This window comes from Mesorhizobium sp. P3_A10, assembly GCF_056403175.1.
This window is the reverse complement of the sequence record NZ_JBFUFZ010000001.1, coordinates 1-448,321: the sequence shown is the minus strand read 5'-3', so window position 1 is coordinate 448,321 and position 448,321 is coordinate 1. Positions and strand designations below refer to the sequence as shown.

421 protein-coding genes, 2 tRNA genes, 2 other RNA genes, 4 pseudogenes and 2 riboswitches (1 of these 431 cut by a window edge) are annotated in these 448,321 nt (G+C 63.3%); of the genes and pseudogenes, 247 read left to right on the top strand and 182 right to left on the bottom strand.

Going from position 1 to position 448,321, the window contains the following annotated elements; all coding sequences use genetic code 11:
• The 4 genes in view from pcaH to pobA are tightly spaced (at most 9 nt apart) and all read left to right on the top strand, a layout consistent with a single transcriptional unit that may run on beyond the window.
• A protein-coding gene (gene pcaH / locus AC1DXU_RS02145; protein WP_477365928.1) for a protocatechuate 3,4-dioxygenase subunit beta crosses the window boundary here: on the top strand, nucleotides 1–571 show its 3' portion. The gene continues 185 nt to the left of window position 1, outside the view; 571 of the gene's 756 nt are visible here — the last part of the coding sequence; its start codon lies off the left edge, out of view; it ends in the stop codon at nucleotides 569–571.
• Nucleotides 571–1,185: a protocatechuate 3,4-dioxygenase subunit alpha gene (gene pcaG / locus AC1DXU_RS02140; protein WP_477363760.1), complete on the top strand. Its 615-nt coding sequence runs from the start codon at nucleotides 571–573 to the stop codon at nucleotides 1,183–1,185. The genes pcaH and pcaG overlap by 1 nt, the downstream gene beginning before the upstream one ends.
• A gap of 9 nt (nucleotides 1,186–1,194) precedes the next feature.
• Nucleotides 1,195–2,247 (top strand): 3-carboxy-cis,cis-muconate cycloisomerase, encoded by a 1,053-nt coding sequence (locus tag AC1DXU_RS02135; RefSeq protein WP_477363757.1) that lies wholly within the window; start codon nucleotides 1,195–1,197, stop codon nucleotides 2,245–2,247.
• Nucleotides 2,247–3,419: a 4-hydroxybenzoate 3-monooxygenase gene (gene pobA / locus AC1DXU_RS02130; RefSeq protein ID WP_477363754.1), complete on the top strand. Its 1,173-nt coding sequence runs from the start codon at nucleotides 2,247–2,249 to the stop codon at nucleotides 3,417–3,419. The genes AC1DXU_RS02135 and pobA overlap by 1 nt, the downstream gene beginning before the upstream one ends.
• A gap of 10 nt (nucleotides 3,420–3,429) precedes the next feature.
• Here pobA and pcaF read toward each other — a convergent pair whose 3' ends face one another.
• From pcaF to AC1DXU_RS02115, 3 genes are read right to left on the bottom strand one after another with little or no spacing between them, the layout of a single operon-like run.
• Nucleotides 3,430–4,635, bottom strand: a complete 1,206-nt coding sequence (gene pcaF / locus AC1DXU_RS02125) for a 3-oxoadipyl-CoA thiolase (RefSeq protein ID WP_477363752.1) — start codon at nucleotides 4,633–4,635, stop codon at nucleotides 3,430–3,432.
• Nucleotides 4,636–5,442: a CoA-transferase subunit beta gene (locus AC1DXU_RS02120; protein ID WP_477363749.1), complete on the bottom strand. Its 807-nt coding sequence runs from the start codon at nucleotides 5,440–5,442 to the stop codon at nucleotides 4,636–4,638.
• Nucleotides 5,439–6,296, bottom strand: a complete 858-nt coding sequence (locus AC1DXU_RS02115) for a CoA transferase subunit A (protein ID WP_477363746.1) — start codon at nucleotides 6,294–6,296, stop codon at nucleotides 5,439–5,441. Before AC1DXU_RS02115 ends, AC1DXU_RS02120 begins: the two co-directional genes overlap by 4 nt.
• A gap of 110 nt (nucleotides 6,297–6,406) precedes the next feature.
• Between AC1DXU_RS02115 and AC1DXU_RS02110 the strand changes: the two genes are divergently transcribed.
• Complete coding sequence (locus AC1DXU_RS02110; protein WP_477363743.1) at nucleotides 6,407–7,177, top strand: IclR family transcriptional regulator domain-containing protein; 771 nt, start codon at nucleotides 6,407–6,409, stop codon at nucleotides 7,175–7,177.
• A 10-nt stretch (nucleotides 7,178–7,187) separates the two neighbouring features.
• On the opposite strand, the gene AC1DXU_RS02105 is transcribed toward AC1DXU_RS02110, so the two are convergent.
• Complete coding sequence (locus AC1DXU_RS02105; RefSeq protein WP_477363740.1) at nucleotides 7,188–8,273, bottom strand: SIP domain-containing protein; 1,086 nt, start codon at nucleotides 8,271–8,273, stop codon at nucleotides 7,188–7,190.
• Nucleotides 8,274–8,584: 311 nt separating this feature from the next.
• Between AC1DXU_RS02105 and AC1DXU_RS02100 the strand changes: the two genes are divergently transcribed.
• From AC1DXU_RS02100 to AC1DXU_RS02070, 7 genes are all read left to right on the top strand, one after another.
• Nucleotides 8,585–9,310: a GntR family transcriptional regulator gene (locus tag AC1DXU_RS02100; RefSeq protein ID WP_477363737.1), complete on the top strand. Its 726-nt coding sequence runs from the start codon at nucleotides 8,585–8,587 to the stop codon at nucleotides 9,308–9,310.
• Between the two features lie 2 nt (nucleotides 9,311–9,312).
• The gene (locus AC1DXU_RS02095; RefSeq protein ID WP_477363734.1) at nucleotides 9,313–10,350 is read left to right on the top strand and encodes an ADP-ribosylglycohydrolase family protein; all 1,038 of its coding nucleotides are present in this window, start codon (nucleotides 9,313–9,315) and stop codon (nucleotides 10,348–10,350) included.
• The gene (locus tag AC1DXU_RS02090; RefSeq protein ID WP_477312281.1) at nucleotides 10,347–11,309 is read left to right on the top strand and encodes a PfkB family carbohydrate kinase; all 963 of its coding nucleotides are present in this window, start codon (nucleotides 10,347–10,349) and stop codon (nucleotides 11,307–11,309) included. The genes AC1DXU_RS02095 and AC1DXU_RS02090 overlap by 4 nt, the downstream gene beginning before the upstream one ends.
• Before the next feature lie 39 nt (nucleotides 11,310–11,348).
• The gene (locus AC1DXU_RS02085; protein WP_477312280.1) at nucleotides 11,349–12,410 is read left to right on the top strand and encodes an ABC transporter substrate-binding protein; all 1,062 of its coding nucleotides are present in this window, start codon (nucleotides 11,349–11,351) and stop codon (nucleotides 12,408–12,410) included.
• A gap of 66 nt (nucleotides 12,411–12,476) precedes the next feature.
• Entirely contained in the window at nucleotides 12,477–13,346 is an 870-nt protein-coding gene (locus tag AC1DXU_RS02080) for an ABC transporter permease (protein WP_477312279.1), read from the top strand.
• A complete protein-coding gene (locus AC1DXU_RS02075; protein ID WP_477313639.1) occupies nucleotides 13,346–14,134 on the top strand; it encodes an ABC transporter permease in 789 nt (262 codons plus the stop codon). Before AC1DXU_RS02080 ends, AC1DXU_RS02075 begins: the two co-directional genes overlap by 1 nt.
• On the top strand, nucleotides 14,134–15,198 hold the full coding sequence (locus AC1DXU_RS02070) for an ABC transporter ATP-binding protein (protein ID WP_477363731.1): 1,065 nt from the start codon (nucleotides 14,134–14,136) through the stop codon (nucleotides 15,196–15,198). The genes AC1DXU_RS02075 and AC1DXU_RS02070 overlap by 1 nt, the downstream gene beginning before the upstream one ends.
• A gap of 26 nt (nucleotides 15,199–15,224) precedes the next feature.
• On the opposite strand, the gene AC1DXU_RS02065 is transcribed toward AC1DXU_RS02070, so the two are convergent.
• A complete protein-coding gene (locus AC1DXU_RS02065) occupies nucleotides 15,225–16,256 on the bottom strand; it encodes a LacI family DNA-binding transcriptional regulator (RefSeq protein WP_477312277.1) in 1,032 nt (343 codons plus the stop codon).
• A 350-nt stretch (nucleotides 16,257–16,606) separates the two neighbouring features.
• Here AC1DXU_RS02065 and AC1DXU_RS02060 point away from each other — a divergent pair, with 350 nt between their 5' ends.
• The 11 genes from AC1DXU_RS02060 to AC1DXU_RS02010 all read left to right on the top strand — a co-directional run bounded on the left by AC1DXU_RS02060 (nucleotide 16,607) and on the right by AC1DXU_RS02010 (nucleotide 27,969).
• Complete coding sequence (locus tag AC1DXU_RS02060; RefSeq protein WP_477363728.1) at nucleotides 16,607–18,220, top strand: extracellular solute-binding protein; 1,614 nt, start codon at nucleotides 16,607–16,609, stop codon at nucleotides 18,218–18,220.
• Between the two features lie 82 nt (nucleotides 18,221–18,302).
• Entirely contained in the window at nucleotides 18,303–19,163 is an 861-nt protein-coding gene (locus AC1DXU_RS02055; RefSeq protein ID WP_477312275.1) for a carbohydrate ABC transporter permease, read from the top strand.
• Nucleotides 19,160–20,113 carry a carbohydrate ABC transporter permease gene (locus AC1DXU_RS02050; protein WP_477363725.1) on the top strand — a complete coding sequence of 318 codons (954 nt, stop codon included), beginning with the start codon at nucleotides 19,160–19,162 and terminating at the stop codon, nucleotides 20,111–20,113. Before AC1DXU_RS02055 ends, AC1DXU_RS02050 begins: the two co-directional genes overlap by 4 nt.
• Entirely contained in the window at nucleotides 20,110–21,201 is a 1,092-nt protein-coding gene (locus AC1DXU_RS02045; RefSeq protein ID WP_477363722.1) for an ABC transporter ATP-binding protein, read from the top strand. The genes AC1DXU_RS02050 and AC1DXU_RS02045 overlap by 4 nt, the downstream gene beginning before the upstream one ends.
• Nucleotides 21,202–21,205: 4 nt before the next feature.
• Nucleotides 21,206–22,267: an ABC transporter ATP-binding protein gene (locus AC1DXU_RS02040; RefSeq protein WP_477363719.1), complete on the top strand. Its 1,062-nt coding sequence runs from the start codon at nucleotides 21,206–21,208 to the stop codon at nucleotides 22,265–22,267.
• Between the two features lie 35 nt (nucleotides 22,268–22,302).
• Nucleotides 22,303–23,400 (top strand): Gfo/Idh/MocA family protein, encoded by a 1,098-nt coding sequence (locus AC1DXU_RS02035; RefSeq protein WP_477363717.1) that lies wholly within the window; start codon nucleotides 22,303–22,305, stop codon nucleotides 23,398–23,400.
• A 26-nt stretch (nucleotides 23,401–23,426) separates the two neighbouring features.
• On the top strand, nucleotides 23,427–24,341 hold the full coding sequence (locus tag AC1DXU_RS02030; RefSeq protein WP_477312270.1) for a sugar phosphate isomerase/epimerase family protein: 915 nt from the start codon (nucleotides 23,427–23,429) through the stop codon (nucleotides 24,339–24,341).
• Between the two features lie 71 nt (nucleotides 24,342–24,412).
• Nucleotides 24,413–25,594, top strand: coding sequence for an aldose 1-epimerase family protein (locus tag AC1DXU_RS02025; RefSeq protein ID WP_477363714.1), 1,182 nt, complete (start codon nucleotides 24,413–24,415; stop codon nucleotides 25,592–25,594).
• Nucleotides 25,595–25,640: 46 nt separating this feature from the next.
• On the top strand, nucleotides 25,641–26,726 hold the full coding sequence (locus AC1DXU_RS02020) for a fatty acid desaturase family protein (protein ID WP_477363711.1): 1,086 nt from the start codon (nucleotides 25,641–25,643) through the stop codon (nucleotides 26,724–26,726).
• Nucleotides 26,727–26,752: 26 nt separating this feature from the next.
• Complete coding sequence (locus tag AC1DXU_RS02015; protein WP_477363708.1) at nucleotides 26,753–27,064, top strand: MocE family 2Fe-2S type ferredoxin; 312 nt, start codon at nucleotides 26,753–26,755, stop codon at nucleotides 27,062–27,064.
• A 101-nt stretch (nucleotides 27,065–27,165) separates the two neighbouring features.
• The gene (locus tag AC1DXU_RS02010; protein WP_477363705.1) at nucleotides 27,166–27,969 is read left to right on the top strand and encodes a 3-methyl-2-oxobutanoate hydroxymethyltransferase; all 804 of its coding nucleotides are present in this window, start codon (nucleotides 27,166–27,168) and stop codon (nucleotides 27,967–27,969) included.
• A 19-nt stretch (nucleotides 27,970–27,988) separates the two neighbouring features.
• Here AC1DXU_RS02010 and AC1DXU_RS02005 read toward each other — a convergent pair whose 3' ends face one another.
• A complete protein-coding gene (locus tag AC1DXU_RS02005; protein WP_477363702.1) occupies nucleotides 27,989–29,470 on the bottom strand; it encodes an HAL/PAL/TAL family ammonia-lyase in 1,482 nt (493 codons plus the stop codon).
• The gene (locus AC1DXU_RS02000) at nucleotides 29,467–30,468 is read right to left on the bottom strand and encodes an ornithine cyclodeaminase family protein (RefSeq protein ID WP_477363699.1); all 1,002 of its coding nucleotides are present in this window, start codon (nucleotides 30,466–30,468) and stop codon (nucleotides 29,467–29,469) included. The genes AC1DXU_RS02005 and AC1DXU_RS02000 overlap by 4 nt, the downstream gene beginning before the upstream one ends.
• 116 nt (nucleotides 30,469–30,584) lie before the next feature.
• Between AC1DXU_RS02000 and AC1DXU_RS01995 the strand changes: the two genes are divergently transcribed.
• The 7 genes from AC1DXU_RS01995 to AC1DXU_RS01965 all read left to right on the top strand — a co-directional run bounded on the left by AC1DXU_RS01995 (nucleotide 30,585) and on the right by AC1DXU_RS01965 (nucleotide 39,953).
• Nucleotides 30,585–32,033, top strand: a complete 1,449-nt coding sequence (locus AC1DXU_RS01995) for a DHA2 family efflux MFS transporter permease subunit (protein WP_477363696.1) — start codon at nucleotides 30,585–30,587, stop codon at nucleotides 32,031–32,033.
• 271 nt (nucleotides 32,034–32,304) lie between these two features.
• A complete protein-coding gene (locus AC1DXU_RS01990; protein WP_477363693.1) occupies nucleotides 32,305–33,291 on the top strand; it encodes an ABC transporter permease in 987 nt (328 codons plus the stop codon).
• An 85-nt stretch (nucleotides 33,292–33,376) separates the two neighbouring features.
• On the top strand, nucleotides 33,377–34,402 hold the full coding sequence (locus AC1DXU_RS01985) for a sugar ABC transporter substrate-binding protein (RefSeq protein WP_477363690.1): 1,026 nt from the start codon (nucleotides 33,377–33,379) through the stop codon (nucleotides 34,400–34,402).
• Nucleotides 34,403–34,480: 78 nt separating this feature from the next.
• On the top strand, nucleotides 34,481–36,604 hold the full coding sequence (locus AC1DXU_RS01980; RefSeq protein WP_477363687.1) for an ABC transporter permease: 2,124 nt from the start codon (nucleotides 34,481–34,483) through the stop codon (nucleotides 36,602–36,604).
• Nucleotides 36,601–37,656 (top strand): SMP-30/gluconolactonase/LRE family protein, encoded by a 1,056-nt coding sequence (locus AC1DXU_RS01975; RefSeq protein WP_477363684.1) that lies wholly within the window; start codon nucleotides 36,601–36,603, stop codon nucleotides 37,654–37,656. The genes AC1DXU_RS01980 and AC1DXU_RS01975 overlap by 4 nt, the downstream gene beginning before the upstream one ends.
• Nucleotides 37,656–39,152: a sugar ABC transporter ATP-binding protein gene (locus AC1DXU_RS01970; RefSeq protein ID WP_477363681.1), complete on the top strand. Its 1,497-nt coding sequence runs from the start codon at nucleotides 37,656–37,658 to the stop codon at nucleotides 39,150–39,152. The genes AC1DXU_RS01975 and AC1DXU_RS01970 overlap by 1 nt, the downstream gene beginning before the upstream one ends.
• A 393-nt stretch (nucleotides 39,153–39,545) precedes the next feature.
• Entirely contained in the window at nucleotides 39,546–39,953 is a 408-nt protein-coding gene (locus AC1DXU_RS01965) for a carboxymuconolactone decarboxylase family protein (RefSeq protein WP_477363678.1), read from the top strand.
• A gap of 4 nt (nucleotides 39,954–39,957) precedes the next feature.
• Here the strand turns inward: AC1DXU_RS01965 and AC1DXU_RS01960 are convergent, their stop codons facing one another.
• The 11 genes from AC1DXU_RS01960 to AC1DXU_RS01910 all read right to left on the bottom strand — a co-directional run bounded on the left by AC1DXU_RS01960 (nucleotide 39,958) and on the right by AC1DXU_RS01910 (nucleotide 50,205).
• Complete coding sequence (locus AC1DXU_RS01960; protein WP_477363676.1) at nucleotides 39,958–40,845, bottom strand: amidohydrolase family protein; 888 nt, start codon at nucleotides 40,843–40,845, stop codon at nucleotides 39,958–39,960.
• On the bottom strand, nucleotides 40,845–41,981 hold the full coding sequence (locus AC1DXU_RS01955) for a vWA domain-containing protein (protein WP_477363673.1): 1,137 nt from the start codon (nucleotides 41,979–41,981) through the stop codon (nucleotides 40,845–40,847). Before AC1DXU_RS01955 ends, AC1DXU_RS01960 begins: the two co-directional genes overlap by 1 nt.
• 235 nt (nucleotides 41,982–42,216) lie before the next feature.
• A complete protein-coding gene (locus tag AC1DXU_RS01950; protein WP_477363670.1) occupies nucleotides 42,217–43,098 on the bottom strand; it encodes an AAA family ATPase in 882 nt (293 codons plus the stop codon).
• An 8-nt stretch (nucleotides 43,099–43,106) separates the two neighbouring features.
• Complete coding sequence (locus AC1DXU_RS01945; RefSeq protein WP_477363667.1) at nucleotides 43,107–44,111, bottom strand: xanthine dehydrogenase family protein molybdopterin-binding subunit; 1,005 nt, start codon at nucleotides 44,109–44,111, stop codon at nucleotides 43,107–43,109.
• A gap of 1 nt (nucleotide 44,112) precedes the next feature.
• Nucleotides 44,113–45,480 (bottom strand): xanthine dehydrogenase family protein molybdopterin-binding subunit, encoded by a 1,368-nt coding sequence (locus AC1DXU_RS01940; protein ID WP_477363664.1) that lies wholly within the window; start codon nucleotides 45,478–45,480, stop codon nucleotides 44,113–44,115.
• Between the two features lie 11 nt (nucleotides 45,481–45,491).
• Nucleotides 45,492–45,974, bottom strand: coding sequence for a (2Fe-2S)-binding protein (locus AC1DXU_RS01935; protein ID WP_477363661.1), 483 nt, complete (start codon nucleotides 45,972–45,974; stop codon nucleotides 45,492–45,494).
• A 60-nt stretch (nucleotides 45,975–46,034) separates the two neighbouring features.
• A complete protein-coding gene (locus AC1DXU_RS01930; protein ID WP_477363658.1) occupies nucleotides 46,035–46,829 on the bottom strand; it encodes an FAD binding domain-containing protein in 795 nt (264 codons plus the stop codon).
• Between the two features lie 21 nt (nucleotides 46,830–46,850).
• Nucleotides 46,851–47,294 carry an SRPBCC family protein gene (locus AC1DXU_RS01925; protein WP_477363655.1) on the bottom strand — a complete coding sequence of 148 codons (444 nt, stop codon included), beginning with the start codon at nucleotides 47,292–47,294 and terminating at the stop codon, nucleotides 46,851–46,853.
• A gap of 112 nt (nucleotides 47,295–47,406) precedes the next feature.
• Nucleotides 47,407–48,234, bottom strand: coding sequence for a helix-turn-helix domain-containing protein (locus AC1DXU_RS01920; RefSeq protein ID WP_477363652.1), 828 nt, complete (start codon nucleotides 48,232–48,234; stop codon nucleotides 47,407–47,409).
• A gap of 167 nt (nucleotides 48,235–48,401) precedes the next feature.
• Nucleotides 48,402–49,400, bottom strand: coding sequence for an ABC transporter permease (locus AC1DXU_RS01915; protein ID WP_477363649.1), 999 nt, complete (start codon nucleotides 49,398–49,400; stop codon nucleotides 48,402–48,404).
• Between the two features lie 61 nt (nucleotides 49,401–49,461).
• Nucleotides 49,462–50,205, bottom strand: a complete 744-nt coding sequence (locus tag AC1DXU_RS01910; protein WP_477363646.1) for an ATP-binding cassette domain-containing protein — start codon at nucleotides 50,203–50,205, stop codon at nucleotides 49,462–49,464.
• A gap of 445 nt (nucleotides 50,206–50,650) precedes the next feature.
• Between AC1DXU_RS01910 and AC1DXU_RS01905 the strand changes: the two genes are divergently transcribed.
• The gene (locus tag AC1DXU_RS01905; protein ID WP_477363643.1) at nucleotides 50,651–51,640 is read left to right on the top strand and encodes a sugar-binding protein; all 990 of its coding nucleotides are present in this window, start codon (nucleotides 50,651–50,653) and stop codon (nucleotides 51,638–51,640) included.
• Nucleotides 51,641–51,836: 196 nt separating this feature from the next.
• On the top strand, nucleotides 51,837–52,616 hold the full coding sequence (locus AC1DXU_RS01900; protein WP_477363640.1) for a FadR/GntR family transcriptional regulator: 780 nt from the start codon (nucleotides 51,837–51,839) through the stop codon (nucleotides 52,614–52,616).
• Between the two features lie 14 nt (nucleotides 52,617–52,630).
• Here the strand turns inward: AC1DXU_RS01900 and AC1DXU_RS01895 are convergent, their stop codons facing one another.
• Nucleotides 52,631–53,569: an NAD(P)-dependent oxidoreductase gene (locus AC1DXU_RS01895; RefSeq protein WP_477363637.1), complete on the bottom strand. Its 939-nt coding sequence runs from the start codon at nucleotides 53,567–53,569 to the stop codon at nucleotides 52,631–52,633.
• A 115-nt stretch (nucleotides 53,570–53,684) separates the two neighbouring features.
• On the opposite strand from AC1DXU_RS01895, the gene AC1DXU_RS01890 reads away from it, so the two are divergent.
• Nucleotides 53,685–54,581, top strand: coding sequence for an NAD-dependent epimerase/dehydratase family protein (locus tag AC1DXU_RS01890; RefSeq protein ID WP_477363634.1), 897 nt, complete (start codon nucleotides 53,685–53,687; stop codon nucleotides 54,579–54,581).
• Nucleotides 54,582–54,692: 111 nt separating this feature from the next.
• Nucleotides 54,693–55,469, top strand: coding sequence for a FadR/GntR family transcriptional regulator (locus tag AC1DXU_RS01885; RefSeq protein WP_477363631.1), 777 nt, complete (start codon nucleotides 54,693–54,695; stop codon nucleotides 55,467–55,469).
• Between the two features lie 13 nt (nucleotides 55,470–55,482).
• Here AC1DXU_RS01885 and AC1DXU_RS01880 read toward each other — a convergent pair whose 3' ends face one another.
• From AC1DXU_RS01880 to AC1DXU_RS01860, 5 genes are all read right to left on the bottom strand, one after another.
• Nucleotides 55,483–56,589, bottom strand: coding sequence for a Gfo/Idh/MocA family oxidoreductase (locus AC1DXU_RS01880; RefSeq protein WP_477363628.1), 1,107 nt, complete (start codon nucleotides 56,587–56,589; stop codon nucleotides 55,483–55,485).
• Between the two features lie 22 nt (nucleotides 56,590–56,611).
• Entirely contained in the window at nucleotides 56,612–57,442 is an 831-nt protein-coding gene (locus tag AC1DXU_RS01875) for an ATP-binding cassette domain-containing protein (RefSeq protein ID WP_477363625.1), read from the bottom strand.
• Entirely contained in the window at nucleotides 57,439–58,554 is a 1,116-nt protein-coding gene (locus AC1DXU_RS01870; protein WP_477313635.1) for an ABC transporter permease, read from the bottom strand. Before AC1DXU_RS01870 ends, AC1DXU_RS01875 begins: the two co-directional genes overlap by 4 nt.
• Nucleotides 58,555–58,700: 146 nt before the next feature.
• Nucleotides 58,701–59,669, bottom strand: coding sequence for a rhizopine catabolism ABC transporter substrate-binding protein (locus AC1DXU_RS01865; RefSeq protein WP_477363622.1), 969 nt, complete (start codon nucleotides 59,667–59,669; stop codon nucleotides 58,701–58,703).
• 62 nt (nucleotides 59,670–59,731) lie between these two features.
• Entirely contained in the window at nucleotides 59,732–60,706 is a 975-nt protein-coding gene (locus AC1DXU_RS01860; RefSeq protein WP_477363619.1) for a polysaccharide deacetylase family protein, read from the bottom strand.
• A gap of 308 nt (nucleotides 60,707–61,014) precedes the next feature.
• Here AC1DXU_RS01860 and AC1DXU_RS01855 point away from each other — a divergent pair, with 308 nt between their 5' ends.
• Nucleotides 61,015–62,259, top strand: a complete 1,245-nt coding sequence (locus AC1DXU_RS01855) for a DegT/DnrJ/EryC1/StrS family aminotransferase (protein ID WP_477363616.1) — start codon at nucleotides 61,015–61,017, stop codon at nucleotides 62,257–62,259.
• Between the two features lie 36 nt (nucleotides 62,260–62,295).
• Here the strand turns inward: AC1DXU_RS01855 and AC1DXU_RS01850 are convergent, their stop codons facing one another.
• Entirely contained in the window at nucleotides 62,296–62,511 is a 216-nt protein-coding gene (locus AC1DXU_RS01850) for a hypothetical protein (protein WP_477363613.1), read from the bottom strand.
• 140 nt (nucleotides 62,512–62,651) lie between these two features.
• Between AC1DXU_RS01850 and AC1DXU_RS01845 the strand changes: the two genes are divergently transcribed.
• Both AC1DXU_RS01845 and AC1DXU_RS01840 read left to right on the top strand, forming a co-directional pair.
• Nucleotides 62,652–63,491, top strand: a complete 840-nt coding sequence (locus AC1DXU_RS01845; protein WP_477363610.1) for a winged helix-turn-helix domain-containing protein — start codon at nucleotides 62,652–62,654, stop codon at nucleotides 63,489–63,491.
• The gene (locus tag AC1DXU_RS01840; protein WP_477363607.1) at nucleotides 63,419–64,150 is read left to right on the top strand and encodes a tetratricopeptide repeat protein; all 732 of its coding nucleotides are present in this window, start codon (nucleotides 63,419–63,421) and stop codon (nucleotides 64,148–64,150) included. Before AC1DXU_RS01845 ends, AC1DXU_RS01840 begins: the two co-directional genes overlap by 73 nt.
• Here AC1DXU_RS01840 and AC1DXU_RS01835 read toward each other — a convergent pair.
• From AC1DXU_RS01835 to iolE, 7 genes are all read right to left on the bottom strand, one after another.
• Nucleotides 64,147–64,365, bottom strand: coding sequence for a hypothetical protein (locus AC1DXU_RS01835; RefSeq protein WP_477363604.1), 219 nt, complete (start codon nucleotides 64,363–64,365; stop codon nucleotides 64,147–64,149). The two genes, AC1DXU_RS01840 and AC1DXU_RS01835, sit on opposite strands and share 4 nt — an antisense overlap.
• Before the next feature lie 139 nt (nucleotides 64,366–64,504).
• Nucleotides 64,505–64,765 (bottom strand): hypothetical protein, encoded by a 261-nt coding sequence (locus AC1DXU_RS01830; RefSeq protein WP_477363602.1) that lies wholly within the window; start codon nucleotides 64,763–64,765, stop codon nucleotides 64,505–64,507.
• Nucleotides 64,766–64,798: 33 nt separating this feature from the next.
• Nucleotides 64,799–65,335 (bottom strand): RNA polymerase sigma factor, encoded by a 537-nt coding sequence (locus tag AC1DXU_RS01825; protein ID WP_477363600.1) that lies wholly within the window; start codon nucleotides 65,333–65,335, stop codon nucleotides 64,799–64,801.
• Between the two features lie 9 nt (nucleotides 65,336–65,344).
• Complete coding sequence (locus AC1DXU_RS01820) at nucleotides 65,345–65,575, bottom strand: YgaP family membrane protein (RefSeq protein ID WP_024321926.1); 231 nt, start codon at nucleotides 65,573–65,575, stop codon at nucleotides 65,345–65,347.
• Between the two features lie 154 nt (nucleotides 65,576–65,729).
• The gene (gene mocR / locus AC1DXU_RS01815; protein ID WP_477363597.1) at nucleotides 65,730–67,196 is read right to left on the bottom strand and encodes a rhizopine catabolism transcriptional regulator MocR; all 1,467 of its coding nucleotides are present in this window, start codon (nucleotides 67,194–67,196) and stop codon (nucleotides 65,730–65,732) included.
• Between the two features lie 4 nt (nucleotides 67,197–67,200).
• Nucleotides 67,201–67,407 carry a LacI family DNA-binding transcriptional regulator gene (locus AC1DXU_RS01810; RefSeq protein WP_477363594.1) on the bottom strand — a complete coding sequence of 69 codons (207 nt, stop codon included), beginning with the start codon at nucleotides 67,405–67,407 and terminating at the stop codon, nucleotides 67,201–67,203.
• 289 nt (nucleotides 67,408–67,696) lie between these two features.
• Nucleotides 67,697–68,608 (bottom strand): myo-inosose-2 dehydratase, encoded by a 912-nt coding sequence (gene iolE, locus AC1DXU_RS01805; protein WP_477363591.1) that lies wholly within the window; start codon nucleotides 68,606–68,608, stop codon nucleotides 67,697–67,699.
• 269 nt (nucleotides 68,609–68,877) lie between these two features.
• On the opposite strand from iolE, the gene AC1DXU_RS01800 reads away from it, so the two are divergent.
• The 8 genes from AC1DXU_RS01800 to AC1DXU_RS01765 all read left to right on the top strand — a co-directional run bounded on the left by AC1DXU_RS01800 (nucleotide 68,878) and on the right by AC1DXU_RS01765 (nucleotide 77,175).
• Complete coding sequence (locus AC1DXU_RS01800; RefSeq protein ID WP_477363588.1) at nucleotides 68,878–70,107, top strand: MFS transporter; 1,230 nt, start codon at nucleotides 68,878–68,880, stop codon at nucleotides 70,105–70,107.
• Nucleotides 70,108–70,131: 24 nt separating this feature from the next.
• The gene (locus AC1DXU_RS01795) at nucleotides 70,132–70,461 is read left to right on the top strand and encodes a hypothetical protein (RefSeq protein ID WP_477363585.1); all 330 of its coding nucleotides are present in this window, start codon (nucleotides 70,132–70,134) and stop codon (nucleotides 70,459–70,461) included.
• Nucleotides 70,462–70,570: 109 nt separating this feature from the next.
• A complete protein-coding gene (gene gntR, locus AC1DXU_RS01790; RefSeq protein WP_477363582.1) occupies nucleotides 70,571–71,599 on the top strand; it encodes an HTH-type transcriptional regulator GntR in 1,029 nt (342 codons plus the stop codon).
• Nucleotides 71,600–71,903: 304 nt separating this feature from the next.
• Complete coding sequence (locus tag AC1DXU_RS01785; RefSeq protein ID WP_477312229.1) at nucleotides 71,904–73,031, top strand: sugar ABC transporter substrate-binding protein; 1,128 nt, start codon at nucleotides 71,904–71,906, stop codon at nucleotides 73,029–73,031.
• An 80-nt stretch (nucleotides 73,032–73,111) separates the two neighbouring features.
• Complete coding sequence (locus AC1DXU_RS01780) at nucleotides 73,112–74,659, top strand: sugar ABC transporter ATP-binding protein (protein WP_477363579.1); 1,548 nt, start codon at nucleotides 73,112–73,114, stop codon at nucleotides 74,657–74,659.
• Entirely contained in the window at nucleotides 74,656–75,636 is a 981-nt protein-coding gene (locus AC1DXU_RS01775; RefSeq protein WP_477363576.1) for an ABC transporter permease, read from the top strand. Before AC1DXU_RS01780 ends, AC1DXU_RS01775 begins: the two co-directional genes overlap by 4 nt.
• Nucleotides 75,633–76,619 carry an ABC transporter permease gene (locus AC1DXU_RS01770; protein ID WP_477312226.1) on the top strand — a complete coding sequence of 329 codons (987 nt, stop codon included), beginning with the start codon at nucleotides 75,633–75,635 and terminating at the stop codon, nucleotides 76,617–76,619. The genes AC1DXU_RS01775 and AC1DXU_RS01770 overlap by 4 nt, the downstream gene beginning before the upstream one ends.
• Nucleotides 76,620–76,686: 67 nt before the next feature.
• Nucleotides 76,687–77,175, top strand: coding sequence for a gluconokinase (locus AC1DXU_RS01765; RefSeq protein ID WP_477365925.1), 489 nt, complete (start codon nucleotides 76,687–76,689; stop codon nucleotides 77,173–77,175).
• Here AC1DXU_RS01765 and AC1DXU_RS01760 read toward each other — a convergent pair.
• Nucleotides 77,170–78,318 carry a lysophospholipid acyltransferase family protein gene (locus AC1DXU_RS01760; RefSeq protein WP_477363574.1) on the bottom strand — a complete coding sequence of 383 codons (1,149 nt, stop codon included), beginning with the start codon at nucleotides 78,316–78,318 and terminating at the stop codon, nucleotides 77,170–77,172. The two genes, AC1DXU_RS01765 and AC1DXU_RS01760, sit on opposite strands and share 6 nt — an antisense overlap.
• Nucleotides 78,319–78,430: 112 nt before the next feature.
• Here AC1DXU_RS01760 and AC1DXU_RS01755 point away from each other — a divergent pair, with 112 nt between their 5' ends.
• On the top strand, nucleotides 78,431–78,565 hold the full coding sequence (locus AC1DXU_RS01755) for a hypothetical protein (protein ID WP_477312223.1): 135 nt from the start codon (nucleotides 78,431–78,433) through the stop codon (nucleotides 78,563–78,565).
• Nucleotides 78,566–78,630: 65 nt separating this feature from the next.
• Here AC1DXU_RS01755 and AC1DXU_RS01750 read toward each other — a convergent pair whose 3' ends face one another.
• The 9 genes from AC1DXU_RS01750 to AC1DXU_RS01710 all read right to left on the bottom strand — a co-directional run bounded on the left by AC1DXU_RS01750 (nucleotide 78,631) and on the right by AC1DXU_RS01710 (nucleotide 93,273).
• Complete coding sequence (locus tag AC1DXU_RS01750) at nucleotides 78,631–79,080, bottom strand: RrF2 family transcriptional regulator (protein ID WP_006202816.1); 450 nt, start codon at nucleotides 79,078–79,080, stop codon at nucleotides 78,631–78,633.
• A gap of 247 nt (nucleotides 79,081–79,327) precedes the next feature.
• Entirely contained in the window at nucleotides 79,328–80,314 is a 987-nt protein-coding gene (locus AC1DXU_RS01745) for a sulfate ABC transporter substrate-binding protein (RefSeq protein ID WP_477363571.1), read from the bottom strand.
• Between the two features lie 180 nt (nucleotides 80,315–80,494).
• A complete protein-coding gene (locus tag AC1DXU_RS01740) occupies nucleotides 80,495–81,535 on the bottom strand; it encodes a sulfate/molybdate ABC transporter ATP-binding protein (RefSeq protein ID WP_477363568.1) in 1,041 nt (346 codons plus the stop codon).
• Nucleotides 81,536–81,547: 12 nt separating this feature from the next.
• Entirely contained in the window at nucleotides 81,548–82,432 is an 885-nt protein-coding gene (gene cysW, locus AC1DXU_RS01735) for a sulfate ABC transporter permease subunit CysW (protein WP_477363565.1), read from the bottom strand.
• Complete coding sequence (gene cysT, locus AC1DXU_RS01730) at nucleotides 82,425–83,276, bottom strand: sulfate ABC transporter permease subunit CysT (RefSeq protein WP_477312219.1); 852 nt, start codon at nucleotides 83,274–83,276, stop codon at nucleotides 82,425–82,427. Before cysT ends, cysW begins: the two co-directional genes overlap by 8 nt.
• 23 nt (nucleotides 83,277–83,299) lie before the next feature.
• The gene (locus AC1DXU_RS01725; protein WP_477363561.1) at nucleotides 83,300–84,328 is read right to left on the bottom strand and encodes a sulfate ABC transporter substrate-binding protein; all 1,029 of its coding nucleotides are present in this window, start codon (nucleotides 84,326–84,328) and stop codon (nucleotides 83,300–83,302) included.
• Nucleotides 84,329–84,571: 243 nt separating this feature from the next.
• Nucleotides 84,572–85,318, bottom strand: coding sequence for a M15 family metallopeptidase (locus AC1DXU_RS01720; protein WP_477363558.1), 747 nt, complete (start codon nucleotides 85,316–85,318; stop codon nucleotides 84,572–84,574).
• Between the two features lie 207 nt (nucleotides 85,319–85,525).
• On the bottom strand, nucleotides 85,526–87,616 hold the full coding sequence (pbpC, locus tag AC1DXU_RS01715; protein ID WP_477363555.1) for a penicillin-binding protein 1C: 2,091 nt from the start codon (nucleotides 87,614–87,616) through the stop codon (nucleotides 85,526–85,528).
• Between the two features lie 173 nt (nucleotides 87,617–87,789).
• Complete coding sequence (locus AC1DXU_RS01710; protein WP_477363552.1) at nucleotides 87,790–93,273, bottom strand: alpha-2-macroglobulin family protein; 5,484 nt, start codon at nucleotides 93,271–93,273, stop codon at nucleotides 87,790–87,792.
• A gap of 272 nt (nucleotides 93,274–93,545) precedes the next feature.
• On the opposite strand from AC1DXU_RS01710, the gene AC1DXU_RS01705 reads away from it, so the two are divergent.
• The 6 genes from AC1DXU_RS01705 (at nucleotide 93,546) to AC1DXU_RS01680 (ending at nucleotide 108,295) form a co-directional block, all read left to right on the top strand.
• The gene (locus AC1DXU_RS01705) at nucleotides 93,546–95,474 is read left to right on the top strand and encodes an autotransporter assembly complex protein TamA (RefSeq protein WP_477363549.1); all 1,929 of its coding nucleotides are present in this window, start codon (nucleotides 93,546–93,548) and stop codon (nucleotides 95,472–95,474) included.
• A 3-nt stretch (nucleotides 95,475–95,477) separates the two neighbouring features.
• Complete coding sequence (locus AC1DXU_RS01700; RefSeq protein ID WP_477363546.1) at nucleotides 95,478–101,528, top strand: translocation/assembly module TamB domain-containing protein; 6,051 nt, start codon at nucleotides 95,478–95,480, stop codon at nucleotides 101,526–101,528.
• A gap of 286 nt (nucleotides 101,529–101,814) precedes the next feature.
• Entirely contained in the window at nucleotides 101,815–103,470 is a 1,656-nt protein-coding gene (locus AC1DXU_RS01695) for an ABC transporter substrate-binding protein (protein WP_477312212.1), read from the top strand.
• Between the two features lie 224 nt (nucleotides 103,471–103,694).
• Entirely contained in the window at nucleotides 103,695–104,729 is a 1,035-nt protein-coding gene (locus AC1DXU_RS01690) for an ABC transporter permease (RefSeq protein ID WP_477312211.1), read from the top strand.
• A gap of 11 nt (nucleotides 104,730–104,740) precedes the next feature.
• Entirely contained in the window at nucleotides 104,741–105,898 is a 1,158-nt protein-coding gene (locus tag AC1DXU_RS01685) for an ABC transporter permease (protein WP_477312210.1), read from the top strand.
• 51 nt (nucleotides 105,899–105,949) lie between these two features.
• Nucleotides 105,950–108,295, top strand: a complete 2,346-nt coding sequence (locus AC1DXU_RS01680) for a dipeptide ABC transporter ATP-binding protein (RefSeq protein WP_477363544.1) — start codon at nucleotides 105,950–105,952, stop codon at nucleotides 108,293–108,295.
• 157 nt (nucleotides 108,296–108,452) lie between these two features.
• On the opposite strand, the gene AC1DXU_RS01675 is transcribed toward AC1DXU_RS01680, so the two are convergent.
• Entirely contained in the window at nucleotides 108,453–109,043 is a 591-nt protein-coding gene (locus tag AC1DXU_RS01675; protein WP_477363541.1) for a transglycosylase SLT domain-containing protein, read from the bottom strand.
• A gap of 217 nt (nucleotides 109,044–109,260) precedes the next feature.
• Between AC1DXU_RS01675 and AC1DXU_RS01670 the strand changes: the two genes are divergently transcribed.
• Together AC1DXU_RS01670 and AC1DXU_RS01665 are read left to right on the top strand one after the other, a co-directional pair.
• Nucleotides 109,261–110,799 (top strand): trimethylamine methyltransferase family protein, encoded by a 1,539-nt coding sequence (locus tag AC1DXU_RS01670; protein ID WP_477363538.1) that lies wholly within the window; start codon nucleotides 109,261–109,263, stop codon nucleotides 110,797–110,799.
• A gap of 57 nt (nucleotides 110,800–110,856) precedes the next feature.
• Nucleotides 110,857–113,283 (top strand): GcvT family protein, encoded by a 2,427-nt coding sequence (locus AC1DXU_RS01665; RefSeq protein WP_477363535.1) that lies wholly within the window; start codon nucleotides 110,857–110,859, stop codon nucleotides 113,281–113,283.
• Nucleotides 113,284–113,305: 22 nt separating this feature from the next.
• Here the strand turns inward: AC1DXU_RS01665 and AC1DXU_RS01660 are convergent, their stop codons facing one another.
• Entirely contained in the window at nucleotides 113,306–113,698 is a 393-nt protein-coding gene (locus AC1DXU_RS01660) for a DoxX family protein (RefSeq protein WP_477363531.1), read from the bottom strand.
• A gap of 202 nt (nucleotides 113,699–113,900) precedes the next feature.
• On the opposite strand from AC1DXU_RS01660, the gene AC1DXU_RS01655 reads away from it, so the two are divergent.
• A complete protein-coding gene (locus AC1DXU_RS01655; protein ID WP_477312204.1) occupies nucleotides 113,901–114,389 on the top strand; it encodes a hypothetical protein in 489 nt (162 codons plus the stop codon).
• A gap of 71 nt (nucleotides 114,390–114,460) precedes the next feature.
• Here the strand turns inward: AC1DXU_RS01655 and AC1DXU_RS01650 are convergent, their stop codons facing one another.
• Complete coding sequence (locus AC1DXU_RS01650; protein WP_477363528.1) at nucleotides 114,461–115,237, bottom strand: VOC family protein; 777 nt, start codon at nucleotides 115,235–115,237, stop codon at nucleotides 114,461–114,463.
• A gap of 187 nt (nucleotides 115,238–115,424) precedes the next feature.
• Here AC1DXU_RS01650 and AC1DXU_RS01645 point away from each other — a divergent pair, with 187 nt between their 5' ends.
• The 6 genes and pseudogenes from AC1DXU_RS01645 (at nucleotide 115,425) to AC1DXU_RS01620 (ending at nucleotide 120,515) form a co-directional block, all read left to right on the top strand.
• Nucleotides 115,425–116,108 (top strand): gamma-glutamylcyclotransferase, encoded by a 684-nt coding sequence (locus AC1DXU_RS01645; RefSeq protein ID WP_477363525.1) that lies wholly within the window; start codon nucleotides 115,425–115,427, stop codon nucleotides 116,106–116,108.
• Nucleotides 116,109–116,271: 163 nt separating this feature from the next.
• Nucleotides 116,272–117,636 (top strand): NAD(P)-dependent oxidoreductase, encoded by a 1,365-nt coding sequence (locus AC1DXU_RS01640; RefSeq protein ID WP_477363522.1) that lies wholly within the window; start codon nucleotides 116,272–116,274, stop codon nucleotides 117,634–117,636.
• 2 nt (nucleotides 117,637–117,638) lie between these two features.
• Nucleotides 117,639–118,952 (top strand): NAD-dependent dihydropyrimidine dehydrogenase subunit PreA, encoded by a 1,314-nt coding sequence (gene preA / locus AC1DXU_RS01635; RefSeq protein WP_477363519.1) that lies wholly within the window; start codon nucleotides 117,639–117,641, stop codon nucleotides 118,950–118,952.
• A 110-nt stretch (nucleotides 118,953–119,062) separates the two neighbouring features.
• Nucleotides 119,063–119,581 carry an RrF2 family transcriptional regulator gene (locus tag AC1DXU_RS01630; RefSeq protein ID WP_477363516.1) on the top strand — a complete coding sequence of 173 codons (519 nt, stop codon included), beginning with the start codon at nucleotides 119,063–119,065 and terminating at the stop codon, nucleotides 119,579–119,581.
• Between the two features lie 32 nt (nucleotides 119,582–119,613).
• Nucleotides 119,614–120,072, top strand: a complete 459-nt coding sequence (locus AC1DXU_RS01625) for a carboxymuconolactone decarboxylase family protein (RefSeq protein WP_477363513.1) — start codon at nucleotides 119,614–119,616, stop codon at nucleotides 120,070–120,072.
• Between the two features lie 66 nt (nucleotides 120,073–120,138).
• Nucleotides 120,139–120,515 (top strand): annotated as a pseudogene (locus tag AC1DXU_RS01620) (DoxX family protein).
• 44 nt (nucleotides 120,516–120,559) lie between these two features.
• On the opposite strand, the gene AC1DXU_RS01615 reads toward AC1DXU_RS01620, so the two are convergent.
• Both AC1DXU_RS01615 and AC1DXU_RS01610 read right to left on the bottom strand, forming a co-directional pair.
• Nucleotides 120,560–121,282, bottom strand: a complete 723-nt coding sequence (locus AC1DXU_RS01615) for an SDR family oxidoreductase (protein WP_477363511.1) — start codon at nucleotides 121,280–121,282, stop codon at nucleotides 120,560–120,562.
• On the bottom strand, nucleotides 121,279–122,118 hold the full coding sequence (locus AC1DXU_RS01610) for an SDR family NAD(P)-dependent oxidoreductase (RefSeq protein WP_477363508.1): 840 nt from the start codon (nucleotides 122,116–122,118) through the stop codon (nucleotides 121,279–121,281). The genes AC1DXU_RS01615 and AC1DXU_RS01610 overlap by 4 nt, the downstream gene beginning before the upstream one ends.
• Nucleotides 122,119–122,217: 99 nt before the next feature.
• On the opposite strand from AC1DXU_RS01610, the gene AC1DXU_RS01605 reads away from it, so the two are divergent.
• Nucleotides 122,218–123,090, top strand: coding sequence for a helix-turn-helix transcriptional regulator (locus AC1DXU_RS01605; protein WP_477363505.1), 873 nt, complete (start codon nucleotides 122,218–122,220; stop codon nucleotides 123,088–123,090).
• A gap of 4 nt (nucleotides 123,091–123,094) precedes the next feature.
• Here the strand turns inward: AC1DXU_RS01605 and AC1DXU_RS01600 are convergent, their stop codons facing one another.
• Nucleotides 123,095–123,724: a TetR family transcriptional regulator C-terminal domain-containing protein gene (locus AC1DXU_RS01600; RefSeq protein ID WP_477312193.1), complete on the bottom strand. Its 630-nt coding sequence runs from the start codon at nucleotides 123,722–123,724 to the stop codon at nucleotides 123,095–123,097.
• A gap of 239 nt (nucleotides 123,725–123,963) precedes the next feature.
• Between AC1DXU_RS01600 and aptA the strand changes: the two genes are divergently transcribed.
• From aptA to AC1DXU_RS01575, 5 genes are all read left to right on the top strand, one after another.
• Complete coding sequence (gene aptA / locus AC1DXU_RS01595) at nucleotides 123,964–125,292, top strand: omega-aminotransferase AptA (protein ID WP_477363502.1); 1,329 nt, start codon at nucleotides 123,964–123,966, stop codon at nucleotides 125,290–125,292.
• 69 nt (nucleotides 125,293–125,361) lie between these two features.
• On the top strand, nucleotides 125,362–126,612 hold the full coding sequence (locus tag AC1DXU_RS01590) for a Zn-dependent hydrolase (protein WP_477363499.1): 1,251 nt from the start codon (nucleotides 125,362–125,364) through the stop codon (nucleotides 126,610–126,612).
• A 63-nt stretch (nucleotides 126,613–126,675) separates the two neighbouring features.
• Nucleotides 126,676–128,127 carry a dihydropyrimidinase gene (hydA, locus tag AC1DXU_RS01585; protein ID WP_477363496.1) on the top strand — a complete coding sequence of 484 codons (1,452 nt, stop codon included), beginning with the start codon at nucleotides 126,676–126,678 and terminating at the stop codon, nucleotides 128,125–128,127.
• 2 nt (nucleotides 128,128–128,129) lie between these two features.
• Entirely contained in the window at nucleotides 128,130–128,501 is a 372-nt protein-coding gene (locus AC1DXU_RS01580) for a hypothetical protein (protein ID WP_477363493.1), read from the top strand.
• Nucleotides 128,492–128,902, top strand: a complete 411-nt coding sequence (locus AC1DXU_RS01575; protein ID WP_477363490.1) for a hypothetical protein — start codon at nucleotides 128,492–128,494, stop codon at nucleotides 128,900–128,902. Before AC1DXU_RS01580 ends, AC1DXU_RS01575 begins: the two co-directional genes overlap by 10 nt.
• 23 nt (nucleotides 128,903–128,925) lie before the next feature.
• Here the strand turns inward: AC1DXU_RS01575 and AC1DXU_RS01570 are convergent, their stop codons facing one another.
• Nucleotides 128,926–129,330, bottom strand: coding sequence for a cupin domain-containing protein (locus AC1DXU_RS01570; RefSeq protein ID WP_477363487.1), 405 nt, complete (start codon nucleotides 129,328–129,330; stop codon nucleotides 128,926–128,928).
• A gap of 116 nt (nucleotides 129,331–129,446) precedes the next feature.
• Here AC1DXU_RS01570 and AC1DXU_RS01565 point away from each other — a divergent pair, with 116 nt between their 5' ends.
• The 4 genes from AC1DXU_RS01565 to AC1DXU_RS01550 are packed head-to-tail and all read left to right on the top strand — an operon-like array spanning nucleotide 129,447 to nucleotide 133,337.
• Nucleotides 129,447–130,238, top strand: coding sequence for an ABC transporter ATP-binding protein (locus AC1DXU_RS01565; protein WP_477363484.1), 792 nt, complete (start codon nucleotides 129,447–129,449; stop codon nucleotides 130,236–130,238).
• A gap of 59 nt (nucleotides 130,239–130,297) precedes the next feature.
• The gene (locus AC1DXU_RS01560) at nucleotides 130,298–131,176 is read left to right on the top strand and encodes an ABC transporter permease (protein ID WP_477363481.1); all 879 of its coding nucleotides are present in this window, start codon (nucleotides 130,298–130,300) and stop codon (nucleotides 131,174–131,176) included.
• A complete protein-coding gene (locus tag AC1DXU_RS01555; RefSeq protein ID WP_477363478.1) occupies nucleotides 131,173–132,327 on the top strand; it encodes an ABC transporter permease in 1,155 nt (384 codons plus the stop codon). Before AC1DXU_RS01560 ends, AC1DXU_RS01555 begins: the two co-directional genes overlap by 4 nt.
• 38 nt (nucleotides 132,328–132,365) lie before the next feature.
• A complete protein-coding gene (locus AC1DXU_RS01550) occupies nucleotides 132,366–133,337 on the top strand; it encodes an ABC transporter substrate-binding protein (RefSeq protein ID WP_477363475.1) in 972 nt (323 codons plus the stop codon).
• A 45-nt stretch (nucleotides 133,338–133,382) separates the two neighbouring features.
• Here the strand turns inward: AC1DXU_RS01550 and AC1DXU_RS01545 are convergent, their stop codons facing one another.
• The gene (locus tag AC1DXU_RS01545) at nucleotides 133,383–133,841 is read right to left on the bottom strand and encodes an Lrp/AsnC family transcriptional regulator (RefSeq protein ID WP_477363472.1); all 459 of its coding nucleotides are present in this window, start codon (nucleotides 133,839–133,841) and stop codon (nucleotides 133,383–133,385) included.
• A 123-nt stretch (nucleotides 133,842–133,964) separates the two neighbouring features.
• Between AC1DXU_RS01545 and AC1DXU_RS01540 the strand changes: the two genes are divergently transcribed.
• Entirely contained in the window at nucleotides 133,965–135,248 is a 1,284-nt protein-coding gene (locus AC1DXU_RS01540) for a cystathionine gamma-synthase family protein (protein WP_477363469.1), read from the top strand.
• A gap of 166 nt (nucleotides 135,249–135,414) precedes the next feature.
• Nucleotides 135,415–135,855 (top strand): CHRD domain-containing protein, encoded by a 441-nt coding sequence (locus tag AC1DXU_RS01535; RefSeq protein WP_477363466.1) that lies wholly within the window; start codon nucleotides 135,415–135,417, stop codon nucleotides 135,853–135,855.
• Nucleotides 135,856–135,905: 50 nt separating this feature from the next.
• Here the strand turns inward: AC1DXU_RS01535 and AC1DXU_RS01530 are convergent, their stop codons facing one another.
• The 3 genes from AC1DXU_RS01530 to AC1DXU_RS01520 all read right to left on the bottom strand — a co-directional run bounded on the left by AC1DXU_RS01530 (nucleotide 135,906) and on the right by AC1DXU_RS01520 (nucleotide 139,803).
• Nucleotides 135,906–137,555 carry a thiamine pyrophosphate-binding protein gene (locus tag AC1DXU_RS01530; protein ID WP_477363463.1) on the bottom strand — a complete coding sequence of 550 codons (1,650 nt, stop codon included), beginning with the start codon at nucleotides 137,553–137,555 and terminating at the stop codon, nucleotides 135,906–135,908.
• Nucleotides 137,552–138,727 carry a CaiB/BaiF CoA transferase family protein gene (locus AC1DXU_RS01525; RefSeq protein ID WP_477363460.1) on the bottom strand — a complete coding sequence of 392 codons (1,176 nt, stop codon included), beginning with the start codon at nucleotides 138,725–138,727 and terminating at the stop codon, nucleotides 137,552–137,554. The genes AC1DXU_RS01530 and AC1DXU_RS01525 overlap by 4 nt, the downstream gene beginning before the upstream one ends.
• 143 nt (nucleotides 138,728–138,870) lie before the next feature.
• On the bottom strand, nucleotides 138,871–139,803 hold the full coding sequence (locus tag AC1DXU_RS01520; RefSeq protein ID WP_477363458.1) for an alpha/beta fold hydrolase: 933 nt from the start codon (nucleotides 139,801–139,803) through the stop codon (nucleotides 138,871–138,873).
• A gap of 211 nt (nucleotides 139,804–140,014) precedes the next feature.
• On the opposite strand from AC1DXU_RS01520, the gene AC1DXU_RS01515 reads away from it, so the two are divergent.
• Nucleotides 140,015–141,022, top strand: a complete 1,008-nt coding sequence (locus AC1DXU_RS01515; protein ID WP_477363455.1) for a ribonuclease T2 family protein — start codon at nucleotides 140,015–140,017, stop codon at nucleotides 141,020–141,022.
• An 84-nt stretch (nucleotides 141,023–141,106) separates the two neighbouring features.
• A complete protein-coding gene (locus AC1DXU_RS01510) occupies nucleotides 141,107–141,727 on the top strand; it encodes a hypothetical protein (RefSeq protein ID WP_477363452.1) in 621 nt (206 codons plus the stop codon).
• Between the two features lie 37 nt (nucleotides 141,728–141,764).
• On the opposite strand, the gene AC1DXU_RS01505 is transcribed toward AC1DXU_RS01510, so the two are convergent.
• Nucleotides 141,765–143,051 (bottom strand): GGDEF domain-containing protein, encoded by a 1,287-nt coding sequence (locus AC1DXU_RS01505; RefSeq protein WP_477363449.1) that lies wholly within the window; start codon nucleotides 143,049–143,051, stop codon nucleotides 141,765–141,767.
• A 242-nt stretch (nucleotides 143,052–143,293) separates the two neighbouring features.
• Between AC1DXU_RS01505 and ettA the strand changes: the two genes are divergently transcribed.
• From ettA to AC1DXU_RS01480, 5 genes are all read left to right on the top strand, one after another.
• The gene (gene ettA, locus AC1DXU_RS01500) at nucleotides 143,294–144,943 is read left to right on the top strand and encodes an energy-dependent translational throttle protein EttA (RefSeq protein WP_477244549.1); all 1,650 of its coding nucleotides are present in this window, start codon (nucleotides 143,294–143,296) and stop codon (nucleotides 144,941–144,943) included.
• Nucleotides 144,944–144,988: 45 nt separating this feature from the next.
• Nucleotides 144,989–145,759, top strand: coding sequence for a trans-aconitate 2-methyltransferase (tam, locus tag AC1DXU_RS01495; RefSeq protein ID WP_477363446.1), 771 nt, complete (start codon nucleotides 144,989–144,991; stop codon nucleotides 145,757–145,759).
• A 105-nt stretch (nucleotides 145,760–145,864) separates the two neighbouring features.
• A complete protein-coding gene (locus AC1DXU_RS01490; RefSeq protein ID WP_477363443.1) occupies nucleotides 145,865–146,200 on the top strand; it encodes a hypothetical protein in 336 nt (111 codons plus the stop codon).
• A gap of 117 nt (nucleotides 146,201–146,317) precedes the next feature.
• Nucleotides 146,318–147,439 (top strand): beta-ketoacyl-ACP synthase III, encoded by a 1,122-nt coding sequence (locus AC1DXU_RS01485; protein WP_477363440.1) that lies wholly within the window; start codon nucleotides 146,318–146,320, stop codon nucleotides 147,437–147,439.
• 195 nt (nucleotides 147,440–147,634) lie between these two features.
• A complete protein-coding gene (locus AC1DXU_RS01480; RefSeq protein WP_477363438.1) occupies nucleotides 147,635–148,051 on the top strand; it encodes a GFA family protein in 417 nt (138 codons plus the stop codon).
• A gap of 25 nt (nucleotides 148,052–148,076) precedes the next feature.
• Here the strand turns inward: AC1DXU_RS01480 and AC1DXU_RS01475 are convergent, their stop codons facing one another.
• From AC1DXU_RS01475 to AC1DXU_RS01465, 3 genes are all read right to left on the bottom strand, one after another.
• The gene (locus AC1DXU_RS01475) at nucleotides 148,077–148,643 is read right to left on the bottom strand and encodes a methyltransferase family protein (protein ID WP_477363435.1); all 567 of its coding nucleotides are present in this window, start codon (nucleotides 148,641–148,643) and stop codon (nucleotides 148,077–148,079) included.
• Nucleotides 148,644–148,750: 107 nt separating this feature from the next.
• Complete coding sequence (locus AC1DXU_RS01470) at nucleotides 148,751–149,143, bottom strand: VOC family protein (RefSeq protein WP_477365922.1); 393 nt, start codon at nucleotides 149,141–149,143, stop codon at nucleotides 148,751–148,753.
• Entirely contained in the window at nucleotides 149,143–149,565 is a 423-nt protein-coding gene (locus AC1DXU_RS01465; protein WP_477363432.1) for a hypothetical protein, read from the bottom strand. The genes AC1DXU_RS01470 and AC1DXU_RS01465 overlap by 1 nt, the downstream gene beginning before the upstream one ends.
• 114 nt (nucleotides 149,566–149,679) lie before the next feature.
• Between AC1DXU_RS01465 and AC1DXU_RS01460 the strand changes: the two genes are divergently transcribed.
• Nucleotides 149,680–150,321, top strand: coding sequence for a TetR/AcrR family transcriptional regulator (locus AC1DXU_RS01460; RefSeq protein WP_477363429.1), 642 nt, complete (start codon nucleotides 149,680–149,682; stop codon nucleotides 150,319–150,321).
• 4 nt (nucleotides 150,322–150,325) lie between these two features.
• On the top strand, nucleotides 150,326–150,943 hold the full coding sequence (locus AC1DXU_RS01455; RefSeq protein ID WP_477363426.1) for an MOSC domain-containing protein: 618 nt from the start codon (nucleotides 150,326–150,328) through the stop codon (nucleotides 150,941–150,943).
• 44 nt (nucleotides 150,944–150,987) lie between these two features.
• On the opposite strand, the gene AC1DXU_RS01450 is transcribed toward AC1DXU_RS01455, so the two are convergent.
• On the bottom strand, nucleotides 150,988–151,830 hold the full coding sequence (locus AC1DXU_RS01450) for an SDR family oxidoreductase (protein WP_477363423.1): 843 nt from the start codon (nucleotides 151,828–151,830) through the stop codon (nucleotides 150,988–150,990).
• Between the two features lie 194 nt (nucleotides 151,831–152,024).
• On the bottom strand, nucleotides 152,025–152,987 hold the full coding sequence (locus tag AC1DXU_RS01445; RefSeq protein ID WP_477363420.1) for a D-amino acid aminotransferase: 963 nt from the start codon (nucleotides 152,985–152,987) through the stop codon (nucleotides 152,025–152,027).
• Between the two features lie 182 nt (nucleotides 152,988–153,169).
• Here AC1DXU_RS01445 and AC1DXU_RS01440 point away from each other — a divergent pair, with 182 nt between their 5' ends.
• Nucleotides 153,170–153,676, top strand: coding sequence for a hypothetical protein (locus AC1DXU_RS01440; protein WP_477363417.1), 507 nt, complete (start codon nucleotides 153,170–153,172; stop codon nucleotides 153,674–153,676).
• A 152-nt stretch (nucleotides 153,677–153,828) separates the two neighbouring features.
• On the opposite strand, the gene AC1DXU_RS01435 is transcribed toward AC1DXU_RS01440, so the two are convergent.
• Together AC1DXU_RS01435 and tsaA are read right to left on the bottom strand one after the other, a co-directional pair.
• Entirely contained in the window at nucleotides 153,829–154,143 is a 315-nt protein-coding gene (locus tag AC1DXU_RS01435; RefSeq protein WP_477363414.1) for a DUF2293 domain-containing protein, read from the bottom strand.
• Complete coding sequence (tsaA, locus tag AC1DXU_RS01430) at nucleotides 154,140–154,661, bottom strand: tRNA (N6-threonylcarbamoyladenosine(37)-N6)-methyltransferase TrmO (protein ID WP_477363412.1); 522 nt, start codon at nucleotides 154,659–154,661, stop codon at nucleotides 154,140–154,142. The genes AC1DXU_RS01435 and tsaA overlap by 4 nt, the downstream gene beginning before the upstream one ends.
• Nucleotides 154,662–154,828: 167 nt before the next feature.
• Here tsaA and AC1DXU_RS01425 point away from each other — a divergent pair, with 167 nt between their 5' ends.
• The gene (locus AC1DXU_RS01425; protein WP_477363409.1) at nucleotides 154,829–155,851 is read left to right on the top strand and encodes an ArsR/SmtB family transcription factor; all 1,023 of its coding nucleotides are present in this window, start codon (nucleotides 154,829–154,831) and stop codon (nucleotides 155,849–155,851) included.
• Nucleotides 155,851–156,768: a methylenetetrahydrofolate reductase [NAD(P)H] gene (gene metF, locus AC1DXU_RS01420; protein WP_477363406.1), complete on the top strand. Its 918-nt coding sequence runs from the start codon at nucleotides 155,851–155,853 to the stop codon at nucleotides 156,766–156,768. The genes AC1DXU_RS01425 and metF overlap by 1 nt, the downstream gene beginning before the upstream one ends.
• Before the next feature lie 393 nt (nucleotides 156,769–157,161).
• Here metF and AC1DXU_RS01415 read toward each other — a convergent pair whose 3' ends face one another.
• Entirely contained in the window at nucleotides 157,162–158,082 is a 921-nt protein-coding gene (locus AC1DXU_RS01415) for a DMT family transporter (RefSeq protein WP_477363403.1), read from the bottom strand.
• Nucleotides 158,083–158,288: 206 nt separating this feature from the next.
• Between AC1DXU_RS01415 and AC1DXU_RS01410 the strand changes: the two genes are divergently transcribed.
• Nucleotides 158,289–159,509, top strand: coding sequence for an alanine racemase (locus AC1DXU_RS01410; protein WP_477363399.1), 1,221 nt, complete (start codon nucleotides 158,289–158,291; stop codon nucleotides 159,507–159,509).
• 41 nt (nucleotides 159,510–159,550) lie between these two features.
• On the opposite strand, the gene AC1DXU_RS01405 is transcribed toward AC1DXU_RS01410, so the two are convergent.
• Both AC1DXU_RS01405 and AC1DXU_RS01400 read right to left on the bottom strand, forming a co-directional pair.
• Nucleotides 159,551–160,729 (bottom strand): lytic murein transglycosylase, encoded by a 1,179-nt coding sequence (locus AC1DXU_RS01405; protein WP_477363396.1) that lies wholly within the window; start codon nucleotides 160,727–160,729, stop codon nucleotides 159,551–159,553.
• A 138-nt stretch (nucleotides 160,730–160,867) separates the two neighbouring features.
• Nucleotides 160,868–161,665 (bottom strand): glycoside hydrolase family 25 protein, encoded by a 798-nt coding sequence (locus AC1DXU_RS01400; RefSeq protein ID WP_477363392.1) that lies wholly within the window; start codon nucleotides 161,663–161,665, stop codon nucleotides 160,868–160,870.
• A 259-nt stretch (nucleotides 161,666–161,924) separates the two neighbouring features.
• Between AC1DXU_RS01400 and AC1DXU_RS01395 the strand changes: the two genes are divergently transcribed.
• Complete coding sequence (locus AC1DXU_RS01395; protein ID WP_477363389.1) at nucleotides 161,925–163,304, top strand: serine hydrolase domain-containing protein; 1,380 nt, start codon at nucleotides 161,925–161,927, stop codon at nucleotides 163,302–163,304.
• Nucleotides 163,305–163,708: 404 nt separating this feature from the next.
• Here AC1DXU_RS01395 and AC1DXU_RS01390 read toward each other — a convergent pair whose 3' ends face one another.
• The 4 genes from AC1DXU_RS01390 to AC1DXU_RS01375 form a co-directional block, all read right to left on the bottom strand.
• A complete protein-coding gene (locus AC1DXU_RS01390) occupies nucleotides 163,709–164,392 on the bottom strand; it encodes a class I SAM-dependent methyltransferase (protein WP_477363386.1) in 684 nt (227 codons plus the stop codon).
• Complete coding sequence (locus AC1DXU_RS01385) at nucleotides 164,389–165,636, bottom strand: BtaA family protein (protein WP_477363383.1); 1,248 nt, start codon at nucleotides 165,634–165,636, stop codon at nucleotides 164,389–164,391. The genes AC1DXU_RS01390 and AC1DXU_RS01385 overlap by 4 nt, the downstream gene beginning before the upstream one ends.
• Before the next feature lie 98 nt (nucleotides 165,637–165,734).
• A complete protein-coding gene (locus AC1DXU_RS01380; RefSeq protein ID WP_477363380.1) occupies nucleotides 165,735–166,853 on the bottom strand; it encodes a low temperature requirement protein A in 1,119 nt (372 codons plus the stop codon).
• Between the two features lie 60 nt (nucleotides 166,854–166,913).
• Nucleotides 166,914–170,525: a hydantoinase B/oxoprolinase family protein gene (locus AC1DXU_RS01375; protein ID WP_477363377.1), complete on the bottom strand. Its 3,612-nt coding sequence runs from the start codon at nucleotides 170,523–170,525 to the stop codon at nucleotides 166,914–166,916.
• A gap of 179 nt (nucleotides 170,526–170,704) precedes the next feature.
• On the opposite strand from AC1DXU_RS01375, the gene AC1DXU_RS01370 reads away from it, so the two are divergent.
• The 5 genes from AC1DXU_RS01370 to rnpB all read left to right on the top strand — a co-directional run bounded on the left by AC1DXU_RS01370 (nucleotide 170,705) and on the right by rnpB (nucleotide 173,947).
• Complete coding sequence (locus tag AC1DXU_RS01370) at nucleotides 170,705–170,908, top strand: hypothetical protein (RefSeq protein ID WP_477363374.1); 204 nt, start codon at nucleotides 170,705–170,707, stop codon at nucleotides 170,906–170,908.
• Nucleotides 170,909–171,094: 186 nt separating this feature from the next.
• On the top strand, nucleotides 171,095–171,814 hold the full coding sequence (locus AC1DXU_RS01365; protein WP_477312147.1) for a TerB family tellurite resistance protein: 720 nt from the start codon (nucleotides 171,095–171,097) through the stop codon (nucleotides 171,812–171,814).
• Nucleotides 171,811–172,578: an N-acetylmuramoyl-L-alanine amidase gene (locus AC1DXU_RS01360; RefSeq protein WP_477363371.1), complete on the top strand. Its 768-nt coding sequence runs from the start codon at nucleotides 171,811–171,813 to the stop codon at nucleotides 172,576–172,578. The genes AC1DXU_RS01365 and AC1DXU_RS01360 overlap by 4 nt, the downstream gene beginning before the upstream one ends.
• 186 nt (nucleotides 172,579–172,764) lie before the next feature.
• Nucleotides 172,765–173,469, top strand: coding sequence for a lytic transglycosylase domain-containing protein (locus AC1DXU_RS01355; protein WP_477363368.1), 705 nt, complete (start codon nucleotides 172,765–172,767; stop codon nucleotides 173,467–173,469).
• Between the two features lie 80 nt (nucleotides 173,470–173,549).
• Nucleotides 173,550–173,947, top strand: an RNA gene (gene rnpB, locus AC1DXU_RS01350) — RNase P RNA component class A.
• A gap of 133 nt (nucleotides 173,948–174,080) precedes the next feature.
• Here the strand turns inward: rnpB and AC1DXU_RS01345 are convergent.
• Nucleotides 174,081–175,196, bottom strand: a complete 1,116-nt coding sequence (locus AC1DXU_RS01345) for a cystathionine gamma-lyase (RefSeq protein WP_477363365.1) — start codon at nucleotides 175,194–175,196, stop codon at nucleotides 174,081–174,083.
• Nucleotides 175,197–175,600: 404 nt separating this feature from the next.
• Between AC1DXU_RS01345 and mraZ the strand changes: the two genes are divergently transcribed.
• The 21 genes from mraZ to AC1DXU_RS01240 all read left to right on the top strand — a co-directional run bounded on the left by mraZ (nucleotide 175,601) and on the right by AC1DXU_RS01240 (nucleotide 201,792).
• Nucleotides 175,601–176,059, top strand: coding sequence for a division/cell wall cluster transcriptional repressor MraZ (gene mraZ / locus AC1DXU_RS01340; RefSeq protein WP_477363362.1), 459 nt, complete (start codon nucleotides 175,601–175,603; stop codon nucleotides 176,057–176,059).
• Nucleotides 176,056–177,072, top strand: a complete 1,017-nt coding sequence (gene rsmH / locus AC1DXU_RS01335; protein WP_477363358.1) for a 16S rRNA (cytosine(1402)-N(4))-methyltransferase RsmH — start codon at nucleotides 176,056–176,058, stop codon at nucleotides 177,070–177,072. Before mraZ ends, rsmH begins: the two co-directional genes overlap by 4 nt.
• Nucleotides 177,073–177,076: 4 nt before the next feature.
• Nucleotides 177,077–177,472 carry a cell division protein FtsL gene (gene ftsL / locus AC1DXU_RS01330; protein WP_477363355.1) on the top strand — a complete coding sequence of 132 codons (396 nt, stop codon included), beginning with the start codon at nucleotides 177,077–177,079 and terminating at the stop codon, nucleotides 177,470–177,472.
• Nucleotides 177,469–179,196 (top strand): peptidoglycan D,D-transpeptidase FtsI family protein, encoded by a 1,728-nt coding sequence (locus tag AC1DXU_RS01325; protein ID WP_477363352.1) that lies wholly within the window; start codon nucleotides 177,469–177,471, stop codon nucleotides 179,194–179,196. Before ftsL ends, AC1DXU_RS01325 begins: the two co-directional genes overlap by 4 nt.
• A 54-nt stretch (nucleotides 179,197–179,250) precedes the next feature.
• On the top strand, nucleotides 179,251–180,705 hold the full coding sequence (locus AC1DXU_RS01320) for a UDP-N-acetylmuramoyl-L-alanyl-D-glutamate--2,6-diaminopimelate ligase (protein WP_477363349.1): 1,455 nt from the start codon (nucleotides 179,251–179,253) through the stop codon (nucleotides 180,703–180,705).
• Nucleotides 180,702–182,135 carry a UDP-N-acetylmuramoylalanyl-D-glutamyl-2,6-diaminopimelate--D-alanyl-D-alanine ligase gene (locus tag AC1DXU_RS01315; RefSeq protein WP_477363347.1) on the top strand — a complete coding sequence of 478 codons (1,434 nt, stop codon included), beginning with the start codon at nucleotides 180,702–180,704 and terminating at the stop codon, nucleotides 182,133–182,135. Before AC1DXU_RS01320 ends, AC1DXU_RS01315 begins: the two co-directional genes overlap by 4 nt.
• 26 nt (nucleotides 182,136–182,161) lie before the next feature.
• Nucleotides 182,162–183,244 (top strand): phospho-N-acetylmuramoyl-pentapeptide-transferase, encoded by a 1,083-nt coding sequence (gene mraY / locus AC1DXU_RS01310; RefSeq protein ID WP_477312136.1) that lies wholly within the window; start codon nucleotides 182,162–182,164, stop codon nucleotides 183,242–183,244.
• 8 nt (nucleotides 183,245–183,252) lie between these two features.
• Complete coding sequence (murD, locus tag AC1DXU_RS01305) at nucleotides 183,253–184,653, top strand: UDP-N-acetylmuramoyl-L-alanine--D-glutamate ligase (protein WP_477363344.1); 1,401 nt, start codon at nucleotides 183,253–183,255, stop codon at nucleotides 184,651–184,653.
• A complete protein-coding gene (gene ftsW / locus AC1DXU_RS01300; protein WP_477312134.1) occupies nucleotides 184,653–185,804 on the top strand; it encodes a putative lipid II flippase FtsW in 1,152 nt (383 codons plus the stop codon). Before murD ends, ftsW begins: the two co-directional genes overlap by 1 nt.
• Before the next feature lies 1 nt (nucleotide 185,805).
• On the top strand, nucleotides 185,806–186,933 hold the full coding sequence (gene murG / locus AC1DXU_RS01295; protein WP_477363341.1) for an undecaprenyldiphospho-muramoylpentapeptide beta-N-acetylglucosaminyltransferase: 1,128 nt from the start codon (nucleotides 185,806–185,808) through the stop codon (nucleotides 186,931–186,933).
• Complete coding sequence (gene murC, locus AC1DXU_RS01290; protein ID WP_477363338.1) at nucleotides 186,930–188,336, top strand: UDP-N-acetylmuramate--L-alanine ligase; 1,407 nt, start codon at nucleotides 186,930–186,932, stop codon at nucleotides 188,334–188,336. Before murG ends, murC begins: the two co-directional genes overlap by 4 nt.
• On the top strand, nucleotides 188,333–189,298 hold the full coding sequence (gene murB / locus AC1DXU_RS01285; protein WP_477363335.1) for a UDP-N-acetylmuramate dehydrogenase: 966 nt from the start codon (nucleotides 188,333–188,335) through the stop codon (nucleotides 189,296–189,298). Before murC ends, murB begins: the two co-directional genes overlap by 4 nt.
• A 301-nt stretch (nucleotides 189,299–189,599) precedes the next feature.
• Nucleotides 189,600–190,526: a D-alanine--D-alanine ligase gene (locus AC1DXU_RS01280; protein WP_477312130.1), complete on the top strand. Its 927-nt coding sequence runs from the start codon at nucleotides 189,600–189,602 to the stop codon at nucleotides 190,524–190,526.
• Entirely contained in the window at nucleotides 190,514–191,452 is a 939-nt protein-coding gene (locus AC1DXU_RS01275; protein WP_477363332.1) for a cell division protein FtsQ/DivIB, read from the top strand. The genes AC1DXU_RS01280 and AC1DXU_RS01275 overlap by 13 nt, the downstream gene beginning before the upstream one ends.
• Nucleotides 191,449–192,756, top strand: coding sequence for a cell division protein FtsA (gene ftsA / locus AC1DXU_RS01270; protein ID WP_477312128.1), 1,308 nt, complete (start codon nucleotides 191,449–191,451; stop codon nucleotides 192,754–192,756). The genes AC1DXU_RS01275 and ftsA overlap by 4 nt, the downstream gene beginning before the upstream one ends.
• Nucleotides 192,757–192,824: 68 nt before the next feature.
• Nucleotides 192,825–194,480 (top strand): cell division protein FtsZ, encoded by a 1,656-nt coding sequence (gene ftsZ / locus AC1DXU_RS01265; RefSeq protein ID WP_477363330.1) that lies wholly within the window; start codon nucleotides 192,825–192,827, stop codon nucleotides 194,478–194,480.
• Nucleotides 194,481–194,758: 278 nt separating this feature from the next.
• Complete coding sequence (lpxC, locus tag AC1DXU_RS01260; protein WP_477363327.1) at nucleotides 194,759–195,706, top strand: UDP-3-O-acyl-N-acetylglucosamine deacetylase; 948 nt, start codon at nucleotides 194,759–194,761, stop codon at nucleotides 195,704–195,706.
• Nucleotides 195,707–195,913: 207 nt separating this feature from the next.
• Complete coding sequence (locus AC1DXU_RS01255; RefSeq protein ID WP_477312125.1) at nucleotides 195,914–196,783, top strand: outer membrane protein assembly factor BamD; 870 nt, start codon at nucleotides 195,914–195,916, stop codon at nucleotides 196,781–196,783.
• Between the two features lie 178 nt (nucleotides 196,784–196,961).
• Nucleotides 196,962–198,635: a DNA repair protein RecN gene (recN, locus tag AC1DXU_RS01250; protein ID WP_477363324.1), complete on the top strand. Its 1,674-nt coding sequence runs from the start codon at nucleotides 196,962–196,964 to the stop codon at nucleotides 198,633–198,635.
• A 260-nt stretch (nucleotides 198,636–198,895) separates the two neighbouring features.
• Entirely contained in the window at nucleotides 198,896–201,100 is a 2,205-nt protein-coding gene (ligA, locus tag AC1DXU_RS01245; RefSeq protein WP_477363321.1) for an NAD-dependent DNA ligase LigA, read from the top strand.
• Nucleotides 201,100–201,792, top strand: a complete 693-nt coding sequence (locus tag AC1DXU_RS01240; protein ID WP_477363319.1) for a DUF2461 domain-containing protein — start codon at nucleotides 201,100–201,102, stop codon at nucleotides 201,790–201,792. Before ligA ends, AC1DXU_RS01240 begins: the two co-directional genes overlap by 1 nt.
• A gap of 25 nt (nucleotides 201,793–201,817) precedes the next feature.
• Here AC1DXU_RS01240 and AC1DXU_RS01235 read toward each other — a convergent pair whose 3' ends face one another.
• Nucleotides 201,818–202,576, bottom strand: coding sequence for an SDR family NAD(P)-dependent oxidoreductase (locus AC1DXU_RS01235; RefSeq protein WP_477363317.1), 759 nt, complete (start codon nucleotides 202,574–202,576; stop codon nucleotides 201,818–201,820).
• A 120-nt stretch (nucleotides 202,577–202,696) separates the two neighbouring features.
• Between AC1DXU_RS01235 and AC1DXU_RS01230 the strand changes: the two genes are divergently transcribed.
• Entirely contained in the window at nucleotides 202,697–203,425 is a 729-nt protein-coding gene (locus AC1DXU_RS01230; protein WP_477363314.1) for an AzlC family ABC transporter permease, read from the top strand.
• Nucleotides 203,422–203,718 carry an AzlD family protein gene (locus AC1DXU_RS01225; protein WP_477363311.1) on the top strand — a complete coding sequence of 99 codons (297 nt, stop codon included), beginning with the start codon at nucleotides 203,422–203,424 and terminating at the stop codon, nucleotides 203,716–203,718. The genes AC1DXU_RS01230 and AC1DXU_RS01225 overlap by 4 nt, the downstream gene beginning before the upstream one ends.
• Nucleotides 203,719–203,871: 153 nt before the next feature.
• On the opposite strand, the gene AC1DXU_RS01220 is transcribed toward AC1DXU_RS01225, so the two are convergent.
• From AC1DXU_RS01220 to AC1DXU_RS01210, 3 genes are all read right to left on the bottom strand, one after another.
• Nucleotides 203,872–205,716 carry an aminopeptidase P family protein gene (locus AC1DXU_RS01220; RefSeq protein ID WP_477363308.1) on the bottom strand — a complete coding sequence of 615 codons (1,845 nt, stop codon included), beginning with the start codon at nucleotides 205,714–205,716 and terminating at the stop codon, nucleotides 203,872–203,874.
• Between the two features lie 108 nt (nucleotides 205,717–205,824).
• Nucleotides 205,825–206,697, bottom strand: coding sequence for a 50S ribosomal protein L11 methyltransferase (locus AC1DXU_RS01215; protein WP_477363305.1), 873 nt, complete (start codon nucleotides 206,695–206,697; stop codon nucleotides 205,825–205,827).
• Between the two features lie 10 nt (nucleotides 206,698–206,707).
• A complete protein-coding gene (locus AC1DXU_RS01210) occupies nucleotides 206,708–207,286 on the bottom strand; it encodes an SCO family protein (RefSeq protein ID WP_477363302.1) in 579 nt (192 codons plus the stop codon).
• A gap of 197 nt (nucleotides 207,287–207,483) precedes the next feature.
• Between AC1DXU_RS01210 and AC1DXU_RS01205 the strand changes: the two genes are divergently transcribed.
• The 4 genes from AC1DXU_RS01205 to AC1DXU_RS01190 all read left to right on the top strand — a co-directional run bounded on the left by AC1DXU_RS01205 (nucleotide 207,484) and on the right by AC1DXU_RS01190 (nucleotide 209,833).
• Nucleotides 207,484–207,990 carry a cytochrome b gene (locus AC1DXU_RS01205; protein ID WP_477363299.1) on the top strand — a complete coding sequence of 169 codons (507 nt, stop codon included), beginning with the start codon at nucleotides 207,484–207,486 and terminating at the stop codon, nucleotides 207,988–207,990.
• Between the two features lie 63 nt (nucleotides 207,991–208,053).
• Complete coding sequence (locus AC1DXU_RS01200; protein ID WP_477363296.1) at nucleotides 208,054–208,557, top strand: CreA family protein; 504 nt, start codon at nucleotides 208,054–208,056, stop codon at nucleotides 208,555–208,557.
• Nucleotides 208,558–208,626: 69 nt separating this feature from the next.
• Nucleotides 208,627–209,268 carry a DapH/DapD/GlmU-related protein gene (locus AC1DXU_RS01195; protein WP_477363293.1) on the top strand — a complete coding sequence of 214 codons (642 nt, stop codon included), beginning with the start codon at nucleotides 208,627–208,629 and terminating at the stop codon, nucleotides 209,266–209,268.
• 136 nt (nucleotides 209,269–209,404) lie between these two features.
• Nucleotides 209,405–209,833 (top strand): low affinity iron permease family protein, encoded by a 429-nt coding sequence (locus tag AC1DXU_RS01190; RefSeq protein ID WP_477363290.1) that lies wholly within the window; start codon nucleotides 209,405–209,407, stop codon nucleotides 209,831–209,833.
• A 3-nt stretch (nucleotides 209,834–209,836) separates the two neighbouring features.
• Here AC1DXU_RS01190 and AC1DXU_RS01185 read toward each other — a convergent pair whose 3' ends face one another.
• Entirely contained in the window at nucleotides 209,837–210,703 is an 867-nt protein-coding gene (locus tag AC1DXU_RS01185) for an SDR family NAD(P)-dependent oxidoreductase (protein ID WP_477363287.1), read from the bottom strand.
• 130 nt (nucleotides 210,704–210,833) lie between these two features.
• On the opposite strand from AC1DXU_RS01185, the gene AC1DXU_RS01180 reads away from it, so the two are divergent.
• Nucleotides 210,834–211,115 carry a hypothetical protein gene (locus tag AC1DXU_RS01180; protein WP_477312110.1) on the top strand — a complete coding sequence of 94 codons (282 nt, stop codon included), beginning with the start codon at nucleotides 210,834–210,836 and terminating at the stop codon, nucleotides 211,113–211,115.
• Between the two features lie 6 nt (nucleotides 211,116–211,121).
• Here the strand turns inward: AC1DXU_RS01180 and AC1DXU_RS01175 are convergent, their stop codons facing one another.
• From AC1DXU_RS01175 to AC1DXU_RS01165, 3 genes and pseudogenes are all read right to left on the bottom strand, one after another.
• Entirely contained in the window at nucleotides 211,122–211,697 is a 576-nt protein-coding gene (locus AC1DXU_RS01175; protein WP_477363284.1) for a TMEM175 family protein, read from the bottom strand.
• A 96-nt stretch (nucleotides 211,698–211,793) separates the two neighbouring features.
• On the bottom strand, nucleotides 211,794–212,333 hold the full coding sequence (locus AC1DXU_RS01170) for an MATE family efflux transporter (RefSeq protein ID WP_477365919.1): 540 nt from the start codon (nucleotides 212,331–212,333) through the stop codon (nucleotides 211,794–211,796).
• Nucleotides 212,334–212,754: 421 nt separating this feature from the next.
• Nucleotides 212,755–213,252, bottom strand: a pseudogene (locus AC1DXU_RS01165) (MATE family efflux transporter); the annotation flags it as partial.
• 212 nt (nucleotides 213,253–213,464) lie between these two features.
• Here AC1DXU_RS01165 and AC1DXU_RS01160 point away from each other — a divergent pair.
• Complete coding sequence (locus AC1DXU_RS01160; protein WP_477363281.1) at nucleotides 213,465–214,253, top strand: L,D-transpeptidase; 789 nt, start codon at nucleotides 213,465–213,467, stop codon at nucleotides 214,251–214,253.
• 75 nt (nucleotides 214,254–214,328) lie between these two features.
• Here the strand turns inward: AC1DXU_RS01160 and AC1DXU_RS01155 are convergent, their stop codons facing one another.
• Nucleotides 214,329–215,804 (bottom strand): esterase-like activity of phytase family protein, encoded by a 1,476-nt coding sequence (locus AC1DXU_RS01155; RefSeq protein ID WP_477363278.1) that lies wholly within the window; start codon nucleotides 215,802–215,804, stop codon nucleotides 214,329–214,331.
• Nucleotides 215,805–216,039: 235 nt separating this feature from the next.
• Between AC1DXU_RS01155 and AC1DXU_RS01150 the strand changes: the two genes are divergently transcribed.
• Nucleotides 216,040–216,354, top strand: coding sequence for a ferritin family protein (locus AC1DXU_RS01150; protein WP_477363276.1), 315 nt, complete (start codon nucleotides 216,040–216,042; stop codon nucleotides 216,352–216,354).
• A 39-nt stretch (nucleotides 216,355–216,393) separates the two neighbouring features.
• Here AC1DXU_RS01150 and AC1DXU_RS01145 read toward each other — a convergent pair whose 3' ends face one another.
• The 5 genes from AC1DXU_RS01145 to AC1DXU_RS01125 all read right to left on the bottom strand — a co-directional run bounded on the left by AC1DXU_RS01145 (nucleotide 216,394) and on the right by AC1DXU_RS01125 (nucleotide 219,513).
• Nucleotides 216,394–217,314, bottom strand: a complete 921-nt coding sequence (locus AC1DXU_RS01145; protein ID WP_477363273.1) for a hypothetical protein — start codon at nucleotides 217,312–217,314, stop codon at nucleotides 216,394–216,396.
• A gap of 4 nt (nucleotides 217,315–217,318) precedes the next feature.
• Nucleotides 217,319–217,789, bottom strand: coding sequence for a hypothetical protein (locus AC1DXU_RS01140; protein WP_477363270.1), 471 nt, complete (start codon nucleotides 217,787–217,789; stop codon nucleotides 217,319–217,321).
• A gap of 5 nt (nucleotides 217,790–217,794) precedes the next feature.
• Entirely contained in the window at nucleotides 217,795–218,106 is a 312-nt protein-coding gene (locus AC1DXU_RS01135) for a hypothetical protein (protein ID WP_477363267.1), read from the bottom strand.
• A 34-nt stretch (nucleotides 218,107–218,140) separates the two neighbouring features.
• On the bottom strand, nucleotides 218,141–218,359 hold the full coding sequence (locus tag AC1DXU_RS01130) for a hypothetical protein (RefSeq protein WP_477363264.1): 219 nt from the start codon (nucleotides 218,357–218,359) through the stop codon (nucleotides 218,141–218,143).
• 134 nt (nucleotides 218,360–218,493) lie between these two features.
• Nucleotides 218,494–219,513 carry a LacI family DNA-binding transcriptional regulator gene (locus AC1DXU_RS01125; protein WP_477363261.1) on the bottom strand — a complete coding sequence of 340 codons (1,020 nt, stop codon included), beginning with the start codon at nucleotides 219,511–219,513 and terminating at the stop codon, nucleotides 218,494–218,496.
• 195 nt (nucleotides 219,514–219,708) lie between these two features.
• On the opposite strand from AC1DXU_RS01125, the gene AC1DXU_RS01120 reads away from it, so the two are divergent.
• The 5 genes from AC1DXU_RS01120 (at nucleotide 219,709) to AC1DXU_RS01100 (ending at nucleotide 224,687) form a co-directional block, all read left to right on the top strand.
• On the top strand, nucleotides 219,709–220,743 hold the full coding sequence (locus tag AC1DXU_RS01120; RefSeq protein ID WP_477363258.1) for a Gfo/Idh/MocA family protein: 1,035 nt from the start codon (nucleotides 219,709–219,711) through the stop codon (nucleotides 220,741–220,743).
• Complete coding sequence (locus tag AC1DXU_RS01115) at nucleotides 220,743–221,648, top strand: sugar phosphate isomerase/epimerase family protein (RefSeq protein WP_477363255.1); 906 nt, start codon at nucleotides 220,743–220,745, stop codon at nucleotides 221,646–221,648. The genes AC1DXU_RS01120 and AC1DXU_RS01115 overlap by 1 nt, the downstream gene beginning before the upstream one ends.
• Before the next feature lie 98 nt (nucleotides 221,649–221,746).
• Nucleotides 221,747–222,754 (top strand): substrate-binding domain-containing protein, encoded by a 1,008-nt coding sequence (locus AC1DXU_RS01110; RefSeq protein WP_477363252.1) that lies wholly within the window; start codon nucleotides 221,747–221,749, stop codon nucleotides 222,752–222,754.
• Nucleotides 222,755–222,840: 86 nt separating this feature from the next.
• The gene (locus AC1DXU_RS01105) at nucleotides 222,841–223,638 is read left to right on the top strand and encodes an ATP-binding cassette domain-containing protein (RefSeq protein WP_477363249.1); all 798 of its coding nucleotides are present in this window, start codon (nucleotides 222,841–222,843) and stop codon (nucleotides 223,636–223,638) included.
• Nucleotides 223,635–224,687 (top strand): ABC transporter permease, encoded by a 1,053-nt coding sequence (locus AC1DXU_RS01100; RefSeq protein ID WP_477363246.1) that lies wholly within the window; start codon nucleotides 223,635–223,637, stop codon nucleotides 224,685–224,687. The genes AC1DXU_RS01105 and AC1DXU_RS01100 overlap by 4 nt, the downstream gene beginning before the upstream one ends.
• A 47-nt stretch (nucleotides 224,688–224,734) precedes the next feature.
• On the opposite strand, the gene AC1DXU_RS01095 is transcribed toward AC1DXU_RS01100, so the two are convergent.
• The 3 genes from AC1DXU_RS01095 to AC1DXU_RS01085 form a co-directional block, all read right to left on the bottom strand.
• Nucleotides 224,735–227,344 (bottom strand): ATP-dependent helicase, encoded by a 2,610-nt coding sequence (locus tag AC1DXU_RS01095; RefSeq protein ID WP_477363243.1) that lies wholly within the window; start codon nucleotides 227,342–227,344, stop codon nucleotides 224,735–224,737.
• A gap of 137 nt (nucleotides 227,345–227,481) precedes the next feature.
• Nucleotides 227,482–228,765, bottom strand: coding sequence for a flavin-containing monooxygenase (locus AC1DXU_RS01090; protein WP_477363240.1), 1,284 nt, complete (start codon nucleotides 228,763–228,765; stop codon nucleotides 227,482–227,484).
• Between the two features lie 123 nt (nucleotides 228,766–228,888).
• Nucleotides 228,889–230,529 (bottom strand): LuxR C-terminal-related transcriptional regulator, encoded by a 1,641-nt coding sequence (locus AC1DXU_RS01085; protein ID WP_477363237.1) that lies wholly within the window; start codon nucleotides 230,527–230,529, stop codon nucleotides 228,889–228,891.
• 242 nt (nucleotides 230,530–230,771) lie between these two features.
• On the opposite strand from AC1DXU_RS01085, the gene AC1DXU_RS01080 reads away from it, so the two are divergent.
• On the top strand, nucleotides 230,772–233,084 hold the full coding sequence (locus AC1DXU_RS01080) for a glucose/quinate/shikimate family membrane-bound PQQ-dependent dehydrogenase (RefSeq protein ID WP_477363234.1): 2,313 nt from the start codon (nucleotides 230,772–230,774) through the stop codon (nucleotides 233,082–233,084).
• Nucleotides 233,085–233,203: 119 nt separating this feature from the next.
• Here AC1DXU_RS01080 and AC1DXU_RS01075 read toward each other — a convergent pair whose 3' ends face one another.
• The 6 genes from AC1DXU_RS01075 to AC1DXU_RS01050 all read right to left on the bottom strand — a co-directional run bounded on the left by AC1DXU_RS01075 (nucleotide 233,204) and on the right by AC1DXU_RS01050 (nucleotide 239,133).
• A complete protein-coding gene (locus AC1DXU_RS01075) occupies nucleotides 233,204–233,533 on the bottom strand; it encodes a hypothetical protein (RefSeq protein ID WP_477323448.1) in 330 nt (109 codons plus the stop codon).
• 167 nt (nucleotides 233,534–233,700) lie between these two features.
• Nucleotides 233,701–235,782 (bottom strand): putative bifunctional diguanylate cyclase/phosphodiesterase, encoded by a 2,082-nt coding sequence (locus AC1DXU_RS01070; RefSeq protein WP_477363231.1) that lies wholly within the window; start codon nucleotides 235,780–235,782, stop codon nucleotides 233,701–233,703.
• Between the two features lie 419 nt (nucleotides 235,783–236,201).
• The gene (locus AC1DXU_RS01065; RefSeq protein ID WP_477363228.1) at nucleotides 236,202–236,633 is read right to left on the bottom strand and encodes a hypothetical protein; all 432 of its coding nucleotides are present in this window, start codon (nucleotides 236,631–236,633) and stop codon (nucleotides 236,202–236,204) included.
• 23 nt (nucleotides 236,634–236,656) lie between these two features.
• The gene (locus AC1DXU_RS01060) at nucleotides 236,657–236,818 is read right to left on the bottom strand and encodes a hypothetical protein (protein ID WP_477363226.1); all 162 of its coding nucleotides are present in this window, start codon (nucleotides 236,816–236,818) and stop codon (nucleotides 236,657–236,659) included.
• Between the two features lie 137 nt (nucleotides 236,819–236,955).
• On the bottom strand, nucleotides 236,956–237,750 hold the full coding sequence (locus AC1DXU_RS01055; protein WP_477363223.1) for a class I SAM-dependent methyltransferase: 795 nt from the start codon (nucleotides 237,748–237,750) through the stop codon (nucleotides 236,956–236,958).
• A 9-nt stretch (nucleotides 237,751–237,759) separates the two neighbouring features.
• A complete protein-coding gene (locus AC1DXU_RS01050; RefSeq protein WP_477363220.1) occupies nucleotides 237,760–239,133 on the bottom strand; it encodes a cytochrome P450 in 1,374 nt (457 codons plus the stop codon).
• 206 nt (nucleotides 239,134–239,339) lie between these two features.
• Between AC1DXU_RS01050 and AC1DXU_RS01045 the strand changes: the two genes are divergently transcribed.
• A complete protein-coding gene (locus AC1DXU_RS01045) occupies nucleotides 239,340–240,230 on the top strand; it encodes a dienelactone hydrolase family protein (protein WP_477363217.1) in 891 nt (296 codons plus the stop codon).
• Between the two features lie 10 nt (nucleotides 240,231–240,240).
• Here the strand turns inward: AC1DXU_RS01045 and AC1DXU_RS01040 are convergent, their stop codons facing one another.
• The gene (locus AC1DXU_RS01040; protein ID WP_477363214.1) at nucleotides 240,241–241,140 is read right to left on the bottom strand and encodes an EamA family transporter; all 900 of its coding nucleotides are present in this window, start codon (nucleotides 241,138–241,140) and stop codon (nucleotides 240,241–240,243) included.
• A gap of 89 nt (nucleotides 241,141–241,229) precedes the next feature.
• Here AC1DXU_RS01040 and AC1DXU_RS01035 point away from each other — a divergent pair, with 89 nt between their 5' ends.
• Nucleotides 241,230–241,709 (top strand): Lrp/AsnC family transcriptional regulator, encoded by a 480-nt coding sequence (locus AC1DXU_RS01035; RefSeq protein ID WP_477363211.1) that lies wholly within the window; start codon nucleotides 241,230–241,232, stop codon nucleotides 241,707–241,709.
• 3 nt (nucleotides 241,710–241,712) lie between these two features.
• Here the strand turns inward: AC1DXU_RS01035 and AC1DXU_RS01030 are convergent, their stop codons facing one another.
• Together AC1DXU_RS01030 and AC1DXU_RS01025 are read right to left on the bottom strand one after the other, a co-directional pair.
• Entirely contained in the window at nucleotides 241,713–241,910 is a 198-nt protein-coding gene (locus AC1DXU_RS01030) for a hypothetical protein (protein WP_477312087.1), read from the bottom strand.
• Nucleotides 241,911–242,057: 147 nt separating this feature from the next.
• Nucleotides 242,058–242,543, bottom strand: coding sequence for a thioesterase family protein (locus AC1DXU_RS01025; RefSeq protein WP_477363208.1), 486 nt, complete (start codon nucleotides 242,541–242,543; stop codon nucleotides 242,058–242,060).
• A gap of 104 nt (nucleotides 242,544–242,647) precedes the next feature.
• Here AC1DXU_RS01025 and AC1DXU_RS01020 point away from each other — a divergent pair, with 104 nt between their 5' ends.
• The 4 genes from AC1DXU_RS01020 to AC1DXU_RS01005 all read left to right on the top strand — a co-directional run bounded on the left by AC1DXU_RS01020 (nucleotide 242,648) and on the right by AC1DXU_RS01005 (nucleotide 249,189).
• Nucleotides 242,648–244,057: an FAD-binding oxidoreductase gene (locus tag AC1DXU_RS01020; protein WP_477363205.1), complete on the top strand. Its 1,410-nt coding sequence runs from the start codon at nucleotides 242,648–242,650 to the stop codon at nucleotides 244,055–244,057.
• Nucleotides 244,058–244,110: 53 nt separating this feature from the next.
• Nucleotides 244,111–244,578, top strand: coding sequence for an STM3941 family protein (locus tag AC1DXU_RS01015; protein WP_477363203.1), 468 nt, complete (start codon nucleotides 244,111–244,113; stop codon nucleotides 244,576–244,578).
• Nucleotides 244,579–244,626: 48 nt separating this feature from the next.
• Nucleotides 244,627–245,127, top strand: coding sequence for a hypothetical protein (locus AC1DXU_RS01010; RefSeq protein WP_477363200.1), 501 nt, complete (start codon nucleotides 244,627–244,629; stop codon nucleotides 245,125–245,127).
• Nucleotides 245,128–245,241: 114 nt separating this feature from the next.
• Nucleotides 245,242–249,189, top strand: a complete 3,948-nt coding sequence (locus AC1DXU_RS01005) for an AsmA family protein (protein ID WP_477363197.1) — start codon at nucleotides 245,242–245,244, stop codon at nucleotides 249,187–249,189.
• On the opposite strand, the gene AC1DXU_RS01000 is transcribed toward AC1DXU_RS01005, so the two are convergent.
• From AC1DXU_RS01000 to AC1DXU_RS00985, 4 genes are all read right to left on the bottom strand, one after another.
• Complete coding sequence (locus tag AC1DXU_RS01000) at nucleotides 249,186–249,410, bottom strand: ribbon-helix-helix domain-containing protein (protein WP_477363195.1); 225 nt, start codon at nucleotides 249,408–249,410, stop codon at nucleotides 249,186–249,188. The genes AC1DXU_RS01005 and AC1DXU_RS01000 overlap by 4 nt on opposite strands.
• 70 nt (nucleotides 249,411–249,480) lie before the next feature.
• Nucleotides 249,481–249,672, bottom strand: coding sequence for a DUF4169 family protein (locus tag AC1DXU_RS00995; protein WP_477363192.1), 192 nt, complete (start codon nucleotides 249,670–249,672; stop codon nucleotides 249,481–249,483).
• Nucleotides 249,673–249,695: 23 nt separating this feature from the next.
• Nucleotides 249,696–250,238 carry an SspB family protein gene (locus AC1DXU_RS00990; RefSeq protein WP_477363188.1) on the bottom strand — a complete coding sequence of 181 codons (543 nt, stop codon included), beginning with the start codon at nucleotides 250,236–250,238 and terminating at the stop codon, nucleotides 249,696–249,698.
• Between the two features lie 120 nt (nucleotides 250,239–250,358).
• Entirely contained in the window at nucleotides 250,359–251,045 is a 687-nt protein-coding gene (locus AC1DXU_RS00985) for a TetR/AcrR family transcriptional regulator (RefSeq protein ID WP_477363185.1), read from the bottom strand.
• 211 nt (nucleotides 251,046–251,256) lie between these two features.
• On the opposite strand from AC1DXU_RS00985, the gene AC1DXU_RS00980 reads away from it, so the two are divergent.
• The gene (locus AC1DXU_RS00980; RefSeq protein WP_477363182.1) at nucleotides 251,257–252,462 is read left to right on the top strand and encodes a multidrug effflux MFS transporter; all 1,206 of its coding nucleotides are present in this window, start codon (nucleotides 251,257–251,259) and stop codon (nucleotides 252,460–252,462) included.
• 46 nt (nucleotides 252,463–252,508) lie between these two features.
• Here the strand turns inward: AC1DXU_RS00980 and AC1DXU_RS00975 are convergent, their stop codons facing one another.
• Nucleotides 252,509–253,924 (bottom strand): aminotransferase-like domain-containing protein, encoded by a 1,416-nt coding sequence (locus AC1DXU_RS00975; protein ID WP_477363179.1) that lies wholly within the window; start codon nucleotides 253,922–253,924, stop codon nucleotides 252,509–252,511.
• Nucleotides 253,925–254,028: 104 nt separating this feature from the next.
• On the opposite strand from AC1DXU_RS00975, the gene AC1DXU_RS00970 reads away from it, so the two are divergent.
• Nucleotides 254,029–254,892: a DMT family transporter gene (locus AC1DXU_RS00970; RefSeq protein WP_477363176.1), complete on the top strand. Its 864-nt coding sequence runs from the start codon at nucleotides 254,029–254,031 to the stop codon at nucleotides 254,890–254,892.
• Between the two features lie 60 nt (nucleotides 254,893–254,952).
• Here AC1DXU_RS00970 and ssrA read toward each other — a convergent pair.
• Nucleotides 254,953–255,312: a transfer-messenger RNA gene (gene ssrA, locus AC1DXU_RS00965) on the bottom strand.
• A 180-nt stretch (nucleotides 255,313–255,492) separates the two neighbouring features.
• Between ssrA and AC1DXU_RS00960 the strand changes: the two genes are divergently transcribed.
• The gene (locus AC1DXU_RS00960) at nucleotides 255,493–255,804 is read left to right on the top strand and encodes a DUF2853 family protein (RefSeq protein ID WP_477312074.1); all 312 of its coding nucleotides are present in this window, start codon (nucleotides 255,493–255,495) and stop codon (nucleotides 255,802–255,804) included.
• Between the two features lie 101 nt (nucleotides 255,805–255,905).
• A complete protein-coding gene (locus tag AC1DXU_RS00955) occupies nucleotides 255,906–256,700 on the top strand; it encodes a thymidylate synthase (protein WP_477363173.1) in 795 nt (264 codons plus the stop codon).
• Nucleotides 256,701–256,717: 17 nt separating this feature from the next.
• On the opposite strand, the gene AC1DXU_RS00950 is transcribed toward AC1DXU_RS00955, so the two are convergent.
• Complete coding sequence (locus AC1DXU_RS00950) at nucleotides 256,718–256,927, bottom strand: TOBE domain-containing protein (protein WP_477363170.1); 210 nt, start codon at nucleotides 256,925–256,927, stop codon at nucleotides 256,718–256,720.
• Nucleotides 256,928–257,101: 174 nt separating this feature from the next.
• On the opposite strand from AC1DXU_RS00950, the gene modA reads away from it, so the two are divergent.
• From modA to AC1DXU_RS00930, 4 genes are all read left to right on the top strand, one after another.
• A complete protein-coding gene (modA, locus tag AC1DXU_RS00945) occupies nucleotides 257,102–257,899 on the top strand; it encodes a molybdate ABC transporter substrate-binding protein (protein WP_477363167.1) in 798 nt (265 codons plus the stop codon).
• A gap of 15 nt (nucleotides 257,900–257,914) precedes the next feature.
• Nucleotides 257,915–258,619, top strand: a complete 705-nt coding sequence (gene modB / locus AC1DXU_RS00940) for a molybdate ABC transporter permease subunit (RefSeq protein ID WP_477363164.1) — start codon at nucleotides 257,915–257,917, stop codon at nucleotides 258,617–258,619.
• Nucleotides 258,616–259,728: a molybdenum ABC transporter ATP-binding protein gene (gene modC, locus AC1DXU_RS00935; RefSeq protein ID WP_477363162.1), complete on the top strand. Its 1,113-nt coding sequence runs from the start codon at nucleotides 258,616–258,618 to the stop codon at nucleotides 259,726–259,728. The genes modB and modC overlap by 4 nt, the downstream gene beginning before the upstream one ends.
• 79 nt (nucleotides 259,729–259,807) lie before the next feature.
• Nucleotides 259,808–260,149 (top strand): winged helix-turn-helix domain-containing protein, encoded by a 342-nt coding sequence (locus tag AC1DXU_RS00930; protein WP_477363159.1) that lies wholly within the window; start codon nucleotides 259,808–259,810, stop codon nucleotides 260,147–260,149.
• Between the two features lie 27 nt (nucleotides 260,150–260,176).
• Here AC1DXU_RS00930 and cobF read toward each other — a convergent pair whose 3' ends face one another.
• Nucleotides 260,177–260,947, bottom strand: coding sequence for a precorrin-6A synthase (deacetylating) (cobF, locus tag AC1DXU_RS00925; RefSeq protein WP_477363156.1), 771 nt, complete (start codon nucleotides 260,945–260,947; stop codon nucleotides 260,177–260,179).
• Between the two features lie 142 nt (nucleotides 260,948–261,089).
• Between cobF and AC1DXU_RS00920 the strand changes: the two genes are divergently transcribed.
• The 6 genes from AC1DXU_RS00920 (at nucleotide 261,090) to AC1DXU_RS00895 (ending at nucleotide 266,665) form a co-directional block, all read left to right on the top strand.
• Complete coding sequence (locus AC1DXU_RS00920) at nucleotides 261,090–262,106, top strand: DUF4424 domain-containing protein (RefSeq protein ID WP_477363153.1); 1,017 nt, start codon at nucleotides 261,090–261,092, stop codon at nucleotides 262,104–262,106.
• Nucleotides 262,106–262,624 carry a dihydrofolate reductase gene (locus tag AC1DXU_RS00915; protein ID WP_477363150.1) on the top strand — a complete coding sequence of 173 codons (519 nt, stop codon included), beginning with the start codon at nucleotides 262,106–262,108 and terminating at the stop codon, nucleotides 262,622–262,624. The genes AC1DXU_RS00920 and AC1DXU_RS00915 overlap by 1 nt, the downstream gene beginning before the upstream one ends.
• A 146-nt stretch (nucleotides 262,625–262,770) precedes the next feature.
• Nucleotides 262,771–263,886 (top strand): FtsH protease activity modulator HflK, encoded by a 1,116-nt coding sequence (gene hflK / locus AC1DXU_RS00910; RefSeq protein WP_477363147.1) that lies wholly within the window; start codon nucleotides 262,771–262,773, stop codon nucleotides 263,884–263,886.
• On the top strand, nucleotides 263,886–264,830 hold the full coding sequence (hflC, locus tag AC1DXU_RS00905) for a protease modulator HflC (RefSeq protein WP_477363144.1): 945 nt from the start codon (nucleotides 263,886–263,888) through the stop codon (nucleotides 264,828–264,830). Before hflK ends, hflC begins: the two co-directional genes overlap by 1 nt.
• Nucleotides 264,831–264,836: 6 nt before the next feature.
• A complete protein-coding gene (locus tag AC1DXU_RS00900) occupies nucleotides 264,837–265,028 on the top strand; it encodes a DUF2065 domain-containing protein (protein ID WP_477363141.1) in 192 nt (63 codons plus the stop codon).
• Nucleotides 265,029–265,147: 119 nt separating this feature from the next.
• Nucleotides 265,148–266,665, top strand: a complete 1,518-nt coding sequence (locus AC1DXU_RS00895; protein WP_477312061.1) for a DegQ family serine endoprotease — start codon at nucleotides 265,148–265,150, stop codon at nucleotides 266,663–266,665.
• A gap of 46 nt (nucleotides 266,666–266,711) precedes the next feature.
• On the opposite strand, the gene AC1DXU_RS00890 is transcribed toward AC1DXU_RS00895, so the two are convergent.
• Nucleotides 266,712–267,284 carry a GNAT family N-acetyltransferase gene (locus tag AC1DXU_RS00890; protein ID WP_477363138.1) on the bottom strand — a complete coding sequence of 191 codons (573 nt, stop codon included), beginning with the start codon at nucleotides 267,282–267,284 and terminating at the stop codon, nucleotides 266,712–266,714.
• Between the two features lie 142 nt (nucleotides 267,285–267,426).
• Entirely contained in the window at nucleotides 267,427–268,248 is an 822-nt protein-coding gene (gene serB / locus AC1DXU_RS00885) for a phosphoserine phosphatase SerB (RefSeq protein WP_477365916.1), read from the bottom strand.
• A 70-nt stretch (nucleotides 268,249–268,318) separates the two neighbouring features.
• On the opposite strand from serB, the gene miaA reads away from it, so the two are divergent.
• Together miaA and AC1DXU_RS00875 are read left to right on the top strand one after the other, a co-directional pair.
• Entirely contained in the window at nucleotides 268,319–269,287 is a 969-nt protein-coding gene (gene miaA / locus AC1DXU_RS00880; protein WP_477365913.1) for a tRNA (adenosine(37)-N6)-dimethylallyltransferase MiaA, read from the top strand.
• A 129-nt stretch (nucleotides 269,288–269,416) separates the two neighbouring features.
• Entirely contained in the window at nucleotides 269,417–270,208 is a 792-nt protein-coding gene (locus AC1DXU_RS00875; RefSeq protein ID WP_477312059.1) for a GGDEF domain-containing protein, read from the top strand.
• Nucleotides 270,209–270,434: 226 nt separating this feature from the next.
• On the opposite strand, the gene AC1DXU_RS00870 is transcribed toward AC1DXU_RS00875, so the two are convergent.
• Nucleotides 270,435–272,261 (bottom strand): ATP-binding protein, encoded by a 1,827-nt coding sequence (locus tag AC1DXU_RS00870; RefSeq protein ID WP_477363135.1) that lies wholly within the window; start codon nucleotides 272,259–272,261, stop codon nucleotides 270,435–270,437.
• Between the two features lie 152 nt (nucleotides 272,262–272,413).
• On the opposite strand from AC1DXU_RS00870, the gene AC1DXU_RS00865 reads away from it, so the two are divergent.
• From AC1DXU_RS00865 to AC1DXU_RS00855, 3 genes are read left to right on the top strand one after another with little or no spacing between them, the layout of a single operon-like run.
• A complete protein-coding gene (locus tag AC1DXU_RS00865; RefSeq protein WP_477363132.1) occupies nucleotides 272,414–272,980 on the top strand; it encodes a helix-turn-helix domain-containing protein in 567 nt (188 codons plus the stop codon).
• Nucleotides 272,981–272,984: 4 nt separating this feature from the next.
• Nucleotides 272,985–273,293: a hypothetical protein gene (locus AC1DXU_RS00860; RefSeq protein WP_477312056.1), complete on the top strand. Its 309-nt coding sequence runs from the start codon at nucleotides 272,985–272,987 to the stop codon at nucleotides 273,291–273,293.
• 23 nt (nucleotides 273,294–273,316) lie between these two features.
• Nucleotides 273,317–273,844, top strand: coding sequence for a GNAT family N-acetyltransferase (locus AC1DXU_RS00855; protein WP_477363129.1), 528 nt, complete (start codon nucleotides 273,317–273,319; stop codon nucleotides 273,842–273,844).
• A 62-nt stretch (nucleotides 273,845–273,906) separates the two neighbouring features.
• Here AC1DXU_RS00855 and AC1DXU_RS00850 read toward each other — a convergent pair whose 3' ends face one another.
• Together AC1DXU_RS00850 and AC1DXU_RS00845 are read right to left on the bottom strand one after the other, a co-directional pair.
• On the bottom strand, nucleotides 273,907–275,709 hold the full coding sequence (locus tag AC1DXU_RS00850; protein WP_477363126.1) for an NAD(P)-binding domain-containing protein: 1,803 nt from the start codon (nucleotides 275,707–275,709) through the stop codon (nucleotides 273,907–273,909).
• A gap of 173 nt (nucleotides 275,710–275,882) precedes the next feature.
• Complete coding sequence (locus AC1DXU_RS00845) at nucleotides 275,883–276,782, bottom strand: LysR family transcriptional regulator (protein ID WP_477363123.1); 900 nt, start codon at nucleotides 276,780–276,782, stop codon at nucleotides 275,883–275,885.
• 96 nt (nucleotides 276,783–276,878) lie between these two features.
• Here AC1DXU_RS00845 and tmpA point away from each other — a divergent pair, with 96 nt between their 5' ends.
• A complete protein-coding gene (gene tmpA / locus AC1DXU_RS00840) occupies nucleotides 276,879–278,030 on the top strand; it encodes a 2-trimethylaminoethylphosphonate dioxygenase (RefSeq protein WP_477363120.1) in 1,152 nt (383 codons plus the stop codon).
• Nucleotides 278,027–278,611 (top strand): (R)-1-hydroxy-2-trimethylaminoethylphosphonate oxygenase, encoded by a 585-nt coding sequence (tmpB, locus tag AC1DXU_RS00835; RefSeq protein WP_477363117.1) that lies wholly within the window; start codon nucleotides 278,027–278,029, stop codon nucleotides 278,609–278,611. Before tmpA ends, tmpB begins: the two co-directional genes overlap by 4 nt.
• A gap of 164 nt (nucleotides 278,612–278,775) precedes the next feature.
• Here tmpB and AC1DXU_RS00830 read toward each other — a convergent pair whose 3' ends face one another.
• Nucleotides 278,776–278,925 carry a hypothetical protein gene (locus AC1DXU_RS00830; protein ID WP_477363114.1) on the bottom strand — a complete coding sequence of 50 codons (150 nt, stop codon included), beginning with the start codon at nucleotides 278,923–278,925 and terminating at the stop codon, nucleotides 278,776–278,778.
• Nucleotides 278,926–279,339: 414 nt separating this feature from the next.
• On the opposite strand from AC1DXU_RS00830, the gene AC1DXU_RS00825 reads away from it, so the two are divergent.
• From AC1DXU_RS00825 to AC1DXU_RS00775, 11 genes are all read left to right on the top strand, one after another.
• Nucleotides 279,340–280,500, top strand: a complete 1,161-nt coding sequence (locus AC1DXU_RS00825) for a PcfJ domain-containing protein (protein ID WP_477363111.1) — start codon at nucleotides 279,340–279,342, stop codon at nucleotides 280,498–280,500.
• 247 nt (nucleotides 280,501–280,747) lie between these two features.
• Complete coding sequence (locus AC1DXU_RS00820; RefSeq protein WP_477363108.1) at nucleotides 280,748–282,529, top strand: acetolactate synthase 3 large subunit; 1,782 nt, start codon at nucleotides 280,748–280,750, stop codon at nucleotides 282,527–282,529.
• An 84-nt stretch (nucleotides 282,530–282,613) separates the two neighbouring features.
• The gene (gene ilvN / locus AC1DXU_RS00815; RefSeq protein WP_477244780.1) at nucleotides 282,614–283,186 is read left to right on the top strand and encodes an acetolactate synthase small subunit; all 573 of its coding nucleotides are present in this window, start codon (nucleotides 282,614–282,616) and stop codon (nucleotides 283,184–283,186) included.
• Between the two features lie 102 nt (nucleotides 283,187–283,288).
• On the top strand, nucleotides 283,289–283,885 hold the full coding sequence (locus AC1DXU_RS00810) for a LysE family translocator (RefSeq protein ID WP_477363105.1): 597 nt from the start codon (nucleotides 283,289–283,291) through the stop codon (nucleotides 283,883–283,885).
• 135 nt (nucleotides 283,886–284,020) lie between these two features.
• Nucleotides 284,021–284,491 (top strand): nucleoside deaminase, encoded by a 471-nt coding sequence (locus tag AC1DXU_RS00805; RefSeq protein ID WP_477312048.1) that lies wholly within the window; start codon nucleotides 284,021–284,023, stop codon nucleotides 284,489–284,491.
• Between the two features lie 220 nt (nucleotides 284,492–284,711).
• A complete protein-coding gene (locus AC1DXU_RS00800) occupies nucleotides 284,712–285,977 on the top strand; it encodes an efflux RND transporter periplasmic adaptor subunit (protein ID WP_477363102.1) in 1,266 nt (421 codons plus the stop codon).
• Nucleotides 285,974–289,141 carry an efflux RND transporter permease subunit gene (locus AC1DXU_RS00795; RefSeq protein ID WP_477363099.1) on the top strand — a complete coding sequence of 1,056 codons (3,168 nt, stop codon included), beginning with the start codon at nucleotides 285,974–285,976 and terminating at the stop codon, nucleotides 289,139–289,141. The genes AC1DXU_RS00800 and AC1DXU_RS00795 overlap by 4 nt, the downstream gene beginning before the upstream one ends.
• Nucleotides 289,142–289,203: 62 nt before the next feature.
• Nucleotides 289,204–289,806: a nitrile hydratase subunit alpha gene (nthA, locus tag AC1DXU_RS00790; protein ID WP_477363096.1), complete on the top strand. Its 603-nt coding sequence runs from the start codon at nucleotides 289,204–289,206 to the stop codon at nucleotides 289,804–289,806.
• Nucleotides 289,803–290,462 (top strand): nitrile hydratase subunit beta, encoded by a 660-nt coding sequence (nthB, locus tag AC1DXU_RS00785; RefSeq protein ID WP_477363093.1) that lies wholly within the window; start codon nucleotides 289,803–289,805, stop codon nucleotides 290,460–290,462. Before nthA ends, nthB begins: the two co-directional genes overlap by 4 nt.
• Nucleotides 290,449–290,808, top strand: a complete 360-nt coding sequence (locus AC1DXU_RS00780) for a nitrile hydratase accessory protein (RefSeq protein WP_477363090.1) — start codon at nucleotides 290,449–290,451, stop codon at nucleotides 290,806–290,808. Before nthB ends, AC1DXU_RS00780 begins: the two co-directional genes overlap by 14 nt.
• 339 nt (nucleotides 290,809–291,147) lie before the next feature.
• Complete coding sequence (locus AC1DXU_RS00775; protein WP_477277108.1) at nucleotides 291,148–292,275, top strand: ATP-dependent DNA helicase; 1,128 nt, start codon at nucleotides 291,148–291,150, stop codon at nucleotides 292,273–292,275.
• Here AC1DXU_RS00775 and AC1DXU_RS00770 read toward each other — a convergent pair.
• On the bottom strand, nucleotides 292,268–292,675 hold the full coding sequence (locus tag AC1DXU_RS00770) for a SpoIIAA family protein (RefSeq protein WP_477363087.1): 408 nt from the start codon (nucleotides 292,673–292,675) through the stop codon (nucleotides 292,268–292,270). The genes AC1DXU_RS00775 and AC1DXU_RS00770 overlap by 8 nt on opposite strands.
• A gap of 110 nt (nucleotides 292,676–292,785) precedes the next feature.
• Between AC1DXU_RS00770 and AC1DXU_RS00765 the strand changes: the two genes are divergently transcribed.
• The 3 genes from AC1DXU_RS00765 to AC1DXU_RS00755 all read left to right on the top strand — a co-directional run bounded on the left by AC1DXU_RS00765 (nucleotide 292,786) and on the right by AC1DXU_RS00755 (nucleotide 296,624).
• Nucleotides 292,786–293,526, top strand: coding sequence for a pyridoxine 5'-phosphate synthase (locus tag AC1DXU_RS00765; RefSeq protein ID WP_477363084.1), 741 nt, complete (start codon nucleotides 292,786–292,788; stop codon nucleotides 293,524–293,526).
• A 103-nt stretch (nucleotides 293,527–293,629) separates the two neighbouring features.
• On the top strand, nucleotides 293,630–295,549 hold the full coding sequence (locus tag AC1DXU_RS00760) for a potassium transporter Kup (RefSeq protein ID WP_477363081.1): 1,920 nt from the start codon (nucleotides 293,630–293,632) through the stop codon (nucleotides 295,547–295,549).
• Between the two features lie 34 nt (nucleotides 295,550–295,583).
• Nucleotides 295,584–296,624: an SDR family oxidoreductase gene (locus tag AC1DXU_RS00755; protein ID WP_477363078.1), complete on the top strand. Its 1,041-nt coding sequence runs from the start codon at nucleotides 295,584–295,586 to the stop codon at nucleotides 296,622–296,624.
• Nucleotides 296,625–296,669: 45 nt separating this feature from the next.
• Here the strand turns inward: AC1DXU_RS00755 and AC1DXU_RS00750 are convergent, their stop codons facing one another.
• Nucleotides 296,670–297,563, bottom strand: coding sequence for an SDR family oxidoreductase (locus tag AC1DXU_RS00750; protein WP_477363075.1), 894 nt, complete (start codon nucleotides 297,561–297,563; stop codon nucleotides 296,670–296,672).
• A gap of 139 nt (nucleotides 297,564–297,702) precedes the next feature.
• On the opposite strand from AC1DXU_RS00750, the gene AC1DXU_RS00745 reads away from it, so the two are divergent.
• From AC1DXU_RS00745 to AC1DXU_RS00735, 3 genes are all read left to right on the top strand, one after another.
• Nucleotides 297,703–298,113, top strand: coding sequence for a winged helix-turn-helix transcriptional regulator (locus AC1DXU_RS00745; protein ID WP_477363072.1), 411 nt, complete (start codon nucleotides 297,703–297,705; stop codon nucleotides 298,111–298,113).
• A 71-nt stretch (nucleotides 298,114–298,184) separates the two neighbouring features.
• Nucleotides 298,185–299,444 (top strand): FAD-dependent oxidoreductase, encoded by a 1,260-nt coding sequence (locus AC1DXU_RS00740; RefSeq protein ID WP_477363069.1) that lies wholly within the window; start codon nucleotides 298,185–298,187, stop codon nucleotides 299,442–299,444.
• 77 nt (nucleotides 299,445–299,521) lie between these two features.
• Complete coding sequence (locus tag AC1DXU_RS00735) at nucleotides 299,522–302,275, top strand: CHAT domain-containing protein (RefSeq protein WP_477365910.1); 2,754 nt, start codon at nucleotides 299,522–299,524, stop codon at nucleotides 302,273–302,275.
• A gap of 30 nt (nucleotides 302,276–302,305) precedes the next feature.
• On the opposite strand, the gene AC1DXU_RS00730 is transcribed toward AC1DXU_RS00735, so the two are convergent.
• Together AC1DXU_RS00730 and AC1DXU_RS00725 are read right to left on the bottom strand one after the other, a co-directional pair.
• Nucleotides 302,306–303,037, bottom strand: a complete 732-nt coding sequence (locus AC1DXU_RS00730; protein WP_477363066.1) for a glutathione S-transferase family protein — start codon at nucleotides 303,035–303,037, stop codon at nucleotides 302,306–302,308.
• A gap of 1 nt (nucleotide 303,038) precedes the next feature.
• Nucleotides 303,039–303,344 carry a Rieske (2Fe-2S) protein gene (locus tag AC1DXU_RS00725; protein WP_477363063.1) on the bottom strand — a complete coding sequence of 102 codons (306 nt, stop codon included), beginning with the start codon at nucleotides 303,342–303,344 and terminating at the stop codon, nucleotides 303,039–303,041.
• A 99-nt stretch (nucleotides 303,345–303,443) separates the two neighbouring features.
• Between AC1DXU_RS00725 and AC1DXU_RS00720 the strand changes: the two genes are divergently transcribed.
• The 5 genes from AC1DXU_RS00720 (at nucleotide 303,444) to AC1DXU_RS00700 (ending at nucleotide 307,377) form a co-directional block, all read left to right on the top strand.
• Complete coding sequence (locus AC1DXU_RS00720) at nucleotides 303,444–303,902, top strand: MarR family winged helix-turn-helix transcriptional regulator (protein ID WP_477363060.1); 459 nt, start codon at nucleotides 303,444–303,446, stop codon at nucleotides 303,900–303,902.
• A 154-nt stretch (nucleotides 303,903–304,056) separates the two neighbouring features.
• A complete protein-coding gene (locus tag AC1DXU_RS00715) occupies nucleotides 304,057–304,707 on the top strand; it encodes a TetR/AcrR family transcriptional regulator (RefSeq protein WP_477365907.1) in 651 nt (216 codons plus the stop codon).
• A 25-nt stretch (nucleotides 304,708–304,732) separates the two neighbouring features.
• Entirely contained in the window at nucleotides 304,733–305,752 is a 1,020-nt protein-coding gene (gene ilvC / locus AC1DXU_RS00710) for a ketol-acid reductoisomerase (RefSeq protein WP_013531065.1), read from the top strand.
• 139 nt (nucleotides 305,753–305,891) lie between these two features.
• Nucleotides 305,892–306,161 (top strand): hypothetical protein, encoded by a 270-nt coding sequence (locus AC1DXU_RS00705; protein ID WP_477363057.1) that lies wholly within the window; start codon nucleotides 305,892–305,894, stop codon nucleotides 306,159–306,161.
• Between the two features lie 247 nt (nucleotides 306,162–306,408).
• Nucleotides 306,409–307,377 carry a DUF3592 domain-containing protein gene (locus tag AC1DXU_RS00700; RefSeq protein ID WP_477363054.1) on the top strand — a complete coding sequence of 323 codons (969 nt, stop codon included), beginning with the start codon at nucleotides 306,409–306,411 and terminating at the stop codon, nucleotides 307,375–307,377.
• Nucleotides 307,378–307,389: 12 nt separating this feature from the next.
• Here AC1DXU_RS00700 and AC1DXU_RS00695 read toward each other — a convergent pair whose 3' ends face one another.
• Nucleotides 307,390–307,749: a hypothetical protein gene (locus tag AC1DXU_RS00695; RefSeq protein ID WP_477363051.1), complete on the bottom strand. Its 360-nt coding sequence runs from the start codon at nucleotides 307,747–307,749 to the stop codon at nucleotides 307,390–307,392.
• Between the two features lie 73 nt (nucleotides 307,750–307,822).
• On the opposite strand from AC1DXU_RS00695, the gene AC1DXU_RS00690 reads away from it, so the two are divergent.
• Both AC1DXU_RS00690 and AC1DXU_RS00685 read left to right on the top strand, forming a co-directional pair.
• On the top strand, nucleotides 307,823–308,344 hold the full coding sequence (locus tag AC1DXU_RS00690; RefSeq protein WP_477363049.1) for a hypothetical protein: 522 nt from the start codon (nucleotides 307,823–307,825) through the stop codon (nucleotides 308,342–308,344).
• 4 nt (nucleotides 308,345–308,348) lie between these two features.
• Nucleotides 308,349–308,963, top strand: a complete 615-nt coding sequence (locus AC1DXU_RS00685) for a hypothetical protein (RefSeq protein ID WP_477363046.1) — start codon at nucleotides 308,349–308,351, stop codon at nucleotides 308,961–308,963.
• Between the two features lie 35 nt (nucleotides 308,964–308,998).
• On the opposite strand, the gene AC1DXU_RS00680 is transcribed toward AC1DXU_RS00685, so the two are convergent.
• The gene (locus tag AC1DXU_RS00680) at nucleotides 308,999–309,283 is read right to left on the bottom strand and encodes a PilZ domain-containing protein (RefSeq protein ID WP_477363043.1); all 285 of its coding nucleotides are present in this window, start codon (nucleotides 309,281–309,283) and stop codon (nucleotides 308,999–309,001) included.
• Nucleotides 309,284–309,458: 175 nt separating this feature from the next.
• Entirely contained in the window at nucleotides 309,459–310,022 is a 564-nt protein-coding gene (locus AC1DXU_RS00675; RefSeq protein ID WP_477363040.1) for a BA14K family protein, read from the bottom strand.
• Nucleotides 310,023–310,208: 186 nt separating this feature from the next.
• Here AC1DXU_RS00675 and AC1DXU_RS00670 point away from each other — a divergent pair, with 186 nt between their 5' ends.
• Together AC1DXU_RS00670 and AC1DXU_RS00665 are read left to right on the top strand one after the other, a co-directional pair.
• Nucleotides 310,209–311,321, top strand: a complete 1,113-nt coding sequence (locus tag AC1DXU_RS00670) for an endonuclease/exonuclease/phosphatase family protein (RefSeq protein ID WP_477363037.1) — start codon at nucleotides 310,209–310,211, stop codon at nucleotides 311,319–311,321.
• Nucleotides 311,322–311,323: 2 nt separating this feature from the next.
• A complete protein-coding gene (locus AC1DXU_RS00665; RefSeq protein WP_477363034.1) occupies nucleotides 311,324–312,055 on the top strand; it encodes an NUDIX hydrolase in 732 nt (243 codons plus the stop codon).
• Between the two features lie 52 nt (nucleotides 312,056–312,107).
• Here AC1DXU_RS00665 and AC1DXU_RS00660 read toward each other — a convergent pair whose 3' ends face one another.
• A complete protein-coding gene (locus tag AC1DXU_RS00660) occupies nucleotides 312,108–313,229 on the bottom strand; it encodes a 1-aminocyclopropane-1-carboxylate deaminase (protein WP_477363031.1) in 1,122 nt (373 codons plus the stop codon).
• Nucleotides 313,230–313,376: 147 nt separating this feature from the next.
• Here AC1DXU_RS00660 and AC1DXU_RS00655 point away from each other — a divergent pair, with 147 nt between their 5' ends.
• Nucleotides 313,377–313,853 carry an Lrp/AsnC family transcriptional regulator gene (locus AC1DXU_RS00655; protein WP_477313621.1) on the top strand — a complete coding sequence of 159 codons (477 nt, stop codon included), beginning with the start codon at nucleotides 313,377–313,379 and terminating at the stop codon, nucleotides 313,851–313,853.
• 36 nt (nucleotides 313,854–313,889) lie between these two features.
• Here AC1DXU_RS00655 and AC1DXU_RS00650 read toward each other — a convergent pair whose 3' ends face one another.
• On the bottom strand, nucleotides 313,890–314,132 hold the full coding sequence (locus AC1DXU_RS00650) for a hypothetical protein (RefSeq protein ID WP_477312023.1): 243 nt from the start codon (nucleotides 314,130–314,132) through the stop codon (nucleotides 313,890–313,892).
• 170 nt (nucleotides 314,133–314,302) lie between these two features.
• On the opposite strand from AC1DXU_RS00650, the gene AC1DXU_RS00645 reads away from it, so the two are divergent.
• A complete protein-coding gene (locus tag AC1DXU_RS00645; protein ID WP_477312022.1) occupies nucleotides 314,303–314,668 on the top strand; it encodes an ArsR/SmtB family transcription factor in 366 nt (121 codons plus the stop codon).
• A pseudogene (locus AC1DXU_RS00640) lies at nucleotides 314,646–315,160 on the top strand (SRPBCC family protein). The gene AC1DXU_RS00645 and the pseudogene AC1DXU_RS00640 overlap by 23 nt, the downstream one beginning before the upstream one ends.
• 101 nt (nucleotides 315,161–315,261) lie before the next feature.
• On the opposite strand, the gene AC1DXU_RS00635 reads toward AC1DXU_RS00640, so the two are convergent.
• Genes AC1DXU_RS00635 through AC1DXU_RS00625 form a run of 3 tightly spaced genes read right to left on the bottom strand, consistent with a single transcriptional unit; the run spans nucleotide 315,262 to nucleotide 318,486 of the window.
• Entirely contained in the window at nucleotides 315,262–316,479 is a 1,218-nt protein-coding gene (locus AC1DXU_RS00635) for an ABC transporter permease (protein WP_477363028.1), read from the bottom strand.
• Between the two features lie 2 nt (nucleotides 316,480–316,481).
• Nucleotides 316,482–317,189 carry an ABC transporter ATP-binding protein gene (locus AC1DXU_RS00630; protein ID WP_477363025.1) on the bottom strand — a complete coding sequence of 236 codons (708 nt, stop codon included), beginning with the start codon at nucleotides 317,187–317,189 and terminating at the stop codon, nucleotides 316,482–316,484.
• A 4-nt stretch (nucleotides 317,190–317,193) separates the two neighbouring features.
• Nucleotides 317,194–318,486: an efflux RND transporter periplasmic adaptor subunit gene (locus tag AC1DXU_RS00625; RefSeq protein WP_477363022.1), complete on the bottom strand. Its 1,293-nt coding sequence runs from the start codon at nucleotides 318,484–318,486 to the stop codon at nucleotides 317,194–317,196.
• Between the two features lie 101 nt (nucleotides 318,487–318,587).
• Here AC1DXU_RS00625 and AC1DXU_RS00620 point away from each other — a divergent pair, with 101 nt between their 5' ends.
• Nucleotides 318,588–319,496 carry a PhzF family phenazine biosynthesis protein gene (locus tag AC1DXU_RS00620; RefSeq protein WP_477363019.1) on the top strand — a complete coding sequence of 303 codons (909 nt, stop codon included), beginning with the start codon at nucleotides 318,588–318,590 and terminating at the stop codon, nucleotides 319,494–319,496.
• Between the two features lie 106 nt (nucleotides 319,497–319,602).
• Nucleotides 319,603–319,678 (top strand) — tRNA-Lys (locus tag AC1DXU_RS00615).
• 123 nt (nucleotides 319,679–319,801) lie between these two features.
• On the opposite strand, the pseudogene AC1DXU_RS00610 reads toward AC1DXU_RS00615, so the two are convergent.
• The 9 genes and pseudogenes from AC1DXU_RS00610 to cbiE form a co-directional block, all read right to left on the bottom strand.
• A pseudogene (locus AC1DXU_RS00610) lies at nucleotides 319,802–320,027 on the bottom strand (nicotinate-nucleotide--dimethylbenzimidazole phosphoribosyltransferase); the annotation flags it as partial.
• A gap of 81 nt (nucleotides 320,028–320,108) precedes the next feature.
• On the bottom strand, nucleotides 320,109–320,810 hold the full coding sequence (locus tag AC1DXU_RS00605) for a hypothetical protein (RefSeq protein ID WP_477363016.1): 702 nt from the start codon (nucleotides 320,808–320,810) through the stop codon (nucleotides 320,109–320,111).
• Between the two features lie 212 nt (nucleotides 320,811–321,022).
• Nucleotides 321,023–322,033, bottom strand: coding sequence for a nicotinate-nucleotide--dimethylbenzimidazole phosphoribosyltransferase (gene cobT / locus AC1DXU_RS00600; RefSeq protein WP_477363014.1), 1,011 nt, complete (start codon nucleotides 322,031–322,033; stop codon nucleotides 321,023–321,025).
• 24 nt (nucleotides 322,034–322,057) lie between these two features.
• Entirely contained in the window at nucleotides 322,058–322,834 is a 777-nt protein-coding gene (gene cobS, locus AC1DXU_RS00595; protein WP_477363011.1) for an adenosylcobinamide-GDP ribazoletransferase, read from the bottom strand.
• Entirely contained in the window at nucleotides 322,831–324,144 is a 1,314-nt protein-coding gene (locus tag AC1DXU_RS00590; RefSeq protein ID WP_477363008.1) for a cobyrinate a,c-diamide synthase, read from the bottom strand. Before AC1DXU_RS00590 ends, cobS begins: the two co-directional genes overlap by 4 nt.
• The gene (gene cobA, locus AC1DXU_RS00585; RefSeq protein ID WP_477363005.1) at nucleotides 324,141–324,959 is read right to left on the bottom strand and encodes a uroporphyrinogen-III C-methyltransferase; all 819 of its coding nucleotides are present in this window, start codon (nucleotides 324,957–324,959) and stop codon (nucleotides 324,141–324,143) included. The genes AC1DXU_RS00590 and cobA overlap by 4 nt, the downstream gene beginning before the upstream one ends.
• Nucleotides 324,956–325,720 carry a precorrin-4 C(11)-methyltransferase gene (cobM, locus tag AC1DXU_RS00580; RefSeq protein ID WP_477363002.1) on the bottom strand — a complete coding sequence of 255 codons (765 nt, stop codon included), beginning with the start codon at nucleotides 325,718–325,720 and terminating at the stop codon, nucleotides 324,956–324,958. Before cobM ends, cobA begins: the two co-directional genes overlap by 4 nt.
• The gene (locus AC1DXU_RS00575; protein WP_477362999.1) at nucleotides 325,717–326,103 is read right to left on the bottom strand and encodes a cobalamin biosynthesis protein; all 387 of its coding nucleotides are present in this window, start codon (nucleotides 326,101–326,103) and stop codon (nucleotides 325,717–325,719) included. Before AC1DXU_RS00575 ends, cobM begins: the two co-directional genes overlap by 4 nt.
• On the bottom strand, nucleotides 326,100–327,329 hold the full coding sequence (gene cbiE / locus AC1DXU_RS00570) for a precorrin-6y C5,15-methyltransferase (decarboxylating) subunit CbiE (protein ID WP_477362996.1): 1,230 nt from the start codon (nucleotides 327,327–327,329) through the stop codon (nucleotides 326,100–326,102). Before cbiE ends, AC1DXU_RS00575 begins: the two co-directional genes overlap by 4 nt.
• Nucleotide 327,330: 1 nt before the next feature.
• Between cbiE and AC1DXU_RS00565 the strand changes: the two genes are divergently transcribed.
• Nucleotides 327,331–328,098, top strand: a complete 768-nt coding sequence (locus AC1DXU_RS00565; protein WP_477362993.1) for a cobalt-precorrin-6A reductase — start codon at nucleotides 327,331–327,333, stop codon at nucleotides 328,096–328,098.
• On the opposite strand, the gene AC1DXU_RS00560 is transcribed toward AC1DXU_RS00565, so the two are convergent.
• The 8 genes from AC1DXU_RS00560 to AC1DXU_RS00525 all read right to left on the bottom strand — a co-directional run bounded on the left by AC1DXU_RS00560 (nucleotide 328,062) and on the right by AC1DXU_RS00525 (nucleotide 338,168).
• Entirely contained in the window at nucleotides 328,062–328,826 is a 765-nt protein-coding gene (locus AC1DXU_RS00560; protein WP_477362990.1) for a precorrin-3B C(17)-methyltransferase, read from the bottom strand. The two genes, AC1DXU_RS00565 and AC1DXU_RS00560, sit on opposite strands and share 37 nt — an antisense overlap.
• Nucleotides 328,823–329,581, bottom strand: coding sequence for a precorrin-2 C(20)-methyltransferase (locus AC1DXU_RS00555; RefSeq protein ID WP_477362987.1), 759 nt, complete (start codon nucleotides 329,579–329,581; stop codon nucleotides 328,823–328,825). Before AC1DXU_RS00555 ends, AC1DXU_RS00560 begins: the two co-directional genes overlap by 4 nt.
• Nucleotides 329,578–330,210, bottom strand: coding sequence for a precorrin-8X methylmutase (locus tag AC1DXU_RS00550; protein WP_477362984.1), 633 nt, complete (start codon nucleotides 330,208–330,210; stop codon nucleotides 329,578–329,580). Before AC1DXU_RS00550 ends, AC1DXU_RS00555 begins: the two co-directional genes overlap by 4 nt.
• 2 nt (nucleotides 330,211–330,212) lie before the next feature.
• Nucleotides 330,213–331,676 carry a precorrin-3B synthase gene (gene cobG, locus AC1DXU_RS00545; protein ID WP_477362981.1) on the bottom strand — a complete coding sequence of 488 codons (1,464 nt, stop codon included), beginning with the start codon at nucleotides 331,674–331,676 and terminating at the stop codon, nucleotides 330,213–330,215.
• Nucleotides 331,673–335,209 carry a cobaltochelatase subunit CobN gene (locus AC1DXU_RS00540; protein WP_477362978.1) on the bottom strand — a complete coding sequence of 1,179 codons (3,537 nt, stop codon included), beginning with the start codon at nucleotides 335,207–335,209 and terminating at the stop codon, nucleotides 331,673–331,675. Before AC1DXU_RS00540 ends, cobG begins: the two co-directional genes overlap by 4 nt.
• An 18-nt stretch (nucleotides 335,210–335,227) precedes the next feature.
• Entirely contained in the window at nucleotides 335,228–336,265 is a 1,038-nt protein-coding gene (cobW, locus tag AC1DXU_RS00535; protein WP_477362975.1) for a cobalamin biosynthesis protein CobW, read from the bottom strand.
• Nucleotides 336,266–336,267: 2 nt separating this feature from the next.
• Complete coding sequence (locus AC1DXU_RS00530) at nucleotides 336,268–336,696, bottom strand: DUF1636 family protein (protein ID WP_477362972.1); 429 nt, start codon at nucleotides 336,694–336,696, stop codon at nucleotides 336,268–336,270.
• A 39-nt stretch (nucleotides 336,697–336,735) separates the two neighbouring features.
• Nucleotides 336,736–336,939, bottom strand: a riboswitch (cobalamin riboswitch).
• Nucleotides 336,940–336,968: 29 nt separating this feature from the next.
• Nucleotides 336,969–338,168 (bottom strand): winged helix-turn-helix domain-containing protein, encoded by a 1,200-nt coding sequence (locus AC1DXU_RS00525; protein ID WP_477362969.1) that lies wholly within the window; start codon nucleotides 338,166–338,168, stop codon nucleotides 336,969–336,971.
• Nucleotides 338,169–338,500: 332 nt separating this feature from the next.
• Between AC1DXU_RS00525 and AC1DXU_RS00520 the strand changes: the two genes are divergently transcribed.
• The 17 genes from AC1DXU_RS00520 (at nucleotide 338,501) to AC1DXU_RS00440 (ending at nucleotide 356,917) form a co-directional block, all read left to right on the top strand.
• Nucleotides 338,501–338,866 (top strand): NADH-quinone oxidoreductase subunit A, encoded by a 366-nt coding sequence (locus AC1DXU_RS00520; protein ID WP_477274832.1) that lies wholly within the window; start codon nucleotides 338,501–338,503, stop codon nucleotides 338,864–338,866.
• On the top strand, nucleotides 338,857–339,438 hold the full coding sequence (locus tag AC1DXU_RS00515; protein WP_477362966.1) for a NuoB/complex I 20 kDa subunit family protein: 582 nt from the start codon (nucleotides 338,857–338,859) through the stop codon (nucleotides 339,436–339,438). The genes AC1DXU_RS00520 and AC1DXU_RS00515 overlap by 10 nt, the downstream gene beginning before the upstream one ends.
• Before the next feature lie 5 nt (nucleotides 339,439–339,443).
• Nucleotides 339,444–340,049 (top strand): NADH-quinone oxidoreductase subunit C, encoded by a 606-nt coding sequence (locus tag AC1DXU_RS00510; protein ID WP_477362963.1) that lies wholly within the window; start codon nucleotides 339,444–339,446, stop codon nucleotides 340,047–340,049.
• A 9-nt stretch (nucleotides 340,050–340,058) separates the two neighbouring features.
• Complete coding sequence (locus AC1DXU_RS00505) at nucleotides 340,059–341,249, top strand: NADH-quinone oxidoreductase subunit D (protein ID WP_477362960.1); 1,191 nt, start codon at nucleotides 340,059–340,061, stop codon at nucleotides 341,247–341,249.
• Nucleotides 341,250–342,542 carry an NADH-quinone oxidoreductase subunit E gene (locus tag AC1DXU_RS00500; protein ID WP_477362957.1) on the top strand — a complete coding sequence of 431 codons (1,293 nt, stop codon included), beginning with the start codon at nucleotides 341,250–341,252 and terminating at the stop codon, nucleotides 342,540–342,542.
• A gap of 10 nt (nucleotides 342,543–342,552) precedes the next feature.
• A complete protein-coding gene (gene nuoF, locus AC1DXU_RS00495; RefSeq protein ID WP_477362954.1) occupies nucleotides 342,553–343,857 on the top strand; it encodes an NADH-quinone oxidoreductase subunit NuoF in 1,305 nt (434 codons plus the stop codon).
• 83 nt (nucleotides 343,858–343,940) lie between these two features.
• Nucleotides 343,941–344,651, top strand: a complete 711-nt coding sequence (locus AC1DXU_RS00490; protein ID WP_477362951.1) for an NADH-ubiquinone dehydrogenase — start codon at nucleotides 343,941–343,943, stop codon at nucleotides 344,649–344,651.
• Nucleotides 344,652–344,766: 115 nt separating this feature from the next.
• Nucleotides 344,767–346,848 (top strand): NADH-quinone oxidoreductase subunit NuoG, encoded by a 2,082-nt coding sequence (gene nuoG, locus AC1DXU_RS00485; RefSeq protein WP_477362948.1) that lies wholly within the window; start codon nucleotides 344,767–344,769, stop codon nucleotides 346,846–346,848.
• 2 nt (nucleotides 346,849–346,850) lie between these two features.
• Nucleotides 346,851–347,894, top strand: coding sequence for an NADH-quinone oxidoreductase subunit NuoH (gene nuoH, locus AC1DXU_RS00480; RefSeq protein ID WP_477311994.1), 1,044 nt, complete (start codon nucleotides 346,851–346,853; stop codon nucleotides 347,892–347,894).
• Nucleotides 347,894–348,385 (top strand): NADH-quinone oxidoreductase subunit NuoI, encoded by a 492-nt coding sequence (gene nuoI, locus AC1DXU_RS00475; protein ID WP_095204089.1) that lies wholly within the window; start codon nucleotides 347,894–347,896, stop codon nucleotides 348,383–348,385. The genes nuoH and nuoI overlap by 1 nt, the downstream gene beginning before the upstream one ends.
• A gap of 124 nt (nucleotides 348,386–348,509) precedes the next feature.
• Nucleotides 348,510–349,130 (top strand): NADH-quinone oxidoreductase subunit J, encoded by a 621-nt coding sequence (locus tag AC1DXU_RS00470; RefSeq protein ID WP_477362944.1) that lies wholly within the window; start codon nucleotides 348,510–348,512, stop codon nucleotides 349,128–349,130.
• Between the two features lies 1 nt (nucleotide 349,131).
• Complete coding sequence (gene nuoK / locus AC1DXU_RS00465; protein WP_477362941.1) at nucleotides 349,132–349,440, top strand: NADH-quinone oxidoreductase subunit NuoK; 309 nt, start codon at nucleotides 349,132–349,134, stop codon at nucleotides 349,438–349,440.
• 11 nt (nucleotides 349,441–349,451) lie between these two features.
• Nucleotides 349,452–351,425 (top strand): NADH-quinone oxidoreductase subunit L, encoded by a 1,974-nt coding sequence (nuoL, locus tag AC1DXU_RS00460; protein ID WP_477362938.1) that lies wholly within the window; start codon nucleotides 349,452–349,454, stop codon nucleotides 351,423–351,425.
• Nucleotides 351,425–352,930 carry an NADH-quinone oxidoreductase subunit M gene (locus AC1DXU_RS00455; protein ID WP_477362935.1) on the top strand — a complete coding sequence of 502 codons (1,506 nt, stop codon included), beginning with the start codon at nucleotides 351,425–351,427 and terminating at the stop codon, nucleotides 352,928–352,930. The genes nuoL and AC1DXU_RS00455 overlap by 1 nt, the downstream gene beginning before the upstream one ends.
• A 19-nt stretch (nucleotides 352,931–352,949) precedes the next feature.
• Nucleotides 352,950–354,386, top strand: a complete 1,437-nt coding sequence (gene nuoN / locus AC1DXU_RS00450; protein ID WP_477311991.1) for an NADH-quinone oxidoreductase subunit NuoN — start codon at nucleotides 352,950–352,952, stop codon at nucleotides 354,384–354,386.
• Between the two features lie 2 nt (nucleotides 354,387–354,388).
• On the top strand, nucleotides 354,389–355,210 hold the full coding sequence (locus AC1DXU_RS00445) for a biotin--[acetyl-CoA-carboxylase] ligase (RefSeq protein WP_477362932.1): 822 nt from the start codon (nucleotides 354,389–354,391) through the stop codon (nucleotides 355,208–355,210).
• Nucleotides 355,211–355,246: 36 nt separating this feature from the next.
• Nucleotides 355,247–356,917 (top strand): ribonuclease J, encoded by a 1,671-nt coding sequence (locus AC1DXU_RS00440; RefSeq protein WP_477362929.1) that lies wholly within the window; start codon nucleotides 355,247–355,249, stop codon nucleotides 356,915–356,917.
• A gap of 13 nt (nucleotides 356,918–356,930) precedes the next feature.
• Here the strand turns inward: AC1DXU_RS00440 and AC1DXU_RS00435 are convergent, their stop codons facing one another.
• Entirely contained in the window at nucleotides 356,931–357,788 is an 858-nt protein-coding gene (locus AC1DXU_RS00435) for an MBL fold metallo-hydrolase (protein WP_477362926.1), read from the bottom strand.
• Between the two features lie 133 nt (nucleotides 357,789–357,921).
• On the opposite strand from AC1DXU_RS00435, the gene mce reads away from it, so the two are divergent.
• The 6 genes from mce to AC1DXU_RS00405 all read left to right on the top strand — a co-directional run bounded on the left by mce (nucleotide 357,922) and on the right by AC1DXU_RS00405 (nucleotide 364,265).
• Entirely contained in the window at nucleotides 357,922–358,326 is a 405-nt protein-coding gene (gene mce / locus AC1DXU_RS00430; protein ID WP_477362923.1) for a methylmalonyl-CoA epimerase, read from the top strand.
• Entirely contained in the window at nucleotides 358,323–358,607 is a 285-nt protein-coding gene (locus tag AC1DXU_RS00425) for a DUF1467 family protein (protein WP_477362920.1), read from the top strand. Before mce ends, AC1DXU_RS00425 begins: the two co-directional genes overlap by 4 nt.
• A gap of 606 nt (nucleotides 358,608–359,213) precedes the next feature.
• A complete protein-coding gene (gene proS, locus AC1DXU_RS00420; RefSeq protein ID WP_477362917.1) occupies nucleotides 359,214–360,542 on the top strand; it encodes a proline--tRNA ligase in 1,329 nt (442 codons plus the stop codon).
• On the top strand, nucleotides 360,539–361,840 hold the full coding sequence (locus tag AC1DXU_RS00415; RefSeq protein WP_477362914.1) for a lipoprotein-releasing ABC transporter permease subunit: 1,302 nt from the start codon (nucleotides 360,539–360,541) through the stop codon (nucleotides 361,838–361,840). The genes proS and AC1DXU_RS00415 overlap by 4 nt, the downstream gene beginning before the upstream one ends.
• Nucleotides 361,837–362,520 carry an ABC transporter ATP-binding protein gene (locus AC1DXU_RS00410; protein WP_477311984.1) on the top strand — a complete coding sequence of 228 codons (684 nt, stop codon included), beginning with the start codon at nucleotides 361,837–361,839 and terminating at the stop codon, nucleotides 362,518–362,520. Before AC1DXU_RS00415 ends, AC1DXU_RS00410 begins: the two co-directional genes overlap by 4 nt.
• Before the next feature lie 494 nt (nucleotides 362,521–363,014).
• Entirely contained in the window at nucleotides 363,015–364,265 is a 1,251-nt protein-coding gene (locus tag AC1DXU_RS00405) for a site-2 protease family protein (protein WP_477362911.1), read from the top strand.
• A gap of 9 nt (nucleotides 364,266–364,274) precedes the next feature.
• Here AC1DXU_RS00405 and lipB read toward each other — a convergent pair whose 3' ends face one another.
• Nucleotides 364,275–365,018 (bottom strand): lipoyl(octanoyl) transferase LipB, encoded by a 744-nt coding sequence (gene lipB, locus AC1DXU_RS00400; RefSeq protein WP_477362908.1) that lies wholly within the window; start codon nucleotides 365,016–365,018, stop codon nucleotides 364,275–364,277.
• A 33-nt stretch (nucleotides 365,019–365,051) separates the two neighbouring features.
• Between lipB and AC1DXU_RS00395 the strand changes: the two genes are divergently transcribed.
• The 3 genes from AC1DXU_RS00395 (at nucleotide 365,052) to AC1DXU_RS00385 (ending at nucleotide 366,696) form a co-directional block, all read left to right on the top strand.
• Complete coding sequence (locus AC1DXU_RS00395) at nucleotides 365,052–365,315, top strand: hypothetical protein (RefSeq protein WP_477362905.1); 264 nt, start codon at nucleotides 365,052–365,054, stop codon at nucleotides 365,313–365,315.
• Nucleotides 365,280–365,364: transfer RNA gene (locus tag AC1DXU_RS00390), tRNA-Leu, on the top strand. The genes AC1DXU_RS00395 and AC1DXU_RS00390 overlap by 36 nt, the downstream gene beginning before the upstream one ends.
• Before the next feature lie 405 nt (nucleotides 365,365–365,769).
• Nucleotides 365,770–366,696: a TauD/TfdA dioxygenase family protein gene (locus AC1DXU_RS00385; protein WP_477362902.1), complete on the top strand. Its 927-nt coding sequence runs from the start codon at nucleotides 365,770–365,772 to the stop codon at nucleotides 366,694–366,696.
• A gap of 67 nt (nucleotides 366,697–366,763) precedes the next feature.
• Here the strand turns inward: AC1DXU_RS00385 and AC1DXU_RS00380 are convergent, their stop codons facing one another.
• From AC1DXU_RS00380 to AC1DXU_RS00350, 7 genes are all read right to left on the bottom strand, one after another.
• A complete protein-coding gene (locus AC1DXU_RS00380) occupies nucleotides 366,764–369,448 on the bottom strand; it encodes a phosphoenolpyruvate carboxylase (RefSeq protein WP_477362899.1) in 2,685 nt (894 codons plus the stop codon).
• 66 nt (nucleotides 369,449–369,514) lie between these two features.
• Nucleotides 369,515–370,483: a 2-hydroxyacid dehydrogenase gene (locus AC1DXU_RS00375; RefSeq protein WP_477362896.1), complete on the bottom strand. Its 969-nt coding sequence runs from the start codon at nucleotides 370,481–370,483 to the stop codon at nucleotides 369,515–369,517.
• Nucleotides 370,484–370,575: 92 nt separating this feature from the next.
• Nucleotides 370,576–371,475 (bottom strand): succinate--CoA ligase subunit alpha, encoded by a 900-nt coding sequence (gene sucD / locus AC1DXU_RS00370; RefSeq protein WP_477311978.1) that lies wholly within the window; start codon nucleotides 371,473–371,475, stop codon nucleotides 370,576–370,578.
• A gap of 14 nt (nucleotides 371,476–371,489) precedes the next feature.
• Complete coding sequence (locus AC1DXU_RS00365) at nucleotides 371,490–372,674, bottom strand: malate--CoA ligase subunit beta (RefSeq protein ID WP_477311977.1); 1,185 nt, start codon at nucleotides 372,672–372,674, stop codon at nucleotides 371,490–371,492.
• A gap of 18 nt (nucleotides 372,675–372,692) precedes the next feature.
• Nucleotides 372,693–373,655: an HpcH/HpaI aldolase/citrate lyase family protein gene (locus AC1DXU_RS00360; RefSeq protein ID WP_477276947.1), complete on the bottom strand. Its 963-nt coding sequence runs from the start codon at nucleotides 373,653–373,655 to the stop codon at nucleotides 372,693–372,695.
• A 14-nt stretch (nucleotides 373,656–373,669) separates the two neighbouring features.
• A complete protein-coding gene (locus tag AC1DXU_RS00355) occupies nucleotides 373,670–374,860 on the bottom strand; it encodes an aminotransferase class V-fold PLP-dependent enzyme (protein WP_477362893.1) in 1,191 nt (396 codons plus the stop codon).
• A 134-nt stretch (nucleotides 374,861–374,994) separates the two neighbouring features.
• Entirely contained in the window at nucleotides 374,995–375,669 is a 675-nt protein-coding gene (locus AC1DXU_RS00350) for a LuxR C-terminal-related transcriptional regulator (protein WP_477362890.1), read from the bottom strand.
• Nucleotides 375,670–375,943: 274 nt separating this feature from the next.
• On the opposite strand from AC1DXU_RS00350, the gene mgtE reads away from it, so the two are divergent.
• The 3 genes from mgtE (at nucleotide 375,944) to AC1DXU_RS00335 (ending at nucleotide 378,285) form a co-directional block, all read left to right on the top strand.
• Complete coding sequence (gene mgtE, locus AC1DXU_RS00345) at nucleotides 375,944–377,362, top strand: magnesium transporter (RefSeq protein WP_477362887.1); 1,419 nt, start codon at nucleotides 375,944–375,946, stop codon at nucleotides 377,360–377,362.
• A gap of 10 nt (nucleotides 377,363–377,372) precedes the next feature.
• The gene (locus AC1DXU_RS00340) at nucleotides 377,373–377,744 is read left to right on the top strand and encodes a hypothetical protein (RefSeq protein WP_477362885.1); all 372 of its coding nucleotides are present in this window, start codon (nucleotides 377,373–377,375) and stop codon (nucleotides 377,742–377,744) included.
• A 154-nt stretch (nucleotides 377,745–377,898) separates the two neighbouring features.
• Nucleotides 377,899–378,285, top strand: coding sequence for a MerR family transcriptional regulator (locus AC1DXU_RS00335; protein WP_006335629.1), 387 nt, complete (start codon nucleotides 377,899–377,901; stop codon nucleotides 378,283–378,285).
• Between the two features lie 27 nt (nucleotides 378,286–378,312).
• Here the strand turns inward: AC1DXU_RS00335 and AC1DXU_RS00330 are convergent, their stop codons facing one another.
• The 5 genes from AC1DXU_RS00330 to AC1DXU_RS00310 all read right to left on the bottom strand — a co-directional run bounded on the left by AC1DXU_RS00330 (nucleotide 378,313) and on the right by AC1DXU_RS00310 (nucleotide 384,875).
• On the bottom strand, nucleotides 378,313–380,457 hold the full coding sequence (locus AC1DXU_RS00330; protein WP_477362882.1) for a beta-galactosidase: 2,145 nt from the start codon (nucleotides 380,455–380,457) through the stop codon (nucleotides 378,313–378,315).
• A 26-nt stretch (nucleotides 380,458–380,483) separates the two neighbouring features.
• Nucleotides 380,484–381,629 carry an ABC transporter ATP-binding protein gene (locus AC1DXU_RS00325; protein ID WP_477362879.1) on the bottom strand — a complete coding sequence of 382 codons (1,146 nt, stop codon included), beginning with the start codon at nucleotides 381,627–381,629 and terminating at the stop codon, nucleotides 380,484–380,486.
• Between the two features lie 73 nt (nucleotides 381,630–381,702).
• Nucleotides 381,703–382,554: a carbohydrate ABC transporter permease gene (locus AC1DXU_RS00320; RefSeq protein ID WP_477362876.1), complete on the bottom strand. Its 852-nt coding sequence runs from the start codon at nucleotides 382,552–382,554 to the stop codon at nucleotides 381,703–381,705.
• Nucleotides 382,554–383,438: a carbohydrate ABC transporter permease gene (locus AC1DXU_RS00315; protein ID WP_477362873.1), complete on the bottom strand. Its 885-nt coding sequence runs from the start codon at nucleotides 383,436–383,438 to the stop codon at nucleotides 382,554–382,556. Before AC1DXU_RS00315 ends, AC1DXU_RS00320 begins: the two co-directional genes overlap by 1 nt.
• Nucleotides 383,439–383,603: 165 nt before the next feature.
• Entirely contained in the window at nucleotides 383,604–384,875 is a 1,272-nt protein-coding gene (locus AC1DXU_RS00310; RefSeq protein ID WP_477362870.1) for an ABC transporter substrate-binding protein, read from the bottom strand.
• A gap of 114 nt (nucleotides 384,876–384,989) precedes the next feature.
• On the opposite strand from AC1DXU_RS00310, the gene AC1DXU_RS00305 reads away from it, so the two are divergent.
• Entirely contained in the window at nucleotides 384,990–386,168 is a 1,179-nt protein-coding gene (locus tag AC1DXU_RS00305; protein ID WP_477362867.1) for an ROK family protein, read from the top strand.
• A 41-nt stretch (nucleotides 386,169–386,209) separates the two neighbouring features.
• On the opposite strand, the gene AC1DXU_RS00300 is transcribed toward AC1DXU_RS00305, so the two are convergent.
• Complete coding sequence (locus AC1DXU_RS00300; RefSeq protein ID WP_477362864.1) at nucleotides 386,210–386,686, bottom strand: methyltransferase family protein; 477 nt, start codon at nucleotides 386,684–386,686, stop codon at nucleotides 386,210–386,212.
• Nucleotides 386,683–387,675 (bottom strand): acetyltransferase domain-containing protein, encoded by a 993-nt coding sequence (locus AC1DXU_RS00295; protein ID WP_477362861.1) that lies wholly within the window; start codon nucleotides 387,673–387,675, stop codon nucleotides 386,683–386,685. The genes AC1DXU_RS00300 and AC1DXU_RS00295 overlap by 4 nt, the downstream gene beginning before the upstream one ends.
• A 214-nt stretch (nucleotides 387,676–387,889) precedes the next feature.
• Between AC1DXU_RS00295 and AC1DXU_RS00290 the strand changes: the two genes are divergently transcribed.
• Complete coding sequence (locus AC1DXU_RS00290) at nucleotides 387,890–389,089, top strand: MFS transporter (protein ID WP_477362858.1); 1,200 nt, start codon at nucleotides 387,890–387,892, stop codon at nucleotides 389,087–389,089.
• Nucleotides 389,090–389,228: 139 nt separating this feature from the next.
• Here AC1DXU_RS00290 and AC1DXU_RS00285 read toward each other — a convergent pair whose 3' ends face one another.
• On the bottom strand, nucleotides 389,229–390,410 hold the full coding sequence (locus tag AC1DXU_RS00285) for an aromatic ring-hydroxylating oxygenase subunit alpha (protein ID WP_477362855.1): 1,182 nt from the start codon (nucleotides 390,408–390,410) through the stop codon (nucleotides 389,229–389,231).
• 136 nt (nucleotides 390,411–390,546) lie between these two features.
• On the opposite strand from AC1DXU_RS00285, the gene AC1DXU_RS00280 reads away from it, so the two are divergent.
• The 5 genes from AC1DXU_RS00280 (at nucleotide 390,547) to cobO (ending at nucleotide 393,661) form a co-directional block, all read left to right on the top strand.
• Entirely contained in the window at nucleotides 390,547–391,239 is a 693-nt protein-coding gene (locus tag AC1DXU_RS00280; RefSeq protein ID WP_477362852.1) for a gamma-glutamylcyclotransferase, read from the top strand.
• A 68-nt stretch (nucleotides 391,240–391,307) separates the two neighbouring features.
• Nucleotides 391,308–391,504, top strand: a riboswitch (cobalamin riboswitch).
• A 37-nt stretch (nucleotides 391,505–391,541) separates the two neighbouring features.
• Nucleotides 391,542–391,721 (top strand): CbtB domain-containing protein, encoded by a 180-nt coding sequence (locus tag AC1DXU_RS00275; protein WP_477362849.1) that lies wholly within the window; start codon nucleotides 391,542–391,544, stop codon nucleotides 391,719–391,721.
• Between the two features lie 15 nt (nucleotides 391,722–391,736).
• Entirely contained in the window at nucleotides 391,737–392,537 is an 801-nt protein-coding gene (locus AC1DXU_RS00270; RefSeq protein ID WP_477362846.1) for a CbtA family protein, read from the top strand.
• Nucleotides 392,530–393,045 (top strand): bifunctional adenosylcobinamide kinase/adenosylcobinamide-phosphate guanylyltransferase, encoded by a 516-nt coding sequence (cobU, locus tag AC1DXU_RS00265; protein ID WP_477362843.1) that lies wholly within the window; start codon nucleotides 392,530–392,532, stop codon nucleotides 393,043–393,045. Before AC1DXU_RS00270 ends, cobU begins: the two co-directional genes overlap by 8 nt.
• Before the next feature lies 1 nt (nucleotide 393,046).
• Entirely contained in the window at nucleotides 393,047–393,661 is a 615-nt protein-coding gene (gene cobO / locus AC1DXU_RS00260; RefSeq protein ID WP_477362840.1) for a cob(I)yrinic acid a,c-diamide adenosyltransferase, read from the top strand.
• Between the two features lie 12 nt (nucleotides 393,662–393,673).
• Here the strand turns inward: cobO and cbiB are convergent, their stop codons facing one another.
• Nucleotides 393,674–394,651 (bottom strand): adenosylcobinamide-phosphate synthase CbiB, encoded by a 978-nt coding sequence (cbiB, locus tag AC1DXU_RS00255; RefSeq protein ID WP_477362837.1) that lies wholly within the window; start codon nucleotides 394,649–394,651, stop codon nucleotides 393,674–393,676.
• On the opposite strand from cbiB, the gene cobD reads away from it, so the two are divergent.
• Complete coding sequence (gene cobD / locus AC1DXU_RS00250; protein ID WP_477365904.1) at nucleotides 394,650–395,705, top strand: threonine-phosphate decarboxylase CobD; 1,056 nt, start codon at nucleotides 394,650–394,652, stop codon at nucleotides 395,703–395,705. The genes cbiB and cobD overlap by 2 nt on opposite strands.
• Nucleotides 395,705–396,214 carry a tyrosine phosphatase family protein gene (locus tag AC1DXU_RS00245; protein ID WP_477365901.1) on the top strand — a complete coding sequence of 170 codons (510 nt, stop codon included), beginning with the start codon at nucleotides 395,705–395,707 and terminating at the stop codon, nucleotides 396,212–396,214. The genes cobD and AC1DXU_RS00245 overlap by 1 nt, the downstream gene beginning before the upstream one ends.
• Nucleotide 396,215: 1 nt before the next feature.
• Here the strand turns inward: AC1DXU_RS00245 and AC1DXU_RS00240 are convergent, their stop codons facing one another.
• Both AC1DXU_RS00240 and AC1DXU_RS00235 read right to left on the bottom strand, forming a co-directional pair.
• Complete coding sequence (locus tag AC1DXU_RS00240) at nucleotides 396,216–397,019, bottom strand: creatininase family protein (RefSeq protein ID WP_477362834.1); 804 nt, start codon at nucleotides 397,017–397,019, stop codon at nucleotides 396,216–396,218.
• A 55-nt stretch (nucleotides 397,020–397,074) separates the two neighbouring features.
• The gene (locus tag AC1DXU_RS00235) at nucleotides 397,075–397,458 is read right to left on the bottom strand and encodes a RidA family protein (RefSeq protein WP_477362831.1); all 384 of its coding nucleotides are present in this window, start codon (nucleotides 397,456–397,458) and stop codon (nucleotides 397,075–397,077) included.
• A gap of 254 nt (nucleotides 397,459–397,712) precedes the next feature.
• On the opposite strand from AC1DXU_RS00235, the gene AC1DXU_RS00230 reads away from it, so the two are divergent.
• Genes AC1DXU_RS00230 through AC1DXU_RS00200 form a run of 7 tightly spaced genes read left to right on the top strand, consistent with a single transcriptional unit; the run spans nucleotide 397,713 to nucleotide 404,281 of the window.
• Nucleotides 397,713–398,717, top strand: a complete 1,005-nt coding sequence (locus AC1DXU_RS00230) for an ABC transporter substrate-binding protein (RefSeq protein ID WP_477362828.1) — start codon at nucleotides 397,713–397,715, stop codon at nucleotides 398,715–398,717.
• 15 nt (nucleotides 398,718–398,732) lie between these two features.
• Nucleotides 398,733–399,563: an ABC transporter ATP-binding protein gene (locus AC1DXU_RS00225; protein WP_477362825.1), complete on the top strand. Its 831-nt coding sequence runs from the start codon at nucleotides 398,733–398,735 to the stop codon at nucleotides 399,561–399,563.
• Nucleotides 399,550–400,401: an ABC transporter permease gene (locus AC1DXU_RS00220; RefSeq protein WP_477311952.1), complete on the top strand. Its 852-nt coding sequence runs from the start codon at nucleotides 399,550–399,552 to the stop codon at nucleotides 400,399–400,401. Before AC1DXU_RS00225 ends, AC1DXU_RS00220 begins: the two co-directional genes overlap by 14 nt.
• A gap of 1 nt (nucleotide 400,402) precedes the next feature.
• Nucleotides 400,403–401,716: a cytosine deaminase gene (locus tag AC1DXU_RS00215; RefSeq protein ID WP_477362823.1), complete on the top strand. Its 1,314-nt coding sequence runs from the start codon at nucleotides 400,403–400,405 to the stop codon at nucleotides 401,714–401,716.
• Nucleotides 401,716–403,113: an FAD-binding oxidoreductase gene (locus AC1DXU_RS00210; RefSeq protein WP_477365898.1), complete on the top strand. Its 1,398-nt coding sequence runs from the start codon at nucleotides 401,716–401,718 to the stop codon at nucleotides 403,111–403,113. The genes AC1DXU_RS00215 and AC1DXU_RS00210 overlap by 1 nt, the downstream gene beginning before the upstream one ends.
• Entirely contained in the window at nucleotides 403,113–403,694 is a 582-nt protein-coding gene (locus AC1DXU_RS00205; RefSeq protein ID WP_477362820.1) for an NAD(P)H-dependent oxidoreductase, read from the top strand. Before AC1DXU_RS00210 ends, AC1DXU_RS00205 begins: the two co-directional genes overlap by 1 nt.
• Entirely contained in the window at nucleotides 403,694–404,281 is a 588-nt protein-coding gene (locus tag AC1DXU_RS00200; protein ID WP_477362817.1) for an NAD(P)H-dependent oxidoreductase, read from the top strand. Before AC1DXU_RS00205 ends, AC1DXU_RS00200 begins: the two co-directional genes overlap by 1 nt.
• A gap of 148 nt (nucleotides 404,282–404,429) precedes the next feature.
• Here AC1DXU_RS00200 and AC1DXU_RS00195 read toward each other — a convergent pair whose 3' ends face one another.
• Genes AC1DXU_RS00195 through AC1DXU_RS00175 form a run of 5 tightly spaced genes read right to left on the bottom strand, consistent with a single transcriptional unit; the run spans nucleotide 404,430 to nucleotide 411,963 of the window.
• Entirely contained in the window at nucleotides 404,430–406,877 is a 2,448-nt protein-coding gene (locus AC1DXU_RS00195) for a GcvT family protein (RefSeq protein ID WP_477362814.1), read from the bottom strand.
• Nucleotides 406,874–408,055, bottom strand: coding sequence for a pyridoxal phosphate-dependent aminotransferase (locus AC1DXU_RS00190; protein ID WP_477362811.1), 1,182 nt, complete (start codon nucleotides 408,053–408,055; stop codon nucleotides 406,874–406,876). Before AC1DXU_RS00190 ends, AC1DXU_RS00195 begins: the two co-directional genes overlap by 4 nt.
• The gene (locus tag AC1DXU_RS00185; RefSeq protein WP_477362808.1) at nucleotides 408,055–408,954 is read right to left on the bottom strand and encodes a homocysteine S-methyltransferase family protein; all 900 of its coding nucleotides are present in this window, start codon (nucleotides 408,952–408,954) and stop codon (nucleotides 408,055–408,057) included. Before AC1DXU_RS00185 ends, AC1DXU_RS00190 begins: the two co-directional genes overlap by 1 nt.
• On the bottom strand, nucleotides 408,951–411,404 hold the full coding sequence (locus tag AC1DXU_RS00180) for a GcvT family protein (RefSeq protein WP_477362805.1): 2,454 nt from the start codon (nucleotides 411,402–411,404) through the stop codon (nucleotides 408,951–408,953). Before AC1DXU_RS00180 ends, AC1DXU_RS00185 begins: the two co-directional genes overlap by 4 nt.
• A 16-nt stretch (nucleotides 411,405–411,420) precedes the next feature.
• Nucleotides 411,421–411,963: a helix-turn-helix domain-containing protein gene (locus AC1DXU_RS00175; RefSeq protein ID WP_477365895.1), complete on the bottom strand. Its 543-nt coding sequence runs from the start codon at nucleotides 411,961–411,963 to the stop codon at nucleotides 411,421–411,423.
• 287 nt (nucleotides 411,964–412,250) lie between these two features.
• Between AC1DXU_RS00175 and AC1DXU_RS00170 the strand changes: the two genes are divergently transcribed.
• Nucleotides 412,251–412,955 carry a nitroreductase gene (locus AC1DXU_RS00170; RefSeq protein WP_477362802.1) on the top strand — a complete coding sequence of 235 codons (705 nt, stop codon included), beginning with the start codon at nucleotides 412,251–412,253 and terminating at the stop codon, nucleotides 412,953–412,955.
• A 20-nt stretch (nucleotides 412,956–412,975) separates the two neighbouring features.
• On the opposite strand, the gene AC1DXU_RS00165 is transcribed toward AC1DXU_RS00170, so the two are convergent.
• From AC1DXU_RS00165 to AC1DXU_RS00145, 5 genes are all read right to left on the bottom strand, one after another.
• Nucleotides 412,976–414,418: an MFS transporter gene (locus tag AC1DXU_RS00165; protein WP_477362799.1), complete on the bottom strand. Its 1,443-nt coding sequence runs from the start codon at nucleotides 414,416–414,418 to the stop codon at nucleotides 412,976–412,978.
• A gap of 210 nt (nucleotides 414,419–414,628) precedes the next feature.
• Entirely contained in the window at nucleotides 414,629–415,216 is a 588-nt protein-coding gene (locus AC1DXU_RS00160; RefSeq protein WP_477362796.1) for a sarcosine oxidase subunit gamma, read from the bottom strand.
• The gene (locus AC1DXU_RS00155) at nucleotides 415,209–418,202 is read right to left on the bottom strand and encodes a sarcosine oxidase subunit alpha (protein ID WP_477362793.1); all 2,994 of its coding nucleotides are present in this window, start codon (nucleotides 418,200–418,202) and stop codon (nucleotides 415,209–415,211) included. The genes AC1DXU_RS00160 and AC1DXU_RS00155 overlap by 8 nt, the downstream gene beginning before the upstream one ends.
• The gene (locus tag AC1DXU_RS00150) at nucleotides 418,199–418,495 is read right to left on the bottom strand and encodes a sarcosine oxidase subunit delta (RefSeq protein WP_477362790.1); all 297 of its coding nucleotides are present in this window, start codon (nucleotides 418,493–418,495) and stop codon (nucleotides 418,199–418,201) included. The genes AC1DXU_RS00155 and AC1DXU_RS00150 overlap by 4 nt, the downstream gene beginning before the upstream one ends.
• A gap of 11 nt (nucleotides 418,496–418,506) precedes the next feature.
• The gene (locus AC1DXU_RS00145) at nucleotides 418,507–419,766 is read right to left on the bottom strand and encodes a sarcosine oxidase subunit beta (protein WP_477362787.1); all 1,260 of its coding nucleotides are present in this window, start codon (nucleotides 419,764–419,766) and stop codon (nucleotides 418,507–418,509) included.
• A gap of 198 nt (nucleotides 419,767–419,964) precedes the next feature.
• On the opposite strand from AC1DXU_RS00145, the gene AC1DXU_RS00140 reads away from it, so the two are divergent.
• The 12 genes from AC1DXU_RS00140 (at nucleotide 419,965) to AC1DXU_RS00085 (ending at nucleotide 435,098) form a co-directional block, all read left to right on the top strand.
• Nucleotides 419,965–422,454: a mechanosensitive ion channel domain-containing protein gene (locus AC1DXU_RS00140; protein ID WP_477362784.1), complete on the top strand. Its 2,490-nt coding sequence runs from the start codon at nucleotides 419,965–419,967 to the stop codon at nucleotides 422,452–422,454.
• A gap of 155 nt (nucleotides 422,455–422,609) precedes the next feature.
• Entirely contained in the window at nucleotides 422,610–422,873 is a 264-nt protein-coding gene (locus AC1DXU_RS00135; protein WP_477231363.1) for a hypothetical protein, read from the top strand.
• 202 nt (nucleotides 422,874–423,075) lie between these two features.
• Entirely contained in the window at nucleotides 423,076–424,509 is a 1,434-nt protein-coding gene (locus AC1DXU_RS00130; RefSeq protein WP_477362781.1) for a UbiA family prenyltransferase, read from the top strand.
• Nucleotides 424,510–424,511: 2 nt separating this feature from the next.
• Nucleotides 424,512–425,861, top strand: a complete 1,350-nt coding sequence (locus AC1DXU_RS00125; protein ID WP_477362778.1) for an FAD-binding oxidoreductase — start codon at nucleotides 424,512–424,514, stop codon at nucleotides 425,859–425,861.
• 122 nt (nucleotides 425,862–425,983) lie between these two features.
• Entirely contained in the window at nucleotides 425,984–426,418 is a 435-nt protein-coding gene (locus AC1DXU_RS00120; protein ID WP_477311935.1) for an EamA family transporter, read from the top strand.
• Nucleotides 426,415–427,422: an NAD-dependent epimerase/dehydratase family protein gene (locus AC1DXU_RS00115; protein WP_477311934.1), complete on the top strand. Its 1,008-nt coding sequence runs from the start codon at nucleotides 426,415–426,417 to the stop codon at nucleotides 427,420–427,422. Before AC1DXU_RS00120 ends, AC1DXU_RS00115 begins: the two co-directional genes overlap by 4 nt.
• A 105-nt stretch (nucleotides 427,423–427,527) precedes the next feature.
• Nucleotides 427,528–428,958, top strand: coding sequence for an aspartate aminotransferase family protein (locus AC1DXU_RS00110; RefSeq protein WP_477313611.1), 1,431 nt, complete (start codon nucleotides 427,528–427,530; stop codon nucleotides 428,956–428,958).
• 8 nt (nucleotides 428,959–428,966) lie between these two features.
• Nucleotides 428,967–430,196 carry a hypothetical protein gene (locus AC1DXU_RS00105; RefSeq protein ID WP_477311933.1) on the top strand — a complete coding sequence of 410 codons (1,230 nt, stop codon included), beginning with the start codon at nucleotides 428,967–428,969 and terminating at the stop codon, nucleotides 430,194–430,196.
• A complete protein-coding gene (locus AC1DXU_RS00100) occupies nucleotides 430,193–430,951 on the top strand; it encodes an FkbM family methyltransferase (RefSeq protein WP_477311932.1) in 759 nt (252 codons plus the stop codon). The genes AC1DXU_RS00105 and AC1DXU_RS00100 overlap by 4 nt, the downstream gene beginning before the upstream one ends.
• Before the next feature lie 137 nt (nucleotides 430,952–431,088).
• A complete protein-coding gene (locus tag AC1DXU_RS00095; RefSeq protein ID WP_477362775.1) occupies nucleotides 431,089–433,650 on the top strand; it encodes a GcvT family protein in 2,562 nt (853 codons plus the stop codon).
• 112 nt (nucleotides 433,651–433,762) lie between these two features.
• Complete coding sequence (locus AC1DXU_RS00090) at nucleotides 433,763–434,611, top strand: DUF1194 domain-containing protein (protein WP_477362772.1); 849 nt, start codon at nucleotides 433,763–433,765, stop codon at nucleotides 434,609–434,611.
• A 145-nt stretch (nucleotides 434,612–434,756) separates the two neighbouring features.
• Complete coding sequence (locus tag AC1DXU_RS00085) at nucleotides 434,757–435,098, top strand: peptidase inhibitor family I36 protein (protein WP_477362769.1); 342 nt, start codon at nucleotides 434,757–434,759, stop codon at nucleotides 435,096–435,098.
• A gap of 74 nt (nucleotides 435,099–435,172) precedes the next feature.
• On the opposite strand, the gene AC1DXU_RS00080 is transcribed toward AC1DXU_RS00085, so the two are convergent.
• The 3 genes from AC1DXU_RS00080 to AC1DXU_RS00070 all read right to left on the bottom strand — a co-directional run bounded on the left by AC1DXU_RS00080 (nucleotide 435,173) and on the right by AC1DXU_RS00070 (nucleotide 437,128).
• Complete coding sequence (locus AC1DXU_RS00080; protein ID WP_477365892.1) at nucleotides 435,173–436,111, bottom strand: GlxA family transcriptional regulator; 939 nt, start codon at nucleotides 436,109–436,111, stop codon at nucleotides 435,173–435,175.
• Between the two features lie 355 nt (nucleotides 436,112–436,466).
• Nucleotides 436,467–436,601: a hypothetical protein gene (locus AC1DXU_RS00075; RefSeq protein WP_013531161.1), complete on the bottom strand. Its 135-nt coding sequence runs from the start codon at nucleotides 436,599–436,601 to the stop codon at nucleotides 436,467–436,469.
• Nucleotides 436,602–436,942: 341 nt separating this feature from the next.
• Entirely contained in the window at nucleotides 436,943–437,128 is a 186-nt protein-coding gene (locus AC1DXU_RS00070) for a hypothetical protein (protein WP_477248053.1), read from the bottom strand.
• 215 nt (nucleotides 437,129–437,343) lie between these two features.
• Here AC1DXU_RS00070 and AC1DXU_RS00065 point away from each other — a divergent pair, with 215 nt between their 5' ends.
• Nucleotides 437,344–438,243: a LysR substrate-binding domain-containing protein gene (locus tag AC1DXU_RS00065; RefSeq protein WP_097576400.1), complete on the top strand. Its 900-nt coding sequence runs from the start codon at nucleotides 437,344–437,346 to the stop codon at nucleotides 438,241–438,243.
• A gap of 76 nt (nucleotides 438,244–438,319) precedes the next feature.
• On the opposite strand, the gene AC1DXU_RS00060 is transcribed toward AC1DXU_RS00065, so the two are convergent.
• From AC1DXU_RS00060 to AC1DXU_RS00015, 10 genes are all read right to left on the bottom strand, one after another.
• Complete coding sequence (locus tag AC1DXU_RS00060; protein WP_477362766.1) at nucleotides 438,320–439,267, bottom strand: alpha/beta hydrolase; 948 nt, start codon at nucleotides 439,265–439,267, stop codon at nucleotides 438,320–438,322.
• A 276-nt stretch (nucleotides 439,268–439,543) separates the two neighbouring features.
• Nucleotides 439,544–439,729 carry a hypothetical protein gene (locus tag AC1DXU_RS00055; protein WP_477362763.1) on the bottom strand — a complete coding sequence of 62 codons (186 nt, stop codon included), beginning with the start codon at nucleotides 439,727–439,729 and terminating at the stop codon, nucleotides 439,544–439,546.
• A gap of 189 nt (nucleotides 439,730–439,918) precedes the next feature.
• Nucleotides 439,919–442,048: an ASKHA domain-containing protein gene (locus tag AC1DXU_RS00050; protein WP_477362760.1), complete on the bottom strand. Its 2,130-nt coding sequence runs from the start codon at nucleotides 442,046–442,048 to the stop codon at nucleotides 439,919–439,921.
• Complete coding sequence (locus tag AC1DXU_RS00045; RefSeq protein ID WP_477311925.1) at nucleotides 441,999–442,973, bottom strand: methyltetrahydrofolate cobalamin methyltransferase; 975 nt, start codon at nucleotides 442,971–442,973, stop codon at nucleotides 441,999–442,001. The genes AC1DXU_RS00050 and AC1DXU_RS00045 overlap by 50 nt, the downstream gene beginning before the upstream one ends.
• Before the next feature lie 80 nt (nucleotides 442,974–443,053).
• The gene (locus AC1DXU_RS00040; protein ID WP_477362757.1) at nucleotides 443,054–444,145 is read right to left on the bottom strand and encodes a methylenetetrahydrofolate reductase; all 1,092 of its coding nucleotides are present in this window, start codon (nucleotides 444,143–444,145) and stop codon (nucleotides 443,054–443,056) included.
• Entirely contained in the window at nucleotides 444,142–444,753 is a 612-nt protein-coding gene (locus tag AC1DXU_RS00035) for a methylenetetrahydrofolate reductase C-terminal domain-containing protein (protein WP_477362754.1), read from the bottom strand. The genes AC1DXU_RS00040 and AC1DXU_RS00035 overlap by 4 nt, the downstream gene beginning before the upstream one ends.
• Nucleotides 444,746–445,048, bottom strand: a complete 303-nt coding sequence (locus AC1DXU_RS00030) for a virulence factor (RefSeq protein ID WP_477362751.1) — start codon at nucleotides 445,046–445,048, stop codon at nucleotides 444,746–444,748. Before AC1DXU_RS00030 ends, AC1DXU_RS00035 begins: the two co-directional genes overlap by 8 nt.
• Nucleotides 445,049–445,185: 137 nt before the next feature.
• On the bottom strand, nucleotides 445,186–445,968 hold the full coding sequence (locus AC1DXU_RS00025) for a formyl transferase (protein WP_477362748.1): 783 nt from the start codon (nucleotides 445,966–445,968) through the stop codon (nucleotides 445,186–445,188).
• A 109-nt stretch (nucleotides 445,969–446,077) separates the two neighbouring features.
• Entirely contained in the window at nucleotides 446,078–446,653 is a 576-nt protein-coding gene (locus AC1DXU_RS00020) for a DUF4893 domain-containing protein (RefSeq protein WP_477362745.1), read from the bottom strand.
• Nucleotides 446,654–446,769: 116 nt separating this feature from the next.
• The gene (locus tag AC1DXU_RS00015; protein ID WP_477362742.1) at nucleotides 446,770–447,399 is read right to left on the bottom strand and encodes a DUF1638 domain-containing protein; all 630 of its coding nucleotides are present in this window, start codon (nucleotides 447,397–447,399) and stop codon (nucleotides 446,770–446,772) included.
• A 64-nt stretch (nucleotides 447,400–447,463) separates the two neighbouring features.
• On the opposite strand from AC1DXU_RS00015, the gene AC1DXU_RS00010 reads away from it, so the two are divergent.
• Nucleotides 447,464–447,604: an EncA/B family entericidin gene (locus AC1DXU_RS00010; protein WP_477276873.1), complete on the top strand. Its 141-nt coding sequence runs from the start codon at nucleotides 447,464–447,466 to the stop codon at nucleotides 447,602–447,604.
• Nucleotides 447,605–447,694: 90 nt separating this feature from the next.
• On the opposite strand, the gene AC1DXU_RS00005 is transcribed toward AC1DXU_RS00010, so the two are convergent.
• A partial coding sequence (locus tag AC1DXU_RS00005; RefSeq protein ID WP_477362739.1) for a corrinoid protein occupies nucleotides 447,695–448,321 on the bottom strand: 627 nt, incomplete at its 5' end.

Here is a 448,321-nt window from a genome sequence, read left to right as displayed (position 1 = left end):
AATGCTCGGCGAACTGGACGCCGACCTGATCCACAATTTCGCCAGGCCGGGCGAGAGCGCCATCGGCGAGCGCATCATCGTCTACGGACGCGTGCTTGACGAGCGCGGCATCGGCGTTCCCGGTGTGCTGCTCGAATTCTGGCAGGCCAATGCCGGCGGCCGCTACCGCCACAAGAAGGACGGCTATCTGGCGGCGCTCGATCCGAATTTCGGCGGCTGCGGCCGCACCATCACCGGCGAGGATGGCGGCTATGCCTTTCGCACGGTCAGGCCCGGACCCTATCCGTGGCCGAACGGGCCGAACGACTGGCGACCGGCCCATATCCATTTTTCGGTGTTCGGTCACGGCTTCGCGCAGCGGCTGATCACGCAGATGTATTTCGAAGGGGATCCGCTGATCTGGCGATGCCCGATCGTTGGCGGCATTTCCAACAAGGCTGCGGTGGAAGCGCTGATTGCCTTGCTCGACATGCAATCGACGATCCCGATGGACGCGCTCGCCTATAAGTTCGACATCGTGCTGCGCGGGCGGCGGTCGACGCTGTTCGAGAACAGGCCGGAGGGCAATTGATGGCGCAGTCGCTCGGTAGGTTCAAGGAAAGCCCTTCGCAGACCGCCGGTCCTTACGTGCATATCGGGCTGACGCCCAATTTCTGCGGCATCGACGGCGTCTATGCCAGCGATCTCGGCGCTGCGATGGTCAATGAGAACACCAGGGGCGAGCGGATCGGCCTGCGCATCCGGGTGCTCGACGGCATCGGCACGCCGCTCAGGGACGCACTGATCGAAATCTGGCAAGCCGATGCCGACGGTCTCTACAATTCGCCGGCCGAATTGCGCGGTGCCGCCGATCCGAACTTTTTCGGTTGGGGCCGCTGCCCGACCGACATGGAAACGGGCCTCTGCGAGTTCGAGACGATCAAGCCCGGCCGCGTACCGTACCAGGATGGGCGCCTGATGGCGCCGCATATCAGCCTGTGGATCGTCGCTCGTGGCATCAACATCGGCCTGCAGACGCGGTTGTATTTTTCCGACGAGGCGGAAGCCAATGCGCAAGATCCGATCCTGGCGCGCATCGAGCATCGCGCTCGCGTGCCGACGCTGATCGCCGGGCGTCAGGGCAACACCTACGTCTTCGACGTCCACCTCCAGGGCGACAAGGAGACGGTCTTCTTCGACAGTTGACCTGACCACATGACCGTATCGCCTTTCGACCATCCGCTGCTTTCCAGCCTTCTCGGCGACGAGGAAACCGCCAGGCTTTTTTCCGTCGAGGCGGAAATTGCGGCGATGCTGGCGTTCGAGCGGGCGCTGGCGGAAGCGGAGGCCGAAAACGGAATTATCGGCAAGGACGCGGCAGCAGCGATCGTTGCAACACTGTCCTCGTTCAGACCGGACACAGGCTTGCTTCGTGCCGGCGTGGCGAAGGATGGCGTCATGGTTCCGGAACTGGTGCGCCAGATCAGGGCGGCGGTCGGTGAGCCGCATGGCGCCTCGGTTCATTTCGGCGCCACCAGCCAGGATGTCATCGATACGGCGCTGGTGCTGCGGCTGAAGTCTGTGGTCGAGCATCTCAGTCTGCTGCTGACCGAAAACATCGTGCGCCTTGCAGCGCTCGATGAGCGTTTCGGGGGCAGGGCACTGACCGGAATGACAAGGATGCAGCCGGCGATCCCTATTCGAGTGTCGGATCGCGTCAGGGCATGGCTGGCGCCGCTGCAACGGCACCAGAAGAGATTGCCGGAACAGTCCGCGCGCTTGCTGGTGGTGCAGTTCGGCGGTGCCGCCGGCACGCTGGAAAAGCTTGGTGACAAGGGGCAGGCTGTGCGCGCGGCGCTCGCCGCCAGGCTCGGCCTTGGCGATGCCCCGCAATGGCATAGCCAGCGGGACACGCTGGCAGACTTCGCCGGCTGGCTGTCGCTGGTGAGCGGCAGCCTCGGCAAGTTCGGGCAGGACATTGCGCTGATGGCGCAAGGCGGCGCGGAGATCGAACTTTCCGGCGGCGGCGGTTCGTCGGCCATGCCGCACAAGCAGAACCCGGTGAAGGCCGAGGCGCTGGTGGCGCTGGCCCGTTTCAACGCCACCCAGCTGTCCGGCATGCATCAGGCTCTCGTGCATGAGCAGGAGCGGTCGGGCGCGGCCTGGACGCTCGAATGGCTGCTGCTGCCGCAGATGGTCGTGGCAACGGCCGCGTCGCTGCGGCTAGCCGCCGAACTGGCCGCGCAGATCGAAAACCTGGGACACTGATGCGTACACAAGTTGTCATCGTCGGTTCGGGACCGTCCGGCCTGCTGCTCGGGCAGTTGCTGGCCGGCATCGGTGTCGAGACCATCATCCTCGAGCGTTCAAGCCGCGAGCACGTGCTTTCCCGCGTGCGCGCCGGTGTACTCGAGCAAGGCACGGTCGAGCTGCTCGAGCAGGCAGGCGCGGTCGCCAGGCTGCATGCCGAAGGGCTTCCGCATGCCGGCATCTCGCTCGCCTTCGATGGCCGCCTGCACCGCATCGACCTGGCGGCATTGACCGGCGGCAAGCACGTCACCGTCTATGGCCAGACCGAAGTGACGCATGATCTGATGGACAAGCGCGACGCGGCTGGGCTGATCACCGTCTACGAGGCGGCAAACGTCGCGCTCCATGATTTCGATGGTGATGCGCCGTTCGCCACTTACGAAAAAGACGGCGTCAGCCACCGTATCGACTGCGACTTCATTGCTGGCTGCGACGGCTATCATGGCGTCAGCCGCAAGTCAGTGCCCGAAGGGGCGCTGAAGACGTTCGAGCGACAGTATCCATTCGGCTGGCTGGGTGTTCTGGCCGAAGTGCCGCCGGCCGATCATGAATTGGTCTATGCCAACCACGAGCGCGGCTTTGCGCTGTGCTCGATGCGGTCGACGCACCGCAGCCGCTACTACGTGCAATGTCCTCTGGACGACCAGGTCGAGGCGTGGTCGGACGATCGCTTCTGGGATGAGTTGCGCCGCCGCTTGCCGCCGCAGACGGCAGCTGCGGTCACCACCGGACCGTCCTTCGAGAAGTCGATCGCGCCGCTGCGCTCCTTCGTTGCCGAGCCGCTGCGCTTCGGCCGGCTGTTCCTGGTCGGGGACGCCGCCCACATCGTGCCGCCGACCGGAGCCAAGGGGCTCAACCTAGCCGCCAGCGACGTGCGCTATCTCTTTGTTGGGCTTCGCGAATTCTATCTGGAGAAATCACGCGCCGGCATCGACGCCTATTCCGGCAAGGCGCTGGCGCGGGTGTGGAAGGCGGTGCGCTTTTCCTGGTGGATGACGACGATGCTGCACCGCTTCCCCGATACCGGCGACTTCGGCCAGCGCATCCAGGAAGCCGAGCTCGACTATCTCGTGCACTCGCAGGCGGCGTCGACCGCGCTGGCGGAGAATTATGTCGGCCTTCCTTACTGACTAGCGGTTCTCACGCCCTTTCGAGCGCGATCGCGATACCCTGGCCGACGCCGATGCACATGGTGGCCAACGCGTATCTGGCGCCGCGTTCGCGCAGCTCCAGCGCCGCCGTGCCTGATATGCGCGCGCCCGACATGCCGAGTGGATGACCGAGCGCGATGGCGCCGCCATTCGGGTTGACGTGCCCGGCGTCCTCGGCGATGCCGAGCTGGCGCAGCACCGCGATGCCCTGGGAAGCAAAGGCTTCGTTGAGCTCGATGACATCGAACTGCTTTGGCGTCAGGCCGAGCCGCGCGCACAGCTTTTGCGTCGCCGGCGCCGGGCCGATGCCCATGATGCGCGGCGCAACGCCCGCGGCAGCGCCGCCTAGGATGCGGGCAATCGGCGTCAGGCCGTATTTCTTCACCGCCGCTTCCGAAGCGATGACTAACGCCGCAGCGCCGTCATTGACGCCGGAGGCATTGCCGGCGGTGACCGTGCCGCCCTGGCGGAACGGTGTCGGCAGCTTGGCCAGCGACTCGACTGTCGTACCCGCGCGGGGATGCTCGTCCTTGCCGACGATCACCGCATCGCCCTTGCGCTGCGGGATCGTCACCGGCGTGATCTCCTTCGCCAGCCGGCCATTGGCTTGCGCGGCGACCGCCTTGTCCTGGCTGCGCACGGCAAAGGCATCCTGGTCGGCGCGGGACACCGAAAAATCCTCGGCGACATTCTCGCCGGTCTCCGGCATTGAATCGACGCCGTACTGTTTCTTCATCAGCGGGTTGACGAAGCGCCAGCCGATGGTGGTGTCGTAGATCTCGGCATTGCGAGAGAAAGCGGTATCTGCTTTCGGCATGACGAAGGGCGCGCGGCTCATCGACTCGACGCCGCCTGCTATCATCAGCTCGGCTTCGCCGGATTTGATGGCGCGCGCGGCGATGATGACGGCATCCATGCCGGAGCCGCACAGGCGGTTGACGGTCGAGCCGGAGATGTCCTGGGGCAGGCCGGCGAGCAACAGGGACATGCGCGCCACGTTGCGGTTGTCCTCGCCGGCCTGGTTAGCGCAGCCGTAGACGACATCGTCGACCGCCTGCCAGTCGATGCCGGGATTGCGTTCGACCAAAGCTCTCAGGGGTATCGCGCCGAGGTCGTCGGCGCGAACCGATGACAACGAACCGCCGAAGCGGCCGATCGGCGTGCGGATGTAGTCGCAGATATAGGCCTCGGCCATTTATGCAGCTTTCTCTTTTCCGGTCCCCTCATGCGCCGCCTTGGTGCGGGCCTGCAGGTCGCGCAATGTCTTCAGTTCGAGTTCGCTTGGCGCCGGTGTTTCGTCAAGCGCCTCGGCGAACTTTACGACCCAGCCACAGGTCTCCTGCACCTCAAGGCGCGACACGCCGGGATGCAGCGACACCACCGTGAACTCCATGGTCACAGGGTCCGGTTTCCAGATGGCGAGGTCGGTGATCAGCAGCGTCGGCCCAGCCGTATCGATGCCGAGACGCTTTCGATGATCGCCGCCTTCGCCATGGCCAAAGGAGGTGAAGAAGTCGATCTTCTCGACCATGCCGCGCCTGGTCTGCGCCATGGTGATGTAGACCTCCTTAGACGACGTCGCGATCTCCGGCGCCCCGCCGCCGCCGGGAAGCCGGGTCTTCGGGTGAAGATAGTCGCCGATGACCGTGGTGTTGATGTTGCCGAACTTGTCGAGCTGGGCAGCGCCCAGAAAACCGATCGAGATGCGGCCGCCCTGCAGCCAGTAGCGGAACATTTCCGGCACCGCGACGGTGGTGACGGCGGTTTCGCAGAGCTCGCCATCGCCGATCGACAGCGGCAGCACGTCGGGCGCCGTGCCGATGGTGCCGCTTTCGTAGATTAGCGTAATGTCGGGCGCATGCGTCAGCCGCGCCACGTTGCAGGCGGCAGACGGCGCGCCGATGCCGACGAAACAGACATCGTCATTCCCTAGCGCCCGGCTGGCGGCGATGGTCATCATCTCGTTGGGGGTGAAACCCAAGGGGTTCTGATTGTCGCTCATGCCGCTTTCCTCAGATGCTCGACGCGGGCCGCGAAATCGTCGGCGCCCTTGTCGATGACGTTCGTCTGCATCCACGCCTGGAATTTTTCACGGTCGGCGGCGATGTCGTCCCATTCGAGGTAGGCGGCATTGTCGCGCGCATAATAGCCGTGCGCGTAGGACGGGTGCGAGCCGCCTGGCACAACCGAAATCGCCGCGATCGTCCAGCGCGGCAGCACAGTCAGATTGGGGTGCAGATCGTCGAAATTGTCGACCACTTCCTCCACCGTGACCACCGCACGCCTTGCCGCCAGGACCGCTTCCTTCTGGATACCGATGATGCCCTCAACCAGCACATTGCCTTTCCTGTCGGCCTTCTGGGCGTGGATGAAAGTGACATCGGGGCGGATCGAGGGCACGGCGGCCAGCATCTCGCCAGTAAACGGACATGTGACCGACCGGATGTTGGGATTGACCGCCGCCAGCCCGGCGCCGCGATAGCCGCGGAACACCGCACAAGGCAGGCCGGCAGCACCCGCCTCATAGGCATTGGCCATGCCGGCATGGCTGTGCTCCTCGATCTCGATCGATCTGGGAAAACCGTTCTCGATGGCGTCGCGGGCGCGCCGCAACAGGCCGACGCCGGGGTTGCCGACATAGGAGAAGATGATCTTCTTCGCCATGCCCATGCCGATCATCTGGTCGTAGATCAGGTCCGGGGTCATGCGGATCAAGGTCAGGTCGCGAAAGCCCTGTCGGATGGCTTCATGCGCCGCTGCCGTTGGGATCAGATGGGTAAAGCCCTCGAAGGCAACCGTATCGCCATCATGCAGATTCTCGGCCACGGCCTGGCCGAGCGGCAGGAATTTGACCATCGCAGGAACTCCAACATCCAAAAAAGTTCGTATTGCGAACAAATGTTTTGTATGAGATACTTTTACGACGAGCATTGATGTCGAGTCAATCCTGGGATTTCGGAGGCTGCATGGACGATGAGGGCGCTTCGCGTGACCATGTCGGTTCGCTCGAACGCGGGCTTGCGGTCATGGAGATACTGGCCAGGCACCCCGCCGGCATGACGCTGACCGAAATGGCGGAGGAAGCCGGGCTGACCCGTGCCGGGGCGCGCCGGTTCCTGCTGACGCTGGTGGCCGCCGGCTATGCGACACAGTCCGGCCGGCTGTTTTCGCTGTCGCCGCGCCTGCTGACTGTCGCGCGCACCTGGCTCGGCGGTGCTTCGCTGTGGACATTCGCGGCACCCATCCTGCGCGCGGTGGCTGGGCAATTCGACGAGGCCTGCAACGCCGCGGTGCTGTCGGGTGAAGACGTCGTCTATGTCGCGCGTGTTCCGGGCCGGCGCATCCTCAGCGTATCGCTTGATGTCGGCACCAGGCTGCCGGCGCATTGCACCTCGATGGGGCGCATCCTGCTTGCCGGTCTTGCGCCCGACGAACTGCAAACATTCGTCGCCCAGGCAAAGATTGACAGACGCACACCGAAGACGATCACCGACAGGCGATCGCTTGCCGAAGCCATCGACAAGGCGAAAGCGGATGGTTTTGCCATCGTCGATGAAGAGCTGGAACTCGGCCTGCGCTCGATCGCCGTGCCGATCAACGATCGTACCGGGCGAACCGTGGCGGCGATCAATGTTTCAACCCAGTCGGCGCGGTTTTCCGTGAAGGAGATGGAGAAAGAGATCCTGCCGGCACTGCTCGCTGCAAAACAGCGCATCGAGGAGTTTTTCTTCGTGTGACGGAGCGAGATCAGTTGGCCATCAATCCCGCTGCACCACGTCGCCAATAGGCGGCAGCCAGCGTCTCGTCGTGACCGAGCGCCAGCCTGCCGCGCCAATGTTCGCGAACGATTTTTGCGGCGGCCGCTTCGGCGGCGAACCAGCCGAAGGCCGAGCCGGTCTGCGGCCACACCACCGACTGGACGGCGCGCGCCAGTCTCTCATCGGTGCCGGCCGGCACGCCGTTTCTCGCCAGCCAGTGCAGTTCGATGCCGGTGGCGTTTTCGATCTCCTGTCGTTCGACTTCGTCAGCGATCTCGACAAAGGCAACGCCTTTGGTCTGGGCGGGCAGCGTCTCCAGCAGTCGCGCCAGCGCCGGCAGGCCGGTTTCGTCGGCGCCCATCAGATACCAGGAGGCCTGCCGCACCGGGCGGCCGACCGGCCCCATGATGCCGATTTTCATGCCGGGTGCCGCTTGTGTGGCCCAGGCCGAGCCGACGCTGTCGCCGGGATGGGTGAGGAAGTCGACATCGACAACGCCCTTGTCCACGTCCAGCCTGCGGATGGTGTAGACGCGCGCCACCGGGCGCCTGTCGTCCGATGGCCAGAACGGCAAGCCATTGCCGCCGAGCGCCGGCCAGAGCGGATCGGGCACCTGCCTGGTCGGGAACAGCATACGGATATGCATGCCGCCGAATTTGGCGAAACGGGAGAGATCCTCGCCGGCGAGGCGGATGCGGCGCATATGCGGGGTGAGGTTGGCGACATCGGTCACCACCATCTCGCGAAACTGGGCGAGGTGGGTCTCGTTGGCAAGGTCGCCGGTCCAGACGATCTCCGGGCTTTCGTCCTTGGCGTAGACCTCGACGGCGGTGGCGAGCAGGTCCTTGATGCGGGCGAGGCCATCGCGATCGGTCGCACTGGCTCGCATCACCAGCCGCTCCATGTCGAGCGAGGCGCCGCCGAAGGCGAAGCGGAAATCGAGCCGCTGGCCGTCCTGCGTCGCATCGGCCTCGAAACTTTGCAGCCTGTCGCTGATGCGGTCGATGTAATGCGGCAGGTGACGCAGGTTCAGGCGCGCCTCGCAGGTCAGTCCGCTTGCCGATGCTTCCGTCATACTCAGCCTCCGAGCCTGTCTGCCAGTGCCAAATCGAGCCTGATGCGCCAGCTGGCGAACCAGCTCGAAGCCGTCACATATTAAAACATGATGGTTCGAGTCAACTTTAATGTATGAACCACGCCCAGATCGAAGAAGCATCTCGCACGGATGCGATCCGCGACCTCGCCCATGCGCTCGATCCGGATGTGGAAAGCGGCCGACGCCACCCAAAAAGGACCACCCATCTTTTCGCGGCAACTCGCAATTGACGTCGTCGTTCACATCAGTTATTGAACAGGACTGAACAGGTATATTGAACAGGTATCAATATGAAGCGTCGCGCGGCTCTGTTGTCTCCCGGAACGGGCAAGCCTGAACAGATCGCGACCGTTCTCGAGCAGGAGATACGCTCCGGCGTGCTCGGCTTCGGCGACCGACTGCAGAGCGAGAACGAACTCGTCCAGCGCTTTTCCGTCAGCCGCAATACTGTCCGCAAGGGCCTCGAGGAACTGTCGAGCCGTGGGCTGATTACCACCAAGGTGGGCATCGGCTCCTTCGTCACTTTCGATGGCATGCCGGTCGACGACAGCATCGGCTGGTCGCGCGCACTGGCCAATGCCGGCGCCAATGCGCAGACCCGCACCTTGCGGCTCGAGGTCATTGAAGATGTCGATCTCGCGGCGCGGCTCGGCATTGAAAGCCCGTTCTTCATCGCCGTCGATCGTGTCCGCACCAACGCCGATGACGGCCATGCCATTTCCATAGAGCGCAGCCGTCTGCCGCTGTCATCAGAACTGGAAGACGTGCCGCTGCGCGGCCTGCGCGAAGGGTCTCTGCACCAGACGCTGCGCGACGCCGGCCTCGTGCCCGATCATGGCGAGGAATGGGTCGATATCGAAATGCTGAATGCGGAAGACGCCGCCATCCTGTCCTGTCCGCTGGGTACGCCTTTCCTGCGCGGCCGCCGGCTGACGCGCGCCGCCGACGGGCGGCCGATCGAATATGTCACCAGCCTGCTCAACCCGGCGCATTTCGCGCTGCATATGGAATTCTAGGGATGCCGGACACCGCTTCCGCCGCAATGATCGACCGGGCGATGGGCGCGCTGATCGGCGGCGCGATCGGCGATGCGCTCGGCATGCCGACGCAGCTTCTGTCGCCGGCCCAAATCGCCGAACTCTACGGCCATATCGAGGATTTCGTAGCACCCGTCGCCGACCATCCGGTGTCGAAGGGCATGGCATCAGGAACCATCACCGACGATACCGAACAGGCGCTGCTGCTCGGCCGCATACTCGTCGATTCCGGCGACCAATTCGACCACAGGCGCTGGGTCAACGCGCTGCTCGACTGGGAGCGCGACGTCAAGGCACGCGGCAGCTACGACCTTTTGGGACCATCGACCAAGCGCGCCATCGACGCCATCAATGACGGGGTGCTGCCTGAGGAGGCGGGGCGCAGCGGCGACACCAATGGTGCGGCCATGCGCATCGCGCCGGTCGGCATCATGATGCCGCCAGAGCCGCTCGACGCGCTGGTCGCCAAGGTGGCGGAAACCTGCCAGGCCACGCACAACACCTCGATCGCCATTGCTTCGGCGGCTGCGGTTGCGGCCGCCGTGAGCTGCGGCGTTGCCGGCGGCGACTGGCGCTCGGCTTCGGATCAGGCCGTTCTGGCGGCGACGCGCGGCGCGGCCCTTGGCCACTGGACCACCGGCGGCGATATCGCCGCGCGCATCGACTGGGCGAGAGGCCTTGTCCGCGGCAAATCTGTTAACGATGGCATCCGCCTGATCGTCGATCTCGTCGGCACCGGCGTCGCCAGCCAGGAATCGGTTCCCGCCGCCTTCGCGGTGCTCGAGATATCACGCGGCGATCCGTGGCAAGCGGCGGTCATCAGTGCCAATCTCGGTGGCGACACCGACACGATCGGCGCCATCGCGGCCGGCATGGCCGGCGCCTGCGCCGGCTTTTCCAAACTGCCGCAACAGCGCATCGCCAATCTCAGGGGCATCGACCTCTCAGAGGTTCGTGCGCTGGCCGCCGATCTCATCGCGGCGCGGGTCGCCAAGACCGGCGAGGACGCCGCGGCATGAGCGGGCGTCTTGTCCATATCGGCAGCGCGGTGGTCGACTATGTCTACCGCATCGACGCTCTGCCGGCGCCCGGCATGGAAAAAACGGCATCGAGCTTTGCCCAGGTCGCCGGCGGCGGCTTCAACATGATGGTTGCGGCCAGCCGCACCGGCATGACGGTCGTCTTCGGCGGCCAGTTGGGCAGCGGGCCGAACGGCGACTTTTTGCGCGCCGCCTTTGCTGCTGAAGGCATCGAGACACTGACGCCGCCATCGCCGCTGATGGACAGCGGCAATTGCGTGGCCATGATCTCGAGCGATGCCGAGCGCACCTTCGTGTCGTGGCCAGGTGCGGAGAGCGTGCTCAGCCTCGACATGATGGAACCGGTGTCGGCCGCGCCAGGGGACTGGGTGTTCACCTCCGGCTATACGCTGAGCTATTCCGGAAGCCGCGAGGCGCTGACCGACTGGATCGAGGCGCTGCCGGGAAACATTCCTTTCGTCTTCGATCCGACGCCGGTCATTTCAGATATTCCGCGTCCGATCCTGTCGCGGGTGCTTGGCCGCACGACATGGCTGAGCTGCAACACCGCGGAAGCGGCCGAGATCGCCGGTGCGGGCGATGTCGAGATGCTGGCGGCAAGGCTGCTGGCCGACCACTGCCCCAGGGCAGCGGGCGTCGTCATCCGCGCCGGCGCCAAGGGCTGCTTCGTGCGGCTGGCTGATGGCGGCACACAAATCATTCCCGGCTTCAAGGTCGCCGCCGTCGACACCAATGGTGCCGGCGACACCCATATCGGCGCTTTCGTCAGCGCGCTGTCGCGCGGCATGCCGCCCTTCGAGGCGGCGCGCTACGCCAATGCGGCGGCGGCCCTTTCGGTCACCCGCCATGGCGGCTCGTCAGCGCCGAGCGACCAAGAGATCCAGACATTCCTGAGCCAGGCCGCGGAGCATGGCCAGAACCAGAAGGCCAATGCCTAAAAAGCCCGGAACCGGGCAAACAAAGAGAGGAACAAAACCATGCGCATGCCTGAACTGACTGCTCTCTTGACGGCGACCGCCGTCTTCACCTCGGCACTGGCGTTTGCCGCCAGGGCCGACGAAGTGCACGTGCTCAACTGGAAGGGTTACGGCACCGACGAGCCGTGGGCCGTCGCGGCTTTCGAAAAGGCGACCGGCAACAAGGTCGTCAACGACTTCTTCAATTCCGAACAGGAAATGTTGACCAAGATACGGACCAATCCGGGCCTCTACGACGTCGTCATGATCAACGCCGCCTTCAACGACCAGGCGATGGCGGAAAAGCTGATCCAGCCGATCGACGTGTCGAAGCTGCCGAACTATGCCGATATCAGCTCGGACAAATCCGGTTCGCCGATGCTCGACCATGACGGCAAGGTCTATGGCGTGCCGTGGGTCTGGGGTCTGACTGCGCTTGCCATCAACGAAAAGTCCTTCGACAAGCCGCCGACCTCGATTGCCGAGATGTGGGATCCCGCCCACAAGGGCCGTGTCGTCATCCGTGACGACGCCGTCGAGGCGGTGCAGTTCGGGGCGATCGCCACCGGCCAGAACATCAACGACATCAAGGATATGGATGCGGTCAAGACCAAGCTGACCTCGCTGATGCCGCAGATCAAGACGTTCTGGAGCTCGGAGAACGACTGGAACCAGATGGTCGCCTCCAACCAGATCGACATCGGCACCTATTGGAGCGGCTCGGCCGACCGCGCCAAGACGCATTTCAAACTGCCGGTCTCGCTGGTCGTGCCGCAGGAAGGCGCCGTCGCCTGGCTCGATGCCTTTTCCATCCCGGCCGGCTCCAAGAACGTCGCAGGCGCCGAAGCCTTCATCAACTGGATGATCGACCCGAAATTCTATGTCGAATGGGTCACTAAGGTCGGCGCCCCGGTCTCGGCCAACACCAAGGCTGTCGCGGCGCTTCCGGAAGATGCCTTCAATCGCAAGGTGATGGGCGATCCAGAGGTCGCCAAGCGCATCCAGTTCCAGGCGCCGGTCACCGACGCCCAGCGCGAAGCCTATCTGGCGCTCTGGCAGCAGCTCAAGGTCGACGTGAAGTAAAGCGCGCGTCCGGATCAGCCGGCGGTTCGCGCCGGCTGGTCCTTCAATCCTTGGGAGGAGGGTATCATGGCAGTACAGGGCGCGGTCGCGTCGCGCAGCGGGCTGAGATCGGCTCTGCCGCTGCTTGCGCCGGCCTATCTCTGGCTGACGGTGGCGATCTTTCTGCCGCTCTCGGCCATGGTCTTCTTCTCGTTCATGACCGAGCTGCCGCTGTCGGGCAAGCCATGGGCTTTCACGCTTGGCAACTACGCCGCCTTTTTCTCGCAAAGCCTTTATCTGACGCTGCTGTTCGCTTCGCTGCGGCTTGGCCTCGAAGTGACGCTATGGTGCGTCATCATCGGCTACCCCGCCGCCTATGTCTTGGCCAAGGTGCTGAAAGGCCGCAGCCGCGAGGCGATCTTCCTGCTGGTCATCCTGCCGTTCTGGTCGAACGGGCTGGTGCGCATCTTCTCCTGGGCGATGGTTTTGCGCGAAGGCGGCATTCTCGACACCGCGCTCAATGCCGTGCTGCCATTCAAGATCAACATCGATCTGATGTATTCCTATCCGGCCGTCATCATCGGGCTGGTGCACTCCTACGTGCCCTACATGGTGCTGACCTGTTATCTCACGCTGCAGGCCATCGACGACTCGCTGATCGAGGCCGGCCGCTCGCTCGGCGCCTCGCGGTTGCAGGTGCTGAGGCGGGTGATCATCCCACTCTCGATGCCCGGCCTGGTGGCGGGCTCGGCACTGATCTTCGTACCCGTCGTCGGCTCGTTCATGGAGCCGCGCATCCTCGGCGGCCGCACCGGCACCTTCTACGGCACGGTGATCGAGGACCAGTTCGTCGCCGTGTTCAACTGGCCGCTGGGCGCTGCCCTGTCCTTCATCCTGCTGGCCGTCGTGCTGGTCATCCTGGCGGTGGCCTCGCCGGTGCTGAAGAGGGCCGCGTGATGAAGACGACCCGCATCCTCGAAGGGCTTGGCCGCTTCTACATCGGACTGCTGCTCTCCTTCCTCTATCTGCCGATCATCATCATGGCGCTGATGTCGTTCAACGTCTCGCCCTTCTACCAATTGCCGTTTGAATGGACGACGGAATGGTACGCCTCGCTGTGGCAGAACGACCAGATCATCGCCGCGACCTGGAACAGTGTCGAGATCGCCATCATCACCACAATCATCTGCACGGTGCTCGGCTCGGCGGCGTCGCTGGCGCTGTTTCGCTATGAATTTCGCGGCAAGAAAATCCTGCAGGCGCTGCTGTTTCCACCGATCGCCATTCCGTGGCTGATCACCGGCACGGCGATGCTGATCTTCTTCTTCGGCGTCGGCATCGGCCGCGGCCTGCATGCGATCCTGCTCGGCCATGTCGCGCTGGCGCTGCCCTACGTCATCGTCGTCGTTTCGGCCCGGCTGCAGACCTTTGCGCCGGAACTGGAAGAGGCGGCGCGCTCGCTTGGCGCCAACCAGTGGCAAGTGACGCGGCGTGTGACCTTGCCGTGGATCATGCCCGGCGTCATCGCCGGCGGGCTGTTCGCTTTCGCCGTGTCGTTCGACCAGTTCGTGGTGTCCTATTTCCTGTCGACACCGGGCGAGACGACGCTTCCGGTCGAAATCTATGCCGCGATCCGCAAAGGTTTCACGCCCGAGATCAACGCGGTCTCGACCATCATCATTGTCGTGTCGATGGCACTCATGCTGCTCACGGCACGGTTCTTCAAATTCGGCGGAGAGAAATAATGGCCGGCGTGCAGGTATCGAATGTCTCTCGCAGCTTTGGCGCCCACAAGGCGTTGGACGATGTGTCCATCGATTTCGCCGATGGCGGTTTTTATGCACTGCTTGGCCCTTCCGGCAGCGGCAAGACCACGCTGCTCAGGCAGATCGCCGGCTTCGACTTTCCCGATACCGGCCGCATCGCCATCGGCGGTGAGAGCGTCGAACGGGTGCCTGTGGAGAAACGGCGCATCGGCATGGTGTTTCAGAACTATGCGCTGTTCCCCAATATGAGCGTTGCCGACAACGTCGCCTTCGGCCTGTCGGTGCGCGGCGAGGCAAAAGCGACGATCGCGACGGAGGTGCAGCGCGCGCTCGATCTGGTCCAACTCGGCAAGCTCGGCGTCCGCCGCCCGCACCAGCTCTCCGGTGGCCAGCGCCAGCGCGTCGCACTGGCCCGCGCCATCGTCACCAAGCCGCGCGTGCTGCTGCTGGACGAGCCGCTCGGCGCGCTCGACAAGGCGCTGCGTGTCGACATGCAGATCGAACTGAAACGCATCCAGCGCGAAATCGGCATCACCACCATCTTCGTCACCCACGACCAGGAAGAAGCGCTGACGATGAGTGACCGCATCGGCATCTTGCGCGACGGCCGGCTGGTGCAGGAGGGGCCGCCGGAAGACATCTACGACAGCCCGAAGAGCGAGTTCGCCGCCACCTTCCTCGGCGACGCCAACATCTTTCGCGGCGACACCACGGGCAACGGCATCCGCTTGCCCGACGGAACGGCGATCGCGGCGGGGGCAGGCGCAAGGCTCGCCGCCGGCGCCAGGGCCAGCTGCGCGGTGCGGCCCGAACGCATCCGCATCGCTACCGATGCCGGCACACCGGATGCCGTCAACGCCAACATGCTCAAGGGGCAAGTGTCCAAGCGTATCTTCGCCGGCAACAACAGCACCTATTTCGTCGAACGGGCAGGACAGACGCTGAAGGTCATCGTCCAGAACACCGGCATCGAACGATTGGCCGAGGGGCAGGATGTGGTGTTGCGCTGGTCTCCGGAAAGCACGGTGCTGATCGCGGTATAGACTGCGTCAGGCCGAGCCTTCCAAACTCAAATCTCCGGGATGTTTTCCCGGAAGATCACCTGCAGCCGGGGCTGGTGCAGCTCGTAGGGCAGCCCTTTCACCGCATGGGTCAGCGTGTTGAGCGCCTCTCGCGCCTCGACGCGGGGGTTCTGGTCGATGACCGCGTCGAGGGTGCCGTCGAGCAGCAGGTCCTTGGTTCCGTCCGTCACCTCATGGCCGAGAAAGACGGTCGAGTGTTCGCGGCCGCGCTCCTTCAGCGCGCGGGCAATGCCGGTGTTGCCGGCGCCGACATTGTAGATCGCGGCGAGATCCGGATGCCGCTCCAAAAGGGCGGAGGCCTCCGAATAGGCTTTCTCGCGGTCGTCGAGCATTTCACGCATTTCGACGATCTGCAGGTTGGGCGATTCCTCCGTCAATATGTGGCGAAAGCCCATCTCGCGTTCCTCATGGCCGCGATAGGACAGCGAGCCGGCAAACAGCGCCACCTTGCCAGGTCGCCCTGAGCCCATGAAGCGGTTGAGCAGATAGCCGGCCAGCCGCCCGGCGGCGCGGTTGTCAATGCCGATATAGGCGACCCTGGGCACATGCTGGATGTCGGAAGCGATGGTGACGACCTTGATGTCGTTGGCCGACAGCGAGCGGATCGCCTCGCGCACCGTTGGATGGTCGAGCGCGATGACGCCGACACCTTGCGTCTGGCCGCGCAACTCCTGCAGCAGCCGGGCGAGCCGGTCGGGATTGAAGCCCTCGATGGTGGAGACATGGACGTCGAGATCGGGCCGCGCCTGCGCCTGCGCCTCGATGTGGCGATGCAGCATCTTGATGAAGGAATTGGTGCCGGCCGGCAGTGCGAAGTCGAGCCGGATGACGTCGCCGGAGAAGACGCTGCGCGGGGCCGGGCTGTTCGAATTTTCCGCGATGTAGCCAAGCCGCTGTGCCGTTTCGAGCACGACTTCGCGGGTGCGCGCCCGCACGCCGGCACGGTTGTTGAGCACACGATCGACCGTGGCCGGGGAAACACCGGCTTCCCGGGCTATGTCTGTCAGCGTGGACCGCACTGTCGATCACCTCACCAAAAGCATCAAAATTGCGCAACCGGACAAGGACAAGGGTTCATGCCTATCCGCGATTCTGATGGGAAATGATGTAACCGGCCTTGGCCGATGCGCAAGCCATTGCGCTAAACCAAATCACGCGGCCTCGCCGCAAATGTGAGTGGAGCCGCATTTTCCCATCAAATACAGGCATCGGGAGCGATGGATGGCGGTCGGTGTAAGGCATTTTCTCTCCCTATCTGCGATATTATGATGTTTTTTGACTATTTATGATGTTGACAGCCTTTGCATAGTGCCGTCAATATCAATCATCGAGGCCATGGAGGAACAAGGCCTTGAGGGAGGAGTTTTCAATGTCTGATTTGATCCGCATGTCGCGGCGCCGCTTGCTGGCGTCCGGTGGAAAGGCGGCCGTCTTCGTGGCCGCGGCAGGTATCGCACCGCAATTCATTCGTCCCGGCCGCGCCTTTGCGGCCGACGCGCTGGCGCCGGGCATGATCGGCGGCCCGACCGGCTTCGATGGCGCCGAGCGCTATCAGTATGGCGCCGACACGCCGGAAGGCCGCGCCATCGAGGCGGCCAAGGCGCTAAAGGGCGCCGGCAAGGCGCCGGCCAAGATCGTGCTTGGCTTGTCTGATGGCTCGATCGGCCAGCTGACGCAGCCGTTCCCGGCCGGCGCGCCGTCGATCAAGGACCTTTGGGAAAAGGAAACCGGCATTCCGATCGAAATCGTCGGCCTGCCGAACGGCCAGGAATTCACCAAGACGATGCAGGACATCTCCACCAAGGGTGGGGCCTACGACATCTACTCGACGGAGTGGAACCGCCTCGGCGACCTCGCCGAAACCGGCGGCATCGCCAAGCTCGACGACTTCGTCGCGCAGTACAAGCCGGAGTGGGACGACCCCAAGACCGGCTATGTCGACGGCGCCAAGGGCGTGTCGCTGCTCAACAAATATCGCGGCGCGACCTATGGCGTGTCGCTGGATGGCGATTTCCAGACCTGGGTCTACCGCACCGACCTGTTCGGCGACGAAGCCGAGAAGAAGGCGTTCAAGGACAAATACGGCTACGACCTGGCGCCGCCGAAAACCTGGAAACAGCACGGCGACATCGCCGCCTTCTTCCAGCGCCCGGACAAGGGACTGTTCGGCTCGACCGACCTGCGCAACCAGGGCTGGGGCTACACCAACTGGTATCAGCGCTATGTCTCGATGGCGTCACCCAACCAGTTCCTGTTCGGCGATGACGGCAAGCCGCTGATCAACTCGGAACAGGGCATCGCCGCCACCAATGAATATATCGCCTCGCTGGCGCATCATTCGCCGGACGCGATCTCGTGGGGTTGGCCCGAACAGTACGGCAACTTCGCCAAGGGCGGGGCGGCGATGACCTGCGCCTTCTCCAACCTGCCGAAATTCCTCGACAATGCCGGCAATAAAGACTCGCAGGTCACCGGCAAGATCGGCTCGATGCTGCCGCCCGGCCGCGAGATCGACGGCAAGCTGATCAGCCGTTCGGTGCTGTGGTTCTCGCTGACCGGCATGGTCTCATCGCAGTCGAAGAACCAGGAGGTCGCGTATCTCCTGCTGCAATGGTTGGGCTCCGCGCGCATCTACGCCTGGATGACCGCCAATCCGGGCGGCTATTTCGACCCGTTCCGGCTGTCGGACTTCTCCGATCCGCTGGTTCGCCAGACCTATCACGCCTACCACATGGACGTGGTGCGCGAGACGGTGGCGCGCACCGTGCCGACCATCAACTATCCCGGCGCCACCGCCTTCCACAATGCGCTGGACGAAAACCTGATGGCATCGCTGACCAAGGCCAAGACCGCAGAGCAGGCAATGGCCGACACCGAGAGCGAGTGGAAGAAGATCGCCCGCCGCATCGGCGAGGACAAGCTGCTCGAAGCCATCAAGACCAACAAGGAGGCCTGGCCGACCGTTCTCGATCCGATCAGCTGATCCTCCTCCCGGGATTGCGATGGAGGGGAGGGGCTTGTCGCTCCTCCCCTCCGCTAAACGACGCCACCAGCAAAGCAGCCAGATGAAGCGTTCCATTCCCTTCGAGATATTCCGCTATGCCGCGATCGTCGCGGCGATGGCGGTGACGTTGATCCCGATCCTGTGGATGGTGTCGATGGCGTTCAAGCCGATCGCCGAATGGTCGGCCACCGGCGCCGAGCTGACCTGGTGGCCGAAAAACCCTACGCTCAGCAATTTCCGTTTCGTCTTCGGCGAGTCCACCAACAATCTGATCGTCGCGCTCGATCGCAACGCGCTGAAACCGATTCTGTCGTCGCTGCTGTCGGCCACGTTTGGAACGGCGATCGCCATGTCGGCCGGTACTGCCGCCGCCTATGGGCTGTCGCGCTTCGGCTCGGGGCAGAACCTGCCGCTGGCGCTGATCCAGCTCAGGCTGTTTCCGCCGATGGCTGTCATGACACCCGTCATGATTATGTGGGCCTTCCTCAATTTCACCGACAGCTGGTGGGGGCTGTCGCTGATCTACGGCATCGTGACTCTGCCTTTCGCCTTCTGGCTGATGAAAACCTTCTTTGACGACATGCCGCGCGAGATCGAGGAAGCGGCTTTGGTCGAGGGTTGTTCGCGGTGGCGCGTCTTCACCCGCATCACGCTGCCGATGATGCGCGCACCGCTGGCGAGTGCTGCACTCTTCGTCTTCATCCTCAACTGGTCGGACTATCTGATCGCGCTGCTGTTGACGACGCGCGAATGGGTGACGATCCCTGTCTACATGGCCTCGCTGTCGTCCTCGATGACGGGACAGCTCTACGGTGCCAAGGCAGCGCTTGGCCTCATCGCCGCCGTGCCGCCGGTCATCATGGGCATCGCCATCCAGCGCCATCTGGTGCGCGGCCTGACTTTCGGGGCGCTCAAGCAATGAGCGCGGTGGCTGCAACGATTTCGGAGGACGACATGAACGCCGTCCAGGCAAAGCCGGCCCAGCGGGACGACGGTGCAAAGCTCGGCTTCCGGCTGACGCTGCCGGCGCAGATCCTGGTGCTGTTCATCTCCGTCTTCCCGCTGCTGATGCAGCTCTACATCAGCGTCACCGACTGGTCGCCGCTGTCGGGCCTTGGCTGGTGGAACGCCTGGTCGATGTGGAACAGCTTTGCCAACTACACCGATCTTGCCGCCGATGCGCGCTTCTGGAGCGCGCTGAAGCGCACCGCCATTGTCATGATCGTCTGCGTGCCGGTCGAATTCCTGCTCGGACTGGCGCTGGCGACGCTGTTTGCCGACGAATTTCCGGGCAAGCGCATCTTCTACTCGATCCTGCTGATGCCGATGATGGTGGTGCCGGCGGTGGCCGGCTACATGTTCTTCATGCTGTTCCAGTCGGGTGGTCCGGTGAATGACATCCTGTCGTCGCTCACCGGTTCTCCGGTGACGATCGCCTGGCTGTCGGACCCGACACTGGCGCTGTTTGCCATCATGGTCGCCGACATCTGGCAGTGGACGCCGCTGATGTTTTTGATCCTGCTCGCCGGCCTGGTCGGCGTGCCGGAGGACCAGATCAAGGCGGCGACGCTGCTCGGCGCCAATCCGTGGCAGCGCTTCGTCACCATCGTGCTGCCGAAGATGAAGACGATCATCATCATCGCGCTGGCGATCAGGGTGATCGAGAACTTCAAGATCTTCGACACGCTCTACATCATGACCGGCGGCGGCCCCGGCGTCGCCACCGAAACCATCTCCGTCTACATCTACAAGCTCACCACGCAGGACCTGATCTGGGGCTACGTCGCGGCAATCGCGCTGGCCATCCTGATCGTGCTGTCGATCGCCGCGGTGTTTGCCATGAAGCGCATGGCGCGAGAGGTGCCGGCATGAGCGCCATCCATTTGCAGAACCTGGTCAAGAAGTTCGGCGACTTCACCGCGCTGAAGACGATGGACTTGGCCATCGCCGATGGCGAGTTCATGGCGCTGCTCGGCCCTTCCGGCTGCGGCAAGTCGACGACGATGAACATGATCGCCGGCATGGAAGAGCCGACCGGCGGCAAGATCCTGTTTGGCGAACGCGACATGGCCGGCGTGCCGATGGGCCGGCGCGGCGTCGGCTTCGTCTTCCAGAACTACGCCATCTTCACCCATATGACGGTGCGCCAGAACCTTGGCTACGGACCGAAGATGCGTGGTGCTGCGCGGGCGGAGATCGACCGTCGCGTCGGCGCCATTGCCGAGATGCTGCAGCTGACGCCGCTGCTCGACCGCAAGGCCGACCGGCTGTCGGTCAACATCCTGCAGCGGGTGGCGATCGGCCGCTCGGCGATCATGGAGCCGGCGATCTTCCTGCTCGATGAGCCGCTGTCCAATGTCGACGCCGCTTTCCGGGCTGTCATGCGCACCGAACTGAAGCAGCTGCAGCGCCAGTTCAAGCAGACCATGGTCTATGTCACCCACGACCAGCTCGAAGCCATGACAATGGCCGACCGCATCGCCGTCATGGATCATGGCGTGCTGCAGCAGGTCGGCACGCCGCTCGAGGTCTACAACAGTCCGGCCAATCTCTTCGTTGCCCGCTTCATCGGCGCGCCGGGCATGAACCTGCTCAAGGGCTGGCTGGCGGAAAGCGATCGCGGCCTGGTCGTCGACCTCGGCCCGCTCGGCGCCACACCGCCGCTGCCGGACGATATCGCCGCCTCCGTGCGCCGTGCGCGCCGCGAAGTGTTCTACGGCTTTCGCCCGGAGCAGGTGACGCTGGTGCCGCACGGCCCGGGCCTGTCGATGCCGGTGACCTTCGTCGAGCGGATCGGCGCGCGCACCATCGTCCATCTCGGCGAGGGTGAGAACGCGGTGAAGGCGGTGTTCGACAATGATGTCGGTCTGGCGATCGGGCAAACCGCCATCCTCGCGCCGGCCGCGCGGTCGGTACGCATCTTCGACGCCGCCACCGGCCTTGCCATGAAAGCGGACTGAGATCATGGCCGATATCGTCTTCCGCCATGTGACCAAACGCTACGGCAAGACATTGGCCGTCGACGACGCCTCGTTCACGGTCAACGACAACGAGTTTTTTTGCTTTTTCGGTCCGCCTCTGTCGGGCAAGTCGACGATATTGCGGCTGGTGCTGGGTCTCGAAACGCCGGATGTGGGCGAGATCCTGATCGGCGGCAAGCCGGTCAATGCGGTGTCGCCGGCCGAGCGCAACGTCGCCATGGTGTTCCAGAACCTGGCGCTGTTCCCGCATATGAGCGCGCTCGACAATGTGCGCTTCCCGCTGGTCGAACGCGGGGTCGCCGAGCTCCAGATCAAAAAGCGGGTCGCCGACGTCGCGGCGAAACTGCATATCGGCCATATCCTGCATAAGCCGCCGGCGCAGCTCTCGGGCGGTGAGCGGCAGCGCGTGGCGATCGCCCGCGCCCTGGTGCGCGATCCCTCCGCCTACCTGATGGACGACCCGATATCGGCGCTTGATGCCCGGCTGCGCGAGGAGACGCGCGTCGAGCTGAAGCGCATCCAGCGCGAGCTCGGCAAGACGCTGATCTATGTCACGCACGACCAGGAGGAGGCGATGTCGGTCGCCGACCGCATCGCCATCTTGGAGAACGGCAAGATCCGGCAGATCGGCGCGCCGGCCGAAATTTACGACCGCCCGGCGAGCACCTATGTGGCGCGACTGCTCGGCTCGCCGATGATGAACATCCTGAAATCGGTGCGCGGCGCCGGTGGTGTCGAGGCGGCGGAAGGCGCAATCCGCATCGCTGACAGAACGGCCCCTGGCGATGCAGTCGAGATCGGCCTCAGGCCGGAAGACATCAAGGTCGGGCCATGGTCGGATGGGGCGCCAAGCCGCCCGGCGCGGGTGTTCGAGGTCGAGCCGCTCGGCGGCTACACGGTGGTAACGCTGGCCGCCGGGCAGGCACGCCTGAGGGCATTGCTGCGCGGCCAGCCCGACATCCGGCCGGACGCGATGGTGGCGATATCCTGCGAGCCGGCCCGCGTGCATTATTTCGGACAAAGCGGGGGAGCGCTGGCACGATGACGGCGACGCTCAGAGAAGAATTTCGGGAGGACCAGATGGCAAGCAATGGCTTCGAGCCAGACGTGAAGGTCCGCACGAAGGAATACAGGATCGGCTGCGTCGGCGCCGGCATGGTCATGGCCGAATGCCATCTGGCCGCCTACAAGGAGGCCGGCTTTCCCGTGGTGGCGATCGCCTCGCGCACCAAGGCCAGCGCCGAGAAGGTGGCAAAGCGCTGGAGCATTCCGACCGTCCACGACACGCCGGAACAACTGATCGAGGATCAAAATGTCGAGATCATCGACCTTGCCTTTCCGCCGGACCAGCAGCCGGCGCTGATCCGCCATGCGCTGAAGCAGAAGCACATCAAGGCGATCCTGGCGCAGAAGCCGCTGGCGCTGTCGCTCAAGGATGCGATCGAGCTGCGCGACGAAGCGGCCAAGGCCGGCAAGATCCTCTCGGTCAACCAGAACATGCGCTACGACCAGTCGATGCGCGTCTTGAAGCAGATCATGGACAGCGGCGCGCTGGGCGACATCGTCTTCGCGCAGATCGACATGCACGCCATCCCGCACTGGCAGACTTTTCTCGAGGACTACGACCGGCTGACGCTCGCCAATATGAGCGTGCACCATCTCGACGTGCTGCGCTTCCTGTTCGGCGATCCCGACGAGATCACCACGCTGACCCGCAAGGACCCGCGCACAAGATTCGACCATTCGGACGGCATCACCGTGTCGACGTTGCGCTTTCCCTCCGGCGTGCTCGCCGTGTCGCTGGAGGATGTCTGGTCGGGTCCGCGCCAGGATGGCTACAAGGACGACCAGCACATCAGCTGGCGCGTCGACGGCACCAAAGGCGTCGCCAAGGGCACGATCGGCTGGCCGACAGGCTCGGCCTCGACGCTGACCTACGCCTCGACCGAGACCACCGACGGCAAATGGGTGACGCCCAGCTGGGACACGATGTGGTTCCCGCATGCCTTCATCGGCGTCATGGAACAGCTCCAGTACGCGGTGAAGACCGGAACGCCGCCGTCGCTCTCCGTCGCCGACAACGTCAAGACCATGGCGCTGGTCGAAGCCGGCTACCGCTCGATCGACAAGGGCCGCACGGTCAAGCTTTCGGAAATCTCGACAACTTCAATCAACTGAATCGCTTACAGGGAGGACTTCACACCATGATGCAATCCGGGATTTTTACGGGGTATTTCCCCTACGGGCTCGAAGAGACGGCGAAGAAAATTCGCGGCCACGGCTTCAACACCGTGCAGCTCGACCTGCATTTCAAGGATATCGACCTGTCGGCCGGCCAGATCACCAAGGACAAGGCGAAGAAGGTCCGCGATACGTTTCGCGGCTACGACCTGCCGATCTGCTGCATCTCGGGCTACACCAATGTCATTCATCCCGACCTCGCGCACCGCAAGGCGAATGTCGAACGGCTGAAGGAAATCATCCGCAATGCCCGCCAGCTCGGCAGTGCTTACGTGATCTCGGAGACCGGCACCTACAACACCGAGAGCGAGTGGATGAGCGATCCCAAGAACAAGTCCGAAGAGGGCTTCGAGATGTGCCGCAAGGTGATCGCCGAGCTGGCGCAGGAAGCCTACGACCACGGCTCGATGTTCCTGCTCGAAACCTATGTCAACAACGTTGTCGGCTCGGTCGAGGAAACGGTGCGCATGTTCGCGCAGGTCGACCATCCCGGTCTCGGCCTGCTGATGGACCCGACCAACTACTTCGAGAGCCACAACATCGACCAGATGGACAAGGTGCTGAACCAGGTGTTCGACACGCTGGCGGACAAGGTCAAGATTGCGCATGCCAAGGATGTCGCGCGCGCCGGCGACGACAAGAGCGAGAAGCACGCCGATATCGGCGATGACGACGCGCTCGCCTCGCACACCTTCCGCGGCGTCGGCGAAATGGTGCTCAACGCACCGGGCACCGGTTCGCTCAACTATGATCTCTATCTGCAGCGCCTGGCGCAGAAGAACCCGAACATTCCTGTCATCATCGAGCATCTCTCGGAAGACGACGTGCCGCGCGCCAAGAAATTCCTCGACGACAAGTTCCGCGCCAACGGCCTTTGACACCAACACACCTTGCGTCGCCGCTTTGCGGCGGCGCAGCGCCACAGCCAAGTGAGAGAAGCGGCCGGCACATGGTAGAGCTTTACGGCAAGACGCTTTCGCGCCGGCAGGTCAGCGAACGTTCGGGCATGCTGTCGCAGTTTGCCGGCGTGCGGTTGATGACGCTCGGCGACGGCGTCGAGCGCGGCATCCGCATGCTCGAATTCCGCACCGGCTCCGGCTTGCGCTTCACGACGCTGGTCGACCGGGCGCTCGATATCGCCGATTGCGACTTCAGGGGCCAGGCGATCGGCTGGCATTCGCCGAGCGGCTTTCGTCATCCCGGTTTGCATGACTATGAAGGCGAGCAGGGTCTGGGCTGGGCGCGGTCGTTTTCCGGCCTGCTCTTGACCTGCGGGCTCGATCACATTCTGGGCCGCGATGAAGTGCCGGCCGACACCTACAACTACCCCGGCAAGAAGAGCGTGGTCCATTCGCTGCATGGCCGCGTCGGCACCATCCCGGCGCGGCTGACTGGCTATGGCGAGGCCTGGGATGGCGACCGCTGCGTGCTGTGGGCGGAGGCGATCGTCCAGCAGTCGACGGTGTTCGGCGAGGATTTGCATCTTTTGCGCCGCATCGAGGCCGATGTCGGCGGCAACGAAATCCGGCTTTCAGACCGCGTCGTCAATCACGGCTTCAACCGCACGCCGCATATGTATTTCTATCACATCAATGTCAGCCATCCCTTGCTCGACGAAGGCTCGCGCTATCTGGCGCCGGTCAAGGACGTGGTTTGGGCCGGACACGCCGGCGACCGCTATGAGGCGCAGAAGGTCGGCTACCGTACGATGCCGGCGCCGCAACTGGGGTTCAGCGAGCAGGTCTGGCAGCATGAAATGGCGGCCAATGCCGCCGGCGAGGTGCCGGTGGCGGTGGTCAACGACCGGCTCGGCCTCGGCTTCGAAGTGGTGACGCGCAAGGACCAGTTGCCGTGCGCCTATCAGTGGCAGAATTTCCAGGCCGGCCAGTATGCGCTGGGCATCGAGCCGTCGACGCATCATGTGCTCGGCAATCTCGCAGCCCGTGAACGCGGCGAGATGATCTGGCTGGAGCATGGCGAAAGCCGTTCCTACGATGCGGTGTTCCGCGTGCTCGACGGCACTGATGAGATCATCGCTGCCGAGCGCCGGATCGCTGCCATCGCGCAGCAACCGCGCGAGGATTACCCGAAGCCGTCGGGCAATTTCCCAAAATTGGCGGGCAGGGCATGACCGGGATGACAAACTTCGGCTGGCGGGCCGGAAATCGGAGGTCGATGTGACGCAGAATAAGCGCGACTACAGCCTGGTCGGCGAAAGCACGCGGCGGGCGATCGCAACCGGGCTGGCCTCGGCCGAATGGTATCACACCGATGTCTCGCGCAAGGCGATGAAGGCGTTGATGCAGCGCTCGGACGGCCCGGCGATCCGCGACACCATCATCTGGATATCAGCCATACTGGGTTCCGCCGCCGGCGGCATCTGGTTCTGGGGCACATGGTGGTGCGTGCCGTTCTTCTTCGTCTATGGCTTGCTCTACGGCTCGTCCAGCGACTCGCGCTGGCACGAATGCGGCCATGGCACAGCGTTCCGGACGCGCTGGATGAACGACGCGATCTATCAGATCGCCAGCTTCATGGTGGTGCGCAATCCGGTGACCTGGCGCTGGAGCCATGCCCGCCACCACACCGACACGATCATCGTCGGCCGCGACGCCGAAATCGCGGTCATGCGCCCGCCGGACCTGCTTCGCGCCGCGCTTGCCTTCACCGGCATACTCGATTTCCGCTATTCGCTGCCGACGCTTGTGCGCAACGCCTTCGGCAACATTTCGCCCGACGAGAAAAGCTACATCCCCGAGATGGAGCAGCCGAAGGTCATCACGGCCGCACGCTGGCATGTCGCCATCTATGTCGCGACGATCGCGCTGGCGCTCACCATGTGGTCGTTCCTGCCGCTGATGATCATCGGCCTGCCGCGCCTCTACGGCAGCTGGCACATGGTGCTGACCGGCCTGCTGCAGCACATCGGTCTCGCCGACAATGTCGTCGACCACCGGCTCAACACCCGCACCGTCTACATGAACCCGATCAGCCGGTTCATCTACTGGAACATGAACTACCATGTGGAGCATCACATGTTCCCGATGGTGCCCTATCATGCGCTGCCTCGGCTGCACGAGTTGATCAAGCACGATCTGCCCGAGCCGAACCCGTCGATGTGGCATGCCTACCGCGAGGTCTGGCCGGTGATGCTCAAGCAGCTCAAGTACGAGGACTATTTCCTCAAGCGCGAGCTGCCGGCGACGGCGCGGCCCTATCGGGGCGAATTCCACGAATTGAACATGTCGGCGGCGGCGGAATAGGCTACCGGCCTCAGCAGGAGACAAGAATGGCCGAGTGGGTTGAAGCGTGCGCCGTCGACGACGTCGACGAAGAGGATGTCATCCGCTTCGACCATGGCGGCCGCAGCTTCGCGATCTATCGCTCGCCCGACGACGAGTTCTTCGCCACCGACGGGTTCTGCACGCATGAGAAGACGCATCTGGCCGATGGGCTGGTGATGGACGACATCATCGAATGCCCCAAGCACAATGGCCGTTTCAATTACAAGACAGGTGCCGCCAAGGGCGCGCCCGTCTGCGTCAATCTCAGGACCTATGCAGTCAAGGTCGAGGCTGGCAAAGTGATGATAGAGATCTAGAGCTTGATCCCGAAAAGTGGAGACCGGTTTTCGGAAAAGATCATGCTCAAATAAGAACCCTGACGGGCCTGCCGTAGCCGCAACACGAGGAAGCAAGATCGATGAGCCGGAAAAGACCGACGGTGGCGGATTTGCGCGCCATGAAGGGCAAGCGCCAGTTGACCATGCTGCGCGTGCTGACGATGGACGAGGCCGAGGCCGCCGAGCGGGCAGGGGTCGACATCGTATCGGTGCCGCCGGAGCTGGTGCTCAACCCGCAGTATCGTGATGCGGCGCCCAGCCTGTTCACCATGCCGGGCGAGAATTTTTATGAGATCGGTACCGCCGACGATTTTATCCGTTGGGCGTTTCGGCTCTACAAGGCGAGTGCCGACGCGGTCTATTGCAGCGCCGGTTTTGCCACCGTCAAGCGGCTGGCCGACGACGCCATCCCGGTGATCGGCCATGTCGGTCTCATTCCTTCGCGCGCCACCTGGACCGGCGGCTTCAAGGCGGTCGGCAAGACCGCCGATACCGCGATGCAGATCTTCGAGGCGGTGAAGCAGTATGAGGCCGCCGGCGCCGTCGGCGCCGAAATCGAAGTGGTTCCGGTCGAGGTGGCCAAGGCAATCTCCGAGCGGACGTCGCTGATCATGCTGTCGATGGGCGCCGGCACAGGCTGCGATGCGCAGTACCTGTTCGCCGACGACATTCTTGGCCAGAACCGGGGCCACATGCCCCGCCACTCCAAGGTCTATCGCAATTTCGCCGCCGAATATGATCGTTTGCAAGCGGAGCGCATCGCCGCGTTCTCCGAATATGTCGCCGACGTCAACAGCCTGGCCTATCCCGAAGACCGGCATGTCGTGCACATGGACCCACAGCAGCTTCGCCTGTTTCTGAACAAGGTCGATGGGGTGGCTTGAAGGAAGTGCGGCCGACCGGCTACGCCTGCCAGCTGCCGTTGGCGAGGGTGGCGTAGAGCGTCTCGGCGTCGATGCCGAGCGGCCGGTCTTCCCTGAGCGGCTGGACGAGCACGCGTACCGCCGCATGGATCACGCCGGTGGCCAGCGCCAGCGTCAGTCCTTCGCGCAAATCGACCGCCTGCGCGGCGGCCATCAATTCCAGGGCAATCAGCCGCCGCCACAGGCCGATCATCTCGGCACATTTCGAAATGGCGAAAAGGGTTTGCGTCGCGTGGTCCTCGACGCCTTCGGAGACGGCCAAGAAATCGAGCATCACCGGATTGGCCTTGTGGCGAATGGCGGCCAGGATCGCCGTCACCGTCTTTTGCAGCGGCACGAAGCCGGCCGAGGCGCCACCGGCCGGGGACAGATATTTGGGCAGGCCGTTGCGGCCTGAGCCGGTGAGCTGGATGAAGCGGGCGGCACAGGCGGCAGCCGTTTGAGCGATGGCCAGGCCAAGCGTCTCGAAGGCCAGCGCCAGCGACGCGGTGTGGAAATTGCCGGTCGACAGCACCAGTTCGTCGTCGCCCAGCACCAGCGGGTTGTCGGCGGCGGCGTTGAGTTCGATCTCGACGGCTTGCCGTGCCTGATCGATCGCATGGATCAGCGCGCCATGGATCGAGGGCATGCAGCGGATCGATAGCGGGTCCTGCAAACTTGTCGGCGCCGGCAGCTCGTTTCGCGCCAGCAATTCGCGCAACTCCTTCGCCGCGACCTGCTGGCAGGCGGCCGGCCGTGCCGCGTGAAGCCGCGGATCGAGGATCGTCTGGTTGGCGCCGATGGCTTCCATGGTCAGCGCGCCGGCCTGCTGCTGTTGCATCAAGGCAGACAGCGCATCGGCGACCGCCAGCGCGCCGCTGCCGGTGGACACGGCGGAAGCGTTGATCAGCGACAGTCCGTCCTTGGACGCCAGACTGATCGGGGTCAGGCGGGCCAACATCAGCGCCTTGGCCGACGGCATGCGCCGGCCCTGAAAATCGGCTTCACCGTCGCCAGTCAGCATGCGGCCGAGCGTTGCCATCAACACCAGATCGCCGGCGCCGATCGAACCCAGCGATGGCATCACCGGATAGACGCCGGCATTGAGCGCTTCGACGAGGGCGGCGAAGACTCCTACCGAAATGCCCGAACCGCCGGCTGAGAGCATCGCCGCGCGGGCCAGCATCGTCGCGCGCACGGTTTCCTGCGGCAGCGAGTCGCCAACCGCGCCGCTGCGTCCTTCCAAAAGCTGGCGCTGGAAGGCGCTGGCGTCGCCGTTGACAGCGGTGCCAAGATTGGCGCCGAGCCCGGTGTTGAGCCCATAGATCGGCTCGCCGGCAGCAGCGGCCTGGTCGAGCACTTTGCGCGCCTTGTCGAGTCTCTCGATGACAGCGGGCGCCACCTCGACCTTGCGGCCGCCGCGAGCGACGCTGGCGACATCCTCGATGCTGATGCTGGCTCCGGTGAGGACGAGCGCGTTCATGCGAAACGCAGCCGCTGGCCGATGCCTTGCGCCTGCGCCTTGGCCAGCATCGCCTTGCCCAGCGCAATGTCGGAGAGCGACAGCCCGCGATGCCAGAACAGGATCGTCTCGTCGTCGCTCAGTCGTCCCGGTTTCAGCCCGGCGGCGATCTGGCCGAGTTCGGCATGCAGCGTCTTTTCGCTCAGCCGTCCGGTCTCGACATGCGCGCGCAGCGAGCCGAACTTGCCACCCTTGCACTGACCCCAATCGTCGACGACCATTTTCTGCATGATGTCGGTCAAGGATAGCTCGACCGCGCTCATCGTACCATAGGGCACCACCAGCGCACCCGGCTTGATCCAATCGGTCTTCAGCAATGGCTGCGGTTCCGGCAGCCGCGAGGCCTCGACGACGATGTCGGCGCCTTCGACGCAGCTTTTCCAATCGGCCACCGCCGTGACCTTCTTGCCGAGATCGGCGGACAGTTTGGCGGCAAAATCATCGCGGCTTTCCGGCCGGCGCGAATGCACGCGAATCTCGTCGAAGTCGAAGAGATGGTCGAGCAGGCGCACGTTCCAGTAGGCGGTGCCGCGCGCGCCGATATGGCCAAGAACCTTCGACGTCTTCTTCGCCAGGTGTTTAGCGCCGATGGCGGTGACGGCGCCGGTGCGCATGTCGGTGATGACGGTGGCGTCGAGAATGGCGCGCGGCGTGCCGGTGCGCGGATCGAACAGATTGAGGATGCCGAATTCGGAAGGGAGCCCGTGCAGGTAATTGTCGACATAGTCGCCAACGATCTTGACGCCCGCCGTATCGAGCGGCGCGACGTAGCCGCGCAAAACGTTGAAATGACCGTGAAAGGACGGGTCCGGCTCGAGATGGACACGCGGCTCGATCACCGTCTGGCCGTTGCCCTGGGCGACGAGGCCAGCCTCGACCGCGTCGATGATCTCGGCATCGGTCATATCGAGGGCATCGATATCGAGGGCGTTGAGATAGTCGATATAGACAGGCTTCATGCGTGCGGGGTTCCGAGGCAGCCCGTTCTTTCCATAACAGGCCGCGACGCGACACGAAAGTTTGTTGGCGCAGTGTCTGGACGACATTGCCCAAATACTGTTCAAACCGACGCGTCATGACGGCCATCCCCGAAAACCAAGCCTCGCCCCAATCATCGGTAGCAATGCCGGCGCGCCAGGCGCGGCGCGTGGCGCTGATCGTCGCCGTCGCCTTCTTCATGCAGCTGCTGGACTCGACGATCATCTCGACCTCATTGCCGCAGATGGGCCAGTCCTTCGGCGTGCCGGCGGTGGCGATGAGCATCGGCATCACCGTCTACATGCTGACCATGGCGGTGTTCGTGCCGCTGTCCGGCTGGCTCGCCGACCGTTTTGGCGCGCGCAACATTTTCCTCATCGCGATCGCCCTGTTCACGCTGGCCTCGGTTGTCTGCGGCGTCTCTGAGAATCTGACCCAGTTCGTCGCGGCGCGCGCCGTGCAGGGCCTGGGCAGCGCGCTCATGACGCCGGTTGGTCGCATTCTGGTGCTGCGCAACGCGTCGAAGTCCGAGCTGATCAACGCCACCGCGCTGATCACCTGGCCGGCTTTGTTCGCGCCAGTGGTCGGGCCGGTGCTTGGCGGCTTCATCACCACATATCTGTCCTGGCACTGGAATTTCTTCATCAACATCCCGCTTGGCCTGGCGGGACTGGCGCTGGTCGCCCGCTTCATTCCCGGCGACCGTGAAGCCGAGACCAGGCCGCTCGACTGGCCAGGGTTTGTGCTGACGTCGATCGGGCTCGCCGCACTGCTCTACGGCCTCGAGCGCATTGCGCATCCGGAAGACGGCATCTTGCCGACGGTGGCGCTGCTTGCCGCCGGCATCCTTGTCGGCTGGCTGGCGGTGCGGCATCTGCGTCGCGCGCCACATCCGCTGCTCGACCTCTCGGCCTTCAAGGTGCTGACCTTCGCCATCTCGACGCTTGCCGCCGGCACGATTTTCCGGGTCGCGATCAACGCCACGCCGTTCCTGCTGCCGCTGCTGTTCCAGCTCGGCTTCGGCTTGAGCCCGGTCGATGCCGGCATGATGATCCTCGCCTATTTCCTCGGCAACCTCGGTATGAAGGCGGTGACGACGCCGACGTTGCGGCGCTTCGGCTTCCGCTCGGTGCTGGTCATCAACGGTGTGATCGCCTCATTGGCGATCATGGCCTGCGCGGCGATCTCGCCTCAGACGCCGCAGGTGCTGGTGGTGGTGCTGATGCTGATCGCCGGCCTGTCGCGCTCGATGCAGTTCACCGCACTCAACACGCTGGCCTTCGCCGATATCGGCGCGCAGCAACGCAGTTCGGCGGCGACACTGTCCTCGATGCTGCAACAGATGGCGATGCTGTTCGGCGTCGCGGTGGCGGCAGCCATCCTCAACCTGTCGCAAATCGCCAGGAGCCGGTCAGTGCTCGACCTCGTCGATTTCCGAATCGCCTTCCTGATCATCGGCGTGATCGGGCTCGTCGCGTCGTTTCGTTTTCTGGCGCTGCCGCCGACCGCGGGCGGTGAGGTTTCAGGTCATTCGCCGGAGAATTGACCGCGTATTTCCTGCCTGTCGCAGACAGAAATTCCACCTCTTGCGTTGCCCTTGGAGCGGAGCTTTCGCAGGCGACTTCGTCGGCGCAATGAATTGCCAAAAACGCTTGAGTTTCCGCGCATTGCGCCAGTTTAGGCAATCAATGCGTCCACTCGACAATTATCGCCGCCGGCGACGGTTCTGAACGCGGATTCATTTGACGGATTGGTGTTGAGCCGATTAGCTTTCGGTTTTCGGGATGGCAGCACTGCCATCGGGGCGAATGCGGACAATGAGCACGATCGGCTGGCCGAATTTCAGGCGCCTGAACCAGGAAGGCATTGTCTTTGCCATCGCGGTGGTGCTGTTCGCCGCTGCCGCAATCGGCCTGCCGGGGTTCATCGACCCGAGTAATCTCGTCGCCATCGTGCGTTCTGTGTCGGTGCTGGGCATACTGGCGCTCGGCATGGCCGTCGTCATCATCGGCAGGGGCATCGATCTCTCGGCGGTGGCGATCATGGCGATGTCGGTCGCCTGGTATCTGCAACTGCTGAATTCGGGAACGCCCGACGGGCTGGCCTTCGCCTATGTGCTGGCAGGCGTTCTCGCCATCGGGCTGCTCAACGGCTTTCTCGTCGCCTATGCCGATGTGCCGGCGATCTTCGTGACGCTCGCCACCGGCTCCTTCGTCTTCGGCTATGTGCGCTCGCAACTGATTACGCAGGATGCCGTGCCTGTGCCGCAGGGACATTGGGTCGAACTGCTGGGCGGCATGCGCTTCCTCGATATCCCGGTCGAAGTCTTCGTCTTCGCCGGGCTGGCTTTTCTGTTCTTCCTGTTCCTGCGCTACACAAAATGGGGCCGCTACATCTATTTCGCCGGCGACAATCCGGTGGCGGCGCGCAACATCGGTATTCCGGTGCGGCCCATGCTGGTGCTGCGCTATGTCGTCTCGGCTCTCGTCGCCTTGGTTGCCGGTCTGCTGACCGCAGCCAGCCTGCATTCGATCAATACGCGCGTCGTCAATTCGACGCTGCTCTACGACATCGTGCTGGTGGCGGTGATCGGCGGCATCGGCCTTTCCGGCGGGCGCGGCGGCGTGCGCAACGTGCTGGTTGGTGCTGCGCTGATCGGCATCCTGTCGAACGCCATGACCATCATCGACATTCCGCTGCTCTACCAGAACCTGATTAAGGCGGCGATCCTGCTCGGCGCCATCATCGTCGACGGCATCATCAATCCACGCGACGAACAGACTGCGCAACAGGGCGATATTTAGAGCAGATGGGCTAGCCCATCTTGCTCGGGGTACCCGGCCGGGTCATGCCGACCGGCCGGCAATAGATGAAAACAGAGGATGTGACATGAAACTGATCAGAGCATTTTTGGCCGCTGCCACGGCACTGGCCGTTACCGCCTTCGTGGCGCCGACCTTTGCCGCGGACGATCCGGGCCCTGCCGCCTATGCGCAGGCGCTCAAGGGCAAGCGCGTCATGCTGGTGCCGCTGGCTATGGGCTTCGACCTGGCGCAGGGCTGGGCGCACTATCTGAAGACCGAAGTCGAAGCCTGGGGCGGCACCCTCGAAACGCGCGACCCGAACTGGGTTGTCGATGCCGGCGCGCAGGCGATCACCGACGCCATTTCGTCGGACACCAGGCCGGACGTGCTGATCATTCACGCGCCGGACCTCAACTCCTATTCCAAGCTGATGAAGAAGGCGCAAGCCGCCGGCACCTATGTCATACTGGTCGACAATCCGGCCAACTTCCCGGCCGACGCCTTTGTCGGCAGCGACTGGGATCGGCTTGGCCAGCTCGAGGCCGAAGCCGCGATCAAGGGCTGCGGCGAGAATTCCTCGAAGAAGATCGGGCTGGTTCAAGGCGACCAGGCGAACTCTTCCAGCCTCTACCAATATGCCGGCATCATGAAGGTGCTGGAGAAGCACCCCGACTTCAAGGTGGTGGCCAAGCCCGACTCCAACTGGGATCCGACGACCTCGCGCAACGTAACGACGACGATGCTGCAGCAGAACCCTGACGTCTGCTCGATCATCGACTTCTGGGACGGCGACGCGACCGGCGCATCGGCCGCGATCCGCGACGCCAAGCTCGACGGCAAGGTGTTCCTGGTCACCACCGGCGGTGGCGAAAAGGCGGCCGATTGCGACAAGCTGCAGGATGGCACCTATGGCGCTGTGGTCATGACCGACCTTGCCCGCCAGTCCGGCGACATGAACGCCATCATCAAGTTCCTGCTGCAGAGCGGCCAGCCGGCCGGCACGTCGCACACCTATATCTACACGCTGGAAAAGGCGACGACCAAGGCCGACCTCAAGCCCGACAGCTGCTGGGACCTGAAGGCGCTGCAGGCCGAAGCGGCGGCGAAATAAGCCGCTTTCTCTACCGAAATAAACGAGGTGGCAGGAATGCTCCGGCCACCTCGTTCCCTCATGGAATAGCAGCAGCCGATGTCCTTTCGTGAACGCCTCCAGTCCTGGCGCTACAATCTCGTGCCCGACCATGTCGTCGGCGAGATCCTGACCAAGCGCTGGACCGACAACGCCATTCCGTTCCTGGCGCTGGTGGCGACGCTGGCAACCTTCGGCTCGATCATTCCCGGCTTCTTCAAGCTGACGGCACTGCAGGAATCGACGCGCCAGCTGGGTGAGTTCTCGATGGTGGTCACCGGCATGACGGTGGTCATGCTGGGCGGCGGCATCGACCTGTCGGTCGGCTCGATCTTCGCGCTGTCCTGTTTTTCCGCCGTCTATGTCTTCTTCATCCTCGAACAGTCGATATGGCTGGCGCTGGCGGCCTCGCTTGCCACGGGCCTGATCTTCGGCGCCATCAACGGCTATCTCGTCGGCTATCTCAGGCTGCGCGCCTTTCTCACAACGCTCGTCACTTTCATTTTCGGGCGGGCGCTCTTTGATATCCTCGTCACCACCTACGCCGCCGATGTGCAGCTTTCCCCGGCGACATCGGATGTGCTGGATTTCATCGGCGACAGCACTTTCTGGGGGCTTTCCGTTTCGGTGTGGCTGGCAATCATCCTCGCCATCGTCACCCATATCGCGCTGACGCGCTCGCGACCGGGATGGCACGTGCTGGCGGTCGGCGGCTCCAGGCGCTCGGCCCACAATGCCGGCATCCGCGTGCGCCGCACCGTGTTCATGACCTATGTCTTCTCAGGCTTCTGCGCCTCGATCGGCGGCTTCCTCATTGCGTGCCGGTTGAGCGGGGCAGGGCCGGGCACCGGCCTCAACCTCGAGATCATGGCGCTGACGGCGGCGGTGGTCGGTGGCGTCAGCCTCGGCGGTGGCCGCGGCTCGGTGATCAAGGGGCTGATGGGCGCCATCATCGTCTTGACCATGACCAACGGACTGATCCGGCTGGGCTACGGCACCGGCACCAACCAGATGGTGCTGGGCATCATGCTGGCGGTGGCGGTGACCATCGACATTCGCTGGTTGAAGAACCGCCACAAGGTGCTCAACGAGGTCTATGTCGCGCCGGTCTATCTCAAGATGGGCGAAACACAGTCGGCCGCACCCGACTCTGGCACGCCCTATGAGCTCGACAACCGGCTGTCGGCTGCCGACCATATCGGGCTTGGCGAGCTGGAAGGGCCGGAAGACGTCATTCTCGACCGCGACGACCACCTCTATTGCGGCACCCGCCATGGCGAGATCGTCCGCTTCTTCGCGCCCGATTATGTCAGATCGGAAGTGTTTGCCCATATTGGTGGTTTCCCGCTGGGTCTCGCCTTCGACAAATCAGGCAATCTGATCAGTTGCGTCGGCGCCATGGGGCTCTATTCCGTCTCGCCGGAACGAGAGGTGAAGCGCCTGTCGGCCGAGACCTCGCGCTCCTGGACTTCGATCGTCGACGATGCGCGGCTGCGCGACCCCAATGATTGCGACATCGCACCGGACGGCCGCATCTACTTCACCGACTCCACCAAGCGCTATGACGCGCATGACTGGGCACTGGACTCGATCGAGAACCGCGCCACCGGCCGCCTATTGGTCTACGACCCGAAGGACGGTTCGACGAAGACGTTGCTCGACGGCTATCGCTACACCAATGGGGTGTGCATGGCGCATGACGGCAAGTCGCTGTTCTTCGCCGAAAGCTGGGCCTGCCGCGTGCATCGCTACTGGCTGGAAGGGCCGAAGGCCGGCACCGCCGAATGCGTCATCCGCGACATGCCGGGCTATCCCGACAACATTAACCGCGCCTCCGACGGCAATTACTGGATGGCCTGGCTCGGCATGCGCACGCCGAGTTTCGACCTGTCGCTGCGCCACCCCGATATGCGCAAGCGCATGACGCGGCGGCTGCCGCAGGACGAATGGCTGTTTCCCAACATCAACACCGGCGGCGTGGTGAAATTCAACGAGACCGGCGGCATCGTCGAAGCGATGGGCGACCTCTCTGGCGATGCGCACCCGATGGTCACCTCGATGCGCGAGCACAAGGGGTATCTGTTCGTCGGCGGCATCCTCAACAATCGCGTCGGCCGCTACAAGATTTCCGGCGCCGACCCGAAGTGGACCAGCCCTGCTTCCTATTGGGGAGCGAAACCATGATCCTCGATCCCGTGCTCGACCTGTTTCGCGGCAAGGCGGTGACCATCCCGCCGCTAGACGGCGCTTTCCGACCCAACACGCGCCTGGATGATGCCCCGGCGTTTGCTGGGCTGACCGAGCCGGACAATCTGTTGGTCTCCAGTGACCGGCTGCTCGCCTCCAGCGGCAACGCCATCTACTCGATAGCTGCCGGTGCCGAGCCCAAGGTGGTCGAAACCTTTCCGTCGCCGATCACCGCGCTGGCGCTGTCCCCGTCAGGCGAACTGACGGTGGGGCTGGAGAGCGGCAAGCTGTTGATATCAGGCAAGGAGGTCTCGCTGCCGGCTGATCTCAGCTGCATCACCGCACTTGCTTATGCCGATGATGGCACGCTGTGGCTGGCCAATGGTTCAGCTGAACATTCGCCGTCGCAATGGGCCGCCGACCTGATGAAGAAGGGCGCGTCCGGATCGCTTTGGAGGCGGGATGCTGCGGGCGGTGACTTCCGCAAAGTGGCTTCCAACATTGCTTTCCCCTACGGGCTTTATCCCATCGGTCGGGATGTGCTGGTCAGCGAAAGCTGGCGTCACCAACTGGTGCGGTTTGACGGCGCGACGGGCGACCGCTCGACGGTGCTGACGCATCTGCCCGGTTATCCCTCGCGGCTGTCGCCTTCGGCCGATGGCGGCGCCTGGCTCACCCTGTTTGCGCCGCGCAACCGGCTGATCGAATTCGCTCTGCAGGAGACGCACTACCGGCAGGACATGATCGAGCAGGTGCCGCCTGCCTACTGGATCGCACCGGCGCTGGCTTCCAACCGCAGTTTTCTCGAACCGCTGCAATGCGGCGGCATCCGCACCATGGGCATCCACAAGCCGTGGTCGCCGAGCCGCTCCTATGGGCTGGTGGTCAAACTCGACCACAAGCTCCAGCCGCAATTCAGCCTGCACAGCCGCGCCAACGGCACGCGTCATGGCATCTGCAGCGTCGTCGAAAAGAATGGCCAGTTGTTCATAGCCTCCAGAGGCGGCGACTGCGTGCTGTCCATCGACATCGCTTCGGGAGGGTTCTGATGGAACCGATCGTTCGTCTCGAGAACGTCACCAAGACGTATCGCGGTGTGCCCGCGGTGAAGAATGTCAGCTTCGAACTGCGCAAGGGCGAGATCCATGCCCTGCTCGGTGAGAACGGCGCCGGAAAATCGACGCTGACCAAGATCATCGCCGGGGTCGTCGACGCTACCTCGGGCAAGATGTTCCACAAAGGCCAGGAGATCGCCTACGCCTCGCCGCACGCGGCGCTTGAAGCCGGCATTGCCATGGTGTTCCAGGAGACCAGCCTGGTGCCGTCGATGACTGTGGCGCAGAACCTCTATCTCGGCACCGAAAAATTCCTCAACCGGCTGCGCGGCACGTACATCTCGGCGCAGCAGTTTTTGCAGTCGCTGAACTTTCCCGTCGACCCCAACGCTATGGTGGCTACGCTGGGAGCGGCCAAGCGGCAGATGGTCGAGATCGCGCGCGCCGTCCACCACAATGCCGAGATCATCATATTCGACGAGCCGACGGCGACGCTGACGCCGGAGGAGAAGCGGCATTTCTTTGCGCTGATCCGGCGGCTGAAGGCGAATGGCGTGTCGATCGTCTTCATCAGCCACGCGCTGGAAGAGGCGCTGCTGATTGCCGATCGCATCACCATTTTGCGCGACGGCGAGCTGGTTATCACCGACGACACGTCTGCCTTCGACCGCGACAGGATCGTCGCTGCCATGGTCGGGCGCACGCTGTCTGGGCAGATCTACCGCCAGCGCGACGAGGCCAAGCTGCGCAAGGCGGGCAAGAAGGTGCTGTCGGTGCAGGACATCTCGATGAGCAATGTCGTGCGCAACACGTCCTTCTCGATCTTCGAGGGGCAGATCACCGGTGTGTTCGGGCTGATCGGCTCCGGCCGCACCGAAACGTTCAAGATCGTCTCCGGCATCTACAAGCGCGATTTCCTGCGCGGCGGCGCCATCGAACTGGACGACCGGCCTGTGCGCTATCTCGTGCCGAGCGAAGCGGTGGCTGACGGCATCGTCTACGTCACCGAGGACCGCAAAAGCGAAGGCATTTTCGAGACGATGGGCATCGCCGAAAATCTGTTCGGCGGGCTGCTGGCGGCGGGGCGCGAAAAGGCCTGGGTGATCAACCAGCAGGAGATGCGGCAGCTCTCGGCCGAATGGACCAAGACGCTGAACATCAAGGCGATCAACGACAATGCGCGCGTCGTCGAACTCTCCGGCGGCAACCAGCAGAAGGTGGTGATCGGCAAAGGGCTGGTGCAGCAGCCGCGCATCGTCATCCTCGACGAGCCGACGCGCGGCGTCGATGTCGGCGCCATCGCCGAGATCCACCAGATCATCAACCGGCTGGCTGATGAGGGCCTGGCCGTCGTCGTCATCTCGTCTTACCTGCCGGAGATCATGAACTTGTCGGACCGGATTCTGGTGTGCCGGCAGGGGCGTATTGTGGAGGAGTTTTCGCCGGCGGAGGCTACGGAGGAGAAGATCATGTACGCGGCTGTGCATTAGGGTGCTGAAGCAGGAAGCGAATGGACCGCCGCTGGGTCGAACACTGTGGAGACTAGCCGAGGCGCCCGTCATTTCGTCATCCACGGGCGGAGCAAGGAGCGTAGCGACGCAGCGCAGACCCGAGGATCCATGCCGGGACTCAGATGCGCTGCCACGGTGCAGAATTCTGCGCCGCTGCGCACTCCGATAGACGTCACGGAATGGATCCTAGGGTCTCCGCAACGGCGCTTCGCGCCTGCTCCGCCCTAGGATGACGAAGCTGAGGTGCTTCGGCCAATCGTCGAGGGTGCGCTCCGGTACGCACGAAAACTGAATCAGAAAAGCCGGTTAGCCGCCTCTGCTCGAGACCTGATTCAACAACCTGATCCACCGATTCAACCAAGGGAAAATGCCATGGCCACGACAAGACTTCTCAGCGATGCCGAGGTGGAAAAGATCCCGGCTGTGAAGGCCGTGTTCGATGACATCCGCGCGACGCGCAAATCCGACTTCGTCAACAATTTCTGGCGCGGGCTGGCCAATGATCCCCCGGCGCTCAAGCGCATCTGGGAACAGCTGAAGGTGGTGATGGTTGCCGACAGCGCCATCGACCCGCTGACGAAGGAGATGATCTATATCGCGGTGTCGACCGCCAATGGCTGCTCCTACTGCGTCCATTCACACACAGCGGCAGCGCGGGCCAAGGGCATGACCGATGCGCAGCATGGCGAGCTGATTTCGATCATCGGGCTGGCCGGGCAGACCAACCATCTGGTGACGGCTATGCAGATCCCGGTCGATCCAGAGTTTGAGGTAAAGTGACGGTTCACACCGGCCGATAAACCTTCTCCGCCGTGTTCCAGAAGATATCCGCCTCGGCAGCCGCGCCGTGCTTCCCCACCGCATCCCGGTGCGCCTTGATCAGTTCGGCGTGGCTGGTCCACAGTTTTTCGATCGGGAAGTTCGAGCCGAACATCAGATGGTCGGCGCCCAGAATGTCGATCATATTGTCGACAATGTAGGCGATCAGCGCCGGGTCGTTGCGGTGGACGAAGGTGCCGAGGCCAGACAGCTTGGCGTAGAAATTCGGCGCCGCCGAAAGCGTGCGCAAACCTGCCTTCCAGGCCTCGGTGGTCTCTGGCTCCATGCCGGTCAGCATGCCGGCATGGGTGAGGATGAAGTCGGTTTCGAGGTTTTCGCCGACCAGCGCCAGCCCGTCCTTCATCTGGGCGGGGAAAAGCTGCAGGTCGAAGGACAGGCCATAGTCTTTCAGCCGGGCGACATTGGCGCGTACCTTGGAGTCGATGACCTGATCGGCCGAGGCGGCGAAGCGGAAGGCCGGCGTCTCGTGCCAGTGCAACTGCATGCGCACGCCGCGCAGCAGGGGATATTTTTTCAGCCGGTCGATCTGGGGCCTGATATCGTCCACGGTCATGTCGGTATAGCCGACGATGGCGTGCGGCCAGCCGGTCTCGTCGGTCGTCTTCTGCAGGAAAGCGACTTCCTTCTCGAAATCCTCCTTGGCCCAGTTGGTCTGGACATAGACGGCCTTCTCGACGCCGGCGCCGTTCTGATCCTGAAGAAATTCCTCGATCGGATAGTCGCGGCGGATCGGCTCGTAAGGACCAAAAATGCGCGGCACCATCGGCCCGACCAGCCAGGGCTGGTCTTTTTGCCGCCAGATGTGGAAATGCGCGTCGATCGCCTTCTGCATCACGAAACCCTCTTCCAGGTTGTCGCCGCCACAGGGGCGGGGCGGGCGAGCGACAGGATGAAATCGGTGAGGCCAGCGAGCGACGAGCCGTCGACGAGATCGTCGAGCAGCGGCAGGATGGCGCGAAGTGCTGCCGTCACCGGGCGGAAGCGCGGGTCGCCGGCGAGTGGCGTCGCCAGCGACAGCCGGAAGGCCCGAGCGCTCAGCCGACGCATCGCCGTTTCCAATTCGGCATGGTCGCCGCGCTCCAGCGCATCGGACAGGATGACCACCGCCGCACCGCGCGCGAAGGCGGAAAAGCGCGGCACTGACAGGAAGGCGAGCAGCGTCGGCCCCATGCGGGTGCCGCCGTCCCAGTCATCGACCTGTGCTGCCGCGCGGGCCAGCGCCTGGTTGCGATCGCGAATGCGCAGAGCGCCGGTGATGCGGGTCAGGCGCGTGCCGAAGGTGAAAATCTCGGCGCGGTCGGCGCCTTGCACCGCGGCATGCGCCAGCTTGAGATAGTCCGCGGTGTGCAGCTTCATCGAGCCGGACACGTCGATCAAAATGAGCAGCTTGCGCGGCACGGTCTGGCGGCGGCGCAGCAACGGCGACGGCACATCGCCGTCGGCGCTGACGATTTCCCTGAGCGAACGGCGCAGATCGAGTTTGCCGCGCGAATGCGTGCGCACGGTGCGGAAGGAGCGGCGGGCGGGCAGGGCGGAAGCGAGCTTGCGGCGGAAGGCAGCCAGCCCGTCGCCGTCGCGCTGGAAGTCGCGCGTGCTTAGCTGTTCGGCACCTGAAGACAGCTCGCCGCCCTCATGCCGGCTGATCACCTCGATCTCTTCCTGCCTCGCGCCGCCATCATCCTTGATGCGGGTTTCCTCGTCGGAATCGCCTTCGACCACGGCTGCGACGTCGCCATAGAAGTGGCTGCGGAAATGCACCTCGAATTCACTGCGGCGGTCGGGTGAGGGCGCGAGTGTGGCGAGGGCGGCCTCGCGGATATCGGCCATCGAGCGCGGCCCGAGCAGGGTCACTGCCTGCATGAAGCCGGATATTTGCTCCGGGGCAATGGCAAAGCCGTACCGACGCAACAGCCGGGCGAAGCCGAGGAAGGGCGCTGCGGTCCGAGGCAAGCTCTCCTCACGCATCATTCCGTGGCGCCCCCCTCTGTCCTGCCGGACATCTCCCCCACGAGGGGGGAGATTGGCAGCTTTGGTGTGCCGCTCAATTCTGCAACGCTGGAGATTAGCGAAAGCCAGGGTGACAGCCGATCTCCCCCCTTGTGGGGGAGATGTCCGGCAGGACAGAGGGGGGCGCTGTCCYGCCAACGTTGCGGAATGCGCCGGAGAGGCCGCATCACTGCGAACGAGCCGTGGGCCTCACACGTCACCCCAGAGCCTCCTCGACGATGCGGCCAAGCTCGGGTGCGATGTAGGACAGGTCCTCCTCGTCCTTGATCAGTACCCCGATGGCGCGGCGGAAGGCTTCAGGCCATGGGCTGCCGCCCTTTTCCAAAATGGTGGCGGCATTGGCCCATTCGACGGCCTCGGCGATGCCGGGCGGCTTGGCCAACGGCCGAGCCCGAATAGTTTGCACGGCTGCCGCCACGGCGCGCGCAGTGGCTTGCGCCACATCGCCGGCGCGCAGCATGATGATCTCGGCTTCGCGCTCGGCGTCGGGGTAGCCGATCCAGTGGTAGACGCAGCGCCGCCGTAACGCCTCCGCGAGTTCGCGGGTGCGGTTCGAGGTCAGGATGACCATCGGCTGCGCGGCGGCGCGGATGGTGCCGCGCTCGGGAATGCTGATCTGGAAATCGGAGAGGAATTCCAAGAGCAGCGCCTCAAACTCATGGTCGGAACGGTCGATCTCATCGACCAGCAGAACGCGCTCTTCCGGGGCGTTGAGCACCTGCAACAATGGCCGGGCGATCAGAAAACGGTCGTCATAAATGTCGATCTCATGCTCGCCGGCATGGCGGATGGCGAGCAGTTGGCGCTGGTAGTTCCATTCGTAGAGCGCGTGTGCTGCGTCGATGCCTTCGTAGCATTGCAGCCGCACCAGATCGCGGCCAAGCACTTCGGCGATCGCCTTGGCGGCCTCGGTCTTGCCGACACCCGGTGCACCTTCGAGCAGCAGCGGCTTGCCCAGCCTGATCGCCAGGAAGATGGCGGTCGCCAGGCTTTCATCGGCGAGATAGCGCGAAGCAGCCAAGCTCGACGCCATCGCCTCGGGCGAGGTCGCGACAGTCTCAGCGCTTGTTGCGGGCATTTCGGTCCTCAGTTCGCCGCTTGCGCCTTCAGCGCGCGCAAAATGCGCTCCGGCGTGATCGGCAGTGTGTCGATGCGCACGCCGACGGCGTCGAAGACGGCATTGGCGACGGCGGGGATTTGCGGGTTGGCACACATTTCGCCCGGTCCCTTGGCTCCATAAGGTCCGTCGGCCGAGGGACGCTCCAGCACGATGATCTCGGTCTCGGCAAGGTCACCAGGCCCCGGCATCAGATACTGGTTGAAGTCGGTGCCGCCATGGTCGCGGTTGGGGTAGTAGGGCTCGGTGGTCTCGTAGAGAGCATGGCTGATCCCCATCCAGGAGCCGCCGACGAGCTGCTGCTCGACCATTTTCGGGTTCAGCGCGCGGCCGATCTCAAAGATGTTCTTCACCGTCAGCACGGTGACTTCGCCGGTCTCGTCATCGACCTCGACCTCCGCCACCGTGCAGGCATGCGCATAGCAGGTCGACGGTTTCATCGCGCCGGTTTCCTTCTCCGGATATGAGCGCGGGATCAGGAACATGCCGCGGCCGGAAATCGAGCGGCCACGCTTGAAATGCGCGGACAGAGCGACGTCGAAGATCGAGATCGACTTCTGCGGCGCGCCTTTGACCAGGATGTTGCCCTGGCCGTCGGTCTCGAGGTCGGTGGCATTGACCTCCAGCTCTTCGGCCGCCACTTCCAGCATCACCTGGCGCGCTTCCTTCGCCGCCTGGATGACGGCGTTGCCGGCGCGGTGCGTACCGCGCGAGGCAAACGTGCCCATGCAGTGCGGGCCGGTGTCGGTGTCTGCCGTGTCGACGACGACGCGATCGGTCGGCACGCCGATGGTCTCGGCGCAGATCTGCGCCATGATCTGCTTCATGCCCTGGCCGAGATCGACTGATGACAGCGTCACCATGAAATTGCCGGTCGGGGTCGAGTGCACCAGCGCCTGGGTCGGGTCGCCGCCGAGGTTCATGCCTGTGGGATAATTGATCGCGGCGACGCCGCGTCCGCGCCTGATCGCCATCTCAAGCTCCCTTCGCGTAGGACGACATCGCCAGGTACTTTTCCGCCACCGGCCAGTCGGCGGCGCGCGAGGCCTCCTGCATGCACTCTATCAGGGCCGCACCTTCGGTCGGCTGGCGATGCGCCTTCATGTCGCCGTCGCGATAGGCGTTGATGAAGCGGAATTCGAGCGGGTCCATGCCGATCAGCCGCGCCAGCTTGTCCATCTGCACCTCCAGCGCGAAATCGCCGATGGTGACGCCGAAGCCGCGCATGGCCGACGACGGCGTGCGGTTGGTGTAGACGCAATAGGTGTCGATCCAGACATTGGGGATGGTGTAAGGCCCGGGATAATGTCCGGCGCCCTTCTGCGCGCCATAGGGCGAATGGCGCGAATAGGCGCCGGCATCGGTGTAGCCGGTGACTTTGCGCGCCACGATGCGGCCATCCTTCATGACGCCGTCCTTGATGACGACCTTTTCGGCCGCGCGCGGTGACGAAATTTGCATCTCTTCTTCGCGGCTGTAGACGAAACAGACCGGTCGTCCGGTTAGTTTGGCGCCGAGGATGGCGATCGGCTCGACGATGGCGTCGACCTTGCCGCCAAAACCGCCGCCGACGGTGCCGCCGACGAAATGCAATTTGCTGCCGGGCATCTGCAGAATGATCGAGGCATTGTCGAGGGTGAAGAACATTGCCTGCGTGTTGGTGTAGCAGGTGAAGCGGTCATTGCCCTCGGGCACGACGATGCAGCCGGTCGTCTCGGTCGGCGCGTGCTCGATCGGCGAGGACTGGTAGCTCTGCTCCAATATGTGATCGGCGCCGGCAAAGCCCGCCTCGACATCGCCGAAGCGCACTTTTCGGCACTCGCCGCTGTCATAGAGATAATAGTTCTGGCCGTGATACTCGTTGACGACAGGCGCGCCCGGCTTCAGCGCCTCCTCCATGTCGAAGACGGCCGGCAGCACCTCGTAGTCGATCTTGACCTTGGCGGCGGCCTCTTGTGCCGCGCGCTCGGTCTCGGCCAGCACCGCCACCACGGCCTCGCCCTTCCAGCGCACCTTGCCGTCGGCCAGCACCGTCTCGTCCTCCGGGCCGATCTGGATCAGGATCAGGATGGTGTAGACGTTGTGCGGCACATCCTTGGCGGTCAGCACCTTGACCACGCCCGGATGTTTATCCGCCTCTGACGTGTCGATCGAGCGGATGCGGGCGTGATGATGCGGGCTGCGCACCATCTTCAAATGCAGCATGCCGGGAAAGTTGCGGTCGGCGAAAAAGGCAGTCTTGCCGGTGACATGGCCGGGCGAATCCGAACGCGGCCGTGGCTGGCCGATCTCGTGCAGGTCGTCCTTGCGCTGGTCGGCGAAGTAGTTCTTGCGCAGTTCCATCTTTGCCCCCCTCAGGCCGCGTTCTGCGAATTGGCGCGCGCGGCGGTCAGCACCGCCTGGAAGATTGGCTCATAGCCGGTGCAGCGGCAGATGTTGCCCGACAATGCCTCGACCACCTCGTCGCGGCTGGGGTTGGGCGTGTGGTCGAGCAGCACCTTGGCCGCCATGATCATGCCCGGCGTGCAGAATCCGCATTGCGTGGCGAAGGCGTCGAGGAAAGCGCGCTGCAGCGGGTGCAGCGCGCCGCCTTGCGAAAGGCCTGATGTCGTGGTGATGGCGGCGCCGTTGCAGGTCTCTGCCAGCGTCAGGCAGGAGAGCCGGAGTTCGCCATCGATGATGACCGAACAGGCGCCGCAGGTGCCCTGGTGGCAGCCGCCTTTCGGCGAGGTGTCGCCGATCTTGTCGCGCAGCGCATTGAGCAGCGTGGTGCCGCTGTCGATGAATTCGGCCGTTTCGCTGCCGTTGAGCGTGAATTGAACCGGGACCTTTGCCATGTCGTTTCCTCCTTGCGCGCCTGCCCCGCAGGGCAAGCGCGCGCCCCCCAACGGATTTTTTCAGGCAAGCAAAAGCCGGCCGAGATGGACCGGCAGCACTTCGTTGCGATACCAGGCGCTGGCGATCGGATCGGTCGCCGGCGAAGTGCCGTCGCGGGCGACAGCCAAAGCGGGCGCGATGCCGTCCTGGGTCAATTTCCTGCCGAGCAGCGCTTTTTCCGCGGCGATGGCGCGCATCGGCCGGTCGGCCATGCAGCCAAGCGCGATCCGCGCCGAGGACACGACGCCATCCGCCGCCTGTTCCAGCACGGCGGCGATGCTGAGCACCGAGACGCCTTTCGGCTTGACCCTGGAGATCTTCAGGAAGCGAAAGCTGGCTTGCGCCGGAATCGCAAAACCGACTGCGGTGACGATGGCTCGGCTGTTGTCACGGCTGGCCAGGAAGGCCTCGATCGGCAGCTCGCCGTCATCCGTGCTGACCGTCGCATTCAGCGCCAGCAGTGCGACAGTGAAATCGCCATAGGGTGTCGGCGCGAACAGATTGCCGCCGACGGTCGCCATGTTGCGGATGGCCGGGCCGCCGACAGCGCGCGCGGCGCGGGCCAGCGGCGCCAGATCCGGGTGGCGGGCAATCGCGGCCATGGTCACCGAGGCGCCGATACGGGCCTTGCCGCCGGCAACGGCAATGGTCGAGAGCGAAGGGTCTGTCAGGTGCACAAGGCTAGAGACGGAAACATCGCCTTCATTGGCCGCGCGGACCACGAGCGTACCCCCGCCGAGATAGCGGGTGCCCTGGAATTTCAGTGCCGCATTCGCGTCCTTCACCGTCGAGAAAGTCTGCAGTGCAAGCGCCATGGCCGGCTCCCTTGTTTGCGCTCAGCCTTGGCCGGAAAAGTGGCTCTTTAAGGCGTTGAAGCCACCCTGGAACACATTGGTGCCCATGCCCTCGACCAGCTTGTCGGCGTCTTCCGGTGCGGCGTCGAAGCTTGCGATCCATTCGGCATAGGTGCGGTCGCCGTCGGTTACTCGCCGCAGTTGAAGCGTCGCCTTGTGGTTGGTGAGCGGCTGCGGCGTTTCCAGTATTGAATAGCTGACGAGGAAATTTGCGTCGGAGAAGTCGAGCAGCTTTTCGCGGATGCGGGCGCCGCTGGCGAGCTGGAAGTTGCGCACGCAGCCGATGGTTTCGGCGCCCTTGCCGTCTTCGATATGGCTCTCGACCATGCGCGGGTGCCAGCTCGGCAGGCCGTTGAAGTCGCGTATGCGCGCCCAGACCTTTTCGACCGGCGCGTCGATGACGCTGGAGATGGTGACTTTCGCCATATGATGGGTCCCTTGCGCGTTTTGCTGCTCGGCAAGGTAGGGCTGCGGCAGTGGCGCCGCTTATCAATCAGTCTTCAAAGCTTATCGATGCGTCTGAAAATGCGGGGCCGGCTCAGGTGATGGCCCGCGCCGCCTCGCGGTAGAGCGTCGGCGGGACACCAACGTGATCGCGGAAGAAGCGCGAGAAATTGCCTTGCGTGGTGAAGCCGAGGTTGCAGGCGACCGAAATCAGCGGCTCCTGCGACCACTGCAGCTGGCGCACCGCTTCCTCCATGCGCAGCGTGTTCCAATAGACGTTGGGCGTCAGATTGGTCTGTTCCTTGAACAAAGCGAAGAAATGCGGCCGCGACAGGCCGACGCTGCGCGCCACATCGTCGAAGCAGATGCGCTCGCAGACATTGGCTTTCATCAGCTGGATCGCCTTGCGAACGCGGAAGTCCTGCAAGGTGTGGACGCGGGCGCGCACGGTCTGCGGCGCCGAGGCATCGGCGGCATCGAGCACACTGTCGATGAAGCGCTCGATCTCGTAATTGGCGATGTCGTCGATGCTCTCATTGTCGCTCAGATGATCGAGCAGATTGCCTGCCGCCTGGTGCAGCCAAGGCTCCAGCGTGATCGCAGGTACCGAAAACAACGGCGCGGACGAAGGCATGTCGCGGCGGCGGCGGGCCCAATCCGGATCGATGTAGAAAGCGAGGAACAGGCCCGGCTTGCCGTCGGACGACAGAGCGTGGCTGTGCGGTTCGAAGGAATTGATGCCGGCGGCGGTGCCGGGGCCGAGCCGCACCGTCTGGCGGCCGATGGTCATTTCGCCGGCCGTGCCTTCCAGCCAGATGATGATATGCGCCTCGACATGGGCATGGGTGACGAAGTCGCTGGCGACATTCAGGACAGAAACATGTCCGAACCGGCCCCAATAGAGCCTGATCGCTTCCGTCATGGGTATATCCTCCCGCAGACGACTGGCCTCCCTTCGCCTGCCGGGGGATAGTGCGGCGCGCGTCATGCCCGCGTCAAGGCACATGCGCGGGACCGGTGACACCTGCGTGCCACGGCGGCGGATTTTCAGACTGGACGATAGGCCGGCTTGCGCCGGCGCTGTCGCCTTTATTCTTCGCGCCTGAAGTTGCGGAGCCGGTCGAACAGCACCGCCAGCAGGATGGCGCCGCCGATGAACACGCCTTGCCAGAAGGCATTGATGCCGAGCAGGCCGAGGCTGTTGCGGATCACTTCGATCAGCGCCGCGCCGACGATGGCGCCGAAGGCGGTGCCGACACCGCCGGCCAGGTTGGCGCCGCCGATGACGGTTGCGGCAATCACCTGAAGCTCCATGCCGGTGCCGAGATTGGTGGTGACGGCGCCCAGCCAGCCGGTCTGGATGATGCCGGCGATGCCTGCGGCCAGTGCCGAGATCATATAGACGGCCACCTTGATCTGGCGCACCGGAACGCCGGTCAGCGTCGCTGCATGCTCATTGCCACCGATGGCGAAGATGTGGCGGCCAAATTTCGTCCAGCGCAGCGTGAAGCCGGTAATCAGCGCCAGCAGGATCATGTAGAGCACCGGATTGGCGATGCCGAACACCCAGGCGCCGCCGCCCAGCGCCAGAAGCTTGTCGTGATCCGGTCCGAACTGGAAGACGACGGTGTTGTTGGACGCAACCATGGCCAGGCTGCGCGCGATCGACAGCATGCCGAGCGTCACCACGAAGGGTGGAAAGCCCAGATAGGCGATCATGATGCCGTTGAAGGCGCCGATGGCGAGCGCGGTGGCGATCGAGGCAAGAATGCCGACCTCGATCGAGTAGCCAGCATGCATGGTTACCGCCAGCACCATCGAAGACAGGCAAAGCACCGACCCGACCGACAAGTCGATGCCGCCGGTGATGATAACGAAGGTCATGCCGAGCGCGATGATGGCAACGAAGGTGATGTTGCGGGTGATGTTGTAGAGGTTCTTCGGCGTGGCGAAGGCGTCGGTGGCAAACGACAGGAAAATGCAGGCGAGGATGACGGCGATGACCACCCAGAAGGTCTGGCTGGCGAATATACGCGAGAAAATAGTGTGCTGTTTCTGCGCGATCGTCTGATCAAGGGTGACAGCCATTATCGACCTTTCCTGCCGGCGATGAGCCGCGCCAACGTGGCGAATTCCTGATTTGCCGCACTCATGCGACTTGCTCGATGGCACCGGTGATCAGCCCGGTGACTTCCTCGGGCGAACTCGACGCGATCGCCTTGTCGGCGACCTTGCGGCCGCGCCGCATGACGATGACGCGGTCGGCAACGTCGAAGACGTCGGGCATGCGGTGGCTGATTAGCACGACCGCGATGCCCTGGTCGCGCAGCCGGCGGATGAGGTTCAGCACTTCGGCCACCTGCCTGACCGAGATCGCCGCCGTCGGCTCGTCCATCAGCACGATCTTGGCCTGCGACAGCCTGGTGCGGGCGATCGCCACGGCTTGCCGCTGGCCGCCGGACATCTGCTTGACGAGGTCGCGTGGGCGGGTTTCCGACTTCAGTTCGGCAAAGATCTGGCCGGCGCGCTTGTACATCGCGGCATAGTCGAGAATGCGAAACGGCCCTACGCCGCGGCGCAGTTCACGGCCGAGATAGACGTTGGCGGCGGCGGTCAGATTGTTGCACAGCGCCAGGTCCTGGTGAACGATCTCGATGCCGTGCTGGCGTGCTTCCACCGGCTTGTGCAGGATCAACTGCTTGCCGTCCATCTGCATCGTGCCGTGGCTCGGGTGGAAATTGCCGGCGATCATCTTGACCAGCGTCGATTTGCCGGCGCCGTTGTCGCCCATCAGGCCAACCACCTGGCCGGGCTCGATCGACAGCGACACATCGTTGACCGCCTGGATGGCGCCGAAATGCTTTGAAATATTGGTGAGTTCGAGAACCGCCACCAGCCTTTTCCTTCCCCATTGTGCCGGGCAGTTATTCTGCCTCAGGCTCGCTCTTTCCAGCTCCTCCCGGAAACGGCGACAGCGTTCTTTTACGCAAAAGCCGGCGCGCGTCAATCAATTGCCGGGCGAATTGGGGCACTTCTTTTTCTAAAAATCCGTTTTGTAGGACAAATAGCATTGACGTTGGCGGCGAGCCGATATTAGCTAAGCATCGGAGGAGAATAGTCGATCCCCGATGCCGGTCGGATGAAGGGATCGTCGGAGGTTATGGGTCAAGGATTCGGCAACGGCTTATTTGCTGTCCGGTTCGAGGCCGCATCTGAAAATACTTATCGACCTGGCTTGAAGACATGAGCGCTCGCAAAACGACCCTCTGTCATCGCGCATCCGGGTTGATCTGTGTGGCGGGCACGCCGTGTCCGTCTATTTCAACGGGAGGACTGACATGAGGAAATCACTATTGCTCGCCACTGCCGCCGTCATGGCGCTGGGCGCCGGGCCGGCCATGGCCAAGAAACAGCTCGTCATCGTCGTGAAGGGTCTCGACAATCCGTTCTTCGAAGCCATCCATCAGGGCTGCGAGAAATGGAACAAGGAGAACGCCAGCTCGGAGTACGAATGCTTCTACACCGGTCCGGCTTCGACCTCTGACGAGGCCGGCGAAGCCCAGATCGTGCAGGACATGCTGAGCAAGGCCGATACCGTGGCGATGGCGATTTCGCCGTCCAACGCGCCGCTGATCGCGCAGACGATCAAGACCGCCAATCCGACGATCCCGATCATGACGCTCGACGCCGACCTCAGCAAGGACGATGCGGCACTGCGCAAGACCTATCTCGGCACCGACAACTATCTGATGGGTCACAAGATCGGCGAGTACATCAAGAAGGGCAAGCCGAACGGCGGCACGATCTGCACGATCGAGGGCAATCCTGCGGCCGACAACATCCTGCGCCGCGCGCAAGGCATGCGCGACGCACTGTCGGGCAAGGAAGGCCTCGCGGCGCTGGCCGGCGAAGGTGGCTGGACCGAAGTTGCCGGCTGCCCGGTGTTCACCAATGACGACGGCGCCAAGGGCGTGCAGGCGATGACCGACATCCTCGCCGCCAACCCGAAGCTCGATGCGTTCGGCATCATGGGCGGCTGGCCGTTGTTCGGCGCCCCGCAGCCCTATCGCGACCTGTTCGGCCCGCTCAAGGACCGCATCGCCAGCAACGACTTCGTCATTGGCGCCGCCGACACGATCGGCGACGAAGTGGCGATCGCCAAGGACGGCCTCGTCACCGCACTCGTCGGCCAGCGGCCGTTCGAGATGGGCTACAAGGCGCCGTCGGTGATGATCGACCTGATCACCGGCAAGCCTGTCGCCGATCCGGTGTTCACCGGTCTCGACGAATGCACCAAGGACACAGTCGACACCTGCATCCAGAAGTAGGCCGCGATTTCGGGGCGTCCGTTTGACGGGCGCCCCGTCACATCGGTTTCAATGACAATGGACGAAGCAGCATTGTCGGGGCAGCAGCTCCGGCTTTCGCATGCCCATGGTTTCGTATTTTCGGCGAAGATTTCGCAGGGTGCGGACAAACTCCGGACAATCTCCCGCGACGGATAGCCGACGCACTGGAACGTGGATGCCGGACGAAAAATCAAGAAAGCGACGCGCCCGGGTCGATGCGCTGGCCAGCCTTCCGGCTGCCGTTCGTCGTGCCGACGCCACGAGGGTTCCGGGTTCGAGCGTGCATGCCTCGCTGGCCCACGAGATTGGTCTGCGGATCGTGCGCGGCGACTATCCGCCGGGAACCATCCTGCCCAATGAAGCCAAGTGGTCCGAGACGTTCGACGTCAGCCGCTCGGCGGTGCGCGAGGCGATCAAGATGCTGATGGCGAAAAGCCTCTTGGCATCGCGCCCCAAAATCGGCAGCTGGGTCGAGCCGAAAGAGCGCTGGAACCTGCTCGATCGCGATGTGCTCGCCTGGTATGCGACGGCGCCGGACCGCGAAGCGTTCCTGCGCACCGTGCAGGAATTCCGCCACATCATAGAGCCGGAAGCGTCCGCCTTCGCCGCCGTGCGGCGCTCGGAAGAGCAGATGGTCGAGATCAGCCAGGCCTGCCGCGAAATGGGGGAGGCGACAAGCCTGCAGGCGCGCACGCGCGCCGACACGCGTTTTCACCTCGCCATCCTGCGAGCCTCGGGCAACGACCTTTTGGTGCCGCTCGGCGTGCTGATCGAATCGGCGCTCGACCACCTCTTTGTCTTCGTCACGCGCGAAACCAGCGACCAGCGGCGGGCGCAGGCGCTGCATGAGGCGATCGAGAAGGCCATCCGCCTGCAGCAACCCGCCGCCGCGCGCAATGCGGTGCATCGGCTGCTTGCGAATACCGACGACGTTGTCCGCCGGTCGCGGCGCTGACGCTTGCCGGCGCCTCAAATCGTTTGCTTCTTGCCGTCCTTGCTGGGCATCAGGTCGACACCGTTGACCTTGCCGATATGCGTCGCCAGCATCGGCACGAACTGTTCGGCCGGACCGGTGGCATGGGCGCCGGCGAACGAATTCTTGGTGGCATTGCCCAGAGGGTTGGCGATGCTTGCGGCGCCCGCCATCGATTCCAGATAGGTGAGATCCTTGAAGGCGTTGGAGATTGAGAATTTGTGGGCGTCGCGGTCGCCCTCCAGCGTCCAGCGCATGAAGGTCTGGTAGAAACCGCAGTCCATGCGGCCGTTGCGGATGACGCTGTCGAAACGCGCCGGCGAAATGCCGACCTTCTCGGCCAGCGCCAGCGCCTCGGAATAGATCGCGGCATAGCCCAGCGAAATGAAATTGTTGAGCAGCTTCATGCGGTGGCCATCGCCAGTGCCGCCAATATGGACGATGCGTCCGGCCCAGGTTTCGATGACAGGCTTCACGCGCGCAAAAAGCGCATCAGGCGCGCCGACCATGGCGTCGAGCGTGCCTTCCCAGGCTTCCTTGGGAGTGCGGCTGAGGGGGGCGTCGACAAAGTCGACACCGAGCCCCTTCAGTTCGGCCGCCAGCGCCACCGTCGACACCGGATCGGAGGTCGAGCAGTCGACGACCACCGAGCCCTTCTTCAGGCCCTCCTTGAGGCCGCCGGGGCCACGAATGATGGCCTCGACTTCGCGCGACCCGGTGACGCAGATGAAGACAATATCGGAGGCCGCGGCGACGTCGCGCGGGGTCGACGCTTCCGTGGCGCCCCGGCCAAGCAGGTCTTCCGCCGGCTTGCGGTTCTTGCGGCCGAGAAAGGTCAGGGAATAGCCTTTGTCGACGATGTTCTTGGCGATCCCATGCCCCATCAGGCCAAGCCCGATGAAGCCGATCTTCTCGCTCGCGGCAGTCGTGTTCATATCGTCCGTCCTGTCTGGATTATTGATAATTGCCCTGCTGTTTTTGCCGTATGCGGTTGCAGAATGCAATATTGTCTGACAATACACAAAAATCCTTCGAGATGTGGAGACCAAAATGACGAAGCGGATCATGTTCACCGGCGGCAGCGGAAAGGCTGGGCGTCACGTCGTGCAGTATCTGGTCGAGCAGGGCTGCCAGGTGCTCAACATCGACACCAAGCCGCTCGACAATCCCAAGGTGCGCACGCTGATCACCGACATCACCGACAGCGGGCAGGTATTCAACGCGCTGTCGAGCTATATGGGCCTGCACGAGTTCGATCCGTCGCTGCGCCCGCAGCCGGTCGACGCCGTGGTGCATTTTGCGGCCATCCCGCGGATCATGATCACCACCGACAACGAGGTGTTCCGCATCAACGCGATGGGCACCTACAATGTCATCGAAGCGGCGGTGAAACTCGGCATCCGCAAGGTGATCATCGCCTCCAGCGAGACGACCTATGGCGTGGTGTTCGCCAACGAGCCGCGCGACCCCAAATATTTCCCGCTCGACGAGGCGTACGACGTCGATCCGATGGACAGCTATGCGCTGTCCAAGGTCGTCAACGAGCACACGGCGCGCGCTTTTGCGCAGCGCAACGGCACCGACATCTACGCCTTGCGCATCGGCAACGTCATCGAGCCGCATGAATATTCGCTGTTTCCGAAGTGGTTCGCCGATCCGGGTTTCCGCAAGCGCATCGCGTGGAGCTATGTCGACGCGCGCGATCTCGGCCAGATCACGCTGCGCGCGGTCGAGAAGGACGGGCTCGGCTTTCAGGTCTTCAACGCGGCCAATGACGACACCTCGTCGGACCTGCCGACAGCCGAACTGTTGAAGCGGTTCTATCCCGATGTGCCGGTCAAGGCCGAGCTCGGCGAATATGAGACGCTGCTGTCAAACCGGAAGGCGCGCGATATGCTCGGCTTCCGGCCCGAACACAGCTGGCGCAAATACGTTAAGACGGCCTGAGAGGGAGCGTATCGCCCGCAATCCAATGCTGATCTGTGCATAGAAGCGGGCTTTGCGGCCCAGCCCGTTTCGCCGGCTTGACAGTTTTCGGAATCCAGACTTTGTGGATGCATGCCGGACGGGAAGCCGAATAAGACAAAAGCGCCTGCCAAGGCGGCGCCTGCCGAGCACCCCGCCGGTGTTCGTCGCGCCGACGCGACACGCGTGCCCGGCTCGAGCGTGCATGGGTCGCTGGCCAATGAAATTGGTCTCAGGATCGTGCGCGGCGACTATCCGCCGGGAACCATCCTGCCCAACGAAGCCAAATGGTCCGAAACCTTCAATGTCAGCCGCTCGGCGGTGCGCGAGGCTATCAAGATGCTGATGGCCAAAAGCCTTTTGGCATCACGCCCCAAAATCGGCAGCTGGGTCGAGCCGAAGGAGCGCTGGAACCTGCTCGATCGCGACGTGCTCGCCTGGTACGCGACATCGCCCGACCGCGAGGTTTTCCTGAAAACCGTGCAGGAGTTCCGCCACATCATCGAGCCGGAGGCGACCGCCTTCGCCGCGATGCGGCGCACAGACGCGCAGATGGCCGAGATCAGCCAGGCCTGCCGCGAGATGGGCGACGCGACCAACCTGCAAGAGCGCACCCGCGCCGATACGCGCTTTCATCTGGCCATCCTGCGGGCCTCTGGCAACGACCTGCTGGTGCCGCTCGGGGTGCTGATCGAATCGGCATTCGACCATCTCTTCGCCTATACGACGCGCGAGCTCGACGACCTGCAACACGCGCAGAAACTGCATGAGGCGATCGAGAAGGCCGTCCGCCTGCAGCGGCCGGATGCGGCGCGCAACGCGGTGCGCAAGCTGTTGGCCAACACCGACGGCGTCATCCGATCCCGGTAGGATGTGCTGAAACTCAGCCGGCCGGCGCGGTTGCCAGATGTTGCCGGGTCAGGCCGATCAGCAAAACCTGGTCGCGGGCAGCGTGTTCGGGCGGGTTGACCACCGGCTCGCCATTGACGATGGCGCCCCAGAAGCCGCGCATTTCCTCGACGAAGGCCTCGGCATAGCCGGCGCGCAGCTCCCTTTTCGAGAGCGTATAGCCGTCCGATGTTTTCACCGTCAGCCGGGTCGGTTGGTGGTTGAGCCAGGGCGAGGGGAATTCGAGCTCAAGGCTGGCATCGTCGAAGAACAGCGTGATGCGCTCCTTGTAGTCGGCAAGCTTTGGCACCGCCAGATGCGTCATGGTCCATAGCGCCTGGCCGCCGAGCAGCCTGACAGCGCCCTGGCCGCCATCGCCATTGGCGAAGATCTGCGCGCCGACGATGTCGCCATCCGGCACATGCAGCGCGTCGAGCAGGCCGTGCACGGCATTCACATCGTGAATCAAGGCGGAGCTGTAAGCGCCGGTAAATCCACGGAAAGCCAGATCGGTCAGCGGCATGCCGACGGCGCTCTCGACCTGATGCTTCTGCTTGGCCACGGCAGCGGCGATCAGCTCCTTTGGAATGTCGGTGCCTCTGACATAGCGGTGATGGGCGATGAACGGCCAGGCGTCGGGATCGTTGACTTCGACCGAGACCGAACGCAGCGTCCCCGCCGTGCCGGGCAGTGAGGCAAGCGCCAGCCGATAGCTCGGATCGAAGCGCTTCATATAGCCGACCTGCATGACCTTGCCGGCCTTGTCTCGCGCGGCGACAATCTCGGCGATTTCCGCCGGCGAATAGCAGAGCGGCTTTTCGCAAAAGACGTGCAGCCCGCGCGCCAATGCTGCTAGAACTTGCTCATAGTGCAGCGGATCGGGTGAGCCGATGACGACCGCGTCGAGACGTTGGTCGAAGAGCTGGTCGGGCGTTTCGAAGTTGGCGATGCCATGGGTGTCGGTGACGAACTGGCGCGAGATTTTTGACGGATCGGCGACCCCGACGAGTTCAAACAGGTCACTGAGGCGCATCAGATTGGGGATGTGCTCGACCTGCGAAATCATGCCGGCGCCGATCACCCCGACGCGTATCCTGCTCATGCGATTGTTCTCTGAAATGGACTCACGGCGCGGCTGACGGCCGGTTGCCGATCTGGGCCAGCAGGCCGGCGATCTCCGCTTCGACCGCCTTCAAATCTTCGCCGCCCGACATGATCGAGATCACCTCGTCGCGCGAGATGTCCGACTTGGCGTAAGTGCCGCGATTGCGGCCACGATTGAGCAGGGTGAAGGTGTCGCCGACCGGATAGGCGTGGTGGATGTTGTGGCTGATGAAGATGACGGCGAGACCACGCATGCGCGCCTCGATGATGAACTTCAGCACCATCGCCGCCTGATGCACGCCAAGCGCCGAGGTCGGCTCGTCCAAAATCAGCACGCGGGCGCCGAAATGCACGGCGCGCGCAATCGCCACCGACTGGCGCTCGCCGCCCGACAGCGTGCCGACGGCCTGTGTCGGGTCGCGCACGTCGATGCCGATATCGGCCATGGCTTGCCTGGCTATGGTGTTGGCGCGCTCCTTGTCTATGCGCGAGAAGGGCAGGCTGCTCTTCGTCGGTTCGCGCCCGAGGAAGAAATTGCGGGTGATCGACATCAGCGAGATCATGCCGAGGTCCTGGAAGACGGTGGCAACGCCAAGATCCTGCGCGTCGCGCGGGCTGCGGAAGGAGACCGGCTTGCCGTCGACGAGGATTTGGCCCTTGGTCGGCCTGTAGACGCCGGACAGCACCTTGATCAGCGTCGACTTACCGGCGCCATTGTCGCCGAGCAGGCAGTGCACCTCGCCCGGATAGACCTTGATGTCGATGTCCTGCAGGGCTCGCACCGAGCCGAAATTCATCGACACGCCGCGCAGTTCCATCGCCGGTTGGATGTTCTGGGCCGGTTCAGTCATTTGCCGCCTCCGCGCCCGAGCGCCTTCAGGCGGATGTAGTTGTTGACCAGCACCGCCATCAGAATGACGATGCCGAGGAAGACCTTGAACCAGTCGGTGTCGATGCCGGTGTAGAAGATGCCCATCTGCACCAGGCCGAATATCAATGCGCCGAACAGCACACCATAGACGGTGCCGTAGCCGCCGGTGAGCAGCACGCCGCCGATGACGGCGGCGATGATCGCCTCGAACTCCTTGAGCAGGCCGCGCGTGGTGTCGGCGGAGCCGGCTTCCATGACCTGGATGGTGGCGAGCAAGGTGGCGGCGCAAGCGGTGTAGACGAACAGGGCAATCTTGACCCGGTCGACCGGCACGCCGACGTTGCGGGCGGCGATCAGGTCGCCGCCGGTGGCGAACATCCAGTTGCCGTATTTGGTCTGCGTCAGCACATAGCCGGCCAGCGCCGTCAGGCCGAGCCACCAGACGATCGACATCGGGATGCCGACGACGAAAGGGATGCCGTCGCTGCGGGTGGCGATCCAGCCTTGCGTGCCCATCCAGTGGAACAGGCCCGTGAACAAATGGCCGTTGAACAGGCCGGCGGTCGCCGGATCCGGCGCGCCTTCCAGGATGTAAGGGATCTGGGTGCGGCCGGTGACGGCGCGGGTGATGCCGATCGACAGCCCGCGCAAAATGTAGAGCGAGGCCAGCGTGACGATGAAGGAGGGCAGGCGGGTCTTCACCACGATCAGGCCGTTGAGATAGCCGGTGAGGATGGCCACCGCGAAGGCGCAAGCGATGCCGCCCCACAGCGGCAGGCCCCAATATTTGACGGTCAGGCCGATGACGACGCCGGCGAAGCCGACCATCGAACCGACCGAGAGGTCGAACTCGCCGGCGATGATGAGAAGGGCGGCGGCGGTGGCGACGATACCGAGTTCCGCCGACAGGGTCAGGAAGGTCATCGAGCCTTGCAGCGAGTAAAGGTTCGCCGCGCCCGGCAGCAGCGCAAAGATGATGATGGTGGCAAGCAAGCCGCCGGCCGCACCCGCTTCCGGCCGGCGCAGCCATTGGGTCAGCCTGCCGGTGCTGGCCAGCCGCTCGTCGGCGCCGGCGGCCCGCTTCGACGTCATGCCGAAACGGTCCGTCGCCTGCAACTCAGCTGGAGGTATCGCCTTGTCTTCCACGACCGCCATTAGGCTCCCCAATCGCTCACTTCGCAATGTCGACCAGACACCGGGGAGGCGGCACTACGCGCTTCCCCGGTTGGTTTGCCTGACTAGCGGATGCCGTCCTTGGCCAAAGCCAGGATTGCTTTGGCCTTGTCGGGCGAGTCGATGAACAGCGGGCCGGTGTAGGAATTGTTCTGCGGCCAGAAGCCATGCGTGGCGTGCTCGACCAGATAGATGACTGGGAGGTAGCCCATCAGATATTGCTGGGCGTCCATGCCGAAGCCCATCTCACCGGCAACGACGGAGTCCAGAACTTCGGGGCTGATGTCGAACGTGTAGAGCTTGATCTTGCCGAACAGTTCCTTCTGCCGGAAAAGCGGGATCAAGGGATTGGCGGCCGTGGCGCCGAGGGCGAAGACGGCCTGGGTGTCGGGATGCGCCGACAGATAGGCTTCGGTGCGGCGCTGGACGTCGGCCGGATCGGGCGACACGGCCAGAACCTCGGTACCGCCGCCGGATGGCTTCAGGCCATCGTTGAGGCCCTGGCAGCGCTGGTCGAGGCTGACATTGCCGACCTCGTGGTTGATGCAGACGACTTTCAGCGTGCCTTCCTTGGCCAGCCGCTCGCCGGCTTTCTTGCCGGAATCATATTCGGAAACGGTGCCGACATAGAGCGTCGTGCCGAGCTCGGCGCCTTCCTTTTCACCGGAATCGAGCACCACCATTGGGATGTTGGCGGCCAGTCCGGCCTTGACGGATTTGCCGAGCGCATTGGCGTCGGCGATCGAGACGGCGATGCCGTCCGGGTTGGTGGCGATCGCAGCGTCGAGAAGCCTGGCCTGCTCGACCACGTCGAAGACCTGCGGCGCGTAATATTCGACCTTGGCGCCGGTCAGCGCCGCCGCGTCATCGACGCCGCGCTTGACCACGGACCAGTAGGGATCGGAGGCCGAGCCATGCACGACGAAGGTGATGCGAACATCCTTCGGGTCCTTCAGGCCGGCGGCATGCGCCACGCCTGCCAGCACGCCCGCCGAGACAAGGGCGCCCAGTGCCATTTTCAGAACAGTCTTCATGTCATTCTCCCATTCACCGTTACAGTTCCCGTTCTCTCACGTTTGCCGGTCGCGTGCCCGGCTCACGTCGAGGATCGGCTGGCCACTTTGCGGGCCTTTGCCGATGCCGATTGCTGTTCGCCCGCAGCGCTGCCGCGGGCTGTTCTTGTCGATCGCCCGGCCGACAGCGCGGTGCGCAGTTCTTCGCGCAACGGCTTCATGCCGATGATGTCGAGCGGCTGTGCGGCCAGCCAATCGCGAAAGCCCTGGTCGCGGAACAGCTCATATTCCTCGGTGCGGATATAGGCCGCCCGCGGCTCGATCAGCTCGAGTTCGCCCGGCGCATTGAAATGCAGGCAAAAGAAGGTCAGGCCTTCGCGCACGCCCTCGACCAGCGCCCTGTAGGCTGGCTCGATCGGCCTGGAACGAGGGCGGCCCCAGGTCGTCTGGATGGCGGCATCGAAGATGGCAAAGCCGCTGGCGCGCGCCTGCGCCACGCCGCGCTGGAAGGCCTCCTCGGTAACGCCGACCAGATTGTCGTTGGGCGAATAGGCCGACAGCGTTTTGGTCAACAGGACGGGCAACCGGTATTCCAGTCCGAGCCTGATATAGATGTCGCAGAACTCCGGCGACAGCGCCGCGCCCATATGCGCGTCGAGATGGGTGACATCGATGCCGGCGCGATAGGCGGTGTCGATCTGGGCGCGAAGCTCGGTCTCGACGGCCTGCGGCACCGCCTTGCGGCGGGTCGTCGCCACATCCGGCCAGAAGAAACCGAGTTCGTCGGTCAGGCCGGCCGCGCGCGACGGCGCGGTCAGCGGCCGCCATTTATAGTGCTGCTTTTCGCTGTTCAGCGTCAGGTGAACGCCGAGGTCGAGCCTGGGCTCGGCGGCTGCACTTTCGGCCATTTCGAGGAACCACGGACAAGGCACCATCACTGCGCCCGAACTGCACACGCCCAACCGGCTCAGTTCGAGGAAGGCGCTGTTGGCGCCGTGGCACATGCCGACATCGTCTTCGTGCAGCACGATCCTGCGGCCGGAGGCGGGTCCGCTCATGGATGGCCCCTTGATCGCCGGCCACGCGGCGCCTCGGGTCTTCCAAAGTGTGTCCCGTCTTGCATGGAACCCGACCGTTTGCCCAACTGGCCGGAATGGAACGCCCAAACCGGCCTTTCCGACAGGGCCACTTTGCCGAATTCGGATGGGTACGATTTTCCTGCCGGGCGCGATACTTGGCCCCGTTGGTCGCCGACAATCAGAACTTTCGGCGTCGGGATGGCTTGGTCAGATCGCGGCGGAGTGGTTCTTTCAAACAGTGCCGGTGAGCGTACAGCTGTCCACACCATCAAGGAACGGAGGCCGCCATGTACAGTGCCGGTGAGGAAGAAATCGAAGCCATTGCCAGGGTGATCCGCTCAGGCGCGCTGTTTCGCTACGGCAAGGACAGCGAATGCGACCGCTTCGAGGCCCGCTATGCCCGGCATCTCGGCGTCGAGCACTTTGCGCTGGCGGCCAGCGGCACCTACGGGCTCGCCGCAGGCCTGATCGGCCTCGGCATCGGCCCCGGCGACGAGGTGCTGGTGCCCGCGCACACCTACATGGCGACGGCCACCGCCGTGCTGTCGGTCGGCGCCATTCCTGTCATTGTCGACATCGACGAGAGCCTGACCATCGATCCCATAGCCTTGCGCGATGCCATCGGGCCGCGCACCACGGCGGTCATCCCGGTCCATATGTGGGGCGCCGCCTGCAACATGAACGCGATCATGGACATCGCGGCCAAACGCGGCCTGCTGGTGTTGGAAGATGTCTGCCAGGGCATTGGCGGCGGCTATGAGGGCCGCAAGCTTGGCTCGATCGGCCACGCCGGCGCCTACTCCTTCAACTACTTCAAGAACATGACATCGGGCGAGGGCGGCGGCATCGCCACCAGCGATCCAAAAGTGGCGGAGCGGGCGCGCTGCGCCATCGATCCTTGTCATTTCTACTGGCAGGGCCGCAGCGACAGCATCAAGCCGTTCGCCGGCATCGGCGCGCGGGCGTCGGAACTGATGGGGGCGATGCTCAACGTCCAGCTCGACCGTCTGGACGGCATCATCGAGGCGATGCGGGCGGAGAAGAAGATGGTGCTGGCCGGCACAAGCCATCTCGGCAATCTCGGCCTGACGCCGTCGCCGATGAACAGCCCGGACGACGATTGCTCGGCGCAGGTGATGTACCTGCTGCCGAACGAGCAGGCGGCACAGACTTTTTCGAAGACCATTCCGAGCGTCATTGCCGGCAAGACCGGCCGCCACAATTTCACCCAGTGGGACCAGGTGCTGATGCATGAGGGTGCGCACCATCCGGCGCTCAATCCCTACACGCTGCAGGAGAACAAGGGGCTGCGGCTCACCTATGCCGACGACCTCGGCAAGGGCTCGCTCGATATCCTCAACCGCACGGTGATGATCGCCATGAACCCGGCACATGGCGACGCCGATATCCAGGACATGATCCACAATATCGACGCGGCGGCGCGGGTGGCGCTGGAAAACGCCTCGCTGGACGATGTCGAATTGCGCAAGGCAGCGCCGGTCGACCTGCAGAAATTCGACAGTGTGAACTAGGGCGCGGGCTCAACCTAGCCAATGAGGACTTGCAGGTCACCAGTTGGGATCTCGGCCTTCGAGATCCTCATCCGGGACGATCTGCGGTTGGCGACGACTGGTGTAGGGGGCCATATAGGCCATTTTGAGTGCATCGCCCATCAAACTGAATAGGGCGTCGAGCGATGCGCCGATTGCAAGCCTGGGAAAGCTTAGCCGTGATAGGCCAAGGCGTCGGACGGTGGTCGGGGCGGTGGTGGAGATGTCAGTCATGGCGTCCTCCTGTGAAGGTGAGGATGACACTGCTTCCCCCTCAGGTCCTTGGCCTGGACCTGAAGAGACCTGAACAGCCCTGAAGTTCGCCTTAAGGGCCATCTTCGACTATCTTGCCCGCGAGGATGGATTCTTGGCCGATGGACCTGGAGTTTGGGAACTATCGTCTGAAACGCGCCGAACGGCTGCTGCTGGGGCCGAAAGGGCCGGTGGAGCTTTCGGCGCGTTCCTTCGACATCCTCGCCATGTTGCTCGAGAAGCCGGATGAGGTGATCGGCAAGACCGAACTGTTCGATGCGGTCTGGCCCGGCCTGGTGGTGGAGGAGAACACGCTGCAGGTTCACATTTCGGCGCTGCGAAAGCAGCTGTCTGCCGAGATGATCGCAACCGTGCATGGTCGCGGCTATAAATATGCTGGCCCCAGGCCCTTCGCGGCTACGGCAGAGGCTACGGCGCCGTCCAGAGCGTCCATCGCCGTTCTTCCCTTCGACAACATGAGCGGCGACCAGGAACAGGACTATTTCAGCGACGGGATAACCGAAGACATCATCACCCAGCTTGGCAAGTTCAGGGAGTTTCTGGTCATTGCGCGGAACTCTTCCTTCCAGTTCCGTGGCAAGGCCAATGACGTGGCCGAGGTGGCGAAGAAACTTGGCGTCCAGTACGTCGTCGAAGGCAGCGTGCGGAAGATCGGCAACCGGGTGCGGGTCACCGTTCAGCTGATCGACGCATCTTCAACAGTTCACATCTGGGGCGAGCACTACGACCGGGAGCTCGACGACATTTTCGCCATCCAGGACGAAATCACCCAGATGATTGCGGCGCGTCTGGCCGGCACGCCAGAACCGCGATTGCATCGCGCGCCAGGGCCCGGCCGACGGACAACATGTCGGCCTATGAGTTCTACTTGCGAGCCCTGCAACTGGCGGCCGTCTATGACGCCGCGCATGAAGCGGAACCGTTTCTGCGCCAGGCGGTAAAGCTCGATCCGCGGTTTGCTGCCGCCCACGCCATGCTCGGCGTTGTCGAGACCCTCAAATTCTTCTGGGTCTACTACGATTCAGATTATCTGCATCCCGCACTGGAGATGGCAAAAACCGCGCTGCAGCTCGACCCCGACGAGGCGTACGGCCATCTCGCGACTGGCTTTGCTCTCTTGTACTTGCGCCAATTCAGGCAGGCTGAAATCAGTCTTGACCGGGCGGTTGACCTCAATCCGAACGATCCGTTCATTCTGAGTATCCGTGCGCTTTTTCTCAATTACACGGACAGGCCGGATGAGGCGCTTGTTGAAATAACGGAGGCACAGCGCCGCGATCCATACGCTGTGGGATGGTATGACGACTTTCGCGGCATCATACTGACCACGGCTGGACGATATAGCGAGGCAATTGCCTGCTACGCGAAAATGGCTGCTGTGCCGCGGTGGTCGCTCGTTCGTCTTGTCGTCTGCCATTTTGAACTCGGCGAAACCAGGCAAGCGCAAGACGTCCTGGCAAAGGTCAAGGCACATTATCCGGGACTGCGCCTTGACGAGATCATTGATGCGGAAGTGGACTTCTACAGGGATGCCGCCGTGTGCAGCCACTATCGCGCGATCCTTGAGCGTGTTGACAGGCAAGATGCGCTTAAGGGCTAGCTTCGATCCAGCCGCACGAACGCAGCCCGCAGCGCCAGCACCGCTCGCAAAATCTGACGTTCGTCCATCGCGGCGTAGCCGAGCAGCAGGCCGTGTTCGGGCTCGCTTGAATGGTAGTTGATGGAAATGCCTTGCACGTCGAGCCCTTCCTTGACGGCGGCGGCGACGACGTCGCTGTCCTTGTAGGGCCGGACGAAACTTGCCAGCAGCTGCATACCGGAATCATTTTCGGTGACCGTCAACCATTCGGCCAGATGCTCCTGGCGAATTGCGCAAGGCAGAAATTCGACAGTGTGAACTATTAGCTCTGCACAGTGATTATGACTCTTTGGCCGTATCGTTACTCATGGTCATTCACGGTGCCGCATGGTGGCGTTTGAACTTACGGTAGGCTGTCTCGACGAGACCGATCGTCCAGCAGATGGGGCAACCGCGAAAAGCCACCATCGATACGCCAGCCAGGGCCAGCGAATAAAATGGATGTGGCACAGAGATCGATATCGCGTAACTCAAAGCGCTGATGCCGACAATGCCGCGGACCAGATGTTCGACAAGACCATTGCTAGCGAACATTGTCTTGGGCGAGGCGGTAGATGACAGGTTCATGGGGTTCATAGAAATTTACCTCGTCAATTCATAGTGGTTCAATCAATCCAAGAGGTATTCACGTAGCAGGGCCCGGCTCCGGTGCAGTCGACCCTTGATGCTCTCGCGGGTGACGTTCAGTGAAGCGGCGACCTCGTCGATCGTCATCTCTTCGATATCGCGCAGTATGATCACCTCGCGGTAGTGTTCGGGCAGGGATTGGATCGCGCGTGAAAGGTCAAGCCGGAGTTCGTCCGGCGACAAATGCGCCAGGCGGTCCACGTTGGCCGGATTCAGCAACGCGTCGTCCAGATTGTCCGGCTTTCCCATCGCGCGCATTGCCATGCGCAAACATTCGCGGCGTACCACGGCCAGCAGCCAGCCCGATATCGAGCCCAGTGCGCGCAGCGTTCCGACGCGGCGGTACAGTAACCACAATGTTTCCTGCACCACGTCGTCAACGTCGTCGGACGCGCTGCAGCTGCGCCGCGCATAGCGCCGAATGTCCCGCTGTGCGAGGTTCAGCAAAGCCATGATGGCTTGCTGGTCGCCATTGCGCGCGTCGTCAACCAGAGCCAGGTCATACTTCGGCGTGTACATGCGGGTGTCCTACTTCGCAGTGTCGAGGCGGCGGTTCGCGGCGTCCAAGCGGCGGCCCGCCATGGCGCACATGGGACAAAAACCGATGAAGCCGGTGAGCAGTGTGCTGACGCCGACGCCAGCAATCGCATAGCCGATCATAAGCCCACTTAAGCCCAGCAAGCCGCAGGCGATCATGGCCAAACCGGCAACGACACGAACCGCGCGTTCCCATCCAGGTACATTCTTGACATAAAGCACGGTAAATCCCTCAAAGTTGCAAGCGCAATGGCACGCTCGAAAGGTGAGAGGGCTGGGAATGCAGTTTCGGTTCGCGTCATTCTAAAAGTATTTCAACAGCGCCATTTCCAGGTCACCCCGCCCTCGGTTCATCAGAGGGTTCTGTGCAGAGGTACTAGCTCCGGTCCAGCCGCACGAACGCAGCCCGCAGCGCCAGCACCGCGCGTAAAATCTGGCGCTCGTCCATCGCCGCATAGCCGAGCAGCAGGCCGTGTTCGGGTTCGCTTGAATGGTAGTTGATGGAAATGCCTTGCACGTCGAGCCCTTCCTTGACGGCGGCGGCGACGACGTCGCTGTCCTTGTAGGGCCTGACGAAACTTGCCAGCAATTGCATGCCGGAATCATTTTCCGTGACGGTCAGCCACTCGGCCAGATGTTCCTGGCAGAGCTTGACGAAATTCGCCTGCCGGCGCGCATAGAGGCGGCGCATGCGTTTCAGATGCGTGGCGAAATAGCCCTGCGTGATGAAGTCGTTGACCGTCGCCTGCAGGATCAGCGGTGCGAACTGGCCGGTGATCGAGACCGCCCTGTCGAAAGGCACCGACAATTCGCGCGGCACGATGAGATAGCCGATGCGCAGCGCCGGGATCAGCGTCTTGCCGAAGCTGCCGATATAGACGACCCGGTCGGCGTGATCGAGCCCGCGCAGGGCCGGCACCGGCCGGCCGCGAAACCGGTATTCGCCGTCATAATCGTCCTCGACGATCCAGGCGCCGTTGCGCTCGGCGATGTCGAGCAACTGCAGCCGCTCCTCGATGCGCATGATGGTGCCGAACGGCCATTGGCAGGACGGCGTCACATAGATCAGCCGCGGCGGCGGCAGGTCGGGGTCGGACAGATGCCAGCCATGCCGGTCGACCTTCAACGGCGCGAGTTGGGCACCGCTGGCGAGGAAGGCGCTCTTGGCGCCGAGATAGCCGGGCTCCTCCATCCAGACGGTGTCACCCTCATCCATCAACACGCGCGAGGCGAGATCGAGTGCGGCCTGCGCGCCGGTGACGACGATGACCTGGTCGGCAGTGCAATTGATGCCGCGCGACAGGCTGATGGTCGAGGCGATGGCCTGGCGCAGACCGGGATGGCCGGCAAAGGAGAGATAGCCGAGCAGGTTCTCGTCACGGCTGCGGGCGTTGCGCACCAGAAGGCTCGACCAGATGGTGAAGGGAAAGGACGCCGTTTCCGGCACGCCGGGATGGAAATTGATGACGCCGGCATTGCGTGGCGGTTGCGGGCCGTTGACGATGGTCTGGCCGCGCCGTGACAGTTTTTGCGGGGTGGCGAGTCCGGCGCGCAGTGACGCCAGCGGACGCTTCTGCTGGATTGGCGCCACCCAGGTGCCCGATCCGGCGCGCGCCTCGATGAAACCTTCGGCGAGCAGCTGGTCGTAGGCGGCGATGACCGTGTTGCGCCCGACCTTCAGATCTTCGGCCAGCGAGCGCGTCGACGGCAGCAACGTGTTCTGCGGGATCTGGCCGTCGAGGATGAAGCGCCGCAAGGCGCCGTATATCTGCCGGTGCATCGGTTCTTCCGAGGCGCGGTCGACCGACATGATGTCGAGGGAAAGGCGCATGTGGTCGGCCAAGGCGCTAACTTCCGACAAAGCGTGCGGCGCGGGCGATCTTTTCCTCGTTGAGAAGGCAGACCGTATCGAGCACCAGCCGCCGTGTTTCGGGCCGGACCTCGCGGCTGTTCTTCAGCGCGCGGTGCACGGTGGCGGCGCCGAGTTCCGCTTTCTTGGCGATCTCGCGGATGGTGCAAAGCCGTTCCATGCCAAGTGCAGCCTCGAAAGCCATGTCGCTCCTCCGAAAAGCGCGTCGCGTCTGCAACGCGCTTTTAGTTATTGCTTTGATGCATGTCGTAGTCCCAAAACCGCTGCGCACTTTTGCATTAGGCACGCGCATCAAGGCACGGCTTTGTGCCAGCCTCAAGCTCGAAAGTCCGGGCTCGAAAAACCGGCGCCCAGGAATTCTGCGATCCGCGCCGCAACGGGAGCAAGGCGGCGCGGATCGCCGGGCGCTTTCGCGTCGCTACCCCATCGAGGCGCGCGCCCAATTGGCCGACCGTCCGCCCCCCCGGCGCTGGTCAGGCCATCTCTCGTGTCACCACCTCGAAGCCGGCCTTGCGGGCGGTGTCGAGCAGCGAGGCATAACCCTTGCTGGCGTAGGTCAGCGGATGCGCCTTGGCCGGGTCCTGTTCGGCCTCGACGACGATCCAGCCTTCGTAGCCGCGCTGGGCAAGCGGCTTCAGCAACGCCAGGAAATCGACCGCGCCATCGCCGGGCACGGTGAAAATCCCCTTCATCACCGCGACCATGAAGCTCATGTCCTCGCGCCGCGCCTGTTGCAGCACCGGCAGGCGAACGTCCTTGCAATGAAAATGCACGATGCGGTCGAGATGCCGTTTGAGCAGCGAGGCCGGGTCGCCACCCGAAAACAGGCAGTGGCCGGTGTCGAACAACAGGCCGACGCTTTCACCTGTCGCCGCCATCAGCCCGCCAATCTCGTCGTCGGTCTCGACAATGGTGCCCATGTGGTGGTGGAAGGCCATGCCGACGCCGAACGCGGCCATGCGATCGGCAAGCCTGGTGAGCTTTTCGCCATAGGCCTGCCATTCGCCATCGGCGAGGCGCGGGCGCTCGGAGATCGGTGCGAAGATGCCGTCATGGCGGCCGCGCGAGGTGTCGGCATAGACGACGAGCTTGGCGCCAAGGTCGCGCAGCAGCGTCAGATGCGGGGTGATGGCGGCGAATTCCTCGTCGACGGTGCGGTCGAGGATGCGACCGTCATACCAGCCCGAGACGAGCTCCAGCCCATAGGAAGACAGGATCGGCCCGAGCGTGGCGCTCTGCCGCGGAAATTTGCCGCCAAGTTCGGTGCCGCGATAGCCGGCCTGCGCGGTTTCCGACAGGCAGGTCTCCAGCGGCGTGTCGCCGCCGAGCGCCGGAACGTCGTCGTTGCTCCAGGTTATGGGATTGATGCCGATCTTGACCGTCATGCCGCCAGACTTTTGCAGGCTTGGGAAAACACAAAGCCGAGCCCGCAAACTGGCGGCAAAGAGGACCTGTCACTAGGTCCAGTTCAGGCGAATTTAGCAGAACCAATCGACGAGGTTCGACGCCAGTCGTCCGATGGACGCTGCGGTCATGGTTTTGGAGAAATCCCTGGAGCCACGGATTTGCCCGTCGTGGTGCTGCTCGGCGTCTCGAATGTGCCGATAGTGGCGCCGAAACCGGTCGATTTGCAGAACCGCGGACAGGAAACGCCTTGACCCCAACCGTCTCCAGCCGGGCGAGCAGCCCCGGCATCGACAGCACCTACGCGTGGACGCGGCTCGGCATTTCGATGCTGCTGTCGACGATCGGCGGCGTCGGCATGTGGGCGGTGGTCGTGGTGCTGCCCGCCGTGCAGGCCGAATTCGGCGTCGACCGCGCCGCCGCGTCGATACCCTACACCGCGACCATGGTCGGCTTTGCCGCCGGCAATGTGCTGGTCGGCCGCGCCATCGACCGCATGGGCTACTGGATCCCGGCGCTGATTGCTGCGATCGCGCTCGGCAGCGGCTTCCTGCTGGCGTCGCTGGCCACATCGATCCTGCAGTTCACCCTTGTCCAGCTGCTGATCGGCGTCGGCACATCGGCCATCTTCGGCCCGCTGATTGCCGATATCTCGCACTGGTTCAACCGCCGCCGCGGCGTCGCGGTTGCGTCGGCGGCCTCCGGCAACTACCTCGCCGGCGCCATCTGGCCGGCTGTCATGCCGATGCTGATGAAGGTGGAAGGCTGGCGCTTCACCTACGCAACCATCGGCCTCATCTGTCTGGCGACCATGGTGCCATTGGTGTTGATGTTGCGGCGTGGCGCCCCTCGCGAGGCTGCTCCCGGATCGCCCGGCAGCCGCGTCGTGCAGCCGATCTCGCTGTCGCCGGCGGCGTTGCAGGTGCTGCTGGTCATTGCCGGCCTCGGCTGTTGCGTGGCGATGTCGATGCCGCAGGTTCACATCATCGCCTATTGCATGGATCTCGGCTACGGCGTGGTGCACGGCGCCGACATACTGTCGATCATGCTGGCGGCGGGCGTCGTCAGCCGGTTGGCGTCGGGCTTCATCGCTGACCGCATCGGCGGCGTTAAAACCCTGCTGATCGGCTCGGTGCTGCAATGCCTGTCGCTGCTGTTCTACATCCCCTTCGACGGGCTTGCCTCGCTCTATGTCGTCTCGCTGGTCTTCGGCCTGTCGCAAGGCGGCATCGTGCCTTGCTATGCCATTATCGTGCGCGACTACATGCCGGCCAGGGAAGCCGGCCAGCGCGTCGGCATCGTCATGATGGCGACCATCTTCGGCATGGCGATCGGCGGCTGGATGTCGGGCTGGATCTACGACCTGACCGGCTCCTACGCCGCGGCCTTTCTCAACGGCATTGCCTGGAACCTTTTGAACATCGCGGCGATGGTTCTGGTACTGTGGCGAGCACGGCGATCATTGACGCTTGCAGTTTGAGCCTGATTTTCCAGGGTACACAGAATGCATCTCGACCTTCACGGTAAGCCCATTCTTTTAAGCATAGCGGTGTGGGCGTGCACCGTTGCATGCCTCGTAAGCGTCGCGGCTTTTTTCTATGCAATCATCCTGGTGCTCGACCGAACTGGGGCGCTTGTCGACAGCGTTGAGGAAAGGGGACTTGGTTGGAGTGAGCGAGCCGGCCGCAGGAATAGCCGTTTCAACAGGTTTCTTGTTGCCGACGAGTTCCGATCGCTTCGCAAACTCCTGTTTGGTGCATGGGCTGGTTTTCTAATCTCGTTTGGCCTTATTTCCCTGCTGATTTTGCTCTTTGGAGAGCGGACATCGACCTAGCGTCGAGAAGCAAGCGCCTGACAATATGCTGCCTTGACAACACATGGCGGCTGCGCGACGCGATGGTTTACGGCAACTGTTTCGATCTGCATACCGAGAGGACTCGTCGTTGATCAAGCCACGCTCGCGCCGCGGCGGCGGCCGTCCGACCATCGCCGATGTGGCGCGCAAGGCCGGCGTCGGCGCCATCACCGTGTCGCGTGCCTTGCGCGAGCCGGAGCGGGTCTCCGAGGATTTGCGCAAGCTGATCCAGGCCGCCGTCGACGAACTCGGCTATGTCCCCGACCCGAATGCGCGGGCGCTGGCCTCGGCGCGGGCCGACGTATTTGGCGTGCTGGTGCCGTCGCTCACCAACAACGTCTTTGCCGAAGTGGTGCGCGGCATCTACGACAGCCTGTCGGATGGCCCGTTCCGCATCCAGCTCGGCAACACCCATTATTCCGGCCTCGAGGAAGAACGGCTGCTGCAGTTGTTCGGCTCGCAGCGCCCGGCAGCACTGATCGTGGCTGGCATCGACCAGACGCCAACCTCGCGGAAACTGCTGGAGAGCGCCGGCTGCCCGGTGGTGCAGGTGATGGAGACCGGGCCCGACCCTGTCGACATGCTGGTCGGCTTCTCGCATCACGACGGTGGGCGGGCGGCGACAGAGCACCTGATCGAGAAGGGTTACCGCCGCATCGGCTTTATCGGCGCGCGCATGGACCCGCGTTCGCAGCGACGCCTCGCCGGCTATCGCGCGGCGATGGAAGCCGCCGGCCTATTCGATCCGCGGCTGGTCACCACCACGCCGTTGCTGTCCAGCGTGACGCTCGGGCGCGAATTGTTTCGCGATGCACTGGCCAAGATGCCGACGCTCGACGGGGTGTTTTGCAACAATGACGATATCGCGCTCGGTGTGCTGTTCGAATGCCACCGCGCCTCGATCGCCGTGCCGAAGACGATCGGCATCGTCGGCTTCAACGATCTCGACATGATGCAGGCGGCCTTTCCGTCGATCACCAGCATCCGCACCCACCGCTACGAAATCGGCCGGCGGTCGGTTGCCATGGCGCTTGCGGCAATCGCCGGCAACAGGCCGGAGCAGCGGGTCGTCGATCTCGGTTTCGAGCTCAAGCGCCGCGAGAGCACCGACCGTTGAACACGCATTCACCACTGTGCGAATGACGCTTTACACTGCGTAATGGTAGCGCTACCATTTTCGATGAGAGGTGCTTATAACAAATAGTAAAATCTGTTTATTATATATAAGCGACACCTCACACTTGTTTATTATGGATAATATGATAGTTTTTCCGGCGCTGACGGGAGAGCAAGGGGAGGGGATCGGGGCGGCGTTAGGCCACCGAAAGGCGCGGTAAAGCTGGGCAGGAGGTGCCAGGCCTGACGCGCGCGAGACGTCACAGCACTAACAACAATCAGAACTGCAACTGGGAGGAATATCGATGATCAAGTCACTCGTTGGTGGCATCGTTGCCGCCACTGCATTCGTCATGCTCAATTCGGCCGCAATGGCCGCCGGACCCGAAGTCGTCCCGGGGCCAGCCGCCGAGCCGGACTGTTTCGCGCCCTGGGCCGCAGATACGCAGTTCTTCAAGTTTCCCAAAAAGGATGGCCCGTACCGGATCGCGCTCGCCAATGGCTACATCGCCAACACCTGGCGCATCCAGATGATCCAGACCGCCAAGGCTTACGCAGCGCAAAAGGACGTCGCCGCCAAGCTGAAGGAATTCAAGGTCGTGTCGACCGGCGAGGATGTGCCGGCGCAGATTTCGGCGATCAACAACTTCATCGATTCCGGCTATGACGCCATTGTCGTCAACGCGCAGAACCCAACCGCTTTCGCGCCTGTCATCAAGCGCGCCAAGGAAGCCGGCGTCGTGCTGGTCGCCTTCGACAACATTCTCGACACCAAGGACGCCATCAACGTCAACGTCGACCAGAAGGGCCTTGGCGAACTTTGGGGCAAATGGCTGATCAGCCATATACCCGATGGCGGCAAGATCCTTGAAGTGCGCGGCGTTGCCGGCACGTCGGTCGACACCGACCGCCACAATGGTATCCATGAAGCCTTCGACGCTTCCGGCAAGAAGTGGGATGTCACCGAAGTCGCCGGCAAGTGGGACGACCCGACGGCGCAGAAGGTCACGGCTGACGCCATCGCCACCAACGGTCCGTTTGTCGGCATCACCGGCCAGGGTGGCGATACCGGCATCGTGCAGGCGATGATCGACGCCAAGCATGCCTTCGTGCCGTTTGGCGGCGAAACCGAAAACGGCTTCCGCAAATTCTGCGCGGCCCACGCGGCGGACGGGCTGAAATGCTCATCGGCCGGCACTGGCCCGGCCCAGGTGGCGGTTGCCATCAAGACGGCGATCGCGGCACTCGAGGGGCAGGTCGTACCGCAGTCGGTCAAGCTGCCGCTGGCCATCGTCGAGGATCCGAACTTCAAGGAAGGCCAGGATTATTTCCCCGACCAGTCCGACAATTTCTTCGTCGGCAATTCCTTCCCAACCTGCGGCATCAATTTCACGGCGCAGGAAATCATGGGTCAGACCAAGGCGGACCAGTAGGCAACGTATCCGGCGCCGCGGGATCTCCGCGGCGCCGGCCACTCCATGTTCCTGGTCGTCAAACTGCCTTGGGAGGGCCGATGGACGGTGCGGTTCCGCTCTTCCGGATGGAAGGCATATCCAAGCGCTATGGTGGTGTGCGGGCGCTGGAAAAGGCCGAGCTTTCGGTTTCATCCGGCAGCATTCACGGCATCCTCGGCGAAAACGGCGCCGGTAAATCGACGCTGATCAAGGTCATGGCGGGCGTCGTTGCGCCCGACGAAGGCCGCATGATGCTGGATGGCAGCGAGGTGACATTCGCGTCGCCCGGCGCTGCAAACAAGGCCGGCATCGTCTGCATTTTCCAGGAACTGTCGCTGGTGCCCGAACTCAGCGTGGCCGACAACATCGTCATTTCCGATCCGCCGACGCGGTTCGGCATGATCGACCGCAAGGCGCAGCGTCGCATCGCGGAGGAAGCGTTGGCGCGTGCGGGCGCCGCCGACATCCATCCGCTGGCGCTGGTCAAGGATCTTCCCCTTTCAAGAAGGCAGATGGTCGAGATCGCCAAGGCGCTGGCACGCAAGCCGCGCATCCTGATCCTCGACGAGGCGACCTCGGCGCTGACCGCGACCGACGTCGCCAAGATCTTCAGCGTGCTCAAGCGGCTGCGCTCGGAAGGGCTGGCGCTGCTCTACATCTCGCATCGCATGAACGAGATCGCGGAACTCGCCGACCAGTGCACGGTGTTCCGCAACGGTCGCAATGTCGCCAGCTACGCAGCGGGCACAAAGAGCGACAATGAAGTCGTCGAGCTGATGATCGGGCGCGAATACAGCCATATTTTCCCGCCGAAACCCGCGCGCACTGCAGCTGCTGCCGTTCCCGTGCTGGAGGCGCGCAAGCTGTCCTGGACCGACCGGCTGGACAATGTCTCGCTGACGGTCGGGGCAGGCGAGGTGGTTGGTCTTGGCGGCCTCGACGGTCAGGGCCAACGCGAATTGCTGCTTGCCTTCTTCGGCGTGCTGCGCGGTCTGTCCGGTCAGATATTGATCGACAGCAAGCCGGTGGCGATCGCCAGTCCCGCCGCTGCACGCCATGACGGGATCGGCATGGCGCTGATCCCGGAAGACCGCAAGACCGAAGGCCTGATGCTGCCGATGACGGTGCGCGAGAACCTTTCCTTCGCCGCACTCGACCGGCTGGCAAAAGCCGGCGTCATCGACCGCGCCGCCGAGCAGCGGCTGATCGACGACATGGTCGGCCTGCTGGCGATCAAGACGGCAGGCCTCGACATTCCGGTTGGCGCGCTGTCGGGCGGCAACCAGCAGAAGGTGGTCATCGCCAAATGGCTGATGCGGCAGCCGCGCATCATCCTGCTCAACGATCCGACGCGCGGCATCGATGTCGGCACCAAGCAGGAACTCTATCAGCTGATGCGCAAGCTCGCCGATGCAGGCGCGGCAATCCTGTTTTATTCGACCGACTATGACGAACTGATCGGCTGCTGCGACCGTGTGCTGGTGCTCTATGATGGGGCAGTCAAGCGCGAACTGGTCGGCGCCGAAATCACCGAGCGGGCGCTGATATCAAGTGCGCTCAACATCCATGGCGAGGAGAACGCTGTGAGCCAAGGAGCGGACGCGTGAAAGATTGGCGCTACTGGCTGGCCGAACAGCGTGGAACGCTGCTGGCGCTCGGCATTTTCATCGTCATGTTCGTCATCTACACCTCGAACCATCCGGCCGGCTTCACCGCCAACGTGGTGCAGACGGCCTCGAACAAGGGCGTGCTGCTCGCCTTTGTGGCGATGGCGCAGACGCTCGTGGTGATTACCGCCGGCATCGACCTTTCCGTCGGCATGATCTTTACGCTGACCAATTGCCTGGCCTCGTGGCTGGTGATCGGCACCGGCATCGAGACCGCCTTTGGGGTTATCGCCGTGCTTGGCACCGGGCTGCTGTGCGGGGCGATCAACGGTGCCATTGTCATCTATGGGCGGCTGCAGCCGATCGTCGCCACCATCGCCACAGGTGCTGTCTATTTCGGCATCGCGCTGCTGCTGCGGCCATTCCCCGGCGGCTCGGTTAATGAGGACCTCGCCGACGCCCTGACCGGGCGCCTGTTCGGCGTGGTGCCGGCCAGCCTGGTGGTGCTGCTCGCCGTGGTGCTGATCGTCTGGGTGCCGTTCAGCCGCTCGGTGCTCGGTCGTGCGGCTTACGCGGCGGGCTCATCGGAAATGGCGGCCTACATGTCCGGCGTACCGATCCGGCGTGGCAAGTTTGCCGCCTACGCGCTTGCCGGGCTGCTCGCGGCGATCGGCGGGCTGTTCCTGACCTTCTTCACCTATACGGGCGAGGCAGCCTATGCCAGCGGCAACGCCTACACGTTGTTCTCGATCGCCGCCGTCGTGCTCGGCGGCGTCTCGCTGTTCGGCGGCAAGGGCAGCGCCATCGGCGCGATCTTCGGGGCGCTGGCTTTCCGCACCATCGGCGACCTGCTCTTCGTCTTCGATTTCGATCCGCTCTGGCAGCCGCTGTTCCAGGGCGTTATCCTGCTGATCGCGGTCAGCCTCGGCGCCTTCGCCCTGTTCAGGGTCCGCAACCGGCTGGAGTGGTTCCTGTGAGCGAGACGACATTGGGCGGAATTGCTGGCCGTATGCCGAAATTCATTCGCCGTGCCGATCCGGCGGTGCTCACGGCTTTCGCTTGCATCGTGCTGCTGCTGTTTCTCGGCAGTCTCTATTCGCGCAGTTTCCTGTCGCCGGAATATCTCTTGCAGCAGCTCAAGGTGGCGTCGTTCCTCGGCGTCATCGCTACCGGCATGATGCTGGTCATCCTGCTCGGCCAGATCGACCTTTCGGTGCCATGGTCGGTGGCTGTTGGCGCTATGATGGCCAGTGCGATGGCCGCCTTCGGGCCGACCGGCGTCGCGCTGGCGATCCCGTTCGGCATTTTGTGCGGCGTCGCGATCGGCATCGTCAACGGCATCGGCGTCGCATATCTGCGCATTCCCTCGATGATCATCACGCTGGCCACCAACGCTGTCGCGCAAGGGCTGATGGTGGTTTACACCGGCGGGTTCTCGCCGCAGGACTCAGCGACCGGCGCGATGCGCTACCTGGCGACCGGCTTTGCCATTCCGGGCGTGCCCAATGCCGTCGTCATCTGGGCGCTGATCGGGGCTGCGATGGTCTTCGTCCTGACCCGCACCAGCTTCGGCCGCAGCGTCTACGGCATCGGCAACCGCGAGCGCGCCGCCTACCTCTCCGGCATCGACACGCGGCGCGTGGTGATGATCGCCTTCGCGGTTTCCGGCGGGCTCTCCGCCTTCGGCGGGGTGCTGCTGGCCGGCTACGCCTCCAAGGCGGCGCAGTCGATGGGTGATGCCTATCTGTTGCCGTCGATCGCCGCGGTGGTGCTTGGCGGCACCTCGATCCTCGGCGGGCGCGGTTCCTATCTCGGCACCGTCGCCGGCGTCATCCTGATCACGCTGCTGCAGTCGATCCTTTCCGTCATGCAGATGCCGGAGGCCGGGCGGCAGATCATCTATGGCGTCGTCATCGTCGCCATGCTGCTGCTCTATGGCCGCGCGCCGGCAAGCCGCTAATCCGATCGTGGACGAAGCGGCGGCATCCCGAGCCAGCAGTGTCCAGCCGGGACTTGCCATCGTGGTCATGGGCGTCGCCGGCTGCGGCAAATCGGTGGTCGGCAACGCTTTGGCCGCGGCGCTCGGTGCCATTTTTGTCGAAGGCGACAGGCTGCACCCGCCAGAGAATGTCGCGCGCATGGCGAGCGGCGAGCCGCTGACCGATGCGTTGCGCCAAGGCTGGCTCGATGCCATCGGCCGACAGATCGCGGCGTCGACCGGCAGCGGGCTGGGCGTGGTCGCCGCCTGCTCGGCGCTGAAACGCAGCTATCGCGAGCGCCTGCGCGGTTTTTGCCAGGGCATCGTCTTCGTCTATCTGGAGATCGACCCGGCGACTGCAAAGCGGCGCGTCGGTGGCCGCAAGGGGCATTTCATGCCGGCAAGCCTCGTCGACAGCCAGTTCGCCATCCTTGAAGCGCCTGACGCCGACGAGCGGGCGTTGACCCTCGATGGGACGCGTCCGGTGGCCAAGACCGTCAGTGAGGCCGTGAGCCTGCTTGGCAGCGTGGTTTCATGACGATGTGTCGCCATCTTCGTCAGGCCCGGCATTGTCCGGTCGTTCGCTGAGCCGGTCCTGGCCGGACCATACCATCATCTGCTCGGGATAAAGCCTGAGGGCCTCAAGCAGGCGGTCGCGCTTGAGCAGGATGTAGTGCGCCTGAAGCTCGATGTTCTTGCCGCCCGAGGCACCCGGCGCCGGCCTCGATGCCGTTGGCAGCAGCTCGGGACTGATGACGGCGCGGTATTGGCGAAAAGGGACCGTCTCGAAGGTGGACATGGCAAACAGCGCTGCCCCGCCTCTGGCGGCGAAATTTGCCGGCGCCGAGGCAAGGTGGGTCCAGCCGTTTTCGCCAAGGGCCACTTCCGCGAATGTCGAACCGGCATGGATGTTGTTGGTCATCAGGACAACGCCGTTCTCCCTAAGGATCTTCTGCATGCGCATGGTCACCTGATAGGCGTCGCTGCGATCGAACACGACGCGGCTTTTCAGGAAACGGTTCTCAACCCAGACCATGGGCGGATTGAGAAAACGCAAGCCGAATGTCGTCTCGGAGATGCCGTGGAAGCGGACGCTTACCTGATGGGCCTCGACGCCGGCCTCATGCAGCGCGCGCTTGCCGATGATCGTCTGGGCGGTGAACTGATCGCACCAGATGATGGCGCCGCGGCCGCGCTTCAGCGCCTCCTGAAGGCCTTCCAGGCCCTCCAGGCGGATGGCAGGCGACCAGCCGATGCCGACCAGATGCGCGGCGAGAAGCAGGCGTCGACGGTGAAGTGCGGCGAGCATGGCGCTGAACAGTTCTTGCGCATCGATGCCGTCGCCAAGCACGGCGCGCGTTGACGGCGCGTAGCGCGAGAAATCCTTGCTGACATGGCGCTTCTGGCGAAGCCTGGACACCCAGCCGCAGATCGGGGCCCACCAATTCACCGGCAATGTTGCGGCGACGCCGAGATAGAAAGCAAACAACAGGCTCTCGCGGAAATCCCTGTTTGAAAAGCGGCGCAGCTTTGCGGGTTTGACGATCTTGCGGCTGAAGAACCGCACAGACTCGATGCTTTCCGGCACCAGGACATCGGCGATGATTTCAGTGTGGTAGCCTACGGCGGATGACGGTTTGCGGCCGGCTCTCCTGGATTGTCCGAACCACGGCAGCCTCATCCGATCGGTGTCCAGCCTGTTTTGCGCGCATCCGAAAATCGCTTTACTGCGTCTGCCACAGGGGCGCAATCGGCGCCGATGGAGCATTGCGGTAGGTATTCAAGGTTCGAGCGTGGAACAGGCGCTGTCGGGCGCCACCGCCGATGGCGAGCCGATCCGCGATTTCGCGCGCAGCCGCATCGTCGAGTTCAAAGTGCCGCGCCACATCCTGCGGGTCGTGCTTGCCGGCAAGCTCGGTCTGGTCTGAGGCGACTATTCGTATTGGAGCATGATCTTATGCGAAAACCGGCTCCCACTTTTCGGGATCATGCTCTAGATCTGCGACGTCAGTTCGACCGGGAAATCGTCATTGTCGGCGTCGCGCATGGCGGCGAGGCTGCGATTGTCCAGCACCTCGGCGATCGCCTGGCGCACTTCCAGCATCATGTGGCGGACCTGGCAGGTCGCCTCGTCGCAATCCTCGCAACGCTGGTACTGGGTGCGGCTGGCGCAAGGGATCGGCGCCAGCGGCCCGTCGAGCACACGCACGACATGGCCGATCTTGATCTCGGAGGCCGGGCGGGCGAGGCGATAGCCGCCTTCCTTGCCCTTGCGGCTCTGGACGAAACCGGCATTGCGCAACTCGCCCAGAATGGCGTCGAGGAATTTCTTCGGGATGTTGTTGGCGACCGCAATGTCGTTGACGAAGGCCAGTTGGCCGACCGGCAGGCCGGAAAGATGCACGAGGGCCTTGAGGCCGTATTTGCCTTTTTTCGTCAGCATGCCCTGATCAACCCATGAAGCCCCAACCACTCGCATCTGGCGACTGTTTGTGTGCAAATGATGACGTTTTCGCCGTGCGTTCGCGAAAACAAGCCGCCGGATCGCACGTTAGGCATGAACGCGTTGATTCTTCGTAACGTTTTGCACCACAGGGCCTCGAAACCCGGTCGCGCTGGCAATTCGGAGCGCCAGAACGAAGAAAACCGGCTAGTCGCCGGCTTTCCTTGAGGTCGGATGGTGGTGATTTCTAGCGGCTGCCATAGGCCTGGTCGAGCAGGCCGCCGGCGGCGAAATGCTCCTTCTGCACCTTGTCCCAGCCGCCAAAAACATCCTGCACCGTCAGCAGGCGGACATCGGGGAAGTCGGCCTTGTATTTGGCCGCGACCTCAGCGTTGCGGGCACGCAGGCCATTTTCGGCGGCGATATCCTGGCCCTCCGGCGTGTAGAGGAAGTCGAGATAGGACTTGGCCAGATCGCGGGTGCCGTGCTCGTCGGCGACCTTGTCGACGATCGCCACCGGGAATTCGGCGAGCAGGCTGACCGAGGGCGTGACCTGCTCGAACTTGTCGTCGCCATACTCCTTGCGGATGCCACGCGTTTCCGACTCGAACGTGATCAGCACGTCGCCAATCTCGCGCTGCACGAAGGTGGTGGTGGCGGCGCGGCCGCCGGTGTCGAAGATCGGCACGTTGTTGAACAGCTTGGTGATGAACTCCTTCACCTTGGTGTCGTCGCCCTTGAAGGCTTCCTTGGCGTAGGCGGTGGCCGCCAGATAGGTGTAGCGCGCATTGCCGGAGGTTTTCGGATTGGGGAAGATCACCTGCACGTCGTCGCGCACGAGATCGTTCCAGTCCTTGATGTGCTTGGGATTGCCGGCGCGCACCAGGAAGGACGGCAGCGAGTAGAAGGGCGAGGCGTCGTCGGGAAAATCCTTCTGCCAGTCGGCGGAAACGAGACCTTTCTTGACCAGAAAATCGATGTCGGTGACCTGGTTGAAGGTGACGACATCGGCGCCAAGGCCTTCGGCGATGGCGCGTGCCTGCGCCGACGTCCCGGCATGCGACTGGTCTATGCTGACGCCAGGGTGTTCGGCGATGAAAGCCTTGTTCACCTGAGCAAACAGTTCGCGGCCGACATCATAGGAGGCATTCAGCAATTTGTCGGCCGACCAGGCTTGGGAGGATGCGAGGAACAGGCCGGCGACGGTGGCGACGCCCAAGAAAAAACGCTTCATGAAACAGGCTCCGGATGCAATGCGTCTGATGCCTGAGCATAACCGCGCCGCGTCGCTGGCGACGAGACATGCGCAGCGGACTTATCAAGGCGTCGCGAGAAAAAGCATTGCTGAAACAGTCATCTGGTAGGATTTCCTTCCAACCAGAGTCTTTTCTGCGTCGTCCCGGCGGATGATGCTCTATGCAGCCGGAAAAAGCTTCCAGCGCTTGGGGCGAAACGCCACCCGGCTCTTCTGTGCCGCCGGATGGTCGACGGGCAGTTCGATCTCGACCCGCTGGCGCTCCCCGCCGATTTCGAGTTCCACCCGCCTGGTGCCGGCGACGCGGCGGCTGGCGGCGACGGTGCCGGCAATGCAGCCGCTGCAGCCGTCCACCAATTCGACATCGTGCGGGCGGAAGAACAGCAATGCGTCGCCTGAAGACGCATGCGGCGCGGACAGCCCAATCGGCCGGTCGGCGATCCAGACCTCGCCATTCTCGACCTTGACGGGAAGTGAGCTCGATTCGCCGATGAAGCCGTAGACGAAGGGGGAGTTCGGCGTATCGTAGATTTCGTCGGCAGTGCCGACCTGCTCGATGCGGCCCTGGCTCATCACCACGACGCGGTCAGCAAGCTCCAGTGCTTCTTCCTGGTCGTGGGTGACGAAGACGGTGGTGTGGCCGGTGGCGTCGTGGATCTCGCGCAGCCAGCGGCGCAGTTCGCGGCGCACCTGGGCGTCGAGCGCGCCGAACGGCTCGTCCAGCAACAGCACCCGAGGCTCGATCGCCATGGCGCGGGCCAATGCCACGCGCTGGCGCTGGCCGCCCGAAAGCTGCGCCGGATAGCGCTTTTCCAGGCCGGAAAGCTGGACCAGGTCGAGCAGCTCGGAGGCGCGGCGACGGATTTCCTGCGCCGGCGGCCGTGTCGGCCCGTGCCGGACTTTCAGGCCGAAACCGATATTGTCGGCGACCGTCATGTGCCTGAACAGCGCATAGTGCTGGAAGACGAAGCCGACATTGCGCTCCTGGATCGACTTTTGCGACGCGTCCTCGTCGCCGAAGAAGATTTTTCCTCGCGTCGGCCGCTCCAGCCCGGCAATCAGCCTGAGCAGCGTCGTTTTGCCGGAACCGGACGGCCCCAGCAGCGCGATCAGCTCACCAGACTTGATGTCAAGCGACACGTCATGGAGGGCCGGAAACCGCTCAAACTCCTTGCGCACGTTGGCAACGCGAACTTCCATTTACAGAACCTTCTAATGCCCGCGTGTCGCGGCGATCTCGGCGCCGTAGCGCATCTCGAGCAGTGTTTTCAAGACCAGCGTGACGAGCGCCAGGCCCGCAAGCAATGAAGCCACGGCGAAAGCGCCGACGGCGTTGTACTCGTTATAGAGGATTTCGACATGCAGCGGCATGGTGTTGGTCAGGCCGCGTATGTGACCCGACACCACCGAGACGGCGCCGAATTCGCCCATGGCGCGGGCATTGCACAGCAGCACGCCGTAGAGCAGCCCCCATTTGACGTTGGGCAGCGTCACATACCAGAAGGTCTGCCAGCCATTGGCGCCGAGCGAAAGTGCCGCCTCTTCGTCGCCATTGCCCTGTTCCTGCATCAGCGGGATCAATTCTCGCGCGACGAAGGGGAAGGTGACGAAGACGGTGGCCAGAACGATGCCAGGCACGGCAAACAGGATGGCGATGCCATGCGCCTTCAACCAGCCGCCGAGCAGGCCTTGAGCGCCGAACAAAAGCACATAGACCAGTCCGGAAATGACCGGCGATACCGAGAACGGCAGGTCGATGAGCGTGGTCAGGAAGGCCTTGCCCTTGAACTCGAACTTGGCGATCGCCCAGGCGGCGGAAATGCCGAAGACGACGTTGAGTGGCACCGAGATCGCCGCCACCAGCAGCGTCAGCCGGATCGCCGAGCGGGCGTCGGCATCGCCCAGCGCTTCGGTATAGGCACCGACGCCTTTGGCCAGCGCCTCGTGGAAGACGATGATCAGCGGCAAGAGCAGGAAGATACCCAGGAAGGTGAAGGCGATGGCCATCAGCACGATTTGCGCCGGGCGGCTTTCGGTGACCGCCGCCGACTGGCTCTCGTGGTGCGGCTCGTAGGATTTGATTTCGGGATCAGCCATAGCGCTTGCGGCTCCATGACTGGGCGAGATTGACGACAAGAAGCATCACGAACGACAGCAAAAGCATGATCGCCGCGATCGCCGTCGCGGCGGGGTAGTTGTACTCCTCCAGCCGGATGACGATCAGAAGCGGCGCGATTTCGGATTTGTAGGGCAGATTGCCGGCGATGAAGATGACCGAGCCGTATTCGCCGACGCCGCGCGCGAAGGCCAGCGAAAACCCGGTGATTATGGCCGGCGCCAGGCCCGGAAACAGGATACGGGTGATGATCTGGAAGCGGCTGGCGCCAAGCGTGGCGGCGGCTTCCTCAACCTCCTTGTCGATCTCCTCCATGATCGGCTGCACGGTGCGCACGACGAAGGGCAGGCCGATGAAGACCAGTGCGATGACGATACCGAGCGGCGTATAGGCGACCTTGATGCCGAGCGGCATCAAAAGATGGCCGATCCAGCCATTCGGCGCATAGAGCGTGGTCAGCGCAATGCCGGCTACTGCCGTCGGCAGCGCGAAGGGCAGGTCGACCATGGCGTCGACAATGCGCCGGCCGGGAAAGCGGTAGCGCACCAGAACCCAGGCGACCAGCGTGCCGAAGACGACATTGACGCCAGCCGCGAGGAAGGCGGTGCCGAAGCTGATCTCCAGCGCGTTGAGGGTGCGGCGGTCGGTGGCTATGGCCCAGAATTCAGGCCAGCCAAGGGCGGCCGAGCGCCAGACCAGCCCGGACAAGGGAATGAGGATGATGAGGGTGAGGTAGGCAAGCGAGAAGCCGAGCGTCAGTCCGAAACCCGGAATGACACTCGGCTGTCTGAACCGCCACCCCGCCTGCGCGGGTGCTGTGGTCATATCGTCCTGATCTAGATTTTAGCTCACTGGGCCGGCTTATAGATCTGGTCGAATATACCACCGTCGCCGAAATGATAAGGCTGTGCCTTCTTCCAGCCGCCGAAAAGCGGATCGTCGATGGAGATCAGCTTGATATCAGGTGTCTTGGGGAGATCGGACGGCGCCACAAGTTCGGGCTTGGCCGGACGATAGTGGTTCTTGGCGATGATCGTCTGCCCTTCCTTGGAATAGAGCCAGCCGAGATAGGCTTCGGCGACCTTGCGCGTGCCCTTGGCGTCGACATTGGCGTCGACAATCGCCACCGGCGGCTCGGCCAGGATCGATGTCGGGGGATAGACGATCTCGAAATTGTCGGCGCCGAATTCGTTCAGCGCCAGATAGGCGTCGTTTTCCCAGCCGATCAGCACGTCGCCGAGGCCCTTTTGCGCGAAGGTCACGGTCGAACCGCGTGCGCCGGTGTCGAGCACGGGGGCATGGGCGTAGAGATTGCCGACGAATTCCTTGGTCTTGGCTTCGTCGCCGCCATCATTGGCGTTGGCATAGGCCCAGGCAGCGAGATAGTTCCAGCGCGCGCCGCCCGAGGTCTTCGGATTCGGCGTGATCACCTGGACGCCGTCCTTGATCAGGTCGTTCCAGTCGTGAATGCCCTTCGGGTTGCCCTTGCGAACCAGGAAGATGATGGTCGAGGTGTAGGGGGCCGAATTGTTCTCGAACTTGGTGCGCCAGTCCGGATTGATCTTCTTCGACTTGTTGACGATGGCGTTGATGTCGCCTTCGAGAGCCAGCGTCACCACATCGGCATCGAGGCCGTCGATCACGGCGCGGGCCTGGGCGCCCGATCCGCCATGCGACTGCTGGATGGTGACCGTCTCGCCGGTCTCGGCCTTCCAGTGGGCGACGAAGGCCTCGTCATAGGCCTTGTAGAGTTCGCGTGTCGGGTCATAGGACACGTTGAGAATGGTGGTATCGGCAAACGCGAAACCGAGCGTGCCGAACTGGACAGATGTGGCGACCAGTGCGCCGAGCAGTTTCCTGAAATGAGGTTTGGTCATTTCCGCCTCCGTTGATGACGGCCGAACTCTAGCGAATTGATAGAAATTAGATGCATTCAATGTTGCCTTTTTTGCCCCGTTGAAGCAATTTTTCGCCGATCCCCAGCCTCATGAGGAAATATTTTCCTCGCGCCGCCATCGCGAGGATTCCGTGCTCATCAGCGATCTAACTAGAAACGGGTCGCGCTTCGGCAATGGCCGCAGGGAATCGGGGCGAACTTTGCCGTCACAGCGGCCGAAGACTCACTCGGAAGTGACGGGAAAATCGAAGCGCTGCTTTGGAAACGGCTCGTTTTCCAGCGTGAAGTGCCACCATTCGCGCGCATAGTTTTTGAAACCACCGGCGCGCATCGCTTCGACAAGCCGCTTGCGGCTGGCCGTCGCTTCCTTGGTGAGCGGACGGTGCGCCGTTTCGCTCGCCGGGTCGAAACAGTCGAAACCAGTGCCGAAATCGAGCGTGTCGGCATCAGGTGCACCACAGGTTGGTTTTGGTGCGCTCTTGGCATCGGTTCGTGCGATGGCGACATCGACGGTCGAGCCGCGCGAATGGGTGGACAGTTCGCCGATATAGCCCTTGGCGATGAGGTCCTTGCGCTTGACGGAGGGATACCATTGCGGGTCGGCTGGTCCGCCTTCTCTCGTCCATTGGACCATATCGGAAACGGCACGCGCGGGGCGGTAGCAGTCGAAGACGACCAGCGTCAGCCCCTCGGCGGCGATTGCCTTCTGCACACCCGACAGCGCTTCCGCGGCTTGCCTGGTCAGGATGCACACCGGCGCTTCATAGCCGCTGGCCTTGCGATTCAGGAAGTTTTCGAGGCCGGCATAGCGGATGTCCTGGCGGATCGAGGCATCGACATCGGCGAGGCGGACAAAGCCGGCGGGCAGGGTGGCGGCGAAGGCGGGGAGGGCTGCCAACAGCATCGCGAGAATGGCGGCGACACCGCGCAAGGAATGGCGCGGCGCACCCCCCTCTGCCCTGCCGGGCATCTCCCCCTCAAGGGGGGAGATTGGCAGCTTTGGCGTGGTGCGCTGCCATTGACCATTGGCGAAAGCGGTGGAGAAATCCCATCTCCCCCCTTGAGGGGGAGATGGCCGGCAGGCCAGAGGGGGGTGCCTCGCGACAGACATCAGAAGCGGTATCTCGCTGTCCGCCGACCGTTCAGAAAGCCAATTCCCTGAATCGCTTGGCGCATTCTATTCGACGAACACTTTCACGCTGGCCGCGCGTCCCACCGCGTCGATCACGGTCAGCGTCGAGTAGCCGGCGCCGTCCGGCAGCCAGGTGGCGGTGCGGCGGCGGTCAATGCCGGTGAGCGGCTTGCCGTTGGCCAGCCAGCGGAACGGCGCGCGGCCGCCTTGCAGCTTCAGCACCAGCGGCGAKGCGTCGGCCGAATTGGTGGCGAGATCGACGCGGGCGCCGTCGGGCGGAAAGATGATCGTCGGCGCCGGCTCGGTCGGCGTCGCCTGCACCAGCCCGTCGGCGCCGGCGCCGAAGCGCGCCAATGTCACCGGCAGGTCCTCGCGCTTCGGCCTGTTGACGCCGGCCGGCTGGCTGGGCAACGGCACGGCGGCGAGGCCCGAGCGGACGAAGCCTTCGAACAGGATGGGGGCGGCCGAGACATAACCGGACAGGCCGGGCACCGCGCCGGCATCGGCGCGGCCAACCCAGACACCCAGCACATAGCGGCCATCGAAGCCGACCGACCAGGCATCGCGATAGCCATAGGACGTCCCGGTCTTGTAGGCGATGCCGCGCTGGGCGGCACCTTCCGGCGGTTTGACGCCCGACAAGATGTCGGTGATCTGCCAATTGGCCTGATCGTCGAGGATGGTGGCGGTTGTGCGTTCGGCGTTGGCCGGCTCGGTGCCGTCATGCAGCGTGTGCGCCTTGCCGCCATTGGCAAGCCCGGTATAGAGCTGGACCAGATCGCGCAGCGTCACGCCGACGCCGCCAAGGCCGATGGCCAGGCCCGGCGCCTCGTTGATCGGCAGCACGGGGTTGACGCCGGCCTGGCGGAAACGTGCCGTCAGCCGTGCCGGGCCGACCGCGTCGAGCACGCGGATTGCCGGCACGTTGAGCGACAGTTGCAGCGCCTGCCGGATCGAGACATCGCCCTGGTAGCCCATGTCGAAATTCTTCGGCCGGTAGCCGCCGAAATCGACCGGGCTGTCCTCGATCAACATTTCCTGCGCCACCAGTCCCTGCTCGAAGGCCAGGCCATAGATGAACGGCTTCAGCGTCGAGCCGGGCGAGCGGATGATTTTGGTCATGTCGATCCAGCCGGAGCGGCTGGCATCGAAGAAATCGGCCGAGCCGACTTCGCCCAGTATGTCGCCGGTGCGGGCATCGGCCAGCACCATGGCGACGGAGAGGCGAGGGCCGAGCTTGCTGGCGGCGTCCTTGGCCACCTGTTCCAGCCCTTCCTGCACGCTTTTGCGGATCGTCAGTTGCAGCGGCTTGCCGGCGACAGCCTTGGGCAGCATGGCATAGGCGGCGTGCGGCGCCAGTGCCGGCAATTTGCGGCGCAGGCCCGAGACATCGTCGAGTGCTGCACGCGCCGCCTCGCGTTCGCCGAGCAGGCCTGCCGAGACCATGCGGGTCAGCACCCGATCGCGGGCGGCGTGAGCGATTTCGAGGTTGCGGTCGGGACGGCGTTTCTCGGGCAGCTGCGGCAGCGCGACAAGCAGGGCTGCCTCCGAAACCGTCAGCCGCTTCGGCTCCTTGCCGAAATAGGCGAGCGAGGCGGCGCGCACGCCTTCGAGGTTGCCGCCATAGGGCGCAAGCGTCAGGTAGCGTTCGAGGATCTCGCGCTTGGACAGCCGCCGCTCGATCTGGATGGCGCGCAGCATCTGCTTGATCTTGGAGCCGAGGCTGCGGCTTTCGCGCGGCTCGATCAACCGGGCGAGCTGCATCGACAGTGTCGAGCCACCGGAGACGATATGGCCGCTGGTGACGAACTGCCCGGCGGCGCGGGCCAGCGCCAGCACGTCGACGCCTTCATGGTCCCAGAAGCGCTTGTCCTCATAGGTGACCAGCATGTCGACGAACTGCTTGTCGACCTGGTCGAGCCGGGTTTCAAGCCGCCAGTAGCCGTCCGGCGTGGCGAAGGCCCGCAACAGCTGGCCGTCGCGGTCCTGCACTTCAGTGGAGACCGTCAGTTTTTCGGGCAGGGGCGGCGGGAATGCGCGGTCGAGTTGCCAGAGCCCGGCGGTGGCAATTGCGAGAATTCCGGCGCAGGTGGCTGCGGTTATGGCGGTGCGGCGAAGGAATTTCCTGGAAAGCATGGCGCCGCCCCTCATTGCCCTGCCGGGCCGACGGCCCTTCGGGCGTTCGTCATTCGAAAAGCCAAGCAATTGGCTTTTCGTCCGCTGCGCGGACCATTCCTCACCTCCCCGTATAGTGACGGGGAGGTGGAAGTTGTCACAGCCATCGGCATGTTCATCTTCGTCAAGGCGCCTTACGGCGCCTTGACCTCCATCATGCCGGTGGCGGTGCGGGCCGAGTATTGCGGCCGGTACATGTCTTCGATCGTCGCCGCCGGATGGGCATAGACGCCAGGCGTCACCGCGCGCACGACATAGGCGAGCGTGATGTTGCGGTCGCCATCGCCGTCGTTGGGATTGAACGCCGCGACAAAACGGTCGTCGCGGAATTCGAGATGGGCAGCGTCGGTCTGCGCCAGCCAGGAGAAATTCGTCAACTGGGCGCTGGAGACCAGCCCGGGATTGTCGATCTCGAAGCCGGCCGGCAACAGGTCGGTGATCAAAAGCCGCGACGGCCACCTGTTCTGCTCGTAGATCTTGAGCACGACCACATAGCGTTCGTTCTGGGTCACCTCGGTGACATTGGCCTCGGTGCCGTCGAGCTTGTAGTAGGTGCGCTCGATGGTGAAGCCGTCGCCGCCGGCCGGCAGAGACTGGATCGGCGACGCCACCGTGGTGACGACCGCCTGCAGCGGTGTTGTGCCGGTGTTGGTGATGGTCAGCGGGCTGTCGACCAGATCGCTGCCGGTGACCTGGTTCGAATAGCCGCCGGCATGCGCTGCGCCATTGACGGTCAGCGTGATCGAATCATTGCCCGACCGCAGCGCGCGGGCCGCCAGCAGCATCCAGGATTCGTCCTGTGTGGTGGTCCAGCGGGCCTCGGCGCGTTGTCTTGCCACCAGCTTGATCAGCTCCGGCATGATCTTCGGCACCGGCTTCGATTCAGCGGCAAGCGCCAGTATCGCCGCGCCATCACGCAGTGGCGAACCATAGTCCGACCGGTAGTAGTCGTACTCGGTGGCGGCCTTGGCCAGTTGCAGGGCGGTCTGGAAGGTTGCTTCGGCGCGCTGCGTATCGCCGTAGAGCGCCAGGCTGGCCGCCAGCTGGCCGACAGCCATCGGGCTGGTAAAGGCTTCGAGCTGGGTGTCGGCATAGTAGCGCAGATCGCCGACCGAAGCCTTCTTGTTGCGGGCCAGCACGTAGAGCGCGTAGGCGATCTCGCTGCCGCGATCCTGGACATCCTGGTCGTAGCCGACCGAGTTCTGCAGATTGCTCAGCGCCTGGCTCATCGCCAGCGCCGGCACGTCGTATTTCTGCTCACGCGCCCGGGTCAGGAAGTCGGTGACGTAGGAGTCGAGCCACAGATCGCCGGAGCCCGGACCCCACAGGCCAAAGCTGCCGGCCGAGGCCTGATAGCTCAGCACTTTGTAGATGGCTGTCTGGATGCGATCGTGCAGGTCGGGGTCGCTGGCCATGCCGATGCTCGAGGCCATCTCGTTGACGTAGAGAAGCGGCATGGCACGGCTGGTCGTCTGCTCGGCGCAACCATAGGGGTAGCGGTCGAGCGTCATCAGCAGCGACGGCACGTCGAAGGCAGCCGCCTGCGAAACGCCGACGCTGACGGACGCGCCGTCGAGCAGGCTTGCCGCCAGCAGTTCCTTGTCGACGCGCAAGGCGCCGCCATTGCCCTTGAGGTCGACCACCAGGCGGGTGGTGACCGGCAATTGCGGCGGGCGCACCGGCACATAGAGCGTCTGTTCGACGGTGGTGCCGTCGGCATGGGCGAGTTTGATGGTGATCGAGGCGTTGCCCGCAGTCTTGGCAACTAACGGCACTGTCAGCGTCTGTCGCTTGCCTTTCGCCAGCGTCAGCTTTGCCGGCAGCGGCTTGTCGCCGGTCGAGAGGTCGCCGGTAGTGTCGATGGACAGCGCATAGTCGCCGGCCGGACCATCGGTGTCGGCGACGTCGAGCCGCATGACGGCGGCATCGCCCGGCGCCAGGAAACGCGGCAGGCCGGCGGTGATCACTATGGGATCGCGGACGATCACATCGGTCTGGCCATGGCCGACGGCTTCCTTGGTCCAGGCGACGGCCATGACGCGCACGGTGCCGTTGAACTGCGGAATGTCGAAGTCGATGCGCGCCTTGCCGTCGGCGTCGAGCTGCACAATGCCGGAGAAGAAGGCGACCAGCTTTTCGGTCGGCGGACTGCCTTGTGCCTGCATGGCTGCACCGTCGCCGCCGGTGCGCAATTTGCCGGTGGCGCCCAGCGAACCGTCGATGAGGCGGCCATAGATGTCGCGAATTTCAAGGCCGAGCATGCGCTGGCCGAAGAACCAATCCTCCGGATCCGGCGCCTTGTAGTTGGTGAGGTTCAGGATGCCGACATCGACGGCAGCAACCGTGACATAGGCGTTGGTGCCCGGCTGCACGCCGGCCACGGAGACCGGGATCGACAGCTGCTGGCGCGGCATGGTCTGGTCCGGCGGCGTCAAGGTGACGGCGAGCTTCTTCGAGCCCGGATCGACCTTCAGCCATTTCACGCCGATGGCGCGGGCCGGCATGCGCGTTTCCTGCGCATCGCCGGGTCGGAACAGGGTTGCCGTGATATAGGCGCCGCCACCCCAGTCGTCACCGACCGGGATATCGACGGTGCTACCGCCGGCGGGAACGCTGGCGGTGACGGTTTTCAACAGCTTGTCGGCACCGATGGTCAGCAGCAGCTCACCGGCAAAATGCGGTGAGACCTTGAGCTTGGCCACTTCGCCCGCGGCATAGCTGTCCTTGTCGAGAGCGATCTCGAGCCCGTCAGGCGTTTCCGTGGTGGTCGAGGAGACATACCAGCCGGCGTCGAATTCATAGCTGGTCGCCGGTCCTTCCGGATCGGCCGTCTCGATCTCGAGCCGGTACTGGCCCCAGTCGACCGGCACCGAGACGGTGGCCTCGGCATCGGCGCTGAGATCGATCTGGCCATTGGCGATCGACTTGGTGAACGTCACCGGTTCGTAGTTCCAGGAGTTGTTGGAGCGGTACCACTGGTAATTGCGTTCGACCTTGACCAGCGACCACTGCGCGCCTTTCAGCGCCTCGCGCTTGCCGTCGGGATCGACGGCGATCAGGCTGAATTTTGCCGTGCCGCCTTGCGGCACTTCATTGTCTTCGAAATCCGGACGGATGCCGATCATGTGGCCGGACGGGCGGATGCCGATGTTCAGCGAGCGCTCGATGGCGCGGCCGCCGGTCTCGCGCATGCGCACGGTCACCTTGGCATCGACGAGCTTGGTGGTCGCCGGCAGTTGCTCGACGGAGACAGGGAAGGTCGCCTTGCCGTCATCGCCGACCACCGGCAGATCGGTGAACGGGGTGACGGTCGGCTCCGCCGACTGCTCGTCGGCGAGGCCGAACGAATAATCCTTGAAACGGTCCCAGTCGCGCGCGGTCGACAGCGTCAACTCGCCTTCGAGCGCAAGGCCCGCTGCCGGCGCGCCGTAGAGGAAGCGGCCGTCAATGCTGATGTTGGCGGTTTCGCCCTGCGCGATCTCCTGCTTGTCGGAGGTCATGTCGAATTCGATGCGATCCGGCACGAAATCCTCGACCAGGAACATCTGGCTGGCAACCGCCGCCTGCTTGGGATCGGTGTAGATGGACACCGTCCAGGTGCCGCGCATGGCATTGGGTTCGAGCGGCAGGTCGACGGCATGGCCGCCGGCCGAAGCGCCGTCGCTGACGATGCGGCGGTTCTCGACCCCGTCGGGGCGCGTGAAGATGAAGGTCAGCGGCAGGTTCTCGACCGCCTTGGCGGCGCCGTCGCGGGCAAGGGCCGCGACATGGACGTCCTCGCCGGCGCGGTAGATGCCGCGCTCGGTCCAGGCATAGATGTCGAGGGCGCCGGGCGCCGCGCGCCCGATGACGCCGCGATCGGACAGGTCGAAGCCGGCGCGGCCCATGTCGAGGAAGACGAAGTCGTTGTCGCCCTGCTTGGCCATCAGAACGGCCGGCACCATGCCGCCATCGCCGCGCGTCAGGCCGGCGTTGAAGACAGCATGGCCTTCGGCGTCGGAGGTCGCGGTGCCGAGGATTTCGTTGTTTCTGGCCAGCAGCGTCAGTTCAGCGCCGGCAATCGGCTTGGCGGTTCCGAGCGACCGGGCAAAGACGTTCAGCCCGTCCTGGCCGGTATAGGTCGACAGGCCGATGTCGGAGACGACGAACCATTGCGTGGCGATCGAATTGTAGTCGTCGCCGTTGTCGTTGACGGCCTGCGCGGTCAGCACATAGACGCCGGGCTTGCGCTGCGGCAGGGCTTCGTCGACCGGGAAGGACGTGGTGACGTCCTTGTTCAGATCGTTGACGATGTCGAGTTGGCCTTCCCAGACCGGCGAGCCCATCTGATCGGCGATGCTGGAAATGTCGTAGCCGTCGAGCTGCTTCAGGAACTGGTAGCCGGACAGAAGCTGCGCCAGCGAGCGGTCGCCGATGCGGTAAAGCTTCATCTGCGCGGCGTTCATGTTGACGGTGACGACCGGGATGCCGCGGCGCGCGCCGGCGGGTAGCACGAAGCTGTCGCCTGTGAAGCGTGCCGAAGGCGCGCGGTCCTGCACATAGATCGACAGCACCACCGGTGCGGCGGTGACTTCGCCTATTGCCGCCGGCAGGCCAGCGCGGAAGGTCACTTCATAGTGCTGGCCGTGCTCGAGCCCTTCGACGCAGATCTGCTTGTCCTTGGCCTCGACGCCCTTGGGCGGCGCGTTGTCGACGGTGACGAATTGCGCATAGTCGACGCCGGTCTTTACCAGTTCCTCGGAAAACTGCGCGCAGATGCGCGGCGCGCTGGTGTCGGCGTCGACCGAATGGTCGATGATGCGGAAACCTTTGCGCGCCTTCAGATCGGCATAATCGGCCTGGACGGCGGGCGAACTGACCAGAGCGAGACTGGCTTCGTAGGCCTGCAGGGCCGGCCGGTAGAGGTCGCGGCGATCGAGGCCGGCACCGATCAGCGCCAGCACTTCGGCGCGCGTTTTGGCGGTGCGCAGCAGTTTGTAGGCGTTGAGGCCGGCAGAGGTGGCGTTTACCGGCAAATTGTAGGCTTCCGGGGTGTTGGCGGTCGGCTGCACGGCGAGCGTTTCGCGCGCCAGTCCGAGCCAGAGCTGGCCGTCATCGGGCAGTACCGAAACCGCGGCTTCGTATTTCTGCATGGCGGAGCGATGGTCGCCGGTCAGGGCTGCCTGTTCGGCCGCCGCACGCAGCGCCGTCAGCCCTTCGGTTGGCTTGGTGTAGGTCGGATCGGTGAGCTTGTTGCGGTACTGCTGGGCCTGGTCGGCCATCCAGCCCGGGAAGAAGGTCAATTCCGGTGGCGCGCCGATATCGGGATCGCCATCGATGTTGACGACCTTGCCGGCGACCGCACCGCTGAAAGGCTTCAGCGAATTATAGTCGGATTTGAGGAAGCACCACTTGGCCTTGTTGTTGTAGGTGAAGGCGCGGCAGGTGGGATCGCCGAGGCATGTCGTCTTGCACTGGTCGAGGCTGACATTCTGGTCGGATCTGAGATCGAAACCGAAATAGTCGGAGTTTTCGGTCGTCACCACCCGCCGTGCTTCGGCCGCTTGCGCGGCAGTCCCCCAGGCGAAAAACAGAAGAATCAGAATCGATAGACCACGAGCCGCCGCGCGCATTGCCATAACACCCTCCAGACACTGCTTACGTCCCGGCATGTTCAAGCTTCAGTCAGGCTTGTCAACACGAGGACGGGGCAGGTGCCGCCTGCCAACGGTTTCCTTTCCGGCCGATGACCGGTAGTACCTCCATAGGACAGGGATCACGCTTTCTTGCGAAAACGCAGAAGGTGTGAATTCCAAGCCCGGACTATTTCAGACAATTGGATTGTGGCCCCTTTACGAGCGCCTCAGAACTTCATTCCAATTTTAGCTTTGGGGACTAGGTTAGAACAGTAATGCAGGCGTGTGAAACGCAGATGTCTAGGGGTACCGCGCGACGGCGCCGGCTTTCGCGCGCCCTGATTCTGGCCTTGGCGTGCTCGACGGCGTTGGTTGCCGAAGGCGGAAACGCGGCCGCTTTCGAGCTATTCGGCATCAAATTGTGGGGCTCGTCCAACGACGAAGACGCCGACATCGTCGATCCGCTGCGCTACGCCGTGACCATCGAGGCGCCCGATGCCGACAAGGACCTCGTCAAGAAGATCGAAAACGCCTCGGCTCTCAAAGCCGACGAGGAGCGTCCGGTTTCCGGTTCGCTCGGGCTGCTGGCCAAGGCGCGCAGCGACCGAGAGCAGCTGGTCGCCGCCCTTTATGCCGACGCCCGCTACGAGGGCGTTGTCACCATCACCATACAAGGCAAGCTGCTCGACGACTTGCCGCCCGATGCCGAGTTTTCAGGCCCTCAGCCAATCCCGGTGGTGGTCAGCATTGCCGCCGGGCCGAAATTCACGCTTGGCAACATAAGGCTGGAGGGCGACGCGGCCGGGCTCATGAGCGCCGATTTCGGCCTGATCGCCGGTGGCGACGCGGGCTCGGGTGCGGTGCTCAAGGCCGAGGCGCTGATCGTGCGGGCGCTGAAGCAGGAAGGCCGGCCGCTGGCGAGGATCACCGACCGGCAGATCGTCGCCGACCACGCGACGTCGACGCTCGACGTGACGCTGACCGTTGCCGCCGGGCCGGTCGCCGGCTATGGCGACACCACGGTCGAGGGCACCGAGAAAGTCGACCGCGATTTCACCGAATACATGACCGGGCTGAAGCGCGGCCGCCAGTACTCGCCCGAAGAGATCGACGATGCGCGCGACCGGCTCCTGGCCCTGGAAGTGTTCAACAGCGTGACATTGAAGGAAGCCGACAGCCTCGACGCCGACGGCAACATTCCGATCGGCGTTCAGGTCAGCGAGCGCAAGCCGCGTTATTTCGGCATTGGCGGCACCGTCTCCAACACCGAGGGCTTGGGCCTCGAAGGTTATTGGGGCCACCGCAATCTATTTGGACGGGCCGAAAAGCTGCGCATCGACGGCAAGATCAGCGGCATTGGCAGCAATGATCTGAGCCAGCTCAACTACAATGCCGGCATCATGTTCGAAAAGCCGGGCGTGATCGGGCCGGCGTCAAAGTTCTTCGCCAGCATCAAGACTGTGCTCGAGCATCCGGACGCCTATGACCATTTCTCGTTAAAAGGCGGCGCCGGCCTGTCCTACGAACTGACCAAGAAGCAAACGGTCTCGGCGGAGGTCGCGCTCGACTATTCGAGGATCACCGACGCTTTTGGCAAGCACAAATACCTGATCGCCAGCATCCCGCTGCAATATGTCTATGACAACAGGGACAACCGGCTGAACCCGACCGGCGGCTTCAGAGTGCTGGCCTATGCCGAGCCGAGCTACGACATTTTGAACGGTGCCGCCTTCGTCAAGCTGAAGGGCGAGGGATCGGCCTACCAGTCGCTGGATACGGCTTCGAAGTTCGTGCTGGCTGAGCGCGTCGCCGTCGGCTCGATCGTCGGCACCAGCCTCGGCAATGTTCCGGCCGACCGACGCTTCTATTCGGGCGGCGGCGGCTCGGTACGCGGCTATGCCTATCAAGGCATCGGTCCCAAGGATCTCACAGGCCAGCCGATCGGCGGGCTTTCCTTCTTCGAGACTTCGGTCGAGATGCGCATCGCCATCACCGACACGATCGGCATCGTGCCCTTCGTCGATGCTGGCACCGTCTCGACAAAGGTGTTTCCCGACTTTTCCGACATCAAGGTCGGCGCCGGTGTCGGCCTGCGCTATCTGACGCCATTCGGGCCGCTGCGCATCGACGCCGCGGTGCCGCTCAACCGCGATCCCGGCGATCCGCATTTCGGCATCTATGCCGGCATTGGCCAGGCGTTCTGAGCCATGAAGATGTTCAAGCGCATCCTTCGCATTGTTCTCTACACGCTGCTCGTCGTGGTGGCGGCGGCGGTCGGTGCGCTCATCGTGCTGACCAAGACCGAGCGCGGCCGCGACAACCTTGCCGGCATCATCTCGACCATGGCCTCCACGGACGATCGCAAGGTCACGGTCAGCGGCATCGATGGCATCTGGTCCGGCGCGCTGACCGTCGACCATGTCGTGCTGGAGGATCGCCAGGGCGCCTGGCTGGTGGCGCGCAAGGTGGCGGTCGACTGGTCGCCTTTGGCGCTGCTGTCGAAAAACTTCAATGCCGACCGCATCGCCGCCGAGCGTATCGAACTGGCGCGGCTGCCCGTGGCCGGCACGCAACCGGCCGCCCAGGGCGGCACCACCAGCTTGCCGGTGTCGCTCGACATCAGGCAGATCGATCTTCCCGAAATCGCGCTCGGGCCAGCGCTCGCCGGTACCGGCGTTGCCGAACTGACTGCCAAGGGCGCGCTCAAGGCCGATGCGTCGCCGCTGGCGATCGAGACCAACCTCAACGTCACCCGCCGCGACGGCAAGCAGGGCAATGTCGACGCCAAGGTGCATTTCGCCCCGGCCGACAACAAGCTCGATCTCGACCTGAAAGCGTCGGAGCCGGCCGGCGGCATCATCGCCAATCTGCTGAACCTGCCTGACGCGCCGCCGGTCGACATCGTGGTCTCCGGCACGGGACCGCTGGCCAACTGGAGCGGTGTCGGTACTTTCATGGTCGATGGCCAGATCGTCACCCAGCTCACCGGCCGCCATCAGCTCACCGACAAGGGCAACCATGTCGAGGCCAAGGGCGATGGCGAATTCGATCGCTTCCTGCCCGAGAATTTGAAGCTGCTGTTTGCCGGCAAGACCAGCTTCGACCTCGCCGGCACCGCGACGGCTGCCGGCGGTGTCGATATCGAGCGCGCCAACATCGACTCGGACGCCGTGCATGGCACTGCCGCCGGCATGGTCGATCCGAAGGGCGCCAGCGATCTTTCGGTAGAACTTGCAGCCAAGGCTCAGCCCATTGTGATCAATGTCGGCAGCAAGGCGCAGCCGATCGTGGTGGCGATCAACAATGCGACCGCGCGTGCCTTCGGCGACGGCAAGGCGCCGATGATCGATGCGGGTGTCTCGCTGGTCTCGGTGGTGGCGGGTGGCACGCAGCTCAACAATCTGGATGCGCAGATCCATTCGGACGGCTTCGACATCGAGAACCGCAGCGGACCGGTCAGCGTGAAGCTGGTAGCGGCCGCCCTGAAAACCGACGTGGCGACGCTGGCGCCGCTGGTCACCGGCAAGCTGTCGGTCGATCTTGCGGGTTCGGTCAGCAAGGATGAAATCTCGCTCGACGAGGGTACGCTGCGCAGCGACGCGCTCAATGCCTCGCTGACCGCCAGCGTGGCGCTGGCCGACCTGTCGATGCAGCTCAAGATGAATGCCGATGCGGTGTCGACGGCGCTGCCGCCGCAGATCAGTTCGCTGCTCGGCGAACGGGTCAAGTTCTCGGCCGCCGCGACCCGCGATCCGCAAGGTTCCTTCGCCGCCAATTCGATCTCGCTCACCTCGGGATCGCTCACCGCCAGCGGCACCGCCAGCGCGCAAGGCACCGACATCCAGGCCGACATCAAGGGCACGCTCGGCGATGTGTCGGTGCTGTCGCCGATGGTTGGCGTGCCGGTTGCCGGCGGCGTCAATTTCGCGCTGACAGCAAGCGGCCCGCGCACGGCGCCGGACTTCTCGGTCTCCGCCAACAGCGAAAGCCTCACGGCGTCGGGCCGTACGGTCAAGGACATCAAGCTGACCGCGACGGGCAAGGCCGATATCGCCAATCCCGCTGCCGATGTCTCGTTGACCGGCTCCGCCAACGAACAGCTGCTCGACATCAAGGCATCGCTGGTCACGTCTAACGGCAAGCGGTCGGTCAACGACCTCAGCGTGTCGCTGGGCGACAACAAGGTTTCGGGCGACCTCGCGCTCGACGACGGCTTGCTGCCGCTCGGCACGCTGACGCTCGACGCTCCCGACATCGGTCCGCTGGCATCGCTTGCCGGGCAGACGGCGGCGGGCGACGTGCACGGCACCATCCGGTTCTCCAACGACGGGGGTGCGCCAACCGTGGCGATCGATGCGACCAGCACCTCCATTTCGCGCGGTGAGCTGGCGGCAAAGACCATCGCCGTCAACGCGCTGGTTGCAAACTATCTCAAGGCTCCGGCTATCTCCGGCACCATCAAGGCTGATAGCGTCACCTCGGGAACCACCGAGATCAGCGGTATCAATGTCGATCTGAAGCGCGACGGTGACTGGACCGGCTTTGCCGGCGGCGCCACCATTGCCGGCATCCCGGCTACGGCCGCCGGCCGGGTGAAGATCGCCGACGGCACGACCAGCGTCGAGATTGCCTCCGGCGAGGCGACGGTTCGCGGCATCAAGGCAGCGATCGCTCAGCCATCGACATTGAGCATCGCCAATGGCGTGACCAGCATCGAGAAACTGGCGCTCGATGTCGGCGGCGGATCGGTGACGCTGTCCGGCACCGCCGGCCAGGCGCTCGACCTCGCCGCCACCGTCTCGCAACTGCCGGCGGCGCTTGCCAATGACTTCTCGCCCGGCCTCGAGGCCACCGGCACGCTCGGCGGAACGGCGCAGATTTCGGGCTCTCCGGCAAATCCCGACATCCGCTTCAACGCGCAGCTCAGTAGCGCCGAGACCAGCCAGACCCGCAAGGCGGGGCTCGGGCCGCTCGTCGTCGACGCGGCAGGCAGTTTCACGACGGCGAGCGGGGTGGCGCTCGACCATGCGACGCTGTCCGGTGCCCAGATTTCCGGCAAGGCGAGCGGTACCATCAATGCGAACGGCGCCAGCGATTTCGCCCTCGACCTTGCCTCGACCGGCCCGAGCCTGCCGCTGGCGCTTGGCAGTGCCGAAAGCCCGATCAAGCTCGAACTGCAGGCGTTGTCGGTGAAGGTCGCCGGGCAGGCTGCGCAGCCGAGGCTGGATATTTCCGCTGTCCTGCCCAAAGTCTCGACCAATTTCACCAAGTCCGAGGGCATCACGCTGGCGCTGCATTCAGATGCCTTCGACGTGAAGAGCCGCACAGGGCCGATTTCCGGCACGGTGACGGTGGATAAGATCGGGCTGGACAACCCGACCATCGCGCCGCTCATCGCCGGCAAGATCACCGCCAAGGTGGCCGGCAGCCTGGCGGCGGATGCCATCACCATCGACAGTGGTTCGGTGCAGGGCGCAGCGCTAGAGAGCGCCTTCAATGGGCGCGTTTCGCTGGCCGACGGCGCCATCGACCTCAACCTTAGGGCTGACGCCCTGTCGGCGGCGTTGCCGGCAGCGGCGCGCAGTGTGCTGGCCGAGCGGACGCAACTCAGCGCCGTGCTGAAGCGCGATGCCCATGGCAATGTCACCGCGAACCCGGTCACGCTGGCCTCGGGCGCGCTCACCGCCGACGGGCAGGCCAGCCTTGCCGACGGCAAGGTCGCCGCCGACATCAGGGGGGCGCTCAGCGATATCTCGCTGCTGTCGAAGGATGCCAAGGGTGCGATTGCCTTCGCGCTGAACGCGCAAGGTGCCGGCACGGCACCCGACCTGTCGCTGACGGTGACCGGCGACCGGCTTTCGGTGGCGGCGCGCGAGATCACCGGGCTGAAGTTGACCGCCACCGGCAAGGCCGATGCCGCCAATCCGGCGGCCAATGTGCAACTGACCGGCAATGTCGCGGGACAGGTCCTGCAAGGCAGCGCAGTGCTCGCAACGGCTGACGGCAAGAGCGCCATCAACGGGCTGCTGCTGTCGCTGGGCAAGAACAGGATTTCCGGTGACCTGGCGCTCGACGAGGCATTCGTGCCGGTTGGCACCGTTGCGCTCGACCTGCCCGATATCGGCCCGCTGGCAGCGCTGGCGCTGGAAAAGGCGGAAGGCGATGTGCGCGGCACGATTGCCTTCTCGAAGACCGCCAACGGCCCGAACGTCGCCATCAAGGCGACGACGGCCTCGATCGCGCGCGGCGACCTCTCGGCCAAGACCGTATCGATCGACGCGCTGATCGCCAACTATCTGGCGGCGCCGGTGATCTCCGGAAAAGTTCGTGCCGACAGCGTCACCTCCGGCGGCACCGTCATCAGCGGCATCGATGTCGATCTCAAGCGCGATGGCGACTGGACCGGCTTTTCCGGCGGCGCCACCGTCAAGGGCATTCCGGCCAAGGCAGCTGGACGGGTGAAGGTTGTCAACGGCACGACGACGATCGAGCTGGCCTCCGGCCAGGCCACGGTGCAAGGGATCAAGGCTGCGATTTCCCAGGCCTCGACTGTGACCATCGCCAACGGCACGACGACTTTGGACAAGCTCGTCCTCAACCTCGGCGGCGGCACGGCGACTGTGACGGGCAAGGTCGGCCAGGCGCTCGACCTCAACGCGACGCTGGCGCGGGTGCCAGCTTCGCTAGCCAACAGTTTCTCGCCGGGCCTTCAGGCCGCCGGTTCGATTTCTGGCACGGTGAAGGTGACGGGTGCTGCGGCCAATCCAGCCGTTGCCTTCAACATCGACGCCACCGGGGTGCAGACGTCGCAGACCCGCGGCGCCGGCCTTGGCGGCATGAGCGTCTCGTCGTCGGGAACGTTTGCCGGCAAGAAGCTCGCTTTCAACGCTGATATCAGCGATGGCGCCGGGCTCGGCCTCAAGGGCGGCGGCAGTGTGACGACAGCGGGCACGCCGGCGCTGGTGCTCGACTTCAACGGCAAGGTGCCGTTTTCCTTCCTGGCCGCCAAGCTTGCCGCGCAGGGCCTGTCGCTGAGCGGCACGGCAAGCGTCAACGTCCAGGTGCGCGGCCCGGCGACGTCGCCGGTGATCGGCGGCACCATCAACACATCCGGCGCTCGCCTGGTCGATGCGCGCTCCGGTCTTGCCGTCAACGACATCGCCGCTGATATCTCGATTGGCAGCGGTGTCGCCAGGATCAACCGGCTGACCGGCACGCTGTCGACACGCGGCAGCCTGTCGGCCAGCGGCACGGTCGGCATCAACCCGGCGCAAGGGTTTCCGGCCGACCTGTCGATCAAGCTGGTCGATGGCCGCTACACCGACGGCAGGGTGGTCACCGCCAATCTCGGCGGCGACCTGACCATCAAGGGACCGCTGACCTCGGCGCCGGTGATTTCCGGCACCATCAATCTGGCCAAGACCGTCATCACCGTTCCCGAAAAGCTGCCGGGTTCACTGGCGGCGCTCGACGTCAAGCACAAGAACGCGCCGGGCACGGTGCGTGCGCAAGACAAGGCGCTGCGGCCGGCGGCCGCGGGCAGCAGCGGTGGCAGCGGCCTCAACCTCGATGTCACCATCCACGCACCGAACCAGATCTTCATCCAGGGCAGGGGCGTCGACGCCGAGCTTGGCGGCTCGCTCAAGCTGACCGGCCCGGCATCGTCGCCGCAAGCGGTCGGCACCTTCACCTTGCAGCGCGGGCGGCTGTCGATCCTTGGCAAGCGGCTGACTTTTACCGAAGGCACGGTCGGTTTCTCGGGCTCGCTGGTGCCTTACCTCAACCTGACGGCCACCACGACGACGACCAGCACCACCGTCACCATTCTGGTGTCGGGCGAGGCGACCAATCCGAAATTCACCTTCTCGTCAGTGCCGGCGCTGCCGGAGGACGAGGTGCTGGCGCAACTGATCTTCGGCCGCTCGATGTCGAACCTGTCACCGCTGCAGATCGCCCAGCTGGCCGAAGCCGCGGGGCAATTGGCCGGCATTGGCGGCTCAACCTCGCTGCTCGAAAACCTGCGCAGCGCCATCGGCGTCGACGATCTCGACGTGACCACGGACGACAAGGGCGGCACATCGGTCTCGGCGGGCAAGTACCTGAACGACCGCACCTATGTGACGATCCAGAAGGGCGACAAGCCGGGTTCGGGCAAGGCGACGATCGATCTCAATGTCGGGCGCGGCGTCAAATTGCGCGGCGAGGCCAATGATGCCGGCGAAGCCAAGGGCGGCATCTTCTACGAACGCGAGTATTGAGGCACTGGTGGTTGAGGCCTCCTGGGCGTGGCCCGCTTGGCACCATCTTTCGAGAGTGGCTGGCGCTCTTCTAAGCCGCGCGAATGGCTTAGTTTAATCGGCTGCGGAGATTCGAACGAAATCTGCGGCGCAGTAGCAATTTTGCGCCAAGACTGTCGTTATCACGCGAACCGCTCCCCTTCCAAAGTTGCACATTCTCCAACATGTTCTCAGTCCACGCCGTCTTTGACATCGCGGCGCGGATGCGGAATGTTAAAAGGCAGAAAGCCAACAATGGGAGTTAGTGATGACAATTTACAAGAGCAATGGTGATCGCGTTCCGGATCACATCCTGGCGATGGCTGAAGACGCCAAGGCAGGCACGGTGGATCGTCGCGAGTTCCTGGCCCTGGCCAGCGTTTTCGGCGCATCGACGGCAATGGCCTATGGAATGCTCGGCCTGGCTGTGCCGACCGAGGCGCGAGCCGAAGATGCACCCAAGAAGGGCGGCATCCTGAAGGTCGCCCAGTGGGTCAAGGATCCCAAGGATCCGCGCAAGTCCGACTGGTCTGAAATCGCCAATGCCGAGCGCCAGGCGCTCGAGCCGCTGGTTAAGTACACCACCGAATACACGTTCCGCCCCTATCTGCTCGAGAGCTGGGATGTGAATGACGATGCCACCGAATATGTGCTGCATGTGCGCAAGGGCGTGACCTGGCACAATGGCGATGCGTTCACCGCCGACGACGTCGTGCACAATTTCAACCGTTGGGGCGAAAAGGCTGCCGAAGGCAATTCCATGCCTGGCCGTCTTGGCACGCTATTCGACGACAAGACCGGCAAGCTGCGTGAAGGCGCGGTGACCAAGGTCGACGACATGACTGTCAAGCTGTCGCTGACCAAGCCCGACATCTCGATCATTCCCGGCATTTGCGACTACGTCGCTCTCGTCGTCCACAAGACCTTCGACGAAAAGGGCGGCGATTTCAAAGCCTGCCCGATCGGTACCGGTCCGTTCGAGCTCGTCTCCTACGATGTCGGCCAGAAGGTGGTCTACAAGCGCCGCGCCGACAACAAGTGGTGGGACGGTGACGTCTATCTCGACGGCATCGAATTCATCGACTACGGCACCGATCCGGCCGCCATGGTCAGCGCCTTCGAGGCGGGTGAAGTGCACACCAATTTCGAGACGTCGGCCGACTATGTGTCGATCCTCGACGGCATGAACCTGGTCAAGTCCGAAGTCGTCACCGCCTCGACCATCGTCTGCCGCACCAACGTCAACAACAAGCCTTACGACAACGAGAAGGTGCGCAAGGCACTGCAGCTCGGCGTCGACAACAATGTCGTTCTCCAGCTCGGCTACGGCAATGCCGGTTCGGTCGCCGAAAACCACCATGTCTGCCAGATCCATCCGGAATATTACGAGCTGCCGAAGCTCACCCGTGATCCGGCCAAGGCGAAGGCCCTGATGGCGGAAGCCGGCCAGGCCGACTTCGAGCACGAACTGATCACGGTCGACGAGGACTGGCACAAGAACACCGGCGATTCCATCGCTGCGCAGCTGCGTGACGCTGGCATCAAGGTGAAGCGTACGGTGCTGCCGGGCTCGACGTTCTGGAACGACTGGCTGAAGTATCCGCTGTCGATGACCAACTGGAACATGCGCCCGCTCGGCGTCCAGGTTCTGGCGCTGGCCTATCGCACCGGTGAGGCCTGGAACGAGTGTGCATGGTCGAACCCCGATTGGGACGCCAAGCTCAACGCCGCGCTTTCGGTCGCCGACGCGGCCAAGCGCAAGGACATGATGAAGGACATCGAGCAGATCCTGCAGGATTCCGGCATCATCATCCAGCCTTACTGGCGCAAGCTCTACAGCCACTCGGTTGCCGCCGTTAAGAACTACAAGATGCATCCGACGTTCGAGCGCGACTACGGCAAGATCTGGCTCGACCAGGCGTGATCGCACCAATCGGGGAAGGGGCGGTTCGTCCCTTCCCCCTTACTGCTTGCATGAATCGAAACCGGAAGTCGGCGCAGCAGAAAGTTGCGGACGCCTGAGGCGAAGTCGTGCAATAAAACAGGGTTGATTGCATCCGAGGGCCTGTTTGACAGCCAGTTCCGCTATCGCGGCTGAGGTGGTTTTCCGGCAGGCTCCAACCCCAACCAGACCGGCAGGGGACCGCCATGCTTTCTTTCGTTATCAGGCGTCTCGGCACCATGGCATTGACGATGCTGTGCCTGACGATGATCGTCTTCTTCTTGATCAATCTCGATCCGAACTTGAAGAAACTGGCGATCAGCCAGACCGAGATGCATACTTCCGCGGAGCAGCTGGAAAACTGGCTCGCCGAGCATGGCTATCGCCAGAACTTCTTCGTTCGCTACGGCCAATGGCTCGGCCTGATGCCCAAGCAGCCGGTGACGGACCCGGCGACGGGCAAGCCCGCGCAGCGTTTCTCCTTCTGCAATGATCCGCTGGTGCCAACCTTCTCCGGCATCCTGCAAGGCGATTTCGGCTGCTCGACCAAGTTCAAGACCAATGTGGCGTCGAAGCTGTTTCCGGCGTTGAGCGCCACCGGCATCCTGATGCTCTGCGTGCTGTTGGTCATGGTGCCGATATCACTGTTGATCGGTATTCTTGCCGGCATGCGCGAGGGCTCGCGAACCGACCGCACGCTGTCCGTGGCCTCAATCGCCTCGACGGCGACGCCCGAATATGTGTCGGGCGTCATCTTTACCGTCATCTTCGCCTCGTGGCTCGGCTGGCTGAACGGCTCGGCCGCCTCGGCAAGCCAGGGCATCACCTTCTACAATTTCACACTGCCGGTGATGACGCTGGCGATCTACGGTATCGGCTATATCGCCCGCATGACGCGCGCCTCGATGGTCGAGGTGATGACGCAGCAATATATCCGCACGGCCCGGCTGAAAGGGCTCTCCTTTGGCAGCGTGGTGGTCAAGCATGCGCTGCGCAACGCGCTGATCGCGCCGTTCACGGTCATCATGCTGCAGTTTCCCTGGCTGCTCACCGGCGTCGTCATCGTCGAGGTGATGTTCCGCTATCAGGGCTTTGGCTACACGCTGGTCGAGGCGGCCGGTAACAATGACATCGATCTTTTGCTCGGTTGTTCGCTGGTTTCGGTGTTCATCGTCCTGATCACCCAGCTCATTTCCGATGTCGGCTACGCGTTTCTCAATCCGCGTATCAGAGTTCAGTAGGGGGCGGGCGGATGCAGGTCGAATATCTCAGCGGCTTCAATGTCGTGCTTGGCGTGCTGGCGCGTTTCTGGCCGGTCTGGATCGGACTCGTCCTGGTGATGGGGGCGAGCTTCGCCTACAAGAAGAGGCTCGGCCTTTACGGCCAGCTGTTCGACAGCGGCGTCGGCATTGTCGGCGTCGGCATCTGCCTGTTCTGGCTGTTCACGGCGATCTTCGCATCGACCATCTCGCCCTTCGATCCGCTGGCCCAGATTCCGATCATGAAGGACATGCTGCCGGGGGCGATCGAGCCGCAGTCGGGGCTCGCCTATCTGTTCGGCGGTGACAAGCTCGCCCGTGACGTGTTTTCCCGCATGGTCTATGGCAGCCAGATCGTGCTGATCATCGCGCCGGCGGCGACGGGTTTTGCGCTGATGGTCGGCATCACGCTTGGCCTGCCGGCCGGCTACTATGGCGGCAAGATCGACACCGTGTTGTCGTTCCTCGCCAATCTGGTGCTGGCCTTCCCGGTGATCCTGCTGTTCTACCTGCTGGTGACGCCGGGCATCATGGACACCCCGATCCCCTACGGCATGGCCGGCCTGTTCTTCATGTTCCCGATCATCTTCTTTTCCGTGCTGTTCTGGACGCGCTACAAGAACCGGCCCGACCGCCTCTACATCCTTCTGGGGCTGACGCTGATCATCGGCGGCTGGGTCTATCTCGGCCTGGTCTTCGATGCCGATCCGTTCAAGATCATCCACATCGATCCCAACCAGCTCAACATCTTCGTGGCGGTGGTGTTCGCCTCCAGCCCCGGCGTGTTCCGCATCGTGCGTGGCCTGGTCATGGACATCAAGACCCGCGACTATGTGGCGGCGGCGCAGACGCGCGGTGAATCGCCCTGGTACATCATGCTGTGGGAGATCCTGCCCAATGCGCGCGGCCCACTTATCGTCGATGCCTGCCTGCGCATCGGCTACACCACCATCCTGCTCGGCACGCTCGGCTATTTCGGCCTCGGCCTGGCGCCGGAAAGCCCGGACTGGGGCACCGCGATCAAGGACGCCAGCCGCTTGCTGCGCTCCTTCATCCACCCGGCTTTGCCGCCGACGATTGCGCTGATGTCGTTCGTGCTGGGCCTGAACCTGCTCGCCGACTCGCTGCGCGAACAATCGATGAAAGACTGATCTGCGGGTTTCGACCCGACGCGCCTGAAAGAAATTGGATTGGAGCGACCCATGAATGAGGCAGTTCGAAATCCCGGCAAGCCGACCGATGGGCCAAACGCTGCCCCGATCATCGAGATCGAGAACCTTTCGATCTCGTTCTTCACCCGCAAGGGCGAGATACCGGCCGTCATGGATTTTTCCTGCACGGTCATGCCCGGCGAGGCGATGGGCATCGTCGGTGAATCCGGCTGCGGCAAGTCGACCGTGTCGCTCGGCATCATGCGCGACCTCTCCAACATCGGAAAGATCGTCGGCGGCAAGATCAAGTTCCAGGGCAAGGACATGGGCGAGCTCTCCGACGAGGAACTGCGCGCCATCCGTGGCAACAAGATCGCCATGATCTACCAGGAGCCGATGGCGAGCCTCAACCCGGCGATGAAGGTCGGCCAGCAATTGATGGAAGTGCCGCTGATCCACGACAAGGTGTCGAAGGAAGAGGCCTACACGCGCGCTCTGGACATGGTGCGCTCGGTCAAGCTGCCCGATCCCGAGCGCATGATGCGCTCCTACCCGCACCAGCTTTCCGGCGGCCAGCAGCAGCGCATCGTCATCGCCATGGCGCTGCTGTCGAAGCCGGCGCTGCTTTTGCTCGACGAGCCGACGACCGCGCTCGACGTGACGGTGGAGGCCGGCATCGTCGACCTGGTCAAGGGGCTGGGCGAGAAGTTCGGCACCTCGATGATCTTCGTGTCGCACAATCTTGGCCTGATCCTGGAGACCTGCGACCGCATCACGGTGATGTATTCGGGCGAGGCGGTGGAGACCGGCAAGATCAAGGACGTCTTCGACCGGATGCGCCATCCCTATACGCAAGGCCTGTTCCGCTCGATCCCGCTGCCGGGCGCCGACAAGAATTCGCGGCCGCTGATCTCTATTCCCGGGCAATTGCCGCTGCCGCATGAGCGGCCCAAGGGCTGCAATTTCGGGCCGCGCTGCCACCATTTCGTCGAAGGTGTCTGCAACGCCGCCGAAATCCCGATGATCGAAGTCGCGGGCCACGAAGGCCATTTCTCGCGCTGCGTTCGCTTCAACGAGATCGATTGGGAGGCGCTGCCGCCGGGCGCCAAGAAGGTCAATGAGAAGGTCGTGCCCGGCGCGCCGGTGCTCAAGATCGAGGATCTCCGGAAATACTACAAGGTCGGCGGCAGCGAGGTGTTCGGTTCGAGCGAAGGCCGGGTCGTCAAGGCCAACGAGACGATCTCGTTCATGGCGCGCGAATCCGAGACCGTTGCCATCGTCGGCGAATCCGGCTGCGGAAAGTCGACGCTGGCCAAGGTGCTGCTCGGCCTGGAAACGGCAAGCTCGGGCACAGTGACGCTCGGCAACAAGGAGATCCAGTCGACCGGCATCGAAAAGCGCAGCGTCGAAACCGTGTCGTCGATCCAGATGGTGTTCCAGAATCCGTTCGACACGCTGAACCCCAGCCATTCGGTCGGCTCGCAGATCATCCGGACGCTGGAAAAGTTCAATGTCGGCAACACAGTGGCCGACCGCCGCAAGCGCATGCTGGAATTGCTCGACCTGGTGAAGCTGCCGCGGGCATTTGAAACCCGCAAGCCGCGCCAGCTTTCCGGCGGCCAGAAACAGCGCATCGGCGTGGCGCGAGCTTTTGCCGGCGATGCCAAGGTGGTGGTGGCCGACGAGCCGGTGTCGGCACTCGACGTGTCGGTGCAGGCGGCGGTGACCGAGCTGTTAATGGACATACAGCGCAAGAACAAGACGACGATGCTGTTCATCAGCCACGATCTGTCTGTCGTGCGCTACATCGCCGACCGCGTCGTCGTCATGTATCTCGGCTATATCGTCGAGCAAGGCACGACCGACCAGATCTTCTCGCCGCCCTATCACCCCTATACCGAGGCGTTGCTGTCGGCGATCCCGATCGCCGACACCAGCGTGGTCAAGCGGCACATCGTGCTGGAAGGCGATATCCCGTCGGCGATGAACCCGCCCTCGGGCTGTCCGTTCCAGACCCGCTGCGGCTACAAGAAGCTGGTTCCGGACAATCTGTGCGAGACCAAGGTGCCGCCGGTGAAGAATCTCGGCGACGGCCATATGAGCCTGTGCTGGCTATCGGACGACGTGCTGGCGAAGATGGAACCGGTGATCAAGTTCGACAAGGAACATGCAGCCCATGAAGGCGTGCCGGAAGACGCACCGCATGGCTCAAGCCCGGCTTCGACAGGAACAGCGCCCAAACGGCCGCGTGGCAAATCGTCGACCGCGGCAGCGGACGCGATCGGGGATTCCGTGGAGCAGGGCCAGGCTGGGATGCGAGTCCGTCGCCTCAAAGTGGTCGACGAGGCTTCCGAAACCGGTGTCAAGAAGCCGAAAGATACGACAAGGCGGCACTAAGGTGTGTTGATATTCTGGTGAGGCCGGCCTGCAAATGGTGGCTTTCTGCGCTTCCAGTGCTCACGGACTAGAATGTCCGCTCCGCTCCGGTTCTAGAAAGCCTCCATTTTCGACTCGGCCTGACCAGAATCTCAACACACCCTAAACCGGGAAGGTGCTAGTTGCCGCATCGTCTTAGCTGATCGGCATAGTCGCGGGCCATCTTTTCGGTCGCCCGGGCATAGCCCTGGACGCCGGCGTCGCCGCGATTGCCGCGCTGATAGGCAGTCCAGCCGAGGTAATAGGCCAGGTACAGATTGTAGGTGTCGTTGCGGGCGACGCCAAAGGTGTCGGCCGTCTTGGAATGGTACCAGCCGACGAAGTCGACGGCATCGGCAAATTTCGTCCGCCGCGCCGCCCAGTTGCCGGTCTCGCTCTGGTATTGCGACCACGTGCCGTCCAGCGCCTGCGAGAAGCCGGTGGCGCTCGAGACATGCGTCCACGGAATGAAGCCCAGGAGCTTGGTGCGCGTCGGCCTGGCGTTGCTCTTGAAGCCGGATTCCTTGCGCACCGTCGCCATCAGCACCGGGACCGGTATGCCGTATTTCTGCTCAGTGCGCTCGGCCGCCGCCTGCCAGTTGTCGAACCAGCCATCGTTCTGATCGAAGACGGCGCAGACATCGTTGATGTGGCTTGGCGGCGTCGCACAGGCCGACAGCGCCAGCGGCACGCAAACAGCTACAATTTTACTAAAACTCGACCTGACCATGGGAAGACGAATAGGCCGAAAACCTAAAGGGAATCTTGCCGCATTTGTTAACCGCCTGTAGAGCGCTTTCGGTCGAGCAGGCCAGATATCAATATTCCGACCTTTTTTGGCGGTTTTGTCGGATAGATATCCTGGAAATGCCGCCTTGGCTAAAATCACGCCCGCCAATGGCGTATTTCTGACAGCCCGGCCGAGCTGCCAGGGCTTTGATGCCGGCATGACCGAACCCAGACGCAAGCGCGGCGCCGAGCGAACCAGCAACCGGGGGCCCGCTGCCATTCCGCAACTGCCGCTCCGGTGCGTGACCAATCCCTACCCGCCAATGGCGATGCTCTCGGTCGACCAGATCGAGGCAATCCACCAGGCGTCGATGCACATTCTGGAGAATTTCGGCATCGAGGTGATGAGCCCGCGGGCGCTGTCGCTGTTCGAGAAGGCGGGCGCCAGGGTCGATCATGCGACGGCGAATGTCCGCATCGATCGCGGCATGGTCGAAGCGGCGCTGAAGACGACGCGGGCCAGCTATACGTTGACGCCACGCAACCCGGCCCATGCCGTCCATCTCGGCGGCAACACCATCAATTTCACGCTCGTCGCCGGACCGCCCAATGTGCATGACATGGAACGCGGGCGCCGTGCCGGAAACCTGCGCGACTATGCGGATCTCACCCGGCTGGCGCAGCATTTCAACTGCATCCACATGCTTGGCAACCAGGTCTGCGCGCCGGTGGAATTGCCGGCCAATGCCCGCCATCTCGACACCTATTTCACCAATCTGACGCTGACCGACAAGAGCTTCCATGTCTCGGCCATCGGCCGGGGCAGGGCGCTGGACGGCATCGAGATGATGGCAATTTCGCGCGGGATGACGCTGGACCAGATGCGCGAGGATCCCGGCGTCACCACCATCATCTCGGTCAACTCGCCGCGCCGCTTCGACGAGATGATGGCCGAGGGGCTGATGACCATGGCCGAGTTCGGCCAGTCGGTGGCGGTGACACCGTTCACGCTGATGGGAGCGATGAGCCCGGTGACGCTGGCGGGTGCCTTGGCGCAGCAGAACGCCGAGGCGCTGTTCGGCGTCGTGCTGACGCAGCTGGTGCGCCCCGGCGCGCCGGTGATGTATGGAGCCTTCACCTCCAATGTCGACATGAAGTCGGGCGCGCCGGCCTTCGGCACGCCGGAGAACACCAAGGCCAACATCGCGTCGGGGCAGTTGGCGCGGCGCTACAATTTGCCCTACCGCACGACGCCGGGCTCGGCCTCCAACGCCGCCGACGCGCAAGGCGCCTATGAGACGCTGATGGCGTTGTGGGGCGCGGTGCTCGGCCACGGCAACCTCGTCTATCACGCCGCCGGCTGGCAGGAGGGCGGGCTGACGGCGTCGTTCGAAAAATTCATCATCGATGTCGAAATGATCCAGCACATGATGGAGTTCTTGCGCCCGATCGAAGTCAACGAGGCGGAACTTGCCGTCGAGGCCTTGGGCGCGGTGCCGACCGGCGGTCACTTCTTTGGCGAGCCGCACACGCTGGAGCGCTACGCCACCGCCTTCTACCAACCGATGCTGTCCAACTGGCAGAATTACGAGGCGTGGCAGGAAGCCGGTGGGCTCGACGCCACGGCACGGGCGACGCGGCTGTGGAAGAAGGCGCTGGAAGACTATGTCGAGCCGGTGATGGACATCGCCGTGCGCGAGGCGCTGGAGGCCTATGTGGCCAGGCGCAAGCGAGCGATCGGGCAAGGCGAGCCGTGATGCTTCCCATCCTGATTCATCTCATCCATCCAACCCACTGATATCAGAGAAAAATCCATGAAATCGCATGCAAAGGTCGTGGTCATTGGCGGTGGCGTCGTCGGATGCTCCGTGCTGTTCCATCTGGCACGCCATGGCTGGACCGACGTGGTGCTTCTGGAGCGCGACGAGCTGACCTCGGGCTCGACCTGGCACGCGGCCGGGGGCATGCATACGATCAATGGCGATCCCAACGTCGCCAAGCTGCAGAAATACACGATCTCGCTCTACAAGGAGATCGAGGAGCTGTCGGGGCAGGCGACCGGCGTGCACCTGACCGGCGGCGTTTTGCTGGCGGCAACTGAAGCGCGGCTCGACTGGTTGCGCGGCGTGGTCGCCAAGGGGCGCTATCTCGGCATCGATCTCGAGGAAATCTCGCCCAACGAGGCGGCCGAACTGATGCCGCTGCTCGACCCGAAACAGTTCGTCGGTGCGGTGCGCAACAAGGAGGACGGCCATCTCGACCCGTCCGGCGTCACCCATGCCTATGCCAAGGCCGCGCGCAAGCTTGGGGCGGAAGTGGAGCGCTTCACCAAGGTCGAGGACATCGTGCGGCGCGCCGACGGGATGTGGCGCGTTATCACCAACAAGGGCGAGGTGGTGGCCGAGCATGTCGTCAATGCCGGCGGCCTGTGGGCGCGCGAGGTCGGCCGCATGGTCGGGCTGGAACTGCCGGTGCTGGCGATGGAGCACATGTATCTGATCACCGAGGACATGCCGGAGGTCGCCGCCTGGAACCAAAAGACCGGCACCGAGATCATCCACGCGGTCGATTTCGACGGCGAGCTCTATCTGCGTCAGGAACGCGGCGGCATGCTGATGGGCACCTATGAGAAGGCCAACAAGCCATGGTCCGAATTCTCCACGCCGTGGAATTTCGGCCACGAACTGCTGGAGCCGGACATCGACCGCATCGCGCCGTCGCTCGAAGTTGGCTTCCGGCATTTCCCGGCCTTTCAGAACACCGGCATCAAGCAGATCATCAACGGGCCCTTCACCTTCGCTCCCGACGGCAATCCGCTGGTCGGGCCGGTGCGCGGCCTTCCTGGTTTCTGGGTCGCCTGTGGTGTCATGGCCGGCTTTTCACAGGGCGGCGGTGTCGGACTGGCGCTGTCGAACTGGATGATCGAGGGCGATCCCGGCGCCGACATCTGGGCAATGGATGTCTCGCGCTACGGCGACTGGGCGACGATGGCCTACACCAACGCCAAGGTGCGCGAGAATTATTCGCGCCGCTTCTCGATCCGCTTCCCCAATGAGGAACTGCCCGCCGGACGGCAGCTGAAGACGACGCCGATTTACGATCTGCTGTCGGCCAAGGGCGCGCAATGGGGCGTCTCCTACGGGCTCGAAGTGCCGCTCTGGTATGCGCCCGAGGGCGTCAAGGACGAGTTCTCGTGGCGTCGGTCCAGCGACTTCATCCATGTCGCGAAGGAAGTCGCGACTGTCCGTGATGGCGTCGGCCTGGCGGAGATTTCGAACTTTGCCAAATACAGGGTGACGGGCGAGGGGGCAGCCGCTTGGCTCGACCGGATTTTTGCCTGCAAGCTGCCCAAGCCAGGCCGCATGACGCTGGCGCCGATGCTGAAGGAAGACGGCCGGCTGATCGGTGACTTTACCCTGGCCAATATTGGCGACGGTGAATGGTTCATCGCCGGCTCCGGTGTCGCCGAGCAATATCACATGCGCTGGTTCGAGGCGCATCTGCCTGCCGACGGCTCGGCTCGCATCGAAGCGCTGGCGCAAAAGCTGACTGGTCTGGCAATCGCCGGCCCGAAGGCGCGGGAGGTGCTGGCGAAAGTCACCCGCGCGGATATCTCCAATGCCGTGTTCCCGTTCATGGCGGTCGCAAAAATAGACATCGGCATGGCGCCGTGCCTGATCGGTCGCGTCAGCTACACCGGCGATCTCGGCTACGAGATCTGGGTGGCGCCGGAATATCAGCGCGCTGCGTATCTGGCGCTGATGGCTGCGGGCGAGGAATTCGGCATCGGCCTGTTCGGTTCGCGGGCGCTCAATGCGCTCAGGCTGGAGAAGAATTACGGCTCGTGGGCGCGCGAGTATCGACCGATCTACGGGCCACTCGAAGCCGGGCTCGACCGCTTTATCGCCTATGGCAAGGCGGCCGACTTCATCGGCAAGCAGGCAGCACTCACCGAGCGCAAGCAAGGCGGCAGGCTCAGGTTGCGCGCCTTCGTCGTCGAAGCAATCGATGCCGATGTCATCGGTGATGAGCCGATCTGGTTCGACGGCGCCGTGCGCGGCTGGGTTACGTCAGGCGGCTATGCGCACCATTCGAAGGTGTCCGTCGCTCTCGGCTATGTGCCAAAGGAGATTGCCGACGAGACCGACGGTTTCGAGATCGAACTTTTGGGCAAGCGCCATGCCGCGCGCATGCAGCCGACGCCGCTGTTCGACGCCAATTTCGAGCGGATGCGCGCCTGAAGCGCGCATCCGCTTCAAGGCGTCAAGCGCTGCGGCGGTTGTCGAGCGCGAAAGCGCCGGCGCCGGCAAACACCAGATAGAGGAAGATGAAACAGAAGGAGATCGCCGAATCGCCGCTGTTGTTGACCGGGAAGAAGTCGCGCGGGTAGTGCGCCATGAAATAGGCAATGGCCATCTCGCCGGCCAGCAGGAACGCGATCGGCCGGGTCAACAGCCCGAGCGCCAGCAGGATGCCGCCGGCGAATTCGAGAATGCCCGCGGTCAGCGTCAGCCCGGTCAGGGCGCCGGCATGGTCGCTGACAGGGAAATTGAACAGTTTCTGGGTGCCGTGCTCGACGAATTGCAGTGCCGTCACGATGCGGAGCATGCCCAGAGCCTGCGGTTGAAATCTGGCCATGCCGTCAAAAAGCTTCATCAAAAACTCCATTTTAAACCCGCCCAGTCCGGCCATAGATTATCACCCGGCAATGGACCATTCACTTCCCTTGCCCTGCCATCAACAATCGGTGATTTATCCCCAATTTGACCTTCCACATCTTTCTCTCTATGGTTGCATTCATACCGCTATGGTTGTACCAATGCGTAGACAACACTCCAAACCATGTGGGTTCCCTGCCATGAAAAAAGTCGTCATCAGCCTGTTCGCAATCCTTGCAGGCACCAGCGTCGCCATGGCCGCCGACGCCGGCTGTGCTGCCTTCAAATGGCCGGTGACACGCGAGCAGGCATTGTTTCCGGCAGCGTCGGCCGCGCAGTCCGGCGCGTCCCTTGCGGCCGGCGAGGCTGCAGATCTGGCGCTGGTGCCGGTCGACACGATCAGCTTTGACGTGCCACCGGAACGTGCACCGGCGGCCGGCACATTCGGCGCGACGGCAAGCGTGACCGTGCCACCGGAAGGCGAGCTCCAGATCACCCTGTCCGGAGAGGCCTGGATCGACGTCGTTCAGGACGGCCATGCCATGAAGTCATCAGGTTTTAGCGGAGTGAAGACCTGTCCCGGCATCCGCAAGAGCGTGCGCTTCAAGCTGGCCGCCGGTCCGGCCGCGATTCAGCTCAGCGGCGCCAAGGACGAGAGCATCAAGGTCGCGGTGCTGGCGCCGGAATGAGACGCTGGTGCCCTCTCATCGCACCGGTCGGCGCGATGGGAGCTGGTCAGGGGTGACAGTATCGGGCGGGATCAGCGCCCCGGCGCGATCAGCGCGAAATAGGCGCCTTGCGGATCGGTGCACTGGGCGATCCATTGGCCAGTCGGCACCGGCATCGGACCCATGACGATCTTGCCGCCATTGTCGGTGACGCGCTTGGCGGCGGCGTCGAATGCATCGACGTTGAAGTAGAACAGCCAGACCGGCACCGGAAGCTGCGCAGGCTTGTTCATGATGCCGCCGCCGGATTCAGGGCCGGCCGCAAAGGTCTGATACATGCCCATCTCGCCGAGGTCGAAATTGCCGGCGCTGGTCCAGCCGAACTGGCTGGAATAGAAATCGAAGGCCGCCTCCCGGTCCGAGGCATAGAGCTCATGCCAGCCGACATGGCCCGGCGTGGTGGCCGGCACGATGGGCTGGTCGGGACCATTGGGCTGCAGGAACATGAACGTCGCGCCTTGCGGATCGGCGACGACGGAGAAGCGGCCGACACCGGGAATGTCATCGGGTTGGCGGTGAACCTTGCCGCCGGCTTTCTCCAACGATTTCGTCGAGGCATCGACATCCCTGGTGTGGATGTAGCCGACCCAGGCCGGCGGCATGCCCATCTTGGCGGCATCCTCGGGCATCGTCATCAGCCCGCCGACGCCACGCTCGCCGGAATTCACCACGATGTAGCGCGGCATGCCGGGCGCCTTGTCGAAGGGCTCGGCCCTCCAGCCGACCACCGTCGTGTAAAACGCCTCGGCGGCATCGAGATCGGTGGTCATCAACTCATACCAGAAGAAGGGCATCGGGGATTTTGGCATTATCGGTCTCCCTATGGTTTCCAGGCGTCGATCAAGCGTGATCCATCCCAGGACGTTCTTCGCGATGCTATTCCGACACCGGCTACACAATAATGACGGTGCGTTCACAAGCGTTCCACGGCTTGCGCGCCTTGTGGTTTTCACCTTTTCTGGCGCCAACGGGGGTTGTCGTTCCATGCATCGTCAAATGTCGCTCACTTCGGAGCTTGTCGCACTGTGCCATCGGGAGGAGGCCGATCCCGGTCCCGATGGCAGCTGGACGCAGTTGAATGATGAGGATTACCGGGCCCTTGCCTTGCGGCTGTCTGATGAAGCAGACGAGGGACCTCTGTGGGTATTCGCCTATGGCTCGCTGATCTGGAAGCCGGCCTTCGAGTCCGTCGAACGGCAGCGCGCCACCGCCTTCGGCTGGCATCGCTCGTTTTGTCTCGACATGGTGCGCTGGCGCGGCACCGCGGCGCAGCCGGGGCTGATGATGGCTCTCGAACGCGGCGGGCGATGCGATGGCGTCATCTACCGCCTGCCCGACGGCGACAAGCCAGAGCAGATCGAAAGACTGTTGCGGCGCGAGATCGACGACCATGAGAGTTTCAGCTCGGTCCGGTGGGTTCCGGTGCGCACGGCTCAAGGGGTGGTGCGGGCGCTCGGCTTCTGGGTCGGGGTGACCGGCAGGGGAACCTCACTCGGGCAGCCGCTGGATACCGTGGCGCGGGTGCTGGCCAGAGCCTGCGGTCATGTCGGATCGGGCGCCGAATATCTCTACAACACGGTCAGCCATCTCGAGGAATTCGGCATCCATGACCGCAATCTGTGGCGGTTGCAGCAGCTGGTTGCTGAGGAGATCAGCTCGATCCATGGCCGCGCTCTCTAGCCAGGCCATTAGCCTCGCTGTGGATGCAGTAGCCATGCATAACATGAGTAAAAAAATCATGTTATTATCGAGATTTTTCAACACCTTGTGTCGAAAATTGACCAATTGATAAAAAAATAAAACGTGCTAGCCTTCCCCAAAACGAAAACAAGGGGAACTGACGATGCCAGAAGGCCAGTTCAAAGAGGGCATTGCCGGCGGCCGGCTTTCGCCCGAGCAATATGCCGACAATTTCTCCGACCTGCATCCGCCGCTCGATCATCACGAGGCGCTGGTCGAATCCGACCGCTGCTACTTCTGCTACGATGCGCCGTGCATGAACGCATGCCCGACCTCGATCGACATTCCGTTGTTCATCCGCCAGATCTCGACGGGCAACCCGATCGGCTCGGCCAAGACGATTTTCGACCAGAATATTCTGGGCGGCATGTGCGCCCGTGTCTGCCCGACCGAGACTTTGTGCGAAGAGGTCTGCGTGCGTGAAGTCGCCGAAGGCAAGCCGGTGCAGATCGGCCGGCTGCAGCGCTACGCCACCGATGTCGCCATGGCCGAGAACAAGCAGTTTTATCCGCGTGCCGCCTCGACCGGCAAGACAGTCGCCGTGGTCGGTGCCGGACCGGCCGGGCTTGCTGCCGCGCACAGGCTCGCGCGCCATGGCCACGACGTGACCATCCTGGAAGCCCGCCCGAAGGCCGGCGGCCTCAATGAATACGGCATCGCCGCCTACAAGAGCATCGACAATTTCGCCCAGGCCGAGGTCGACTATGTTACCGCGGTCGGCGGCATCGATATCCAGAACGGCAAGGTGCTCGGCCGCGACTACCAGCTGTCGGACCTGACCCGGAATTACGACGCGGTGTTTCTCGGCATGGGGCTTGGCGGCGTCAATGCGCTGCGCGCCGATGGCGAGGACGCCGATGGCGTCACCAACGCCGTGGAGTTCATTTCGGAGCTGCGTCAGGCCAGCGATCTCTCCGGCCTGCCGGTCGGCCGGCGCGTCGTCGTCATCGGCGGCGGCATGACGGCGATCGACGCCGCCGTGCAGTCGAAGCTGCTCGGCGCCGAGGAAGTGACGATCTGCTACCGGCGCGGCCAGGAGCACATGAATGCCTCCGGGTTCGAACAGGATCTGGCTGCTGCCAATGGCGTCACGATCCGCCACTGGCTGCAGCCGAAGCGGGTTATCGCCGATGGCGGCAAGGTGTCGGGCATCGAGCTCGAATACACGGCGATGAACGGCGATAAGCTTGCCGGCACCGGCGAGCGGCTGACGCTGGTTGCCGATCAGGTGTTCAAGGCGATCGGCCAAAGCTTTGTGCCGGCCGCGCTCAACGGCAGCGGCGCTGAGATCGCGCTCGAAGCCGGCCGCATCAGGGTCGACGCTGAAGGCCGCACCTCGCTCGCCAATGTCTGGGCCGGCGGCGACTGCATCTTCGGCGGTGACGACCTCACTGTCTCGGCCGTGGCGCAAGGCCGCGACGCGGCTGAATCGATCAACCGGGCACTGACCTCGAACGGGAGGGCATGAGCATGGCAGACATCCGCAACAATTTCGTCGGTATCAAATCGCCCAATCCATTCTGGCTGGCCTCAGCGCCGCCGACCGACAAGGCCTACAACGTCATCCGCGCCTTCAAGGCGGGGTGGGGCGGCGTGGTGTGGAAGACGCTGGGCGAGGAAGGCCCGCCGGTGGTCAATGTCAACGGCCCGCGCTATGGCGCGATATGGGGTGCCGACCGCCGCCTGCTCGGCCTGAACAACATCGAGCTCATCACCGACCGCGACCTGCAGGTCAATCTGCGCGAGATCAAGCAGGTCAAGAAGGACTGGCCCGACCGCGCCATCGTCGTCTCGCTGATGGTGCCCTGCGTCGAGGATGCCTGGAAGGCGATTTTGCCGGTGGTCGAGGAGACCGAAGCCGATGGCATCGAACTCAATTTCGGCTGCCCGCACGGCATGTCGGAACGCGGCATGGGTGCTGCCGTCGGCCAGGTGCCGGAATACATCGAAATGGTGGTGCGCTGGTGCAAGGCCAACACCCGCATGCCTGTCATCACCAAGCTGACGCCCAACATCACCGATGTGCGCAAGCCGGCGCGTGCAGCACTTTCCGGCGGCACCGATGCGGTGTCGCTGATCAACACCATCAATTCGATCACCGGCGTCAATCTCGACAGTTTTGCGCCTGAGCCGACGATCGACGGCAAGGGCTCGCATGGCGGCTATTGCGGCCCGGCGGTGAAGCCGATCGCCATGAACATGGTGGCCGAGATCGCACGCGATCCGGAAACGCATGGCCTGCCGATCTCCGGCATTGGCGGCATCACCACCTGGCGCGATGCCGCCGAATTCATGGCGCTCGGCGCCGGCAATGTGCAGGTGTGCACGGCGGCGATGACGTACGGCTTCAAGATCGTGCAGGAGATGATCGCCGGCCTGGAAAACTGGATGGACGAGAAAGGCCACGCCACGCTCGATGACATCATTGGCCGCGCCACGCCCAACGTTACCGACTGGCAGTATCTCAACCTCAACTACATCGCCAAGGCGCATATCGACCAGGACGCCTGCATCAAATGCGGCCGCTGCCATATCGCCTGCGAGGACACCTCGCACCAGGCGATCACCAACATGGTCGACGGCAAGAGGCACTTTGAAGTGATCGAGGCGGAATGCGTCGGCTGCAATCTGTGCGTCAATGTCTGCCCCGTGGAGAACTGCATCACCATGGAACCGCTGGCCGTCGGCGTGATGGACCAGCGCACCGGCAAGCCGGTGTCGCCGATCTATGCCAACTGGACGACGCACCCGAACAATCCGATGGCCAAGGTGGCGGCGGAATAGGTCCGTCATTCGACGAAAAAAGCGGCGCCTTCGGGCGCCGTTTTTCTTTTTCCTATTGCAGATAAAAACTATCCACGATAAGATGTATCTATGAATTGGAGAGCAACACCATGAAGCTGGGCGAGGGGGTTGAAGCGGCCATCCATTGTGCGGCCACGCTGGCCAGCGTGGAGGGCAACAGCACCATGCCGGGCGCAGCCTTGGCGGAGTGCTTCGGCCTGTCGCCGAGCTATCTGCTGAAGCATCTCAACCAGCTCAGCGCGGCGCGCATCCTGGAATCGGTGCCGGGGCCGGCCGGCGGCTACCGGCTGGCGCGGCCGGCCGAGCGCATCACGCTGCTCGATATCGTACTCGCCGTCGAGGGCCGTGAGCCGGCCTTCCGTTGCGGCGAGATCCGCCAGCGCGGTCCGGTCAAGATCGATGCTTCGGCCTATGTGAAGCCGTGCGGCATCAACGCCGCGATGCTCAAGGCCGAACGCGCCTATCGCGCAGCTCTCGCTGAAACCCGGTTGTCCGACATCGTGGCTGACTACGAAACGGAGGGCGATCCAAGGTCGTTTGCCGCCAGTTGCGCCTTTGTCGCACGCCATCAGCGGCCGCAGAAATCCGCTTCGACCAAGCAAGTTTAACCCCCCGCCAGAGAGCTGTGAAAGGAAAGACGATGAAACAGAGGTTGCAATTTTTCGCCAAGGCACCGGAAATCATGAAGGCGGTGTCGGCGCTCAACAAGGCGGTGGACGAGTGCGGGCTCGAAGTGGGCCTGCTGCACCTGATCAAATTGCGGGCGTCGCAGATCAATGGCTGCTCGTTCTGCGTCGAGATGCACAGCCGCGAGGCGCGTCGCGACGGCGAGGCCGAGACACGTCTCTACCTGGTTTCGGCCTGGAAGGAATCGCCGCTGTTTTCCGAGCGCGAGCGTGCCGCCTTCGCCTGGACCGAAGCCGTGACGAAGATCGCCGATGGCGGCGTCCCGGACGAACTCTATGCCAGGACGCTGGAGCATTTCTCGGAAGAGGAACTGGTCAAGCTGTCGGTGGCGCTCGGCATGATCAACACCTGGAACCGGCTGTGCATCCCGTTCCACGCCATTCATCCGATGCCGGCGGCCAAGGCTGCCTGATTGTCCGATCGTGTTTGGGGCGCCATCGAGAGGCGGTGCCCCACCTTTTTTTGAAGGGAGAGTTTGATGCCTGTCGATTTGCCTTCGACCTTGTTGTTTCTCGGCCGCCTGTTGCTCGGCGGCGCTTTTGTCTTGCCGGCCTGCGCAACATCCAGAACGCCGCCTTCCTGACCCAGCTGATAGCGGCGCGCGGCGTGCCGCAGGCGCGGTTGGCGCTGTGGGCCGGCATTGTCCTGCAGATCGCCGCCGGTGTTCTGGTGATCGCCGGCCTCTGGACGGCAATCGCCGCGGCGGTGCTGGTCGTGTTCCTCATCGTTGCCACGCCGATGTTCCACAATTTCTGGGATCATCAGGGTCCGGACCGCGCCGCGCGCATCAACGGCTTTGTCGGCAATGTCGCGCTGGGCGGTGGTTTTCTGACGCTGATCGCGCAGGCTGTTTGACAAAACCGGCGGCGGCTTTGCGGCCGCCGCCGTCTTGCGCGGCTCTAAGCCGCAAATCGCAGGCCGCCATCGCAAGTCAGCACCTGGCCGGCGACGAAGCCGTTTGAAACCAGGAAGGCGATGGCATCGGCCACGTCCTCGGCGCGGCCGACACGGCCCACCGGTGTCCTGCCGGCATAGTCGGCAAAGATCGCTTCTCTCTGCTCCCCAGGTAGAAAATCCCACCAAGGCGTGTCGATGACGCCCGGCGCCACGACATTGACCCGCAACGGCTTCAGTTCCACGGCCAGGATCGGCACCACGGTCAAAAGCATGCCATTGATGGCGGCGATGCCGGCGACGCCCGGCATCGCGAGCTGGGCCGATACCGCCGAGATGAAGGTCACCGATCCTGATCTGTTGAGCGTCGGCAAGGCTGCCTGCAGGCAAGACAATTGCGGCCGGACTTTCTCGTCGACGCCACTGCCGATATCGGTCAGATCAAGCGTCTGGAAGGGGCCTAGGCCCTTGCCGCCGCTGGCGGCCAGAACAAGATGATCGAAGGGGCCGAGGCGCTCGAAGAACTGGTTGACCTCGTTCGGTTTCGCGGCATCGAACGCCGCCTTCTCGGCAGCGCCGCCAAGGCTCTTCCAGGCGCTGTTGAGCTTGTCCTGGTTACGGCCGGTGATGGTCACCTTCATTTCGGGGCCAAGCAGTTTTCGCGCGGTCGCCAGGCCGATGCCGGATGAGCCGCCGACGATGACGGTGTGCTGTATTGTCTTGGTCATGAATGCTGTTCCTTCGATGGTGCGGAGGCGAGGCCGACGAGGTCCAGGCTCAAAGTGCGCAATTGCTGTCTGGCTTTGACGTCATAGGCTTGCGCATCGGCGCGGGATTCCTTCAGGCCGTCGAAATAGAGGCCGCTGCGTCCTTCGAGGTCAGGCGACGTTGCGAGATTGAGGATGGCGTCGGCGCCGGTCTCGACCGAGCTCCATGGCGTGACGCCGGCCTGCCGGACCATGGTGGTGTCCATGTAGCTCGCCGGATGCAGGGCGTTGACGGTGACGCCGCTGCCTTTGAGCTGTTCAGCCAGATCGATGGTGAACAGGATCTGCGCCAGCTTGCCCTGGCAGTAGGCGCGCACGCCATCATAGGAACGGGTCAGCATGACATCGCCGAAATCGATCGCCTGCTGGCCGGCCGAAGCGACGTTGACGATGCGCGCCGGCGCGCTGGCCTCGAGCAGTGGCAGAAGCTCCGTGGTCAGCAGGAAGCCGGCGAGATAATTGACGGCAAAGCGCAGCTCGTAGCCATCGGCGCTGACCTGTCGTTTGACGCCGGCCGTGCCGATACCGGCATTGTTGATGAGGATGTCGAGCCGGCTGGTTTTTCCGCGCACCGCCTCGGCGAGGCCCCGAACCTCGGCCAATGAGGAAAGATCGGCGGCGAGAAACTCGGCCTTGCCGCCAGCGGCTTCGATCTCGGCGACGACGGCCCTGCCGCGCGTCGCGTCGCGGCCATGCACAAGGACGCGGGCGCCGCCGGCGCCGAGCCTTCGCGCAACGACGCGGCCGACGCCATCGGTCGATCCGGTAATGAGGATTGTCTTGTCTTTCATGTCCATGCTCGGAGCCTCCATCGCTCTGAGCGCAAGATGGAGCGTTCGAAGTAAGCCAAACAGTTCAAACTTTATCCTGGTATCAATACTGCTATAATAGCTCTCATGGATTCCCCGACACACTCCGCCGAAGACAGCCGCCGGCGCGAGCTTGGCGCCTTCCTGCGCTCGCGCCGCGAAAGGCTGACGCCGTCGGCCATCGGCATCGCAACCGGCATGCGGCGACGCACACCCGGCCTGCGTCGCGAAGAAGTGGCGATGATCGCCGGTGTCGGCACCACCTGGTACACATGGCTGGAGCAAGGGCGCGACGTCCGGCCGTCGGTCGAGGTGCTGGCGGCGCTCAGCGAGGCGCTGCGCCTCGATGCGGCCGAGAAGCGGCATCTGTTCATTCTCGCTGGCCGTCAATTGCCGGAGCGTCGCACGGTTGCGCCGGAAAAGGTCGACGGCCCCTTGCTGCACATGCTGCAAACCCTGGTGCTGCAACCGGCCTATGTCGTCGGGCGACGCTGGGACGTGCTGGCCTGGAATCCGGCGGCGGTGGCGGTGTTCGGCGACTATGGCTTGCTGGAGGGCGACGCCCGCAACATCGTCCATATGGTGTTCACCAATCCGCACCATCGCCACCTGCTGGTCGACTGGGAGCAGTTGGCGCGCACCGTGCTGGCCTCGTTCCGGGCGGAAAGCGCCCGCTATGTCGGCGATGCGGATTTCGAGCGGCTGATCGCGCTGATGACGCGCTCCAGCCCGGAGTTTCGCGACTGGTGGCCGCAACGCGACGTGGCGCGCCGATTTTCGGGAGTGAAACATGTCCGGCATCCGAGCGCGGGCGCCATGACATTCGAACATATGAGCCTGTCGATCGATGACGGCTCGGACATGAAGCTGATCGTCTACACGCCGCTCGCCGAGCAGAACTCGATCGCTAAACTGCAGGCATTGGTGGACGCGCTGCCCGTCGAGCGGCGCAGCGCTTGAACTGTCAGCCCTTCGGCTTCAGCCCGTCGATGAACAGCTGTTCGAGAAACCTTGCCGCATCCTCGAAGCGGCCGTCGCCGCCGCGGTCGGCGCCGAGCACGGCGCGGACCTGGACGTCGAAATCGGCATAGTGTTGGGTCGTTGCCCAGATCGAGAAGATCAGATGCCAGGGATCGGTCTTGGCGATCTTGCCGGCGCGCATCCAGCCCTTGATGACTCCAGCCTTCTCGTCGACCAGCGTCTTCAGCTCGCCTTCCAGCAGCGGCATGATGCGCGGCGCGCCTTGCAGGATCTCGTTGGCGAACAGCCGGCTCTCCCTGGGAAAATCGCGCGCCATTTCGAGCTTGCGCCGGATGTAGCTGCGCAATTCGGTCAGCGGATCGCCGATATCGTCGAGTTCGCGCAGTGGCGCCAGCCAGGTGGCGAGCAACCGCTCCATCAGCGTCTCGTGGATGTCTTCCTTGCGGCGGAAATAATAAAGCAGGTTCGGTTTCGACATGCCGGCGGCTTCGGCGATCTGGTCGATGGTGGAGCCGCGAAACCCGTTGGTGGAGAAGACCTCGAGCGCCGCCTCCAGGATGAGTTCGCGCTTTTCCTGCTGGATGCGGGTGCGGCGCGGGGCGGGGATGTCCATATCGGCGCTCACCCCGGCAGACCTTGGGCTGCAGGGCAATCTGGACCAATTCTCTGGACCAGTTTTTCCCTGACCTGTGGAGCGCACTTCAGATGCCGCATTTCCGCTAGTAATCCCTTGACCGCCGACAGGGCGGTGCTAACGTTTGTCCAATCGGTCAAAAATTTGCGTAGCACGAAATCGCAACAAAGACCAAGCGTTGGCCGCAGCGAAACAGGTTACAAGGGGAAGTCTTGGTCATGTCCAACCGGCTGAAAGTCACGCCGAACGATCTCAGCGCATTCTGGATGCCGTTCACGGCAAACCGGCAGTTCAAGCAGGCACCACGCATGATGGTGTCCGCCAAGGACATGCATTACACGACGAGCGACGGGCGCAAGGTGCTCGACGGCACCGCGGGTCTCTGGTGCGTCAATGCCGGCCATTGCCGGCCGAAGATCACCGAAGCGATCCAGCAGCAGGCCGCCGAGCTCGACTATGCGCCGGCCTTCCAGATGGGCCACCCGATCGTGTTCGAGCTGGCGAACCGCCTGGTCGACATCGCTCCGAAGGGCATGGACCACGTGTTCTTCACCAATTCCGGTTCGGAATCGGTCGACACGGCGCTGAAGATGGCGATCGCCTACCATCGCGCCCGGGGCGAGGGCGCCCGCACCCGCCTGATCGGCCGCGAGCGCGGTTATCACGGCGTCAATTTCGGCGGCATCTCGGTCGGCGGCATCGTCAGCAACCGCAAGATGTTCGGCACGCTGCTCGGTGGCGTCGACCATATGCCGCACACGCATCTGCCGGAGAAGAACGCGTTCACCAAGGGTGTGCCCGAGCATGGCGCGGAGCTGGCCAACGAGCTGGAGCGCATCGTCGCCCTGCATGACGCCTCGACCATCGCCGCCGTCATCGTGGAGCCGGTCGCCGGTTCCACCGGTGTCATCCTGCCGCCGAAGGGCTATCTGCAGAAGCTGCGCGAAATCTGCACCAAGCACGGCATTTTGCTGATCTTCGACGAGGTCATCACCGGCTTCGGCCGCCTCGGCACGCCGTTCGCCGCCGATTATTTCGGCGTCACGCCCGACATCATGACCACCGCCAAGGGCGTCTCCAACGGCGTCATCCCGATGGGCGCGGTGTTCGTCAAGAAGGAAATCCACGACGCCTTCATGACCGGCCCCGAGCACATGATCGAGTTCTTCCACGGCTACACCTATTCGGGCAATCCGATCGCCTGCGCGGCGGCACTCGGCACCCTCGACACCTACAAGGAAGAGGGCTTGCTGACCCGCGGCGAGGAACTGGCGCCCTATTGGGAAGATGCGCTGCATTCGCTGAAGGGCGAGCCGAACGTCATCGACATCAGAAACATCGGCCTGATCGGCGCGATCGAGCTGGCGCCCATCCCGGGCAGCCCGACCAAGCGCGCCTTCTCGGCGTTCGTGAAGGCGTTCGAGCGCGGCGCGCTGATCCGCACCACCGGCGACATCATCGCGCTGTCGCCGCCGCTGATCATCACCAAGGGCCAGATCAACGAATTGATCGACCACGTGCGTGAAGTGCTGCGAGCGGTCGACTAGACTTGATCACGGCAAAGGGCGGCGTCGGGAACCGCCGCCTTTTGGGTGAATGAAATGAGAGGATCTTGAATGGCCGCACCCGGCGAGAATCTGCGAATCAATTCAGACCGTTTGTGGGATTCCATCATGGAGATGGCGAAGATCGGCCCCGGCGTTGCCGGCGGCAACAATCGCCAGACCGTGACCGACGAGGACGGCGAGGGCCGGCACCTGTTCAAGCGCTGGTGTGAAGCGGCGGGGCTCGAAATGGGCCTCGACGAGATGGGCACGATGTTTGCCCGTAGGGAAGGCACCGACCCCAGCCTGCCGCCGGTCTATGTCGGCAGCCATCTCGACACGCAGCCGACCGGCGGCAAGTATGACGGCGTGCTCGGCGTGCTGGGCGGGCTGGAAGTGGTGCGCTCGCTCAACGATCTCGGTATCAAGACCAAACATCCGATCGTCGTCACCAACTGGACGAATGAGGAAGGTTCGCGCTTCGCCCCGGCGATGATGGCGTCCGGCGTTTTCGCCGGCGTGCTCGACCAGGCCGACGTCTACCAACATGTCGACAAGCAGGGCAAGAAATTCGGCGAGGAGCTGGAGCGCATCGGCTGGAAGGGCACCGAGAAGGTCGGCGATCGCAAGATCCACGCTTTCTTCGAACTGCATATCGAACAAGGACCGATCCTCGAGGATGAGGGCATCGATATCGGCGTCGTCACCCACGGCCAGGGGTTGAAATGGCTGCAGGTCACGCTGACCGGCAAGGAGGCGCACACCGGTTCGACGCCGATGCCGAAGCGCCGCAATGCTGGTCTCGGCATGGCCCGCGTCATCGAGCTCGTGCACGAGATTGCCATGGACTATCAGCCGGACGCAGTCGGCGCTGTCGGCCACATGGAAGTCTTTCCGAACTCGCGCAACATCATTGCCGGCCGCACCGTCTTCACCGTCGACATCCGCTCGCCGGAAAAGGAAGTGCTGGACGCGATGGACGGCCGCATCCGCGAAGGCATCGACACGGTCTGCGAGGCGCTCGACATCCAGTACAAGATCGAGCAGGTCGGCCATTTCGATCCGGTCACCTTCGACGCCGGTTGCGTCAAGGCGATCCGCGATGCCGCGGACCGGCTCGGCTATTCCCACCGCAATATCGTCTCAGGCGCCGGCCATGACGCCTGCTGGATCAACCGCGTTGCGCCGACAGCCATGGTGATGTGCCCCTGCGTTGACGGGTTGTCACACAACGAGGCTGAGGACATCTCCAAGGAGTGGGCCGGCGCCGGCGCCGACGTTCTATTCCACGCGGTGGTGGAGACGGCCATCATCGTGGAGTGAGCTTAGAAATCTGGATTCCAACGCCGCTCGCAAAGAAGCGCGAAGAGAACAGGGGAACAAGAAATGTCGAAAGTCATCAAGAACGGCACCGTCGTTACCGCCGACCGCACCTGGAAGGCCGACGTGCTGTTCAAGCACGGCAAGATCATCGCCATCGGGCCTGACCTGCATGGCGACCACGAGTTCGACGCCACCGGCTGCTACATCATGCCCGGCGGCATCGATCCGCACACACATCTCGAAATGCCCTTCATGGGCACCTATTCGGCCGATGATTTCGAATCCGGCACCCGCGCCGCCCTTGCCGGCGGCACGACGATGGTGGTCGATTTCTGCCTGCCGTCGCCGCAGCAGTCGCTGCTCGAAGCCTTGCAGATGTGGGACAACAAGACCTCGAAGGCGGCCTGCGACTATTCCTTCCACATGGCGATCACCTGGTGGGGCAAGCAGGTGTTCGACGAGATGGCTACCGTCGTCGACAAGGGCATCACCTCGTTCAAGCATTTCATGGCCTACAAGGGCGCGCTGATGGTCGACGACGACGAGATGTACGCGTCGTTCCAGCGCTGCGCCGATCTCGGCGCGCTGCCGCTGGTGCATGCCGAGAATGGCGACGTGGTGGCGGCGCTGTCGCAAAAACTGCTGGCCGCCGGCAACAACGGCCCTGAGGGGCACGCCTATTCGCGGCCGCCGGAAGTGGAAGGCGAGGCGGCCAACCGTGCCATCATGATCGCCGATATGGCCGGCGTGCCGCTCTATATCGTGCATGTCTCCTGCGAGCAGGCGCACGAAGCCATTCGCCGGGCGCGCCAGAAGGGCATGCGTGTCTTCGGCGAGCCGCTGATCCAGCATCTGACGCTCGACGAGAGCGAGTATTTCAACAAGGACTGGGACCATGCGGCACGCCGCGTGATGAGCCCGCCCTTCCGCAACAAATTGCATCAGGATTCGCTGTGGGCCGGCCTGCAGGCGGGATCGCTGCAAGTGGTGGCGACCGACCATTGCGCTTTCACCACCAAGCAGAAACGCAACGGCGTCGGCGATTTCACCAAGATCCCGAACGGCACCGGCGGGCTCGAGGACCGCATGCCGGTGCTGTGGACCACCGGCGTCATCACCGGCCGGTTGACGATGAACGAGTTCGTCGCGGTGACCTCGACCAACATTGCGAAAATCCTCAACATGTATCCGAAGAAGGGCGCCATCGTCGAAGGGGCGGACGCCGACCTCGTCGTCTGGGATCCGAAGCGCAAGAAGACGATCTCGGCCAAGAAGCAGCAATCGGTGATCGACTATAACGTCTTCGAAGGTTTTGAGGTGACCGGCCTGCCGCGCTTCGTCTTCTCGCGCGGCGAATTGTCGATCCAGGAAGCCGAGGTCAAGGCCAAGCCCGGCCATGGCGAATTCGTCGGCCGCGAGCCGAATGCGGCAGTCAACCGGGCGCTGTCGACCTGGAAGGAAATTTCTGCGCCGCGCAAGGTTGAGCGTACAGGCATTCCGGCGACCGGGGTCTGAGCTTGGCCAGCAAGGCAGCGCTCATCTCGCTGGTGGTAGCAATCATGGCCGCCGGTCCGGCAACCGCGGCTGGCGTGCTGGCTGGCTCCTGGGGCAATGATGTCGGCTGTGCCGGCGTCAAGGCCGGGTATCAGGACAGCGACGCCTATATCGTTCTGACTGCCGAAGGCATCGAGACCTATGGCAGTGGTTGCCGATTCGAGCAGCGATTGACCTCAGTACCGGGTGCCCAATCGCTTGATGCAACCTGTTCCGCCGAGGGTGAGGCGGGGACGACGACCGAAACAATTGTGGTCACCAACAAGGGTGAGGATGGTTTCTTCGTCACCATTCCCGGCCTTGAAGAAATGGGGCCATTGCAATCATGTTCGTGAATTTGGGCACCAGGGAGATGAGCTTGCGCGGTTTTGGTCTGTCCATTTCGATGATGGTCGTGCTGGCGGCGGGGTCGGCTTCGGCAGCGGCGATCGATCTGTCCAAGCCCTATGGCAACAAGTCCGGCTGCATCAACAAGAACGGCCAGCAAGTCTATGCCGAGGACATGCTGCTGTTGACAAACACCGATCTGATCACTGCGGCCAGCGCCTGCACCGTCACCGAGACGCAGACGAAACCGGACGGTTCGCTGGTGCTGAAAACACTATGCGAAGCCGAGGGCGAGGATGGGAAATCGCCAATACAGTTCACCATCAAGCGCAGCCCCAAGAACGCCAAGAAACTGGTGATTGCCGACGAGGACGGCAATGTCATGGGGGAAGTGTCCCGATGCCGATGACGGCTTCTGCCCCGGCGCTGGCCTCAGGCGACCAGTGCATCCAGTTCCGGCAGCAGGACGACGCTTTCCTGTTCGTTGGGATCGGTGCGGGCAATGACGGCCGAGGACGGGGCGTTGCTCAGATTGGCCGGCAGATGCGGTACGCCGGCGGGAATGTAGAAGAGGTCGCCGGCCTTGACGACGATGTGGTTTTCGAGCCGATCGCCATACCAGGTATGGACTTCGCCAGAGAGCACATAGATCGCCGTTTCATGGTTCTCATGCAGATGCGCCCTGGCGCGGGCGCCGGGCGGCATAGTGAGCACGTGCATGCAGATGCCGGAGGAGCCGACCGACTCCGTGGCAATGCCGGCGAGATAGGTCAATCCCTGCTTACCTTGGTAAGCGCTTTCAGGACGGATAAGATGACAGGTGGGTTTGGGCGACATCGGGGTAACTCCGGGCGTCTATCTGATGGGGCAAGGCGAGTGGAAAGCAACACCGGGGCAAAATCAATCGGATTTCAGTCTGCGTCGCAGCAGCGGGAAATGGCAGGCTGCAGCCGATGACAGGGACTTCGCCAGCCGTCGTTTCGGCAAGCAAACTCGGCCTCACCTTCCAGACCAATGACGGTCCGGTGCAGGCGCTGTCCAATGTCGACCTGACCATCGGCAAGGGTGAATTCGTGTCCTTCATCGGGCCCTCCGGCTGCGGCAAGACCACTCTTCTGCGGGTGATCGCCGACCTGGAGAAGCCGACCTCGGGGACGATCTCGGTCAACGGCATGACACCCGAGCAGGCGCGCGAAAAGCGTGCCTATGGCTACGTCTTCCAGGCGGCGGCGCTGTTTCCGTGGCGCACGATCGAACGCAATGTGGGGCTGCCGCTGGAGATCATGGGCCTGTCCAAGCCAGAGCAGGTCGAGCGGATCAAGCGCACGCTCGATCTCGTCAATCTCAGCGGTTTCGAGAAGAAGTATCCCTGGCAGCTTTCCGGCGGCATGCAGCAGCGCGCCTCGATCGCCCGCGCGCTCGCCTTCGACGCCGACCTTTTGCTGATGGACGAGCCGTTTGGGGCGCTGGACGAGATCGTGCGCGACCATCTCAACGAACAGCTGCTGGAACTTTGGGAGCGGACCAACAAGACCATCTGCTTCGTCACCCATTCCATTCCCGAGGCTGTGTATCTGTCGACGCGGATCGTCGTCATGTCGCCGCGGCCGGGCCGGGTCAGCGACATCATCGAATCGACGCTGCCGAAAAAGCGGCCGCTCGATATCCGCGAGACGCCGGAGTTTCTGGCGATCGCAGCGCGCGTGCGTGATGGGCTGCGGGCAGGGCATAGCTACGATGATTGAGGGGGCTGGCAAGCGAGCGGCCACGCGAAAGTCAGCATCCTCCCTGCGAGGGCTGCCCCATGGATAGCTTCCGTGACAAGCTCATCCCCGTGACTTCGATCCTCTTGGGCGTGGTCGTCCTCTGGTACGTCATGGCCGTTGTCCTCAACGCGCCGTTCCAGCGCGATCTGGACCGCCGTGCCAATGAGACCTCCACCTTCAGCGAACTCATCGGCAAGACGCTGTCGCAGCCGAAGCCGACACTGCCGGCGCCGCATCAGGTGGCGGTGAATTTCTTCGAAAACACTTTCCTTCGGCCCATCACCTCGAACCGCAGCCTCGTCTACAATGCCTGGGTGACGCTGTCGTCGACGCTGCTCGGCTTCGCTTTCGGCACCGCGCTCGGCATTATCATCGCGGTGGGCATCGTGCATGTGGCGACGCTCGACCGCAGCCTGATGCCGTGGATCATCGCCTCGCAGACCATCCCCATCCTGGCGGTGGCGCCGATGATCATTGTCGTGCTGGCGGCGGTCGGCATTACAGGGCTGATCCCGAAGGCGATGATCTCCACCTATCTGTCGTTCTTCCCGGTGACAGTGGGCATGGTGAAAGGCCTGCGCTCGCCCGAACTCATGCATCTCGACCTGATGCACACCTACAATGCCAGTGCATCGCAGACCTTCTGGAAGTTGCGCGTGCCGGCATCGGTGCCGTTCCTGTTCACCTCGATGAAGGTGGCTGTGGCCGCGAGCCTGGTCGGCGCCATTGTCGGCGAACTGCCGACGGGTGCTGTCGCCGGCATCGGCGCCAAACTGCTCGCCGGCGCCTATTACAGCCAGTCCATCGACATCTGGTCGGCGCTGGTTGCAGGTTCGGTGGTGGCGGCACTGCTGGTCATGGTGGTCGGCATTGCCGGCCGCCTCGTCGACCGCGCCATGGGCGGGAGGCCGGCATGAACTGGCTGAAACCCTCCTGGCAGACGGTGCTGGCGATCCTCTTGTGCCTGATTGCAATCGCGCTTGGCGCGATGTCGAAGCCGGAAGCGGCGGCGTTGGCGCAACCCGAAGCGTCCTTCGACTATCCCTACCTGGTGACGAAGGGGCTGATGTACGGCCTGCTTGTCATCGCAGCGTTTGTCTCGATGACCAAGCTGCCGTCCGTGGTTGAAGCACTGGTGCTGTTCGTCGGCGCGCATCTCACCGCCTGGTTGTTGATCACGGGAATAAACGGGTTCGAAGGCACGGCACTGGCGCCGTATTTCCTGGTGCTCGCCGCTGCGTGGCTTCTGGGATGGCGCTGCGTGGCGGTGCTGTCGTCCTTGCGCCCTGTCGCGAATTGGGCGAAGACGGCACTTCGCCTGATCATCCCCGCCATCTTCGGTGCCTGGATCCTGATCCTCTGGGAAGCGATCACACGTGGCGCCGGCATCCCCTTCATCCTGCTGCCGCCGCCGAGCGCCATCGGCGCGCGCATCGCCGGTTCACTGCCGGTGCTCGGCGCCGACGTGCGGCAGACGATCTTCAAGGCGGTAATTTTTGGCTATGTCGTGGGCAGCGGCACAGGCTTCCTCGTGGCCATTGCGGCCGACCGGGTGCCGTTCCTGCGCCGCGGCCTGCTGCCGATCGGCAATATGGTCTCGGCGCTGCCGATCATCGGCGTCGCGCCGATCATGGTGATGTGGTTCGGCTTCGACTGGCCGTCCAAGGCAGCCGTCGTCATCATCATGACCTTCTTCCCGATGCTGGTGAACACGGTCGCGGGGCTTGCCGCTTCCGGCCATATGGAGCGCGACCTGATGCGCACCTATGCGTCCGGCTACTGGCAGACGCTGTTCAAGCTGCGGCTGCCGGCCGCCGCCCCTTTCATCTTCAACGCGCTGAAGATCAATTCGACGCTGGCGCTGATCGGCGCCATCGTCGCCGAGTTCTTCGGCACGCCCGTCGTCGGCATGGGATTCCGCATTTCGACCGAGGTCGGGCGGATGAACATCGACATGGTCTGGGCCGAAATCGCAGTTGCAGCACTTGCGGGTTCGGTCTTTTATGGCGTGGTCGCTCTTTTCGAGAGAGCCGTCACGTTTTGGCATCCCTCTGTCCGTGGTGGATAGGGGCGGTGGGTTTAGGGTTAACTTCAGAGGGTAAAAACATGAAAAAACTGATTATTCCTGTTCTGGCCGGCGCAATGTCGCTTGCCGCGTTCCAGGCAATGGCCGCCGACAAGGTGACGTTGCAGCTGAAATGGGTCACGCAGGCCCAGTTCGCCGGCTACTATGTCGCCAAGGCCAAGGGCTTCTATGAGGCCGAAGGCCTCGACGTCGACATCAAGCCGGGCGGTCCCGACATCGCGCCTGAGCAGGTGATCGCCGGTGGTGGCGCCGACGTCATCGTCGACTGGATGGGCGGCGCGCTGGCCGCACGCGAAAAGGGTGTGCCGCTGGTCAACATCGCCCAGCCGTTCAAGAAGGCCGGCATGGAGCTGGTCTGCCCGAAGGACGGCCCGATCAAGACCGAAGCCGACTTCAAGGGCCATACGCTCGGCGTCTGGTTCTTCGGCAACGAATATCCGTTCTACGCCTGGATGAACAAGCTTGGCCTGAAGACCGAAGGCGGCGCCGATGGCGTCACCGTGCTGAAGCAGAGCTTTGACGTGCAGCCGCTGATCCAGAAGCAGGCGGATTGCATCTCGGTCATGACCTACAACGAGTACTGGCAGCTCATCGATGCCGGCTACAAGCCGGATCAGCTGACCGTGTTCAACTACTCGGCCATGGGCAACGACCTGCTCGAGGACGGGCTCTATGCCTCGGAAGACAAGCTCAAGGACCCGGCTTTCGAGGACAAGATGGTGCGTTTCGTGCGTGCTTCTATGAAGGGCTGGAAATACGCCGTCGACAACAATGACGAGGCGGCAGGCATCGTCATGGACGGTGGCGGCCAGGACGAGAACCACCAGAAGCGCATGATGGGCGAAGTCGCCAAGCTGATCGACAATGCCGACGGCAAGCTCGATCCGGCGACCTACGAACGCACCGCCAAGGCGCTGCTCGACCAGAAGATCATCACCAAGGAGCCGACCGGCGCCTACACGACCGCCATCACCGACAAGGCGATCAAATAAGCCTGGTAGTATTCCGATTTTGAAAACGGCGCCTCTGGCCAAGTGTCAGAGGCGCCGTTCCTTTATAGTGTTCATGACGAAGCTGGTCTCGATCGAGGCGACGCATTTCAGCCGCGCGATCTTTTCCTTGATGAAGCGCTCGTACTGTTCGAGGCTGCCCGTCACCACCTTCAGCACATAGTCGCGCGAGCCCGTCACGAGGTGGCATTCCAGCACCTCTTCCCAACCGCGGATCGCGTCCTCGAACATGACGATCTCGTCTTCGTTCTGGCGGCTGAGCCGGACGGTGGCGATGGCAACCATGCTCCAGCCGAAGGCGGCTGGATCGACCAGCGTGGTGTAGCCCCTGATGACACCGGTTTCCTCAAGCCGCCGCACGCGCCTGAGGCAAGGCGACGGCGACAGGCCGATACGCTCGGCAAGCTCGTTGTTGGTGATGCGCGCGTCGGCCCGCAGTTCATGCAGGATCTTGCGGTCGAAATCGTCGGCTATCTTCTGCTGCATTTTTGCGCTCTTTCAGCAATTCGTTGCGCGAATGCAGCCATGACAGCCCAGAAATAGCAAGGACTGCATGCTGGAGATCGCATAAATTGCCGCGCGACATCACTCGAGAAGCAGGAAAAAGCCATGCCCGCGCCACGCCCGTCGAAAACCCATATCGGCAACCACAAGCTCCATCCGGAGACGCTGATGCTGAGCTATGGCTTCGATCCGCAACTGTCGGAAGGCGCCGTCAAGCCGCCGGTGTTCCTGACCTCGACCTTCGTGTTCAAATCGGCGGAAGAGGGACGCGATTTCTTCGATTACACGTCCGGCCGCAAGGAGCCGCCGAGCGGCACGGCGTCCGGTCTGGTCTATTCGCGCTTCAACCATCCCAACTCAGAGATCGTCGAAGACCGGCTGGCGATCTATGAGGGGACCGACGCCTGCATCCTGTTTTCATCAGGCATGTCGGCGATCGCTACGACGTTGCTTGCCTATGCTCGTCCGGGCGACGTCATCCTGCATTCGCAGCCGCTCTATGGCGGCACCGAGACGCTGTTGACGCGCACCCTTTCCGGCTTCGGCATCGGCGCTGTCGGCTTCGCGGACGGCGTCGACGAGACGGCGGTGCGCGCGGCTGCCGAAGCTGCCGGCGCGAAAGGCCGCGTCTCGGTGATCCTGATCGAGACGCCGTCAAATCCGACCAACAGCCTGGTCGATATCGCGCTGATACGGAAGATCGCCGACGAGATCGGCGCGAGGCAAGGATCGACGCCGATCGTCGTCTGCGACAACACGCTGCTCGGCCCGGTGTTCCAGAGGCCCATCGAACACGGCGCCGACGTTTCCGTCTATTCGCTGACCAAATATGTCGGCGGCCATTCCGACCTGATCGCAGGTGCGGCCATGGGCAGCAAGGCGGTCACCAAGCCGATCAAGGCGCTGCGCGGCGCGATCGGCACGCAGCTCGACCCACATTCCTGCTGGATGCTCGGCCGCTCGCTGGAGACGCTGTCGATCCGCATGGAGCGGGCAAACGACAATGCACGCATGATCGCCGAGTTCCTGCGCGATCACGCCAAGGTCGAAAAAGTGCACTACCTGCCGTTCCTGGGCGAGGATACGCAAGCGGGTCGCGCCTATCTCGCACAGTGCACCGGCGCCGGCTCGACTTTCTCGTTCGATATCAGGGGCGGGCAGAAGGCAGCTTTCGCCTTTCTCAACGGGTTGCAGATCTTCAAGCTGGCGGTGAGCCTCGGCGGAACGGAGTCGCTGGCCAGCCATCCGGCGGCTATGACGCACTCCGGCATTCCCTTCGACGTGCGCCAGCGTATCGGCGTGCTTGAGACCACGGTCAGGCTGTCTATCGGCGTCGAGCACCCGGACGATCTGATAGCCGACCTGACACAGGCGCTGGCGGCCGTTTGATTGTTGGCTTCGTCGAATCCAAAAAGGGGCGGGTGACCGCCCTTTTCTGATGTTTTCCCAGTCACAAAAACGTGTGCAGGGAAACATTGCGCCGCCCAGCCGTTGCGTTGAGGTATGCGCGTGCCAGGGGGCAGCGACGTATGCGTCAACCAAACGGAGGTCCTTCATGCACATTCAATCCTTGCCGGTGCTTTCGGCGTTCGCTGTTTCGACAGCCCTGCTGTTCGCATCCCCGGCCATGGCCGAGGTGGTGAAGTACAAGGCGACGCTCGATGGCAGCCAGCAGAGCCCGCCCGTCACCACCAAGGGCAAGGGAACTGCCACTCTCACGTTCGACACGGCCAAGAAAAAGCTCAGCTGGAACGTCAAATATTCCGGCCTTAGCGGGCCGGCGACAGCCGCGCACATTCACGGTCCGGCGGCGATGGGTGCGAATGCAGCTCCCGTCATCCCGTTCAAAGGCAAGCTCAAGAGCCCGATCAAGGGTTCGGCCGAGCTGACCGACGCGCAGGCCGCCGACCTGGCAGCCGGCAACTATTATGTCAACGTTCACACCGCCGCCAACAAGGACGGCGAGATCCGCGGGCAGATCGAGGCGGCGAAGTAACGCGAGACGAGTCGACAAAAAGGGGCTGGCGACCACCCCTTTTTGTTGCGTCAGGCCTTGTCGCGGATCTGCGTCATCGTCCGCGTTGGCGTGATCGCCTCCAGGTCGAGCCTGATCTCGACGATCGCCGGCTTGCCGCTGGCGCGCGCACGCTCGAAGGCCGGTGCGAACTCGGCGGTCTTCTCGACTGTCTCACCGTGGCCGCCATAGGCGCGGGCCAAAGCCGCGAAGTCGGGATTTTTGAGATCGGTGGCAACGACGCGGCCGGGATATTCGCGCTCCTGATGCATGCGGATGGTGCCGTAAATACCGTTGTTGACGACGATGACGATGATCGGCAGGTCGTATTGCACGGCGGTGGCGAATTCCTGCCCGTTCATCAGAAAACAGCCGTCGCCGGCAAAGGCGATGACGTCGCGGTCCGGGAACAGCTCTTTTGCGGCGACCGCCGCCGGCGTGCCGTAACCCATCGAGCCCGAGGTCGGCGCGCCTTGGGTGGCGAAGCGGCGGAAGCGATGGAAGCGATGCACCCAGGTGGCGTAGTTGCCGGCGCCGTTGGTGAGGATGGCGTCGTCGGGCAGCATCTTTTCCAGGTAATTCATGATCGGCCCCATCTGGACGGAACCGGGACCACTTTCAGGCGGCGTCGACCAGTCGAGATAGGCGGCGTGTAGTTTCGGCGTCTCAGTCGCCCAGGCCGGCTCGCTGGAAGGCTTGCGCCTGGCAAAGGCTTCGACGAAGGCGGAAGGCGAGGCATTGATCGCCAGCGTCGGCCTGTAGACGCGGCCGAGCTCGCCGGCATCGGCGTGGACATGGACCAGCGTCTGGTCGGGATAGGGGCTCTTCAGCAGCGTGTAGTCGGAGGAGGGCATTTCGCCCATGCGGCCGCCGATGAGCAGCACAAGATCGGCCTGCTTGATTGCTGTTGCCAGCTTTGGGTTGATGCCGATGCCGACATCGCCGGCATAGTTCGGGTGCAGATGGTCGAACAGCATCTGGCGGCGGAAGGAACAGCCGATCGGCAGCGACCAGGCTTCGGCGATCGTGCGTATCCGCGCCACGGACTCGGCATCCCAGCGCGTGCCGCCAAGGATGACGAAGGGTCGCTTGGCCTTGCCGAGCAGCTTTGCCAGCGTGTCGAGCTCGGCCTCGCCGGGCCGGGTTTCGACCGGCGTGTGTGGCAAGGCGGCAGGTGCTTCGACCAGGCTGGTCAGCATGTCTTCCGGCAGCGAGATGACCACCGGGCCGGGACGGCCTGATGTCGCCACCGCAAAGGCGCGGGTGACGAATTCGGGAATGCGCGAAGCGTCGTCGATTTCGACCACCCATTTGGCGATGTCGCCGAAAAAGCGCTTGTAATCAACCTCCTGGAAAGCCTCGCGCTCCTTGGCGTGGCTGGCGACCTGGCCGATGAACAGGATGACGGGAACCGAATCCTGCATGGCGATGTGGATGCCGGCCGAGGCGTTGGTGGCGCCGGGGCCGCGGGTGACGAAGCAGATGCCGGGCTTGCCGGTGAGGCGGCCATGGCAGTCGGCCATCATCGCGGCACCGCCTTCCTGGCGGCAGACGATGGTGCGGATGGGGGAATCGTGCAGCGCGTCGAGCACCGCCAGATAGGATTCGCCGGGCACGCAGTAGATGCGGTCGGTGCCGTTGGCTTCGAGCGCGTCGACGATCAGTTGTCCGCCAGTCTTCATTTTCCTGATCTCTCCAGCTCAGCAAGAATCTCTTCGGTGTGTTCGCCCAGACGCGGCGAAGGGCGCTCATAGACCAGCGGCGTGCCGGACATGACCATCGGCGCGCGCACCGAGGGCAAAAGATTGCCGTGGCCATCGTCGAGATCGAGCCGCATGCCGCGCGCGATGGTCTGCGGATCGGCAAACATCTGGCCGATATTGTTGATCGGGCTGGCCGGCACGCTTGCCGCTTCCAGTTTTGCCAGCAGCGGATCGCGATCAAAGATCTTCAGCGCCTCGATCATGCGTTCGCGCAGTTTTGCCCGGTTGGCGACCCGGGCCGGATTGGTGGCGAAATCGGGGTTCGCTGGCAGGTCGTCGAGCCCGACGGCGGTGCAGAATTTGGCGAACTGGCCGTCATTGCCAACCGCCAGGATGATGTGGCCGTCTCTCACCGGCACAACCTCGTAGGGCGCGATGTTCATATGCGCGTTGCCCATCTGCACCGGTGATTTGCCCGACACGAGATAGTTGAGGTTCTGGTTGCCGAGCGCCGAGATCTGGGTGTCGAACAACGCCATGTCGATGTGCTGGCCTTCGCCGGTTTTTTCGGCATGGCGCAACGCGGCCTGGATGGCGATGACCGAATAGAGGCCGGTAAAAATGTCCGAAATGGCGACGCCGGCCTTTTGCGGCTCGCGGCCGGCCTCGCCGGTGATCGACATCATGCCGGCCATGGCCTGGATGATGAAATCATAGCCGGCGCGGGGCGCGTACGGCCCATCCTGGCCGAAGCCGGTGATCGAGCAATAGACGAGGCGGGGATTGATCTTGCGCAAGCTGTCATGGTCGAGCCCGTATTTCTTCAAGCCGCCAAGCTTGAAGTTTTCGATCAGCACATCGGCCGTCGCCACCAGTCGGCGTACGGTCTCGGCGCCTTCCGGTGTCGAGAAGTCGACAGCGATGGAGCGCTTGCCGCGATTGCAGGAATGATAATAGGCGGCCGAAAGGTTCTCGCCGTCATGGCTCATGACGAAGGGCGGACCCCATTTGCGGGTGTCGTCGCCGCCATCCGGGCTCTCGACCTTGATGACGTCGGCGCCGAGATCGGCAAGCAACTGTCCCGCCCATGGCCCGGCAAGGATGCGGGCCAGTTCAATGACGCGGATGCCTTTCAGCGGAGGCTCAGTCATGGATCACCGTGATTGGTCGAAAGCGCAGCCTTGGATTTCTGTTTTTATGCATGTCGTTGTCCCAAAACCGCTGCGCACTTTTGGGCGACATGCACTATCAACCCCTATCGCCGCTGTCACGACCCTTGCGCTGGGCCAAGCCTTCATCGCTTCACCACGCCGTCGGCCCAAGCCGCGAACTCGTCCATGATGATGTCTCGATTCACCTCGTTGAGGCTTTCGTGGCGGGTCTCGGCGTAAACCCTTGAAACGAGATTCGAAAAGCCCATCATGTGCATGCGGCCAGTGAGATGGCTGACCGCCTTGCCGCCATCCGTGGACGGGTCCTTCTCACCACCAACCAGATTGACGAACAGGTTGCGCCGCACGGTCGCGAAATTGCGGTTACTGCCGCCGTTGAGCGCCATCTGGACGATGTCCTGCCACATCGACACCGATGCGTCCCAGCCGCACAGCGGGTCGGCGATGTACTTGGCCACCTCTGCCTCGTCGCGCGACAGCCAGTCGAACGGTGTGCGGTGGTTGGGTACGGCCTTGCCCCAGGCCTGAAAGGTCAGTCTGGGTAGCACGCGCGACGGCACGTCGGAGCCCAGCCGGAATTTCTCCCAGGCGAGAACGGCCAGCGCCACCTGGCCAAGCAGACCGGCGGAGAAATTGCCGTTCCAGATGGCGGCGGCATGGATGCGTGCGGAGTGGCGCAGGACGAAGTTCAGCGCCACCGACGCGCCCATGGAATGGCCAAAGACAATGACCGGCAGGCTAGGCTGTTCCCTAGCGATGAGATCGTGGACGGCCACGACATCGGCGACGACCTTGGCGCCACCCTCCGCATCGGCGAACCTGCCAAGCGGCGCGTCCGGCGCCGTGGTGGCGCCGTGGCCGCGATGGTCATGCGCGTAGACGTGGTAGCCGCGCTCGGCAAGGAAATCGGCGAAGCGGGCATAGCGCGCGGCGTGCTCGGCCAGCCCGTGATTGATCTGGACGACGGCGCGCGCAGCGCCTGTCGCGTGCTTCACATAGAGGTTGAGCGCGGCCCCGGTCGGGGAGGCCAGCGTCGTCTGCTTGTCAAATGGCATGTCTCGCTCCCGTCGGCGACTGTTGGGCGACGGCGCGATCAACGTCAAGGGATGTCACGGTTCGGGTGGAGGCGGGCTGATCCTGATCAACCATTCGTGAGGTATGACGGACAGGCGAGTGGCGATTGTTTTTGCGACAGGCGAAAGAAATCGTAATTCTGACATGTCGCAAGTTTCTAGGTTGCCCGACTGAATCGTTAGGAGTGCTGGAATGCGGATATCGGCGATATGGGGTGCGGTGTTTCTTGCCCTGGCTGGCACAGGCGTGGCGCAAGCCGACGTGAAGATGAGCGGCTCCTTCGTGGCCGATGCCGCCTGTCCGGCGACACAAGGCATCAAGAGCGGCAAGAACCCCGGCAATGTATCGACCGCGGCCGGGCAGAGCTACGATCTCCTGGCGGGCAACAAGGATGCGCCGACGCACTATCTCATCCGCGTTCCAGGCGCAGATCCGGAGCGTCGCTGGGTCAAGATCAGCTGCGGCCACGTCTCCGGCGGCAGCGCGGCGACCGTGCCGGTTGCGCCGGCCGACCAGGGCAAGGCGGCGGCCTCGGGAAAGCCCGAATATGTCTTCGCGCTGAGCTGGCAGCCGGCTTTTTGCGAAACCAAATCCAGCAAGCCCGAATGCCAGGCGCAGACGAAGACCGGTTTCGACGCGACGCATTTCACCTTGCATGGGCTGTGGCCGCAGCCGAACGGAAATTTCTATTGCCAGGTGCCGGCAAGCGATAAGGCCAACGACAATCCTGCTCACTGGAAGGAACTGCCGGTGGTCGATCTCGATGCGACTACGCGAGCCGAGCTTGACCAGGTGATGCCTGGCACGGCTTCCAAGCTCGAGCGGCATGAGTGGATCAAGCACGGCACCTGCTACGGCAAGAGCCAGCAGGAGTATTTTGCCGACGCCTTGAACCTGATGCGCGCGGTCAACGCTTCGCCAGTGCGCGAGCTGTTCACCAAAAACGTCGGCAAGCAGCTGACCTCGGACGCGATCCGCAGTGCATTCGACAGCGCCTTCGGCGCCGGGGCGGGTGAGCGGGTCCGTGTTTCCTGTCTGGTCGATCCTTCAAGCGGCAGACGGCTGATCGGCGAGCTGACGCTGGGCCTGACCGGTCCGATTGGTCCGAACAGTTCTTTGGGCGACCTGATGCTGGCCTCCGCGCCGACGACCAAGGCCGGTTGCCCCAAGGGTGGCGTCGACGCAGCAGGATTCCAGTAAGCGAGGCGGATTCAAGAAAGGCGGGTCGACAAGTCGCTTTGCCGCGACGCGATGGTATGGTTTGAGCATTCGATGGGGGTGGCGATGAGTGGCATGACGAGCGGCGTGCTGGCGCGGCTGGCGTTCTGGGCCAGGGGCATGACCGCAATCCGGGACGGTCGCATGGAATGGCCGGGGTTTTCCTACACCGAGCCGGAATGGACGCGGATGCGAACACTCGCCGCGCCAATCGGCGCCGGCACCTACCAGCTATTCACTTGGGTCAATGCCGCGATCTTCATCGCCATCGCCATCGCTGCGCTTGGCATTTTCTGCGTCTTCCTGCCGCTGGCAACACTTCTGTTTCCGGTGCCGGCCGAGACCAGCGCGCTCAAGTTTTCGCTGCTGCTGGCGGCCTGCGCGTTCCTGATCATCGGGCTCGGCCTGCCGATTTCCTTGCGCCTTTCAAGCGCGCTCGTCGCCTCGAAAGCCATACGTGCAGCATTGGTCGCCGCACCTGGCGACGAGGCCCTTACGGCAAAAGTGTCCTGGCAGATCAACCGCATCACGCTGGTCATGTGCGGCCTACTGGTGCCGGGCATTCTTCTGTTCATTGCCTACGACATCAATGCCGGACCGATCATCACCGCCCTGAAATGGCTGGCGATCGCGCTGATGGGGGTTTCGGTCGCGATCGGCGCCTTGCAACGGAAAAAGCAGGGCTGACCGTCGGCTGCCCAAGGGCGAACGGCTCGCTGACGACTTATCCGCCGGCGCCCTGTTCTGAGCGGCTCCACGCGTCGAGCCTGTCGGCGTTGGGTTCGCCGATGACACGGTCGCGTCCGGTCAGCTTGGCCTTGTAGAGGCGCTGGTCGGCAAGGGCAAAAAGATCGGCAAGGCGTTGCGTGCTGTCACTGACGGTGGAGACGCCGGCGCTGACGGTAAGGTCGAACTTTCTGGTGATAGCGGATGCCTTGACCGCGTGCCTGACGCTTTCGCCCAGCAACCTGGCGAGCGGATGCGGCCGGGCGCAGAGAATGGCGAATTCCTCGCCGCCGATCCGGAACACCTGGCCCTCGGCGCCCACAGTCTCGGTCAGCACCGTGGCAATGGTTTTCAGGACCTTGTCGCCCTCGGCATGGCCGAAGCGGTCGTTGATCGATTTGAAGTGGTCGACATCGATGATCAGCAGGCTGAGCGGCTTGGCCATGCGCAAACTGACCGCTACGGCGGTTTCGCCGTCGGTTTCGAAGCTGCCGCGATGCAAGAGGCCGGTGAGGCCGTCGCGGCCGACATGCTTGACCAGCGCCTCATAGCGCTCGCGATAGGTCAGCGTGTCGAAGATGTCAGAAAGTCCGCGCGGCACCGCGATCTGCCGCGCTTCGAACCAGCGCAGATAGGCGACAAGCATGGCGCTGTAGGTCAGCGCTGCCGCCATCTTGGCGAACCAGCCGCCGAAGAAAACAGCAATCGGTGCTCCGGCGACGAAATGCAGCGCGGTGAAAAATCCCGCCTGGTCGAAGGTCAGCACGCAAGCGACGGAGATCAGGATGCGGGTGAAAAGCGCCTGGCGAAGATAACGCCCAAGCTTTTCATAAAGCAGGATGATCAGGATGGCGTCGATGAACAGCAGCGACGTGCCCCACACCATCAGCCAGCCCATCTCGTCGATGAAGCCGATGTCCGGGAGCTTGCCGTCGGGAAGGGGCGAAATCGCATGCAGGCGCAGGATCAGCACAAGTCCGATCATCAGCGCATTGCCGAGCAGCAGCCCATAGATCGGCTGCCGGACGGTGGCCGCGTCCTCCTTGATGTAAAGCAGCAGCAGCATCACCAGCTTGCCGGAAAACAGCACCGCCGAGCCCGGCGACACCATGCCAAAGGGCAAAGCGACATAGAAGACGCTGGCGAGATATGTTTCCAGGAAGTGCATGACGCCGAGCGCGCAGACGAAGACGCCAAGGCCGATGCGGTGCCTGAAACGGAAGAGCGAGACCATGACGCCGAAGTAGAGAACCGCTTCGGCAAGGAGCAGGAAACTGTTCAGCAATGCCGTCGATCCCGATCTCTGCGGAAATCGCCACGTGCCAGCGATTCCCATCCGATACCGTTTTGACGGCGAATCCTTAACCGCTGCTTTCGCCCGGTCTGGCAGCGATCCGAAAACTTCGATGACAAGATGGCGCTTCCAGCCTGGGGAAAGCTTCAAAGCGCCAAAAGCGATTGCCGTTCGGCACGGCATCGCCTACATAGCGCGCAACTTCCATCCATTCTGATCAAGGAAAAGCGCGCGTGGCACGCCAGTTCATCTATCACATGGCCGGCCTCAACAAGGCCTATGGCACCAAGAAGGTGCTCGAAAACATCCATCTCTCCTTCTATCCCGACGCCAAGATCGGCATCCTTGGCCCCAACGGCTCGGGCAAGTCGACGATCCTCAAGATCATGGCCGGGCTCGACAAGGAGTGGAACGGCGAGGCGTGGCTGGCCGAAGGCGCCACCGTCGGCTATCTGGCGCAGGAGCCGGCGCTCGATCCGAAGAAGACCGTGTTCGAAAACATCATGGAAGGCGTTGCCGCCAAGACCGCCATCATCGAGCGCTACAACGAATTGATGATGAACTATTCCGACGAGACGGCCGACGAGTCGGCCAAGCTCCAGGACGAGATGGACCGGCTGAACCTGTGGGATCTCGAACAGCAGGTCGAGATGGCGATGGAAGCACTCGGCTGCCCGCCCAAGGATTCGGAAGTCACCAAGCTGTCGGGCGGTGAGCGCCGCCGCGTCGCGCTTTGCCAGCTTCTGCTGCGCCAGCCCGACCTGCTGTTGCTCGACGAACCGACCAACCATCTCGACGCCGAAACTACGGCGTGGCTGGAAAAGCATCTGCGCGCCTATCCGGGCGCGGTGATGATCATCACCCACGATCGCTACTTCCTCGACAATGTCACCGGCTGGATCCTCGAGCTCGATCGCGGCCGCGGCATTCCCTATGAGGGCAACTACACCAAATATCTCGAAGCCAAGGCCAAGCGCCTCAAGCAGGAAGGCCGCGAGGACGACGCCCGCCAGCGCGCCATCGGCCGCGAGCGCGAGTGGATCCAGTCGAGCCCGAAGGCCCGGCAGACCAAGTCCAAGGCGCGTATCCAGGCGTTCCAGGATCTTCTGGATGCAGCCGACAAGCGGCGTCCGAGCGATACGCAGATCGTCATTCCGCATGGCGAGCGGCTCGGCAATGTGGTGATCGAGGCCGAAGGCCTGTCGAAGGGCTTTGGCGATACGCTGCTGATCGACGGGCTGGAATTCAAGCTGCCGCCCGGCGGCATCGTCGGCGTCATCGGCCCGAACGGCGCCGGCAAGACGACGCTGTTTCGCATGATCACCGGCCAGGAAAAGCCGGATGGCGGTTCGGTTCGTATCGGCGAAACCGTCAAGCTCGGCTATGTCGACCAGAGTCGCGATGCGCTCGATCCGTCAAAGACGGTGTGGGAAGAAATCTCGGGCGGCGCCGAAGTGGTCAAGCTCGGCAAGTTCGAGGCCAACACCCGCGCCTATTGCGCGTCGTTCAACTTCCGTGGCGGCGACCAGCAGCAGAAGGTCGGTAATTTGTCCGGCGGCCAGCGCAACCGCGTGCATCTGGCAAAAATGCTGAAGACCGGCGGCAATGTTCTGCTGCTCGACGAACCGACAAACGATCTCGATACTGAAACGCTGGCGGCACTCGAAGACGCGCTGGAGAATTTCGGCGGCTGCGCCGTCATCATCTCGCACGATCGCATGTTCCTCGACCGGCTGGCGACGCACATCCTCGCCTTCGAAGGCGACAGCCATGTCGAGTGGTTCGAGGGCAATTTCGAGGATTACGAGCAGGACAAGATCCGCAGGCTCGGCCCGGATGCCGTCAATCCGCACCGCATGACCTATAAGAGGCTGACGCGGTAAGGCACTGATTTGGGGTCGGGTTCTCGAATAATTTGAGGAGCTGAAATGGCTGATTGGTCCGCCGCCCAATATCTGAAGTTCGAGGACGAGCGCACGCGGCCGGCGCGCGATCTGGTGGCGCAGGTGCCGGTGGATTTTCCGCGCCGGGTGGTCGATATCGGCTGCGGGCCGGGCAATTCGACCGAACTTTTGGTCGAGCGCTGGCCGGATGCGCAGGTGAGCGGCTTCGACACCTCTCCCGACATGATCGAAAAGGCGAGGGCGCGCCTGCCGAGCGTCACCTTCGATCTGGCGGATGCGTCTGAGTGGCAGCCTGCCGAACCGGTCAACGTGATCTTCGCCAATGCGGTGTTCCAGTGGCTGCCGGAGCATCCCGCGGTCTTCCAGCGGATGATGGGGTTTTTGGCGCCGGGCGGCGCGCTCGCCATCCAGATGCCGGACAACCTCGGCGAGCCCTCGCACCAGCTGATGCGCGAGACGGCAGCCGAAATGCCGTTCGCCGGGAAGATGGCCGGTGCGGCACGCGGGCTGTTGCCACCGGTGTCGTTCTACTATGATCTGTTGTCGCCAGTCTCCGAACGGCTCGATATCTGGCACACCGCCTACAACCATCCGCTGGCCGATGCCGAGGCCATCGTCGAATGGGTGAAGGCAACGGGGCTGAAGCCGTTCCTCGATCCGCTTGAAACGGACGAGCGCAAGATGTTCCTCGAAGCCTACACGGCGAAGATCGCCAAGGCCTATCCGAAGACGGCGAACGGCAAGGTGCTGCTGCGCTTTCCCCGGCTCTTCATTGTTGCCAAGCAGGCCGCTTAGAAACGATTAGCTACGCCGGGCCGGGACGCTTGACCCGATTTCGCCACCATGCGCATTTCATCGCATTGAGATCGCGATCAATTGCCGCGCGGCAAGAGGTGGATGATGACACTGAGCAAAATACTTCTCGGCAGCAGCGTATGCGTGGCTGCCATGCTTGCCTTCTCGATGTCGGCTGAAGCCAAGCGGGCGCGCTGCTTCACCAGCGACGATGGCTATTTCTCCTGCAATTACAGGGCAGTGGACAGCGCTGGCAGCTTCCGCATTTCGGCGCCGGGATATCCGACCTATGTGCTTGAAGTCGACGGACCGGGCTTTGCCTATGGCTATGTCAATCTCGGCCGCCGCAATGTGCCGCTGCCGGGGCAATTCGTGCGCAGCCGCGACGACGGCGCGTGCTGGAACAATCCGCAGACCAACACCAAGCTCTGCGCCTGGTGAGGTTCAGCCGACATTTGGTTTGAGTTGGCGTAGACCGCCGGGATGAGAAAAGTGTTGCGCCGGGCATTCTCGACGCCCACATGAAGCCGCAACGCCTGCGCATGGGACGGACTGGAAATGCATCGCGTCATCATCAGCGGCATCGGCGTCGAAATCCCCGAACCCAAGATCACCAATGAGGAACTGGTCGCCAGCTTCAATGCCTGGGTCGACATCGAGAATGCGCGCCGCGACGGCACCGACGAGCCGCCGCTATCGAAATCGGACAGCGCTTTCATCGTCCATGCCTCGGGTGTCCAGACCCGGCATGTGATCGAGCGGGAAGGCATTCTCGACCCGACCCGCATGACGCCACGCATTCCGGCGCGGTCCGACGAGGCGCTGTCGCTGGAGGCCGAGTTCGGCATCGCCTCGGCCAGGAAAGCGCTCGACCATGCCGGGCTGAAGCCTGGGGGTATCGACCTGGTGATCTGCTCGGCCTCGCATCACCAGCGGCCCTATCCGGCGATCGCCATCGAGATGCAGGAGGCGCTGGGCACCAAGGGCGCCGGCTTCGACATGGGGCTCGGCTGCTCGTCGGCGGCGGCGGCCTTGCACATCGCGGTCAATCTGGTGCGAGCAGGCGCGCATAAGCGCGTGCTGATAACGACGCCCGAGATCATCACCGGCCATCTCAATTTCCGCGACCGGCAGACGCATTTCATCTTCGGCGACGCTTCGGTGTCGATGGTCGTCGAGGGGCTTGCCAAGGGCGAGAGGCGGCCGGGCCGCTTCGAGGTGCTGGACACGCGTACCTGGACGCAGATGTCCAACAACATCCGCACCAATCTCGGCTACCACACCCGCACCGCCCAGGACGATCCCTATATGATCAACCTGGAAGGCAATCTGATCAAGCAGGTCGGCAACAAGGTGTTCAAGGAAGTCACCGTTGCCGGGCACAAATTCATCGTCGAATTCTTGGGCGAGCACGGGTTGACACCGCAAGCCATCCGGCGCTTCTGGCTGCATCAGGCCAATGCCCGCATGAACGCCATGATCCTGAAACTGGCCTTCGGCCATGAGGTCGACCATGACCGCGCGCCTATGGTGCTGGAGCGGCTCGGCAACACTGCCGGCGCCGGCGCCATCATCGCGCTGTCGGAGAACCACGCCGACATGAAGCCCGGCGATTTCGGCTTGATCTGCGCGTTTGGCGCGGGGTATTCTATTGGCGGCGCGTTGCTGAGAATGCTCTAAGCAGGTCGATATTCAGCCAGCCTGCAGACGGCGGCGCCTCGCGTTCCTGTCCGCGTCGTCAGGGTTCTCGACCAGCCTGGTCGCTTCGCGCCCGTCTTCCACTCCCCATTCCGCCTAATCTCAACACACCCTGTGTTCGGGAGTGTCTCGGTTTGAAATCAACACAGATCTCGCTCTAGAAAACGGAGGTTTCCAATGCTTGACGCCCGATGCAGTTGCGGCAATCTCACCCTGACGCTTCCACAAGCATCAGAACTGGTTATCGCCTGTCATTGTCTCGACTGCCAACGCAGAACCGGCGCGCCATTTGGCGTCGGCGCTTTTTATCCGGCCGACGCCGTCGCCATTTCCGGAACCGCTAACGAGTTCATCCGCGATGCGGCAAGCGGCGGCAAGGTCCACAGCTACTTTTGTCCAAACTGCGGCTCAACGGTCTATTGGAAGGCCGACAGGCTGCCGTCGCTGATCGGCGTTGCCGTCGGCGCGCTGACAGACCCAAAATACCCGCCCCCCGTCAGATCGGTTTTTGAGCAGTCGAAACATGATTGGATTCAAATTGACGGGGCCGTCGAACACTTCCAGCAAAGCAGTGTAGCAAAGAATTCAAACTGAGCTGGCGTCCACGCGTTTTGCCGCGTCAGGCCGGTGCAAATGGCACCAGCATCGGCACCCGCCTGGCATAGTCGTCATAGGCGTTGCCCAGTTCGCCGCGCAAAAAACGCTCCTCAAGCCTTGCCTTCATGACGATGCCGATGGTGAGAAAGACCGCGCCGGCTATGCCCCAGGCCGTGCCTTTGGCCGCCATGGTGGCAAGGATGGCCAGCAGCAGCCCGGTGTAAATCGGGTGGCGAACCAGCCCATAGGGACCGGTGTCGATGACACGATGTTCGGCCTTAGCTGTCACCGAGGCCGACCAGAGACGGCCGAGATGCAACCGCGCCCACCAGCAGAAGGCGAGCCCGACTGCAATCAGCGCGACGCAGATCCAGGCCTCGGCAACGTTGGGAAACCACAAGCGAAGTCGCCCGACATAGTTATGTGCCGGAATGAACAACAGGATGGTGCCGAGCACCAGTACGGCCCGGTAAGGGAATTCGGCCTGCAAGCTGGCGCGCTTTTCAGCCGGGTCGGCCCAGAAGGCGGCCGTCGCCCAGGATACAACCCAGATCAGCCAAAGTGCCGCGATTGCAGATCCTGGACGCATGACGAAACCTCTTGGTCTGAGGCCATCATGTAATCGGCGCGGCACGGCGGCAATGCGGCGCGGCACCGAAACGATCCCAGTTCGGCGGAGAAGGTCGTGATCTGCACTCAGCCGCCGGAGAACATCCACTGCACGCCAAAGGCGTCGACGAGCATGCCGAAGCTGGTTCCCCAATATTGCCGCGCCAGGGGCACGGTGATCCGGCCGCCCGCGGCCATGCGGCTGAAAAGCTCCTGCATCGCGGCCAGGTCGTCGAACTCCAGCATCATGGCGGAGCCTTTCATCGGCTCCGCATCGTCATTGTCTGAGGCATGAAACAGCACGCCCGGACCTTCGAATCGCGCGTGCAGAACTTTTCCGCGCATGGCTTCGGTCCGCACCGGCATGTTGTTGTCGCCCCAGCGCAGCAGGATAGTTCCCCGGCCGAGGCCGCACTGTTCGTAGAAGGCCAGTGCCGGCTCGCAATCCGTGGTGAAGAACAGCGAAGGGGAGAGCCGCATCATGCCGCTGCGGCGGTCGCCGCGGCGATCAGCGCGTCGCCTGTATATTGCCTGTTGCCGATGCCCCAGCCGCCGTCTGGTGCGTTGACGATGTTGATCCAGGTGTTTTCAGCCTTGTGGTCCGGCACGCAGAGCTCGGCCACAATCCCTGCGGCAGTTGTGATGAAGGCGCTTCGGGCTTCAATTGAGCTGAGGCCGATGTTCGGCAGCTTCAACTCGACCATGACGACGGGCCGATTGGCGCCGCCCGCATAGATCTGGTGAGGCGGCAGGATGTGAACCGTGCCGCCGACGATCGCGGTGAAGAATGAATTGCCGGTGGCGCCGGAGGCTTCGATGAGGGCAGCGCTGAGACGCGGCAGGATTTCGCGTTCGCCCGCTGGCGTCAGCACGCCTTCCGGCGCGGTTACGGTGATTGGCATTTGGGTCTCTCCTCCATTTGAACGACATGGCCTTGGTGAAGCTCTCTTGCCATGTTTCATATCAATCGATACGTTATGATCGGAAGGCCGTCAACAGGTTTCGTATCGATCGCTATGAATAATTCCGAAAAGCCGCGTGGCGGCAGGCCACGCGCCTTCGACCCCGACGGGGCGCTCGATGCGGCGATGCATCTGTTCTGGCAACACGGCTATGAAGCAACGTCGCTGGCCATGTTGCGCGAGGCGATGGGGCTGACGCCGCCGCAAATCTACAGTGCCTTCACCGACAAGGAGACATTGTTCCGCAAGGCGCTCGCGCGCTACCACGAGACCGAGATAGGCTTTGCGCTGGAGGCGCTGAGCGCGCCGGTGTCGACGCAGGAAGCCGTCCGGCGATTGCTGCTCGGCGCGGCGGACGCCTATTCCAGGCCGGGCAAGCCCGGCGGCTGCCTGTTTGTCCGCGGCGCGCTTGCTGCCTCGCCGCAGGCGCAGAACATTGCCGATGAACTCAGAAACTTCCGCAAGGCGAGCGAAGCGGCGATTGCGGAACGGCTGGCGAGCGGCCGGGCAAAGGGCGATCTGCCGGAAAACCTCTCCGTCGAGGGGTTCGCCAAATATCTGGCCGGCGTCATGAATGGCATGTCGATCCAGGCGCGAGACGGCGCTTCGACCGAAGAGTTGCGCAGTTTGGCCCGAACCGCTCTTGCGGCGTGGCCGGTGGAGGGGCAAAACCAAGGCGCATCATCCAAGGAATGAAGCCATGCTGGATCTCTTCCCGGAAACTCAAAAGCCGGTCGAAATCATCCCGGGGCGAAAGCTCGCCGCCAAAGTCTCCGCCCTCTACGTCGCGCCATCGGATCACTTTGAGACGCGTCCGGTGGAGGAATTGGAGCTTGGCTTCGACGGCATATCAGGCGATTTCCACGCCGGCGCGACGCGGCGCTCGGGCGGGCGCGAGCCCTGGTATCCACGCGGCACCGAAATGCGCAACGAGCGGCAGCTGTCGATCGTGGCGGCGGACGAACTGGCGATCGTTGCCGACCGGATGGGGCTGGCGGAGATCAAGCCGGAGTGGATCGGCGCCAATCTCGTGATCGAAGGGGTGCCGAACCTCTCCATGCTGCCTTCAGGCACGCTGCTGTTCTTCAAAGGGGGTGTGACCATCAAGGTCGACGCGCAGAACGGGCCATGCCGCATCGCCGGCCGATCGATCGCCGAAAAAGCGGGAATGGCAGACGTCGAAGCCGGTGCGCTGCTCTTTCCCAAATCCGCCAAACGGCTGCGCGGTCTCGTCGCCTGGGTCGAGAAGCCAGGTATGATCACTATCGGCGAGGAGATCTCCGTGCGCGTGCCGGAGCAGTGGATCTATCAGAGCTAGCAGGGCAGGGGCTACGCCGCCTGCGGCGGCGTAGCGATATTGCCTCAGGCGGCCTTGCGGTTCTTCTTCGCGCCCTGCGCGATGTCGGAGACATGGTCCCACTTTTCCCAGGTGGCGATGCGATTGGCGTATTCCTGCTTGATCATCGGCAGGCCGCCATCGCCGAAGAATACCCTGAGCGGTGGCTCGGCGGCATCGACGATGGCCAGCATCGCCGGGCCGGTGGCCTCGGGATCGCCAGCGACGGAATTGGCGCGGCGCTCGGCCATCTTGGCGCGAGCGGGCGCGTAGGCCTCGATCGCCTTGGAAACTTTGGCTGAAGCGCCGGACCAGTCGGTGGAGAAGCCGCCCGGCTCGACCAGTGTCACATGGATGCCGAATTCCGCGACTTCGATGTTGAGCGACTGGCTGAAGGCTTCCAGCGCCCATTTCGAGGCGTGGTAGAGGCCAAGCGAGGCAAAGGCGTTGACGCCGCCGATCGACGAGATCTGGATGATGTGGCCGGAGTGCTGCGCCCGCATGATCGGCAGCGCAGCCTGGGTCACCCACAGGGCGCCGAACACGTTGGTTTCGATCTGGTCGCGGGCTTCCTGTTCGCTGACTTCCTCGATGGCGCCGAAATGGCCATAGCCGGCATTGTTGATGACGACGTCTAGCCGGCCAAAACGCTTGTGCGCCTCGGCAATCGCGGCATCGACAGCCGCCTTGTCGGTGACGTCGAGCTTTATCGCAGCGATCCTGTCGCCATATCTTTCGACCAGATCGGAAAGCGTTCCGGCGTCACGGGCCGTCGCCGCAACCCGGTCGCCACGGGCAAGTGCCGCTTCCGCCCAGACGCGGCCAAAACCTTTCGACGATCCGGTAATAAACCAAACCTTGCTTGTCATGATCCACCAATTCTCAATGATCTAGAGTTCTTGCCTGACCATGATCTTTTCCGAAAACCGGATTCCACTTTTCGGGATCATGGTCGAAACGGAGGCTTCTCCGTTTCGCTCATATATGAAGCGACGTCAGAGCATCCAAGATCGACGCACATTTTGTTGATGTGGGGCGGGCAAGGCGTCTGGCAAGGGATCGGTCAGGGGTAGTGTACCTGGCTCGACCAGGCCGGGTCGTCATGCTTCTGCCAATAGAGCGCCATCAGCCGGCTGGTGATCGCGCCGACCTTGCCGTCCGCCACCGGGGCGTCGTCGATGGCCGTGACCGGCATAATGCCGCCAGCGGTCGAGGTGATGAAGACCTCATCGGCGGCACGCAGCGCGGCGACGCTGACGTCGGCCGCGGTGGCGGCAAGTCCGACCTCGGCGCAGAGGTCGAAGACGGTGCGCCTGGTGATGCCGGGCAGCACGCCGACGGCCGGCGTCGACAGTCTGCCGTCCTTGACGCAAAAGACGTTGAAGCCCGGGCCTTCGGCGACATTGCCGTTGAAGTCGAGGAGCATTGCCGTCTCGGCGCCGTGGTCGTAGGCATCGTAGAGGCCACGCACCAGATCGAGCCAGTGATAGTTCTTGATCGCCGGGTCGATCGAGGCCGGCGGAATGCGCACCTTGTCGCTGATGGCAACACGCAGGCCGCGCTGCAATTGCTCGGCATTGGCGACCGAGCCGAAGGGGACGGCGAAAGCCATGAAGCGGTTGACCGCCTGGCGCGGGTCGCGGCTGAAGGTCGGCGAGGCGCCGCGCGTGCACAGCATCTCGACATAGGCGGCGCGATGGCCCGACAGCGCCACGCAATTGTGCAGGATTTCGCTGACGCCATCGCGGTCGAACGGGATCGCCATGCGCAGTTTTTGCAAGCCGCCGAAGAAGCGTTCGAGATGCAGGTCGAGACGAAAGAAACGGCCATCCCAGACATGCACCGTGTCGTAGGTGGCGTCGGAATGCAGGAAGCCCCAATCCAGCACCGAGATCTTGGCTTGCGACATCGGCAAATACTGGCCGTCGAGGAAGGCGACGCCGTCGGGATAGGCATGCGGATCGATGTGGCGTTCGGAAAGCAGCGGCAGCGGGCCTGCCACAGGCACTGCAATGTTTTGGCTCATCACGATCTTCCCTTGCCGTCGCCCAATGCGCCCCGATCACGCTATTCGCATCGGGCGGAAGGCATAGAGCCACCCGCATTGCGCTGGTTGTCCGGCCATGACGATCTGGCAGTGACGATCTGGCTGATGCATTGAGATTGGCCTACAATTCTCGGGGGAATGTGGCCGGAGGGGACATGGGCATGCAAGCGGGATTTCGAGCCATCATCTTGGCAATGGGGGTCTTCGTTGCCACTGGCGAAGCCTTTGCCCAGTGCACACGAGAGGGCGAGGAACTGTGCCAAAGCGGCCAGACATACCGTTGCGAAAAGACGGGCAGCGAGCTGACGCCGATCTTTCAGAACCTGCCTTGCGTGGTCAATGTGCCGTCGCTGACCGGCACCTGGGTCGGCAGTGGCCATCAAAGCCCGGCCGGCGCCACCGGCGCCGACTGGTCAATCGCCATGACGATCAACGACAGCGGTGCGTCGATCGATTATCCGTCGCTCAGCTGCGGCGGATCTCTGGCCCAGATTTCCAGGGACGACACCTCTGCCGAATACCGCGAGAGCATCACCTATGGCCAGGACAAGTGCATCGATGGCGGCGCGATCACCGTCAGGTTTTTCAAGGGGAATCTGTCCTGGACCTGGGTCGGCCAGGCGGACGGCCAGCCCTATAACGCCGTCGCCGTGCTGACCCGGCAATAGAGACCGTTTGGAAATTCTACTCTGGCGGCCATCTGGTGGCGTTTTCTGCGCTTCCGTTGCTCACGGACCCAAAAAGTCCGCTGCGCTCCGGTTCTCGAAACCACCACCATATGACTCGCCAGAGCGAATTTCGAAACGGTCTTTCGGGGGCCTCATTCTTCCTCGTCGTCGGAGTCGAGCAGACGCGTGGCGCGCCAGCGGGTCAGCACGATGTTGGTCTGTTCGATGACGAAGAAGCGTGCCGAGTCGCGGTCATAGCCCTCGGCCAGCAGCTTTTCGTAGTCGGTGTGCACATGGCGGATATGAGCAATGGTTGCCAGCCAGACGGCGATCGTCGGCGGTAAGGTCTTCATATGCACCGAACCGGCATCGGTGCGGATCTTTTCCATGTCGGCATAGGGCGCCAGCGGCAGAAGCGCGGTCAATGCCTTGGCGATGGCGCGGCGGCGTCCGGTCGGCGCGCTCACTGTTCACCGCGACTGGGTTCGTCGCGCCCTGCAATGGTCGCCTCGGCAAAGGCATCGGTCGAGGCGAAATAGGGTTTGATGTCGATGACCGGCGTGCCGTCGAGCACATCGATGGCGTCGATATCGATGCGGCCGCTGTCGATGTCGACGGCGATCAGCCTGGCTATATGCAGCCCAACCGGGTTCGGCCGGGCAGGGGAGCGCAGCGAGAAAACGCCTTTCGGTTCAGCCGCATGGCGGGGGGTTTGCACAATCGGAGTCCGCGGCGCGTGGTGCAACCACGACAGGATGACGATGTGGCTGACGCGTCCCAGGGCAAGCAGGCCGGGACGATAGGGCGCCTCGATTGTGAGGACGGCGGCCTGACCCGTTTCCCGCGCCGCGTTCATGTTCTTCGGGCAGCTCTCGCGCGAGGTCCATGGCGAGGCGATGCGGCCGATGAAGACGACATGGCCGTCCGGCGGCATGTCAGCCGGATCGGTTTCCAGAAGCTTTTCGCCGGCGCGGGTCTCGAACATGGTTTTCGCCTCTATCACATGTTCCCACCGATCGTGACCGAAAAGCGGTTCTCAAGCCTGGGGATCACGCCAGCGGCATTTTCTTGTCCAGCAGCGACATAGGCCTTGCAAGGTGGTGAAAATCGACATAAACATATGTTTATATCTTTTTCAAAGAGAATACGCCAATGCATGTCGCGCTCGATACGATGGTGGATACGTTGAAGGCTGCGGCCGAATCCAGCCGGCTGCGCATATTGGCGCTGCTGTCGCGCGGCGACCTCACGGTTTCCGATCTCACCGAAATCCTCGGCCAGTCGCAGCCGCGCGTGTCGCGCCACCTGAAGCTACTGCTCGAAGCTGGGCTGATCGGCCGCTACCAGGAGGGCTCGTGGGCCTTCTTCCGGCTGTCGGATACCGATTCGGCACGTGATTTCGTGCTGCGGCTCGTCTCCGGCATACGGGGCGCCGATCCGCAAGTCGAACGCGATCTCGAGCGGCTGGCGTCGGTCAAGCGCAAGCGGCAGGATCGCGCCGCCGAGTATTTTTCCGAAAACGCCGCCAGTTGGGACCATATCCGTTCGCTGCATGTGGCGGACCGTGCCGTCGAAGCGGCCCTCATCAAGCTCGTCGGCAAGCGGCCGTTCCAGTCGATGCTCGATCTCGGCACCGGCACCGGGCGGCTGCTCGAGATCTTTTCACCGCTCTACCGGCGCGGCGTCGGCATCGACATGTCGCGCGAGATGCTGACTGTGGCGCGCGCCAATCTCGACAAGGCGGGCATTGCCAATGCGCAGGTGCGGCAGGGCGATATTTTCGCGCCGCCGGTCGAGCGCGACGCCTTCGATCTCGTCACCATCCATCAGGTGCTGCATTATCTCGATGATCCCGCCCGCGCCATCCGCGAGGCAGCAAGGCTGCTGCGACCGGCCGGCCGGCTGGTGATCGTCGATTTCGCGCCGCATACACTGGAATTCCTGCGCGACCAGCACGCCCACATGCGGCTCGGCTTTTCCGACCGGCAGATCTCAGAGTGGTTTTCCGAGGCCGGGCTCGATCTCGAGGATGCCCAGGAGTTCGAACCGCGCGGCAGTAATGAGGCCAAGCTGACCGTAAAACTGTGGCTTGGCCGCGACCGCCGCATGCTGATCGCCGAGCCCTCCAATGACAGCCAACCCGCCCAAGCTTACCCGATGGGGGAAATCGCCTGATGAACCAGTTCCGCTTTTCCCGCCGTCCCGACATTGGCGACAAGGTTAGGGTATCGTTCGAGTTCTTCCCGCCGAAGAACGACGAGATGGAAGCCAGGCTGTGGGACACCGTCACCCGGCTGGAGCCGCTTAAGCCGAAATTCGTCTCGGTGACCTATGGCGCCGGCGGCTCGACGCGCGAGCGCACGGCCCGCACGATCAGCCGCATTCTGAAGGAGACCAGCCTGACGCCGGCGGCGCACATGACTTGCGTCGATGCGGCGCGTCATGAGGTCGACGCCGTCATCCAGGAATTCGCCGACATGGGCGTGAAGCGCTTCGTCGCCTTGCGCGGCGATCCGGCAGAAGGCGTCGGCGCCGCCTACCGGCCGCATGCGGACGGCTATGCCAATGGCGCCGAGCTGGTCGGGGCGCTGAAGAACGCCGGCGATTTCGACATTTCGGTCTCCGCCTATCCGGAAAAGCATCCGGAGAGCCCGGACTTCGCCACCGATATCGACATGCTGAAGCGCAAGGTCGACAATGGCGCGACGCGGGCGATCACCCAGTTCTTCTTCGACAACGATCTCTACGAGCGCTATGTCGAGCGGGCGCGGCGGGCCGGCATCTACATCCCGATCGTGCCGGGCATATTGCCGGTGCACAATTTCACCCAGGTCGCCAATTTCTCGTCGCGCTGCGGCGCACTGGTGCCGGCATGGCTGGCCGAGCGCTTCGAGGGGCTGCAGAAGGACCCGCAGACGCATGCGCTGGTGGCCTCTGCGGTGGCGGCCGAGCAGGTGCTCGACCTGGTCGAACGCGGCGTCGGCGATTTCCACTTCTACACCATGAACCGGGCCGATCTGGTGTTCGCCATCTGCCACATGATCGGCATCCGCTCGCATGAGGCAGAAGTGGCGGGATCGGCGGCTGCTTGAGGCTCCGTCGCACCTCAAGAATGCAAAAAGGCCGGGTAAAAACCCGGCCTTTTCAATGATTTGGACTATTTAGTGCTGGTCTTCCCCCGCTCCAGCGGTCTTATGGAAGAAAGCCCATAATGAGGGCTCCGATGAATGCGAACGCAGCACAAATCATCAATGCGTTGATTGGCCTTGTCAGTCCCATGTCATAGCCTCCTCTTAAAGAGCTATTGACCGGAGTCTAGGGTCATTTGTGCAACAGGCAAGCGGAAAATATGCTGCATTGCGACGAAATTGTGGAATTTGCGACCTGCCATTTGCCGTTAGGCATTGAAACTCTTCGGCAAAAGCCGGCTTCAGACCTGTGAATAAAATGTGGCAAAGCCGGAGCCGCACAGAGGCATGACAGCGCTACCGTCGGCCGAACAGGCGGCCGTCGATGGTGACGAGACCAAACGCGATCAGTGCCATGCCGCCGAGTTCGAACAGTTCAAGCCGTTCGCCCAGGAACAGGAAACCGAGCAGGATGGCGCTGGCCGGCACGATGAGCGTGACCAGCGAGGCGTTGGTGGCGCCAGCCGAGGCAACGAGGTTGAAATAGAGGATGTAGGCGAAGGCGGTGGACAGCAATGCCAGCGCCAACACCGCCGCCCAGACCGGTGGCGAGGCGGAGAACAGGCCCGCCGGACCGTAGGTGAAGAGCACGACCGGGATCATGATGATGGTCGATGCCGTCAATTGTCCGGTGGCGATGACCGGCGAGGGCACGCCCTTGAAGCGGCGGGCGACCATCAGGGCGACGGCATAGGACAGCGAGGCGCCGATCAGCGCGAATTTGGCCCAGACCGGGCCGCCGAGCCCGGCAAGCAGGCCGGGGCCGATCATCACCGCGGTGCCGGCAATGCCGAGCACGATGCCGGCGACCTTGTTCCAGGACAGCTTTTCGTCTGATGTCAGCGCATTGGCGAGGATCAGCGTCCAGAACGGCGTCGTCGCATTGAGCACCGAGGCGACGCCGGCTCCAAGCTCGGTCTGGCCGGCAAAGATCAGCGAGAAGGGGATGATGTTGTTGGTCAGCGCCAGCAGAAAGAACAGGCCGGCATGCGGTAACGCAAGACGGAAGGAAGGGCCGCGCAGGCCCAGATAAAGCTGAAGCGCCGCTGCAGCAATGGCGACCCGAAACAGCACCAGCACAAGTGGGTGCAGTTCGCCGACCGCGATGCGGGCAAAGAAGAACGAGCCGCCCCAGATGGCGCCAAGCAGCAGAAGCTGCGCCCAGTCCTTGAGCACCATCGGCCCGCGTGCCGTGGGTGTCGTCGTCGCTATCGCCATGTGGTCCTCCCAGGCGGCTCCGAATGCCAGCCGGTCAGGCTGAAGCGATAAAGACTTCGATGGCAAGAGCCACCCGAAACCTGACCGATGGCGTAGCATGCCCTGGAACTGGCGTAGCGCCGCTGCGTCAGGACTACGAGACACAGAATTGTTTTCATTAGCCGCTAGCTTGGATTAATTGTGCAGCCCTGATTGAGGATTCGTCCATGCAGCGATTCGAGAATGCCCGCGAGGCGGCACTGGCGCTTCGTCCCGACGATCCGGTCTACTGCTTCCGCCCGCAGGTGCTGCAGGCGGACGCCAGGCAGTTCATGGGCATGTTTCCCGGCAAGACCGCTTACGCGGTCAAGACCAATGGCGAACAGATCGTACTCAAGGCGCTGGTCGAAGCCGGCGTCGACGCATTCGATGTCGCGTCACCCGGCGAATTCGCCGCCGTGCGCGCGGTCTCGCCCGATGCCGAGATGCTCTACATGCATCCGGTCAAGGCGCAGTCGGATATCAAGCTGGCGCTGGAGAAATACGGCATCCGCGTCATTTCGCTCGACCATGAGGACGAGATCACCAAGCTGACGCGTGTGGTGCGGGCGCTCGACATCGATCCGGGCGCCATCACAGTGTTTGTGCGCATCCAGACCAAGGGGTCGGCGGCCTACGAATTGTCGAAGAAATTCGGCGCCGGGCCGGCTTATGGGGTGGAACTCGCCGAGCGTCTGAACCGCACCGGCTACAAGGTCGGTCTGTGCTTCCATGTCGGCAGCCAGATCGAGGATCCCGATACTTATGAGCGGGCGCTGGCTTCGGCCGACTGGGTGCGCAACCGGCTGACCTTCGACGTTGCCGGTCTCGATGTCGGCGGCGGTTTTCCCGCCGAATATGGCCATGATCCCAACCGCAAGCAGGTCGAGATGCCGTCGCTCGGCCAGATCATGTCGCGGCTGGCGGGCGACATCAAGGAATATCAGTTCGACCAGATGCCGCTGGTGGCGGAGCCCGGTCGCGTGATCGTGGCGCGCTGTCTGTCGCTGATCGTGCGCGTGCTGCTGCGCAAGGGCAAGCGGCTCTACATCAATGACGGCATCTGGGCATCGCTGTCGGATTCATGGACCGGCAAGATCACGCTGCCGGCGCGCTTCATTCCCGATCCGGCGATCCGTTCGCGCAATGGCGAGGAAAAGAACATCGTGCCGTTCAAGGTCTGCGGTGCAACCTGCGATTCCGTCGACATCCTGTCGCGGCCGTTCTGGCTGCCGGAAACAGTGGACACCGGCGACTGGATCGAGATCGGCCACATCGGCGCCTACTCGCTGTCGCTCAGAACCCGCTTCAACGGTTTTTATCCCGACACCTTCGTCGAGGTGACGACGCCCTTCGACGAGGGCGACGCGCCGCAAGGGTTTGCGAGTTTGGAGACGATGGCGGATTAGGGATTCTTCCCTTCTCCCACAAGGGGAAAAGCGAAGAGGCGCTACAGCCTAGCCAACAGCTCTGGTGTCGGCCAGCCGTCGACCGGTAAGCCTAGCCGCATCTGTTCCTTGCGGATGGCTTCGCGGGTGTTGGTGCCCAGAATGCCGTCGACGGTGCCGACGTCATAACCCCTGGCCTCGAGCTTGGTCTGCAGGTCCTTCATCTGGTCGCCGTTGAGGCCTGGTTCCGGGTTGCGCGGGTCGAACTGCTTTGCCCCTGCCAGCCGTGCCGCCAAGTTTGCCGCAGTCAGCGCGTAGGTGAAGGACTGATTCCACTCGAGATAAACATCGAAATTGTCATAGGCGAGGAAGGCGGGGCCTTTGCGGCCCATAGGCAGTGCCAGGCCGGCCTTCAGGCCGTTGTCGATAAGCGGCGTGCCGTCGGGATTGGTGACGCCCCACTGCGCCCACTGCGACAGCGGCAGCTTGTTGGTGCGGCCGGTCTGGTCCCACGGCATGTCTTCGGGGACGCGCACCTCCTCGATCCAGGGCTGGTCACGTTTCCAGCCGCGCGACAGAATCTTGCTGGCGGTGGTCATGATGACATCGGGCGCGCTGCCGCGCAGGTCGACGATCCCGTCGCCGTCGCCGTCGATGCCGCGGGCCAGATAGTCGGACGGCAGCATCTGCGTCTGGCCGATTTCGCCGGCCCAGGCGCCCTTGACGTCGGCCGGCACGACGCCGTGGTCGATCAGCGTCAGCAGCGGCACGATCTGCGGCCGGAACAGTTCGGGGCGGCGGCAGTCATGCGACAGCGTAACCAGCGCATCCAGCGTGTGGAAGTCACCTTGCACGGTGCCGAAGTCGGTTTCCAACGCCCAGAAGGCGGCGATGATCGGCGCCTGGACGCCGAACTGCTGGTCGGCGCGGGCAAAGACATCGGCGTATTTCTTCAGCTTGGCCGCGCCCTGCTTCAGCCGGTAGGGCGCAATCATGCGGTTGGAGAATTCGATGAAGGTCTGGGAAAAGACGCCTTGGGCACGGTCGCGCGCCAGCACCTTGTCATCGATAACAGCGGCTTCCAGGGCGTCGAGACCGGCAGCACCGACGCCGGCCGCCTTGGCTTCCACCGCCACGCCTTGCTTCCACGCCTCGAAATCGCCGCCGCATTGCTGCGCCTGCGACGGCAGGGCCGAGGCCGTCAGCAACAGCGCCGCGAGAATTTCAAAGCGCAGTCGCATCGCCATCCTTTCGAGACAAGATCACCAGCGGTTGTAGACCTAGGTTGTTGGCTGTCGAAAAGCAGGCGGGAGCTCCGGTGTCAACGGTTCTTCTGCCGCAGCCCCTTTTTGAAGGTGGTGCTGCCGTTGAACCCGGTGTCAACGGGTGTTCTGCCGCAGCCACCTGTTCCAGGCGGCTTCCGAGCCGTTGAAAACGTTGATGTCGCTTTTACCGGTCATGCCCGGAACGATGCCGGTTCCGGTGTACTGCCAGAAAGTGAAGGGGTGGCTGCCGTATTTTTGGCGCGGATGGCCGGCGACGGAGCGCAGCCAGTAGGGATAGCCGCGAAAGGTCGACAGGTCGTTGTCGTCGAAGAAGTCGACCGAAGTGTAGATGATCGGCTTCTTGCCATAGTGCCTTTCGACCATTTCGAGGAAGGTGGTCATCTCAGCGCGCACCGTGGCCGAGTCCGGACGCAACCGGCAGGTCGGCGATTTCGGGTTCCATTCCATGTCGAGAACCGGCGGCATCGCCGAACGGTCAACGGGCACGTTCTCGATGAACCAGCGCGCCTGCGTGGCGGCGGGCGTGCAGAAATAGAAGAAATGATAGGCCGCGCGCGGAATCCCGTTGGCTTTCGTGCGCGCCCAATGCTCGTTGAAATACTCGTCAAAGCGGTCGCCGCCTTCGGTCGCCTTGATGAAGGCGAAGGAAATGCCGCTGGCCTTGGCCGCCGGCCAGTCGACCGAGGTCTGGTATTTGGAAACGTCAGTGCCGTGAACGGCATAGTTCCACGGCGCGCCGCTGTCCCATTCATGCGGCTTGGAATCGTCGAAGCGCGGGGCTCTCACCGCAACCGTCGGGCTGCTGGACGAGGACATGACCGGCACAAGGTCGCCGACGGTCGAGCATGCAGCCAGCAGCGTCAACGTGATGAGGGCCGCGAAACGGCGCATCGCATTTCCCGAGCCGGAATCAGCCGGTCGCTGTTGGGTTGTTGTTGCGGGTGGCCCCTCGGCGCCTTGGTCTACACAGACCAGCCCTCAGACGATCGCCCCACAGCATCGCCCGATTCTCCAGTGATCGCCGATCATGGTTGATAACAGGTTGACGGCGCTCGACAAGAACCCCGATTTTGCCGAAGCAATGGCGGCAAATCGATGACATAAATCGAGCCGGAAACCATTGGGCAGCCGAAAAGCGGGGACGGAAAAGATGCGGATGGTCGTAAAAGTCGTCAAATGGCTGCTCGGTCTGGTCGTGCTGGCGATCGTGGCACTGTTTGCCTGGCTCTATATCGCGCCGCCGGAACTGATCCGCGTCGGTTCGGGCTATTCGGCCAAGATCGTCTGCTCGAACGTCTTTATCGCCGGACGCGACGCCAGCGATGTGCTGGCCGTCGACGTGCAGGCGCCTGGCCACCCGCTGCTCAGGCTGATGCGGGTGTCTGTGGACAAGAATAGGGGGACGGTCTCGGCGGGCCTGTTCGGCGTGCTCGGCAAGGGCATTGCGGTTTCCCGCGATGGTCTCGGCTGTGCCTCGGTTCCCGACGGGAACGTTACCAGGGCGCGGCGGACATCGATCCATGTCGAACCGGCCACCACAAAGCAGGACGTCTTGTGGCCGGAGGGCGAGCGGGTCGACAGCTCACAGGATCCCGAGGTGGCCAAAATTCTCGACGATCCGGGCGAGACGGGCACCGGGATGCGGGCCGTGGTGGTGGTGAAAAACGGTCATATCGTTGCCGAGCGCTATGGCGACGGTTTTTCGCAAAAGACGCCGCTGCTCGGCTGGTCGATGACCAAGACGGTGAATGCGGCGATCGTCGGCACGCTGGTCAAGGACGGCAAGATGACTGTCACCGACAAGGGGCTGTTCGCGCCCTGGAAGGCAGATGGCCGCGCCGCTATCAGCCTTGCCGACATGATGGCGATGTCGAGCGGGCTGGAGTTCAACGAGGACTATGGCGACGTCGCCGACGTCACACGCATGCTCTATCTCGAACCTGACATGGCCGGCTTTGCCGCTGCCAAGCCGTTGACCGGCGAAGTCGGCAAGGTGTTTTCCTATTCGAGCGGTACGGCGGTGATGCTGTCGCGGCTGTGGCAGGACGCCATTGGCGACAAGGACAAGGCGCTGGCCTGGCCAAGGACAGCGCTGTTCGAGCCGCTCGGCATGCACAGCGCCGTGCTTGAGACCGACGAGCAGGGCACCTTCGTCGGTTCATCCTATCTCTACGCCACGGCGCATGACTGGGCGCGCTTCGGTCAGTTCCTGCTGCAGGGCGGGGTCTGGAACGGCAACGAAATCCTGCCGGCCGGCTTCGTCGACTGGATGCGGGAGCCGGCGCTGGCCTCAAAAGTCTACGGCAAGGGCCAGCTTTGGATCGAGGGCCCGGGCGATGAGGAAAGCCCCGGCGCCGGAATTGCCTCAGGCCTGCCCAAGGATACCTACTGGATGGAGGGCCATGATGGGCAGACGGTTGCCATCATCCCGTCCGAGCAGCTGGTGGTGGTGCGGCTGGGGCTGACGCCGGCCAAGCTCGGCTACCGGCCGCAGACGATGGTGGCGGCGCTGGTCAAAGCGCTACACTAGCACGCGATTTAGTGGGTCATGATCCTAGCAGGCGTTGACCTGTCTGCAGGACCAGCCTCCGCCATCGGTATCGTGGCAATCTTCATAGCTGCCGTAGCACGTATTTGTTGAATTACGATACCAGGGATAACCGCCAGGACAGCAGACATCCTGCTGAGCAGTCTGAAGAAATTGGTTTGTCGGCCGGCTTTGTTGTTCGGTATTGCCGGGGTATGAAATATTCAACCTGGTTGGCACATCCAGGCTCGAGTTGCTCATTGCAGACGAGCTCAAAAAAATCATGCAAGCAGCTAACGAAAAGAGTCCCCGCGCACTCATGTTCTCCTCCTTGAGGGAAATAGAGACGGGGCCGATGTACCACTTTTCAAGCGTTGCGTCGATTGTCCTGGACAGCCGCCCAGGCCTCAAGCGGCGCTGCCCTGGTTGCTTGCGCGCCCAATGACAGCGAGCCAAGTATAGCCACGATAAAGCTTTTGGAATCGGAGGCTTGCACCGATTCTTGCAGAGTCCGATTCGAGAACCTCGCGCAACGTTTCGCGCGGCGCGACATGGAACTTCCTGAGCCAGCCGCGCAGCAGTGTGCGGAACCAGCGTGGCAAGCCTTCCTGCTGGCCGAAATCGACGACATGTAGCTCGCCGCCGGGCGCGAGCGCGGCGAGCGCTGCGGACACCGTCTTCTCCCAGCAGGGAATCATCGACAGCGAATACGAGACGAAAATGCGGTCGAAGCGCTCGAGGCCGAACAGAGCCTTCGCATTGAAATCGGTGGCGTCGCCGCGTGCCAGCACAACAGCACCGGACAGGCCTTCGCGGGCAATGGCAGCGCCGGCTGTCTCCAGCATCTCGGCCGAAATATCGAGGCCGAAGAAGCGGGCGTCGGGGTAGCGGCGGGCGGCGAGGATGATGTTGCGGCCCGTGCCGCAGCCGAGTTCCAGCACCGTGCCACCGGCCGGCACATCCAGCCCTGATATCATCTGGTCGCGGCCGAGCAGGTAGTATTTACGGGTCAGGTCGTAGATGTGGCGCTGCCAGCGGTAGACGCCGTCCATCAGCTCGGCATGGCTGGCCGGCAGTTCGGTGGTGCTCATGCCGTCTGCTTCACATAGAGATGGAAGCCGCCATAGATTGCTGAGCGGTCGCGGGCCGAAAACTCGCGTGACGCCTCGTCCTCATAGCGCCACTGATCAAGCAGCGAATTCGAGACGCGGCCTGGCAACAGGCTGGGTTCGGCGGCGGTGCGGAAGATGACACGCGCTCCGGTGGACGCCGTGCGGGTGATTTCTGCCCACAGTGCATTGAGCTGGTCGTCTGTCATCCAGTCCTGTGCGTCGAGCAGGACGAAGCGGTCGACGGAACCGGCGTCCTTGCCGGCCAGGAACTCGATCAGATTGGCGTGGTGGATGGCAACGCCATCGATGTTGTTGCGGATCGTCTTGTAGTTGCGCTCTTCGAGGTAGGCGGGCAGGGCGGCTTCACCCGGATTTGGATAGCGGCGGGCAAAAGCCTGCCAGGCGAAGTAGTTTTTCTCCAGCGGAAAGTCGCAAGCCAGCTTTTCGAGCCGGGCCTTCAACACGCTGGCCATGGTGCCATCGCCCGAGGTGATCAGTGAATCATATTGCGCCGGCGGAATGCCGAGGCCGAACAGCGAGGCTTTGCGCGACGTTGCCCATTTCAGCAGCGGCTTTTCAAACACCGGTGCCAGTTCCTCGTTGAAGAAGCGGCGCTGGTCGGCGATGCTTTTGGCTTCCATGATGCCGGCCGGGTTGACGCCGAAGAATTTGGCCGTGCGGTGGCCCATGGCGATGAACAGGCCGAGCAGGCCGGTCTGATAGAAATTGCGGTCGAAGACAGCGATGCGGCGACGGCCGCGCCAGCTGCGGTGCTCCCAATAGTGACGGCTGACCGGGTCGAGATGCGGGGCGATGAAGCGGTCGTAGGCTTCCGAATTGTGACGGGTGTCGGCGGCGCCGAAGAAACGGAACAGGTCGCCCTGCGACGGCAGATGCCGCACCGCCTCGAGCTTCATGCGGTTCAACGCGATGTGGGCGGCGTTGAGATCGACGGCGTCGACCCGCTCCGGTGACCGCGTGAGATAGGCGAGGATGTTGCAGCCGCCGGAAGCGATGGTGACGACGCGGTGGCCCTTGCCAAGCTGCATCGCGTCCATGTCGACATCGGGGTCTTCCCAGATCTGCGGATAGACGAGGCCGGAGAACAGCAAGGCAAAAAGCCGTTCGGAGAGGCCGGCCTTCGACAATGGGCGGTTCTGGTAGACGGCTTTTCCAACTTCCTTGCCGCGGCGAAAAACCAGTTCTCCGGAAACGTCCGTCATGCCGCTGATTCCCCATTTGCTTTGGCGCAAGCGGGTAGCGCCGGCTGATGACAGGTGCATGACAGTGGCAGCGGGCAATGCAAATGCGACGATTGGGGCTATCGCACCTGGAATCGCCGTTCGGCCGCTGCAACACCGATGACGAGCGCCGTGGCCATGGCCAGAAAGACCATTGGCGGCCATGCCGAGCCGATCAGGCCAAGCGCCAGCGCAAGCACTGCGGCGACAAGCTTGTTCAGCAGGGGCCGAATGCCCAGCATTGCCCGAAAGAGCATCTCGCCAACCATGAACACAGAGATGCCGACACTGAGCAGCCACGCAGCATGCGACGAGGCGTCATGGCCTGTATCGAGCAACTCCCTGATGCCGGCCGAAACCAGAATGATGCCGAACAGCAAGACGAGGTGGCCGCCCCAGTAGCCGAGAAGAGCCATGCGGGTGCGCATGTCGGGCGCGGCATTGACGAAATGGTCCTCCGCGCGCTGGTCTTCGCGGTCGAAATAGCTCCACCACAGTGCCGCGACCAGCGCCAGAGCCAGCGCCAAACCTGAAAGCCCGCCGATTTCGGTGAGGTGGGCGTTGCCGCCGGTCCCCACTGCGACAGCCACGATCGACTCGCCAAGCGCGATGATGACGATCAGCCGGTGCCGCTCGGCGAAGTGGCCGGCACTGAGAGCGAAACGCTGCTCGCGCGTGGTGATCATGCGGACGATCTGGACGACAAAGATGAGGGTCGTGGCGACAAGCAGCGGCCACTTCCACGGCTTGTCCACCAGGGCAACGCCGATCAACAGCGCGGATGCGCCGAGATTGATCGGCATGGTGGCCAGGATGGCGCGCGCAGCGCCATGGCGACCGCGCCAGGCAAAACCGAACAGATGCAATATGACGACAAAGAGGTAGGAGAAGCCGAAGACAAGCGCGCCGTCGCCGAAGACATCAGGGATGGCGATTGCCATCACCAGAAAGCCTGCCATCGCGGCGATCAGGATCAGACGCAGCAGCGTACTCTCACCGGCATTGTTGGTCAGCCAGCTGAAAGCTGCGTACATCCACCAGACCGGCACCAACACCAGCAAAACCAAAAGAATGTCGCCCAACGACTGGGCTTCTTCGATAAGCTGCGTGAACTGGGTGATGACGAACACGAAGACAAGGTCAAAGAACAGTTCGATCGACGCGACATCCGTCGCCTCTTCGTGTTCGCTTTGGCTCATCTACCCGCCTCCTGACTTGCCGCACCATTGCCCCGCCAAAAGGCGTCTAGCAAGCACCCGTCATCGCCGACCAAACCCGCCTGGCGTCGGTGTCGTCAGGATGACGGCGTCACCGGCGTCGAGCACGGTCTGGTCACAGGCCTTCAGCATGTCGACCTGGCCGTTCTTGCGGCGGACCTTGGTCGAGCCGACCTCGCCATCTCCGCCGCCGTCGAGGCCTTGCGGCGGGCGGTTGCGATGCGAGGACAGGATGGCGCATTCCATCTTTTCGAGGAAGCGGATGGTGCGTTTGGTGCCATCGCCGGCGCTCCATTTGCCCTTGCCGCCAGAACCCTCGCGGATGTGGAAATCCTCGAGCAGGACGGGAAAACGCAATTCCAGCACTTCCGGATCGGTGAGGCGCGAATTGGTCATGTGGGTGTGGACGCCGGAAGTGCCAGCAAAACCACGGCCGGAGTTCATCTGTCCGGCCGGCGAGCCCGAGCAGATCGTCTCGTAATACTGGTACTGCTCGTTGCCGAAGGTGAGGTTGTTCATCGTGCCTTGCGCGTTGGCCATCGCGCCCATGGCGCCGAACAGCGCGTTGGTGACATGCTGTGAGGTCTCGACATTGCCGGCGACGACGGCGGCCGGGTAGGCCGGCTTCAGCATGCAGCCGTCAGGGATGATGATGTTGATCGGCCTCAGGCACCCGGCATTCATCGGGATCATGTCCTCGACCATGACGCGGAAGACATAGAGCACGGCGGCGCGGGCGACCGGCTCCGGCGCGTTGAAATTGTTCTTCATCACCGGTGATGTGCCGGTGAAGTCGACCGTTGCCTCGCGCTTTTGCCGGTCGACCGATATCTTCACCTTGATGACCTGGCCGGTGTCGGTCGGGTACTCATATTGCGACGAGTCCGGCAGCCGCTCCAGCACGCGGCGCACGCTTTCGGCGGCATTGTCCTGGACATGGCCCATATAGGCCTCGACCACGCCGAGACCGAAATGCGCGACCATCTTGCGCAATTCGGCGACGCCCTTTTCGTTGGCGGCGATCTGTGCCTTGAGGTCGGCGATGTTCTGGTGCGGGTTGCGGGCCGGCCAGCGGTGGTCGGTGAGCAGCGTGTGCAGTTCCGTCTCGCGGAATTTTCCACGATCGACGATGCGGAAATTGTCGAACAGAACGCCTTCCTCGTCGACCGTGGTGGCCAGCGGCGTCATCGAGCCGGGTGCTGTGCCGCCGATATCGGCGTGGTGGCCGCGCGACGCCGCCCAGAAGAGGATTTCCTTTTGGACGTCATCGAAGACCGGCGTCACCACGGTAATGTCGGGCAGGTGCGTGCCGCCATTGTAGGGGGCGTTCAGGGCAAAGACGTCGCCGGGATGGATGTCGCCGGAGTTCAGACGGATGATGGTTTCCACCGAGCGGTCCATGGAGCCGAGATGGACCGGCATGTGCGGCGCATTGGCGACCAGCGCACCGGTGCGGTCGAAGACAGCGCAGGAGAAATCCAGCCGTTCCTTGATGTTCACCGAATAGGCGGTGTTCTGCAGCGTCACGCCCATCTGTTCGGCGATCGACATGAAGAGGTTGTTGAAGACTTCCAGCATCACCGGATCTGCCTTGGTGCCGAGCGCTGCCTGCCGCTGCTTCTCTTCGATGCGGCGCAGGAGCACATGGTTCCTGGCGGTGATCTCGGCCTGCCAGCCCGGCTCGACGACGATGGTCTGGTTCGGCTCGATGATCAGGGCAGGGCCGGCGACCTTGTGCCCGGGCTTGAGCACTTCGCGGGGGAAGATGCCGGCATCGTGCCAGATACCGTCGGCAAAGATTTTCCGAGTCTGGGAAGGACTTGCGACGATGTCCTCAACAACTGAATCGCTTTCGTCACGGCCGGTGCCGCCGGTGTCGGTACCTTCGACGCCGATGGTCTCGATGATCATCGGCTTGTCGTCATAGACGAAGCCGAACTGCGCCTTGTGGGCGGCTTCGAAATCGCGCTTGGCCTGGAGAATCGAGTCTCCCTCGAAATTCACCGGCAGTGTCGTGTCGGTGCCGTCATAGCGAATGTGCAGCACCGGTCTCGCGGCAACCGTGTTCTCGGCGATGCCTTGCGCGGCGAGCTCGGCGATGACCGCTTTCCTCAAGGCGGCAATGAGGCTGCCGATCTCGGTTCTGGACTCTTCGGCAAGTGGCTTCAGCAGCGCCTGCTGGCGCGAGGCGAACACCGAGGACAGGCCGATGCCATAGGCAGAGAGCAGGCCGGAGAAGGGGTGGATCAGCACCGCTTCCATGCCGAGCGCGTCGGCAACCAGGCAGGCATGCTGGCCACCGGCGCCGCCAAAGCAGTTGAGAAGATACTCGGTGACGTCATAGCCGCGCTGCACGGAAATCTTCTTGATGGCGTTGGCCATGTTTTCGACGGCGATGGTGACGAAGCCTTCGGCGACGGCCTCGGGCGTCCGGCCATCACCAATCTCGCCGGCGAGCGCCGTGAACTTTGTGCGCACCGTCTCGACGTCGAGAACTTCGCTCTGGCCGGGTCCGAAAATGGCCGGGAAGAAATCCGGCTGCAGCTTGCCGAGCATGACGTTGGCGTCGGTAACGGCCAGCGGGCCGCCGCGGCGGTAGGCGGCTGGACCAGGATTCGCCCCGGCGGAGTCCGGCCCTGCGCGAAAACGGCCGGCCTCGTAGTGCAGGATCGAACCGCCGCCGGCGGCGACAGTGTGGATGCGCATCATCGGCGCGCGGATGCGCACGCCGGCGACTTCGGTGTCGAAGGCGCGCTCATACTCGCCATCATAGTGCGCGACATCGGTCGAGGTGCCGCCCATGTCGAAGCCGATGACTTTTTCGAAGCCGGCGAGTCTTGCCGTTTCGACCATGCCGACGACGCCGCCGGCGGGTCCCGACAACAGCGCGTCCTTGCCCTGGAACATGTCGGCGGCGGTGAGGCCGCCCGACGACATCATGAACATCAGGTGAGGGGACGGGCCAATTTCCCCCGCCACCCTTTGCACATACCTCGACAGGATCGGCGACAAATAGGCGTCGACCACCGTGGTGTCGCCACGGCCGACCAGCTTGATCAATGGCGAGACCTCATGGCTGACCGAGACCTGGCCGAACCCGAGCTTTCGGCAGACCTTTGCCACGGCCTTCTCGTGGTCGGGGTATTTCCACGCATGCATGAAGACGATGGCTATCGCATCGATGCCATCGGCCTTGGCCTGCTCGATCGCCGGGCGGCAGGCGGCGATGTCGAGCAATCGCTCGACACTGCCGTCGGCCCGCACCCGCTCGTCGATCTCGATGACACGCTCATAGAGCTGCTCGGGGAGGATGATTTCCTTGGCAAAGATATCGGGCCGCGCCTGATAGGCGATCTTCAGCGCGTCGCGAAATCCTTTGGTGATGAGCAGCAGCACGCGGTCGCCCTTGCGCTCCAGCAGCGCATTGGTGGCCACCGTGGTGCCCATCTTGACGTCGCCGATCAGGCCCGGGGGGATGGGAGCGCCGGATTGAAGGCCGAGCAGGTCACGAATGCCCTGGATGGCGGCGTCGGTATAGGCCTCGGGATTTTCCGACAAGAGTTTTCTGGGATGCAGGCCGCCTTGCGGATCGCGGCCGATGACATCGGTGAAGGTGCCGCCGCGATCAATCCAGAAATCCCATTGTGCGTTCATACGGCATGTCCCCGACATTTTCATCGATGCCATCTGTTAGTTCGCAATGGCTTGGGCGGCAACGGTCAAGCGCTTGATGTTACATGCGGAAACGCAACGTTACGAAACTCATGGCCTGCTGGCGCATTTTCCCCTCGACCGCTCACGGCAATGTGAGCGTGTACTGAAGGAGAGATTTTATGAAAAAGCTCATTCTCGCGTCGATTTCCGCCCTGGCCCTGCTCGGCGTTGCCGCGTGCAGCGACAACGGCACGGACACCACCACCACCCAGAGCACCAACCCGCCGGCCGCAGACCAGCCGCTGCAGCCAGTTGCTCCGGATGCAACGAAGCCTGCTGAACCGGCTCCGGCAACACCGGCTCCTGCTGCCCCTGCGCAGTAGCAGTGTGACGAACTAAGTTCGTCTGACGAGTAGGGAGGAGGCCGGCTTATGCCGGCCTTTTCCTTGTGATACCTGGCGGTCCAGCGCGGCTGCGGTCGAGCTGGTGACCTCTTCGTGAGCCGGCTGGCGCGGCCTGCGGCACTGTCTTCGCTTGATAGCAGTGGCCGGCGGCCCTAATAAGCCATCATGTCGATTTGGGATCGCCTCGGCGAGTTCATCACCCGTGTTTCCTCTTCAGCCACTTCGGGCGTCGCCGAAGTGGTCGAGGCCGTGCGCACGGTTTTCTCCGGCGATGCGGATCTGCGCCGCCGCGTTGCCTTCTCGGTGGCGATGATCGCGCTGTCGGCCAAGATGGCCAAGGCCGATGGTATCGTCACCCAGGACGAGGTGCGCGCCTTCCAGGAAATATTCGAGGTGCCGAGGGAGCAGACGCGCAATGTGGCGCGGCTCTACGACCTGGCCAAGCGCGATGTCGCCGGATTCGAGACCTATGCCGAGCGCATGGCGCAGCTGTGCGGTTCAGGCCATGCGAACTGCATGATGCTGGAGGACATACTCGACGGGCTGTTCCACATCGCCAAGGCCGACGGCCTGATCCACGAGCACGAAGGCCTGTTCCTCCACCGGATCGCAGAGATCTTCAAGATCGACGAGACGCATTACGAAAGCATCTTGGCGCGGCACGTCAATCTTGGCGCCGCCGATCCCTATGTGGTGCTCGGCATCGAGCGGGGAAAGACGTTCGAGGAAGTCAGGAAGCGCTATCGCAAGCTGGTTTCGGACAATCATCCGGACCGGCTGATCGCGCGCGGCCTGCCACAGGAGTTCATCAAGATCGCAACGACGAGGCTTGCGGCCATCAATACGGCCTATGAGATGATCGAGCGGGGCCTCAGGCACGCATGAGCGGCTTCCTGCCCGACGAGCCAAGCGCCGAGGTAAGGGTATCGCCGAATTTCGGCCCGCGGCGCGAGACGCTCAGACCCGACATGATCGTGCTGCACTATACCGGCATGGCGACAGGCGCTGGTGCCGAAGCATGGCTATGCGATCCGGCCAGTGAGGTCTCCTCGCACTATCTCGTTCACGAGGATGGCCGCCTTGTACAGATGGTGCGCGAGAGCGATCGCGCATGGCACGCCGGCAAGGGTTCGTGGTTCGGACGCGCCGACATCAACTCGTGTTCGGTCGGCATCGAGATCGTCAATCCGGGACATACGCTCGGCTATCCCGGTTTTCCCCGACGCCAGATCGATGCGGTGATCGGCCTGTGCAAGGGGATCATCCGGCGCCATGCCATCCCGGCCCAGCGGATACTCGCCCATTCCGACGTGGCGCCGGGCCGCAAGATCGATCCGGGCGAGAAATTCCCGTGGCAGGTCCTTTTTGCCGCCGGGGTTGGCCATATCGTCCAGGCGGCGCCGATCAGGCGTGGTGCTGTGCTGAAGGCCGGCGATGCGGGCGCGGAGGTCGAGGCGCTGCAATCTATGCTGGCGCTCTACGGTTATGGCGTGGAGATATCAGGCGTTTTCGACCGGCAGACTGAAATCGTGGTCGAGGCTTTTCAACGCCATTTTCGACCGCGCCTGGTCGATGGTGTGGCCGACGGCTCGACAATCCGCACGCTGGAAAAACTGCTGGCTTCGGCCAGGACCGTTTTGTTCAAGTAGGCTTTTTCCAGACCATTAAATTACAACCTGTCACTCAAAGTGACTTGCCCTGCCTTGTTTGACGCCAATTCGGCCGTCAAAGGCAGCTCGTGCAAGTTATCGGGCATCTATCCCCCCGGATGTTCCGATATTGATCAGGTGTTGCTGCGTGAAGATCTTCGCGCGGTTCAGACAGAACAGGACCACATGCAGAAATTGACCGTTGTAACGGCAGCTGTTGCTGCCGGCGTAATGACTTTTGCCATCGGTGCGGCCAATGGCGCGCCGTTGAGCCAGAGGGCAGACCAGGGTTTCATTGCAGCATCCGGCAAGACCGCCACGCCGAAAGCGAGCCATGGTGTAAAGCTGAAAAGAACCAGCATCGCCAAGGTGGAAAAGGCGGCTGCCGTAAAAACCAAGAAGTCGGGCTCCAGGCGGCATAACAAGCACAACCGGAAGGCGGTCGATCGGATGACAACGGCGTCGATCGGCGTGAAGAACGCAGCGATGTCCATGTCGGCATCGCAGATGGCCGGCAGTGGACAATACGCGGCGATCGTCGCGCGCTATGCCGCAAGCTACGGTGTGCCGGTGTCGCTCGCCAAGGCGGTCATCACCGTCGAAAGCAACTATCGGCCGAACCTGGTCGGCAGCGCCGGCGAGATCGGCCTGATGCAGATCAAGCCGGCAACGGCGCGGATGATGGGCTATAGCGGCTCGGTCAAGGGCCTGTTCGATCCGGACACCAACATCAAATACGGCATGAAGTACCTCGCCATGGCGCAGGATCTTGGCGGCGGCACGACCTGCGGCACCATCCTGAAATACAATGCCGGCCACGCCGCAAAGCGGATGAACCCGGTGTCGGCCGCCTATTGCGGCAAGGTCAAGGTGCAGATGGCCGCGCTCTGATTGCGCGGCAAATGAGAGTCGGCGTTGATCGCCGGCTTTTTCGTTTGCGTTTTCGAGCCTGAACCTCTTTATACGCCTTGCCAGCTGGCCGGGCGGCCGCACCCGCGAAGTCGAAAGGCTGCGGGTGAGGAAAGTCCGGGCTCCATGGAGACACGGTGCCGGTTAATGGCCGGCGGGGGCGACCCCAGGGAAAGTGCCACAGAAAGCAAACCGCCACGATTTATCGGGGCAAGGGTGAAAGGGTGGGGTAAGAGCCCACCGCGCGACTGGCAACAGGAGCGGCACGGTAAACCCCACCGGGAGCAAGACCGAATAGGGACGGTGCGAGGGGAAACCCTCGAGGGCTGTTTCCGGCTCACCGTTCGGGTAGGTTGCGTGAGGCGCATGGCAACATGCGCCCAAGATGAATGGCCGCCACGTTCTCGCACCGCAAGGGGCGAGGGCCATACAGAACCCGGCTTACAGGCCAGCTGGCAATTTCTCCACGATATTGCGGTGAAATCGGCTGATATCAGCAGGTTGCGCCTTCGGGCGCGACTGTTGATTCCGCCGCTTCATAAACTGAATCAACCTGGCCTCGAGGTGACGGCTTTTGTTGCGGATCGATCCGTTCAGGCGCCGAGATTGTCGAGCGAAGTCTCGATCGCCTGCCAAAGTTCCTCCGCCGGCTCGCAGCCGACCGACAGCCTGACATAGCCTGGCGGCACGGCATCGCCCCAGCGGGCGCGCCGCTCCGCCGATGTGTGGACTCCGCCGAACGAGGTTGCGGGCTGGATCAACGCACAGCCTTCGATGAATGCCTCGGCCCTGGCTTCCGAGCCAAGATCGAGGCCGATCAGGAAGCCAAAGCGCTCCATCTGCCTGCTGGCAAGATTGTGCGAGGGATCGTCCTGCAGCCCCGGAAAGCGCACGGATTTCGTGGCCGGATGATTTTTGAGGCGCCCGGCCATCAGTTCGGCGGAAGAGCACATGCGGTCGTAGCGGACTTCCAGCGTTTCGAGGCCACGATGGACGAGCCAGGCCTCGAATGGTCCAGGGATCGAGCCCGACAGCGTCCGCCAGGTGCGAATGGAGGTGATGATACCGGCGTCGCGGCTGGAGACATGGCCAAACAGTGTATCGGAATGGCCATTCGGCGCCTTGGTGTCGGCGGCGACGACGAGATCGGCACCGAGATCGAGCGGACGTTGGCCGTATGGCGTCATCGTAGTGTTGTCGGCGACCACCAGCGCGCCTGCCTCATGGGCAAGCCGTGCCACTCCGGCAATATCGCAGATATCGAGACCCGGATTGGAAGGGGTTTCCACGAAGACCAGCCGGTAATCAGCAAAGCCGCCGTCGATAAACTCTTTGGTCGGCCTGGTGTCGAAGGAGATGTCGAGCTGCTTTAGGAAGCGTTCAGCCAGTACGCGCGGCGTGTAGTAGCCGTCGGAAGGCAGCAGGATGCGGTCGCCGGCCTTGAGCAGTGCGAAGAACACCGCAGCGATTGCCGCCATGCCGGATGGGAAAGCGACGGCCGACCCGCCATCGAGATGGCCGAGCATCTCCTCAACTGCGTCCCATGTGGCGTTGTCGAAGCGGCCATACTGGCTGACGCCAGCGGGATCGCCCGGCAAATGAAAGGTCGACGTCATCACCAATGGCAGTGAAACGGGATCGCCCTTGGCAAGTCCGCCGCGTCGCAGATGGGGGAGTGCCGCGGCGCGTGACCTGGCTGTCTCGGACATTTCAAACCTCGTTTCGGAGCGGGAAATGCGGCCGACCCTAGCGTCTGGCTACGGCTTGCAGCAAGCGCCGTCCGCTTGGGCCAGGCGGGCTCTAAACGCTTCGTTAGGCTTAATGGAGGATAAAGACGGGAGTGCCGTCAAAGCTGCTCTCACCGGTTGTGGCGCGTGCGTTTGTGAAGCCTGTTCCCGTTGACGCCCATAGTGCCCCATGATATCCCATTTCGATACCAAAGCCTTCGTTCCGCGTCAGGGTGAAGCGTACGCCAATCGGGCAGCCGCGGCGGCTGTGCGTTTGCGGGGTTTCGCCTTTGGGAATGAAGCAAAGTTTCGGCAGGGGACGCGCAGCGGCGGCGCGGACGACAAGATGGAAAGGGGTGCGGCGGCGGAAGCGGCTGTAACGCGTAATGGACCGGTTTCTGTCAAGCGCGGTGAACAGGATCGATGCGAAGGGACGGGTCTCCGTTCCGGCGCATTTCCGCGCGGTCGTGCAGAAGCGGGGCTATTCGGAACTCTATGCGCTGCGCTGCCTGGATGTCCCGGCGATGGATGTCGGCGGGCTCGACCTGCTCGATCGCTACGAACAGCGCATTGCGCTGGAAGACCCTTTTTTGCAGACGGCGGACGACATGTCGTTCTTCTGCCATGGCGACGGAACGTTCCTGAAGCTCGACCAGGACGGTCGCATCACGATGAGCGACTTCATCCGCGAGCACACCGGCATTTCAACGGAAGTGGCCTTTGTCGGCCGCGGCAATTTCTTTCAGATCTGGGAGCCGAAACAGCTTGCCGCCTATGGGGCGCAGGCACGCGCGCGGCTTTTGCAGCTTCGGCAGGGGACGAAGCCTGGGGAGCGGCCGGAATGATGGCGGGTCACGGCGATGATATCAGCGCCGTTGGCGGATCGACCCGTCACATTCCGGTCCTCCTTGCCGAAGTGCTGGAGGCGCTTGCGCCAAAACCCGGCGATGTGATCGTCGACGGCACGTTCGGCGCCGGCGGCTACACCAAAGCGATCCTGGCAACCGGCGCTTCGGTCGTGGCCATCGATCGCGATCCGGATGCGATTGCGGCCGGACGCGCCCTCGAACAGCAGTCGGGCGGCAGGCTCAAACTTGTCCAGGCGCCGTTCTCGACGCTGGACGAGCAGGTTGAAAGCGCTGACGGGGTGGTGCTCGATATCGGCGTCTCCTCAATGCAGATCGACCAGGCGGAGCGCGGCTTTTCGTTCCGTTCTGATGGGCCACTCGACATGCGCATGGCGCAGGCGGGCCTCAGCGCCGCCGACGTCGTCAACTCCTTCAAGATGGGTGACCTTGCCCGCATCTTCGGCTTCCTCGGCGAAGAGCGCCATGCCGGCCGCATCGCCCGCATGATCGAGGGCCGCCGCGAAAAACATCCGTTCGAGCGCACGCTCGACCTCGCCGACGCCATCGAAACGCATATCGGCCGGGCGCCCAAGGACAAGATCCATCCGGCGACCCGCGTTTTCCAGGCGCTGCGCATCTTCGTCAATGATGAGTTGGGCGAGCTGGCCAAGGCGCTGTTTGCGGCCGAACGCGCGCTGAAGCCTGGCGGGCGGCTTGTCGTGGTGACGTTCCATTCGCTGGAAGATCGCATCGTCAAGCGTTTCATCGCCGACCGTGCCGATGCCGCAACCGGTTCGCGGCATCTGCCCGAAGCGCATACCCGCCTGGCGACTTTCGGCAAGGCCGGTGGCGGCGTGACGCCTGGCGACGCCGAGACGGCGGCCAATCCGCGGGCGCGTTCGGCAAGGCTGCGCGCTGCGATCCGCACGGAAGCGCCGGCGCGCGCCGGTGATTTTTCTATTTTCGGCCTTCCAAAGCTTCCCGGCATCGATCGGCCGAGAGAGAGGTGAGCACGTGTTTCGTACCAGCGACATAGTCCTGATCGCCGTCATGGTTTCGGCCGCGGCCCTGACCTACAAGACCAAGCGCGAGGCCGAGGAACAATTGGCGTCGGTGCAGAAGATCGAGGCGCAGATCCGCTACGAGGAGGATACGATCGACCTGCTCAAGGCCGACTGGAGCCTGCTCACCCAGCCGTCGCGCCTGCAGAAGCTCGCCGAACTCTACAAATCGCAGCTCGCGCTCGAGCCGGTCAATGCACGCCAGATCGTCGGGCTCGACGATCTGCCGGCAAAACCGGTCAACATCGAGGACCTTTCGTCCCAGCGGCTCGGCGGTATGGCCGACAATTCCGGCAAAGGGCCCACTGGTGGCAAGGACCCGGTGGTGACCGGAGGCATCGTTCAATGATCGCCAAATTGCCAACGATAGGCAGACTGCTGAAGCGTCGCACAAAATCGGGCGAAGACGGCTCGATCGTCGTCGACGGCGCCCGCAAGGCGACCGGCGGCAAGGCCAAGACCCGCATCGTGATGACGATGGCGGTGTTCTTCGGCATCTATTCGACCATCGCCGGGCGGCTGGTCTATCTCGGCTTCCAGAACCCCGACCTGTCGGGTGGTCCGCAGAGCCGGGTAACGGCGTCGCGGCCCGATATCGTCGACCGCAATGGCGAAGTGCTGGCGACGGACATCAAGACGGCGTCGCTGTTTGCCGAACCGCGCCGCATCGTCGATGCCGACGAGGCGATCGAAAAGCTGTCGACGGTGCTTCCCGAGATCGACTACGAGCAGACCTACCACAAGCTGAAGAGTGGTGCCGGCTTCATCTGGCTGCAGCGGCAGCTGACGCCCAAGCAGCAGGCCGACATCATGCAGCTCGGCATTCCCGGTTTTGGCTTCCGCACCGAAAAGCGCCGGTTCTATCCGGCCGGCGAGACCTCGTCCTACATTGTCGGCCTCACCAACATCGACAATCAGGGCATCTCCGGCATGGAGAAGTATATTGACGAGCAGGGCCTGAGCGACCTTCAGGCCTCTGGCCTGGCGATAGCCAAGGATTTGAAGCCGGTGCAGCTTTCGGTCGATCTGCGCGTCCAGCACATCGTGCGCGACGAGATTGCCAACGGCATGGAAAAATATCATGCCATCGCCGCCGGCGCCGTGGTGCTCAACGTCAAGACCGGCGAAGTGGTGGCGATGGCCTCGGTGCCGGATTTCGACCCCAACAATCCCTACAATGCGCAGGACAAGGACCGGCTGAACCGCATGTCGGCCGGCCTCTACGAAATGGGCTCGACCTTCAAGAGCTTCACCACCGCCATGGCGCTCGATTCAGGCAAGGTGACGATGGAAAGCCGGTTCGATGCCTCGCATCCGATCCAGATCGGCCACCAGACCATTCATGACTTCCACGGCAAGAACCGGGTGTTGAGCGTGCCGGAGGTGTTCATCTATTCCTCCAACATCGGCTCGGCCCGGGAAGCCGACGTGGTGGGCATCGAGGGCCACCGCGAATTCCTGCATCGTATGGGCATCCTCGAGAAGATGCAGACCGAACTGCCGGAAGTCGCGCGCCCGACCGAGCCCAAGGTGTGGAAGAAGGTCAACTCGATCACCATCGCCTTTGGTCATGGCGTGTCGACAACGCCGCTGCAGACAGCGGTCGGTTGCGCCGCGCTGATGAATGGCGGCTATTTGATCGAGCCGACATTCCTGCCGCGCACGCAAGAGCAGGCGATGACGGTGGCTAAGAAAGTGGTCAACGAAAAGACCGTCGAAGGCATGCGCTATCTCTATTCGCTCAACGCCGAGAAGGGTTCTGGCAAGAACGCCAGGGTTCCTGGCTATCGCGTCGGTGGCAAGACCGGAACGGCCGAGAAGGTCATCAATGGCCGCTACTCGTCGACGGTGCGTTTCAACGCCTTCGTCGCATCCTTCCCGATGGACGATCCGCAATACATCGTTTTGTCGATTATCGACGAGCCAAAGCCGGAAAAACCCGGCATGGGTGCCACCGCAGGCTCGAATGCGGCGCCAATTGTTGCGAACATCATCCGCCGTTCGGCCTCGATGCTTGGCGTGAAGCCAGATTTCAGCCATGAAAATGGTGCAACGCTGGTGTCCTATCAGTGATTCTTGGGGCGCGCCGGCAACTGCGCGCTATTTTGTTGCAATGAACGGAACTCGATGCAGCTGAAAGATCTAGCCGGTATCCTGCCTATCGAGGGAACAGCTTCCCCCGACATGGAGGTTACCGGGATTACGTCGGATTCCCGCCAGGCAAGACCGGGCGTGGTCTTTTTCGCGCTCGCGGGAACCAAGGCGGATGGCGCGGTCTACGCCGCCGATGCCGCCAGCCGGGGTGCGGCGGCGATCGTGGCTGGCAAGGGCAGTGCCGTTGCCGGCCTGCCGGTCCCGGTTCTTTCCGTCGATGATCCGCGGCTTGCGCTGGCGCTGAGTGCGGCCCGCTTCTTTGGCCGGCAACCGCAAACCATGGTCGCGGTGACCGGCACCAGCGGCAAGACGTCGGTCGCCGCCTTCACCAGGCAGATCTGGGAGCAGGCCGGCTTTGCCGCGGCTTCGATCGGCACCACCGGCGTGGTGGCGCCGGGCCGCAACGAATATGGCTCGTTGACCACGCCCGATCCGGTGGCGCTGCACCAGTTGCTCAGGGAATTGGCCGATGCCGGCGTCACCCACGCGTCGATGGAAGCGTCCAGCCACGGTCTCGACCAGCGCCGCCTCGACGGTGTGAAGCTCGCCGCCGGCGGTTTCACCAATCTCGGCCGCGACCACATGGACTATCATCCGACGGTCGAGGACTATCATCGCGCCAAACTGCGCCTGTTCGATACGCTGCTGCCCAAGGGCGCACCGGCCGTCATCTTCGCCGACGACCCGTGGTCGGAGCCGACGGTTCGTGCGGCACGCGCGGCAAGCTTGACCGTGCTGACGGTTGGCCGGCACGGCGATTTCCTGCGGCTGAAGCGGGTCGAGCACGAGCGCCATCGCCAGCGCGCCGAGGTCGAAGCCGATGGCATTTTGTATGAGGTCGACCTGCCGCTGGCCGGCGATTTCCAGATTTCCAATGCGCTGGTCTCGGCCGGCCTCGCCATTTCGACTGGAACACCTGCCGCCAAGGCCTTGATGGCATTGGAAAAACTAAAGGGCGCTCCGGGCCGGCTCGACCTTGTCGGCACCACGACCAATGGCGCGCCGGTCTATGTCGACTATGCGCACAAGCCGGATGCGCTGGAAAATGTGCTGGCCTCGGTGCGGCCGTTCACCACCGGCCGCGTTATCGTCGTGTTCGGCTGCGGCGGCGACCGCGACCGCGGCAAGCGGCCGATCATGGGCGAGATCGCCACGCGGCTTGCCGATGTCGTCATCGTCACCGATGACAATCCGCGCTCGGAAGTGCCCGAAACGATCCGCGCCGCAATCCTTGCTGCGGCGCCCGGCGCCATCGAGATCGGCGACCGGCGCCAGGCGATCCACGAGGCGGTGGCCATGCTGCATGCCGGCGACACGCTGATCGTGGCCGGCAAAGGCCATGAGGAAGGCCAGACCATCGGCGCCGAGACGTTTCATTTCTCCGATCATGAGGAAGTGCGCGCCGCGCTGCGGGAGCGCGCCGCATGAGTTTCCTGTGGACCGCCGACGCGCTGGTCGCCGCCATGGACGGACGGCCGCTTGGCCCGATGCCGGAAGGCATATCGGGCATTTCGATCGACAGCCGCAGCCTGCAGCCGGGCGATGCCTTCTTCGCCATCAAGGGCGAGGCGATGGATGGCCATGATTTCGCGACCTCGGCGATCAAGGCCGGCGCCGGCGTGCTGGTCGTGGCCGAAGGCAAGTTGCCGTCGCTCGGGCGGCTGACGGCGCCGATGATCGTCGTCGAGGATGTGCTGGCGGCACTGGAAAAGCTCGGCGTCGCGGCGCGCACGCGTTCGAGCGCCAAAATCATCGCTGTGACCGGCTCCGCCGGCAAGACGACCACCAAGGAAGCGTTGCGCCATGTGCTGTCCGCCGTCGGCAAGGTGCATGCATCGGCGCAGTCGTTCAACAATCACTGGGGCGTGCCGCTGACGCTGGCGCGGATGCCCGAGGATTGCGACTATGCCGTGTTCGAGATCGGCATGAACCATCCCGGCGAAATCCGGCCGCTGGTCAAGATGGTCCGGCCACATGTCGCCATCGTCACGCTGATCGCGGCAGCCCATCTCGGTTTCTTCAAAAATCTGGACGAGATCGCCAGGGCCAAGGCCGAGATTTTCGAGGGGCTCGAGCCCGACGGTGCGGCCGTGCTCAACCGCGACGATCCGCGCTGGAAGCTGCTCGACAAGATGGCGCGTGCCGCCGGCGTCGAGCACGTCTTCGGCTTTGGCGAAAACGCCCGCTCGACCTTCAAGCTGGCCAAATGCGTGCTGCATGCCGACCATTCCGACATCGCCGCCAGGATCGATGGCCATGAGGTTGTCGCCAGCATCGGCGCGCCCGGCCGCCACATGGTGCAGAATGTACTGGCGGTGCTGGGTGCGGCGCATCTGGTTGGCGCCGACCTTGCCAAGGTGGCCTCGGCACTGGCCGATCTGTCGGCGGAACGCGGCCGCGGCAAGCGCCATGTGCTGCGGCACCCGAAGGGGCCGATCACGCTGATCGACGAGAGCTACAACGCCAATCCGGCGTCGATGGATGCGGCGATGGCGCTGCTCAACGCGACGCCGGTGTCGGGCGAAGGCCGTCGCATCGCCGTGCTCGGCGACATGCTTGAACTCGGCAACCATTCGGCAAAGCTGCATGCAGCGCTTGCCGACCTCATCGTCGGCACCGAGACGCGCACGGTCTTTCTCGGCGGTCCGGAAATGCAGGCGCTGGCCGACATCTTGCCCGACGACATCAAAACGGAGTATCGCGCCGGCGCCGAAGATCTGAAGCCGGTGCTGTTGTCGGCATTGAAGGCCGGCGACGTGGTCATGATCAAATCGTCGAAGGGCATCGGTTTTTCAAAACTGGTCGACGCGCTGCTCGGCAAATTTCCGGCGGAAGCCACAACCAGCAAACAGACCTAGGGGTCAGGTCCGGGGGACGGAATCGCATGTTTACATTGCTCGTTGATTTTGCGGACAAGGTCTCTGTCTTCAACGTCTTCCGCTACATCACCTTCCGCACCGGTGGGGCGCTGATCACCTCGGCGCTGATCGTCTTCATTTTTGGACCGACCATCATCAATTCGCTCAGGCTGCGGCAAGGCAAGGGCCAGCCGATCCGTGCCGACGGGCCGCAAACCCACTTCAAGAAGGCCGGTACGCCGACCATGGGCGGGCTGATGATCCTGTGCGGCATCGTCGGCTCGTCGCTGTTGTGGGCGAACCTTTCCAGCATCTATGTCTGGGTGGTGCTGCTGGTGACGCTGGGCTTTGGCTCCATCGGTTTCTACGACGACTATCTCAAGGTGACCAAGCAGTCGCATCTCGGCTTTTCCGGCAAGGCGCGGCTGGCGCTGGAATTCGTCATCGCCGGCATTGCCGCCTGGGTGATCATGCACAATGGCCAGGCGCCGTTCTCGTCGTCGCTGACCTTTCCCTTCGCCAAGGAATTCATCGTCAATCTCGGCTGGTTCTTCGTTCCGTTCTCTTGTTTCGTCATCGTTGGCGCCGGCAATGCGGTGAACCTGACCGACGGTCTCGACGGACTGGCGATCGTGCCGATCATGATCGCGGCAGCGTCCTTCGGCGTCATCGCCTACCTCTCCGGCAATGCCGTGTTCGCCGAATATCTGCAGATCCATTTCGTCCCCGGTACCGGCGAGCTGGCGGTGGTTCTCGGCTCGGTGATCGGCGCCGGCCTCGGCTTCCTGTGGTTCAATGCACCGCCGGCGGCGATCTTCATGGGCGACACCGGCTCGCTGGCGATGGGCGGCCTGATCGGCACGGTTGCGGTGGCGACCAAGCATGAGATCGTGCTGGTCATCGTCGGCGGCCTGTTTGTCGTCGAAATCCTGTCGGTCATCATCCAGGTCGGCTACTTCAAGATGACCGGCAAGCGCGTGTTCCTGATGGCGCCGATCCACCATCATTTCGAAAAGCTCGGATGGACCGAAAGCCAGGTGGTGATCCGCTTCTGGATTATCGCCGTGATCCTGGCACTGGTCGGCCTGTCGACCCTCAAGCTGAGATAGGAGATCGCTTGATCCCCGCCGCATCCTTCGCAGGCAAGCGTGTTTCGCTCTTCGGGCTCGGCGGCTCGGGGATCGCCACAGCGCGCGCGCTGATCGAGGGTGGGGCGGATGTTCTTGCCTGGGACGACAATCCCGACAGCGTCGGCAAGGCAGCAGCGCTCGGCATTGCGACCGCCGACCTGCGCGGCGCCGATTGGGCGGGGTTTTCGGCCTTCGTGCTGTCGCCCGGCGTGCCGCTGACGCATCCGAAGCCGCACTGGACGGTCGAGTTGGCGCGTGGCGCCGGCGTCGAAGTGATCGGCGACATCGAGCTGTTCTGCCGCGAGCGCATCGCCCGTGCGCCGACGGCACCGTTCATTGCCATCACCGGCACCAACGGCAAGTCGACTACGACGGCGCTGGCCGCGCATATCCTGAAATCGGCCGGGCGCGACACGCAGATGGGCGGCAATATCGGCCGCGCCATCATGACGCTCGATCCGCCGCAGCCTGACCGGCACTATGTGGTGGAGTGCTCGTCCTACCAGATTGATCTGGCGCCCTCGATCAATCCGACGGCTGGCATCCTGCTCAACCTGACGCCCGACCATCTCGACCGTCACGGCACCATGCAGCATTACGCCGCCATCAAGGAGCGACTGGTGGCCGGCAGCGAGACGGCCGTCGTCGGCATCGACGATTCCTGGTGCGCCCAGATCGCCGACAGGCTGGAGCGGGCGGGCAAGCAGGTGATCCGCATTTCCAAGCGCCTGCCGCTGACCGACGGCTACTTCGCCGACGGCTCCAATCTGATGGAAGCCGTGCACGGCCGCTACAGCCGCGTTGCCTTTCTCGAAGGCATCGGCTCGCTGCGCGGCCAGCACAATGCGCAAAACGCGCTGGCCGCTGTCGCTGCCTGCCTCAAGGTCGGGCTGGACCTCGGCGAGATCCAGTCGGGATTGGAGAGCTTTCCCGGACTGGCGCACCGCATGGAGCAGGTCGGCCGCAAGGACCATGTCCTGTTCGTCAACGATTCCAAGGCGACCAATGCCGACGCGGCGGCACCGGCCCTGTCGAGCTTTCCGCGCATCTACTGGATCGCCGGCGGCCTGCCCAAGGAGGGCGGCATCGAACCCTTGCGCGGCTTCTTCCCGCGCATCGCCAGGGCCTATCTGATCGGCGAGGCGGCCCCCGCCTTCTCGGCGACGCTGGGCGAAGCTGTGCCTTACGAAATATCGGGCACGCTTGCCGCCGCGGTCGAGCACGCGGCGCGCGATGCGGTAAATGACGACAGCGGCGAGGTGGTGGTGCTGCTCTCGCCCGCCTGCGCCAGTTTCGACCAGTTCAAGAATTTCGAAGTGCGCGGCGAAGCCTTCAGGCAAGCTGCGAATGCTATCGAGGGCGTGAAACCCATCGGAGGGGCACGATAATGCAAAGCCGTCTCGACAAAAGTCCGGTAGCGACCTGGTGGTGGACCATCGATCGCTGGTTCCTGGCGGCGTTCCTGTCGCTGATGGGGCTCGGCATCGTGCTCTCCTTCGCGGCGAGCCCGGCGGTGGCCGAACGCATCGGCCTCGACAGTTTCCACTTCGCGACCAGGCAGATCATCTTCACCGTGCCGGCACTCGGCGTGATGCTGGCCGTCTCCTTCCTCGAATCCCGGCAGATCCGGCGCATGGCGCTGGTCATGCTGTGCATCATGCTGGTGCTGATGGTGGTGGTTCTCTATGTCGGCGTCGAGGTGAAAGGCGCGCGGCGCTGGGTGTCGTTTGCCGGCCTGTCGATCCAGCCCTCCGAATTCCTGAAACCCGCCTTCGTCATCATGTGCGCCTGGCTGTTTGCCGAACACAAGCGCCAGCCCGATATTCCGGGCAATCTGTTCGCCATGCTGCTTTTGGCGCTGGTCATTTCGCTTTTGGTGGCGCAGCCCGATCTCGGCCAGACCATGCTTGTGCTCGGCACCTGGGGCGTGATGTTCTTCATGGCCGGTCTGCCGTGGATGTGGATCATCGCACTCGGCGCCGCCGGCCTCGGCGGCGTGTTCGCCGCCTATTCGGTGTTTCCGCACGTCGCCGCTCGCATCGACAAGTTCGTCACTGGCGAGGGTGACACGTTCCAGGTCGACATGGGCCGCGAAGCGCTGATCAATGGCGGCTGGTTCGGCGTCGGACCGGGCGAGGGCACTGTCAAGCGGGTGATCCCGGACAGCCACGCCGACTTCGTCTTTTCGGTCGCCGGCGAGGAATTCGGACTGATCATGTGCTTCTTCATCATGTCGATCTTCGCCTTCATCGTGCTGCGCGGCCTGAGCACGGCACTGAAGGAGCACGACGATTTCACCCGCTATGCCGTTGGTGGCCTGGTCACCGTCTTTGGCCTGCAGTCGGTCATCAACATGGCCGTCAATTTGCAGTTGATGCCGGCCAAGGGCATGACGCTGCCGTTCATCTCCTATGGCGGCTCCTCGCAGATCGCCATTGCCATCTCGATGGGCATGGTGCTGGCGCTGACGCGCAGGCGGCCGGAAAAGCGCAAGCAGATGGGCTTTGCCCTGTCGCAGCGCGCTATGCCGGCGGAGTGAGATGTCGAGGGGTGTGATCCTTCTGGCGGCTGGCGGCACGGGCGGGCATCTGTTCCCGGCCGAGGCACTGGCGCACGAGCTGAACGAGCGCGGCTGGAAGGTGCATCTGGCCACCGACGACCGCGCCGAGCGCTTTGCCGGCCATTTCCCGGCGGCAGCCGTCCATCCGATCCAGTCGGCGACCATGGGTTCGAAGAACCCGGTGGCGGTGCTCGCCGCCTTCTGGAAGATCTGGCGCGGGGTGCGGCAGGCCTCAGCCATTATCGGCAGGATCAAGCCCGACGCCGTCGTCGGTTTCGGTGGCTACCCGACGCTGCCGCCGCTCTATGCGGCGACGAGGCGCAAGCTGCCGACGCTGATCCACGAGCAGAACGCGGTGATGGGCAGGGCCAACAGGGCGCTGGCAGGCCGTGTCGACGCGATCGCCGGCGGCTTCCTGCCCGAAGATACAAGTGCGGCAGGCGCCAAGACGGTGACGACGGGCAATCCGGTCCGGCCGCAAGTCATGGAAGCCGCGAAGACGCCTTACGTGGCGTCGGCCGGGGAAGAACCATTCCGGCTGCTGGTGTTCGGCGGCAGCCAGGGTGCGCAGTTCTTTTCCGACGCGGTGCCGGCGGCTATCGTGCTGCTGCCGGAAGGGTTGCGCAAGCGGCTGGTGATTACCCAACAGGCGCGTGCCGACGACGTGGCGCGGGTGAAGACGGCCTATGCGGCGCTCGGCGTCGACGTGCAGGTGTCGCCATTCTTCACCGATATGGCGGCGCGGATGGCGGCAGCGCAGCTGGTGATGTCGCGGTCGGGTGCGTCCACCGTATCGGAAATCGCGGTGATCGGCCGGCCGGCGCTGCTGGTACCCTATCCGCATGCGCTCGATCATGACCAGGCGGCCAATGCTGCGGCCCTTGCTGCGGCAGGCGGGGCGGAAGTGCATCAGCAGTCCACACTGTCGCCCGAGCGCATCGCTGCCTTGATCGGCGGGTTGATGCAGGATCCGGCCCGGCTGGCTGCCATGGCCGCGGCCGCCAGATCGGCGGGAAAACCGGACGCGGCGCGGTTGCTCGCCGATCTGACAGAGGCTATTGCGTCCAGGAAAACCGTTTCGGAATTCAGGAAGGGGACGCACGCATGAAGATGCCGGAGACGATCGGCCTTGTGCATTTCATCGGCATTGGCGGCATCGGCATGAGCGGCATCGCCGAGGTGCTGCACAATCTGGGCTACAAGGTGCAAGGCTCCGACCAGGCCGACAGCGCCAATGTTCAGCGGCTGCGCGACAAGGGCATCGAGTGCTTCGTCGGTCACAAGGCCGAGAACATCGGCGAAGCCGAAGTGGTGGTCGTGTCGACCGCGATCAAGAAATCCAATCCGGAACTGAAGGCCGCGCGTGAAAAGCTGCTGCCGATTGTGCGCCGCGCCGAAATGCTGGCCGAATTGATGCGCTTCCGTCAGGCTGTCGCCATCGGCGGCACGCATGGCAAGACGACGACGACCTCGATGGTGGCGACGCTGCTGGAAGCCGGCGGGCTCGACCCGACGGTGATCAATGGCGGCATTATCAATGCCTATGGCACCAATGCCCGCATGGGCGACGGTGAATGGATGGTGGTCGAGGCCGACGAGAGCGACGGCACGTTCCTGAAGCTGCCGGCCGAGATTGCCGTCGTCACCAACATCGATCCCGAACACCTCGACCATTACGGCAGTTTCGACAAGGTGCGCGAGGCGTTTCGCCAGTTCGTCGAGAACGTGCCGTTCTACGGCTTTGGCGTCATGTGCACCGACCACGCGGAAGTGCAGGCGCTGGTCAGCCGCATCGAGGACCGCCGCGTCATCACCTATGGTGAGAACGCGCAGGCCGATGTGCGCTTCACCAACCACCGCATGGCGGGTGCCATCTCGGAGTTCGACGTGGTGATCCGCGACCGCAAGGGCCGTGGCCAGACGACGATAGCGGGGCTGCGTCTGCCGATGCCCGGCCGCCACAACGTCTCCAATGCGACGGCGGCGATCGCTGTCGCGCATGAACTCGGCCTGTCGGCCGAGGCGATCAAGAAGGGCCTGTCGTCCTTCGCCGGCGTCAAGCGACGCTTCACCCATACCGGTTCGTGGAATGGCGTCGAGGTGTTCGATGATTATGGCCATCATCCGGTCGAGATCACCGCAGTGCTGAAGGCGGCGCGCAGCGCCACGGACGGCCGCGTCATCGCCATTGCCCAGCCGCACCGCTTCACCCGGCTGCATGATCTGTTCGACGAGTTTTCCGTCTGCTTCAACGATGCCGACACGGTGATGGTGGCGCCGGTCTATGCGGCCGGCGAAGAGCCGATCGACGGGGTGACCTCCGAGGCGCTGGTGTCGCGCATCCGCTCCGGCGGCCATCGCGACGCGCGCTACATCGAAGGCCCGGCGGCGATTGCGCCCGTCATTCGCGATCTGGCGAAGCCCGGCGATTTCGTCGTCTTCCTCGGCGCCGGCAACATCACCCAATGGGCCTATGCGCTGCCCAAGGACCTTGGCGGTACCGTCTCATGATGCGCGGCCAGGCCTTGATCGACGGACTTGGCGACCGGCTGGCCGGCCTGCGCGGCCGGATCACGCCCAATGCCGAGATGGACAAGATCACCTGGTTCCGCGCCGGCGGGCTTGCCGAGGCCCTGTTCCAACCCGCCGACGAGGACGATCTCGCCGCGTTCCTGAAGGCGGTTCCCGAAGACATTCCGCTGACCGTCGTCGGCGTCGGCTCAAACCTTCTGGTGCGCGATGGCGGCATTCCAGGTTTTGTCATCCGGCTTTCGGCCAAAGGCTTTGGCGAAGCCGAGATTATCGGACCGACGACGATCAAGGCCGGCGCCGCCACGCCTGACAAGCGCGTGGCCGCACTTGCCTATGAGGCGGGCATTGGCGGCTTTCATTTCTACCATGGCATTCCGGGCGCCGTCGGTGGGGCGCTGCGGATGAACGCCGGCGCCAATGGCGTTGAGACGCGCGAGCGCGTCGTCGAGGTGCGGGCGCTCGACCGCAAGGGCAGCATTCATACGCTGAGCAATGCCGATATGGGCTACGCCTATCGTCATTCGGCAGCACCGTCCGGGCTGATCTTCACGTCGGCCGTGTTCGAAGGGGCCCTGGAAGACAAGGCGGCGATCAAGGCTGCGATGGACGCCGTGCAGAACCATCGCGAAACGGTGCAGCCGATCCGCGAGAAGACCGGTGGCTCGACCTTCAAGAATCCGGACGGCACGTCGGCCTGGAAAGAGATCGACAAGGCCGGCTGTCGCGGGCTGATGATCGGCGGCGCGCAGATGTCGCCGATGCATTGCAACTTCATGATCAACACTGGAACCGCGACCGGCTACGACCTCGAATATCTGGGCGAGACGGTGCGCGCCCGGGTGCTCGAAAAATCCGGCATCCGGCTGCAGTGGGAGATCAAGCGCATCGGCAACTTCCGGCCTGGCCATGAGGTGCAGGAATTCCTCGGGCTACTGCTTTAGCGCAAGCTGAAGTTCATGTGATGCTTTAACTTCAAGCGGCCTGAAACAGCCGCACGACCGTTGCTGCAAAGACTCAACAACGCGCTTTTTACGGTCGTTTTCACGGAAAGTGAATCTCTCGGAATCGTAAGCACTTGCCAGCGAATCAACTCTCTGATTCTCTGCCTTCAAGCGTTTCCTGATTTGAGTCGTTGCGACGCGTCACTCGCGTTTTCCGTCTGGGGGGCAACCTGCCGGAAGACTCGGACTCAATGTCGCGAAAACAGTGTTGCGGGCCCGCCGTATTAGGGGATGACGGGAAATGAAAAGTAAGCATGTGGCTGTTCTGCTGGGAGGATTCTCGTCCGAGCGGCCCGTGTCTCTGTCCTCGGGGAAGGCGTGTGCCGATGCGCTCGAGACTGAAGGCTACCAGGTCACCCGCGTCGATGTTTCGCGCGACGTCGGATCCGTGCTTGCCGAGCTCAGGCCTGATGCTGTCTTCAACGCGCTGCACGGCCCTTTCGGCGAGGACGGCACCATTCAGGGCATCCTCGAATATCTCGCCATTCCCTACACTCATTCCGGCGTGCTCGCTTCGGCGCTTGCCATGAACAAGGAGCAGGCCAAGAAGATCGCCAAGGCCGCCGGCGTTCCGATAGCGGAATCCAAGGTTACCAACCGCTTCGCCATCCAGAACAAGCATCCGATGAAGCCGCCCTATGTGGTCAAGCCGGTCAATGAGGGGTCGAGCTTTGGCGTCGTCATCGTCCATGAGGGTCAGTCGCATCCGCCGCAGGTGATCGGCTCGTCCGAATGGAAGTATGGCGATACTGTCATGGTCGAGCGCTACGTCCATGGACGCGAGCTGACTTGCGCCGTGATGGGCGACGTGGCGCTTGGCGTCTGCGAAATCATTCCGACCGGCCATTCCTTCTACGACTATGATTCAAAATACGTCGCGGGCGGATCAAAACACGAATGCCCTGCAAAAATTTCACCGAATATTTACCAAAAAATACAGACACTGGCGCTCAAGGCTCACCTAGCTATCGGCTGCCGGGGCGTTTCCCGGTCGGACTTCCGTTACGATGACCGTCACTCCGAAAACGGCGAGGTTGTCTGGCTCGAGGTCAACACCCAGCCAGGTATGACGCCGACGTCTTTGGTGCCGGAAATCGCCGCGCAAGCGGGGCACTCGTTCGGCGATTTGTTGAGTTGGATGGTGGAGGACGCTTCGTGTCTGCGTTGAAATGGGGACAGGGCAAGACAGGCGCGGCCGGGCCGGCGCTGTTCGGCGTGCCGTTGTCGTTCGACCATTTCGTGCTGCCGCGCCTGCTTCGCCGGCCGGTGCGCGTGCTGGCGCGCCTTGGCGGCGGGGAAGTTCAGGTGCCGCGTTTCTGCGCCACCATCATGTCGGCCGTGCTGATTGCCTCCAGCTGCGCTTACGGCGCCTATCTCTCGGGCGATACCGACGAGATCGTCCAGAGCATCACCGCCCGCACCGGTTTTGCCGTCGACCAGATCAAAGTGGTCGGCAATCGCGAAACATCCGAGATCGACATCCTGGACAGGCTGGAACTCGATGGCTGGACGTCGCTGATCGGTTTTGACGCAGAGGCCGCGCGCGCGCGGATTGGCACGCTGCCCTGGGTCGAAGTCGCGGCGGTGCGCAAGGTCTATCCGCACACGCTGGAGGTGCGCGTCGAGGAGCGCGAGCCGTTCGCGCTCTGGCAGCAAGGCTCAGAGCTGTCCGTCATCGAACGGTCCGGCGCGGTTATCGCGCCGTTCTCGGGTGGCAAGCAGGCATTGCTGCCGCTGATCATTGGCACCGGCGCGCCGGCGAAGGCGCCTGATTTTCTCAGCAAGATCAAGAAATATCCCGAGCTTGCGGCGCGGGTCAAAGGCTACATCCGCATCGGCGAGCGGCGTTGGGACCTGAAGCTGGAAAACGGCATCACGGTCAAGCTTCCCGAGGATGACGAAGATAAGGCGATCGCCGATCTCGTCAGGATGGACCACGACAACGGGCTTTTGACGCGCGACATCGCCGCCGTCGACATGCGCCTGTCCGACCGCCTGGTCGTCGAGTTGACGCCGGAAGCCGCGACCCAGCGCGAAGCCGCGCTCAATGAAAAGCCGCAAAGCCTGAAGCGCAAGCCGGAGACGAAGATATGAGCTGGCTTGGCGGCAACAGCGATGCCTCGTCGCGCCGGTCCGGCACACTGACCGTGCTGGATGTCGGCTCGAGCAAGGTTTGCTGCATGGTGGCAAAGCTCAAGCCGCGCGATGACGGCAATCTGCTGCGCGGCCGTTCGCACCGCGTCCAGGTGATCGGCATCGGTCACCAGAAATCGCAAGGCGTGAAATCGGGGGTCGTCGTCGATCTCGACCGGGCCGAGCACGCCATCCGCCTCGCCGTCGACGCCGCCGAGCGCATGGCGGGGCTGACAGTCGATTCCCTCATCGTCAACATGACGGCCGGCCGGCTGAAGAGCGAAACCTTCTCGGCCACCATCAACCTTGGCGGCCACGAGGCCGACGAGGCCGACATCAAGCGCGTGCTCGCCGCCGGTGCCAAGCAGGCGCTGAGGACAGAGCGCGAGGTGATTCATTCGCTTCCCGTCGGCTTTTCGCTGGACGCCGAGCGCGGCGTGCGCGATCCGCGCGGCATGGTCGGCGATCAGCTTGGGGTCGACATGCATGTGCTGACCGGCGACGCGGCCCCCTTGCGCAACCTGGAGCTCTGCATCAACCGCTCGCATCTGTCGGTCGAGCGCATGGTGGCGACACCCTATGCCAGCGGGCTTGCGGCCTTGGTCGACGACGAACTCGAAATGGGCGCGGCCTGCATCGACATGGGCGGCGGTACCACGACGATCTCGGTGTTTTCGGAAGGCAAGTTCGTTCATGCCGACGCCATCGCCATCGGCGGCAATCACGTCACGCTGGACATGGCCAAGGGCCTGTCGACCTCGCTCGACGCCGCCGAGCGGCTGAAAGTGATGCATGGCTCGGCGCTGCCCGGCAGTGCCGACGACCGCGACCTGGTTTCGATCCAGCCGATCGGCGAGGATGGCGACGTGCCGTTGCAGATACCGCGTTCGGTGATGACGCGCATCATCCGCGCCCGCATCGACGAAACGCTGGAACTGTTGCGCGACCGGCTGAACAAATCGAGCTACGGCAATGCCGTCGGCAAGCGCGTCGTGCTCACTGGCGGCGCCAGCCAGCTTGCCGGCCTGCCGGAGGCGGCGCGCCGCATTCTGGGGCGCAATGTACGCATCGGCCGCCCGCTCGGCGTGGCAGGCCTGCCCGAAGCTGCCAAGGGGCCGGCTTTCTCGACCCCGGTCGGGCTTTTGATCTATCCGCAGATGGCGAGCTTCGAGAGCCGCCCGGCGAAAGGTATTTCCGGCCTCAGGATGACTGGTACGGGCGGAAAACTGCATCGAATGAGTCAGTGGTTGAGAGACAGTTTCTAAAATTGACGGGGACAGCCCCATAGGCGGCCGCGGCGGCGAAGCGGCGGGAAAGGCAAAGGACGGAGACAATGACCATCAATCTGCAAAAGCCGGACATCACCGAGCTCAAGCCGCGCATCACCGTGTTCGGTGTCGGCGGCGGTGGCGGCAACGCCGTCAACAACATGATCACCGCCGGTTTGCGCGGTGTCGAGTTCGTCGTCGCCAACACCGACGCGCAGGCACTGACCATGTCGAAGGCCGATCGGCTGATCCAGCTCGGCGCGCATGTCACCGAGGGCCTCGGCGCCGGGTCGCAGCCCGAAGTCGGGCGCGCGGCGGCCGAGGAGTGCATTGATGAGATCATTGATCATCTCTCCAACACGCATATGTGCTTCGTCACCGCCGGCATGGGCGGCGGCACCGGCACGGGTGCGGCTCCGGTCGTTGCCCGCGCTGCCCGTGAAAAGGGCATCCTCACCGTTGGCGTCGTCACCAAGCCGTTCCATTTCGAAGGCCAGCGCCGCATGAAGACGGCAGACCTCGGCATCGAGGAGCTGCAGAAATGCGTCGATACGCTGATCGTCATCCCCAACCAGAACCTGTTCCGGCTGGCCAATGACAAGACCACCTTCGCCGATGCCTTCGCCATGGCCGACCAGGTGCTCTATTCCGGTGTTGCCTGCATCACCGACCTGATGGTCAAGGAAGGCCTGATCAATCTCGACTTCGCCGACGTCCGTTCGGTCATGCGCGAGATGGGCAAGGCGATGATGGGCACTGGCGAAGCTTCGGGCGAGGGCCGTGCGATGGCCGCCGCCGAGGCCGCGATCGCCAACCCGCTGCTCGACGAAACCTCGATGAAGGGCGCCAAGGGCCTGTTGATCTCGATCACCGGTGGCCGCGACCTGACCCTGTTCGAGGTCGACGAAGCCGCAACCCGCATCCGCGAAGAGGTGGACCAGGATGCCAACATCATTCTCGGCGCCACCTTCGACGAAGAACTCGAAGGCGTGATCCGGGTTTCGGTGGTCGCCACCGGCATCGACAAATCGGCGGCTGAAATCGCGTCCGCGCCGATCTCCATCCGCGCGGCGCCGCAGAAGCCGGTCAGCCGCCCGTCCGTGCCGGTCACGGACAGCCGTCCGCCCGTCCAGCAGGTGATCTATGAGCCACGCGCGGCCGACCCGGTTGCCGAGGCCATCCAGCTTGCCGAGGCCAATGCCGCGGCGATGGCGCAGGCTCGCCCGGCGCCAGTTGCCCAGGCCGACGACTTCCGGCCGCAGAGCAAGATCTTCCAGGCGCCGCCGGCCCAGCCGCAGCCAATGGTACAGCAGGTGATGCAGCCTGCGCCGCAGCGTGAAATGCCGCAGCCGATTGCCGCGGCACCCCAGCGCATGCCGCGCGTCGAGGATTTCCCGCCGGTGGTCAAGGCCGAAGTGGAAGCCAAGAGCCGTCCGGCCGACCACGAGAACAGCGGACCGATGGGGCTGCTCAAGCGGCTGACCAACGGCCTGACGCGACGCGAAGAGGAGCCTGCCCGGTTGCAGCCGGCGCAGCCGCGCGAACCGAAACTGCGCCAGGCGGCACCCGAAATGCGCCGCCTTGCCAGCCAGGACCCGCAGCTCTACGCACCGCGCCGCGGCCAGTTGGACGATCAGGGCCGGCTGTCACCGCAGACCAGGACAATGCAGGAAGACGATCAGCTGGAGATTCCGGCATTCTTGCGCCGCCAGGCCAATTGACCGTTAACGGTCCGTAACAATTGTTAACAGGCAAGCAGGAGACTGTTTGCCTGTTAACGTTTAAAACGATTGCAAAACAACGGTTTAGCGAACCGTTGGCATTGCTGGTCGCGGTTACAGAGAGTAAGAAACCGTGATTTGGAGACTTTCTGCCGGACCACTATCTTCCCGAGACTAAGGTCGGTGTGCCGGGATTCGGGGAGTTGGCCCAGCCTGCCGTTCAAATCAAGAGCCGCGAGCCCTTGGGGCTGAGGAAGCGGACGTAGGCAGTTTGGGCTATGGGGTTTGTCTTGCACGACTATCAGACGACACTTAAATCGCGTGCGACGCTGACGGGTACCGGCGTTCACAGCGGCAAGCCCGTCACCGTCAATTTTCTGCCGGCGGACCCCGATACGGGTGTCGTCTTCCAGCTTTTGAATGGCGGCGAGGGCCGTGAGTTTCGCGCACTCGTTTCCGAAGTCGGCGCCACCGACTTGTGCACCATGCTGGGTGATCCCTCGGGCGAGCATATCGCCACCGTCGAACATCTGATGGCGACACTTTTCGGGCTTGGCATCGACAATATCGTCATCGAGATCGACGGCCACGAGGTTCCGATCCTCGACGGCAGTGCCGTGTCGTTCGTGGAGGCCATTGACCAGGCAGGCATCGAGACGCTGCCGGTCAAGCGCCGCTATATCAGGGTGGTCAAGCCGGTTCGCATTGAGAACGGTGCCTCCTGGGCGGAATTCAGGCCCTATAGCGGCACGCGCTTCGAGGTCGAGATCGATTTCGAAAGCCCGGCGATCGGCCGCCAGCTCTTTGCATCCGATATCAACCCCGACATTTTCCGCCGCGATATCGCGCGGGCCCGCACCTTCGGTTTCATGAAGGACGTCGAGCGCCTGTGGGCAGCCGGCTATGCGCTCGGCTCGTCGCTGGAGAACTCGCTGGTGATCGGCGACGACAACCGCGTCATCAACGTCGGCGGCCTGCGCTATCCCAATGAGTTCGCCCGCCACAAGACGATGGACGCCATGGGCGATCTGGCGCTGGCCGGCGCCCGCTTCATCGGCTGCTTCCGCTCTTATCGCGGCGGCCACAGGATGAACGCGGCTGCCTTGCGGCGCCTGTTGTCCGACCGTTCGGCCTTCGAGGTCGTCGAAACCACGCGCCGCGAGCGCGGCCGCACCGCCGAGATGAGCGCTGTCACCGGGCCTGTCTTTGCGCCCTGGGTGATCTGATTCTTAACAATTTTCAGGCTCATATTGCGACCGATTGGTGTTGCATGAATGCATCACCGATGGGTGAAATCACATTGCTTTTGGGGTAACGTCAAACCGCCACAAAAATGCGCGATTGGCCGGAGATAGCGTTGCCGGGCAAGGCGATTATGGTTTATGGCTGCTGCCGTCGACTGAAAAATGACGCCGAAAGGGCGGAATCCAATCATGTTCTTTAAGCGAGTTGGTCAATCGAAAGCGCCGTATCGGGCTGTTTTCCTGGCGCTTTCGGTGGTTGTTCCATCGCTCTTCCTGTCGGCCTGCATGTCGTCCGAGAAAGATGTCGATCTGTCGACCTATGTCGACCAGACGGAGCCGGCTGACGTTCTCTACAACCAGGGTCTCGCCAATCTGAATGCCGGCCGTCTGGATGAGGCGAGCAAGAAGTTCGATGCCGTCGACCGTCAGCACCCCTATTCGGAATTCGCCCGCAAATCGATGGTGATGGGCGCCTTCGCCGATTACCGCGCAGGCCATTATGACGAGGCGATCGGCTCGGCCAAGCGCTACCTCACGCTCTATCCGTCGACCGACGATGCGGCTTACGCCCAGTACATCATTGGGTTGAGCTACTACCGGCAGATCAAGGACGTTACCCAGGACCAGAAGGAAGCGCGCCAGACCGTGCAGACGATGCAGGATCTGGTGACACGCTGGCCGACCTCGGAATATGTTGACGACGCCAAGGAAAAGATCCGTTTTGCCACCGACCAGCTGGCCGGCAAGGAAATGCAGATCGGCCGCTATTATCTCGAGCGCCGCGAGTACATCGCCGCCGTCAAGCGGTTCCGCAATGTGGTGGAAAACTATTCCAACACGCGCCATGTCGAGGAGGCGCTCGCGCGTCTTACCGAAAGCTACTATGCGATGGGCCTGACCTCTGAAGCCCAGACGGCCGCCGCCGTGCTTGGCACCAACTATCCCGACAGCCCATGGTACAAGGATTCCTACAAGCTCCTGCAGAGCAACGGGCTTGCGCCGCGAGAGAATGCCGGATCGTGGATATCCAAAGCCGGGAAGCTGATCACCGGCGCTTGACCCGAGAGGATTGGTCCGAAGCGTGTTCAGCGCTTTTTCGGATTGATCCGATGCCAAAACAAAAAGATAGTGCGGCGCTGCGATTCCAACGGATCGCGTGCCGCATTTTGTTTTCGTGCATGTCGTTGTCCCAACACCGGGTCCACTCTTGGGCGACAGGCAATAGGTCCGGGTTCTGATGCTTTCCAGACTGTCGATCCGCGATATCGTCCTGATCGAGAAGCTGGATATCGACTTCCAGCCCGGCCTTTCGGTGCTGACCGGCGAAACCGGCGCCGGCAAATCCATCCTGCTCGATGCCCTGTCATTGGCGCTTGGCGCGCGGGGCGATGCCTCGCTGGTGCGCCATGGCACGGCGCAGGGCCAGGTCATCGCCGTGTTCGACGTGCCGCGCAACCATCCCGCCCGCATGCTGCTGGTCGACAACGCCATCGAGGACGACGGCGACATCATTTTGCGTCGCGTGCAGACGGCGGACGGCCGCACGCGCGTCTTCGTCAACGACCAGCCGTCCAGCGTCACATTGATGCGCGATGTCGGCCGCGCGCTGGTCGAGATCCACGGCCAGCATGACGAGCGCGCTTTGGTCGATCCCGGCGCGCATCGCGAACTGCTCGATAGTTTTGGCGGTCATCTCGGTGCCGTGCGCGCGACCGGCGAAGCGTGGCGCTACTGGCGCAATTGCGAGCAGGAATTTTCGCGTCACCGCGCCAAGGTCGAGGCGGCGGCGCGCGAGGCGGACTATCTGCGCGCCGCGGTCGTCGAATTGACCAAGCTCGACCCGCAGCCGGGCGAGGAGAGCGACCTTGCGGAATTGCGCGCCTCGATGATGCGGGCGGAAAAGATCGCCTCGGAAATCCACGACGCGCAGGATGTGCTTTCCGGGCCGTCCTCGCCTTTGCCGCAACTGGCCAGCCTACTCAGACGCCTACAGCGCAAGGTGACGGAGGCGCCCGGCCTGCTGGACGACGTCGTCAAATCGCTCGACGAGGCGATGCTGTCACTCGACGCGGCGCAGTCGGGCGTCGATGCGGCACTTCGCGCCACCGAATACGATCCGCAACGGCTGGAGAAGGCCGAAGAGCGGCTGTTTTCGCTACGCGCTGCCTCGCGCAAGCACGCGGTGGCGGTCGACGACCTGGCGCAGCTGCGCGACACGATGGTCGCCGATCTTGCCGATCTCGACGCCGGCGAGGAGCGCCTGCACGCGCTGCAAAAGCAGGCCTCTGCCGCGCGCGAGGCCTTCGATATTTCGGCGGCACAGCTGTCGTCGCTTCGCCATGCGGCGGCGGCCGGACTGACCAAGGCAGTGATGGCCGAACTGCCGGCGCTGAAGCTCGAACGGGCCGAGTTCATCGTCGAGATGGCAAGCGATGCCGACAACCGCATGGAAGAAGGTATCGACCAGGTCGAGTTTTGGGTGCGCACCAATCCCGGCACCAGACCGGGGCCGATGATGAAGGTGGCATCCGGCGGCGAGCTTTCGCGCTTCCTCTTGGCGCTGAAGGTGGCGCTCGCCGACCGCGGCTCGGCGCCGACCTTGGTCTTCGATGAGATCGACACCGGCGTGGGCGGCGCGGTTGCCGACGCCATCGGCCAGCGACTGGCGCGGCTGTCGAAGCGCGTGCAGGTGCTTTCCGTGACGCATGCGCCGCAAGTCGCGGCGCGCGCGGCAACGCATTTCCTGATTTCCAAATCCGGCGGTAGCGACCGGGTCGCTACCGGCATTGCCGAGATGGACCGGGCGGCGCGGCAGGAAGAGATCGCCCGCATGCTTGCCGGCGCCACCATCACCGACGAAGCCCGCGCGGCGGCCGAGCGGCTGCTGCGCGAGAACATTGCTGCCGCCTAGGATATGCTGATATTCAGGTGAGGCCGGCCTGCGAAGGGCGGCTTTCTGCGCTTCCGGTGCTCACGTACCCAAAGTACGCTCCGCTCCGGTTCTCGGAAGCCACCCTTCTCGACTCGGCCTGACCTGAATCTCAACATATCCTGAGCGCTACATTTTTCGTGTCCGGAAAAGAGTCAGGATATGGCTCCATCCCGCTGTTCGGGAATGATTTTTCCGAAATCCTGATTTATGGTGTCGCGCCACTGTCCAGGGACCGCTGCATGTCTGAAAAACCAGTCGAATCGTTGAGCGAAAGCGAAGCCGCGGATGAGCTTGCGCGGCTGGCGGAGGAGATCGCCGGCCACGACCGCCGCTATCATGCCGAGGACGCGCCGACGATCACGGACGCCGAGTATGACGCGCTGCGGCGGCGCAACCTTGCCATTGAAGAGCGTTTTCCCGATCTGGTGCGGGAGGATTCGCCGTCGCGCCGGGTAGGTGCTGCGCCGGCGGAAGGTTTTGCCAAGGTTCGGCATACCGTACCGATGCTCAGCCTCGCCAAGGCCTATACCGACGAGGACGTCACCGATTTCCTCGAGCGCGGCCGGCGATTCTTCGATCGCGACAAGGATCTCGACATCGCTTTTACGGCCGAGCCGAAGATCGATGGGCTGTCGGCGTCGCTGCGCTATGAGGGCGGCGTGTTCGTGCAGGGTGCTACGCGCGGCGACGGCGCTGTCGGCGAGGACATCACTGCTAACCTGAGGACGATCGCCGACATCCCGGCGAAGCTGAAAGGCTCGGGCTGGCCCGACACGATCGAGATACGCGGTGAGGTCTATATGACCTATGCGGAGTTCGAGGCGCTGAAGGCGCGCTCGGCGGCGGTTGGCGGCCAGGATTACGTCAATCCGCGCAATACGGCTGCCGGCTCGCTGCGCCAGAAGGATGCCTCGGTTACCGCCAGCCGCAATCTCCGGTTCTTCGCCTATGCCTGGGGCTACACGACGGAAGATCCGGCGCCGACCCAGTACGAATCCGTGCAGAGGTTCAAGGATTGGGGGTTCCAGATCAGCCCGCTGATGGTGCGGGCGAAGTCGGTCGAGGATCTGGTCGCGCAGTATCGCCTCATCGAGGCTCAGCGCTCATCGCTTGGCTACGATATAGACGGCGTCGTCTACAAGGTCGACCAGCTGGAATTGCAGCGCCGATGGGGGTTCGTTACCGGCGAGCCGCGCTGGGCCATCGCCCACAAATTTCCGGCCGAACAGGCGACGACGACGGTGCAGAAGATCGACATCCAGGTCGGCCGTACCGGTACGCTGGCGCCGGTTGCGCGGCTGGCGCCGGTCACGGTCGGCGGCGTCGTGGTCGAAAACGTCACACTTCACAATGAGGACTACATCAAGGGCCTCGACAGCACCGGCCAGCCGATCCGCGACGGCATCGACGTGCGCATCGGCGATACGGTGGTGATCCAGCGGGCAGGCGACGTCATTCCGCAGATCGTCAGCGTCGTCATCGACAAGCGTCCGGCCGATGCCGTGCCTTATGAATTCCCGCACATTTGTCCGGTCTGCGGCTCGCCGGCGACGCGCGAGATCAACGAGAAAACCGGCAAGGAAGATTCGCGCCGGCGCTGCACCGGTGAACTGATCTGCGCGGCGCAGGCGGTGGAAAAGTTGCGCCACTTCGTGTCACGCGGCGCCATGGACATCGAAGGCCTTGGTGCGGAGAACATAGACACTTTCTTCAATGCCGGATTGATCAAGACAGCCGCCGATATCTTTACGCTCAAGGATCGCCGTCCGGCCGTCACCAAGGCGCTGGCCGAGCGGCGCGAGGAGCAGGCGAGGCAGCGCGAGGCCGCATCGGGCAAGACGCGCAAGAATGTGCGCAGTGTCGAGGACCGCAACTACGAAGGCCTCGACAAGCTTTTTGCTGCCATCGACTCGCGCCGCGAACCCGAGCTCGACCGTTTCATCTTCGCGCTCGGCATTCGCCATATCGGCGAAACGACGGCCGCCGTGCTCGCCCGGACCTTCTCGACCATCGAGGAGTTGATCCGCGTCGGTAAGGAGACGGCGGCGGCCGCCGATCCGCACAGCGTTTTCCCATCGGTCAACGGCATCGGCGATACCGTGATCGACGCGCTGCGCGATTTCTTCGGCAATGAACGTAATGACGACGTGCTTGACGCGTTGCTCGCACAGGTGAAGCCGAAGCCGTACATCGTCACCGTCTCGGCCGACAGCGAGGTTGCCGGCAAGACCATCGTTTTCACCGGCTCCCTGGAAAAGATGACACGCTCCGAAGCCAAGGCGATGGCCGAACGTCTCGGCGCCAAGGTGGCAGGTTCGGTGTCGGCGAAAACCGATCTGCTAGTAGCCGGGCCTGGTGCCGGCTCCAAATTGAAGCTGGCCGGTGAACTCGGCGTCGAAGTCATCGACGAGGACACCTGGTTGCAACGGGTCGGCAAGGCGTGATGGCTGGCGGGTTCAAAGGGTTTGGGCAAAAAGCCCTTCCGTTTCTGAAGGCGCTGGATTTCCATCAGAGCCGGGAGTGGTTCCAGGAGAACCGCGCGCTTTACGACAGCGAGCTGCATGAGCCGCTCTGCGATCTGGTGGAGACGCTGACGGAGCGTTTCGCGACAGCGGGGCTCGGTCTGCGCGGCGATCGCAAGAAATCGCTGTTCCGCATCAACCGCGATGTGCGCTTCGCCAAGGACAAGCGGCCCTACAACCGGCACGTCTCGGCGATGCTGTCACCGGATGGCACCAAGATGGAGCAGGGCGTGTTCTATGTGCATATCGGGCTGGAGCGTTGCTTTGCCGATATCGCCTGGTGGAATCCGGAGCCGACGCTGCTGCTGGCGATGCGCAAGGCGATTGCGACCCGGCCGGCCGAATTCCGCAAGCTGGTGACGGCGTTGAAGAAGAACGGTTTTGAGCTCGAAACGGAAGGCCGCATGAAGCGTGCGCCACGCGGCTTCGAGGAGGTCGCGGACGCCGATCTTGCGGCGGCCGTGCGCAACCGGCATTTCTATGTGCAACACCTCATCGATCCCGCGACGATCCATTCGCCGGCGTTGGCCGATGAGCTGGTTGATTTTACCTTGCGGGCAAAGCCGTTGCTCGACTGGGGCAGGGCGATCCAGGGCACGGTGCCACGCAGTTAGTTTTCCGGCCTTTGGGTTGCGACGGCTACATCCGCATCAAAAGCCCGCCATCGACGGCGAGTTCAATTCCGGTGATGTAGCTCGCCGCGTCGGAGAGCAGGAACAGTGCGGCATTGGCCATGTCCTGCGGCGTGCCGATACGGCCGAGCGGCGTGTAGTCGGCAACTGCCGCACGCTTCTCCTCGGTATCCCAGCGCGCCTGCAAGGGGGTGAGCGCCATGCCCGGACAGATGGCGTTGGAGCGGATGCCCTCGCTCGCAAGCTGCATGGCCAGCGATTTCGAAAGGGCGCAGACGCCAGCCTTCGATGCCTGGTAGGCATCCTGCGGCTTCGGGTCGCCGCGATACCACTGGATGGTCGAGAAATGCACCATGGCGCCACCGCGCCCGCCCGTGCGCATCTGCGGAACCACAGCACGCGCCGTGTGCACGAAGGATTTTAGATTGATGTTGAAGACCTGGTCCCAGACATCGAGGTCCATGTCGAGGGCGGACTTGTCGCGGCCGAACCACAGCACCCCGGCGACATTGGCGAGATAGTCGATGCCGCCGCGCTCGCGGCCGGCCGCATTGATGGTCTGTTCGACAAAGGCAGCGTCGGTGAGGTCGCCCTGAGCGAAGGTGAGCCGGTCGTCGTAGGAGGCAAACGATGCCGGACGCGGCTTGATGTCGATGGCCGTGACCGAGGCGCCTGCTTCGAGCAGCGCCAGCGCGATCGCCTCGCCCATGCCGCCGCCAGCCCCGGTGACGACCGCATGCCTGCCGGTGAAATCATAAACGATCATCCCACAACCCTTTGCTTTCATGACCCGTGACATCAGTTTCGCTGATCTGTTGGCTCAAATGAATTCGTCTGACTTTTCAGCCGCTGGAACCTACATATCAGCGCAATCTGGGAATGTGACATGTCAGTAGAGATCTTGAGCGAAAATTCTGCAGCCAGCGAGTTCTGGGACGGCGTGCGGTTGTCGATGCCGGTGGTCGTCGCGGCGGCGCCGTTTGCGCTGCTGTTCGGCGCCATTGCCGTCGACAATGGCCTTTCCGTTCTCGAAGCTACTTTGATGAGCGCGCTGATCTTCGGCGGTGCCAGCCAGATGGTCGGCATCGAACTGTTCGGCCAGCATGTCGCGCCATGGCTGATCGTGCTGTCAATCTTCGCGGTGAACTTTCGCCATGTGCTCTATTCCGCAGGCATCGGCCGCCGCATCGCGCATTGGCCTGTCATTCAGCAGGCGCTGGGTTATTTCGTGCTCACCGATCCGCAATTCGCGGTGGCCGAGCGCAAGGCCGAGGCCGGCGAGACCGTTGGCTTCGCCTGGTATATGGGGCTTGGCCTGCCGGTCTATGTGTTGTGGGTGATCGAGAGCGCGCTGGGTGCGGTGTTCGGCAAGCTCATTCCCGACACGCATGCTCTCGGCATCGATTTCCTGCTGCCGATCTATTTCCTCGGCCTGGTCATGGGTTTTCGCAAGCGGCCGCTGTGGCTGCCGGTGGTCATCGCCAGCGCTGCTGCCTCGATCATCGCCTACAAGACGGTGGGGTCGCCGTGGCACGTCTCCATTGGTGCGATTGCCGGCGTGCTGCTCGCCGTCATCCTGCCGCCGCATCACAGCGGCGTCGAGGCACGGCCATGAGCGCGACCTTCTGGATCATCATCGCCGGCGCGGTCGCCACCTATCTCACCCGCATTGGCGGCCATCTGGTCATCTCGCGCTTCGACAATATCCATCCGCGCGTCGAGGCCGGGCTGAACGCCGTGCCGGCGGCGGTGCTGACGACGCTGGTGGCACCGGCGGCGCTCGGCGCCGGACCGGCGGAATGGGTGGCGCTAATCGTTGCCGCGATTGTGTCGTTGCGCGGCGGGCTGATGGTGATGTTTTTGGCCGGGGCGGCGGTGTTGATTCTTGCGCGGCAGTTTGTCGGGTAGGAATTCTGCCGGCGCGATTGGTTTTGGACCGCTGGCGCTGCCCCTCATTGCCCTGCCGGGCGTTCGTCACTCGAAAAGCCAAGCAATTGGCTTTTCGTCCGCTTCGCGGACCGCTCCTCAACTCCCCGTAGAACGGGGAGAAAGAGGCTCACCTCAAATCTTCTGGTCGTGCGGCAGCGGTGCGGTTGCTTTTTCCAGCCAGGCCAGCGTCTCGCCGTCGAGCATCGGTCCGATCTCGGCCAGCACCCGCGCGTGATACGCGTCGAGCCAATGCAGTTCGTCGCGCGTCAACAAATCGGTGCGCACCAGCCTGACGTCGATCGGCGCCAGCGTCAGCGTCTCGAAGTCGTGCATGGCGATGTCGCCGCCGTCGACCGCCTCGGCCGGCGTCACCAGGACAAGGTTCTCGATGCGGATGCCGTAGGAACCTTCCTTGTAGTAGCCGGGCTCGTTGGACAGCATCATGCCGGCGAGCAGCTTTTCGGTGCCGGTGCGGGCGATGCGCTGCGGCCCTTCATGCACGGCAAGATAGGAGCCGACGCCATGGCCGGTGCCGTGGGCGAAATCGCAGCCGTGCTTCCACAGCGCCATGCGGGCGACGGCATCGATTTCGGAACCGCGCGTACCCGCGGGGAAACGAAGCATTGAAATGCCGATCATGCCCTTCAGCACCAGCGTGAAGCGCTCGCGCATCTCGTCGGTCGGCTTGCCGATCGGTACGGTGCGGGTGATGTCGGTGGTGCCGTCCTGGTATTGGCCGCCGGAATCGAGCAGGAACAGCTCGCCATTCGCCAGTTTGCGGCTGGTGGCGCGGGACACGCGGTAGTGCATGATGGCGCCGTTCGGGCCGGCGCCGGAAATGGTGTCGAAGGAGATGTCGCGCAGCGGCATCTGCGTTTCCTCGCCGGTGGCACGGCGGGTTTCCTCCAGCCGGGTGACGACGGCGATCTCGTCGAGCTTGCCGGGCCTTTGGCGCTCCAGCCAGCACAGCAATTTGGCGATTGCCGCACCATCGCGGCGGTGCGCGGCGCGGCTGCCGGCGATTTCGGCTGGGTTTTTGGTGGCGCGTGGAATGCGGGCAGGGTCGGCCGCTGATATCACGGTGCCGCCATTGTCCTCGATCAGCATTTTCAGCCTTTCCGCCGCCAGCACCGGATCGAGCGCGATCTTTGCGCCGCTCTTGGCAAGGGCGACGATCGCCGCCTCGAATTCACCGGGCTCATGCAGATCGGCGAGCTGGGTGAGATAGGCGGCGACGGTGCGCGAGAACTTGCGCTGGTCCATGAAAATCTGGTGCGAGCCATCGGCGGCGAGCACGGCGAAGCCGAGTGCCAGCGGCGTGTGCGGCACGTCACCGCCGCGGATGTTGAAGGTCCAGGCGATGGAAGAGGGGTCGGTCAGCACGGCGTGGGTGGCGCCATCCTTGGCGATCGCCGCTGCCAGCCGTGCCAGCTTGTCCTTCGCCAGTTCGCCGGCAAAGCCGATCGGATGGATCTCGACCGGCGCCAGCGGCGGTTCGGGCTGATCCTTCCAGATGATGTCGATCGGGTTCATGTCGAGCGGCACCAAGGTTGCGCCCGATTGTTCGGCCGCGGCATTCAGCGCCTTGACCTCGCCCAGCGTGTGCAGCCACGGGTCGAAACCGAGCCGCGCGCCCTTGCCGAGATTGTCCTTGATCCAGCTGGCCGGCGGGTTGTCGACCAGGCTTTCGATCGAAAAGATGTCGAGATCGACCTCGTGGCGCACCTGCAGCGTGTAGCGGCCGTCGACAAACATGAAGGCGCGGTCGGCAAGCACGATGGCGACGCCGGCCGAACCGCTGAAGCCGGTCAGCCATTTCAGCCGCGCCGAGCGGTCGGCAACGTATTCGCCCTGGTGTTCATCGGCGCGCGGCACGATGAATCCGTCCAGCCCGTTCGCCGCCAGCCATTGCCGCAGCAGCGCCACGTGCGGCTTGCCGACTGCGGGGTCGCCGGCGGAATCGAAGGTCTGGAACATGGTGGCCTCCTCGGGTGCTTGGCGGCGAGCGTAACGCATGAGCCCGAAAACCGGAATCGATTTCCGGACGTTCCAGACCGGCAATTCATAGGTCTGATTTGGTCCAGATCAGCGCTTGAGGTGGATCGTCACCCAGCCCTCGCGGTGCGAGGTCCTGACATGGCGAAACTGCTGGCCTACATAGGCCGAAACCACGGCGTCGCGCTGGCGGTCGAGGATGCCCGACAGCACGATCGAGCCGCCGAGGCTCATATGTCTGGCCATCTCCGGCGCCAGCCGCATCAGCGGCCGCGCCAATATGTTGGCGACGATGAGATCGAACGGCGCGCGCGCGGCAAAGATCGGGTGGTGGAAGCCCGGCGCGGTCACCGTTTCCACCAGCGATTTGACGTGGTTGAGGCGAGCGTTGGCGGCGGCGACCTTGACGGCGACCGGATCGATGTCGGTCGCCAGCACAGGAATGTGAGAAAGCTTGGCCAGCGCGATGGCCAGCACCGCGCTGCCGGTGCCAAGGTCAAGCGCGTTGCGCGGGTGCTCGCGCCGCACGACCTGTTCTAGCATTTCGAGGCAGCCGGCGGTGGTGCCGTGATGGCCGGTGCCGAAGGCCAGCCCCGCCTCGATCTCGATGGCGAGTTCGCCGCTGTGGCGCTTCCGGCGGTCATGCCCGCCATGGACGAAGAAGCGGCCGGCGCGTACCGGCTTCAGCCCGTCGAGCGAGTGCGCCACCCAGTCGATATCGGGCAGGGATTCGCGCTCGATCGGCTTCGACAGAGCGAGGCCGGCGAGAATGTCGTTGACGCGTGCCTCGACGGCATCGACGTCATCGTCGGCGTAGAGCGACACTTCGTGGATATCGCGGTTTTCGTCGACCTCCAGCACGGCGATCGGCAGGCCGTCATCCTCGAAAGCCGCCTCAAGGGCTGCAAAGATGCGGTCGGCGTCGATCTTGCCGGCGGTGAAGTGGAGACGTGTCTGGGTCATTGACTGTGTATCAGCCTTCCGCCGCCAGCCGCTTGAGCTTGGCAATGGCGGTCTCCGGGCTTTCACCATAGGCAATGGTGCCGGAGAACTCACCCTTGGCGTTGAGCAGCAGCACCGAGGCGGTGTGATCCATCGTGTAATCGCCGTCGCCCGTCTCGACCTTTTTCCAGTAGATGCCGAAAGACTTGGCCATGGCGTGGACCTTGTCCGGATCGCCTGAGATGCCGACGATGCGGTCGGAAAAATTGCTGACATAGGTGTTCATGAGCTCGGGCGTGTCGCGCTCGGGATCGACGGAGACGAAATAGGCGTGCAGGTTTTTGCCGTCGTCGCCCATCGTCTTCAGCCAGCCGGCCAGTTCGAACAGTGTGGTCGGGCAGACTTCCGGGCAATGGGTGAAGCCGAAGAAGACGACGCTGGGATGGCCTCTGAAGGCGGCTTCGGTGATCGGCGCGCCCTTCTGGTCGACCAGCGTGAAGGCGGCGCCGAACGGCTCGCCACCATAGTGCCCGCGGTACCAGTCGAAGGTGAGCCAGCCGATGCCCGCCGCCATCAGGACGAGAATGCCGACCAGAATTGAACGCATCATCAGGGATTGTCCGTCGTGATTTTCATTGGGTGCTGGATCGCACCATTCGGCGAACACTCTTAGCGGGTTGCCCGTGCGCACGCAAAGATGTCGCGTTGCCGCAACCGGCCGTCGATACCGGCTTACCAAATCGTAATTTGAACGGTTTGGGCCCCTGCCTATTTTGATAGTCTGCGCTTTCGCAGCGGAACCAGCCAATGCCGGATACGCCTGTCGCCTTCTATTCAAAGACCCAGATCTGGCTGCACTGGAGCATTGCCGTGCTGATCCTGGTGCAATTCCTCGCCCATGACGGCATGGAGCATGTCTGGCGCGCCTTGCGCCGGGGCCAGGAGGCGTCGTCCGGCGATGTGCCGCTGGCTTACATGCATGTCGTGCTCGGCCTCGCTGTGCTGGCTCTGGCCAGCTGGCGGCTCTGGCTGCGCACGACACGCGGCGTTCCTGCGGTTTCGGGGATGGAACATCCGGCGCTGCGGCTGCTGGCCAAGGCGACGCATTTTGTCATCTATGGGCTTATCTTCATCGTGCCGCTGTCGGGCGCAGCCGCCTGGTTCCTGGGCGTGCCGGGGGCAGGGCTGGTGCATGTGATGGGCAAGAACATCCTGCTCTATGTCGTGCTGTTGCACACTGCAGGCGCGCTGGTTCAGCATTTTGTCCTCAGGAGCAACGTGCTGCGGCGGATGCTCGCGTTCGGCCGAGCCTAGCTTGCAAAGCGTCGCCGTTCGCCCCACCTGAGGTCGGCAAAACTCGAACCTCAGGAGGCTCTCTTGCAAATACCGATTGGGCGAAAACTGATCGGCGGCGCTTTGGCCGCATGCCTTGTCGTTGGCTCTGGTGCGGCGGTCGCCGAGGAAGTCGGCAAGGTCGGGGTCGACTGGGTCGGCAACGACATCATCGTCGAGGCGATCAAGGACCCGAAGGTCGAGGGCGTAACCTGTCATGTCTCCTACTTCGACCGCAGCGTCATCGACCGGCTGCACAAGGGCAACTGGTTCGAGGACCCTTCGGATTCCTCGATCTCCTGCCGCCAGACCGGGCCGATCACCATCGGCGATATCGACATGGGCGAGGGCGGCGAGGAGGTTTTCAAGCAAGGCATCAGCCTGATCTGGAAGAAGCAGGTGGTGAACCGCATCTACGACAAGGCCAACGAGACGCTGATCTACTTGTCGCATTCGCGCCAGGTGCAGGATGGCTCGGCGAAGATGTCGGTCACCACCGTGCCGCTCTATGGCCAGAATGTGGTGTGGACCAGCGGCAAGCCGAAATAGGACCTGGCAATAGCTGACGAATGATTGGTGCCGCTTGCGGGACCAATCGCTCGGGCGTAAATCGCCCGCATGGATCGTCCGGAAAACCTTGTCCTGAAAGACCCCGAACCGCGCATTCATCCGACGGCGGAGCTGAAGGCGTGCAAGCTTGGGCGCTACGCCTCGATCGGCGAGCGCGTCGTCCTGCGCGAAGTGACGGTCGGCGATTTCTCCTATTTCGAGCGCCATTCGGAAGCGATCTACACGACGATCGGCAAATTCTGTTCGATCGCCGCCAACAGCCGGATCAATGCGCTGGAGCATCCGATCGAACGGGTGACCCAGCACAAGGTCAGCTACCGGCCGAACGAATATTTTCGCTGGCTGGGCGTCGACGCTGCGTTCAAGGAGCGGCGGCAGGCAAAGGCGGTCAGCATCGGCCACGATGTCTGGATCGGCCATGGCGCGGTGATCATGCCCGGTGTGAGCATCGGCAATGGCGCGATCGTCGGCGCCAATGCGGTGGTGACGCGCGATGTGCCGGCCTATGCGATTGTCGCCGGCGTGCCGGCCAAGCCGCTGCGGCCGCGGTTCACCAGCGAGATTGCGGCACGGATCGAAAGCCTCGCCTGGTGGGACTGGACGCCGGAGAAACTGGCCAAGGCCGTCCCCGATATGCAGGCCATGCCGATCGAGGCTTTCCTCGACCGCTGGGAAAACGACGCCTCCTGAGTTCGTCAGGCGTGCATAGGATTGTTCACGAAATCCCTTCTGGCAGGGAACCCGGAGCGGCCGCCGGTTGTTTCTCCCCGGCGCGAGATGATCCCGGTCCGGGGTCACCTCGTCGCCGCCATTGTGGGATTTTTCGATGTTCGAGAAGGTTTTCACCAGGATTGCCAACAAGGTCGCCCACCTTGCCGGCCTGCCGCTGACCTTTGCCGCTTGTTGCCTGATCGTCGTGGTCTGGGCAGCCAGCGGGCCGCTTTTCGGCTTTTCCGACACCTGGCAGCTGGTCATTAACACCGGCACGACGATCATCACCTTCCTGATGGTGTTCCTGATCCAGAACACGCAGAACCGCGACGGTGCGGCGATCCAGGCCAAGCTCGACGAGCTGATCCGGGTCAGCGCAGGCCACAATCATTTCATCGGCATCGAGCACCTGACCGAATCCGAGGTCGAGGAGATTCGCGACCGCTGCGAACGCGCGGCCAAGCGGCATGACCGGGAGATTGCCGACATGGCCGCCAAGAAGGCCGTGGCGCAGAAGCGCGGCGCGAAAAAGCAGGCGGCTTGATCGTCAGCCTTTCATGAAGGCCGCGAAAGCATCCTTGTAATCAGGGTGCCAGCGCGACAGAGCAGGGCGGTTTTCGATGATGTCGCCGATCGCCCAGGCCATGCGTTTCTCGTCCATCGGCCGCACTGCCTCGTTGTCTGGGCACAGAATGTAGAAGTCGCCGCGCAGCAGCGAGGCCAGCATGAAGTCGATGACCTGTTCGCCGGTCCAGGCGCCGGCCGGCTTTTCCGTGGCACCTTCGGTCAGGCCGGTGAAGGTGAAGCCCGGGATCAGCAGATGCGCACTGATTTTGGCGCCGGGTTCGTTGCGCAACGCGTGCGCCAGACCTTCGGTGAAGGTTTTCACGCCTGATTTGGAGACGTTGTAGGCGAGGTTGCCGGGCGGCGTGGTGATGCCCTGCTTGGAGCCGGTGTTGACGATCAGGCCAGGTTTTCCCGATGCCAGCATGCGCGGTGCAAAGGCCTCGACGCCATGAACGACGCCCCAGAAATTGATGTCCAGCAACTGCTTCCAGGCGCCGCGGTTTTCCCAGGGTTTGCCGGGATTGTTGCCGACGCCGGCATTGTTCATCAGCAGCGACACATCGCCGAAGGCGGCGAATGTCTTTTCGGCCAGCCGGTCGAGGTCGTCGCCCTTCGCAACGTCGGTGGCAATGGCAAGTACTGCATCGTTGCCGGCAATCGCGGCGACGGCACGGCCAGCCTCGTCGAGGCGTGCGCCGGCGATATCGGCGAGCACGATCTTCATGCCCATCGCCGCCAGCCGCTTGGCGGCTGCAAGGCCGATGCCGCTGGCGCCGCCGGTGATGACGGCGACGTTGCCTGGGCTAAGGGCGGGCAGAGCGGTCTGGATCTCGGCATCGGCGGTCATGATTTTTTCCTTGGTTTGGGTCGCGCCGAACTTAGCGCGGGATGCGCTTCATGCAAGGCCGTCCAGCGTGTTCGGGTTGACCGCGTCCGCGACGGCTGCGCATGTTGCGGCTGAATAGGGAGACTGCCGATTGACCGACTGGGTCGCGATCTTGAAGGAGCAGACCGCCACCGGCGACCAGATGGGTCGCGAGGTGCCGCAAATGCTTGCCAATCCCGAAATCAGCGAGGCGCAGGTGAAGACGCTGTTTTCGGCGCTCGAAAAGCAGGCCGAGTTCGTCGAGAAACTGCGCATGGCGCTGGAGAAATTCGGCCATGATTTTTCGATCATCAAGGCGGCCGAGCGGCTGGAGGAGCGCTATGCCGACCTTGCCGCGTCGGTCGCCGAAAAGCTAAAGGCGATGCGCAAGTAGCGCCCGCTACTTTTCGATCACTCGCGAAAACCGCGTATCCGGCACGAACCAGACGGCAGCCACCAGAAAGTAGATCGCGACGCCGATCCACTGGTTGACGAAGGTCAGCAGCACCGCAGCTATGTATAGCGCTACCGAAATCTTGCCCTTGCGGTCACTGCCCAACGCCTTGGCGAAGGCTGTTTCGTTGCCATGCAGATGGTGCAGCTTGGTCACAAGAATCCTGTAGGCGACCCCACAGAGCACGAGGTCGACGCCATAGACGGCGACAGGTACCGGCGCGAAATGATTCTCGCCCATGAAGGCCGTCGTTGCCGGAATCAGCGACAGCCAGAACAGGAGGTTAAGATTTGCCCACAGCACGCGGCCGTCAACGCGCTGCACGGTGTGGAACATGTTGTGCAGATTGTTCCAGTAAATGCCGACATTGATGAAGGACAAGACATAGCTGAAGAAGATCGGCCACAGCGGCGCCAGCGCGGAAAGATCCTCGCCATGCGGCACTTTCAGTTCCAGCACCATGATGGTGATGATGATGGCGACGACGCCATCGGTGAATGCCTCGACCCGGCCTTTGCCCATGATTCCTCCCCCGGTTGTCGGGTGATATCTATGCGATGGCGGGACGTGCGGCTACCCGCCATATGGCTGGGCGAACAGGCGGGCGCGCCAAAACCTTCAGCCGTTCGGTGTCTCCAGCGTCATGTTGGCGCGCTGGCGCGGCATGCCGAGGCCGGTGTCCGGCGGCTCGCCTGCCGCCGGCCTGTCCTCGATCATGTGCGTAGTGCGCCAGCGGCCGAAGCGGTAGTAGGCGGCGGCCAGCAGCAGCGAGGTGATCGATCCCGCCGGAAAGCTCCACCACAGCGCTTCCTCGCCGATCACGCCGCGCATGAAATAGGCAAAGCCGGTGCGCACGATAAGCACCGAAATCACCAGGATGATCAGCGGTGGCATCACAGCACCGGTGGCGCGCACGGTGGCGAACAGCACGATGGTGATGCCGAACAGGATGAACGACCAGGAGGCAATCTTGTTGATGTGCGCGGCGATGTCGATCGCCACGCTGTCGCTCGAGAGGAACAGGCTGAGCACCGAGCGCTCGAAGACGAAAAGCACGGCGACCAGGGCGCCGGTCAAAACCAGGTTGAAGCCGACGCCGGAAGCCGCGATGCGGCCAGTCCGGTCCCAGCGTCCGGCGCCAACATTTTGCGCCGCCATTGAGGACACCGCCGCACCAATGGCTAGCGCCGGCATCTGGATATAGGTCCAGCTGCGCGGCGATGCCGTAGGCGGCCGCGACCTGCGAGCCGTAGGAGTTGACCATGCCCATCACGGTCAGCGCCGCTGCCGAGATGACGATCATCTGCAGGCCCATCGGTACGCCCTTGAAGACGACGATGCGCAGCAGCGTCGGATCCGGCCGCAGCAGGGCCAGGTTGGCGCCGGCGAGCCTGAGCGGGTGCTTGCGCGCATAGAGCACGACGAGGATGGCGATCACGCTCACCGTCTGGCCGATCAGCGTCGAGGTGGCCGAACCGGCAATGCCGAGTTCGGGGAAGGGGCCGATGCCGCGGATGAGCAGCGGGTTCAAGACGATGTCGAGCACGACGGCGAGCGCCATGAAAAAGAACGGCGTGCGCGAATCGCCGGCGCCGCGCAGCACCGTCATGACGAAGGACAACAGGTTCATCATCGGAACGGCAACGAAGATGATGCGCAGATAGGAGCGGGCGAGCGGCAGCGCGTCGGCCGGCGTGCCCAGCGTGTTGAGGATGGCGTCGACCCAGATCCAACCGCAGACCGCGAACACCACCGAGACGGCGAAGAAAAAAGTGGCGCTGGTGCCGACGATGCGGCGGGCCTCGGCCAGGTCGCGGGCACCGACCGACTGCGCCACCAGGATGGTCGCCGCCATGCCGATGCCGAACACCGTGCCGAGGATCAGAAACAGCACTAGATTGGCGTTGGACGTCGCGGTCAGCGCGGATTCACCGAGGAAGCGGCCGACCCAGACGGCGTTGATCGAGCCGTTCAGCGATTGCAGCACGTTGGAGCCGAGCACCGGCAGGGCGAACAAAAGCAGCGTGCGTGGGATCGGGCCGCTGGTCAGGTCGCCGGTGCGCCGGCGCGAGGGCATTTTTTCGTCCATGGCGGGCACTCGGCGAAGGCTTGTCTCAAGTCCGGTGGGCGATGATTGCCGATTTAACGAGACAGGCCGATCCGGTGCCGGAAAATCCCGCTTGGCGTGCTGTGAGCTAATCATGTTCTCAAAGCCTGCGGAATGGGATATTGGTCGTCGCGGCGTGGGGCCGCATTCTTGCGATATCCAATGGACAAGCCGGGGGGATAATGTCTGACAATCCGCTGCTTTTTGAGCGCCTGAACCGGCGCGCGTTTCTCGGTGCATCCGCTATCGGCGCGGCCTCGGTCGCGCTTTCGGCATGCACCACGACGGAAGTGGTGACGCCACCAACACCCGCTCCGGCGCCCGAACCGGCTTTGGGCGATGCCGCAAGCATGTATGCGGCGCGCACCGACGAGGGCTTTGCGCTGCCGGCCATCCCGATATCCAAGCTCGATCCGAAGTTCGTGCGCCAGATCGTGGACGATCCGACCGGAGAAAAGCCCGGCACCATCGTTGTCGATACGTCGGAGCATTTCCTCTATCTGGTGCGCGACGGCGGCAAGGCGATGCGCTACGGCGTCAGCCTCGGCAAGGCCGGTTTCGGCTGGACTGGCAACGCTGTCGTCCAGGCGCGCAAGAAGTGGCCGGTCTGGACGCCGCCGCCGGAAATGATCCAGCGCCGGCCGGAACTGGCGAAGTACAAGGATGGCATGCCGCCGGGACCGCAGAGCCCGCTAGGCGCCCGGGCGCTCTATCTGTTCCGCGACGGCAAGGACACGATGTACCGGCTGCACGGCACGCCGGAATGGGATTCCATCGGCAAGAACGCGTCGTCCGGCTGCGTGCGCTTCATGAACCAGGACATCATCGACCTCTACAGCCGCGTCAACGGCGTCACGCAGGTCTTCGTGCGGCCGAACCTGTCGGCGGCCGGCAAGATCACGGCCGTGTCGAACAAGACCGCCGAGCCGATCGATGCGGGCGTGCCAAGGGATGCGGAAATCCTGAAGTAAGGGCCCTCACGCCATCGCTGATCGTCGCAGTTTGAAGGCGGACGCGTTCGGCGCGTCCGCCTTTTTCGTATGCGCCTACTTCTTGGCGAGGCCGGGAAGCGTGACCTGATAGACCAGGAACATGGTGTCGACATCGGCGCCGTCCTCGGCCTTGTAGGGCGCGCCGACCTGGAAGCCGTCCTGGGTGAGGAAGTCGTTGTCGTTGGCGACGAACAGGAAATAATCGTCGGGCAGTTTCGGATCGAGCACGCTGACCACCGACATCGCCTCCCACTTCTCCGAGAGGTTGTTCTTGTCGTTGGGCGCGCCATTGTGCAGGCCGAAGCGGCCGAGCTCGCCCTTGTCGTTGATGTCGATGAACGGCGTCAGCTTGGCCGGCGTCACCGAGGGGTCGAGCACGCCCTTGGGCGCCACCGGCTTGTCGGCAGCGTCGAAGGCGCCGCCAGCAATGTCGGTTGCGGCGGAGAGATCGACGATGTTGATCAGGCGCAGAAGCGAGGTGTCGCCCTTCACCCCCTGGCCGTTATTGCTGTCGCGCGTGATCATCAAGAACGTCTGGTCGGACAGCGCCACGATCTCGCTTTGCGCGGCGATCTTGGTCTTGCCCTTGGCGTCGGTGAACACCGGCAGCGGCACGATGTATTCGTGCGCCAGTTTCAGATGGGCGAGGTCGGAGGCGTCATAGACCAGGGCGCGGGTGTTCTGGCGCGTCGAGCCGGAATCGCCGCCATCCTGGCGCGGTGCCGATTGCAGCACGGCGATGAGGAACTTGCCGTCCGGCGTCAGCGCCATGCCTTCGAGACCCTGGTTGTTCTGTCGGCCGGTATCGGGATCTTTTGGATCGGGCTCGGCCGCACCAGGCCCCGGATTGTCGGAGGCGAAGTTCGGCGCGCCATGGCGCATCGGCACCAGGGCCGCCGGTGGCTGCGTGGCCGACAGAAGGTGTCCGTCGGCGGAGAAGCGATAGATGTTGGGACCGTATTCGTCGGAGATGAACATGGTGCCGTCGGGCAGCCGCGCGATCGCCTCGTTGTCGAGCGCAAGCTTGCCGTTGGCTTCGGGCAGGATCGGCAGGTCGCCACTTGCCGCGCGCACGCCGTTGAGCGGGTCGAGGCCGGTGGCGTCAGCACCCTTGTCGTCGGTCAAAAGCATGGTGTCGGCGAGCGTCGCCTTGACGCCGGTCTGTTCCTGTCCGGCGGCAGGCGCGGCACCGGGTGCTACCGGCGCAAACTCGATGCCGATCGTGTTAAGGCGCGGCCGGTAGTCGGTGGTGCCGACGACATTGTAGCCGCGATCCGGCAGCAGCCACAGCGAGCCCTTGTAGCCGTCGGCGCCATGCGTCCAGCCAGCGGTGTCGATCGACATGCCGGAGCCGGAGCCGAAAGTCTCGCCGAACTTGTCCTTCAGGCTGGCCGGGATGCGGCCGACGCCGACCAGACCCTTGTTGACGAGGCCGCCAACGGTGGCGGTGCCGTCGGCCAGCGCCGGCGTCAAGGCGGTGAATAGCGCCAGCGCGACGCCGAGCGACAGGGTTCGGTGCAGATTTTTCATGATTATCCTCTTTGCGACAAAGCCGGAGCGGCCGAAACCCGAAAGCGCTCCACGTCGCATCGGACGATGCCGCGAGCCCTCGTTCGACAAGCGGTCTAGGACGCGAAGATGATAGTTGCGTGACAGGGGCGGCACTCGCCTGCGGTCGGAACCATTCTCCGTTCTGATCCGTTGCAACGAAGCCCAGGTGCCGCTTCGCTTGATCGGCCGGGCTATGGGATCAGGAAGGGACAAAATGGGTTTCGATCAGTATCACGAGCCACCGGAAGAGTTGTCGCAGAAGGTGCGGACCTTTGCCCGCATGATCACTTCGCTGATCGAGGAGGCGGAGGCGATCGGCTGGTACGAACAGCGCATGTCGGTGGAAAAAGACCCTCAGGCCAAGGCGATCATGAAGAACGCGCAGAGCGAGGAGTTCAAGCATTTCGGCATGGATCTGGAATTCCTGCTGCGCCAGAAGAAGGACTGGCGGGCGGAACTGAAGGAAATCCTGTTCACGACGGGCGATATCGTCAAGGCCGGCGAGAGGGGCGAGAAGAAGGCGGATTGAGGGCTAATAGTGAACCAAGGGCCACTTTGGTCGGTGTGATCAGGCAGAACCCGCGACAGCAGTTTCGGCCGCAAGCACTCTGGTTCCTATCTGAGCGACTTCGTGCAAGGCAGCGAAACCAAAGCCTTCGTTTGATGACTGTTCTTGCAACGTCCCTACAACCTCATTGATCCGTTCGATCTGCTTTTCGTTGATGAGCGGACTTTCCGACGACGGAGAAAACAAAATCATCTCATGTCGCCGTGGCTCAAATAGGCCACCATCCTTGTCACGTCGAACCTTCAGATCGAACATCTTCCGCTTAATGCGATCGACAACATGAGCTGGGGCTGAAGGCGCAAGAGTGGCGAAATTAGCGACGAGTTGAGAGCCACTGTAGTCGATGCTAATTCCAGCGATACCGGACGATGTGCGCCTGCGACGTCGCAGTCGTATCTCCTCGCTGAAATATCCTGCGAGTGCAGGGTTCACCGAGTTAACGTGGTCGAGAACCAGCGCGGGTAAACGGTCCGCAAGAGCCGTCTCCTGATCCTGATTGTCTCCTTGCATGTCATCGACCGCTTCTGGATGAAATTTATACAGTGATGAGAGCGCCGACATCCACATTCGACCGATTTGCTGCAGACTCTGTGCCTCACCTTCTGAAACTTCGCCTAAGTTCACTCCTGAAAAAACCAAAGCGCCAGGCCTGAGCGCATCGGGGCCTTTCTCCGAAAGGGATTCCTGCAACTCATCCAACGCAACTTGCGCTGCGAAAATAGCGGTTTCGGCAGCGCGCCCGTAGAGGCAACTTAGGCGTCGCATTTCATTGGCCTGTTCAATATGAAATCCGCTATCGCCAGCGACGGCGACCGCAACGACAAGCCGCTCGGGAGAGTGCAGAATTGGTGAAAGAAATACCGGTGCCCAGCGAGCGCGCACTGACGCCTTTGGTTGCGGGAAGGTCGAGGGATTTAGCATATTGTCAAACCATTTGATTTATGCCGAGCGACTGCGCAGCCAAGCGAGGAACGTGCGGACACCTTCCTCTCAAGAACGCCAACACGGCATGTAGATCTGCTCCACTCAATAAATCTTCCATGTGGTTGGCGGTTGCGACGTCCGGTAAATCCAATCTTGCGGCGGCAGTCTCGATATTTGCAGCTTCCGAAGCCGTTTCTGCACGTCGCTTATTGTCCAACATAGGTGTCAACCATTCATTGAGACGGCTATCAAGCATTCTGTCCGGGAGCGCGAGGTCGCTTGGAGTCCAACTCGGGCCGGTAAAGCAGTGGCCATGATCAATCAACCAGACCTCCTGGTCGCCCGAAAAAAGCACATTGCCCCAGTGCCGATCGATATTCGCGACGAGCGCATCGAAACCGTACAAACTCCCAAGGTCGCGCCAGGCGGCGAGGCGCTCAAGAATCTTTCTGCCGCCTCCCTGATTGTACAACATTGCTACCTGAGGCTGTGCGACGTCGATGCTCGCGTAAACCAGCCGTCCGTCACCTTCTTTGCAGCAAGACGATCATTACCGGCCCAAGCGAGAACTGGCGCCGGGATTGGAAGGCCAAGCAGCAAGCCAACCGCGGCGCTCATCACTTCATTCGCGAGTTCTTTCGTTTCGAGATCTTTGATGATCGCGGTCTGAACCCCAAATTCTGTAAATACCGCACCACGGTATGTGTCGTTTATATTTCCGTTTTTGAACGGAGTTGCGCCAGCTAGAACACGTCCAAGCCTTACAACCGACGTCGCGTTCGAAGACATGATCCTCTCCAATCACCCCTCTGGAGCGATAGGGTCAGTTCTTTTTCTCGCCGTGCTTGATTATAAGCTCGGAAAGTTCTTTCCAAGACACTCTGTGATGCGCTTTCTTTGCTCCCTTGGCATAAAAGTCGACTGAGCCTTTGCTGAATCGAAATTCCCCTAGTTTATCATTGTCTTGTTCAACATCGATTATGAGATCCTTCTTGAGGACCTCAACAGCAGGCATCTGAGAAATTGTAAGCTTAGTAGCCATTTACCCCTCCCTTTATTGCTGCAAAATGCGCTCCACAGCTGCTATAAGCAAGCTCCCTCGCAAGAGGAAAGTTAGAAATGTGTTGGCAGGTCAAGGCATGTCACCAGCCAACCCCCACTCCCTTTCAGCCATGATCAATCGCTATCCCTTGCCACCAGCTCCAATGGCCAGACCTCGCGGATGATGCGCGGGCCGTCCGGGCCGGCGAAGGCCGGGATCGAGGCCAGCAGAATTTCGGCGAGCCTTTGGCCCATCGGCTCCAGCGCCGGGCGGAAGGCGGTCAGCGCTGGCGAGAAATAGCGACAGAGCGGCGTGTCGACGATGACGGTCACCGCCATGTCGTGGCCGGGCTTGATGCCCATCTCGGCCAGCGCCTTGCAGCCGCCAAGCGCCATCGCGTCATTGTTGAAGATGATGGCGGTCGGCTTGGAGCGCATGACCTGCGGTGTCACTTCGTAGCCGCCGGCCTCGTTGATGAAGCCAGAGGCGATCAGGGCGGGGTCGACCTCGATGCCATGCCGCCGCAGGGCCTTGCGATAGCCGTCGAGAAACAGATAGCCGAAATTGAGGTCAAGCGACGGGCGGATGGCTGCGATGCGGCGGTGGCCGCGCGCCACCAGCCGGTCGACCGCCTCGGCACCGGCCTTTTCGAAGTCGAGGTCGAGAGACGGGTAGGACTTGGCGCCGGAGCGGCTGCGGCCGAGCGTGGCGAAGGGGAAGCCGGCCTGGGTCAGGTAATCGATGCGCTCGTCCTCGCGCCGCGTCCAGGCCAGCACCACAGCATCGGCCCGGCGCGTTTCGACGACACGGCGCAGACGCTCCGACTGATAGTCGCCGGGCGCGCCCATCACCACAGTCAGGTCGAGCCCGCTCTCAGCCAGTTTGGCCTGCAGCCCGATCAGGAACGGAATGAAGAACGGCTCGCCATATTGCTGGTCGCCCGGATGCGGTTGCAGCATGAAGGCGATCGAATGGGTGGCGCCCTGGCGCAGACTGCGGCCGGACTGGTTCGGCGAATAGTTCAGCGTCTTGGCCGCCGCCAGCACGCGCTGACGCGTATCGGCATTGACGTCGGCGCGGCCGTTCAGCGCCCGCGATACGGTGCCGATCGAAATGTTCAGGTGCCGTGCAAGGTCGTGAATGCTGGACGCCAAAGGACAGTTCTCCCCCAACCCTCGCTATCACCGGCGGCCGCTCAGGCCAAGGCGATAAGACGATTTTTACGAACGGGCGATTGACATTCTACGCCATCGGGTGTGTTCTCGTAAACGTTTACGGAAAAACGTTTACGGTCAAGCCGTGAATGCCGTGAAGACCGGTCTGGAGGGGCCGAGAGGGAGGAGTGCTGGATGATCAACGTCGTCCTGGTCGGTTGCGGAGCTATGAGCAAGGCCTGGCTTGATGCAGCCAGGCAGATTGCCGGGCTCGCCATTGTCGGCCTTGTCGACCTTGACGCCGACAGGGCGAAGGCGAGGGCGCGCGAATACGACCTTGCCGGTGCCGTCATCGGCACCAGCCTCGACGCGGTGCTCGACCAGACCCGACCCGATGCTGTCTTCGATGTGGTTGTTCCCGCCGCGCGACGCGACGTTGCATTCTCCGCCTTTGCCCATAATTGCCATCTGCTGACCGAAAAGCCGCTCGCCGACACTCCGGAGAATGCGCGCGCCATCGTCGAGGCGGCGCGCAGTGCCGGGCGTATCCATGCCGTCGTGCAGAACCGGCGCTACGTCGCCAATGTCAGGCGCATCAGGCGCTTTCTTGATTCCGGCGCCATCGGAGCGCCAACCAGCATCCATGCCGACTTCTTCGTCGCCCCGCATTTCGGCGGCTTTCGCGAAGAGATGGCGCATGTGCTGCTGCTCGACATGGCGATCCACACCTTTGACGCCGCCCGCTACATGGTCGCCGGCGAGCCGGCCGGCGTCTACTGCCAGGAATGGGAGCCGGCCAATTCCTGGTACCGGCAGGGATCGTCGGCCAGCGCGGTCTTCGATCTCGGCGGCGGCAAGCGGTTCACCTATGCCGGCAGCTGGTGCGCCGCCGGCTTCCGCACGAGTTGGGAGAGCACCTGGCGCATCGTCGCCGAGCACGGCAGCCTGGTCTGGGACGGCGAGGAGGGGCTGAAGGCGGAAGTTGTGTTGTCGGTCCGCGAGGGCCTGTTCGACAAAATGGAGCCGATCATCGTGCCGCCACTCGATCCCGCTGACCGCATTGGCGGCCATCTCGGCATCATCCAGGATTTCATGCGCGCCATCGAGACCGGCACCGAGCCGGAAACGCGCGGCTCCGACAACATCAAAAGCTTGGCCATGGTTTTTGGCGCCATCGAGAGCGCCGAGACCGGGCGCCGGGTGGCGATCACTTCACAGGAACAACAATGATGCCAAACCCGCTTCTCGACATCAGGATCGGCACAATGGTGCGGGCCAATCTCGAAGACCCGGCCGCCTATATCAAGGCGATTCTGCCGCTCGGCTTCGAGAGCATCCAGCCTTTCTTCTGGCAGACGCTGGGCGGCAAGGATCTGCCGCGGCTTGCCGGTGAGATTGCCGAGGCGATCGGCGATGCCGACGTCACGGTCTCCTCGCTCGGCGTGTTTGGCAATCCACTGGAAAGCGGCGATGTCGATCGCGGTGTGCTCCAGGCCTGGGAAACAGTGATCGACAACGCGCATCTGTTCGGCGCCTCAACGGTCAGCGGTTTCACCGGCCGCCTTCGCGGCAAGCCGCTGCCGGAAAGCCTGCCGCGCTTCAAGGAGGTTTGGGGGCCACTGGCCAGGCGCGCCGCCGACAAGGGTGTGCGCATCGCCTTCGAGAACTGCGCCATGGACGGCAATTGGGCGGCGGGCGACTGGAACATCGCCCACAATCCGGACGCCTGGGAGCTGATGTTCAACGAATTGCCCAACGATAATCTCGGCTTGGAATGGGAGCCCTGCCACCAGCTCGTCTATTTGATCGATCCGATGCCGCAGATCCGCAAATGGGCGCCGCGCATCTTCCACGTGCACGGCAAGGACGCGACGGTGCGCTGGGACGTGATCAGCGAGCATGGCGTGTTCGGCCGGCTGCCATTCGTGCAGATGCGCACGCCGGGCTTCGGCGACAGCGACTGGACGCGGGTGATCAGCGAATTGCGGCTGGCCGGCTACAAGGGCGCCATCGACATCGAAGGCTGGCACGATCCGGTCTATCGCGACGATCTCGAAATCACCGGCCAGGTGCGGGCGCTGGACTATCTCAAGCAATGCCGGGGAGGTGCCAGCTTCTTGCCGAATCCGGTGTGAGTGCGGGCCGGCGGGAGGTGCCGGCCAGCGAAGATTGCGGCGTATTGCCGATCGTCGAAACCCCTCGGCTTGCGAGGGAACAAAGGGAGGATAAGTGCATGAGCATGACGATGAGAAGGACACTTCTGCGCTCGACCGTCGTGGCCGCCGCCACGGCGCTCGCCGCTGCGATCTCGACCTTGCCCGCGCAGGCGCTCGACGCCAAATGGTGCAAGAACGTCCACATCCGCTTCTTCGTCGGCGGCGCCGAGGGCGACGCCTTTGGCACCATCGTCTATAATGGCGCCAAGCAGGCCGAGGCCGATCTCGGGCCGAAGGTCGATTACATCTTCTCCGGCTGGGACGTCGAAAAGATGGTGCAGCAACTACGCGAAGCGGTCGCGGTCAAGCCTGGCGGCATCGCCATGATGGGCCATCCGGGCGACGCCGCAATCATGCCGCTCGCCGAACAGGCGCATAAGGACGGCATCAAGATGATGTACCAGAACGTGCCGGTGCCGACGGTGACGGCGGCGTTCGGCGGCGGCTATGTCGGCGCCCAGCAGGAGCAGCAGGGACGCGCGCTCGGCGCCGAGGCGTTCAAGTTGGCCGGGCTGAAATCCGGCGACAAGGCGATCATGATCGGCCCGTTCGAAAACGAGAGTCGGGGCGCACGTGAGCGTGGGACGGTCGCCGCACTGAAAGAGGCCGGCGTCGATGTCGTCCAAATCAACTCTCAAACCGAATGGGCAGCCGATCCGAATCTGGCGATCCCGGTGATCACCGCCGCGCTGCTCAACAATCCCGGCGTCAAGGCGGTCGGCTATCCCGGCGGGCAGATGCTCGGCAATGTGCCGACCTACATGCAGGCCGCAGGCAGGAAGGCGGGCGACATCTTCAACTTCGGCTTCGACACCAGCCCGCAGATCGTTGAGGCCTTCAAGGGCGGCTGGGTACAACTGACCGCCGACCAGCAGCCTTTCATGCAGGGCTATCTGCCGATCCTCAGCCTCTGCCAGCAATTGGTGCTGGGTCTGGCGCCGATGAATGTCGACACCGGCGCCGGCTTCGTCACACCTGACAATTACGAGATCGTCGCCGAGCTGGCCAAGCAGGCGCTGCGCTGACCTCCCAAGGCTGCCGGCCGGGATTTCGCCCGGCCGGCGGGGCCGCCGGCAAAGAGGCCGGCAAGCGACAATCAAGCGAGGATACGATGGCCGAACGCATTATCGAACTGCGCGACATCAAGAAATCCTATGGCCAGGTCTATGCGCTGGGCGGGGTCAATCTCAGCGTCGATCGCGGCGAGGTGGTCGGCCTGATCGGCGACAATGGCGCCGGCAAGTCGACGCTGATCAAGATCCTGTCGGGCGTGGTCAAGCCGACCAGCGGCGAAATCCTCATCCGCGGCAAGCCGGTGACCGGGTGGAGTGCGGCGCGCTCCCGCGAGGCCGGCATCGAGACGGTGTTCCAGGACCGGGCGCTGGCCGTGCAACAAACCATCGTGCGCAACATCTTCATGGGCCGCGAGCTCACCGGCTTCATGGGTTGGCTCAAGGTCAACAAGGAAATCGAGGAGGCGAGCCGGCTGATGCGCGAGATCGGCTTCACCTCGAAAGTGTTCACGCCGCAGTCGATCGTTGGCCAGCTCTCGGGCGGCGAACGCCAGGGCGTGGCGATTGCGCGCGCCATCTACAAGCAGGCGGACCTGATCATCCTCGACGAGCCGACGACGGCGCTGTCGCTGACCGAGACAGCCAAGGTGTTCCATTTCGTGCGCCAGGTGCGGGCGAGCGGCCGCTCGATCCTGTTCATCGGCCACAACATCCATCATGTCTTCGACATCGCCGATCGTTTCGTGGTGATCGATCGCGGCAAGGTCGCGCTCAGCGCCGACCGGCGCGAGGTCAAATCGGCCGAAGATCTCATCAACTTCATGGAAGACGTCGCGCATCCGGGCGGACTGGCCGGATTGCGCGACGCTGGCGAAGCGGAGCAGGCAACACGATGAGCAAGACCATGGAGCCCGATCTGCACGAGCCGTCGGCCGGCATTCCCCTCCAGGGCAACCCCCAGAAAGAATGGAAGCACCCATCCGATCAGTGGATGCGCGGCTTCATCCTGGACAACCGCGCTTCGCTCGGCACGCTCGGCGTGTTCGTGGTGATGATGGCGGTGTTCATGGCCGCCAACCCGGCTGTCTTCACCACCTGGTATCTCTACAGTTCGGTGCTGACCACGCTGCCGGTGGCGCTGTTCGTGGTGGTGCCGCTGGTCTTCGTCGTCACTTGCGGCGAAATCGACCTGTCGTTTCCAGCGACCATGGGCTTTGCCTCATGGGTCTTCGCGCTGGTGGTGCAGGCCGGCTACGATCCGTTCCTGGGCATCGCCGCCGCACTGGTCACCGGCATGCTGCTCGGCTTCCTGGTGGGGTCGCTGGTGGTCTATGGCGGGCTGTCGTCGCTGATCGCCACGCTCGGCATGAATTTCCTGCTGCGCGGCCTGATCCAGATCATCAACGAGGGCAGGTCGACGGCGCTGACCAGCCTTGCCGACAGCTGGGCCTATAAGATCTTCTCCAGCCAGATCTACGGCATCCCGGTGCAAATCTTCTGGGCGATCGCCTTCGTCGTGCTGTCGGCGCTGCTCTACAACAGGCACCGCTTCGGCGCACAGGTGAAAGTGGTCGGCGACAACCCTGACAGCGCCCAGCAGATGGGCATCGACGTCAAGCGCGTGCGGGTGAAAGTGTTCGTCTTCGTCGGCATCGGTGCTGCGATCGCCGGCACATTTTCGGTGATGATCAACTTCACCTGGTGGCCGACCTCGGGCGACGGCTATCTGCTGCCGGTGCTGGCATCGGTGTTCGTCGGGGGAACGCCGACCTGGGGCGGCATCGGCACCGTCGTCGGTGGCGCCATCGGTGCGGTCACCGTGTCGTTCATCCAGACCGGTGTCGTGGCAGCGGGCCTGAGCGGCTTCTACGTCCAGTTCTTCAACGGCCTGATCATCATCCTGTCGCTGCTGGGGCATAAGTGGAACCAGGCGCGGTATCGGTGAGAGCGGTTGTTTGTAGCCGAGGTGGGAATGAAGAGTTTGGCAGGGCGTCACACAGCCGCGACAAACCCGTCCAGGACACGTTTCTGGCCGGCCTTGTCGAAGTCGATGGTCAGCTTGTTGCCTTCGATGGCGGAAATATTGCCGTTGCCGAATTTCTGGTGGAAGACGCGGTCGCCAACGCTGAAGGCCGATGGCGTGTCGGCGACGGATTTGGCGACTAGTTCGCCGTCGATGGTTCGGCCTTTGACGCTGGTGCGGCCGGCGCCGTAGCCCGAGTCCGTCTCGCCATAGCCGATGCGCTCGACCTGGTGGCCGGAGCGCGAGCCCCAGTTGCGATCGGTCGCCTCGGTGCGGTTGGCCTGCGCGCGCTGCCAACCCGGCGTCGCATAGGTGTTGGAGAAGGCGCCGGATTTTTCGGTGTCGGCGCCAACATTGTCGAAGCGTGAGGCGCCGTAGGGGTTCTGTCTTCCTGCCCCTTGGCCACCACGTCCCGAGGCAAAGGAACCACCGCCATAGGAATTGCCATAGCCGCCGTAGGAGTTGCCGCTTTCGGCGACCTCGATATGGTCGTTCGGCAACTCTTCGAGGAAGCGCGACGGGATGGTCGACTGCCAGAGCCCGTGGATACGGCGGTTGGAGACGAACCAGAGGTGCAGGTTCTTCTTGGCGCGGGTGAGGCCGACATAGGCGAGGCGGCGCTCTTCCTCCAGCCCGGAGCGGCCGCCTTCATCGAGCGCGCGCTGGTGCGGAAACAGGCCTTCCTCCCAGCCGGGGAGAAAAACGGTTTCGAATTCGAGGCCCTTGGCCGAATGCAGCGTCATGATGTTGACGGCGTCGAGCTCGGCATTCTGCTCGGCATCCATCACCAGCGCGACGTGCTCGAGGAAGGAGCGCAGCGATTCATACTCCTCCATGGAGCGGATCAGCTCCTTCAGGTTTTCCAGCCGGCCGGGGGCTTCGACCGAGCGGTCGTTCTTCCACATGTCGGTGTAGCCACTCTCCTCCAGAATGGTCTCGGCGAGCTCGGTGTGCGGCGTGGTTTCCAGCGCCTTCTGCCAGCGCTCGAAATTGGCCGATACCTCGCGCAGTGCCGCGCGCGGCTTTGGCTTCAGCTCGTCGCTTTCGGCGAGTTTCGTCGCCGCCTCAAGCATCGGGATGCGCAGTGCGCGCGCGGTGTCATGGATCTGGCGGATGGTGGCTTCGCCCAGACCGCGCTTCGGCACATTGACGATGCGCTCGAAAGCGAGATCGTCGGCGCCTTGCGCGACAACGCGGAAGAAGGCCAGCGCGTCGCGGATTTCGAGGCGCTCGTAGAAGCGCGGGCCGCCGATGACGCGGTAGTTGAGGCCGAGCGTGACAAAACGGTCCTCGAACTCACGCATCTGGAAGGAGGCGCGGACAAGGATCGCCATGTCGTTCAGATTGTGCTTGGCGCGTTGGTAAGACTCGATGGTCTCGCCGACGGCACGCGCCTCCTCCTCGGAATCCCAGGCGGCATGGACATGCACCTTCTCGTCGTCTTCGGCGATTTTTTCGGTGAACAGCGTCTTGCCGAAGCGGCCCTCATTGTGGGCGATGAGGTGAGAGGCGGTGCCGAGGATATGCGCGGTGGAGCGATAGTTTCGCTCCAGCCGGATGATGGTGGCGCCGGGGAAATCCTTGTCGAAGCGCAGGATGTTGTCGATCTCGGCGCCGCGCCAGCCGTAGATCGACTGATCGTCGTCGCCGACGCAGCAGATGTTAACAGCTGACCTGTCGCGCGAGGCGCCCCCCTCTGTCCTGCCGGACATCTCCCCCACTTGGGGGGAGATTGGCTTGCCTTCCGGCCGCTGCGCCAGCAGCCGCAGCCACATGTATTGCGCCGTGTTGGTGTCCTGGTATTCGTCGACGAGGATGTATCTGAAGCGCTTGTGGTATTCCTTCAGCACATCCGGATTGGCGCGGAAGATGCGGATCGGGTGGCACAAAAGGTCGCCGAAGTCGCATGCGTTCAGCGTCTTCAGCCGCTCCTGATAGGCCTTGTAGAGCTCGCGGCCCTTGCCGTTGGCGAAGGCGCGGGCGTCGCCCTCGGGAATGTCGGCGGGGCCAAGCCCCTTGTTCTTCCAGCCGTCGATCATCTGCGCGAACTGCTTGGCCGGCCAGCGCTTGTCGTCCAGTCCCTCGGCCTGGATCAACTGCTTGATCAGGCGCACGACATCGTCGGTGTCGAGGATGGTGAAATCGGATCTGAGCCCGGCGAGTTCCGCGTGACGACGCAGCAGCTTGACGCCGATCGAGTGGAAGGTGCCGAGCCAGGGCATGCCTTCCACCGCTTCGCCGACCAGGAGGCCAATGCGCTGCTTCATCTCGCGCGCGGCCTTGTTGGTGAAGGTGACGGCGAGGATCTGCGACGGGAAGGCCTTGCCGGTGGCGAGGATGTGGGCGATGCGGGTGGTCAAGACACGCGTCTTGCCGGTGCCGGCGCCGGCCAGCACCAGAACCGGGCCTTCGGTGGTTTCCACCGCCAGCCGCTGCTCGGGGTTGAGGCCGTTCAGATAATCGGGCGCATTGTTGTGGCCGCTGCGGGCCGCCATGGCGCGCGCGGCTATGCCCGACGGGGCCGTGGGCCGCGCGTTCGGTTCGTCAAAAAAAGGCATGTCTTCCGAAAAGCCGGACATCGCCCCCGAATGTAGTGATTCGGTGGCGAAAGGCCAGAAGTGTCTACGTTTTGTTCTGGTTTGGAAGCCAGATTCCCGGGCGCCGTGCGAATATTGTCGCCCCGGCGCCCGGCAAGCTGTGCAAAACCCGCCCGGCCTTACCTCGCGGCCGCCCGCATCCGTTCGCTGATCTTGTCGGCGACATAGCCGGCATCGCGTGCCGCGCCATGGATCATGGTGGAGGAGGTCGAGTGCTGGAAGTGCAGGCCGCAGACATAGAGGCCGGGTTCGCCCTCCACAGCGCCGCGATACTGTTTCACCCGGCCGTTGCCGTCGAAGATCGGCAGTTTGATCCAGTCCAGACCGGCACGGAACCCGGTGCACCAGATGACGTTCGAAACGTCGAGGGTCTGACCGTCGTCGAGCAGCGGTTTGCCGTCGCGGACGCCGGCAACGCGGGCGACCCGGCGCACGCCGGCGGCATCCAGATCCCGAGGTTTGACCCGGATCAGCGGCAGGCCGTGGGCGAGCTGCCCAGGTTTGGCCTTGCGGCCCATTGGCGTATCGACCGTGAGCAGCCGGTGGAAGACGATGCGGAAGACGATCGGCAAGATCAAACGCATGGCGAAATACCCATTGTAGGCCACCGGGATGTTGCCGGGATGCCGTCCGGCCAGCCAGACCTGATGGGTAGAAGCGATGTCGATGGCGATTTCCGCACCCGAATTGCTGGCGCCGACCAATAGCACGCTGCCCGGCTTGAGCTGCTCGGGGTTCTTGTAAGCGACCGAATGCAGTTGCCGGATCGACGGATCGAGCGACGCGGCAAAATCCGGGATCTTCGGTTTCTGGTAACTCGAGGCCGCGGTCACGACGTGACTGGCGATGTACCGGGTCCGGCCAGCCGTCACGACGTAGCGGCCGTCGATGCGGGTCACCTCGTCGACCTTGACGCCGGTGCGCACCGGCAAGGAAAACTTTCTTGCATAGGCTTCAAGATAGTCGGCCATCTCGTCCTTTGTCGGGAACGAGTAGCGGGCGGCGGGGAAGGGCATGCCGATCAGGCCGTCGAAGCGCGCCGGTGTGAACAGGCGCAGCGAATCCCAGCGCGAACGCCAGATGTCGCCGACGCGCTCGCGCGTCTCCAGGATGACGAACTTCACGCCTTTGCGGGCGAGGTGATAGCCGACGGAAAGGCCATTCTGTCCGGCGCCGATGACGACGACATCGACATGTTCCTCTCTCGGCACCGGTCGCGTTTCGTCGCCGATCGGCGCCTGGCTTGCGACTGCCTGCAATGCGCCGGCTTCCAGTGTCATGAATGCCACCCCTTGTTCCAGCAGCGCCCCGGCGCGCGCCCTGGTCTCGGTGATGCCGACACGGCGGCTATGCGGTTTCGCCACGTTGCTTGAAGTCGGGCCAGATATCGAAGTCGGGTTCATCATCGTCTCCATGCGGTTTCGTCAATCATGGAGCGAAAATAGCGAACCGGCACGGCGGCGCTTCGGGGCGATCCCTCACGAGGCAAAAGAAAACGCATGGGTATTTCCCCCCATGCCGTGGCGTCAAACCAGGCCGTTCTGGAAGGCGTAAGCGGTCGCGCCGGCGCGCGAATTGACCGCCAGCTTGTCGAATATGTTGCTCAAATGCCGGTCGACGGTCTTTTCGCTGAGGCCCAATTCGGTTGCTATCAGCCTGTTGGTCTTGCCGGTGGCGACTAGGCCAAGCACTTCGACCTCGCGCCGGGTCAGGCCGTGCGAACGCGAATTGGTTGGTCCGATCAGCGCAGTGACGCTGGCGAGGTCGGGCGCGGCGCCAAGTTCGGTGAAGACCGCCCGGGCGGCATCGAATTCAAGCCCGGCGCCGTCCTCGTCGCCGAGCCTGCGGCAGGCCTGCCCGGCCAGCAGGCGCAGACGTGCCTCCAGATAGGGCGCGCCGGCACGCTGCCAGGTCGTCAGCGCGGCGCGGAAATGGCCGAGCGCTGCCGCCGGGTTGTCTTCCACCAGTTCGATTTCGCCTTTCGCCTGCGAGGCCATCGCGGCAAGAATGTCGGTGGCGAAGCGGTTGGAGATCGCCTGCAATTCCCCGCAGGCCTCGCGCGCCTCGTCGACCGCGCCGGCCGCGATCATGATCTCGACCAGCGCCGGCAGCAGGCGAGCCCGGCTCAGCGGGGCCTTGGTCGTGGCCAGCACGCGGCGAATGGTTGCAGCCGCCTGGTCGGCATGGCCCTGCATGAGACGCAGCAGCGCCATGCCGGGCTGCGGTTCGAGGCCGAGCCGGCTGGCGGTACGGTAGAGCTTCTCGGCGGCGGCGCCTTCGCCGCGCAGCCGATGGATTTCGGCCTCCTGGTAGGCTGCGCCAGCCGCCATCTCGTTGCCGATAGCATGGGTCAGCGACAGCGTCGCGCGCCGCGCCTCGGCAATGGATTCCTGCCAGGCGCCGTTCAACTCCAGGATCTCAGCCCGGTGCAGCATGCAGATGCCGTGGAACTGAACCAACTGCGGCTGTGCTCCGCACCAGTCCGACAGCGCGTCGGTCCATTCGCGCGAGCGGTCGAGCGCATAGACCTGCCGGCACGCAGCGATGACGTTGCAGTAGATGAGGCCAGTGACAATGGGCGAGAGCTTGCCTTCGGCAGCCGGCAGCATGGCCTCGTCGAGCGAGGCGATGCCTTCCTCGATGCGGCCTTGCCGCACAAGGGCACGGCCGAGATAGCATCTCGCGAAGGCAATCAGGCCGGTGTCGCAACAGCGTTCGCCGACCGCCAGTGCCTGTCTTGCCAGCACTGCCGATGCCGGATCATTGCCGGTCATGAGCTCCTTTTGCGCGGCCAGCAACACCAGGTAGCCATGCGCCGCACACTCGCGGCCGAAGCCATCCGCCAGGCGTTGCGCCTGCTGGATCATGGCCGTTGCGTGGCCTTCCTCGCCCAACGCGAAAAGACGGAAGCCACGGAAGAATGCCCAGTAGGCAGCGAGGTCGTCACGGCCGGCTTCGATATGCATGTCGTAGAGACGCGCGCCGGCGGCGAAGGTGTCCTCATCGCGGTCCAGCATGCCCGCCGACCAGAGCAGCCGTTCCAGGTCGTCCGGGCCCAGCGGCGCGATTTCGTCCGTCGCCTGCAAAAGTTCGAATGCATCTGCCCATGCGCGCCGCCCATAGGCATTGCGGGCCTGTTCGAGCAGCGAGGCGGCATCGGCTTTCATCGGCAAAGCATAGCATTGCCCGGTGAGCGGCAGAAGAATGCCAGGCGAGAATCCGGGCTCAAGAGCAGGCACGAGCTGTAGGGGTTGCATCCAAGGAGCATTAGCCTCTCCTGATTTGACAGCGCGTAGCAGCGGACGGAAAACTGCGGCCGCGGATGAAATAGAATCGGAAGCGGGGTACGTTTCCATTTCATGGTGGCGGTTTTAGGCCGCTCGCCTGTTGCGCCCGAAGGAGTGTCGTCATGGCAACCGTCCTTACCGCCCTCATTCTGGCTGTTATCGGACTGGTGATTGGCGGCGGCGGCATCCGGTTGGCGATGCTGGGCGGCAGCTGGTATTACGTCATCACAGGCATCGCCTTCCTGATCGCAGCCTGGCTGCTCTACAGGCGCAAATCCACGGCGCTGTGGCTTTATGCGGCGATCGTCATCGGGACGCTCTGCTGGGCGGTCTGGGAAATCGGCTTCGACTGGTGGGAACTCGGCCCGCGCGGCGGCATCATCGTGCTTTTGGCGCTGTGGCTGTTGACGCCGTGGGCGCGGCGCGGCCTTACCGGCCCTGACGGGCGGGCGCCGCTCATCCTGGCGGTGCTGGCCTCGCTCGCCGTCGCCGGCTACTCGATGACCGCCGATCCAAAGGACATGGCCGGCGAACTCAGCAGCGACAAGGTGACCCCGACGGCCGATCTCGGCGGCAACGTGCCTGCAGGCGAATGGCACTTCTATGGCCGCACGCAATATGGCCAGCGCTATTCGCCGCTCGACCAGATCACCCCTGACAACGTCGCCACCCTGCAGCCGGCCTGGACCTACCGCACCGGCGACGTGAAGGGCCCAGACGACATTGGCGAGACGACCTACCAGGTGACGCCCTTGAAGATCGGCGACGCCCTCTACATCTGCACGCCGCACAATTTCGCCATCGCCATCGATGCCGCGACCGGCAAGGAGAAATGGCGCTTCGATCCCAAGGTCAAGCTCGACAAGGACCGCCAGCACCAGACCTGCCGGGGCGTGTCCTATTATGCCGACGCCAAGATCACCGCCGGCCAGCCATGTGCTGCGCGCGTCTACCTGCCGACATCCGACGCGCGGCTGATCGCGCTTGACGCCGCCAACGGCCAGGTCTGCCCGTCCTTCGCGGAAGCCGGAACGCTGAACCTGCTCGCCAACATGCCATACCCGAAGTCGGGCTATTATTATTCGACCTCGGCGCCGCTGATTTCGGGCGGCAAGATCATCGTCGGTGGTGCGGTCAACGACAATTATTCGACGCAGGAGCCGTCAGGCGTCATCCGCGCCTTCGACGTCGACACCGGCGCATTGGTGTGGAACTGGGATTCCGGCAATCCAGACCAGACGACGCCGCTGGCGGCGGGCCAGACCTACACCAACAACTCACCCAACATGTGGTCGACGGCGAGCGCCGACGAGAAGCTCGGCCTCATCTACGTGCCGCTCGGCAACCAGACGCCGGACCAGCTCGGCATGGGCCGCAGCGCCAATGTCGAGAAGTTTTCGTCCTCCATCACCGCGCTCGATCTCGCCACCGGGCAATTGCGCTGGGTGCGGCAGACCGTGCATCACGACCTCTGGGACATGGACGTGCCGGCGCAGCCGACGCTGGTCGACATCACCACCGCCGCCGGCGTCGTGCCGGCGCTGGTCGGACCGACCAAGCAGGGCGACCTCTATGTGCTCGACCGGCGCACGGGCGAGCCGATCGTTCCGGTCAAGGAAGTGCCGGCGCCGGGCGGTGCCATCGAGGGCGATCATGCCTCGCCGACACAGCCGGCTTCCGACCTCAGCTTCAACCCGAAGCCGCTGACCGGCGCCGACATGTGGGGCATCACCATGTTCGACCAGCTGGCCTGCCGGATCGAACTCAGGAAACTGCGTTATGAGGGACGCTACACGCCGCCTTCCGTGCAGGGCTCGCTGATCTATCCCGGCAATTTCGGCACCTTCAACTGGGGTGGCGTCGCGGTCGACCCGGTGCGGCAGGTGATGTTCGGGATGCCGACCTATCTGGCGTTCACGTCCAGGCTTGTGCCGCGCGCGGACGTGCCGCCGCCCAGCGACACCAAGGGCAGCGAACAGGGGCTCAACCGCAACGAGGGCGCGCCTTATGCAGTGGTGATGGGGCCGTTCCTGTCGCCGCTAGGCATTCCGTGCCAAGCACCGCCCTGGGGCTACGTCGCGGGCGTCGATCTGAGGACCGGCAAGATCATCTACAAGCACCGCAACGGCACCGTCTACGACATGACGCCGCTGCCGCTGCCGCTCAAGGTCGGCGTGCCGGGCATTGGCGGGCCGATGATCACCGCCGGTGGCGTCGCCTTCCTCGGAGCCGCTGTCGACGACTATGTCCGCGCTTATGACCTGACATCAGGCAAGCAGCTCTGGCAGGCGCGGCTGCCGGCCGGAGGCCAGTCGACGCCGATGACCTATACGGTCGCCGATGGGCGCCAGTTCGTCGTCATCGTCGCCGGCGGCCATGGCTCGGTCGGCACCAAGCCGGGCGACTATGTGATGGCCTACGCGCTGCCGAAATAGGTGCACTGAATTCAGGTGAGGCCGGCCTGCGAATGGCTCGGCCCTGCGCTTCCAGCCTTCGCCGACCGAAGCCATTTATGAGAGTTGCGTGTCAACTAAGGCTACGGCCGGTTACTGCGTCAGTTTGAATTCTCGTGCCTGAAGACGCGGGTCGCTCCTTCTTCGGGCTCGATCACCAGCACGACGTTTTCTGGGTTTTGCCAAGGCAGCGACATCACGTAGGCCGCAAAGTCGTCTTCAGGGAAATGGTTGAAGCCGCCGCCGGCTACAAACATTTGCGGGTGCTTGCTGCCGCCAAAGCTATCCTCGACGCTGTTAAGTTGTTGGAAGGGGCCGGCGCGCTCCGCCAGCCATTCCTGTATGCGCTCAAAGAGAACGGGCTGACCGTTCGGGCTCGAACAGTCTTCGGCAGAGGATGTACAAAGCACCACACCGCTCACGACACTCACTTTGGTTCCTCCGGGATAACCGCGCCTTTCCCAACTACACGTGGCCTGCCACAAATCGCCTCGGATTCCGAGTGGAAACTGACGCACTACCTACGGCCGGCGCAAGCCGGTTCTCGGCCCCACCCTTCTCGACTCGGCCTGACCTGAATCTCAGCACACCTATAGCGTCAGGCGACAGCCTGACGAGACGACGGCTCGGCAGGCACCACCCTGATCGCAAAGGCGGCATGGTCGCCATGCGCCAGCGCGAAAATTTCGCAAAAAGGCGCCGGCCGTCCAAGAAGAAAACCTTGCGCTTCGTTGCAACCTTCGGCGCGCAGGATCGACAACTGGTTGGGCGTCTCGACGCCTTCGGCCAGGACCGGGATGTCGAGGCTCTGGCCAAGCGCCAGCACCGCGCGGATGATGGCCTTGGCCTGCGGACTGGTCTCGACCTCGGACATGAACGACCGGTCGAGCTTGATCTTGTCGAACGGAAAGGCGCGCAGCGTTTCCAGGGACGAATAGCCGGTGCCGAAATCGTCGATGGCAATGGTGACGCCCAGCGCCTTGATCCGCCGCAATATGTTCAAGGTGCGGTTCTTGTCGGCGATGATGGTGGATTCGGTGATTTCCAGCTCCAGCCGGCTTGGCCGCAGGCCGGTCTCGAGCAGGATTTCATGAATGAGTTTCGGCAGGTCCGCATGAGCGAACTGGACCGGGGAGAGATTGACCGCCACCTTGTATGGGTGCTCCCACGAGGCGGCCTCCCTGCAAGCGGTGCGCAGAACCCATTCGCCGACAGGCAAAATGAGACCGTTCTCCTCCGCCAGCGGAATGAAATCGAGCGGCGGGATGTTGCCGCGTGTCGGGTGCTTCCAGCGCAGCAGTGCTTCATAGCCTCTGATGTCGCCGGTCGGGACCGAGGTCTGCACCTGATAGTGCAGATCGAGTTGTCCGTTTTCCACGGCATCGCGCAGATCGTTGGCCAGCGCGCGGTTGGCACGGACGGCCTCGTCCATGGCTTGCTCGTAGAAGCAGACAGTCTGGGTCATATTCGCCTTGGCGCGGTACATCGCCAGGTCGGCGTTGTTGACGAGGATTTCCCTGTTGTGCGCATCGTTGGGATAGATCGCGACTCCGAGGCTGGCGCCGGTCGCGGTTTCGAAGTCGGCGATCCTGAGCGGCGCGGATAGCGCTGCCTCCAGCCGCGACACGAAGTCGACGAGGTCCGACTGGCCTTTCATGCGTTTGATGCCGGCAAACTCATCGCCGCCCAGACGCGCGACGAATTCGCCTTCCTGCAGCAGCGCACTCATGCGTCCCGCCAGGGTTTTCAGCGCCAGATCGCCGGCACCGTGGCCCCAAAGGTCGTTGATCTCCTTGAACCGGTCGAGATCGATGCCGACGACCGCCACCTTGCAACCAAGTTCCTTAGCGCGGTCGATCTCGCGGTCGAGATAGTCGTTGAAGTTGGCCCGGTTCGGCAGGCCGGTGAGCGCATCGTTCATCGCCAGATGGTGCAGCCGCCGAAAGGCGTCGGAGCGCGTGCGATCATCGATCAGATAGCTGGCGAGGCCGGTGCCGACCACCATCATCCCGACAGCGGCGGCGCCAAGCGCCATGGCATGCAAGGCAGCGGGATCGGTATAGTCGCCGCGCATGGCCATCGGCGTCACCTGCAACGCCGCCATGGCGGTGAAATGCAGACTGACGATGGCCAGAACCAGAATGGCCGCCGCCAGATATTTGTGGCCCGATATACGGTCGTTCAGGGCGACGTTGATCGCCAGGCAGGAAAAAACCACCGCCAGCAGGATCGAGGCCACGAGATAGGTCATGTCCCATTCGACCAGGCCGTCGACGTGGTAGGCCGCCATGCCCGTATAGTGCATGCCGGAGATCGCCAGGCCGACAATGGTGCCGCCGACGATGGGGGCAATGCGCGGGGCGTGGCCCGAAGCGGCGATGAAGCCAGCGGCCGTTCCGGCAATCGCGATGAATAGCGATGCGATGGTCAACACCGGATCGAATGTGATGGGTGCGCCCGGATCGTAGGCCAGCATGGCGACGAAATGGGTGCACCAGATCGACGATCCGGCACAGACCGCGGTCAGGAAATGCCAGCCGACCTGTTGCAGGCCGGTGGCCTCGTGGGCGCGCAGGAACAGCCGGATCGTCGCCCAGGAACCGGCGCTGCAGACCACCGCCGCGACGAGCACCAGCCAGAGGTTGTGTTCCATTGCCACGCAGGAGATGACACGCATCATGAGCGGATGCTTCCTTCGATCTCTGTGGAGGCATTGCCTGATCTTCTGCGTCGATCAAACCCTGGCCCGGCTGTCACGAACGACTGGCATGCCGTATCCGAAGCGGGTTTGACATAGGCGAGAAAAGGCAACTGCCCCCAAAAACAGGACTACCGATAGTTCAATCCTGACTGTGGTTTTCTACTTCTAATAGGTGGTTAATTGCCCTGGTAAGGGCTTGTGCCTTCTCCGGCCATGGTTTCCGGAAAGTGTAGAATCTCCTCATATGGCGTATAATATCGATATTATTGACGGCAGCAGACCGCCTGCTTCAAGGCGATCCGCCGGTCTTTCACCGGCCGCTGAACCTTGACACTGACAATCCGCGGCCGACCAAATCGCCGGCGCGGTGCGCTGGATTTTAGGGAGAGAAGGCGGGATCAGAGCCCGAGATGGCTCTTCAGGCTGGGCACCGAGCTGAGCACCTTGTTGGTCAAGTCGGGACCGGCGGCGGCTTCCGCCTGCTGAATCAGGGTCGTGCCGGCCTTCTGGATCTGCGTCATGTCGAGGCCGGATGCCTTGAGCGCGGCAACGCCGTTGATCAGCGCGCCGGCCTTTTCGCCAAGCACACCGCCGAGCGCACCTTGCAGCGACGACAGAAAGCCGCCGCCGCTGGTGCCGCCAGCAGCCATGACGTCGTATTTCTGGGCGAGGGCGCCGGCTCCAGGAATCTTGGCGAAGAACGAGGAGGCGCTGGTGCCTTCCGCCTCATGCTCGAGCACCGAAAAAATGGTGCCGACGACCTTCTCCGTCGTCGCCTGGTCAAGGCCGGCCTTCTGGGAGACGGTGTTCACGATGTCCTGGACGTTCATGGTCTTCACCTCGGCCTTGGATTTCAACCGTTGGTTTTCGAGCGGCGGCCTGCGGGCCTGGGCCGGTTGCTGCGGACCTTGACCATCGATCGCTTCGTGGCAGTCAAAGCGGCGGACCGCAATGCCAGCAAGGCGGCGCCGGCAAGCATGAACGCACCGGCGAGGATCGGAGTGGGGAAGGTCATGGGCGTTGTTCCTTCTTGGTCAGAATAAGCACAACTGCAGGGCAGGGACGAGACCGCCACCGGCAGCTTCCCTCTATATTGTGGCAGCTGCATCAAGATTTGCCGGATATGACCAAAATGTGATTAAGGCCCTCGTGTCAGGGCTTTTTTGCCGACACCAGCAAATAGGCCTTGCTGACCGCACCGAAATACCCCGAAATCAGCCGGCAGACGGCGGCCGTGCCAAGGCTGGACTTCAGGCTCATGGCGCCTTTTCTTCGTTCCGATGCCGGCCAGGCAACGAGGCTGCGGCGGAAGCCGCCGAGGCAATCGTCGGTTGCGTCTTCCACCTTGACGTCCTGAAAGCCGGCAGCGGCGAAGAACGTCCGATAGGCCGCAATGTCGGGCACGAGATTGGCTTTCGGAACGCCCAGCCGATCCGAGATCGACGATGTGAAGCCGCGAAACAGAATGTCGGAGAGAACCAGCCCGCCACCAGGCTTGAGAACGCGAAACGCCTCCGCGAGGAATGCCGCGCGCGTGTCGAAATGGAAAGCTGCTTCCACGCAGATCACCGCGTCAAAACTTGCATCGGCAAAGGCGAGCTTGACCGCATCCATTTGAAGCACTGTTGCACCCGGCGCGTTCTGGCGCGCCGTTGCGACCTGGGCGTCGGAGATGTTGATGGCGGTGACGGTCTCCGGCGGGTAGGAGAGCAGCAAGCGCTTCGTCGACGCGCCGAGCCCGCAGGCGACGTCCAGTATGCTGCCGGTCTTGTTCGGCAGGCGCGCCAGCAATGTGTCGACAAGGGCTTCGCTGGCCTCGCGCTGCGATGTGGCGTCCTTCGCCCAATAGCCGAAATTGTAGAAGCCGCTGCCGCCATAGTAGCGGCGCTGCTTGCTGCTTTTCATGACCCGATCGTAGATGCGGACCATTTTCTGCTGCGCGGTCATCGGCAGTCCTTATGTCAATGCGGGAAGGTCGACGAGTTCGAGAAAGCGGCCGATGGCCCGTCCCGGGTGAACGGATTGGCCGCGCTGGCGCATGATGACCTCGACGTTGCCGATCGGCGCCAGCGTTACACGGGTTCGATAGGCGATCCGCGCCTTCGGCGCCAGTTCCACGGTGCGCGTCGACAGGATGGTCGCGAGCGCGATCTTCATCATCTGCATGCCGAAGGTGACGCCCGGGCACATGTGGCCGCCGGCCCCGAACACAGTGTATTGAAACGGCGACGGCTTGATCGTCGCCCAGCGTCCGGGCTGAAAACTGTCGGGGTTGGGGTAGAGTTCGGGATCACGATTGATGGTCATGGCGCTGATCAGCACAAGTTCGCCCTTGGCAATCCGCTCATCACCCAAAGTCGTCGGGCGTGTCGCCTTGCGCATTTGCAGCGGCACCGGTGGAAACAGCCGCATCGCCTCCCGGATCGTGGCGTCGAGCACTGGCAGCGTGCCGATCCTGTCCATGGTCGCGGGCTGGCCGCCGGTGGCGGCGTCGATTTCGGCGACCAGCTCCGCCATCGCGTCGGGATGCTGGGTCAGCAGGATCAGCGTCCAGGCGAGCGCGTTCTGGCAGGTGTCATAGGCGGCGCCGAAGACGAAGCTGACGATGCCGCCGATCAATTCGACAGCAGGCGGATTGCCCTTTTCATCGGTGTTGTTGACCAGGATCGAGAGGATGTCCTGCGCATCCTTGTTGCCGCGCTTTTCCTCGGCCCATGACAGGATGGCGCGTTCCTGGCCCTCGGCCTCCCGCAACCAGCGGAAGTAGGCCGGGGTGGGAAGGATCCAGCTTGCCTGCATGGCACGCGCGATCATTTCGGCGATCGGCATGGCGCGTGCGTGGTCGTCGCCAAAGAGAAGGCCGATTGCCAGGTGCTTGGCCATCGTCTTGGCGGCTTCGGTCAATTCGAAGGGCGTACCGACGGGCCAGGTTGCAACCTGCTCCGCGGCGATCCTCGCCATTTCAGGGCTCATCGCCATGACCGCGGGGCGCTTCAACGGCGGTGCGAACAACTTCCGGTAGTGCTCATGGCGCTCGCCGCGCAGCCGCGTCATGCCGTAGGACAGCCGGTTCGAGGCGCCCGATCGCTTGCTGGTCGCACTGATCTGCACGTTGCGCCAGGTCTCTGTGTCGGACAGCATGGTCCGATAGAGCCCGGCATCGGCGATCATGAAGACACGCCTGGGCTTTGCCGTCGTCGAATGGGGGTATTCGGCGCGAATGAAAGGGCCGAGAACCCGGTGTGCGTCACGCGCTGCGGTCAGCGGTTCAGCCGCGAAACGGGCCATCAGCCCGAGCGTGCGCCATTTACCCACCTTGCGTGCAAGCATGCCACCCCGACGCCCATCTCGGCGCAAATTCGCCTGTTCCTCGAAGACGTCACCTTACGGACATCCCTTCATCGGTCCATAGGCTTGATCGGCAAAAAGGGCAACGCGCCGGTCTTGCACGTGGCGTCTCACTCACCCGTGACTGGACCATGCGGACCTCGCCCCTATCTTGCGCGGCAGGCATGTCCGAACTCGAGGAGCGCATCATGACGGAAACCGCCAGCACCAAGCCTGCCATTACCCAGGCGATGATCGATGCCTATGACGAATACACGCATATGACGCTCGACCGCCGCCGCTTCATGGAACAGCTGACAAGGCTGGCCGGATCGGGTGCCGCGGCCGCCGCGATTGCGCCGTTGCTTGCCGCCAATTCCGCGCAGGCGGCGATCGTCGCCGACGACGATCCGCGCGTGAAGGGCGAAGACATCACCTATCCCGGCGGCAGTAGTGAGATGAAGGGCTATCTGGTCAAGCCGGTGGCGCAGACCGGCAAGCTCGGCACGGTCATCGTCGTGCATGAAAACAGGGGGCTCAACCCGCATATTCGCGACGTGGCGCGACGCGTGGCGCTGGAAGGGTTCGTGGCGCTGGCGCCGGATTTCCTGTCGCCGCTCGGCGGCACGCCAGGCGACGAGGACAAGGCGCGCGACCTGTTCGCCAAACTGGACCCGGCACAGACAGCGGCCAATGCCGTCGCAACAGTCGCTTTCCTCAAGGCCGACAAGGACGGCAATGGCAAGGTTGGCGCCGTCGGCTTCTGCTGGGGCGGCGGCACGGTCAACACGCTGGCCGTCAACGCGCCCGATCTCGCCGCCGGTGTCGCTTATTACGGCATGCAGCCGAAGGCCGAGGAGGTGCCGAAAATCAAGGCGGCGCTGCTGCTGCACTATGCCGGCCTGGACGAGCGCATCGATGCCGGCATCGACGCCTACAAGAAGGCGCTCGATGCGGCGCATGTCGAATACGCCGTCTATGTCTACGACGGCGCCAACCATGCCTTCAACAACGATACATCGGCCGCGCGCTACGACAAGAAGGCTGCGGATCTCGCCTGGGGGCGGACGATCGCGTTCCTAAAGGAGAAACTGGCCTAGTCGATCCGCATCAACCGGGCGCCGGCTTGTGGAAGGCGACGCCGGCGACCACCAGCGCGATGCCGATACAGTCGCTGAGGCTCGGAATCTGGGCGAGCACGACGATGCCGATCAGCGTTGCGGTAACCGGCAGCAGCGACAGCATCAGCGCGAAGCTGGAACGCGGCAGGCGCGACATTGCGAGCTGGTCGCAGATATAGGGAATGACCGACGAGCAGATGCCGACGCCGATGGCGGCAAGCAGCAGCGGTGGTGAGACAAACGCCGGCAGCGCATCGGTGAAACCGACCGGCAGCACGACGAGAAAGGCGACCGCCATGGCCGCACCGAGGCCGGCAATGCCGTCGCCGGCGCCGGCACGGGCGACGCGGTGGCCAAGCACGATGTAGCCTATGAACAGAGCGCCGTTGAGAAAAGCCCAGGACAGGCCGATCGGGTCGCTTGCCCATTTGACGTCGATGAGCAGCAAGGTGCCGGCAACGGCGACCGCAAGGGCGGCGAGATTGCGCGGGCTCCTAAGGCCGATCAGCGCGACACCGATGGTGCCGACGAATTCGATCGCCGCGACCAGCGAGATCGGCAAGCGGTCGAGTGCGAGATAGAACGAGCAGTTCATCACCGCCAGGCAAGCGCCGAAGGCCAGAAGCAGCAACCGCGTCCGCCGGTCAGCGCAGGCAAAGACCGTCCAGGGCCGCGTCAGGGGCGCGAAGACGAGGGCGGCGGTGGCGATACGCAGCCATGCCATGCCAAGCACGCCGACATGCGGAAACAGTAGCACGGCGAAAGCCGGCCCGAGATAGTGGAATACGGCGCTGACGCCGAACCAGACATGCGGTGGCAGCGAGCTTGCCAGGTTTGCATAGACAGAGCGGGCGGGGTTGGCGACGGGTGCTTGCGCTTGATCATCCATGCGATCAGTATCGCAGGCGATTTCCATGATTTATATGGGCGATGGTTGGCCAATGCGGTCGTCTTCTATCTGGATACAAGGATTTTTCCGTGAAACGCCTTCGAAATGAAATTCCGGATCTGGATGCAGCGGATCTCAGGATTCTGCGCCTGCTGGAAAAGGATGCGCGCACCAGCACCGCGGAACTGGCACGCGCGGTCGGCCTGTCGGCGCCGAGCGTGGCCGAGCGCATCAAGCGGTTGCAGGAGAGCGGCGTCATCGAGGCCTATACGGTGCGGATCAATCCGGCTGCGCTTGGCATGAAGCTGTCGGCATGGCTGCGGATCAGGCCGGTGCCGGGGCACCTGGCTGTCGTGGCGGAGATCATCCGCGACCTCCCGGAAATCGCGCAATGCGACCGGGTGACCGGCGAGGATTGTTTCATCGCGCTGGCGCATGTCGGCTCGGTAGGCGAACTCGAGCGGGTGATCGACCGCATCATCCCTTACGCGATGACCAACACGGCGATCATCCAGTCGTCACCGGTGGTGGCGCGTTCGCCGCTGGAAGCCGTGCTTAGCGGGCGCTGATTCTCAGGCGCGGCCGCGCTTCATGCGCGCCTGTTTCAGGATGGCGCGCCAGCGGATCATGTCGAAGGGTATCGGCTCGTTGCTGTTGGCGATGTGAAAGATCTCGTTGTTGACGTTCTTCAACGAGCGCCAGAAATCATAGTCGGTGATGCGCGGATCGGCGGCCAGCCTGTCGACCTCGACCTTGATGTCGGTTTTCATGCACTTCCCTCGAACCGGCTTCCGCCCTGCCGCCCGCATCGCAACCCCGATGCGAACGGTTTCTACCGCCGCGCTGAGTCGTTCAACGCCTCAATTCGCTTGTTCACGTTAAAACCCCAGTAAGGTTAACGGCGGTCGGCTCCGGGTTCAAGATGTCTTGCGGCGAATACCGATCGAGCGGCCGGCGCGCTCCGGCATTGGCAGCACGGCATGGGCGGCGCGCGAGGCCTCGACCTTGGCCAGCACATCGGCGGGAAAGGGCGCTACCTTGGGGCCGGACATGTCGACATGCAGCGACAGCGTTTCGGAGGTGGCGGCAAGCCAGCCATCGACATGGCGGATTTCCTGATAGGCCCGCAGCCGCTTCTCATCATGGTCGATGAGCTGGAAGGAGACGACGACCTTGTGGTCGAGGTGCAGTTCCTGGACGTAGCAGACGTGGACTTCGGCTGTGTAGATGGTCAGCCGCCGCTGCTTCACATAATCCAGCCCCATGCCCATCGCCTCGAAGGCTTCGTCGGAGCAGCGATCGAACAGCACGTTGTAGTAGGCCATGTTGAGATGGCCGTTGTAGTCGATCCAGTCCTTCTCGATGTCCATGGGCTTTGAGACGAAGGGGGCGGGGATGGGCATGGAAGGCTTCCTTTTCGTCTTTGCTGGACAGAGCGTGGCTGGTGAGACTACGCATCCATAGATGCATAACAAGCGTGGACGCTGGTCCATTCGCGGAGGAATTCATGGCTCTGAGCGACCTCAATCCGGTCGAGCGCAACGAAGAAGGCATCGCGGCCGTGCTTGGCATCCTCAAGCAGCAGCTTGGCGAGCGCTTCCAGACCGGCCAGGCAATCCGCGCCCAGCATGCGCACACCACCACCTATATCCCGACGCAGGCGCCGGATGGCGTCGCCTTTCCGGAGACGACTGAAGAGGTGCAGGAGATCGTGCGCGCCTGCGCCGCGCATCGCGTGCCGGTGATCGCCTTTGGCGTCGGCTCCTCGCTGGAGGGTCACACCAACGCGCCCGGCGGCGGCATCTCGGTCGATACGTCGCGGATGAACCGCATCCTCGCGGTCAATCCTGGGGATCTCGATTGCACGGTCGAGCCTGGCGTGACGCGTGAGGATTTGAACCGGCATCTGCGCGACACCGGCCTGTTCTTCCCGATCGATCCAGGCGCCAATGCCTCGCTCGGCGGTATGGCGGCGACGCGCGCATCGGGCACCAATGCGGTGCGCTACGGCACCATGCGCGAAAACGTTTTGTCGCTGACGGCCGTGATGGCCGACGGCGAGACGGTGACCACCGGCAAGCGGGCGAAAAAGAGCTCGGCCGGTTATGATCTGACCCGGCTGTTGGTCGGCTCGGAAGGCACGCTCGGCATCATCACCTCGCTGACCTTGAAGCTGCAAGGCATTCCGCAGGCGATCTCCGGCGGTGTCTGCCCGTTTCCGAGCGTCGAGGCTGCCTGCAATGCTGTCATCGCAACGATCCAGATGGGCATTCCGGTGGCGCGCATCGAGCTGGTCAATGCGCTGCAGATGCGGGCGATGAAGAATTATTCGAAGCTCGATTATCCCGAGAGCCCGTGCCTATTCGTCGAATTCCACGGCAGCGATGCCGGCGTTGCCGAGCAGGCGGAAACCTTCGGCATGATTGCGGAAGAAAATGGCGGCGGACCGTTCCTGTGGACCAGTGTCGCCGAGGAGCGGACGAAACTGTGGAAGGCCAGGCATGACGCCTACTGGTCGTCGCTGACGCTGCGGCCCGGCGCCAAGGGCCTGTCGACCGATGTCTGCGTGCCGATCTCGCGCTTTGCCGAATGCGTCACCGAGACCGAGGCCGACATTGCCGAAATGGGGCTGATCGCGCCGATCGTTGGCCATGCCGGCGACGGCAATTTCCACGTGCTGGTGCTGATGGACGTCGAGAACCCACAAGAGATCGCGCTGGCGGAAAAATTCGTCGCGCGGCTGAACATGCGGGCGATCGCCATGGACGGCACCTGCACCGGCGAACACGGCATCGGCCAGGGCAAGATCGGCTTCCTGCGCCATGAACTCGGCCATGGCGTCGATATCATGCGTTCCATAAAAAAAGCGCTCGACCCGCAAGACATCATGAACCCGGGCAAGATACTACCTGCATAGCCGAAATGTGAGGAGCGGCAATGCGATACGGGACCGAGACTATGGAGCCCCTGGTGATAAGCGCATCGCGCGGCAAGACACTGTTGTTGCTGTCGGCCAGCCTTTTCTTTGTCCTGGCCTGCGCTTTCCTGATTTATGTCTCCAAGGACGGCGACACTGCCGGCCTTTGGTTGTGTATGGCCTTTTTCGGGCTGGGCGCGTTGGTATTTGCGTGGCAGCTTGTGCGCCCGCAGATTCTGGTGCTGAACGGACAAGGTTTCAGTCTCGGCGGCGGTCTTGTTCGATCGCCCAAGGTAGTCCCCTGGAAGGATATCGAAGGCTTCTTCGTCGTCCATCGTCGGCGCAGAATCGGCGATATGATCGGCTACAATTTTGCACCGGGGGTCAAGAAAAGCTCCGTCATGCGCAGCGTCACCAAAAGCCTGGGGGCCGAAGCCGCATTGCCCAAGGGCTGGACATTGTCGCCCGAGGAGATGGTAATGCTGCTGAACGAATATCGCCAAAGGGCCATAGCGGGATAATTCTGCAGAGCGCGAGAAGCTGCGTCGTTGCCGAGGGAGGGCCAATAGATGCCGGCATCGGAGGCTCTGATACCGATCGACGTGCCGCTGTCGTCCGCCGGCGCGCCTTTGCCGCATGTCTTTGCCGATGAGGGCAGGCTGCTCATTGCCTATATTGCCCACAGCGCGGATCCGTCATTCGACGGCACGAATCCGCGCTCGATTTCGTCCGCGACACGCGGTCAGTCGATCGCCATCCTGACGGCGGATCCTTATCTGGTATTTCAATTCGGCCTGCCAAACGACGAAGCCATTCACGGGCACCGCTTGTATGGGCTGGGACTGCGGCCGTATTCCGCGTTCGAAGTCCTCAATTCTTCCTGGATCGGGTCCCTGGAAAAGGCAAATCGGGTTCACTCATCTCATACACCGGAGCTGTTTTCCGGCTATCGGCACTTCATCTTGACGTTCCACGATTCGACGCTGGAATTCATCGCCGAGGGCTTTTCGGCGAACCTCCATGAGGGAGCTGTTCTAACGGCGTTGATAGAGACGATCGGACGTCGGTGATCGGGCGCACCGCCTCAGGCCAACCGCAATGTGTTTGCTGAGGAAATTGCCTCTTTATCGACACGCTGATGCGGGTAGAGTGCGGCTGGTTTTCAACCAACCCAACTGGAGCTGATGCTCGCACGCCTGTTCGTGATCTTCGGTGGTCTTTTGGTGCTGGTGCTGTGTGCGGCGCTGGTGGTGCCGTATTTTATCGACTGGACCGGCTACCGCGCAGAGTTCGAACGCGAGGCGAGCGCCGTCCTGGGCCGCAAGGTCACCGTCGAGGGTGACGCGACGGCGCGGCTGTTGCCGTTTCCCTCGGTGACGTTTTCGAACGTCACCGTCGCCGGCGGTCCGGGCGGCCAGCCGGCAATGACCGTCGAGACGTTTTCGATGGATGCGGAACTGGCGCCCTTCCTGCGCGGCGAGGTGCTGATCTTCGACATGCGGCTGGTGCGGCCGAAGGCGACCATCGACATCGCCGCCGACGGCACCGTCGACTGGGCGATGCGGCCGTCCTCGCCCTTCGACCTCAACCAGATCTCGATCGAGAAGCTGACGGTGACGGAAGGAGAGATTGCGTTGAGCCATGCCGCCGGCGGGCGCAGCCATCTCATTTCCGAGATCAATTCGACGATCTCGGCCAAGTCGCTGGCCGGGCCATGGCGGATGGATGGATCACTGCGGCTCGACGGGTTGCGCACCGCGATCACCGCTTCCACCGGCAAGGCCGACGGCACCGGGCAGATGCGGCTCCGGCTCAAGGCCGATCCGGATGCCTATCCAGTGATCATCGAGAGCGACGGTAATGCCGGTATCGTCAAGGGGGCCGCGGTCTATTCGGGCCAGTTCAAGATTTCAGGCGCCGACAAGAATTCGGCTGCGCTGCGCGGCACCGATGGCGAAACGGTCAAGGTCAGCGCCGGCAAGCCAGATCCTGGCTTCCGGTTGAACGGCAAGTTTTCGCTCGACCACCAGAAACTCGGTGTCGATGAATTCCGCTTCGAGACCGGGCCGCTCGACAATCCCTATACCGCCGACGGCAAGGCAAGCGTCGACCTTGGGCTGAAGCCGCGCTTTTCGATCGAGGCCAATGGCGCGCAGGTGCAGTTCGACGAAGCAGTGGGGGCCGCGGCCGGCGCCGGGCTGACGCTGTCCAAGCGCGTCGCAGCACTTGAGCAGGCGCTGCTCGATTTGCCGAAGCCGAGCATACCCGGCACCGTCGAGGTCAAGCTGCCGGCGGTGGTGGCCGGCGACACGACGGTTCGCGACGTGCATCTTTCCGCCGAACCGACCGATGGCGGCTGGTCGGTGAAGTCGCTCGCCGCGACGCTGCCCGGCCGCGCCACGCTGGAAGCCAATGGCATGCTCAGCGTCGAGGAAAACTTCAACTTCACCGGCTCGCTGCTGCTGGCCGTGGCGCAACCTTCCGGCTTTGCCGCCTGGCTGTCGAAGGATGTCGACGAGGCGATCCGCCTGCTGCCCGCCGCCGGCTTCAAGGCCAAGGTCGATCTCTCAGAGAAGCGCCAGGCCTTCAGCGATCTCGAACTCATCCTCGGCAAGGCGAAATTTTCCGGCCGCATCGATTCCAGCCAGCCCGACGATGCCAAGCCGTCGGTGCTGATGCGGCTGCAAGGCGGCGAACTCGACGTCGATGGTCTGGCGGCCTTTGCCTCGATCTTCGTCAGCGACAAGGGCGCCAACCGTTTTTCCGACCGCGATCTCGATTTCCAGATCAAGGCGGGGCCGGTCAGTGCCGGCGGGTTGACCGCCGATACAGTCGATACGGCGTTGAGACTGCGTGACGGTCTGCTCGAAATCGACCGGCTTTCGCTCGGCGGGCTGGCTGGCGCTTCGATCAGCGCCACCGGCCGGATCAAGGATTTTCCGGAGAGCCCGACGGGCAAGCTCGATGCCTCCGTGGTCGCTGTCGACCTCAAGCCGTTGATCGATGTGGCCGCGCAGCACTATCCCGACAACGCCATGCTAAAGGGGCTCTCGGCGCGCTCGGCGGCGTACCCCGACCTGTTCCAGGACGCGCGCATCGATCTGGTGGCAAGTGCCGCCGACAATGGTGACGGCACCACGGGGCTCGCGGTCAGCGGGCAAGGCAAGGCCGGTGGCTCGGCTTTTTCGGCGTCGCTGTCCGGCAAGGGGGCGCCCGATCGGCTTCTCGATGCGCCGCTGGCACTGACCTTCAATGCCAAAAACCCTGACGCCACGGTACTGATGGCGCTCTATGGTTTTCCGGCGCTGCCGCTTGGCATGCTCGGTCAGGCAACCACGGATGTCTCGGCCAAAGGCACGCTTGGCGGCGGCCTGGCGACGAGCGTCAGTCTTGCCGCCGACGACTTCAAGGCCGGCTTCGACGGGACTGTCGCCGACACGCCGCAAGGGGCCACCGCCAAGGGCAAGGTCAGCCTCGAGGCCACCGACATCGAGCCATGGCTGATGACGGCCGGCGTCGGGCTGCCGGGCATGGGGGCAGGCATGTCGACGTCGCTTACGGCCGATGCCGATTTCGGCAATGGCCTGCTGGTGCTCAGCGGGCTCAGCGGCGCCATCAACGAAGCGGCGGTTGCCGGTGACCTCAACATCGATGTGAAGGACGGGCTGCCGCATCTTGCCGGCGCGCTGACGCTCGACGAACTGGACCTCGACCCGATGGCGGTGACGCTATTCGGCGACCAGGCTTTCCTTGGTGAAGGCGGGGCCTGGCCGACGGCGCCTTTCAGCCAGAAGTCCAGCCTGCCGTTCACCGCCGACCTCGACCTGACCACGGCGGCCCTTGCCGCCGGCTCGTTCGCCTCAGCCTACGACGCGGCCTTTACGCTGAAGCTGGACCAGGAAGGCATTCGCGTTTCGGACCTCAAGGCCAAGCTCCTGGGTGGTGCGCTGACTGGGCTGTTCGAATTGAAGAACACTGACGGCACCGGGCTTTTCACCGGTCAGATGAAACTGTCGAGCGCAGATCTGGCCACCGTGCTGCCGGACGCCGGAATGACGGGAAGCGGTGATTTCTCCACGTCGCTTTCGACCAGCGGCAAATCGGTCGATGGCATGGTGGCGGCGTTGTCCGGCTCCGGCACGGCAGTGCTGAAAGGCCTGATCATTGCCGGCGTCAATCCTGATGCCTTCGGCGCCTTCATTGCCAAGGCCGATGCGATCGGACGGGATATCGATGCCGCCAGGACCGCGGATTTTGCGCCGCAGATTGCAGGGGATGGCAGCTTTCCGGCGCAGGACACGGATGTTGCCTTCGCGATTGCCGGCGGCATGCTCAGGGCACCGCCGGTCAAACTCGAAAATCCGCAGGCGACCTTGTCCGCCGACGTCACAGCGGACCTGAATGCCGGCACCGTCGCAGCAAAGGGATCGATCGCCTACAGGCCCGGCGACGAGGCGCTGGTCGGCTCCGAACCGACGATGAATTTCAGCGTAGACGGACCACTCGGCGCGGCGAAACGTCAGTTCGACAGCGAACCGCTGGCGCAGTTCCTGACCCAGCGTGCGCTGGAGAAGGAACAGCAGCGGGTCGAGGCGATGCAGGCGGCACTGCTTGAAAAGCAGCGGCTGCGGCGCGAGGTGCGTTATTACGCGGCGCTGCAAACCGAGCGCGACAGAGCGGCCGAGGAATTGCGCAAGCAGGAGGAGGCGGCGCGGTTGCAGGCTGAAGCGGACGCCAGGGCGAAAGCGGAAGCCGAAGCCAAGGCTCAGGCCGAGGCCGACGCAAAGGCCAAGGCCGACGCCGAAGCAAAGGCTGCGGCCGAGGCGAAAGCCCAGGCGGAAGCAGACGCAAAGGCCAAGGCGGATGCCGATGCAAAGGCTCAGGCCGAGCAGCAGGCTGCCGAGGAAGCAGCGAAGGCTGAAGAGCAGGAGCGCAAGAAGGCGGAAGATGCGATGCGCATTGCGTCGCAGGAAAAGGCCAAGCTCGAAGCTGAACGCAAGGCTGCGGAGCAGGCGCCAAAGGTCGACCGGTCGCTCCCCGGCGTCAACGACAATCCACCGCCGGCCCCGCCGAAGCCGAAGGCCAACCCGTTCTCGGTCGACAATCTGCTGAAGTCGCTGGGTGGCGGCTAGGCTCCCATCCCGCGCTTTGCCCAGTCCAGCACATAGAGCCTGAGCGCCGAGGACAGGTTGGCGTCGCGTGGACGGGTTTCGTCGATTTCAGCGACCAGCGCCGCCAATGTCAGTTTTCGCGCAGCCGCGATGATGACGAGGTCGTCGTAAAACGGCTTTTCAAGCGAATAGCTGGTGCGGTGGCCGCGAATGGTGACCGAACGTTTTTCGACCGGGCTCACATTCGCTCCTGTCTCTTTGTTCAAGCATCGGATTTTTCCGAAAACCGCTGAACACTTTTCGGCTCGATGCCTAGTCCGGGTCGGCGGACTTGTCGCGACGATGGCCGGCGACGAACTTTTCGGCCTTGTCGGCGCTCAGGCGGTCACGCTCGCGCTCGGCCTTGGTGCGGCCGTGCAGTGCCCGGTTCTGGCTGGCCAGACGGTCCTTCTCAATCCGCGTCTTCTGCTTGCGCGCCTGGCGAAGATTGACGATGTCGGCCATCTCTTTCGCGACGACCCGTCAGGTCACTTCTTGCGGAAGGCGTCGAGCGAGACGACATCGGCGCCCTTGCCGGCGGCGGCGTCGGCCACGGCAGCCTTCTTTTCGGCCTCGGCGGCAGCCTTCTTCTTCGTCTCCGGCTTTTTCTCGGTGACGATGGCGAGCGGCTCTGGAGCAGGCTTGGCCGTTGGTTCGTCCTCCGCGGGCGTGTCCGTCTTGACGTCGAATTCGAGTTCGAAGTTGACGGACGGGTCGTAAAAGCCGCGCACGGCCGAGAACGGGATTTCCAGCTTTTCCGGCACGTCGGAGAAGGACAGGCCCACTTCGAAGCCTGTATCGGTCACTTTCAGGTCCCAGTACTGGAACTGGATGACGATGGTCATCTGTTCGGGATAGCGCTCGCGCAGGCGCGAAGACACGCGTACGCCCGGTGCCCCGGTGAGGAAGGTGATGAAGAAATGATGGTTGCCTGGCAGGCCGGTGCGCGCGACCTCGGCCAGGACCTTGCGCATGACGCCGCGCAACGCCTCCTGGGCCAGAATGTCGTAGCGGATGTGGTCGTCGGCCATGTGGCGGTCGGGTTCCGTTGAATCGTCCGCATAGCTGTAATCAAGCTTGAGGGCGGCGTAAACCGGATATAGCGCTCGACTTCGCAGATGCGAGGGGATGATGCCTGCGAGTTTGATCGCTCAGGCGCCGGCAAGGGCGCTGTGTTTGTCGGCGCGGACCGCCTGCCGCTTGCCGAAAGCGCGCAGGAACGTGCGCACGCCGTTGGTTGCGGACTGCAGAACCTCATCATCGCCAGGCGAGCCGCCGAGCATGAAGGTTGTCTGCAGTTCGGCGTTGGCCAGCGCCAGGAACTGGCGCGCCGCGACATCGGGATCGTCGATCGTCAGGTGCCCGGCATGGGCGAGGCGGGCGAAACGGGCGGCAAGTGCGGGCCATGTCCTGCCTGGCCCCTGGTCGCGCCACTCGGCAAAAAGCTCGGGATAGCGCTCGCCTTCGGTCTGGATCAGCTTGCGCAGGAATTTTCCATCGCGGTTGCAGATGCAATTTCGGTTCATGCGCACCGCAAAGCCGATCAGGTCGGCCTCGAGATCCCTGGGCTGGTCGGGGAAGCTGGCGAAGGTGGCGAAAATGCCGGCATTGCAGCGCTCGGTGAGATCGCGCACGACGGCAACGAACAGCCTCTCCTTGTCGCCATGATGATTGTAGACGGTCTGGCGCGAGACACCGGCCTCGACCGCGATCAGGTCAATATTGGCACCGGCAAAGCCTTCCCGGCAAAACACCGAGGCTGCAGCATCAACAATCGATGTGCGCTTGGCCTCATGGCCGCGTGGCGGGAAAATGTCAGGAGTGACGTGCAGCTTCATCAAAATCTATATAGAGGTGATTGACGAATTAGACAAGACTGTCTAAATTTGTGGACATAACACAAAGAGATTTCGCTCCGGAGAGACGAACAGAAGTCGCTCTTGGAGAGACGAATCTATTCGCTCTGGAGTCGGAATTTCACGGGATGGAACGTCCTAAGGTTGGACGCCGCTCTGCGGTGGCAACCAGAATTTGAAAGAAGCCATTATCATGAGTCCCAAATTCCTCCGCATCGCGGTCGTGCTCGGTTTGTTGTCCGCCATCGGCCCCTTCGCCATCGACATGTATCTGCCTGCGCTGCCCTCGATCGGCGAGGATCTGCACGCCGGCACCGCGGCCGTGCAGATGAGCCTGTTGATCTTTTTTCTGTCCATGGGCTTTGGCCAGATTGTCGTCGGGCCGATCTCCGACATGGTCGGCCGCAAGCTGCCGCTCTATGGCGGCCTCGTGCTGTTCATGATCGGTGGCATCGGCTCGGCAATGGCGCCGACCATCGAGTGGCTGATCGCCTTCCGCTTCCTGCAGGGCCTTGGCGCCAGCGCCGGCATGGCGGTGCCGCGCGCCATCGTGCGCGACCTTCATACCGGCACTGAGGCCGCCAAGCTGATGTCCTTGCTGATGCTGGTGTTTTCAGTGTCGCCGATCCTGGCGCCGCTGACCGGCAGCCAGATCATCGAGAATTTCGGCTGGCGCGCCGTGTTCTGGACGGTGACCGGTGCGGCGCTGCTCGCCACCATTCTGCTCGCGACCTCTCTCAAGGAGACACGGCCGGTGGAAGAACGCGTCGGTTCGTCCTTCGGCACCGCGCTTGCCGGTTACCGTTTGCTGATGGGCGACCGCAACTTCCTGGGCCTGGTGGCGATCGCCGGCTTCGGCATTGCCAGCTTCTTCGTCTACCTCTCGAGCTCGTCCTTCATCCTGATCGACCATTATGGGCTGTCGCCTTCGGTCTACAGCGTGTTCTTCTCGATCAACGCCGTTGCCTTCATCGGCATGTCGCAGCTGACCGGATTGCTGGCCGAGCGCTTTGGGCTGCGGCGCGTGGTGCGGGTCGCGGTGACCGGCTATGCGACGACGATGGTGGTGCTGTTTGCGGTGATGGCAACCGGCGTCGACCGGCTCGACGTGATGGCGGCGCTGCTGTTTGTCGGCTACGGCTTCCTCGGCCTCGTCATCCCGACCACGTCGGTGCTGGCCATGGAAGAGCATGGCGAGATCGCCGGCACGGCGTCGGCGCTGATGGGCACGCTGCACTTCGCCATCGGTGCGGTCGCCATGGGTGTCGCCGGTGTGTTCTTCGACGGCACACCGCTGCCGATGGTGGCCGGCATCACGCTTTGCGCGGTTATCTCGTTCACGCTGGCGAAAGTGACGCTTGGCCGTTCGCGCGACGCCGTTGAAGCGCCGGCAGAATAAGCAACACCACCGAGATCGAAAAAGGCCGGGTCAGTCCCGGCCTTTTTCATGCGCGCATTTCACCTTGCATCGCCCTTTCAAGCACCGAGAAGATGCGCGGATCCGATGATTGCGCAACGTTGAAGCGCAGAAACCCGGTGGCGGATTGCGCCAAGCTGAAGGCGTTTCCCGGCGCCAGCACAATGTTTTCAGCCAATGCCCGCCGCGCAATATCGGCGGCGTCCAGACCCTCGGGCAGCGTGCACCACAGGAACATGCCGCTCCTGGGCTCGATCCATGGCTTGATGCCCATGGCCTTCAACCGCGCGCCCGTTTCCGCCATGGCGCGGGACAGGCGATCGCGCAGGCCGTTGATATGTTTGCGGTAGGTTCCATCCCGGAGAATGCCAAGGACAAGCTCGGCGGCAATCGGGCCGCCGCCGAATGAGGTGGCGATTTTCAGGTCGATCAGCCCGTCGGTCCAGTCGCGCCGCGCGGCGATGAAGCCGCACCGCGTCGCCGCCGACAGCGTCTTGGAAAAACTGCCGATGTGGATGACCCGGTCGAGCCCGTCAAACGCGGCCAGACGCGGCGCCGGCTCATGCTCGAAGTCGGCGAAAATATCGTCCTCGATAATGGTCAGCCCCGATTGCTCGGCGAGCTTCAGCAGCCGGTGCGCGGTGACAGGCGAGAGCGTCGCCCCGGTCGGATTGTGGATCGCCGAATTGGTGATGTAGAGGCGCGGCCGATGCTCGCTCAGCGCTTGGCCGAACAGCTCCATGTCGGGGCCGGAAGGCGTGTAGGGAACGCTGACGACCTTGGCGCGATGGGCGCGCAGCAAGGCAAGAAAATTGAAATAGCAGGGGTCGTCGACAAGCACGGTGTCGCCCGGCTCGAGCAGGAACCGGCACAGCAGGTCAATCGCCTGCGTGCCGGATTCAGTCAGCATGATCTGGTCGGGTGCTGCCTCGATGCCGCGCTCCGCCATGCGCCGCGATAGAAGCTGGCGCAGCGGCAGAAGGCCAAGCGGCGTGCCGTAGTCGGTCAAAGCAGTCGCATCGGCACGGGCAAGGCCGCGCAGCGACCGGCGCAAATCGGCTTGCGGCATCCATGCGGCGGGCAGCCATCCGCAGCCCGGCTTCATTGTGTCGCCGCCGGCTTCCAGCGATTGCCGCGACACCCAGAACGGATCCACCGCGCGATCCAGGCGCGGACCGATTTCGGCGAGAGCCAGCGGCGGCAGGTGGCCGGCGACATAGAAACCCGAACCGCGCCGCGACTGGACGACGCCTTCGGCGACGAGCCGGTCATAGGCTTCGACCACGGTCGACTTCGAAACGTCCATGACTTTGGCAAAGCCACGGATGGATGGCAGCTTTGCGCCCGGTGCCAGCGTTCGTCCGACGATGCGTTGCCGAATCGCTGCCATGACGCGCTCGACAAGCGTGCCGGCATCGTTCGGACTATCCAGCCTGGTGTCCATCCGTACTGCTCCTGCAGCCATTACAGTTTGCTAAAACTGTCATGCACTGTCTCTTAGAAATCGGCTCGACGCAACCGATACTGGCGACGAACAGGACAGGTGTGATGGACAAGGCGACCAGCGGCTGGATCAACGGCTTTCTCGGGGTGCTGATCTTCAGCGGATCGTTGCCGGCGACACGGGTGGCGGTGGCCGCCTTCGACCCGGTGTTCCTCACCGCTGCCCGCGCGGGCATCGCCGGCGTGCTGGCACTCTGTCTGTTGCTGGCTTTCCGCGAGAAGTGGCCGGGAGCAGGCGATGTCGTTTCACTGATCGTCGTCGCGCTTGGCGTCGTCGTCGGTTTTCCTCTGCTGACGGCGCTGGCGCTCAAGCATGTCACCTCGGCGCATTCTATTGTCTTCATCGGCCTGCTGCCACTGGCGACGGCGATTTTCGGGTTGATACGCGGCGGCGAGCGGCCGCGTCCGGCCTTCTGGCTGTTCTCATGCCTCGGCAGCAGCCTTGTTGCCGGATTTGCACTAACGCAGAGTTCTTCTGTGTCGCCGGTCGGCGACATGCTGATGCTCGCGGCCGTCGTCGTTTGTGGTCTTGGCTATGCCGAAGGCGCAAAGCTGTCGCGGACGCTCGGCGGCTGGCAGGTGATTTCCTGGGCGCTGGTTATCTCGTTGCCGATCATGGCAACGCTGGCCATCTTCATCATGCCAAATTCGTTCGCGGGAACGGGGCAGGCGGCCTGGATCGGTCTTGCCTACGTCTCCCTGTTCAGCATGCTGATCGGCTTTATCTTCTGGTACAGGGGGCTTGCCCAGGGCGGCATTGCCGCCGTCGGGCAATTGCAGCTGCTGCAGCCGTTTTTCGGACTGACGCTCGCTGGGACCTTACTGCATGAAGCCGTGAGTTGGGCCATGGTCGCCGTCACTGCCGCGGTGGTCCTCTGTGTCGCCGGCGCCAAACGCTTCGCCAAATGATGCATGCCGCTCCGAAATGGCTTCGGGCCGCAGCGAAAACACGTGAGGAGAGGGGGGAGAAGTGGAGGTTTCTGTTGCCAGGTACCTCCGAACCCCGCCTAGAAGTGCGAACCTCTAGGGCTTGAATTGAAGCTATCGCACCGCTTACGCGGCGAGACGTGCTTCCGCATAGTTGTCATTTGCAACTACAGGTTTAGCCCGATGACGGTGGTACCATGCCGGGCAAAAGTACGATCTTTACACCTTCGTCGATCCTATTTCGCCCCCATCAACAGCCGCCCTAAATGACAGAGCGGTTCTTGGTGGAGGCGCCGGGTACCGCCCCCGGGTCCGAACGGCTTATTTCATCGCCCATTTATCGCCATAGTCGGTCAAGCCGACAAAACGAATATAGGGGTGCATCGCAAAAAATGAAAGGCCGCATTGATGCTTTGTGCCCGCGTCAAACTGTGCCCCAAACGGCGACACGAAGGGTTGACTTGCAAACGGTCTCAACCGAAGCTTTGCGGTGGTGAGGAGTTGACGACCTAGCGCACAAGTTGCGGCAGCGCGCCACAGCCCTCATCGATCGGATCCGTGGCGCCGACGTGGGGAAATCTGATGGCCGACTATCTCGCAGACGTGAAGAAATACGACGCCGCGGCAAGCGCCGACGCGGTCGCCAAGATCGTCAAGCACCTGGGCATCGCGCTCAGGAACCGCGATTCCTCGCTGGTGTCCTGCACCGATCCCAAGGAACTCGATCGCGTCAAGGCGGGTTGGGTTTCCAAGAAGCTCGGCATCACCGACGGCAGCAAGGCCGATGCCTCGATCGAAAAGGTCTGCAAGGCGATGGCGGCCGACAACACCAAGAGCCGGGTGACCTTCTACTATCTGGTCGCCAAGGACCTGGGCAAGCTCGGCTCCCTCTGACGAACACCCTATAAGATGCAGACGCCGGCGCGAATTTCGCGCCTGCTTCTGTTGCCGGATTCGGCTATGATCACCGGCAACCCCGAATCGAGGCGAAACCGATGCGCCAATATCTCGACCTGTTGAAGCATGTGCTGGAAAACGGCGCCGATCGCGGCGACCGCACCGGCACCGGCACACGTGGCGTGTTCGGCTACCAGATGCGCTTCGACCTGGCGCGCGGCTTTCCGGTCACCACCACCAAGAAGCTGCACCTGAAGTCGATCGTGCATGAGCTTTTGTGGTTCCTGGCCGGCGACACCAACATCAAATACCTGACCGACCACGGCGTTTCCATCTGGGACGAATGGGCCGACGAGAACGGCGACCTTGGTCCTGTCTATGGCAAACAGTGGCGCTCCTGGCCGGATGGCCATGGCGGCGGGATCGACCAGATTGCGAACCTTCTCAAGGAGATACGCAAAAACCCTAATTCGCGCAGGCTGATCGTTTCGGCCTGGAACCCGGCCGAGGTGGAAGCGATGGCGCTGCCGCCCTGCCACTGCCTGTTCCAGTTCTATGTCTCGGAGGGCAAGCTCTCCTGCCAGCTTTACCAGCGTTCCGCCGACATCTTTCTCGGCGTGCCGTTCAACATCGCTTCCTACGCGCTGCTGACGCTGATGGTGGCGCAAGTGACCGGGCTGAAGCCGGGTGATTTCATCCATACGCTCGGCGACGCGCATCTCTACTCGAACCATTTCGAACAGGCGCGCGAACAGTTGCGGCGCACGCCCAAGGCGCTGCCGACGCTATGGATCAATCCCGACGTGAAGGATCTTTTTGCTTTCCGCTTCGAGGATTTCCGGCTCGAGAATTACCTCGCCGACGCGACGATCAAGGCGCCGATCGCGGTTTAGGCCGCAGCAGGCTCCGATCAGTCAATGCCGACCATGACGTCCGACGCCTTGATCACGGCATAGGCCTGCTTGCCCTTTTCGAGCTTCAGATCGGCGACGGCCTCGTTGGTGATTGAGGCGGTGACGACGGCGCCGCCGCCAATGTCGATCCTGACATGCGAGGTGGTCGCTCCCTTGGCGATCTCGACGATCGTTCCCTTAAGGATGTTGCGGGCGCTGATTTTCATGGGGACGTCTCCTTCGATCTTTATTTCGCTGTATCCGATCGAAATCATCGCAGGCCGCGACAGCTTGAAAATACAATGGCGACGTGGAGCAAAAGCCTTCCCTTGTTATGTTCATCCGGATATATCGGTCGGCAGGCTGCGAGCCGATCGGATTTCAAACCCAGGGAGAGTTTCATGCTGACGCGCAAAGGTTTCGGATCGAGGGCGATTGCGATCGGTGGTTTTGCGGCCATGCTGGCGGCTGCCGTGCCGGCGGCGCATGCCGAAGACAAGGTCGTCGTTTTTGCCGCGGCGAGCCTCAAGGACGGCCTCGACGCCGTCAACAAGGCCTGCGAGGCCGATGTCGGCGAAGCGGCGACCATTTCCTATGCGGCAAGCTCGGCGCTGGCCAAGCAGATCGAGGGCGGCGCGCCGGCCGATGTCTTCATCTCGGCCGATCTCGACTGGATGAAATACCTCTCAGACAAGAAGCTGACCAAGCCTGACACCGAGGTGAAGCTGCTCGGCAACCAGATCGTGCTGGTGGCGCCGAAGGATTCGAAGGCCGAAACCAAGATCGAGAAAGGTTTCGACCTCGCCAAGCTGATTGGTGACGGCAAGCTTGCCATGGGCGATTTCAAGGCGGTGCCGGCCGGCAAATACGGCAAGGCCGCGCTTGAATCGCTTGGCGTCTGGTCCTCGGTCGAGGGCAAGGTGGCGCAGGCCGAGAATGTGCGCGCGGCACTCAAACTGGTCTCGACCGGCGAAGCCGCGCTCGGCATCGTCTACGCCACCGACGCGCATGCCGACAAAGGCGTGAAGGTGGTCGGCACCTTCCCCGAGGATTCGCATCCGCCGATCATCTATCCGGTTGCCCAGACGGCCGATTCCAAGGACAAGGATACGCCGGCATTCCTGAAGTGTCTTGAGTCCGCCAAGGCGGCCGAACTGTTCAAGGCACAGGGCTTCACGATCCTGGCGCCGAGCAACTAAGGCAACGCCTGACGCATGAACTGGCTGCTGGACCTCACTCCCGACGAATGGAATGCGGTCCGGCTGTCGATCAAGGTGGCGACGGTGGCGATGCTGGCCAGCCTGCCGCCGGGCATATTGATCGCGCTGGTGCTGGCCCGCGGCCAATTCTGGGGCAAGACCTTGCTCAACGGGCTGGTGCACCTGCCGCTGATCCTGCCGCCGGTAGTGACCGGTTATTTGCTGCTGCTGACCTTCGGCAAGCGTGGACCAGCAGGTGCGTTCTTGGCCGAACATTTCGGCATTGTCTTTTCATTTCGCTGGACGGGCGCCGCACTCGCCTGCGGCATCATGGGCTTTCCGCTGATGGTGCGGGCGATCCGGCTGTCGATCGAGGCGGTGGATCGCAAGCTGGAGGCGGCGGCCGGGACACTTGGCGCCAATCCTTTGTGGGTATTTGCCACCATCACGCTGCCGCTGATCCTGCCTGGCCTGATCGCCGGCGCCATCCTGTCGTTTGCCAAGGCGATGGGCGAGTTTGGTGCAACGATTACCTTCGTTTCCAATATTCCCAACGAGACGCAGACGCTGCCGTCGGCGATCTACACTTTTACGCAGGTGCCGGGCGGTGACGCCGGCGCGCTGCGGCTGACGTTGATCTCGATCGTCATCTCGATGGCGGCACTGGTCGCTTCGGAAGTGCTGGCGCGGCGCGTTGGCCGGCGGATGGACATCGAATGAGCGTTCTCGTCGACATCAGCCATCGCCTCGGCGATTTCGGCATCGACGCCCGCTTCGAGAGCGCCGGGCGGCTGATCGCGCTGTTCGGGCCCTCGGGCTCCGGCAAGACGACGCTGATCAACCTGATCGCCGGGCTGATCCGGCCGGACAAGGGCCGTATCGCTGTCGATGGCCGCGTGCTGGTCGATACGGATGCCGGCCTGTTCGTGCCCAAGCACAAGCGCCGGATCGGCATGGTGTTCCAGGACGCGCGGCTGTTCCCGCATCTGAGCGTCGCCGGTAATCTGCGCTACGGCCGCTGGTTCACGCCGACGGCGGAACGCTATGCGGACATCAATGCGGTGGTCGACCTGCTTGGGATCCGTCATCTGCTCGACCGGCGGCCGGCAAAGCTTTCCGGCGGCGAGAAACAGCGCGTGGCGATCGGCCGGGCGCTGCTGGCCAGTCCAAAACTGCTTTTGATGGACGAACCGCTGGCGTCGCTCGACGAAGCCCGCAGGGCCGAGATCCTGCCCTATATCGAGCGGCTGCGCGACGAGACGAAAATCCCGATCGTCTATGTCAGCCATTCCGTTGCCGAGGTGGCGCGGCTGGCGAGCGACGTGGTGGTGCTGGCGCACGGCCAGGTCGTGGCTTCCGGCCCGACCGGGGCGATCATGCAGCGGCTCGATCTGCTGCCGGCTGAGGAGCGCGGCGAGGGTGGTGCCGTGCTGGACACCAGCGTGCTGCGCCACGACGAGGCGTTCGGCATGACTGTGCTTGGCTCGGCAGCGGGCGAGATCCGCGTGCCGCGGCTGGCAATGGCGGCCGGTGCGCCGGTGCGCGTCCGTATCCGCGCCCGCGATGTGATGATCGCCACCGAGCAGCCGGTGGGGCTCAGCGCACTCAACATTTTGCCGGGCACCATCATTGCGATAAAGCCGGGCGAGGGGCCCGCGGTCGAAATCGGCATCGACTGCAATGGCGCCATCGTGCTTGCCCGCATCACCGAGCAGTCTCGGCAGGCGCTGAAATTGCGGCTCGGTGGAAAAGTCTTCGCGGTGGTCAAGACGGTGAGTTTTGACCGGGCGAATACCGGCGCCGGCCTGCCCGTCGAGGCCGACGGGTGACCAAAGGACAATAGCGCTATGTCGGTTTGGAATAGCGCTAGAACTGCCGAAGGGCTAATCTGACCGCGGAGGACAAGACATGCCGTCGCTGAGCTTGCGCATAAACCTCGATCCCGACGGGCGCATCGGACCCGGCAAGGTCGAGCTTCTCGAGCAGATCGCGGCCTTCGGCTCGATCTCGGCCGCGGCGCGCGGCATGGAGATGTCCTACAAGCACGCCTGGGACCTGGTCGAGGACATGAACCGGGTGTTCGGCAAGCCGCTGGTCGCAGCACAAACCGGCGGCCGCAAGGGCGGCGGCGCCCAACTAACGTCTGTCGGGCTTGCCGTGGTCAGCCGCTTCCGCGCTATCGAGCGGGCGGCGACGTCCGCGGCGGCGACGCATATGGAGGCACTGCAGGCGGAGATTGATGCGGCTTGAGGCAGTAGGGCAGTAGGGCAGTAGGGCCTAGTCGTCTTCACCTGGCTTGCGCAGCAGGTAGGTGTCCATGATCCAGCCGTTCTTTCGGCGGGCTTCTTCGCGGGTTCGCTCGATCTCGGCGCCGACATCGCCGAGGCGGCCGGAGATGAGGATTTCGTCCGGTGTGCCGAGATAGGCGCCCCAGTGGATGATGAGGTCCTTGTCGGCCAGCGTGTTGAAGGCGCATTTGCCGTCGAGCATGACGACGGTGCTGCCGGCATTCTGCGGCATGCCTTCTTCGGTCAGGCGACGGCCGGTGGTGACCAGGATGGAATCGCCGATGCGGTTCAGTGCCATTTTATGGCCGGCGGCCAGGGCCTGGACAGCGGTGATGCCGGGAATGACTTCCAACTCGAACGCTACATTGCCCCTCAGGCGCACCCGCTCGAGAATGCGCAGCGCGCTGTCGTAGAGCGAGGGATCACCCCAGATCAGGAAAGCGCCGCAACCGTGTTCGGCAAGCTCGTCGCGGATCAGGCCTTCGTAAATTTCGGCGATCGCCTCGTGCCAGTCGTCAACGGTCGAGCGGTAGGACGGCGCCGGCTCGGCGCGCACCGGCACGTCGAACTCGACCCGGCGCGAGTTCGGGTTGGTGACGAAACGGTCGCAGATATGGCGCCGCAATTCGGCGAGGTCGTTCTTTTTCGCGCCTTTGTCGGGGATAAACAGGACGTCCGCCCGGTTCAGGCCGTCGATGGCCTGGACCGTCATGTGGTCGGGATTGCCGGCGCCGATGCCGATGACGAGAAGCTTGCGCATGGGCGAACTCCTGCCCGATCGCAACGTCAGTGTCCAGACAGCCATGAGATGTGCGCAAGCCTTCGCGAGCATGCTGAAGGGCTTTGAAACGCCACATTGAAACGGCTAGTGTCGCCACGGCATTTTTGCCGAGGGGGCTTCCATGTTTCGCACCATCCTGACCGCGGCGCTGGCGCTTTCTGCCGCACCTGCATTGGCCAATGATTCGGTCGCCGAACTCGGCACCGGCGGGCTGATCCTGTCGCGCAGCGACGCGGTGGCGATGGAAAGCGAGGACCTCTACATCTCGCCGGAAAAGGTGACGGTCGACTATGTCTTCCGCAACAACACCGACAAGGATGTCGACGCGATCGTTGCCTTCCCGATGCCCGACATCTCGGGCGATCCCGAGGAGAGCCCGGCGATCCCTGAAAATCAGAGCGACAATTTCCTCGGCTTTGAGGTGACGATCGACGGCGTGGCGGCAAAGCCGCAACTGGAGCAAAAAGTGTTTGCGCTTGGCATCGACATCGGCGCCGATTTGAAGGCGCAAAACGTGCCGTTCAATCCATTTGGGGACGCGGCCAAGGCGGCGCTGGCAAAACTGCCGCCAGCCGTTGCCGACGACTGGGTCAACCGCGGCATCATCATCCAGGACTCGTCCGACGACGATGCAGGCGCGAAACCCGTCTACGCGCCGTTCTGGCAATTGCGTTCGACCTATTGGTGGCGTTCAACCTTCCCAGCCAACAAGGCGGTCAAGGTTTCCCACCGCTACAAGCCGAGCGTCGGCGGGACATCCTCGGTCAGTTTTTTCTATGACGGCCAGTTCCAGGGCCAGTACGCGGCCTACAAGCCCCGCTATTGCATGGACAACAATTTCGAGAATGCGGTGCGCAAGGCGGCCAAGGACGATCCCGACGGCTATCCGAAATATTTCGAGAGCCGCATCGCCTATGTCCTGACCACCGGCGGCAACTGGGCGGCGGGCACCATCGGCAAGTTCAAGCTGACCGTCGACAAGGGCAATCCGAAGGCCCTGATCTCGTTCTGTGGCGATAACGTCAGAAAAGTCGGGGCGACGACATTCGAGATGACGGCCAATGATTTCTATCCCGAGCATGACATCGACATCCTGATCCTCCATCCGTCGGACAGCGATGGCGGGAACGGCGGCTGATGGACATCGCGATCTATGTTGCCATCGCCGAGAATGGCGTGATCGGGCGCGATGGCGGCTTGCCGTGGCGGCTTTCCACGGATCTCAAGCGCTTCAAGGCCGACACGATGGGCAAGCCGATCATCATGGGCCGCAAGACCTATGAGGGCATCGGCCGGCCATTGCCGGGCAGGCTGAACATCGTGGTGACCCGCGACAAGGTCTGGCGCGCCGAGGGTATCGAAATCGCGCATTCGCTCGACGAGGCAATCAAGCTGGCGACGGTGCGCGGGCGCTGCATGGCCGGCGCCGACGAGATCTGCGTCGTCGGCGGCGGCGAGATCTATGCGCAGGCGCTGCCGCTGGCCGACCGCCTGCATGTCACCCATATCCTGGCCAGTGTCGATGGCGACGCGCATTTCCCTGACATCGACCCGGATTTGTGGCGCCTTGTCAGTTCGCAGGACGTTCCGGCGGGTGAAAAGGACAGCCATGCGACGCGCTATTCGGTTTACGAGCGATGCCGCGACGTGCATTGAAGGCGATAAAGGGTCGCGAACGGTCCAAAACGGACACGCTCGGCAGCGGATCGCGTTGAAAGCGCGCCTGCGCATCCCTATAGAAGAACTACTGGATTTTGCGCCGCAACGCCGGCGCCGAGGGAATTCCAAGCGAAAGGACATTCATGCCCTGGAACGACAAAAGCGGCGGTGGCGGCGGCCCATGGGGCGGCGGCGGCAACAATCAGGGGCCCTGGGGGCAGGGACCAAAGGGACCGAGCGGTCCGCAGGGCTCGCCTCCCGATCTTGAAGACATCATCCGGCGCGGCCAGGACAGGCTCCGGCGCGCACTGCCGGGTGGTGGCGGCGCCAGCCCCGCGGTCTTCGCACTGATCGCGGCCGCATTGGTCGTGCTGTGGGCGTTCAAGGCGGTCTATACCGTGCAGCCCGATGAGGTTGCGGTGGAGTTGCGCTTCGGCAAGCCGAAGGCCGAACTCTCGCAGCCCGGCCTGCATTTCCACTGGTGGCCGATCGAAACGGTCGAGACCGCCAACATCGCCGAGCAGCTCGTCGATATCGGTGGCGGCAACACCAGCGGCAACGGTCTGATGCTTTCGGGCGACCAGAATATCGTCAACGTGCAGTTCTCGGTGGCCTACCAGGTTTCCGATCCGCGGGCCTATCTGTTCGACGTCTCCGATCCCGAAGGCATGCTGCAGCAGGTCGCCGAAAGCGCCATGCGCGAAGCCGTCGGCCGGCGACCGGCGCAGGACATCTTTCGCGATGACCGCCAAGGTATTGCAGCGTCGGTGCGCGAAATCATCCAGACGACGCTGGACGGCTACAAGGCCGGCCTGAACGTCAACGCGGTTTCGATCGAGGACGCGGCGCCGCCGCGCGATGTCGCCGACGCGTTCGACGAGGTGCAGCGCGCCGAACAGGACGAGGACAAGTTCGTCGAGCAGGCCAACCAGTATTCCAACCAGAAGCTGGGCCAGGCGCGCGGCGCGGCGGCGCAGGTCCGCGAGGACGCTGCCGCCTACAAGAACCGTGTCGTGCAGGAGGCCGAAGGCGAGGCGCAGCGCTTCATCTCGGTCTATGACGAATACGCCAAGGCGCCGGATGTGACGCGCAAGCGGCTTTATCTGGAAACCATGGAGAGGGTCCTGAAAGACTCAAACAAGGTCATCGTCGAACAGGGCAACGGGCAAGGGGTCGTTCCCTATTTGCCGCTGCCGGCATTGCAACAGAAGGCGCCGGCGCCTTCTGTCCTGGGTGCGACCACGGGAGCAGCCCAGTGATGGCCAACCGTCTCCCCATCCTCGCGGTCGTCGCCGCGGTCATCCTGTTCCTGATCTATTCGTCGGTCTTTGTCGTCAACGCACGCCAGCAGGCGCTGGTGCTGCGCTTCGGCGAGATCGTCGACGTCAAGAATGAGCCCGGCATCTATTTCAAGGCGCCTTTCGCCTTCTTCGATGCCGACAGCGTGCAGCTGATCGAAAACCGGGTGCTGCGCTTCGATCTCGATAACATCCGCGTCCAGGTTTCGGGCGGCAAGTTCTATGAGGTCGATGCTTTCATCGCCTACCGTATCTCGGATCCGCGGGTGTTCCGCGCCGCCGTATCCGGTCAGATCGGACTGGCCGAGGCTCGGTTGCGGACGCGTCTCGATGCGGCACTGCGCCGTGTCTACGGTCTGCGCGACTTCGAGGCGGCGCTCTCGGAAGAGCGTGCGGTGATGATGCGCGAAGTGCGCGATCAGCTCAGGCCCGACGCCACCTCGCTCGGCCTGCAGATCGAGGATGTGCGCATCCGCCGGACCGACCTGACGGCCGAGGTTTCGCAGCAGACATTCGACCGCATGAAGGCCGAACGTCTGGCCGAGGCCGAGCGGCTCAGGGCGCGCGGCAAAGAGGCCGCGCAGCGCATCACCGCCCGCGCCGACCGCGAGGTGGTGGAGATCGTTGCCGAGGCGCAGAAGGAATCGGAGATCCTGCGCGGTGAGGGTGAAGCCCAGCGCAGCGCCACCTTCGCCGATGCCTACAAACGCGATCCGGCCTTCTTCGATTTCTATCGGTCGATGAGCGCCTATGGCACGGCACTGGACAATAGCGGCACCACGATGGTGCTGTCGCCGAACTCGGAGTTCTTCCGCTTCTTCCGCGACCCCGACGGCAAGGCAGCACCGACGGCGCCGCCGGCAGCTCCCGCTGCACCGGCAACACAGCCAAGCACCGGCCAGTAGCGGCCGGTGCAGGATTTCCTCGCGGCAATAGGCCTGGTCCTCGTCATCGAGGGCCTGGTCTATGGCGGGTTTCCGAACCTCGCCAAAAAACTTGCTGGTGAGGTGCTGTCGATGCCGGAGAATGCGCTGCGCATTGCCGGGCTGGCCGCGATCGCCATCGGTGTCGGCATCGTCTGGCTGGCGCGTGGCTGGCTGTAACGGAGGATTTATCCTCTGCCGGTAGTCATAGCCGCAAACGTGCCGTATTTTTTGCCAACATGGCGCGACGCGGCATTTGCCGACGCGCTTTACTTTTTCAAACACCGGGAGGCTTCTCGATGACATCCAACACCCTTCTGCGCGCAGCGAGGCGGACGTTCATCGCCGGCGCAGCCGCACTTCTCGTCGGCGCCGTTGCCGTCCCGTCCTTCGTGACTCCGACAGTGGCCGCGGACGGGCCTGCTTCGGTCGCCGACCTTGCCGAGGGCCTGCTTGGCGCGGTGGTCAACATTTCGACCTCGCAGACGGTGAAGGGCACGGAAGGCCCGGGCGCGGTGCCGATGCCTCAGCTTCCCGAGGGCTCGCCCTTCCAGGATTTCTTCGACGATTTCTTCAAGAACCGTGGCGGCGACAAGGATGGCGGCGCGCAGAAAGTGCAGTCGCTGGGTTCCGGCTTCGTGGTCGATGCCGAGCAAGGCATCGTGGTGACCAACAACCACGTCATTGCCGACGCCGACGACATCGAGGTGAATTTCTCCGATGGCATCACGCTGAAGGCGACGCTGGTCGGCACCGACACCAAGACCGACGTTGCCGTGCTGAAGGTCGATCCGAAGGGGCACAAGCTGACAGCGGTGAAGTTCGGCGATTCCAACAAGATGCGTGTCGGCGACTGGGTGATGGCGATCGGCAATCCGTTCGGCCTCGGCGGCACTGTGACGGTCGGCATCGTCTCGGCGCGCAACCGCGACATCAATTCGGGACCCTATGACGATTTCATCCAGACCGATGCAGCGATCAATCGCGGCAATTCCGGCGGACCGCTGTTCAACAGCTCGGGCGAGGTCATCGGCATCAACACGGCGATCATCTCGCCGTCGGGTGGCTCGATCGGCATCGGCTTCTCGATTCCCTCGCAGCTTGCTTCGGGCGTCGTCGACCAACTTCGCCAGTTCGGCGAGACGCGGCGCGGCTGGCTTGGCGTGCGCATCCAGCCGGTGACAGACGACATCGCCGAAAGCCTCGGCATGGCGACGGCCAAGGGTGCGCTGGTCGCCGGTGTCATCAAGGGCGGACCGGTCGACAACGGCACCATCCTGGCCGGCGACGTCATCATCAAGTTCGACGGCAAGGACATTCATGAAATGCGCGATCTGCCGCGTGTCGTGGCGGAAAGCCCGGTCGGCAAGGCGGTCGACGTGATCATCGTGCGCAAGGGCGTCGAGCAGACCGTGAAAGTGACGCTTGGCCGGCTTGAGGACGGCGAGAAGCTCGCCAGCGGCGAAGACGGCACCACCGACGAGGACAAGGGCGGCGACAAGGCGCCGGCGGTTTCGACGGCTTCGGTGCTCGGCATGACCGTCGGCGAACTCAACGACGAGACGCGCACCAAATTCGGCATCGCCGCCGATGTCTCCGGCGTCGTCATCACCGACGTCACCAAGGATTCGGCGGCCGCCGAACGCGGCATCCAGGCCGGCGAGGTGATCACCGAGATCGCCCAGGAATCGGTTGCCACGCCCAAGGACGTCATGGACCGGATCGGCGCACTGAAAGAGCAGGGGCGCAAGAACGCGCTTTTGATGCTGGCGTCGAAGACCGGCGAGTTGCGGTTCGTGACCATCCGGATGGATTGAATCCGGAAGGGCCAGTAACGCTCTGATCTTGATATGAAAAAGGCGGCTACCCAGCCGCCTTTTTTCTTGCCTGCCAGTCGTTGCGCGACAGCCGGTAGAGGACATGCCGCTTGAGATGGGGGTGGCTGTCCGGGATGTCGGGATGATCGAAGTCTCTCGATGGATCGGCGCTCATGCCAAGACGCTCCATGACGGCCGTCGAGCGGCGGTTGGCCGCGACGGCGAAGGAGACGATTTCGTCGCGGTCAAGCGTTTCGAAGCCAAAGGTGAGCCAGGCTTCGGAGGCCTCGGTGACGTAACCGTTGCCCCAGAATTCCGGCGCCAGCCGCCAGCCGATCTCGATCGTATCGGAAGGCATGGACGGCACGTGATCGGTCTCTAAGAGGCCGACAAAGCCAATGCATTCGCCTGTCGCGGCAATCTCGGCGGCGGCAAAACCAAAGCCGTCCTCGGCGATCCAGCCCCGAAATTCGTCCATCTTGGCATCCGTCTCGGCACGGTCACGGCGAAACGGAAAGAACTCCATCACCTGTTCGTCCGAATTGATGCGATGGAACAGTTCGCGGTCGCGATCTTCCCAGTTGCGCAGGATGAGGCGTTCGGTTCGGATCGGCTTCATTGGAGACCTCTTGATAATTCTACTCCGGCGGACATCTGACGCAGCTTTCTGCGCTTCCGGTGCTCACGGACCAAATGTCCGCTCCGCTCCGGTTCTCGACAGCTACGTCACCTGTCTCGCCGGAGCGAATTCTTAACAGGCCTCACAAGACAAACTCGTCTTGCCGATAACCCTGGAGGTAGAGCAGCGCGGTCAGGTCGGCATGGTCGATGCGCACCTTGGCCTCCGCCGCAACCGTGGGCTTGGCATGCAGGGCGACACCGGTGCCTGCCAGGCGGATCATGTCGAGATCGTTGGCGCCGTCGCCGACGGCGATGGCATCGGCAGGCGCCAGACCGAGGCGGGCCGAGATTTCGAGGAGCGCGTCGGCCTTGGCGGCGCGGCCAAGGATCGGCTCGGCGACCAGCCCGGCAAAGCGGCCGCTCTCCTCGATCAGGCGGTTGGCGCGGTTTTCCTGAAAACCGAGCATGGCGGCGATGCGAGAGGTGAAGATTTCGAAGCCACCGGACACAAGGGCTGTCCAGGCGCCATTGGCGCGCATCGTCTGGACAAGGGCGCGGCCGCCGGAGGCCAGTGTCAGGCGATTGGCGATGATGCGGTCGACCACGGCGGCGTCGAGACCTTTCAGCAACGCCACCCGCTCGCGCAGAGCCGGTTCGAAAGCGATCTCGCCATTCATCGAGCGCGCCGTGATGGCGGCGACGCGATCCTTGACGCCGATCTCATCGGCGAGCTCGTCGATGCACTCCTGGTCGATCATGGTCGAATCCATGTCGGCGATGAGAATCTTTTTTCGCCTGCCGTCAGCTTGCTGGACGATCAGGTCGACCGGTTCGGAAGCCAGCGCGGCGCGCAGGCTGGCGGTCGTGTCGGCGGCTTTGGCCGCTTCGGGCAGGACGAGATCGCAAGCGATGCCTTCGGCCAGCCAGCGAACAGCGCTTGCGCCGGCCGACCGTGACGCCATATTCGCAAGCGAGGCCGACAATGAGCGGCGGGCGGGATGGGACACAAGCGTGGCGATCAAGCGTGTGGAGATCGGGGGCATTGAAAATTCCGGCGAGCAGGCGGGCGAGGGCCGCGTGAAGAACGCGATCCTGATAGCCGGGCCAACCGCCAGCGGCAAGTCGGCGCTGGCGCTCGATATCGCCGAGCGCAAGGGCGGGGTCATCGTCAACACCGATTCCATGCAGGGCTATTCGGTGCTCGACGTACTGACGGCGCGGCCGCGTGCAGCCGAACTCGCCCGCGCGCCGCACTTTCTTTACGGCCACGTTCCTCCATCCACCGCCTACTCCACCGGTGCCTGGCTGCGCGACGTGATGAAGCTGATCGACGACGGGACGCTTTCCGGGCGCCCAGATGGCACGTTCTTCGAACGGCCAGTGATTTTCGTCGGTGGCACCGGGCTTTATTTCCGGGCGCTGGCGGAAGGCATTTCGGAAATGCCGGATATTCCGCAGTCGGTCCGCGACCGTTGGCGCTACGAACTCAAGGAGCAAGGCTCGGCCAAGCTGCACCGCATCCTGCTGCATGAGGATTCGGCGGTTGCCATGACGCTGAAGCCGACCGACGGTCAGCGCATCGTGCGCGCGCTCGAAGTGCTCGACGCGTCGGGCCGCTCCATCCGGGAATGGCAGGCGGCGCGCGGCCGGCCGCTGATCGACCGCGACAGCGCAAGATTCCTGGTCATCGAGCCGGACCGGGCGGCCCTGGTGGAACGCATCGAGGCGCGGTTCGACCGCATGCTCGACCAGGGTGCGCTGGATGAGGTCAAGCAACTGGCGGCGCTCGGCCTCGATCCTGATATGCCGGCGATGAAGGCGATCGGCGTGCGCGAACTGCAGGCGGCGATGGCCGGAGATATGAGCTTTGCCGAGGCCATCGAACGGGCCAAGATCGCGACACGGCAATATGCCAAGCGGCAGACGACCTGGTTCAGGCACCAGTTGGGCTCGCAATGGCGCAGATTGCTGCCCGGCGATATCTCGGAAATCGCCATCTGAGCGCACGCTTCCCAGCCAATCTTAAAAGTTGACGTTAATTGTAGATTTCCCGTCGAGGTTGTCCTAATTAACGCTCCGTAAGGCCCTGCATGCGATAAGGTCTGCGGGCACTTTTCCAACGGGGAGCAGATGCGTTTCCACAAGGCGGAATCCGCATTTTTCGTCTTTATCTTCGTGATCCTCGCCGCGGGCCTGGTGACGCTTCATGCCTATGGACTTCTGCAAGCCTTTGCCGAGGAGGTCCATACGCCTTCAAAGGCCGAGGAGATCGCCTATCTCAACAAGCTGTTGCTGGCGACCGGCGTGCTTCTGGCGACCGCATTGTTCTTCGGTATTTTCTTCATCTATCCGATGATCCGCAGGCAGGCTGCGGAAGAGGGCAAGCTGCGCGCCATGACGGTCTCGCTCAGCGCCCGTTCGGATTCGTTGGAGCATGCAGCGCTGACCGACGGCCTGACGGGTATGCAGAACCGGCGCTATTTCGACGATGCGCTAAAGGAATATCTCGAGGAATTCCGCCGCATCGAAAAGCCCGTCGGGCTGATGATCCTCGACCTCGACCATTTCAAGCAGGTCAACGACACCCATGGCCACGATGTCGGCGATGAGGTGCTGAGAGCCGTTGCCGGTTGCCTGAAGGGCATCACACGCTATCACGATGTGGTGGCGCGGCTGGGTGGCGAGGAGTTCGCAGTGGTCACGCCCAATATGGACGCCGAGCTTCTGGCCAAATTCGCCGAGCGCATCCGCAAGGCGGTTGCCAACATGTCGGTGCTGTCGGGCAATGTCCGCCTGAAGGTCACCACCAGTGTCGGCCTGGCGGTCTGGGACCGCAAGGAAACGGCCGAGGATTTTTACCGCCGCGCCGATCGCCAGCTCTATGAAGCCAAACGGCAAGGACGCAATCGCGTCTCCGCCTAAATCCCGTCATTGAATTCGTGATGCTGGCCGCCTGGCGCCGTTTTCTGCGCTTCCGGTGCTCACGGACTTAAATGTCCGCTCCGCTCCGGTTCTCGAAAACGACGCCATCCGACTCAGCCTGACGAATTCCTTGACGGGATTTACCCAAGCGAGCCAACGAAGCAGAGCCCTTGGATGCTTGACGTGGCTTCTCGATCGGTCGGCAGGATGATGTCGAGCCTTAGGCTCAGTCGTTCTGCGGGCGCAGGCCGAAGGTTGCGGGCTTGAGGCCGTAGCGCAAGTCGAAATCGTCGTCCGGCTGGATGCGTGTCGCGGGCGGCTTGCGGTAGTCGGGATCGCCGGCCTGCCGGCCCGAATCGACGACTTCAGCAAAGGCCATCGCAGATTGCGCCTTTGGCACGTTGCGCAGCCGTTCGACGATCGCGGCGAGATCGACATCGCCGCCGGTTTCGGACTCCAGGTCATCACGCTTGGCGGTGCCGGGGATCAGTTCTTGTGACAGTTTCTCGAATTTCAGCCGCATGGTGGTCGCTACGCCTTCACCGAAGGCGATGGCTTCGCGCTGGCCCATGGACGACAGGAACGCCAGCGTCGAGGCCGAGGAATCGGCGATCGCCGAGCGGATGATCGCCTGATCCTGTTCATTGGCCAGCCGCATGGCAAAGAAAGTCGAGCACTGCGACAGGATGGTTGGGTCGAGTTCGCCAGGGCGCTGGGTGACGACACCGAGATAGCAGCCATATTTGCGGCCTTCCTTGGCGATGCGCGACAGCGCGTGCCGGGTCGGCGCGAAGCCAAGGCGAGGATCGGCCGGCATGTAGCGGTGGGCTTCCTCGCACAGCAGGAGCAGCTTCAGCCGTCCTTCGCTCCACAGAGCAAGGTCGAAGGCCAGGCGCGCCAGCACCGAACAAACGGAGTTGACCACTTCGGACGGCATGCCCGCCATCTCGAAGCAGGTCACCGGCCGGCCGTGATGCGGCACGCGGAAGATGTTGCCGATCGTCTCGTGGATGGTGTCCTCGATCAGGCGCGAATTGAACATGAAGCGGTAGCGCGGATCGGATGCCGCCGATTCGATGCGCGTCTTCAGCGATTTCAGCGTGGGGCGGTCGTTCTTGCTTTCCAGCAACCCCATGCGCTCGTCGATCTGCTTGATGAGATCGACCATGCGATAGGGCACAGGTGTGTCCGCGGTCAGCGCATCGCTGCCACGCTTGATGTAGGCGCCGGAATTCGGATTGCGGTACAGGTTCTTGGCGGCCGGGATCAGGTCACGCAGGACGTCGACTTCCTCCGGCACGGTCTCGCGGCCGCGAAACAGCACTTCGGCGAATTCCTCGAGCCTGAACATCCAGAAGGGCAGGTCCAGTGTCTTTGAATCGACCCTGACGCAGTATTCGGGCAGCGAGGCCGCGAATTCATTGTGCGGATCGAGAATGAGGATGCGCAGGTCGGGCCGGGCGGCGATCGACTTGCGCAACAGCAGCGAGACGGCGGTGGATTTGCCGACGCCGGTGGTGCCGACAATGGCGAAATGGCGCGCCAGCGTATCGTCGATGGCGATGTTGGCGTCGATCGCCTCGTCCTGCGACAGAGTGCCGATGGTGATCGAATGACGCCCGGCGAGATCGTAGACCGCCTGTAGGTCGCGGCTGCGGATGCGGTGGGCAATGGCGCCGATATGCGGATAGGTGGTGATGCCGCGGTCGAAAATCGGTTTGGCGCCGGGCTCGGCGCCGTCGCGGACCTCGCCGATAAGCTCGACGCTGACCTCGATCGGGTTCTGGCCCTCATTGCTCCAGGCACGATCCGACTTGCCGATCTCATAGACCAGGCCGACGGTTCGCGACGTGCCGAGATTGATGGAGATCATCTTGCCGACCGTCCACAGGCCGGTTATGGCGCCCTCGATGTCGTCGGCATAGGCGCTGATGGTGGCGCGCGCGCCATCGCATTGCACGACATTGCCCAGAATGCGCTTGTCGTTCTGCTCCGCTTGGCGGCGCTCCTGCGATGTCGGTTCTCCGACAGAGGCTTCGCGTTCGACGAACATCAATAGCCGATCCCCATTTCCCTGAGCGTCGACCCTACGCAGATGGGGTTAAGGTGGGGTGTGGTCGGATGGTGTAGGTGGCGTTAAGCGATCAGTGAAAATTGACTCGATCGACCTCTTTTCTTGCCTCATAAATTCGATATATTGGACGAATGACTGATATAACGAATGATATCTCCTCGACCATCGGCCGAAGAATACACGCCGAAAGGACCTTGCGGGACTGGTCCCTGGCTGAGCTCGCCGACCGTTCCGATGTGTCGAAAGCCATGCTGAGTACAATAGAACGCGGCAAGACGAGCCCGACCGCGGCATTGCTCGTGCGCATCGCGGCAGCTTTCGGCATGACGCTTTCGACGCTCATCGCGCGGGCGGAACTGCAAGGCGGCGGCCTGCTTCGCGAAAGCGACCAGCCGCTGTGGCGCGATCCCGCCACTGGCTATGTCCGCCGGCATTTATCGCCGGTGTCGGACATGCCGCTCGAGCTGGTCAGGGTGCAGTTGCCGGCCGGCGCCAGGGTAAGCTTTCCGGCGGCATCCTACGCCTTCATCAAACAGCAGATGTGGTTGATCTCCGGCCGGCTTGAATTCACCGAGGGCGACGTCGTGCACAATCTCGAGCCTGGCGACTGCCTGGCGCTCGGGGCGCCGTCCGACTGCACCTTCCACGCTGTCGGGCCGGACGCCGCCGACTATCTGGTCGCGCTGGTCAGGGGCTGAACGCATGGCACGCCGTCCCAAACGCTCCGACAATGGAGGGCCGCCGCTCGACGACTACAAAGGGCCGCCATGGGGCAAGGGCGACCCTTACATCTTCCTCGCTTGGCAGGCCGCGCACGCCAAGGCGTGGAAGGCGCCGAGCCGCGAAGTGATGCTGATGCGGATGGAAAAGGCTGAGCGGCTGGGCCTGACCTATGAGGAGTACACGCTCGAAATCCTCGAACGCGGGCTGCATCTGCAGCCGCAGGACACCGATCGCATCGCTGCGATCAAGGCGACGCGAAAGCGACGCCGGGTCAGTCGTCTGGATTGAGGACGGCAAGGGATATGGCACGCATGGGCTCCATCGAAATCAAAGCTCTGACCGGCGCTGCCGCGACGCATGAAATGTTGGTCGACATGCTGATCGAGACGGTTGCAGCCGGTGGATCGGTCAGCTTCATGCATCCGTTGTCGAGGCAAGCGGCGGGAGCCTTTTGGGACAAGTCTCTCATGGCTGCAGAGAGGGGTGAGAGAGCAGTGCTGGGCGCGTGGCAGGACGATACTCTCGTCGGCACCGTGACCTTGCTGCTCGACTTCCCACCCAACCAGCCGCACCGGGCCGAGATCGCCAAGCTGATGACCCGTGTCGACCATCGCGGCAAAGGCATTGCGACCCGCCTGATGCGGGCCGCCGAAGACCTTGCGGTGGAGAAAGGCCGCAGTTTGCTGGTGCTGGACACAGCGAGCGATGAGGGTGCTTCCGGTCTCTACGAGAGACTTGGCTTCACGCTCACCGGCGAAATACCGGACTATGCCTTGAAGCCGCATGGCGGGCTGACCGGCACGCTCATTTACTGGAAGCGCATCGGCCAGTCTCGGTGACGCTTTTCTTGTTTGACCATGATCCTTTCCGAAAACCGGGTCCCACTTTTCGGGATCATGGTCTAACCCTTGTGATGCACCTGCTGCAGGCCGTAGACCGGCGTCGCGATGCCTTCATGGCGCGCCTTCAACTGCAGCGACAGGAACTGCGAATAGTGGCGTGACTGGTGCAGATTGCCGCCGTGGAACCAGAGCGCCTCCTGTTGCGTCGGCTTCCACATGTTGCGCAGTTCGCCTTCCCACGGGCCTGGATCCTTGGTGGTGTTGGAACCGAGGCCCCAGCATTTGCCGACCTTGTCGGCGACGTCCCTGGAGATCAGGTCGGCCGCCCAACCATTCATCGAGCCATAGCCGGTGGCGTAGACGATGAGATCCGCCGGCAATTCCGAGCCGTCGCTGAGCAGCACCGAATGCTCCTTGATCTCGTTGACGTCGACACCGCTTTTCAGCTTGATCGAACCGTCGATGATGAGGTCCGACGCGCCGACATCGATATAATAGCCTGAGCCGCGCCGCAGATATTTCATGAACAGGCCGGACTCGTCGTCGCCCCAGTCGAGCATGAAGCCGGCCTGTTCCAGACCCTTGTAGAACTCGGCGTCACGCTTCTTCATCTCGGCATAGGCCGGGATCTGGAATTCGTGCAGGATCTTGTAGGGCAAGGAGGCAAAGATGAGGTCGGCCTTGGCTGTGGTCATGCCGCTCTGCACCGCCTTTTCCGAATAGAGCGACCCCAGGCCGATTTCCATCAGCGTGTCGGATCTGGCGATATGGGTGGTCGAGCGCTGCACCATGGTGACATCGGCGCCGGCTTCCCAAAGTGCGGCAGCGATGTCGTGGGCGGAATTGTTGGAGCCGATGACAACAGCCTTCTTGCCGGCATAGGCGTCGGGGCCGGGGTGTTTCGAGGAGTGGTGCTGATCGCCCTTGAAGTTCTCCATGCCCTTGAATTTCGGCAGATTGGCCTTGCCAGATTGACCGGTGGCCAGCACCAGCTGCTTCGGCTTCAGCACGATGTCATTGCCGTCACGATGGACGACGACCGTCCATTCCTTCTTCTTGTCGTCATAGACAGCGCTTTTGGCTTCGGTCGAGGACCAGTAATTCAGCTCCATGACCTTGGCGTACATTTCCAGCCAATCGCCGATCTTGTCCTTGGGCGCGAAGACCGGCCAGTTCCTGGGGAAATCGATATAGGGCAGATGGTCGTACCAGACCGGGTCATGCAGGCAGAGCGACTTGTAGCGCTTGCGCCAGCTGTCGCCGGCGCGCTCGTTCTTTTCGACGATGATTGTGGGAACGCCGAGCTGCCGCAGCCGGGCGCCGAGCGCGATGCCGCCCTGGCCGCCGCCGATGATCAGCGTATGGGGCTGCGTCTTGAAGCCGAGCTCGGCGGCCTCCTTCTCGCGCTCCTCCTTCCAGGTTGGACGGTTCTTGCCGTGACCATGCTTGGCGCCGAGCGGGCGGTCGAAGCCGGCCGGTTCCTCATGGCCTTTCAGCTCGACCATGGTGGTGAGCAGCGTCCAGATCTTGCCGTCCTTGAGCCGGATATGGCCGAAGCCACGCGCGACCTCTGTTTCGAAGCTGATCCAGCCCTCCAGCAGCCCATCGCTTTCGCTGGCGTCTTCGCCTTTGGCAATTTCCCAATTCGATGGTTTTGTCTTCGCCAGCTGGCTCATCAGCATGGCGCGCACCTGGTCGCGGCCTTCCATGGTCTTGATGTTCCAGGTGAAGGTGACGAGATCGCGCCAGTAGCAATCCTCCTGAAAACACGCGACCGCATTGTCGATGTCGCCGGCGGCAAGTGCCGCGCCGAAGTGGTCGAGCAGGTCGGAAAGCTTCTTGTTGGGGGCTTTGTCGAGCATCAAGTTTCCTCCGCAATTTTTTGTAGCCGCTTGGGATGAGCGGAACCTGCCGGAGCTTGACGTCCGGCCTTGCGCAGTATCGCGGCAAACTAGGCGCCGCGTCACGTCGTCAAATAGTTTGGCGCGTTTTCAGCGGCTTATCGGGAAAATCGAGGGAGACTGACCCTGCCGGATCAATGTGAGGGGCGATCGCTCATGCGTTGAGCAAACACTGTCGCGAACCAGTGGCGGACATCGTCTTCAGCACGGCTGAGATGGGCGCCGGAAGGTGCGGTCAGATAGTGGCCGGCGCCGCTCGACAGGGCGAAGTCAGACAGGGTCACGAGCGATCCGTCGCCAAGTGCCGCGTCGGCCAGCGGGCGTGAGCCGAGCACTATGCCGGCGCCGTGTTTTGCCGCCTCCAGCGCAGTGACGAAACTGTCGAATTTGTGCATGGGGCCGATCGCTGGCGTCATGCGGGCGGCGGCGAACCATTCACCCCACATTTCGCGCGCGCCGACGACGCTTAGCATCGGCAGCTGGGTCCAGTCCGGCGCCTTGGTAAGGCCGGGCGCCGCCATCGGGATCAAGGTCTCGCGGGTGAGGCGATCCGCCTGCCGCCCGGCGAAAGAGCCGTTGCCGAAGCGGATGTCGAGCACGCCGGAGCGTTCGCCATAGTCGGCCGGCGTGTGGATGGTCTCGATTTGCAACTGGACGAAGGGCAGGGTTTTGGCCATTTCAGGCAAGATCGGCGCGATCATCAACACGGCAAACGAAATCGGCGAGCGTATCGTCACGCTCTGGATCGTCTTGGGTTCGAACAGGTCCCGGGTGCTGTTGCCGATCACGGCGAACGCCGATTGCAAATGCGGCAGGTAGGCGGCGCCTTCCGGGGTCAATTCGACGCCGCGCGCCAGGCGGATAAACAGCGGCTGTCTGAGCCGATCTTCAAGCGAACGGACATGCTGGCTAACGGCCGCCTGGGTGAGGCCGAGCTCGGCGGCGGCGGCAGTGAAATTTGACAGCCGCGCGGCGGCCTCGAAACTGCGCAGCCAATCCAGTGGTGGCAGTTTCTCTGATCGGAAGCCAGTCATAAAATTTCTATGGCCTAAGGTCGAAAAATGATAATTTGAATTATGCATGCGCGGGGATCACGGTGCAAGGGTGGAAGCCAGGCAGGGAACCCGATCATGCTGACCAATGTGGACATTGCCGACGACGGGCGAACAGTTGAACTGGGCTGGAGCGGCGGCAAGCGTTCCCGTTTCCATGCGATCTGGCTGCGCGACAACGCGCTCGACGACAAGACGCGCAGCCCCGGCAACGGCCAGCGGCTGATCACCATTCTCGACATTCCGGCGGAGACCCGGATCGGCCAAGCCACGATCGAACACGGCGATCTGCGGCTGCGTTTCCTGCCCGAAGGCAAGGAGGTGACATTCCCGTCGGCGTGGCTCAGCGCAAACAGCTATGACCGTGAGGCGCCCGACACGGCAGGCTGGACCGGCGAGGCCATCCGGCGCTGGACCAAAGCGACGATGCAGGACACGCTGCCGCTTGCCGGCTATGCCGCGGCGGCTCGCCATCCCGCGGTGCTGGCGGGATGGCTGGCGGCGGTCAGGAGCTATGGCTTTGCCGTGATGGATGGGCTGCCAACTGAATCCGGAGCGCTGTGCAAGGTCGTCGACCTGTTCGGCTACATCAGGGAAACCAATTACGGGCGCTGGTTCGAGGTGCGCGCCGAGGTCAACCCGAGCAATCTCGCCTACACCAATCTCGGACTACAGGCACACACCGACAATCCCTATCGCGATCCGGTGCCGACGCTGCAGGTCTTGGCCTGCATCGAAAACACCGTCGAGGGCGGTGAATCGAGCGTCGTCGACGGTTTCGCCGTTGCCGCCGCGTTGCAGGCCGAGAACCCCGAGGGGTTTCGTCTGCTGAGTTCATGTCCGGCCCGGTTCGAGTATGCCGGCTCCTCGGGTGTGCGGCTTCAGTCGAAGCGACCGATGATCGAGCTCGGCCCGGACGGCGAACTGATCGCCATCCGTTTCAACAACCGCTCGCTTGCCGCCACCACCGACGTGCCGTTCGCCGATATGGAAGCCTACTATTCCGCCTATCGGCGTTTCGCCGAACTGATCGAGGATCCCGCCTTCGAGGTGACCTTCAAGCTCGAACCGGGACAGGCCTTCATCGTCGACAACACCCGCGTCATGCATGCGCGCAAGGCGTTTTCGGGAACCGGCAAGCGCTGGCTGCAAGGGTGCTACGCCGACAAGGATGGGCTGCTGTCGACCCTTGCCGCGATCGAACACGGGTTCAAGGAAGCAGCCGAATGAGCAAGCAACAACCGACCACCGACACCATCGTCGAATTCATCGCCGACATCTTTGAAAGGCGCGGCGCCGAGTCCTATCTCGGTGAGCCGGTGACGATGTCCGAGCATATGCTGCAAGGCGCCTGGCTGGCCGAGCAGGACGGCGCGCCCGACGTGCTGGTCGCGGCGGCCCTGCTGCACGACATCGGCCACTACACCAGCGAGTTCGGCACCTATTCGCCCGACGATGTCGAGGACAAGCACCATGACGAGGCCGGTGGCGAGGTGCTGGCGCCGTTCTTCCCGCCGGTCATCGTCGAATGCGTCAGGCTGCATGTGTCCGCCAAACGCTATCTCTGCGCCACCGACCCGACCTATTTCTCAAGGCTGTCGCAGGCTTCGGTCCACACGCTGTCGCTGCAGGGCGGGCCGATGAACGCAGAGGAAGTCGCCGAGTTCCGCAAGAACCGGTACCATGAAGAGGCGGTGCGGGTCCGCATATGGGACGAGGGCGGCAAGGTCGCCAACATGAAGACGCGGGCGTTCCGCGACTATGTGCCGATGCTGCGGCGGGTGGTTCGCGACTTCAGCAAACGCGCCTGACAGCGGACCGGGACGAAACAGCCATGTGCTTCTGCTTTGATGGGGAAGGCGCAGTGACGCCATATAGACCGGATGGCTGCCGGGACCGCCTGCCAGCCGCAAGCACTCTCGACGCGCCGCTGGGCACCTCGCTTGGCGAGCCCGGCCACCTAATCGCTGCCGGTTCATTCGAATTCGTAGATGCCGACCACGTTCGCCGCCTTGCTGCTGCGCCTGTTCCGATGTATTAGCCGCGCCCACATGCGGCTTTCCCTTTGCCGCACCGTACCGGTCACACTTTCGATGGAGGCGACGATGAGATCTTGTTCACGCATTTTGCGCCTCCGCTGGCGGCGGACGGGCTGAGCCGCTTAACGGCTGATACCCACTTACTGACGATCTGAGCCGGCGCCCGTGACGCGTGGGGCAGTCACCGTTCGAAGGCGATTACATCGACACAGAATGCCCTGGCGAAGCCGTGGCAAACGGTTGGGGCCGAATGCTCCCACCGATGAGAGCGGCTGCCCAAAGGGCTGAGATGCGGCTTTGCAACAGTCGATCATGCTATTGTAAACATTGAAAGAATGACGCTTGCGCCAATGCCGTTGCGGGCGTAGTGACGCCGCCCATTCGTAATCGTTCATTCCTCAGAGGAGACCTGTCCATGTCACGGCAACCCAGATCGACACATTCCGTGCCGGCGCTGGAATTGCGCGCGGCTGACAGGGTTCCAATCGGGAAGAACGGCCATGGCAAAGTCCATGATCCAGCGCAGGCAGGACGCCGAGCGCCAACGCATTGAAGCATATCAAGCATCGCTACGGCGGGTTTCCGCCGTGCCGCGTCCCGCTCCGGATTTCGAGCAGGCGCTTGATGAGGCACGCCGGCAGTTTGCCAGCATAGCGATCCGTGACGGTGCGCTGTGGCGTCCGAAGCTGAAGACGCGCGACCCCGCGCGTCTGCGGCTGGCCGCGGCACGTCATCTCTACGCGATCTACCCTGTCCCTGCGGCGCTCGAAGCCATCTGGCTCGACAGTTCGGGGCTCGATGCCAACGAGATCAAGCTGCGCAAGGCCTGGTACATCGCGGCTGCGGGCGGCAACTCGCTCTACAAGGCGGGCGCCAGTGCGTGGCTGTCGCGCAAGGAGGTGCATTGCTTCCTGAACGTGTCCGCGGAGTTCGGCTTCGAGGAGGCGTTCTGGTTCGCGATCGTCCGGTCGTACACGCAGGATTGCGGGCTGGCGGCACGGCTTGCGCGCACCAAGATCGCGCGCACGCCACGCGGCGAGCTGGCCTTCTGGCGTGAGGTGGCGCGCTTCTTCTGCGAGCATCCGGCGTCGAAGGAGGAGATCGACGATCTCTGCGATTTCCTCGGCGCCAGGCACCGGCGCGATGCGGCCTACAGCCTGAAGGGCCGTACGCTCGCTTCGCTGCGCCGGCAGATGGTGGATTGGCACCGCGACCTTGCCGCCATCGAGCGCATCGAGGCGATGCGCCGCCGTGCCGCCGCCAGGGTCCAGCCGGTTGCCGGCGCACAGCCGCAGGTCGACGCCTGGGCCGGCTCGCGCCTGCAGGACTGGGAGTGGCGCCCCCAGCCCAAGGAGGCGAAAGTCTACGGCGAGGGGTTCTCCATCCGCCAGTTGAAGACGGCGGAGGATCTTGTTGCCGAGAGCCGGGCGATGCATCACTGCGTCTCGATGTATGCCGCCAAATGCATTGCCGGCTACGCCTCGATCTGGACGCTGCGGCGCAAGGCATTGGGCAAGACCGAGCGGCTGCTGACGATCGAGCTCGATCAGAAGCATCACGCGGTGCAGGTGCGCGGTTTCGGCAATCGCCTGGCCACGCCTGAGGAACAAAAAATCCTCGAGCGCTGGGCCAAGGCGAAGGCCGTGACGCTTGGCGCCTGATAAAAGTGAATCCGCGCGGCCGAAAAGCCGCGCGGATTGCCCGTTGACATCCGCGCAAAACCAATCCTATTGTCCGCCACCATGAAAATTGCACTCATTCTCGTAGTAGGAAAGCGCGTGGGCAAGGCGGTGTAACCGCCGGGCGGAAACCTCCCATGCGCAAGACACAGGCTCCCTCGGGGGCCTTTTTTATTGCCTGAAACACGACTAGACAACGCCCAGACGGCGACAGTACGGGACCAGACCGATGAGCAACGGACAGAACGAGCGGCGCGAAATGACGGGCGCCGAAATGGTGGTGCAGGCGCTGAAGGACAATGGCGTCAAGCATATTTTCGGCTATCCCGGCGGCGCCGTGCTTCCGATCTACGACGAGATTTTTCAGCAGGACGAGGTCGAGCACATCCTGGTTCGTCACGAGCAGGGCGCAGGCCATGCGGCCGAAGGCTATGCGCGCTCGACCGGCAAGGCCGGCGTCATGCTGGTGACCTCGGGGCCGGGCGCCACCAATGCGGTGACGCCGCTGCAGGATGCGCTGATGGATTCGATCCCGCTGGTCTGCCTGACCGGGCAGGTGCCGACCTCGCTCATCGGCTCCGACGCCTTCCAGGAATGCGACACCGTCGGCATCACGCGCCCCTGCACCAAGCACAACTGGCTGGTGAAGGACGTCAACGAGCTCGCCGCCACCATTCATGAGGCCTTCCATGTCGCCACCACCGGGCGTCCCGGTCCGGTCGTGGTCGACATTCCCAAGGACGTGCAGTTCGCCAGGGGTATCTACGTGCCGCCGCAGACGGCGCCGCGCACCAGCTACCAGCCGAAGGTCCAGGGCGATCTGGAAAAGATCAAGGCGGCGGTCGATCTGATGGCCGGCGCCAAAAAGCCGATCATCTATTCGGGTGGCGGCGTCATCAATTCCGGCCCGGAGGCGAGCCATCTGCTGCGCGAGCTGGTCGATCTCACCGGCTTTCCCATCACCTCGACGCTGATGGGTCTGGGCGCCTATCCGGCATCGGGCAAGAACTGGATGGGCATGCTGGGGATGCACGGCACCTATGAAGCCAACATGGCGATGCATGATTGCGACGTCATGATCTGCATCGGCGCGCGCTTCGACGACCGCATCACCGGGCGGCTGACCGCGTTCTCGCCGAACTCCAAGAAGATCCACATCGACATCGATCCGTCGTCGATCAACAAGAACGTCCATACCGAAGTGCCGATCATCGGCGATGTCGGCCGGGTGCTGGAGGATATGGTGCGGCTGTGGCGGGCGACCGCCAAGACCGACAAGAAGGCGCTGCACCCCTGGTGGGAGCAGATCGCCAAATGGCGGGCGCGGGATTCGCTCGCCTACAAGATGAACCACGACGTGATCATGCCGCAATATGCCGTCCAGCGGCTCTATGAACTGACCAAGCATATGGACACCTACATCACCACCGAGGTCGGCCAGCACCAGATGTGGGCGGCGCAGCACTATCATTTCGAGAAGCCGAACCGCTGGATGACCTCTGGCGGGCTCGGCACGATGGGCTATGGCCTGCCGGCCGCGCTCGGCGTGCAGATCGCGCATCCCGATGCGCTGGTCATCGACATTGCCGGCGACGCCTCGGTGCAGATGACGATCCAGGAGATGAGTGCGGCGGTGCAGCACAATGCGCCGATCAAGATCTTCATCCTCAACAACCAGTATATGGGCATGGTGCGGCAGTGGCAGCAGCTGCTGCACGGCAACCGGCTGTCGCATTCCTACACCGAAGCGATGCCGGATTTCGTCAAGCTGGCGGAAGCCTATGGTGGCCACGGCATTCGCTGCGAAAAGCCCGACGAACTGGACGACGCCATCAAGGAGATGATTGCGGTGAAGAAGCCGGTGATCTTCGATTGCCGCGTGGCCACGCTCGCCAACTGCTTCCCGATGATCCCGTCAGGCAAGGCGCATAACGAGATGCTGTTGCCGGACGAGGCCACCGACGAGGCCGTTGCTAACGCCATCGACGCCAAGGGCAGGGAACTGGTGTAGCCAACAAGCCGGGGCAGGGCTTTTCTGGAGAAGCCGTGCGCAAACAGAGAATTAGCTCAAAAGTTTGAAATCGAGATTCATGTCATGAACGCACAGCTACAGCCGACCGGCTCGGCCTATTTCATCGCCAAGGAAACGGAAAAGCCGGAGAACCACACGCTTTCCGTGCTGGTCGACAATGAGCCGGGCGTGCTGGCCCGGGTCATCGGCCTGTTTTCTGGCCGCGGCTACAACATCGAGAGCCTGACCGTCTCCGAGACCGAGCATGAAAAGCACCTGTCGCGCATCACCATCGTGACGCGCGGCACGCCGCATGTGCTGGAGCAGATCAAGCACCAGCTCGAACGCATCGTGCCGGTGCACCGGGTCGTCGACCTCACCGTGCGCTCGCACGAGCTCGGCCAGGAGCGGCCGCTGGAGCGCGAACTGGCGCTGGTCAAGGTCGCCGGCACCGGCGAAGCCCGTGTCGAGGCGCTCAGACTCGCCGACGCTTTCCGCGCCTCGGTCATCGACGCCAACACCGAGCATTTCATCTTCGAGATCACCGGCAAGGGCTCCAAGATCGACCAGTTCATCGCCATCATGAAGCCGCTCGGCCTGGTCGAAATCTGCCGCACCGGCGTGGCGGCATTGAACCGCGGCGCGCAGGGCATGTAGCCCTAAGCCTCGCGCCTCAGCTGGCCCCGCTGCGGGCCGGCTGTGGCCCTTTGTGCGTCTGGCGTAAAAGGACAATATAGCTGACGTATCTGGGAGGATAGCATGTCCCTCGACGCATTCCTTGCCCTGTTGGTCTACGCGTTGGTGACCTCGATCACGCCGGGGCCGAACAACCTCATGCTGCTGGCCTCGGGCGTCAATTTCGGCATCGTCAGAACCATTCCGCACATGCTCGGCATCAGCATGGGTTTCATGGTGCTGTTGCTGGCCGTTGGCTTCGGGCTTGGCGCGGTGCTGACGGCGTTTCCGGCATTGCATACGGGACTAAAGATCGCCGGCGGCGCCTATCTGTTGTACCTCGCCTGGAAGATCGCCATGTCGCGCTCGCTGAGCGGCAAGGGTGAGACGGAGACGCAGCCGATGCGCTTCATCGATGCGGCGGCATTCCAGTGGGTCAATCCGAAGGCGTGGGTGATGGCGATCACCGCCATGGCCGTCTATGCCAATCCCGAGCACCCGTTTCTGTCGGTGGCGCTGGTCGCCATCGCGTTCACCATCGTCAACCTGCCAAGCGTGTCGGTGTGGGCCGGTTTCGGCACGGCGCTGCGCGGATTTCTGTCGGATCCGGTGCGGCTGAAATGGTTCAACATCGCCATGGGTGTGTTGTTGGCGGCGACGCTGTGGCCGATGCTGCGCTAAGGGTGCATTGATTAGAGCCGGAAGATGACGGATGCGGCGATGCAGATCGCCGACTTGAATCTGATTTGCAGCCCCTTGGAAATCCCCCTGATTCAAGACAAAATCATACCGCTCTAGCCTTTTTGGGGGACTCGGATGGAAAGCCACGAGCCGTTTCTACGCGAGGCGATTGCGCTCTCGAAATCCGCAATGGAACGCGGCGACGAACCGTTTGGCTCGCTGCTGGTGAGGGACGGCGAAGTAATCTTGCGCGCCGAAAACAGCGTCTTCACGGGCCACGATATGACGAACCACGCCGAGATGAACCTGGTCAAACTGGCGGCGCAGCACTACGACACTGCTTTTCTCGCGGACTGCACACTCTATACCAGCACGGAGCCGTGCGCGATGTGCGCCGGGGCGATTTACTGGTCGGGTATCGGGCGTATGGTTTTTGCGTGCTCCGAGGCGCGGCTTGGCGAGATCGCTGGAATTGGCTTGAACGTGCCGAGCCGGGCGGTGCTGCAAACCGGTGCGCGCATCGTCACTGTGGTTGGCCCCAACCTCGAAGACGAAGCCGCCGAAGTCCATCAGGGATTCTGGCCGAAGCATCTGGGCAAGGCTTAGAGACCAGCTGCCGAGGCCCACGACAGGCGTCGGCCCGGGATCATGAGCCGGCTGCACATCCATTGTGCAGTGCACATTAAATCTTCGTAATGCCGTGTTTTGGCCCTTTTCCGACAAAGGCGCGTCCTATCTATTCGGCGAAATCGCGGCAGGAGCTTGCGAGTTACGCTAGAATGCGACCACCGGGTTCGGCGTGTCGGATAAAGAAGGCATGTTGTCGATGCGTGGAAAGATCGCTCTGGCGGTGGTGGCCGTGGCCTGCGTCGTCGCGGCCTGGCTCTATGTTTCGCCCACCGCCATGGGCAGTCTTCAGCAAATGCTGGCAGGCAAGCAAACGGCGGCGGCAGACAAGCCGGCAGCAGGCGCAAACGCTGCGCGTTCAACCTCGGTGCTTGCCGCCACCGCCTCTACCGCCGATTTCCCGATCCGGCGCTATGCCATCGGATTTGTCTCGTCGCCGGCCGTCGTCAGCATCAACGCCCGGGTCTCCAGCCAGATCGTGTCGATCGCCGTCAAGGACGGGCAGATGGTCAAGGCCGGCGATGTCCTGCTCTCGCTGGACGATCGGGCGCTGAAGGCGCAACTCGCCAAGGACCAGGCGACGCTGGCCAAGGACCAGGCGCTGCTCGCCAGCACGCAGTCGGATCTTCAGCGCGCCAAGGACCTCGTCGCCAAGCAGGCCGGCACGCAGCAAACCTACGATCAGGCGGTCGCGGCGCAAAAGGCGGCCGCAGCCACGGTCGACGCCGACAAGGCGACGCTCGATGCCGATATGGTCCAGCTCGGCTTTGCCACCATCACAGCGCCGATCTCCGGCAGACTTGGCGCGGTCAACGTCGCGGTCGGCGATCTCGTCACCACCAGCAACGGCAACAGCAGCACCGCAACGCCGCTGGTCACCATCACCGAGATGGACCCGCTGCAGGTCAACTTCAATCTTCCCGAAAGCGATCTTGCCTTGCTGCACAAGGCGCTGGCGACGCCGCTGGTGGGCGGGGTGACGCTGACCAAGGACGGCAACCCGGCGCCGATCGGCACCGGCACGCTCGACTTCGTCGATTCCAGCGTCGACACCGCCTCCGGCACGATCGCAACGCGGGCGAGCGTGCCCAATGCCGACCTTTCGCTGTGGCCGGGGCAGTATGTCAATGTCGTGCTCGATGCCGGCACCATGCCGCAGATGACGTCCGTGCCGACGGTTGCGGTGCAGCCCAGCCAGAAGGGGCCGTTCGTCTATGTCATCAAGGCCGACAGTACGGTGGAGATGCGGCCCGTGCAGGTGGCGCTGACCGAAGGCGGCAACAGCGCCATCAGCCAGGGCCTGAAGAGCGGCGAGCGTGTCGTCGTCGAGGGCCAGACCAGGCTGAAGAATGGCGCCGCTGTCCACGAAGGCAAGGCGACTGCCGCTGATGACCAGGCGGCGCCGAAGGTCGCGGAAGCAGAAAAAGCCGGTGGGGCCGACAAGGCCGGCGGGGCGCGTCCATGATTTCCGAATTCTGCATACGCAGGCCCGTTGCCACGCTGCTGATGTCGTTCGCGCTCGTTCTGGGCGGGCTGTTTGCCTACAAGTTCCTGCCGGTGGCGGCCTTGCCGAGCGCCGAGTTTCCGGTGGTCAATGTCTCGGCGTCGCTGCCGGGCGCCTCGCCGGAAACCATGGCGACCTCGGTGGCAACGCCGCTGATCAAGCAGTTCTCGACCATCGCCGGCATCGATTCGATCTCGACCACCAATTCGCTCGGCTCGACCTCGATCGCCATCCAGTTCGTGCTCGACCGCGACATCGATGCCGCGGCGGCAGACGTGCAGGCTGCAATCGCTCGCACCCAGCGGCAATTGCCGCCGGAGATGACCAGCCCGCCGAGCTATCGCAAGGTCAACCCGGCCGATGCGCCGATCCTGTTGATGTCACTGGTCAGCGACACGGTTCCGCTGACCGATCTCGATGCCTTCGCCGAGAACGTGATCTCGCCGTCGCTGTCGACGCTGGACGGCGTGGCGCAGGTTTCGATCTTCGGCCAGCAGAAATATGCCGTGCGCATCCAGATCGATCCGACGGCGCTTGCCGCGCGCGGCATCTCGATCGACCAGCTGCAGACGGCCATCGCCTCGGCCAACAGCAACACGCCGCTCGGCGTGCTGCAGAACGATCAGCAGCAGCTGACGATCACGGCCAACACACAGCTGACCAATGCCGCGGGCTTTTCCAATCTGATCATCGCCACCAAGAACGGCCATCCGGTGCGGCTCGGCGAGGTCACGCGCGTCATCGATTCGGTGCAGACGACAACGACGGCAAGCTGGTATGACGGCACCCGCGCGGTCATTCTGGCCGTGCAGCGCCAGCCAGACGCCAACACCGTCGAGGTGGTCGACCGCGTCAAGGCGATGCTGCCGTCCTTCGAGGAGCAGATGCCGGCGGCGGCCAGCATCAAATTGCTCAACGATCGCTCGACCTCGATCCGCGCCGCTGTCGATGACGTGCAGTTCACGCTGCTGCTCACCATCGCGCTGGTGGTGATGGTGATCTTCCTGTTCCTGCGCCGGGTCACGGCGACGATCATTCCGGCGGTGGCGGTGCCGATCTCGCTCATCGCCACACTCGGCGTGATGTTCCTGTTCGGCTTTTCCATCGACAATATCTCGCTGATGGGGCTGACGCTGGCCGTCGGCCTCGTCGTCGACGACGCCATCGTCATGCTGGAGAACATCTTCCGCCACATGGAGGAGGACGGGCTGTCGGCCATGGAAGCGGCGCTGAAGGGCGCGCGCGAAATCGGCTTCACCATCATCTCGATCTCGATCTCGCTGGTGGCGGTGTTCATCCCCGTGCTTTTGATGGGCGGGGTGATCGGGCGCATCTTCAACGAGTTCGCGGTGGTGGTGACGGTCGCCATCCTGGCATCGATGTTCGTCTCGCTGACGCTGACCCCGATGCTGTGCTCGCGGCTGCTGTCGGTGTCGAAGGCCGAGCGCGACGCGGCGCATGGCGAAGGCCGCAGGCATGACTTCGTCACCCGCGCCTATGACTGGCTGCTGACGTTTTGCCTGCGCCATACTTTTCTGGTTTTCCTGGTCTTCATCGGTACGGCGGCAGCGTCGGTCTGGCTGATCCAGATCTCGCCGAAGGGCTTCTTCCCGCAGGAAGATATTGGCCAGATTTCGGTGACGACGATCGCCCGCCAGGACATCTCGTTCGACGCCATGGTCAAGCTGCAGGGGCAGGTGGCGAATGTCTTTTCGCATTCGCCCTATGTCTCGCATGTGGCTTGGTCGGCCGGCAGCGGCGGCAATGCGCTGAACCAGGGCCAGCTCTATGTGCAGTTGAAGGACAAGAGCCAGCGCCCCAATATCGAGAAGGTGCAGTCGGACCTGCGCAAGCAACTGGCCAATGTCCCGGGCATCGAGGCCTATATGCAGCCGGTGCAGAATTTGCGTCTGGGATCGCGTTCTTCCGCCAGCGCCTATCAGCTCGTCGTGCAGGGCCTCGATACCGGTGCGACCGACATCTGGGCGCAGAAGTTGTCGGACGCGATGGCCGCGGATCACGCCGCCTTCACCGACGTCACCAACGACCTGCAGAACAACGCGCTGCAGGCGACATTGGTGGTCGACCGCGACAAGGCGGCAACGCTCGGCATCGACACTGATACGCTGCGCTCCAGCCTCTATGGTGGTTTCGGCACCCAGCAGGTCTCGACCATTTTTGGGTCGGCCGACAGCTATCAGGTGGTCATGGAGCTTGATCCGAAGATCGAGTGGTCGCCTGAGAGGATGCTGGCCATCCAGGTGAGGACGGCCAGCGGCAGCCTGGTGCCACTCGGCGCCTTTGCGCGTGTTGATCGAACCGCCGGCGCCTTGACCGTCAACCAGCTTGGCCAGCTTCCGGCGGTGACCATCTCCTACAATCTGCCGCAGGGCGTGGCGCTTGGCGACAGCGTCACGCATATCAACGCGCTGAAGGACAAGATCGGGCTGCCGACGACGATCTCGACCAGTTTCGCGGGTACGGCCAAGACGTTCCAGGATTCGCTGGCCAACCAGGGGCTGCTGATCGGCGGCGCCATCCTCACCATCTACATCGTGCTCGGCATCCTCTACGAGAGCTTCATCCATCCGCTCACCATCCTGACCGGCCTGCCTTCGGCGGTGCTGGGCGCGCTGGTCGCGCTGCGGCTGGCGGGTATGGACCTGTCGGTGATTGCCGTCATCGGCATCCTGATGCTGATCGGCATCGTCAAGAAGAACGGCATCATGATGATCGATGTCGCGCTGGAGCTGCGACGAGATGGAATGTCGCCGATCGACTCTATCCACAAAGCCTGCATCATGCGTTTCCGGCCGATCATGATGACGACTTTGGCCGCGCTGATGGGCACCATCCCGATCGCGCTCGGCACCGGCGCCAGCGCCGAACTGCGCCAGCCGCTCGGCGTGGCAGTGGTCGGCGGTCTCGTCGCCTCGCAGGCGCTGACCCTGTTCGTGACGCCGGTCATCTATGTCTACATGGAACGCTTCTCCGGCTGGCTGCTTGGCCTGTGGACGCCGCTACAGGGCGGCGAGCCGCTTCCGGTCGAGGCCGTCGACCAGCCTTCGCTGTTCGACGCCAAGGAAGAGCCATTGGACGAACCGCAAAGGGCCGCCGCCGAATAGCGACGGTCCTGGACCAAGCCGTCGTGCTTGCGGCCTTGCGCCCGCGACCGTAATTTGCGGCCATGGCACACGATCATGACCACGACAACGAACTCGACCCCTTTGCCGCGCGGGTGCGCGCGCTGGAAACGATCCTCACCCAGAAGGGGCTGATCGATCCGGCGGCGATCGACGTCATCGTCGACACCTACGAGACGAAAATCGGCCCCCGCAACGGCGCCAGGGTGGTGGCCAAGGCGTGGGTCGACGCCGACTTCGCCGCCTGGCTGAAGCGCGATGCGACGGCGGCGATCGAATCGCTGAGCTATACCGGCCGGCAAGGCGAGCACATGCAAGCGGTGTTCAACACCGATGAGACCCACAATCTCGTCGTCTGCACGCTGTGCTCCTGCTATCCGTGGTCGGTGCTCGGCCTGCCGCCGGTCTGGTACAAGGCGCCGCCCTATCGCTCGCGCGCGGTGATCGATCCGCGCGGCGTACTGGAGGAATTCGGGCTGATCTTGCCGGCCGACAAAAAGATCCGCGTCTGGGATTCGACCGCCGAGCTGCGCTATCTCGTGGTGCCGATGCGGCCCGAAAACACCGAAGGCTGGAGCGAGGAGCAGCTCTCCGAACTGGTCAGCCGCGACGCGATGATCGGCACCGCTGTGGCGAGGGTTGCATGAACGGGCCGCACGATCTCGGCGGGCAGATGGGTTTTGGGCCAGTCGCGCCTGAAACGGACGAACCCTATTTCCATGCCGCCTGGCAGAGGCGGGCGCTTGGCGTGACGCTCACCGCCGGCGCCATGGGCGCCTGGAACATCGATGAGAGCCGGCATGCCAGGGAATCGCTGCATCCGGCCGTCTATTATGCCTCCAGCTATTACCAGATCTGGATCAAGGCGCTGGAGGTGCTGCTCAAGCGGCATGGCTTCATCAGTGAGCGAGATCTGGCCGAGGGCCGGGCGGTCGATCCGGCAGCGACTCCCAAGAGGGTGCTGAAGGCGGAAAACGTGCCGGCGGTGCTGGCCAAGGGCGGTCCTTGCGACCGGCCGGTTGCGACGCTGGCGCGATTCAAAGCTGGGCAGGCCGTGCGCACCAAGAACTTCAATCCGACCGGCCACACGCGGCTGCCGCGCTATGCGCGCGGCAAGCAGGGAATTATCGAGGCCGTGCGCGACGGTTTTGTCTTTCCCGACAGCAATGCACGCGGGCAGGGCGAAAATCCGCAATGGGTCTATACGGTGGTCTTTGATGGTTCGGAAATCTGGGGCGAGGGAGCCGACCCGACGCTGACCGTCTCGATCGATGCCTGGGAGAGCTATCTTGAGCCGGCATGAGGCTGCCGGATTGCCGCCTGGTTTCGTCGATGAACCGGTGTTCGCCGAGCCGTGGCAGGCCGAAGCTTTTGCCATGACGGTGGCCTTGCATGACAAGGGGCTGTTTTCCTGGAGCGAGTGGGCGGAGGCATTGTCCGCCGAGGTGAAGAAGCCGGGAGCTGCAAGCGACGGCCACGATTATTACGAGCACTGGCTGGCGGCGCTGGAGAAATTGCTGGCGGCCAAGGGCGTCGCCGGCAAGGGTGACGTCGACACACTTGCCGCCGCCTGGGAACGCGCCGCGCATGCAACGCCTCACGGCAAGCCGATTTTATTGGAGAACGATCCGGGGTTTGGTGAGGGATGAAGTCCCCGTCGCGTTAGCGCTGCCCCTCACCTGCCTGCCGGCATCCTCTCCCCGTATAGAGACGGGGAGAGGGGAGCTGTCGCCGAAGCCATTGCCAGTCGCCTGCGTTGGATAAGTTACGCCGAGGCCGCGGCCAGCCTTTTTCTCCCCGTCACTATACGGGGAGAAATGCCCGGCAGGGCAATGAGGGGCAACGCTGACGGTTTGTCCTTTATCTGAGGCCATTGCCTGGCCATGTTTGTTCCCTTTACGTTCCAATTCAGCCCTGATAGCTTGAATGCTTGAGGCATTGATGGTGGCGGCCTTGTCTTTCCCTTGCGAATCCGGTCTCTCGCGCTGATGGAATTCTCTCCCCAACAGGATGAGGCGCTGCAGGCGGTTGCGCGCTGGCTCAAGGAAGGCCGACCGCAACTGTTCCGGCTGTTCGGCTATGCCGGCACCGGCAAGACGACGCTGGCGCGCTATTTTGCCGAACATGTCGACGGCCAGGTGCAGTTCGCCGCCTTCACCGGCAAGGCGGCGCAGGTGCTGCGTTCCAAGGGCGCGGTCAATGCCCGCACCATCCATTCGCTGATCTACAGGCCGAAGGGCGAGGAATCGGTGTCGGACGAGGTCACCGGCAAGACCTCGATGACGCCGACCTTTTCGCTCAACCGGCAAAGCCCGATCTCGCGCGCCAAGCTCGTCGTCATCGACGAGTGCTCGATGGTCGACGAGCAGCTCGGCCGCGACCTGATGAGTTTCGGCACGCCGATCCTTGTGCTCGGCGATCCCGGCCAGTTGCCGCCGATCTCCGGCGGCGGCTTCTTCACCGACCATGAGCCGGATATCCTGCTCACCGAAATCCACCGCCAGGCGCGCGACAATCCGATCCTGCGCTTGGCGCTCGACGTGCGCGAGGGCCGCGAGTTCATGCGCGGCGACTATGGCACGGCGCAAGTGATCGGCAAGGAGGACGTCACCCAGGAGCTGGTGCTGAAGGCGGACCAGGTGCTGGTCGGCACCAACCGCACGCGGCGGCGCTACAATCAGCGCCTGCGTGAACTCAAGGGCTTCAACGCCGACTATCCGCAGGCCGGCGACAAGTTGGTCTGCCTGCGCAACGATCCGGCCAAGGGACTACTCAACGGCTCGCTGTGGAAGGTGATGACCTCGTCGCGCGAAACGGTGAAGCCCGGCATCAACCTTCTGGTGTCGCCGGAAGAGGACGATCCGGACCGCGGCGTCGCCAAGATCAAGCTGCTCAAGTCGGCGTTCGAGGATCCGGATGCCGATATTCCCTGGCAGCAGAAGAAGCGGTTCGACGATTTCGACTATGGCTACGCGCTCACCGTGCACAAGGCGCAGGGCTCTCAGTGGAACGAGATCGTGCTTTTCGATGAAAGCTGGGCGTTCAAGGAAACGCGCCAGCGCTGGCTCTACACCGCCATCACCCGCGCCGCCGAGCGGCTGACCATCGTCAGGTAGGCTGTTCTATCGGCCGGGCGCCGAGCCATTGCCAGGCCACCGATTCGTCCTCGACTTTAAAATGCCTGAGCTCCAGGGCGGATGACGCCGGCATGAATTCGCGCGCTGCCGGTATCCAGTTGGGGTCACCGACCGTCGCGCAACGGCTAATATGCTGCAAGGCATGGACGGTGCCCTGTTCTAGCGTCTCGTCTTGTATGTTGGCCCACTCGACGCCTTGCGGGTCTATCACGCGCACCAGCACATCGATCCTGTCATGCAGCAGGTAGGCTGCCTCCAGCAGGCCGAAAAGGTTCTCTGCGTCGGCGGCCGTGACATGGCCAACGACGTCGACGGCGAAAAGGTCATCGCGGTTGGTGTCGATGCGGCGGATCGCGGGCACGGTGTCCAGAAAATTCATGGCTGTCCTCAGCTTGCAGGGCATATACCCGACTGGAACACCCGAAACCCCCTGTCTGTTCCCATCAAAGCCAGTATAGATGCGCTGCTAAAAGAACCGGACCCGAAGCCATGCCTGCAAAGCTTTCCGTCAATCTCAATGCCATCGCCATGCTGCGCAACCGGCGCGACCTCCCATGGCCGAGCGTGATCGGGCTCGGGCGCCTTGCACTTGCCGCCGGCGCGCATGGGCTGACGGTGCATCCGCGTCCCGACGAGCGGCACACGCGGCACTCCGACCTGCCTGAGATCAGGGCGCTGATCGACGACGAGTTCCCCAAGGCGGAATTCAACATCGAGGGTTATCCGAATGAGGATTTTCTGGCGCTGGTGGAAAAGCACCAGCCGGAGCAGGTGACGCTGGTGCCAGACGATCCGGCGCAGGCGACCTCCGACCATGGCTGGAACTTTGTCGCCGAGGCTGCGTTCCTCACGCCCATCGTCAAGCGCCTAAAAAAGACGGGCATTCGCGTGTCGCTGTTTTCCGACTCGCATCCTGAAGGCATATCGGCGGCGCGTGATACCGGTGCCGACCGGATCGAGCTCTACACCGGTCCCTATGGCAGCTGCCATTCCGATTCCGCCAGGGCGGCCAAGGAGCTGGAAAAATTGGGAAAAACCGCTGACGCAGCGCTTGCCGCCGGACTCCAGGTCAATGCCGGGCACGATCTGGTGGTGAACAATTTGCCGGCGCTGGCAAAGCGCATCCCGGCCTTGGCCGAAGTGTCAATTGGGCATGGGTTGACAGCCGATGCGTTGGAGTATGGCATGGCCGGCACGGTGGGGCGGTTTCTGAAAGCCTGCGGGTGGTAGAGGGAGAAACCCTGGCGTTACGGCATGGCAGCCATTACGTGAGGGCACTTGATATTGCATCGCAGCAAGCGTAGAGCACCGCGCGCTTATCGGAGTGTCGTCCATGGCCCTTGCCAATACTGGTAGTGAGGCAGAACCCGTCGAACAATCGAGCCATCCAGAGATCGAACAGCATAGCACCAAGGTGTTGATGCTGGGCGCGCTCGGCGTGGTCTATGGCGATATCGGCACCAGCCCGATCTATGCGTTCCGCGAGGCATTGCATGCTTCGGCCGGCGGCAATGTGGCCGAACGGGGCGATATCCTCGGCGTGCTGTCGCTGATCATCTGGTCGCTGACGATCATCGTCACAATCAAATACATCATGTTCGTGCTGAGGGCCGACAACCGCGGCGAGGGCGGGGTGCTGTCACTGATGGCGCTGGCGCGCGGCAGTTTCCCGACGCGCTCGGCGTTGATCCTCGGTATCGGCATGGTTGGCGCCTCGCTGTTTTACGGCGACGCCGTCATCACGCCGGCGATCTCGGTGCTTTCGGCGGTCGAAGGCATGAATGTCGTCACGCCTGCCTTCCAGCCCTATGTGGTGCCGCTGACACTGCTGATCCTCGCCATAGTGTTCGCGGTGCAGCGTTTCGGCACCGGCGGCGTGGCGCTGGTCTTCGGCCCGGTTACGGCGGTCTGGTTCCTGGCCATCGGCCTGTCCGGCCTCAACCACATCATCGGCGATCCTGAAATCCTGCTGGCCATCAGCCCGCATTACATCGTGGCGTTCCTGATCCATTCGCCCGACGTCGCTTTCGTCACCATCGGCGCCATCTTCCTGGCCGTCACCGGCGCCGAGGCGCTGTATGCCGATCTCGGCCATTTCGGGCGCAAGCCGATCGTGCTTGCCTGGCTGTCGATCGTGTTTCCCTGCCTGCTGCTCAACTATGTCGGCCAGGGCGCCTTCGTGCTGGCCAATGGCGGCGTCGTCGGCCATCCGTTCTTCGAGATGAACGAAGGCTGGACGCTGATCCCGATGGTGGTGCTGGCGACCGCCGCCACCGTCATCGCCAGCCAGGCAGTGATTTCGGGCGCTTTTTCGCTGACCCGGCAGGCGGTGCAGCTCAACATGCTGCCGCGCCTGGAAATCCTGCACACGTCGGAGAAGCAGTCCGGCCAGATCTACATGCCGCGCGTCAATCTCTTGCTGGCGCTGGTGGTGATGCTGCTGGTGGTTGGCTTCGGCGAATCCAGCAAGCTGGCCTCGGCCTACGGCATTTCGGTGACCGGCAACATGCTGGTGACGACGGTGCTGCTCTATGTCGTGATGTCGCGGATCTGGAAATGGCCGTCCTGGCTGTCAATCAGCCTGACGGCGCTGTTCGCCTTCATCGATGTCGGCTTTTTCGCCTCCAACATCGTCAAGGTGTTCGAAGGCGGCTGGGCTTCGCTGGCAGTGGCCTTCACCATCGTTCTGGCCATGGCAACCTGGGTGCGCGGCAGCCGCTACCTGTTCGACAAGACCCGCAGGAACGAGATCCCGCTCGATTTCCTCGCCGGCAATCTTTTGAAGAAGAAGCCGCAGCTGGTGTCCGGCACGGCCGTGTTCCTGACCAGCGACCCGCAAAGCGCGCCGACCGCGTTGATGCACAGCCTGAAGCACTACAAGGTGCTGCATGAGCAGAACGTCATCCTTTCGGTGGTCACGGCGCCGCAGCCGGTGGTGCCCGACAGCGACCGCGTCAAGATGGAGACGGTCAACGAGCTGTTCATGCGGGTGACGCTGACCTTCGGCTATATGGAACAGCCCAACATTCCACGCGCGCTGGCGATCTGTCGCAAGCAGGGCTGGAAGTTCGACATCATGACGACGTCGTTCTTCCTGTCGCGGCGCTCGCTCAAGGCTTCGCCCAATTCCGGCATGCCGGTGTGGCAGGACAGGCTGTTCATCGGCCTGGCGCGCACGGCGGCCGATGCGACGGAGTATTTCCAGATCCCGACCGGACGTGTGGTCGAGATCGGAACGCAGGTGGCGATCTGAGGGTCTCGAACAAATAGTTTTTGAGGGGGCGGGCATGAGCGGCGAATTGGTGCTTGTTACCGGTGGCTCCGGCTTCCTCGGCGCTCACTGCATCCTGGCTCTGCTGGATGCAGGCTACCGCGTGCGCACGACGGTGCGCTCAGCCAAGCGGGAAGCCGATGTTCTGGCCATGTTGAAGGTCGGCGGTGCCGAGCCCGGCGAAGCGCTTTCATTCGCCTATGCCGATCTGACGACCGACACGGGTTGGCCTGAAGCCGTCGCCGGATGCGAGTATGTTCTTCATGTCGCTTCGCCGTTCCCGCCCGACATGCCCAGGCATGAAGACGATCTGATCATCCCGGCTCGCGAAGGGGCAATGCGCGTGCTGCGGGCGGCAGGCGATGCCGGCGTCAAGCGCGTCGTGCTCACCTCGTCCTTCGCCGCCGTCGGCTATGGCCAGGCGCCGGTTGCCGGCCGTCCGTTCACCGAGGAGAACTGGACCAATCTGGCGGAAAAGGTGAGCGCCTATGTGAAGTCGAAGACCTTGGCCGAACGCGCAGCCTGGGACTTCATTGCCGGTCAAGGCGGCGCATTGGAGCTGGCGGTCGTCAATCCGGTCGGGATCTTCGGACCGGTCCTGGGACCGGATCATTCGACCTCCACGGAGTTCATAGGACGCTTGATGGATGGCGCAATGCCGGGCCTGCCGCGCATGTTGTTCGGCGTGGTCGACGTCCGGGACGTGGCGGACCTGCATGTGCGTGCCATGACCAATCCCCTGGCCAAGGGCGAGCGGTTCCTGGCCATCAGCGGCGATTTCATGACGATGCTGGAGATTGCACAAACGCTGAAAGCCCGGCTGGGCACTGCGGCGTCGCGCGTTCCGACGCGGGTGCTGCCGGATTGGCTGGTGAGGATCGTCGGACTGTTCGACGGGCAAGCAGCCCAGATCGTGACGGAACTGGGCAAGGCGAGGAACGCGACGGGGGCCAAGGCCATGCGTATGCTCGGCTGGGCGCCGCGGTCGCGTGAAGAGGCCATCGTTGCAACCGGCGAAAGCCTGATCCGGCTGGGATTGCTCAAGAAATCGATATAGTGGTGCGGGAGGCCGAGAAGAATTCGGCTCCCCGCAGCGTAGGCTTCAGCCGGCCAGGGCGACCTTGTTGGCCTCGAGGAACTGCTTCAGCGTTTGCGGCTTCCTGCCGGACAGCGTCTCAACCGCGTCCGTCACCAAGTCGATGCGGCCTGAGCGCGTGTTGGTGTCAAAGGAAACGATGACGCTGGCGAACTCCTCGGGAACGCCGGCCGCTTTCACGCCTTCGATCAGGGCCTCTTCGGGCAATTGGATGACGTCCAGCTTCTTGCCGGTAACTTCGCTGACCAGGGCGGCGATCTCGGCAGTCGTATAAGCTTGCGGGCCGGTCAGCGTGTAGGTCTTGCTGTCAGTCGAGCCGGAAGCAAGGCCTGCGGCTATGGCAGCTGCCATATCGTCGCGCGCACCATGGGCGACGCGGCCGTCGCCGGCGGACGTGTACCACTGTCCCGAGGCAATGGCGTGCGGCAGCGCCAGAAACAGGTTCTCCTGGTACCAGCCGTTGCGGAAGATCGTATGGGCAATGCCGCTGGCCTTGATCGCCTGCTCGGTGCCGTAGTGGTCGCCGGCAAACAGCACGGGTGAACCCGGCTCCGGATTGGGCATCGAGGTGTAGAGCAGATGTGAAACGCCTGCCTGCTTCGCAGCGGCTACCGCTGCCTGATGCTGCTTCAGACGCCTGCCGGTTTTGATATCGAGATCGCTGGTCGAAATGATCAGCACCCTGTCGGCGCCCTTGAATGCGCTTTCCAGCGAGGCCGCGTCGTTGAAGTCGGCGGCCCTGACAACGACGCCGCGCGCCGCCAGATCGGCCAGGCTTTCGGGATTGCGGGTGGTGGCGATGATGTTTGCCGGCGGAACCTTGTGCGTGTCCAGGAGATGGTGGATGACGCCGCGGCCGAGCTGGCCGGCGGCGCCGGTGACGAGAAGGGTTTCGGTCATTGGGAGATCCTGTCGTTGCGCCGAACCGGCGAGTGCCTATATGCGAGTCTCAAAAAGAGACCAGCACTAAAATAGGAATTGACCGACCCCCGTAAAGAAGGCAGTTTTACGGGAGGTAGGCACAGGCAAGGAACCAGCCGTGGACAGCAGCATCGTCAATCTGAAGTCGAAACTCGAGATCTACAAGGCGCAGAGCGGCGGCGGAAATCTTGCCGATTGTCCGGTGCGCGATGTGATCCAGGGTATCAGCAGCCGATGGAGTTCGCTGTTGATGATGGCGCTTGCCGAAAAAACCTATCGCTTCGGCGAGTTGCGCCGCCTAGTGCCTGATATCTCGCAGCGCATGCTGACCCAGACGCTGCACGATCTGCAGCGCGACGGCTATGTGCGTCGCCAGGTGTTTCCGACCAAACCGCCAAGCGTCGAATACAGCCTCACCGATCTCGGGCGCTCGATGTTCGGGGCCTTGCATCAGCTGATCCAGTGGGCCGAGCTCAACCACGATGCAGTGCGCGAGGCGCGGACTGTTTTCGATACCGACCACGCGTGAAAGCCCAGACCGCAACTTGATTTGGCGACACCGCTGAAGGATTGTCCGGCTGGGGCAAGACTTGGCGGGCAATGGGCATTTCTCTCGACATCGCGATTGCCGGCGCCGGGCCGGCCGGATTGGCCGCCGCGCTCTATCTGCAGCGCGCCGGGCACCGGATCACCGTCTTCGAGCGCTTCGAGGAGCCGAAGCCGGTCGGTTCCGGGCTGATCCTGCAGCCGACAGGGCTGACGGTGCTTGCCGATCTTGGCCTGCTCGACGACATTCTGGCGCTGGGCAGCCGCATCGATCGCCTGCACGGCGCTGACGCCAGTACCGGCCGCACCGTGCTCGACGTTCGCTACGATGCGCAGCGCGGCCGCCGTTTCGGGCTGGCGGTGCACCGTGCCGCCCTGTTCGGCGTACTTTTCCGCGCCGCCCAGCGCGAAGCGGTTCCCATCGAAACCGGCGTCGAGATCGAAACGCTGGAGAGCGGCGAACAGGCGACGCTGGTGTTTGACGATGGTCGAAGGGCAGGGCCATTCGACTTGGTGGTCGATGCCAGCGGCTCGCGCTCCAAACTGCGGCAGCACGTGAAAGGCTCAGGTGAGCCGCAACCGCTGACCTATGGCGCATTCTGGGCGTCGCTCGGCTGGCGGGGCGATGGTTTTGACGAGCACGCGCTGCTGCAGCGCTACGACAAAGCCAGCGTCATGGTCGGCGTGCTGCCGATCGGCCGGCCTGAACCGGGCGCTGAAAAGATGGCGGCCTTCTTCTGGAGTCTCAAGCCGGCGGACGCCGATGAAGTGCGCACCCGCGGCCTGGACGCCTGGAAGGCGAAGGTGGTCGGGCTGTGGCCCGAAAGCGAGGCTTTCACCAGCCAGATCGACAGTTTCGACCAGCTCTCGCTGGCGCGCTACGGCCATCACACGATGAAGCTGCCGGCCGGCCGGCGATTGGCGGTCATCGGCGACGCGGCGCATTCGACCAGCCCGCAACTCGGGCAAGGGGCGAACATGGCGCTGCTCGACGCGGCCGCGCTCAGCCATGCGCTTGCACGGGCGGGCAGTGTCGATTCCGCGCTGGAGGCCTATGCCAGGGCGCGGCGATGGCATGTGCGCATCTTCCAGGCGCTGTCGCTGGCTTTCACGCCATTCTACCAGTCGGACTCCGTGGCGCTGCCCTTCATCCGCGACAGGCTGGTGGCGACCATCGCAAACATCCCGCCGGCGCCACAGTTGCTCGCCTCGATGGTGGCCGGCACCGTGATCGATCCGTTCAGGCGGATCGGGCTTGTGGAAGCGCAGTGGGATTTTGGCCAGAATCCTGATCGTGATACGACTGCATCATAGAGTTTTCGCCTCAGATCAGCGTGAACACTGTCATGTCCCTAGTCCGAAAACCGCGAGACCTGATGTGCGTCGTGGCGATGTTAGCCATCGCGCTGCCCCTGGCGAAGGCACAAGCCCAGACGGCAAGCCAGTCCGGACAGCAGCAGCCGGCGGAAACGGAAGCCTCCCTGACGGCCCGGATCAATGCCGCCTACAAGCTGATGACGGAAGTCGGACACTTCGACGAGGGCTATGCACAGTTGCGGGCAGCGCTGCTCTATGCCGCGAGAAGCGACCTCTATGAGTTTACGGTCGTCAGCTACTCGAATGCCGGCGCGACATTCCTGAACGACCAGTTTCTCGAAGAGGCCGAAGCGATTTTTGCCGAAGGCCTGAAGACCAGGGCGATGCAGCAGGATGTCGCGAAGCGCGGCGATTTCTATCTCAATTATGCGATGCTGAAGCAGGCCGAGAACGACCATCGGGGCGCTGTTTCAATGTTCGCCGCTGCGATTAGTCTCTACGACCATTATTATGGCAAGGACTCCAGGGAGCTCATTTATGCCACCGATCAGATGACGACGGCGGTTGCGGCAGTCGGCAACATCGCTTCGGCCATCAACATCGAGCAGGGCAATGTGGAGACAGCTGAGCGCGCGCTTGGCAATGACGACCCTCTCACCTGGACGCTGCAGAACAATCTGGCGGATCTGCTGCGCCAGATGGGCGCACCCACACGCGCCTTGGAATATGATCTGGCGGTGATTGAGAAGCGCACCGCTTACTACGGCGCAGATCATTTCTACGTCTTGGTCAGCGCCAGCAACACGGCACAGGACTATCTCGACCTCGGCAGCTACGACCAGGCCTTGCGCTATCTCCAGCAGTACCGGGACATCGCCGTCGCTCTCAAGCAGCAAGACAATCTGGTCGAACAGGCCGATGCGTGGCTGCTCTACACCAGGGCGCTCTCCGGCGCGCAGCCCCTGGACGAGCCGACGATCGCACATTTGCAGTCGCTGACCCCCGACCAGGGCTATCCCGAAATACTGGCAATCAAGATCGCCAATCTGCTCGCCGCGCATTTCGATGCCACGGGGGATTTGGAAAGCAGCATGCGGCAACTCGATCAAGCCTACCGCATCGCCCGGTCAAAATTCAACCTACCGCCTCCGCTGGAGTTTGCCGCACGACAGGCGATGGCCAATCTCAAGGCGAAGGCCGATCCGGTGGCCGCGGCGGCTGATTTCGCCGCTCTCGACGATGACATGTTGCGGTGGAATTCGATGCAGGTGAACTCGGCCGGCAATCCCATCGTCGCCGAAGCCAGCCGCGCGATGGCCGACGACATGCTCTACGACTACGCGCGCTTCGCGCAAAGCAATGCATCGGCAGTGCCGGCCTTCGCCGATGCCGTGCGCCGCTGGCCGACGCTCGAAAATGGCAAGCGGGATACGCTGCGCAAGCTCTTGCGAATGATCGATCCGAACGACACGGAGACGCGACATTTGATCCAGACCGCGATGCGGCTGTCCTTCGCCTATCAGGAGGTTGCGTCCAGCGGCGACGATATTGAACATACGGGGGCGATGCTGATGGGGCAGCTTCAGTCGATGGACGACACTCTCAACACACGGCTTTCGGCGAAGTACGGCTTCGACGAGAAGGCAATGGAGAAGCCGCTGCCGACGGCTGCGACATTGCTGAAGCCCAACGAGGCGCTGATCGACTACTTCATCACCCGCAAGTGGCGGGCGGACCGCGAGAGCGACGATCCGCTGGAAGACGAGCGCCTCTATGCGATCGTCACGCGCAAGGATCAGCAGCCTCGCCTTTATGATCTCGGCGATCCGCGCCGGATCATTCCGGCCGCGCAGACAACCCGCATGGCAAACCTTCGGTCGAGCCGTTCCGCGCAGGAGCGCGGCGCCGTGCCGCTGGTCGATCTCGACGCCACGTTTACCGGACTTTACGCCGGTCTTCTGGCGCCCCTGGAACCGTCGCTCGCAGGCGCGGATACACTTTTCGTGGTGCCCGACGGCAAATTGTTTTCGGTGCCGTTTCCGTTGCTGCAGGACGGCAAGGGTGTGACGCTGGACGACCGCTTCATGGTGCGCATGCTGACGCGGCCGGAATCGCTGTTGAACGCAGGTGTCGATCAGAGCTTTCCAAAGAACGGCAAGGCCGTGCTCGCCGGCGGGCTCGACTATGCACGTGGCGCGGAGAAGGGCGCCGAGCCATTACCGGGCACCCGCAAGGAGGTCGATGCAATCGCCTCGATCCTGCGCGGCGACCAGTATTCGGTCGACATGCTCACCGGAGCGGCGGCCGGCGAGCGGGCATTGCGCAAGGACATGGAGCAGGCGACGGTCGCGCATCTGGCCACCCATGGCGCCTACCGCGACGAGGAGGAGGGCGGTGTGAGTGCCGTGAATGCGCTTTGGCAGAGCCAGGTCGTGCTGTCGCAGTCCGGAGACCGGCAATCAATGAAGCGCGACTATGACGACGGCCGGCTCTACGGCATGGAACTGATGAGCTGGGATCTGTCGGGCCTCGACCTGCTTGTCCTGTCCGCCTGCGAGACGGCCCGTGGGCAAGAGACGTTCGTTGGCGGCTTGCGCGGCCTGCCGACAGCGATCAACATTGCAGGCGCGAAGCGATCGCTGTTGGCACTGTGGCCCGTGGATGATGCGGGTACTGCCGCCTTCATGGTCGGCTTCTACGACCATCTTGCCGCGGGGCAGACCTACTCGCAGGCACTGCGCCAGACCCGTCGCGACGCCCGCGACGGCAAGATATCTGGCGCGAAGGACCCGCGCGTGTGGGCGGCCTTTGTCTTGTTCGAAAACTGAGAAGGCATTGCGGTCTGGCGATCGATCCGTTCAGGCGGATCGGGCTTGTTGAAGCGCAGTGGCCGGATCGTTTCGACGGATGAGGGCCGACAGATGCGAGCCTTTGGCCAGCAGGAAGGCATCAAGGCGCTGCGGATAGTCGGGGGCGACCGCGCTCTTCACCGACTGGCGTTCGGCCAATGCCTTGCGCCAGGCCTCGACAAACGGCTTGCCGTTCAGGATGCCGAAATCGGCGACGCGGTCGAAGGCGTCGAAATAGCGGAAGATCGGCCCGTAGACCGCATCGACGAGTGAAAAGCGCTCGCCGGCGAACCATGGCCCTGACCGATCGATACCATCCGCCAGTTCGGCTTCAAGACGATCGAACATTGCCGACAGCGCTTCGCCTTCGGCAAGCAGAGATCCTTGCGTCGGCGCCGAATAGAAGCGGCCGATGGCGTTCAGGGTTGCCGAGCCGAATTCGACCCAGGCGCGGTGCCGGGCGCGGGCACAGGGGTCGGCAGGGTGGAGCGGGTTGGCCTGTGTTTCCTCGAGGAATTCGAGGATAACAGCCGATTCGAAAATCACCGTTTCGTCGCCGTCATGCCTCACGATCAGCAGTGGCACCTTGCCGAGCGGCGACATCGCCTTGAACCAGTCCGGCTTGTTGGCCAGATCGATGGTGATGCGTTCGAACGGCACGCCCTTCTCGGCCAGCGAAATCGCAGCACGCTGCACATAGGGACAAAGATGATGGCTGACGAGGATGAGCTTGTCGGTCATCTCACTCTCCCCAGACATAGTTCAAGGCGCCGTCCTCGACGCGGGTGGAGAGGAACATCAGCCGGGAGGTTTTGGGCGCCGGGCCTTCGAGGCGATCGCCGCTTTCCATATCGAACGAGGCGCCGTGCCACTGGCAGACGAGCTTGCCGTCCTTGCAGTCGAGCGGTCCGCCGAAATGCAGACAGACATTGGCGGCGGCGCGGATGCGGTCACCGCTGCGGTAGACATGCACCTCGCGGCCGAAGAACGGCGCGATCAGGCTGCCTGTTTTCGGGATGTCGGCGAGTTTGCAGATTTCGTGTTTCATCGGAATTGCCCTTCGAGTTAATGCAATTGCATCTATATAGATGCATCTGCATTGATCGTCAAGCTTGATGCAATTGCATCTATCGCCTAGGATGCTGGCATGACAGAGAAAGCCACGCCCTCGCCCGCGGCCATCAAGGGCTGGGCCCGCCTGATGCGGGTTTCACGCCAGCTGGTGGAAAGCGCCGAAGAGGCGTTGAAGGCCGGCGGCCTGCCGCCGCTTGCCTGGTACGACGTGCTGCATGAGCTTGCCGAGGCGGGCGAGGGTGGGCTGCGGCCGTTCCAGCTGATCGAGCGCACTCTGTTTGCGCAATACAACATCTCGCGGCTGCTGGCGCGGCTTGAGGCCGACGGGCTGGTCGAGAAGCTTAGGGTTGCCGACGACGGCCGCGGCCAGACCATCCGCATAACCGGCAAAGGCCGCGAGACCCGCCGCCAGATGTGGACTGTTTACGGCAAGTCGATCACTGAGCTGGTCGGCGCCAGGCTTTCGCAGAACGAACTCGACACCCTGTCGGGCCTGCTTGGACGGCTGCGCCTTTCACCCGCAAGCGACTGAGCCAAGGCCCTAGCGGGCATTGTGCGTCTGCAGTCGGTGATTTTTTCCGTATCGGCTCTTGCACCGCGAGCCGGATTGCGCAATATGCCGAACCGTAACGTACGGTACGCCTTCGGGCGAAACCTTAGATATCATCGGACAGGAAACAGGTTTGTTGCAGGCAAGCGCCGACATCGACAGCAGCGAAGCGCTGACAGAGCGGCAGCAGGCCGTGCTGGATGCCGCACTTCGCCTACTGGTCGAGGAGGGCGATCATTTGACCATGACCGCCGTGGCGCGGCGGGCGAGCTGTTCCAAGGAAACGCTCTACAAATGGTTCGGCGACCGTGACGGGCTGTTGACGGCGACCGTGCAGTGGCAGGCTTCGAAAGTGCGGGTGGCACAGGTCGACCGCAAGGGGCTTGATCTCGCCTCGCTGACGGCGAGCCTCGAGCGCTTCGCCTGCGATTGGCTCAAGGTGATTTCGAGTGATACTTCGATCGCGCTCAACCGCGTGGCGGTTGGTCATGCGGGTTCCGGCAAGGACGATCTCGGCGCCATCGTGCTGGAGAATGGCCGCTTCGCGCTCGCCAGGCGGCTGAAGCCGGTGCTGGAGGCCGGCAAGCAAGCCGGGCTGCTCGACTTTACGGATGCCGAAACGGCGTTCCGGACTTTTTTCGGGCTTGTCGCCCGCGATGTGCAGATCCGTCTGCTGCTCGGCGACCGGCTGGAATCGACTGACGCGGCAATCGGCGGCGATGCCGCCCGGGCGACGCAGCAGTTTCTCGCTCTCTACGGAGCAAAAACCGGGCCGAAAGGCCTCTGATCTTCAAACGGGAAGGAAGCAAAAGATGCGTGTTTATTACGATCGCGACGCCGATCTCAACCTGATCAAGGGCAAGAAGGTCGCCATCATCGGCTATGGCAGCCAGGGCCGGGCGCATGCGCTCAACCTCAAGGATTCCGGCGCCAAGGAGATCGCCATCGGCCTCAAGGCCGGCTCGGCGACCGCCAAGAAGGTCGAGGCCGACGGGCTCAAGGTGATGAGCGTGGCCGACGCCGCCAAATGGGCCGACCTGATGATGATGGCGACGCCCGACGAATTGCAGGCCGACATCTACAAGAACGAAATCGCCCCGAACATCCGCGACGGCGCGGCGATTGCTTTCGCGCATGGCCTCAACGTGCATTTCGGCCTGATCGAGCCGAAGTCGACCGTCGACGTCGTCATGATCGCGCCGAAGGGCCCCGGCCATACGGTGCGCGGCGAATACCAGAAGGGCGGCGGCGTGCCGTGCCTGGTCGCCGTCAACCAGGACGCTTCGGGCAACGCGCTTGATCTGGCTCTGTCCTACGCTTGCGGTGTCGGCGGCGGCCGTTCGGGCATCATCGAGACCAATTTCCGCGAGGAATGCGAGACCGATCTGTTCGGTGAGCAGGTGGTTCTCTGCGGCGGTCTGGTCGAGCTGATCCGCGCCGGCTTCGAGACGCTGGTGGAAGCCGGCTACGCGCCGGAGATGGCCTATTTCGAGTGCCTGCACGAGGTCAAGCTGATCGTCGACCTGATCTATGAAGGCGGCATCGCCAACATGAACTACTCGATCTCGAACACCGCCGAATGGGGCGAGTATGTCTCGGGTCCGCGCATCATCACCGCCGAGACCAAGGCCGAGATGAAGCGCGTGCTGAAGGACATCCAGACCGGCAAGTTCACCTCGGAGTGGATGCAGGAATACCGCGCCGGCATGTCGCGCTTCAAGGGCATCCGCCGCAACAATGATAGCCACCAGATCGAGGAAGTCGGCGCCAAGCTGCGGGCGATGATGCCGTGGATTTCCAAGAACAAGCTGGTCGACAAGGCGAAGAACTAGTTCGCGATCTCACCACTGCACAAGAAAAGCCGGCGGAGCGATCCGCCGGCTTTTTGCCGTCGTGCCATTTCGGCACGAAGAGACTGGCACAAAACTCGCTTGGCTGTCATCACCGAGAACGGGGGCTGGAACGATGCAGATGACGGTTGACAGCAACGCGATCAGCGAACGCCGCGCGGATCGGCGGCGGCGTGCGCTCAAGGGCGCCACGCTGCGCTTCAACAGAGGCTTTGGCACGATGGAAGGCGTCGTGCGCAATGAGTCCGAAAATGGGACGCTGCTGATGTTCGGCGATGCAACCGGCGTGCCCTCCGGGTTCGAGTTGGCGGTCAACGGTGCCGAGCGGATTCGTGCGGCGCGCGTGTGCTGGCGCTCGATGACGTTTGTCGGCGTCGAATTTGTCGACTAGAGCCTGTTCCATCCCGATGGAATCGGGATGGGGCTCTATCTCTTTGTTCGAGCATGATCTCTGGACAAAACGGTTCCCGTTTTTGTCCGAGAAAACCGGTTCCCACTTTTCGGGATCATGCTCTACGCGCGATCTCTCCAAGGTTTTGAACAGACGTGTTGTTCTCGCCATCCGTGCTATGCGTGTGCAGGGTAGGACCAATCGACTGCCGATTGGTCCTTGGGCACGCGGTGCCAGGGGGTGAGTGTTGGATATCAAGTTTCTGCTGATCGGGTTCGCATGCCTGGTCGCCGGTGGGCTCAGCCTTGTGACGTTGTTGAAGTGGCGAGAGGTGCAGGCGGCCAGCCGATGGTTGCCGACGCCGGGCAAGATCATCTCGTCACGGGTGGAGGCGCGCGAGGTGACCAGTTCGGGATCCGGTTCGGACAGCAGGGGTTCGACCGAGATTCGCAATTTTCCGGCGATCACCTTCCAGTACAAGGTGGACGGCAAGTCCTTTCAAAGTTCGCATTACAGCTTGCAGGAGAACCTCGGAAATTTCGAGGTGCCTGAAACCCTCGCGCGGTTTCCCAAGGGGGCCGCAGTTACCGTTTTTTACAACCCACGCGACCCGGCCAAGGCCGTGATCGAGCGCACCATGCCTGAAGGCGCGTTCAAGTTCATGGCCACGCTCTCGGCGGGGCTGGTGGTTGGCGCCCTCGTGCTGGTGTTCTCCGTCGGCGGTGCGCTGGATGCGATCGGGCCGCATTTGCCCAAGCCGCAGAATCTTGGCGCCGCGGTGCTGTTACTGGTCATGGGATTGTTCATCCTGCGCATGGGCTTTGCCCAGAAGTCGCTGGCCGAGGAGGCGGCCAAATGGCCTGTCACCACTGGGCGCATCGACACCTCCGGCCTGCAGGAATTTCAAACCCGCAACAGCAGTTACCGCTCCTGGCGCACGGTCTTCAAATCCCGCATCGTCTACAGCTATAGCGTCGCCGGCCAGCGCTACAGCGCCGATCGCGTCGCCTTCGGTGCAACACTGACGGCCACGCTTCCAAGCCTCGTCGGCGGCCAGTCGAAGCGCTACATCGAGGGCAGCAAGGTCGATGTGCACTATGATCCCTCAAATCCCGCCGCCGCCGTGCTCGAATGCAAGGTGTGGGGGCTCTGGATTCTCTGGGTCTGCGCCGCTGGCTTCCTTGGCGGGGCAGCACTGCTCGTTGGGTTTATCTAAGGTCGACTGTCTTCAGCATCGGACCAGTGGTCCGCTGTCGAAACCAGGCCAGGTCAACCGCATCACTTTGCCGTCGGTAACGATATGAATGACACGGGAGAACGGCTCTTCGGCTGATGGATCGGCGCCGTAGCATTGGCTTGCCCGCACCAGCCAGCCTGTCGCCGTTTTGCGGAATTTCGCCTTTTCGCAGCCGAGATCGGGAGCGGAAAGAGCTTTCCGGTATAGAGTGTAGACGGCCTGGCGCTGGACATCGGCGGCAGCCGTGCAGTTCAGTCTATCGCGGGACCAGGTGCCGACATAGGGCTCGGCGCCGAGGGCAGGGCCGCTGAGAAATGCGCCTATCGAGATCATCACCATCAGACGCCGCATCACCGGATTTTCTTTCCCTTTGGCCACGACCCTGGTCGGATGCTACACGCTTGATGCTTCACGGGGGAAATCAATGATCATCCGCAAGGTAGGCCTCGTTGTTCTGAGCATGCTCGGCCCGTTGCAAACAGCGCATGCAAAGAACTGTCTGTTGAGCCACGCGACCTATCGCGAACCGCGCTCGGGGGCGACCATGCAGTTCCGGCCCATCGCCAACGAGCCGGCGGCACTGACCACCGAGGTGTTCTCTCTGACGGTGCCCAATACCGATATTCGTTTCCCTTCCGACATCACCTGGACCAATGGCAAGAATTCTTTTCCGCTGGGCACGATCCGCCATCCCTGCACGGATGATGACCGTGACGCCGGCCGCGAAGATGGCAGCGGACTCTGCCGGGTGTGGGAAGGGCAGGTCTATGCCTTGAACGCAGGGGGCGCCGAGCAATTGAACGCCCACGAGGCGTCGCCGGCGCCGACCGGGCTGTTGCTGCCGGATTTTGGTGCGACCTTTGTCGAATGGCCCGACTTTGCCAATGCCAATCCCGACAGCGCGGCCTGGGATGCCTTCACTTTGACTGGATGCAGCGATGAATAGAAGCATGCGATTGTTCGCCCGGATTTTTGCCCTGCTGGCGCTTATGGCCATGTCTGGCGGGGCTCATGCCGCCAAAAGCAAGCCGTCGCGTCCACCTGTCGACAAATGCAGCTGGGAAAGGCTGGCCGACCAGGGCGTCGGGCTTGCCGCCTGGGTACAGCGCTGCGATTTCGGCTTTCGCCAGATCCATTTCGAGTTTGTCGGCACGGCACTAGCCATCAAATACAGCGATGGCGGAGCTGCCGATCCTCTGGTCGAGGTCTTCGATGTCTCGCACGGTGAAGCCGCCGAGGCTGCATTGCAACGCATATTCCTGGGAAAGACCGACAAGGCTGTCGCCAAACGCTGCGACCTCACGCGTTACACGGAAGGGGCCACGCCCGCGGGTGTCACCCGGTACACTTTCAGCCCCAACGCCGCCTATGCCAAGGAGTTGAAGGCGCTCGCCAATCCCGATGAGGTCGGTGAGCCGCCTTGCGGCGAATGGGGTGAAGCCCCCGACGGCATCCAGTATTTCGAGCTGCAATCGTCCGAGCCGGATAGACTTCTGTTTGTTCGCGTCGGCCAGGACGAACCCTTGTTTGACGAGCAGACACTGAAAATCCTGCCGCCGGGCTAAAGGCGCGTTCTGCAAAGAGCGCGCTTCCCGGGCGTTCAGCCGTAGTGCCAGTGAGGTTTTGGCTCGGTGCCGGCGAACACTACCCCGATGCGGTCGTCCCGGCGCCAGCGGACCACGGCCTTGTAGCCGATGCCGTCGGTTGGAACGTAGAGCAGGAATTCGTCCGGCACGCGCGCGTCTACCGCCACTTTCAGCTCGGCGCCGCCGGCATGCATGTTGCGCACCGTGCACTTGACCTCGGAATTGGTCAGGCCGGTCAGGATCGTCGCGCCCTTGAGGACGCGCTGCCTGCGTTTGTCTCTGTGTTCGTCGTCGGCCATCGCACAAAAATCCCGGGCGATCGTCGCATGGGGAGCGGTTTGATCGACAGATCGATAGACCTGCCGGATAAACATAGCGTTAGCGTCGATGATGCTGCGCAGATTTTCTGGTGCCGGTTGACGAAAACGGCGCCGCGATGCGCGGCGCCGTAGGGAATTCGCCAGGCTGCCTTGCTCAGCTATAGGGCGACCAGCACTGCTGGCGTGGGCCGTTGTAAGGCTGGAAGCTGTTGTCCCAGGCGCGATACGACCGGTAGCGATCGTAGCACCACTGGACATGGGCGCTGGAAAGCCGCTGCGTCCGATAGTGGCGGCGCGGTGCCGGCTCAACATACTGATAGTTGTTGTAGTACTGGTAGGCGGGTATCCCGAGGCCGAGGCCGAAATAGATCGAGGAATCGTTGAAATGACGGCGATGGTGGTGGCGCCGCCAGCGCCAGTCGTCATTCCAGTTGCCATTGTCCCAATCGTTCGACCGGGTGAAACGGCGCTCACCGAAATTGTTGGACCACCGACGGCCATCGTGACGGCGCCAGCGCCAATCCTCCTCGATTTGCCTGTTGGGGCCGTCGCCGGCCCACCCGTCGCGGACAGGTGTGATTTCCGGCGCCGCGGCATTGGCCGGGACCGATAGATCGGGTTGCAGGATAGGCCCGGCCAGGGATGGGGCCGCCAGGCTCGCCAAAAGACCGAGGGTCATTACCCCGGACCGGACAGAAGACAAAAAGAGCGAGTTCATCGCACTCTCCTAGAGATACAGGCCCCACGCCCAGAATACCCCGGGGAAGAACCCTATTGATGGAACTTCTCGTCTGAACGGAGGATGAACGGAAAGGTTCCATCAACCATGACGGGCATGGAAGCAGGCCCCCTTGTCTTCGTGCCCGCTTGTCTTCGTGCCCGCGTGCAGGCAAAGGTCACGGTCATGTCGCTGCGCCTTGCCACCTTCAACGTCGAAAACCTGATGAACAGGTTCGATTTCTCCGGCTATCGCAACCAGCTCAACGAAGATCGCACGCTGGCGCTTTTCGATATCCAGAGCGAGGCCGAATACAAGATGCTGGAGCAGGCCCGCGCCATCGCGCAATCCGACGACACGCGACAGCTGACGGCGCTGGCCATAGCTGCAACGCGCGCGGACATCATCTGCATGCAGGAGGTCGACAATATCGAGGCGCTGAAGGCCTTCGAATATGGCTACCTGTTCAAGATGGTGGGGCAGGGCTACCGGCAGAAATACACAACCGCCGGCAATGATTCTCGCGGCATCGACGTTGCCGTGATGATGCGCAACGAGACCGCGCAGGGCCAGCCGATCGAATTTGTGCGCATGACCAGCCATGCCTACGTCACGTTCGAGCAGTTCGGCCTGCACACGCCGGAGCTGGCGGCACTCGGAAACCAGGCCAATGAGCGCATCTTCCGGCGCGACTGCCTGGAAATCGACGTGACCGTGGGCGGCGTGCCACTGACGCTCTATCTCGTGCATTTCAAATCGATGGGCTCGCCGCGCAACGGTCTCGACGGGCGCGAGGCGACAATGCCGGTGCGCATCGCCGAGGCGCAAGCGGTACGCCGCATTATCGAGGAGCGTTTCAGCAAGGACCACGCCGCCGACAAGCGCTGGGCGATCTGCGGCGACATGAACGATTACCGGCAACGGGTGAAGATCGAGGGCGACAATATCGACGGCTACCGCTTCACGGTGATCGACGAGAGCCAGTCCTGCCTCAACGTGCTGACCGCCGGCGGCTTTTGCGAAAACGTCGTCGAGCGGCGGCCGGAAATGGACCGCTGGAGCTTTTATCACACACGCGGACCGGAGGAGCGGCATCTGTGCCAGCTCGACTATATCCTGCTGTCAAAGGGACTGGCCGCCAGCAACGCGGCCGCCGTTCCCGACATCATTCGCAATGGCCAACCCTGGCGCACCATATTTCCAGCGGGACAGGCGGTGGAGCGCTTTCCGCGCGCTGGCTGGGACCGGCCGAAGGCGTCCGACCATTGCCCGGTGGCGATAACCCTGGACATGGTCTGAACGTGAGCTTCGACCTGCCGCGCAATGTCATCCTGCCGGTCGACGAAGTCGACGTCCGGCTCGACCCCGGCCCGCATCCTTTCGAGCGCGACAATGCGCAAGCCATTGCCGATAACTGGCGGTATGAGACAGCGGCCAAACCGGCTCTATTCGACGGCACCGTGGTGCTGCTTTCGGCGCTCGCCTGGCGCGACAACCGTCTTGCCGGGCGGTGCCACGCGGTCAAGTACTCGACCTTCATGCTATGGCGCAAGAACCGGCAGGGGACCGGCGCCGAGCATGCCTATGGCCACGCCATGCTGGTCGCTGGCGACAATGCGCTGGTGGCGATCCGCATGGGCCAGCACACGGTGGGTGCCGGCAGTGTCTACTTCGCCGCCGGATCGTTCGAGCCGATCGATTTTCGCGACGGCGTTGTCGACGTCGATTTCAACATGATCCGCGAAGTGCGCGAGGAGACCGGGCTTGACTTGACGACAGCTGCGCGCGGCAAGCGCTACCATGCGCTGTCGACCGAGACCGGCACGGTCCTCTTCCGCCGCTATCACGTCGATGAGCCCGCCAAAGAGATTGCGCGGCGCATCAACGCCTTCGTCGCGACCGAGACGGATCCGGAGATCGAGGGGCCGGTCATCATCCGTCATGCCGCCGACTTGCCGGACGCGCTATCGCCGCACATGAAGCCGCTGATCGAGTGGCATTTTGCGAGTGGTGAACAGGACCCTGACCTGTGATGTCGCCGATCAGTGATCCGTCGTCAGGTTGATCGCCTGAATCGAAACCGAACTACGGAAAGAGCGGTGGCAGCGCGTCGTACTGCGCACTCTCCGGGATGCGAGGTTCAACCACTGGGACCACCGCTTGTTTCGGCCGGCCCGGAAGGCTGGCGCCATCGTCCTTGTAGTAATAGCTGTAGCCGTTGATGGCCGGGGCGCCGCCGAGATGGGCGTAGAGAACTCTGGCACCCTCGGGGAAGAAGCCTTTCCTGGTCAGGTCAATCAGGCCCTGCATCGACTTTCCCTCGTACACCGGATCGGTGATCATGGCCTCCGTGCGGGCCGCCAACCGGATCGCGTCATTCGTGGCTTCCGACGGAACGCCATAGGCCGGATAGGCATAGTCGGGATTGATCACGATTTCGTCGTCGCGGACGGCGCGGCCGAGCCCGACGAGAGCGGCGGTGTCGTCGACGATGCGGCGGACCTGCGCGCGAGTCTGGTCCAATGTCCCGGAGGCGTCGATGCCAATCACCCGGTCGGCGCGGTCTTGTGCGGCGAAGCCAACGATCATGCCGGCCTGCGTCGAACCGGTCACGACGCAGACGATGATGTAGTCGAAGGTGAAGCCGAGCTCGGCCTCCTGCCTGGCGACCTCCTCGGCGAAGCCGACATAGCCCAGCCCGCCGAATTTGTGCACGGAGGCGCCGGCCGGGATCGGATAGGGCTTGCCGCCTGCGTCCTTCACCGACTGGATCGCGTCCTCCCAGCTCTTGCGGATGCCGATGTCGAAGCCGTCGTCGACAAGACGGCTGTCCGCGCCCATCAGGCGCGTCAGCAGGATGTTTCCGACCCGATCGTAGACCGCATCATAGTGGGGCACCCACTTCTCTTGGATCACCACGCATTTCATGCCGATCTTGGCGGCCGTCGCGGCGACCATGCGCGTATGGTTCGACTGGACGCCGCCAATCGACACCAGCGTGTCGGCGCCGGAGCGAATAGCGTCAGGCACGATGTATTCGAGCTTTCGTAGCTTGTTCCCGCCCATGGCGAGCCCGGAATTGCAATCATCACGCTTTGCGTAAACCTGTACTTTCCCGCCCAACGCCGCGCTCAGCCGTGGCAGATGCTCGATAGGCGTCGGGCCGAAGGTCAGCGGATAACGTTCAAACTTTGCGAGAAGCGACATCATATCAGTCTCCTCCGTGGTCGTTTTCTATGGGCTCATTATGTGCGAACTCATGCGAAAGGTGCTCTCGAACTTGCTTATGAAATTTGCACACATCCCATACAGTTGCAGTATGATTGGCCTGTTCGTCCACTTGAGCGCCTAAAAATGGAAGAATCTTCCACCGAAGCTCTCGACCGCATCGATCTCAAGATCCTGCGCGCCCTTCAGGCCGAGGGACGGCTGACCAATGCCGATCTGGCGGCCCGGGTGAATGTCAGCGCAGCCACCTGCCATCGGCGCACACAACGCCTGTTCGATGAAGGCTACATCACCGGAGTCAGGGCGGAGATCGCGCCCGTTGCAGTCGGACTTGGCGCTCTGGTCATGGTCGGCGTCGTGCTCGACCGTTCAACGCCTGACAGCTTCGCTGCCTTCGAGGCGGCCGTGAACGAACTTAAGGAAGTGCTGGATTGCAATCTCGTGGCGGGCGACTTCGACTATCTGTTGAAGATAAGAGTTCGCGACATGGCGGATTTCAACAAGCTACACGGGCAAAAGCTGATCGCGTTACCCGGCGTTCGGCAAACCCGGACTTTCTTCGTCATGAAGGAGGTCAAAGAGAACGCGCGGCTGCCGTTTTGACAGACCGCTTGTCCCCTGTTCAGATGTGGCTGACGGTCAGCCTTGCCCCTTGTTCTGCGCCGCCTTGCGGTCGTTGCGAGCGGCGACAAAGAACAAAATAACGCCGAGACCGAGCAACCCGCCCATCGCCATTCCCATCGTCTGGCCGACGACCTGCTGGAAATCGGCATGGACGCGATCGGGATTGGCCATGCCGTAGCCGGCAAGATACCACCAGAGGCCTGCCAATGCGGCCTCGATGATGAACATCACCAAGATCAGTCGTGCCTTCTTGCTCATGCGTTGTTCGCCCCTGACCAGAGATATCTTGCCTTAGGGCCTGGAGATCGCCAAGTCGATCGAATCTGCATCGAAATGGTGTCGATTTGCGAGCGAAGGCGGCCGGCAACGCAGCACGCGCTCGGCCTCCCCTTGCATGCCGCCAATCCGTCTGCTAGATACTGAACCACATGGTTCAGTATCATCGCCCCCATCTCGATACTTCGTTCGCCGCGCTCTCGGACACCACCCGACGCGGCGTTCTGGAGCAGCTCGGACGTTCCGATGCTTCGATCACGGAGCTCGCCGAGAAGTTCCACATGACCCTCACGGGCATGAAGAAGCATGTCGGCGTCTTGGAGCAGGCGGGGCTCGTCACCACGGAAAAGGTCGGGCGCGTTCGGACCTGCAAGCTCGGCCTGCGCCGACTGGAGGAAGAGGCGGCATGGATCGAGAGGTATCGCCAGGTCTGGGACGCACGCTTCGACGAGTTGGACAAGGTTGTCGAGGAATTGAAACAGAAGGAGAAAGCCGATGGACGCCAGAAGAGAGAGTGAGCCCATGAACAACCGCACGACGGTCGAACGGAAGTCCGAGCGAGAGCTGGTCGTTACGCGAACCGTCAACGGCCCGGCGCGCATCGTGTTCGAGGCGTGGACCAAGCCCGAGCTGTTCATGCGGTGGTGGGCGCCGAAGTCGATGGGCATGTTCCTGCGTTCCTGCGAGATGGATGCTCGTACCGGTGGCACGTACCGTCTGGTGTTCGGCCACGATGCCTCAAACTTGACGAGTTCTTCGGCAGGTATGTCGAAGTGATACCGCACTCGCGCATCGTCTGGACCAATGACGAAGGTGGTGACGTTGGACCCGTCACCACGGTGACCTTCGAGGAAAAGGGTGGCAAGACGCTGCTGGTCCTGCACGAACTCTATCCCTCGAAGGAAGCTCTCGACGCTGTCGGGACCGGGGCGGCGGATGCGATGGGCGAGCAGTTCGAGCAACTGGATGAACTTCTCGTCGCCCTGGGCGCGGGCGGGGGAGGGTCATGAAGTCGTCCACGCATGGAGCAGCGTTGACCGGTCGCTGATCGGACGGCGACAGCAAACATCCCAAGCTTGTGGATGGAGGTCCCCGTCGAGCTGGCCTCGGCTTACTCGTGCCGCAGCGCGTCGATCGGATCGAGCCTGGCGCCGCGCAGTGCCGGGAAGAAGCCGAACACCATGCCGATCAGCGCGGAAAAACCGACGGCAAGCAGGATCACCGCCGGGCTCGGCGCGAAAGGGATGGCCAGCGTCACCGAGGCGAGGCCGGCCAGCGCCAGGCCGATCAGGATGCCGATGATGCCACCGAGCAGCGACAGCACCGTCGCCTCGACCAGGAACTGAATGAGGATATGTTTCTCGTGCGCGCCTATGGCGAGCCTGATGCCGATCTCGCGGGTGCGCTCGGTGACTGACACCAGCATGATGTTCATGATGCCGATGCCGCCGACCAGTAGGCTGACGCCGGCGACCGCGCCCAGCATGCCGGTCATGGTGGTGGTGGCGCTGGCCATGGCGTCGGCGATCTGGGTCATGTCGCGGATCGAGAAATCATCCTCGCGGTCGGGCGTGATGCGGCGCGTGTCGCGCAAAATATCCTCGACGCGGGTCTGCAATTCGCTGGTCGGCGTCCTGTCATCGGCGGCGACATAGATGTTGTCGATGTCGCGATTGCCGGCGATGCGGCGCTGGTAGGCGGCAAGCGGCATCAGCACAACATTGTCCTGGTCCTGGCCAAAACCGGTATAGCCCTTGGGCTCGAGCAGGCCGATGATCTTGCAGGAGGTGCGGTTGACGCGGATGATCTCGCCTTCGGGGTCGCCGGCGCCGAAGAATTGCTGACGCACCGTCTCGCCGATCAGGCACACGCCGGTGCCGGAGCGTGTCTCGGAATCACTGAACGGCCGTCCCGAAATCAGCTTCCAGTCGCGCGCATCGAGATAGGCGCTGTCGGTGCCGGTGACGCCCGAGGTCAGGCTTTCGGTGCCGAAGATGACGCGGACCTGCTTTTGCGAGGCCGGTGAAATGGCGCGCGCGCCGGTGAGATGCGCAACGAGTGCGGCAAGATTCTTTTCGGCCAGCGGCCGGACGATTTGGTCGAGCCCGCCCGGTCCGCCGGGACCGGCCGGACGGCCCGAGCGGACGACGAGCAGATTGCTGCCGAGCTTGGAGATGTCGGCCTTGACCTTCTCGGTGGTGCCAGAGCCGATGGTCAGCATGGCGATGACGGCGGCGACGCCGATGACGATGCCGAGCAACGTCAGGAACGAGCGCAGCACGTTGCGGCGAATGGAGATCAGCGAGAGGCGGACAGTTTCCCAGAGCATGGTTACGCCACCTCAAATTTCATCGTGTCAGAGGCGACATGGCCGTCGAGGAAGCGGATCGTGCGCTCGGCATAGCCGGCGACATCGGCCTCGTGCGTGACCATGGCGATGGTCAGTCCAAGCTCGGTGTTGAGCCGCGTCAACAGCTCCATGATCTCATGCGTGCGGGCGGTGTCGAGATTGCCGGTCGGCTCGTCGGCGACGAGCAGCGTCGGCCTTGTGACGATGGCGCGCGCGATCGCCACGCGCTGCTGCTGGCCGCCGGAGAGTTCCGCCGGCGTATGGTGCTCGCGGCCGACGAGCCCGACCTGCGCCAGCGCCTGCATGGCGAGATCGCGGCGCTCACGGCTGGCGACGCCGCGATAGATCAGCGGCAGCTCGACATTTTCCGCCGCCGTGGTGCGCGGCAAGAGATTGTAGCCCTGGAAGACGAAGCCGACATAGAGATTGCGCAGTGAAGCACGGCGGTTGCGGTCGAGCCGGCCGGCGTCGACGCCCATGAAGGCGTAGGTGCCAGCGGTCGGCGTGTCGAGGCAGCCGATGATGTTCATCGCCGTCGACTTGCCGGACCCGGACGGACCCATGATAGCGACGAACTCACCGCGGCGGATGGCGAGGTCGACGCCGGCCAGCGCATGGACCCTGGCCTCGCCCTGGCCATAGGTCTTCCAGACCTTGTCGAAGCTGATGAGGGTCGCGCCGGCCGCCACGGCCTTAGCTCCGCTGCTGCGATGCGGTGATGACCAGTGCGCCTTCGCCAAGGCCTGACGTGATCTCGGTCAGTTCGCCGTCGGTGGAACCGATCTTGACGTTGACCGGTCGCGGCCGGCCGTTCTCCAACACATAGAGCGTGCGCGAGCCGTCGGTGGGCGGTGTCGGCTGCTGGCGCTGGCGATTGCCGCCCGGCCGGCCCATGCGGCCGGTGAACAGGTCGCTCAGGCTCCATGTGCGGGCGGCTTGTTGCGCCGGGCGATAGCGGAAGGCGGTGGACGGCACGGTAAGCACGCCCTTGGCCTGCCTGGTGACGACCGAGACAGTGGCGGTCATGCCGGGCCGCAACAAAAGCTCGTTGTTGTCGACCTCGAGCCGCGCATTGTAGGTGACGACGCCGTCGGTGGTGACCGACGCAAAGGAAATGTCGCGGATCTCGGCGTCGAACGGCCGGTCGGGGAAAGCATCGACGGTGAAGCGGGCATGCTGGCCGGTCTTGACCGCGCCAATGTCGGCCTCGTCGACCGCCGCCACCAGTTCCATGTTCCGGAGATCGGCGGCGATGATGAACAGCACCGGCGCCTGCAGCGAGGAGGCGACGGTCTGGCCGGGGTCGACCGAACGCGTCAGCACGATGCCATCGATCGGGGCATAGATGGTGCTGTTGGCGAGGTCCGTCTGCTGTGATTTCAGATCCGCATTGGCGATGGCGAGATTGGCCTCTGCGCTATCGAGCGCCGCCTTGGAGCGGTCGCGCGTCGCGGTTGCGGCTTCGAGCGACTGGTCGGTCGCCATGCCGCGCCTGGTCAGCTCGGCCGCGCGCACCAGCGCCTTTTCGTTTTCGGTAAGCGTGACCGTCGCGTCCTCGACATTGGCGGCCGCCGCCTTGGCGGAGGCCTGCGCCCGTTCGATCTGCACCTCCAGCTTGGTGGTGTCGAGCGCGGCCAGCACATCGCCCTTCTTGACCTGCTGGTTCTCGTTGACCGAGACCGAACGGACGACGCCTGAGAGTTGGCTGGAAATGTCGACCTGGGTGAGGGGCTGCAGCGTGCCGGTCGCCGACACCGCGACGGTGAGATCGGCGACAGCGGTCGGCACCGTGGTATAGTCGATCTTGGCGGGAGACCCCGCATACCACTGGTATCCGGCGAGGCTTGCGGCGATGACGATCAGCGCCAGCAGGCCATAGAGCCAGCCACGGCGACGTGTCTTGCGCCGCCCTGTGTGATCAAGGCCGAGCGCCGTCTCGATGGCGGAATCCGATTCCGTCTTTGGCAGATTGACAATCTGGTCCACGCCGGACCCCTATAATGCGCGATGTCCCTATCAGTGCACAGATCAGGCTTACTGGTTCGAATATCAAATTAAATTTCGCCCATGTTGGGATTGAGGCAAGAATGAAAACCCGGAACTACTTGCTCTACGACGTGTTTACGACCGATCGGCTGGCCGGCAATCCGCTGGCCGTCGTGCTGGATAGCAAGGGGCTGGATACCGCCGCCATGCAGGCCATCGCGCGCGAGTTCAACCTGTCCGAATCGGTCTTCGTGCTGCCGCCGGACAATCCCAAGCACCGAAACCGCATCCGCATTTTCACGCCCGACTACGAGATGCCGTTTGCCGGCCATCCGACCGTGGGTTCGGCGATCGCGCTCGCCGAGCTGGCAGGCGAGGGCGGCGCCGGCATCTTTGTGCTGGAAGAGAATATCGGCCCGGTGCGCTGCGCCGTCAGCAAGCACGATGGCGCCACCTTTGCCGAATTCGACCTGGCCAAACTGCCGGAGCCGCTGGAATTGTCCGCCGATCCGGTGGCGATTGGCGCAGCCCTTGGCCTGGCGCCGCATGAGATCGGCTTCGAGAATCACCGGGTGTCGTTCTGGTCGGCCGGCGTGCCCTATGTGACCATCCCCGTCGCCAATCTGGAAGCGGCGGCGCGGATCAAGCTGGACAACCAGGCGTGGTCGGAACTGGCGCCGCGCAAGAGCGAATGGGCGTTCGCCAGCCCGTATGTCTATTGCCGCGAGACGGTGAACCACGAAAGCGCCTTCCATGTCCGCATGATCGTGCCGGGCACGCCTTCCTATGAAGACCCGGCGACCGGCTCGGCGGCAGCCGCCTTCGCCGGCGCCATCATGCATTTCGACGCCCCGACGGACGGCATTTCGCAGCTGTGGATCGAGCAGGGCCTGGAGATGGGCCGTCCCTCGCGCATCCGCCTCGAACTGACCGTACAAGGCGGAAAACTGGCCTCGGCCCGCATCGGCGGCCACGCCATCAAGGTGGCGGAAGGCAAGCTCTTCGTCTGACCATCTGCGGCACTTCAGCGATTTGTCGGGAAATGATTCCGGCAGGGCTGGACATGACCGGTATCGGCGGCTATATGCCCGCCAACACCGGTTTTGCCGGTCGAGTGGGTGCGTAGCTCAGTTGGTAGAGCAGCTGACTCTTAATCAGCGGGTCCACAGTTCAATCCTGTGCGCACCCACCAAAAATCTCCTGGATTTGGTGGAAAGACCTTAGGAAAACGGCGACATGAGCCGGTTTTGACTTTGTCGAGACCGTGTATCGCCGAGGTGCCGCATCCTGATGCGACACCTCAAGGCTTGTCCGATTACTTCTCCGAAACACCAGCCTCGGCAAAACTCGCCATGCGGGCGTGACATTCCAGCGCCGAACGAACGATGTTGACGGCGAGGCAGGCGCCGGAGCCTTCGCCGAGCCGCATGCCGAGATCGAGCAGCGGCGGCAGGTCGAGCGCTTCGAGCAGGCGGCGATGACCTGATTCTGCCGTGGGCGGCGAGCGCGTGGACGAGGCCGGTTGGGTGCAGCTTTGCCAAGGATAGCGGCCAAAGCCGACCCCTACAGCGCTACAACCATGCGCATCGCCCCAAGTGGGTGGGCGGCGCGCTGAGTACGCGCTAAGAGGTCGCCGCCACCCTATAGGTTTCGAGGGCGTCAGCGCGCAACAGTTCTTGGCAAATGGAAAGCAACATGTACTCCAAGTTAGGACGACGGTATGCCGGATCCAATTCCGCAATATGGTCAAGAATTGCTACTGCGTCGGGACTGCGCTTAACGTACTGGTCGCCTTGAGCATGCACGTAGCCGACGCGATACGCGGCATATTGTATTATGTCGAATCGGTTGATCGTTTTGCCGCCATGGCAGGCGACTGGACTTGAGAAATAGTCCTTGAAAGTACGGTCTCGCTCGACAAAAGGGTCCACACCGCCAATGTCGGTACCGCGGGATGTTATAGACCAAGTCTGTGCCACTGAAGGCATCTCAACAGTTCGACCGTCGTCGGTGGTTCCAACGGCAATCGATTGCACCATCCCGGCTATTCCGGCTCCCCCATACGTAGGAAGTTCCTCGCCACCAAATAGCAAAGCTGTCACGTCGGCAGGAAGAGGGTCCCACTCGAGAGCGTAAGCCGTGATCATCGGCTCCCCGCTGAGACCAACATACTGCCAGAACTTGCCAAAGTTCTGGTATATGTCGCGAAGCCAAACCGTTGCAGCCTTCAGCTGCGAGGCTGAGACTCCAACTGGAACCAGTTCCTTCAGATCTGAAATCCGGTCTGCCAAATTTCGAGCATACCGTGCGTTCTCTGTGACCATATGACCATCCCGCGCGTTGACATTGGGGTACTCGGTCAACGGCATCGGTGTATGGGGCAATTGGTGCAATGACAACTGCCAGTCGCTCTACAGCATAGGAATAATATCCTAGTCCTGTATTGATCTCCATGCGAGAGGATCAATGTCTCTCATATAGGTCAAGATGACGTTACTTCTTTGGTTCAACAAAGCAAAAGTGTTTAGGGGTTCTTCTACTTCTCCGAAACACCAGCCTCGGCAAAGCTCGCCATACGGGCGTGGCATTCCAGCGCCGAGCGAACGATGTTGACGGCGAGGCAGGCGCCGGAGCCTTCGCCGAGCCGCATGCCGAGATCGAGCAGGGGCGGCAGGCTGAGCGCTTCGAGCAGGCGGCGATGACCTGATTCTGCCGAGACATGGGCGGCGATCGTGTGGGCGAGGCCGGTCGGATGCAGCCTTGCCAGCGGTGCGGCGGCTGCGGTGCAGACGAAGCCGTCGAGCAGCACCGGCACGCCGAGACGGCGCGCGGCCAGCGTGGCGCCGAAGATGGCGGCGAGCTCACGGCCGCCGAGCGCTGCGGCGATGCCGAGCGGATCGGCCAGCGCCTCGGCGTGGCGCTTGAGGCCGGCCTCGATGGCCGTGACCTTGCGCTTGAGGCCGGCGTCGTCAACGCCGGTGCCGCGTCCGGTCCATTTTTCCGCGCCGCCGCCGAACAGCGCGGCTGAGATGGCTGCGGCCGGCGTGGTGTTGCCGATGCCCATCTCGCCGAAGCAGACCAGGTCGATATCCTTCGTCACCGCGTCATAGCCGGCCGAGACGGCGGCGAGGAACGCCTTGTCGTCCATCGCGGGCGCCTGCGTGAAGTCGCCTGTGGGATGGTCGAGATCGAGCGGGATAACGTCGAGTTCGGCGCCGGCGATGCGGGCGAGCTGGTTGATGGCGGCGCCGCCGCCGGCGAAATTGGCCACCATCTGCACGGTGACCTCAGACGGGAAGGCCGATACGCCTTGCGCCGTAACGCCGTGATTGCCGGCGAAGACGAAAACTTTGACGCGGTCGAGCTTGGGCATGTCGCGGCCCTGCCAGCGGGCCAGCCAGGCGGCGATGGCCTCCAGCCGGCCGAGGCTGCCTTGTGGCTTGGTCAGCGTGTCCTGGCGGCGGGCGACGGCATTGGCGGCAGTGTCGCTGCCGGAGGGCAGGTCAAGGCAAGCGGCGCGCAGGTCTTCGATTGATTTGAAGGGCATGGGGGCAAAGTCTCCGAAAGAGAGTCAGGATAGGGAAACGGAAGCGACGAGCAGGATTGCGATCTCGGCCAGCTGCTGCAGCGCGCCGACCGTATCGCCGGTCTGGCCGTCGATCTGGTTGAGGCAGAGCGCGCGGAAGGCGAAAAACAACAGGCCGAGCAGGATCAGCGCGAAAACCGCACCGCCGAGCCCGAGCAGGAGGAGTGGTATCGCGCCGAGCACGGCGCCGACTATGGCGGTTTCCCGCGAGACCGTGCCGGCGCCGGCGGAGAGGCCATCGGACCGTGCGGGGTGAAGCAGGTGCATGAAGGCGCCGAGCAGGCCGCGCGAGGCCGCGTGTGCGGCCAGGAGCGCGAACAGGGCCTGGTTGGGATCGGCGAATTGCGAAAGCGCGCTCCAGCGGATCAGCAGCGACAGGCCAAGCGCCGACGCGCCATAGGCGCCGATGCGGCTGTCATGCATGATCTCCAGTTTGCGGCCGCGTGACTTGCCACCGCCAAAGCCATCGGCGACATCGGAAAGCCCGTCCTCGTGCAGGCAGCCGGTGGTGAGCAAGGTTGCGGCCAGAGCAAGTGCCGCCGCCGGTCCCATGGCGAGGCCAAACCTTTCCGCCGTGGCGTAGACGACCGCGCCGATCAGGCCGACGACGAGCCCGGTGATCGGTGCGGCCCAGATCGCGGCGGCAAGGCTGCGGCCGCGAAAATCGAAGACGGGCAGCGGCAGCCTAGTGAAGAAGGCCAGGCAAAGTGCGACGTCGTCAACGACCTGCCGCGGCGAAAGGTTCATGTTCGGGAGCTTCATTCGCCCCTCGCAATGGCATGGAAGAACGTGCCGCTGACATGGCCGCGCCGATAACCGGAGGCGCCGAGCGGATTGCCTTGGCCGTCGGCGAGGTCGGCCAGCGGCTCGTCATTGCCGGTCGCAATCATTTGCGCATAGTGGAATTCATGGCCGCGGATCAGCGCGCCTCGTGATCCGAGCGGGCAGTCGGCGCGCAGCCGCGCTTCGCGGTAGCCGAGGTTCATCTTGCGCTTGGCAAAGCTGGTGGAATGGCCGAGCAGGCCGAGCATTTTGTGCGTCTCGGCAGCCGCGTCTTCCAGTGCTTCGCCCAGCACCATGAAGCCGCCGCACTCGCCATGCACCTGGTTCGTCGCGGCAAAGCTTGCCATGCCGGAGCGGAAATTTGCAGCAGCAGCGAGCTTGCCGGCGTGAAGCTCGGGATAGCCGCCGGGCAGCCAGCAGACATCGCAGCTGTCATCGGGTGCTTCGTTGGCGAGCGGCGAGAAGGGCACGATCTCAGCACCAGCTTGGCGCCAATGCGCGGCGACATGCGGATAGAGGAAGGTGAAGGCGGCGTCTTCTGCCAGAGCGATGCGCTGGCCGGGCGGTGGCAGCGCGTCGCCGAAACTGCCTGACGCCGGCGTAAAGGGCGCTGCCAGCGCCATGATGGCGTCGAGGTCGAGCGAGCGCTCGACCATGTCGGCCAGACGGTCGAGATGCGCCATTAGGTTGTCGTACTCGCCAGCCTGGACGAGGCCGAGATGGCGCTCCGGCAGGTTCAGCGAGGGATCGCGCAGGATGGCGCCGACAACCGGCAGGCCGAGCGCCTCGATGGCCTCGCTGCACAGTTTGCGATGGCGTTCGCTGCCGAGGCGGTTGAGCACGACACCGGCCATGCGCACATCCGGATCGTACGTGGCAAAACCCTTGGCGACGGCCGCCGCCGTGGTCGATTGTCCAGAGACATCGAGCACCAGCAGCACCGGCAGGCCATAGAGGCGCGCGAGGTCGGCGGCCGAGCCGGTGCGGCCCGGAGCGGCGGGAATGCCGTCAAACAGGCCCATGGCGCTTTCGAGGAAGACGAAGTCGGCATCCTCGGTGGCGTTGCCGGCCAGCGCGTTGAGCAGTGCCGGCGACATCGCCCAGCTGTCGAGGTTGACGCCGGACAGGCCGGTGGCGGCGGTGTGGAAACCGGGATCGATGTAGTCGGGTCCGGACTTGGCGCCGCGCACCTTCAGGCCGCGCCGGGCGAGCGCCCGCAGAATGCCGATGGTGACGCTGGTCTTGCCCGAGCCGGAGCGCGGCGCGCCGATGATGATGGCGCGGGTCATTGGTTGCCCGCCAGTGCCGCGCGCATGGCGACGATGCCGCCGACGACGATCAGCGCCGGCGAGGCCAGCCCGGCTGCCGCGGCTTGCTCGGCGATGGTGGCGAGCGTGGCGACGACGATGCGTTCCTGCGGTGTCGTTGCGGCGACGATCACGGCTGCCGGCGTCGACGGCGCCAGCCCGCCCTCGAGCAGGGAGGCTGCGATAACAGGCAGATTGGCCATGCCCATGTAGATGACGATCGGTTGGCCGGTGCGCGCGATTGCCCCCCAGTCGAGGTCGTCATCGGTGCCGGCGGCGTGGCCGGTCGCCAGGATCACCGCCTTGTTGATGCCGCGCATGGTGGCCGGAATGCCGGTCGCGGCCAGCGCGCTGAGCCCCGAGGTGAGACCGGGCAGGACGCGGAACGGGATTCCTTCACGCGCCAGCGCCAAAGCTTCTTCGCCGCCCCTGCCGAAAATATAGGGATCGCCGCCCTTCAGCCTGACGACGCGGCGGCCCTCACGCGCCAGCCGGACCAGCAAAGCGGTGATGTCGTCCTGCTTCATCGACGGTTTTCCGCCGCGCTTGCCGGCATAGAACAGTTCTGCCCCTTCGGCGACGGCGACAATATCGGGCGAAACCAGCGCGTCGTAGACGAGGGCGTCGCACTGCCCGAGCGCGGCCAGCACTTCCAGCGTCAGGCAACCGGGATCGCCGGGGCCGGCGCCGGCCAGCCAGACATGGCCCGGCTCAAGCTGGCGCGGCTTGAAGTTCAGCCGGGCCAGCGCCTGCTCGACCGTGCCGTTCCCACTTTTGTTTTTGGCGCTGCCGCTCACAATCCGTCCCGTCCGCGAAAACGCCGCTGGTAGTGGGCGTCGTACAATGAGCTCTCGCCAAAGCCTTCCACCGCCAGCGAACGGCCGACGAAGATGATCGCCGTGCGCTCCATCGGGTCGGCGGCGAGCAGCGCTTCTATGGTCGCCAGCGTGCCGGTCAGCACGCGCTCGTCCGGCCAGGAGGCGCGGAAGACCACCGCCACCGGGCAATCGGCGCCATAGAGAGGCGTCAGCTCGGTGACGACGCGGTCGATGGCATGAATGGCCAGGTGAATGGCGAGCGTCGCGCCGGTGCGGCCAAAACCGGCAAGCGTTTCACCGGGCGGCATTTTTGAGGCGCGGCCGGAGATGCGGGTCAGCACCAGGCTTTGAGCGACTTCGGGAATGGTCAGTTCGCGACGCAGCGCTGCGGCGGCAGCAGCGAAGGACGGTACGCCCGGCGTCAGCGTGTAGGGGATGCCGTGCTTTTCCAGCCGGCGGATCTGCTCGGCAACGGCGCTCCACACCGAGAGGTCGCCGGAATGCAGGCGGGCGACATCCTGGCCGGCTTCGTGGGCCGCAACATATTCGGCCTCGATCTCGTCGAGCGACATCGGTGCGGTGTCGATCAGCTTTGTGCCGGGTGCGCAGTGCTGTAGCAATTCGGGCGCGACGATCGAGCCGGCATGGAGGCAGACCGGGCAGCTTGCGAGCAGCCTCGCGCCACGCAAGGTTATGAGGTCCGCAGCGCCAGGGCCGGCGCCGATGAAATGGACGGTCATGGCGCATCTCCACTGATGGCGATGGCACAGGTGACCGCGCCAAGCACGGTGCGCGGCCCGAGCAATCTTGCACCGGCGCCGGCGACGGCAAGGGCCGAGGCTTCGGAAACCGATGGCGTTCCGGCGAGACGCTGCGATAGGTCGGAACGGCTGAGTGCGCCCGATAAGGCCACCTTGAGCGCCTCGTCTTCGACAACGATAACCGGAAGGTCGAGCTCGCGGCCTGCGGCAAAGATTGCGTCTTCGTCGCGCTTGAGAGGGGCGGTGGCCAGCGCCGAAAGCGCCGTCATTGCCAGCCCATGCACTTCGAGCGCGGTCTCGATCGCCGCAAGCACTTCACCTGCGCTGACGCCCTTCCGGCTGCCGATGCCCGCGACCATCATGGCTTCACCCAGCTCCACTGGGTGACCGGCATCGCCGGCCGCCAGGCCTGCATCGAGCCGACCGGTGTCACGCGTGACAACGCGATGCGGGTGAGATCGCCGCCGAGCGACGCATGGCGGGCAAGCAGCAAGGTTTCCATCTCCAGCGTCACCGCATTGGCGACGAGGCGGCCGCCGGCGCGCAGCGCCTTGATGGCGGCGTTCAGCACGCCTGAATCACTGCCGCCGCCACCGATGAAGATCGCGTCGGGCGTTGCCAACCCGGCCAGAGCCTTCGGGGCGCTGCCTTCCACCACGACAAGGCCGGGAACGCCGCATGTGGCGGCATTGCGGCCAATACGGGCGGCGCGGGTCGGGTCGGCCTCGATGGCGATCGCGCGCATCGAGGGATGAGCCAGCATCCATTCGATGCCGATCGAGCCGGAGCCGGCGCCGATGTCCCACAGCAACTCGCCGCGCCGGGGGGCCAGCGCCGACAGCGTGATGGCGCGCACTTCGCGCTTTGTGATCTGGCCGTCATGCTCGAACAGATGATCGGCAAGGCCCGATGTCAGCGGCAGGATGCGGGCTTGCGGACTTGATTCAATTTCGATGGCCAGCACGTTGAGTGGATTGATGTTTGTGAGGTCGAAGGCATCGGCGCGGCTCGAACGCAGCTTCTCATTTGGGCCGCCCAAAGCTTCCAGAACCGTCAGCTGCGAGGCGCCGAAGTCGAGTTCGGCCAGCAGGCGGGCGATCGCCGCCGGCGCTTCGGCGTCCGAGGTCAGGGCCAGAATGTGGGCGCAGGGCTGCAGCAGCGGCCGGATCAGGTCGAGCGGGCGGCCGTGCAGCGAGATAATCTCGATGTCCTGCAGCGCCCAGCCGAGGCGGGATGCGGCCAGCGAAATGGCCGATGGCGCGGGAATGACGTGCATATCCTCCACCGCGACCTTGCGGGCGAGGGTGACGCCGACACCGTGGAAGAACGGATCGCCGGAGGCGAGCACGCAGACCTTTTTGCCCGCAAGCGCCAGCACGTCCCGCATTTCGGCATCGAAGGGGGTTGGCCAAGGCCGCGCCTCGCCTTTGGCGAACGATGCGACCAAAGCGAGGTGGCGCTTGCCGCCGAAGATCACTTCAGCGTCGGCAATGCGCCGCTTGGCCTCGTCACCGAGACCCGCTAAACCGTCCTCGCCGATGCCGACGACAGTGAGCCAGGCGGGGCGCGAATGACCTTCAGCAGGCATGATGACCCACCGCATTCTGATCCTTGGCGGAACCACCGAAGCCCGGCAACTGGCGGCAAAACTGGCTGCGCGCGATGATCTGTCGATCACGCTGTCGCTGGCCGGCCGCACCGAAAATCCTGTCGCGCAGAACGTGCCGACAAGGACCGGTGGCTTTGGCGGTGCCGGCGGGCTGGCGGCTTACCTCAACGACATGCGCATCGATCTGCTGATCGACGCCACGCATCCCTATGCGACGCAGATCTCCGCCAATGCCGCGGAAGCGGCGCGCCAGACGGGCATGCCGATCGTTGCGCTCAGACGACCTGGCTGGGAGCAGGTGGAAGCTGACCGCTGGATCTCGGTCGACAGCTTCTTCGGCGCGGCCAAGATACTCGGGATTGTGCCGCTTCGCGTCTTCCTTTCGCTCGGCCGGCAAGAGGTCGCGGCCTTCGAGGCGGCACCGCAGCATCATTACTTGATCCGCAGCGTTGATCCGGTCGAGCCGAAGCTGGTGGTGCCCGACGCGACCTATCTGCTGGCGCGCGGGCCGTTTCGCGAGGCCGATGAACGCGCGCTGCTCGAAAGCCACCGCATCGATGTCGTCGTGTCCAAGAACAGCGGCGGCGCGGCGACCTACGGCAAGATCGCCGCGGCACGGGCGCTGGGCATAGACGTGGTGATGGTCCGCCGACCGGCCTTGCCGGACGTTCCCTCCGCCGAATCCGTCGAAGCGCTCGCCGCGATGGTCGATCATTTTCTTGCGCCCGTTGCCGAACGCGGCGTGTAGACCAGCGACGGCCTGTCGCCGCGCTTGATGATCCTGGTTTCCGGCGAGCCGATGATGATGCAGGTCGCCATGTCGGCCTTTTCAGCCTCGACATCGGCCAGCAGATAGACCTCGATACGCTCATCCGGGCGCCCGGCGGCCCGGCCGAAAATCACCGGCGTTGTGCCCGGCAGGATCGCGGTGAGGCATTCGAAGGCGCGGCCAAGCTGCCAGGGGCGCGCCTTGCTGATCGGGTTGTAGAGCGCGATGACGAAGCCGGCGCCCGCCGCCGCCAGCAGGCGCAGTTCGATCAGCTCCCAGGGCTTCAGATTGTCGGACAGCGAGATGGCGCAAAAATCATGGCCAAGCGGCGCGCCGATGCGAGCGGCGACGGCGAGCATCGCGGTAATGCCGGGCACGACGGCGACATCGACGGCGCGCCATTCGACAGGACCAGCCTCGATCGCCTCGCAGACGGCGGCGGCCATGGCGAAGACGCCGGGGTCGCCGCCGGAGACGACGGCGACGTCGTGGCCTTGCGCAGCTTTTGTCAGCGCGTCCTTCGACCGTGCAAGCTCCTCGCGATTGTCGGAGGCGACGCGGGTCTGGTCAGGACGCAATTCCAGCCGGTCAAGATAGGGTTTGTAGCCGTAGAAGAACTTTGCCTCAGCCACGGCGCGGCTGGCTTCCGGCGTGACCTGGTCGGCATTGCCGGGTCCCAGACCTATCACGGTGACGCGGCCGCTCATGCTTCGCCCCCCGATACCGGCGGACGGCCGGACCAGCCAGCCACCAGCACGATGGCGAAATAGGGCGCCTTGTCGTCCGGCTTGTCGGCAAGCCGCATCGAGACGCTGCCCGGCATGGTGCCGCGCTCGACATAGACCGCGCGCGTCAGCTTGCCGGTCGCCTGTAGTGTCCGCCTGATCTTAGGCAGGTTGCGACCGACCTTCATGATGACGGCGGCGTCGGTATCGGCTAGGCGGCGGGTCAGTTCGAATTCGCTCATCGTGCCCGGCAGCACGGTCAGCACGTCATCGCCCTGGACGATCGGCAGGCCGGTCGCCGACCAGCAGCCGGACATGGCGGTGACGCCGGGAATGACTTCCGTGGGGAAACGATGCGCCAGGCGCACATGCAAATGCATGTACGAGCCGTAGAACAGCGGATCGCCTTCCGACAGAACCGCGACCATCCGGCCGGCATCGAGGTGCTCGGCGACCCTCTCGGCGGACTCTTCGTAGAAGGCCGTGATCTGCGAGCGGTAGTCGTCGTGATCCTTGTCGATTTCGGTGGTCACGGGATAGAGCAGCGGCAGTTCGGTCATGCCCGGCCGGAACTGCGCTTCAACGATGGCGCGCGCATTGCTGTTGTTGCCACGCTTGGCGAAATACGCCACGACATCCGCTTCGGCCAAGGCCCGCGCGGCCTTCAGCGTCAGCAGTTCGGGGTCGCCGGGACCGGTGCCGACGCCAACCAGACGGCCTTTTGCAATCGCGTTCACAGGCCCGGCCTCGCCAATGCGTTGAGCGCGGCGGCGGTCATGGCGCTGCCACCCAGCCTGCCGCGCACGACGGCATAGGGCACGCCATAGGAGTTTTCGGCCAGCGCATCCTTCGATTCAGCGGCACCGACGAAACCGACCGGCATGCCGATGATGGCCGCCGGTTTGGGGCCGCCATCGCGCAGTTTTTCCAGGAGATAGAAGAGCGCTGTCGGCGCGTTGCCGATGGCGACGACCGAACCGGCCATGCGCTCACCCCAGAGGTCGATGGCGGCGGCCGAGCGGGTGTTGCCGATTTTCGCGGCGATGTCGTGCGTGCGCGGGTCGCGCAGCGTGCAGATCACCTCGTTGCCGGCCGGCAGCCGGGCGCGGGTGACACCATGCGAGACCATCTCGGCGTCACAGAAGATCGGTGCACCATTACCCAACGCAGTGCGCGCGGCGGCGACGAAGTCGCTGGAGAAAGCGAAGTGCCGCGCGGCTTCGACCTGGCCGCAGGCATGGATCATGCGAATGGCGACATCAGCCTCTGAGTCGGAGAAGCGCGACAGGTCGGCCTCGGCACGGATGATGGCGAAGGAGCGCTCGTAGATCGCGTTGCCGTCATGGATGTAGTCGTAGGCGGCCATGTTCATTCCTGTCGGTAAGCTTCGGCGATTGCCGCCGGCCCGAGCCGTATCAGGCAAGCGGCGGCTGTTTCGCCCTGAAATCGTGCGCTGCGGACCATCGCGGCGACGCGACTGACGCCGCGCGCGGCGTCATAGCCCGGCCTGTAGCCGGCAGGAAGGGCCTTTGCCGTCGCGTTCACGACAAGTCCGGCTCCGTTTTCGCCGCCGACCAGTGTGAGTGCGGCCGGGCCCGGGTGAGCGCAGCCCTTGGCACAGCCGGAAATGTGCAAGGTGAAGTCGAGGATGTCGGCGTTTTCAGCGGCGATCGACTCGGCGATGTCGCGGGTTGCGATCCGGCCGGAGGCGCAGGCCGGGGTTCCGGGGCACGCGGCAATGCGCGTGCGCGGGTCGGTGGGGGAGGTGACGAAGCCGAGGGAGGCGGCTGTATCCTGAAGGGGTTGATTGGCGGCCGGTGGCTGGCCGAGGAAGAGCACGGCACGGCCCGGGGCGAGGCGGATTTCGGTGGCGCCATGGGCGAGGGCGCTTTGGGCGAGGGCAATGAGCTTGTCGGCCGGCATGCTGCCATAGGGCAGGGCTATGCCGAGGGCGGTGGCGGCGTTGGTGAGGTCAAAGGTTCCGATAGGCCGGAGTTCCTTCGCGCCCCCCTCTGTCCTGCCGGACATCTCCCCCACGGGTGGGGAGATTGGCAGCTCAGGCGGCGGCTCTCTTCCAGGGGCGCTGGAGATCGGCGAAACCGCAGATGACAGAGCAATCTCCCCCCTCGTGGGGGAGATGTCCGGCAGGACAGAGGGGGGCGCGAAGGAATGCCAACCGGCGAGAGATGCCAGTTGCCTCTCCGACAAATCCCTCGCGTGGGCCTCACGGCCTTTTTCGGCGACCATCCTGAGCACCGCAACAGCAATATCGCGCGCTGCATCTTCCTCGACCGTCGCAACCAGGTTTGCGCGTTGGCCGTCGCCAGCGACAGCTACAACCCAGAGGGCGCCAGCGCCGGCAGACACAGCACCCAGCCTGACATCGGCCGTCACCGCGTCCATCGTCAGTTGCCCACCGCCGTCGACAACCACCGAAACCTTCGGCCCGAGCCTTCCCGTCAGCCCGGCTTCCTCGACCGCCGCCCTGATCCGATCCGCCAACTGCCGGGGATCGGCGATCGCCTGCGGATCAATACCGGCCAGCGGCCCTGTCTCGACCGGCACACCCGTGCGCACGGCAATGCCCAGCGCGTCGACCTCCGCCGCCAGCCGCGTGGCGCTGTCCGCCGTCAGCCCCCGGATCTGCAAACTGCCGCGGGCGGTGACTTCCATGATGCCGTTGCCGTGCCGCAGGGCGGATTCGGCTAGCCCGATCAAAAGCTTCGGCGACAATCCTCCCGCCACCGGGTTGAGTCGTACCAGCAGCCCATCGCCGGTCTGCATCGGCGCGGACAGAGCAGGGCAGGCGCCACGGCGCGAGAAGGCGTTCATGCCGCCACCCCGAGCGCCTGGGCTTCGGCAATCAATGCCGCCAAATCGTCGTCGATGGAATTGCGCAAGGGATGCCATAGACCGCGTCGCCGCGCCGACAGGAAACGCTCGGCGATGACTTTGGCGGCGGCCGGGTTCTCGCGCAGGATAAAAGCACGCACATCGGGGTCGCCGACATAGGCGTCATGCACGGCTTCGATCAGCGCGCCTGAAATGGCGTGCGTGGTTTCGGCAAAGCCGACGAGACGGTCGACGGTCTCGGCGAATTCCGACGCGCCGCGCGGGCCGTGGCGCATCTGGCCAGCAATGAAGCGGGCATTGACCGCACGTGCGCGTACGACGCGGGCCACCGCCTCGCCAACCGAGCGCGGCTTCGGCTTCTGCGGGTCGGTGGTGTCAAGCACGATGACGTCGGCGTTCTTGCCGAGGGCGGCCAGGGCTGCCGAAAAGCCGCCGATGAAGGCGACGTCGGCGGAGCCTTCGAGGATGTCGCGGCCGGGGTCGTCGCCGGTGTGGACGAGAAGATCAGCCTCGGCGATGCGGGTTTCGAAGGCGCCGGGCGCTGAAACGCCTTCGCCCTCGGCGCCGCCATAGGCATGCGACGTGGCATTGAGATAGGCGCGGCCGATTTCTTCTCGCGCGCCCCAGTCGCCGCTTGCCAAAAGATCCTCGACGCCGGCGCCGTAGGTGCCGGGCGAGGTGCCGAAAATGCGCGGGCTGATCTTGCCGTCGGCGCGGGTTTTGGCGGCGAGCGGGTTTTCCGAATCCTCCTCGTCGCGCGCGGCGACGGCGTTTGCGGCGGCGTCGATCAGCGCGATCTGGGTCGGGAACATGTCGCGGAACAGGCCGGATATGCGCCAGGTGACATCGACGCGCGGGCGTCCGAGGGCAGCCGGCGGCAGCACCTCGATGCCGGTGATGCGGCCGGTCGCCGAATCCCATTGCGGCCGGCAGCCCATCAGCGCCAGGCCTTGCGCGATCTCCTCGCCACCGGTGCGCAACGAGGCCGAGCCCCAGAGGTCGATGACCAGCGAGCGCGGCCAGTCGCCATGCGATTGCATATAGCCGCGTACGACCTCTTCCGCCGCCGCTCTGCCCAGATTATAGGCGGTCGGCGTCGGCATGGTGCGCGGGTCCGAGGTGAAGAGGTTGCGGCCGGTGGGCAGCACGTCACGTCGGCCGCGCGCTGGCGCGCCGGCCGGGCCGGCCTTGACGTGGCGGCCGTCGAGCGCCGCGAGGAGAGCAGCCTTCTCGGCCGCAGCGCTTTGCCGGCGCATGGGGTCGGCCTCGCCCTCGGGCGCGCGGCCATAGATGTGCAGGCCGTCCTTGATGGCGAAATCCTTGAGGTCGCAGAGCCAGGCATCGATGCGGCGCAGCGCCTCGTCGGGCGCGTCGCTCTTGGCAACGCCGGCTTCTGAGGCGAGGCCAGTCTTTTGCGCGGTCTCGACGATCAGCTTGGCCAGCCGGTCGCGGCGGCGGCGGTCGAGCCCGTCGGCCTGGGCATATTCGTCGACCAGGCGTTCAAGCTTGTGCTGGTTCTCGTCCAGGCCGGCGCCCGCCAACGGCGGCGGCAGGTGGCCGAGAGTGACGGCTGCAATACGCCGCTTGGCTTGCGCTGCCTCGCCCGGGTTGGAGACGATGAAGGGATAGATGACGGGCAGCGGGCCGGTGACGATCTCGGGAAAGCAGTTTTCCGAGAGTGCAACGGTCTTGCCCGGCAGCCATTCCAGCGTGCCATGGGCGCCGACATGGATGAGGGCATGGATGCCGAGGGATTTGCGCAGCCACAGGCCGAAGGCGATCAGCGCATGGCGCGGCGGCAAGGTCGGATCATGGTAGTCGGCGCGGCGGTCGGCAGAGCGGCCGCGATCGGGGGCGAGGGCTACGGTGATGTTGCCGAAGGTGGCGGCTTGGAAGGGGAAGTGTTTTTCGCCAGCGCGTGGCGAAGGCCGGCGTTCTGTCGCGCCCCCCTCTGTCCTGCCGGACATCTCCCCCACAAGGGGGGAGATTGGGCCGTCATCGGCGCTTTCGCCAATCTCAAACGTTGCAGGAAGGGAGCCGGCAGCGGAGCTGCCAATCTCCCCCCAAGTGGGGGAGATGTCCGGCAGGACGGAGGGGGGCGCCTCGCGGAAACCTGTCTCTTCCGCCTTGCCCCATGCGGCATCTACCGCAGCAATTGCCGCCGTCGGCAGCTCCCTCGAAAGAGCGAGATACTCCGCTAGCCCCAACCTATGAGCGCTCCGCTCCAGCAGATCCAGCAATTCCCGCGCCGTTTGCGGAATCCCCTCAACCACGTAGCCCTGCTCCCTCAAGTCGTGCAGCATCGCCAGCACGCTGGACGGCACGTCGAGGCCGACGGCATAGCCGGTGCGGCCAGGCGCACTCGGATAGTCGGGAATCAATATCGCGAGCTTGCGCGTCGCGCGCGGTGTCTGTTGGAGTTTGATGAAAGCCGCAACGCGGTTCGCCACCTGCGCTACGCGGTCGGGCTCCGGCCGGTTGGCGAAGGCCCGGAAGGCCAATGCCGGGTCGGTCTCGCTCTCGCCCTTGAAGGAAATCGCGCCGGCGAGGATGCGGCCGTCGAGTTCGGGCAGCACGACATGCATGGCGAGGTCGGCGGGCGCCAGGCCGCGCTGGTTGTTTTGCCAGATGTCGCGGCGGGTGGTTGCGACGATGACCTGGAAGACAGGCACGCCGGCGCGGTCGAACAGGGTTTCGACACCCGGCTCGGCGCCGGAGGCGAAGGCGGTGGCGGTGATGATGGCGGCAGGGTTCAGGGAGGCCAGCGCGGTTTCCACGAAGGCCAGGGATGCCGGGTCCTTCAGGCTGGAGACGAAGATCGGGACGGGGGCCATGCCGCGTTGGCGGAGCGCTTCCAAAAGCGCGTCGATGGGCGCGACGTCGGCAGCGAGCAGCATCGAGCGATAGAAGAGAATCGGCACGACCTTTCCCTCTACCTCGAGGGGGAGGGGGACGACGCCATGGCCCGGCTCGTAGTAGCCCGCTTTAGGCACGCTGACCGGCTCGGCAGCCGCAACCTCGGACCCAGCCAACCCCGCCAGCCTGTGCATCAGCCCGCTCATATTGGCCGGGCCGCCCTCGCGGAAATAGCCCAGCAATGCATCGAGCTCTTCGCGCGGCAGCGTCGAGGCTTCGATCAGGCGCAGATCCTCGTCGTGGCTCTCGCCGGGCAGCAGCGCCAGTTTGATGCCGCGTGCGCGGGCGGTGGAAGCGAGCTGGTCGCAGCCATAGCGCCACCACTCATAGCCGCCGAGAATGCGAACCAGAATGATCTTGGCGTGGCGGGCGACGCTGTCGACCCAGAGGTCGACGGACATCGGATGGCGCAGGTCGCGCAGTGCCACCAGCCGCATCGACGGCAGGCGTGCCGCGTCGGCCTTCCACGCTGCCGCCAGTCCGGCCAGATCGCTATCGGTAAAGGACAGCGCTACGACATCCGCCGGCGTCTGCCGGAGATCGACAGGCTCGGCGAGATCGTCGAGCGAGGCGGATGTGGTGGTGAGGATGTGCATCGCGGCTCGTGCCTGAGATCAGCCGGCGAGTATACGCTCGATTGCCGGGCGGTTCAGCCCCTTCAGACCGATGACGACCAGGCGCGAGCGGCGGTCGTCTTGAGCGGTCCAGGCGCGGTCGTAGTAATGATTGACGCGCGGACCGACGGCCTGCAGCAAAAGCCGCATCGGCTTGCCGCCGACCTCGACGAAACCTTTTACGCGCAGTACGTTTTCTTCTTCGGCGGCGGTGGCGACGCGCTTTGCCAGCTCATCCGGATTGGCGATCGAGGCAATGTCGACGATGAAGGTGTCGAAGTCGTCGTGCTCGTGGTCGAATGCGCCGTCATGATGCGACTTGCGGTTCTCGATGTCGTCCTCGACGGCGAGACCGAGGCCGAGCAGCACCGAGGGATCGACCTTGCCATGCGACGTCGGCACGATTTTCACGGCGCGGGCGGAGTGTTCGTTGATGATGGCGTTGGCGCGGGCCGAACCGGCGGCGTCCATCAAATCGCTCTTCGACAGGATGATCAGGTCGGCGCAGGCGATCTGGTCCTCGAACAGTTCCTCGACCGGGTCGTCATGGTCTAGCGTCTCATCCTTGGCGCGCTGCGCCTGCAGGGCGTCCATGTCGTTGGCGACACGGCCCTCGGCCAGCGCCGGGCCGTCGACCACGGCGATGACGCCGTCGACAGTCACCCGGCTCTTCACGCTCGGCCATTGGAAAGCCTGGACCAGCGGCTTGGGCAGCGCCAGGCCCGAGGTTTCGATCAGGATGTGGTCGACCTTCGGCGTCAGCGCGAGGATCTGGTCGAGCGCGGGGACGAAATCGTCAGCGACGGTGCAGCAGATGCAGCCATTGGCCAGTTCGACGATGTTTTCCTCCGGGCAGGTGTCGATGCCGCATCCCCTAAGGATCTCGCCGTCGATGCCGATGTCGCCGAACTCGTTGACGATGATGGCAATGCGCTTGCCGCCGGCGTTTTCCAGGAGATGGCGGACCAGCGTCGTCTTGCCGGCGCCGAGGAAGCCGGTGACGACGGTGCAGGGAACACGGGAAACGGAAGCGTTCATGGTCAGTCCTTCAGCAGGTCGAGAGGAGGGATGCGGGCAACGAGGCCGCGCTTGAGGCTATCGGGGCGGCCGCGCCAGGGGATAAGGCCGTCGGTCGAGGTGGCGAAGAGTTTGGCGCCAGCGACGAGATCGGCGCCGCTGGTCAAGGTCAGGTCGCCGAAGACATAGCTCCAGCAGCCGTCGCGCAGGATGGCGGCGCTGAGGCGTCGCTTGCAATTGCCGAGGCATTCGACGGTGCGGATGCGGATATCTTCATTCGCTGCGGCACGGCGCGTGTCTTGCGCGAGCAGTTCGCCGGCGCGGGGGTGGGCGTCGGAGCCGGTCTCGTCGCGGCACGAGGCGCAGACAATTACAGTGACGCCGGCCAACGCGTCGCTGTTGCCGGACAAAATATCCGCTGTTTCAGCCGAAAAACTGCTGTCGCGTTCCAAATCATGCTCCTTGCCCGGAAAACCCGCCAGGCGATCGGATACTTTATGTCCTAGACGGCAGGTCTCCTGGCTCGCGGGTCATCGCCTTGGGTGCCGCCTTCCCGGTGTTACCCAGTGGTTTTCGGCCCAGGCTCGTCGCTTACAGTTGCGGGGACAGCCGCGGATTTGAGATCGAAATCCCGCACCGCATTCCCTCTTGGCTCCTCCCTTTGAAGAGAAGAGACCGTCTGAACCGGATTTAGGCTTGTGTATGCAGGCGTGTCAACGCGCGTCTACGACGCCGCGATGTCGGCGAGCGGCTGGCCGAGATCGCCGGCGGGTGTCACTTCGATACGCTCAAGGCCGAGCCAACCCTGCATCAGCTTCAATTCTTCGAACAGTTCTGCTGCGGTTTCGGCCGGTGCGCCGGGCTCGGCGTAACCGGCATGGACGCGCAGCACGCTGGCGGGGCGGTCGGCTTTGAGGTCGACGCGGGCGACGATCCTGTCGCCAAGCAGGAACGGCAGCACGTAGTAGCCGTACTGGCGTTTGTCGGCCGGCGTGTAGATCTCGATGCGGTAGCGGAAGTTGAACAGGTTTTCGGTGCGTGTCCGCTCGAAAACCACCGGATCAAAGGGTGCCAGCAAGGCACGCGCCTCGATCCGCCGGGGCAAACGGGCGTCCTTGTGGAGGTAAGCCGGCTTGTCCCAGCCCTCGACGCGCATGGGCAAAAGTTCGCCGGTCTCGACCAGTTCCTCGAGGCGGCTCTTCATATCGGCGGGGGAAAGGCGGAAGTAGTCGCGCAGGTCGCTGGCTGTTGCGATGCCGTGGGCGCGAGCGGAAATGCGCAACAATTCGCGGTGCGAATCCTCGGCGGCGGGAACGGCCAAGTCGAGGATCGCCTGTGGCAGCACGCGTTCGGGCAGATCATAGAACCGTTCGAAACCGCGCCGCGACGCCGTGGTGATGCGGCCGGCCCAGAACAGCCATTCGAAGGCGTGTTTGGCGTGGCTCCAGCCCCACCAGCCGCCAGAGCCTTTCTGGCCCTCGAGCGCCGAGGCAGCAATCGGACCCCGGTCAACGACCTGGCGATAGATCTCTTCGATATAGGCGGCGTGTTCGCGGCCCCATTTTGCCAGGCCCAGATACATCTCCCCGCCGCTCTCGGCTCGCTGCATGCGCCAGCGCATCAGCGGGTATGTCTCGACCGGCAGGAAGGAGGCTTCGTGGGCCCAGTACTCGAAGACTGTGCGCTTGCGGGTCACGGCGGCGTTGTCGAGCAAAGCCAGCGGGTAGGGGCCGAGGCGCGAGTAGAGCGGCATGTAATGGGCGCGCACCACGGCGCTGACGGAATCGATCTGCAGCAGGCCGGTGCGGGAAAGCACGCGGGCGAAGTGGCGGCGGTCGGGCGTGCCGGCGGGGCGGGCATCATTGAATCCTTGAGCCGCCAACGCGATGCGGCGGGCCATGGCGAGCGATATCTTTTCCTTCATGGGAGACGGGACTCTGATGATTTTCGAGCAAAAGGAGCCGGTGATTCCGCGTCATGCTAGCAGGGTTTTGGCGAGATCCATGTCAGGAGAGAAAAGTGGAGTAGAAAGTGAAGGAAATCAAACAGGAGCGGAACGGACCAGTTTCTTCCGAAGTGCCGTCCAGCACCGTGTTTTGAACAAGGTTTGACTTGCTTCGCCGAAAGCGCTGCGCTAACCCTCGCCGCGTTGCAGCATAGGCACTTAAAACGGTTCAGCGGTTAAACTGTCACGCTTCCGCATTAGGGTTCGTTGCTGTAATCAGAGTGGATTGGCCGCCAACGGAAAGCTGCTGCATGACCGCACTTTTGAGTTCGTATCTGCCCATCGTCCTGTTCATCGGCGTGGCGCTGGTCGTCGGCCTGGCGCTGCTTGTGGCGCCGTTCCTGGTGGCCTACCGCAATCCCGATCCGGAAAAGCTCTCCGCCTATGAGTGCGGCTTCAATTCGTTCGACGATGCCCGCATGAAATTCGACATCCGCTTCTACCTGGTGTCGATCCTGTTCATCATCTTCGATCTGGAAGTGGCCTTCCTGTTTCCGTGGGCGGTCTCCTTCTCGAAAATCGGCATGCTCGGCTTCTGGTCGATGATGGTGTTTTTGGCGGTGCTGACCATCGGCTTTGCCTATGAATGGAAAAAAGGAGCGCTGGAATGGGATTGAGCGACAATTCCGGCACGCTCGTCGCGCCCAGGCCCAAGGGCCTGATCGACCCCAATACAGGTCGACCGGTCGGTTCCGACGATCCGTTCTTCCTCGAAATCAACAATGAGCTGGCCGACAAGGGCTTTCTCGTAACCTCGACCGAGGCGCTGATCACCTGGGCGCGCAGCGGTTCGCTGATGTTCATGACCTTCGGTCTCGCCTGCTGCGCGGTCGAGATGATCCACACCTCGATGCCGCGCTACGACTCGGAGCGCTTCGGCGTTGCGCCGCGCGCGTCTCCGCGCCAGTCCGACATCATGATCGTCGCGGGAACGCTGACCAACAAGATGGCGCCGGCGCTGCGCAAGGTCTACGACCAGATGCCGGAGCCGCGCTACGTCATCTCGATGGGCTCCTGCGCCAATGGCGGCGGCTATTATCACTATTCCTATTCGGTGGTGCGCGGCTGCGACCGCGTCGTGCCCGTCGACATCTATGTGCCCGGCTGCCCGCCAAGCGCGGAAGCGCTGCTCTACGGCATTCTTCTACTGCAGAAGAAGATCCGCCGCACCGGCACGATCGAACGGTAGGCCCAATGACTGCATCCCTGAGCGAACTGTCGACTTATCTGAGTGAAAAGCTGGCCGGCCGGATCGGCGATACGGTGTTCGCCTATGGCGAACTCACCGTCGCGGTCGAGCCGGGCGATCTGATCGAGGTGGTGACCTTCCTGCGCGACGATGCGCGCTGCCAGTTCATTTCGATCATCGACGTCTGCGGTGCCGACTATCCGTCGCGGGTCAAGCGCTTCGATGTCGTCTATCACTTGCTGTCGCCGAAGCAGAATGTGCGCATCCGCCTGAAAGTTCAGGCCGACGAGGAAACCATGGTGCCCTCGATCACCGGCGTGTTTCCAGGCGCCGACTGGTTCGAGCGCGAGACCTACGATCTCTACGGCGTTTTGTTCTCCGGCCATCCCGACCTTCGCCGGATCCTGACCGACTACGGCTTCGAGGGTCATCCGCTGCGCAAGGATTTCCCGCTGACCGGCTTCGTCGAAGTGCGCTACGACGACGAGGCCAAGCGCGTCATCTACGAGCCGGTTGAGCTCAAGCAGGAATTCCGCAATTTCGACTTTTTGAGCCCATGGGAGGGAACCGACTACGTTCTTCCCGGGGATGAAAAAGCCAAGACGAATTGAGGCGCCAGAATGGCTGAAACCTCCGTCCGCAACTTCAACATCAATTTTGGACCGCAGCATCCCGCCGCGCATGGCGTTTTGCGCCTGGTGCTGGAGCTCGACGGTGAGGTGGTCGATCGCGTCGATCCGCATATCGGGCTGTTGCATCGCGGCACCGAAAAGCTGATCGAGCACAAGACCTATCTGCAGGCGGTGCCCTATCTCGACCGGCTCGACTATTGCGCGCCGATGAACCAGGAGCATGCCTTTGCACTCGCCACCGAGCGGCTGCTCGGCATCGAGGTGCCGAAGCGCGGCCAGCTCATCCGGGTCCTCTATTCGGAGATGGGGCGCATCATGTCGCACATCCTGAATGTGACGACGCAGGCGATGGACGTCGGCGCGCTGACGCCGCCGCTTTGGGGCTTCGTCGAGCGCGAAAAGCTGATGGTGTTTTATGAGCGCGCTTCGGGCTCGCGCATGCATGCGGCCTATTTCCGGCCCGGCGGCGTGCACCAGGACCTGCCGCAGAAGCTGGTCGAGGATATCGGCAAATGGATCGATCCGTTCCTCAAGTCGATCGATGACCTTGACCAACTGCTGACCCCCAACCGCATCTTCAAGCAGCGCAATGTCGATATCGCCACTGTGTCGCTCGCCGATGCCTGGGCCTGGGGTTTCTCGGGCGTCATGGTGCGCGGCTCGGGCGCTGCCTGGGACCTACGCAAGTCGCAGCCCTATGAATGCTATTCCGAGATGGATTTCGACATTCCGATCGGCAAGAACGGCGACTGCTACGACCGTTACCTCGTGCGCATGGAAGAGATGCGCCAGTCGGCGAAGATCATGCGCCAGTGCGTCGATCTTTTGCTTGGCAAGGAACTCAACGGCCCGGTGTCGAACCTCGACGGCAAGGTTGTGCCGCCGAAGCGCCAGGCGATGAAGCGCTCGATGGAAGCGCTGATCCATCACTTCAAGCTCTACACTGAGGGTTACCGTGTGCCGGCCGGCGAGGTCTATGCGGCCGTCGAGGCGCCGAAAGGCGAATTCGGCGTCTATCTGGTCTCCGACGGCTCCAACAAGCCCTATCGCTGCAAGCTGCGTGCGCCAGGTTTCGCGCATCTGCAGGCCATGGACTTTTTGTGCCGCGGCCACATGCTGGCCGACGTCACCGCCATATTGGGTTCCCTCGACATCGTGTTTGGTGAGGTCGATCGCTAAATGTCAGTCCGCCGTCTCGCAGAGCAAGCCGTCCAGCCAGCCTCCTTCGCCTTCAACAGGGCGAATGCGGCAGCGGCGAAGCAATGGATCAAGAAATATCCGAAGGGCCGCGAGCAATCCGCGATCATCCCGCTGCTGATGCTGGCGCAAGAGCAGGAAGGCTGGGTGACCAAGGCGGCGATCGAGACCATCTCCGACATGCTCGGCATGCCCTACATCAGGGGGTTGGAAGTCGCGACCTTCTATACGCAGTACCAACTGAACCCGGTCGGCACGCGCGCGCATATCCAAGTCTGCGGCACCACGCCTTGCATGCTGCGCGGCTCGGAAGCGCTTATGGACGTGTGCCGGTCGAAAATCCATCACGACCAGTTCCACACCAACGACAAGGGTACGCTGTCGTGGGAAGAGGTCGAGTGCCTCGGCGCCTGCGTCAACGCGCCGATGGTGATGATCTTCAAGGACACGTTTGAAGATTTGACGCCGGAACGTCTTACCGAAATCATCGATCTCTACGGCGCCGGCAAGGGCGCACAGGTCCAGCCAGGACCGCAGAACGGCCGCACCACGTCGGAGCCGATCACCGGTCTGACGACGCTGAAGAGCGAAAAGGCGATCCTCAAGACGACCCGCGACAAGGAAGACAGGGCAGCCGCCAAGGCAGCTCAGGATGCGGCGTCGGCTGCTGCACCGGCAGCCCCGGCGCCGGCTGCACCCGTGGCACCGTCGAATGCCGGCAAGCCGAAGACCGATGCGCCCGAAACCAGCCCGGCGCTGAAATCGCCTTCGGCAACGAAGGTTGCCCCGGCTGTGGAGAAGGCGGCGAGCGTTTCGGCCCCGCTGCATTCGGCCGCCAACGCCAATAAGGCAGCACCCGAGGTCGAAAAGGTCACTAAGCAGCGCAATGGTCCGAAGGCCAAGGCCGAGCCGGCTGCCGCCTTCAAGGCGCCGGAGGCCAAGGCTGCACCGGCGAAAGCTGGCGCCAGCGCCAAGCCGGCAAAGCCGTCGCTCGAGGACAAGAACCGTCCGGCCGGAATCGAAAAGCCGGCGCTGGTCGACGATCTCAAGCTGATCTCCGGTGTCGGGCCGAAGATCGAGGGTATCCTGCATACGCTCGGCATCTTCACCTTTGCGCAGGTCGCTTCCTGGAAGAAGGCCGAACGCGAGTGGGTGGACGGCTATCTCGCTTTCCACGGTCGCATCGACCGCGACGACTGGGTCAAGCAGGCCAAGGCGCTCGCCAAGGGCGGGGTCGCCGAATACATCCGCGTCTTCGGCAAGAAGCCGGTCTGAGGGACGAACAATGCTTCAGGACAGAGACCGCATCTTCAACAACATCTACGGCCGCTTCGACAAGTCGCTGGCCGGCGCGATTTCGCGCGGGGCCTGGGACAACACGCCCGGCCTGATCGCCAAGGGGCGCGAGTGGATCGTCAACGAGATGAAGGCCTCGGGCCTGCGCGGCCGCGGCGGCGCCGGCTTCCCGACCGGACTGAAATGGTCGTTCATGCCCAAGCAGAGCGACGGCCGGCCGAGCTATCTCGTCGTCAATGCCGACGAATCCGAGCCCGGCACCTGCAAGGACCGTGACATCCTGCGCCACGACCCGCACACGCTGGTTGAGGGCTGCCTGATCGCCGGCTTCGCCATGGGTGCGATCGCCGCCTACATCTATGTGCGCGGCGAATTCATCCGCGAACGCGAGGCGCTGCAGCGCGCCATCGACGAGGCCTATGCGGCCAAGCTGATCGGCAAGAACAACACATCCGGCTATGACTTTGATATCTATATGCATCACGGCGCCGGAGCCTATATTTGCGGCGAGGAAACGGCGCTGCTCGAAAGCCTCGAAGGCAAGAAGGGCCAGCCACGGCTGAAGCCGCCATTCCCGGCCAATGTCGGCCTCTATGGCTGCCCGACGACGGTCAACAATGTCGAATCGATCGCTGTCGCGCCGACCATTCTGCGCCGCGGAGCGTCGTGGTTCTCGTCCTTTGGCCGGCCCAACAATGTCGGCACCAAGCTGTTTTGCATCTCCGGCCACGTCAACAATCCGTGCACCGTCGAAGAGGCGATGTCGATCCCGTTCCGTGAGCTGATCGAGACGCATTGCGGCGGCATCCGTGGCGGCTGGGACAATCTTTTGGCGGTCATTCCGGGCGGCGCTTCGGTGCCGCTGGTGCCGGCAGAGCAAATCATCGACGCGCCGATGGATTTCGATGCGCTGCGTGACCTGAAGTCGGGCCTCGGCACGGCGGCCGTCATCGTCATGGACAAGTCGACGGATGTCGTGAAAGCGATCGCGCGGCTTTCCTACTTCTACAAGCACGAAAGCTGTGGCCAGTGCACGCCGTGCCGCGAAGGCACCGGCTGGATGTGGCGGGTGATGGAGCGGCTGGTGCGCGGCGAGGCGCAAAAGCGCGAGATCGACATGCTGCTCGACGTCACCAAGCAGGTCGAAGGCCACACGATCTGCGCGCTGGGCGACGCGGCGGCATGGCCGATCCAGGGCCTGATGCGGCATTTCCGCGGCGAGGTGGAGCGGCGCATCGACGAGTTTTCACGCAACGCGCATCGGGCCGAACCGGTGATGGTGGCGGCGGAGTAGAAGAAGAGTTCGAAGTACGGGCCGAAACGCCCGAGACTGAAATACCGGGGCGGGGCATACGAAGAAACGACCAGGAGATACCGATGGCGCCGTATTCGATACCCTACCCGTTGATGCCCGACATGGACCAGTTCGAGAAGATGAACCAGGATTTGACCAGGATGATGCCGAAGGAGATGGCCAGCGCCGTCAACCTTTTGGCGCACCCTGTCGCGGGTGCCGCCGCAATGTCGGCGCTCGGCATCGGGCTGGCCAACCACGCTTTTGGCGTCTGGATGGGTGCGCTTTCAGGTGCCGCCGAGGCCTCGCAGCGGCTTTTCCAGCCGATCGTCGATGATTTCGAGGCAAGAAGCGAACGCTTTTCGGAAGCCACGACAAGCTCGTCCACCAAGGCGCGCGCGGCGACCAAAACCTTGATAGCCGAGGCGCAGACCTTCGCCCAAGACGTGACCGACATCGCCGCCCGTACCGTGAGCGAGGCGCCGGCAGCACCCGATACGAGCGCTGTCGTCGGCAATGCTGCGAACGGGCTGTTGCCGGACGATTTCAGGCAGCCCAAGGGCATGGACCGGCCGGACAAGCCGTCGGATCTCAAGGCGATAACGGGCGTCGGACCGAAACTGGAAAAGGTGCTCAACGGCCTCGGCATCTGGACATTTGCCCAGGTCGCCGCCTGGACGCCGGAAGAGATCGCCTGGGTCGAGGATTATTTGTCGCTCAACGGCCGCATCGGCCGCGATGAGTGGGCCCGTCAGGCGGCGGCACTTGTGCTGGCCGCCAAGGCCAAGAAGTAGGGGCGGGGCAAATTGAAGATAGAAACGCTGAGATCGCCGGCATGATGATGAATGGCATCAGGTTGAGCGATCTTTTTCAGGCAGATGAGACGGCGAAAACCGCCGGGGGCAATTGATGGCAAAGCTCAAGGTCGACGGGAAAGAGATCACTGTACCCGACCACTACACGCTGCTGCAGGCGGCCGAGGACGCTGGCGCGGAAGTGCCGCGCTTCTGCTTCCATGAGCGGCTGTCGATCGCCGGCAATTGCCGCATGTGCCTGATCGAGGTGAAGGGCGGGCCGCCCAAGCCGCAGGCTTCCTGCGCCATGGGCGTGCGCGATTTGCGCCCCGGCCCGAATGGCGAGCCGCCGGAAATCTTCACCAACACGCCGATGGTCAAGAAGGCCCGCGAAGGCGTGATGGAATTCCTGCTGATCAACCATCCGCTGGATTGCCCGATCTGCGACCAGGGCGGCGAGTGCGACCTGCAGGATCAGGCGATGGCCTTCGGCGTCGATTCCTCGCGCTACAAAGAGAACAAGCGCGCGGTCGAGGACAAGTATATCGGGCCGCTGGTCAAGACGGTGATGAACCGCTGCATCCATTGCACGCGCTGCGTCCGCTTCACCACGGAAGTTGCAGGCATTTCCGAACTCGGCCTGATCGGCCGCGGCGAGGATGCCGAGATCACCACCTATCTCGAAAGCGCGATGACCTCGGAATTGCAGGGCAATGTCATCGACCTCTGCCCGGTCGGCGCGCTGACCTCGAAGCCGTTTGCCTTCCAGGCACGGCCATGGGAGCTGACCAAGACCGAATCCATCGACGTGATGGACGCGGTCGGTTCGGCGATCCGCGTCGATTCGAGAGGCCGCGAAGTGATGCGCATCCTGCCGCGCGTCAACGAGGCGGTGAACGAAGAGTGGATTTCCGACAAGACCCGCTTCATCTGGGATGGCTTGCGCACGCAGCGCCTGGACCGCCCCTACGTGCGCAAGGACGGCAAGCTGGTTCCGGCGAGCTGGGCCGAGGCGTTTGCGGCGATCAAGGACGCGGTGTCAAAGGCGGCGCCCGAGAAGATCGGCGCCATATCAGGCGATCTTGCTGCCGTTGAAGAAATCTATGCGCTGAAGCAGCTTATGGCCGCGCTCGGCTCGAAGAATACCGATTGCCGCCAGGACGGCGCAGCGCTCGATCCGTCGCTCGGCCGCGCCAGCTACATCTTCAACCCGACCATCGAAGGCATCGAGCAGGCCGACGCGGTGCTGATCATCGGCGCCAACCCGCGCTTCGAGGCGTCGGTGCTCAATACCCGCATCCGCAAGCGCTGGCGCATCGGCAATCTGCCGGTTGGCGTCATCGGCGAGATCGGCGACACGCGCTACGACTACGAACAGCTGGGCGCCGGTCCGGAATCGCTGAAGGATTTGGCCGACGGCAATGGCAAGTTCTTCGAGGTGCTGAAAAAGGCGACGCATCCTCTGATCATCGTCGGCCAGGGCGCACTGGCGCGCTCGGATGGCGCGGCCGTGCTCGGCCAGGCGGCCAGGCTGGCTGGCGCCGTCAACGCCTCGCGTGCCGATTGGAACGGCTTTGCCGTGCTGCACAATGCGGCGGCCAGAGTCGGCGGCCTCGATCTCGGTTTCGTGCCGGGCGAGGGCGGCAAGAATGTCGCCGGCATGCTGGGCGAGATGGATGTCCTGTTCCTGCTCGGCGCCGACGAGATCGACATGGCCAAGACCGGCGGCGCGTTCGTCGTCTATGTCGGCACGCATGGCGATCAGGGCGCGCACCGCGCCAACGTCATCCTGCCGGGTGCTGCCTACACCGAAAAGTCGGGCACCTATGTCAACACCGAAGGACGCGTGCAGCAGACCAACCGCGCCGGCTTCGCGCCGGGCGATGCGCGCGAGGACTGGGCGATCTTAAGGGCACTGTCGGATGTGCTGGGCAAGAAGCTGCCGTTCGATTCGCTGCCGCAATTGCGCGCCAAGCTCTATCGCGACTACCCGCATCTCGCTCGCATCGACCAGGTTGCGGCCGGAAACGCTGACGACATCGCCAAAGTGGCGAAGCTCGGCGGGCGGCTGAACAAGGGTACGTTCACCTCGCCGGTCAAGGATTTCTACCTGACCAACCCGATCGCGCGGGCCTCAGCCGTGATGGCGGAATGCTCGGCGCTGGCGAAAAACGGCTTCAGGCAGGCGGCGGAATAGACATGGACACCTTCTTCTCCATCTACGTGCTGCCGGCGCTGATCATCCTGCTGAAGTCGGTCGTGCTGATCGTCGTGCTTTTGATCTTCGTCGCCTACATCCTCTACGCCGACCGCAAGATCTGGGCGGCGGTGCAGTTGCGCCGCGGACCGAACGTGGTCGGCCCGTGGGGCACGCTGCAGGCTTTCGCCGACCTGTTGAAATTCGTCTTCAAGGAGCCGGTTATACCGTCCGGCGCCAACAAGGGCGTCTTCCTGCTGGCGCCGCTTGTGTCGGCGGTGCTGGCGATCTCGGCCTGGGCGGTCATCCCGGTCAATGACGGCTGGGCCATCGCCAACGTCAATGTCGGCATCCTCTATGTCTTCGCCATCTCCTCGCTAGAGGTCTATGGCGTGATCATGGGCGGCTGGGCGTCCAATTCGAAGTATCCGTTCCTCGGCGCGTTGCGCTCGGCGGCGCAGATGGTGTCCTACGAAGTCTCGATCGGTTTCGTCATCGTCACCGTGCTGCTTACCGCAGGCTCGCTCAACCTCACCGATATCGTGCTGTCGCAGCATGACGGGCTTGGCACGCGGCTTGGCCTGCCTAACACGTTCCTCGACTGGAACTGGCTAGCGCTGTTCCCGATGTTCATCATCTTCTTCATCTCGGCGCTGGCCGAGACGAACCGGCCGCCTTTCGATCTGGTGGAAGCCGAATCGGAACTGGTCGCCGGCCACATGGTCGAATATTCGTCGACGCCGTTCCTGCTGTTTTTCCTCGGCGAATATGTCGCCATCGTGCTGATGTGCGCGCTGGCCACCATTCTGTTCCTCGGCGGCTGGCTGCCGCCCTTCGATTTCGCGCCGTTCACCTGGGTGCCGGGCGTCATCTGGTTCGTGCTGAAGGTCTGCTTTGTGTTCTTCGGCATCTCGATGGTGAAGGCGTTCGTACCGCGCTACCGCTACGACCAGCTGATGCGGCTTGGCTGGAAAGTGTTCCTGCCGATCTCGCTGTTCATGGTGGTCGCCACTGCAGCCTTCCTCAAGATCACGGGGTTTGCGTGATGTCCGCTCTTGGCCAAGCCGCCAAATCGCTGCTGCTGCAGGATTTCGTCAGCGCCTTCTTCCTGTCGATGCGCCAGTTCTTCGCGCCGAAGGAGACGATCAACTATCCGCACGAGAAGGGGCCGACCAGCCCGCGTTTTCGTGGCGAGCACGCGTTGCGCCGTTATCCCAATGGCGAGGAACGCTGCATCGCCTGCAAACTGTGCGAGGCGATCTGCCCGGCGCAGGCCATCACCATCGAGGCCGGCCCGCGCCGCAACGACGGCACGCGGCGCACCGTACGCTACGACATCGACATGGTGAAGTGCATCTATTGCGGCTTCTGCCAGGAAGCCTGCCCGGTCGACGCCATCGTCGAGGGGCCGAATTTCGAATTCGCGACGGAGACGCGCGAGGAGCTCTACTACGACAAGGACAAGCTTTTGGCGAATGGCGACCGGTGGGAGCGCGAACTGGCGCGCAACATCTCGCTGGACTCGCCCTATCGCTGACATTTGACGCATGGACGGGGCGAGGGGCCTCGTCTAAGGAACACGCAACTTGCCGACCGGAGGCGGTCGCAAATATCGAACAGGACGAGCGTCCTGTTTCGGACAGGAACCCGGGGGATCCCCAATGCTGAGTGGACTAGAGGCGGCCTTTTTCTACCTCTTCGCCTTTGTCGCGGTGGCATCGGCGTTTTTGGTCATTTCGTCGCGCAACCCCGTGCATTCGGTGCTGTTCCTGATCCTGACCTTCTTCAATGCCGCCGGCCTGTTCATGCTGACCGGCGCCGAGTTCCTGGCGATGATCCTGCTCGTCGTCTATGTCGGCGCGGTGATGGTGCTGTTCCTGTTCGTCGTCATGATGCTCGACGTCGATTTCGCCGAGATGAAGGAAGGCGCCCTGCAATATGCGCCGATCGGCGCGCTGGTCGGGCTGATCCTGGCGGCGGAGCTGATCGTCGTGCTCGGCGGCTATACATTCGCGCCGCAGCTGGCGTCGACGGTCTCGAAACCGATCCCCGATCTTGCCGCACGGACAAACACGGCCGCGCTCGGCGATATTCTTTACACCGACTATCTCTACTATTTCCAGATTTCGGGCCTCGTGTTGCTGGTTGCCATGATCGGCGCCATCGTGCTGACGCTGCGCCACAAGCCGGGCGTCAAGCGGCAGTCGATCGCGGCCCAGGTCGGCCGCACGCCGGCGACCGGCATGGAAATTCGCAAGGTCAAGACAGGCGAGGGACTCTGAGATGGTCGTCGGCATCGCACATTATCTGGCCGTATCGGCGATCCTGTTCACGCTCGGTGTGTTCGGCATCTTTTTGAACCGCAAGAACATCATCGTCATCCTGATGTCGATCGAGCTGATCTTGCTCGCCGTCAACATCAATTTCGTCGCCTTCTCGGCGGCACTCGGCGATCTCGTCGGACAGGTGTTCGCGCTGTTCGTGCTGACGGTCGCGGCGGCTGAAGCCGCAATCGGTCTTGCCATTCTCGTCGTCTTCTTCCGCAACCGCGGCTCGATCGCGGTCGAAGACGTGAACATGATGAAGGGTTGACGGGAACCACCATGTATCAGGCCATCGTCTTCCTTCCACTGCTCGGCTTCCTGATCGTCGGCCTGTTCGGCTCGTCGCTTGGCGCCAAGGCGTCGGAATACATCACCTCCGGCTTCCTGGTGATTTCTGCCGTACTGTCGTGGGTCGCCTTCTTCTCCGTCGGCTTCGGTGACGGCGAAGTGTTCACCGTGCCGGTGATGCGCTGGATCCAGTCCGGCGGGCTCGAAGCCTCATGGGCGCTTCGTATCGACACGCTGACGGTGGTCATGCTGGTGGTGGTCAACACGGTGTCGGCGCTGGTCCATATCTACTCGATCGGCTACATGCACCACGACCCGAACCGGCCGCGCTTCTTCGCCTATCTGTCGCTGTTCACCTTCGCCATGCTGATGCTGGTGACGGCCGACAATCTGGTGCAGATGTTCTTCGGCTGGGAAGGCGTTGGTCTCGCCTCCTACCTGCTGATCGGCTTCTGGTACAAGAAGCCGTCGGCCAATGCCGCCGCGATCAAGGCCTTCGTCGTCAACCGTGTCGGCGATTTCGGCTTCGCGCTCGGCATTTTCGGCGTCTTCGTGCTGTTCGGCTCGGTCAATCTCGGCACCATTTTTGCCAATGCGGCGACGTTCATTCCCGCTGAAGGCGCTCCGCAAGGGGCGGCCGTGCTGACCTTCCTCGGCCATGCGCTCGACAAGCAGTCGGCGATGACCATAGTCTGCCTGCTCTTGTTCATGGGCGCCATGGGCAAGTCGGCGCAGGTGCCGCTGCACACCTGGCTGCCGGACGCCATGGAAGGCCCGACGCCGGTCTCGGCCCTCATCCATGCCGCCACCATGGTGACGGCCGGCGTGTTCATGCTGGCGCGGCTGTCGCCACTGTTCGAGCTGTCGCATTCGGCGCTGACGGTGGTCACCTTTATCGGCGCCTTCACCGCCTTCTTCGCGGCGACCGTCGGCCTGGTCCAGAACGACATCAAGCGCGTCATCGCCTATTCGACCTGTTCGCAGCTCGGCTACATGTTCGTGGCGCTCGGCCTCGGCGCCTATGGCGCGGCGATCTTCCACCTGTTCACGCACGCCTTCTTCAAGGCGCTGCTGTTCCTGGGCTCCGGCTCGGTCATCCACGCCGTTTCCGACGAGCAGGACATGCGCAAGATGGGCGGCCTCAAGGCACTGATCCCGAAGACCTATTGGATGATGGTGATCGGCACGCTGGCGCTGACCGGCGTCGGCATCCCGGTGACGGTCATCGGCACCGCTGGCTTCTTCTCCAAGGATGCCATCATCGAGGCTGCTTTTGCCGGGCACAATTCGGTCGCCGGCCTCGCCTTCATTCTGCTGGTCATCGCCGCCTGCTTCACCAGCTTCTATTCCTGGCGTCTGATCTTCATGACCTTCCACGGCGAGCCGCGCGCGAGCCACGAGGTCATGCACCACGTCCATGAATCGCCGCCGGTCATGCTGGTGCCGCTGTTCATCCTGGCGGCAGGCGCGCTGTTTGCCGGCGTGATCTTCCATGGCGCCTTCATCGGCGAGGGCTATGCCGAGTTCTGGAAGGCATCGCTGTTCACGCTGCCGGACAATCACATCCTGCACGAAATCCATGAATTGCCACTGTGGGTGGAATTGGCGCCGTTCATCGCCATGCTGATCGGCTTTGCGATGGCCTGGAAATTCTACATCCGCTCACCGGAATTGCCCCGGAGCGTCGCCGCCAACCATCGCCTGCTCTACGCCTTCCTGCTCAACAAATGGTATTTTGACGAGCTCTACGACGTCCTGTTCGTGCGGCCGGCAAAGGCGCTCGGCCACTTCCTGTGGAAGACCGGCGACGGCACGATCATTGATGGCCTTGGTCCGGATGGCGTTTCAGCGCGCGTCGTCGATGTCACCAACCGCGTCGTCAAGCTGCAGACCGGCTACCTCTATCACTATGCCTTCGCCATGCTGATTGGCGTTGCCGCACTCGTCACCTGGATGATGCTCTGATGACCGGCTGGCCAATCCTCTCGCTCGTTACCTTCCTGCCGCTGGTTGGTGTGCTGTTCATCCTGCCGATCAATGACGACAGCCCGAATGCGCGCCGCAACATCCGCGCCATCGCGCTGTGGACGACGAGCATCACCTTCCTGGTCTCGCTCTCCATCTGGGCCGGCTTCGACAATTCGCAGGCCGGCTTCCAGTTCGTCGAGAAGTTTGCCTGGCTGGATTCCGGCATCTCCTACCATATGGGCGTCGACGGCATCTCGATGCTGTTCGTCATCCTGACCACTTTCCTGATGCCGCTCTGCATCCTGGCGTCGTGGGAATCGATCGAGAAGCGGGTCAAGGCCTATATGATCGCCTTCCTGCTGCTCGAAACGCTGATGATCGGCGTGTTCTGTGCGCTCGATATCGTGCTGTTCTATGTCTTCTTCGAAGCCGGCCTGATCCCGATGTTCATCATCATCGGCGTCTGGGGCGGCAAGCGGCGCGTCTACGCCTCGTTCAAGTTCTTCCTCTACACGCTGGCCGGCTCGGTGCTGATGCTGCTCGCCATCATGGCGATGTTCTACCAGTCCGGCACCACCGACATCCCGACGCTGTTGACGCACCAATTCCCGGCCAGCATGCAGACATGGCTGTGGTTGGCCTTCTTCGCCTCCTTCGCGGTGAAGATGCCGATGTGGCCGGTGCACACCTGGCTGCCGGACGCTCACGTCGAGGCGCCGACCGCCGGCTCGGTAATCCTGGCCGCCATCCTCTTGAAAATGGGCGGGTACGGCTTCCTGCGCTTCTCGCTGCCGATGTTTCCGCTCGCCTCGGAAATGTTCGCGCCGCTGGTCTTCACGCTCTCCGTCGTCGCCATCATCTACACCTCGCTGGTGGCGCTGATGCAGGAGGACATGAAGAAGCTGATCGCCTATTCGTCGGTCGCCCATATGGGCTTCGTCACCATGGGCATCTTCGCCATGAACCAGGAAGGCGTGCAGGGCGCGATCTTCCAGATGCTGTCGCACGGCCTCGTCTCCGGCGCGCTGTTCCTGTGCGTCGGCGTCATCTACGACCGCATGCACACGCGCGAGATCGACGCCTATGGCGGGCTGGTCAACAACATGCCGAAATACGCCACCGTGCTGATGGTCTTCACCATGGCCAATGTCGGCCTGCCCGGCACCAGCGGTTTCGTCGGCGAATTCCTGACCATGCTCGGCGTGTTCCGGGTCAACACCTGGGTGGCGTTCTTCGCGGCCACCGGCGTCGTCCTGTCGGCCGCCTATGCGCTCTGGCTCTACCGCCGGGTGATCTTCGGCGCGCTGACCAAGGAAAGCCTGAAGGGCCTGCTTGACCTGTCGACGCGCGAGAAGGTGATCATCTACCCGCTGGTCGTGCTGGTCATCTTCTTCGGCGTCTACCCGGCGCCGGTCTTCGACGCGACGGCCGAATCGGTCAAGACGCTCGTCACCAATGTCACCGCATCCATCGGCTCCGCGCAGACCGCGGCAGCGAATTAACCCAAGGGTTTTGCGAACCATGACGCCAGACCTTCTCTCCAGCCTGTCGCTCTCGACGCCAGAGCTGATCCTCGCCATCGGCGCTTTGGCGCTGTTGATGGTGGGTGCCTATTCGCGCGCCAACACCACCACGACGGTGACCGCTCTTGCCGTCGTCATCCTGGTGGTCGCCTGCGCCTGGATGGTGTTTTCCACCGGGCAGGGCAGTGCCTATGGCAACGCCTTCGTCCAGGACTCCTTCGCCCGCTTCATGAAGGTGCTGTCGCTGGTCGGCTCGGCAGTGACGCTGATCATGTCGATACGCTTCGCCAAGGCGGAGCATTTCGACAAATTCGAGTATCCGGTGCTGATCCTGCTCTCAACGCTCGGCATGATGCTGATGATCTCGGCCAACAGCATGATCGGGCTCTATCTCGGCCTCGAACTGCAATCACTGGCGATCTACGTGCTGGCGGCGATCAATCGCGACAATCTGCGCTCGACCGAGGCCGGCCTGAAGTACTTCGTGCTGGGCGCGCTGTCGTCGGGCATGCTGCTCTACGGCATCAGCCTCGTTTACGGCTACACCGGCAACACCGGCTTCCAGGAGATCGCCACGGCACTTGGCAGCGGCGAGCGCCAGCTTGGGCTCGTCTTCGGCCTGGTCTTCGTACTGGCCGGCCTTGCCTTCAAGATCTCGGCGGTGCCCTTCCACATGTGGACGCCCGACGTCTATGAAGGCGCGCCGACGCCGGTGACGGCTTTCCTGGCGGCCGCGCCGAAAATGGCGGCAATGGCGCTTCTGGTGCGCGTCACAATGGGTGCGTTCAAGCCGATCGCTTCGGACTGGCAGCAGATCATCGTCTTCATCTCGATCGCCTCGATGGCGCTCGGCGCCTTTGCGGCAATCGGCCAGACCAACATCAAGCGGCTGATGGCCTATTCCTCGATCGGCCATATGGGCTATGCGCTGGTCGGCCTTGCCGCCAACAGCCAGGCCGGCGTGCGCGGCGTCGCCATCTACATGCTGATCTACCTGGTGATGACGCTCGGCACCTTCGCCTTCATCCTCGCCATGCGGCGCAAGGAAGGAAATGTCGAACAGATCAGCGATCTTGCCGGCCTGTCTTCGACCAATCCTGTCATGGCGACGATCCTCACCATCCTGATGTTCTCGCTGGCCGGCATTCCGCCGCTCGCCGGCTTCTGGGGAAAGTGGTACGTGTTCCTCGCCGCCATCAACGCCAATCTCTACACGCTGGCGATCATCGGCGTGCTCGCCTCGGTGGTGGGCGCCTATTACTACCTGCGCATCATCAAGATCATGTGGTTCGATGAGCCGGTCGGTGGCTTCGTGCCGATGGCGACGGAACTGCGTGTCGTGCTCGGCGTCTGTGGCGCCTTCGTGCTGTTCTATGTGCTGATCGGCGGGCCGATCGGCACCTATGCCGAAGCCGCCGCCAAGACCTTCTTCTGACGGTGACGTTCAGGCTGGCTCCAACCGCTGAGACGGAAGGGTTCCGGCTCGAGTCCCATGACAGCGTCGGCTCCACAAATGCGCTGGCGCTGGAGCATGCGCGGAAAGGCGATCCGGGAAAACTCTGGGTCGTTTCCAAAAAACAGGAAAGCGGGCGGGGCCGGCGCGGCCGGGTCTGGGCGACGCCCGAAGGCAATCTGGCGGCGACGCTGCTGGTCATCACCACCGGAGAGCTTCGGCTCGCCGCGACGCTCGGCTTCGTTGCCGGCCTGGCGCTGGCCGATGCGCTCGACGCCGTCGTGCCGAACGGCAAGGTCGCCATAGGCCTAGACGGTGCAAGCCAGGGCAAAAACCGTTTTGAGCTGAAATGGCCGAACGACGTGCTGGCCTCCGGCGCCAAGCTTGCCGGTATCCTGCTTGAATCGGCGATCCTCGACGGCGGCCGTTTCGCGGTGGCGGTCGGCATCGGCGTCAATGTGGTGGCTTATCCCGAGGATTTGCCTTATCCGGCGATATCATTGCGCGCGCTGGGCGCGACATGCGATGCGGAAACGCTGTTTCTGGCGCTGTCGGATGCCTGGAGCGACAATGCGCGGCTGTGGAACGACGGGCGCGGACTGTCGGCCGTCAGGCAGCGCTGGCTGGCGCGCGCGGCGGGACTTGGCGGCGAGGTTGCTGTCAGGATTGACGGTAATGTGGTGCGCGGTACCTTCGAGACCATTGACGAGGACTGCCGTTTCGTGATCCGCGACGATAAAGGCTCGGTTCTGACGATCGCCGCCGGCGATGTACATTTCGGCGCGGTTGCGTCCGCCAAAATTTGACCGGCTTGGGTTTGACCGGGCAGGAGAGGGAATATCATGGCGAAAGCTGACAACGCCGAACTCGTGTTCGTGCCGCTGGGTGGTGTCGGCGAGATCGGCATGAACTTCGCCCTCTACGGCTATGGGCCGGCCAGTGCGCGCGAATGGATCATCATCGATGTCGGCGTCACCTTTCCCGACGCGGCGCATCCGGGTGTCGACCTCATCCTGCCCGACACGCGCTTCATCGAGGAGAACCTCGCCAATCTGCGCGGCATCATCATCACCCACGCCCATGAAGACCATTATGGCGCGCTGCTCGACCTCTGGCCGAGGCTGAAGGCGCCGGTGTGGATGACGCCGTTCAGCGCCGGACTGCTGGAGGCGAAGCGGCAGGGCGAGCAAGGTGCGCCGAAGATCCCGCTGACGATCTACCGTGCGGGCGAAAAATTCACCGTCGGTCCCTTCGAGATCGAGGCCATTCCGGTCGCGCATTCGATCCCCGAGCCGATGTCGCTGGCCATCACCTCGCCGGCCGGCACGGTGATCCATACCGGCGACTGGAAGATCGATCCGGAGCCGACGATCGGGCCGAAGACCGACGAGGCGCGCTTCCGCTGGTATGGCGACAAGGGCGTGCTGGCGCTGATCTGCGATTCGACCAACGCGCTCAGGGAAGGCGAGTCGCCGTCGGAAGTGGCGGTCGGCGAGGGGCTCAAGGGCGTCATCCAGAGCGCCAAGGGCCGTGTCGCGGTCACCACCTTCTCCTCCAATGTCGGACGCATCGTTTCCATCGCCAGGGCGGCGCGCGATGCTGGCCGCCAGTGCCTCGTGCTCGGCCGCTCGCTGAAGCGCGTCATCGATGTGGCCGGCGAGCTTGGCTATATGGACGGGCTGCCTGAGTTCATCGCCGAGGAGGATTTTGGTTTCGTCCCGCGCGAAAACCTCGTCATCATCTGCACCGGCAGCCAGGGCGAGCCGCTTGCCGCATTGGCCAAGCTGTCACGCGACGAGATGAAATCGGTGTCGTTTACAGCCGGCGACACGGTGGTGTTTTCCTCGCGCACCATTCCCGGCAACGAGAAGGCGATCCTCGAGATCAAGAACCGCCTCATCGATCTCGGCATCAAGATCATCGAGGACGGCGATGCGCTGGTGCACGTCTCCGGCCATCCGCGGCGCAGCGAACTGCGCAAGATGTATGAATGGGTGCGGCCGCAGATCGGCGTTCCCGTGCATGGCGAGGCAGCGCATCTGGTGGCGCAGGGCTCGCTGATGTCGACGTCCGGCATCGGCCAGGTGGCGCAGGTGCGCGATGGCGATATGCTCAGGCTTGCTCCCGGTGCGGCCACCATCATCGACCAGGTGCCGTTCGGCCGCATCTACAAGGATGGCCGGCTGATCGGCTCCGACCAGGCGATGGGCATCCGCGACCGGCGCAAGCTGTCCTTTGCCGGCCATGTCGCGGTCAATGTCGTGCTGGACGACAAATACGAGCTCGCCGGCGATCCCGATCTGGTCGCCATTGGCGTTGCTGAAGCCGACGCCAGCGGCGAGAACCTCGAAGATTTGATGATCGACGCGGCAGTCGGCGCCGTGGACTCCATCCCGCGCCAGCGCCGAAAGGACCTCGACCTGGTGCAGGAAGCGGTGCGGCGCGCCGTGCGCGGTGCAGCCAACGAGGCCTGGGGCAAGAAGCCACTGGTGACGGTTTTCGTCACCAGATAGAGGGCGGGAATAGCTAGAAATTCAGCTGGTAGCTGGCGGGGAGCCAGCGAAAGCTCCCGTCCAGCCGCTCGACGTGCCCGAGACCCGGAAACGGCATGTGATAGCCGGCGACCAACAGCCGGTGGTCGGCAGCCATTGTCAGCAGACGCTTGCGGGTCTCGACGGCCTGCTCTTTCTCGTCGTCGAGATCGGCATGCCATTCCGGGTGCTGGATAGACACGACTGAGTGCAGGAAGGCGTCCGACCAGACGAGCAATTGCTGGCCGTCGCTTTCGACGTGGAAGGCCAGCAGCCCCGGAGAATGACCGGCGGCATCGATGGCGGTGATGCCCGGCACGATTTCGTCTCCCGGCGCTACGAATGTCGCCCGGTCGGCAAGGGGCGTGCAGACGCGGCGGAACAGGTCGCGGTTGCTCAACCTGGCTTCGCGCACCGCATCCGCCTCCGTCCAGAAGACGAATTCGGCGGCGCCGAAGACATAGCGCGCCCGGCTGAAAACGGCTTTGCCATTGTTCATAAGGCCGCCGATGTGGTCGGGGTGCCCATGCGTGACAACAACCATGTCGATGTCGGCGGGCTGGAGCCCGAGGTCCTGCAAGCATTGCAGAAGCGAACTGTCGGCGTCGCCGAATCCGGTGTCGAAGAGGATTTTTTCCACGCCGGTGTCGATCAGCGTTGGGATGAAGCAATGCTCGTATCGATTGGGATCGATAAAGTTCGAGATGGCGAGTTCCTGCACGGCGCCCGGCGATTGTCCGGGCGCGAAAGCTGCCGCGAGATTGTCTCTGATATCGACGGCGTCGAGCAGGGCGGCGACCTTGAATGAGCCAAGATAGAAGCTGAAAACGCGAGGGCGGGCAGGATCCGGCATTGCCGTTTGTACTTCGCTGTTGTCGATTGGAACAGGCCGGTGGTCACCGGAGTGCGACCTTGCGCGCCTCGCGAGAGGCTATTGATATCGGCCGATTTGACGTAAGACGCCAGGCATCGAAGCTGGAGGTTTCATGCTGGGACGCCTGAACCATGTCGCGCTTGCCGTGCCGGATCTGGCTGCGGCGATCGCCGCCTATCGCGATACGCTTGGCGCCCGGGTGACCGCGCCGCAAGCGTTGCCCGAGCATGGCGTCACCGTGGTGTTCGTCGATGTCGGCAACACCAAGATCGAGTTGCTGGAGCCGCTGGGCGAGGGCTCGCCGATCGCGGCCTTCCTGGAGAAGAACCCCTCGGGCGGCATGCATCATGTGTGCTACGAAGTTGACGACATCCTGGCAGCGCGCGACAGGCTCAAGGCCGGCGGCGCCCGCGTCCTGGGTGACGGCAATCCCAGGATTGGCGCACACGGCAAGCCGGTGCTGTTCCTGCATCCCAAGGACTTTTTCGGCACGCTGGTCGAACTGGAGCAGGCATGAGCTGGATTTCGTTTGCGGCGCTGTTCTTCATCACATGGTGGCTGGTGCTGTTTGTCGTGCTGCCGTTCAGCGTGCACACGCAGGATGACGATCACGACGTGACGCTGGGCACCGTTCCCAGCGCACCGCGCGGGCCGCATATGTTGCGCGCCGTGATCCGCACCACCATCGCTACGGCTGTTGTCATGGGCATTTTCTACGGCTTGACGCGGGGGCTTGGTCTCAGCCTCGACGAAGTCCCGCACATCATACCGGAGTTCAACCAGGCACCGGCGCAATAGGCCTGGTTCGTCCTGACAAAATCGGGACTCACACAGCTGACGCTAGGTCATGTGGTTTGGTAATCTTTGGCGCTAAGCGGGTGATTGCACAAAAAAAATGCAAGGCACAAGGCCTTGCAATTTAAACGCGTCCGATCTGTTTCCGGTTTCCGGCGGCAGCGAGTAACCGCGCCTAGATCGCATCCTCCCAAGACTTTGACCGCGTAGGAGAGCAGATTTTTCTCTACCCTCTCGGTTATCGGGGCACACTAGCCTAAGCCAGATGAAATTGTCACGCGGAATTTTGCCCGGAAACAGGCATTCTCGTGCTGCAGTGCACAATAGTACGGCAGGCTTTGCTTGTGAAACGATCAACAGGCCGGATGCGGCATTGTTGCCGGCCGAATCGCTGCCCATCCCTGGATGTGCACAGGACGCTCCAGCACTTTGAAGCCAAGCATCGTGCTGGTCCAAACCGAGGGTCTGCAAAGTAAAATCGATTTTTCCGATTTCGCGCCGATGCGGCGGGTCGGGTTTCCATTCCGCCATGAAATGGCTATGAAGCCGGGGCAAGCAGCCAGTGACGCGCCGATTCCGGTGCGGCTATCCTCTCTCACGGACCAGTCCATGCGTTTGTCGCGCTATTTCCTGCCTATCCTCAAAGAAAACCCGCGCGAGGCCGAAATCGTCTCGCATCGGCTGATGCTGCGCGCCGGCATGATCCGCCAGCAAGGGCAGGGCAGCTTTTCCTGGCTGCCATTGGGCAAGCGGGTGCTGGACAAGGTCTGCCGGATCATTCGGGAAGAACAGGACCGCGCCGGTGCGCTGGAGATTCTGATGCCGACCATCCAGTCGGCCGAGCTGTGGCGCGAAAGCGGCCGCTATGACGACTACGGCAAGGAGATGCTGCGCATCAAGGACCGGCAGGACCGCGACATGCTCTACGGTCCGACCAACGAGGAAATGGTCACCGAGATCTTCCGCTCCTATGTCAGGTCCTACAAGGATCTGCCGCTCAACCTCTACCACATCCAGTGGAAATTCCGCGACGAGGTGCGGCCGCGTTTTGGCGTCATGCGTTCGCGCGAATTCCTGATGAAGGACGCCTATTCCTTCGACCTCGACTATGAAGGCGCCAAGGCGGCGTACAACCGCATGTTCGTTTCCTATCTCAGGACGTTCACGCGCATGGGGCTGCAGGCGATCCCGATGCGGGCCGACACCGGACCGATCGGTGGCGACCTCAGCCATGAATTCATCATCCTGGCCGATACCGGCGAGAGCCAGGTTTTCTGCCATCGCGACTATCTTTCGCTTGCCGTGCCGGGAGCCAGCACCGATTTCGCCAACGGCGCCGAGATCGCCGACATCGTCAAGACATGGACGACGCCTTACGCCGCCACCGATGAGATGCATGACGAAGCGGCGTGGGAAAAGGTCGGCGAGGGGGACAAAGTCTCTGCGCGCGGCATCGAAGTCGGCCACATCTTCCATTTCGGCGACAAATATTCCAAGCCGATGGGCGCCAAGGTGACCGGGCCCGATGGCAAGGACAGTTTTGTCTCGATGGGCTCCTATGGCATCGGACCGTCGCGGCTGGTCGCGGCGATCATCGAGGCCAGCCATGACGACAACGGCATCATCTGGCCGGAATCGGTGGCGCCCTTCGATATCGGCCTGATCAACATGAAGGCCGGCGACGCCGACTGCGACCGCGTCTGCGGCGAACTCTATGCAGCGCTTGTCGCGGCCGGCAAGGATGTGCTCTACGACGACACCGACCAGCGGCCGGGCGGCAAGTTCGCCACCGCCGACCTGATCGGCCTGCCGTGGCAGATCATCGTCGGGCCGCGCGGCGTTGCCGCCGGCGAGATCGAGATCAAGAACCGCAAGACCGGCGAGCGCGAGACGCTGCCGATCGCGGACGTTAGGAAACGCTTCGGGATTGCCGCATGAGCGAAGCGGCCGCAGCCAAGCGTACGGTCGCCAAGCCCTTGGTCGCTGGACCATTTTCCATGTTCGAGCGCATGGTTGCGTGGCGCTATCTGCGCTCGCGGCGCAAGGAGACGGTGATCTCGGTCATCGCTTCGATCTCCTTCCTCGGCATCATGCTGGGCGTCGCCACACTGATCGTCGTCATGGCCGTGATGAACGGGTTCAGAGCTGAGCTTTTGACGCGCATCCTTGGCGTCAACGGCCATCTGATCGTGCAGCCGCTCGATTCGCCGCTGGAGGACTATGCGCAGGTTGCGAGCCGCATCAACGCTGTAGCAGGCGTCAAATACGCCATTCCGCTGATCGACGGTCAGGTGCTGGCGCAAGGCAATGTCGGCGGCGGCACCGGTGCGCTGGTGCGCGGTATCAGGGGTGATGATCTCGGCAAGATCGCCATCGTCGCCAACAACATCAGGCAGGGCTCGATCGCCGGCTTCGACACAGGCGAGGGCGTTGCCATCGGCAAGCGCATGGCCGAGAATCTTGGCCTGGTGCTCGGCGACACCATCACGCTGATTTCGCCCGACGGCGACGTGACGCCAATCGGCACGACGCCGCGGATGAAGGGCTATCCGATCACGGCGATCTTCGAGGTCGGCATGTCGGAATATGACACGTCGATCGTCTACATGCCGTTTTCCGAAGCGCAGCTCTATTTCAACATGGACGGACGGGCGCAGACGATCGAGATCTATGTCGACAACCCCGACGACGTCGACGCGCTGAAACCGAAGGTCGAAGAAGCGGCGCAGCGACCGATCGACATGGTCGACTGGCGCCAGCGCAACGAGACATTCTTCTCCGCCCTGCAGGTGGAGCGCAACGTCATGTTCATGATCCTGACGCTGATCGTGCTGGTGGCGGCGCTCAACATCATTTCGGGCCTGATCATGCTGGTGAAGGACAAGGGCCACGACATCGCCATCCTGCGCACCATGGGCGCGTCGCGCGGCGCCATCCTGCGCATCTTCCTGATGACAGGAGCGGCGATCGGCGTCACCGGAACGCTGGCCGGCGTGCTGCTCGGGGTGCTCATCTGCACCAACATCGAATCGATCCGCCAGTTCTTCTCCTGGATGACCGGCAAGGTGCTGTTCAATCCGGAGCTCTATTTCCTCAGCCAGCTGCCGGCAAAGATGGACCCGCGCGAGACCACCTACGTCATCCTTATGGCGCTCGGCCTGTCCTTCCTGGCAACGGTGTTTCCGGCATGGCGGGCCGCCCGCCTCGATCCGGTCGAAGCCTTGAGGTACGAATGATGGCCGAGGCCATTATCGAGCTGAAGAGCGTCGAGCGGCACTATGTGCAAGGGCCGCGCAAGCTCACCATTCTGAACGGCGCCGACTTCTCGCTGAAGCGCGGCGAGATGGTGGCGCTGGTGGCGCCGTCGGGCACTGGCAAGTCGACGCTGCTGCACACGGCTGGCCTGCTCGAGCGGCCCGATGCCGGTGACGTGATCCTGGCCGGACGTGCCTGCGGGCGGCTTTCCGACGAGGAACGCACGGCGATCCGCCGCAACGATGTCGGCTTCGTCTATCAGTTCCATCATCTGCTGCCGGAGTTCTCGGCGCTGGAAAACATCATGATGCCGCAGCTGATCAAAGGGCTGTCCCGCAAGGAGGCATCGGAGCGCGCGGCGCAACTGCTCGACTATATGCAGATCGGCAAGCGCGCGTCGCACCGTCCGTCCGAACTGTCCGGCGGCGAACAGCAGCGCGTCGCCATTGCGCGCGCCGTCGCCAATGCGCCGCTGGTGCTGCTGGCCGACGAGCCGACCGGCAACCTCGATCCGGTGACGGCCTCCTACGTCTTCGAAGCACTGGAAGCGCTGGTCAGGCAATCGGGCCTGGCGGCACTGATCGCCACCCACAACCATGAGCTGGCATCGCGGATGGATCGGCGGGTGACGTTGCACGAGGGTAAGGTCGTGCCGCTTTAGGGCACGGCGATACTCAGGTGAGGCCGGCCTGCGAAAGGCGGCTTCCTGTGCTTCCGGTGCTCACGTACCCAAAAGTACGCTCCGCTCCGGTTCTCGGAATCCACCTTTCTCGACTCGGCCTGACCTGAGTCTCGACATGCCCTGCGTCGGCGCCGGAAGACGGGCATCGCGCCTGCTAACCTTTCTTTAACCCTGCCCAAACCGGCTGTCAGGATTCGTCGGCATGCCGCTTTCCGATCGTTGACATTCGAACAAAATTAGAACAAATTATGAACATAGCAACAACAGGAGTGAGTTATGACCGATTTGGTTCAGGACGTCGTTTCGCTGGTGTGCATGAGTGCGTTTCTCGTTTCCATGGCGATGTGGATCGGCGCCATGTGAGGACCTGCGGTTTCGCCGCAGTGTTTTGAGGCGGGCAGGAGGGCGGTTGTGCCGTTAAGCCTTTCTTGCCGCCATGACGCTAGGGTGCCCTGAGGACAGGAGCAACACCGGTGTCGCCGATCGTGACGGCCATCCTCGTGGCCAGCAATCTCGGGCTGATCTTTCTGCTGATGACCGCGCCGCTCGGTCTGCGCACGGTCAAGCTCAGCCGGCTGGTGTCAGCGGACCGTCAGCGTCTCTGGCAGGCGCTGTGGCCACTTGGCAGCGATGCCGGCTGGTCGGGCGAGATCCTCTCCGCCGAGGCGCTCGACAATCAGGGCATGGCTCGCATCATGCTGTCCTGGGAAGGCCGCGACGGCCAGCCAATCGAGCGCATGTCACGGTTCGAAGATGTTGTCGAAGGCAGTCGTTTTTCGATGCGCGTCATCGAGGATACAGCGCTTGATGCTTCGTTCTGGAAGGACTTTTGCGAGACCACCGAGCTTGTCTCGGAAGGCAGTGGGACGCGGGTGAGTCTCAGCCAGACCGATCGCTATCGTGGCATCGCATTCCTGGTTTTCCGTTACTTCGCCATGCGCCGCGAACTGGGCAAGCTGGAGATCTGGGCCAGGACTGGAGAGTACCGCAAGGGCGGCTGGTTCGAGCACCCGCTCAGCCAGGTCGGCTTTGCCGTTCTTTCGGCATTCATCCTGTGGCCGTTCTTCGGGCTCAACCTTGGCGGCCTGGCGCTGGCGTCGATCCTGACCTCGGTGGTGGCCCTGCATGAGCTTGGCCACATGGCAGCCTTCCGGCTGGCGGGGCATCGCCAGGCACGGATGATCTTCATCCCGCTGCTCGGCGGCATCGCCATTGGCGGGCGGCCCTATGACAGCCGTTTCGAAGTGGCTTTCGTGGCACTGATGGGCGCCGGCTTTTCGGCTTTCCTGGTGCCGCTGCTGATCGCCGCCAGCGTGCTTGCAGGCGGTGAGGGGCATCGGCTCGCCGCTGGATTGCTGGCGACGCTTGCCGGCTGCTCTGCCCTGTTCAACATCGCCAATCTGGTGCCGGTGTGGAAGTTCGATGGCGGTCAGGTGCTGCGCCAGATCTGCCCGGGTCCGATCGCCTTGGCGCTGGCGTCGTTTTCCCTGCTCTCCGCCTTGCTGGCAGTTGGCTGGCTGGCAGGCTTTTCCCCAAGCTTTCTGCTGGTGGCGGGTGCTGTCTTTTCGATTCTCAGCCTGCTGACCATGGGCAGCGCGGTAAAACCGCGCCACGAACTGAAGCCGATCCGCACCTTCGATCGTTTCGCCATGGGCGGCGCACTGCTGGCGGTCTTTTCAATTCACGGATACGGCCTGTTGTGGGCCTCCGCGCGCCTGCTCTGAAGCAGCGTGTCAGCCGGCCTTGCGGGTTGCCTCGACCGGCGGAGCTGCAGCCTGACCGAACACATCCTCGAAGGCGGACTTCAGCGCCAGGTCGAGATCGGCCATGGTCACGGGCAGGCCAAGATCGACAAGGCTGGTGACGCCGTGATCCGAAACACCGCATGGCACGATGCCGCTGAAATGGCTGAGATCCGGCTCGACATTGATGGCAATGCCGTGAAAGCTCACCCAGCGCCTAAGCCGGATGCCTATTGCGGCGATCTTGTCTTCGGCGGGAGATCCGTCGGGCAGGGAAGGGCGATCCGGCCGCACCACCCAGACGCCGACACGATCCTCGCGGCGCTCGCCGCGCACATTGAAGGCGGCGAGCGTGTCGATGATCCATTGTTCGAGCGCCGCGACGAAAGCGCGGACGTCCTCGCGCCGCCGCTTGAGGTCGAGCATCACATAGGCGACCCGCTGGCCCGGCCCGTGATAGGTGTATTCGCCGCCGCGCCCGGCCGCAAACACCGGGAAACGGCCGGGGTCGATCAAATCCTCGACGTGAGCGCTGGTGCCGGCGGTGTAGAGCGGCGGATGCTCGACCAGCCAGACCATCTCGCCGGCAGCGCCGCTTCTGATCGCATCGGCGCGCGCCTCCATCACGGCGAGCGCGTCGGGGTAGGTGGTCAAGCCGGGCTCGATCCGCCATTCGACCGGCGCGGAACCGGGCAAGGGCAGGAACGACGTGGCGATCTGGCTGCGTTCTGGCATGGCGTATCTCGTCTAAAGCGCGATGCGCTTTAGATGTTTGTTTTTGTGCATATCGTGATCCCAAAACCGCTGCGCACTTTTGGGCGACATGCATCTGCCCTTCATATGGCGGCAAACAATCAAAACGTCCAGTTCCGGGCGCGTTCAGGGCCTTTGCTGTCTTATGCCAAATCCCCGGCGATTATTGCGCTGCGCGCCCTTGTTTCGCCGGAAACGATTTGCTACACGCCGCGAGCCGGTTCGTTCCGGCTCCTACCACGTGCGGTCGTGGCGGAATTGGTAGACGCGCAGCGTTGAGGTCGCTGTGGGGCAACCCGTGGAAGTTCGAGTCTTCTCGACCGCACCAAAAGCCGTTCTTGATCAGTCGTTTTTGGCGACAAGGCGATCGAGACCGCCGCCATCCAGAGCCCGCAACCGGCATCGTCCCGGCAGGGCGATGCGTTGTCCTATCAGCGCAGCTCATCCGTCCTGGAACGGTTTCTCACCCAATTGAAAGCTTCGCCATAGCCCTCCCTGGCAAAGCCTGTACGATTTAGCATCGGCCATCGCTGGCGCTGCATGCCACCGCTAGCTGCGAGAAGGCGCTTGGGCAGATGGCATTTTTCTCCCAGCCGCTGAACTTTGAAAGACTTTTTCTATGGAATTTGTAGAATTATGTTTTGATATGATCCCAGCACTGCCCGCCAAGTTCTGACGGGCCTTCGCCTCCTCGGCGAAGTTGCGCCAGTGGTTTTAGAGAATGGAGACTCCCATGACCAAACTCGTCGACCAAATCATCCCGGAAGCCGATATTGTCCCGCTGACGGGACGTGTCGGCGCCGAGATCAGGAACATACGGCTTTCCGGCGATCTGCCGCAGCAGACGGTGGCGGCGATCAACCAGATCCTGTTGCGGCACAAGGTGGTGTTCTTCCGCGACCAGGCGCATCTCGACGATGCCGAGCAGGAGCGCTTCGCCCATCGTCTCGGCGACCTGGTGCCGCATCCGACCCAAGGTCCCATCAAGGGAACGGCGTCCATTCTCGAGCTCGATTCGAGCCGTGGTGGCGGTCGTGCCGATCAGTGGCATACCGACGTCACCTTCGTTGACGCCTATCCGAAATTCTCTGTTCTTCGCGGCGTCGTCATACCGCCGGCCGGCGGTGACACCATCTGGTCGAACACCGCCGCGGCCTACCAGGACCTGCCCGCGCCGTTGAAGCTGCTGGCGGACAATCTCTGGGCGGTTCACAGCAACGCCTACGACTATGCGGCGGTCCGGCCGCGTGCGAGCGCTGCGGAAAAGAAGCATTTCGAGGAGGTCTTCACCTCAACGGTCTACGAGACCGAGCATCCCGTCGTCCGCGTCCATCCCGAAACAGGCGAGCGCACGCTTTTGCTCGGCAATTTCGTGCAACGGCTGATCGGTCTTTCCAAAAGCGATTCAGCGCGGCTCTACGAAGTGTTCCAGTCCTATGTCACCGCGCCGGAGAACACTGTCCGCTGGCGCTGGAAAGCCGACGACGTGGCGATCTGGGATAACCGGGCCACGCAGCACTACGCAGTCAACGATTATGGCGATCAGCACCGCGTCGTCCGTCGCGCCACCGTCGACGGCGACGTTCCGGTCAGCGTCGACGGTCGTCGCAGCGCCACCCGCACCAAGGTCGCGAAGCCCGCGACAGACAAGGCCGCCTGAGCGCGGTCGAACCTAGGGAGCCGCTGTAGCCCTGGGCGATGACGGGGTAGCTCGGCAAAAGCCGGGCCTAACCCGTCCACCCAAGGCCAGCCGAGATGCAATTGATCGATACAAGCAGAGCGTCGGTCGCCCGTTTCTGATCCGCTGTCCCGGTATTTGTACGAACTTCACGCAGCAGGTCGACCTGCAGCCGGTGAATGTCATCCATCTGCCGCCGCAGATTGTCAAAACGCCGCTTGAACATCGGAAAGCGCGCGGAAAGATCGCCTCCCGTGAGGTCACCGATCAGGCGTCGCGTCAGCTCGTATTCGGCGCCGATGCGAGCGTAGATTCTTGCCGCGGCATCGCTGTCGGACACCAGGCCGGCGTAGAGCCGCGCGATCTCCATGTCGGACTGGTAAAGCGTCTTCTCGGCCTCGTCGACGATCAGGCGGAAGAAGCGCGAGTGCTCGAACATGCGGGCCAGAAGTTCGCGCCCGGCCTCGCCGCGCACCGTGACGAACGAGCTGAGCGCGCTGCCGATCCCATACCAGCCGGTCAACAGATGACGGTTCTGGCTCCAGGCGAACACCCATGGAATGGCGCGCAGGTCGGCAATGCCGCTGGCGCCGAAACGGCGATCCGGCCGTGAGCCCATTTTCAGCAGCGCCAATTCCGCCACCGGGCTCGCCTGGTTGAAATAGTCGAGGAAGCCGGGCTCGGCCATTAATCTGGCATAGGACGCCTGCGACATGCCTGCCAGCGCTTCCAGCGCTTCGTCGAACTCGGGTGTCTGCGTCGTTTCGACGTCGCCGGGCGATGCGGCGCTGTGACCCAGCACGGCTGCAGCGAGAACCTCGAGCTGGTTGAGGCCGGTGCCGCGATTGGCGAATTTCGACGATACGACCTCGCCCTGTTCGGTCACCCGCATGGTTCCGGCGACAGTGCCTTGCGGCTGTGCCGCGATCGCCCGGCCGGTCGGCGCGCCGCCACGGCTGACCGAGCCGCCGCGACCGTGAAAGAAACTGATCCTGATCTTATGCTTGCGTCCGACGGCAGCGAGGCGCTTTTGCGCTTTTGCCAGTTCCCAATTGGAAGCCAGGAACCCGCCGTCCTTGTTGGAATCCGAATAGCCGAGCATGATCTCCTGGCGCGCGCGAAAATCCCGTACCGTGCGCCTCACCAGCGAAATGCCGAGCAATTCATTCAGGATGGCAGGGGCGGCCTGCAGATCGGCGATGGTCTCGAACAAGGGCACAATCCGCAGCCTGATCGTGCCGCCGCCACCGGGCGCGGTTGAAAGTCCGCAATATTGCGCCAGCAGATAGACCGCGAGCAGGTCGTCGACCGAGCGGGTCATGCTGAGAACGAAACAGCCGACAGCGTCGGCATCCGAAGTGGAGATGTGCCTGGCGATGACGGAGAATGTCGAAAGCAGTTCACCCGCTTCAGGCGAGAGCCGCCTCGCGTCGATCTCCAGCCGCTCGCCGTGGCTGAGGCCTAAGCGAATGCGCGCCGACCATTGCGGGGTGCCGGCCGTGACCGGCTCGGCGGGATTTGTCAGCGCAAACAGCTCGGCCAGCACCCGGTTGACGACCGTGGAGTTCTGCCGGACGTCGAGCGAGACGGTGCGGAAGCCGAAGCTTCCGACTTGCCAAAGCAGAGGCTTGACGAAACGCCTGGCGACCGCGCGCCCTCCGATCGCTTCGAGAACGCAAGACAGCCCATTCAGATCGGCACGAAACGCCTCTGCCGAGAGGTACGCCGCCGCACCGCCGTCTCGCGTGGCCACCAGCCGGGCATACAGGGCCGATGCGAACTGGCGCAGCGGTTCGTCAGGGTTGCGGGCTGCGATCAATTGCGCCTCTCCGCTTCTATCAAGTGCTGCTTGCAGCACCGGCTTGAAGCTGGCCGGCAGGTCGATGACGTTCGAACTGGCGCTGAGCACCGTCACCAACCGCTGAACCTGCGTCAGATACCAGCCTATGGCGGTGTTGCGGTACTCGGCCATGGCATGGTCGGTGACTGTGGCCGTCACATTTGGATTGCCATCGCGGTCGCCGCCGATCCACGAGGCATAGCGCATGAAGGCGGGAATTCTGATCGGCTTTCCCGGATAATGACGCTCGAAGGCGCCTTCGAGCTTGCCATAGAGCTGCGGCGTTGCCTCGAAGAGGACTTCGCGAAAGAAATGCAGGCCCCAGGCGATTTCGCGTTCGACCGTCGGGCGCTCCAGCCGCAGTTCGCCCGTCATCCATAGAAGCTCGATCTCGCTTTCCAGATCGGCGACCAACAGGTCGCGTTCGCGCGGCGCCCAGCGCGGCTGGTCGAGCTCGGTCAGCTTGCGATAGATGCGGCGGTGGATCTCCAGCACCGTGACGCGTTTGGCCTCAGTCGGATGGGCGGTCATGGTCGGACCGACGCAAAGTTCGTCGAACGCCGCCTGAACTTCGTCGGCCGACTGACCGTTCGCTGCCATCTGCGCGACCACGCTGGCGAAGGACCCGGGCACTTCGTCGACCCCCGCGCCTTGTTCGAGTTCGCGACGCGCCCGCATGGCAAGCAATTCGTCGGCAATCGCCAGCAGCTGGAACCATACGCCGCTCGCCTGAAGCGCCGGGATGCGCTGCTCCTGGGCAAGCGAGACAAGCGACCTGCGTCCGCTTAGAACGGCGGCGATCTCGGGCTCACGCGCGCTTGCGACCTGAAGCAGCAGGCGCAACAACAGGCTGCGCTCGTCCTCGCGAAATTTGATGCGTCTGCTCTGTTCCAAAGCCGCTTCCTCGTCCGCATCGATTGCAATTGCAGCCGCGCCCTGGAGCGAGACCGGCGCCGGCTGTCAGGCGACCCGGTTGGGCACCGGACGACCCTCGAAGAAGGCGGTCAGGTTCTCCACCACCTTCATGCCCATCGCCACCCGCGTTTCCTCGGTCGCACTGCCGAGATGCGGCAACAGCACGACGTTTTCCAACCGCTTCAGCGCCTCCGGAACGGCCGGCTCCTCGGCAAAGACGTCGAGACCGGCGCCTGCGATCTCGCGCCTTTCCAGCGCACCGATCAGGGCATCCTGGTCGACGACGTCGCCGCGCGCCGTGTTGATCAGGAACGCGCCGCCTTTCATCAGCCGCAGGCTGCGGGCATCGATGAGATGGCGGTTTTCCGCGCCGCCCGGACAGTGCAGCGAGACGAAGTCGGATGCCGTGAGCAGCCCTTCCAGGGTCTGCATCTGCACCGCGCCCATGGCGCGCGTCTCGTCATCATCGACCGGCGACCGGTTGAAGAACACGATCTTCATGCCGAAGCCGAAATGCGCGCGCCTGGCTGTCGCCTTGCCGATGCGCCCCATGCCGACAATGCCCAGGGTCTTGCCCGATACTTTGGCGCCGGCCATGTGGGTCGGCGACCAGCCACGCCACTCTCCGGCCCGCAATTGCCGCTCGCCTTCACCGGTCCGGCGCGCGACAGCCAGGATCAGGCTGAGCGCGAGGTCGGCGGTGCAATCGGTCAGCACGCCCGGCGTGTTGGTTACCACGATGTCGCGGTCGCGCGCCGCCGTGATATCGATATGGCTGAAGCCGACGCCGAAATTGGCGATGATCCGGGCGCGTGCGGCGCTTTCGGGAAACACCTGGGAAGGCAAGCGGTCGCTGACCGTTGCCAGGATCGCGTCAAAATCCGCGAAGGCGGAAGTCATCGCAGCAGGGCTCAGCGGCGTATCGCTGGCGTTGAACGTCGTGTCGAAGCGCTCGGCAAGGATCGCTTCAACGGCGGCCGGCCATCTGCGGGTGACAATCAAACGCGGTTTCATCTGATATCCTGCCAATCGGAGGGCGGCGATGCTTGCGCCGACCCGAAACAGATTTCACATCTTGCGCGATGCGGCGTTCGCCGCTCGACTGATCACGCCGCCTTCTTCGCTTGCGCCAGCGTGTCGGCCACGACTTCGCCGAAGGAGGATGGCGTCGGCACGATGACGACGCCGGCCTCTTTCAGGATTTCGACCTTCTCCTGTGCCGACTCGCCAAAGGCCGAGATGATCGCGCCGGCATGGCCCATGCGGCGGCCTTTCGGCGCGGACAGTCCAGCGATATAGGCGATCAGCGGCTTGCGCATGTTGTCGCGCGCCCAGAGCGCGGCTTCGGCTTCCTGCGGTCCGCCGATCTCGCCGATCATGACCACGGCGTCGGTGTCGTCGTCCTGCTCGAACAGCTTCAGAATGTCCTTGAAGGACGAGCCGTTGATCGGATCGCCACCGATGCCGACACTGGTGGAAACGCCGATGCCGAGCGCTTTCATTTGCGACGCGGCCTCGTAGCCGAGCGTGCCCGAACGCCCGACAATGCCGACCCTGCCGGGAAGGTAGATGCTGCCGGGCATGATGCCCATGAGGGCCTGTCCGGGCGTGATCATGCCGGCGCAGTTTGGCCCGATCAGCCGCATGCGGTCCTCGAAGCGATAGCGCAGCATGTAGCGCTTGACCTGCATCATGTCCTGCGAAGGAATGCCGTCGGTGATGCAGATGCAGAGTTTTATGCCGGCGTCCGCTGCCTCCATGATCGAGTCGGCGGCAAAGGGCGGCGGCACGAAGACGATGCTGGCCTCGGCGCGGGTTTCGCGCACCGCGCCTTTGACGGTATTGAAGACGGGCAGGCCGAGATGCGTCTGGCCGCCCTTGCCGGGCGTCACGCCGCCGACAAGTTTGGTGCCGTAGCGTTTCATGTCCTCGGCATGAAAACTGCCGATCTTGCCGGTGAAGCCCTGGACGATGACGCGGGTGCTGCGGTTGAGCAGGATTGCCATTTTTTCGACCTCCCTCAGGCTGCTTTTTTCTTGGTGGCCGCGCGCCAGGCGGCGACGGCTTTCTCGGCGGCTTCGGCCAGCGTGTCGGCGACGATCACCGCCTCGCCGGAATCGGCCAGGATGCGGCGTCCTTCCTCGACCTTGGTGCCGGCGAGCCGCACCACCAGCGGCACGTTGACGCCGACTTCGCGGATCGCCTTGATGACACCCTCGGCGACCCAGTCGCAGCGGTTGATGCCGGCGAAGATGTTGACCAGGATGGTCTCGACATTCTTGTCGCCAAGCACGGCGCGGAACGATTTCGCAACCCGCTCGGGCGAGGCGCCGCCGCCGATGTCGAGGAAGTTGGCCGGCTCGCCGCCGGCGATCTTGATCATGTCCATCGTCGCCATGGCGAGGCCGGCGCCGTTGATAATGCAGCCGATATTGCCGTCGAGGCCGACATAGGAAAGGCCACGGTCGCTGGCAAAGGTTTCGCGCGCGTCTTCCTGGCTCTTGTCGCGCAATTCGGAGATTTCGGGCCGGCGAAACAGCGCGTTCTCGTCGAACGACATCTTGGCGTCGAGCGCGACGAGGTTGCCGTCGCGGGTCACCACCAGCGGATTGATCTCCAGCATCGAGGCGTCGTAGTCGCGGAACACCTGGTAGCAGCCGAGGATGGTTTCGGTCGCCTTGCCGATCAGGTTCTGGTCGAGGCCGAGCCCGAACGCGATCTCGCGCGCCTGAAACCGCTGCATGCCGACGCCGGGATCGACCGTGGTGCGGATGATGGAATCCGGAGCCCTTTCGACGATGTCCTCGATCTCGATGCCGCCGGCGGCCGACGCGACGATCATGACGCGCTCCTCCTTGCGATCGAGCACGAAGCCGACATAGAGCTCCTGCGCGATGTCGACGGCTTCCTCGAGGTAGAGCCGCGAAATCAGCTTGCCGCGCGGGCCGGTCTGATGGGTCACCAGCTTGCGGCCGAGCATGGCCTCGGCGGCTTCCGCGATTTCCTCGTCATTGACGCACAGCTTGATGCCGCCGGCCTTGCCGCGCGCGCCGGAATGAACCTGCGCCTTGACGACCCATTTGCCGCCGCCGATCTCGCGGGCGCGGTAGGTCGCCTGCTCGGGGCTGTAGGCGAGGCCGCCGCGCGGGATGTGGACTCCGTGCCGGGCGAGCAGTTCCTTGGCCTGATATTCGTGAATGTCCATTTTGTCCTCCCGGGATCCTCAATGCGCAGCAGCGCGCGGCTGACCGGCGCGTTCGATTGCCTCGTTGACCACCAACACGTTGCGCGCCATGCGTTCCGACGCCGCGTCGATCATCTTGCCGTCAAGCGCCGCCGCTCCCTTGCCCTGCGCCTCAGCCTCCTTCAGCACTTCGAGGATGCGCCTGGCGCGCGTCACTTCCTTCTCGGGCGGTGAGAAGACCTCGTTGGCAAGCGCGATCTGCGAGGGGTGGATTGCCCATTTGCCTTCGATGCCAAGTGCCGCCGCACGCCTGGCGCCGGCGATGTAGCCTTCCGGATCGGAGAAATCGCCAAACGGTCCGTCGATGGCGCGCAGGCCGTAGGCCCGGCAGGCGACGGTCATCCGCGACAGGGCAAAATGCCACTGGTCGCCGGGATAGTCGGGATTGAGGCCGCCAATGTTGACGGTGCGCGCCTTGTTGCTGGCGGCATAGTCGGCGACGCCGAAATGCATGGCTTCCAACCGTCCCGGGAAAGCCGCGATCGCCTCGACATTGGCCATGCCTAGTGCGGTCTCGATCAGCGCTTCGAGACCGACGCGGGTCTTGAAACCCTTGGCCATCTCGATCTGGTTGACCATGGCTTCGACCATGTAGAGATCGGCCGGGACGCCGACCTTCGGCACCAGGATGGTGTCCAGCCGGTCGCCGGCCTGCTCCATCACGTCGACCACGTCTCGATACATGTAGTGCGTATCGAGGCCGTTGATGCGCACCGAAACCGTCTTGCCCTTGGCGTGCCAGTCGATGTCGTTGAGCGCCTGGATGATGTTCTTGCGTGCCCGCTCCTTGTCCGGCGGAGCGACCGCATCCTCGATGTCGAGGAAGATGAAGTCGGCGGCGCTGTTCGCCGCCTTGTCGATCATCTCCGGGCTTGAGCCGGGAACGGCCAGTTCGCTGCGCTGCAGCCGGAGCTTTCTGAGGTGGTTGATTGTGTGGCTCATGGTGCGCTCCGGGATCAGGCGGCTTCGGCGATGGCGGACTGCTGCGAGCGGCGGAAATGGCCGATCGCAGCGCCGACGCCGGAGCCCGGCGCCAGCTTGACGCCGCAGTCGAGCAGCGCCATCTCCGCCGCCGACAGCGAGGCCAGCACCATCACCTCGTTCAGCCAACCGAGATGGCCGATGCGGAAAACCTTGCCGAACACCTTGTTGAGGCCGCCGCCGAGCGAGGTCTGGTATTTCTGGTAGGCCTGCTTGACGACGTCGCCGCTATCGATGCCTTCCGGCACAAGGATGGCGCTGACGGTGTCGGAGTGCCACTTCGGCGCCTTGGCGCAAAGTTTCAGGCCCCAGGCGTCGACCGCCTTGCGCACGCCTTCGGCGAGGCGATGGTGGCGGGCGAAGATGTTCTCCAGCCCTTCCTCGGCGATGAGGTCGAGCGAGGCGCGCAGACCACGCAGCAATTGCGTCGCCGGTGTATAGGGGAAATAGCCGGCATCGTTGGCGCGGATCATGTCCTCGAAGGAGAAGAAGCAGCGCCGATGGGTAGCGGTCCTCGAGGCGACGAGCGCCTTCTTGCTGACCGACAGGAAACCGAGACCGGCGGGCAGCATGAAACCCTTTTGCGAGCCGCTGACCGCGCAGTCGACGCCCCATTCCTCCTGGCGGAAATCGATCGATCCGATCGACGACACCCCGTCGACGAAAAGCAGGGCAGGGTGGTTTGCGTCATCGAGTATGGCGCGGCAGCCGGCGACGTCACTGGTGACGCCGGTGGCGGTCTCGTTCTGGGTGCAGAACACCGCCTTGATGCGATGCGCCGTGTCCGCCTTCAGTTTTTCTGCATAAAGCTCGAGTGGAACACCGGTTCCCCATTCGCAGTCGATCGCATCGACCTCGAAGCCGAGACGTTCGGCCATGTCGATCCACAGATGCGAGAACTGGCCAAAGCGCGACATCAGCACGCGGTCGCCGGGGCTGAGCACATTGGTCATCGCTGCTTCCCAGGCGCCGGTGCCCGATGACGGGTAGATGAAGACGCGGCCGGTTTCGTTCTTGAAGACTTTTTTGATGTCTTCGAACAGCGGCAAGGTGAAATCGGGGAACGTCCCGGCGCGCATGTCCTCCATCGGCAGGTTCATTGCCTGCCTGACCCGTTCGGGAATGTTGGTGGGTCCTGGGATGAAAAGGTGGGTGAACCCAGCCATGTGCGAACTCCTCCGATGCTTCGACATTGTGGAGGGAGTGTCGTTTGGACCGCGTGGTGCAACAACACCTTGCCGGGTAAGTAATCGCGGCGCGCGGGTAGGACGAACCTACCCACTTGGCCTACCCACTTGGCCTACCCGGTCGGCCTACCCGAAAGGGTACGACGCTTCTCGTTCGAATAGAGCGCCACCGCCATCGCCCGGTTGCGGACGTCGAGCTTGTCGTAGAGATTCTTGAGGTGGTATTTCACCGTATTCTCGGAGATCCCGGTGCGGGTCGCGATCTGAAGGTTGGTCCAGCCGTCGGAAAGCACCGCCAGCAGTTCCCGTTCGCGGACGGTGAGCTGCGACAGCGGCGTGTCGTTGACCTTGTTGATGTCGATGTACGGGATGCAGATACGTCCATGCGCGACCGCCAGGATGGTCTCGAAAATCACCGGCGGGTCGTCGAACTGAAAGCAATATCCCTGCGCGCCGAGGCGCACGCACTGCTTCAGGATGCCGATATCGTGGTCGTTGGAAAAGACGGTGACGCGCACGTCGAGCTTGCGGTTCTGGATCTCGGCCAGCACATCGGCGCCGTCCATGTCGACGAGCTTCCAGCCGATAACGGCGACGTCGAATTCACCCGCCATTGCCAATTCGAGGAAATGCTTGCCGCTTCGCACGGAGCCGAAAAACTCGAAACGCCCGTCGCACTGCAGCATTTCACGCAGTGCCGACACAACGAGCGGATTGCGCTCGGCGACGACGACGCGAACGCGTTGCCCTGCGATTGCCTCGGTTGTTCTCTCTGACGTTGTGTTCAAGGGCTTCCGGTTATCTTGGCCACTTTACGGGGCACAGGCGGATGCGGTTTTTTCTGCAACTTACACGACGGCAATTCTGCCCTAACCGCGAATGGGTGCTCTTTCCCCAGCGACATGCGCTGTCGCGCCGTCTGAAGCCCGGGCAGCGTCGTTCTTTGATAGAATCGCCCCGGTGCCGCATGCAGGGCAGGGCGCATTTCGTTTGATATTCCCGTGCGTTGCGCGCTAGACCTGACAGGCACCTTTTCCGGAATTCCGATGGCGGGAGGCGCTGGTGGAACGCCAGGGCGAACAGACTACCGGCGCCAGAGCCGCTGAAGACAGCCACGCCGATATCTATGGCGAGGACGGCGTCATTCTGTCGTCATTCCTGGCCCAGATCGGTGCGGCGATCGCCGATCGCGACACGCTGACGCTGAAGCGCGAAGTCGACGATCTGCACCAGTCGGAACTGGGCGACCTGCTCGAAGCGCTCCACCCCGAACAGCGCCGCGTGCTGGTCGAACTGCTGGGCGCCGACTTCGACTTTTCCTCGCTGACCGAGGTCGACGAGGCGATCCGCATGGAGATCGTCGACAATCTGCCCAATGCGCAGATCGCCCAGGCGGTGCAGGAACTCGATTCCGACGACGCGGTCTACATTCTCGAAGATCTCGAAAAGGAAGACCAGGACGAGATCCTGTCGCAACTGCCGTTCACCGAACGGATCAGGCTGCGCCGCTCGCTCGACTATCCCGAAGAGACCGCCGGCCGCCGCATGCAGACGGAGTTCGTCGCGGTGCCGCCGTTCTGGACCATCGGCCAGACCATCGACTACATGCGCGAGGACAAAAACCTTCCCGACCGCTTCAGCCAGATTTTCGTCATCGATCCGAGCTTCAAGCTGCTTGGCGCCATCGATCTCGACCAGATCCTGCGCACCAAGCGCTCGGTGAAGGTCGAGGAGGTCATGCATGAGACAAGGCACGCCATTCCGGCCACGATGGACCAGGAAGAGGCGGCGCGCGATTTCGAACAATACGATCTTCTGTCCGCCGCCGTCGTCGACGAGAACGAACGGCTGGTCGGCGTGCTGACCATCGACGACATGGTGGACGTCATCCAGCAGGAGGCCGAAGAGGATCTTTTGCGCATGGGCGGCGTCGGCGACGAAGAGCTGTCGGACAGCATTGTCTCGACCTCGCGGTCGCGCGTGCCCTGGCTGCTCATCAATCTTCTCACCGCTTTCCTGGCGGCGTCGGTGATCAGCCTGTTCGACCATACGATCGAGCATATCGTGGCACTTGCCGTGCTGATGCCGATCGTGGCCGGCATGGGCGGCAATGCCGGTTCGCAGACCATGACCGTCACCGTGCGGGCGCTGGCCACCAAGGATCTCGACATCTACAATGCCGGCCGCATCATCCGTCGCGAGATGGGGGTGGGCTTCATCAACGGCATCATCTTCGCCATCCTGATCGGCATCGCCGCGGCGGCCTGGTTCTGGGATCCGAATCTCGGCGGCATCATTGCGGCGGCGATGATCATCAACATGTTCGTGGCAGCCCTTGCCGGCATCCTGATCCCACTGCTGCTCGACCGGTTCAAGATCGATCCGGCGGTGGCCTCTGCGGTGTTCGTCACCACGGTCACCGACGTCGTTGGCTTCTTTGCCTTTCTGGGGCTCGCCACCTGGTGGTTCGCAGTGCCCTGAAGCGCGAACCATGGGTGAAATTTGCCGGAATGCGATATGCATCTCCGCTGTTTATAGACGATCTTTACGAGAAGACGGGCGCGGTTGCGCCGAAACCGGCAAGCACGTCATTACAAAAGCCAGTCGCTGTATGAACAAGACAATCAAGATGCGTTATCGCGAGGACAGGCTGATCCGTGTTGGGATCCTCGCGCATGTCCTCCCGGCTCAACTTTTCAGCTTCTATGAAGAAACCTGGAAAGAGTACGAGAACGATGGCACCGGAGAACCATACGGCCTCTGGCTTCCAACATACGGCTCTGGATACTATGACAGCGCTGAAGCTGCTGAAGCAGATGCCTGCTCAGTTTTTCCTTGGTTCGCTGCCGCAATGATGAACTGAGACTACTGCCCGAAGCCTCAATTGACTTTTACGTAAATGCCGTGCGAGGCTTGCGCGGGGCGCCACGTCGATTCCGGCATGGCATGGGTTTGGTTCGGGACAAAAGGGCGACGCCGCTTGGCGATCGCCCGGGATTCCGGCATCTGGAGTGACAATGCGGGAATATTACTCGATCACCGAACTCACTCGCGAATTCGAGGTGTCGACGCGGACGCTGCGCTTTTACGAGGATGAAGGGCTGGTGCAGCCGGTGCGGCGCGGCCGCACAAGGCTGTTTCGCCCATCCGACCGGCATCTCATCCGCCAGATCATGCGCGGAAAACGGCTCGGCTTTTCGATCAACGAAATCCGCGAAATCATCCAGATGTACAAGGAGCCGCCCGGCGAGGTCGGTCAACTCAAGCTGATGATCAAGCGCATCGAGGAAAAGCGCGAGGATCTCAGGCAGAAGCGACGCGACCTCGAAGAGACGCTGGCCGAACTCGACCAGGCTGAAGAGTCCTGTGTAGAGCGATTGGTGGAGCTCGGCGTCAACACCTGAACGCCGTCGCCCCTTTCCACGGCCTTCTCAAGAGCTGAGGTGAATCACCGCGCAGCCATAGGCTTCAAGCTGCAGGGGGCCCGCAGTCGGGTGACCGGTCAGCAGATCGGTACCCAAGGGGACGTCCGGCACGGTGACCGGAATTTCCGTGGTGTTTTGGATGAACATCAGCTGGCGGTCTTCAGCCTCGCGGATCGACACTTCCACTCCGGCGGGCAATTCAGGAAGCAAGGGCGCGACACCGGCCTGGGCAAGAACGATATCGGCAATGGCTTCGGCAAGCTCTGAAGTAAGATAGGTGCCGGCATAGACGACGCGGCCCTTGCCGAGTTGCCGGGAGGTGATCGCCGGCTGTCCGGCGCAAAAACGACCTGACCACGTGCCGAGCACCTCGGTGTCCGGCTCGATCTCGAGCAGTTCGTAGAGATGTGCGGCCTCGAACTGCCTGTTGCCGAACGTGAAGTGATACTTGCGCTCCGCCGATGAGGCCGGCAGAGGCGTTGGCGGCACATGGGCGCCCATCGCGGCCTGGCGGAACAAGGGAAACAGTCCCGTGCCGCCCGTCGGGACGAGGCGACCGAATTCGGCGACCCTGACGCCGCTGAGCGCCGAAAGATCGTGCCCGGGTGCCTGCTCTCGAACGATGTGGTTGTTGTCGTCCCTTGTGCCGGTCAAGGCCGACAGGATCAGCGTGCCGCCGTTGCGGACAAAAGTCTCGACCGCGGCATTCCATTCCTGCTTCCACATCACCCAATGCGGAACATAGAGCGCCTTGAGCCGCGACAGATCGTCTTCGGGGTGGATGAAACCGCAGGCGATGCCGTTGTGGTAGCAGTACCGGTGCAGCAGCGTGGCGTCTTCCAGCGGGCTCGGCAATCCCATCGGATAGGTCTTGTGCGCTTCCTGGTTGTCGAAATCGGCGCCGGCGATGCCGATGTCCATCCGCACGACAGTACCAAGGATCCGGTCCTTGATGCCGGCGATCTCGTGGAAGAACCGGCTCGCCTCGTCGTAACGGCGGCGGGGCACATCGTCGTGATCGATGACCCCCATCCAGTAAATCTCGGCGCCGAAATGCGCCGGGCGCCAGCGGAAGAACATGATGCCGTCGGCACCACGCGCCACTGACGTCATCGCCATGCGGCGCATCTCGCCCGGCTCGGGGGTCATGGTTGAAAAGCCCGGTTGGCTGCCGAAGCCCGAGGCCTGTTCCGGCACGATGAAGTTGCCGGAGTATGCGCGGCAGACGTCGAGATGCAGCGCTTGCGTGGCGGCATGGCCGCCGGTGCGCCGCATTTCGTCGTACAGCATCGGGTAGATGTCGAAGGCGATGAAGTCGAGGTCCTGTCCGAACTGGCCGCGGAAGTCGATGTCGACGAGCTGGCCGAGATTGTGGAAGATGAACCAGTTGGGATTGGTGGCGCGCAGGATCTCGACCTGGTCGTGCTGGAAAGCTGCCGTCGCCGCAGCCAGGAAGCGATGGTAATCCTGCACATGGCCGGGGCTCGGATAGGACGGCATCAGCGGCCGCGGCAGTTCGATCTGGGAGAAATCATCATAGGCTGTCGCCCAGAAATGGCCGCCCCAGGCGAAGTTCAGCGCATCGATCGCATCATATTTCTGCTGCAGGAATTTCTGGAACTCCAGCCGTGTTGCGACCGAGTAGGATTCCGAGACAGTGGTGTTGAGCTCGTTGTCCGTCTGCCAGCCGATGACGCGCGGATTGTTCATGTAGTGCCCGGCCATGGCGCGCGTGATGCGGCGGCTGTGGGCGCGGAACACCGGGCTGGTGGTGTCGGCGTGCTGACGCGATCCATGGCTTGTCGGGTGGCCGTTGACGTCGACCCGCAGCACCTCGGGATAGTTGACGGTCAGCCAGCGCGGCGGCGTCGCGGTTGGCGTGCACATGATGGTGTCGATGCCCGCGGCACCTAAAACCTCGATTGCCCGGTCAAAAAGCCCGAAGTCGAACTTGCCCTCGCGGGGTTCGAAAATATGCCAGGCGAATTCACCCATGCGAACAGTGTTGACACCGGCGGCGGCCATGCGCTCGGCGTCGCGTTGCCACGAGCTTTCGTCGACATGTTCGGGGTAGTGCGGTGCTCCCAACAAGAAGCGGTCGAGATTGAGTGGTCGCCAAACGGAAAGCGGAGCCGGTTTCATGCGATGCATCGTCGATAGGCTTTCAAATTCAGGGGTCAGGCTGTTGGCAGTGGTTTGCGCGGTGTCAGCGTGCGGCCATCAGGACCGAACAAATATGCGTCGCCGATCGTGAAGCCGATCTTCAAGGGAGCTCCGATGCTCACCGGGGAGACCTTGTTGAGCTGGACTGTAAAATTCCCGGTGCCGCTGTCCGAGTTAACCGTCTCGAGGGGAGAGGCGTCGAGATAGAGAACGGTTTCCCGGCCCAGATGTTCGGCCAGCCGCACCTCGCCGCCAAATATGGCCGCTTCCCCCGCCGGTTGCTCGACGATCCGCAGATGCTCCGGTCGAACGCCAACTGTCGTCTTCTCGCCGACCGAGAGACCGGTTGTGTCGGCGCTTTCGAACGAGAATGCCGAGGCGCCCTCCAACGTCACTTTGACGCTGCTCCCGCGAATGTCCGCCACCCGCGCTTCGACGAAGTTCATGCGCGGGGCGCCGAGAAAGCCGGCGACGAAGATGTTCGCCGGATTGGCATAGAGTTCGAGCGGCGAGCCGACCTGTTCAATCTGGCCCTTGTTCAGCACCACGATGCGATCGGCCATGGTCATGGCCTCGACCTGGTCATGGGTGACGTAGATCATGGTGGAACCGAGCTGGCTGTGCAGCGTCGACAGTTCGACGCGCATCTGGGTGCGCAGCGCCGCGTCAAGATTCGACAAGGGTTCGTCGAACAAGAAGACCTCCGGCGAACGCGTGATCGCACGGCCGATCGCGACGCGCTGGCGTTGTCCGCCAGACAGTTGCTTCGGGCGCTTGTCGAGCTGTTCTTCCAGGCGAAGGATCTGGGCCGCGCGATTTACGGCGGCGTCGATCTCCGGCTTAGGCCGCTTGGCCATCCTGAGACCGAACCCCATGTTCTCCGCCACCGTCATGTGCGGGTAGAGCGCATAGGATTGGAAAACCATCGCAATGCCGCGGTCGCCGGGTTCTTCCCTGGTGACATCGCGGCCGTTGATCACGATCTGGCCGCTGCTGATGGTTTCAAGTCCGGCGATTGTTTTCAGCAGCGTCGACTTTCCGCAACCGGACGGTCCGACCATGACGACGAACTCGCCCTTTTCGATCTTCAGGTCGATAGTCTTCAGGGCGTGATAGCCGACATAGTGCTTGTCGACCTTGCGCAATTCCACGCTGCTCATTGCCAGGCGCCTTTCCGTGTTTGCGGGTTGCGTCCCATGCCACCCGATGTGGATTTCCGGCCGTTTCCAGACATCACCCCTTCACCGCCCCCATCGTCAGGCCGCTGATGAAGTGCTTTTGCATCAGGAAGAACATCACGACCGGGGGCAGGGCGACGAAGATCGTTGCCGCCGACACGATGTTCCAGGCGGAAGTCCATTCGCCGCGCAGATTGTTCAGCCCGGCCGTGACGGGTTTGACCGCGTCGCTCTGGGTCAGAACAATCGCCCAGAAATAGTCGTTCCAGACAAAGGTGAAGGTAAGGATGGCGAGCGCCGCCAGTGCCGGCCGTACCAGGGGAACCACCACATGGCGCAGCACCTGGTATGGCGACGCGCCCTCGGCGCGTGCCGCCTGGAACAATTCGCCGGGCAAGGCGGCGATGAAGTTGCGCATGAAGAGCGTCGCAAAGCCGGTCTGGAAGGCAACGTGGAATATGATCAACGCGTAGATGGTGTCGTAGAGACCGAGCCTCACCATCAGGTCGCGCACCGGGATCATCATGACCTGGGCCGGCAGGAAATTGCCGCCGACGAACAGGGCGAAAATGAGATTTGAACCGCGGAATGGATAGCGGGACAGAACGAAGCCGGTCAATGTCGACAGGATCAGGACGCCGATCACCGCGGGGATGGTGATCAGCAGGCTGTTGAGAAAGAAGCGCAGCATCGCGGTCTGCTCGAAGACCGCGGTGTAGTTCTCGACCAAGCTGAATTTCTGCGGCCAGCCCCAGTAGTTGCCCGCCATCAACTCCTCGTTGGAGCGGATCGACGTCAGCATGACGGCAAGCAGCGGCACCAGCCAAAGCGCGACGACGAGGGTTACGCCACCGACGTAAAGAGCACGCTTGATTTTGGCTTCTTCGGGAATTGGGCGCGGATACATCAGGCGTTACTCCGTTCGGCCTTGATGAGGCCGTGCAGGTACCAGGCGATGAAGGCGGTCATGATCACGAAGAGAACGGTGGCGATCGCCGCGCCATAGCCGAAGCGATAGGAAAAGATCGATTCCTCGTACATCTGGTAGGCGAGCACCGTCGAAGAGCCGTAAGGGCCGCCACTGGTCATGACGGCGACCATGTCGAAAGAGCGCAGGGCGCCGATGACTGTCACCGCGATCGCAATGAACCCGACCTGCGACAGTTGCGGCAGGACCACATGGCGCAGCATGGGCCAGCCGCGCGCACCATCGACGCGTCCGGCGCCGATCAGGTCGTCGTTGAGATTGTTCAGGCCCGCCAGGAACAGCACCATGCAGAAGGCGATCTGCGGCCAAAGGCCTGCGGCGGCAACCGCGAAAGTGGCGAAGTTCTCGTCGGACAAGAGCGCCGGCGCGGTGCCGCCGAACAGACCGAAGATCAATTGCAGCAGGCCATAAGTTGGATCATAGACCCAGCCGAAGACGACGCCCACGGTCACCGTCGCCAGCACCAGCGGGACAAAGAACAGCGACTTCAAGATGCGCATGCCGCCGATCTGCTGGTTGACGATCAACGCCAGCGCCAGGCCGATCGGTGGCGCCAGCATGAAGATCACCAACCAGATGACGTTGTTCTTCAGCGAGACGTAGAATTGCGGGTCGTCGGCCAGCTCGACATAGTTGGCGACACCGACCCAGATCTTGGGGCCGATGCCGTCCCATTCGTGCAGGGAGATCCAGATCGTCTCCAGCGACGCCGCGAGGATCACCGCGCCGAACAAAGCGAGGCCTGGCAGGAGGAACAAAGCCGGCGTCAACCAATGACGATTTCGGCGCCAAAAGTGCTGCATTGGATTCATCCAAAAAAGGGGCGGGAACAGCCATAAAGCGCGTCGCGTTGAAACGGACTCAGCCGACGCGCTTTAAGTCTTTGCTTTGTGCATGTCGTTGTCCCAAAACCGCTGCGCACTTTTGGGCGACATGCATTGGACTGCTCCCGCCATGCCCCGGGAGGACTAGCCGAAAATTCTCTTGCGGGTCTTTTCCAGCCGCGTGAGAATCTGGTCGCGCCGTTCAGGCTTGACCATGAATTCCTGAAGCCCGGTCATGCCTTCCTGCGCCATGTCAGGATCGGTATCACGATCGTAGTATTGTGACGTGCCGACCACTTTCTTCAGCTCCTCGACGGCGGCATTCACCAGTGGATCCTTGCTGGGTGGGCAGTCGTTGCGTGGCGGGATCGCTCCTTCGGCCGCGAGGAAAGCCGCCAGGTTTTCCGCCTTGTAGAAATAGGCAAGGAATTCGCGCGCGCCTTGCTTGTTCTTGGCATTGGCTGGGACATGCACGGAGTTGACCGAAAAATCCTCATACCTGGCGACGCCGGGGACGATTTCTGGAAATGGCGCGTAGGCGAGTTGCGGGAGATCTGCCTCCGGGAAGGCGGACCTGACGAAACCGCCGAGATCCATCATGGCGGCTTTCTTCTGCGCCAGCGCAGCACCTGCCTGTTCCCAACCGAACGAACTGTGGTTGGGCGAGAAGAAACCGGCCTTGAGCAGGTCGTTCCATTTGTCGAAGACGGGTGTCAGCATCGGATCGGTGTATTGGACCGTGCCGTCCATCAGGGCGATGTGCTTGTCGAGGCCGTTGATGCGCAGGTTCATGTGGTCGAACCAGCCGCCCGCAGGCCAGAGTTCTTTCGTGCCCATGCTCATCGGGATCATGCTTGCGGATTTCGCAGCCTCGCCAAAGGCGAGAAAGTCGTTCCAGGTCTTCGGCGGCGTCCAATTGTGTTCCGCAAAGACGTCCTTGCGGTAGAAAAGGCCCCAAAGCAGGCCGCCCATCGGCAGGCCGTATTGCTTGCCGTCGACGGTGACCGCATTTGTCGTGGCGCCAAGCACGTCCTTGTAGTTCTCGTGGGCGAACAGGTCGGAGATGTCGTCGAACAGGCCTTTCTTGACGAAGGCCTTCATGCGGTTCCCGGAAAACCAGAAGCAGATATCAGGCGCACCAACGACGAGGTAGCTGCGGATCGCCGTCTTGTGCGCCTCGTGATCCATGTTGTTGATGGTGACTTTGGTGCCAGACGCCTTTTCGTATTCGCCTGCCAGCCGCTGCAGCACCTCGCGCTGAGCCGCGTTGCCAATATTGGAGATGATGGTGATTTCCTGCGACTGCGCCAGAGCCGGCAAGCAAAGGCTCCCGGTGGCGGATGCGGCGAGAGCGGCGCCCGTGCCCTTGAGGAAGCGGCGCCTTGTCGTGGACAGACTTGTAACGGTGATGGCCATGGCTTTTATCTCCTCCCTGAGAACAGCCGGATTCCAATTGAACCGAGGCAAGTCGTAGCGTATGCAGGCGAAGCAGGTCAATACTTAATTTACAAAATTAACAATGAGGCGGGAATGAAACTCAAAGGTGACCAGCAGACCTCGCGTTCGATCAATCGTCGACTGATCCTCAACCTGCTGCGCAGGGAAGGGGCGATCAGCCGCGCCGAGATCGCCGCGATCACCGGATTGAGCCCGGCGGCGGTGACGTTCGTCGTCTCCGACCTGTTGACCGAGAACATCCTGGTCGAGGGAGAAGCCAGCGTCGGAGCGCCGGGGCGGCGGCCCATCCCGATCAACATCAACTATGCGGGCCGCCTCGTCGTCGGGTTCAAGCTGATGGTCGGTGCGATCGATTGCGTGCTAACCGACCTCGCCACGACGCCTCTTGTCACCAAGCAGGTCGCAGTGCCGGATCAGTCACCACAGAGCGTGGCCGATGCCTGTGCAGCTGCCGTCAAGGTATTGCTTGCGGACCGTGATGCGCCGATCGGCGCGCAGCTTAGCGGCATCGGCATCGCGGTGCCCGGAGTTATCGACAATGGCGTCTGCCGGCTCAGTCACCGGTTCGGCTGGACCGACGTGCCGATAGCGGCCATGCTCGCCGACCTCGTGAATGTGCCCGTCTGGGCCGACGACGACACCAACGCTTTCGCGCTAGCGCAGCAATTGTTCGGCCTCGGCCGGCATCACCGCACTGTCGGCGCGCTGGCGATCGGCGCCGGCATCAGTTGCGCGGTGGTGGTCGACGGCGCCGTGCATCACGGCGCGAACGGGGCCGCGGGCAAGATGGGGCACTCCATCTACGATCCCAACGGGCCACTATGCGAGTGCGGCCGCCACGGCTGCCTTCAAACGTTTTTCTCCGAGCCGGCATTGGTCAAGCGGTGGCGTGAGGCGAAAGGCCTCTCACGCGACGTTGACCGCTACGACATGCTCGAAGCGGCCAAGGCCGGCGACGAGACGGCGGTGAATTTGTTGCGTGAAGCGGGCGAAGGCATCGGCAGGTTTCTGGGCGGCTTCTGTAACATCATCGATCCGGAAGTGATTGTCGGTGGCGGCGAAGCCGTCAGCTTCGGCGACTATCTCTTCGAGCCTATGCGCAACGCGCTGGGACGTTACGCCATGTGGGCACCGCCGCCGATCACGCCAGACTGGGCCGACGATTCCTGGGCGCGGGGCGCTGCTGCCCTTGCTACCCAGAGGCTTTTCGACTTCGAAAGCCGGCCAGGCGAAATCAGGGTCGTTGTTTAGGCGAGGAACCTGTTAAGTCTGGCAGCGGCGGCCTGGGCTGTTCAAATCCAGCGCCGCACTCTTTTGGCGTAGTCGCGGTACTTCTTGCCGAATTTAGCCGCCAGCACCTTTTCCTCGCCCTCGATCGCGAGTTTTTGTGTTGCGAAGGCCGCGATCAGGGCCAGCGGCAGAAACCATGCGATGCCCGTGACGAAGGCGACGCCGATCAACAGCAGCGTGTTGGCCAGATACATCGGGTTGCGCGTGATGCCGAAAGGGCCTGACGTCACCAGATGGTCCGGCACGGCGTTCGGGTTGAACGTCGTCTTGGCCCGTATCATGCTGCGGATGGCGGTGAACCAGAGTGCGGCGACGCCGAACAGCGCCACCCAGCCGGCGGCGAAAAGCAGGTCGCCCGCAATGTCGCCGATCCATGGCAGCGGGTAGAGCAGGCCGAGCGCGATGCTGATGGCGATAGCAGCGACATAGATCAGCGGCGGCCATGGTATGTGACCGGGTTTCGGCTGGCTGTCGGTCATTGTTGCCCTCCCTCCATCATCGAGCTCTCGGTCTTGGCGGTGCAGGTGCCGGCGAGATCGCCGAGATGCGCCTTGAACTCCGGGGTCTGGTCGCCATTGTAGAGCCGATCGAATGTTGCCTCGCTTTGCAGCGTATCCAGCATGCACACACAATAGCTGGCGCAGAACTCCGTGTCGCGCTGCTGCTCGCAGGATACCTGGCACTCTTTCAGGAAGGTCACCTCCCTGGTTTCCACCGGCGCCGGCATGATCTGCGAGAACAGCCAGACACAGCCAAATAGCAGCGGCTGATGGATCAGATAGAAAGCCAGGCTGTGACGGCCGATGAAGATCAGCGGGTTGGCCCATCGTCCGGGCGTGAGCGTTGCCAACCGCGCCAGCACGCCTGACGTGGAAGCGAGCTTTGCTGCGGCGATGCCGATGAGCACGGCGCCGAACCAGGGCAAGACGGGCACATAGTCGTTGGAGCGCGGGTTGACCGCCGACAGACCAACCCACCACAGCGCCGGATGATCGAAGGCTTCGGATCTGAGGTAGATCGGCGCAGCGATCACGATCGCCGCCACGACAAGCGTCAGCAATGATGGCAGGCGCAGGAACAAAAGGCCAAGCAGGCTGGCCAGCGCTATCTCGTGCAAGATGCCGAAGAAGATGAAGCTGTCCGGCGTGACGAACCAGGTGACTGCCGATATGGCGATCGCCGCCACGGCGACCATGGCAAAGCGTTTCCAGAAGCCGTTCCAGCGGATCTGCCTGCCATGGGCGAGAAACAGGCTGACGCCGACCAGGAACAGGAAGGTCGAGGCGATGCAGCGCGCGTAGATCTTCCACCATCCGAAGGCGGTGAGACCGGGATCGGTGTAGTGGAAATTCTCCAGATCCCAGGTGAAGTGGTAGCTGGCCATGGCGATCAGCGCGATGCCGCGCACGACGTCGATGGCGACAATGCGCTTCGGTTGATCCGGGACGGCGGCGGTATGGATGCTCATGGTCTCGTAATTCTGATTCAGCCCTCAAGACGACTAGCACGGTTGCACCGGACAAAAGAAGGCAGGCCGAGACACCGCATCAGGGCCTGCTTTAGGCCAGCGCCGGAAAGCCTTTGGCCGGCTTCGCTTTTTGCCGTGAACGGGTCGGTTTCCTGTTACCGACACCTGGATGGCCACGCCAGATTGGCCTCGCGAATCTGCTTCGGGGAAAGCAATGTCCACCCATGTGCGCCATCCGATCTGGCTTCCGGCCTTGCGGCCGGCGGATGCGCGCACTTTTGCCTCGCTCTATACGGTCGAGTCCTTCGCGCGCGCCACGGTGTCGAGCGTCATCCCGATCCAGGCCTACGAGATCTTGCACAACGAGCAGATCGTCTCGATCCTCTACACCGTCGTGGCCATGCTTGGCCTGTCGGTGACGCTGTTCATGCCAATGCTGATCCGCCGCTTTGCCCGGCGCTGGGTCTACACGGCAGGCGCCTGCCTGCTGGCCATAGGCTCGCTGTTCTTCGTCACCCACACGCTGGCCGGGCAATTGGCGGGCATGCTGTGCCGCGTCATGGGCGCCAGCGCACTGTCGATCACGCTCAACCTCTACATCATGGACCACATCCGCAAGACCGACTTCATGCAGGCGGAATCGCTGCGCATGGCATGGTCGATGTTTGCCTGGACCGGCGGGCCGACGCTCGGCATCTTTCTCTACACGCGCTTCGGCATCTATGCCGCGCATGGCGCGGTTGCTGTTTTTGCCATGATCCTGCTGGCGCTGTTTTGGACCTACCGGCTTGGCGACAACCCATCGATCCGCCCGGGCAAAACGCGGCCGGCCAATCCGCTGGCCAATATCGGCCGCTTCGTCGCCCAGCCGCGGCTCAGACTCGCCTGGCTGATCGCCTTCGGCCGCTCCTGTTTCTGGACGACGTTCTTCGTCTACGGGCCGCTGTTCATGGTCATCACCGGCGAAGGCAAGTTGGCCGGCGGCCTGCTGGTGTCGGCAGGCAATGCGCTTTTGTTCATGGCGATCTTCTGGGGCAAGGCGGGCAAGCGCTTCGGCGGTCGGCGCACCATGACGTTCGCCTATTTCGCCATGTCGGCGATGCTGTTGGCGGCGGGCGCGGTCGGCGAAACCGTGCCGCTGCTCACCGGCGCTTTTTTGCTCTGCGGCGCGTTCTTCACCATTGCGCTCGACGCACTCGGCTCTACCGCCTTCATGCGCTCGGTGCGCTCCTATGAGAGGGCGCAGATGGCGGCGGTCTATCGCACCTATCTCGACTTTTCCGAGCTGACGCCGCCGCTGGTCTATTCGGTGGTGCTGGCGTTCTTCGGCCTAGGTTCGGTGTTCGCGACGCTCGGCCTGCTGGCGGTGGTCTGCGGTTTTGTCACGTGGCGCTATCTGCCGAAATCGCTTTAGTCGGCCTTGATAATTCTACTCCGGCGGACATCTGTCGCGATTTTCTCCGCTTCCGGTGCTCACGGACCCAAAAGTCCGCTGCGCGCCGGTGCTCGAAAACCACTCCATATGCCTCGCCGGAGCGAATTCTGAAGGCCGACTAGGCGGTTGTTCCAACCGCTGCGTGCTGCTCACGCACCCAGTTGTGGAAGCGGTGCAGATCGTATTCCTCCGGCATCAGCACGCCGGCCTGGTGGCGCAGCGAGCGCAGGCCTTTCTGGTTGACCTCGCAGATCGCGGCGTCTTCCTCCAGCACCTGCCGGCCGAAGGCGACGATGTTGTCGATATCGGCCTGGGGTGCCGTCAGCGCTTCGGGCGAAAAAAGCCATTCGGCGGTGAGTTCGGTCTGTTCGGGGCCAAGCGGTACCAGCCGCACGGTCCTGATATAGTCGACATGGCCGACGATGAACATCGATGGCAGTGACGTGGCGTAGGTCTGGCCGGCGGCGCGCTCGGCCGGCGTCAGCCCGGAAAACACCGGTCCATGCGCCTGCCCGTCACGCGACCATGTCTCGGCGCCGGCGCGCAGGCCGCCGGAAAATTCCGGCGCGTCATTGTCGGCATGGCGAACCCAGTCCGGGTCATCGTGCCTTCCCATCAGGCCGCGGCCATAGATCGGCACCAGCCGCGACAGGTCCTTGTGGACGCCGGGGCAGTGCAGGCACTCGTTGAAGTTCTCCCAAAAAATCTTCCAGTTGCAGTTCATCACCTTCTTCAGCACGTGGCCGCTGACCAGCGTTTCCAGCGGCCAGTTGCCGAGATTGCCGGATGCGGGATCGAAGGATGCTTGCGCCGAACCGTTGGCGTCCTCCTGCAAATTGACGAAGACAAAGCCGCGCCACACCGACAGCGCCACGCGGTAGAGCGGATGATCGGCCTTGTCGAAACCGTCGGGCAGCGATTTCGAGGGAACGCGCACGAGATCGCCGCGCAGCGAATAGGACCAGGCGTGATAGGGGCAGGTGATCAGCCGCGCCTTCAGCCGGCCCTCGCTTTCCTGGCAAAGCTGCGAGCCGCGATGCCGGCAGGTGTTGTGGAAAGCGCGCAGCACGCCGGTGTCGTCGCGCAGCACGACGATTTCCTGCGTGCCGACACGGAATGTGCGGAACGCCAGTGGCTGGGCAAGATCGGTCTCGCGGCAGACCAGCAGCCAGTTTCTGTACCAGATGGCGTCTAGATCGCGCTGGTAGGCGTTTGCATCCCAATAGGCCGACGACGGCAGCGTCGATTCGGCCCGGGTCAGGCCGTTATAGGGATCGCGCTCGCCGGGGTTGGGTTGCATGGCTGGCTTCCTGTGATGTGCCAGCCGACACCCCGGCAAATCTTTTGTCAATTCTAGTGACGGCATTTGGCACGGCGCCGCATTGCCGGTTTCGACCGCGATGCCTAATCATGTCCTTGAACAAGAGGATTGAGAATTGTCTACACGACAGATGTCGCTCACGCCGGAACTGGTCGCGCGCTGCTGGCGCGCGATCGAGGATACAGGTCCGGATCCGGATGCAGGGCACCTGGATGATGCCGACTATGACGCGTTGGTGGACGCATTGCAGGCGGAACTCCCTGACTCGGAACCGCTGTGGCTGTTCGGCTACGGCTCGCTGATCTGGAAACCCGAAATCGATCATGTCGAAGAGCGGGTGGCCTTGGCGCGCGGTTGGCACCGCTCCTTTTGCATGAACATGACCCGCTGGCGCGGCACCAAGGACAGCCCCGGCCTGATGATGGCGCTGGACCGTGGCGGACAGTGCAAGGGCGTCGCCCTTCGGCTTGGCGACGCGGATCGGCGGCAGCAGCTGGGCAAGCTTTTCAGGCGCGAAGTGACACTAAAGCCGACAAGCTACCATCCCCGCCTGCTCAACCTGGGAAGCGACAACGGCCCGATAAAGGCGCTGGCGTTCGTCATCAACCGCAATGGCCTCACCTATTCCGGACCGCTCGCCGAGGAGAGGGTCGTCGAACGGCTGGCGACGTCCTGTGGACACTGGGGCTCAGGCGCGGACTATCTCTATAACACGGTGAAAAACCTGGAAGAGCGCGGCATTCACGATCGCCATCTATGGCGGCTGCAGCGCCTCGTGGCCGAGCGGATCGCCGCGTCCGCAGCTTAAGGCCAGGGTGGCGCATTCACGCTGGTAACCGGCGGAATTTGGTTTGCCGGGCGCTGCGATTTTGCCTATAGTCGCTAGCTGTCGTCGGTTCCGTTTGGAGCCAAGAGGGAATGCGGTGCGGGCTGAGTTGTTGCCCAATGCCGTGGCTGCCCCCGCAACTGTGTGCGGTAGTCCTCTCCATATGCCACTGAAGATTTTTCTTCGGGAAGGTGGGGAAGGGCGCTGATCCGCGAGCCAGGAGACCTGCCGGCGACAGGGACACTGACTTCTATGCCCTCGGGTGGAGGGCGAAAGGACAAGATATGAATACCGCTTCCGTCTCTATCGGCGCTTCCGTCTCCTCGCAGTCGCGCTTCATGCAGCTGGTGCTCACTGCATTTCTCGGCCTGTTCGTTGTCGGTGTTGTCGGCTTCTCGCATATCGAGGTGGTCCACAACGCCGCGCACGACTATCGCCACTCGATGGCGTTTCCCTGCCACTGACGAGGAATTGACATCATGAACCTGTTTCGCAACGTCGTGTTCATCGCGGCGATCGCCGGGCTCGTGGCTGGCGTCGTTCTCGCCTGCATGCAGGCCTTTGCTACCGACCCCCTGATTTACCAGGCCGAAGTTTTTGAGAAGGCTGGCGGCCACCAGCACGATCATGCTGCGGCACCAGCCGCCAGCACCAACAATGCCATGAGCAGTGCCGCACCGGCGGAAAACACCATGAGCTCAGCCGCACCGGCGCCGGCCGAAGCGGCGGCTCCGGCTGAAGACGAAGGCTGGTCGCCGGCCGATGGCTTCGAGCGCTTCGCTTTCAGTGTCGTCGCCAATATCGTCACCGGCATCGGCTTCGCGCTGATCCTGGTCGCGGTTTCCGAATTCGCCGGCGGCATTGGGACCTGGCGTCAGGGCTTGTTCTGGGGCCTGGCCGGCTTTGCCGTGTTCACGCTGGCGCCGGGGCTCGGCCTGCCGCCCGAACTGCCGGCAATGCCGGCAGCCGACCTCATGCAGCGCCAGATCTGGTGGTGGGCAACGGTGGCGGCGACAGCGGCTGGCCTGGGCCTTCTCGCCTTTCGCAAGTCGCTGCCGTTGGCGATCCTTGCCGTGGCTTTGATCGTGGCGCCACATATTGTCGGTGCGCCGCAGCCGGACAGCTTCGTGACAGCAATCCCGGAAGGCCTACACCATCAGTTCGTGGTGGCGGTTACGGTGACCAATCTGGTGTTCTGGCTGGTGCTTGGTGCTGCCGTCGGCGTGGTGCGCGGACGCTTCACGGGAACGGCAACTAGCCTGCGCGACAGCTTTGCCTGATCGTAAAGAACTGACCTTCATCATCGGCGGTGCGCGCTCCGGCAAGAGCGCGCATGCCGAAAAACTGGTGACGGCAGGTGGGGCGCAGTGGGCCTACATCGCCACGGCGCAAGCCTATGACGACGAGATGCGCGAGCGCATCGCGCTGCACCGCTCGCGCCGCGGCGAGGGCTGGACGACCATCGATGCACCACTCGATCTTGCCGGCGCGATCGGGGCGCTGCCCGACAATCAACCTGTCTTGATCGACTGCCTGACGCTGTGGCTGACCAACCATATGCTGGCCGAGCATGACCTTGACGCCGAATGCCGAGGGCTGGCGGATGTGCTTTCGCGACCGCGCGGACCGTGGTTTGTTGTTTCCAACGAAGTCGGCCAGGGCATCGTGCCCGACAATGCGCTCGCGCGCCGGTTTCGCGATGCGGCCGGCCGCCTCAACCAGCAGGTCGCGGCGGTCGCCGACACGGTGCTGCTGATGGTGGCGGGATTGCCGCTCAAGGTGAAATGAAATGACCGAGATCGATGCCAAGGACGAAGAGCGCCACCGCGCCAAGATGGCCAAGCGCAAGGCGGTGCAGGATGCCGAAGTCGCGGCCAAAACGGTCGAGAAGGGGCTTTTGATCGTCAACACCGGCCCCGGCAAGGGCAAGACCACGGCCGCCTTCGGGCTGGCGCTGCGCATGCTCGGCTATGGCAAGCGCGTCGGTGTCGTCCAGTTCATCAAGGGCAAATGGCACACCGGCGAAAAGGACGCCTTTGCCGCCTTCGGCGATCGCGTCGTCTGGCACGCGATGGGCGAGGGGTTTACCTGGGAGACGCAGGACCTGAAGCGCGACATCGCTGCCGCCGAGGCTGCCTGGGCCAAGGTGCTCGAGCTGATGGGCGACGCTTCCATCAGCCTGCTGGTGCTCGACGAGTTGAACATCGCGCTGCGCTACGACTATCTCGATCTCGACACGGTGGTCGCGGCACTGAAGGCGCGGCGCGAAGGCCTGCATGTCGTCGTCACCGGCCGCAACGCCAAGCCGGCGCTGGTCGAGGCCGCCGATCTGGTCACCGAGATGGGCGTGACCAAGCATCATTTCGCGGCGGGTGTGAAAGCGCAGCAGGGGATAGAGTTCTGAGGGTGACGCCGCTCAGAGCGTCACCGCGATAAGGATCGCCGAGAGCAATCCGAACAACCCAATCAGCAGATAGTCGGCGATTTGATAAAGCCTCAGCGCCCGTCTGATATCCAGGCTATCCGCCTCGCGCCGTCCGCCTTCGCCCATGAAGGCATCTTCGACGATGACGCCGCCGTAGCTGCGCGGCCCAGCCAGCGCCAGGCCGAGCGCACCGGCCATCGCCGCTTCCGGCCAGCCGGCATTGGGCGAGCGATGTCTTTTCGCGTCGCGCCGCATGGCTGTCCAGGCGTTGCGGGGATCGGCGTCCTTAACCAGAAAGGCGGCGAGCACGATCAGCAGCGCGGTCAGCCTGGAGGCCGGCAGGTTGATGAAATCGTCAAACCGGGCAGCCGCCCGGCCGAAGGCCTCGTGGCGCGGCGTGCGGTGACCGATCATCGAATCGGCGGTGTTGGCGGCCTTGTAGGCGACGCCGCCCGCCAGGCCGCAAACACCGGTCCAGAAAGCGGGCGCGACGATGCCGTCGGAAAAATTCTCGGCCAGGCTCTCGATCGCGGCGCGGGCCACGCCCGGTTTGTCGAGCCTTTCCGGATCGCGGCCGACAATGCGCGCAACCGCGATACGACCCAAGGCCAGACCGCCGGTGTCGAGCGCATCGGCCACCGCTTCGACATGCTCGGTCAGGCTCTTCTGCGACAGCAGCGACGTCGCCAGAATGGCGGTGACGACCATTCCGGTGGGCAATATCTGCCAGAGCACGATTTGCAGCACAAAGGCGATTGCCGCCGGCACCAGCACGATGACCAGCAACGCCAGGACGCCCCGCCGGCGACGCAGCGCGTCGGAATCAGTGGCGCGGTTGAGCCTGCGGTCGAGAAAGGATATCAGCCTGCCGAACCAGGTGACGGGATGGCCGATGGCGCGGAACAGCCAGTCCGGGTAGCCCAGGACACGTTCAATGGCCAATGACAGGAAGGCGATCAGGATCGACATGAAGCTTCTTGAAGGAGCGATTGCTGCCGTGGATCACGGCGGGAGCCTTGGCCGGGCGAGCGCGCTCTTCCCTCACGCGCCACAGCCTTTTGTCGACCTCTCGACAGGTATCAATCCGCACTCCTACCCGCTTTTCGAGCTGCCCGCCACCGCTCTGTCGCGATTGCCGGAAGCCGCGCGCGCCCATGAGCTGGCCAGGATCGCGGCGAGTGCCTATGGCGCGCCGTCCGCAGCCAATATCGTGCTGGCCCCCGGCACGCAGATCCTGTTGCCGCGCGTCGCGTCGCTGGTCAGCCCCGGCAAGGCACTGGTGCTCGGACCGACCTATGCCGAACATGCGCGGGCAGCCGCGATCGCCGGCCATTCGGTCGTGGAGGTCGAAGATTTCGAGGTGCTGGCAGGTGCCGACCTCGCTATCGTCGTCAACCCCAACAATCCGGACGGGCGCGTCATAGATCGCGAAAGGCTGCTGCAGCTTGCGGCAAGATTGCGAGCCAAGGGCGGGTTGCTGGTCGTCGACGAGGCGTTTATGGATGTCGGTCCGCGCACTGAGAGCCTTGCCGGCGATGTCGACCAGGGCGGGATCGTCGTATTGCGCTCCTTCGGCAAGTTCTTCGGCCTGGCCGGCCTGCGGCTTGGCTTTGCATTGACTGATGTACGAACGGCCGAACGGCTGGACGCACAATTCGGGCCGTGGGCGGTTGCTGGCCCGGCGCTCGAATATGGCATCCGGGCGTTGGCCGATAGTGGTTGGCAGGCCGCGATGCGCGCGACGCTGGAGACGGAGGCACAGCGGCTGGATGCCTTGTTCGGCCGTTTCGGCGTTCCGGTCGTCGGCGGCACTACGCTGTTCCGCTCTCTCAGGCTGGTGGACGCTGCCGGCCTGTTTTCGGCACTTGGCGAGCGCGGCATCCTGCTTCGCCATTTCACCGACCGGCCGCTAGTGCTGCGCGCCGGCCTGCCCGGAAGTCAGGAGGAATGGCAGCGGCTCGAATCCTCCCTTGCCGAATGGGCGCACAAGCGCGACGCTGGCGCCAAGGAGATCGCGCGATGATGATCCATGTCTGTTCGCTGGCAAAAGTCGATGAAACCGTGACTAAAACTGGCGCCGAGCGGCTGCTTTCCCTGCTGGCCGCCGGAACCGAAGTGGTGCGCCCGGCCGCTATCGCCAAGGAAAATCACCTGCATCTGGTCATGCATGACATTGCGGCGGCGCAGGACGGCATGACCATGCCGGGCGAGGAGCACGTGCGCAATTTGCTCGATTTCGCCCGTCAATGGGATCGCGTGAAGCCGATGGTCGTGCATTGCTATGCCGGCATCAGCCGTTCGACCGCCTCGGCCTACATCATCGCCGCAGCACTGGCGCCGATGCGCGACGAGGTTGAATTGGCGCAGACACTGCGCGCGCTGTCGCCGTCGGCGACACCCAACCCGCGGCTGATTGCGGTCGCCGATGCGCTGCTCGAGCGCAACGGCCGCATGATCGAAGCGATCGAGGCGATCGGGCGCGGCGCTGACGCCTTTGAAGGCACACCCTTCGCGCTGAGAATTGACGGCTAATTTACGCCAGCCAGTCGGAAAGCTTTGCCTTGCGCACATCCCGCAAGAGGCTGATGAAACCGTCAGCTTGATGCTCTGATGTCAGCCGGCCTTTTTCGGCGGTGGCAATGCTGGCGTCGCCGACAACGCCGTTCGGGTTGAGGTCGCTGGCGATCCAGGCGAAGGCATGCGTTCCGGTGTGGCGCAGCAGCGAAAATTCCTTTTCGGCGCTGGCGACATTCGAAACGAAATTGTCGGCCTTTGCCATGTCGACGAGGTCCGGCCGGAAATGCAGCATCAGCGAGGTCTCGACATCGCCGCCATGAATGCCGTGGCGGTCCTCAAGCTCGGTGTACATGCCGACCGGGCGGCCAAAGCGCTGCCAGCTCGTCTTCACCGCCAGCATCTTGGCGCGCACCCGCAATTCGCGGGTGATGATGCCCATGATCTCCTCATTGCCGCCATGCGAATTGACGACGATCAGTTTTCTCACGCCGGCGCGTGCGATCGACAGGCCAAGCTCGGTCCAGGCCTCGACCAGGGTCGTCGCCGGCAGCGTGAGCGTGCCCGGTGCATGCAGGTGCTCGTTCGATTTGCCGACCGCCTGGACGGGCAAGATACGGATGTCGAGATCGCCGGGCAGGCGCGCGATCACCGTTTCAAGCATGCCATTCATGATCGAGGTGTCGGTCGAGACTGGCAGATGCGGGCCGTGCTGTTCGATCGCCGCCACCGGCAGGACGGCGATCGTAGCCTCCGGGTCGATCGCGGCGTATTCGGTGGTTCGATAGTCGCCCCACCACACGCGTCTCTTGGCTGCGGTCATGTCATGTCTCTCAGATGTTTGAGCCAGACCTAGCGCGGGAAGGCCGGCCTGTCGATCACCCAGCCGCGATGACCTCGATCTCGACCTTGAATTCCGGCCGGGCGAAACCGGAGACGATCATCAGCGTCGAGGCCGGTGCCGGGCTGGCGAACAGCCGGTCGCGGACGTCCATATAGGGCCGCAGGAAGGCGCGGTCGGTAACGTAGGCGTTGATGCGGATAATGTCGGAAAGGCCGAGCCCGGCCTCGCCGAGAATCGCTTCGATATTCCTGAAGCAGAGTTCGGCCTGTGCGCCGGCATCCTCCGGAATCTGATCGTCCGGTGTGATGGCGACCTGGCCCGAACACAGAACCAGCCGCTTGCCAGGCGGCACCTCGACGCCGTGGCTATAGCGGGCAAAAGGTGGCTTGATCGACTTCGGCGTAAGGAATTTGAACATGACAATCTCCGGTTTGTCGGCAGCCTAAGACTGAACCGCCGAGACCTTCAAGATGGCGGTGCATGGCATTGGCGCCATTGTGGACAGGCGTTCAAAAAATAGGCACGATGCCTTCCATGCAGCATGACCCGTCCGGCCTTCGCGCGCGACCTTGCGCAAGCGGGCGGTCCCGGCGGTGGCATGTGTCTTGCTTCTTGAACCAATGGTGTCGAGCCCGGCGCGGAGCGCGCCGGAGCAAACAGAAGGTGGTGTTGATGTACGGAAAACTGACGGTTTCGGTGGCGGCGATCGCCATGCTTGCTTCGAGCGCGCTGAGCGCGGCAGCAAACGAAAAGGTGACGTTCGGCACCAACTGGCTGGCCGAGCCAGAGCATGGCGGCTACTACCAGGCCGTGGCAGACGGCACCTATGCGGCCTGCGGTCTCGACGTGACCATCATGCAGGGCGGCCCGCAGGTCAGCGGGCGGCCGTTGCTGCTCGCCGGCAAGCTCGATTTCTATATGGGCGGCAATCTGCTGTCGGCGTTCGATGCCGTGCAGCAGGACATTCCGATGCGCGTGGTGGCGGCGGACTTCCAGAAGGATCCGCAGGTCATCATGTCCCAGCCCGGCCAAGGCCTGGACAAGTGGGAGGACCTGAAGACCGCCGACCAGTACATCCTCGGTGACGAGGGCGTGCAGACCTTCTTCCAGTGGATGGTGACGGAACTCGGCTTCGATGCCGCCAAGCGCGTGCCCTACACCTTCAACTCGGCGCCCTTCATCGCCAACAAGAAGTCGATCCAGCAGGGCTATGTCACCTCGGAGCCATTCGCGGTGCAGAAAGAGGGTGGTTTCCTGCCGAACCAGTTCCTGCTGGCCGACTATGGCTGGGACACCTACGCGACCACGGTTGAGACCATGCAGGCGACGATCGACAAGCGGCCGGAGGTGGTGCAGTGCTTCGTCGATGGTTCGGCCAAGGGTTGGTACAATTACCTCTACGGCGACAACAAGGCCGCCAATGAGATGATCAAGAAGGACAATCCTGACATGACGGATGCCCAGATCGCCTTCTCGATCGAGCAGCTGAAGAAATTCGGCGTCGTCGATTCCGGCGATTCGGAAAAGCTCGGCATCGGCGCCATGACCGACGCGCGCATCCAGAGCTTCTACGACAAGATGGTCAAGGCCAAGGTCACGCCGGCGGGTATCGACATCAAGAAGGCCTACACGCTTGCCTTCGTCAACAAGAGCGTCGGGCTGGAGCTGAAGAAGTAGGCCGGTCTGCCGGACATGATGCAGGAGAAAGTGGCGCAAACGCCGGCAAGCGCATCGGGCGAGAGTCCGATGCTGCTGGCGCTGCGCGGCGTCGGCAAGGTTTTTTCCAACGGCGTGACGGCGCTCAGCGACGTCAATCTGACGATCCGGGAAGGCGATTTCCTCAGCCTTCTCGGGCCGTCCGGCTGCGGCAAGTCGACTGCCTTGCGCCTGATTGCCGGCCTGTCGACGCCGACTTCCGGCGTGCTGGATTGGCGCGGCAGCGGCTCGCTCGACCGCTCGAAAATCGGTTTCGTCTTCCAGGAGCCGACGCTGCTGCCGTGGGCCGATGTCTTCGACAATGTCTGGCTGCCGCTCAGGCTGAAGGGCGTGTCGCGGGCCAAGGCGGCACCGGCGGTGATGGAGATGCTGGCGCGGGTTCATCTGACCGGTTTTGAGAATGCCGTGCCGCGTGAGCTTTCCGGCGGCATGAAGATGCGCGTCTCGATCGCGCGCGCCATGGTCACCAAGCCACGCGTGCTGTTGATGGACGAGCCGTTCGCCGCGCTCGACGAAATCACCCGCTTCAAGCTCAACAACGACCTTCTGGAGCTGTGGCAGGACGAGCGCTTCACCGTCGTCTTCGTCACCCACAGCGTTTTTGAAAGCGTTTTCCTGTCCAACCGCGTCGTTGTCATGGCGGCGCGGCCGGGCCGGGTGTTCGGCGAGCTTGCCGTCGATGCGCCCTATCCGCGCGACGAGGCTTTTCGCACCTCGCCAGACTATGCAGCGCTCTGCCGCCAGGCTTCGGACGTCCTGGTCAACGCCATCAACTCAACCGCCGGACCGCATCATGACGGCCATTGACCAACCTGCCGTAAACCTCGATCCGGAGGAGGCGCGCCGCGTGCGCGAGGAGCGGCTGGAACGGATCGGCAAATGGCTGCTGCCGCTGGCGATCATGATCCTGGCCATATGGTTGTGGGACCGTGTCTGCGTCTGGAACGAGATCCCGAAATACATCCTGCCACGTCCTGGCGTGGTGCTGCAGACGCTCTATGACGATGCCGGCCTGCTGTTCTCCTCGCTGCTGGTGACGCTCAAGATTACTTTTCTCAGCCTGGCGCTCGCCGTCATCGGTGGCGTCGGGCTGGCGGTGCTGTTTGCGCAATCGAAATGGGTGGAGATGTCGTTCTTCCCCTTTGCCATCGTGCTGCAGGTGACGCCGATCGTCGCCATTTTTCCGCTGATCAACATCTATGTCGACAACCAGACAACGAAACTGCTGCTTTGTGCCTGGATCGTCGCCTTCTTCCCGATCCTGTCCAACACCACGCTCGGCCTCAATTCCGTCGACCGCAATCTGCGCGACATGTTCAAGCTCAACGGCGCGACCCACTGGCAGCAATTGCGCTATCTCAGGCTGCCAGCAGCGATGCCCTATTTCCTCGGCGGGCTGAAGATCGCCGGCGGCCTGTCATTGATCGGCGCTGTTGTGGCCGAATTCGTCGCCGGCGCGCAAGGTCAGTCGTCGGGGCTTGCCTCGCGCATCATCGAGGCCGGCTACCGGCTCAACGCGCCGCGGCTGTTTGCGGCGCTGATCCTGATTTCGTTCACCGGCATTTTGATCTTCCTGGTGCTGTCGCTGATTTCGCATCTGATCCTGCGGCGCTGGCACGAAAGTGCATTGAAGCAGGAGCGATAGGGTGCCGGAAGCCATCAGCATTCCCGAGGACAGTTCCTATGTCCTCACCAACGTCCGGCTTCATGCATCGCTGACGCCCGGACTTGCCGCCGCCTTCGACGCCGATGGATTTGCGCTGGCCGATATCGCCGTCGCCGACGGCAAGATTTCCAGCATCGTCGCGCATGGACGAGCGAAGGCACCGGCAGGCGTTGACCTTGGTGGCCGCATCATCCTGCCGTCCTTCGTCGATTGCCACACCCATATCGACAAGGGCCATATCTGGCCGCGAAAACCCAATCCCGACGGCACTTTCATGGGCGCGCTGAACGCCACCGGTGCCGATCGGGCGGCGCGCTGGAGCGCCTGGGATGTTGCCCGCCGCATGGATTTTTCGCTGCGCTGCGCCTACGCGCACGGCACCAAGGCGTTGCGCACCCATCTCGACAGCGTGCCGCCGCAGGAAGAGATATCCTGGCCGGTGTTCGAGACCATGCGCGAGAAATGGCGCGGTCGCATCGAGTTGCAGGCCGCCTGCCTGCTCGGTATCGAAGGCGTGCGCGAGAAAAAGTGGTTCGAAAGACTGGCCAAGCGGGTCGCCGCGGCCAAGGGCGTGCTCGGCGTCGTCACCTATATGGTGCCCGACCTTGAGGAGCTGCTCGACAAGGTGTTTTCCGAGGCGATCAAGCACGGGCTCGACCTCGATTTCCATGCCGACGAGACCGACGATGTCGCGGCGATCTCGCTGAAGAAGATTGCCGAGGCGGCGCTGTGGAACGGCTTTGAGGGCAAAATCCTGGTGGGGCATTGCTGCTCGCTGGCGCGCCAGCCCGACCTCGATGTGCTCGACACGCTGGACAAGGTGGCGAAGGCGGGGCTTGCCGTGGTCTCGCTGCCGATGTGCAATCTCTATCTGCAGGACCGGCGGGCCGACAACACCACGCCGCGTTGGCGCGGCGTGACGCTGCTGCATGAGATGAAGGCGAGGGGTATTGCGGTTGCGGTTGCCTCGGACAACACGCGTGATCCGTTCTACGCCTATGGCGATCTCGACATGCTGGAGGTCTACCGCATGGCAACGCGCATCCTGCATTTCGATCATCCGGTCGCCGACTGGCCGCAAGCGGTGACGGCGACGCCGGCCAAGGTGATGCGGCTCGACGGCTTCGGTACGCTTGCTTCTGGCGGTGCCGCCGATTTCGTCGTCTTTAGGGGACGGAGCTGGACGGAATTGCTGTCGCGGCCCGAATCGGATCGCATCGTCGTGCGCGGGGGGCGCGCGATCGATCGTAGGCTGCCCGACTATGCCGAACTCGACGATTTGATGGTGACATGATGGATGTTTCGGCACTCAAGCGTGACCTCGAAGGTCTGAAGCTCGACGACCATCCGGCGATCGTCCAGCAGAAAAGCCGTGACTTCTACTGGTACAGCCCGGTGCTGAAACAGCAGCTCGACCATGTCACCGGCGACCTGATCGTGACGCCGAAGAGCGAGGACGAAGTCATCCGTGTGCTCGCGGCTTGCCACAGGCATGGCATTCCGGTGACGCCGCGCGGCAGCGGCACCGGCAATTACGGGCAAGCCATGCCTTTGTCTGGCGGCGTGGTGCTCAATCTTGCCGAAATGAACGCGGTCAAGGCCATCGCGCCCGGCCGGGTCGTCACCGGCCCGGGTGCGGTTCTCGCCGACATCGACAAGGCGACGCGGGCACATTCGGGCCAGGAACTCCGTATGTCGCCATCGACCTACAACACGGCCTCGATCGGCGGTTTCGTCGCCGGCGGCTCTGGTGGCATTGGCTCGATCCGCTGGGGTGGCTTGCGCGATCTCGGCAATGTCATCCGGCTACGGACCGTGACCATGGAGGCGGAACCCCGTATCATGGACCTGACCGGCGAGGACGTGCTCAAGGTCATGCACGCCTATGGCACCAATGGCATCATCACCGAAGTCGAGATGCCGCTGGCCGCCAGCTATGACTGGATCGACGTCATCGTCGGCTTCGACGATTTCATGGACGCCGCCGGCTTCGGCAACGACCTCGCCATCCAGGACGGCATATTGGCGAAGCTGATCACGCCGATCGCGGCGCCCATCCCCTACGATTATTTCAAGCGGCATCAGAAATTCTTCCGGCGCGAGCAGAGCATTGTCGTGTGCATGATCGCGCCGCACGCGATGGACGCCTTTGTCGCCTTGACAGCGCACAGCAAGGGCCAGATCGTCTTTCGCGCCGACAAGGAGGCCGATCTCAAGGGCCTGCCGCCGGCCTTTGAACTGACCTGGAACCACACGACGCTGCGCGCCATCCGGGTCGATCCCTCGATCACTTATCTGCAGACGCGCTACCCGTCGCCGGATCATCTCGCCCACGTCAAGGCGATGGTCGAGCGCTTTGGCGACGAAGTGCCGGCGCATCTCGAATTCATCCGCTTCGACGGTGCGATCGGCGCCGCCGGACTGCCGCTGGTGCGCTTCACCACGGCGGAGCGGCTCGACGAGATCATCCGCATCCACGAGGACAATGGTTGCTGGATCTTCAACCCGCACCGCTACACGCTGGAGGAGGGCGGCATGAAGCAGACCGACGCGGTGCAGCTTGCCTTCAAGCGCGAGACCGATCCGCAAGGGCTGCTCAATCCCGGCAAGATGATAGCCTGGGAAAATCCTGACTACGACTACCGCTCGGGCAAGTCGTTCCTGTTCAAGGGTTTGCAAAAGGCGAGCTGATGAACATCCTCGTCCTCTATGCCCATCCGGTCGAGACCAGCTTCAATGCCGGTCTGCACCGGATGATCGTCGAGCGACTGACGGCGGCCGGCCATGCGGTCGACGATTGCGATCTCTACGCCGAGGGCTTCGATCCGCGGCTGACGCGCACCGAGCGGCTCGGCTATCACAACGAGCGCGGCACCGGTGATCCGGCAGCGCCCTATGTCGAGCGCTTGCTGCAGGCCGAGGCGCTGGTGCTGTCATACCCGGTGTGGAATTTCGGTTTTCCGGCCATGCTGAAAGGCTTTCTCGACCGCGTCTTTCTGCCCGGCGTGTCGTTCAGGCTGGTCGACGGCAAGGTGCAGCCGTCGCTGCACAACATTCGCAAGCTGGCCGCGGTCACCACCTATGGCGGCAGCCGCTTCCGTGCCATGCTGATGGGCGATCCGCCACGCAAGCTGGTCAACCGCATGCTGCGCGCCACCATCAAGCCCGGTGCCTCCGTGTCCTATCTCGCGCATTACTCGATGAACCTGTCGACCGATGACACGCGCAAGGCCTTCATGGCCAAGGTCGCAGCCAGGATGGATGCGTTCTGATGCGGGTGCTGGTGGTCTATTGCCATCCTGTGCCGGAGAGCTTTTGCGCGTCGATCCGCGACAGCGCCATCGAAGTGCTGACGCGAAGAGGCTGTGAGGTACGGCTGCTCGACCTCTATGCGGAAAACTTCAATCCGGTCATGGGCTGCGATGAGCGGCGCTTCTACAATGACCGCGCCCCTGAGGATCCGGCGCTGAAGCCGCATTTCGAGCATCTCGCCTGGGCGCAGGCGATCCTCTTCGTCTATCCGACATGGTGGTACGGGCTGCCGGCGATGCTGAAGGGCTGGCTCGACCGGGTGTGGGCGACGGATGTCGCCTTCAAGCTGCCGGCGGGCAAGGGGCGGATCAAGTCGCTGATGACGCATGTGACCAAGGTCGGCGTCATCACCACCTGCGGCGCACCGACCTGGTGGAGTGTCGTCGTCGGCCAGCCCGGCCGCAAGACCTTGCTGCGCGGCATGCGCGCGCTGTGTGCTCGCCGCTGCCGGACGTTCTTCCTGGCGCATTATCTGATGGATGCCTCGACGCCGCGGACGAGGGCGGCGTTTCTGGCGAAAGTGCGGGCGAAGCTGGAAAGGTTTTGAGGGATTAGCGTCCTTCTCTCCGTTCTACTGGGAGAAGATGCCGGCAGGCAGATGAGGGGCAGCGCGAACATTGCAGAGGCTGGCGCCGCCCCTCATCCGACCCTTCGGGCCACCTTCTCCCCGTGAACGGGGAGAAGGCAAGAGGGCGCTACATCTTCGTCCGTTCCGCCTTCGGATCATACATCGGCTTCAGCGACGCTTCCGCCGCAAACCGTTCGCCGGCGATCTCGATCTCGTAGGACGATCCCAGCACATCCGCCTCGCTCTCACCCTTGCACGAGACGTAGCCGAGCCCGACGGCGCCGCCGAGATGATGGCCGTAATTGCCTGAGGTGATCGGGCCGACGATCTTGCCGTCGCGCAGGATCGCCTCATTGTGGAAGAGCAGGGGCTGCGGGTCTTTCAGGCGGAACTGCACCAGCCGCCTGTTCAACCCGGTTTCCTTCTTCTTCAGCACGGCATCGCGGCCGATGAAGTCGCCCTTGGCGGTCTTCACCGCAAAGCCGAGGCCGGCCTCCAGCACATGGTCCTCGTCGGTGATGTCGTGGCCGAAATGGCGAAAGGCCTTTTCGATGCGGCAGCTGTCCAGCGTGTGCAGGCCGCAGAGTTTCAGGCCGACATCCGCACCCGCCTCGTCGATGGTGTCGAAGACATGGGCTGCCTGGTCGGTCGAGACATAAAGCTCCCAGCCGAGTTCGCCGACATAGGTTACGCGGTGGGCGCGGGCGAGGCCCATGCCGATTTCTATCTCTTGAAACGTCCCGAACGGATTGGTTTCGTTGGAGAAATCGTTCGGGCTCACCTTCTGAATCAATTTCCGCGCGTCCGGACCCATCAGGCAGAGCACGCTTTCGGCCGCAGTGACATCGGTGATGACGACGAATTCGTCAGCGAGATGTTTTCTCAACCAGGCGAGGTCGCGCTGCAGCGTGGCACCTGGCACGACGAGGAAATAAGCGGTTTCCGAGAGCCTGGACACGGTGAGGTCGCTCTCGATGCCGCCGCGCTTGTTGAGCATTTGCGTGTAGACAATCTTGCCTGGCGCCACATCCATGTCGTTGGCGCAGAGCTTTTGCAGGAAGGCGCAGGCGTCGCGACCCTCGACACGGATCTTGCCGAACGAGGTCATGTCGAACAGGCCGACACCGTTCCTGACCGCCAGATGCTCCTCGCGCTGGTTGTCGAACCAGTTTTGGCGCTTCCAGGAATAGCGATATTCGCGCTCCTGGCCCTCACGCGCGAACCAGTTGGCGCGCTCCCAGCCGGCGACTTCGCCGAACACGGCGCCGCGCGCCTTCAGATGTTCGTGCAGCGGCGAACGCCTGACATTGCGCGACGTCGCCATCTGGCGATAGGGGAAATGGTCGGCGTAGAGCAGACCGAGCGTTTCGGAGACGCGCTCCTTCAGATAGCGGCAGTTCTTCTGGAACGGCTGGGCGCGGCGGATGTCGACTTCCCACAGGTCGAAGGGCGCTTCGCCGTCATTGATCCATTGCGCCAGCGCCATGCCGGCGCCGCCGGAAGAGACGATGCCGATCGAATTGTAGCCTGTCGCCATCCAGTAGCCTGACAGCTCCGGCGCCTCACCGAGATAGTAGCGGTCATCGGGGGTAAAACTCTCGGGACCGTTGAAGAAGGTGTGGATGCCGGCCGTGGCCAGCATCGGCATGCGGTTGACGCCCATTTCGAGGATCGGCTCGAAATGCTCCATGTCTTCGGGCAACTGGTCGAAGCAGAAATCCTCGCGGATGCCGTCCATGCCCCAGGGTTTTGCCACCGGCTCGAAAGCGCCGAGCATCATCTTGCCGGCGTCTTCCTTATAGTAGGCGCATTCGTCGGGAACGCGCAGCACCGGCAGGCGGGTGAGACCGGGTATCGGCTCGGTGACGAGATAAAAATGCTCGCAGGCGTGCAGCGGAATGGTGACGCCATTCTGGGCGCCCAGTTCGCGCGCCCACATGCCGGCGCAGTTGACGACGATGTCGGCCTCGATCGTGCCTTGCTCGTCGCCTTGCGCCCAGGAAACGCCAGTGACGCGGCCTGCTTTCGTGTGGACCTTGGTGACCTTGACGTTCTCGACGATGGTGGCGCCGCGCTGGCGCGCGCCCTTGGCCAGCGCCATGGCGATGTTGGCGGGGTCGCACTGACCGTCGAGCGGCAGATGAACGGCGCCGACGACATCCGAAATGTTGAGATGCGGATACATCTCTTTGACTTCGTTGGGCGAAATCTCGCGCACGTCGACATCGAAGGCGCGGGCGAGAGACGCCTGCCGATAAATCTCGTGCTTGCGTTCTTCGGTCAGCGCCACGGTGATCGAACCGACCTGGCGCATGCCGGTGCCGACTTCGGTTTCGGCTTCCAGTTTGACGTAAAGGTCGGCCGAATATTTCGCCAGCCGGGTCATGTTCTGCGAGCCGCGCAACTGGCCGATCAGGCCGGCGGCGTGCCAGGTCGTGCCCGATGTCAGTTGCTTGCGCTCGAGCAGGACGATGTCCCAGCCGAGCTTGGCCAGATGGTAGGCGACCGAGCAGCCGGAGACCCCGCCGCCGATGATGACGGCTCTCGCCTTGGTCGGGATGGGTTTGGCGGTCATGCCGCCTCGCGGCGGTAGCTGGAGGCAAAGCGGCGCAAGCGAAGGGCTGCTTCCTGCAAGACAGGCTCAGGCTGGCAGAGGCTGATGCGGATGTGGCCGGCAGCGGCCTCGCCGAAGCTGGAGCCGGGCATGACGCCGACCTTTTCCGCGTCGAGGAAAGCCCAGGCGAATTTCTCGTCGTCGGGTTCGACATCAGATATGTCGAGCATGACATACATGCCGCCTTCCGAGCCGCGCACGCTGACATTGTTCATGCCGCGCACCGCGTCGAGCAGGATTGTGCGCCTTCCGGCATAGCGTTCGGCAATCTCCTTGACGCCATAGCCGTTTTCGAGCGCCTCGGCGCAGGCAAGGCTGATGAAGGCCGGCAGGCCATAGGTCGTCACCAGATTGAGGTTGGTCAGCAGCAGGATCATCTCTGCCGGCCCGGTCAGCCAGCCCATGCGCCAGCCGGTCATGCCATGGCTCTTCGACATCGAATTGATGACCAACGTGCGCTCCGCCATGCCGGGCAACGAGCGCGGCGAGATATGCTCGCCGCCGCCCAACGTCCAGTAGACCTCGTCCGACAGCAGCCAGAGGTCATGCTCGCGGCAGATTTGCGCCAGCTCTTCCAGATGCTGGCGCGAATAGACAGCACCCGTCGGATTGTTCGGCGTGTTGATGAGGATGGCGCGGGTGTTGGGCCGAAGCGCTGCGCGGATGTCGGCGGCTCGCGGCTGGAAGCCGTCCTCGGCCGGTGTCTCGACCACGGTGAATTCCGCACCCGCCGCGCTGAAGGTGTTGGGGTAAGTGGCATAGTAGGGCGCGACGACGATGGCATGATCGCCCTGGTCGAGAACGGCCTGCACCGCCGCGTAGAGCGCTGCCTGCCCACCTGGCGTGCCGATGACCTGGTCGGAACTGGTCGCGATGCCGGTGCAAGCGGTCGAGGCTGCAGCCATGGCCTTGCGCAGGCGCGGAATGCCGGGAAGCGGCGTGTAGTGGTGATTGCTGGCGCGAACCGCCGTCACGCAGGCTTCGATGGTTTGCGTCGGCGTATCGAAATCATGGTCGCCAACCGACAGCATGATGATGTCCTCGCCGGCAGCCTTGCGGGCCCAGGCGGCGGTATGGACCTCCCAGCCGTCCTTGCCCGAAGGCACGATGCCGGAAATGCGCGATGAGGGTCTGGGCATCAGGATACTCCCGAGATTTCGTAGCCGGCCAGTTCGAGCCGGTCGCGCAGGGCGGCAATATGGGCGGGTCCGACTTCGCAGCAGCCGCCGACAATGCCGGCGCCGGCGCTGACCCAACCGAGCGCCTGGTCGGCATAGGCATCCGGGCCAAGGTCGTGGCGGGCGTGCAACACATCGACGGTGCCGCCATGTTTGAGCGCTTCGGTGGAGGTGAAGCCGTTGGCATAGGCGCCGACCGGGCCGCCGAGATCGATCAGTTCGGGCAGGGCTGCGGCGATCGCTTCCGGCCGGCAGCAATTGACCAGTCTGGCGGCGACCGCCAGGCCATCGAGCGCGCTCGCCGCTGCCGCTATTGTCTCGCCGCTGCGCAGGCGCGGCGTGCCGTGATCGGCAAGCGTCCACGACACCCAGACAGGCTTGCCGATTTCGGCTGCAGCAGTGACGGCGGCGCGGCCTTCCTCGGCCGAGGCCATGGTCTCGCACAGGAACAGGTCGACGCCGTCGGCCTGCTCGGCGACGATGCGGCGGTAGATATCCAGCGTCTCCTCATAGGAGATGGTCAGTGCCGGCGCATAGCTGCCGAAGAGCGGCGACAGGCAGCCGGCGATCGCTGTTTCGCCGGCCTCGTCGCGGGCTTGTCTTGCCAATTCGATGCCGCGCTTCTGCAATGGCTTGAACAGGTCTTCCGCCCCCTCGCGTGCCAGACGTTCGGGTGTGGCCGAATAGGTGTTGATGGTGATGACGCGGGCGCCGGCGCGAATGAATTCGGCATGCAGGTCGCGCACCAGATCCGGCTCGTCGATCAGCACCCTGGCCGACCATAGCGGCGTCGGTTCGGAACTGCTGCGGCGCACCAGCTCCTGGCCCATGCCGCCATCGGTGAGGATGACTTTTTTCATGCTCTCAATCTTTCGTTTTTTGGATCCCATAGCGGTTCGTCCTTCTGCACGATCGCTTTGAAGCGGTCGCCGAAGATTTCGATCTCGATGGCTGTTCCCGGCTCAGCCAGATCGGCGCGCAGCATGCCGAGCGCGATCGATTTTTCGATGCGATGACCCCAGCCGCCTGACGTTGTTTCGCCGACGATCTTGCCGTCATGCCACAGCGTCGAGACGGATGGCGCGTCGCAATCGCCCGGGTTTTCGACGACCAGCGTGACGAAGCGCTTCTTCACGCCTTGCTGTTTCTCGCTCAGCAGCGCTGCCTTACCTGGGAAATCGGCCTTTTCCCATTTGACGAAGCGCTCGAGCCCGCCCTGCAGGATCGAATAGTCGGTCGAAAGATCGCCCTTCCAGGTGCGGTAACCCTTCTCGAGCCGCAGCGAATCCAGCGCGTACATGCCGAACGGTTTTAGCCCATGCTTCTGACCTGCGGCCCAAACAGCGTCGAAGACGACTGACGTGTCGTCCACCCTGGTGTGGATTTCCCAGCCGAGTTCGCCGGCGAAGGAGACGCGCACCAGCTTTGCCCAGCGGCCGGCGATTGTCGTTTCCTGATGCGTCAGCCAGGGCAAGGTGAGGTCGGCGGCGCAGACATCGGCGAGGATTTTTCGCGAGTTGGGGCCGGCGAGGATCTGCGTGGAGAACTCTTCCGTGCGGTCGATCAGCTTGAATGAAGCATCCCTGGGCATGCGCGATTTCAGCCATTCGAAATCGTGCCACTGCGCCACTGCGGCGGTGATCAGCGTCATCAGGTTTTCGTCGTGGCGAACGACAGACATTTCGGTGACGATGCGGCCCTTGTCATCGGCAAAGTAGATAAGGCCGATGCGGCCCGGCTTCGGCACCAGACCGGTCACCTGTTGGCTCAGCCAGTCGGCAGCGCCGGGACCGTCGAGATTGAAGCGCGAGAATCCGGGCAGGTCCAAAATGCCGGCGGCGTCGCGCACCGCCAGGCACTCTTCGCGCACGCGATGCTGCCACGGTCCGTCGCGGCGGAAGGTCAGTGTCGCTTCCTCGGAGATATCGTCGCCGTCTTGCGCGTACCAGGTGGCGCGCTCCCAGCCATTGTAGGCGTCGAAGCGGCCGCCGAGTGCCTTGATGCGATCGTGGATCGGCGACAGTTTGCGGTCGCGCCCCGCGGGCCAGGCATGGCGCGGGAACTGGATGGCGTATTCGTTGCCGTAGATCTCCATGCCCTTGGCGACGCAATAGTCAGGGGCCGCGGCAAATGAGGTGAAGCGGCGCGGATCGCAGGACCACATGTCCCATTCCGTCCGGCCTTGCGTCACCCATTCGGCCAGCACCTTGCCGGCGCCGCCGCCCTGGGCGATGCCGAAGGTGAAAACGCAGGCCTCGAAGGCATTGGGAACGCCAGGCATCGGCCCGATCAGCGGGTTGCCGTCCGGCGTGTAGGGGATCGGGCCGTTGATGACTTTCGACAGGCCGGCGGTGCCGAGGATCGGCACGCGGGCAACGGCGTCGGCGAGATAATGCTCGAGACGGTCGAGATCGTCAGGAAAAAGCTGGAACGAGAAATCGTCGGGCATCGGGTCGTTGTGGCCAACCCAGTGCGCACGGCAATTGCGCTCGTAGGGGCCAAGATTCATGCCGTTCTTTTCCTGGCGCAGATAGTAGGAGGTGTCGACGTCGCGCAGCAGCGGCAGTTTCTTGCCTTGCTCCTTCGACCATGCCGCCAGCTCGGGGATTTCCTCGAACAGGATATACTGATGGCTCATCACCATCATCGGCACGTCGCGGCCGAACATCCTGCCAACTTCCGCGGCGCGATAGCCGGCGGCGTTGACGACGATTTCGCAGCGGATCTCGCCTTGCGCTGTTTCGACCACCCATTCATTGTTCTCGCGGCGCACGCCTGACACCGGACAAAAGCGGATGATTTTCGCGCCCAGGTCGCGCGCGCCCTTGGCCAGCGCCTGGGTCAGCTGTGCCGGGTCGATGTCACCGTCACTGGGATCGTAGAGCGCACCCTTCAATTCATGCGTTTCGAGAAAGGGGTAGCGGCGCTTGATCTCGTCGAGCCCGACGACATCGATGTCCATGCCCTGGTAGCGGCCCATGCCCTTGGCGCGCTGGAACTCCTGCATGCGCTCGGTCGTATGCGCCAGCCTGAGCGAGCCGGTGACGTGGTAGTTCATGGGATAGTCGACCGCGTCGGCCAGGCCGCGATAGAGCTCGGTCGAATAGCGCTGCATGTTCATCAGCGACCAGGACGAGGAGAAGGTCGGCACATTGCCAGCGGCATGCCAGGTCGAGCCCGAGGTCAGCTCGTTCTTTTCGAGCAGCACGCAGTCGGTCCAGCCCGCCTTGCAAAGGTGGTAGAGCGAGGAGGTGCCGACGACACCGCCTCCGATGATCACCACGCGTGCCGTGGTCGGCAAACCGGCCATATCTAAAACCCCTCGTTCAATAGACAGGCGGCGAAACCACCCAGATGATCACTGCCGGCTCGGTGCCGGGATTGCGCCAGCGATACGGCTTGCGCTCGAACCGAAAGGAGTCGCCTTCGACAAGCCGGTGCCAGACGCCTGCTATCTCGATCTCGAAAGTGCCCGATGCGACATAGCCGGCCTCCTCGGTCGGCCGTAGCTGCTGGGTCTCGAGTTCCGCGCCTGGTGCGAAGATCGAGCGCACCATCTCGAAACTACCGCCGAGATCGGGCGACAGAAGCTCCTCCACCAGGCCGGATTCGCTTGTGCCAAGCGTGCGCCGGCTGCCGGCGCGCACGACAACGCCGCGCTCCTTCTCGACCGGCACGTCGTGGCTGAAGAACAGGCTGAGCGGCACGCCGAACAGGTCGGCGAAGGCCCTGAGATCGCCGAGCGAAGGGATCGACAGGCCGCGCTCGACCTGGCTGACCCAGCCGACGGAGCGGCCAAGCTTGAGCCCGATCTCGGCCAGCGTCAGCCCGCGCGCCTTGCGCAGCGCTCGAATATCGCTCGCCAGCAGGCGCTCGTCAGGTCCCTGCAATGTTCTGGCGGTCGCTAGGGTCAAAACGCTCACTTGGTGAAAATTCCGAGGTGAATTTCATGAGAAAGCACGCTCGTGAAAAAATCAAGAGGATTTTCATGGGGCCACAAGATTTGCTTGCGCGATTTTGGCGGTTCATGCAAAGGCTCGGCCCACGAACGGCGAGTGTGGGGTCGTCCGGTCGGCGGCCAATGTTTGGAATCTGCGCATGATCTTTTTCCGGAGGCCGGTTCGGTTTTCGGGGCACCTGCGCAAAGGGACGGCCCATGCTGGAGAATGACACAAGGATTGCTGACGATGCGGCGATCGTCGACGAGGCGATCATGTCGCGCCGTTCGGTGCGCGCCTTCCTGCCCGACATGGTCGACGACGAGACGATCCGCGCCATTCTGGCCGTCGCCGCACGCGCGCCTTCGGGCACCAACATGCAGCCCTGGCGGGTCTATGTCACCAAGGGCGATATCAAGCAGCAGATATCAGATGCCATCCTCAATTCCGGCATCCGCGCCGAGAAGGCCGATTGGGACGAGTATCGCTATTACCCGACCCAGTTCTTCGAGCCCTATCTCACCCGCCGGCGCGCCAATGGTTTTGGACTCTATGGCGCGCTCGGCATCGGCCGCCGCGAGGTCGACAAGATGCGCGCCCAGCACGACCGCAACTTCGTCTTCTTCGATGCGCCGATCGGCATGATCTTCACCATCGACCGGCGGCTGAACCAGGGCTCGTGGATCGACTACGGCATGTTCCTGCAAAACATCATGGTGGCGGCGCGAGGCAGGGGTCTGCACACTTGCCCGCAGGCGGCCTTTGCGCCCTATCACCGGCAGATCAGGCCGGTGCTCAACATCCCCGACGAGGAGATCGTCGTCTGCGGCATGGCGCTCGGCTATGAGGACACGTCCAAGCCCGAAAACGATTTTCGCACCGACCGCGTGCCGCTGGAAGAGTGGGTGACGTTCAGCGAGTAGGCCACCGCGGTTCGGCTTGGCTAGTCTAAACTCACCTGCGATCCATGACCGCTGATATGGGCGCCGTCCTGCGGCGTCAGCCTGAGATAGGCAAACAGCGCGCACAGCGTGATGACGCCTTCGATGACGAACAGGATGCGGAAATCGTTGACGCTGGCATGGCCGCCGCCAGTCAGGAGCGACAGCAGTGCCGCCGCCAGGCCGACGCTGATCGCCACCGCCAGCTGCCACAAAATGTAATAGAGCGCGCTGAAGCGGGCGAGTTGCTCGGGCGCAATGTCCGAATAGGACAGGTTGCCGGTAGAGGCCCACTGCGCCGAGCGGAAGACGCCGAAGATGAAGATATAGGCGAGCACGATCCAGACCGGCGTGGTAGCCTGCATCAGGGCAAAGCCGGCGACCAGGCAAGCCACAACAGGCGTGTTGATCACCAGCACGCGACGGAAGCCGAAGCGGTTGAGAACCCGCGGCATGACGAGGCGCGTCAGCAACGAGCCGACCGCCGCGACGAAAGTCAGCGATCCCGCCTGCACCGCACTCATGCCGAAGCCAAGCTGGAACATCAGCGGCAGCAGGAAGACGACAGAGCTGAGGCCGATCGTATCCAATCCGCCGCCGGTCAGGAAACTGACGCGAAAGGTGCGGATGCGCAGGAGCTTCAGATCGAGCAGCGGATTGCGGGCACGCAAGCAATAGAAGGAGGCGACGGCGAGGATGGCGATGGCCGAACCGAGTTCAGCGGCGATCAGGCCGCCACCCGCATCCTTCGCGGCAAGCGAGTCCATGCCGAAGACGAGCAGCGCCATACCGCTGCCGACAAGGGCAAAGCCCGGAAAATCGAAGGGTGTGCGAACCGCCTTGGTTGCCGAGGGAAACAGCGAGGCGGCAAGCAATGCGGCAATGAGCGCGAACGGCACGTTGATGAAGAAGATCCAGCGCCACGAGATGTAGGTGGTCAGCGCGCCGCCGACGAGCGGACCGACCAAGGGCCCGGACTGGCCGGCCAGCGAGATGTACATGTTGATCTTCAAAGTGCGGCTGCGCGGAAAGCTCTGCAGGATCACGACCTGGCCGAGCGTGCCCATCAGCGCGCCGCCGAAGCCTTGCAGCGCGCGCGAACCGACCAGCATCCAGATGTCTTCAGACAGGCCACACAAAGCCGAGGCCACGGCGAAGACGAGCAAGGCAAAGCAGTAGACGTTGCGCAGGCCGAAACGATCAGCGGCCCAGCCGCCGACCGGCATCGAGATGATCAGGCTGGCGACATAGACGGTGATCAGCAGGCCAAGCTGGCTGGGCGGGCGGGCGAGGCTTTCGCCAATGCCGGGGAGCGCTGTGACCACGACATTCTGGTCGAGGCTGGTCATGAACACACCGCAAGCGACTGTGAGCGGCAACAGCAGCGACACCTCGCCCGCCGTGCCGAAGCGCGTTGGGGCCGTCGCCGAAGTCTCTGCGGTCATGGAAGGATACGGTCGTGCTGGTTGCCTGGACGGGCGGTCGCTATGGCAAGAGCCCGTGATTCCTTATCTATTGTCCGTGCTGGCCCAAGGCTCAAGCGACAGATGAGGCGGTCCGTAGTGCCAGGCAGATTCAAGGACCAATCGATTGGTCCTGTTTGCTTCGACGCGATACCAGACGGAAAAACGCTGCGCACTTTTCCTGGAATTGCTCTACTGCACCTCGTAGCCGACTTCTTCGCTGGCATGGCAAAGCGCTTTCCAGAACGAGCGTGCAAACGAGCGGAACACGTAGATGTCGAACTGGTCGGCGCCGGTGCGCTGGATCTGCGCGAAGACGTCGTGATGGGTGGTCGAACGGCCGGCACCGATCGGGAAGGCCGGCAGCGCGAAGTCGATGGCGAAGAATTTTGCCAGCACCCATTCGGCCTTCGGCCCGGCGATGCGAATGGCGGTGCGGCCATGCGACAGGTCGGTAACCGTGCCGATTCCAGGGGTGACGACATTGGCAAAGGCCGAAGCCAGGTTTTCCGCTTCATCGACCACGGTGAATTTACCCGGCGCAAAGCCGAACACCGACCGGACGCCGTCAGTGCTGCCGCCGCCGGCGCCGTCGGCCAGAGCAAGGCCAGTAACGGTACGGATGGCTGCCATCAGCTGCTTTTCTTCGCCCGGCCATGCGGCAAGCTGCAGGATCGAGCCGGGTCTGGTTTCGGAGAGGATAACTTCGACGCCGTGCTCGAAATTGCCATGCGAGCCGGCATGCAGCGCCGGCTCCAGCGGTGATTGTCGCTCAACCATGCATGCGGCTCCCGTCCGGATCGAAGAAGTGGTTGGAGACGATCTCGACCGGCCCGAAGCGCTTGCGCAAGGGATCGGAGACATAGGCGCGGGTGCCGTGCCGTGTCTTGCCGCCCTCGACCAGAGCCAGCGCGATGTGCTTGCCGAGCGCCGGCGAGTAGCAGCAGGCGGTGATGTGACCGAGCGAACCGTGCGGGTTGGCTTCGTCCAGCTCCGCGACGATGTGCGCGCCGCCGTTCAGTGGCCGGTTGTCGAGCGCAATCAGGCCGACGAGCTGGAGACGATCGGAGGCGATCAGGCCTTCGCGATCCATCATCGCCGAGCCGATGAACGGCTTTTTCTTGGACAGCATCCAGTCGAGATGCAGGTCGCGCGCGGTGGTGCGGCCATCGATCTCGGCGCCGGTGACGTGGCCTTTCTCGATGCGCATCGTGCCCAGCGCCTCGAGCCCGTAGGTGACCAGCCCGAACGGCTTGCCGGCCTCGATCAAGGCTTGCCAGACATGAGTGCCGTAGCCGGCGCCGGAATAGACCTCGAAGGCCATTTCGCCGGAGAAGGAGAGCCGGCAGATCATGACCGGCACGCCTGCTATCTCGGCGCGCACGATGCCCATGAAGGGCAAGGTTGTGTTGTCGACGGCGGTGCCGGTGACGCAACTGGCGAGGATTGCGCGCGCCTTCGGGCCGCCGATCGCAGCGCCCGCCCATTCATCGGTCACCGAGGTGACATGGACCTTCAGCTCCGGCCAGATGACATCGAGGAAATATTCGAGATGCTGCATCACCTTGCCGGCATTGGCTGTGGTGGTGGTCATCAAAAAGTCCTGGGCGCCGAGCCGCCATGTCGTGCCGTCGTCAAAGGCCAGGCCATCCTCGCGCAGCATCAGCCCGTAGCGCGCCTTGCCGACGGCAAGCGTGGAAAACATGTTGGTGTAGACCCGGTCGAGGAACTCGGCGGCATCAGGGCCTTGCACGGCGATCTTGCCCAGCGTCGAGACGTCGACGATGCCGGCGCTCTCTCTGGTAGCCTTGGCTTCGCGCACATAGGCCTGCTCGATCGTCTCGCCTGAAAGCCCGTAGATCATCGGGCGGTACCAGAGGCCGGCCGAATACATGGTCGCGCCATTGGCGATGTGCCAGTCATGCATCGGCGTCAGCCGCTCGGGCTTCAAGTCGCCGAAGCGTTCGGCGGCCAGCGAGCCGATCGACACCGCCGAGAAGGGTGGACGAAAGCGGGTCGTGCCGACTTCGGGGATCGGCTTGCCCAGCGCCTCGGCCATGATGGCGAGGCCGGGTATGTTGGAGCTCTTGCCCTGGTCGGTCGCCATGCCGAGCGTGGTGTAGCGCTTGAGATGCTCGACCGAGACAAAACCTTCGCGATGCGCCAGCCGCACGTCTTCTGCTGTCACGTCGTGCTGGAAATCAACGAAGCTCTTGCCCTTGGCCCTGATCTCGAACACCGGCGCCGGATCGGGATCGCCGGGGGCGGCTTCGACAGTCGGCAGCGCCGATGGTGTGCCTGATGCGCCCGCTGCCGAAAGACCGGCGGCACGGCCCTCGGCGATGGCCTCGGCGGTGGAAAAACTGCCGGTGAAGGCGCCGGCGCCGATCCATTTCTGGGTCGGCTTGGGCGGCAGGAAGGCTTGCCGGGCGGCGTTCCATTCCGCCTTGGCGCCGGCCTGGCTGGCGAGATGGATGGTCGGCGACCAGCCGCCCGACATCAGCAGGCAATCGGCGTGGATGCTGCGCGCATCGCCACTCAGCGCGCCGGTGATCATGTCGAAGCGCTGCACCTTGACGCCGGACAGTGCCTTGCCGCCTTCAGTGGCGACCACGGCGTGGCCGGAAAAAATCTCGGCCTCGGCTTCGTCAGCCAGTTTTCGCATTTCGCTCGACAGTTCAGGGCGCACGTCGACGATGGCAACGATCGCGGCACCCGACCGCTTCAGCGCAATCGCCGAGCGATAGGCGCTGTCATTGTTGGTGAACAGCGCGATCCGCTCGCCTGGCAGCACGCCATATTCGTTGGCATAACGCTCGGCGGCATGCGCCAGCATGACGCCCGGCCGGTCATTGCCGGGGAACACCAGCGGCCGCTCGAAGGAGCCGGTGGCCAGCACCACCGATTTGGCGCGAATGGCCCAGTAGCGATGGCGCGGCTCGCCCTTGCCGGATGTTTCCTTGTGGTCGGTGACCCGCTCAAGTGCTGCCAGCGTGTTGCCGTCGTAATAACCCCAGACCGTGGTGCGCGGCAGCAGGCGGACGGTGTCATAGCCTTCAAGCTGGCCGACAGACCGCGCCGCCCAGTCGGCAGCCGGCATGCCATCGATCGTTTCGGCCGACCAGTTGGCCGAGCCGCCGAAATTCGGCTCGAGCTCGGCGAGGATGACCCGGGCGCCCTGGTCGGCGGCGGCCTTGGCGGCGGTCAGCCCAGCCGGACCGGAGCCGACCACCAGCACGTCGCAAAACGCGTTCATGCGCTCGTAACGCTCGGTGCCGGCAACGATGCCGGCCTTGCCGAGGCCGGCGGCGCGGCGGATGAAATGCTCGCAGAACATCCAGAAACGGGTGCCCTTCAGCGGGCCGACCACCGGTCCCATGAAAGTCTTGTAGTAGAAGCCGGCCGACAGCAGCTTGCCACCGAGCTGGTTGATGGCGTTGACGTCCCAGGCAAGCGAGGGGAAGCGGTTCTGGCTGACGGCCACCAGCCCGTCATAGATCTCGACCATTGTCGCGGCGATGTTGGGCTCGCGAACCTCGCCACGCAGCACGGTCACCAGCGCGTTCGGTTCCTCGACGCCAGCGGTTAGAACGCCGCGCGGCCGGTGATATTTGAACGAGCGGCCGAACAGGGTGACGCCGTTGGCCAGCAGCGCCGAGGCCAGCGTGTCGCCGGCATGGCCAGTGTAGGGCGTGCCGTCAAAGGTGAAGCGGATGGTGCGCAGCCGGTCGATGCGGCCGCCGCTCTCGATGCGGCGCGGGCTCATGACTTGCCCTCCGTCTTGTGGCGGGCGGCCGCCTTGTGGTCGCCGCGCACGGAGGCAGCGCTGGAGATTTCGTGCGTCAGCGTGTTGCGCACCACCCTGAGATGGGTGCGGCAACCGCCGGAATGCTGCCAGATCTCGTTGTGGTCGCCGGCCGGGTTCAGTCGGTCGTAAACATAGGCGTTCCAGGCGTCGAGATTCTGCGAGGCCGGTTGCGGGCGTTGGCGGTTGCCGTCGCCCTGATAGGTGAACTCGATGACGTCGCGCGGGCCGCAATAGGGGCAAGTGATGAGCATTCTTCTTTACCCTAATGCAGCCGAGGCGTTGCGCCCTGGCCTTTGTCATCGATCACCAGGCCGCGATAAAAGCGGTCGAGCGTGAACGGCGCGTTGAAGTCATGTGGCTCGTCCTTGGCGATGGTCCAGGCAAAGCACCAGCCGGAGGCCGGCGTCGCCTTGAAGCCGCCGTAGCACCAGCCGCAGTTGAGATACATGCCGGGCAGCGGGCCGGTGGTGATGATCGGCGACCCATCCATCGACATGTCGCAGACGCCGCCCCAGGAGCGCAGCATGCGGACACTGGCCAGACCCGGGAACAGTGCCAGCATCTCGCTCATCACCTCGTCGACGATGGGTAGATTGCCGCGCTGGGCGTAGCTGTTGTAGCCGTCGATGTCGCCGCCATAGACAAGGCCACCCTTGTCCGACTGCGACATGTAAAAATGGCCCATGCCGAAGGTCAGCACGGTGTCGATGAACGGTTTCAGCGATTCCGTCACGAAGGCCTGCAGCACATGGCTCTCGATCGGCATCGTCTCGATGCCGGCAAGCTGCATGACCCGTCCGGTGCTGCCGGCCACGGCCACCGCAACCTTTTTGGCGCGGATCTCGCCGCGCGAGGTCGAGACGCCGGTGATGCGGTCGCCGTCGCGCAGGAAGCCGGTCACTTCGCAGTTCTCGATGATGTCGACGCCACGGCGGTCGGCGCCGCGCGCATAGCCCCAGGCGACGGCGTCATGGCGAGCCGTGCCGGCGCGCGGCTGCATCAGGCCGCCGACGATCGGGAAGCGTGCGTTGGACGACATGTCCAGCGCCGGCACCAGACGCGCGATCTCGGCTGTGCTCATCAATTCGGCGTCGACGCCGAGGTGGCGCATGGCGTTGCCGCGCCTTGCATAGTCGTCGAACTGGGCCGGCGTGTGCGCCAGGTTCAGGCAGCCGCGCTGCGAGAACATGACGTTGTAGTTGAGCTCGTGCGAGAGGTTCTCCCACATCTTCATCGAGTGTTCGTAAAAACGGGTGTTGGCGGGCAAAAGGTAGTTGGAGCGAACGGCCGTGGTGTTGCGGCCGACATTGCCTGATCCGAGCCAGCCCTTCTCCAACACCGCGACATTGGTGATGCCGTGTTCCTTGGCGAGATAATAGGCCGTCGACAGGCCATGGCCGCCACCGCCGATGATGATGACATCATAGGACGCCTTCGGCTCCGGCTTGCGCCAGGCCGGCTTCCAGTCCTGGTTTCCCCTGAGCGCGTTCGCGAGAAGCGAAAAGGCCGAATATTCCGCCATTCTTCATGCCATCCTTGGTGCGATGCGGCAGACTATAGAGCAGGGCGGCGCCGCAAAGCCAATATTGCGCCATGGCTTTTCGACTGACCGACTCCCGAAAGACGGCCAGACCGCGACGGCTTGCCCCATGGTGGCAGCGTCTTTATCAAGGGCGGGTCCTAGAACCGGCCTTAGCCGTCCGCGAGTCGCCAACCGATTATGCTTTTTCGATTGCTCCGCCTGATCCTGATCCTTGCGCTCGTTGTCTCGGCGCCGCCTTCGTTCGACGCGATGGCGCAGGCGCTCGGCCAGGGTGCCGCTGGGCTGATCACCGACCAGCAGAAGGTGATCCAGGGCCTGACGGCCAAGACCGACGATCTCGAGAAGAAGATACAGCAAAGTGTCGAGGACGATGCCGCGTTGGTGGATATTCGCCTGCAGCTGGAGGATTTGTCGCGCGCTGCGCTGAACAGCGCGCTGGCTTTCCGCTCGCGTGTCGGCGACATCAATGCGCGGGTCGAGATGCTGGGTCCGGCGCCCGCCGCGGGTCAGCCGCAAGAGCCGGATATCGTGACCGGCGAACGCCAGGCGCTGGCGTCCGAAAAAGCCGAAATCAACGCGGTCGTTGCCAGCGCGCAGAACCTGTCGATCCGCATCAATGGCCTGATCGACAAGATCGGCAACATGCGCAGCGACCTTTTCCGCAATGTGCTCACCAAGCGCTACGTGCTGTCCGATGCGCTGAGCCCGCAGGTCTTCTCCGACGCGCATGATGAATACGCAAACTTTTACAGGGCAGTGTCGTCCTGGCTGAGCTTTGCCTTCAAATTCAAGTTCCAGGCGATGCTCGCGGCGACCTTCATGGCGCTTGTGCTTGCCGCGGTGCTGCTGGTCGGCGGCCGTCGTCTGTTCGGACGCGTGTTTGAAGCAGACGCTTCTGTCGAGGACCCGTCCTATCTCAGCCGGTTGTCGGTGGCGTTCTGGTCGACCCTGCTGCCGACATTGGCGGTCGGCGCCTTCCTCGCTTCGACGGTTTTCCTGTTCAACTATTACAATGTCCTGCGCGGCGATATCGGCGTCTTCCTCAACGCGCTGGCTGCCGTCATCGCCGTGGTGTTCTGCGTCAACCGGCTGACCAATGCGGCGCTCGAGCCGCGGCTGCCGAACTGGCGCCTGATATCGGTCGAGACAGGTCCGGCACGCTGGCTGGTGCGGCTGACCACCGCCATGGCGGTGGTCATCGGCGTCAACAATTTCCTGGCGGTGGTCAACGACAAGATGGGCTCGCCGCTGTCGCTGACCATCGCCAGAAGCTTTGTCGCCACCATCATCGTCGGCGTCATCCTCATCCTGATGGCGTTGCTGAAACCGTACAAGGCGGCCGACGGAAGCTGGCGGCCGTGGCCGGCCTGGCTGCGCCTCACCTCCATTGCGCTCGGCCTTTTCACCATCGCGGCGGCGCTGTTCGGCTATATCGGGCTGGCGATTTTCGTTTCGCTGCAGGTGGTGGTCACCGGCACCATCCTGGTCACCGCCTATATCGGCTTCCTCTCGGCGCGCGAGATCGGCGAGGAGGGTGGCTTCGCCGATACGTCGATCGGGCGCTGGCTGTCGACGAATGCGAGCTATGAGGAGACCGCGCTCGACCAGCTTGGCCTAGCCGTCAGCGTTGCCATCAACGTCATGATCGTGCTGGTGTTCCTGCCGCTGATTCTGCTGATGTGGGGGTTTCAGCCCGGCGACATCCAGGCCTGGGGCTACAAGCTGGCGACGGGCCTGACCATCGGCTCGGTGACCATCTCAGTCACTGGCATCCTCTCCGGCATCCTCGTCTTCGTCATCGGCTATTTCATGACGCGCTGGTTCCAGGGCTGGCTCGACGGCTCGGTGATGGCGCGCGGCCGTGTCGACACCGGTGTGCGCAACTCGATCCGGCTGGCGGTCGGCTATGCCGGCGTCGCACTCGCAGCACTCGTCGGCATCTCGGCTGCGGGCATCGACCTGTCCAGCCTGGCGCTCGTTGCCGGCGCGCTTTCTCTCGGTATCGGTTTTGGCCTGCAGAACGTCGTCTCCAACTTCGTCTCGGGCCTGATCCTGCTGGCCGAACGGCCGTTCAAGGTCGGCGACTGGATCGTCGCCGGCGACATCACCGGCACGGTCAAGAAGATCAGCGTGCGTGCCACCGAGGTAGAGACGTTCCAGCGGCAATCGGTGATCCTGCCCAACTCGAACCTGATCAACAACGCTGTCGGCAACTGGACGCACCGCAACAAGCTCGGCCGCATCGATATCAAGGTCGGTGTCGCCTATGGCAGCGACGTCAAGCGGGTGCATGCGATCCTGCTCGAAATCGCGCGCGGTCATCCGCTGGTGCTGAAGAACCCGGAACCCTTCGTGCTGTTCGGCAATTTCGGGCCGGCAGCACTCGAGTTCGAAATCCGCGTGTTCCTCGCCGACGTGCTGAACGGCAACATAGTGCAGAACGACATCCGTTTTGCCATTCTCGAAGCGTTCAGCGGCGAGCATATCGAGATTCCGTCGACGCCGCGCGCGGCGGTCGAGGTCAAGAAGTCCGCGGCATGGCCGATCGACGACGAACAGGCCGAAGTCGAATTCGCCGAGCGGGAGCAGGCGGAGGCTGAAGCCGCGGCCGAGAAGAAGCGCCTGGCCAAGACCGGGCGGAAGGCCCGCAAACCCGATCCTGATTAGGGTCTATCCGTATTCGGCCGATGCCGAAAACCAATTGCGGCATGAATGCGGCATTCAGTTGCGGTTCAGCTTCCATCTCATATAAGCTTCCATGCAAAGGGCGAGAATGCCTTGCGAAATGCAACAAGAGGCGGTGGAAACACCGATATTGCAAAATGTGGAAGTCGCTCGTCGTCGCCATCGCTTTTACTGCAGCGAGTGGTTCGGCCTTCGCCGCCAGCGCGGTCAACAAGGATGCCGAAACGCGCACGCTGATCGTGACGGAAGGCGGTGGCAAGACGGAGCTGGCGCTGGCCGCCGGCGAAACCGTGGAATTCTGCCCGAATGGCTGTTTCGTCACCTTGCCCAATGGTGACCTCGAGGCCCTGACCGGCTCGGAAACGGTCGAGATTTCGGGTGGCGTCGCCCGCATCAAGTAAAGGTCGGCGGCATCGTTTGAAAGGCCGGGCATTGCCCGGCCTTTTATTGTTTGCGGTAATGGTTGCTTAACAATGACGCCGGAAATACCGCAGCGCCCGCCGCCTGCAACCAGACGTTTTAACGTTCGCTACGCCGTTCCCCGCTATAGCCATCCGAAGACGCCGTAACACGGCACGACGGATTCAGGCAGGGCAGCACGAAATGGACGCGCGGTCGGACAGGAACGCAATTCCACTTGCGGTCGATCTCGACGGCACGCTGATTGCAACGGACCTTCTGTGGGAAGGCCTGTTCATCCTCATCAAGAAGAATCCGCTGTATATTTTCCTGGTGCCGTTCTGGCTGGCCGGCGGGCCGGCGCGGCTGAAGCAGGCCATCGCTGACCGCATCGACATCGATCCCGCATCGCTGCCCTATCGCGAGGTGCTGCTCGATCGCATGCGCACCGAACATGGCGAAGGCCGCAAGATCGTGCTGGCGACCGGTACGCCGCGCAAATTCGCCGAGGCGATCGCCGCACATCTCAATATATTCGATCATGTGCTGGCGACCGACGGCCCGCACAACATGACCTCGGGCCGTAAGCGCGCCGCACTTGTCGCCGCCTATGGCGATGGCGGCTTCGACTATGCCGGCAACAGCCGGCACGACCTCAAGGTCTTCGACGCCGCGCGCGCGGCAATAGTCGTGGCGCCCGACCGCCACGCGGCGCGCTGGCAGGTGGCACACGACGCTGAAATGGTGCCGGTGCCGAAGCCGACCTTGCGGACTTTCGTCAAGATGCTGCGCGTGCATCAATGGCTGAAGAACTCGCTGATCGCGGTGCCGATGGTGCTGTCGCACGAGTACTTCAACGCCAACATGATCTGGCAATGCCTGCTGGCGTTTGTGTCCTTCAGTGCGGTGGCTTCCGCCATTTACATCCTCAACGATTTCTTTGATCTCGCTCTCGATCGCAAACATCCGACCAAGCGCAACCGGCCTTTCGCCAGTGGCGCATTGTCGATCCCGTTCGGCCTTGGCTCGATGGCAGCGTTGCTCGCCACCGGCATCGCTGCAGGGCTGCTGCTGCCGATCGAATTCCTCGGCGTGCTCGGCGGCTATATGGTCGTCACCACGGCCTATTCGCTGTCGCTCAAGCGTATGCTTCTGGTCGATGTACTGACGCTGGCCGGGCTCTACACGATCCGCGTGCTGGCCGGAGCGGCGGCCACCGGCGTCGACGTCTCCTTCTGGCTGCTGGCCTTCTCGATCTTCTTCTTCCTGTCGCTGGCGCTGGTGAAGCGCTATGTCGAGCTGCGCACCACCGCCATCCCGGCAGGCGAGCGCATTGCCGGTCGCGGCTACCGCACCGAAGACCAGGAGATCGTTGCCCAGGCCGGCATGGCCTCGGCCTTTTCCTCTGCCCTGGTGCTGGCGCTCTATATGGACAGCATGGCCGTGCGCGAACTCTATCCGCATCCCTGGCTAGTCTGGCCGCTGGCACCGATCGTGCTTTACCTCACTATGCGCGTCTGGATCCTCGCCCGCCGCGATGAGTTGCATGACGATCCGGTCGTCTTCATCATCCGCGACTGGCGCAGCCAGATCGTCGTGCTTATCGGCGCATTGCTGCTGGTTGCCGGGGGCTGGTAGGCATGGCCGAACGGTTCCAGAGTTTTGGTCTCGCCACGCCGCCGGCGCCGCGCAGCATTCCCGCGGATGACGCCATCGCCCTGATGAAGAGCGGCAAGGCAAAGAAGAATGCGTTGCTCGCCTATGGCAATGGCCGTTCCTATGGCGATTCCTGCCAGAACGAAGCCGGCACCGTCGTCGACATGCGGCCGCTGAACCGCATTCTCGCCTTAGATGCCGAGACCGGTCTTCTCGAGGCAGAAGCCGGCGTGCTTCTGTCCGACATCATTGCCCATGCCGCACCTTACAGTTTTTTCCCAGCGGTCGTGCCAGGCACGCAGTTCGTGACGCTTGGCGGCGCCATCGCCAACGACGTGCATGGCAAGAACCATCACCGGCGCGGCACCTTCGGTTGCCATGTCGCGTCCTTCACGCTGCTCAGATCAGACGGGCGGACCTATCATTGCTCGGCCACCGACAATGCCCGCCTGTTCCAGGCGACGATCGGCGGCATGGGGCTTACCGGCCTGATCCTGTCGGCGTCGATCCGGCTGATGCGGGTGTCTTCGCTCGACATCGTCGAGAAGGCGACGCCGTTTCGCGATCTCGGCGAATTCTTCGCGCTGGCCGAAGCCGCCGATCAGGCCAATGAATATGCGGTTGCCTGGATCGATCAGCTTGCCGGCGGCCACGGCCGTGGACGCGGGCTGCTGTTCACCGGCAACCATGCCGAGCATGGTTCGCATACGGCCGCTCGTTCTGGCGGACGTCTCTCAGTGCCTTTCCAGCCGCCGTTCAATGTGCTCAACCGGCCGTTCCTGACGGCATTCAATGCTGCCTATAGGTGGAAGAAGGGACGCTCGTCAGCGCCGCGCCGTGTGGGTTACCAGGGCTTTTTCTTTCCGCTCGACGGCGTTGGTGACTGGAACCGGCTCTATGGGCCGAAGGGCTTGTTCCAGCACCAGAGCGTGGTGCCGGAACAGGCTGCATACCAAGCGGTGCCGGCGCTGCTCGAGGCGGCGAGACGGGCGGGGCAGGGGTCGTTCCTCACGGTGCTGAAGCGTTTCGGCTCGATCCCTTCGCCGGCGCTGCTGTCGTTCCCGCGGCCGGGATACACGCTGACGCTGGATTTCCCCAATCGCGGCGAGACGACGCTGCAGCTGCTGAACGAGCTTGACCGCATCACGGTCGAGGCCGGTGGCGCGGTCAATCCCTATAAGGATGCGCGCATGGGCGCGGCCACCTTCGCCGCGTCGTTTCCGGATTGGCAGCAGCTGGAGGCGCTGCGCGACCCCGCCCTGCTGTCGGACTTCTGGGCGCGGACGGCGAAAAAACTGGACGTGCGGCGCGGGACTGTCGAGGCGGCGGAATAGATAAAATTTGAGTAATTCGTGGTGAATGATCCGTTAACGCCGGGGTTTACTCAAAACGTTGTTGTGACTTCACGAAATCTTTGCAGGTCTGTAGTAGGACCGCTGCAGGGCGGGTGCGAAACATGAAATACATCGTCTTCATTCTGTTCACTGTCATGACCAATGCTGCCGCGCAGCTGATGCTGAAGCAAGGCATGATGTCGCTCGGGCCGATTTCGTTCGAGGGTACCAATCCCCTGGTGAAGCTGTTGCAGATCGTCTTCAGCCCGTGGGTGTTTCTTGGCCTCTGCACCTTCGTCATCTCGATGGCCTCGCACCTTTATGTGCTGTCCAAGGTCGAGCTCTCCTTTGCCTATCCGTTCCTCAGCCTCGCCTATGTCGCCGTTGCGATCTTCGCCTATTTCCTTTTCCGCGAGGACCTCAATGCCTGGCGCATCTCCGGTATTGCCTTCATCTGCGTCGGCACGGTGCTGATCGCCCAAAGCGGGCGCGGCCATGACGAGGAAACGGCTTCCCTTTCGCCCGACAAGATCCACACCAGCGAGACCGTTCGATGAGACATGTGATTTTCGGTGGCGACGGCTTCGTCGGCCGCCACCTTGCCCCGAAACTTGTGGCCGATGGCGAAGAGGTTGTCGTTGCCGACATCGTCAAGAGCGACCTGCCGCATTACCGCTCGGTCCGCTTTGCCACATGCGACGTGACTGATAAGGCCTCGGTTGCCTCAGTCGGGCTCAAGGCCGACGACATGGTCTACAATCTGTCGGCGAAGATGCTGTCGCCGATCCAGGTGCGCGCCAAGCGCCACGACTTCTTCTTTCCGGTGAATTTCCACGGCACCGAGCACATCATGCAGGCGATGGACAAGGCCGGCGCGCCAAAGCTCGTCCACTACACGACCGACATGATCTACGGCCATACGGTGACGCAGCCGATGACCGAGGAGCATCCGGTGGCGCCGCTTGGCGAATATGGCTGGTCGAAGCAGAAGACCGAGGAGCTGGCGGCCGAATGGCGCAAGCGCGGCATATCGATCTCGCTGTTTCGGCCACGCCTAATCATCGGTCCCGGCCGCCTCGGCATCCTGGAGAAGCTGTTCAAGCTGATCGACTGGAACTTTCCGGTGCCGATGATCGGTTCCGGCAAAAACCCCTATCAGTTCATTTCTGTTTTCGATTGCGCGGAAGCTGCCCGCGCGGCCTGGAAGGCTGGCGTGCCGAACGAGGCCTATAATCTCGGCTCGCTCAATCCGCCACCGGTGAAGAAATTGCTCGGCGACCTGATCAAGCATGCCGGGTCGAAATCGCTGCTGATCCCGACGCCGGGCTGGGCGGTCAAGCGCACGCTTGACCTGCTCGACCTCATGAACCTGCCGATCATGGATCCCGAGCAGTATCTGATCGCCGACGAGGAATGCGTGCTCGACGTGTCCAAGGCCGAGCGCCAGCTCGGCTGGGTGCCGCAATATCGCGACGAGGACATGCTGATCGCCGCCTACAGCGAATACCGCGCCAAGAAGGCCGGTCATGCCGTCGCCACCAAACATGTGCCTGCCGAATAGCCGGCTCGCCGAACAGTTTTCGTTGCGCACGACCCTGGTCATGCGCGCAGACAGGAGATTGAGATGACCGTCATGGCCAAGCCCGAGCAGACGAATACGCGTACCATGGTCAGCGCGCCGGCGCTGTCGCCCGCCAGCATCGCCAAGCCCAACCTGATCAGCGTCGAGCAGGCGAAGGCGATGGACGTGGCGCGGATGACCGACCTGTTCAAGGCGCATCTCAATCCCGGCCAGCTGCATTTCATGAAGCTGCTCGGCTTCCACAAGATCAAAATCGAACGTGCCGAAGGCATGTTCTACATCGACCAGAATGGCCGAAAGATCCTCGATTTCTTCGGCGGCTTCGGTTCGCTGGCTTTTGGCCACAACCATCCGCGCATTCTCGAAGCACGCCGCAAGTTCCAGGAGGAAAAGCGCCAGGAGATCGCCATCGCCTTCATGTCGCAATATGCGGCAGCTCTGGCGCACAACATCGCCAAATGCTCGCCCGGCGATCTCGACATGGTGTTTTTGGGCTCGTCCGGTTCGGAAGCCATGGAAGCGGCGGTCAAGCTTGCCGAGCGCGCTGCCGGCCCGAAGCGGCCGAAGATCGTCTATGCCGAGAATTCCTTCCACGGCAAGACCAAGGGCGTGCTGGGCATCACCGACGGCCAGCTCTACCGCGCCGACTTCAAGATGGCCGAGAATACGGTCCGCATTCCATTCGCCGACATCGAGGCCGTCGAGCGCCTGTTCCGCTCCGATCCCGAGGTTGGCGTCATCGTGCTCGAAACGATCCAGGGCGGCGGCGGCATCATCCAGGCGCCTGCCGAATACTGGCAGAAGCTGCGCGCGCTGTGCGACCAGTATGGCGTGCTGTGGGTCGCCGATGAAGTGCAGTGCGGCTATGGCCGCTCCGGCCGCTTCTATGCGTTCGAACACTATGGCGTTGTCCCTGATGTGACGGCGTTGGCCAAGTCGCTCGGCGCCGGCAAGGCGGCGGTCGGCGCCATGATCGCCCGGCGCGAGGTCTATATGAAGGCCTATGGCACGCCGAAGACGGCGATGATCCATGCCATGGCGACCTTCGGCGGCATGGGCGAGGCCTGCGTCACCGCGATCGAGGGCCTCAATGTACTCTATGACGAGGGGCTGATCGACAACGCCGCCTCGACCGGCGACTATCTGCTGCAGCGCCTGCAGGCGTTGAAGGAGAAATACCCGAAGATCATCAAGGATGTGCGCGGCAAGGGTTTTATGGTCGGGCTGGAGTTCCACGACTTCTCGCAGACCTTGCCGATGGTGCTGCGGCCGATCGTCAGCGTGCTCGACGACAAGCTCAAGGGATCGCTGTCCGGCTTCGTCGGCGCGCTGCTGTTGCGCGACTATGACGTGCTCGTCGCCTTCACCGAATACAACCGCAACGTCATCCGGCTGGAGCCGCCGCTGATCTGCCAGCGCGAGCATGTCGACCGCTTCGTCGATGCCTTCGACAGTCTGTTGTCGCGCGGCATCGTGTCGATCGTGAAGGATTTCGTCAAAAGCCAAGTTCGCTGAGCGCAACGATGCTGACCAGGTCGCCCGCTTCAAACACTCTGCTCGACCGGCTCACCGCGGCCGGTCTGGCATGGGGCGAGGGCACCTATGGGCGGCTGGCCGCGCCGATCGGTGCGGCGGCCTTTGCTCTCTACATCTTTCTGACGGCGGCGACGGCCTGGTTCATGCCCGACGCCAATTGGGACATGCTGCCCTATCTGGCTGTTGCCGAAGAAGGCACCTATCCCGATGCGCAGGCCTTGCATGACTATGCCTATGGTGCGGTCAAGGCCGGGGTGTCGGCCGGCGACTACAAGACGCTGACCGACGATGGTGACGGGTTCCGCAGCCACATGAGCGAAAATGCCGCCGATTTCCATTCGCTGCTCGGCATGTACCGGATCAAGTTCCTTTATGCCGAGATCCTGTCGACGATGAGTTCGGTGATATCGCCGGTCGAGGCGATGCGGCTGGTATCGGTGTTCTCGGTGCTGCTGTTTGGCGCGATCGCGCTGCTCTGGCTGCGGTCTCAAAATGCGCTGGCGCTGGCGCCGATTGTTGGCGCGGTGCTGATCATGGCCGATTTCGGCGAAGTGGCGCGGGCCTCGACGCCGGATCTGTTGTGCTCGGCGCTGTTTCTCGGCGGGCTGTTTGCCTATGTGCGCGGCCGTGATGTGGCGACGGCGCTCCTGCTCTTCCTCGCCTTCATGGCGCGACCCGACAACATCGTCTTCCTCACCATCTTCGCCGTACTGCTGGTCGTTTTCCGGCAGCGGGCGTGGGGCGCGCTGGCCGGCTTTGCCGCCTCCTTCGTCGCCTATTTCGCCATCTCGCACTGGGCCCACCATCCTGGCTGGTGGCCGCATCTGTGGTTTTCCAGCATCGAGCAGCACTACAATATGGACGGTTTCGATCCGCCGTTTTCGGTTGTTGCCTACCTCAAGGCGTTCGCCGCCTCGCTGGTTCGCGCCATCGCCCTGAACAGCTGGGTCGGCGTCTCGGTGCTGGCCCTGGCCGGCTGGTATGCGTTGAGCCGCGCCGGCTTTCGGCTCGACCGCCGCGCCGGCATCTTGCTTGCCGCACTTGTGCTTGGCGTGCTGGCGAAATTCACCGTCTTTCCGATCCACGACAGCCGCATCTATTTTCCCAATCTGATCCCGCCGTTCCTGCTGCTCGCCGGCCCGATGATGGCTCTCTGGGCATCGGCAAGCCTGAACGGGCGACGCGCCTTGCACGTCATATCTGGAGATAAGCCATGAGTTCCGTTTCCAGCCTGGCGCGCATGGCCCTGTCGCTCGGTCTTCCCACCGGCGTTCTCGACCGTAGCCCGTCGCTGCACGGCACGAAATTCCTGGCCAAGGCGGCGCTGAAGGCGCGCCTCAGTGGGGGCAGGCGACCGTTTCAGATGGTCAATGTCGGCGCCTGCGACGGCGCGCTGTTCGACGATGTGACGCCGTGGCTGCACCGTATTCCGCGCGCCCGCGCCGTGCTGGTCGAGCCGATCCCCTACAATCAGAAACGGCTGCGTGCCAACTATCCCGATACCGAGCGCTTCGTCATCGAACCCGTGGCGGTGACCAAGACCAAGGGCACGATCACCGTCCACACCTTCGATGCCGCCGCACTCGAGGCCGGCACGTTGCCGATCGAATTCATCGGCTGTTCGTCGGTCACCGACACCAATCTGATGTCGGGCAAGAATGCCTGGGGCGAGGCCGATGCCAATTTCAACAAGTTCGCGCCGCACCTCAGGGATATCGAGGTGCCGTCGGAGACGCTGCAGACGCTGCTCGACCGCAACGGCATCACCTACATCGACGCCTTCCTGGTCGACTGCGAGGGCGCCGACTGGATCGTCTTCGAACAGCTCGACCTCAAGCGCTACCGTCCCGGCATGATCAAGGTCGAGGTCGGCGCGCTGCCGGCGGCGGAAATCGGCCAGGTCGTGGTCAAGCTGAAGACATCAGGCTACCAGGTCGGTTTCCAGGCCGAGGACGTCTGGGCCTTCGCCTGAGCGTCTTTCCACGGGCCGACGCGAAGCCATTCTATCGTCTGGTCGCTCGGCTTTTTGCCAATGTCGCAAACAGGCTTCATCCGCGCCACCGCTCCGCCCTATAGTCCGCGCGCTTTATCACTTTGGAGTCGCGGGCAATGGCAGAGTTTCCGAAACAGGCGAAGGTCGTCATCGTCGGCCTTGGCGGTATTGTCGGCGCGTCGATCGCCCATCACCTGATCGAACGCGGCTGGACCGACATTGTCGGCATCGACAAATCGGGCATCCCGACCGATATCGGCTCGACCGCGCACGCCTCCGACTTCTGCTACACGACCAGCCATGACTTCCTGTCCTGCTGGACGACGATCTACTCGATCGATTTCTACGAGAAGATGGGTCACTACGCCCGCATCGGCGGCCTGGAAGTGGCGCGCGTCGGCGATGACGCCCGCATGGAAGAAATCAAGCGCAAGATCGCCTCGGCCAAGGCTTTCGGCACGCGCGCCCGCCTGATCGAACCGGCCGAGATCAAGGAAAAATTTCCGCTCATCGAAGAAGCGATGGTGCAGGGCGGCCTGTGGGACCCCGATGCCGGCCTCGTCATTCCGCGCTCGCAGACCGTCGCCGGCAAGCTGGTCGACCAGGCGGAAGCTTCGGGCAAGTTGAAATCTTTCGCCAACACGCCGGCCAAATCCCTCATCGTCGAGGACGGCCGCATCAAGGGCGTCGTCACCGACCGCGGCACGATCATGGCCGACTATGTCATCGTCTGCGCCGGCATATGGGGGCGGTTGATCGCGGAAATGGTCGGCGAAGACCTGCCGGTGATGCCGATAGACCATCCACTGACCTTCTTTGGCCCGTACAACGAGTTCGCCGGCACCGGCAAGGAGATCGGCTGGCCGCTGCTGCGCGATCAAGGCAATTCCGCCTATATGCGCGACACCGGCGACCCCAAGACCGCCGAGGGCGGGCAGATCGAATGGGGTTATTACGAAGAAAACAATCCGCGCCTTTGCCATCCGCGCGACCTCCTGGAGAAGGATCAGGCCCGGCTGTCGCCGTCGCAGCGCGACCTCGACATGGAGCAGATTCTGGCGCCGCTCGAGCGCGCCATGGAACTGACGCCGATCCTGGGCGAGCTCGGCTACAATGAAAGCCATTCCTTCAACGGCCTGCTGCAGGTGACCGCGGATGGCGGCCCGTCGATGGGCGAAAGCCAGAAGGTCAGGGGTCTCTGGTATGCCGTCGCCATCTGGGTCAAGGACGGCCCCGGCATGGGCAAGCTGATCGCCGACTGGATGACGGACGGCCGCACGGAAATCGACCACCACGCCATCGACTATGCGCGCTTCTATCCGCACCAGACGAAGGAGCAGTTCATCTGGGACCGCTGCACCGAGACGGCGATGAAGGTCTACAATCCGGCGGTGCATCCGCGCGAGCCGTTCTCCAAGGCCCGCAACATAAGGCGCTCGCCGTTCTGGGAGCGCGAGAAGGAACTCGGCGGCTACTTCATGGAACTGGGCGGCTGGGAACGGGCGCACGGCTATGCCGCCAACGAACACCTCCTGGAGAAGTACGGCAACCGGGTGCCGGTGCGTGCAAACGAGTGGGACAACCGCCATTTCTGGCGCGTCTCCAATGCCGAACATCTCGCCATGAGCGAGGATTGCGGCATCGTCAACCTGTCGCATTTCGCCATGTATGACATCGAAGGACCGGACCATGTCGCGCTGCTGGAATGGCTGTGCGCGGCCAAGATCGGCGGCGACAACAACATCGGCAAGGGCATCTACACCCACTTCCTCGACGAGGAAGGCATGGTGCGCGCCGACTTTACCGTCATCCGCATGGCCGACCGCTGTCGCTTGATCGACGGCGCCGACGCCGGCCCGCGCGACTTCCAGTACATGCGCCGCACGGCACAGGACAAAGGCTTTGATGTCACCATCACCGACGTGACCGAGAAGTATGTGACTGTCGGCATCTGGGGCCCGAATGCGCGGACGACGCTGCAGAAGGTGGTCGAGAATCCTGATGGGCTCTCGGTCGAGAATTTCCCCTTCGCGGCAATCAAACAGGTTCGGATCGGCGGCAAGGATGTCACCGCGTTCCGCATCTCCTATGTCGGCGAGCAGGGCTGGGAACTGCATATGCGCTACGAGGACGGCCTCGCCGTCTGGGACGCGTTGCGCTCGACCGGCGTCATGCCTTTCGGCGTCGAGACCTATGCCAACACCCGGCGCATGGAAAAGAGCCTGCGCCTGCAAAACGCCGACCTACTGACCGAGTACAATCTGCTGGAAGCCGATCTCGCTCGCCCAAAGGTCAAGGAGAACGATTTCTGCGGCAAGGCCAAACATGTGGAATACCGCGAACGCGAGCACCAGCCGGCCATGCTTTGCACGCTGGTGGTGACCGACAATGTCGATGCAAAGGGCGTTGCCCGCTATCCCGTCGGCATCATGCCGGTGATGGACCCGAAGACGGGCGAAACGCTGGTCGACGAAGTCGGCCGCCGGTCGTTCACGACGTCGATGGCCTATGGTCCGACCATCGGCAAGAACATCGGTCTCGCCTATCTGCCCTGGGCGTATGCCCAGGAAGGCCGCAAGCTCATCATCGAGTATTTTGGCGAGACCTATCCGGTGGAAGTGGCCGCCGTCGGCTACAAGCCGCTCTACGACCCGGAGAACCTCAAGCCGCGCAGCTGAGTGATGATGGGTCCGGCCGGTAGGCGGCTGACCCGCAAAGATGTCTGCAAAGCCCGGCGCAGCGCCGGGCTTTTCTCTTTGTCGATCCGTGATTCTCGCTTACCCTTGCGGCATGTCTGCTTTTGCCTGTGCAAGACATTTGCTTTCGGGCTGCGCCGCGCTGGCGCTGCTGCTCTGGCTGACGCCGGCCTCCCTCTCGGACGAGCCTGTCGATATCGAGCTGGTGCTGGCCGTCGATGTTTCCCTCTCCATGTCACCGGATGAGCTTGAGATCCAGCGCCACGGCTATGCGGCGGCGCTGACGCACGATCATGTGCTGCAGGCGATTGCCGACGGCACTTACGGCAAGATCGCCGTCACCTATGTCGAATGGGCCGGAACGACCTGGCAGCATGTCATCGTGCCGTGGACGGTGATCGCCAACCGTGCCGATGCCGAACGGGTGGTCGCGCAACTTTCCGCCCATCCGCCGGGCAGTGCGCGTCGCACCTCGATTTCCGGTGCACTTGAATTCGGCAGCGATCTTTTCGCCGAAAGTGGCTTTCAGGGCGTCAAGCGGGTCATCGATATCTCGGGCGACGGTCCCAACAACCAGGGCGCCCCGGTCGATATCACCCGCGACGGTCTGGTGAAGCAAGGCATCATCATCAATGGGTTGCCGCTGATGACCCGCGGCGGTTTCACCGGTGCCTTCGACGTCAACAATCTCGACCGCTACTACAGCGACTGCGTGATCGGCGGACCCGGCTCCTTTATGATCCCGGTCAACGACTGGACACAATTTCCCGAAGCGATCCGCCGTAAGCTGGTGCTGGAGCTTGCAGGCTCTGCCTCGCCGCAATGGGCGGCGGAAGAGGCCGATCACCCGCCGGTGGTGCTGGCGCAGGATGGCCCGCCCGTCGACTGCCTGGCCGGCGAGAAAATGTGGCGCGACCGCAGCTGGATGTTCGACAGCCGCTAGAGCGCAGTGTGTCGCCTGGATGCACAAAGTGCGACGCGCAGGTCTGCCCGACCTTGCCTCGTTGTCGCAAGCAATGGCAAACTCGCCCGCGCGATGCGGGATCAAGCTGCCGGTCGCGACGCGGTCAAAACGAGGGAAGTAGCATATGAGAAATCTTGTGATCCTGACGATTGTCGCGTCGGCGCTTTGCGTCGGCAGCGCCAGCGCCTACGATGACGAACCCGCCTGTGTCATGTTCGAGCATGGGAATTTCCGCGGGCGATCGCTGGAGATGAGCGCCGACGATTCCGTGAATTTTCGCGCAGGCCAGTTCTGGAACGACCGCGTGTCTTCCGTGTTCGTGCGTCGCGGCTGCACCCTTGTCGCCTATGAAGATTCACGCCGGCGGGGCCGTTCGATCGAAATCACTCGCAGGATTCGCGATTTTCAGGGCAGCGGCTGGAACGACCGCATCTCGTCGGCCGAATGCTATTGCGACGGGTATTGAACCAGTCGCAGGCCGGGCGTTGCCCGGCGATTCCCGTCCGCAGCAATAGGGGCGCCAGGCATTTTTTTGAGAAATCAGGCCGCGAGCAACTGCTTGCGGTCGACGCGCTCCTGCTGCGGTGAGCGGGCGTAGAGCTCGCGGTAGCATTTGGAGAAATGCGAGGCCGAGACGAAGCCACAGGCGACCGCCACCTCGACCACCGGCATCGACGACTGGATCAGCAAGTGCCTGGCACGGTCGAGTCGGATTTCGAGATAATAGCGGGCAGGGGACCTGCCCATTTCGGTGCGGAACAGCCGCTCGATCTGTCGGCGCGACAGGTCGACATGGTCGGCGATCTCGATCAGCGACAGCGGCTCGGACAGATTGCCTTCCATCAATTCGATGATGGTCAGCACCTTGGAATTCTGCACGCCAAGGCGGGCGCGCAGGGGCAGGCGCTGGCGGTCGGTCGGGCTGCGGACGCGGTCAGTCAGCACCTGCTCGCACACCCGGTTGACCAGATTTTCGTCGAAATCGTCGCCGATCAGCTTCAGCATCATGTCGAGCGCGGCGGTGCCGCCGGCGCAGGTGTAGATGTTCTGGTCGATCTCGAACAGGTCGGCAAAGACATTGGCCTTGGGGAATGCCTCGGAAAAGCCCGGCAGGTTCTCCCAATGGATGGCGCAACGCTTGTTGGAGAGCAGGCCGGCGGCTGCCAGGATATGGGCGCCGGTGCACAGGCCGCCAACGGCAACGCCGCGATTGTACTCCTCGCGCAGCCAGGCGAAGGCGGATCTGTTCTGGTAGCGCTCGACATTGACGCCGCTGCAGACGATCGCCATGTTCGGCCGCTCGGGCCCGGCCATCTTCTTCCGCTCTTCCTCGAGCGAGGTGTTGACAGCGCATTCGACGCCGTTCGAGGCGCGCACCGGCTTGCCGTCGATGCTGGCGAGGCGCCAGCGATAGGCCTCGTAGCCAAGCATGCGGTTGGCCGAGCGCAGCGGGTCGAGCGCTGTCGCAAAGGCGATCATGGTGAAATCGGGGATAAGGAAGAATACAAACGATCGCTTGATCGGGTGCTTTACAACGGCATTCACGGGGAAACCTCACGCGGGCCATGACGCGAACAGGATGTCGCGAACAGCACAGCGTCATCAGGAAAAACCATTCCTGTCAATCGGGTAGAGGGCGTAGAGGCAACTATATTTGCGACATGGGTCGCAAATGGGCAATCGCCCAGGCGATGGGCTCAAAATGCTGATCGGTTAAGCAGACCTGGCCGGCGTGGCTACGGCACAGACGAAAACGCCGCCCCGGCAAACCGAAGCGACGCTCGGATCAACTTCGAAGCAGCGGCAGGGGACGCTGCCTTCGCAAGCTGTTATCTCAGGCGACGAAGCCGAGGCGCGCTGCATTCATGGCGCCGGTCTGGCCGGGCATGGTGTTGGCGAGACGCTGGCGCTCAAGAGCGGTCGTCAGGTTCATTTCGCGGCGGGCAAAGAGGCGGGCAAAAAGCTTCATGATCATCTCCATTCGGTTGCTCAGACGGGTCGCCTTCGCTTTATGGAGTGGGGCAGCTCGTTTGCTGACGCTGATATAGGCTTGTGCGAGGACAAACTAAATCGCAAATGCGAAGCGCTTGATATGAAATGCGACACCGATTGCGACATTATTGGGCAGACTGCCCAGAATTTACCATTATTTACAAGGCGTTAATTGGGAATTCGCGCCGCTATGCGGCTTGCTCATATGCGCCATGCAGCGGCGACATGGCTCCAAAATTCATTTGAGTGCAAATAAAACTGAGAAGGCCTGCCGGGCATGGTCTGCGCGGCAGGCCTTCATTCTTTGCTACACACGGTTTACTTCGCTCCAGCCCAGGATCCGACGCCGTGGCGTGCACCGGTCTTGGTGTCGGCAGCTTCAGGCCAGCCAATGTCCTTCTGCAATTCGATCGGCAGCGAGTGAATGGCACGTTCGGTCTGGTAGCGGGCGCGGGCCGCGCTGAATTCGGTCGCGAGGCGACCAATGGATGACAGGATAGACATTTTGTTCTCCTTCGTTTGCGGTGGGAGGATCCGCCGTTGAGGCGTTACATCCGGTTTCAGCTTCATTTCATGTCGATTGCAGGTCTGTGTCGTGGTCGTTTGGTGGCTGCTTCGGTAGGTCCTGCTTCGATGGAGTTGACTATCCTCCCATTCTGATGTTCAATCAAACGAAATGGAATGATGGTTTGCATCAGAAAAATTGAAGGTCGATCCCGATGAACGCCCCACTCAATCATCCGCTGCCACTGCTCGATCTCGATGTCCTGCGCACTTTCGTAGCCATTGCCGAGACCGGCAGCTTCACCACCGCGGCCAATGCGGTCTTTCGCACGCCGTCTGCCGTCTCCATGCAGATCAAGAAGCTGGAGGACATTCTCGGCCGTTCCGTCTTCGCGCGCGACGCGCGCTCGGTAACGCTGACCACGGATGGCGAGATGCTGCTCGGCTACGCCCGCCGGCTTTTGTCGATCAACCGCGAGGTGGTGTCGAAGTTCATCATTCCCGACATTGTCGGCGTGGTGCGGCTCGGTTCACCGGACGACTACGGCGAACGCGTGCTGCCGCATGTGCTGAAGCGTTTTGCGCAGTCGCACCCGTCGATCGCCGTCGACGTTACCATCGACCAGAGCAGCAATCTGCGCCGGCGCATGGATGACCGCGCGCTCGACATCACGCTGCTGACCAATTCCTACAAGACCAGCGCGCTCGGCGCCGAAGTGCTGCTCACCGAACCGATCGTCTGGGCCGGCGCCAAGGGCGGCTGCGCGCATCTGCGTGAGCCGCTGCCAGTATCGCTGTGGGAAGAAGGCTGCGCCTGGCGGGCCGGGGCGCTCGAAGCGCTCGGCCGCGAAGGCCGCAACTACCGCATCGCCTATATGAGCGCGCACACGGCTGGCCAGCGCGCCGCCATCATGTCCGATCTCGCGGTGGCGCCGCTGCCGAAATCGTTCCTCGGCAACGACATGGTCGAGCTTTGCCCGAAGGACGGCATGCCCGACATCGGCACCTACAATCTGGCCATGGTGGTGGCGCCGGACGCCAGCGCGCCGGTCAAGGCGGTCGCCGACCACATTCGCGCGACCTTCGAAGTGTTCCGGGAAACCGGCAAGTTCTGAGCTTTGTGACGATCAGAGCCCGTCCCGACGGGATCGGGGCGGGCTTTTTTCGTCCGCAATGGCTGCCGGTAAGAAATCAGGTCGCGATCTGACCCTGCAGCGACCATCCGCTGGCCGCAGTGCGGCGTGGTTTGGCTTCACCGCTCAAGAAGGTCACGATGCTGTCGCGCGCGCGGCGCGCCTCGGGCATGTCAATCAGCGGCCAGACATGGAACATGCCTTCCTCGTAGACGACGTCAACCTCAACGCCTGCGGCACGCGCTTTCTCGGCGAAGATCAGATTGTCGGGGCTGAGCAGGTCGTGCGAGCCGGTCAGAAGCAGGGTCTTCGGCAGCACCGAGAGGTCGCCGTAGAGCGGGCTGATATGCCAGTCGCTGCGAGCGAAGCCGGCGCTGTACATGCGGATCGCTTCCAGGCCGCCTGATATACCCAGCCACGGATCGTTGCGCTCCGCCTCGAACACTTCGGGGTTGGAGAGCGACATATCGAGGCCGGGTGAAATCAGCACATGGCGCGACGGCAAAGGCAGGGCGTCTTCGGCGGCCATCATGGTCAGCACAACGGCCATGTTGCCACCGGCGGAATCGCCCATGAAGGTGATGTCGCCAGCCTCGGTTTCGTCGAGCATTTGGCGGTAGACCTCGCCGACCATGCCGAACATGGCGTGGAAATCGTGCTCGGGGGCGATCGGGTAGATCGGCACCGTGATGCCGAAGCCGAGCCGGTCGGCCATTTCGGCGATCAGCCCCCAGTGATAGGACGTGATTTGAAAGACAAAGGCGCCGCCGTGCAGGTAGAGAATACGCCTGCGCTCGCCGGTCCTGGGCGCGATCTCGTAGACTGGAAAACCCTCGACGCTGCGCGTCGTAATGTCGAGCCGCGATCGCATCGACGCGAGCGGCTGATGGTCCTCGGTCTTGCGCGCATAGGCAATCCAGCGCTGCAGGTTTTCCGGACTGGAAAAGGCCTGCTTGCGGCTATGCCTGAGGACAAACGAAACGACGTGGCTTTTGAAGCTGGGCATGCGGATACACGAACTTCGGCTGGAGCCGACTAAGAGAATTCTCCCTGCCTTCGAAGATCGTGCCTCGGCCAGAAATGTCAAGTTTTGCGTGGTGGTCAACACGGTTGTGTGATCTGGGGCCGCAACCCCAAGGCAGGTTTCCCAGCCTATTAGGACACCGCAACAGCGTTCAACACCGAGGCAGAAGTGCCGCGCGCAGCTTTGTATCGGTTGTCGCCGGAGCCGTATCGCGGCTCCGGCGTTTGGCCAGCAGCTTGCATTTGTCGGCGAAGGTCATCAGCGCGCCGAGCCCAGGAGCAAAGCCGACAGGGTGGCCTGCGGGTCATTGCGCGGCGACACCGGCCAGCCGATATCCTTCTGGATGTCAGAAGGCAGGCTGTTCAGCGCGCGGACAGACCTGTTCCGGTTGTGGGCATGCTTGATGGCCGCACCATAACGGCCGAGGCTTTCGAACATCGACATCTTGATCTCCCTTGAAGGATCGCGGCGGTTGGGAGCGATTTCCCGCCTGCCGCTTGATGCCGATTAAATGCGCCGCGCATGTATCTGGCGGATTTCACGAAAACAGCGGTTTCGTTTCCAGATCGACCGATCTTGAAACATTTGCATACAAATGAAATTGGAGGCGTTTGACGCTCTATTGCGGGCGGTCTATTCCCGCCCGCGCCTTGCCGCGTGGCCTTCTCGCGAACGCCGGCGCGGGGCGGCGTCGCCGGCAACACCGTCCTCGCTGACAGTTTTGCGTGGCGGCAGTTTCACTGCGGCCGAGAGTTTCGGGAAGGGGTCGACCTTGTTCGGCAGTGCCATGGCGTAGACGAAATGCTCCTGGAATTTCGGCTCCAGCGCCGTCTCGATCTTCTCGATCTTGCTGACCGTGTCCTCGATCTCGCGGCGGTAGCCGCGATTGAGCAGCGCCATGCGCGCACCGGCGCCGGCGGCGTTGCCGACAGCGGAGACCTTGTCGAGGTCGCAATCCGGGATCAGGCCCAGCACCATGGCATATTTCGGATCGATGAAAGAGCCGAAGGCGCCGGCGAAGTGGATGCGGTCGACATGCTCGGTGTGCTGTTTTTCCATCAGCAGCTTGGTGCCGGCATAGAGCGCTGCCTTGGCGAGCTGGATGGCGCGCACGTCGGTCTGGGTAATGGTGATCTTCGGCTCGCCTTCCTTCAGCACATAGGAGAAGGTGCGGCCATTGGCGGTGACGCGCGGTGAGCGCATGCCGAGCGATCCGTCGATGACGCCATCTTCCGAGATGATGCCGGCGAGATACATTTCGGCGACCACCTCGATGATGCCGGAGCCGCAAATGCCGGTGACGCCGGTCGCCTGCACGCTGTCGAGGAAGCCGGGCTCATCGGACCACAGTTCCGAGCCGATGACGCGATACTTCGGCTCCAGCGTGTCGGCATCGATGCGCACGCGCTCGATGGCGCCGGGGGCGGCGCGCTGGCCGCCGGAGATTTCCGCGCCTTCGAAGGCCGGGCCGGTCGGAGACGACGCCGCCACGACGCGCTGGCGATTGCCGAGCACGATCTCGGCATTGGTTCCGACATCGACGATCAGCATCATCTCGTCCTGGCGGTGCGGACCTTCCGACAGCGTGACCGCCGCCGCATCGGCGCCGACATGGCCGGCGATGCAAGGCAGCATGTAGAGCCGGGCACCCTGGTTGAGCTTGAGGCCGATATCCGACGCCTTGATGTGCACCGCGCCCGAGATGGCCAGCGCGAAGGGGGCGCCGCCGAGCTCGGTCGGATCGATGCCGAGGAACAGATGGTGCATGATCGGATTGCCGACGAAGACGCTGTCCAAGATGTCGTTGCGCTGGACATTGCCTTCGGCGCACACCTTGTCGACGAGGCCGGAGATCGCCTCGCGCACGGCAACCGTCATGCCTTCGCGGCCGTCCGGGTTCATCATCACATAGGAGACGCGGCTCATCAGATCCTCGCCGAAGCGGATCTGCGGGTTGGAGGTGCCCGACGACGCGGCGACCCGGCCCGACAGTAGCGACACCAGATGCATGGCGATTGTGGTCGAGCCGATATCGCATGCCAGGCCATAGGCCTCGTTCTTGAGGCCGGGCCACAAGGCGATGACTCGCGCGGTCTCGGTCTCGGTATCCTTGTAGATGGCAGCAGTCGCGGTCCAGTTGCCCTTGCGCAGGATGCCTTGCACCTGCGGCAACAGATGAAAATCGAAATCGAGGTTTTTCAGACCCCAGTCGTGCATCAGCGCGATCTTCAGGCGATCGAGATCGCCGAGCGGCTTGTGCATGTCGGGCTCTTCGATCTCGACATAACACATGCGGACCGCCGAATCGCGGGCGATGACCCTGGTGTCAGCGTCCTTGCGGATGGTCTGCGCGTTGATGACCGTGTCCTGCGGCACGTCGATGACGAGATCGCCGAGGATCTGCGCCGAACAGGACAGGCGGCGCCGTTCGGGCAGGCCGCGCACGCGTTCGTAGCGCTCTTCCTTGGCGCCCTTGGGCGTGATGTGGTCGTTGGAGGAAATGATCTTGTGCTTGGCGAAATTGCCTTCCTGCACTTCGATCTGGCAGCGCCCGCAGGTGGCGCGTCCGCCGCAAACGCTTTCGACATAGACGCCGAGCTGGCGCGCGGCATCCAGCACCGGCGTGCCCACAGGAAACCGCCCGCGCTTGCCCGACGGCATGAACAGCACGAGCGGATCGGTGATGTTGGCAGGCGAGTTCACGATTGCGCGCTTATCCTCGACCCATCCGGGCTTCACGGCCGCCACGGCGGCGACCGCCATTGCCGGCGCCATCGCCCGGCGCGTTGACCGCGGTCGGGGCGGCAACGGCCTGGCCGCCTTCTGCCGGCTTGTAGTCCTTGTAGGTCCTGATCCAGTTGGTGCAGTTCTCGTCGGTGCCGTTCAGCACATTGGCGCCGCGCACGGCTTCCATTTCCTGCGGACGCACCGGGTTCATGATCGCCGAGGTCATGCCGGCGCCGATCACCATCGGGATGAAGGCGGCGTTGATGCCGTGGCGATGCGGCAGGCCAAACGAGATGTTGGAGAGGCCGCAAGTGGTGTTGACCTTCAACTCTTCGCGCAGGCGGCGCAGCAGCGCGAACACCTGGCGGCCGGCATCGCCCAGCGCGCCGATCGGCATGACCAGCGGGTCGACGACGACGTCATGCGCCGGAATGCCGAAATCGGCGCAGCGCTCGACGATCTTCTTGGCGACGGCGAAGCGCACGTCGGGGTCCATCGAGATGCCGGTCTCGTCGTTGGAGATGGCAACGACCGGAACGTTGTATTTCTTGACCAGCGGCAGGATGGCTTCGAGCTTTTCTTCCTCGCCGGTGACGGAGTTGACCAGCGGACGGCCCTTGGCGACCTTGAGCGCGGCTTCGATTGCCGCGGTGACCGAACTGTCGATCGACAGCGGCAGGTCGACCAGTCCCTGGACGATCTCCAGCGTCTGCACCAGAAGGCCGGGTTCGGTCTCGTTGGGGTTGACCGAGGTGACGCCGGCATTGACGTCGAGCATGGTGGCGCCGCAGGCGGCCTGTTCCAGCGCGTCGCGGATGACGGTCTCGAAATTGCCGGCGATCATCTCGGCGGCCAGCTTCTTGCGGCCGGTCGGGTTGATGCGTTCGCCGATCACGCAGAACGGCTGGTCGAAGCCGATAATGATTTCTCGTGTCGCCGAGGCGACGATGGTACGGGTCATGAAATCTCTCCGTCGTGATATAAAGAGTTCTTTATATCGTTATCTGATTTCGATCAAGCGAATGGTGAGCAGCCGCGCCGTCAATGCGCGGTCTTCACCATGTCCACCTGCGTTTCGGTAATCTCGTCGTGCAGTATGTGGTCGAGCCGGTCGGCAACGAGCTGGTCGTCGCGGCGAATTTCGCGCTTCCACGGCTGGCGGCCCTTGAGCACGCCCGATTCATCGACGATCTCGGCGACATATTCTTCCTGGCGATAGGCCATCACATGGACGCCGGAAACGCCGGGAATTTCCTTCACCTCGTTGATGATGTCGATGCAGAGTTGCTTGCCTTCCTTCTTTTGGTCCTGCGCGCCTTCCAGCCGCTTGATGATAGTATCGGGGATGTGGATGCCCGGCACGTTGGAGCGGATCCACTTGGCCGTCTTGGCCGAGGCCAGCGGGCCGACGCCGCACAGGATGAACACCTTTTCGGTGTGGCCGAGATCGCGCGCCTTCTGCATGAAGGTTTTGAACATCGGCACGTCGAAGCAGTACTGCGTCTGCACGAACTGCGCGCCGGCGGCGATCTTCTTGCCGAGATGGATCGGGCGGAAGTCGAAGGGCGGCGCGAACGGATTGACGGCCGCACCCAGGAAAATCTGCGGCGGCGTCGTCAGCTTGCGGCCGGACAGGAACTTGCCGTTGTCGCGCATGATGCGACAGGTCTCGAGCAGCGACATGGAATCGAGGTCGAACACCGGCTTGGCGCCGGGCTGGTCGCCGGCCTGCACACCGTCGCCGGTGAGGCACAGCATGTTGGCGACGCCCATCGCGGCTCCGCCCAGAACGTCGCCCTGGATGGCGATGCGGTTCTTGTCGCGGCAGGCGATCTGCATGATCGGGGCATAGCCCATGCGGGTCAAAAGCGCGCAGATGCCAACCGAGGACATGTGGCAGTTGGCGCCGGAGGCATCGACGGCATTGATGGCGTCGACCCAGCCGTCGAAGATTTTCGCGCGGTTGTAGACGTCTTCGGGATCGGCGCTGTCGGGCGGGTTGAGTTCGGTGGTCACCGCGAACTCGCCGCGCCGCAAGACGCGCTCCAGCCGGCCGCGCGAGGTGTGGCCGGGCAGGGGATCGAGCGGCAGGTGGATGCCGGCCGGGTTTTCGTCGAGCTGGCGGCCGATCATGCCGAAGCTCCGGTCTTGGGTGCTTGTGCGGCTTCGCGCGTGGCCGCCGCCTGCGCGGTCACCCGCAGCCAGGCCGAGGTTTCGCGCAGAGACTGGTCGACAGGCTTCTGCACGTCGAGGATCTTGTCGCCATGCACCATGTTCTGCGAACCTTCCCAGGCCTTGACCCAGACGCAGGGCATGTTCGGCTCGACCTCGCAATTGCCGTTGGCGCGGACGCCGCCGCAGGGACCGTTGCGCAGTTGCTTGGGGCAGTTCATCGGGCATGACATGCCGGTGGAGGACAGCACGCACTGGCCGCACATGCGGCAGTCGAACATAAAGCCCTTGACGCGCTTCTCGACGAATTTGATCGGCCCCTCGACACGGCCGTAGCCGATGCCCTTCCACAGGGGATGGAGGAGCAGGAACGCGTCGGCGAAGCGGGAATAGAACCATTCGAGCAGCCGGGAATGGCGGATCGACCACAGCCGCACCGCAAAGGAGCGCTGCACGCGCCGCTGCGGCGACACGTCGGCCGGCTTGTAGTCGGATTTCGGCGCTGCCTTCTTGTTGAGAGTGGCCTGCGTAACCGCCGGGCCACCTTTGGCAGGAGTTGTTTCAGACATTTTCTTTCCCGCCCGCCTTCACCAGAGCGACCAGCCGCTCGCGGTCGTATTTCGTATCGAGGTCCTGAAAAGCCCTTTCGACCTCGGCTTCGAGGTCGTCGCCGACCGCAATCGGGTCGGCCTTGCGCCATTCGGCGAGGTAATCGTCAGTGCCGCCGGCGCCGGTGCGCATGGCGCACATGTCGATCGCCTCGGTGAAGCGCAGCGGCAGTTCGCGCTTGGCGTTCTGCCGGCCCTTCTTGACGATGACCTGGGCGGGGATGTCGCGCCAGTAGACGACGATCAGATCGGCCATGAATTCCTACTCCTCGTGATTTCGAGCATTGCCGCAAGCGCAGTTGGGCCGCTTGTTATGGGACGACGCGCGCGCATTCAAAAGCGACGCAATTGGCAGTCGCAAAAATAAAGACGAAAATCCTTGGGATGGCGGGTCTACCAGACGCCGCTTTTGACGCCGGTCCAGAGGTAGAACCAGATCGTCGGATGATACCATTGCTTCGAGGGCAGGCCGGGATCCGAGGTGGCAAGTTTTCCTGCAAGCGCGTCCCGAACCGCCTCGACGCAGACCTCGCGCGAGAATGCCGCCTGGCGCAGCGCATAGGTTGAAATGGTGTCGCCTGGTTCCGGCCGGCCGCGCGCCTGCCGCAGCACGCCGCCGGTGTCGACGCCGGCATCGACCAGATGCACCGTGGTGCCGAAATTTTGCGCGTCGCTAGAGGCCAGCGCCCAGTAGCCGCCATTCATGCCGCGGTATTTCGGCGCGATGCCGGCGTGGTAGTTGAGCACCAGGCACGGCATTTTTGCCAGCGTCTGCTTCGATAGCAGGCGGCAGCCGGCAAGCAGCACGACGCCGGGTTGGATTTCCGCGATCGCCTGCAAACACTCCGATGCGTTGGCCGAGGGGACATGGATGATCGTTTGTCCGGGCTTCGGTTCGGTCTGCAGTTTCTGTTGCGCGATCAACCGTGCCGCGTGCCTGGCGAAAAACCGTTTGCCGAGCCGCGTCAGCACCATCGTGCCAAGCTGTCCGACAGCGGAAATCCAGCCCTGGCGGCGGGCGCGGCCGAGCAGCAATTGCTTTTTGGATTCAGGGCTTTCGAGGATGACGCTGACAGGACCTAGCTCGTCGGCGATGGCGTTGACGATGGCCCAGATATGCGGGCCGCCTTCGGTGACGACGACAATCGGCCGTGGATTTGAGCCCTGGGGTTCCATGGTTCGCGACGTGCCCGGAAGATGCGGCCGGATGCCGGCCAGAAGCTCGGGATGCTAGGCCGTTCGGGTTAATCCTTAGTGATCGGTGTGGCTGTCACCGGACTGTAACTCAGCGCTTGAATTCCATGATGTCGAGCTTCGATTCGTAATAGGGCGCCGGGAATTCGATGCGCCATTCGCTGGCGCTGTTGCGGAAGGCGTAGCCGACCTGGTCGCTTTGCGGACCGCTGCCATAGGGCTTTGCCGGGTCGTCGTTGACGGAGAGCGAGCCGAGATAGATGGCGCGCTTTTCGCCATCGTCGAAGAAGCGGCCTGTGGTGCGCTGCGAGCCGCTCACCTTTTGCAGCCGCCAGCCGGAGCCGTCGTCGCTCACCTTGCATTTGAACCAGCCATAGATGACGAGCGGGCCCAAGCCGCCGGCCTTAATGGTGCGGCATTTCCAGTTGCCGGTCAGGTCCTTGTCGGAAAAGGCGACGAAAGGCTTTGCCAGCAAGGCGTCGAGCTGCTTGACGTCGGCGGGATCGCCCGCCTTGGCTTCAGCAAGCGCTGCCTTGCGGGTCTCGCCATATTTGTCGAGCCGCACCTTGTCGGCAGGCGTAATCAGCTTCTGCACCTCGCCGTCGGCGTAGGCGGGCAGGGCGAAGCAGAGAAGGCCGAGAACGGCAAGCAGGGGGCGGATGATCATCGGTGCGTTCCCGGTTTCTTGGCTGAGAGCAGCTTGTGTGTGCGTCTGGGGGCACAACTTACCCGATCGTGGCGGCCTGTCATCCGGGCTTGACGACGTTGCGGTGAAGAATTGCTTCAGGCGTGGGCGGCGGCTTGCGCCAGTTCCGCCGTCAGATCGCCATAGCCCGTCGAGCGGCGCTCATAGGCGAGGCCGAGCATATTCGCGGCCTTCTCGGCAACCTTATCGAGTTCCGGGTCGTCGGTCTGGGCGATATAGACCAGTCGCTCGTAATTGCCGAAATAGTCCTTGATCAGCTCCGGATGCTTGTCGAGGCCGAGCGGCTTCATGAAGAAGGCGTCGAACTGGCGGCACAGGAAGTCGGTCATGTAGAACGACATCATGTCGTCGTCGGCGACCTTCGCATAGGCATCCATGCCCTGGTAGAAGGCAAAACAGTGCGGCCCGGCCATCCGCTCGACGCCATGCTTCTCCAGCACGCGGTCGAGCAGGCCGCCGGTGCCGCAATCGCCATAGCCGACGAAGATGTTGCTGTAGCCTTCGGCCTTGGCCTTCTCGATCGCCTTGTCCATGGCCGGCGCAATGCGATCCGGATAGAAATGGAACTCCGCCGGCAGGCAGGTCAATTCGAGGTGATCGAGCCCCAGCTGTTCCTTGACGGCCAAAACCTCGCGCGCAATCATCCCGCAGGCGATGACAAGCAGCCTGTCGGTTTGATTCGGTTTGGTTTTTTGTACCTTGGCCATGGAACCTGTCGAACTGGCCTCCGTTGCTGTGGGGCGAATCTATCGAGAGAGGGATAAACCGTTCATGAAACTTTCAACCACTGTGCCGATTGCCATTCTTGCTTGCGCCCTGGCGCTGTCGGCCTGCGCCAACACGGTGCGCGGCGTCGGCAGGGATGTCAAATCGACGGCCAAAGCCGTTGAGGATACCGTCACCAAACCCTGACCCGCCGCGATCTGTTTCCAACATCTGGGAACAAAAAAGCCGCGCTGCAAGGCGCGGCTTTTATTGTTGGCCAAACGCCTTGCGTAGAGATCAGGCTGAAGCGCGGACGTTGTGCTTGCGCTTCATGAAGTCCTTGGCGGTTTCGACCGCCACGGCCGCATCGCGGCAATAGGCATCGGCGCCGACGGCCTTGCCGAATTCCTCGTTGAGCGGCGCGCCGCCAACCAGCACGACATAATCGTCGCGAATGCCCTTTTCCTTCATCGTGTCGATGACGACCTTCATGTAGGGCATGGTGGTGGTCAGCAGTGCCGACATGCCGATGATGTCAGGCTGATGCTGTTCGATGGCGTCGAGATACTTCTCGACCGCATTGTTGATGCCGAGGTCGATGACGTCGAAGCCGGCGCCCTCCATCATCATGCCGACGAGGTTCTTGCCAATGTCGTGGATGTCGCCCTTGACGGTGCCGATCACCATCTTGCCCTGCTTGGGTGCGCCGGTGGCGGCGAGCAGCGGCCGCAGGATGAACATGCCGGCCTTCATCGCGTTGGCGGACAAAAGCACTTCGGGAACGAACAGGATGCCGTCTCGAAAATCCTCGCCGACGATGCGCATGCCTTCGACCAGCGCCTCGGTCAGCACCTTGTAAGGCACCCAGCCGCGCTCGAGCAGGATGTTGGTGCCTTCCTCGATCTCTTCCTTCAACCCGTCATA

Bases quoted from the DNA above. Each gene is read 5' to 3' on its own strand.
- AC1DXU_RS01510 (WP_477363452.1), top strand. From the start codon at position 141,107: ATGAGTGGCATGACGAGCGGCGTGCTGGCGCGGCTGGCGTTCTGGGCC.
- AC1DXU_RS01445 (WP_477363420.1), bottom strand. From the start codon at position 152,987: ATGAGCCAAAACATTGCAGTGCCTGTGGCAGGCCCGCTGCCGCTGCTT.
- AC1DXU_RS01555 (WP_477363478.1), top strand. From the start codon at position 131,173: ATGAACTGGCTGAAACCCTCCTGGCAGACGGTGCTGGCGATCCTCTTG.
- AC1DXU_RS01170 (WP_477365919.1), bottom strand. From the start codon at position 212,333: ATGGCGGCGCAAAATGTTGGCGCCGGACGCTGGGACCGGACTGGCCGC.
- AC1DXU_RS00220 (WP_477311952.1), top strand. From the start codon at position 399,550: ATGACGGCCATTGACCAACCTGCCGTAAACCTCGATCCGGAGGAGGCG.
- AC1DXU_RS00995 (WP_477363192.1), bottom strand. From the start codon at position 249,672: ATGGCCGACATCGTCAATCTTCGCCAGGCGCGCAAGCAGAAGACGCGG.
- AC1DXU_RS01860 (WP_477363619.1), bottom strand. From the start codon at position 60,706: ATGAGCGGACCCGCCTCCGGCCGCAGGATCGTGCTGCACGAAGACGAT.
- AC1DXU_RS01530 (WP_477363463.1), bottom strand. From the start codon at position 137,555: ATGAAGACTGGCGGACAACTGATCGTCGACGCGCTCGAAGCCAACGGC.
- AC1DXU_RS01890 (WP_477363634.1), top strand. From the start codon at position 53,685: ATGACGAAGCGGATCATGTTCACCGGCGGCAGCGGAAAGGCTGGGCGT.
- AC1DXU_RS01985 (WP_477363690.1), top strand. From the start codon at position 33,377: ATGAAACTGATCAGAGCATTTTTGGCCGCTGCCACGGCACTGGCCGTT.
- AC1DXU_RS00955 (WP_477363173.1), top strand. From the start codon at position 255,906: ATGCGCCAATATCTCGACCTGTTGAAGCATGTGCTGGAAAACGGCGCC.
- nuoI (WP_095204089.1), top strand. From the start codon at position 347,894: ATGTCCGCTCTTGGCCAAGCCGCCAAATCGCTGCTGCTGCAGGATTTC.
- AC1DXU_RS01725 (WP_477363561.1), bottom strand. From the start codon at position 84,328: ATGACCAAACCTCATTTCAGGAAACTGCTCGGCGCACTGGTCGCCACA.
- pcaG (WP_477363760.1), top strand. From the start codon at position 571: ATGGCGCAGTCGCTCGGTAGGTTCAAGGAAAGCCCTTCGCAGACCGCC.
- AC1DXU_RS01960 (WP_477363676.1), bottom strand. From the start codon at position 40,845: ATGCAGAAGGCGATCGACGCGCATTTCCACATCTGGCGGCAAAAAGAC.
- AC1DXU_RS01210 (WP_477363302.1), bottom strand. From the start codon at position 207,286: ATGATGCGTTCAATTCTGGTCGGCATTCTCGTCCTGATGGCGGCGGGC.
- tmpB (WP_477363117.1), top strand. From the start codon at position 278,027: ATGAGCAAGCAACAACCGACCACCGACACCATCGTCGAATTCATCGCC.
- cobM (WP_477363002.1), bottom strand. From the start codon at position 325,720: ATGACCGTCCATTTCATCGGCGCCGGCCCTGGCGCTGCGGACCTCATA.
- AC1DXU_RS00075 (WP_013531161.1), bottom strand. From the start codon at position 436,601: ATGAAGCTTTTTGCCCGCCTCTTTGCCCGCCGCGAAATGAACCTGACG.
- AC1DXU_RS01920 (WP_477363652.1), bottom strand. From the start codon at position 48,234: ATGACGGAAGCGATCAGGCTCTATTGGGGCCGGTTCGGACATGTTTCT.
- AC1DXU_RS00865 (WP_477363132.1), top strand. From the start codon at position 272,414: ATGACTGATATAACGAATGATATCTCCTCGACCATCGGCCGAAGAATA.
- AC1DXU_RS00650 (WP_477312023.1), bottom strand. From the start codon at position 314,132: ATGAGCAAGAAGGCACGACTGATCTTGGTGATGTTCATCATCGAGGCC.
- AC1DXU_RS01325 (WP_477363352.1), top strand. From the start codon at position 177,469: ATGATCGCCAAATTGCCAACGATAGGCAGACTGCTGAAGCGTCGCACA.
- AC1DXU_RS01685 (WP_477312210.1), top strand. From the start codon at position 104,741: ATGCAGGTCGAATATCTCAGCGGCTTCAATGTCGTGCTTGGCGTGCTG.
- nuoK (WP_477362941.1), top strand. From the start codon at position 349,132: ATGGTCGTCGGCATCGCACATTATCTGGCCGTATCGGCGATCCTGTTC.
- AC1DXU_RS01465 (WP_477363432.1), bottom strand. From the start codon at position 149,565: ATGCCAATCACCGTAACCGCGCCGGAAGGCGTGCTGACGCCAGCGGGC.
- AC1DXU_RS00620 (WP_477363019.1), top strand. From the start codon at position 318,588: ATGAAAACCCGGAACTACTTGCTCTACGACGTGTTTACGACCGATCGG.
- AC1DXU_RS01045 (WP_477363217.1), top strand. From the start codon at position 239,340: ATGACGGAAACCGCCAGCACCAAGCCTGCCATTACCCAGGCGATGATC.
- AC1DXU_RS01695 (WP_477312212.1), top strand. From the start codon at position 101,815: ATGACAATTTACAAGAGCAATGGTGATCGCGTTCCGGATCACATCCTG.
- AC1DXU_RS00515 (WP_477362966.1), top strand. From the start codon at position 338,857: ATGGGATTGAGCGACAATTCCGGCACGCTCGTCGCGCCCAGGCCCAAG.
- AC1DXU_RS00115 (WP_477311934.1), top strand. From the start codon at position 426,415: ATGAGACATGTGATTTTCGGTGGCGACGGCTTCGTCGGCCGCCACCTT.
- AC1DXU_RS01760 (WP_477363574.1), bottom strand. From the start codon at position 78,318: ATGAGGCTGCCGTGGTTCGGACAATCCAGGAGAGCCGGCCGCAAACCG.
- AC1DXU_RS01560 (WP_477363481.1), top strand. From the start codon at position 130,298: ATGGATAGCTTCCGTGACAAGCTCATCCCCGTGACTTCGATCCTCTTG.
- AC1DXU_RS01190 (WP_477363290.1), top strand. From the start codon at position 209,405: ATGTTCGAGAAGGTTTTCACCAGGATTGCCAACAAGGTCGCCCACCTT.
- AC1DXU_RS00210 (WP_477365898.1), top strand. From the start codon at position 401,716: ATGGATGTTTCGGCACTCAAGCGTGACCTCGAAGGTCTGAAGCTCGAC.
- AC1DXU_RS00095 (WP_477362775.1), top strand. From the start codon at position 431,089: ATGGCAGAGTTTCCGAAACAGGCGAAGGTCGTCATCGTCGGCCTTGGC.
- AC1DXU_RS01025 (WP_477363208.1), bottom strand. From the start codon at position 242,543: ATGCCCATCCCCGCCCCCTTCGTCTCAAAGCCCATGGACATCGAGAAG.
- AC1DXU_RS00300 (WP_477362864.1), bottom strand. From the start codon at position 386,686: ATGACCGACAGCCAGCCGAAACCCGGTCACATACCATGGCCGCCGCTG.
- AC1DXU_RS01005 (WP_477363197.1), top strand. From the start codon at position 245,242: ATGCTCGCACGCCTGTTCGTGATCTTCGGTGGTCTTTTGGTGCTGGTG.
- AC1DXU_RS00105 (WP_477311933.1), top strand. From the start codon at position 428,967: ATGCTGACCAGGTCGCCCGCTTCAAACACTCTGCTCGACCGGCTCACC.
- AC1DXU_RS01540 (WP_477363469.1), top strand. From the start codon at position 133,965: ATGCCCGCGCCACGCCCGTCGAAAACCCATATCGGCAACCACAAGCTC.
- AC1DXU_RS00120 (WP_477311935.1), top strand. From the start codon at position 425,984: ATGAAATACATCGTCTTCATTCTGTTCACTGTCATGACCAATGCTGCC.
- AC1DXU_RS01155 (WP_477363278.1), bottom strand. From the start codon at position 215,804: ATGAAAAATCTGCACCGAACCCTGTCGCTCGGCGTCGCGCTGGCGCTA.
- AC1DXU_RS00025 (WP_477362748.1), bottom strand. From the start codon at position 445,968: ATGGAACCCCAGGGCTCAAATCCACGGCCGATTGTCGTCGTCACCGAA.
- AC1DXU_RS00315 (WP_477362873.1), bottom strand. From the start codon at position 383,438: ATGCAGCACTTTTGGCGCCGAAATCGTCATTGGTTGACGCCGGCTTTG.
- AC1DXU_RS00565 (WP_477362993.1), top strand. From the start codon at position 327,331: ATGACCCACCGCATTCTGATCCTTGGCGGAACCACCGAAGCCCGGCAA.
- AC1DXU_RS01870 (WP_477313635.1), bottom strand. From the start codon at position 58,554: ATGACGTCGAAGCGGGCCGCCGGCGCCGACGAGCGGCTGGCCAGCACC.
- AC1DXU_RS00140 (WP_477362784.1), top strand. From the start codon at position 419,965: ATGCTTTTTCGATTGCTCCGCCTGATCCTGATCCTTGCGCTCGTTGTC.
- AC1DXU_RS01370 (WP_477363374.1), top strand. From the start codon at position 170,705: ATGAAAAAGCTCATTCTCGCGTCGATTTCCGCCCTGGCCCTGCTCGGC.
- AC1DXU_RS01615 (WP_477363511.1), bottom strand. From the start codon at position 121,282: ATGACCAAGACAATACAGCACACCGTCATCGTCGGCGGCTCATCCGGC.
- AC1DXU_RS00855 (WP_477363129.1), top strand. From the start codon at position 273,317: ATGGGCTCCATCGAAATCAAAGCTCTGACCGGCGCTGCCGCGACGCAT.
- lpxC (WP_477363327.1), top strand. From the start codon at position 194,759: ATGGGGTTTGTCTTGCACGACTATCAGACGACACTTAAATCGCGTGCG.
- cobO (WP_477362840.1), top strand. From the start codon at position 393,047: ATGACCGAGATCGATGCCAAGGACGAAGAGCGCCACCGCGCCAAGATG.
- AC1DXU_RS02035 (WP_477363717.1), top strand. From the start codon at position 22,303: ATGGCAAGCAATGGCTTCGAGCCAGACGTGAAGGTCCGCACGAAGGAA.
- AC1DXU_RS01600 (WP_477312193.1), bottom strand. From the start codon at position 123,724: ATGGACATCCCCGCCCCGCGCCGCACCCGCATCCAGCAGGAAAAGCGC.
- AC1DXU_RS01055 (WP_477363223.1), bottom strand. From the start codon at position 237,750: ATGACCGCGCAGCAGAAAATGGTCCGCATCTACGATCGGGTCATGAAA.
- AC1DXU_RS00385 (WP_477362902.1), top strand. From the start codon at position 365,770: ATGACCAAACTCGTCGACCAAATCATCCCGGAAGCCGATATTGTCCCG.
- nuoL (WP_477362938.1), top strand. From the start codon at position 349,452: ATGTATCAGGCCATCGTCTTCCTTCCACTGCTCGGCTTCCTGATCGTC.
- AC1DXU_RS02075 (WP_477313639.1), top strand. From the start codon at position 13,346: ATGAAGACGACCCGCATCCTCGAAGGGCTTGGCCGCTTCTACATCGGA.
- AC1DXU_RS01720 (WP_477363558.1), bottom strand. From the start codon at position 85,318: ATGCCCGGCAGGGCAGAGGGGGGTGCGCCGCGCCATTCCTTGCGCGGT.
- AC1DXU_RS01095 (WP_477363243.1), bottom strand. From the start codon at position 227,344: ATGTCCGGCTTTTCGGAAGACATGCCTTTTTTTGACGAACCGAACGCG.
- rsmH (WP_477363358.1), top strand. From the start codon at position 176,056: ATGATGGCGGGTCACGGCGATGATATCAGCGCCGTTGGCGGATCGACC.
- ftsW (WP_477312134.1), top strand. From the start codon at position 184,653: ATGCAAAGCCGTCTCGACAAAAGTCCGGTAGCGACCTGGTGGTGGACC.
- mce (WP_477362923.1), top strand. From the start codon at position 357,922: ATGCTGGGACGCCTGAACCATGTCGCGCTTGCCGTGCCGGATCTGGCT.
- AC1DXU_RS00740 (WP_477363069.1), top strand. From the start codon at position 298,185: ATGGGCATTTCTCTCGACATCGCGATTGCCGGCGCCGGGCCGGCCGGA.
- AC1DXU_RS01085 (WP_477363237.1), bottom strand. From the start codon at position 230,529: ATGAAAGCCGATGCCGCCTCGCTGCTCGAACAGGCCCGCAATGCCTAT.
- AC1DXU_RS00365 (WP_477311977.1), bottom strand. From the start codon at position 372,674: ATGGACATTCACGAATATCAGGCCAAGGAACTGCTCGCCCGGCACGGA.
- AC1DXU_RS00680 (WP_477363043.1), bottom strand. From the start codon at position 309,283: ATGGCCGACGACGAACACAGAGACAAACGCAGGCAGCGCGTCCTCAAG.
- pcaF (WP_477363752.1), bottom strand. From the start codon at position 4,635: ATGGCCGAGGCCTATATCTGCGACTACATCCGCACGCCGATCGGCCGC.
- AC1DXU_RS00150 (WP_477362790.1), bottom strand. From the start codon at position 418,495: ATGCTCATCACTTGCCCCTATTGCGGCCCGCGCGACGTCATCGAGTTC.
- AC1DXU_RS01740 (WP_477363568.1), bottom strand. From the start codon at position 81,535: ATGGAAGTTCGCGTTGCCAACGTGCGCAAGGAGTTTGAGCGGTTTCCG.
- AC1DXU_RS01995 (WP_477363696.1), top strand. From the start codon at position 30,585: ATGACGGCCATCCCCGAAAACCAAGCCTCGCCCCAATCATCGGTAGCA.
- AC1DXU_RS00060 (WP_477362766.1), bottom strand. From the start codon at position 439,267: ATGCCCAGCTTCAAAAGCCACGTCGTTTCGTTTGTCCTCAGGCATAGC.
- AC1DXU_RS00185 (WP_477362808.1), bottom strand. From the start codon at position 408,954: ATGAAAAAAGTCATCCTCACCGATGGCGGCATGGGCCAGGAGCTGGTG.
- iolE (WP_477363591.1), bottom strand. From the start codon at position 68,608: ATGACGGTCAAGATCGGCATCAATCCCATAACCTGGAGCAACGACGAC.
- AC1DXU_RS01345 (WP_477363365.1), bottom strand. From the start codon at position 175,196: ATGTCCGAGACAGCCAGGTCACGCGCCGCGGCACTCCCCCATCTGCGA.
- AC1DXU_RS00890 (WP_477363138.1), bottom strand. From the start codon at position 267,284: ATGAAGCCGATCCGAACCGAACGCCTCATCCTGCGCAACTGGGAAGAT.
- AC1DXU_RS01940 (WP_477363664.1), bottom strand. From the start codon at position 45,480: ATGGAACTGCGCAAGAACTACTTCGCCGACCAGCGCAAGGACGACCTG.
- ftsA (WP_477312128.1), top strand. From the start codon at position 191,449: ATGAGCTGGCTTGGCGGCAACAGCGATGCCTCGTCGCGCCGGTCCGGC.
- AC1DXU_RS00015 (WP_477362742.1), bottom strand. From the start codon at position 447,399: ATGGCCAAGGTACAAAAAACCAAACCGAATCAAACCGACAGGCTGCTT.
- AC1DXU_RS01810 (WP_477363594.1), bottom strand. From the start codon at position 67,407: ATGGCTTTCGAGGCTGCACTTGGCATGGAACGGCTTTGCACCATCCGC.
- AC1DXU_RS01765 (WP_477365925.1), top strand. From the start codon at position 76,687: ATGGGCGTCGCCGGCTGCGGCAAATCGGTGGTCGGCAACGCTTTGGCC.
- murC (WP_477363338.1), top strand. From the start codon at position 186,930: ATGAAGATGCCGGAGACGATCGGCCTTGTGCATTTCATCGGCATTGGC.
- AC1DXU_RS02085 (WP_477312280.1), top strand. From the start codon at position 11,349: ATGCGCATGCCTGAACTGACTGCTCTCTTGACGGCGACCGCCGTCTTC.
- AC1DXU_RS00275 (WP_477362849.1), top strand. From the start codon at position 391,542: ATGAATACCGCTTCCGTCTCTATCGGCGCTTCCGTCTCCTCGCAGTCG.
- AC1DXU_RS00820 (WP_477363108.1), top strand. From the start codon at position 280,748: ATGAGCAACGGACAGAACGAGCGGCGCGAAATGACGGGCGCCGAAATG.
- AC1DXU_RS00500 (WP_477362957.1), top strand. From the start codon at position 341,250: ATGTCAGTCCGCCGTCTCGCAGAGCAAGCCGTCCAGCCAGCCTCCTTC.
- AC1DXU_RS00805 (WP_477312048.1), top strand. From the start codon at position 284,021: ATGGAAAGCCACGAGCCGTTTCTACGCGAGGCGATTGCGCTCTCGAAA.
- AC1DXU_RS01745 (WP_477363571.1), bottom strand. From the start codon at position 80,314: ATGAAGCGTTTTTTCTTGGGCGTCGCCACCGTCGCCGGCCTGTTCCTC.
- AC1DXU_RS00930 (WP_477363159.1), top strand. From the start codon at position 259,808: ATGCCGTCGCTGAGCTTGCGCATAAACCTCGATCCCGACGGGCGCATC.
- AC1DXU_RS01490 (WP_477363443.1), top strand. From the start codon at position 145,865: ATGACACTGAGCAAAATACTTCTCGGCAGCAGCGTATGCGTGGCTGCC.
- AC1DXU_RS00205 (WP_477362820.1), top strand. From the start codon at position 403,113: ATGAACATCCTCGTCCTCTATGCCCATCCGGTCGAGACCAGCTTCAAT.
- AC1DXU_RS01780 (WP_477363579.1), top strand. From the start codon at position 73,112: ATGGACGGTGCGGTTCCGCTCTTCCGGATGGAAGGCATATCCAAGCGC.
- cysT (WP_477312219.1), bottom strand. From the start codon at position 83,276: ATGACCACAGCACCCGCGCAGGCGGGGTGGCGGTTCAGACAGCCGAGT.
- AC1DXU_RS00310 (WP_477362870.1), bottom strand. From the start codon at position 384,875: ATGGCCATCACCGTTACAAGTCTGTCCACGACAAGGCGCCGCTTCCTC.
- AC1DXU_RS00725 (WP_477363063.1), bottom strand. From the start codon at position 303,344: ATGAAACACGAAATCTGCAAACTCGCCGACATCCCGAAAACAGGCAGC.
- serB (WP_477365916.1), bottom strand. From the start codon at position 268,248: ATGGCGTCACGGTCGGCCGGCGCAAGCGCTGTTCGCTGGCTGGCCGAA.
- AC1DXU_RS00325 (WP_477362879.1), bottom strand. From the start codon at position 381,629: ATGAGCAGCGTGGAATTGCGCAAGGTCGACAAGCACTATGTCGGCTAT.
- AC1DXU_RS01205 (WP_477363299.1), top strand. From the start codon at position 207,484: ATGCCGGATACGCCTGTCGCCTTCTATTCAAAGACCCAGATCTGGCTG.
- AC1DXU_RS00065 (WP_097576400.1), top strand. From the start codon at position 437,344: ATGAACGCCCCACTCAATCATCCGCTGCCACTGCTCGATCTCGATGTC.
- AC1DXU_RS01255 (WP_477312125.1), top strand. From the start codon at position 195,914: ATGTTCTTTAAGCGAGTTGGTCAATCGAAAGCGCCGTATCGGGCTGTT.
- AC1DXU_RS01485 (WP_477363440.1), top strand. From the start codon at position 146,318: ATGCATCGCGTCATCATCAGCGGCATCGGCGTCGAAATCCCCGAACCC.
- AC1DXU_RS00850 (WP_477363126.1), bottom strand. From the start codon at position 275,709: ATGCTCGACAAAGCCCCCAACAAGAAGCTTTCCGACCTGCTCGACCAC.
- cbiB (WP_477362837.1), bottom strand. From the start codon at position 394,651: ATGTCGATCCTGATCGCCTTCCTGTCATTGGCCATTGAACGTGTCCTG.
- metF (WP_477363406.1), top strand. From the start codon at position 155,851: ATGAACCAGTTCCGCTTTTCCCGCCGTCCCGACATTGGCGACAAGGTT.
- AC1DXU_RS01945 (WP_477363667.1), bottom strand. From the start codon at position 44,111: ATGGCGATCAGGCGCGGACGCGGCGTCGCCGCGATCAATTATCCCACA.
- AC1DXU_RS01865 (WP_477363622.1), bottom strand. From the start codon at position 59,669: ATGAAGACTGTTCTGAAAATGGCACTGGGCGCCCTTGTCTCGGCGGGC.
- AC1DXU_RS00985 (WP_477363185.1), bottom strand. From the start codon at position 251,045: ATGAAGCTGCACGTCACTCCTGACATTTTCCCGCCACGCGGCCATGAG.
- AC1DXU_RS01440 (WP_477363417.1), top strand. From the start codon at position 153,170: ATGCAAGCGGGATTTCGAGCCATCATCTTGGCAATGGGGGTCTTCGTT.
- aptA (WP_477363502.1), top strand. From the start codon at position 123,964: ATGTCCAACCGGCTGAAAGTCACGCCGAACGATCTCAGCGCATTCTGG.
- AC1DXU_RS01120 (WP_477363258.1), top strand. From the start codon at position 219,709: ATGATCAACGTCGTCCTGGTCGGTTGCGGAGCTATGAGCAAGGCCTGG.
- AC1DXU_RS01590 (WP_477363499.1), top strand. From the start codon at position 125,362: ATGGCCGCACCCGGCGAGAATCTGCGAATCAATTCAGACCGTTTGTGG.
- AC1DXU_RS00425 (WP_477362920.1), top strand. From the start codon at position 358,323: ATGAGCTGGATTTCGTTTGCGGCGCTGTTCTTCATCACATGGTGGCTG.
- AC1DXU_RS00435 (WP_477362926.1), bottom strand. From the start codon at position 357,788: ATGCCGGATCCTGCCCGCCCTCGCGTTTTCAGCTTCTATCTTGGCTCA.
- AC1DXU_RS01320 (WP_477363349.1), top strand. From the start codon at position 179,251: ATGCAGCTGAAAGATCTAGCCGGTATCCTGCCTATCGAGGGAACAGCT.
- AC1DXU_RS01515 (WP_477363455.1), top strand. From the start codon at position 140,015: ATGCGGATATCGGCGATATGGGGTGCGGTGTTTCTTGCCCTGGCTGGC.
- tsaA (WP_477363412.1), bottom strand. From the start codon at position 154,661: ATGTTCGAGACCCGCGCCGGCGAAAAGCTTCTGGAAACCGATCCGGCT.
- AC1DXU_RS00100 (WP_477311932.1), top strand. From the start codon at position 430,193: ATGAGTTCCGTTTCCAGCCTGGCGCGCATGGCCCTGTCGCTCGGTCTT.
- AC1DXU_RS00920 (WP_477363153.1), top strand. From the start codon at position 261,090: ATGTTTCGCACCATCCTGACCGCGGCGCTGGCGCTTTCTGCCGCACCT.
- AC1DXU_RS01060 (WP_477363226.1), bottom strand. From the start codon at position 236,818: ATGACCTTCCCCACTCCGATCCTCGCCGGTGCGTTCATGCTTGCCGGC.
- AC1DXU_RS00190 (WP_477362811.1), bottom strand. From the start codon at position 408,055: ATGCCCAGACCCTCATCGCGCATTTCCGGCATCGTGCCTTCGGGCAAG.
- AC1DXU_RS01850 (WP_477363613.1), bottom strand. From the start codon at position 62,511: ATGACTGACATCTCCACCACCGCCCCGACCACCGTCCGACGCCTTGGC.
- AC1DXU_RS01150 (WP_477363276.1), top strand. From the start codon at position 216,040: ATGGGTTTCGATCAGTATCACGAGCCACCGGAAGAGTTGTCGCAGAAG.
- AC1DXU_RS01450 (WP_477363423.1), bottom strand. From the start codon at position 151,830: ATGACAAGCAAGGTTTGGTTTATTACCGGATCGTCGAAAGGTTTTGGC.
- AC1DXU_RS00505 (WP_477362960.1), top strand. From the start codon at position 340,059: ATGGCTGAAACCTCCGTCCGCAACTTCAACATCAATTTTGGACCGCAG.
- AC1DXU_RS00755 (WP_477363078.1), top strand. From the start codon at position 295,584: ATGAGCGGCGAATTGGTGCTTGTTACCGGTGGCTCCGGCTTCCTCGGC.
- AC1DXU_RS01965 (WP_477363678.1), top strand. From the start codon at position 39,546: ATGGCCACGACAAGACTTCTCAGCGATGCCGAGGTGGAAAAGATCCCG.
- AC1DXU_RS01470 (WP_477365922.1), bottom strand. From the start codon at position 149,143: ATGCGGCTCTCCCCTTCGCTGTTCTTCACCACGGATTGCGAGCCGGCA.
- AC1DXU_RS01070 (WP_477363231.1), bottom strand. From the start codon at position 235,782: ATGATGCGTGTCATCTCCTGCGTGGCAATGGAACACAACCTCTGGCTG.
- AC1DXU_RS01640 (WP_477363522.1), top strand. From the start codon at position 116,272: ATGCCAGAAGGCCAGTTCAAAGAGGGCATTGCCGGCGGCCGGCTTTCG.
- AC1DXU_RS01010 (WP_477363200.1), top strand. From the start codon at position 244,627: ATGCCGGCATCGGAGGCTCTGATACCGATCGACGTGCCGCTGTCGTCC.
- AC1DXU_RS00720 (WP_477363060.1), top strand. From the start codon at position 303,444: ATGACAGAGAAAGCCACGCCCTCGCCCGCGGCCATCAAGGGCTGGGCC.
- AC1DXU_RS00795 (WP_477363099.1), top strand. From the start codon at position 285,974: ATGATTTCCGAATTCTGCATACGCAGGCCCGTTGCCACGCTGCTGATG.
- AC1DXU_RS01525 (WP_477363460.1), bottom strand. From the start codon at position 138,727: ATGACTGAGCCTCCGCTGAAAGGCATCCGCGTCATTGAACTGGCCCGC.
- AC1DXU_RS01705 (WP_477363549.1), top strand. From the start codon at position 93,546: ATGCAGGCGTGTGAAACGCAGATGTCTAGGGGTACCGCGCGACGGCGC.
- AC1DXU_RS02015 (WP_477363708.1), top strand. From the start codon at position 26,753: ATGGCCGAGTGGGTTGAAGCGTGCGCCGTCGACGACGTCGACGAAGAG.
- AC1DXU_RS00520 (WP_477274832.1), top strand. From the start codon at position 338,501: ATGACCGCACTTTTGAGTTCGTATCTGCCCATCGTCCTGTTCATCGGC.
- AC1DXU_RS00560 (WP_477362990.1), bottom strand. From the start codon at position 328,826: ATGAGCGGCCGCGTCACCGTGATAGGTCTGGGACCCGGCAATGCCGAC.
- AC1DXU_RS01675 (WP_477363541.1), bottom strand. From the start codon at position 109,043: ATGGTCAGGTCGAGTTTTAGTAAAATTGTAGCTGTTTGCGTGCCGCTG.
- AC1DXU_RS01455 (WP_477363426.1), top strand. From the start codon at position 150,326: ATGCTGGATCTCTTCCCGGAAACTCAAAAGCCGGTCGAAATCATCCCG.
- AC1DXU_RS01550 (WP_477363475.1), top strand. From the start codon at position 132,366: ATGAAAAAACTGATTATTCCTGTTCTGGCCGGCGCAATGTCGCTTGCC.
- AC1DXU_RS00760 (WP_477363081.1), top strand. From the start codon at position 293,630: ATGGCCCTTGCCAATACTGGTAGTGAGGCAGAACCCGTCGAACAATCG.
- AC1DXU_RS01375 (WP_477363377.1), bottom strand. From the start codon at position 170,525: ATGAACGCACAATGGGATTTCTGGATTGATCGCGGCGGCACCTTCACC.
- AC1DXU_RS00270 (WP_477362846.1), top strand. From the start codon at position 391,737: ATGAACCTGTTTCGCAACGTCGTGTTCATCGCGGCGATCGCCGGGCTC.
- AC1DXU_RS00670 (WP_477363037.1), top strand. From the start codon at position 310,209: ATGTCGCTGCGCCTTGCCACCTTCAACGTCGAAAACCTGATGAACAGG.
- AC1DXU_RS01195 (WP_477363293.1), top strand. From the start codon at position 208,627: ATGGATCGTCCGGAAAACCTTGTCCTGAAAGACCCCGAACCGCGCATT.
- AC1DXU_RS01090 (WP_477363240.1), bottom strand. From the start codon at position 228,765: ATGAACCCGACTTCGATATCTGGCCCGACTTCAAGCAACGTGGCGAAA.
- AC1DXU_RS01020 (WP_477363205.1), top strand. From the start codon at position 242,648: ATGGCTCTGAGCGACCTCAATCCGGTCGAGCGCAACGAAGAAGGCATC.
- AC1DXU_RS00285 (WP_477362855.1), bottom strand. From the start codon at position 390,410: ATGCAACCCAACCCCGGCGAGCGCGATCCCTATAACGGCCTGACCCGG.
- AC1DXU_RS01135 (WP_477363267.1), bottom strand. From the start codon at position 218,106: ATGTCTTCGAACGCGACGTCGGTTGTAAGGCTTGGACGTGTTCTAGCT.
- AC1DXU_RS01975 (WP_477363684.1), top strand. From the start codon at position 36,601: ATGATCCTCGATCCCGTGCTCGACCTGTTTCGCGGCAAGGCGGTGACC.
- AC1DXU_RS00020 (WP_477362745.1), bottom strand. From the start codon at position 446,653: ATGATCATCCGCCCCCTGCTTGCCGTTCTCGGCCTTCTCTGCTTCGCC.
- AC1DXU_RS01880 (WP_477363628.1), bottom strand. From the start codon at position 56,589: ATGAGCAGGATACGCGTCGGGGTGATCGGCGCCGGCATGATTTCGCAG.
- AC1DXU_RS01570 (WP_477363487.1), bottom strand. From the start codon at position 129,330: ATGTCGCCCAAACCCACCTGTCATCTTATCCGTCCTGAAAGCGCTTAC.
- AC1DXU_RS00590 (WP_477363008.1), bottom strand. From the start codon at position 324,144: ATGACCCGCGCCATCATCATCGGCGCGCCGCGCTCCGGCTCGGGCAAG.
- AC1DXU_RS02095 (WP_477363734.1), top strand. From the start codon at position 9,313: ATGCCGGACACCGCTTCCGCCGCAATGATCGACCGGGCGATGGGCGCG.
- AC1DXU_RS02100 (WP_477363737.1), top strand. From the start codon at position 8,585: ATGAAGCGTCGCGCGGCTCTGTTGTCTCCCGGAACGGGCAAGCCTGAA.
- sucD (WP_477311978.1), bottom strand. From the start codon at position 371,475: ATGGCAATCCTGCTCAACCGCAGCACCCGCGTCATCGTCCAGGGCTTC.
- AC1DXU_RS02120 (WP_477363749.1), bottom strand. From the start codon at position 5,442: ATGAGCGACAATCAGAACCCCTTGGGTTTCACCCCCAACGAGATGATG.
- AC1DXU_RS00525 (WP_477362969.1), bottom strand. From the start codon at position 338,168: ATGAAGGAAAAGATATCGCTCGCCATGGCCCGCCGCATCGCGTTGGCG.
- AC1DXU_RS01100 (WP_477363246.1), top strand. From the start codon at position 223,635: ATGAGCAAGACCATGGAGCCCGATCTGCACGAGCCGTCGGCCGGCATT.
- AC1DXU_RS00830 (WP_477363114.1), bottom strand. From the start codon at position 278,925: ATGCGTGAACAAGATCTCATCGTCGCCTCCATCGAAAGTGTGACCGGT.
- AC1DXU_RS00235 (WP_477362831.1), bottom strand. From the start codon at position 397,458: ATGTTCAAATTCCTTACGCCGAAGTCGATCAAGCCACCTTTTGCCCGC.
- AC1DXU_RS00875 (WP_477312059.1), top strand. From the start codon at position 269,417: ATGCGTTTCCACAAGGCGGAATCCGCATTTTTCGTCTTTATCTTCGTG.
- AC1DXU_RS01665 (WP_477363535.1), top strand. From the start codon at position 110,857: ATGAAATCGCATGCAAAGGTCGTGGTCATTGGCGGTGGCGTCGTCGGA.
- AC1DXU_RS01680 (WP_477363544.1), top strand. From the start codon at position 105,950: ATGAATGAGGCAGTTCGAAATCCCGGCAAGCCGACCGATGGGCCAAAC.
- AC1DXU_RS02060 (WP_477363728.1), top strand. From the start codon at position 16,607: ATGTCTGATTTGATCCGCATGTCGCGGCGCCGCTTGCTGGCGTCCGGT.
- AC1DXU_RS00335 (WP_006335629.1), top strand. From the start codon at position 377,899: ATGCGGGAATATTACTCGATCACCGAACTCACTCGCGAATTCGAGGTG.
- mraY (WP_477312136.1), top strand. From the start codon at position 182,162: ATGTTTACATTGCTCGTTGATTTTGCGGACAAGGTCTCTGTCTTCAAC.
- AC1DXU_RS01785 (WP_477312229.1), top strand. From the start codon at position 71,904: ATGATCAAGTCACTCGTTGGTGGCATCGTTGCCGCCACTGCATTCGTC.
- AC1DXU_RS01080 (WP_477363234.1), top strand. From the start codon at position 230,772: ATGGCAACCGTCCTTACCGCCCTCATTCTGGCTGTTATCGGACTGGTG.
- AC1DXU_RS01240 (WP_477363319.1), top strand. From the start codon at position 201,100: ATGGCTGGCGGGTTCAAAGGGTTTGGGCAAAAAGCCCTTCCGTTTCTG.
- AC1DXU_RS00975 (WP_477363179.1), bottom strand. From the start codon at position 253,924: ATGGACACCAGGCTGGATAGTCCGAACGATGCCGGCACGCTTGTCGAG.
- AC1DXU_RS00045 (WP_477311925.1), bottom strand. From the start codon at position 442,973: ATGACCCGTACCATCGTCGCCTCGGCGACACGAGAAATCATTATCGGC.
- AC1DXU_RS01105 (WP_477363249.1), top strand. From the start codon at position 222,841: ATGGCCGAACGCATTATCGAACTGCGCGACATCAAGAAATCCTATGGC.
- AC1DXU_RS01545 (WP_477363472.1), bottom strand. From the start codon at position 133,841: ATGCAGCAGAAGATAGCCGACGATTTCGACCGCAAGATCCTGCATGAA.
- AC1DXU_RS02005 (WP_477363702.1), bottom strand. From the start codon at position 29,470: ATGAACGCGCTCGTCCTCACCGGAGCCAGCATCAGCATCGAGGATGTC.
- AC1DXU_RS00695 (WP_477363051.1), bottom strand. From the start codon at position 307,749: ATGCGGCGTCTGATGGTGATGATCTCGATAGGCGCATTTCTCAGCGGC.
- AC1DXU_RS00950 (WP_477363170.1), bottom strand. From the start codon at position 256,927: ATGAAAATCAGCGCCCGCAACATCCTTAAGGGAACGATCGTCGAGATC.
- tam (WP_477363446.1), top strand. From the start codon at position 144,989: ATGGCTGATTGGTCCGCCGCCCAATATCTGAAGTTCGAGGACGAGCGC.
- AC1DXU_RS00440 (WP_477362929.1), top strand. From the start codon at position 355,247: ATGGCGAAAGCTGACAACGCCGAACTCGTGTTCGTGCCGCTGGGTGGT.
- AC1DXU_RS00735 (WP_477365910.1), top strand. From the start codon at position 299,522: ATGTTAGCCATCGCGCTGCCCCTGGCGAAGGCACAAGCCCAGACGGCA.
- AC1DXU_RS01395 (WP_477363389.1), top strand. From the start codon at position 161,925: ATGCGGATGGTCGTAAAAGTCGTCAAATGGCTGCTCGGTCTGGTCGTG.
- AC1DXU_RS01750 (WP_006202816.1), bottom strand. From the start codon at position 79,080: ATGCTGACGAAAAAAGGCAAATACGGCCTCAAGGCCCTCGTGCATCTT.
- AC1DXU_RS00690 (WP_477363049.1), top strand. From the start codon at position 307,823: ATGATCATCCGCAAGGTAGGCCTCGTTGTTCTGAGCATGCTCGGCCCG.
- AC1DXU_RS00225 (WP_477362825.1), top strand. From the start codon at position 398,733: ATGATGCAGGAGAAAGTGGCGCAAACGCCGGCAAGCGCATCGGGCGAG.
- murB (WP_477363335.1), top strand. From the start codon at position 188,333: ATGATGCGCGGCCAGGCCTTGATCGACGGACTTGGCGACCGGCTGGCC.
- AC1DXU_RS02090 (WP_477312281.1), top strand. From the start codon at position 10,347: ATGAGCGGGCGTCTTGTCCATATCGGCAGCGCGGTGGTCGACTATGTC.
- AC1DXU_RS00155 (WP_477362793.1), bottom strand. From the start codon at position 418,202: ATGAGCCCGCGCCGCATCGAGAGCGGCGGCCGCATCGACCGGCTGCGC.
- AC1DXU_RS01160 (WP_477363281.1), top strand. From the start codon at position 213,465: ATGTCTGACAATCCGCTGCTTTTTGAGCGCCTGAACCGGCGCGCGTTT.
- AC1DXU_RS00375 (WP_477362896.1), bottom strand. From the start codon at position 370,483: ATGAAACCGCGTTTGATTGTCACCCGCAGATGGCCGGCCGCCGTTGAA.
- AC1DXU_RS01700 (WP_477363546.1), top strand. From the start codon at position 95,478: ATGAAGATGTTCAAGCGCATCCTTCGCATTGTTCTCTACACGCTGCTC.
- AC1DXU_RS01050 (WP_477363220.1), bottom strand. From the start codon at position 239,133: ATGCTTGCACGCAAGGTGGGTAAATGGCGCACGCTCGGGCTGATGGCC.
- AC1DXU_RS00800 (WP_477363102.1), top strand. From the start codon at position 284,712: ATGCGTGGAAAGATCGCTCTGGCGGTGGTGGCCGTGGCCTGCGTCGTC.
- AC1DXU_RS00125 (WP_477362778.1), top strand. From the start codon at position 424,512: ATGGCCGAACGGTTCCAGAGTTTTGGTCTCGCCACGCCGCCGGCGCCG.
- ftsZ (WP_477363330.1), top strand. From the start codon at position 192,825: ATGACCATCAATCTGCAAAAGCCGGACATCACCGAGCTCAAGCCGCGC.
- AC1DXU_RS01605 (WP_477363505.1), top strand. From the start codon at position 122,218: ATGGATTCCCCGACACACTCCGCCGAAGACAGCCGCCGGCGCGAGCTT.
- AC1DXU_RS01885 (WP_477363631.1), top strand. From the start codon at position 54,693: ATGCCGGACGGGAAGCCGAATAAGACAAAAGCGCCTGCCAAGGCGGCG.
- AC1DXU_RS01855 (WP_477363616.1), top strand. From the start codon at position 61,015: ATGTACAGTGCCGGTGAGGAAGAAATCGAAGCCATTGCCAGGGTGATC.
- AC1DXU_RS01980 (WP_477363687.1), top strand. From the start codon at position 34,481: ATGTCCTTTCGTGAACGCCTCCAGTCCTGGCGCTACAATCTCGTGCCC.
- AC1DXU_RS02115 (WP_477363746.1), bottom strand. From the start codon at position 6,296: ATGGTCAAATTCCTGCCGCTCGGCCAGGCCGTGGCCGAGAATCTGCAT.
- AC1DXU_RS01575 (WP_477363490.1), top strand. From the start codon at position 128,492: ATGTTCGTGAATTTGGGCACCAGGGAGATGAGCTTGCGCGGTTTTGGT.
- AC1DXU_RS00010 (WP_477276873.1), top strand. From the start codon at position 447,464: ATGAAACTTTCAACCACTGTGCCGATTGCCATTCTTGCTTGCGCCCTG.
- AC1DXU_RS01410 (WP_477363399.1), top strand. From the start codon at position 158,289: ATGCAGCGATTCGAGAATGCCCGCGAGGCGGCACTGGCGCTTCGTCCC.
- AC1DXU_RS01825 (WP_477363600.1), bottom strand. From the start codon at position 65,335: ATGTACACGCCGAAGTATGACCTGGCTCTGGTTGACGACGCGCGCAAT.
- AC1DXU_RS00165 (WP_477362799.1), bottom strand. From the start codon at position 414,418: ATGACCGCAGAGACTTCGGCGACGGCCCCAACGCGCTTCGGCACGGCG.
- AC1DXU_RS00395 (WP_477362905.1), top strand. From the start codon at position 365,052: ATGTTTGTTTTTGTGCATATCGTGATCCCAAAACCGCTGCGCACTTTT.
- AC1DXU_RS00990 (WP_477363188.1), bottom strand. From the start codon at position 250,238: ATGGCCGACGACCACATCCGCTACGACATTCTGGCCCAGGAGGCGTTG.
- AC1DXU_RS01535 (WP_477363466.1), top strand. From the start codon at position 135,415: ATGCACATTCAATCCTTGCCGGTGCTTTCGGCGTTCGCTGTTTCGACA.
- AC1DXU_RS00070 (WP_477248053.1), bottom strand. From the start codon at position 437,128: ATGTCTATCCTGTCATCCATTGGTCGCCTCGCGACCGAATTCAGCGCG.
- AC1DXU_RS01175 (WP_477363284.1), bottom strand. From the start codon at position 211,697: ATGGGCAAAGGCCGGGTCGAGGCATTCACCGATGGCGTCGTCGCCATC.
- AC1DXU_RS02040 (WP_477363719.1), top strand. From the start codon at position 21,206: ATGGCCGATATCGTCTTCCGCCATGTGACCAAACGCTACGGCAAGACA.
- AC1DXU_RS00470 (WP_477362944.1), top strand. From the start codon at position 348,510: ATGCTGAGTGGACTAGAGGCGGCCTTTTTCTACCTCTTCGCCTTTGTC.
- AC1DXU_RS01660 (WP_477363531.1), bottom strand. From the start codon at position 113,698: ATGAAGCTTTTTGACGGCATGGCCAGATTTCAACCGCAGGCTCTGGGC.
- preA (WP_477363519.1), top strand. From the start codon at position 117,639: ATGGCAGACATCCGCAACAATTTCGTCGGTATCAAATCGCCCAATCCA.
- AC1DXU_RS00050 (WP_477362760.1), bottom strand. From the start codon at position 442,048: ATGGCGGTCGCCGCCGTGGCGGCCGTGAAGCCCGGATGGGTCGAGGAT.
- cbiE (WP_477362996.1), bottom strand. From the start codon at position 327,329: ATGCCTGCTGAAGGTCATTCGCGCCCCGCCTGGCTCACTGTCGTCGGC.
- AC1DXU_RS02055 (WP_477312275.1), top strand. From the start codon at position 18,303: ATGAAGCGTTCCATTCCCTTCGAGATATTCCGCTATGCCGCGATCGTC.
- AC1DXU_RS02045 (WP_477363722.1), top strand. From the start codon at position 20,110: ATGAGCGCCATCCATTTGCAGAACCTGGTCAAGAAGTTCGGCGACTTC.
- AC1DXU_RS00355 (WP_477362893.1), bottom strand. From the start codon at position 374,860: ATGGCTGGGTTCACCCACCTTTTCATCCCAGGACCCACCAACATTCCC.
- AC1DXU_RS00415 (WP_477362914.1), top strand. From the start codon at position 360,539: ATGAGCGAAGCGGCCGCAGCCAAGCGTACGGTCGCCAAGCCCTTGGTC.
- AC1DXU_RS01970 (WP_477363681.1), top strand. From the start codon at position 37,656: ATGGAACCGATCGTTCGTCTCGAGAACGTCACCAAGACGTATCGCGGT.
- AC1DXU_RS00825 (WP_477363111.1), top strand. From the start codon at position 279,340: ATGGCAAAGTCCATGATCCAGCGCAGGCAGGACGCCGAGCGCCAACGC.
- modC (WP_477363162.1), top strand. From the start codon at position 258,616: ATGAGCGTTCTCGTCGACATCAGCCATCGCCTCGGCGATTTCGGCATC.
- AC1DXU_RS02010 (WP_477363705.1), top strand. From the start codon at position 27,166: ATGAGCCGGAAAAGACCGACGGTGGCGGATTTGCGCGCCATGAAGGGC.
- hflC (WP_477363144.1), top strand. From the start codon at position 263,886: ATGGCCAACCGTCTCCCCATCCTCGCGGTCGTCGCCGCGGTCATCCTG.
- AC1DXU_RS01955 (WP_477363673.1), bottom strand. From the start codon at position 41,981: ATGATGCGTGAGGAGAGCTTGCCTCGGACCGCAGCGCCCTTCCTCGGC.
- AC1DXU_RS01565 (WP_477363484.1), top strand. From the start codon at position 129,447: ATGACAGGGACTTCGCCAGCCGTCGTTTCGGCAAGCAAACTCGGCCTC.
- AC1DXU_RS01935 (WP_477363661.1), bottom strand. From the start codon at position 45,974: ATGGCAAAGGTCCCGGTTCAATTCACGCTCAACGGCAGCGAAACGGCC.
- AC1DXU_RS01710 (WP_477363552.1), bottom strand. From the start codon at position 93,273: ATGGCAATGCGCGCGGCGGCTCGTGGTCTATCGATTCTGATTCTTCTG.
- AC1DXU_RS01065 (WP_477363228.1), bottom strand. From the start codon at position 236,633: ATGAACGTCCAGGACATCGTGAACACCGTCTCCCAGAAGGCCGGCCTT.
- cobF (WP_477363156.1), bottom strand. From the start codon at position 260,947: ATGCGCAAGCTTCTCGTCATCGGCATCGGCGCCGGCAATCCCGACCAC.
- AC1DXU_RS01625 (WP_477363513.1), top strand. From the start codon at position 119,614: ATGAAACAGAGGTTGCAATTTTTCGCCAAGGCACCGGAAATCATGAAG.
- AC1DXU_RS01950 (WP_477363670.1), bottom strand. From the start codon at position 43,098: ATGCCCGCAACAAGCGCTGAGACTGTCGCGACCTCGCCCGAGGCGATG.
- AC1DXU_RS01650 (WP_477363528.1), bottom strand. From the start codon at position 115,237: ATGCCAAAATCCCCGATGCCCTTCTTCTGGTATGAGTTGATGACCACC.
- AC1DXU_RS00750 (WP_477363075.1), bottom strand. From the start codon at position 297,563: ATGACCGAAACCCTTCTCGTCACCGGCGCCGCCGGCCAGCTCGGCCGC.
- nuoF (WP_477362954.1), top strand. From the start codon at position 342,553: ATGCTTCAGGACAGAGACCGCATCTTCAACAACATCTACGGCCGCTTC.
- AC1DXU_RS00110 (WP_477313611.1), top strand. From the start codon at position 427,528: ATGGTCAGCGCGCCGGCGCTGTCGCCCGCCAGCATCGCCAAGCCCAAC.
- modA (WP_477363167.1), top strand. From the start codon at position 257,102: ATGCTGACGCGCAAAGGTTTCGGATCGAGGGCGATTGCGATCGGTGGT.
- AC1DXU_RS00030 (WP_477362751.1), bottom strand. From the start codon at position 445,048: ATGGCCGATCTGATCGTCGTCTACTGGCGCGACATCCCCGCCCAGGTC.
- AC1DXU_RS00960 (WP_477312074.1), top strand. From the start codon at position 255,493: ATGGCCGACTATCTCGCAGACGTGAAGAAATACGACGCCGCGGCAAGC.
- nuoN (WP_477311991.1), top strand. From the start codon at position 352,950: ATGACGCCAGACCTTCTCTCCAGCCTGTCGCTCTCGACGCCAGAGCTG.
- AC1DXU_RS00915 (WP_477363150.1), top strand. From the start codon at position 262,106: ATGGACATCGCGATCTATGTTGCCATCGCCGAGAATGGCGTGATCGGG.
- AC1DXU_RS00360 (WP_477276947.1), bottom strand. From the start codon at position 373,655: ATGAGCCACACAATCAACCACCTCAGAAAGCTCCGGCTGCAGCGCAGC.
- AC1DXU_RS01040 (WP_477363214.1), bottom strand. From the start codon at position 241,140: ATGGATGATCAAGCGCAAGCACCCGTCGCCAACCCCGCCCGCTCTGTC.
- AC1DXU_RS00540 (WP_477362978.1), bottom strand. From the start codon at position 335,209: ATGCACATCCTCACCACCACATCCGCCTCGCTCGACGATCTCGCCGAG.
- AC1DXU_RS00085 (WP_477362769.1), top strand. From the start codon at position 434,757: ATGAGAAATCTTGTGATCCTGACGATTGTCGCGTCGGCGCTTTGCGTC.
- AC1DXU_RS01900 (WP_477363640.1), top strand. From the start codon at position 51,837: ATGCCGGACGAAAAATCAAGAAAGCGACGCGCCCGGGTCGATGCGCTG.
- mraZ (WP_477363362.1), top strand. From the start codon at position 175,601: ATGGACCGGTTTCTGTCAAGCGCGGTGAACAGGATCGATGCGAAGGGA.
- AC1DXU_RS00295 (WP_477362861.1), bottom strand. From the start codon at position 387,675: ATGAGCATCCATACCGCCGCCGTCCCGGATCAACCGAAGCGCATTGTC.
- AC1DXU_RS01230 (WP_477363314.1), top strand. From the start codon at position 202,697: ATGTCAGTAGAGATCTTGAGCGAAAATTCTGCAGCCAGCGAGTTCTGG.
- cobD (WP_477365904.1), top strand. From the start codon at position 394,650: ATGAAGCTTCTTGAAGGAGCGATTGCTGCCGTGGATCACGGCGGGAGC.
- AC1DXU_RS00810 (WP_477363105.1), top strand. From the start codon at position 283,289: ATGTCCCTCGACGCATTCCTTGCCCTGTTGGTCTACGCGTTGGTGACC.
- AC1DXU_RS00705 (WP_477363057.1), top strand. From the start codon at position 305,892: ATGACGGTTGACAGCAACGCGATCAGCGAACGCCGCGCGGATCGGCGG.
- AC1DXU_RS00765 (WP_477363084.1), top strand. From the start codon at position 292,786: ATGCCTGCAAAGCTTTCCGTCAATCTCAATGCCATCGCCATGCTGCGC.
- AC1DXU_RS01895 (WP_477363637.1), bottom strand. From the start codon at position 53,569: ATGAACACGACTGCCGCGAGCGAGAAGATCGGCTTCATCGGGCTTGGC.
- cobG (WP_477362981.1), bottom strand. From the start codon at position 331,676: ATGAACGCCTTCTCGCGCCGTGGCGCCTGCCCTGCTCTGTCCGCGCCG.
- cobW (WP_477362975.1), bottom strand. From the start codon at position 336,265: ATGAACGCTTCCGTTTCCCGTGTTCCCTGCACCGTCGTCACCGGCTTC.
- AC1DXU_RS01315 (WP_477363347.1), top strand. From the start codon at position 180,702: ATGAGTTTCCTGTGGACCGCCGACGCGCTGGTCGCCGCCATGGACGGA.
- recN (WP_477363324.1), top strand. From the start codon at position 196,962: ATGCTTTCCAGACTGTCGATCCGCGATATCGTCCTGATCGAGAAGCTG.
- pobA (WP_477363754.1), top strand. From the start codon at position 2,247: ATGCGTACACAAGTTGTCATCGTCGGTTCGGGACCGTCCGGCCTGCTG.
- nuoG (WP_477362948.1), top strand. From the start codon at position 344,767: ATGGCAAAGCTCAAGGTCGACGGGAAAGAGATCACTGTACCCGACCAC.
- AC1DXU_RS02110 (WP_477363743.1), top strand. From the start codon at position 6,407: ATGGACGATGAGGGCGCTTCGCGTGACCATGTCGGTTCGCTCGAACGC.
- AC1DXU_RS00055 (WP_477362763.1), bottom strand. From the start codon at position 439,729: ATGTCGATGTTCGAAAGCCTCGGCCGTTATGGTGCGGCCATCAAGCAT.
- cobT (WP_477363014.1), bottom strand. From the start codon at position 322,033: ATGCCCTTCAAATCAATCGAAGACCTGCGCGCCGCTTGCCTTGACCTG.
- AC1DXU_RS02025 (WP_477363714.1), top strand. From the start codon at position 24,413: ATGGTAGAGCTTTACGGCAAGACGCTTTCGCGCCGGCAGGTCAGCGAA.
- modB (WP_477363164.1), top strand. From the start codon at position 257,915: ATGAACTGGCTGCTGGACCTCACTCCCGACGAATGGAATGCGGTCCGG.
- AC1DXU_RS00170 (WP_477362802.1), top strand. From the start codon at position 412,251: ATGCTGGAGAATGACACAAGGATTGCTGACGATGCGGCGATCGTCGAC.
- AC1DXU_RS01110 (WP_477363252.1), top strand. From the start codon at position 221,747: ATGAGCATGACGATGAGAAGGACACTTCTGCGCTCGACCGTCGTGGCC.
- AC1DXU_RS02135 (WP_477363757.1), top strand. From the start codon at position 1,195: ATGACCGTATCGCCTTTCGACCATCCGCTGCTTTCCAGCCTTCTCGGC.
- AC1DXU_RS01280 (WP_477312130.1), top strand. From the start codon at position 189,600: ATGAAAAGTAAGCATGTGGCTGTTCTGCTGGGAGGATTCTCGTCCGAG.
- ilvN (WP_477244780.1), top strand. From the start codon at position 282,614: ATGAACGCACAGCTACAGCCGACCGGCTCGGCCTATTTCATCGCCAAG.
- AC1DXU_RS01520 (WP_477363458.1), bottom strand. From the start codon at position 139,803: ATGCCATTTGACAAGCAGACGACGCTGGCCTCCCCGACCGGGGCCGCG.
- AC1DXU_RS00775 (WP_477277108.1), top strand. From the start codon at position 291,148: ATGGAATTCTCTCCCCAACAGGATGAGGCGCTGCAGGCGGTTGCGCGC.
- AC1DXU_RS00195 (WP_477362814.1), bottom strand. From the start codon at position 406,877: ATGACCGCCAAACCCATCCCGACCAAGGCGAGAGCCGTCATCATCGGC.
- AC1DXU_RS01185 (WP_477363287.1), bottom strand. From the start codon at position 210,703: ATGACCGCCGATGCCGAGATCCAGACCGCTCTGCCCGCCCTTAGCCCA.
- AC1DXU_RS00305 (WP_477362867.1), top strand. From the start codon at position 384,990: ATGAAACTCAAAGGTGACCAGCAGACCTCGCGTTCGATCAATCGTCGA.
- AC1DXU_RS00575 (WP_477362999.1), bottom strand. From the start codon at position 326,103: ATGATGGTCGCGGGCATCGGCAGCCGGAAGGGCGTCAGCGCAGGTGAA.
- AC1DXU_RS01355 (WP_477363368.1), top strand. From the start codon at position 172,765: ATGCAGAAATTGACCGTTGTAACGGCAGCTGTTGCTGCCGGCGTAATG.
- proS (WP_477362917.1), top strand. From the start codon at position 359,214: ATGCGTTTGTCGCGCTATTTCCTGCCTATCCTCAAAGAAAACCCGCGC.
- nthB (WP_477363093.1), top strand. From the start codon at position 289,803: ATGAACGGGCCGCACGATCTCGGCGGGCAGATGGGTTTTGGGCCAGTC.
- AC1DXU_RS00180 (WP_477362805.1), bottom strand. From the start codon at position 411,404: ATGGCCGGTTTGCCGACCACGGCACGCGTGGTGATCATCGGAGGCGGT.
- AC1DXU_RS00635 (WP_477363028.1), bottom strand. From the start codon at position 316,479: ATGCTCTGGGAAACTGTCCGCCTCTCGCTGATCTCCATTCGCCGCAAC.
- AC1DXU_RS01845 (WP_477363610.1), top strand. From the start codon at position 62,652: ATGGACCTGGAGTTTGGGAACTATCGTCTGAAACGCGCCGAACGGCTG.
- AC1DXU_RS00130 (WP_477362781.1), top strand. From the start codon at position 423,076: ATGGACGCGCGGTCGGACAGGAACGCAATTCCACTTGCGGTCGATCTC.
- AC1DXU_RS01360 (WP_477363371.1), top strand. From the start codon at position 171,811: ATGAGCGGCTTCCTGCCCGACGAGCCAAGCGCCGAGGTAAGGGTATCG.
- AC1DXU_RS01380 (WP_477363380.1), bottom strand. From the start codon at position 166,853: ATGAGCCAAAGCGAACACGAAGAGGCGACGGATGTCGCGTCGATCGAA.
- AC1DXU_RS00685 (WP_477363046.1), top strand. From the start codon at position 308,349: ATGCGATTGTTCGCCCGGATTTTTGCCCTGCTGGCGCTTATGGCCATG.
- AC1DXU_RS00145 (WP_477362787.1), bottom strand. From the start codon at position 419,766: ATGGCGGAATATTCGGCCTTTTCGCTTCTCGCGAACGCGCTCAGGGGA.
- AC1DXU_RS00455 (WP_477362935.1), top strand. From the start codon at position 351,425: ATGACCGGCTGGCCAATCCTCTCGCTCGTTACCTTCCTGCCGCTGGTT.
- AC1DXU_RS01670 (WP_477363538.1), top strand. From the start codon at position 109,261: ATGACCGAACCCAGACGCAAGCGCGGCGCCGAGCGAACCAGCAACCGG.
- AC1DXU_RS01405 (WP_477363396.1), bottom strand. From the start codon at position 160,729: ATGCGACTGCGCTTTGAAATTCTCGCGGCGCTGTTGCTGACGGCCTCG.
- AC1DXU_RS01460 (WP_477363429.1), top strand. From the start codon at position 149,680: ATGAATAATTCCGAAAAGCCGCGTGGCGGCAGGCCACGCGCCTTCGAC.
- AC1DXU_RS00160 (WP_477362796.1), bottom strand. From the start codon at position 415,216: ATGGTTGAGCGACAATCACCGCTGGAGCCGGCGCTGCATGCCGGCTCG.
- AC1DXU_RS00605 (WP_477363016.1), bottom strand. From the start codon at position 320,810: ATGGTCACAGAGAACGCACGGTATGCTCGAAATTTGGCAGACCGGATT.
- AC1DXU_RS00320 (WP_477362876.1), bottom strand. From the start codon at position 382,554: ATGTATCCGCGCCCAATTCCCGAAGAAGCCAAAATCAAGCGTGCTCTT.
- AC1DXU_RS01145 (WP_477363273.1), bottom strand. From the start codon at position 217,314: ATGCTAAATCCCTCGACCTTCCCGCAACCAAAGGCGTCAGTGCGCGCT.
- AC1DXU_RS00230 (WP_477362828.1), top strand. From the start codon at position 397,713: ATGTACGGAAAACTGACGGTTTCGGTGGCGGCGATCGCCATGCTTGCT.
- AC1DXU_RS00655 (WP_477313621.1), top strand. From the start codon at position 313,377: ATGGAAGAATCTTCCACCGAAGCTCTCGACCGCATCGATCTCAAGATC.
- AC1DXU_RS01925 (WP_477363655.1), bottom strand. From the start codon at position 47,294: ATGGCGAAAGTCACCATCTCCAGCGTCATCGACGCGCCGGTCGAAAAG.
- AC1DXU_RS01830 (WP_477363602.1), bottom strand. From the start codon at position 64,765: ATGAACCCCATGAACCTGTCATCTACCGCCTCGCCCAAGACAATGTTC.
- AC1DXU_RS01645 (WP_477363525.1), top strand. From the start codon at position 115,425: ATGTCGCTCACTTCGGAGCTTGTCGCACTGTGCCATCGGGAGGAGGCC.
- AC1DXU_RS01400 (WP_477363392.1), bottom strand. From the start codon at position 161,665: ATGCGCCGTTTCGCGGCCCTCATCACGTTGACGCTGCTGGCTGCATGC.
- lipB (WP_477362908.1), bottom strand. From the start codon at position 365,018: ATGCCAGAACGCAGCCAGATCGCCACGTCGTTCCTGCCCTTGCCCGGT.
- AC1DXU_RS00040 (WP_477362757.1), bottom strand. From the start codon at position 444,145: ATGATCGGCCGCCAGCTCGACGAAAACCCGGCCGGCATCCACCTGCCG.
- AC1DXU_RS00510 (WP_477362963.1), top strand. From the start codon at position 339,444: ATGACTGCATCCCTGAGCGAACTGTCGACTTATCTGAGTGAAAAGCTG.
- AC1DXU_RS00340 (WP_477362885.1), top strand. From the start codon at position 377,373: ATGGGTGAAATTTGCCGGAATGCGATATGCATCTCCGCTGTTTATAGA.
- AC1DXU_RS02070 (WP_477363731.1), top strand. From the start codon at position 14,134: ATGGCCGGCGTGCAGGTATCGAATGTCTCTCGCAGCTTTGGCGCCCAC.
- AC1DXU_RS01030 (WP_477312087.1), bottom strand. From the start codon at position 241,910: ATGAAAACCGACATCAAGGTCGAGGTCGACAGGCTGGCCGCCGATCCG.
- AC1DXU_RS01480 (WP_477363438.1), top strand. From the start codon at position 147,635: ATGCTTGACGCCCGATGCAGTTGCGGCAATCTCACCCTGACGCTTCCA.
- AC1DXU_RS00240 (WP_477362834.1), bottom strand. From the start codon at position 397,019: ATGACCGCAGCCAAGAGACGCGTGTGGTGGGGCGACTATCGAACCACC.
- AC1DXU_RS01115 (WP_477363255.1), top strand. From the start codon at position 220,743: ATGCCAAACCCGCTTCTCGACATCAGGATCGGCACAATGGTGCGGGCC.
- AC1DXU_RS00080 (WP_477365892.1), bottom strand. From the start codon at position 436,111: ATGATCGCCTTTGCGACAGCGCTCGACCCGCTGCGCTCGGCCAACCGC.
- AC1DXU_RS02030 (WP_477312270.1), top strand. From the start codon at position 23,427: ATGATGCAATCCGGGATTTTTACGGGGTATTTCCCCTACGGGCTCGAA.
- AC1DXU_RS00870 (WP_477363135.1), bottom strand. From the start codon at position 272,261: ATGTTCGTCGAACGCGAAGCCTCTGTCGGAGAACCGACATCGCAGGAG.
- AC1DXU_RS02050 (WP_477363725.1), top strand. From the start codon at position 19,160: ATGAGCGCGGTGGCTGCAACGATTTCGGAGGACGACATGAACGCCGTC.
- AC1DXU_RS01425 (WP_477363409.1), top strand. From the start codon at position 154,829: ATGCATGTCGCGCTCGATACGATGGTGGATACGTTGAAGGCTGCGGCC.
- AC1DXU_RS01130 (WP_477363264.1), bottom strand. From the start codon at position 218,359: ATGGCTACTAAGCTTACAATTTCTCAGATGCCTGCTGTTGAGGTCCTC.
- AC1DXU_RS01365 (WP_477312147.1), top strand. From the start codon at position 171,095: ATGTCGATTTGGGATCGCCTCGGCGAGTTCATCACCCGTGTTTCCTCT.
- ilvC (WP_013531065.1), top strand. From the start codon at position 304,733: ATGCGTGTTTATTACGATCGCGACGCCGATCTCAACCTGATCAAGGGC.
- AC1DXU_RS00290 (WP_477362858.1), top strand. From the start codon at position 387,890: ATGTCCACCCATGTGCGCCATCCGATCTGGCTTCCGGCCTTGCGGCCG.
- AC1DXU_RS02080 (WP_477312279.1), top strand. From the start codon at position 12,477: ATGGCAGTACAGGGCGCGGTCGCGTCGCGCAGCGGGCTGAGATCGGCT.
- cysW (WP_477363565.1), bottom strand. From the start codon at position 82,432: ATGGCTGATCCCGAAATCAAATCCTACGAGCCGCACCACGAGAGCCAG.
- AC1DXU_RS01610 (WP_477363508.1), bottom strand. From the start codon at position 122,118: ATGGACATGAAAGACAAGACAATCCTCATTACCGGATCGACCGATGGC.
- AC1DXU_RS00090 (WP_477362772.1), top strand. From the start codon at position 433,763: ATGTCTGCTTTTGCCTGTGCAAGACATTTGCTTTCGGGCTGCGCCGCG.
- AC1DXU_RS01220 (WP_477363308.1), bottom strand. From the start codon at position 205,716: ATGTTCCAGACCTTCGATTCCGCCGGCGACCCCGCAGTCGGCAAGCCG.
- AC1DXU_RS00330 (WP_477362882.1), bottom strand. From the start codon at position 380,457: ATGCATCGCATGAAACCGGCTCCGCTTTCCGTTTGGCGACCACTCAAT.
- AC1DXU_RS00245 (WP_477365901.1), top strand. From the start codon at position 395,705: ATGATCCATGTCTGTTCGCTGGCAAAAGTCGATGAAACCGTGACTAAA.
- AC1DXU_RS00550 (WP_477362984.1), bottom strand. From the start codon at position 330,210: ATGGCCGCCTACGACTACATCCATGACGGCAACGCGATCTACGAGCGC.
- AC1DXU_RS02105 (WP_477363740.1), bottom strand. From the start codon at position 8,273: ATGACGGAAGCATCGGCAAGCGGACTGACCTGCGAGGCGCGCCTGAAC.
- AC1DXU_RS00645 (WP_477312022.1), top strand. From the start codon at position 314,303: ATGGTTCAGTATCATCGCCCCCATCTCGATACTTCGTTCGCCGCGCTC.
- AC1DXU_RS01875 (WP_477363625.1), bottom strand. From the start codon at position 57,442: ATGACTGAACCGGCCCAGAACATCCAACCGGCGATGGAACTGCGCGGC.
- AC1DXU_RS01475 (WP_477363435.1), bottom strand. From the start codon at position 148,643: ATGCGTCCAGGATCTGCAATCGCGGCACTTTGGCTGATCTGGGTTGTA.
- AC1DXU_RS00410 (WP_477311984.1), top strand. From the start codon at position 361,837: ATGATGGCCGAGGCCATTATCGAGCTGAAGAGCGTCGAGCGGCACTAT.
- AC1DXU_RS01630 (WP_477363516.1), top strand. From the start codon at position 119,063: ATGAAGCTGGGCGAGGGGGTTGAAGCGGCCATCCATTGTGCGGCCACG.
- AC1DXU_RS01215 (WP_477363305.1), bottom strand. From the start codon at position 206,697: ATGACCCAGACACGTCTCCACTTCACCGCCGGCAAGATCGACGCCGAC.
- AC1DXU_RS01930 (WP_477363658.1), bottom strand. From the start codon at position 46,829: ATGGCGCTTGCACTGCAGACTTTCTCGACGGTGAAGGACGCGAATGCG.
- AC1DXU_RS01225 (WP_477363311.1), top strand. From the start codon at position 203,422: ATGAGCGCGACCTTCTGGATCATCATCGCCGGCGCGGTCGCCACCTAT.
- AC1DXU_RS00135 (WP_477231363.1), top strand. From the start codon at position 422,610: ATGTGGAAGTCGCTCGTCGTCGCCATCGCTTTTACTGCAGCGAGTGGT.
- AC1DXU_RS00845 (WP_477363123.1), bottom strand. From the start codon at position 276,782: ATGACTGGCTTCCGATCAGAGAAACTGCCACCACTGGATTGGCTGCGC.
- cobS (WP_477363011.1), bottom strand. From the start codon at position 322,834: ATGAAGCTCCCGAACATGAACCTTTCGCCGCGGCAGGTCGTTGACGAC.
- AC1DXU_RS02000 (WP_477363699.1), bottom strand. From the start codon at position 30,468: ATGAAGCCTGTCTATATCGACTATCTCAACGCCCTCGATATCGATGCC.
- nthA (WP_477363096.1), top strand. From the start codon at position 289,204: ATGGCACACGATCATGACCACGACAACGAACTCGACCCCTTTGCCGCG.
- AC1DXU_RS01655 (WP_477312204.1), top strand. From the start codon at position 113,901: ATGAAAAAAGTCGTCATCAGCCTGTTCGCAATCCTTGCAGGCACCAGC.
- AC1DXU_RS00970 (WP_477363176.1), top strand. From the start codon at position 254,029: ATGGACAAGGCGACCAGCGGCTGGATCAACGGCTTTCTCGGGGTGCTG.
- hydA (WP_477363496.1), top strand. From the start codon at position 126,676: ATGTCGAAAGTCATCAAGAACGGCACCGTCGTTACCGCCGACCGCACC.
- AC1DXU_RS00035 (WP_477362754.1), bottom strand. From the start codon at position 444,753: ATGTCTGAAACAACTCCTGCCAAAGGTGGCCCGGCGGTTACGCAGGCC.
- AC1DXU_RS01390 (WP_477363386.1), bottom strand. From the start codon at position 164,392: ATGAGCACCACCGAACTGCCGGCCAGCCATGCCGAGCTGATGGACGGC.
- AC1DXU_RS00980 (WP_477363182.1), top strand. From the start codon at position 251,257: ATGAGTCCCAAATTCCTCCGCATCGCGGTCGTGCTCGGTTTGTTGTCC.
- AC1DXU_RS00490 (WP_477362951.1), top strand. From the start codon at position 343,941: ATGGCGCCGTATTCGATACCCTACCCGTTGATGCCCGACATGGACCAG.
- AC1DXU_RS01990 (WP_477363693.1), top strand. From the start codon at position 32,305: ATGAGCACGATCGGCTGGCCGAATTTCAGGCGCCTGAACCAGGAAGGC.
- AC1DXU_RS00770 (WP_477363087.1), bottom strand. From the start codon at position 292,675: ATGAATTTTCTGGACACCGTGCCCGCGATCCGCCGCATCGACACCAAC.
- AC1DXU_RS00660 (WP_477363031.1), bottom strand. From the start codon at position 313,229: ATGTCGCTTCTCGCAAAGTTTGAACGTTATCCGCTGACCTTCGGCCCG.
- hflK (WP_477363147.1), top strand. From the start codon at position 262,771: ATGCCCTGGAACGACAAAAGCGGCGGTGGCGGCGGCCCATGGGGCGGC.
- AC1DXU_RS01415 (WP_477363403.1), bottom strand. From the start codon at position 158,082: ATGGCGATAGCGACGACGACACCCACGGCACGCGGGCCGATGGTGCTC.
- AC1DXU_RS00200 (WP_477362817.1), top strand. From the start codon at position 403,694: ATGCGGGTGCTGGTGGTCTATTGCCATCCTGTGCCGGAGAGCTTTTGC.
- AC1DXU_RS01795 (WP_477363585.1), top strand. From the start codon at position 70,132: ATGCATCTCGACCTTCACGGTAAGCCCATTCTTTTAAGCATAGCGGTG.
- tmpA (WP_477363120.1), top strand. From the start codon at position 276,879: ATGCTGACCAATGTGGACATTGCCGACGACGGGCGAACAGTTGAACTG.
- AC1DXU_RS00675 (WP_477363040.1), bottom strand. From the start codon at position 310,022: ATGAACTCGCTCTTTTTGTCTTCTGTCCGGTCCGGGGTAATGACCCTC.
- ligA (WP_477363321.1), top strand. From the start codon at position 198,896: ATGTCTGAAAAACCAGTCGAATCGTTGAGCGAAAGCGAAGCCGCGGAT.
- AC1DXU_RS01915 (WP_477363649.1), bottom strand. From the start codon at position 49,400: ATGGCTGTCACCCTTGATCAGACGATCGCGCAGAAACAGCACACTATT.
- murG (WP_477363341.1), top strand. From the start codon at position 185,806: ATGTCGAGGGGTGTGATCCTTCTGGCGGCTGGCGGCACGGGCGGGCAT.
- AC1DXU_RS01385 (WP_477363383.1), bottom strand. From the start codon at position 165,636: ATGACGGACGTTTCCGGAGAACTGGTTTTTCGCCGCGGCAAGGAAGTT.
- AC1DXU_RS00895 (WP_477312061.1), top strand. From the start codon at position 265,148: ATGACATCCAACACCCTTCTGCGCGCAGCGAGGCGGACGTTCATCGCC.
- AC1DXU_RS00860 (WP_477312056.1), top strand. From the start codon at position 272,985: ATGGCACGCCGTCCCAAACGCTCCGACAATGGAGGGCCGCCGCTCGAC.
- AC1DXU_RS01235 (WP_477363317.1), bottom strand. From the start codon at position 202,576: ATGATCGTTTATGATTTCACCGGCAGGCATGCGGTCGTCACCGGGGCT.
- AC1DXU_RS01835 (WP_477363604.1), bottom strand. From the start codon at position 64,365: ATGCAGCTGCTGGCAAGTTTCGTCCGGCCCTACAAGGACAGCGACGTC.
- nuoH (WP_477311994.1), top strand. From the start codon at position 346,851: ATGGACACCTTCTTCTCCATCTACGTGCTGCCGGCGCTGATCATCCTG.
- AC1DXU_RS01690 (WP_477312211.1), top strand. From the start codon at position 103,695: ATGCTTTCTTTCGTTATCAGGCGTCTCGGCACCATGGCATTGACGATG.
- AC1DXU_RS00730 (WP_477363066.1), bottom strand. From the start codon at position 303,037: ATGACCGACAAGCTCATCCTCGTCAGCCATCATCTTTGTCCCTATGTG.
- AC1DXU_RS01905 (WP_477363643.1), top strand. From the start codon at position 50,651: ATGAGGAAATCACTATTGCTCGCCACTGCCGCCGTCATGGCGCTGGGC.